Raw genomic sequence first — 411,999 nt, 5'->3', positions numbered from 1 at the left:
GCCGATCTACGCGGGCAACGCGATCCAGACCGTGAAATCGGGCGATGCGACCAAGGTCGTGTCGATCCGGACCTCGAGCTTCGAGGCCGCGGAAACCGGCGGGTCGGCCACGGTCGAAACCATCGGCGCCGCCGCCGATCCGGCCCTGTCGTCCTGGGTGGAAGACAAGGTTGCCGCAAGCGACCGTCCGGAACTGACCTCGGCCGGGATCGTGGTCTCGGGCGGGCGTGGCGTGGGTTCGAAGGACGACTTCGCGCTGATCGAAAGCCTGGCCGACAAGCTGGGCGCGGCCGTGGGCGCGTCCCGCGCGGCGGTCGACAGCGGCTTCGCCCCGAACGACTGGCAGGTCGGCCAGACCGGCAAGGTCGTGGCCCCCGACCTCTACGTCGCCGTCGGCATCTCGGGCGCGATCCAGCACCTCGCGGGCATGAAGGACAGCAAGATCATCGTCGCGATCAACAAGGACGAAGAAGCCCCGATCTTCCAGGTCGCCGACTACGGCCTCGTCGCAGACCTCTTCACCGCCATCCCAGAACTGGTCGAAAAGCTCTGATCGGCTGATCCGACAAGAATACCGAAAGGCCCGCCGATCCGGCGGGCCTTTTCATTTTCAGGGCCGGTTCAGGGTCAGTGCCGTGTCGGCTTGCCCATCAGCCGCCGCAGCGAGGGGGCGATCCGGGCGGCCGCCTCCTCATGCGCGGCGACGCCCAGCATTTCGGTCGCGGCCTCGTTGTTGAGAAGCGGGAAGACCATGCCTTCGGTCCCGCGCGACAGCGCCTCGGCCGAGGGCTGCGCCTCGATCACGTCGCGCACCAGCGGGCGCAGCTGTTCCACCATCGACCGAGTCACGAACAGCGGATCAGCCCGAAGCGGGTTGGGCCGTTCCATCCAGGGATCGTCGGTCAGGGGGGAATCCGACAACCAGAGAAGGACAACATTGTTGCCGATCCCCGCGATCAAGGACTTCATCCGCGCCAGCCAGGCCTGCTCCAACTCGCTCCGCAAGATCTCGAACCGTTCCGGCGCGCGGGTGTAAAGCGCCCCAAGCATGTGGCGGGTAAAGCTGAAATCGGCAAAATCCACATCCGAAAACAGGGCCTTCATCACGGTCGAGGCCGACAGAAACCGGTCATTCCGGCGCGGATGGACCTTGTAGAACCGGTTCGACAGGTTCTGGGCCCCCATGATCTGCACCACGGTCAGTTCCGCATCATGGGCCGCCGCAAGGATCGTCGGGTCATTGTGGAACACGTCGATCCCGGCATTCACCACGCCAAAGTTCACGCATTTCTCGCCCAGCGCGGTTTCCACCAGTGACGGAAAGGGATGTTCGATGAATTTCCCATAGGTCTCGGTCCCGCCGACAAAGGCAATGTAGCGGCCATTCAGATCGCGGCGCGGACCGCGAAAGGTGACCCTGCTCATTCCATAGCGACAGGGCGCATAGGTCAGGCCGGATTCGCGCATAGGCTCTAGTTTCATGGTTCCCACCACTCGTTGCTGTTTCACTCACCAAGGCCGAGATTCGGACAAATCTCTTGCCAAAAGGCTAAGCTGCAAATTCGCCGCAAGTTTTCGCGGTTCCTTCCGCTTGAAGGTGGGTCGGATTGGGGCCTATGGTGCCGGCAATCAAGGAAAGGGCGAAAGAATGGCGATCGAACGTGTGGGGGTTGTCGGAGCCGGCCAGATGGGCAACGGGATTGCCCATGTGCTGGCCGTCGCGGGATATGAGGTTCTGCTGACCGACGTCAGCGAAGAGGCCATGGCCAACGCGATCAAGCTGATCGACCGCAACATCGACCGGCAGGTCGGCCGGGGGCTGATTTCCGAGGCGGACAAGGCCGAGGCTATGAAGCGGATCGGAACCACGCCAAAGCTGGCCGACCTTGGTCAGACCGACCTTGTGATCGAGGCCGCGACCGAACGCGAGATGATCAAGCAGGCCATTTTCGAAGACCTACTGCCGCATCTGAAGCCCGATACGATCCTGACGTCGAATACATCGTCAATTTCGATCACCCGTCTGGCCAGCCGCACGGACAGGCCGGAAAAGTTCCTGGGTTTCCATTTCATGAACCCGGTGCCGGTGATGCAACTGGTGGAGCTGATCCGCGGCATCGCCACCGACGAACCGACCTTCCGGGCCTGCGAGGAAGTGGTGCAGCGTCTGGGCAAGACAGCCGCCACGGCCGAGGATTTCCCGGCCTTCATCGTCAACCGCATCCTGATGCCGATGATCAACGAGGCGGTCTATGCGCTGTACGAGGGCGTCGGCAACGTGATGTCGATCGACACCTCGCTGAAGCTGGGTGCAAACCATCCAATGGGGCCGCTGGAACTGGCGGATTTCATCGGGCTGGATACCTGCCTTGCCATCATGAACGTGCTGCACGAGGGGCTGGCCGATACGAAATACCGCCCCTGTCCGCTGCTGACCAAATATGTCGAGGCCGGGTGGCTGGGCCGCAAGACCCAGCGCGGCTTCTATGACTATCGCGGCGACGTGCCCGTCCCGACCCGCTAGGCTGGTTGGCCAGAGGTGGGTCAAGACCCACCTTACGAACACGGCGTGACCGGGGGTAAGGTGGGTTTCAACCCACCATCCCTCAGGCTTCTTTCAGATCCAGCACCCGCTGACGCAGCCAGGCCATGAAGCCGCGCTGGTCCCCGGCCCGTTCCGCCCATTCCTCGGGCGGGATCGGTTTGCCGATCACCGGCTTTTGCGGCCTGTCAAAGGCATGCACCACTTCGAACAGCAGCAGGCTTTGCCGCAGGGTCGAAGAGATCTTGTTCGCGATCTGATAGGCGCGGCTGTTGGCGCCGGGGAAATAGCAGGGCACCACCGTCGCGCCCGAGGTCCGGATCATCTTGGCGGTGAAAACGTTCCATTCCGCCTCGATCACCGGGCCGAACAGGGTGCCCGACGTCGCGACCACACCCGAAGGGAAGAGGGCGATCAGCCCGCCGTCGGCAAGATGGGCCATGGCCTTCTTGCGCATTTCGATCATCTTGCGCTGTGCGTCTTCCTCGTGCGGGAAGGGCACGGGGATCATGTAGCTGGCGGCGCTTTCGTCGATCCCGGTCAGGATCGACCGCGTCAAAATCCGGTAGTCATTGCGGCGGCGGCCGATCAGATCCGCAAGGATCATCCCGTCCACCAGCCCGTGCGGATGGTTGGCCACGAAAACCACGGGCCCTTCGGCCGGGATATTGTCCAGCTGGTCCTGCGGGGTCAGAAGGTCGATCCCCATCACTTCCATCGTCGCGGGCCAGAAGGCCTGCCCGACCGGGGTCGGCCTCTGCTCAAACTGGCGGATACGGCGCACGATCCGCACCTTTGCCGTCAGCAGCTCGATGGTCCGGATGATGATCCGCTTGAACGGGCTGTCGAAGGTTTCCGAATAGGTCAGGCTTTTGCGGTCATACTTCACCGGCGCCCCCGCCGATGACACGGCAGGCTTGGCCAGCTCGTCTTGGATGGTGTCGCTCACTCGGGCCTGTCCTTTCGGCACTGGGTTCAGAAGACCGGCCCTATCCTAGTCCCCTTCGCCGAACTTGTCAGCCACCAGCGCCTCGATGGCGTCGGCAAGGGCCTCGGCCTCGGGGCCGCTGGTCTCAACCTCAATAGAGGTTCCCTTGGAAGCTGCCAACATGAGAAGCCCCATAATGCTGTCGCCTGCGGCATCTAGCCCATCCTTCGAGACCGTCGCCGAGGCGTCGAACTGTTCGACAACTTCGGCGAGTTTGGCCGAGGCGCGGGCGTGCAGCCCCTTGATGTTGACGATCTTGAGGGTCCGGTGGGTCGACGACATCGGCTATTTCACGCTCAGGTCAGGGGCCACGCTGTGGCTGTTGATGTATTTCCGGCCCGCGGTCAGGGCCGCTTCGACAGCTTCCGGCACGGACTTGGACCGGGACTTTGCCAGTTTGATCAGCAGGGGCAGGTTCATCCCGTAAAGAATGCGCCGGTTTGACGGGCTACAGGCGCGCAGCGACAGGTTGGACGGCGAGCCGCCAAAAAGATCGGTCACGATCACCACCCCGTCGCCGGTATCCACCGCATCGGCCGCATCGCAGATCTCGTCCTGTTTGCGGGCGCGGTCGTCTTCGGCGTCGATGGCAATGGCAACAACACCTTCCTGCCTGCCGACCACATGTTCGACAGCGGCAAGGTATTCCCGTGCCAACCCACCATGTGCGACGATCACGATCCCGATCATTCGCCAGCTTCCCGTGTCGTTCGGACCAGATCGGCCCTGCGTTCCAGCTCCCGATGGCGTTTAGACACCTGCCACCCTTCGGCGGCAAGTATATTTGCCAGTGTCTCGGCCATTGCGACTGACCGGTGTTGCCCTCCGGTACACCCAAAGGCCAGGGTCAGGTGCGATTTGCCTTCGGCGTGATAGGCCGGAAGCAAGAGGCGGGCAAGGGACAGCACCCTGTCGAGGAAATCGGCATAGAGCGGATCGGCCTCGATATGGGCGGCCACCTCTGGCGCGCGGCCGTCCAGCGGACGCAGCCCCGCCTCCCAATGCGGATTGCGCAGGAACCGGCAATCGAGCACGAGGTCCGCGCCGCGCGGCAGGCCCCGTTTGTAGGAAAAGCTTTGGACCGACACCGACAGGGTCCTGCCGCCGTCCGGGCACAGCAGGTCCTCGATCTCGGCCCGTAGGTCGTGCGGGGTCAGGCCCGTGCTGTCGATCAACAGGTCGGCCCGCGCCCGGATCGGTCCCAGCAAGGACAATTCCCGCTGGATGCCGGTCAGCGGATCGCCTTCGGGCGCCATCGGATGGCGGCGCCGGGTTTCGGAATAGCGGCGCAAAAGGACAGTCTCATCGCAATCAAGGTAAAGCACCTGCACCATCAGCCGGTTTTCATGAAGCAGCCGGTCCAGCGACCCGATAAAGGCGTCGACCGTGAAATCCCGATTACGCACGTCGATGCCCAACGCGATGGGCCGGTCCAAGGGCGGCCCGTCAAGAAGCCGGTCCAGCAGCGACAGGGGCAGGTTGTCGATCACCTCGTAGCCCCGGTCCTCAAGCGTGTTGATCGCGGTCGAGCGGCCAGCCCCCGACGGGCCGGTCACAAGAACCAGCCGCTGCCGCCCGTCGCCGGGGTTTCCGGGATCTGTATCTGGGTTGCTGGCCATCGTTACGCTTTCCGTCCTGACCGTAGGTATTGCAGGATTGCGGCTGGGAAATGGCTCATCTCGGATTTGTGCACGACGGGGAGCGGAAGGTCCATCACCATCGTCTCCCGCCGTGGCGGCAGCCGGTCGGTCTCGACCTGCCCCATATCCACGACCAGCGCGACCGGCACCGGCCCGACGGCCCGCGCCCGCAGCAGGCCGACGCCCCGCGCCTCAATCATGCCGCGGATCGGGTCGGGGCAATCGGCCCAAAGGCCCTCTGGCGTCTGGGTGAGATGGGTCTTGTCGTCTGCCACAAGCTCGGCCCCATAGGCCATGAGCGACAGCGCCAGCCCGGATTTCCCCGACCCGCTTGGCCCGGTGATCAGGACGGCCTTTCCGTCAACGGCGACACAGCTGGCGTGAAGGATATGATCCATGCGCCACGCCCCCGGACCGGTCAGATCGGAAGACCGACGACGAAGCGGGCCCCGAGCGGTTCGGAGGTGATATCCGCCTCGGTCGGGCGGATATTTTCGGCCCAGATGACGCCGTTATGCGCTTCGACGATCTGTTTCGAGATCGCCAGCCCGAGACCCGAGTTGTTCCCGAACTGCTGTTCCGGACGTTCGGAATAGAAGCGTTTGAAGATCTTGGTCAGGGCGCCGTCGGGAATGCCCGGCCCGGTGTCTTCGACAACCACAAGCACCCGATTGTCCCGCCGCCGGGCCCAGACCCGGATGGCGTCGCCTTCCTCGCAAAAGGAAATCGCGTTGGTGATCAGGTTCACGAAGACCTGTGCCAGCCGGCCCTCAAGACCAGAGATGCGGATCGGTTCGGTGGGCAGATCGGTGATGTATTCGATGCCCTTGGCGTTCGCCTCCTTTCCAAGGAATTCGTTCAGGTTCCCCAGCATCTTGAGAAGGTTGAATTCTTCCTCCTCTTCGCGGACCAGTTCACTGTCCAGCCGCGAGGCGTTGGAGATGTCGGACACCAGCCGGTCCAGCCGCTGCACGTCATGTTCAATGACCTCAAGCAGCTTTTCCTTGTGCTCTTCCTTCTTGACCATGCGCAGCGACCCCACAGCCGAGCGGAGCGAGGCCAGGGGGTTCTTGATCTCATGCGCGACATCGGCGGCGAATTGTTCGTTGCCTTCGATCCGTTCGTAGAGCGCCGAAACCATCCCACGCAACGCCCCGGACAGCCGTCCGATTTCATCGGGGCGCGCGGTCAGGTCGGGAATGCGGATGCGCGTCGGGCTCATCTTGCGGGCGTTCTTGTCGCGGCCCAGTTCGGCGGCAGTGGCCAGTTCGGCCAGCGGGTTGGCGATGGTCGAGGCGAGCACGAGGCTTAGCCCGATCGACACGATGATGCCGATCACGAACATCTGCAAAACCTGTTCCCGTTCGCGCCGCACAAGCGCGTCAAGTTCGCCGGCCGCGCTGATCATGGACACGACCCCCACGGGTCGGTCGCCCTGCAGGATCGGGGTGGAGACCAGAAAGATCGTCCGGCCGTTTGAATCGATCTCGGAATCCACGCGGGTTCCCTGCGCCAGCGTTTCGGGCAGGGTCCGGTTCAGTTTCAGCAGCGGGTCAATGGGCGTGAGTTCGTCATTCGTGGGCCTGAAAATTCCGGCGATCGCATCCCAGGCCCGGTTCAACAGCCCGGTCAGGAACGTCCCTTCGTCGTCGAAATCGAGCCCGATCACCTGATTGCTGCCGACCCGCGCGGTGCGGCTGGCCACCAGAACGCCACTGGAATCGAAGACATAGACGTCAACGCCGCCGCGCAGGTCGAGACCGTCAAGCGTGTAGACCGGATCAATCCCGTCGCCCGCCATCAGGTTCACCGGCGCGCCCAGCGGCAGTTGTGCCTCGAACACATCGGCGACCAGTTCCGCCTCGCTCACCAGCCCGTCGGCGCGCTGGAAGGCAAGGTTGTCCCGCGACGGATTGAGGTAGAGCACCCCCGCCACAAGAATGATGATCGCAAGAAGGTTGAAGGTGATGATCTTGCGGGCCAGCGGAGACCGGTTGAGCATGATCAGCCCACGCTTGGCGCGGGCCTTTCGCACATCCGAGGTCACGGTGACATCGGGCGACACCCAGTCATCGCCCAGGACAACATCGCTGTCCTGACGCGCCGAGGCCGCCTTGCGAACCGATTTCAGGTCGCGAACGTCAATCTCGTGGTCAGAGGCGACCGTCATCACCTACTCTTCGTTGTAGCGGTACCCGATGCCATACAGCGTTTCGATGGCGCTGAATTCATCATCGACCTGGCGCATCTTCTTGCGCAACCGCTTGATGTGGCTGTCGATGGTGCGGTCATCGACATAGACCTGATCGTCATAGGCCACATCCATCAGCTGATCGCGCGACTTAACGAAACCGGGCCGCTGGGCAAGGGCCTGAAGCAGCAGGAATTCGGTCACGGTCAGGGACACGTCCCGATCTTTCCACTTCACCGCGTGGCGCAGCGGGTCCATCGTCAGGTGCCCGCGCTGCATGATCTTGGTGTCTTCGCTTTCGTCCGTCACCTCGCCCGAGATCGCGTCCTGCCGGCGCAGCAGCGCCCGGATGCGTTCCACGAGAAGGCGCTGGCTGAACGGTTTCTTGACGTAGTCGTCCGCGCCCATCCGCAGGCCCAGAACCTCGTCGATCTCGTCATCCTTGGAGGTCAGGAAGATGACCGGCATCGACGTCTTCTGCCGCAGCCGCTGGAGCAGGTCCATGCCGTCCATGCGGGGCATCTTGATGTCAAGAACAGCCATGTCGGGAAGGCGTTTGTTGAACGCGTCCAACGCCGCCTGACCATCGTTGTAGGTTTCGACTTCGAAGCCTTCGGCCTCAAGTGTCATAGAAACGGAAGTCAGAATATTCCGGTCGTCATCCACCAATGCAATCTTGTGCATGACCGTTACCCCTTTGTGCTCGAGATTATGTTGCCTGCCATTTTTATTGCTGTGTTTTTCCCTTTTTTGCCGTGCCGAATCAATCCCCAAGTGTGATTCGCCCCCGGCCTGAGTCCAAACGGTCACGTATTTCCGTTAGGAATGGCTAAATTGCAGCACTTGCTGCGCAGCTTTCCGCATGTTGTGCGCTAACACCAAAATGGTTGCGCTAACTGCGACAAAGGCTCCTTTTCTCAAAGAAAATCATGGTGCTATGTGGACCTATCCGGGCCGAACGGCGGCCCCAGATCAGGAGCAAGACAATGGACCACGGACGGGTCAACCCAACCATGAAGCTTGAAAACCAAGGCATCACGGGTCTGGGCCATGTCTATTACAACCTGATGGAGCCGGATCTTGTGCAGGCCGCGATCGAGGCGGGCGAAGGCACGCTGGGTCAGGGCGGCACGCTGCTGGTGACGACCGGAAAACACACCGGCCGCAGCCCCAAGGACAAGTTCGTCGTGCGCACCCCCGAGGTGGAAAACACCATCTGGTGGGAAAACAACGCGCCAATGGACCCCGCCAAATTCGACGTGCTGCACGCCGATATGCTGGCGCATATGAAGGGCGGCACCTACCACGTGCAGGACCTGTTCGGCGGCGCCGATCCGGCGCACCGGCTGGATGTCCGCGTGGTGACCGAACTGGCCTGGCACGGGCTGTTCATCCGCCATCTGCTGCGCCGTCCCGCGCGGGACGAACTGGAAGGGTTCACCCCGGACTGGACCATCATCAACTGCCCGACCTTCAAGGCGGACCCGGAAAAGCACGGCTGCCGCAGCGAGACGGTCATCACGCTGAACTTTGAAAAGAAGGTCATCCTGATCGGTGGCACCGAATACGCGGGCGAGAACAAGAAATCGGTCTTCACCCTGCTGAACTACCTGCTGCCGGAAAAAGGCATCATGCCGATGCACTGTTCCGCCAACCACGCACCGGGCAACCCGGTCGATACCGCCGTGTTCTTCGGACTGTCCGGCACCGGCAAGACGACCCTGTCCGCCGACCCGACCCGGGTGCTGATCGGTGACGACGAACACGGCTGGTCCGATCGCGGCACCTTCAACTTTGAAGGCGGCTGCTATGCCAAGACCATCGGTCTGGATGCCGAGGCCGAGCCGGAGATCTACGCCACCACCCAGAAATTCGCCACGGTCATCGAGAACATGGTGTTCGACGAAGAGACCAAGGCGTTGGATTTCAATGACAGCTCGCTGACCGCGAACATGCGTTGCGCCTACCCGCTGAACTACATCAGCAACGCCAGCGATACCGCCCTTGGTGGCCATCCGAAGAACATCATCATGCTGACCTGCGATGCCTTCGGCGTGCTGCCCCCGATTTCGCGGCTGACCCCGGCGCAGGCCATGTATCACTTCCTGTCGGGCTTCACCTCCAAGGTGGCCGGCACCGAACGCGGCGTGACCGAACCGGAACCGACCTTCTCGACCTGCTTTGGCGCACCCTTCATGCCCCGCCGGCCCGAAACCTATGGCAAGTTGCTGCAGGAAAAGATCGCCAGCCACGGCGCGACCTGTTGGCTGGTCAACACCGGCTGGACCGGCGGCGCCTATGGCACGGGCAAGCGGATGCCGATCAAGGCAACCCGGGCGCTCCTGTCCGCCGCGCTGGATGGCACGCTGATCGAATCTACCTTCCGCAAGGACCCGAACTTTGGCTTCGAGGTGCCGGTCACGGTTGATGGCGTGGATGCGGGCCTTCTGGACCCGCGCAGCACATGGGCCGACAAGTCCGCCTATGACGCACAGGCGAAGAAGCTGGTCGATATGTTCGCCGACAACTTCGCCCAATACGTCCCCTTCATCGACGACGACGTGAAGGCCGCCGCGATCGGCTAGGCCGCGCCGAAGACGATAGAACCGCTTGCTGGGGGCGGGCTGCCGTGGCAGCCTGCCCCCATGCATTTCCGGTCTCTCCTGTTCTCCGCCCTTGTCCTGATCTCCGGTGCCGCCACGGCGCAGGACACCCCCCTGCCCGATGTGATCGGCCCGGCGATTTCACGGTTCGAGGCCGGGATCATCTGCGCGCCCGAGGTGGTCGGCTTTCGCGAGGCGCCCGACACCGTGGCGGGCGTGACCAACATCATCGACAGCGAACCTGATTTCGTGTCGACCGGGCGCTATGTGCCTGCGGTCGAGGGCATGGGGTTTGGGGTCAAGACCCATGGCCGCGGCGTGGACCTGATCGGGGTGACGGTCACAACGACCCACCCGCCAATGGGCGCAGAGGGGATCACCCAGCAGACCTATGTCAGGGATATGTCGGGGTTTGGCCCGGCCATCGTGCTTTACCAGTTCGACTACCCCTATGAACTGGTCCTCGGTCGCTGGACATTCACCGCCGAGCACGAGGGCGAGATCCTGTTCCGGGCCAGTTTCACCGTGGTCCCGCCAGAGGCCGTGCCGTCTTTGGCCGGGGTCTGCGGATACGAGGAACTTCTGGGTTAGAACAGCGCCCGCCGCATCAGGTTCAGCCCCGCAATCACCAGAACCACCAGCGTCACCTTGCGAAAGGTCGCCTGATCGATCCGGTCCTGCACCTGCATCCCGATCGCCATGCCACCCAGTGCGGGCAGGACCATCAGGGCCGAAAATTGCCATGTGTCTTCGTTCAGGACGCCGGACTGCACATGAGCCAGCGCCAGCGCCACCGCCCCCAACCCGTAGACGACCCCCTGCACCCGGACATGTTCCGCCTTGGGCGTGTTGATCGCGGTCAGATAGGCAACCGTGGGCGGACCCCAAACCCCGCTCAGCCCGCCGATGAACCCGGCGACCGCACCGACCGCCGCCTCGGTCCGGCGGGTGGCAGACAGGGCGGGACGCCAGCCAAACAGTTGCATCAGGGCAAAGGTCGTGATGGCCACCCCGATCAGCCCGAACAGAATCTTCGTATCAAAGACAGTGACCAGTTGCGCGCTGCCCAGAAGAACCGCGCCGCCAACCCCGAGGAACAAACCAAACTTGCGGATCGCGTCCCAGGCCGCCCGCCAGCCCTGACGTAGGGCCTGCCAGATATTGGTCACCGCCGTCGGCAGGATCAGCGCAGCCAGCGCCAGTTCGGGCGACAGAAAGGTGGTCAGGCCCGAGATCATCACCATCGGCATCGCGAATCCGGTGACGCCCTTCACGAATCCGGCGAAGATGCCCACACAAAGTGCGGCAACGAACAGCGGAAAGGTGAAGGTTCCGGGCAGAAGGGGGGCGAAAATCTCTATCATTCTGTCCCCTTAGCGCGGTTTTCCCCCTGTCGCAGCAAGATTCTCGCGCGACATTAATACTCAAGTCGCCGCCCCGTATTGAAATAAAGTTGCGCTGCGGTTGCGAAGGCGTTATTTCTGCAACAGCAAAATGAGGAGTCGATCATGCCGCGCGACGCACAGGATACCCAGATGACCCAGACACCGACCATCCCGAACCTTCTGGACCTGACCGGGGCCGTTCAGCCCGCCCTGACGACGCTTCTGGACACGGCGATCTCGACCCTGCGCGCTGCGGTCACAGACGAGGCGGGCAAGGTCTCGGGCGCGGCGCTGGAAACCCTGCAGGCCGAGGCGCATGGCCTGTCGTGGATCGCCACCTATGTCGAAAGCCTGCGCCAGATGCATGGCTGGGCGGATCGGTTGCAGGCCGAGGGCAAGCTGGGCGAGATCGAACAGCTGATCCTTCAGGTCGCCTTTGGCGAATACCTGTCCCAGCTGCGCGGCGGCATCCCGATGAGCCAGGGCGAGATCTGCCGCCTGTCCGACCTTGGGCTGGACGCGGGCATCCTTGCCACCGCCGAGGTCGACGTGCTGTGCGCCGCCGGCAACACGCCCGGCGCCCGCGCCCGCCTGGTCGAGATGATGGAACAGCAAAGCGGTGCGACCATGTTCGGCGCCTCCGGCCTTGAGGAAGAGCTGGAGATGATCCGCGACCAGTTCCGCCGCTACGCCGTGGAAAACGTGGAACCCTTCGCCCATGACTGGCACCTGAAGGACGAATTGATCCCGATGCAGGTGATCGAGGAACTGGCCGAAATGGGCGTCTTCGGCCTGACCATCCCCGAGGAATACGGCGGCTTTGGCCTGTCCAAGGCGTCGATGTGCGTGGTGTCCGAGGAATTGTCGCGCGGCTATATCGGGGTCGGGTCGCTGGGCACCCGGTCCGAGATTGCCGCCGAGCTGATCCTTGCGGGCGGCACGGAAGAGCAGAAGCAGAAATGGCTTCCGGCACTGGCGAGCGGGGAAAAGCTGCCGACCGCCGTCTTCACCGAACCGAACACCGGGTCGGATCTTGGATCGTTGCGGACCCGCGCGGTAAAGGACGACAGTGGCGACTACCGGATCACCGGCAACAAGACCTGGATCACCCACGCGGCCCGGACCCATGTGATGACGCTTCTGGCGCGGACCGATCCGGACACATCCGATTATCGCGGGTTGTCCATGTTCCTTGCCGAGAAGACCCCCGGCGACGATGCCACCCCCTTCCCCACCGAGGGCATGACCGGCGGCGAGATCGAGGTTCTGGGTTATCGCGGCATGAAGGAATACGAACTGGGCTTCGACAACTTCCATGTGAAGGGCGAAAACCTTCTGGGCGGAGAAGAGGGCAAAGGGTTCAAGCAGTTGATGCAGACCTTTGAATCGGCCCGCATCCAGACCGCCGCCCGCGCCATTGGCGTCGCCCAATCGGCGCTGGATGTGGCGATGCAATACGCGATCGACCGCAAGCAATTCGGCAAATCCCTGATCAACTTCCCGCGCGTCGCCAACAAGCTGGCGATGATGGCCGTGGAAATCATGATCGCCCGCCAGCTGACCTATTTCAGCGCCCGCGAGAAGGACGCCGACCGCCGCTGTGATCTTGAGGCGGGGATGGCCAAACTGCTGGGCGCGCGCGTCGCATGGGCCGCCGCGGACAACGGGTTGCAGATCCACGGCGGCAATGGGTTCGCGCTGGAATACAAGATCAGCCGCATCCTGTGCGACGCCCGCATCCTGAACATCTTTGAAGGCGCGGCGGAGATTCAGGCGCAGGTGATCGCGCGGCGTCTGCTGGGCTAAGGGTCAGCGCAGAGGCAACACCAGACAGGGCATGTCTTCAAGGTTGGCCAGATGGTTGATGCGGTATGTCTCGCAATCGGCCAGCGCGGCCGCCTGCGCGGCGGCGGGGCTTTCATAGCCCCAGTTCAGCGAATAGGCCCCGTCATGGCTGAACGCCATGGCAATGTAGGGAGGCCGCTTGCCGGGGTTGAAGAACAGGTCGGCCACTTCGGTGGTCAGCACGATCTCGCCCGGGCCGACCCCCTGATAACCGACCGGGTGAAGCTCTGCGAAGATCAGGCAACTGCTGTTCGCGTTCAGGCATTCGGCCATGGCGATGGCCCGCGCCGCCTCGGCCGAGTTGACGCCGACGGAGTAGCCATAGCCGCCCGACTTCGAGATGGCGAAGGCGCCGAAATAGGGGGCCGAGGCAAAGACCTCCTGAAAATCGGCCAAGGTGCTGTCCGGCACATCCAGCTGAGAGCGCGAGATCAGCTCTGTCTCGGGGCCGAAATACAGGACCCGCGATACGGTGCCCCTGAAATCGACGGACTGCATCAGGCGCTGGGTTTCGGTTTCCGGCAGGCTGTCGGTCGTGACGCCAAGCATCCCTGCGACAAGTCCAAGTGCGAGTGTCAGGTTCATCGGCATCCCCTTTTCCGGCGTCTCCCTTTCGGGAAGTCTGCACGGAAATCAGGATTGGGCCAACGGTTTTGTCCCGTCGCGCGGCACGCCAAGGCGCGGGTGGATGCGCCCGGCCAGTGCCGCCGCCCCCGCCATGCCCAGCGCCGCCGCGCCGAATATCCCCGACAGCGGCAGCACCAGCAGCACGCCCCAGGCGATGGCCGGGGTCAGGATGCCCGAGACATCCCGATAGCTGGCATAGACCGCCGCCATTTCCGTCCGCTCGGAGGGTTTCACCGCCATCAGGAAGGGCAGGCTGCCGCAGACGTCCAGCATGACCAGAAGGACCGAGGCTGCCAGCAATGCCCCGAAGGCGACCCATGGCCAGCCTGCTGCCAGCGCACCAACCATGAACAGAACGCCAGCCCCGAAAAAGCTGCCCTGCACCGACCGCCGCACCCCCAGCCGCCGCACCAGCCGCAGGAACGCGCCCGAGATGAATAGCAACCCGTTGGCGAGTGACAGGGCCACAGCCCCCGCCTGATCGCCAAGGCCGTTTTCGATACAGAAGATCGGCAGGTAGACGATGAAGACCCACCAGCCACAGGACCGGATCACCGCGAACAGCCAGCCGGCCACCAGCCGGGGCTGTTTCACGAAGCGGCCAAGATAGGCAACCGGGTTCGGCGCGGGCGCGCGGGCCCGGGTGATCTGCTTGCCGTCCCCAAGGCGCAACGCCCAGAAGGCCGCCAGAAGGGCGATCCCGAACCCGGCGGCGACCAGAAACGGCAGCGGCGCCCAGAGGTTCATTAGCCAGACCCCCAGCATCGGCCCGGCGGACCAGGGCACCGCGCTATAGACCAGCCGGAGGCTTTCGTTCTGCCCCAGATCGACGCGGGCGATATAGTCGAGCACATAGGCACTCAGGCAGATCTGGAAGGTGACGGTGCCAAGGGTGGTTGAGATCAGCGCCGCCGTCATCCCCGCCGTGGTTCCCGTCAGCCCCAGCATGGCCCCCAGCAGGTATAGCCCCACCGCCGCCGTCGTCATCCAGCGGCGCGGGATCAGTCGCGCCAGCGCTGGCACCAGCCCGCCCCAGCCCAGCGACAGGAACCCCGCCAAAAGGTAGATCAGGCTGACCGCCTCGGCATTTCCCCAGGCCCGGTAGATGACCAACGGCCAGACCGACAGAAGCATCCCCCTGATCCCTGCCTCCAGCGCGGCCAAAAGGGCGAAGTGGCGGATCTTCGGAACCGGGGCATGGGTGATATAGACGGGCGCGCGGGGGGAAAGCATTGACCAACCACTTCAAATCTTTCGCCCACCTTCGGCCCGGCGATATCCCGGCGTCTGAGACTTTTGCGACCGGATCGGGTCGCTGCTGGGCTTTGCCCCCAAAGCATGGCAAGCTGCGGTCATGAGACCCGGACCCCTGCCTCTTGTGCTGCTGCCCGTCCTTCTGGCGGCCTGCATCGCCGACGAAAGCCTGACGGCCTACGGCGCGGCGGACACCGTGTGGCAGCTTGAAACGTTGGACGGGGCCCCGCTTGGTGCGCCCGCAACGGTGGAATTCCCCGAACCGGGCCAGATCGCGGGGCAAGCCCCCTGCAACCGGTTCTTCGGTGAACAACGCGCGCCCTACCCCTGGTTCGAGGTTGGGCCCCTAGCCGCGACCCGCATGGCCTGCCCCGATCTGGATAAGGAACAAAACTTCCTTGCAGCACTGGCAGCGATGACCGAGGCAGAGGTCGCCGGCGACATCCTGATCCTGCGCGGGGACGGCGGTCGGGAAATGCTGTTCCGGGCCGACGCGCCCTAGGAGCGGGCGATCAGGTCCAGCAGGCGGCCCCGCGCGGCGGGCATGGGCCTGTCGCCCAGCCCATGCAGAACCCGGTTTTCAAGGAAATACCCGGTCGTACCCAGCGCCCGCACGATTTCGGGTCCGGTTGCGTCGCCTTCGCCCTTCATCACGGGCGGCAGGGGCAACATCCGGTCGGCCCACTCGCCCGCGCCCTGCGCGCTGACCGCCCGGCCCGATTTGGGCGAGACATAGCACAGGTCCTCGTTCACCCCTGTCGCGGCGCAGGCGGACAGGTCCAGCCCAAAACCCAATTCCTCGAGCAGGTCCATTTCCCAGCGCAGATAGGCCAGTGGCCAAAGGTCGGGCTGGCCAAGCAGGTCGAGTATCCGCACCGTCCGGTCAAAGAGGGCCGGATGCGGTTCCCGTTCCGGCAGGGTCAGGGACAAGAGCGCGCAAACTGTCGTCAGACCGGCCAGCGCCAGACGGTCGTTCATCACCTGCGCCGACCGGCTGCGGATCGGCTCGACCGTGAAAGCGCCCAGATGGTCCTCCAGCCGGGCCTTCCACGTCACGTCGATCTGCGATCCCGGCTGCAGGACCGGGGTCATCTTGCGGCTGACCCCGCCCCGCACCACGCCCGCATGTCGGCCATGGGCAGGCGTCAGCACCTCGACAATCACCGAGGTCTCGCCATGCCCGCGGGCGGCGATCAGGACAGCTTCGTCACGCCATTCGATCATTGGGGTATCAGGCCCCGGCGGGGCTGAATTGGCAAGGGGGCTACTCCAACCCCGGTTCGTCCAGCAGGTGCCGTCCGGCGCGGTCTTCCACCTCGATCAGCCAGAGGTCGGGGTCGAAGGTCTTTTGCCGCGCGGCAGAGGCATCGACGTCGGTCTCTTCCCCCTCGAACAGGACGATCCATGTCCGGTCGCCGGTCATCAGGTCGAACGACCGCTGGAACAGGCGCGCCTTGCCGTCCAGCGTGTTCAGCTTGACCAGAACCGCCCCGGCGGTGCCGTCGCCCCGTTTGACCACGAAGGCCGGGATGTCGGCCAGCCGGAGCCGTGTGAGATAGGCCGATACCCAGATATCGGCGGTCAGCCTCACGCGTTGCCGTCCTTGAAATCCAGTCCCATCTCGGAATAGCGCTCGGCCTCTTCCAGCCAGTTCGGGCGCACCTTGACCTGCAGAAACAGGTGGATGCGGCGACCAAGGAATTCCTCCAACTCCTTGCGGGCGGCCAGCGATACGGCCTTGATCGTCTCGCCCTTCTTGCCCAGCACGATCCCCTTGTGTCCGTCGCGGGCGACATAGACCACCTGATCGACCCGGGCCGATCCGTCCTTGCGCTCTTCCCAGTGCTCGGTCTCGACGGTCAACTGATAGGGCAGTTCCTGATGCAGCCGCAGGGTCAGCTTTTCACGGGTCATCTCGGCGGCGATCATCCGCAGCGGCAGGTCCGCAATCTGGTCTTCGGGATACAGCCAGGGGCTTTCCGGCATCTGCCCGGCCAGCCACTCTTTCAGGTCCTCGCAGCCATAGCCTTTTTCGGCCGAGATCATGAAGCTTTTGGCAAAGGGGTAGGCGTCGTTCAGCTTTTGGGTCAGGGCCAGCAGCTCTTCGGCCTTGACCATGTCGATCTTGTTGATGGCAAGCGCGACCTGCGCCCGCTTGCCGACCTTTTCGTTCAGCCCGTCAAGGATGGCCTGCACCCCCTCGGAAATGCCGCGATGCGCTTCGACCAGAAGCACCACCACGTCGGCGTCGGCCACCCCGCCCCATGCGGCGGCGACCATCGCGCGGTCCAGCCGCCGTTTCGGGCGAAACAGGCCGGGGGTGTCGACGAAAACGATCTGGGTGTCGCCATGCAGGGCGACGCCCCGGATGCGCGCGCGCGTGGTCTGGACCTTATGGGTGACGATGGACACCTTGGCCCCCACCATCCAGTTGGTCAGCGTGGATTTCCCGGCATTGGGTTCGCCGATCAGGGCGACGAACCCGGCGCGGGTCTTGGCGTTGGTCATTTCGATACCTTTTCAAGAAGCGCCTTCGCGGCGCTTTGTTCGGCCTGCCGTTTCGATCCGGCGCGGGCCTGTTCCGTGGCGCCAGACTGCAGGCGCACCTCTATGGTGAATACGGGGGAATGGTCGGGCCCTTCGCGGGCGACCTCGATATAGCGGGGGGGCTGTTCGCCACGCGCCTGCGCCCATTCCTGAAGCGCGGTCTTTGCGTCCTGGGCGACCTCTTCGACCCCGTCGATCCTGTCGCGCCACAGGGCCAGCACGACATCGCGGGCCGCGTCATAGCCCGCGTCCAGATAGACGGCGGCGATCACCGCCTCCATTGCGTCGCCCAGAAGGGCGATCTTGCGCCGTCCGCCGCTTTTCGTCTCGGACCGGCCAAGTTTCAGGACCGCGCCAAGGTCGATCTGCTGGGCCACTTCGGCGCAGGCCTCCTTACGCACAAGCGCGTTGAACCGGGGCGCAAGCACCCCTTCTGTCGCCCCCCGGTCGGCAGTGAACAGCGCCTCGGCCATGACCAGCCCCAGCACCCGGTCCCCAAGGAATTCCAGCCGCTGGTTGTTGTCCCGGTTGGGCGAGGTCATCGACGGGTGGGTCAGCGCCCGCACAAGAAATTCGGGCCGGGAAAACCCGTGCCCAAGCCTGTCCGCGAACGCCTGCATCTCCGCCGAAAGTTTCATCTGATCCCTTTCAGGAAGCGGTCTGGCCGCCAGTTCCAGAATTCAAGATACCCCTGCCCGGCGGTGGAAACCAGCACCCGGGCGGCCCGCCCCCGGATCAGGGTTTCTGGCACAAACCCGTAGCCCCCGGCACTCGGCGCTATCCGGCTGTCCGTTGCATTGTCGCGGTTGTCACCGAGGAAGAACACGTGCCCGGCCGGAACGGTGTATTCGCCGGAGTTGTCGACATGGGTCTGGCCGATGTTCAGAACGCCATGCTGCCGCCCATCAGGCAGGGTTTCGATCCACAACCGTTTCTCGCAGATGGCCCCCGGCCCGACCGCGCCGTTATAGCAGCGGGGCAAGACGCGGGCCGGCCCCTGCGGTTCCATCACCTCGGTGAACAGCCCGGCATCGGTCTGGTTCAACGGCGTCCCGTTCAGCACTACCACGCCATCCACCATCTGCACCCGGTCGCCGGGCAGGCCGATCAGCCGCGCGACATAGTCCTGCCCGTTGACCGGATGGGCAAAGACATAGACGGCACCCCTTTCCGGGGGGCGGCGCAGCAGGGACACGATGACATAGTCCCCAACCAGCAGGGTCGGCTTCATCGAACCGGCGGGAATGGTGTAGGGTGCCCAAAGCGCGCGGCTTGCAATCAGGACCGCCACCACGAAGGAGGCCGCAAAGCCCAGCACCCGGAACCCGGTGGGTTCGTGCCGGTTGCGGCGCCCGCCCGGAAGCAGCAGCAGCGCCAGCACGAAGGCGATATTCAGATAGGGCACAAGCGACAGAAGCCAGAGCCAGCCGGTTTGCCCAAGATCGTTCAGCCGCCGCAGCACATGCCCGAAATAGGGGACCGTCAGCACCGCGACCAGAAACCAACCTGATATCTCGGCCGCGCGGCTGTTGTGCCCACCCCAGAGCGCAAGCCCGGCGGCGGTCGCCCAAAGCGCAAGGATGGACAGGAAGGACAGACGCCCGCTGCGTCCCATCCAGTCATATCCGTCAGCGAAAAGCCTGACCGGGTTGAAGGAATATCCGGTGCGGGCCATGCGTGCGGCCCTAGTTGATCGGCTTGAAGTAGCGGTCAGACCGCCAGGTCCAGAAGAACAGCATCGAATTGCCCCCGGACGAGAACATGATCCGGTCAGCGCGGCCGACGATGTCTTCGTAGTTCACGAAGCCGACGCCACCCTGCGCCTGCGGATAGCGGCTGTCGGTGGAATTGTCGCGGTTGTCACCCATGAAGAAATATTGCCCGTCCGGCACGGTGAACACACCGGTGTTGTCGCTGGACTGGTTGCGAATATTCAGAATGGAATGGCTAACCCCATTGGGCAGGGTTTCGATGAACCGTTCTTTGGAACAGTCATCGCCCAACGACAGGTTGCTTTCCATGCAGCGGGGCCCAGACCGTTCCGGCCCCTGCGGTTCAAAGGTTTCGACGAACAACCCGACAGGTTCCAGACCCACGGGTTCATCGTTGATGATCAGCCGCCCGTCAGTCACCTGAATCCGGTCGCCCGGCAGGCCGATCAGCCGCTTGATGAAATCGCGGCCCGTGACCGGGTGGCGGAAGACAACGACATCGCCCCGTTCCGGTTCGCCGCCAAACAGGCGATTGTTCCCGCCCTTGAACACGCCGCAGAAATCCTCGGCGTCCACGTCCATCCCGATTGCCGGAATGCGGATCGACGGGCAGGAGGCGTAGGAATAGCCGTAGGCCATCTTGTTGACGAACAGGAAATCCCCGATCAGCAGCGTGTCTTTCATCGACCCCGACGGGATCCAGAACGGCTGAAACAGGAAGGTTCTGAACACGCCCGCGATCAACAGCGCGTAGACAACCGTTTTCACGGTTTCCTTGATGGTCTCGAACAGTCCGGACCCCTGCACTTCGTCAGACATGATGCATCCTTCGTTGAATTTCGCGCTACATGCGGGGCGGGCGTGCCGGAGTCAAGCTTTGGCCCCGTTCTGGGTGGCAAGGGGTCGCGCCTCGATCACCACAAAGGCCTGCGCCCAAGGGTGATCGTCGGTCAGGGTGACGTGGATGATCGCCTCGTGCCCCGCCGGGGTCATGCTGTCCAGCCGCTCCTTGGCCCAGCCAGTCACATGCATCACCGGCTGGCCGCTGCGCAAGTTGGTCACCGCCATGTCTTTCCACGAAATCCCCATGCGCAGGCCCGTGCCCAGCGCCTTGGAGCAGGCCTCTTTCGCGGCCCAACGCTTGGCGTAGGTTCCGGCCACATCCTTGCGGCGCTCGGCCTTGCGCTGTTCGACCTCGGTAAAGACGCGGTTGCGAAACCGGTCGCCGAACCGGTCCAGCGTCCCGGCGATCCGCTCGATATTCGCAAGGTCAGTGCCGATACCAAGGATCATGTTGTGTCCCTACCCGACGAAAACCTTGACCGATGCCGCGCCAAACAGCCCGGCAAAGGTGAATTCAAACCAGCGGCGCATGCGCTTGTAGCCCCGCGCGATCGCCGGATTGGAGAACAGGATTGCGTAGCCCAGAAACACGATGGCGGACGTTGAAATCATGGCGGCATAGACTTCCCAGATCACAGCCGGGCTTGCCCCGACAGGAACGGCGATAGCAAAGACGGAACCCCAGGCAAGGATCGCTTTTGGATTGGTCAAATGAATAAGCGCACCTTTGAGATAAAGCCGGTTCTTCCGGGCGGTCGCCTCGAGCGACTTGGGACGCACTGCGGAGCGCAGGGATTTGACCGCGAGGAATAAGAGATATCCGGCCCCGAAATAGCGCAGCACCTCGGCCACCCACGAATTTGCCATCATCACGGCACTAAGCCCCAAGGCGGCTGCAATGCCCCAGATCGCCGATCCGGTCAGGACACCCGACGCGATGGCCAATCCGGCGCGACGGCCATGCGCCATGGATGTTCCAGAAATTGCGAGCGTTGCGGGGCCGGGGCTGCCACCGGCGATGGCCCATCCGACACACAAGAGCAAGAGTGCCGAAAGTGTCATGCCCGCGCCTCGTCCATCAGGGCCCGCATCTCGCGGATTGCCGGGTCAAGACCCCGGAAGATCGCCTCGCCAATCAGGAAGTGACCGATGTTCAGTTCCATCACCTCGGGGAAGGCGGCGACGGGTTTGACGGTGTCATAGGTCAGCCCATGGCCCGCGTGCACCTCCAGCCCCAGCGAATGGGCAAACGCCGCCATGTCGCGGAGCGCCTCAAGCTCTGCATCGCGGGCGGTGAAATCGCCCTCGGCATGGGCGTCACAATAGGCGCCAGTGTGCAGTTCGATCACTTCCGCCCCGATCCGGTGCGCGGCTTCGATCTGCTTGCGGTCGGCGGCGATAAAGATCGACACGCGGCATCCGGCCTCGCGCAGGGGGGCGATGAAATGGGCAAGGCGGTTTTCATCGCGCGCGACTTCCAGCCCGCCTTCGGTCGTGCGTTCCTCGCGCTTTTCGGGGACGATGCAGACCGCGTGGGGGCGGTGACGCAGGGCGATCTTTTGCATCTCTTCGGTCGCGGCCATTTCGAAATTCAGCGGAACCGTCAGCGCCGCCATCAGCGCGTCGATATCGGCGTCAGTGATATGGCGGCGATCCTCGCGCAGGTGGGCGGTGATCCCGTCCGCGCCGGCCGCTTCGGCAATCTGGGCGGCGCGCAGCGGGTCGGGATAGGCGCCCCCGCGTGCGTTCCGCACGGTGGCCACGTGGTCGATGTTCACGCCAAGACGCAGTTTTCCGGTCGCCGTCATCGGTCGCCCTCCCTATTTGATCAAGTTTGAGACTAGCCCGATCCGGGGCCGTCGTCAGCGGGATTCTCCGTCCCACGCACCAGTTGGCCCAATTTGGCCCGAAGCGCCTTTTTCCGGCGGTTCTGGTAGGCGCGGATCAGCGGAACCGACAGGTAATAGGCAATCGAGCCCGCGATGATACCGGGGATGATGCCGCCCACCATGAAGGGAAAGAACACCTCGTCATAGAACAGGCGCAGCCCGTGCCAATCGGCCCGGTCGGGCGTGAAGATGGCCATGACGTTGTGCCACAGGTCCGCCCAGGCGCCTGCGAACTTCTCGCCCAAGGATGTCTCGACCGGCCCGTGCGGCCGCCGCCCCAGCAGAAGGTGCCCGGTTTGTAGGGACACAGCCGCAATCGGCACATAGGTCAGCGGGTTGCCAAAGAAGGTTGCAAGAAGCGCGGCAAGGATATTGCCCCGCATGATCTTGGCAATGATGAAGGCAATAATGAAATGCAGCCCGAAAAAGGGCGTGAAGGTGGTAAACACCCCGGCCCAAATCCCGCGCGCGATCTTTTCGGGCGTGTCGGGCAGTCGCCGGACCCGGTGTTTGACATATTCGAAGGCCCGGACCCATCCCCCACGCGGATAGAGAAATTCGGCCACGACCTTCCACAGTGGCCGCCTATCCCTGCGTTTGAAGACCAACGTCGTTCCTTCCTTGCGCCTCAGGCTCCGGTTTCGGGCCGCTGTGCGGCTATGCAGCGCGCCGGATCCCGCAGGCGACGGATGGACGAAACATTGCTTTCCGCCTCAAGCGCCGTCATCACCCTGTGCAGGTGTTCCGCGTCACGCAGGTCTACATCAAGATACAGCCGGTAGTAGTCCGGCTTGCGGTCGATGAAGACAAGGTCCGAGATATTGGCGCTTTGTTCCCCGATCAATGTGCAAATTCGCCCCAGCACCCCGGCATCGTTCGAGATCGTCAGATCGAGCGTCACATTGTTGTGTGCGGAGTGAGTTCCCTCCTGCCAATGCAGGTCCAGCCAGCGTTCCGGCTGGTCCTCGTATTCGGCAAGGGCCTGACAGTCGATGGCATGCACGACCACGCCCTGCCCCCGGAAGGTGATCCCGATGATCCGTTCCCCGGGCACCGGCTGGCAACAGGGGGCGCGGCGGAACGACTGCCCCTGCGCAAGGCCCACGACGGCGCGGGCGGCCTCCACCTCTTCGCCATTGCGTTCGGCAAGGTCCGGGTAAATCGCGCGGACCACCTCGCGCGAGGTCAACTCGGCCGAGCCAAGCCGGGCGAGGAGTTCCTTTTCGTTGTCCAGCGCCAGCGCCTTGGCGGCGGTTCTCAGGGCCTTTTCGGTCGACTTCTTGCCGATGTTTTCGAAGGCCACCCGCGCCAGTTCAGCGCCGAGTTTGACATAGCGTTCCCGGTCCTCTTCGCGCAGGGCGCGGCGGATGGCGGATTTCGCGCGCCCCGTCACGGCGATGTCGATCCATGTGGCCTGCGGGGTCTGCCCTTCGGCGGTGATCACATCGACGGACTGGCCGTTCTTCAGACGGGTCCACAGCGGCACCCGCAGGCCGTCCACCTTGGCGCCCACACAGGCGTGGCCGATTCGCGTGTGGATCGCATAGGCAAAGTCGATAGGCGTCGCCCCGCGCGGCAGCTTGATCACGTCGCCCTTGGGTGTGAAACAGAACACCTGGTCCTGATACATCTCAAGCTTGACGGCCTCGAGAAACTCGTCGTGGTCGTGTTCATCGTCCAGCCGTTCGGTCAGCGACGAAATCCAGTGCACCGGATCGACGGCAAAGCGGTTTTCGACCCGTTCCCCGTTCTTGTAGGACCAATGGGCCGCAACCCCGGTTTCCGCCACCTCGTGCATTTCGCGGGTGCGGATCTGCACCTCGACCCGCTTGCCGTCGCGCCCCGATACCGTGGTGTGGATCGACCGGTAGCCGTTCGATTTGGGCTGGCTGATGTAGTCCTTGAACCGGCCCGGAACCGCGCGCCAGCGCTGGTGAACCGCGCCCAGAACCCGGTAACAATCTGCCTCGGTCGCGGTGATGATGCGGAACCCGTAGATATCGGACAGGCGGGAAAACCCCTGATCCTTCTCCTGCATCTTGCGCCAGATCGAATAGGGGCGCTTGGCCCGGCCCGTCACCTCGGCGACGATCCCGGCGCGGTCCAGTTCGATCCGCATGTCGCTGGTGATCTTTTCGATCACATCGCCTGATTCCTTTTGCAGGGTCAGGAAGCGGCGCATGATCGAGGTTCGCGCCTCGGGGTTGAGGACGGCAAAGGCCAGATCCTCCAGCTCTTCGCGCATCCACTGCATCCCCATGCGGCCAGCGAGGGGGGCGAAGATTTCCATCGTCTCGCGGGCCTTCTGGGCCTGCTTGTCGGGGCGCATCGACTTGATCGTGCGCATGTTGTGCAACCGGTCGGCCAGCTTGACCAGCATCACGCGAATGTCGCGGGACATGGCCATGAACAGTTTGCGGAAGTTTTCCGCCTGCTTGGTCTGGGTCGACGACAGTTGCAGATTGGTCAGCTTGGTGACGCCATCTACCAGTTCGGCCACTTCCGCACCGAATTTGTCTGCGACAGAGGAATAAGAGGCCTTGGTGTCTTCGATGGTGTCATGCAGCAGCGCCGTGACGATGGTTGCATCGTCCATCTGCTGTTCGGCCAGGATTCGGGCCACGGCGACGGGATGGGTAAAATAGGGTTCCCCCGAATGGCGGAACTGCCCATCATGCATCTGTTCACCAAAGGCATAGGCCTCGGTCAACAGACGCGCGTTTGTTCTGGGGTTATAGGCCCGGACAAGGGCGACAAGATCGCCGACGCTTGTGCTTTGCTCCATCGGCGCCACCGCCCTTGGACGGGCCGGACGCAGTTAGCGCTGGCCCTGTGCTTCCATCAGCGCCCGAAGAAGCTTTTCTTCGGACATGTCGTCGTCGACGGGCTTGTCGGCTTCGGCGCCCATCAGAAGCGCCATCGCGTCGTCTTCCGGTTCGTCCACTTCGATCTGGGTCTGGAGCGACTCGATCATCCGCTCGCGCAGGTCGTCGGCAAGCTGGGTTTCATCGGCGATTTCGCGCAGGGCGACGACCGGGTTCTTGTCGTTGTCGCGCGACACGGTCACCGGCGCACCGGACGAGATTTCGCGGGCGCGGTGCGAGGCAAGCATCACCAGTTCGAACCGGTTCGGAACCTTGTCGACGCAATCTTCTACGGTAACGCGGGCCATCAGCGCTCTCCAATCTTCATTCGGCGGGTCCTAGGAAGCCCTCCACATAAGGGCTGCATCTGGAAATGACAAGCAGATAGTGCCTTGCGCCACGGACACTTGGACGGTCACAGCGCGACCACCTCGGCCCGCTGTTCGGCGGGCAGGGCTGCACACATGTCGGCCGCCGTTTTGCCAAGGACCGGATGGGTCCAGTCAGGCGCGACATCGCATAGGGGCACCAGCACAAAGGCCCGGTCCTGAATCCGCGGATGCGGCAGGATCAGCTGATCGGGTGCCGCGACTTTCTGGTCGTCCAGCGGCAGACCCGCCCAATGGTCCCATGTCGCGCGATCCGGCAACACCGCATCCCCCACCGCGAGCAGATCAAGGTCAAGCGTCCGCTCTCCCCATCGCTGGACCCGCTCCCGGCCGAAAGCCGCTTCGATCTCGTGAAGGCGGGTCAGAATGTCGGCGGGCTCAAGATCGGTGCGCACCCGAATGACTGCATTGGCATAGTCAGGGCCCGCGCCGGCGGGGAAGCACGGCGTCCGGTAAATGGCGCTTTGATCGGTGATGTCACCCACCGTTTCAGCGATCCGATCCATCGCCAGCAACAGGCGTTTTTCAGGCGTAATTTCGTTTGACGTTACGTTCCCACCCAGTGCGATGAGCGAAAACTGGCCTTTTGAACAGGCGCTAATACCTTGCAGCAACGAAATGTTTCCTTAGATTGCCCGGTGGTTCCGCCCAACTTTTTTCACGAACCACACTCACGGACAACGGGCGGATACAGTTTCTGAAGGACAATTTTGATGTTTTATCGGGATGAGCGACTCGCTCTATTTATTGACGGGTCGAACCTCTATGCTGCTGCAAAGGCGCTGGGTTTCGACATCGACTACAAACTGCTTCGGCAGGAATTCATGCGCCGGGGCAAGCTGCTTCGCGCATTCTACTACACCGCCCTTCTAGAAAATGACGAGTATTCGCCGATTCGGCCGCTCGTCGACTGGCTCCATTACAACGGCTTCACCATGGTCACCAAACCGGCCAAGGAATACACCGACAGCATGGGTCGCCGGAAGGTGAAGGGGAACATGGATATCGAACTGACCGTCGACGCGATGGAAATTGCGCCGCATGTCGATCATATCGTCCTGTTCTCCGGTGACGGCGATTTCCGCCCTCTGGTCGAGGCGGTGCAACGGCGCGGTGTGCGGGTGTCGGTCGTGTCGACCGTACGCAGCCAACCGCCGATGATTGCCGATGAACTGCGGCGTCAGGCAGACAATTTCATCGAACTGGATGAACTGCGTGATGTGGTTGGGCGCCCCCCGCGGGAGCCGCGCCCGGAAGGTCAGGACGCCTACGCAGAAAGCTAGGATGACCAACGACCAGACAAAGAAGGCCCGGACCGACAGGACCGGGCCTTTTTGATTGGATAACCGATGGCGTCCTAGCGAACCGCCCGGTTGCTGACCGTGAGGTCCCGCAGTGTTTCCGCCCCCGTCAGCAAGGTCCAGATATGGAACATCGCGAGGGAGTCGCTTGGCCGCCCGTACTCTTCGGCGTGCGTTTCGGAAAGCTTGATCACCTTCACACCATCAATCATCGTTGTTGTCTTCATACTCTCACCCTTTTAGCCTGATTGACCCCCAACACGGGGCAGCCTGATCGGGGGCGCTTGCCAAACTGTTAATCCCGTTGGCCCAATCCAGCTGCATTTCAATCAAGCTCGAATGACTTGACCTTTGCGGTGGCGCTGCCACTCTGTCGGGGCTCTTTGGGGGGGCTTGCCCATGTTCGGGACAGCAGCGGTTGGGGCCGTTCACACATCCTGTCGGTTCCTGCGGATTGCGGCGCGATCCTATGCGGTCGGCGTCGTGCTGCCCGGATTGGTCACGCCTCTGGTCGGGGCCATCCTATGACGGTCCCGCCGTTGCTGATCCTTCAGGGGGTGATCTTTGCGCTTTGGGCGGGGATGGCATTCCGGGTTCTGTTTCATCTGCGGCGCCGGGCGGTGGACCGGACCGGAACCGGCTTTCCCGGCCCGATCACCTTTGTGCGGGTCACGCGCGAATGGCTGGCCGATCCGGACGAGCGACGCTGGCACATGGCCCTGGCAGGCCTGACCGCCGCGCTTGTCGGGGTGTCGGCACTGTTCACCCTTACCCGATAGCCTCTGTTGCCTTGACCGCGCAGTCCTGCGATCAATCGGCCATGTTGTTGTCCATCCAAGACCTGACGAAATCCTTTGACAGCGCCGAAGGGCCCGTGCCCGTGCTGCAGGGGGTCTCATTGACGCTCGCGGCAGGTGAAACCGTGGCGCTGACCGGCGAATCGGGAAGTGGCAAGAGCACGATCCTGCACCTTGTCGGCGGTCTGGATGCGCCCAGCGGCGGAACCATCCGGATCGACGGACAGGATATTTCCGGGCTGGGCGATGCCGGGCGCGCGGCGCTGCGCCGGACCACGGTTGGGATCGTCTTTCAGCAGTTCAACCTGATCCCGTCGATGACCGTCGGCGCGAATATCGGCTTTCAGGCCCGGCTGGCCGGTCGGACCGCCCCCGTCGCGGACCTTGCGGCGCGGATGGGCCTGTCGGCGCAACTGGACAAATACCCCGAAGACCTTTCGGGCGGGCAGCAGCAGCGCGTGGCCATCGCCCGCGCCCTTGCCGCCGCCCCGCGCCTGATCCTCGCCGACGAACCGACCGGCAATCTTGACGAAGCGACGGCCGACAGCGTCATGGACCTGATGCTCGAGGCGATTGCGGACAGCGGCGCGGGCCTGTTGATGGTCACCCATTCCGACAGGCTGGCCGCCCGGTTGTCCCGCCGACTGCACCTATCGGGCGGGCGGATCGCATGACCTTCGCGGTTCTGTCCGCGATCCTGTCGCATTGGCGGCGCGCCCCGCTTCAGTTCATCGCGCTTCTGGCCGGTCTTGCGCTGGCCACGGCGCTTTGGTCCGGGGTTCAGGCCATCAACGCGGAAGCGCGGTCCAGCTATGACGCCGCTGCCCAAACCCTTCTTGACGGACAGGTGGACAGGCTGGTCCCTGCCGATGGCGGGGCCGTGACGCAGGCCGACCACCTTGCCCTGCGCATGGCGGGCTGGCGGGTCAGCCCGGTGGCCGAAGGCCGGTTGAATGGGGTGCGTATTCTGGGGTTGGACCCCAATACCGTGCCCGCGGGCGTTGGTCAGATCGACATTGCCGACCGCGCCGATGCCGATGCATTCCGCACCGGCGACGGTCAGATCTTCGGCCGGGCCGAGGCGCTGGACCGGCTGGGGCCCGTGCCCCCCGAACCGGTCCCGGTCGCCGAGATCGCGCCGGGGACCGTCGTTACCCAGATTGGTGTCGCACAGCGGCTGCTTGACCGGCCCGCGGGACATATCGACTTCCTTCTGCTGGACCCGGATCAACCGGACGGCCTGCCACGCCTGGCAGAAATCGCGCCGGGGCTGTCACGCGTGGCGGCCGGTGGCGGGACAGACCTGTCGCGGCTGACCGACAGTTTCCACCTGAACCTGACCGCCTTTGGCGCCCTGTCCTTTGTGGTGGGGCTGTTCATTGTCCATGGCACCGTGGGCCTTGCCATCGAACAACGCCGCCCGATGGTGCGGACCCTGCGGGCGGTGGGTGTTCCCCTGCGTCTTCTGCTGTGGGGGCTTGGGCTGGAGCTTCTGATCTTTGCCCTTGCGGGCGGCGCGCTTGGCCTGATCCTTGGCCATCTGATTGCCGGGGCACTGTTGCCCGATGTGGCGTCAAGCCTGCGGGGGCTTTACGGCGCGGCCATCAGCGGAGAACTGACCCTTCGCCCCGGCTGGATCGCGGCGGGGCTGGCAATGTCCTTGGCCGGGGTGGCGATTGCGGGAACCGGGGCCTTGGTCAAGGTCGCGCGGCTTCCGATCCTTGCGGCGGCCCGGCCCCGCGCCTGGGCCATGGGACACCGCAAGGGGCAGCGGGTCCTGACCGGGGTCGGGATGGCCGCATTGGCGGGGGCAGGCGGTCTGGCGCTTTGGGGCACCTCGCTCGTGGCCGGTTTCGCGCTTGTGGGGGCGGTCCTTCTGGGGGCGGCGGCAATCCTGCCCGCGATCCTGTCTTCGGTGCTGCGCTTTGGCGAAAGCAGCGCCAATGGCCCGGTTGCGGAATGGTTCTGGGCCGACAGCCGCCAGCAGCTGCCGGGCCTGTCCCTGGCCCTGATGGCGCTGCTTCTGGCGATGGCCGCCAATGCCGGCGTATCAACCATGGTCTCCTCGTTCCGGCTGACTTTCATCGGGTTTCTGGATCAGCGGCTCGCGGCAGAGCTGTATGTCGACACCAAGGAGGAACCGGGGCTGGAGGCTTGGCTGACCGACCGGTCCGACGCCGTTCTGCCGGTGCAATCGGTCGAGGTCGAGGTGCGGGGCCTGCCCACCGATCTTTACGGAACCCGGCCCGACCCGCTGTATCCCGACAACTGGCGGCTGCTGGAAGGCGGGGCGGCGGCGTGGCAGACCATGTTCGACGGCCGGGGCGTCCTGATCAATGAACAACTGGCCCGGCGTGGCGGAATCGGTGTGGGAGATATCCTCCCCCTCGCCGGACAGGATCTGCCCGTGGTTGGCGTCTTTGGCGATTACGGCAATCCTATTGGTCAGGCGATGATTGCAGAACCCCTTTGGACCGACGCCTACCCGAACGAGGTGCCGCGCCGCTTTGCGGTTCGAACCGATCCGGCCGCCGTTCCGGGGATGATCGAGGCGATGCAAGCCGAGTTTGGTATCGCGCCCGACAGCGCCATTGATCAGGCAGGGATCAAAGCGGTGTCGCTTCAGGTGTTCGAACGGACCTTTGCCGTCACCGGCGCGCTGAACCTTTTGACCCTTGGCGTCGCGGGCTTTGCAATTCTGATGAGCCTTCTGACGCTGGGCAGCATGCGGTTGCCGCAACTTGCGCCGGTCTGGGCGATGGGGCTGACCCGGTCCCGGCTAGGTGGTCTGGACCTGCTGCGGGCCGTCTTGCTGGCCGGATTGACGACCGTTCTGGCAATCCCGTTGGGGCTGGCACTGGCCTGGGCGCTTCTGGCCATCGTCAACGTCGCGGCCTTTGGCTGGCGGCTGCCGATGTTCCTGTTCCCGGCGGATTATGCCCTTTTGGGGGTCGAGGCGATCCTTGCCGCTGCGCTGGCGGCGGGGTGGCCCGCGATCCGCCTGTCGCGAATTCCGCCGGACCGATTGTTGCGCGTCTTCGCGGCGGAACGCTGATGCCGGGCCTGTGACCACCCGTCACTGGAACAGGGTCGGTGGTTCTGCTTATCTGCCGCCATGATGATGCAGCTTCCCCTTACCCGTGATCTTGTTCTTGTTGGCGGTGGGCACACCCACGCGCTTGTCCTGCGAATGTGGGGGATGAAACCCTTGGCCGGTGTTCGGCTGACGGTGATCAATCCCGCCCCGACCGCCCCCTATTCCGGCATGTTACCCGGCTTTGTCGCGGGGCATTATGGCAAGGACGATCTGGATATCGACCTTGTGCAATTGGCCCGTTTCGCGGGCGCGCGGGTGATCCTGGGCGAGGTGACCGGGATCGACCCGGACAAGAAGACCATCACGGTGCCGGGCCGTCCGCCGATAGCCTATGACGTGGCCTCGGTCGATGTGGGGATCAACACGCGGATGCCAGACCTGCCCGGGTTCGCGGACAACGGCATTCCCGCCAAACCGCTGGACAGCTTTGCCCGCCGCTGGGCCACGTTTCGGGATGCCCCGGACGCAGGGGATGTCGCGGTGATCGGCGGCGGCGTGGCCGGGGCCGAATTGTCCATGGCAATGGCCTTTGCCCTGACCGAGCGCGGCAAAAGCGCGAAGGTCACACTGATCGATAGCGGGGCGGTGTTGAAGGGGTTCAACAAGACCGCGCGTAGCCATCTGTTGCGGGCGCTGGCGGACAACGGCGTCGCGGTCATCGAGAACGCCCATGTGGCGCGTGTGACCGAGGCAGAGGTCATCCTTGCGGACGGCCAACGCATCCCCTCTGCCTTCACGACCGGGGCAGCGGGGGCGCGGCCCCATGACTGGGTCGCCGAAATCGGGCTGGCCCACGAAGACGGCTATCTGACCATCGACGACACCCTGCGGACCAGCGACCCCGCGATCTTCGCGGCGGGCGATTGCGCCCATATGGGGTTTGCCCCCCGCCCGAAGGCCGGGGTCTTCGCGGTGCGGCAGGCCCCGGTCCTGTTCGACAACCTGCGCGCCGCCCTGTCGGGGGGCGAGATGGACCATTACGCGCCGCAGAAGGACTATCTGAAACTGATCTCGCTTGGCGGCAAAAAGGCGCTGGCCGAGAAACTGGGCACGGCGGCGAAGGGTGGGCTCTTGTGGCGCTGGAAGGACCGGATCGATCGGACTTTCATGGCCCAGTTCAAGGACTTGCCGGACATGCCCGGCCCGGATCTGCCGCTGACCATGGCAGAAGGGGTACGCGAGGCACTGGGCGACAAACCAATGTGCGGCGGCTGCGGCGCCAAGGTGGGCCGGGGGGCCCTGCGCGATGTGTTGGCAGAGTTGCCAACCACCCCGCGCGATGATGTCGAAAGCCTGCCGGGCGACGATGCGGCGGTCCTGATAACAGGCGGGCTGCGCCAGATCATGACCACCGACCACCTGCGCGCCTTCACCAATGACCCGGTCCTCATGGCCCGGATCGCGGCGATACACGCCCTTGGCGATTGCTGGGCGATGGGGGCCGATCCGCAGGCCGTCACCGCCTCGATCATCCTGCCACGCATGTCCGCGGACCTGCAGCGCCGGACCATGTCCGAAATCATGGCCGCCGCGCAAGAGGTGGTCGAAGCCGCCGGGGCGGTGATCGTCGGCGGACATTCTTCGCTGGGGGACGAACTGACCATTGGATTTACCGTCACCGGACTATGCCCGGGGTCGCCAATCACCCTTGCGGGCGCAAAGCCCGGGGATGCGCTGATCCTGACCAAGCCGATCGGGTCGGGCACGATCATGGCCGCCGAAATGCAGCGCAAGGCGCGGGGTCAGGACGTGGCGGCGGCCTTTGCCCTGATGGAACGTCCGCAGGCTGTCGCGTCGCGCGTGTTGCGGGACGTGGCCCATGCAATGACCGACGTGACCGGCTTTGGGTTGGCCGGGCATCTGGCGGGCATCTGCGACGCCTCTGGCACCGGGGCCGAAATCGACCTTGGCGAGGTGCCGGCCATGGAAGGGGCAGAGGCGCTGGCAGAGGCCGGAGTCCGGTCGACGCTATTCGCAGACAACCGGGACGGGGCCGGGCCGGTCTTTGGGGCCAAGGGGCCGCGGGGCGACCTGTTGTTCGATCCGCAGACAGCGGGCGGGCTTTTGGCCGCCGTGGACCCAAGCCGGGTTGACGAGACATTGGGCAAGCTATGGCTGGCGGGCTATCCGGCGGCGCGTATCGGGCGGATCACCGACCAGCCGGGCCAGATCACAGTGATCTGACAATTTCGGCGACGTTGCGGGCCGCCGCGTCCTGGCCGGCGTCGTCCAGACTGGGCACGTCTACAGCCCCGATCACCACGGGGTCATGGGCCGCGCGGGACTTCGTATAGGACGGGTCGTAATGATCCACGATCAGGGACCGCGCCAGTTCCGGCATATTCCCGGCCTGCAACAGCGCCTCCCACCGGTCAACAAGGTCGTGCCCCCGGTGATGGCGGATCGGTTGAAACCGCGCCTTGAGCCAGTCCGTGTCCGCCGCCGCGTCGGCGTAGGCCCGGCAGAGATACTCGACCCGCGACGGGACGGGGGATCGGATCTCGATCCGGGGGGCGGCACACATCGCCTCCCAGACCATGGGCGGAATGATCCGGCGGCCGATCTTGCTGCTTTCAGCCTCAAACACCACGGGACGGTCCGGGTCCAGCTGGGCAAGCGCACAGGCAATCGCCCCCTCGAACGCCTTCTGGCTGGGCTGGCCGCCGTCCAGCGCACCGATCAGCGACCCCCGGTGGTTGGCCAATCCCTCAAGATCGACAACCTGAATCCCAAGGTCGGGCAGGCGGTTGAGGATTTCGGTCTTTGCGGTGCCGGTCAGCCCATCAAGCAGGACGACACGATGCGGAACCCTGTCCTCATAGACAGCGCGATAGACCAGCCGGCGATAGGTCTGATAGCCGCCCTTGATCGTATCGGTCCGCCATCCGATCTGCGCCAGTATGGTCGAGAAGCTGCCGGACCGTTGCCCGCCGCGCCAGCAATAAACCAAGGGACGCCAGCCGCCATCCTTGTCCTGCATCTGCGCCTCGATCGCCGTTGCCGCATTGCGGGCGACCAGAACCGCCCCAGCCTTCTTGGCCTCGAACGGGCTGACCTGCTTGTAGATCGTGCCGATGTGGGCGCGTTCCGCGTTCGACAGGGCGGGCATGGAGACGGCGCCGGGCACATGATCCTCGGCGTATTCGGCGGGCGACCGCACATCGATCACCGTGTCGAAACCGTGGTTCAGCAGATCAGAAAGTGTGTCGAATTGCAGGGGCATAGCGGTGATCTACCTGCTTGTCCCGGCAGAGGAAAGAGTATTGCGCGGGGTCCAAATCGGCGCAAAGCTTTGACCATGAAAGAGATTGCCGAATCCCTTGGCCTGCCCGAAGGCGGGTTCGACATCACCGGAAGCGGCGATTTTCCTTCCGCCTTCGCGGTCACCGATCTTGCGACTGCGGCCTACGGGTATCTTGGTGCGGCCCTTGCCGGGCTGATTGGGCAGGATGGCGCCCGTCCGAAAGTGACGGTCGATCGGCGGCTTGCCTCGCTTTGGTATGCGCAATCCATTCACCCCTTTGGTTGGGAGCTGCCGCCGGTCTGGGACGCCCTTGCCGGGGTCTATGAAACCCGCGACGGATGGGTCCGCCTGCACACCAACCTGCCTCACCACAAGGCGGCGGTGCTGCGGGTGCTGGGCTGCGATGCGGATGTGGATGCCGTGCGCCGCGCCATGAAGGCGTGGGGCGGGGATGAAGTGGAAAGCGCCGTCGTTGCCGAAGGCGGGGTCGCCGCCATGATGCGGTCAGAGGCGGAATGGGCGGCGCATCCGCAGGGGGCCGCTGTCGCGGCTGAGCCCCTGATCCATTGGTCAAACCGCCCTGCCCCCGCGAAAACCTGGGACAGGCGGCCCGACCGGCCTCTGGCCGGGCTTAAGGTGCTGGACCTGACCCGCGTCTTGGCCGGTCCCGTCTCGACACGCACGCTTGCCGGTTATGGGGCCGAGGTGCTGCGCATCGATCCGCCGGGCTGGGACGAACCCAACGTGGTGCCAGACATCACGCTGGGCAAACGCTGCGCCCGGCTGGACCTGCGCCATCTTGCCGACCGCGGCCCGTTCGAGGTGCTATTGGCCGAGGCGGATATTCTGATCCACGGCTACCGCCCCGGCGCATTGGCGGGGCTGGGCTATGACGCGGCGACGCGGCACGACATGAACCCCGGCCTGATCGAGGTGTCGCTGGATGCCTACGGCTGGACCGGCCCCTGGGCGGGGCGGCGCGGCTTTGACAGCCTTGTCCAGATGAGCTGCGGAATTGCCGACACGGGGCGCGACTGCGCGTCCTCGTCCAAGCCCTCGCCGCTGCCGGTTCAGGCGCTGGACCATGCGACGGGCTACCTGATGGCGGTGGCGGCCGTGCGTCTTCTGGACCGGGCCGCACAGGGCGAAGGGATCGGCACGGCGCGTCTGTCACTGGCCCGCACGGCAGAGTTGCTCAAGGGCTATCGGCAGGACCGCATTGGTGCGCTGGACAAACGTCCGGATCAGCGGGACCTGTCGCCCGAGATGGAACATACGCCCTGGGGTGCTGCATTCAGGCTGCGCCCCGCCCTGACGATCGACGGAACGCCGATGACATGGGACCGCCCGGCCTCGGCGCTCGGCTCGGTCGCGGCAAATTGGTAGGGATCAGTGCGCCCCGACCGCAACCGGGTCGATCAGGGTGCGCCCGCCGTCCACGGTAATCACCTGACCCGTCACAAAGGCACTGGCGTCTGATGCCAGATATTGCACGGCATCGCAGACCTCTCCCGGCCCGGCGATGCGGGACAAGGGCGTGTGGTCGATGATCTCGGACCGGAACCCCTCGTGCGCTTTCAACGCCCCTTTAAGGCTCGCACTCATCACCGACCCGAAGGCAACTGCGTTCACCCGGATCCGTTTAGGGGCCAGCGCCACGGCCATGGAGCGGGTCATCTGGTCCAGCGCCGCCGTTGAAATGGAATAGCCAAGAAGTTCCGGATGGGCCCGGCGCGAGGCGATGGACGACAGGTTGACGATCGACCCGACACAGCCTTCGTCCTGCCCCTCGGCCTGCTTGATCATCCGCTTGGCCACGGCCTGCGTCAGCCGCAGCGCGGTCAGCATGTTCTGTTCCAGAAGCGCCATGACGGAATCGTCGTCCGGGTTCAGCGGGTCGGAGGTTTCGACCTGCCGGGACGCATTCACAAGGATATCCACCTTTTCGAAGGCATCGACGGTGGCCGACAGCAGGTTCGCGATGGTCAGCTTCTTACGCAGATCCCCCGCGAATATTCTGACCCGCCCGTCCTCTGTCACCTCGCCCGAAAGTTCCTTCTCCAGACGCGCTTCGTCCATGTCGCAGAAGACGACATTCGCGCCCTCTTCGACGAACTGCCGCCCGATGGCCAGACCGACCCCATTGGCCGCGCCTGTGACGATTGCGGTCTTGCCTGCGATGGAAAAGGACATGGGCAGCCTCCTTCTGACCCGGTGGACCCTAGGCGGTTTCAGCGCAAAGGGCGAGTCGCGTGAAACAGCTTGAAACTGCGGTCGCCGCCGATCTCGTCAACCGTGCGAAACCGTTCCCGCAGGGCGGTTTCATAGGGCAGGTGGCGGTTCGCCACCATCCACAGCTGGCCATTGGGGGACAGTGCCGCCGCCGCCGCCGCGATGAACGCCCGGCCCAGTGCCGGGTCGCCCGCGCGACCGGTGTGAAAGGGTGGGTTCATGACAATGCCGCCATAGGGCTCTTTCGGCTTGTGGCGGGTTGCATCGGCCCACAGGAAACCGGCCCGCGGGTCGGTGACGTTCAGGCGCGCGCAGTCCAGCGACAGCGCCTCGGCCTCGATCAGGTCAAGGCTGGTTACCCCGTCGCGCGTCAGGACCGCTTGCGACAGATATCCCCAGCCAGCCCCGAAATCCGCCATCCGGGCGGGCAGCTTGGCGGTCAGCGCCTCGGCCAGAAGGGCGGATCCCTTGTCCACCGCGCCATCGGAAAACACCCCGGCGGTGGTATGAAACCCGTGATCGCCCAGCGCCGGGGGCGGGGCGGCCCAATCGGCGAAAGCATCGGTCCGGTCAAACCAGAACAGGCGGCCATGGCCCTTGGTCACGCTTGGCAGATCGCCCAGCCGCTTGCGGCATTCCTTGAACAGGCTGTCGACCCCGTCGGTCTTTTGCCCATCCACGAGAACGCGCGCGGCGCTGCTCGCCGCCTGCGCGACCTGCGCCCGGGCAAGGGATTTCGACCGGGGCACAACCACGATCGCCAGATCGCATTCGGGCATGTCGCGGGTGACAGTGGCCCCCCGCGCGGCCCAGGCATCCATATCCGGGCGAAACCCGTGCACGACGGTCAGATCGGCGGGGGTCAGCCCCTCGGCATCCCAATCGGCGGCAGGGCGCAGCAGGGCGATCCCCCCTTCGGGCAGGGACAAAAGCCCCTCGTCAAGGGCGGTGGCAAGTCGGGTCTGGGACATCTGTCTTGCGGAACGGCGCGGGGCCTATTCCTTCTCCATCGTGCATTGCAGGGGATGTTGGTGGCGATGCGCGAAATCCATCACCTGCGCCACTTTTGTTTCGGCAATCTCGTGCGAGAAGACGCCCACAACCGCGACGCCCTTCTTATGGACGGTCAGCATCAGTTCCACCGCCTGCGCGTGCGACATGCCAAAGAACCGCTCCAGCACATGCACGACGAATTCCATCGGCGTATAGTCGTCGTTCAGGATCAGAACCTTGTACATCGGCGGGCGCTTTGTCTTCGGGCGCGTTTCCAGCGCAACGCCGACGCCGGTCTGGTCGTCATCGTCCTTGTCCGCCATCATGTAGATCGTTGAAGCCATGGAGCCCTTCGGGTCAGTGGTCATGCCAGTCCGGCTGGACTTATATAGGCCAGTGACGGGACATGGGAACCCCCCTCGGACGACGGGGTTAAGCGGAACCGACCGTCCCCGCGCCCCGTGACGGCGGTTGTCCGGTGTCGAGGGAATTAGGCGAGGACCCGAGGCCTTCAGCCTCGACTTCCAAAAACGACCGGGCGACATGCTAGTCGAGGAGCTCTATCGGGCATCCACCGGGTCCGGTTTCATACAAGAGTATACGCGGGCTAGTATCCACTTGATCAAAATAGATACTAAGCTGGCCCAATTGCTCACCAACCTGCTCGAACACGACAATTCTTGTGTATCCACTGCAAAGCCCTAACTCGGTGCCACGAGCAAGCTGCAATTCGCGACCGGAAAGAAAACTCCCGTCACGGAGCGACTCTTGTTCAATCAACTCGACGAGCTTCGACTCCAAGTCAGAGTTATTCTGCTCTCCGCCTTCTACGGGCGCGCGGCATCCTGAAACAAGAACGATCAGGACGCATGATTTGAGAAATCGACGTCCAGTGCCCATCCTAAACAAACCCATGAACTGCTCCGTTCCCCCGAACCACCATATTCCGGAGCCAAACACCTAGATCGACTGATAGGCACATCCGGCTCCGGTTTCGCCGGCCAACGTCAGGCTCGAAAGGCCAAAGTCCTTAGTAAAAAAGTCGGTCAAGGTCTACCATCTTCCCTCAGATAGCTCCGGTAACTCGATAGCTTCAGCTCACATCCTAGCCCGGCAGCGAGAATAGCCGCTTGTACTGTCTGTCCGCATCTATTTCATGAATTAATCCTGCAATCTCTTTCCCTTTATTGAAATCCTGATCCGCCAGGTAGAAACTAATTTCAACCAACCGATAGTTTTTATATGCTTGAAGGTAGCGCTTGTTCTCTCCGGCAAGATTTTTCGACCTGTCCAACATGCGACCAACGAGCTCATATTGCTTCCGCGCTGCGTCAACCTCTTGGGACGCCAACAGCACATCGGCGAGAAGCATATTATAAACTATGGACTGGCTCTGACTTCGAAGAAGCGAGATTGCTGCCTTCTTCGCTTGCACGTGTCTGCCCTGCCGTGACAGTCGATCAACTCTGAAAAGTCGGTAATTTCGAATAATTCGCTTCATGCATCCTACCCAGCCAGACGGACCAATCTGGTGATCAAGAAATCGCCGACCGCCACTGACCAGCCGTCCGAGCCGCTCGAGTACGTTAGCATTTCTTGTTCTATCTTATCCACTCACCATCGAAATAGGTCAGCGGAAATTGCCAATGGCGGATCCTATCAGCCCTACGTCGCCAAGTGCGGTGTGTGATACGTTCGATGACAACCAGGTCAGCGTCTCTGGAAGGATGGACCATCGGCTGATCAGCATCTTGAAGGTCACCTTCCGTCACCCCCAAGATATAGATGGACCCCTCTACCAACAGACAAAAACCCATTGAAAATAGGCGGTTTTCTCATCGCTGTCTTTCTGCTAGGCTAGTCGCAAATCAAAAGGCGCCGCCAAAGAAGCGGGCCCTGAGGCAGAAAAGAGGCAGCGACGTGGCAAGTCGTTTGGGACAGGCAGCCCGGGCAGGGCTATTCCTTATCGTATGGGTATTCCTTGCGGTCGTTACCCCGTTTTCCGTGGCGGCGGCGCCCTATGCCGCGCTGGTCATGGATGCGCGCACGGGCGAGGTTCTGCATTCCCGAAACGCCGACACCCGCCTGCATCCCGCCTCTCTGACCAAGATGATGACCCTGTACATCGCCTTTCAGGCGGTGGAACGGGGCGAGATCAGTCTTGATACCCTTGTGACCGTGACCGCCGCCGCCGCCGCCGAACCGCCGTCAAAGCTCGGCCTGCGGGCGGGACAGCAGATCCGCCTGCGCTATCTGATCCGCGCGGCCGCGGTGAAATCGGCCAATGACGCGGCCACGGCCATCGGGATTGCCATCGAAGGGTCCGAAGCCGCCTTTGCCCGCCGGATGAACCGCACCGCCGAGGCGATGGGCATGACCCGCACGACGTTCCGCAATGCGAACGGCCTGACGGAAAACGGGCACCTGTCCACGGCCCGCGACATGACGATCCTTGGGCGGCATGTGATCTATGACTACCCGCAGTATTACAACATCTTCTCGCGCCGGTCGGCGGATGCGGGGATGGCCACGGTGAACAACACCAACCGCCGGTTCCTTGACGCCTATGACGGGGCGGACGGGATCAAGACCGGCTATACCAACGCCGCCGGGTTCAACCTTGTCGCCTCGGCCGAACGCCGGAACGTGCGGATTATCGCGACCATGTTCGGCGGGTCGTCCACTGCCGCCCGGAATGCGCGGGTGGCCGAACTTCTGGACATGGGATTTGCCCGCGCCCCGGCGAACGCGCGGTTTCGTGCGCCCACTATGGGGCCGATGGGCAACCCGACTGCCGAAGTCGTGGTCGGGTCGAACGACGGCGAACAGGGGGTTGCGGGCAAGACGATCCGCGTGACCGGGCAGGTGACCGCGTCGTTGCGCCCCGTTGCCCGCCCCGCCCCCGAGCCCGCCGCCCCGCCGCCGGAACTTCTGGTCGCCGATGCGGACGTGATCGCCGAGGCGCTGGCAGAGGTGGTGCAGACCGCCGCCGCGGCCCCGCCCCCAACCGACCTTGCCCCGACCGAGGTGGGTGTGACCCCCCGCGCCCGGCCCGAGGTTGTCATGGCCGCCAGCCAGGTCGCCGCGCCAGAGGTTCCGCCCCAGCCCGAAGTTGTGACCCGCGTGTCGACATCCGGCGGGCGTCACTGGGGGATCAACGTTGGCCGCTACAACTCTCGCTACGAGGCGGAACGGATCTTGCTGCGGGTTGCCTTGAACGAGATGGCGACGCTGGACGGATCGCTGCGCCGCGTGGTTCAGCGGTCGGGCGGGTTCGACGCTAATTTCATGGGGCTGACCCGGGAAACCGCCGATCTGGCCTGTCGCAGGCTGCAGGCGCGCGGGATGACCTGTTTCATGATTGGCACCGACTAAGGTTCAGGCGACGCGGCCCTCGAAGGCCGCGGCCATCAGCGCCTTGGTGTAGTCCGACTGCGGGTTGTCGAAGACCTGCTGGACCGGACCGGCTTCCACCACATCGCCCGCCCGCATGACCATGACCTTGTGGGACAGGGCCCGGACCACCTTGAGGTCGTGGCTGATGAACAGATAGGCCAGCCGGTGCTTGCGCTGCAATTCGCGCAGCAGTTCCACGATCTGCACTTGCACGGTCATGTCCAGCGCGCTGGTCGGTTCATCCAGAACCAGGAGGCGGGGCCGCAGGATCATCGCGCGGGCAATGGCGATCCGCTGGCGCTGCCCGCCGGAAAACTCGTGCGGGTAGCGGTCGCGCAGCTCTGGATCAAGCCCGACCTCGCGCATCACCTCGACCACCAGATCGTCGTGGCTGCGCGTTCTGTCGACCCCGTGGATGCCCAACCCCTCGGCGATGATTTCGGACACGGTCATGCGCGGCGACAGGCTTCCGAACGGGTCCTGGAACACAATCTGCATGTCACGGCGCAGGGGGCGCATCTGTTTCTGGTTCCGCCCCTCCAGCGATTGGCCAAGAAAGGCGATCCGCCCTTCGGACCGGATCAGCCGCATGATGGCCAGCGCCAGCGTCGTCTTGCCCGACCCGCTTTCGCCCACGATCCCCACCGTTTCGCCCGCCCGAACCGACAGGCTGGCCGCGTTCACCGCCTTGATATAGCCCGCCGTGCGTTTCAGCAGGCCCCGGTGGATCGGGAACCAGATCTTCAGGTTTTCCGTTTCGGCCACAACCTCAGCCCCGTCGGGCACCGGGGCGGGTTCGCCCGCGCTTTCGGCGGCCAGCAGCATCTGGGTATAGGGGTGCTGCGGGTTCGCGAAAATCTCGGCCGTTGGTCCCTGTTCGACAATCTGCCCGTCCTTCATCACGCAGACGCGGTCGGCGATCTTGCGGACGATGGTCAGGTCGTGGGTGATGAACAGAAGGCTCATCCCCGCCTTGGCCTTCAGGTCTGCCAGAAGTTCAAGAATCTGCGCCTGAATGGTGACGTCCAGCGCCGTGGTCGGTTCATCGGCGATCAGCAGCTCGGGCTGGTTCGCCAGCGCCATGGCGATCATCACCCGCTGCCGCTGCCCGCCGGACAATTGATGCGGGTAAGATGTCAGTCGCTTTTCCGGTTCACGGATGCCGACCTGATTCAGCAGATCAATGATCCGGTCGCGCACCGCCGGGCCGCGCAGGCCCTGATGCAGTTCGATGCTTTCGCGCAGCTGCTTTTCGATTGTGTGCAGCGGGTTGAGCGAGGTCATCGGTTCCTGAAATATGAAACTGATGTCATTGCCCCGGACCCGGCGCAGGTCGGCATCCGACGCGCCGATCATCTGGGTGCCCGCATAGGTCACCGATCCCGACACTTCGGCGCTGTCGCCCAAAAGCTGCACGGTGGACAGGGCGGTGACGGATTTCCCGGACCCGCTTTCCCCCACCAGCGCCACAGTTTCGCCCTTGCCCACGGTAAAGGACACATCCCGCACAGCATGGGTCACCTGCCCGTCCTGCCGGAAGGTCACGTTCAGGTTGGACACGTTCAGAACCGCGCTCATTTGAAGGTCTTTCGCGGGTCAAAGGCATCGCGGACGCCTTCGAAGATGAACACCAGAAGCGACAGCAGGATCGCGAAGGTGAAGAAGGCCGTGAACCCGAGCCATGGGGCCTGAAGGTTCTGCTTCGCCTGCCGTGTCAGTTCCCCAAGACTGGGTGACGAGGACGGCAGCCCGTAGCCAAGAAAATCAAGACTGGCGAGCGTGCCGATGGCCCCGGTCACAAGGAAGGGCAGCATTGTTACGGTCGCCACCATGGCGTTGGGCAAGACGTGCCGGAACATGATCGTCCAGTTGCCGACCCCCAGCGCCCGCGCCGCCCGCACATATTCGAAATTCCGCGCTCGCAGGAATTCGGCCCGGACCACGCCGGTCAGGGCCGGCCAGCCGAAGATCACGGTCACAAAGACCAGAAGCCAGAAACTTCGCCCAAGGATCGCGAAGAGGATGATGATGACATAGAGGGACGGAACCCCAGTCCAGATTTCGATGAACCGCTGGAACAACAGGTCGGTCCAGCCACCAAAGAACCCCTGCACCGCCCCCGCGATGATCCCTACGATGGACGACAGGGTGACCACGATCAGCGCAAACAGCACCGACAGGCGGAACCCGTAGATAACGCGCGCGACCACGTCCCGTTTCGTATCGTCGGTGCCAAGCCAATTGGTGTCCGACGGCGGAGAGGGTGCGACGCCGGGGATATCGACGATCGTGTCGTAGGAATATCGGATCGGCGGCCACAGCACCCAACCCCGCTCGAACCCTTCGATCTCGACCGTCCCCGCAGCGGCGGCTTTGACCAGCGCCTCGGGGTCGTCGAAACATTCTTCCAGCCCGCCGGTGACGATCAGGCATTCGACCTCTGGATAACGATAGGTTGCCTCGGTCGCGAAATCGCCGCCGAAATCCCGTTCGGAATAGAAGCTGAAGATCGGCATCCGCATCTCGCCCCGGTAGCTGACGAGGATCGGTTTGTCGTTGGCGAGGAACTCGGCAAAGAGGCTGAGGACGAACAGGAACGAAAAGATGAACAGCGACCAATAGGCCCGCCGGTTCTTGCGGAAATTGCGCCAGCGGCGCTGATTAAGCGGGGACAGGCGCATCCGGTCAGCCCTCCCTGCTTTCGAAATCGATCCGGGGATCGATGAAGATATAGGTGATATCGGTAAGTATCCCCACGACCAGACCCATCAGCGAAAAGGCGAACAGTGTCCCGAACACCACCGGATAATCCCGCGCAACCGCCGCCTCGAACCCAAGACGGCCCAGCCCGTCAAGGCTGAACAGGGTTTCGATAATCAGCGACCCGCCGAAGAACACCCCGATGAACAGTGCCGGAAAGCCCGAGATGACGATCAGCATGGCGTTGCGGAACACATGGCCATACAGCACCCGCCGTTCGTTCAGCCCCTTGGCCCGCGCGGTCATGACGTAGTGCTTCTTGATCTCGTCCAGAAAGCTGTTCTTGGTCAGAAGCGTAAGTGTCGCAAAGGCCGAAATGGTCGAGGCCAGCACCGGCAGGGTGATGTGCCAAAGGTAATCCTTCACCTTGCCCCAAGCGCTGAGGTCTTCCCAGTTCGCGCTGGTCAGCCCGCGCAGCGGAAAGGTCTGGCGGCAGGTCGGGTTCCAGTCGTAAAGCCACGGCAGGTATTGCCGGAAGAAGTCCGACACGCCAAAGCCAAAGCGGTAACAATTTCCCCCGGCGAACAGCACGATCAGCAGGATCGCAAACAGGAAGCCGGGGATCGCGTAGCCCACGATGATTGCCGCGCTGGTCCATGTGTCAAAGGACGACCCGTCGCGCACCGCCTTCCTGATCCCAAGAGGGATCGACACAAGGTAGGCAATCAGCGTGGACCACAGGCCCAGCGTGATCGACACCGGCATCTTTTCAAGAACAAGGTCCACGACGCTGATATTGCGGAAGTAGCTTTCGCCGAAATCGAAGCGGATATAGTTCCACATCATCAGCAGGAACCGCTCCAGCGGCGGTTTGTCGAAACCGAATTCCGCCTCCAGTTCCTTGATGAAATCCTCGGGCAGGCCACGGGCCCCGGCATAGCTTGAATCCGTGTCGGTTTCGGCAATTTCGGCCGAGCTGCCGGAGATGGTTTCAAAGGCGTCCCCGGACCCTTCCATGCGGGCGATGATCTGTTCGATCGGGCCGCCCGGCACGAATTGGGTCAGGGTGAAGTTGATGATCATGATCCCCAACAGCGTGGGGATCACAAGCAGCAGTCTGCGCAGGATGTAGGCGCCCAAGGCGAACCCGTCCTTTCGTTCTTACTGGAAGGCGCCTTCGGACCGGAGCCGTTCGGCGGCCTCGGCGTCGTACCACCAGAAGGACATCTCGCCCAGCGCAAATGGCGGCAGGTTTTCCGGGTGCCGGTACATGTCGTAATAGGCGACGGTGTGAACATCCTTGAACCACTGTGGGACCCAGAACCCTTCGCTGCGCAGCACGCGGTCCAGCGCATGGGTCGCGGTTGTCAGGTCATCGAGGGTTTGGGAGTCGATCACAGTCGTCAGCAGGCGATCCACCGCCGGGTTGCGCAGGCGCATCAGGTTGCGGCTGCTGTCGTCTGCGGTTTCGGAGCCATACCACTGGCGCAGGCCCACACCCGGTTCAAAGCCCATGCTGAAGCTGTGACTGACAAGGTCGAAATCCCCGCTCCGGCGACGTTCGATGTATTGCGGAACGTCGACACGGTCCATCGACGCATCAATGCCCAACGCCCGCAGGTTTTCGATATAGGGGTTGATGATCCGGTCGAAAGCCGGGCTGTAGTTCAGGACGACCAGTTTCAGCGGCACGCCATCCCGCGACCGCATCCCATCGTCCCCGGCGACCCAACCTGCTGCATCCAGCAGCTCCGACGCTGCCCGCAGATTGCCCCGGTCCAGCGACCGGGTGCCCGAGGTCGGGGCCATGACAGCCTCTGCCGTCAGGATCTCGGCGGGCAAAAGGCCCTCGTCCACCAACGGCTGCAGCAGGGCAATTTCTGCATCGGACGGGGTGCCCGTCGCCTCAAGATCGCTGTTTTCCCAGAATGAATTCACGCGTTCGTAAAGGCCGTAGAACAGCGCCTCGTTCGACCATTCAAAGTTGAACATCAGGGCGACCGCCGCGCGCACATCGGGGTCTTGCCAGACTTCCCGGTCAAGGTTGAACACCCAGGATTGTGCTGTTCCGATGTTGCCATCGGGCAATTCGACCTTTTGCACCCAGCCATTTTCAAGCGCCTGGAAGTCATAGCCCGTCGCCCATTGCAGCGAGGAGTTTTCATTGCGGAAGGTATATTCACCGACCTTGAAGGCCTCGAAGGCGGCAGAGCCGTCGGCGAAATACTCGACCCTGATCGTGTCGAAATTGTTCTGACCGACGTTCATCGGATGATCCGCGCCCCAGAAATTGGGGTTGCGACCGTAGACGAGTTGCCGCCCGATATCCACGCTGTCCAGCATATAGGCCCCGGTGCCGAGGAACGGCGCATCGGCCGCCTCGTCCAGCCGGACGCCCTGCTCCTCGAACCAGGATTTGGAGAAGACCGACGTGCCCCCGGCAAAGCTGATCACATCGCGGCGCGGCGCCTCTTCGGTAAAGGTGAACTTGATCTTGTAGTCGCCCAGAACCTCGACCTCGGACACGAAACCGGACACGACATTGCGGTATTCCGCGATGCCCTGCTCCATGAACAGGTTAAAGGTGAATTCCACGTCCGCCGCCGTCATCGGGCGGCCATCCGAGAAGGTCACGTCCTGACGCAGGTTGAAGATCACCCAGTCGCGGCTTTCGGGATATTCAATTGTCTCGCACAGGTAGCAGTAGACGCCATAGGGATCGTCCGCGGTGCCGATCATGATCGATTCCTGCGCAATCGTGGCCATGGTTGCGGCCACGCCTTCGCGGGCGAAGTTGTTGAAGCTGTCGAACGTGCCCTGCGCCCAGATGCTGATCTCGCCGCCCTTCGGTGCGTCCGGATTGACATAGTCCAGATGTGCGAAGTCAGCGGGATACTTCAGTTCGCCAAAGTTGGTGTAGCCGTGGCTGACCGTGACCTCCTCGTGCCCAGCGGCAAATGCCTGACCGGCGATCATCGCCAGACCAAGCAGCGCCCCCGCGCCGAACAGCCACGGCCGGGCGTCCACCCGGAGGGCCTTTGCCTGCGCCTTGGTTCTGGGGCGGTGCGGTTCGGGACGTTTCATTGCGCTCTCCTGATGGGGTCTTTGGGCATTGTTGCCTGCCAAGATAAAGCTAACGGGGGCGGTGTCACGCATTCAAGTTGAGAATGCGTGATCAAGCGGTGAATGGACCGTCACGGTGGGTGCGCGCGCAAAGAAAAAGGGCCGCACAGATGGTGCGGCCCCCAAAATTCTTTGCCTGATGCGCTGATCAGCCGCCGATGGTCGACAGATAGGCGATCAGGTTGGCGCGGTCTTCGATCTTCGGCAGACCGCGGAAGCTCATCTTGGTCCCCGGCGCAGCGCCCTTGGGGTCGGCCAGGAAGGTGTTCAGGTTTTCCGGTGTCCAGGTCTCGCCGACCTCAAGAAGGGCGCCGGAATAGGCGAAACCGTCGATCGCGTCGATCGGACGTCCGACGACGCCGTAAAGCGACGGGCCGGTGCCATTCTGGCCTTCTTCGAGAGCATGACAGGAGCGGCAGTTGCGCCACAGGCCTTCGCCCGCAGCCGCATCGGCCGAGGCAAACACTTCGGCAAAGTCCGGGCCTTCTTCGACAGCGGCTTCTTCGCCGCCGTGGTCAGCGCCTTCAACCTCGATCACATAGGCCTGTGCGTGTTCATCACCGTGGGCACCGCCACCGTGATACAGGGTTTCAGCAGCCCAGTTGCCGAAGAGGAAGACCAGAAGCGCGCCGCAAACGCCGGCCACCGCCTTGGTGAGGGTCATTGTGTCGAACATGTCGCGTTCCATCTCGTTCGCAGTTTCGCGGCTATGTATCCGGTTACGGCGGGGTCTTGCAAGCTATAGTACCGCGACTTATTGCCCTTTTTTCAGAACAACGTTTGGATGACCGTCATGACTGGCAAGATCGCATTTCAGGGGGAACTGGGCGCTTATGGCCATCAGGCCTGTATCGAAACGCGCCCGGGGCACGAACCCCTGCCCTGCCCGACCTTCGACGCCGCCATTGAAGCGGTGCGCAAGGGCGATGCCGAACTGGGCATGATCGCGGTGGAAAATTCGACCTATGGCCGGGTTGCCGACGTGCATCACCTGCTTCCGGAAAGCGGGCTGCATATCGTCGACGAAGCCTTTGTCCGGGTTCATATCAACCTGCTGGGTCTGCACGACGCGCGGGTCGAGGATATCGAAACCGCGCTAGGCCATGTGGTGATCCTGCCGCAATGCGCGGGCTTCCTGCGCGAACACGGCATCAGCCCGAAGGCCAGTTCTGACAACGCCCGCGCCGCGCGCGACGTGTCAGAGGGCGGCGACAAGACCAAGGCGGCGCTGGCGTCGGAACTCGCGGCCGAAATCTATGGGCTGAAGATCCTTGCACGCCATATCGAGGACCACGACCGCAACACCACCCGGTTCCTGATCATGGCCCGCGACCCTGACTATACCCGCCGGGGCAAGGCGGGGATGATGACCAGCTTCATCTTCCGGGTCCGCAATATTCCCGCCGCGCTTTACAAGGCGATGGGGGGCTTTGCGACCAACGGCGTCAACATGACCAAGCTGGAAAGCTATATGGTCGGCGGAAATTTCAACGCCACCCAGTTCTATGCCGAGATCGAAGGTCATCCCGACGACCGGAACGTTCAACTGGCCCTGGAAGAGCTGGATTATTTCACTGACCACATCCGGCTGATGGGGGTCTTCCCGGCATCGGCCCGTCGGCACGAAAAACCGCAGCGCTGATCAACTGCGGGCGGAATAGTCCTCTTCCACGTCTTCCGCGAAATCGGCGACCCGTGTCTTGAACTTGCGGTGCAGGTTGGTCTTGGCCAGCTTCAGCGACTGGATCAACAGACGGGCCGCAAGGGTCTTGGGCGTCATTTCGACCGAAAGGGTCAGACGGGTCCGACCCGGCGACAGGGGCACCAGTTCGACCACGGTCTGGCCCTGCAGCCCCCCGGATTCGAATTTGGCCGCGAACCCATTCGGCGGATCGAAATCCGCGATGACCGCCTCGGCTTTCCGGGGTCGACCACGGAATACGAACTCGACCCGCCAGGATGCGCCCTTGCCGACATCCTGCCCGACATCAAGACGATGAACCTCCACCCCGCGCCGCAGGGCGGACCGTTCGAAGCTCGCGAAATCCGTCGCGCGCCCGAACACATAGTCGATCGGCGCCTCGATATCCTCCCGCGTGCTGAGTTTCATCCTGCTCCCCCCATTTCTTGGTTTCTTAACCTTTCGGGTAGCCCTGGCCCACCTGTCAAGTCAACTGATCCGAGAGCCAGTTCCAAAGAAGGAAATGCGCGATGGAGCCTTTTCGCGCGGGCCGGATCTTGGGATGCTGACCAATGAAGGCCTTCGCGATCTCCTCTCGCGTTGCCCATAGCGCGTCTTCAAGCTCTGCCGGATCAAGGATGATCTCCTCGGTCAGGGCTTCGCCCTTGCAGCCGAACATCAGCGATGTGGGGAAGGCCCAGGGCTGACTGGCAAGGTAGTCGACCTGCCCGACCCTGATCCCGGCCTCTTCCAGGACCTCGCGCCTCACCGCGGCCTCGATCGGTTCGCCCGGTTCGACAAAGCCGGCAAGGCAAGAATACATCCCGTCCGGCCAGCCGGGCGACCGCCCGAGAAGGACAGAGTTGCCGCGGGTGATCAACATGATGACGACTGGGTCGGTCCGCGGGAAATGCTGACCGCCGCAGGTTGGGCAGTTTCGCTGCCATCCGGCCATGGCCATGGCACTCGGGGCGCCGCAGCGGGAACAAAACAAATGGGTTTCGTGCCAGCCAAAGATCGCCTTGGCGGTTGCGGCAAGTTCCGCATCCCGCGCGCCAAGGCTTGTCATGATCGACCGAAGCTCGGCAAAGACGGCGTCCTGCGGCGCATCGGGGTGTCGTTGCAGGGATGGATCAAGAAAGCCCGACGGGTCAGGGGTGCTGTCGGTGTCAGGAACCCAGCCGCTGATATCGGCGGCAAAGACCGCCCGGCCATGATCAAGGCCAAGGAAGATCATCGGGCTGGACGCGGCCCGGCAAAGCGCACTATCCAGACCAACCCGCGCCAGCGCCCCGCCGTCCGGCCCAACGACCAGCGGCTTGCCCCGCCAAAGAACGATCGCACGACTGTCCGGGTCGCGCCGAAGCGGGTCCAGACGCGTATCATCGCCGCGCAGATGTGCCGCACGATCAAGCCCGGACCCACCGAATGTGACTGTTTCCGCCTGTTTCATGGCCGACCTCTGGCACGTCACCGGAAAAAAGACAAACCCGAAAACCGAGGACAGGGCTTTCCAAACTCTCCCTATGGTTGTTAGGCTGGATGTTGGGAACGGGTTGGCAAAAAGGACAAGATCGTGGAACAGGTCCGCCATTTGAAAAGAGACCGAAAACAGAGAACCCGGGCGCAGTTACGCATTCTTGCGACGACGGACCTGCACGCGCATCTGATGCCCTACGACTATTTCGTCGACAAACCCGTGTCCCACTTCGGGCTGGCCATGACCGCCAGCCTTGTCCGGCAGATGCGGCGGGAAAGCCGGAATTGCCTATTGTTCGACAATGGCGATTTCCTTCAGGGCACGCCCTTGTCCGACCTTATCATCGAAACCCGGTCCAATGATCCCGATTGCCTTCACCCGTCCATCGCCGCGATGAACAGCCTTGGCTATGATGCGGCCTGCGTGGGAAACCATGAATTCAACTACGGGCTCGATATCCTTGATTGCGTGGCGCAGTCCGCACGGTTTCCCCTGTTGTCCGCCAACGTCTTGCGAAAGGTCGGCGCAACGCCGCTGGAGGACGAAACGCTTTTGCCGCCCTCTGTCATCCTAGACCGGACGATCGCCACGACAGAGGGGCGCTGGCTGCCGTTGCGGGTTGGGGTGATTGGCCTGACCCCGCCCCAGGTCATCGACTGGGATCGGCAGCGGCTTGCCAATACGCTCCAGACCCGGGACATGATCGAAGCGGCCCGGGCGCATGTCCCGGAACTGCGCCGGCGTGGGGCCGACATTGTCGTGGCGCTGTGCCATTCCGGGATCGGCGCGGAATGCCACAAACCCGGGATGGAGAACGCAATTGTTCCGCTGGCCGCCATTCCCGGCATAGACGCGATCATCGGGGGGCATACCCACCTTGTCTTTCCCGGACCCGCGATCCCGGCCTCTGGTCCGGTCGACCCGGTCCGCGGCACGATCCATGGCACGCCGGTGGTCATCGCCGGGTCGCTCGGGTCGCATCTTGGGGTGATCGACCTGACCCTTGAACGAACCGATTGCGTATGGTCCCCCCGAAAGGACACCTCGACGGCGGCATGGCCCATTGCCCGCCGCAAACAGGACAACAGCTTTGAACCGCTGGTTCCGACCGATCCGGACATCATTGCCTCGGTCAACGAGGCCCATGAAGTGACCCTTGCCCACATCCGGCGACCGATTGGCGAAACAGAGGTTCCGCTTCACAGCTATTTCTCGCGGGTCATGCCGGACCAGACCCTCGCCGTCATCGCCGATTCACAGCGCAGCGTGATGCAGGATCTGCTTGCGGGCAGCGCCTTCGAACACCTGCCGCTTGTCATCGCCGTTGCGCCCTTCAGGGCCGGCGGGTTGACCGGCGTGGACAACTATGTCGACATCGCGCCCGGCCCTCTGACCCTGCGCAATGCTGCCGAACTCTATCCCTATCCCAACACAATCTGCGCGGTCGAGGTATCGGGTGCGGCGCTCTTGGAGTGGCTGCTGCAAACCACGGATTGCTTCCGTCAGGTTGCTACGGGACAAGCCGACGCACTGCTTCTGAACGAAGACCTGCCCAGCTATACCTTCGATACCTTCGACGGGATCGACTACCGGATCGACGTCGCGGCGCCAGTCGGCTCTGCCCAGCGGATTCGCGATCCGAAGATCAATGGGCAGCCCCTTGCGCCCAATGCACGGATCATCGTTGCGGCGTCGAGCTACCGGGCCGGGGGTGGCGGCGATTTCGGGATGCTGGGTCAGGCAAACGTCATCCGCGAAACCCGGACCGCGGCCCGCGACATCCTGATCAACCACATTCGCAGGTCCGGCCCGATCAATCCGGCGCCGCGGGACGGGTGGCGGCTGGCCGCAGTGGCAAAAAGCAGCGGGCTTTTCCTGTCCAACCCGCGGGCCAGAAGGTGCACTGCGACCAACAGCACACATGTTATCGACCGCGTTGGCGCTGGGCCGGAAGGGTTCGACTGGTTTCGATTGAAGCTTTGACGTTTTGGGCGGATAACGGGCAAAGCCCCGCCCCAAGATGGACCTGCCGCCGTGTTTCGTTTTCTTGTCGTTCTTGTCCTTGTCCTGATCGCCGCAGCCGCCCTGACCCGTCCCGGACCGGAAACTGTGGAAACCGCCATTGGCGCGATGATTCGGTCAGAAATCGAAGCGGGCAGCCTTGACGATATTCAGGATCCCGTTGCCGCGCTTTTGTTCGCGGCCTGCAAGGCGGATGCCAACGCCTGCGCCGATCTGGCCCGGCTGGGCCTGTCCGTCGGCTATGTCGACCGAAAGCTGTTCGCGCAGGTCAATGTCGCGGGCTACGGCCGCAGCGCCAACTGCCTTGCCGCCTTTACGCAGGTCTTCTGCCCGTCGGGCCTTCGCCGCTAGCCGGGTTGCGCGGGCCTGCGTCCCGCCTTATATGCAGGATCGAGAGGTTGGCGCGGGCGAGCGCCTCGCCAACCCGGTCAGGTCCGGAAGGAAGCAGCCGCAACGAGCCCCGCTTGGGTCGCTGTCCAGCCTCTCACCTAGAAACGCCAATTGGACGGAGGACGATCATGGAGAATGTGACCTGCCTCCGGGCCGCGCCGTCGAAGTGACCCGCGCCGCCCGATGTGACCATCGCTGTGTCCGCACAGCCAAACCTCACACGTTCAAGGGCTTTCCGAATTGACCCGATTTTCCCTTTCCGACCTTGGATGGTCGGCCCATTTCGCCCGTCAGCTCGACGCTGACGAAACCGCAACCCCCGTGCGACTGACCGCGGTCAACCGGCGCGATGTCGAAGGGCTTGGCCCGGACGGGCCGGTGACCCTGGTGACCCCGATGGAAACCGGCGCCTATGCCGTCGGTGACTGGGTCTTGTCTGAAGGCGGCCGCGCCACGGCCCTTTTGGACCGGTCCACGATGATTCAGCGCCGCGCCGCCGGGCACGAGGTCAAAGGCCAGCTGATCGCCGCAAATGTCGATACGCTGGGGATCGTCACCAGTTGCAACGCCGATTTCAACCCGGCGCGACTGGAACGCTACCTTGCCATGGCCGCTGCCGCGGGCTGTCTGCCGCTGATTGTCATGACCAAGGCCGACGAGGCTGAAGACCCTGCCGACTATGTCCGCCGGGCAGAGGCACTGTCGCCCCTTGTGACCGCCTTGGCCATTGACGCCCGCGACCCGGAGGAGGTGAAGCGCCTCGTGCCGTGGTGCAAGGATGGCCAGACGCTGGCCCTTGTCGGATCGTCCGGGGTCGGCAAGACCACGATTCAGAATTGTCTGACCGGGATAGAGGACGCGACACAGGGCATCCGCGAAGACGATGCCAAGGGGCGCCACACCACGACATCGCGCGCGCTGCGCCCGACCTTGTTCGGCGGGTGGCTGATCGACACGCCCGGGATGCGCGAATTGCGCCTGACCGAGGCCGCCGAGGGGATAGATGCGGTCTTCGCCGATATTGCCGATCTGGCGCTGGAGTGCCGGTTCAGCGACTGCAAGCACGAGACCGAACCGGGATGTGCCATCCGCGCGGCAATCGACGCAGGGAGTTTGGACGAAGCGCGTTACGAGCGCTGGCAGAAACTGTCCCGCGAAGACCAGTACAACACCGAAACCGTCGCCGAATCCCGCGCCCGCTATCGCAAGCTGAACAAGCTTTACAAGACCGGCAAGGCGCGGGGCGACGCCAAGCGGCGCTAGGCCGCGAAGTCGCCCCTAGTATAGCCCTGAACATACAAAAGGGCCGTCAGATCGCCGTGGTTGATCCGCACATCGCATTGGGCCTGCACGCTGGGTTTGGCGTGCAGGGCCACGCCCGTGCCCGCGCGTGTCAGCATCCCCAGATCATTGGCCCCATCCCCCACGGCAAGCACATCGGTGTCGGACAGTCCCAGACGGGCGGTGATCTCTTCCAACGCCTGCACCTTCGCCTCGCGGCCAAGGATCGGCATCCCGACCTTGCCCGTCAGCTTGCCGTTTTCGGTCAGCAGCGTGTTGGCGCGGTTTTCGTCGAACCCAAGATCCGCCGCCACCCTTGCGGTGAAGGATATAAACCCACCAGACACCAGCGCCGCATAGGCGCCATTCGCCTTCATCGTCGCCAAGAGCGCGCGCCCGCCCGGCATATGGGTAATCCGGGTTTTCAGAACATGGTCGATGATCGCCTCATCCAACCCCGCCAAAAGACCGACCCGTTCAATCAGCGCCCCTTCGAAGTCCAACTCACCATTCATGGCCCGGGCCGTGATCTCGGCCACGCGCGGGCCGACGCCCGCCTCGGCGGCCAGTTCATCAATGCATTCCTGCTGGATCATGGTGCTGTCCATATCCGCCAGAAGCATCTTCTTGCGCCGCCCTTCGGCGGGCAGGATCACTAGGTCCACCCGCTGATCCTGAAGACTGGCCCAGATCTCCTCGGCATTGCCGGGAACTTGCGGAATTCCGAATTCCGCCGCCTCATCGACGGAAAGCCAACGGGCCTCTCCCCCGCCCCAGGCATTGCGCAGGGAGTCGACCAACGCGGGATCGAGTGTGGGTTTGGCGGGGTTGGTCAACAGGGTGACGATATGCGAATGGGTCATTGTGTTCTTTCTTCAGCCCAAGTCGGTCAGGCGCGCAAGCATCGGGGCCCGCTGTTGTTCTATGCGAGCGACAAAATCGGCGTTTTCGGCCCGGAATTGCTCGGCGAAACTGCGCCCCTTGCTGCCGGACAGTTTCCGGTGCTTTTCGACGATTTCGACGCCGGGGTCCAGATCAACCCCCAGATGCCCGGCCATTGCCGCAAGGACAGCCATCGGCGGGTGGGCGATACTCTGTTCATAGCTCAGCCGCAGCGGTTGCAGCCCTTCCCGACGAAACAGCGCCTCGGTCCGGGTCTCCATCCAGCGCAGAAACCGGATGATCCGCCGGATCGCACGCGGGTCGTAGACAAATCGTGCCTCCGCATCGGCTTCGATCGCCGCGGTCGCCGCAGTCGCGTGCCCCAACCGGGTCTGCCGCATCCGGCTGATCGACACCGCCTGCGCAACGATATCTTCGCGGTACAGCCATATGACGTGGGTGGGTTCCACCGCGTCGAGGAACCTATGCCCTGTGCGGAACCGCGACAGGATCTGGGAATAGGTAATCTGGCACCCGAATGTCCCATCGTGATTCCGGGCCCGGCACAGAAGGTCAATGTAGTCGCCCATACTCTGCGCGCCATAGTGCACCGCGATCTTGGGAAGGAGGGCGGGGTTGAAAATTTCGCCCGGCCGGCCAAGCACCTTTGTCTGATCCGCAAGTTCCGTCAGACGTGACGATCCACTGCGCGGCGTAAAGAACATGGCATAGCGGCGTTCCGGCGCAGGCATGGCAAGGACCTGGGCGCGGTAGTCGGGCTTTTGCGGAATCTCCCGGAACGGGTCCGACAGCGACTCGGTCAGTTTTTTCAACACCCAGTTCACGCCGTGTCCCGCCTTCCCGAATGCGGATGCAAGTTTCCGATCGTAGTCGCCAAGGGTCGCTTTTCGCGCCTCAACCGGCGGTCTAGCGGCATTTTGCCCGTTGTGAAAGACCTCTGCCCCCCGTATCTCCGGCCTTGGGACACCCCTCCCCAACGAGGGGCGAATATCTGAGAGGGTATCAGATAATGGCTTTGACCAAACCGGCTGCGCGCCCGGAAAATCCGCGCTTTTCTTCTGGCCCCTGTGCCAAACCCCCCACATGGAATCTTGCCGCGCTTGGCGACGCACCGCTGGGCCGGTCGCACCGTGCCGCCGTCGGCAAGGCCAAGCTGAAAGAGGCGATCGACCTGACCGCCGAAATCCTTGGGGTTCCCTCCGACTACCGGATCGGCATCGTTCCTGCCTCTGACACAGGCGCCGTCGAAATGGCGATGTGGTCGCTCTTGGGCGAGCGGCCCGTGGAAATGGTCGCTTGGGAAAGTTTTGGGGCTGGCTGGGTCACCGATGTGGTCAAGCAGCTCAAGATCGAGGCAACCGCCCACACCGCCGACTATGGCGATATCGTCGATATGTCGTCGCTCAACTACGACAACGATGTGGTCTTCACCTGGAACGGCACCACCTCGGGCGTGCGTGTGCCGTCGGGCGAAGTCATCCCGTCGGACCGCAAGGGCCTGACCATCTGCGACGCGACCAGCGCCGCCTTTGCGCAGGATCTGCCCTGGGACAAGCTGGATGTGGTGACCTTCTCCTGGCAGAAGGTCATGGGCGGTGAAGCGGCCCACGGTATGCTGATCCTCAGCCCCCGCGCGGTCGAACGGCTGGAAAGCTATACCCCCGCTTGGCCGATGCCCAAGATTTTCCGCATGACCAAGGGCGGCAAGCTGATCGAAGGCATCTTCCGGGGTGAGACCATCAACACCCCGTCGATGCTGGCAGTCGAGGATTACCTGTTCGCGCTGAAATGGGCCAAGTCCATCGGCGGGCTGGACGCCTTGATCCACCGGGCCGATGCGAACGCCCGCGCCGTCTGGAATTTCTGCGCCAGCCGCGACTGGATCGCCAACCTTGCCAATGACAAGGCCACCCGGTCCAACACCAGCGTCTGCCTGAAGTTCACCGACGACCGGATCACCGATGGTGCGGCCTTTGCCAAGGCGGTTGCCAAGCGGCTGGAGGCGGAAAACATCGCGTTGGATATCGGTGCCTACCGCGACGCCCCCGCCGGACTGCGGATCTGGTGCGGTGCCACCGTGGAAACCGCCGATATCGAGGCGATGCTGCCCTGGCTCGAATGGGCCTTTGCCGCCGAGATCGAAGCGCAGTCCGACGCTGCATGACGCGTAAGGTGGGCCTTGGCCCACCCTACCCCCTCACCCGTGAATCGCAAGGTGGGTTTCAACCCACCCCCGCCCAATGAAAGGACCAGACATGGCCCCCCGCGTACTTATTTCCGACAAGCTGTCCGAAGCCGCCGTCCAGATCTTCCGCGATCGCGGCATCGAGGTGGATTTCCAGCCTGAACTTGGCAAGGACAAGGACAAGCTTCTTGAAGTCATCGGCCAATATGACGGCCTTGCCATCCGTTCGGCCACAAAGGTGACCGAAAAGATCATCGCCGCCGCCGACAACCTCAAGGTCATTGGCCGGGCCGGGATCGGGGTCGACAACGTCGACATTCCCGAGGCTTCGAAGAAGGGGATCATCGTGATGAACACCCCCTTCGGCAACATGATCACCACCGCCGAACATGCCATCGCAATGATGTTCGCCGCCGCCCGCCAGATCCCCGAGGCCAGCGCCTCGACTCATGCGGGCAAATGGGAAAAGTCGAAGTTCATGGGGGTCGAACTGACCGGCAAGACCCTTGGCGTGATCGGCGCAGGTAACATCGGGTCGATCGTCTGCAACCGCGCCCTTGGCCTGAAAATGAAGGTCGTCGCCTACGACCCCTTCCTGTCCGAAGAGCGCGCCACCGAAATCGGCGTGGAGAAGGTGGATCTGGAAGAGCTGCTGAAGCGGGCCGACTTCATCACCCTGCATGTGCCGCTGACCGATCAGACCCGCAACATCCTCAGCCGCGAGAACCTTGAAAAGACCAAGAAGGGCGTTCGCGTCATCAACTGCGCCCGTGGCGGTCTGGTAGACGAAGCCGCCCTTGCCGACCTGCTGAAGTCCGGCCATGTCGCCGCCGCCGCCTTCGACGTCTTTGCCGAGGAACCGGCCAAGCAAAACCCGCTGTTCAACCTGCCCAACGTGGTTTGCACCCCGCACCTTGGCGCGGCCACGACCGAAGCGCAGGAAAACGTCGCCCTTCAGGTCGCCGAGCAGATGGCCGACTACCTGCTGACGGGCGCGGTGCAAAACGCGCTGAACATGCCCTCCGTCACCGCCGAAGAGGCCAAGGTCATGGGCCCCTGGATCAAGCTCTCGGGCCATCTGGGCAACTTCATCGGCCAGATGACGGACGAGCCGATCAAGGCGATCAACATCCTGTTTGACGGTGAAGCTTCCGAGATGAACCTCAAGGCCCTGACCGCCGCGACCATCGCCGGGATCATGAAGAAGACGAACCCGGACACGAACATGGTATCGGCCCCGGTCATGGCCAAGGAACGCGGCGTCCAGATTTCCACGACCAAGCAGGACCAGTCCGGCGCCTTCGAAGGCTATGTGAAGGTCACGGTCGTCACGGCCGAGCGGGAACGCTCCATCGCGGGCACCGTATTCAGCGATGGCAAGCCGCGCTTTATCCAGATCAAGGGCATCAACATTGATGCCGAGGTCGGTGCGAACATGCTTTACACCACCAACGAGGACGTGCCGGGCATCATCGGCACGCTTGGCCAGACCATGGGCGAAAATGGCGTCAACATCGCCAACTTTACCCTTGGCCGCGCCGCCCGGAATGGCGAGGCTATCGCGCTTCTTTATGTCGACGATCCGGTGCCGGCCCCGGTCATTGCCAAGCTGGAGGCAACCGGCATGTTCCGACAGATCAAGCCGCTGACCTTCGACGTGGCCTGATCCATCCCAGACCCTTGACCGAGCCGCCCAGACCGGGCGGCTCGTGTCGTTTTCAGGCGACCCGTTTTCGACCCGCTGATGTCGTGACAGTGTCAGACCGCGCTGCCCGCTCGCGCGACCCTCAGGCATTGACCTGCCGGAGGGCGACATGGCCTATCAACCCCGATTCACCGCCCTTCTGGACGAGCTTGCCGCCGTCTACCGCGCCGAAGGGCGTTCGGAAGGCGCCGCTGCCGCCGACGCGCTGACCCAGACTGCCATCGACATGCCCGTCACCCCGTCAGCCTGTGCCTTTGACCTGGGCATCCGGACCTGTCTGGCCGGGTCGGACCATCCGGCCGCGCGGGCCGCGCTTGCCGCCCATGACCTGATCGACTGGAGCGTGAACCCGGTCGAAGATCGGATGACCGTTACAGCCGCCGCCATCATCGCTGTCGCGACGCTGATGGGGCCAGAGGGCCCGATTCCTTGCCCCGATCACCGGCTCGGCCTCGTCTATATGGCGCCGAACAGCTACTACGGCCTGCACAATCACGACGCGGATGAAACCTATGTCATCCTTGCCGGGTCGGCGATTTGGACGGCGGGCGACGACACGCGGCACCGGCCCGCGGGGGACATGATTCACCATCCATCCCTGATGCCGCACGCGTTCCGCACCGGCCCCGAAGGCTTTGTCGCCCTGTGGCGGTGGAGCGGTGACATCAACACCCATTCCTACCGGTTCCTGCCGGACCCGCAGGTCGAGGCGCAGGCCTGATCTGGCTGCAAGGCTGCCTTGATCCGGGCGCCGTTCCCCCGCTCTCCGCCCCGTGCTATTGCGGCCCGGAAAGGCGGGCCCAATGATCTATGCAATCGGCGACATCCACGGACAGAAGACTCAGATGGACCGGGCGCTTGCGCTGATTGGTGCGGATGGCGGCACCGGGGCAGAGGTGGTCTTTGTCGGCGATTACACCGACCGTGGCCCGGACACGCGCGGCGTGATCGACGCCTTGATCGCCGGCGTTGAGGCGGGCCGGAACTGGACCGTGCTGCGGGGCAACCACGACCGGATGTTCACCCGCTTTGTCCGCGACGGGGTCATCGACGACCCGCAGATCGCGTCGGGCAAGGGCTGGCTCCACCCCGCTCTGGGTGGCCGCGATACACTGCGGTCCTACGGGGTGACCCTGCCCGATACCGACGCCGAAATCCGCGACCCCGGCCTTGTCGAGGAGATCGCGAAAGAGGCTCGCGCCAAGGTCCCCGAAACCCACCTCGATTTTCTGGAAAGCCGCCCGCTGTGGCACCGGGCCGAGGCGGCAATCTTTGTCCATGCGGGCATTCGCCCAGGTATCGAGATGGCCGATCAGGAGGAAGACGACCTGATCTGGATTCGCAACGGATGGCTGGAGGATACGCGCGATCATGGCAGCATGGTCGTGCATGGTCACACGGCGCTGGATCACCCGGCCCACCATGGCAACCGGATCAACATCGACGGCGGGGCGGGCTATGGCCGTCCGTTGGTGCCCGTTCATTTCGACGGCAGCGACTGGCACACGGTTCACGAAGCTGGCCGATCCCTTCTGTGGCCCAGCGCGGAATGAGCTGGACCTACGATCACACTCAGCTTGCCATCCCCAAGGGCGGCGAGGACGACGCGCGCGCCTTCTGGGTCGGTATCCTTGGCATGACAGAGCTTCCGAAACCCGAAGCCTTGGCCGGTCGCGGTGGGCTTTGGCTGCGGGCGGGAGAGGTCGAACTGCACCTTGGCGTGGAAGAACCGTTTAGCCCCGCGCGCAAGGCGCATCCCTGTTTCCGGGTGCCTGACCTTGACGACATCGCCAGAAGGCTTGTCGTGGAGGGGCATGAGGTCAGGTGGGATACGGCCCTGACAGATCGCCGGCGGTTCTTCACCGACGATCCCTTCTGCAACAGGATTGAATTTACCTGATCCCTATTCGGGGTGCGTCGCGACGCATTGCTGGATGGTGGCCTGCGCCGTGCGTTCGGCGGCGGCCCGACGCGCTTGCAGATCGGCCAGCTTTGCCCGTTCCTCGGCCACGTTGATGGCCACGGGTTCCTGCCGGTCAACAACGCGGGTCTTCTGGCAGGGGAAGCTGAAGGTCGATCCATCCTCGTTCGTTCCCCGGCACACTTCGGTGACGACCTGAACATCCTGCACCGTCGCCAGCGCATAGCCGCGGCTGATGTTGCCTTGGGTCACGGCGATCTGTTGATCCAGAAGCACCACGTGGCGGCGCGCATCGTTGATACAGGCCTCGCGCGGGGTGGCGCAGGCGGCAAGGATGCCAAGAACAGGCAGGATCAAAAGGGTCTTACGCATGGGAACTCTCCGTGACAGCAACTGCGACCACCGGGCAGTGGAAGCCTGCCCCAATGAATGCTAGAGGGCGTGGTTATACAATATCAAGGACAGCCGACCATGACCGAGACCGCGATGCAGACCGAAAAGGCGACCGCTTCCAATTGGTTCCGACAGCTTCGGGATGACATCGTGGCGGCCTTCGAGGCACTGGAGGACAGCCAGTCCGAAGGCCCGTTCGCGGACCTGCCCGCAGGCCGGTTCGAGGTGACGGAAACCAAACGGGCCAGCGACGACGGGTCCGATGCCGGCGGCGGGCTGATGAGCGTGATGCGCGGCGGCCGGGTGTTCGAAAAGGTCGGGGTCAATGTGTCCACCGTCTATGGCACCCTTGGCAAGGCCGCGCAGCAGGCAATGGCCGCTCGTGGCGTGCCGGGGATCGAAGCCGACCCGCGGTTCTGGGCCTCTGGCATTTCGCTGGTCGCGCATATGCAGAACCCGCATACCCCTGCGGTGCACATGAACACCCGCATGTTCTGGACCCCCGGCGCGTGGTGGTTCGGGGGCGGGTCCGACCTGAACCCCTGCATCGAATACGCCGAGGACACCGCGCATTTCCATGCGGTCCAGAAACAGCACCTCGACCCGCATGGGGCAGACCTTTACCCTCGCCTGAAGGATTGGGCTGACGAATATTTCTATGTCCCGCACCGGGGCCGCGCCCGTGGTGTTGGCGGCATCTTCATGGATGACCACTGCACCGGCGACTGGGAAAAGGACTTTGCGTTGACGCAGGACATTGGCCGCGCCTTCCTGCCCGCCTTCCTGCCGGCCACCGAGCGGCGGCGGAACACCCCCTGGTCCGAGGCCGACAAGGATACCCAACTGGTGCATCGCGGCCTTTATGCCGAATACAACCTTGTCTACGACCGGGGCACGAAATTCGGGTTGGCGACCGGGCATGACGCGAATGCCGTTCTGATGTCCCTGCCGCCGTTGGCCAAATGGATCTAGCGGGGCTGCCGCTTGTCACGGTTGGGGCTTTCGCCCTGACCTCGGCGCTGATCGAACTCACGCCGGGGCCGAACATGGCCTATCTTGCGCTGGTCGCCGCGACCGAGGGGCGCAGGCCGGGAATGTCGGCCGTCGCGGGCGTGGCGCTTGGGCTTGGTCTGGTGGGGATCGCCGCCGCGCTTGGGCTTGCGGCGGTCATTTCGTCCTCCGATGTGCTCTATCAGACTTTGCGCTGGGGCGGCGTGATTTACCTGCTTTGGCTGGCCTGGGATGGCTGGCGCGGGGCGGGCGAAGATATCGAGCACGCACCCCTTGGGTCGACCCTTGCACGGTATTTCCGGCGCGGGCTGATCACCAACCTGCTGAACCCGAAGGCCGCGGTCTTCTACGTTGCCGTTCTGCCCGGGTTTGTCCTGCCCAGCGGGAATGTTACCGGGCAGACCCTGACCCTGTCCGCGATTTATGTCGGGGTGGCGACCGGCATTCACGCGACGATCGTCCTGCTGGCAGGTACGGCAAGGGTACTACTGGACGATCCATATCGAAGCATGGTCGTCCGAAAGACCCTTGCCGTGGCGCTTGCCCTCGTCGCTGTCTGGTTCGCCTGGAAGACGGCCTGACGCGAGGCGGGCTGCCACACTGCCGACTAGTGGCTTTCCAGAAACGCCCGGTAGGTCGCCATGTTTTCGAACCGGGCGTATCCGAAGTTCGTATCGCCGTAGACCGTGCCGTCGTTCAGCAGCGCATAGGCGAACCGGCCTTCACGCCCGACCCGAACCGGGTCCGGGATCGGGATCGGCAAACTACTGAACGCGCCGGGAAGACGACGTGGATCGACCATCGTGATATTCGGCGAGGGAAGGGGCACAGGTAAAACCATGTAAGGGTCACCAAGGCGTGGCGTCTGCGTGCCGATCTGCCCGGACTGACCAAGGGCATTCGGATTGATTGCCAAGGGCGCATCCGGATCGACATAGGGTATCTCGATCGGCGTCGCGCCGACCGAAGGGGGCAGACGAATTGTATCGGCAAGGGCGGCCCCGCCAACCATCGCGAACGTCGCGGCAAGGCAAATCATGCGTGGAACATACATCGTGATCCTCCTTCTATGGATCAGCAGATGATACGTCCGGAAATGCCATCGCGCCTTGACCCGGGCCAACGCGCGTTTGGCCGGTTCGCGGTATAATTGAGGGTTTGCCTGAACAGGAGAACTGGCGCGAACGGCCCTAGGTGGACCGCACCGTGTCGATCATCAACTGCACGTTTTCGGGGTCCGCGTCCGGGGTGATCCCGTGGCCGAGGTTGAAGATGTGTGGCCCGTTCGACAGGGCATCGACGATCCGGCGGGTTTCCCGGACAAGATCATCGCCCCCGGTCACCATATGCGAGGATTTCAGGTTGCCCTGAACGCATCCGCCGGTCTGCACGTTCGCCGCCGCCCAGGCCGCCGTGACCCCGTCATCCAGCGCGATGCAATCCGCACCGATCGCCTGATGCAGCCCGGCATAGCGTTCGCCCGCCCCGCGCGGGAAGGCGATGACCGGGGTATCGGGGTGCCGTTCTTTCATCGCAGCGGTGATCTTGCGCGCGGGTTCAACGGCGAAATCGTGGAAATCCGCGCCCTTCAGGCTCCCGGCCCAGCTGTCGAAAATCTTCACGACCTCGGCCCCTGCGTCGACCTGCGCCGAAAGGTAATCCACGGTCGCATCGGTCAGCAGATCAATGATGCCCTGAAAGGTCGCACGATCCGCATCCTTGAGCGCGTGGGCCGGGCCCTGATCCGGCGTGCCGCGCCCGGCGATCATATAGGTGGCCACGGTCCAGGGCGCCCCGGCAAAGCCGATCAGCGTGGTTTCCCTAGGCAGTTCCCGAGACAGGATGCGCACGGTTTCATAGACGGGCGACAGGGTGTCATGGATCGCCTCTTTGGGCTTCAGCGCGGCCAGTTCGGCACCGGTGGTCACGGTGGACAGACGCGGCCCTTCGCCGGTCACGAACCACAGATCGGTGCCCAACGCCTGCGGCAACAGAAGAATATCGGCAAACAGGATCGCCGCGTCGAACCCGTAGCGGCGGATCGGCTGCAAGGTCACTTCGGCCGCAAGGTCCGGATTGTAGCACAGGGATAGAAAATCCCCCGCCTGTGCGCGGGTGGCCCGGTATTCCGGCAGGTAGCGACCCGCCTGCCGCATCATCCAGATCGGCGGGGTGGGCAGCGTTTCACCCGCTAGGGCGCGAAGGATGGTTTTCTGGGTCATTGGAGCCTCGTGCAACTTGGCATGGGTGGTCCCAAGTGCCGCAGGTGTTGTCAAGCCATTGTAGGGGGCAATGGGCGCGGCTAGAAAGCGCATATGACATTGGAATTGCCCTCTCCCGCCTCGCCCTTCCGGATCGGAACCCGTGGTTCGCCGCTGGCCCTTGCCCAGGCGCATGAAACCCGTGACCGGCTGGCTGCGGCCTTTTCCCTGCCGCCCGAGGCGTTCGAGATCGTCGTGATCAAGGTGCGTGGCGATGACCGGTCGCTGATCGCCAGCGACACGCCGCTGAAGGCCATCGGCAACAAGGGGCTGTTCACCCGAGAGATCGAGGATGCGCTTCTGGACGGGTCGATCGACATCGCCGTGCATTCGATGAAGGACATGCCGGTGGACCAGCCCGACGGGTTGCTGCTGAACTGCTACCTGCCGCGCGAAGACGTGCGCGACGCCTTTGTCTCGCCGACCGTGGCTGGCCTTGCCGATCTGCCCGAAGGCGCAACAGTTGGCACCTCGTCGCTGCGGCGGCGGGCGCAGCTTCTGGCGCGGCGGCCGGACCTGAACGTGGTTGAATTCAGGGGCAACGTTCAAACCCGGTTGAAGAAACTGGACGATGGTGTGGCGACCGCGACCTTCCTTGCCATGGCCGGGCTGAACCGGTTGGGGATGGCGGATGTACCCGCAACCCCGATCAGCGAGGACGACATGCTTCCGGCCGTGGCGCAGGGGGCAATTGGCATCGAACGGCGCAGAACCGATAGCCGCGCCGCCGGGATGCTGGAGGCGATCCACGACACCCCAACCGGCCTGCGCCTGTCTGCCGAACGGGCGTTCCTTGCCCGGCTCGACGGGTCGTGCCAGACCCCCATCGGCGGGCTGGCAACGCTGGACGGCGGAACCCTGCGCCTGCGGGGCGAAATCCTGCGCGTGGACGGATCCCAGGTGCTGTCGGACGACCAAGACTGTGCTGTCGAGGATGCCGTTCCAATAGCCGAGGAAATGGCCCGCAAGCTTCTGGAACGTGCCGGGCCCGACTTCTTCTAGTTCGGGCGGAACCGGTCCAGCCGGATGATCGCCGCCATGGCAAGGATTGAAATCGCCGCCGCGATCCACGGCACGATGCCATATCCATAGACCCATGTTCCGAAGGCGAAAATCGCCGCCCCCGTGCCTTCGGCCACCGCCCGCTGCAGGGCAATCAGGGACGATCCGGCCCCTGCCCGCGTGCCCAGCAAATCCTGCAAGTAACCGACTGCCAGCGCATAGATCATCGCGCCCCCGGCCCCGGCGGGCAGGATCAGCAGCCAGACCAGCGGCGACCCGGCCAACAGCGGCAGGCCCACAAGGTATATCCCATAAAGGATCACGCCGACCGTGATGATATGCAGGCGCCGCCAGCGGGCGCGCAGGATTCCGATCATCATCATCACCGCGAATTCGATGGCGACAAAGGCCCCGAAGAACAGCGCCACATCGCCCGCCCCCTGTCCGTCCGCGCGGGCAAATATCAGGCCCAGCACGATGCCAGAGGCAGAGGCGCCGACATGGATCAGCCCGATCAGGGCGACCCGGACGATGACCGCGGGGTCGGCGATCTCGGCCAGTGATCCCCGCAGGGTCAAGCCCGATTTCCTGTCTTCCCAAGGGGCGTTCGCATCGTCGGGCCAACCCCGATAGATCACCGCCACCATGATCAGGGCCAGCACACTGCCCGCGCCATAGACCGAAAGAAGGGACGCCCCCGACCCGACCAGCCACCCCCAGATCGGCAAGACAAAGATGAAGGGCACAGCGAAGAAGGCCCGGACGTTGGCCACCGCCGCGTCCCTGTCGGCGGCAGGAAGGTTTCCGGCCGCAAGCCGAGCCAGGGCGAACAACTGTCCAAAAAGCGTCACCATCAGCGGCAACAGGAAGCCGTGAACCGCCAGAAACATCGGGGCAGAGGGGGCCAGCCACATCAGGATGTTGCCAAGCGCCAGACCGCCCGCCACCGCCAGCCCCGCCTTGCGCCGCCACGGGCGCTGGTCGGTGACCACGCCGATCCAAAGCGATGCAATCGTGCCCACGACAAGCCCCAGAAAAAGGATCGCCGCGAATTGCCCATCCGCCACGCCCAGTCGCTCGATGGCGATCAGCGACTGATAGGTGCCAATGGGCGCGGCCATCGCCCCGGACAGGACCGTGGCCCAGAACACCATGCGAAGAACCGGGTTGGCGAAATACTGGCGCAGATGATGGGTCATTCCGGCAGGACCTTGCCGGGGTTCAGGATGCCCTTGGGATCAAGCGCCGCCTTGATCGCCCGCATCACGTCAAGCGCGAGAGGATCCTTGCGGCGGCGCATCGACGACAGTTTGGACAGGCCAATCCCGTGTTCAGCCGAAAAAGACCCGCCAAGCGTTTCAACCACGTCTTCGACGGCCTCCATCAGCCGATCCTGAAGACCTTTGTCATCGTCCCCGGGATACATGGAGTAATGAATGTTCCCATCGCCCAGATGGGCAACCGCCAGATCGGCGCAGCCGGGTTTGATCGCCTCGATCCGGGGGCGGACCATGTCGAAGAACACCGCGACCTTGTCGAGCGGAAGGGCGATGTCGGTGTCGACAAAGGGCATCCAGCCATGGGCGATCTCTGCGGCGGCCTCGCGGCGGGCCCACATCTCGCGCCGCTGCGCCTCGTTCTGGGCGATGATGGCATCCAACAGGGTCCCGTCTTCCATCATCTCGGCAAGAACCGTTTCCAGATGGGCCACGACCGGAATCTGCCCGTCGTCACCTGCGGTCGCATCACGGGGGGCCGTCGCGCCGACCTCGATCAGGATGTTGACGTCATGGCGCTGTTCGAACGGGGGTTTTACCCCTTCGATTACCTCAAGATGCCGGTCGATGTAGCCGCGCGGCATGTATTCAAACGCTTCGACCGCGCCGCCGGTTTCGTCCTGCACCCGGTTGAGCAACCCAAGGGCATCGGCAAGCGAGGGCAGCGCGACCATGGCGGTGGCATAGGCGCGGGGCTTGGGCCGCAGCTTCAGCACGGCGGCGGTGATCACACCCAGCGTCCCTTCGGACCCGATCATCAGGTGGCGCAGGTTGAAACCGCTGTTGTCCTTGTGCAGTTCGCTCATCAGGTTCATCACCCGACCGTCGGCCAGAACCACCTCGAGCCCCAGACACAGGTCGCGGGTATTGCCGTAGCGCAGAACATTGGACCCGCCCGCATTGGTGCCCAGAACCCCGCCGATCATCGCCGACCCGCGCGCGCCGAAGGTCAGGGGAAAGATCAACCCCTCGGCCTCTGCCGCGTCATGCAGGGATGAAAGAATGACACCGGCCTCGACGATGGCGATCCGGCCGTCGGGCCGGATTTCGCGGATCTTGTTCATGCGATCAACAGAAAGAACCAGTGCGCCATCGGCCTTCAGCCCGCCGACAAGGCCGGTTCGGCCCGCGGCGGGGACCACCGGGGTCCCCGTGTCATTGGCGATCCTGAGGATGGCGGAAACTTCGGCCGTGGTCGCTGGACGCAACACCGCGATAGGGTCGCTCGGGTAGGCCATGGTCCAATCCGAAAGCCACGGCCCACGGTCATCGCCCGTCAGGACATTGGCCGGTCCGATCACGTTGCCAAGCTGTTCAAGAAGGTCCATCGCCGCCACCCAAACGCAGTTTGGTCAAGTGCTACCCCCAGCAGGCGGCGGGGAAAAGCGGCATCGGTCGTATGGGCGCAGAAAGCGGCCAGGCAGGTGTGGTTTTTCTCTTGACCTCCCCGGCGGTGCGGCTTACTTGCACCGCGTCTGGCGGAGTAGCTCAGTTGGTTAGAGCAGCGGAATCATAATCCGCGTGTCGGGGGTTCAAGTCCCTCCTCCGCTACCATCCTTCCCTACAGGAGATTGGCCCAAGACCCGCGCCGCGTGCTGCGCCGAGGCGGATCATTGCGTCGCGCTGTTCGATGCCCGACTGCCACTGCAGTCCGGACCACAACGGGACTAGGGCCATTCAAGCCGGGACGAGGGTTCCAGCGGCTCAAGCCGGGCGGACAGGCGGTTTCGATAAAGCGCCTTGCGCCGCGCCATGCGGCGGCGGACCTCCTTGCCGATCGCCTCATCGAGAAATTCGGCGACGGTCATACCATCTTCGGCGGCGGTGTCCCGCAGGGCGGCCTCGACATCGGGGGCGAGGAAAGTGGTGATTCGAATTGCTTTCATGGGGAAAGGATCGCCTTGGCAGGCTTTCATCTTGGTTAACGATGGCGGGCAACTGTGTGCAAAGGCACAGACCGTCAGTTGCCTTGCAACGGATAGTTCCGCACGCCAACCCAGAAATTGGGGACACAGTCGAATCCAAGGAGGACAGAATGGTTGTAACCTTGAACCGAACTCCGAATGCTTGTCACATCAGGGTTCAGTACAATCCCCCCGGCGGTGCGCCGCCGCTTATCCTGAATCTCGACATGAGCCTGCAACGCCATTGTTATCGCAACCTAGAGCAAGCGCAGGCAAAGCCGGCAAACAGTGTCCTGCTGAACTCTGTTTCGGATCAGGACATCGACACGGATCTGCGCGGACTGGGTCAGCAAGTCGAAACCCGAATGGCAGGAGGCGGCCAACCCTTTCGTCCGACGCTCGCCGAACAATTGGCTGGTGTCCGTCGTGGTATGGATGCCGGAACCGGGATCACCGGTTCGGTAAATGCCATGGAGGCCGCGATCCCGACGACAGTCTTCGGCGATTATGTCGTGGCCAGTGGTCGAACCTATCGGGTCGACAATACGGCTATCAATTTTCTGGCACCGGCAAATCACTGTTACCCCATCGCTGGCCCGGGGCTTTGGGGCAATATCGACCTAACCACATTTGCCGGAATCGTGTCTTTTCGCCGCCTTGAATTGGCGCTCGCGGGCAAACGCGGAACGCCATGGGAAAACTGGGAGCGATTGTCGCGTGACCCCGGCGGACGCTACAACCCGCTACACGGGCATTTCACTGGGGCCGCAACAAATTTTGGTCGACTGCCTCAACCGACTCGGCAAAAGATCATCCAAGCGGCAGGAAACAGTCGGTTTCACAACGATATCGGGGACGCCCTTGGCAGGATCGAGGCAGAACGACACTGAACAGCGTCAAAGCCCGGCTTCGGCCTCGATCTCCTTGCGGGATTTGCGGGCGCGTTCGGTCGCCGACTTCAGCTGGCCGCAGGCCGCCATGATGTCCTCTCCGCGCGGGGTGCGGATCGGGCTGGCATATCCGGCCTTGTAGATGATGTCGGCAAAGGCTTCGATCCGGTCCCACGGCGACCGCTGGTAGGGCGCGCCGGGCCATTCGTTGAAGGGGATCAGGTTGATCTTGGCCGGGATGCCCTTGATCAGTTTCACCAACCGCCGGGCATCATCGTCGCTGTCGTTGATCCCGTCCAGCATCACATATTCAAAGGTGATCCGTTCGGAATTCGACGCCTTGGGGTATTCGCGCAGGGCGTTCAGCAATTCTTCGATATTCCAGCGCTTGTTGATCGGGACGAGGATGTTGCGCACCTCGTCGGTCGTGGCATGGAAGGATACAGCCAGCTGGCAGCCGATTTCCTGCGCGGTCTTGGCGATTTCCGGCACGACGCCGGACGTGGACAGGGTGATCCGGCGGCGCGACAGGGCGATCCCTTCGCCGTCCATCGCGATCTTCATCGCATCACGGACATTGTCGAAGTTATAAAGCGGCTCGCCCATGCCCATCAGCACGATGTTCGACAGAAGGCGCGGGCCATTGTCGCCCGTGCCGACACCGGGTTCGGGCCATTCGCCAAGGTCATCGCGGGCCAGCATGACCTGCCCGATGATCTCTCCGGCGGTCAGGTTGCGCACCAGTTTCTGGGTGCCGGTGTGGCAGAACGAACAGGTCAGCGTGCAACCGACCTGAGACGAGATGCACAGCGTGCCGCGATCTTCTTCGGGAATATAGACCACCTCGACCTCGTGCCCGCCCGCGATGCGCACCAGATACTTGCGGGTGCCATCCGCGCTGACCTGACGGGTGACCAGTTCGGGCAGGTCGATCACGAAATTCTCGGCCAGCTTGGTGCGGTAGTCCTTGGCAAGGTTGGTCATCGTGGCGAAATCACGCACGCCCCAATGATAGATCCACTGCCAGATCTGGTTGACCCGCATCTTGGCCTGCTTTTCAGGCGTGCCGATCTCGATCAGCGCCTCGCGCAGCTTGTCGCGGGTCAGTCCGACGATGTTGACTGGCCCCTCCGGCAGCTTGCGCGGAATGGTGACAAGGTCCTGCGTGATGGGAGCGCTGGCGGTCATGGGTCGAATGTCCTGAGTCTGGGCAGATGGGCCACATATAGGAAAAGGCGGCGAAAGCCAAAGGATTCCGCCGCCCGAAATGTCATGCCGGCCTTGCGCCCGCCGATCAGCTGTTGCAGCGACGCCCCGCCTCTTCCACGGCGGCGGTAAAGCCGAGAAGCGAGAATTTGTCAGTCGTGACCGTCCCGCGCCCGGACCGCGCAACCAGGGTCGCGTCGGCACCACGCTTCATCGCATCAACGATGCGCTGGTCATCCTCGGGCGAGGCCGGCCAGGCCCATTCGCCTTCGGTGAACAGCTGGTACTGGGTGCCGCCGATATCGACAGAAACGGTCGACCCGCCCGCGAAGGGGTAGCCACCGGTAAAGGCAAGCTGTCCGTTGACGCTTTCGCCCGGGCGGTAGAAGACCATCAACAGGATCTCGCCCCGCCGCACGGCGACGACATTGCCATCCCGCGTGTTGACGGTTTCCTTCGGGGCCGAGACCGCCCAGCATTCGCGGGGGTCGGCCTCTTCAAATACGCTCCAGTCCGTATTGGCGGCGACCCGGTTGTCGGATTCCTGCGCCAACGCGGCCCCACCGCTGACCAACGCAGCGGACACGCAAATCATGCGCGAAATTCGTGAAAACATGCCTACAGCCTCCAAGCTGTCCTTGCCTCTTGCTCCTGCGCCTGCGGTGCATTCTTGTGGCACCATTTCCTGTGGCGAGCAGCCTTTCAACTCGATAGCACTAGCAATAGCAAGAAATTGCCGGTTTGTGAAAGCCCCAAAGGGGCGGGTGCCCCTTGGATTGCGCGGGAAATCGCGTGTTTGTGTAGACGTAGAGTGGATGGAAGGGTTGATGTCTGGTTCCGAAATGCTGGCCGAGGTTTGGCGCGGCGACATCGTTGAATGTGTTCACCGGGGACATGCGGCGATCTGTGATGCGACCGGCGAATTGATTGAAAGCTGGGGAGATCCTGACGCGGTCGCCTACCCCCGTTCGTCGTCAAAGATGATACAGGCACTGCCCCTTGTCGAAAGCGGCGCGGCGGACAGGTTTGGCCTGACGTCGGACCGTCTGGCCCTCAGTTGCGCCTCGCATATCGGGGCCGCTTACCATACGGATCGGGTCCGCGCATGGATCGCGGAACTGGGTCTGACCGACGCCGCCTTCCGGTGCGGCCCGCAAATGCCCTCTGATCCAGAGGCCAGCACTGCCCTGATCAAGACCGACCAGAGCCCCTGCCAGTATCACAACAACTGTTCGGGCAAGCATTCCGGGTTCCTGACCTTGGCCAAGCATCTGGGTGCGGGGCCGGAGTATGTCGACATCGACCACCCGGTCCAGACCGCCGTCCGATCCGCCTTTGAAGACGTCACGGGGACGGAAAGCCCACTTTGGGCCGTGGACGGTTGTTCCGCCCCGAATTTCGCCACTTCGGTCCGCGCAATGGCCGCGGGCATGGCGACATTTGCCGCGGCGGGTGCGGCGGCAGGACACCGCGACGCGGCCATGGTCCGGCTACGCGAGGCGATGATGACCCATCCGGAACTGGTTTCCGGCAACGACAAGGCCTGCACCGACCTGATGCGCGCCTGCAAGGGACAGGCGGCGATCAAGGGCGGGGCCGAAGGCTATTACGTCGCCATTCTGCCGGGGCTGAAACTTGGCGTCGCGCTGAAGGTCGAGGACGGTGCGAAGCGCGGCAGCGAACTGGCGATCACCGCAATCCTTGCGCGGTTGGGCGTGCTGGACCCCAACCATCCGGCGGCCCGCAAATATCTGAACGCGCCGATCCGTAACTGGCGCGGGATCGAAACCGGGATGGTCCGGCCGGGGCCGGGGCTGCGCTAGCGGCCCCAGCCGCCCCCACCGGGCGTTTCCATCACGAAGGCAGCGCCGGCGGGCAGGTCGATCTCGTCGTTTCCGGCCATGTCCTTGCGGCTTCCATCCGGCATTTCGGCCCAGTTCACACCAACCGCCCCCGGCGCCGCGCCCGCGCCGCCGAACGGCGGGACGATGCGGTGCGACGTTAGCGTTGTGACCGTCACCGGCGTCAGGAACCGCATCCGCCGTGATACGCCGTTGCCCCCCGGCCATTTCCCCGCCCCACCGGAACCGGGCCGGATGCCAAAGGCCTCCAGCCGGACCGGGAACCGCTTTTCAAGGATTTCCGGGTCGGTCATCCGCGTGTTGGTCATATGGCTTTGAACCGCGTCACAGCCGGGAAATCCGGGACCGGCCCCCGTGCCCCCGGCGATGGTTTCATAGTTCTGGAACGCATCATTGCCCCAGATGAAATTGTTCATCGTCCCCTGACTGCCCGCGATGACGCCCAGCGCACCATAAAGCGCGTTGCAGGCTGCCTGGCTCACCTCGGTATTGCCCGCGATAACAGCGGCCGGATAGCGCGGGTTCAGCATCGACCCTTCCGGCACAATGATATCCAGCGGCTTCAGACAGCCCTCGTTCAAGGGGATATCGGCCCCAACCAAGGTCCGGAAGACATAGAGGACGACAGCCCGGCACACCGCAAAGGGCGCATTGTAGTTGCCGCTGTGCTGGGCGCTGGTGCCGGTGAAATCTACCACCGCCGCGCGGCGGGCGCGGTCCACCGTCACCCGAACGTCGATCTGCTGCCCAATGTCCATCGGATAGGTGAACTGCCCATCGGACAGCCGGTCGATGACCCGGCGCACGCTTTCTTCGGCGTTGTCCTGAACATGCCCCATATAGGCGCTGACCACATCCGCCCCATAGGCGGCACAGACCTTCAAAAGCTCGCGCTTGCCGGTTTCGTTCGCGGCCACCTGCGCCTTGAGGTCGGCCATGTTCTGATCGGGATTGCGGCAGGGGTAGCGGCCAGAGGACAGCACCGCCCGCGCTTCCTTCTCCAACAACCGCCCGCCCCGCACAAGCTGCACGTTGTCGATCAGCACGCCTTCCTCGTCGATGTGGCTGCTGTCGGGCGGGGCGCTGCCCGGGGTGCGACCGCCGATATCGGCATGGTGCCCGCGCGACCCCATCCAGAAGGCAGGCCGCCCATTGATAAACACCGGCGTGACCACGGTCACATCCGGCAAATGGGTGCCGCCGTTATAGGGGCTGTTGAGCATGAAGGCATCGCCGTCCCGCACATCGGGGTTCAGGCGCATGACCGTTTTGATGCTGTCCGACATTGACCCAAGGTGCACCGGCACATGGGGCGCGTTGGCCACCAGATCGCCGTTCGCATCGAAGATCGCGCAGGAGAAATCGAACCGCTCCTTGATGTTCACCGACCAGGACGTCAGCGCAAGCGTCGCACCCATCTGGTCTGCGACGGACATGAACAGGTTCGACATGACTTCCAGCAGCACCGGGTCCGCCTCGGTCCCCGCCGCTGGGGCGTGGCGGGCCGCGTCTGTCCGGTCAAGGATCAGGTTGCCCGCCCCGTCGATCCGGGCGGACCAGCCGGGTTCGACCATATTGGTCCCGGTCGGTTCCGCGATGATGGCCGGGCCCTTCGCGGTCCATCCCTCGGGCAGGGTCAGCCGGTCGAACAAAGGCACATCGTCTGCGCCATATACCGGCACATGGGCGATGGGCTGCGCCGCGCCCTGCGGCGTACCCATCGGCGGCAGGCCGTCGGCGGTGCCAATTGCCTCGGCGCTGATCATGTCGAACAGGATCGCCCGTTCCGGCGAGGTGAAGCCAAACCGCGCGTCATGCGCCGCCTCGAAGGCCGCCTGCATCTCGGTGACCGAGCCGAAGGGCACCGGCAGCGGTTGGTGCGATCCGTCATAGCGCAGATGGGCCTGCGCCTCGATCCGGACCTCGGTCACGCCCTGCGATGCGACCTCCTGCCTCGCATCCGCCGAGATACGGTTCAGGGCGTCGGACGCGGTATCCAGGTCGGACAGGGGCGCATCGACCTGCACCTCGCGCAGGGCGCGGATTTCGGCAAGGCCCATGCCAAAGGCAGACAAGACGCCCGCGAAGGGATGGATGAACACCCGGCGCATCCCCAAGGCATCGGCCACAAGGCAGGCATGCTGCCCGCCTGCCCCGCCAAAGCATTGCAGGGTATAGCCGGTCACGTCATGACCGCGCTGCACGCTGATCTTCTTGATCGCGTTGGCCATGTTGTCGACGGCGATCCGCAGGAAGCCTTCGGCCATGTCCTCGGGCGTCCGCTCCGGGTCTCCGGTTTCCTCGGCCACCTGACGGGCAAGCGCGGCAAAGCCCGCGCGCACGGCCTCCAGGTCCAGCTTTTCATCGCCGTTCGGCCCGAAGACCGCCGGGAAATGATCGGGGTTCAGCTTGCCCAGCATGACATTGCAGTCGGTCACGGTCAGCGGACCGCCCCGACGATAGCAGGCCGGGCCGGGATCGGCGCCCGCGCTTTCCGGGCCAACCTGAAACCGGCCTTCCGCGAATTTGCAGATCGACCCGCCCCCGGCGGCGACCGTGTGAATATCCATCATCGGCGCGCGCATCCGCACGCCCGCCACCTCGGTCTCGAAGCTGCGCTCGTAGGTGCCGGCGTAGTGGCTGACATCGGTGCTGGTGCCGCCCATGTCGAACCCGATCAGCCGGTCAAAGCCCGCTGCCTCGGCCGTCTTGACCATGCCCACGATCCCGCCCGCCGGGCCGGACAGAATCGCGTCCTTGCCCTGAAACAGCCGCGCGTCGGTCAGCCCGCCGTTCGACTGCATGAACAAGAGCCGTTCACAGACCGTCCCCACATCCAGCGCCCCGGCGACCTGATCGACATAGCGGCGCAGGATCGGCGACAGGTAGGCATCGACAACGGTTGTGTCGCCCCGGCCCACCAGCTTGGCCAGCCGCGACACCGCGTTCGATGTGGTGATCTGCGTATAGCCAACCTCGGCCGCGATCTGGGCGACCCGGTCTTCGTGCGCGGGGTTAAGGTAGGCGTGCAGAAAGGCAATCGCCACAGCGCGCAGGCCCGCATCATATCCGGCCTGCAGGGCAAGACGGGCGGCACCTTCGTCAAGTGGGGTCAGAACCTGACCTTCGGCATCCAGTCGCTCGCGCACCTCGGCGACATCGGAATACAGAAGATCGGGCCGTTTGATATGCAGATCGAAAAGGCGAGGACGGTTCTGGTAGCCGATTTGCAGAAGGTCGCGGAACCCTTCGGTGATCAACAGAAGGACGGGCTCGCCCTTGCGCTCCAGAAGGGCGTTGGTGGCAACGGTCGTCCCCATCTTCACGGCCCGGATCGACCCCGGCGCGGGCGCATCCGTGCCCATCAGGTCGCGGATGCCCTGAACTGCCGCGTCACGATAGCGTTCCGGGTTTTCCGACAACAGCTTGTGGGTTTCCAATGTCCCATCGGGGCGCTTGGCCACGACATCGGTAAAGGTGCCACCCCGGTCGATCCAGAATTCCCATTGCCGCTTGGTCATGCCGCCTCTCCTTTTCTGCCCGGAGGAAGTGACCCCATCGGTGCCGGGAATGCAATGGCGCCCCCGACACGCCACGGCAGAGTTGCGTCACCTGCCATTTCAAAGGATAACCCGGGCTGCAAAGATGGCCCGGATTGAGAATGTCTGACACCCCAAACAAGACCGGCGACACCAAGGGCCGTGGACCGGGTGACTGGCTGCAAGCCAAGGTCGTCCTGTCGCTTTTGTGGTTTTTGCGCCTCTTGCCCTATCCAAAACGCGTGGCCGTCGGCGGATGGTTGTTCCAGCATGTGTTGGCGCCCGTGGCGGGCCACCGAAAGCGCATTCGGGATAATCTTGCCCTTGTCTGGTCTGACCTGCCGCGCGATCGGGTGGAGGGTCTTGTCCGGCAGGTTCCCAACTTCGTCGGCCGGACCGTAACCGAACTCTTTTCACCGCGCGATTTTTCCGAGGTCGCGCGACAGGCACCCGTGACCGGCCCCGGTCTTGCGGTCCTCGAAGAGTGCAAGACGGCTGGACGGCCCGTCATTCTCGTCTCCGGACATTTCGGAAACTACGACGTGGTGCGCGCAGGGCTGGGCGCGCGCGGGTTTGAGATCGGGGCGCTCTATCGCCCCATGGACAACCGGTATTTCAACGATGCCTATCTTGCCTCGATCCTTCAGATCGGGGCACCGCTGTTCCCCCGTGGCCGGGAAGGCATGGCAGACATGGTGCGTTTTCTGAAACGGGGCGGGGCACTGGCCGTCCTGATCGACCAGCACATGCGGCAGGGAGAGCCGCTGACGTTCTTCAACAAGACGGCCATGACGGCGACCTCGACCGCGAAGCTTGCGATCAAATACGATGCGCCGATTGTCCCCTTTTATTCGATCCGCCAGCCCGATGGACTTTCGTTCGAACTTGTTCTGGAGGCGCCGGTCGAAAAAGGGACCGCCGAAGAAATGACCCAAGCCTTGAATGACAGTCTGGAAGCACGCGTCCGCGCAAATCCGGAACAATGGCTGTGGAGTCACCGTCGCTGGAAGGGCGCGAAGTAAATCCCCCGCTAAATGTTGCCCCTTGGGGCGACCTGTGCCCCATCCGCCAATCCCGCCGAGGGATAGAGGATCACGGGATCGCCCTCGGACAGCCCCGAGGTCACCTCGGTTTCAATGCCGTCGCTATGGCCCAATTCAACCGGGGTCAGCCGCGCGATGCCGTCGACAACCCGGAAGAGGGCCCAGCCGTCGCTTTCCCGGAACAGGGCGCTGGATGGAACCTTCAGAACATCATCCGCCTGCCAGATGATGATCCGCGCCTCCAGCCGGTAGCCGTGACCAAGGCTGGGCCGCGCCTCGGGCGGGCTGAGCATGTCGACCACGACCCCGACGCGCTGCTCTTCCACGCCCAGCGCCGAATATTTCGTGACCCCGAACGGGTCGATCCGGGCCACCCTTCCCTCAAGCGCGACGGGGCCGCCCCAATCTTCAAGGAGGACCGGATCACCAACCGTCACCTGCACCGCATCCGAGGAAATCAGGTCCACGACGACCTCCAGATCATTTTCGATATTGCCGATCTCCATCACTGGCGCACCGGCGGGCAGGATGGTTTCGCTTTCCTGCACGATGCGCAGGATTCGCCCGGTGATCGGGGCGTAGAGCGGGATCTCGTCGCCCGATGTCTCGCCAATCGCATTGGCCAGCGACACATCATCGAATCCGATCAGTTGTGCACGGGCGTTATTCAGTTCCGCCTCGCGGATCGAAATGGCGGCGCGGGCGGTATCAAGGCTGGCCCGGGCGGCGCGCGCCGCGCCTCGGGCCCGGTCCAGCGCCGCCTGACTGACGATTTCGCTATCAAATAGGCTTTGGGTGCGCTGCAAATCGGACTCGGCAAGATCATCAGCGGCAATCGCCGCGTTCAGGTCGGCCTGCGCCACGCGCAGCGCCGCCTCTGCCGCCTGCACGACCGCATGGGCCTGTTCACGGGTCCGAACGTCCAGCGCGGCGGGGTTTGTGGGCCGCATCTGGGCCACGACCGTTTCGCCACCTGTCACCTGATCGCCCGGATGCACCTGCACCCGCAGCAAGCGGCCCGCGACCGGGGTCGACACGACATAGGCCTCGCGCACCTGTGTGCGTCCTTCTTCGTCGATGGTGACCTGAAGACCGCCGCGCACCACCTGCCCCATGTCGACCAGGGTCGGCTGCGGCCAGAAGGCGGCGATCAGCGCGCCGCCGACCGCCAGAACGGCAAGAAGGGTCAGAAGGCTGCGGGACAGTTTGCGGCGACGGGCCATGGCACGTTCACTCCCTTGTCTTGAGGGCTTCGATCATATCGGCCCGGTCAATATCGCGTTTCACAAGCCAGCCGGACAGCAGGGCCGCCGCGACAACCACGGCAATGGCAAGGCCCTGCGCCTGCGGCGCAAAGATCACGGGGATCTGGTAAAGTTCGGTCGAAAACCCGGCGGCGATGCCGGACGACAGAGACCGCCCGATCAGGATGCCCAAGGGCAGCGCGGCCAGAACGACCACGGCCAGTTCCCCCAGCAGGACAAAGGCCGTTTCCCCGGTATGAAAACCGATCACCCGCAGGCTGGCCAGATCGCGGGACCGTTCGGCCTGCGCCACGCGGGCGGCATTGTAGACGATCCCGAATGTGATGATGAAGGCCATGAACCCCATGACATAGCGGATCGACCCGGCACCGCTGTCCATAATGGTCTGGAAGGCGGCCAATGCCTCGGTCCGCAGGCTGACACCGGCGACCACCGGCATATCCTTCAGCGCGGCATGAACCGAGGCCTGACGGTCGGGATCGACGGCAAGATAGGCCCCGCTCACCCGCCCCGGTTCGCCCAGCATTCGGTTCAGCGCCGCCAGATCCATATAGGCGGGCGACCCCATCAGGCTGTCCGCGATCCCGGTGACAGGGACGGTCAGCACCGGCTGGCTTCCCTCGCGCACCTCGACTGTCACCGGGTCACCCGGTTCCAACGCAAGGATCGAGGCCAGCGCGGTCGACAGGACCACCCCCCGTTCTGGCAGGACGATGGGCTGTTCGTTGGCGTCCAGCGCCCGGAACAGATGCGCCCCCGGCGCCAGACCGGTGATCGCGCCCTGATGGTCCAGACGCCCGTTGCGGAACACGACCGGCACTTGCCGCACCGGCTCGGCCAGGGTGATCCCATCCATCCGGGCCAGTTCAAGGATCGTCTTGTCGGACGCCGGATAGGCGAATGTCACGGTCGCGTCGGACCGGTCGATCACGTTGAACGTCCGGTCAAGCGCCACATCGAACCCTTCGTAGATCGTCAGCATCCCAAGGCTCAGCCCCATGCCCGCCGCGATGCCAAAGACCGCCCCGGCCATCCGCCCCGGTTGCCGCGTGATCCGGCGCAGGACCATCCGGCTGGGCTGGTCCAGCCATTGCGACAGCCCGGCCCCGAACCGCCCTGTTCGGCTGTAGTCGGGCGGTGTGGGCGGGCGCATCGCCTCGGCCGGGGCAAGTCGGAAAATCCGCCGCAGCACGAACAACCCCCCGATAGACGCGACAAAGACACTGGTCGCGATTCCGGTCAAAAACGAAGCCGGTTCGAGCCGAAACAGGAGAAATGGAAACTTGTAGTAGGTTGTATAGACCGGGATCATCGCCCGCCCCGCCGCGATCCCCAAAAGGCACCCGAGCAACGCCCCGCCCAACGCGATGGTCAGCACAAGCTGCATATAGTGCCAGCCCACCTCGCCATTGCGATAGCCAAAGGCCTTCATCAGGCCGATCTCTTCGCGCTCTGACTGCACAAGGCGACTGATCACGATGTAAAGAAGGAAGGCCGCGACGGCGAGAAAGATTGGCGGCACCCCGGTCGAGGAGACCTCCAGTCCGGCGATTTCCTCGGACACGAATCGGTTAGAGAACTGATCGGCCAACCCATAGGCGCCCGGCCCGCCAAAGGGCGACAGGATCCGGTCGATCGCATCCAGCACCGCCTCTTCCCGCGCGTTGCGGGTCAAGGACACCAGCGCCTCGTTAAAGGCCCCTTCCAGATCATAGGCCGCCGCAAGGGCAGAGCGGTTCATCCAGATCACCCCGAACCGGGCGTCGTCGGGGACGAATTCGCCGGGCGCGGTCGTGTAAAGGAATTCGGGCGACTGGGCGGTGCCGACCACCAGAAGACTTCGGCGGGCGCCGTTCATCGTGGTTCGGATGCGGTCGCCGGGTCGCAGGCCATTGGCGGCGGCGAATCCGTCCAGCAACAGGATTTCCTCGGGGCGGGTCCGGTCGATCATCCTGCCCGCAGTCAGCAGGATATCGTTGAGGCCCGGCACCCCGTGGTCGGGCAGTGACAAGGCCCGCGCCGACACGGGCAAATCGCGCCCAGAAATGTCCACAAGCGCCATGCCGGTGATCCGGGTTTCCACCTGCGCCACACCGTCGATCCGCGCCAGCGTTTCCGCAACCCGCTCGGGTGCCCGGGCCACCGGGGCAAAGACATCGGCCAGCCGGTAGCGGTCGTAATAGGCGTTTCGTGTTTCTGTGAGGGACAGAACTAGCCCGGTCATCATCACCTGCATCGCCACGCCGATGGCGATGACAAGACCGATGGCAATGGCCTGCCCCTTCATGCGCCACAGGTCGCGGCCCAGTTTGGCGTGCAGCGGCGTCACCACTCGATCTCCTCGGGGGCCTTGCGGGTCTTGTTCTTCACGACCTGACGGATCTCGCCGTCTGCGAAATGAATCACCCGGTCGGCCATGGCCGCTGTCGCGGCGGCGTGGGTCACGATCAGGATCGTGGTGCCCAGCCTGTCGTTCACATCCCGCAACACCCGCAGCACGGCCCGGCCGGTCGTGCTGTCCAAAGCGCCAGTTGGTTCATCGCAAAACAGAACCTCCGGTTCCTTGGCGACGGCGCGGGCGATGGCAACCCGCTGCTGTTCGCCACCCGACAGCTGCGCCGGGAAGTGATCCACCCGTTCCGACAGGCCCACAAGGGTCAGCGCGGCCTCAGGTTCCATCGGGTGGCGGGCGATTTCGGTGACGAGCTCCACATTCTCGCGCGCGGTCAGGCTGGGCATCAGGTTGTAGAACTGGAACACAAACCCCACATGATCGCGCCGATAGGCGGTCAGCGCCCGGTCGGTCATCTCCGTCAGGCACTCGGCCCCGAAATGCGCCTCTCCGGACGTGGCCCGGTCCAACCCGCCAAGGATGTTCAGAAGGGTCGATTTTCCGCTGCCAGACGGCCCCAGAAGCACGACGATCTCACCGGCCATGATCTCAAGATCGACCCCGCGCAGGGCATGCACGGCACTGTGCCCCTCGCCATAGGTCTTGGTCAGACCCTTGGCGCGGAAGGCCGGTTCAGGCTGTCGCTTTGGTTCATCCATACCGCTACCCTAGCAGGATCAGGCAGGCGGAACCTGATCCTCGTCAAACTTCGCGCAATTTCGTCAGAATGTCGGCAACCTGCTCGGCCACCGGCAAGGCCGGATCACTGATTATAGGTGCCTCGGTCCCGTCGGGCGGTTCAAGCGTGGCGAACTGACTGTCCAGAAGGGTGGTCGGCATGAAGTGACCGGCACGGTCTGCCATTCGCGCGGCGGTCAGGTCCGGGGTGGCCTCGATATGGACCAAACGAAGCCCTGCAACACCGGCCCGCAGCCGATCACGATAGGCCCGGCGCAGCGCAGAGCAGGCAAGAACCACATCGCCTGCCTGCGCCATCGCATCCGCGCAGCGGTCCAGCCACGGCCAGCGCATCGCATCCGTCAGGGCACGTCCAGCCGCCATATGGGCCACATTCTCAGCCGGGTGCAGGTCGTCGGCGTCGATGAACGTGGCTCCAAGGGCATGGGCCAAGGCCACGCCCAAGGTGGATTTGCCCGATCCCGACACCCCCATGACAACGATCTTCTGCATCGCTCAGCGTCCCGGAATCGCGCCCCGGCGTTCGCCTTTACCGTCCCAGGTTTCGATCGCGGCCAGCGCCTCTTCGGCGGTCTCGACAAAGCGGAACAGGCCAAGGTCTTCCTCTGAAATCGTGCCCGCATCGGCCAGCGCGTCCCAGTTGACGATCTTCTCCCAAAAGGCACGGCCAAACAGCAGGAACGGCACCCGCTCCATCCGGCCGGTCTGAATCAGGGTCAGGCTTTCGAACAATTCGTCCAATGTCCCGAACCCGCCGGGGAAGACGCAGATCGCCTTGGCCCGCATCAGGAAATGCATCTTGCGGATCGCGAAATAGTGGAAGTTGAAGCACAGCTCCGGGGTCACGTACTCGTTCGGTGCCTGTTCATGCGGTAGCACGATATTCAGCCCGATGGACTTTCCCCCGGCCTCTGCCGCGCCGCGGCTTCCAGCCTCCATCACGCCCGGGCCGCCACCGGTGACGATGACGTTTTCAAGGCCCCCGTTCGCCTGTCCCTTCTCGGTGATAAGACGGGCAAAACGCCTAGCTTCCTCGTAATATTCGGACAGATCGGCAAGGGTCTTGGTCCGGGCCTTGTCCTTCTTCGCGGGCTCTGGAATGCGCGCGCCGCCAAACAGGACGATGGTGGAATTGATCCCCGCCTCATTCATCATCAGTTCGGGTTTGAGCAGTTCGAGTTGAAGCCGAACCGGCCGCAGTTCGTCCCTGCACAGGAAATCATCGTCCGCGAAAGCAAGTCGGTAGGCCGGGGATCGGGTCTGTGCCGTATCCGGAATATGGGTCGCGGCTTCGCGGTCCTGATGGCTGTCGCGGAAGGGGTGGCGGCGGTGGTCGGTCATGGCCCGGTCCTCGTATTTGATTGTTGACTATGCCTACAATCTGCCAATGCCCATGACCAGTGCTTCAACCCGCCCTGACTAGGGTGAACCGGCCGTCGCGGGCCAACAGACGGTGGACCCAGTCCCGCTCTGCATTGAAATCATGCGGCACCTGATCGCTCGTGCGGGCGCCGGACAGGGACAGCGACGCAAAGAAATCAAACCCGTAAAGGTCGATCCGCGCGGCCGGAAGGCGGGACAGAAGGTCGATCACCATCAAGCCGGTCGTAGGCCGTTCGCCAGCCTCGGACGAAAGGCGGCGATGTTCTTCCTGCGGGAAGAGGTAGAAACCATCCGCAGCCGCGAACGCATAGGGCAGCCGCCTGCGTTTGGGTGTCATCCAAAGATGTCTGGACGGCTGTCGGGCCTGCAAGGTCGCCGCACTCACCGGGGTGGAAACAGCCAGCCAGTCGGTCCGACCCCCATGGGATCTCTCGGAAGGGATCGGCGCGGAATTGATCCTGACCACGATATCGGCCGTGTCGATCGCCGCTCCGTGGTCTGCCGCTTCTAGCGACCGGGCATTGCCGACCACAGCGACGGTCTTGCCTTCTGTTTCGTTCGCCAGATCGGAACGCGGAACCGAGAAACGTTGCAACGCGTCCTCGTTCCGGAACACCTTTGCAAGAGTGAAAGCCAACCGCGTCATGCCAGCCTCGCGATGCGGTCAAACAGGTCCTGCGCCTTATCCTGCGCATCTTCCTTGTAGCGTCTGAGATTGCCCAGTTCCGTCTCGTCGAAGGGCGGGGGAAGCGGCAAGTCCGCCAAGGCCTCGACCGGGATGACACGATCGGGGTTCAGCCCTGCGTCGGCGACCAGCACCTGAACCTTGGACGTGACAGACCCGACGGCCAGGAAGGGCAGTTCGGCCAATATGGAATAACAAACGCCATGAAACCTCCCGGTCACATGCCCCATCGCACCGGACAAGATTTCGAGATAGGCGGCTTCGTCACGGGCCATCATGAAGTCCGGAACCTTGCCAGAAAAAACACCGTTGTAGACACGCCAAAGTAGGTGCCGGGCGGGCCAGCGGCTCCATAGGGTCGATGTCAGGGTCTTCGATGGGACGAATGTCGCGTGCTGTCTTTGGGCATAGCGCGCCAGATGCGTTCGAACCGAATGCCGAACACTGTCGCCGACCACCAGCCCCTTTCGCCCGCCGGTCGGCGGTTCGACCCGTTCAGACAAGGACAGGTCCGGGACGTGAACCGCCTGTTCGACGCCCGCTGCCAGAAGGTTGGCATGGCTGGCACTATCCCGTGCCGAAACCAAAGCGCAGCGACGAAGGATGTCAGCCCAGTCCGGCGGGTTGTTCTGCCAGATCGTGTTGACGACCGCGACGGGTTTACCCCGGGCGGCGGGATGGTCGACAACATTCAAAAGAAGCTGCCCCTTTTCCGCGCCCCCATGCAGGGTCCCTTCGCCGTTGATGACCACCAGTTCAGCCGCTTCCAATGCGCTGAGGAATCCGGGCGTTCTCGTCCAATCCGTATGAGCCAAGGCTGAGGCCGTAATCTCGACGCCTCTGGCGGCAAGTCCCGCCTTCAGCAGTCGGGACACGCGGCTACATCCGTGATGATAGCGGGCCGAAGTATCATTGAGGAGAACTGCCCGGGTCATCACTGCGCCTTCTTCTGCAAGGCGACCGTCTGGATCATGTCGATGATCCCGTCAATCGGATTGGGCATGGCCGAAATGACCTGCTGGCCCGCCTGACCAGCGCGCCTTGCCTGTTCATCCTTCAGGAGGGCCAAGACACTTTCCGCCAGCTCCGGCGCGTCGTGGACATAGGCGGCTCCACCCGCGTCGGTCAGCAGGTCGAATGCCTCGGCAAAGTGGCGCACGCCCGGACCGGACAACACGGCCTTGCCTTCCCGCGCGGGTTCATAGGGGTTGTGCCCCCCTTCCGGCCCAAAGCCACCGCCCAGAAAGACAATGTCGGACAGTGCAAAGATCGTCCCCATTTCCCCCGTGGTGTCAGCAAGATAGATATCCGTGGACGCGTCGATGGCCTGGCCCCGGCTCCGCTGCGCCACTGTCAGACCGGCGGCCTCTGCCGCCTCGATGATCTGCGCTGCCCGTTTTGGGTGGCGGGGTGCCCAGACAAGCAAAGGACTCTCGCTGCGCTTAAGGTGGCCTGCCGCCTTAAGCACCACCGGTTCATCGGCCGGATGGGTCGAAGCGGCAATCCAGGTCTTGCGCGCGCCGATCATGCCTTGCAGCGCGGCAACCTCGTCATCTCGCAAAGGCAGGGCTCCACCGAAGGCCTTCAGATCGCCCCCCACAAGCATCTTATCCCGCCCAACACCCAACAGGTCAAACTGACCCGCAACCGCCTCGTTTCGACAGTGGATGGCCGAGAGATGCCCAAGAAGATGCCGGTAGACCCGCGGGTGTCGCAGCATACTGCGAGAGGCCCGCGCGTTCAGGACCATCATGGGAACACCGCGTTTCGCCGCGGTCGACAACATGGTCGGCCAAAGATCGTTTTCGACCACCAGCCCCACATCAGGGCGCCAATAATCAAAGAACAGATCCCAGTACCGGGGTGTATCCATGGGCTGAAATTGGTGGATCGCATCGGGCAGTTGTCCAGCAACCCAGTCTGCCCCGGTTTGGGTCATGGTCGTGATTACAACCGTCGCGCCGAAGTCGCGCTCCAGCGCCGGAACCAGCGTCCGCAGCTGGCTCACTTCGCCAAGGCTGGCGCCGTGAATCCAGATGATACGCCCTTCCGGCCGGGACGCTGTCGGCAGTCCAAAGCGTTCCTTCCGGCGCTCCGGCGCGGCGCCCTGCCGGGCATGAACCAGACAACCCAGAGGTTTGAAGGCGCCCGGCAGACCCCCGCCCAGACCGCGCCACAGCCGCAGCAAGACCGGCGCGGGAAACGCACCCGTCGGGTTGTGGGTGATGGCTCTGTCGCTCGGGCGATGCTGCACAGGCTGACCTTTGCATGGACTGGGGCTGATATCTATGGTGCCGGTCCAATCGTCACAACAGGAAACGTCCTTCGCCGCAGACCGAGTTTGACAGGTCGCATTGTGCCAGACGCGCCCTGCCGCTATAGGGCATCGCAACGTCAGTTTGACCGGAAGGAATGGCCCCATGTCCAATGCCCAGCTCGAAGCAGCCATCGAAGCCGCGTGGGAAACCCGCGACCAGATTACCCCGTCCACCAAGGGCGAGACCCGCGAGGCGATCGAAGATACGCTGGACGCCCTCGACAGCGGGTCGCTGCGTGTTGCCGAACGTCAGGACAGCGGCGACTGGCATGTGAACCAGTGGGCGAAGAAGGCCGTGCTTCTGGGGTTCCGCATCAAGGACATGGAATTCCAGTCCGGCGGCCCGCAGGGTGCCGGCTGGTGGGACAAGGTCGATAGCAAGTTCGCCGGTTGGGACGATGAGGATTTCCAGTCTGCCGGGTTCCGCGCCGTGCCGAACTGCATCGTGCGCAAATCCGCCTATATCGCGCCGGGCGTGGTGCTGATGCCATCCTTCGTGAACCTCGGCGCCTATGTCGACAGCGGCACCATGGTCGACACATGGGCCACCGTCGGGTCCTGCGCCCAGATCGGCAAGAACGTGCACCTGTCCGGTGGCGTGGGCATTGGCGGCGTGCTTGAGCCGATGCAGGCCGGCCCGACCATTATCGAAGACAACTGTTTCATCGGGGCCCGGTCGGAGGTTGTCGAAGGCTGCATCGTGCGCGAAGGCTCGGTCCTTGGCATGGGTGTCTTCATTGGCAAGTCGACCAAGATCGTCGACCGCGAAACCGGCGAAGTCATGTATGGCGAAGTACCCCCCTATTCGGTCGTCGTTGCAGGCTCCATGCCGTCGAAGAACGGGATCAACCTGTATTGCGCGGTGATCGTGAAGCGCGTTGACGAAAGAACTCGGTCCAAGACCGGCATCAACGAGCTGCTGCGTGACTGAGACCCCGAAACCGAAGGCCGCGAAGCGCCAGCAGGTCTATACGCTGCTGGTCGACGTGGGCCGCAAGGATGGCGACGGGCTGCCGGACGGCAGCACCGGCGCCGCCCTGATCTGCTATGCCTCCGGCGTGGACGAGGCAGAGGCGGTGCGTGAGACCGTGGCCATCCTCAAGCAGGCCGACCTCGCCCCGCTGGATGTCACCGGTTATGGCACACTGGACGAACGCCTTGCCGAAGGGCACGAGGTGCCTGACGAGGAGCGCGAGTTGATGCAGCGCGCGCTGGAAGAGAACGCGGTGATCGTCGCCCAGATGACGCCGTTCTACGACGGGGACGACGACGAGGCCTAAAGCATGTCGCGCAAAGGTGGGAACCGGTTTTGCGCCCCTCGGACTTGCGTTTTCCATAGCCTACAGCGGGGCTCTAGCGGGCCAGCGTCAGCGCCTCGTAGTCCCGAAGCACGGCAATTCCCAGCGACGGGCCGCGCGGCAGCAGTTCGCGCGGCATATTCCGAAGGATGGAATGCGGCAGCAACCCGGGGTCGCGGGTCAGGCGGGACGGGTCGAAACTTTCTACCATGGCCCCGCTGACCGGGATGATGGCATGCCGGTCCAGAACAAGCTGATAGTAGGTCTGCACCAACCTGTCGGGCGACCGCAGAATGGCCTTTCCATCCGCCAGATGCCGGACCGCCGTGCAAATCTGTTCCTCGCCGAACAGGTATTCGACCTTGGACCCCTTCAACAGAATCCTCTGATCGGACGAGACCAGAAGGTCGTAGTCGAGGCCAAAATAAGGGTGGCGCATCGTCAGCGGCGCGAACTGACCCCGGGCCGGCAGGGACTGTGAACCGATCCAGCGGGCCTGCGCCTCTCCGCCATCGGCCGTCTTGATGACCTGCCCCAGCCGGACCTTTCCAATCGGCACGGGGCCGTCTGCGGTTTCAACCACCGCACCGGGTCCGATGGTTGCACCGGGTCCGACCGGCTCGACCGTGTCGGCAATCGCGACAAACTTGACCTCGGGTTGAAGCGTGGCCGTCGCCGAACTGCCCGCGATTAGGGCGACATCCCGATAGCACAGCGGGATCGGGTTTGGGATTTCGGCAAGCAGGGTCCGGTCTTCGTCGGGCAGGTCAACCGCCAGAACCCCGACCTTCATCGGCGCATTCCAGGCGAACGTCACATGTACGGTCTCGCCCGGCATCCTGTCCCCGATCTGAAGCGACAGATATTCGGACCGTTCAGCCTGCCCTTGCAGAAGGCTTAGCGTCCCATCCGGATCGAGGCAAAGGATCAAGCTGCTCAGCCACGGGTCGCGGGCCACGTAGCGCAGCAGGTTGCGCCGACCCAGATCGGGATCGAACGAAAACTCGAGCCGCAGGGTCCCACAAGGCAGAAAGCAATCGGGATCACGCGGCGCGACGTTCGCCGACAGCGGTTCACCCAACCCGATGGGGTTGAACGTGCCTGCCTGCCTGTCTCTTAGCGCGATCCAGCTCATCTTTGGTCCGGGTCAGGTGCTCGTGTCTGGGGGACTGTCCGGGCAGATCCCTGCACCGGCGAAGATCGTCGCGCCTACCGGTCGAGACACCTGTGCGCTCTTCGCCGCTGTCCCGCCCCCGCCGCCGGGTGTCTGACTTGCCTGAACCATTGTCCCGCCTCGACATTGCCGAAACAGTGCGCACACGCCGCCGGAGTTCTCCAACCGCTATATCTTGTAGCTGATCCTGCTGGTCACAGCCGATTGTGTGTTTGCCCTGCCTCGGGTCCAATTATTGCCCCAGTGATAGCATTTTCGGGCCAACGGAACATCCCCTTTTGACCCTGGCCGCGCCACCTGTGGCTTTCCCGTCCGACCGCCCCTGTCGGCCTTCGTTGCATCCCGCCGGGTCTCGGGCTACGGGAGGAAACAAGGAGATCGCCATGCCCAACCCGATAGACCCCGTCGACCTGACCGCCCGCCTTGTCCGCTGCCCCTCTGTCACCCCGGTCGAGGGCGGGGCACTGGTTCTGCTTGCCGAGCTGCTGGAGGGGGCCGGTTTCGATTGCACCCGCGTCGATCGCGGCGGGGTCAGCAACCTGTTCGCGCGTTGGGGTCGCAAGGGCGCCAACAGATCATTCGGATTCAACGGGCATACAGACGTGGTGCCCATCGGCAATCCGGACGACTGGACCGTCGATCCCTTCGGCGCGGAAATCCGCGATGGATACCTATGGGGCCGGGGCGCGACCGACATGAAATCGGGCGTCGCGGCCTTTGCCGCCGCAGCGGTGGATTTCGTTCGGCAGACCCCGCCGGATGGCGCGATCATCCTTGCCATCACCGGAGACGAAGAAGGCCCGGCGCTGGACGGAACCACCGCGCTTCTGGACTGGATGGCAGAGGCGGGCGAACGGATGACCCACTGCCTTGTCGGCGAACCGACCAGCCCCAATGAAATGGGTGAGGCAATGAAGATCGGCCGCCGCGGGTCAATGACCGCGCGCTTCACCGTGACCGGCGTTCAGGGTCATTCCGCCTATCCGCACCGCGCGCGCAACCCGCTGCCGCCTCTTGCCCGTCTGATGGACCGGCTGGCCAGCCGCGAGCTTGACTCGGGGTCCGACCACTTCGACCCGTCCACCCTTGCCATTGTCACCATCGACACCGGGAACCCCGCCACGAACGTGATCCCCGCCAAGGGCACCGCCGCCGTCAACATCCGCTTCAACGACCTGCACAGCAGCCAAAGCCTGACCGACTGGATGCAGGCAGGCGCCGATGCGATCGCCACGGAATTCGACGTGAAAATCGCGATGGAGGTGAGCGTGTCCGGGGAAAGTTTCCTGACGCCGCCGGGCGACCTGTCCGATCTGATCGGCAAGGCGGTTCAGGCGGAAACCGGGCGTATGCCGGAATTGTCCACCTCTGGCGGCACATCCGATGCCCGCTTTGTCAAGGATCACTGTCCAGTGGTAGAGTTTGGCCTTGTCGGCAAGACCATGCATCAGGTCGATGAACGGGTCAGCGTCGAGCAGATCCACCAGCTGAAGGCGATCTACGGCCGCATCCTTCGCGACTATTTCGCCGACTAGCTGCGGGGTGGGCGGGCCTTGTAGACCGGCAACCGCCAGCCGAAGGCGAGGCTTCCCGCACGCAACAACAGCGTGACCACCGCGCAGGCGATCAGTGCGACAGGCTGGGTCAGGCCGACCGACAGGGCCAACATCGCCGCACCTGCCCCGGCGAAGGCGCAGGTGACGTAAAGCTCTCCCTGCTTCAGAACCAGCGGCACCTCGTTGCAGACCACATCCCGCAAAAGCCCGCCGAAACACCCAGTCGACACCCCCATGATCAGGACGACCGTGGCCGGTTGCCCAAGGTCCAGTGCGACCCCGACCCCGGCAGGCACGGCCACCGCAAGGGCGCAGGCATCCAGCCACGTCAGGACGCGCAAACGGCTTTCCAGCAGATGCGCGAGGAAGAATACCGCAACCGCCGGCACGACGGCGGCCCACAGGATGGATGGGTCCGCCACCCAGAACACGGCATCACGGTTCAGCAGAAGGTCGCGCAGGGTGCCGCCACCGACGGCTGTCAGGCTGGCCACGAACAGGAACCCGATGATGTCCAGTTGCGCCCGGCTTGCCACAAGGGCACCGGTCAGCGCAAAGATGAAGACCGAGGCGATATCGAGAACGGCGATCATCATTTGCCCTGCGGCTTGTAGGGGGCCATGCCCTCGCGGGCCAATTCATCGGCCCGTTCGTTTTCCGGGTGTCCGGCGTGGCCCTTGACCCACTCCCAGGTCACCCTGTGCCGGGCCTGCGCCGCGTCCAGCCGCTGCCACAGCTCGACATTCTTCAACCCGCCCTTCTTGGTCCAGTTGTTCCGCTTCCAACCGTGGATCCACTTGGTGATCCCATCTTTGACATAGGCGCTGTCGGTGATGACGGTGATGGTTGACGGGCGGGCAAGCGTTTCAAGCGCGGTGATGGCAGCCAGAAGCTCCATCCGGTTATTGGTGGTTTCCGCCTCACCGCCGCACAGGGTGCGTTCCTTGACGATCTGCTCCCCGTCCTTGGCCAGCATCAGCACGCCCCAGCCACCGGGACCAGGGTTCCCGGAACAGGCACCATCCGTGTAGGCGTAAAGATCCGGCATGATCAGCCTTTCCTGGACAGGCAGATGACAAAGGGATCGTCGGTTCCGGCCAGCCCTTTGCCGGTGCCCTCGCGGGTGGTGACCACGGTGAACCCGGCGCTGCGCAGCAGGTCGTGCAGTTCATCGACCGCGACATAGGTATAGGCGCGCCCGATCGGGTCGCGCGCCTCGCCCGCGCCCGTTTTCATCCCGATATGGAACAGTCCGGCGGGTTTGAGGGCGTTATGGATGACCGACAGGTGCCGGGGCAGGTCTGCGCGGGGGGCATGCAGCAGGCTGAAGTTGGCCCAGACCCCGTCGTATTCATCCGTTGCATCGACATCGTCGAAGGTGCCAACCCGTGCGCCAATGGCATGGGTCTCATTCGCCAGCGCCACCATTTCCGGGCTGGCATCCAACGGGTCCGGATCAAACCCCGCCGCCCGTATATGGGCCGAGGCTGTCGCGGGGCCGCAGCCAAGGTCCAGAACCCGCCCGCCCTTGGGCAATTGACCCATGAACGCCAGAAGGTCGGCATCCGGCTCGCTTCCCGAAAACAGCCTTGCATAGTCCGTGGCCTGCCGCGCGTAGACGTCGAGTGTTTGCCGATCCACCATCAGAGGACGGTCACACCAAGGGAAAGAACCACAACCGCGGTCAGTCCGATCCGCAGGGACATCCACCACCGCGGCGCCAGCCCCCAAAGGACAAAGAACCAATCAAGGATCAGCAGCCCCAGGAAACCGAAAATCAGGTTTGTCGCGGCGGCGACCGGGCCACCGCCCACCATGAAGAAGGCCCAAAGTGCCGGGATCACCGACAGGGCATAGCCGGTGGCGGCGCGCCCGCCCGTTGTCTTGGTGGCAAAGCCCCACAACACGCCGGACATGAATGCAAGGATCACCTGCCCGTAGGCCAGCCCGACATAGGGGCCGGTGAACCGCCCGCCCAAGGACGAAAGGCTCCATTGCCCCAAGGCCGGGGACAGCTGCGTCAGCGCGCCCCAGACAAAGGGGATCAGCCCGGCAAGGCCAAGGATCAGCGCCGAAAGCGGGATGCGGGTCATGCCGGTTCCCTCAAGACGCGGGGCACCTTGAACTCGACGTTCTCTTTCGCGGTTTCCACGATCTCCACGGTCACGTCGAACCGGTCGCGGAAGGCGTCGATCACCTCGTTGATCAACACCTCGGGTGCCGAAGCCCCTGCGGTGATGCCAACCGACCTGATACCCTCCAGCGCGCGCCAGTCGATGTTGTCTGCCCGCATGACCAGTTGCGCGTACTGGCAACCCGCCCGGGCGGCGACCTCGACCAGTCGCTTGGAGTTGGAGGAATTCGGCGCACCAACGACCAAAAGCGCGTCACACTTCGGCGCGATGGCCTTGACCGCCTCCTGCCGGTTGGTGGTGGCATAGCAGATGTCTTCCTTATGCGGCCCGACGATGGCCGGAAACCGGGCCTGAAGGGCCGCAACGATATCCGCCGTGTCATCGACCGACAGGGTCGTCTGGGTGACATAGGCCAATTGGGCCGGATCGCGCACCTGCACCCGCGCCACATCCTCGACCGTTTCGACCAGAAGCACCTCGCCGTCCGGCAGTTGCCCCATGGTCCCGATGGTTTCGGGATGGCCGGCGTGGCCGATCATGATCATTTGAAGACCGTTTTCCGCATGTCGGGCGGCCTCGATATGCACCTTACTGACCAAGGGACAGGTCGCATCGACGTAGATCATCTCGCGCCGGGCGGCCTCTGCCGGGATCGCCTTGGGCACGCCGTGGGCGGAAAAGATCACCGGGCGGTCGTCGGGACAGTCGTCCAATTCCTCGACAAAGACCGCGCCCTGATCCCGCAGACTGTCGACCACGAACTTGTTGTGGACAATCTCGTGACGGACATAGACCGGCGCGCTCCACTTGCGGAGCGCCATTTCGACGATCTTGATCGCCCGGTCCACACCCGCGCAAAACCCGCGCGGGGCGGCAAGGAAAAGGGTCAATTCGGGTTTCTGTGTCATGTGCGTTAGGTAATCTGACCGGCCCACCACGTCCAGCCCACCTCAGCCCCGATCCACCGGAATCATCGTGCCCTGAAGCATCGCGACATGCCGCCGCCTGTCAGATGGGTCGTCTGCCCAGACATCCGCCGCGACCACCACCAGCCGCTTGCCGGGGCGGATCACCCGCCCCTCGGCGACCAGGCGGCCCGCGCCCGGCGACAGAAGATTGATCTTCATTTCGACCGTCATCACCTCCGCCTCTTCAGGCATCATAGTCAAAGCGGAATACCCTGCAGCACTATCTCCGATGGAGAAAATCAAACCAGCATGTGAAAAGCCCTGTTGCTGTGTCAACGCAGCAGTCACCTCTGCGCTGATCGTCACAGCGCCCTGCGCCAAGGACTCCAGCCGTGCGCCGAGGGTGGTCATCATCGCCTGTGCCCCGAAACTCGCCCGGACCTTGGCGTCGATGACAGGGTCCAGCGGGGCCGTCATAGCCCCGCCCGACGATTCAGCAGGACCGGGAACCAGTCTTCGCGCAAGCGTTGGCCGGGCTGCATGTCATGGCCCGGGAACGGCGGCGACGTGCGGCCCGGACGTTCGACATAGCGGGCATCGTCCCCGACCAGCCGCAGCGAAAACGCACGGCGCCGGTCCGCACGGTCGTTGCCGCGCGCGCCATGCAGGATCTTGTAGTTGAAGGCCACCGCATCGCCCGGCTCCATCTCCCATTCCAGCACGGTCATCCCTTCGGCGTCCGGGTCAGGCACGGGCATATAGGCCTCGGGATCGGGGTAGAAATCCGTATCGGCCAGCCAGCGTTTGGGCAGCACCGGCTTCTCCCACAGATGCGACCCGGCCACGCAGCGCAGCGATGCCTCTTTCACCGGATCAAGCGGTGACCAGAAACTGACGGTCTGTTCCCCATCGACGAAGTAATAGGGGCCGTCCTGATGCCAGGGGGTCGGCTTTGAGGTGCCCGGCTCCTTCACCAGCACATGGTCATGGAACATCTGGACGCTGTCCGACTGCATCAGATCCGCCGCGACCTCGGCCACGGGCGAGGTCCGGATCACCTGTTCAAACTCGGGGATGCGGGTCCAGTTACAATAGTCGTCAAAGAACCGGCCCGGCTCGCCCGGCTTCAGGTTCTCGGCGGCATAGGGGCCAGGGTCCGCCATATTCCGGTCAATCCCGGCCCGAAGGGTCTCTACATGATCCTTCCAAAGGCCGCGGATCAGGACCACGCCGTCGCGCTGATAGGTTTCGATGTCTGAGAGGGACAAAAGGGGGTGCGCCATGGTCGGACCTTTCTGATTGCCCGGCCACTCTTGCCGAAACCAGACACAGGTTCCAGCCCTAGACGCGGTGGTAGGGGGCCCCGGAAAGGATAGAGGCCGCGCGATACAGCTGTTCGGTCAACATCACCCGAACCAGCATGTGCGGCCAGACCATCTTGCCAAAGGACAATGCCGCATCCGCCTTGGCGCGAAAGGCCGGGTCGATCCCGTCGGCGCCGCCGATGACAAAGGCCACGTCCTGCCGCCCGGTGTCCCGCCAGCCTGCGAGCATGTCGGCGAATTGGGGAGAGCTTTGCACCTTGCCGCGCTCGTCCAGAATGCAGATCAACGCGCCGTTCGGGACCGCCTTTTCCAGAAGCGCCGCTTCGGCCGGCATTCCGCCGCCCTTCTTGTCCTCGACCTCGATCACCTGCGCCGGGCCAAGCCCAAGCGCCCGGCCGGTCCGGTCAAATCGTGTCAGGTAATCATCGACAAGGTCGCGTTCCGGACCCGCCCGAAGGCGGCCCACAACGACAAGATGGACCCGCATGGCCTAGCGGGCCTTGGTGGCGTCCGTTGACGGAAGCCACATCTTCTCCAGCTGATAGAATTCGCGCACTTCGGGGCGGAAGACATGGACGATCACATCGCCCGCGTCGATCAGCACCCAATCGCCGACGTCGCCGCCTTCGGTCTTGCACAGAATGCCAAGGCTGGATTTCAGACGCTCGGCCAGCTTGTCAGCGATGGACGACACCTGACGGCTGGACCGCCCGGATGCGATGACCATGTAGTCCGCGATCGTCGATTTCCCGCGCAGCGGGATTTCCACGATGTCTTCGGCCTTGTCGTCGTCAAGAGAGGCAAGCACGGCAGCGAGAGTCGCTTCGCTGGTGGCCTGAGGTGTGGCGGTCATATCGACCCCGCCCGGCTGGACGGCATTCGCCGCCAATGGTTCAAGAGACAGAACATTGTCCTCCTGCGTGGCGCGCCGTCAGCGGGCCCCGGCGCTGGGCCTGTCAAAAAGGTAGCAACGGACAGGTATCAAATCAATGAACAGCCCGAAGACAGGCCATTTCGCGCAAAACGCGCGTGGCTGCAAGCACACAATTGCAAGGGGGGATTGTCAGGCCCGGCCTGTGGAAGTAGCGTTTCGGCATCTGTCACATCAACCGCAGGAGGGTCGTGGCCATGGCAAAGCGTTTTCACGATCGGACCCGCGGTCCTGTCGCTGCCCTGCAAATCCGTTTGCAGGGCTGACCTTCGGGACACATCCTTCCCCCTCTGGTCGGCCTTTCGGGCCCGGTGCGACTCCGCGCCCATCCCCATGTTATGACAGGACCGATATGACTTTGCTGAACACCCGCGCCCTTTCGCTGACCCTTGGGCAATCCCTATTCACCGGACTGGACCTGACCATCGCCAAGGGCGACCGGGTCGGGCTGGTTGCTGCAAACGGCCGAGGCAAGACCACGCTTCTGCGCTGTCTTGCCGGGTCGGTCGACCCGACCGAAGGCGAAATCACCCGCGCTCGCGGCCTGCGGGTCGGATTGGTGGAACAGAATCCGCCGGCAGACCTGCTGTCACGCAGTTTCTACGATGCGGTGCTGAACGCGCTGCCCGAGGATCAGGCCGACTATGAAAGCTGGCGGGTCGATATCGTCCTTGATGACCTTGCCGTTCCCGCCGACCTGCGTGACCGCCCACTATCGGGGCTTTCGGGCGGTTGGCAGCGCGTCGCCCTTCTGGCGCGGGTCTGGGTGACGGAACCCGACCTTCTGTTAATGGACGAACCGACCAACCACCTGGACCTTGGCCGGGTCGGGTTCCTGCAACGCTGGCTGACAACCGTTGCCCGCGACACGCCTTGCCTGATCGCCAGCCACGACCGCGCCTTTCTGGACGAGGTGACAAACCGCACCCTGTTTTTGCGCGCCGAAGGGTCGCGCCAGTTCGCCCTGTCCTTCACCCCGGCCCGTGCGGCCTTGGACGAGGCGGACGCGGCCGACGACCGCCGGTTCGAAAACGAGATGAAGAAGGCGGACCAGTTGCGACGGCAGGCTGCCAAGCTGAAGAACATCGGGATCAACTCCGGCTCGGACCTTTTGGTCACCAAGACCAAGCAGTTGAAAGACCGCGCCGAAAAGATCGAGGCTGCCGCCCGCCCCGCGCATCAGGACCGATCCGCCGGGGCGATCCGCCTGACGAACTCCGACACGCACGCCAAGGCCCTGCTGGCGTTCGAGGAAACGGTGATCACGGCACCCGATGGGACCGTCCTGTTCCAGACGCCGAAAATCTGGATCAACAAGGGGGACCGCGTGGTTCTTCTGGGCCGGAACGGGGCCGGTAAGACCCAGCTGGTGCGCCGGGTCCATGCTGCATTTGGGTCAGAGGACCCGGACATCCGGGCCGCCGCAACCGCGATCCTTGGCTATTCGGACCAGTCCGTCAGCCAGCTGGACAGCTATGCCTCGCCGATGGAGGCCGTGACCCATGCCTTCGACGTGGGCGACCAGCGGGCGCGGGCCCTTCTGGCCGGGGCCGGGATGAATGTGGATTTGCAGAACGCGAAACTGTCGGCCTTGTCAGGCGGACAGAAATCCCGGCTGGCCATGCTGATCCTGCGCCTGACGAACCCGAACTTCTACCTGTTGGACGAACCGACCAACCACCTTGATATCGAAGGGCAAGAGGCGCTGGAGGCCGAGTTGCAGGCCCATGAGGCAAGCTGCCTTCTGGTCAGCCACGACCGAACCTTCGTGCGCAATGTCGGGACGCGGTTCTGGGAAATTCAGCGCAAGCGGCTGGTCGAGGTGGACAGCCCCGAAGCCTTTTTCGCCGAACAACTGGCCGATAGCGCCTAAAGGTCGAAGGTCGCGAAAACCGGGGCGTGGTCGCTGGGTTGCTCCCACCCCCGGGCATCGCGCAGGACGCGGCTGGAATGGGCCGCATTCACGATATCAGGCGTGGCCCAGACATGATCCAGCCGGCGGCCCTTGTCGGCGGCATCCCAATCCTTGGCCCGGTAGGACCACCAGCTATACAGCAGGCCCTCGGGGATATCCTTGCGGGTCACATCGACCCAGCCGCCCGCATCCTGCGCGGCGGCAAGGTGATCAACCTCGATCGGGGTATGGCTGACGATCTTCAGAAGTTTCTTGTGGTCCCAAACATCATCTTCGCGCGGGGCGATGTTCAGATCGCCGACCAGAATCGCCTTTTCTGGGCGATTGGCGTGAAAATGGTCCCGCATCTCGGTCAGGTAGTCGAGCTTTTGGCCGAATTTCTCGTTCATCTCGCGGTCGGGCACATCGCCACCGGCAGGCACATAGAAATTATGGACGGTCACCCCGTTTTCCAACTGTCCGGCGATATGGCGGGCGTGACCAAGTGCGGCGAAATCCTCGCCCCCCGCCTCGACCATCGGGATCTTCGACAGGATCGCGACACCGTTATAGCCCTTCTGCCCGCGCGCAACCATGTGGTGGTAGCCCAGCGCCTGAAACTGGTCGAGCGGGATCTTCTCGACCGGGCTTTTGCATTCTTGCAGACAAAGAACATCCGGCCCCTCTTCCGCCATCAGCTTGGCAACCAGCCTTTCGCGCAGGCGAACCGAATTGATGTTCCAGGTGGCAAGGGTGAAGGGCATCGGGGACTCCTGTTCGTGATCCGGCGCAGACTAGCGGGATGCCAGCCAGTCCGCCACCCGCGGCAGACCCGAAGTCAGGTTTTCTGTCGCATTGCCAAACCCGATCCGAACCGTGCCTTCCATCCCCATGACAGAGCCGGGCGTGAACATGACCCCGGTGTCGCGGATCAACGCCTCGCACAGGTCATAGGACGGCATGTCCAGATCGAAGGACAGAAGGGTTGTCGTTCCGCCGGCCGGTCGCACGAAATCGACCCCCGGCGTGGTCGCCACCCAATCAGAAAGGATCGTCAGGTTGGTCCGGGTAATCGCGCGGCTACGATCGAGAATTATCTCCGCGTGTTCCAGCGCCATCGTGGCGAAATAGTCGTCGATCACGCCGACGCTGATCGTCGTGTAGTCGCGATGTATTTCCACCGCCTGCATCAGATCGCGCGGCCCCACGATCCAGCCCAGCCGCAACCCTGCCAGCGAAAACGCCTTGGACGTGGACCCGGTGCTGATCCCTTTTTCGTAAAGGTCCGCGATGGAGGGTCCGGCGGCGTCGCTGTCCTGTTCCGTTCCGCGATAGACCTCGTCGCAAAGCACCCAGGCCCCATTGGCGCGGGCGATCTCGGCAATCTGGGTCAGCCCCTCTAGCCCGATCACCGCACCGGTGGGGTTGTTTGGGTTTGTCAGGGAAATCAACGTCGCGCCCTGCGCCAGCTCCGCCAACCGGTCCAGATCAGGAAGATATCCATCCTCGGCCCGCAGGGGCAGGCAGCGCACCTCTGCCCCGATGCTTTCGGGAATCGCCGTGTGTTGCTGATAGGTCGGTGTGATCGACACCACCACATCCCCCGCACTGACAAGGGTTTGGTAGATCAGATGGTTCGCCCCGATTGTCCCATGGGTGATCATCACAGTGTCGGGCGTTTGCCGCGCGTAAAGGCTGGCAACGGCCGCCCGCAGCCGGGGAGACCCGGTAATGTCGCCATAAGTCATTTTCAAAGCCGACAATTCGGAGGGCATCACCTGCGTCCGACCGGACATTTGCATCAGCTCTGCAAGGGTCAAGGAGGCGACACAGGTTTCCGCGAGGTTGATCTCGCACCGCGTCTCCCACTTGTTCATCCACTGTTCGACGCCGAAGGGTTCGATCCGCATCCTGCTCTCCTGCTTTTCAAGGTCGGGCCTTTATTCCAGCACGGAGCAGCACCCTGAATGTCAGAAAGTCTAATAGGGCATCTTGCGGAAAAGAAGCCCCCGGCCCCCAAGAAAAAAGCCCCGGCGGGAAAGCCGGGGCAATAAGTCCAACAGGGAGGTGATGAGCGGACCCACCACCGGGGGACTGCATGGTATTACCCCCGGCGCTGTGTCCTGTATTTGACCCAGATCAAGCGACCAGCCGATAGCCACCACTTTCGGTGACCAGCAGGCGCGCGTTGGAGGGATCGGGTTCGATTTTCTGCCGCAGCCGGTAGATATGCGTTTCAAGCGTATGGGTGGTGACCCCCGCGTTATACCCCCAGACCTCGTGCAGCAGCACGTCACGGGCAACCACGCCATCGGACGCGCGGTAAAGGAACTTGAGGATGTTGGTTTCCTTCTCGGTCAAACGCACCTTCTTGTCGTCTTCCGTCACCAGCATCTTCTGGGCGGGCTTGAACGTGTAGGGCCCAAGCTGGAACACCGCATCCTCGGACTGTTCATGGGTCCGCAACTGCGCCCGAATCCGGGCCAGAAGCACCGGGAACTTGAACGGCTTGGTGATGTAGTCATTCGCGCCGGCATCAAGACCAAGGATCGTGTCGCTATCCGTGTCGTGGCCGGTCAGCATGAGGATCGGACATTTGACCCCCTGCTTGCGCATCAGCTTGCACAGCTCCCTGCCATCGGTATCCGGCAGGCCGACATCAAGGATCACAAGATCATAAAGCGCTTCCTTGGCCTTTTTCATGGCCTCGGACCCTGACCCGGCCTCGAACACGTCGAAATCCTCGGTCATGATCAGCTGTTCGCCCAGCGCCTCGCGCAGGTCTTCGTCGTCGTCGACAAGAAGGATCTTTTTCAACTGTGCCATGTTGGCCTCCGTTCACGTCTGTCCTCACGGATTTGTGGCAGCCCTGCCAACCCGGCAAGGATTATGACACCTCATTCACGCGCTCGTGTCGGATTTGCCGGGAAATGTTTCAATCCGAAACCGAAACCGCTATCTGGAACGGGAAACGACAAGGGCCCGGACGATGGGATTTACCCCGGATATCACCGAACGGCTGGCGCGCGCCCGATCCGACCTGCGGATGGGGGTGCCTGTTGTGCTGGATGCCGATGGGGCGGCGGGGGCGCTGGTTCTGTCTGCCGAAACCGTCGACGCGGCCCGCCTTGCGGACCTGCGCGCCCTGTCGGGAACGGCGACCCTTGCCATCACCAACTGGCGCGCCGAAACCCTCAAGGCGCGGGCCTATGACGGAGATATTGCCCGGCTGACCGTTCCGCGCGACGCGACCCTGTCATGGGTCCGGGCCATTGCCGATCCGGCGGATGATTTGCGCGCGCCGATGAAGGGCCCGCTGCAAACCCAGCGTGATGGCGATGCCGACATGCACCGCGCCGCGATCGCCCTGTGCAAGGCGGCGCGCCTTCTTCCGGCCGCGCTGGTGCTTGACCTGCCTAATCCGGTGGCCTTCGCCCTTGAACATGACCTGACGCGCGTCCCCGCCAAATCCGCCCTGAACCCCGGCCTTGCCGCCCATGACCCCATCATCGCAGCCCGCCTGCCGATGGAAGCGGCCGAGGCCGGCCGCCTGCACATCTTCCGCCCGCAGGACGGGGCCGAAGAGCACTACGCGATAGAAATCGGCCAGCCGGACCGGTCAAAGCCGGTTCTCGCCCGGCTTCATTCGGCTTGTTTCACCGGCGATGTGCTGGGCAGCCTGAAATGCGATTGCGGCCCGCAACTGCGCGGCGCGCTGGCGCAGATGGGGGCAGAAGGCGCGGGTGTTCTTCTTTACCTCAATCAGGAGGGGCGGGGAATCGGGCTGGCCAACAAGATGCGGGCCTATTCGCTTCAGGATCAGGGGTTCGACACGGTCGAGGCCAACCACCGATTGGGGTTCGAGGATGACGAACGCGATTTCCGGATCGGGGCCGAAATCCTGCGCCGAATGGGGTTTGGGGCGGTTCGCCTGCTCACCAACAACCCCCGCAAGGTCGCCCGGATGGAAGAAAGCGGAATCACCGTGACCGAACGGGTGCCGCTGAAGGTCGGCGAAAACCGGTTCAACCACCACTATCTTGCCACTAAGGCCAAAAAGTCCGGCCACCTGCTTTAGGTTGCTGACCCCCTTTAATTTTTCAAGAGCCCTCACGATCTATGGCGCACCACAGGAGCTTGAGCGGCCTGTGGCCTGTGCCAGGCTCTTGGAACACACATCTTGGAAAACCTATTCTTTCTGATCGGCGGGCTGGCCCTTCTCCTTGCCGGTGGCGAAACACTCGTGCGCGGTGCGGTTGGCCTTTCTCGGCGCCTCGGGCTGTCCAAGGCTTTGATCGGGGTCACGATCATGGGCTTCGGCACGTCGATGCCCGAACTGGTAACTTCGATCGAGGCGACGCTTTCCGATGCGCCGGGAATTGCTATCGGAAACGTGCTTGGGTCGAATACCGCCAATATCCTCCTGATCCTTGGGCTGGCGGCCATTGTACGCCCCCTTTCAGCGAGCAGGGCCTTGCGTGGCGATCTGGTGGTCATGTTGGCCGCAACGGTCCTTGGCGGTTTGCTTTTGTTGCGCGGCACTCTCGGTTCGCTCGAGGCCATAATTTTGCTGGCCGGGTTTATGGGCTTTGTGATCTCCGCGGTCTGGCGCGGGCGTGCCCAAGACGAAGTTGATGACGAAGCACCGCCGTCTGGTTCAGTAGCGCCACTGGTCTATTCTCTGATGGGACTGGGAATGGTCCTGCTTGGTGCAAAATTGACAGTGTCGGGGGGCATTGGCGTCGCAAACGGGCTGGGCGTACCGCCGTCGATCATCGGGCTTTCGGTCATCGCCGTCGGGACTTCCTTGCCAGAGCTTGCGGCGTCAGTCGCCGCAGCCCGCAAAGGCCACGGAGATCTTGCACTTGGGAATATCCTTGGATCGAACATTTTCAACTTGCTCGCAATCCTCGGCATTTCTGCTGCGGCGCGGCCTTTGCAGGTGCCCGACCGTTTCCTGTCGCTCGACCTATGGATCACAATAGGGTCGGCTTTTCTGCTTCTCATCCTTCCGGCACTGGGCTGGCGCATGCCGCGGATCGCGGGGCTGATCTTTGTCTTTCTCTATGTCGGATATGTTTCCACCATGGGCGGCTGACGTTGCGTGACGGTTGATCCGGACTCGTCAACTCGGGATTATTCCCTCGACATATGGAGAACCGATCATGATCCCGACACTTCGCGTTCTGATCCACATGGGGTCGCTTCAGCGGCTGTTTCCTTTTTGGCTTGCGGGTATCGTGGCGGCGGCGACGTGGTTTAGCCCCTGGCTCCTGCTCGCCGTCTTATATGGGCTCTTACTGCAGTTTTTCGTCGAGTACGCGATGCACCGGTTCCTGCTGCACCGGGAGCCGCCCACGGATCAGGGCGTGTTCAACCAGCTCTACCGAAGCCATATCGCGCATCATGAATTTCCGGGCGACGCCGAGTTCTTCACCGGGGACGACCATTGGTATCCGGTCCGCTTTGGGCTGATCTCCTTTGCCATCCATACCCTTGCCCTCTGGCCATTTGTCGGGATCGGCGCTGCCGCGTTGTTTTCTTTTGTGGCCCTGTTCGTGGGATCCGTCAGCGCGTTTGCCTTCTACGAGTACTGTCACACGCTGGCGCATCTTAATGTGCGCAAGGGCTGGTTCGGGCAACGGGTGACGCGCAAACACCTTGCGCATCACTTTCAGGATCACGAGGCGACCTTTCATGTCAGCCTTGGGATGGAGTGGATCGACCGGTTGTTTGGCACCGCGCACGACCCGGACACCGCCCGCGCCCGCTATGACCGGGACACGATCCTGTCGATGGGCATGGATCCGGAGGATCTGCGTCTTGTCACCGCCCGCAAAGCCTATGGTATCCGCAAGCTGCCGCGGGGCCGGGCGCAGCGGTCGGAACAGCGGACCACTTGAACCCAGGCCTGGTTGCGGGGACAGTGGGCAGACCTGATGCAGCGATGGTCCGCCATGTCCCCCGACGATCTTGTTGTAACCCCCGTTGGCCTGCGGTTTGGCGGGCGGGTCTATCCCTGCACCCGTGGGCGCGGCGGCGTGACGGACCACAAGGCCGAAGGCGACGGGGCAACGCCGCGCGGTTCCCACCGCATCGTCGGCATGCTGTATCGGCCCGACCGGATCGCGCCGCCTGCCCCTTGGGCCGTGCCGATCCGCACTGGCGATCTTTGGTCAGACGATCCCAGAGCCGCCGACTACAACCTTCAGGTCCGGGCACCCTATCCCCATAGCCATGAAACCTTGCGGCGGGCCGACCCGATGTATGACCTTATTCTGATCACCGATTGGAACTGGCCACGGGCCGAACCCGGTCGGGGATCGGCGATATTTGTTCACCAATGGCGCAGGCCCGGGTATCCGACGGCGGGGTGCATTGGGTTGCGGCGCGATCACCTGCACGCAATCGCAGGGCGGATCGCACCCGGCACCCGGCTGATCGTGCTATAGTCAGGAATAGTCGCGTTCGCCAAAGATGGCAGAGCCGACCCGAACATGGGTCGCGCCGAAACTGATCGCCTTTTCAAAGTCGCCCGACATGCCCATGGACAGGCCGGCCAGCCCATTGCGGTCCGCCATCTTCGCCAGAAGCGCGAAATGCATCGACGGTTCCTCGTCCACGGGCGGGATGCACATCAGCCCAACGACGGGCAGATCAAGGGCGCGGCACTCTGCGACAAAACCATCCACCTCGGCGGGCAGCACCCCGGCCTTCTGCGGTTCTTCCCCGGTATTGACCTGAATAAACAGGTCAGGACAGTGGCCCATGTCCTGCGCCAGCCGGGCAAGGGTATTGGCCAGTTTCGGACGGTCCACCGAATGGATCGCCTGCGCCAGCTCCATGGCCTGCCGGGCCTTGTTGGTTTGCAGCGGGCCGATCAGGTGCAGCTCGATTCCCTCGTAGGATTTGCGGAAATCCGGCCATTTTCCCGCCGCCTCCTGTACCTTGTTCTCTCCGAACACGCGGTGGCCTTCGTCCAACACGGCGGCGACTCGTTCATTTGGCTGAACCTTGGAAACAGCGATCAGCGTCACCGATCCCGGGGCGCGGCCGGCCTCCTTGGTGGCAGATTCAATGCGGGCTTTGATCTCTGACAGGGACACGGGCTGGCTCCGTTCTGGGCAAGGTATTTCCAATGGCCACTGCATTATAAGCCGCGAACCGCGGTGTCACGATCCAAATCCGCCCCGCAGGTGTGTGGCGCAGTTGCATCATATTTCGGCAAGAGGGGCGCAGGCAGGGGCAAATTGCTTGAGTGCGCCGGGGGATAAGAGCAAACACACGATCAATGCTGGTTCAACTGGCATTCTCGGGAATGCAAACACGAGGGAAAAACCATGAAAAGCATCCTTCTCGCTTCTGCTTCGGTCATCGGCCTTGCCGGTGCTGCCGCTGCTGAAGTTGAATTCGGTGGCTCCGCCACTCTCGGCTACAACAGCCACGCCTACAGCTCGGGCGCGACCATCACCACGACCAACACCTACACCTACATCACTTCGGGCGGCAGCACTTCGACGGTCACGACCACGACTACCACTTCTAACGGCGCCGGTTTCTACTGGGATGCCGCTCTGGACGTGACCCTGTCGCAGACCCTGGACAACGGCCTGACCGTTTCGGCTTCGTTCGGCGTCGACATTGCCGACAACAACGGCGGACTGGACCTAGAGGCGGGTGACTATGTCATCTCGCTGACCTCGGACAATGCTGGCCTGTACTTCGGCGACACCGACACCGCTGCTGGCGTCAACTGGGCCCCCGGCTCGGCTCTTGACGGCGCTTATGGCGACGCGTTCGGCAGCACCGACTTCTCGTCCTCCAACGACCACGGTGCGGTTCTGCGTGGCGAAGTCACCATGGCTGGCGTTTCCGCCGCTGTGTCCTACCAGGTTGACGCTGACAGCACCGAGCTGAGCAACCTGCAGTTCTCGGCCGCTGCCGAGTTCGGCATGGCGACCGTCACCATGGCCTACCAGGACATGGATCACACCAACATGGTCGACTACACTCAAATTACTGACGAAGAGATCTTTGGCGAAGCTCTCGGCCTGTCCGTTGCTGCCACTCTCGGCGGTGCTGACGTGAACTTCGGCATGCTGCAAGTGAGCGACAACGTCAGTGGCTTCGAAAACACCGCTGTCGGTGTTGGCGTTTCCTACCCGGCCGGACCGGTCACCCTGGGTGCGTACTACACCACGAACTCCAACGCTGCTGTTGCAGACGCTTGGGGTCTCTCGGCTGACTACGACTCGGGCAACGGCATCACTGCTGGCATGACCTACGACTCCGACGACAGCTGGGAAATCACCGCTGGCTACGCTGCCGGTGCGATCACCGTCGACGCCGCGTTTGACTCGGACGATGACTTCTCGCTGGAAGGCTCCTACGATGTTGGCAACGGCCTCGTAGTCTACGCCGGTCTGGTCGACGCTGGCGACAGCATGTACCTCGGCGGCGAAATGGACCTCGGCGGCGGCGCTGCCCTGCTCGTGTCCTACGCTGACGACAGCGGTGCTGAGTCGGCCTTCGACGACGACATCGGTGCTCGTGACTACCAGGTCGGCACCACTGTTGAGCTGACCTTCGAGTTCTAATCGAACTTGAATTTCGAATAGGGAGAGCGGGCTTCGGCCCGCTCTTTCTTTTTGTCGATCTTCTTATCAAAAAAGGGGCCCGCAAGAACGAACTTGCGGGCCCCTTTGTGATCTCGACCAGATCGGATGTTAGTCGTCAAAGCCGTTTGGATAGAAGGGCTGAAGTTCCTTCTTGAGCGCGTCGAGATGCGCTTCGTATTTCTTCCAGCGTTTGACCGACGACTTATAGATCGGCTGCCTTACCTGCCAAACTGACAGGGTCTTGGCCCGGTTCTCGGTCTCTTGGAAATTGAGACAAGCATCATCCCATTCAAGCCCCAGGAAATCGATGACCTTCCGGGCCATTCCTTCCGTATCCGCCACCATATTTTCATACGGAACTTCCATGATTGGGTTTGGCAGTACCTTCTTCCAGTGCGCCATCAACTCAATGTGCTCTCGGTAGTACTGCCCAAGCGACGTCAGATCATCCGTGTAGCTGTGCCATTTCGAAAGCCGCTGCAAATAGCATGCAACGCAATTGTCCATCGGATCCCGCCGGGCATGAATGATGCGAGCCTCCGGGAACATTCGGGCGAACAGGCCGAGAAGCTCAAAATTGTGAAGGTTCTTGTCGACGACACGCAGTGCGCCGGGCCGCCTATTTGCTGTCTGCTCCAGATAGGCCTGCCGCACCAGCCCAAGCTTTTCTTCCGAAACCGTCTTGATCAGTTTGGACATTTCAGCGCCGTTCGCCTGCGGGACGCCCAAAAAGGGGAGTAGAGACCTAAGCGCGCCACTTTCCCCAACCGCAGCGGTTTGTGGGTGACTGGCAATAACCTGTTCAAGAAGCGTGCTTCCCACTCGGGGCATGCCAACAATCAGGACCGGCCGCTCTTCGTCATAGGTGGCACGTCCGAAGTAGTCGGCAATCGCAACATTCGCCTTGAGTTCCGCGACATATGTCTTTTGCTTTGCCCGATCATGTTGGGATGGCAGCAGCTCCTTGGCTTCCTTGAAAAGCAGGAAAGCTTCTTCGTGCTGGCCCGTATCCAGACGGGACTTGGCCAGACACTTGAGAGCTGTTTGAAGGGCAACGTCGCGCCCTTGATCGCGCAGAGCCGGAATAATGGTGTTTTCCAGATTCTCGACGTGAGGGTCGCCTTCCTTGAATTTGACCGACTCACTGTAGATGCCCATCACCTTCAGACTGTTGGGATGGGTCTCAAGAATATTGCGGCAGATGCTCGCCGATTCATCAAGCCTGCCAAGCGATCGAATGCACTTGGCGTGAAGGATGCGCGACGGAAGATGATCCGGGCGTTTCTTGAGCACCCGATCCAGGCATTCGACCGCTTCGTCAAACTCATCAAGCTTCTCAAAGACTGTCGCAGCGACATAGAGAGTGTCGGGATCGTTGCCACCTCTGACCAAGGAGTCCTTGGCGTACTTCTTGGCGGCAACGAGATCGTCCTTTCGGAAACAAAGCTCCGCCGCTTCTCGCAAGACTTCGTAGTCTGACCGATCCAGCTTCAAAGCATGTGCGATCACCTGATCCGCGTGCTTTGCCCGCTTCATATGGCGCATCAAGAGCCGTGCAAGAGCGGCGTAAAGTTTTACATCCTTGGGCCGTTGACGAATTGCTTCCTGATACAGACGTTCAGCTTCTGCATACCGCCGTTCATCAATTAGCGCCTCGCCCTTCTTCAGAATTTTTGCGCGGTTCAACTGCATTGCACGCTCCTTCTTGAGACATCTACACTCTTGAACACTTCCTTCCGAGTGATGCAAGACCGCGCTATAGACTTGCCGTGTGGGACACTGTTGGCTAGACCTTGGGGGACTTATGAAGGGGGCTCTCTTGCAGCTACGTCTTGGATCGGTTCGGGCAGGTGTCGCATTCGCCTTGATTGCCGCACTTGCGGCTTGCGGTGGAAGCGGCAGCGGCAGCATTGGCAGCAATCCCCTTGGCAGTATCGGCAGCCTTGGCATTTCCGGCGGTGGCGCCCGTGCCAATGAAAGCGCGACCCGGCAGGCGGCCCGCGTTCGTGGCACCGAAAGCGTCGCCGTGAACCGCTATCTCTGGGCGGCTTCGCTGGATGTTCTCAGCTTCCTTCCCATCGAAAGCGTCGATCCCTTCACCGGCGTGATTGTCTTTGGCTATGGCACCCCGCCGGGTGGCGGCCGCGCCTATCGCGCGACGGTTCATATCAGCGACCCGGCGCTGGACGCCCGCGCCCTGAACGTGGCGTTGCAAACCCGGTCCGGCCCTGTCGCCTCGGAAACCCAACTGGCGGTCGAGGATGCAATCCTGGCCCGTGCCCGTCAGCTACGGATTGCTGACGGCCGCCTATAGAAACCGCCCGCAAAACCAAGTAAACGAACGCCGGGCCACAGCGCCCGGCGTTTTCCTGTCCCCCATATGGACCCTGACCGACCCATGTCACGCTATTCCCCCGCCGAGATCGAATCCAAATGGCAAAAGGCCTGGGACGAGGCCGGAATCTTCCGCGCCACCCGGACCGCCGACAAGCCGAAATACTACGTGCTCGAGATGTTCCCCTATCCGTCGGGGCGCATCCACATTGGACACGTCCGCAACTACACGATGGGTGACGTGGTCGCGCGCTACAAGAAGGCGCAGGGGTTCAACGTGCTGCACCCGATGGGCTGGGATGCCTTCGGGATGCCGGCGGAAAACGCGGCGATGGCTTCGGGCGGGCATCCGAAGGACTGGACCTACGCCAACATCGACGTGATGAAATCGCAGATGAAGCCGCTGGGCTGGTCGCTGGACTGGTCCCGCGAACTGGCGACCTGTGACGCGGAATACTATGGCCAGCAACAGGCGCTGTTCCTTGATATGCTGGAAAAAGGGTTGGTCTACCGCAAGAACGCCGTGGTCAACTGGGACCCGGTCGACATGACCGTTCTGGCCAACGAACAGGTGATCGACGGCAAGGGTTGGCGGTCCGGGGCCGAGGTTGAACGGCGTGAGCTGACCCAATGGTTCTTCAAGATCTCGGACTTCTCCGAAGACTTGCTGGACGCTATCGACGGGTTAGACGATTGGCCCGCCAAGGTGAAACTGATGCAGGCCAACTGGATCGGCAAGTCCCGCGGGTTGCAGTTCGCCTTTGAACGCACCGATGGTGGCACCCCGATCGAGGTTTATACCACCCGCCCCGATACGCTGATGGGCGCGTCTTTTGTCGGCATTTCGCCCGATCATCCGCTGGCCAAGGATCTGGCCGCAACCAACCCGAACGTGGCCGAGTTCCGCGCCCAATGCGCCAAGGGTGGCACCACCGAAGAGGCGCTGGAAAAGGCCGAGAAGCTGGGCTTTGACACCGGAATCACCGTGCGCCACCCTCTGAACCCGGAGTGGGAGCTGCCTGTCTGGATCGCCAACTTTATCCTCATGGACTATGGCACCGGCGCGATCTTTGCCTGCCCGGCCCATGACCAGCGCGACCTTGATTTCTGCCGGAAATACGATCTTCCGGTCGTCGATACCTTCTTTGCGCTCGACGACCCGAAACCGGTGGTGGCAGAGGCCTTCGTGCCGCCGAAAACCGACAAGGTGAAATGGGTGAACCATTTCGCCGGGCTTGACGTGGCCACCGGCGAGGAAGCGATCAACGCCACCATCGACTTTGCCGAGGCCGCAGGCTGGGGCAAGGGCGTGACCAAGTTCCGCCTGCGGGATTGGGGCCTGTCGCGGCAACGCTATTGGGGCTGCCCGATCCCGGTTGTGCATTGCGACGCCTGCGGGGTCGTGCCCGAGAAGAAGGAAAACCTGCCGGTCGAGCTGCCCTATGACGAAGGCGGCAAGCCGATTGATTTCTCTATTCCCGGCAACCCGCTGGATCGCCACCCGACCTGGCGCGACTGCGCCTGCCCGTCCTGTGGTGCCCCCGCCCGGCGCGAGACGGACACGATGGATACCTTCGTGGATTCGTCCTGGTACTATGCCCGCTTTACCGCGCCGCGCGCCGATACGCCCACGGTGATGGAGGAAGCCGAGTACTGGATGAACGTCGACCAGTATATCGGCGGCATCGAACACGCGATTCTGCACCTTCTGTATTCCCGGTTCTTCGCCCGCGCGATGAACCTGACCGGCCACCTGCCCGAGAAAAGCCGCGAGCCGTTCAATGCCCTGTTCACCCAAGGCATGGTGACCCACGCGATCTATCAGACCCGCGACGCCGATGGCCGCGCTATCTATCACTTCCCCGAAGATGTGGAGCTGCGCGATGGCAAAGGGTTCCTGAAGGACGGAACCGAGGTGGAGATCATTCCCTCTGCCAAGATGTCCAAGTCCAAGAAGAACGTCGTCGACCCGGTCAACATCGTGCAGCAATACGGGGCGGACACCGCCCGCTGGTTCGTGTTGTCCGACAGCCCGCCGGAACGGGACGTGGAGTGGACCGCCTCGGGCGCAGAAGCGGCAAGCAAACACCTTGCCCGCGTGCATCGGATCGTGTCCGACATCTGCGAGATAGAAGACGGCGAAGGGGCCGAAGACCTCGACCTGCGCCGCGCCATGCACAAATGCATCGATGATGTGACCAAAGGCGTCGAAAGCTTTGGTTTCAACGCGGCCATTGCCAAGCTCTATGCCTTCACCAACACCCTGCAAAAGACCAAGGCCGGCGGCACCGTCCGCAAGGAGGCCGCGAAGGTTCTGGCGCAGTTGATGTCGCCGATGACGCCGCACCTATCCGAGGAACTTTGGCAGATGCTGGGCGGCGAAGGTCTGATCTCGGTCGCTGCCTGGCCGGTGGCCGATGCGGCCATGTTGGTCGAAGACACCGTGACCCTGCCGATCCAGATCAACGGCAAACGGAAGGCGGAAATCGTCCTGCCCAAGGACATGGGCAAGGAAGAGGTTGAAAAGGCCGTTCTGGCCGATGATGCTGTGGCCAAGGCGCTGGCAGGGGCCAGCCCGAAGAAAGTCATCGTTGTCCCCGGCCGGATCGTGAACCTTGTCATCTAGACGCCAGACCAGCCCGCTGACCCGCCGCGCAATCCTTTTCGGGGGGTGCGCGGCACTGGCGGGCTGCGGCTTTGCCCCGGTCTATGGCACAGGTGGACAGGCCGCCGCGCTGCGCAATGCGACCGTGGTCGAGACCGAGGACACTGTTGAAGGCTACCGGATCCGCCAGCATCTGGAGGATCGACTTGGTATCGCAGCGGCGGCGCGGTTCCGGCTTTCGATCACCGTTGATGTGACGCGCCGCGCGGTTGCTGTCGCCTCTGACAACAACACCACGCGGCAACGGTTGGAAGGCACGGCCTCTTACCGCCTGATCAACGACGCAGGTCAGGTTGTCACCCATGGCACTGTCAGCACCTTTACTGCCTATTCGACCACTGGCAGCACGGTTGCCACCGCCGCGGCTGAAGAAGACGCGCAGGACCGGCTGATGATCGCCCTAGGCGACCTGATCGTGACCCGCCTGATCGCCGCCGCGCCGCAATGAAACTGTCGCCCAGAGACGCCGCCGCCTATTTCCGGAAACCGGACCCGGCAAAGACCGGGCTGCTGATTTTTGGACAGGATGCGATGCGCGTGGCGCAGCGGCGGCAAGAGGTGATCGCCGCCCTTGTCGGGCCCGAGGGCGAGGCAGAAATGCGGCTTGCCCGTATTCCGGCGTCGGACCTGCGCAAGGATCCGGCCATGTTGCTGGACGCGGTGAAGGCGCAGGGGTTCTTTCCCGGTCCCCGGGTCGCCTTTGTCGAAGATGCGACTGACGGGCTGGCCAAAACAATCGAGGCCGCGCTTCAGGATTGGAAAGACGGCGACGCGCAGGTGATCGTAACTGCCGGCCAACTAACCGCGAAGTCGGCCCTTCGAAAGCTGTTCGAGGCGCACCCGAATACCTACTCGGTCGGCATCTACGACGAACCGCCAAGCCGCGACGAGGTTGAGGCGGCGCTGTCCCATGCCGGGCTGACACAGGTCGGGCGCGAGGCGATGGACGCGATCCTTGCCCTGTCCCGCACTCTGGACCCCGGCGATTTCCGTCAGACCATCGAAAAGCTGGGGCTCTACAAACGGGGCGACACCACCGACCTGACCATCGACGATATTACCGCCTGCGCGCCCCAATCGACCGAGGCCGATCTGGATGATGTCCTGTCCGTCGTGGCCGAGGCCCGGGTGCAGGAGATCGGGCCGGTCCTGAAACGGATCTACGCACAGGGCGTCAACCCTGTGGGTCTTTGCATCGGCGCAACCCGCCATTTCCGTACCCTGCACCTTGTCGCCTCGGATCCGGGCGGGCCCTCTGCCGGGATCGGACGAATGCGCCCGCCAATCTTCGGGCCGCGCCGCGATGCCATCGTGCGGCAGGCAAGCAATTGGGGCAGGGACAACCTGGAAAAGGCGCTGATGCTTCTGACCGATACGGACCTGCAGCTTCGCTCGTCCTCTCGTGCGCCGCAGCACGCATTGGTCGAACGGGCGCTTATTCGTCTTGCGATGATGGCCCGCCGATCCTGACGCCCCGCAGCGCGCGCCGCCCTAGGAAGGTGGCAAGGATGATCTTTGCGTCCAGTGGCAGGCAACGTTCGTTCAACCAGTCTTCATCAACCCGAGCGAGCCGCTCCGGATCGCGCATGTCGATGCCATTGACCTGTGCCCAACCGGTGATTCCCGGCCGGACATTCAGGACACCACGCACCTGCCGCGCCGCGATCAGGTCGGTCTGAACTGGCAGACAGGGCCGTGGCCCGACGAATGCCATATCGCCGCGAATCAGGTTCAAAACCTGCGGCAGTTCATCCAGCTTTGCCCGCCGCAGGATCCGGCCGATGGGTGTTACGGCGTTTTCTGGGACCTCGTGCGTTCCGGCAACCTTGGTCCCTTCGGCCATGGTCCGAAACTTGTAGCACCTGAAAATCCTGCCACTCCGGCCAACCCGGTCCTGCGCCAAGACGCCCGGCCCCGGCGACCCGAGCCTGACGGCCACCCAAATGCCAAGAAGCAGCCACCAGAACCCACCGATAACAACCGCGGAAAAGAGCAGATCAAAGGCCCGATGCGCAAAGGCATATGTCACCGCTTCATCTTGCTGGTCGGTCAGCACGCGGAATCCCGGCTTACCGGTTTCGATTGCATCGCACAGGCGGTCGATCGAGGTGGTCGGACGAAGCGACATCAGAATTGACAGCGCAATTGGCCGCAAGGCGACCGGCAGGCGCTGCGCCCGGCCGAGCCTGCCCGCCGCCTTGCCCGCAGCGTGAACCGCGCCAAGCCGGTAGATGCTCAGGGTCGGGTCGTCGGCCGCCAGCAGCGCCTGTTCCGCTTCGTGTTTGGTTTGATCGTAGGGGGCGCCGCCCTCGGCCCGCGCCGCATTGATCGAAGATGCAAAGATGAACCGCCGCACGCCCGCCGCCTGCGCGGCCAAGCGGGCCTTTGTCGCAGCCTCGACATTGTCCGCGCGGAACTCTGCAAGTGACCCTGATCGGTTGTTGTTGCGCGCCGCAAGGTGGACAACACAGTCCGCCCCGACTAAGGCCGTGGCCAGATCATCAGTCCCGAACCTTGGCAAGGTCGGCCAGGCCCCGGTGATCGCCTCTGCACGGTCGGTTACCAGACGCAGGTCATGCCCCCGCGCCAAGAGGCGCGGCACCAACATTCGTGCCACGAAGCCGGATGCCCCGGTCAGGACGATCAGCACGTTGCCTCCACCCGTCTTTGCCCCCAGAACGCAAAAAGGGCGAGCCATCGCTGGCCCGCCCGAATGTCATGCTGTGCGACGGATCAGGAGCCCGAAGCAGCGCTTGCCGAGGCCAGCGCGATCACGCCGCCAATCAGAGCCAGCGGCAGAAGCAGACCAAAGCTGCCACGGTCATCGTCCTGGACCAGAACGGTCGGCGGGGTTTCGATGACAACGGGGCTCAGGTTACCAGCTTGGGCAGCCACGCCGGACAGCGACAGGGCAACAGCGGCGATTGCGATCTTGGTTTTCATGCTAACGCTCCAACTAAAACGTAAATGTTGTTGCGACCGTAGCGCCGCGATCCATTCGATACAACTCCAGATATTCTAAAACTGTTTGAATTGGCACTCTGTTGCTAGATGCGCACGATGGCGACATAGCCCAATGCGGGTGACGCCAGTTCAAGCGATTGCAGAACCTGACCACCCCGGCCCCGCCAGTAGCGGTTTGAGAATGTAAACGCGTCGTTGGTGCAGGTTTCCTCGAAAACCGTCGATTCGAACTCTTGGCGCAGCGCGGACAGGACCTCATCACCTTTCCGGGCGGTTTCGCAATCAAACACCCATGTCGTGATCTGGTCCTGCCCATCCAGAACCTCGATAACCCGGCGGTGACGGGCCCCATCACGCAGGATGCTGGACAGAGGCGGCACAGCCCCGCCCATCATGTCATTGCCAAAGCCCCGCGTTCCGACAAGCCCACCGCCCCGCAGGACGACAGCCTGCCCCTCGGGATGCATGAAGGTGTCTTTGCCTGCGTTTTCCGCGACAAGGTAGAACCGGCCCGTCGCGCCTGTCGCCACCACCTGCACGACAACCGAAGGCGCATCCGGAACGCCGCCAGACGCGGCAGCGGCTGTTTCAGCCTCGCTGGACAAAAACCGTCCCGCCACCGCAGCCATCGGGGAATCCGATACGAGCGGCCCGCAGCCCAGAAGAAGTAGGCACGCCAGAAAACTGGCTGAGATCTTTCCTAGCGCCAAAACCGCCCCCAGCTATCATCATATTCAAAGAAATGCCCGTCCCGGACCACATCATAAAGGCGGCCGTCGACGTTCAGACGCGCGCCCCCGTCCCGGGTCAGGGAACTCAGGTTGGTTTCGATCTCGCGGCGGCTTGGCTGCCCGAAGGCCCAGTCAAATGGAACCGTTACCCGGATGCCCTTGTCGAACGACCCCTCGCCGAAATCTTCGTAGGACACGTCGGTCAGGGTGACATAGGCCCCGACCCGCCAGCCATTCGCGAATTCCCGATCAAGCGAGAACGTGGCACCCCAATCCCCTGCAAGGTAGCGGCCCAGATCGACCTGCGCATGGAACCCGTTGTCGAATGCGTAATAGGCGGACAGATGCCCTGTCACGACGTCATAATCCTGGAACCCCAGCATCATGTCATAGTCGCGCTGCATGACGTAGTTCAGCTCGGCCCCCAGCGCGAGGTTGCTGTCCACCGGCTTCCACAGAAGCTCGGTCGAGACACCGCCGAACATCCGTTCCAGATACCCGGCCGTAACCCGCGAATAGATATTGGCGCCCGGATGCCCGTACCAGGCAAGGGTCAGGTACTCGATACCCGGGTCGCCCTCAGCGGCGTAATAGGGTGCGTTTCGGCGAACCGGCGGCAGGGTCGAGGGCGAAATGGACCCGATCTCGTCCCGGTTTCCGATCAGACGCTTGCGAATGGCCCCTTCCATCACAAGGTTGGGACGAATTTCATAGCGGGCGGACAACTCGACACCAAGGTCGCCGCGCACCGGCTGATCACCGTCAAAGATCGTCAGCTCCATGTAGGGGGCGATCCCCCATCCGAAACTGGGCCGGGTGTTTTCCGTCGGCACGAGCCCTTCGGAACCAGATGCCGCGGCGATAACGGCCCGGTCATGAATCGCTTGCGCCGCGCCCGGTTCGTTTTCCAACGCCTCGATATCGCTGCGCCGCAGGGTGATGGAGGCAAGCGGAATGCCCGCCTGAACCGGCTCCAGGACGAAGGTTTCGATCGACCAGGGTGTCGCATGGGTCAGAATTCGGGCGATCCGTCCGGCGGCCTGCGCCTCTGCCCGGTAGCGGGTGTTCTCATAACGTATCCGCAACCGGCGATCCGAGAGTTCCAGGCCAAGAACCTGCACCCCTTCCTGTGCCAGAACCGCAGTCAGGGCATCGCGAATGGCCGTGTCGGGCAGGATGGACCGGTCCCAGCTTTGGGCAGCGAGGGCCCCGCCGGGACGGACGGCCACCGGGATTGGCGCGGATTCCAGACCGCTGGGGGCCGCGCCTGTTGTCGGATCAAGAACGATGGTCGCGCCGATGGCGATTTCCGACCCATACAGGTAGGATGCGGACAGCTGATAGCCGGGCCGCGGTGTATAGGTCACGCCGACGTTAACGGGCGAGCGTTGATCGATGGCCCCGACAGAGGTTTCGTCGACATAGGCATCCGACGAATACTCGAGCTTGACGCCCCAATCTTCGTTCACCTGCCATTCCACCCCACCGAAAAACGCGGCATCCCCCCGGAACAGCACATCGGTCGCCAGCGTCCCGCCAACGCCGAAATCATTCGGGGGCCGGACATCAAGGCCGAAAGGATTGCCAAAGCCGTCCCGTGTGCCCAAACGGCCCCAGCCGATCCCGCCGGTGACCCGCAGGTCCTCGCCGATCCCCTTGGTGGCCACGATGTATTCCGAGGTATAAAGCCCGGTCCCGATGAAATCCCGCAGACCAACCGCGATGGCCGGGACCACATCACCCTCTTCGACTAGCTGGTAGCGCAAGTCAAAGCTGCGGTCATAGATCTCGTCCAGCGTTGGCAGCCAGAAATCATCGATATGCGAATAGCGGAAACTGCCGGACAGGCGTGGCGTCACCTGAAAGGTGAATGTCGTGCGTTGCTGCGATGAAAACCCGCCTATGGTTGCGGCAACTTCGGCGTCCGGCGCCATGTCGGCGGTCGGCATTTCGATCAGACCGACCTCTCCGAACAGGGAATAGGTCGGACGCCAATCTTCCGCCTGCGCAACTGAAACGCCCGCCAGAAGCGCCACAATAGAGGTGTTCAACCTGTTCAACGTCCGCCCCCGGCCAGAGTTTCCTTGCCTCACCATTCTTCTACCGAAGCCCGCCGCGACCGGCAAACCTCCTGCGCGCAATTGTTTGAAATGTGCGGATATCCGGTCACTTTATTGCCGGGGTGCGGCAACAAAGCCTTAACTCCGGCCCGGTAACGATGGGGCATGATCATCTGTCACAGCCGCCGTTTCATCTATTTCTCCAATCCGTTCTGCGGGTCGGACCGGGTGCGCGCCCTGCTGGATCCATGGAATGAAGAACCGGTCGTCGCCTTTGAACAGCGCATTCCCGAACGGCCCTTTTATACCCATATGTCCCCGACAGAGGCGGAATGGACCTTCGACGCGCTCGGGCTGAAATTCAACGATTACGACCGCATCACCAACCTTCGCAGCCCTTTCGACCGGCTGCCCGAGGTCTACGAAGCGGTCGAGCGGTCAGACCCGATCTGGCGCATGCGCAAACGCTCCGGCGTCGGCGTGCCGACATTTGAAAACTGGCTGGCCCGAACCCGTCCGAACGGACGTGGGGCCGGTGGGCGGGCACATCAGCGGTGGCGCAGGTTCGGCACCTGGTCCGCCGAAGACTGGTGCGCGGGCCGGATCACGCGGGTTTTGCGCTGTCACCGCATGAACCAGGATCTGGGCGCCCTGTTTGCCGATCTGGGGATCGCGCCGTCCAAGCCCATCCCGCCCGGATGCGATGCCTGCACCGACAAGGGGCAGGAACTGCTGACGCCGCGCGCGGTCGCGATGATCTCGGAAAGATACGCGACCGAAATAAGCGAATACGGTTATCAGGTGCCCGATCTGAATATCGCGGCCTGATCTAGCCTTCGGTCAAGGTCACCCCGGCGGCAGCCATACCTTGGCGAGCTGCTTCAAGCGATCCGTCAAAATCAATCGCCCGGCACAGGTCCAGCCGGACCGTAACATCAAAGCCAAGGCGCGCCGCATCGACCGCCGAATAATTCACGCAGAAATCGGTCGCGAGCCCAACCATCGTCAGTGTGGTGATCCCGCGGGTCCGAAGGTAGCCTTCCAACCCCGTGGGTGTGGCATGATCATTCTCAAAGAAGGCCGAATAGCTGTCGATCTCCGGGTTGAACCCCTTGCGCATGATCAGGTCACCGTCCGTGCGCAAACCGCGATGGAACGCGGCCCCGTCGGTCCCCTGAATGCAGTGGTCGGGCCAAAGAACCTGCGGCCCATAGGGCATCTGGGTCAACTCCATCGGGGCCTTCCCCGGGTGCGACGACGCGAAGGACGAATGGCCCGCCGGGTGCCAGTCCTGCGTCAGGATCACCGTATCGAAATCCACCATCAGGCCATTGATCCCCGGAACGATCTCGTCCCCGCCCGGGACGGCCAAAGCGCCGCCGGGGCAAAAATCGTTCTGCACGTCGATCACGATCAGCGCCTGTGTCATCTTGGCCTCCCCTTTGGTTGCCCTATCGGTAGGGCGCACAGGTCCGCCGGTCAACCGGACGCACCTTGCCGAACGCGAGACGCGGGCGTATGGAACCGGCATGTTTACCGTCGCTGCGCTCTATCATTTCACCCCTTTCGATAATCCCGCTGACCTGCGCGGGCCACTTCTGGCGCTGTGCGAGGCGCAGGGTGTCACCGGGTCCCTTCTGCTGGCACGCGAGGGGATCAACGGAACGATCGCGGGCAGCCGCGCAGGGATCGACGCGGTTCTGTCCCATGTCCGGAACCTGCCGGGATGCGCCGATCTGGATTGGAAGGAAAGCACCGCCACGGACCAGCCCTTTGGCCGGATGAAGGTGCGGCTGAAGAAAGAAATCGTGACGATGGGTCAGCCCGATGTGGACCCGCGTGCCGCCGTCGGCCACTACGTCGCGCCACAGGACTGGAACGCGCTGATCAGCGCCCCCGATGTCGCGGTGATCGACACCCGCAACGACTACGAAGTGGGGATCGGCACCTTCCGTGGGGCCATCGACCCCAAGACCGAAAGCTTCCGCGACTTCCCCGCTTGGTGGGAGGCGAACAAGGACCGGTTCCACAACAAGCGGATCGCCATGTTCTGCACCGGCGGCATCCGCTGCGAGAAATCCACCAACTACCTCATGTCGCAGGGGGTCGAGGATGTGTTCCACCTCAAGGGTGGCATTCTGAAATATCTGGAAGACGTGCCTGAGGAAGACAGCCTGTGGGACGGCGAGTGTTTCGTATTCGACGGGCGCGTGTCGGTCGGGCACGGGCTAAAGGAAGGTCCGCACGAGCTGTGCCATGCCTGCCGCCGACCGCTGCTGCCCGAAGACAAGACCCGGCCTGAGTTCGAAGAGGGCGTGTCCTGTCACCAATGCGCCGAACAGACCAGTGAGGCCGACAAGGTCCGGTTCCGTGAAAGGCAGAAACAGATCGCATTGGCCAAGGCGCGCGGTGAACGCCACCTTGGCCGCCGGTCTGCATGACGAGCGCCCCAAGGATCGTTCTTGCCCTGATGGTCGGCGCCGCCGCTGGCTGGACCGCGAACCGGCTTGGATTGCCGCTGCCCTGGATGCTGGGGCCGATGATCGCCAATACCCTGCTGTCGATCCTCAAGGCCCCGGTCGCTGCACCCGCCGGTCTGCGGCCCTTCGTGATCCCGGTGATCGGTGTCCTGCTCGGCTCGACGATCAGTGCAGAGATCCTTGGCAGGTTGGGGGAATGGGCGCTGACCGTGGCCGTGATGCTGCCCTTCCTCGCGGTTGCGGCGGCGGGATCTTACTTCGTCTATCGCCGGATCGGGGGATATGACCCGGTCACAGCCTACTTCTCGGCCATGCCGGGTGGGTTGAATGAAATGCTGATCATGGGCGCGGCCTCTGGCGGGGTGGAAAAGCGGATCGCCCTGGCCCATGCCAGCCGCATCCTTGTCGTGATCAGCTTTGTCGGGCTGTTCTACGGTCTGGTGCTGGATGTCCGGTCGTCCAGCGGTGCGGCACGAGGCTGGGTCGCTCTGTCGACATTGTCGCCGCAGGATTGGGCGTGGCTTGGCGGCTGCGCGCTGGTCGGTATTCCCGTCGGTCGGTTTCTTCGACTACCCGCACCCGTCATGTTGGGCCCAATGCTCCTCAGCGGGATCGCGCATCTGTTGCATCTGGTCGAGGTCGCGCCGCCGTCGCTTCTGGTCATCGCCGCGCAGATCGTTCTGGGAACAGTGATCGGATGCCGGTTCCTGGGGGCATCCGCCCGGGAAATCGGTCGCGATATCTGGTTGGGGGTCTGGTCGTCCTCGGCGATGTTGCTGGTCGCGGTCGGCTTCGCGTTTCTCACCGCATCCCTGACCGATACCCCAGTGGCACAGGTCTTTCTGGCCTACAGCCCCGGCGGGCTGACCGAGATGTCGCTTCTCGCGCTCGCGATGGGACAGGACGTCGCCTATGTTTCGATCATGCACCTGTTGCGCATTCTGATCGTGATCGTGGCCGCCCCAGCGGTGTTCCGGCGCAGGTAGGCCCCGCGCCGGACGACACTAGAAATCGAGGTGTTCGACGTTGAGCGCGTTCTGCTGGATGAACTCGCGGCGCGGTTCGACAACATCGCCCATCAGCTTGGTGAACAGATCATCCGCCTCGGCCACATCGTCGATCTTGACCTGCAACAGGGTCCGCGCGTCGGGGTCCAGCGTGGTTTCCCACAACTGTTCCGGGTTCATCTCGCCCAGGCCCTTGTAGCGTTGCAGCGACAGGCCCCGTTCCCCTTCCTCGAGGATCGCCTGAAGCAGGTCGAGCGGGCCATAGATCAGCTGGCTGCGGTCCTTGCGGACAAGGGTCGCGGGCAGGTCATAGACCTCTTGCAGGGATTTGGTGAAGCTTCCGGTGCGACGGGCCTCTCCCGATCGCAGCATCGGACCGTCCAGCGTGCGCACCTCTTCCACGCCGCGCAGGATACGGGCCAGCCGGATACCGTGATCCTGAGTGATCCGGCCGCTCCAGCCCCGTTCATATTCCAGCGCGATCAGGTCAAGCCGCCGGGCCACCTTGTCGGCCACGCCCTGAAGGTCGGCATCGACTGCGCCCGGCACGAAGGCCCCGGCAATCGCCGCCTGCTCAAGGATGTGTCGGGGATAGTGGGTCGGGAAGGCATCCAGCATCCGTTTCAGGCTGCGTGCCTCGTCCACGACGCGACGCAGGTCCGCGCCCGCCATTTCGGACCCGGAACCAAGGCGCAACACCGCACCATCGATGCCCTGATCAATCAGGTAATCCTCAAGCGCGATCTGGTCCTTCAGGTAGACCTCGGACTTGCCGCGGCTGACCTTATACAGCGGCGGTTGCGCGATATAGAGGTAGCCCCCTTCGATCAGCTCCGGCATCTGCCGGAAGAAGAACGTCAGCAGAAGGGTGCGAATGTGCGCCCCGTCCACGTCAGCGTCGGTCATGATGACGATCTTGTGGTAGCGCAGCTTTTCGATGTTGAATTCGTCGCGTCCAATCCCGGTGCCCAGCGCCATGACAAGATTGCCGATTTCCTGGCTGGACAGCATCTTGTCGAACCGGGCGCGTTCCACGTTCAGGATCTTGCCGCGCAGGGGCAGGACCGCCTGCGTCCGCCGATCCCGCCCGGTCTGGGCGGACCCACCGGCGCTGTCGCCCTCGACAAGGAAGACTTCGGTCTTGGAGGGGTCTTTTTCCGAACAATCCTTCAGCTTGCCGGCAAGGAAATTCACGTCCATCGCCGTCTTGCGGCGGGTCAGTTCGCGGGCCTTCCGGGCGGCTTCGCGGGCCAGTGCGGCCTCGATGATCTTGCCGACGATCTGCTTGGCCTCGTTCGGGTTCTCCTCGAACCACTCCGACAGCTTCTCGCCCACCAGGTTTTCCACCGCCGGGCGCACCTCGGACGACACAAGCTTGTCCTTGGTCTGGCTGGAGAACTTCGGGTCAGGCACCTTGACCGACAGTACGCAGGTCAGGCCTTCGCGCGCGTCATCGCCGGTAAAGTTGATCTTTTCCTTCTTCGCAATGCCCGTGTCCTGCGCGTATTTCGAAATCGTGCGGGTCAGGGCCGCGCGGAAGCCCGCCATGTGGGTGCCCCCATCGCGCTGCGGGATGTTGTTCGTGAACGGCAGAACCGTTTCGTGGTAGGTATCGTTCCACCACATCGCGACCTCGACCCCGATGTCGTCGCGTTCACCGTTCATGTGGATCGGCTCTGACATGATCGAGGTCTTGGACCGGTCCAGATACTTGACGAATTCCTTGACGCCACCCTCGTAGAACAGTTCCGACTTCAACGCCTCTGCCGGGCGTTCGTCTTCAAGGATGATCCGCACGCCGGAATTCAGGAAGGCCAGTTCACGCAGGCGCTTTTCCAACGTCTCGAACGAGTATTCGAGGTTCGAAAACGTGCCGGTCGAAGCAAGGAACCGCACCTCGGTCCCGGTTTCGCCATTCGCATCACCGACAACGCGCAGATGTTCCGTCGTGTCGCCATGTTCAAACTTGGCGTAATGTTCCTTGCCGTTGCGCCAGACACGCAGTTCCAGCCAGACAGACAGCGCGTTCACCACCGACACGCCCACACCGTGAAGACCGCCCGAAACCTTGTAGGAGTTGCTGTCGAATTTCCCGCCAGCGTGCAACTGGGTCATGATGACCTCTGCCGCCGAGACGCCCTCTTCCTTGTGCATGTCGACAGGGATCCCGCGCCCGTTGTCGCGCACGGAAACGCTGGAATCCGCGTGGATTTTCACATGGACATAGTCGGCATGACCGGCAAGCGCCTCGTCAATTCCGTTGTCCACGACTTCATAGACCATGTGGTGCAGACCCGACCCATCGTCGGTGTCGCCGATATACATGCCCGGACGCTTGCGGACAGCTTCCAACCCCTTGAGAACCTTAATGGAATCGGCGCCGTATTCAGGCTGTTGCTGCTCGTTGTCGGACATGTTGCCTCACCTTGGTATTTGTCGCCAAAATATAGGGAATTGTGTGGGGGATGTCACGGCGAAACCCCCATATTTTGTGTCAGATCAGCGGGATGATCAGACCCACGCCGATCAGCAAAACCCCCGCCGTCATATTCATCCGATACAGCGCGGTCGGCGATTTCAAAAGCCGCCGTCCACGATCCACGAACAGGGCCAGCGACAGGTTTCCGACCAGCGGCACAACGCAGGACACCGCGCAGATCGCGGCGATGTCCCAGCCCGTCAGGCGGGTCAGATCGAAGAAGCCGGGTAGCATCCCCATATAGAACAGGATCGCTTTTGGATTGCCCGCGATCACCGCAAGGCCCGCAGCGAAACCGGCCCATCGTCCCGGACGGGTCAGGCGCCCGTTCTTGCCCAATGGTTCCCCGGCCGAGCGGATCACCAGCCAGCCCATGACGATGAAGGTGACACAGGCGACCCATTTCATCAGCGACAGGAAGTCGCCGTAGATTGACAGGATCCAGCTGACCCCAAGGATGGCGCAGAACGGCCAGATGACATCGCCGACAACAACACCCAGCGCCAGCGGCCAGGCCGCACCAAATCCGCCCGACAGGGCGCGCGCGACAAGGGCCACCCAGACCGGACCGGGCGTTATGAACAGCAGGAATATTCCGAACGCATAAAGCGCCAGATCGGCAGGGGCGATTGTCATTCCGACGCCTTAGAACTTTGTCCCAAGCATGTCGATATGGGCAGTTTCATCCCATGGGACATCCGACAGCGGCAGGACCATCATATCGTCATCTGCCCCTTGCCCGTCCCTGCGTGTCACCGCGCCCGTTCGGGCCCCGTACAGCGTGACATAAGTGTAGGGGTTCGCGACCCGCCGAAACCCGTGCCCTGCGTAGATCAAGCGATTTCCGAACAGGACAAAGAACTGCGCCCCGCTGCCTCTCGCCTCGTCGATCGCGGCGGTCAGGAGGCGTGTCGCAATCCCCTCGCCCCGGCGATCGGGGTCGGTTGCGACCTCTGCCAGCCCCACGATATCGACAAGCGCATCGCCCAACCGAATTGCGCGATAGATCAGGGCCATGTGCCCGATGATCTGCGGATCACGCAGGACAAGCCGCAGGTGATGGCGCTGCTGGTGAAAACTGCGCCCCCCAAAATCGGAGTCACCAAAGGCCCTTGCCAACAGTGCGGCAATCTCCGCATCGTCCGCCGCCGACAGCCGCAGTTCCTCGATCCGGTCGATCGGCGCGCCGGTCATGACAGTTGCTCCACCACGCTACGCCCCGCTTCGTCCCGAACCTCGACTTGCTGCGCCCGGGTTCCAAGCTCTTCGAACAGTTCCGCCCCGGTGCCGGTCATGAAGGCCTGCGCACCAAGCGCGCAAATCTCGTCATAGAGCGACGCGCGCCGGGCCGCATCCAGATGCGCCGCGACCTCGTCCAGAAGCAGGATCGGCGGGGCGCCAAAATCGCGGGCCAGCGCCCGCGCATTGGCAAGGATCAATGATATCAGCAGGGCCTTTTGTTCCCCGGTCGAACAGTCCCGCGCCGGAACCCCCTTGGCCCGAAACGCGGCGTCAAGGTCGGACCGGTGTGGTCCGATCAACGTGCGCCCGGCGGCCAGATCGCGTGGGCGACTGTCGGCCAGCGCCTGCCTCAGGTCATCCGCTGTCTCGGGCATTACCCCGTCATCGGACTGCGCAATACCCAAATCCGCAATCGGAAAGCTGGTTTCCGCGTCCTCTTGCCCCTCCATCAATTGCGCAATCGCCTGCACGCGCCCTGCATGGATCGCCGCACCGGCCTCGGCCATCTGGGTCTCAAGCGCCGTGTACCAATGCGGATCGCGCACCATGTCCTTGAGCAGGCGGTTCCGTTCGCGCATCGCCTTTTCATAGGTCAGAACCGCATCGGCATGGCCGGGGTCAAAGCTCATGGTGGCGCGGTCAAGGAACCGCCGACGGCCCTCCGCGCCCTCGATCCAGAGACGGTCCATCGACGGCACGAGCCACAGCAGCCGCCCAATCCGCCCCAGGGCCACCTGCGGTGCGGCCTTACCGTCGATCCGGACCTGCCGCGACGTGCCCGGTTCGGCCCAGGTTTCGACCTCGTGCAGCTGGTGCAGGGACCGCAGGTGCCCGGTGACCTTCCAGCCCAGCGCCTCTTGCTTGCGGATCAGATCCTCGGACTGGGCGCGGCGCACACCGCGGCCGGGCGACAGCATGGAGACCGCTTCGATCAGGTTTGTCTTGCCCGCCCCATTCGGCCCGTAAATCGCCACCGGCCGCCCGTCCAGATCAAGCGCCGCCCGCTTGTGCGACCGGAAATGCGATAGGGTAAGTCGGACAAGGAAAAGGCCGCTCATGATGGGCGGCCCTTGCCAGATTTCATCGATGTGACCAAACCGACCACAGGTCAGACGCGCATCGGCATCACGACATAGACCGCGCTGGTGTCGTTGCCTTCGCGCATCAGGGTCGGATCGCCCGAAGAGTTGAACAGGAACACCGCATTCTCGCGGTCCACCTGGCTGGCGATTTCCAGCAGATATTTTGCGTTGAACCCGATCTCCAGCCGCTCGTCGCCATAGGCGACAGCCAATTCTTCTTCTGCCGCGCCGCTGTCGGGGGCATTGACCGACAGGATCAGGCGATCTTCGTCAAGGCTGAGCTTCACCGCGCGGGACCGTTCGGACGACACGGTCGCCACGCGGTCAACGGCCTTGGCGAACTCTGCGGCGTCGACCTCCAACCGGCGGGTGTTGCCGGTGGGGATGACGCGCGAATAGTCGGGGAAGGTCCCGTCGATCACCTTGGAGATCAGGGTGATGTCGGGCGTGGCAAAGCGCACCTTGGTTTCCGACACGGACACGGCGATCTGGGCTTCGTCGTCATCCAGCAGCTTGCGCAGCTCGCCCACTGTCTTGCGCGGTACGATCACGCCGGGCATCCCGTCCGCCCCTTCGGGCAGGTCCGCGTCGATCCGGGCCAACCGGTGACCATCGGTCGCAACACAGCGCAGCACCTTGCCCCCGTCGGCCTCTGACACATGCATGTAGACGCCGTTCAGGTAATAGCGGGTTTCCTCGGTCGAGATCGCGAATTTCGACTTGTCGAACAGGCGGCGCAGCATCGGCGCCGGGGCCGAGAAGTTGGTCTGGTAGTCCGAGGACGCCATGACCGGAAAATCTTCCTTGGGCAGGGTAGCAAGCGAGAAGTTGGACCGCCCCGCCTCGATCGTCAGGCGGCCGCTGGCGCCGTCTTCGGCGAGGGTGACAAGGGCGCCATCGGGCAGCTTGCGCACGATCTCGTTCAGGGTCACCGCCGCAACAGTGGTTGCACCGGCCCGTTCCACCTTGGCCGGGGCACGATCAACGACCTCGATATCAAGGTCGGTGGCGCGGAACTGGACACTGTCACCTTCCGCTTCGATCAGGACGTTGGCGAGGATCGGAATCGTGTTCCGGCGTTCCACGACCGATTGGGCCTGTGCGACGGCCTTGAGAAGCACCGCGCGTTCGATACTGAATTTCATTTCCCTCGCTCCGCTGTCGTCGGGGTCACCTGACCGGGACGGAAAACCTATCTGTTTTCCGCCCGGGCTCAAGTGCTTTTGTCTGACTGTCTTTTACTGTCGCGGCAGCGTCAAGCTTCGAGCGCGCGGCGCAGCAGTTCCAGATCGTCCGCGATCTGGCTGTCTTTCATCGAAAGCTCTTCGATCCGTTTGACCCCATGCATGACCGTGGTGTGGTCACGCCCACCGAACCGGCGGCCGATTTCGGGAAGCGACCGGCTGGTCAGTTGCTTGGCCAGGTACATGGCAATCTGGCGCGGGCGCGCGTAGGTCCGCAGCCGCTTTGGCCCGATCATGTCGGACAGACGGATGTTGAAGTGTTCCGACACCTTGCGCTGGATTTCTTCGACGGTGACCTTCCGGTCCGATGCCTTGAGGATGTCGGCAAGGCAGTCCTGCGTTAGTTCCAGCGTGATCTCGCGCCCGACCAGAGAGGCAAAGGCGAACAGGCGGGTCAACGCCCCTTCCAGAACGCGGACGTTGGTCGAAATCCGGTGGGCGAGGAATTCCAGAACCCCATCCGCCATTTCCAGCCCCGGATACTGCGACCGGTACAGCTCTGCCTTGGTCTGCAGAACGCCAAGCCGAAGCTCATAGTCGGTCGGGTGCAGATCGACGACCAGACCACATTGAAGACGCGACCGAATCCGGTCTTCCAAGTCCTTGATCTCGCCCGGCGCACGGTCGGCGGAGATGATGATCTGCTTTTGCCCGTCCACCAGCGCGTTGAAGGTGTGAAAGAATTCTTCCTGCGTCGAATCCTTGCCGGCAATGAACTGCACGTCATCGACCATCAGCACATCGACCGACCGGAATATCTGTTTGAAGTCCATCATCTTGCGTTCGCGCAGCGCGGTGATGAAGCGGTACATGAACTGCTCGGCGGACAGGTAGAGAACGTTCAGGTGCGGCTGGCGCGACTGAAGCTCGTGGGCGATGGCATGCATCAGGTGCGTCTTACCAAGGCCGACGCCACCATAAAGGAACAGCGGGTTGAAGGTGACCGGACCGCCTTCTGCCACACGGCGCGCCGCCGCATGGGCCAGTTCGTTCGGCTTGCCGACCACGAACGTATCAAAGGTGAACCGGGAATCCAGCGGGGAACCGGGCAACCTGTCGGACTCGACCGGCTCTGTCGAGTTGGCGGCGGTGCGGGCGGGCAGCACCCGCGGCGTGGCCCCGTCGACCGAAAACCGCAGCCGTTTGACCTGCGACCCTGCCTGATTCATCTGGTAGACAATCTGATCGCCAAAATGCTGCGAGACATAGTTGCCGATAAAGCTGGTGGGCACGGCGAAGGTGACGATTCCATCGTCGAAGTCGGAAAAGACCAGCGGTTCAATCCAGTTGGAAAAATTGCTGGTCCCAATGGCCCCGCGCAGCGTTTCGCGAACCCGTCCCCACTTCTCGTTCGTCATAATATTCCTGTCCCGTATCGCACTGTCACCGGCCTGTAACGGCAGCCCTTCCCGACGCGCACATCGAACCGACACAAAACAACACTGACGCCACCGAAAATATCGATGGCCAGCACTGCGGACCTGTATCAAATGTCCTTTCGGACTCCGTATCGGCAAACCGACACGGTCATCGGTCAAGGGGATCGGCGCAGCCCGCACACCGCAGGCGCGAAAGGTCGTAGAATGCCGTGACGTACACGACAGGATCATGTCCGCTTTGAAACCTTCCCCCCTGGTCCCCACCAGTGGCTTCATGCGTTGATCCGACCCGCGTTCCCCCAGGAACAATGTGAATCGCACCGGCAAGCTAGCAACTCGGCAAAGCTCCGTTCAACACAACAACGCGCTTGACTCGGAGGATTGCGAAAAAGAATCTCTGGCCCCTTTGTGACCATTGAAGAAATGGTCGACCACTGTTGCAGGAAGAACAAAAAACGCGCCCCGAAGGGCGCGTTTGATCTGGTCATCTTGACGTGTCAGCTTCTGACAAGTCTCAGGCTGGAATCAGCCAAGCGCCTTAACGCGGGCCGCGAGGCGCGACATCTTGCGGGAGGCGGTGTTCTTGTGGACGACACCCTTGGTGACGCCGCGCATCAGTTCCGGCTGGGCAGCGCGCAGGGCAGCGGCGGCGGCGGACTGATCGCCCGAAGCGATCGCTTCTTCGACTTTGCGCAGGTAGGTGCGGATACGCGAACGGCGGGCTTTGTTAACTGCAAAGCGGCGTTCGTTCTGGCGGGCGCGCTTTTTCGCCTGAGGAGAGTTAGCCATGTTTCTTTCCCTTCGTCGGGTCAATTGATGTTCAATAGCGCAAGTGGCCCGACCGGGTTCACTACCGGCTGATTCCGGCCAAGGCGGGCCTCACACGCATGTATGGCGGCGCTCTTACGCAGAAAATGTCGGAAAGGGAAGCCCTTTCCCTTGTTTTCCCGCCTAGCCTTGAATCTGAAGAAGGAAAAGGAACACGCCAATGCAACATCTCTCCAATTCAATGCGTGGCGTTGGCCTGTCCGAACCGGTTGGTGCTCCGGCTCCGTCCACTGATGCAGCGGCGCCCGCGGCGCTTCTGCGCCGATGTCCGGCCCATGCGGAAACGCTGCTTGTGGCCGCGCCTTCAGTTGCCACGGTGCTTGGCGCCGATGCCGCATGGGTCAAGGACGAACGCGGCCGCATGGGGTTGGGCAGTTTCAAGGCCTTGGGTGCGGCCTATGTTATCGCCTGCGACGCGGTTGAAACCGGGGCGACAGACCTGACAACCGCCCTGACCGGTCGCACCTATATCACCGCAAGTGCCGGAAATCATGGGATGTCTGTTGCCGCCGGGGCGCGGGTCTTCGGGGCAAAGGCCATCGTACATATCGCCGAAACGGTCCCCGAAAGCTTTGCGGAACGGCTTCGCGACAAGGGCGCCGAGGTCGTGCGCGCCGGGGTCGATTACGAAGAAAGCATGGCGTTGGCCAAGGCATCCGCCGAGGCAAACGGCCATATCCTTTTATCCGACAGTTCATGGCCGGGTTACATGGATCGCCCTCATCGGCTCATGGAGGGATATCTTCAGATGGCGGCAGAGGCGTTCGACCAGATCCCCACGCCGCCGACCCACATCTTCCTTCAGGCCGGCGTTGGCGGCCTTGCCGGGGCGGTTGCCGCGCTGGCCCGCGCCCGTTTCGGAAAGACCCCTCGGATCGTGGTTGTCGAGCCGGGGGCAGCCCCGGCGCTGTACGAATCGATCAAGGCCGGGACGTTCGTCTCCACCTCGGGCCCTGTGTCCGCGATGGGTCGGCTTGATTGCAAGGAGGCGTCGCTGATCGCATTGACCGGGCTAGCCCGTGATGCGGATGATTTCGTGACCATCACCGAGGAGGAAGCGGCGGCCGCCATGCCGCTCATGGCCGACGCTGGCCTTGCCGGTTCTGAATCCGGGATCGCCGGGGTCGCCGGGGCCATCGTTGCAGCGCGGGCGGTTGGCTTAGACGCCGGATCAAACGTGCTGTTCTTTCTGTCCGAAGGGGTCGCCTGATTATGCGTGGCTTTGGTCCGGAAGAATACAGATCGCGGGTGCTCCGCGCGCAGACGCTGATGGTCGAAAATGGGCTGGCCGCTCTTCTGCTGACCACGGAGCCCGAGGTTCGATATTTCACAGGATTCCTGACACGGTTCTGGGAAAGCCCGACGCGACCCTGGTTTGTTGTGGTCCCTGCCGCGGGCGACCCCATCGCCGTGATTCCCAGTATCGGGGGGCCGGTGATGGCCCGGACCTGGATCACGGACATTCGGACCTGGCGATCGCCGGATCTGACGGACGATGGGATCAGCCTGTTGTCCGAGACGCTGGTGGCCGTCGCAGGCGACGCCCCTGTCGGGACGCCGATGGGACACGAAACGCACCTGCGGATGCCACTCGCCGACTACACCCGGCTGTCAAAGGCCGTTCGCCTTCTGTCGGACGAGGGGATCATGCGGTCGCTTCGGATGGTCAAATCGGATGCAGAGATCGCCAAGATCAGAACCGCCTGCGACATCGCCGGGCGGGCCTTTGCGCGGGTTCACGAATTCGCCCGCCCCGGCGCCCCCCTGTCCGAGGTCTTCCGGCGGTTCCAGATGACCTGTCTGGAGGAAGGTGCGGATTGGGTGCCCTATCTGGCCGGGGGGGCCGGGCCGATGGGCTATGACGATGTGATTTCCCCGGCCCGCGATACGCCACTGGCTGCGGGGGACGTCCTGATGCTCGACACCGGGTTGGTGCACGACGGGTATTCTTGCGACTACGACCGCAATTTCGGCATCGGGGCGACCGACCAACGGGTCCGCGACACCCACGCGCGGCTGATCGAGGCAACACAGGCCGCGTATGAGGCGGCCCGGCCCGGCGCGACCGCCGCCGACCTGTTTCATGCGATGGACAAGATCCTGACCGGTGGCGCGGGCGGGTCCGATGCGGGGCGTTACGGCCACGGGTTGGGGATGCAATTGACCGAATGGCCGTCATTGATCCCCAATGACCATACCGTCCTGCAACCGGGCATGGTCCTGACGCTGGAACCGGGAATGACGATCCCGGGTGGCCAGTATCTGGTTCACGAAGAAAACATCGTGGTGCGCGATGGCGCCGCCGAACGGCTTTCCCGGTTTTCCGGTCCAGCGCTGACGGAGATCTGAGATGCATTTCGACTATGAACTGACCGACAAGCTGGGAACACGAGCCACCATTGGCCTTGTCACGCTGCAATCCGACGAAACCATTGAACACGACATGCGCAGGATGCTGCCACTGGACGGCGTCGCCTTCTACGTCAGCCGGGTGGAAAGCGCGCCGGAAGTGACCGAGGAAACGCTGGCGCGCATGGAAAGCCACCTGACCGGATCGGCCCGCCTGTTCCCCCTGCCCGCCGAATTTGACGCGGTGGGCTACGGCTGCACCTCGGGCACCTCGGTGATCGGGGCCGCACGGGTGGCGGAAATGATCGTCGCGGGGTGCCGGACCGCCGCCGTGACCGAGCCGTTGTCGGCGCTGATCGCCGCCTGCGAACATCTGGGGGTCAAACGGCTTGCCTTTCTGTCCCCCTACGTCGAGGAAGTCAGCGCGACGCTGCGCGCGGCGGTCAACAGGGCCGGGATAGAGACCCCGGTTTTCGGCAGCTTCAACGAAGAAAACGAGGACGCGGTTGCACGCATCGCGCCGCAGTCCATTATTGCCGCCGCAGAGGCATTGGCGGCCAAGGGCGGCTTTGACGCGCTGTTCATGTCCTGCACAAACCTACGAACGCTGGACGTGATCGAGGAGATCGAAGACCGGATCGGCGTGCCGGTTCTGTCCAGCAATCAGGTGCTGGGATGGCACCTGTGCCGGTTGTCGGGGATTTCGATGGCGGGCCGGTTTGGCAGGCTGACGGCCTAGCGGTCGCGGAACTGCGCCTCGCGCTTTTCGAGGAAGGCAGCCATGCCTTCCTTCTGATCCTCGGTCGCGAACAGCGCATAGAACTGCGCCCGTTCGTAGGCCAGCCCCTCGCTCAGCGGCATTTCGTAGGACCGGTTGACCGCATCTTTCGCCGCGGCCAGCGCGACCAGCGACTTTTCGGTGATCTTTTCGGCGGCGGCCAGCGCCTCTTCCTTCAGCTTCTTGACCGGCACGACGCGGCTGACAAGGCCGCTGCGTTCGGCCTCGGCTGCCTCCATGAAGCGCCCGGTCAGATGCATGTCCATCGCCTTGGCCTTGCCCACGTAGCGCGGCAGGCGCTGGGTGCCGCCGATCCCGGCGATGACACCTAGGTTGATCTCGGGCTGGCCGAATTTGGCGTTCTCCGCAGCAATGATGAAATCGCACATCATCGCCAATTCGCATCCCCCGCCCAGCGCATAGCCGGACACGGCGGCGATGATCGGCTTGCGTGTATTGTTGAACCGGTCCGCTTCTGCCGCAAAAAACTTGTTCACATACATCTCGACAAAGGTCTTGTCGGACATCTCGGAAATATCAGCCCCGGCGGCAAAGGCCTTTTCCGAACCGGTGATCACGATACAGCGGACCTTGTCGCTGCGGTCGGCCTCTTCCAGCGCATCACAAAGTTCGGTCAGCAGCTGGGAATTGAGCGCATTCAACGCGTCAGGACGGTTCAGGGTGATGGTCGAAATATAGTCCTGAACTTCGACGATGATGGTCTCATATGCCATTCGCGGGCCTCTGTTGACGTTCTACAGACCCCGATGCCTAGCAAATCCGGCGGGCCGATCAAGCTATCTTTGACATTGCGGGCAGGCGAAAGTTGAGCGTCCGGATTGCACGAATCGGCGGATGGTCCCGGTGCAGTCCGGGGTCATGCAGGGCTGGCCTTCGCGGTCGTAGACTTTGAAAACATGTTGGAAATAGCCCAACTCGCCATCGGCCTGTCGATAATCGCGCAGCGACGATCCCCCTGCCTCGATCGCCTCGGACAGAACCTCGCGGATAAGCGGGACGAGCGTGGCGACGCGGGTCGCCGATATCTGTCCGGCCTTCCGTTTCGGGTTGATTCCCGCGCGAAACAGCACCTCGCAGACATAGATATTGCCAAGGCCCGATACGATTCTCTGGTCCAGAAGAGCGGTCTTGATCGGCGTGTTTCGCCCCTTCAGCCGCCCGATCAGGTATGCCTCGTTGAAGGAATTCCCCAAAGGTTCCGGCCCAAGATCCCGCAAAAGCCAATGACCCTCGGACTGCGTCGTCGGCATCAGATCCATCGCGCCAAAGCGGCGGGCATCGTTGAACGTCACCCGCACGCCGCCGTCCATGTCAAAGACGACGTGGTCGTGCTTCTGCGGCTCTGGATGGTCGATCACGCCCACATCGTGGTGAAAGGCGCCCAGCACTTGCCCGGAAATCAACATCCGGCCGGACATGCCCAAGTGGATCAAAAGGGTCTCGCCACTGTCGAGATCGGCAAGAATATATTTGGACCGGCGGCGCAACGACAGGACCCTACGACCTGTCAAGCGCTCTGACATCCGGTCGGGGAAAGGCCAGCGCAGATCAGGGCGATTCACCATGGCGGAAGTGATCTCCCGACCCTCCATCGCGGGGACCAGTCCGCGACGGACCGTCTCAACCTCGGGCAATTCGGGCATGCTGCACTTCCTTAGGGGCGGGGACCGGTGTATGCCCCTTTTCGGTGCCTATACTTGGGGCATGCGTGAAGGACCGCAAGTGCGATGACCCAGACCGACAAGACAACGACCCATTTCGGTTTTCAGACCGTGCCAGAGGGTGAAAAGGCGGGCCGCGTGCAGGGCGTCTTTACCTCGGTCGCGTCGAAATACGATGTGATGAACGATGTCATGTCGATGGGCATTCACCGGGTCTGGAAAGACGCGATGATGGATTGGCTGGCTCCGCGGCCGGGGCAACGGCTTCTCGACGTTGCGGGCGGCACCGGGGATATCTCGTTCAAGTTTCTCGGGCGGGCCGGGCACGGTCATGCCACCGTCCTCGACCTGACGGAATCGATGCTGGTCGAGGGGCGTAAACGGGCCGAAGCCGCGCAGATGGCCGACAGCCTTGATTGGGTGGTGGGCGATGCAATGGCCCTGCCCTTTCCCGACAACACCTTCGATGTCTACACGATCAGTTTCGGGATCCGGAACGTCACCCGCCCGCAAGAGGCCCTGAACGAAGCGTTTCGCGTCCTCCGCCCTGGCGGTCGCCTGATGGTTCTGGAGTTCAGCCAGATCCCGAACGACCTGATGCAAAAGGCCTACGACCTCTATTCCTTCAATGTCATCCCACGCATGGGGCAGGCCATCGCCAATGACCGCGACAGCTACCAATACCTTGTGGAATCGATCCGCAAGTTCCCCGATCAGGACACCTTTCTGAACATGGTCCGGTCCGCCGGGTTCGAAAACGCAAAGTATCGCAACCTGTCGATGGGGATTGCCTGCCTGCATTCGGGCTGGAAAATCTGACATGCGCGGACCTCACAATATCTGGCGGCTGATCCGAACCGGCGCGACACTTGAGCGGGCCGGGGCGATGAAGATCGTCCTTGATGCGTTCGAGGCGGGCCCCTTGCTGCGCTTCACCGCCCGGACACTTGCCCTGCCCTTCCGCTGGCTCGGGTATCGGGGCGATCCGTCACTGCCGCCCGCGACCCGCGCGTTGACCGCGCTTGGCCCTGCCTACATCAAATTCGGCCAAATCCTGTCGACCCGGCCCGATGTGGTCGGCGACGACATGGCCGCCGAACTGCGTCTCTTGCAGGACAAGCTTCCCTCTTTCCCGACCGCCATTGCCAAGGCCGAGGTCGCAAAGGAGTTGGGCATCGAAATCGACACGGTCTTTTCCGAATTCTCGGAACCGGTCGCCGCTGCCTCGATCGCGCAGGTGCATAAGGCAGTCCTGCGGGACACCGGGGCCGAGGTCGCGGTGAAGGTGCTGCGCCCCGGCATCGAAAAAGCATTCTACAAGGACATCGATGCCTTCTATTTCGCGGCAGGGATGGTCGAGCGGCTTTCCCCCTCGTCGCGCCGCCTGCGCCCGATGGATGTGATCGAACATTTCGACGGTGTCGTTCGCGGAGAGCTGGACCTGCGGCTGGAAAGCTCTGGCGCATCCGAATTCGCCGCGAACACGGAAAAGGACGAAGGCTTTGCCGTGCCCCGCGTGAACTGGGATTTGTCGTCGCGCCGGGTGATGACGCTGGACTGGGTCGAAGGGGCCAATTCCGGGGACAATGCCGCGCTGGACGCCGCCGGCCACGACCGGACCAAGCTGGGCGCGCGGGTGCTGGAGCTGTTCCTGTCCCACGCTCTGCGCGACGGGTTCTTTCATGCCGACATGCATCAGGGAAATCTGAAGGTCGCCGCGAATGGTGACATCGTTGCCTATGATTTCGGGATCATGGGACGGATCGACGAATACACCCGCCGCGTCTATGCCGAGATCCTGTTCGGGTTCATCAAACGTGATTACCACCGTGTGGCCGAAGTGCATTTCGAAGCAGGCTATGTTCCCGCCGATCAGGACGTGGACGAATTTGCCCGGGCCCTGCGTGCCGTGGGTGAACCCATTTTCGGCATGGATGCCAGCCGGATCTCCATGGCCCGCCTGCTGGCCTATCTGTTCGAAGTGACCGAACGCTTCGGGATGCAGACCCGGACAGAGCTGATCCTGCTGCAACGCACCATGGTCGTCGTTGAAGGTGTCGCCCGGTCCATGGACCCGCATATCAACATCTGGCAGGTCGCCCGGCCGATCGTGGAACGCTATATCGCCGAAAGCATCGGGCCGCGCGCAGTGCTGCGAGACCTTGGAAGGACGCTTGTCGTTCTGTCCCGGTTCGGGCCGAAGCTACCGCACCTGGCCGAGGCGGCCCTGGTCCGGCAATTGAACCCTGACCCCACCCAACCTGCGAGAGCGGATTGGTGCGGGCGCATCGGATGGGCCGCCACCGGCGCGGCGCTGGCCCTGTCCATTACGGCCGTTGCCATTCTGGTCGGCGGCTAGAAGAACGCCGGGTCACGCAGGGCCGAGACCGACAGGGCCGATACGGCAACCCCGCCAGCCAGCATCAATATCGTTTCGCCGGCTTCGGCGCGGACTTCCTGCACCGTAGAGTAGACCTCTGCCTGTTCCTGCATGAGGACGTCGCCCCCGGCTATGCTGCGCACCTCGAAGGTATAGAGCCCTTGCGGGAACGGCGTGCCATCCGACGAAACGCCAGCCCATTGGACCGGTTCGGCAGAAACCGGGATGGACAGCGTTTGCACTTCCTGCCCGGCAGAGTTCCGGACGACCAATTCGACCTTGTCTGCAATCGAGGCCGGGTTGGGCGCGACTGTCACCGGCGCCCCGTCGAAATGGGCGGGTGCGACCGCACGGGCTTCTTTCCCAACCCATGCAGCCATCTCGGCCATTCCAGAGCTTCCCAACTGCAGGGCCATCGCCTGCAACAGATCATTGGTCAGCACCTGCTGTTCGACGCTGGAGAAGGTCGCCAGTTGCACCGCGTAATCCGCAGAATCCATCGGGTTCAGCGGGTCCTGATTCTCCATCTGCGCCGTCAGCATCTTCAAGAAGGTTTCAAAGTCGGACGAGATGACCGAGGCCGATCCGGCCTGAGCGGGCGTCTTCGCCGCCTGTGGGGCCGTCGTTTGTGCGATTTCCATGGCCAGTCTCCTATAATCTCAGGTCAAGGCCGCCAGCCCCGGCGATCGGTCGGGATTGGCGCTGCGGCTGCGGTGCGGCCTCGGCCATGGGTTCTTCGCGGATCGAGGTCGGCGCGTCGGATTGATCGGCCTCTCGTTTGTGTTCCCCACCGCTTTCAAACTGGAATTGAAGGTCGGAATAGCCAAGGTCGCGGAATTCCTGCGCCAGCATTTCGACATGTCGACGCATCAGGTCCGCCGTTTCCGGCCGTTCGGCAATGATCAGGACGGACATCCCGTGTTCGCTCCCGGTCAGTCGCAGTTTCACTTTGCCCAATTCCACCGGGTCCAGCGCGATCTCGGTGCTGCCATCGGATTGTGCGGCGACGGCGATCTGGCTGGCCACTTGGCGGGCGACCTCCGCGCCAGCTGCCGCCGGTGGCGATGCAAACACCACCGGGGTTGTGCGGCCGACCGACTGCCCCATCACCTCTGAAAGGCTCGGAAAGGCCTGCAACTCCTCGAACTCGCCGCCGATCAGGGCCTCTTCTGACAACCTGTTGAAGGGCAGGGCAACCGTCGGGTTCACCGCTTTTTCATCGGCGCGCGCCTGTTGGGGCAAAATGACCGAGGGACCGTCCTGGCGCGGATGGTTCGGCTGGCTCTCCGGCAGTGATTCATCAGGCTCGGTGCCAGCCCCAGCCGCATTTTCCGACGCATCAACCGAGGGGTCTGCTTGCATCAGGTTGGGACGCCCCGCGCCATTCTGGGGTGTGGGCTGGGGCAACATGAATCCGTGCCGTTCGGCGGGTTGGGTAGGATCACCGGCCAACTGCACCGTGGCCTGACCGTCCAAGTCGTTTGGCCAGGGGGTATCCGATAGGAGCGCCGGTCCGACCCCGGAATTCCGGCCGTCCGCCTGCGCGTAGGCACCGGCTGACTGACCCAGAACCTGATCGCCGCGTCCCGGTTGGATCAAAGCTGTAACCGGGGCTTTGGAGGTCTCTCTGAATGATTGACCTTCACCCTCTGCTAGCTGCTCGGTCACATCCGTCCGATCCGGCACGGACGCATTATACGGCGCGGCCCCCCTGAACGATGTTCTGTGCGGCCAATCAGATTGCCCCTCAGTCACGACCGAAGGTTCCATGCCGGGACCGGGCGTTTGATGGAGCCACACCCCCGCAGCATCCTTAGGTCGTTCACTGCCCGAATCCGTGTCATCAGATTGTTCCCCGTAGGGCATTGCGCCGTCCGCAGAACCAGAGGTTGGCTTACAATCGACCCTGACCGACACTGTCGGGACGGGCTCTCCACAAGATCGAACTTGCCCCTCCAGTGCCAAAGTCTCGTCGGACGATACATCTGTCCAACACTGCTTTTGGCATTCACGCGGCAGCACCCGATCCGGACGATCTGTCCCAACAAGTGAACCATGCCAGGACTGGGGATCAGACCACCTCGCCCGCGACGCGGCCTCCGGTCCGGCGGTAACTTCTTCCTCTGGACCGGACCCGCCCGATGCAACTTCGTTAGATGCAGCTTGCCCGCCGGCATTGCCCCACCGACCCCTATGATCGGCTTTCTCTGCCTCAAAACTTTGCGCAAAGGGGCTATGCGAGGTCTGCACAGCCGAACGGTTTGCAGCGTCGTGCTGTTTCCAACTCTCCGACCGAGGCGAAAGGGCGGTCACATCATGGGTGTTCATCGGGTTCTCCGATCCTGATCATCGACCTCTATCTAGCTGTCGAAGGGTTACCGGTTCTTTACCGTTCGCTGCCATCGTCATCGAAACTCTCTCGAATTGGAGCGAATGATGACGATTGACTCGATCACCACGGTTGCCAGTCCGGTTCTGGATGGGCGGGATGCAAAACTCCGGCAGGCGGCGCGCGATCTTGAGGCAAGTTTCCTTGCCGAGATGTTGAAATCCGCCGGGGTTGGCGCGGCGCCGGGCGACTTTGGCGGCGGGGCCGGAGAAGAACATTTCAGTTCGTTCCTGCGAGAGGCACAAGCACGGGAGATGGCGCAGGCCGGTGGCGTCGGACTTGCCGAGTCCCTGTTCGAAGCGCTCAAGGCCCGGGCCAATGACTGATCCGGTTGTACATCGTTTGCTGCGCATCCTCGAAGTGGAGCGTGCCGCACTTCTATCCGGTGACTTTGACCGGCTTCGGGGCTTTGACGCCGAAAAGACGGAGTTGATCGATTCGCTCGAAACCGCCCGGCCGGATGCCGAAACGCTTGCCCTTTTGTCCAACCTCGTCCAGCGCAACCTTGCGCTTGCCGATGCTGCCCGCCGCGGCATCCGCGACGTCGCCGAGCGGCTCAAGGCCGTTGGCCGTGTCCAGAAATCCTTTGAAACCTACAGTCGCGACGGGTCGCGCGTGTCGGTTCCCAGCGGTCAGCATGACCTGGAGAAACGGGCCTGACTCGGCCCCGAATCAACGCAATTCAATCAAACTGAAACGATTTTGGCAGCCGCGGTTAGCACTCTGTTAGGCCTCTGACCGCCAGGGTTTCCGGGCACTTCGCACGAAGTGGCGCCAGTCGGAAAACCCGTCTGAAAGCACCCGTCAGAACGACGTCATACCGCCGAATTGGCGGCTCACGAAATCTTGGCGCAAAACGCGCCACATCAAAAAGGACTCTGACACATGTCGAGCATTCTGACGAACAACAGCGCAATGGTGGCGCTGCAAACCCTGAAATCCATCAACGGCAACCTGGCCAAAACCCAGGACATGATCTCCACCGGCAAGGAAATCGCCACGGCGAAGGACAACTCTGCGATCTGGGCCATTTCGAAAGTCATGGAATCCGACGTGAAGGGGTTCTCGGCCGTTTCGGAATCTCTTTCGCTTGGTGAATCGACCGTCGCAATCGCGAATGCCGGCGCCGAACAGATCACGAACCTTCTCAACGAAATGAAAGAGAAGGTCGTCGCCGCGACCGGCGAGAACGTCGATCACGCGAAGATCACCGCGGATGTAGATGAGCTGAAAAATCAGATCACCTCGATCATCTCGGCGTCGCAGTTCAACGGTGCCAACCTGCTCAATACCGCAGGTGGCGACGTGACGGTTCTGTCGTCCCTCGACCGGGATGCGGCGGGTGCCGTCACTGCCCAGAACATCACGGTCGCATCGGTGGATTTCGAAGCCGGACTCGACCTGACCACGATTGACGTTTCTTCCTCGACCGCCGCCGATACTTCGCTCGCGGCGATGGAGACCCTGATCCAGACCGCTATTGACGGCGCTGCCACGCTTGGCGCGTCCGCCAAACGGATCTCGGATCAGAACGAATTCGTGGGCAAGGTCACCGACGCCATGAAATCCGGTATCGGCGCACTTGTCGATGCCGACATGGAAGAAGCGTCGGCCCGGCTGCAGGCTCTGCAGGTGCAGCAGCAGCTTGGGGTGCAGTCTCTGTCGATCGCCAACCAGGCGCCGCAGTCGATCCTGTCGCTGTTCCGTTAAGTCCAGCCGGGGGCGCGGTGAACATCGCGCCCCCAACCCCTTCGCCGCGGTAAAACCGCGTTTCGTTCTCCTCCGTCCCGAAAGGACATCTCGTGAACGTCATTGAACAAGCCCGCCAGGCCTATTCCCCGGCTCAGACACATCTGCGAACCGATCGATCCACCGAAGCCCAGCTGTTTGCGCAGATAAACGCACGGCTTCGATCCGCCGCGTCCGACCTGCCCCGCACCCACAGCGCGCTCGTTGGGGCTCTGCATGACAACCGCCAGTTCTGGACCCTTCTTGCCGTAGATGTTGCCGACAAGGGCAACACACTGCCGCCAGAACTGCGCGCCCAGATCTTCTATCTCGCCGAATTCACCTTCGCCCACACCTCGCGCGTTCTGCAGGGCCAGGCGACGCCGGATGCGCTTATCGAGATCAACCGCGCGATGATCGCCGGCCTCAATGGAGAGGGGACTGCGTCATGAGCGGCCTTGTCCTGAAACTCAACCCCAAGGAACGGGTGCTTGTGAATGGCGCGGTGATCGAAAACGGCGACCGCCGGTCGCGCCTGTCGATCCTGACCCCGAATGCCAACATCCTGCGACTGCGAGACGCAATCCGCCCGGACGAGGTGAACACGCCGGTGCGCCGTGTCTGCTATATCGCGCAGCTGGTTCTGTCCGGCGATGCCGATCCTGTCGAGGCACACCACCAGCTGATGCGCGGAATCGAGCAATTGTCACAGGCGCTGCGGGATGGAGACAGCCGTTCAATCCTCGACGCGGCCTCTGCCGCCGTCATCGACAAGGATTTTTACAGGGCTCTCAAATCTCTTCGCTCGCTTTTGCCAAGAGAAGAGCGCCTGCTGTCCAGCGGTCCGAGGCTGCAATGACCTTTCAACCGATCCTCCCCATCTCTGGCTATGCGGGTTGGCGGTTTTTGCAGCGGACATTGCCCACCCAGCAGGAAAGCTTTGTCAAGTCGCCCGCGATCCAGCGGGCGACGGACTATTTCAAAGAGAACATCGGCAAGATCACCAACGCCGACGCGCTCGTCGCCGACCGGCGCCTGATGGAGGTCGCGCTGGGTGCCTTCGGCCTTGGAGAAGACATCAACGCAAAGGCCTTTGTCGCCCGGGTTCTGAGCGATGGAACGCAGAGCGATGAAGCCCTTGCCAACCGACTTTCCGACAAACGCTATGCGGAATTCTCGGAAGCGTTCGGTTTCGGAAACGGCTTTCCCAAAACCGGCCTCTCTGGGTTTACCGACAGGATCATCGCGAAATACGAAGCGCGGGAATTCGAAGTTGCCGTCGGCGCCCAGGATGAGGACATGCGGCTCGCGCTTGGATTGTCGGAAGGTTTGGCGACGGTTCTGGACCGCCAGACCGGCCCCGATGCGCGCTGGTTCGCCGTCATGGGCAACCCGCCGCTGCGAAAACTGGTCGAGGGCGCGCTTGGTCTGCCAACGGCGATCGCCCAGATCGACATCGAGCAACAACTGGACCAGTTCAAATCCCGGGCCGAGGCGATTTTTGGAACCTCTGATCTGAGCGAGCTTGCGGCGCCTGAGAACCAGGACAAGATGATCCGGCTCTATATGGCCAAGGCACAGCTTGCGTCGGGCGGGTCCACCACCGGTGGAACGATCGCGCTGTCCCTTCTGCAGTCCATGCCGCGACCCTACGGCGCCCAGCCGTAAGCGGCCAAAGCGAAATATCCGGGACGGCACGCAACGGTTAGGACATTCGGGTCGAGGTCTTTTCCCCCAGAATCGCCTGCAGTGCCTTGAAGCTTGAGGTGATGTCCCGAATCTCCCGCATCGCGAGAAACCGTTCCAGCGACGGATGCACCTCTATCGCGCGGTCGACGCGCCGATCAGATCCGGCGGCATAGAGCCCTGACTGAATCATCAGTTCTGCCCGATCATAGGCCCCCAACAGCATTCGCGTTTCCGCAATCGCCGCATTCTCCGACGCCGTCGCCACCGCCGGAAGCGACCGTGACACGGACCGCAGCAGATCCACCGCCGGAAACCGGCCCCGTTCGGCAATCTGGCGATCCAGAACGATGTGACCGTCCAGAACCCCCCGCAACATATCCGCCACCGGTTCTTCCATATCCGAACCAGCCACCAGGACAGAATAGATGGCCGTGATATCCCCGTCTGTCCCGGCGCCGGGTCCGGCCCGTTCGCAAAGGGCCGCAATCGCCGGACCGGTCGAGGCGGGATACCCGCGCAAAGCAACCGGCTCTCCGGCCGCGACGGCCAGCTGCCTTTGCGCCTCTGCGAAGCGGGTAATCGAATCCACAAGGAGCAGCACCTGTTTTCCCTCTCCCCGGAAATGCTCGGCCACGGCGGTCGCGGCCAGTGCACAGCGGAACCGCACCTGCGGCGCACGATCAGAGGTCGCCGCGACAACGACACTGCGCGCCATCCCTTCCGGCCCAAGAACCTCGTCCACGAATTCGCGCACCTCGCGCCCGCGCTCCCCCACCAGTGCGATCACGGCGACGTCGGCCCCGACCCCGCGGGCGAAGTCGGCAAGCAGCGTCGATTTGCCAACACCGGACCCGGCGAAAAGACCAAGCCGCTGGCCCCGGGCAAGAGGAAGAAGCGTATTGAAGACAGCCAGCCCGGTTTCCATCCGCGCACCAAGGCGGCGCCGGTCATAGGATGGCGGCGGCGCAGCGCGGACGTGTCGCGGCTCCACCCCGGGCAACAATGGCCGCCCGTCAAGCGGTTTGCCATCCGGGTCGATCACCCGGCCAATCCAGCTTTGGTCCGGGGCGAAACGGGCACCCCGCTCAAGCCGAAACCTGTCGCCGATGGATACCCCTTCTGGTGCGCCCTCCGTCAAGAGGATGGCATGCCCGTCTTGCAAACGCACAACTTCGGCCGCGTGGTCCCCATCCTTGGCGACGACATAGCCACGGTCGCCCAACCGGACATCGGCGGGCAACCCCGCAACCTGAACCGTCCCGGCAAAGACGCCGACGACCCGGCCAACGGGCCAAGCCGTTGGAACTGCGGACATGGCGGCCCGCGCCCTTTCAAGAATGTCTGTCTTCACCTGCTGATCCTTCCACTTCGGATGCCGACAACACGTTCTTAAGGAATCACGGTTAAGCCTTCATTGAAGCTAATCGCGGGAGAAGCCCCGATGTATTCATCGCTCAACCTGTTCCGGGTCGCCGGATCCATGGCCCAGCATGCCAGCCAAAGGCAGGCCCTGACGGCCCAGAATATCGCCAATGCCGATACGCCCGGCTATCGGGCGCGGAGCATTGCGCCGTTTTCGGAAACCTTTCGGGACGATCCGACCCCAGTCGCCCTGCGCCAGACCCGCGCCGGCCATTTGGCGGGTGGGCAACTGTCCGCGCAGGCCCGTGTCGAATTCGCCGACACCGAAGCCTCGCCAAATGGCAACACCGTTTCGCTAGAGGAAGAGATGGTCAACGCCGTCAATATCCAGCGCGAGCATGGCCGCGCACTGGCGATCTACCAACATGGCATGAAGGTGCTGCGCACCACGTTGGGTCGATAGGGGGCGGGTATGACAGATTTCTCCAACGCCCTTTCCGTCGCCGCCTCGGGCATGCGGGCCCAGTCCGGCCGCATTCGCCACCTGTCCGAAAACATCGCCAACGCGGATACGCCGGGATACCACCGCAAGACCATCAACTTTGCCGAGGAAGTCGCCCGTGGCGAACGGACGGGCCGTGTAGATCTCGGACCGGTGCGGCTCGACCAAAGTCCGCTCGCGCAGGTCTATGACCCGGCCCACCCGCTCGCCGATCCGACCGGACATTACGAAGGATCGAACGTGAACCTTCTGGTGGAGATCGCCGACGCGCGGGAGGCCCAGCGCAGCTACGAAGCCAACCTCAAGATGTTCGATCAGCTGCGGCAAATGTCGTCATCGCTGATGGACCTGATCCGCAAATAAGGAGGCCGCGCTATGGATATTCGCCCAAATCTCGCCGCCAATGCCTATGCCGCGTCGCGGCAGGCGACAGCCCCGCAGCCCGGTGACGGAGAAGGCGCGGGCGCGGCCTTTGCCCGCGCCGCCGGTGATTTCGCCCAAACCCTGCAACAGGGCGAAGAGATGGCGATGCAATCAATGACCAGCGGTCTTGACCCCCATGCCCTTGTTCAGGCTCTGGCACAGACGGAACTGGCCGTCGAAACCGCCGTGACCGTGCGCGACAAGGTGGTCGAGGCCTATCAGGAAATCCTGAGGATGCCGGTATGATGACCGACACGATGTTCTACGACACGTTGCGGCAGGGGCTGTGGGTCGCGGTGCTGACCTCGATCCCGATCCTGACGGCGGCGCTGGCCTCTGGCCTTCTGGTCGGTCTGTTTCAGGCGCTGACCTCGATCCAGGAAATGACCCTGACCTTTGTCCCCAAGCTGATCGCCATCGTTGCGGTCTTCTGGCTGACAATGGGGTTCATGACGGAAACGCTGGTGTCGTTCTTTCAGAACACGCTCGTCCCGATCATCGCGGGGCGCTGAGAAATGGACAACGCATTCTACACCGCGCTGACCCGGCAATCCGGCCTGATGGCCGAAATGCAGGCCGTCGCCAACAATATCGCCAACGCGAACACGACCGGATTCCGGGCCGAAGGTGTCACCTTTGCGGAACACATCAAGGCGCTGGGACCAAACGATCCGTCGCTTTCCATGGCCACGGCCGCCGTCCGGCAGACATCAACCGTCCAAGGCGCCCTTGCCCAGACCGGCGGCACGTTCGACCTTGCCATCGAAGGCGAGGGCTTTTTCCTGATCCAGACCCCGCAGGGCGAACGTCTGACCCGCGCGGGCGCCTTCACCCCGAATGAAAACGGGGATCTTGTTACGATGGACGGCTATCCGGTTCTGGATGCCGGTGGCGCACCGGTCTTTGTTCCGCAAGGGGTCGGCACCATCGGGATCGCGCCGGACGGGACGATTTCGGCGGACGGTCAACCGGTCGGCCAGATCGGCATCGTTATGCCGAGCGACCCACTGTCGATGACCCGGGAGAACGGGGTGCGCTTCGCCGCGCCGGGCGGGTTCGAACCCGCGATCGACGGTCGCGTTCTTCAGGGGTTCCTAGAAGATTCGAATGTCAATCCGATCGAACAGATCACCCGGATGATCGAGGTGCAGCGCGCCTACGAACTGGGACAAAGCTTCATGGACAAGGAAGACGAACGCATTCGCGGCGTCATCCGGACCCTTGGACGATAGGAGGATCAGACCATGCGCGCCCTGAAAATCGCCGCCGCCGGGATGACTGCGCAGCAGATGCGGGTCGAGGTCATCTCGAACAACCTCGCCAATATGAACACCACCGGCTACAACCCCCGGCGCGCCGAATTCGCCGACCTGCATTATCAGCAGATGGCCCGGCCCGGCACGATCAACGCGGCCGATGGCACCGTCCTGCCAACCGGCGTGCAGCTTGGCCTTGGCGTCCGGCCAACCTCTGTTTCGGTGATGTTGTCACAAGGGGCGCTGGCCGCCACGGGGGGCGATCTTGATGTCGCGATCGAAGGCAACGGATACCTCGAGGTAACTCTGCCCAGCGGCAATTCGGCCTATACCCGCGACGGGGGGCTGAAGCGCACCGGCGACGGGCTGATCGTCACCTCGGACGGCTATCCCGTTGTTCCCGACATCACCATCCCGCGCGATGCCCGATCGATCAGCATCAATGGCGAGGGCGAGGTCTATGCCTATTTCACCGACAGGGTCGAACCCGAACTTCTTGGTCAGTTTTCCCTGACCGGCTTCACCAACCCCAAAGGGCTGGAAGCGATCGGGTCAAACCTCTTTCTTGAAACGCCCGCCTCTGGCCCGCCGACCGTTTCGTCGCCGGGACAGGACGGGGTCGGCTATCTGCGGCAGGGTTATCTCGAAGACAGCTCGGTCGACGCCGTGAAAGAGGTGACTGACCTGATCGAGGCGCAGCGCGGATACGAGCTGAACTCCAAGGTGATCAGCGCAGCCGACCAGATGCTTGGCTCAATGGTGCAGATCCGATGATCCGCGCGCTCGTCCTATCCATCCTTTTGATGCCCGGCGCGGCCCTGGCCGAAATCGTGGTCGCGGCGCGGACAATCCCGGCGCAGACGGTGATTGGGCCAGACGACCTTTTGTTGCGGGATCTCGATGTGCCGGGCGGCGTTGCGGACCCCGCCCTTTTGGTCGGGATGGAGGCGCGTGTTGCCCTCTATGCCGGGCGCCCGATCCGGCCCGGAGACGTCGGAATGCCGGCCGTTGTAGAACGCAACCAGATCATCCCGCTGATTTACGACCGGGGCGGGCTCTACATTGCCACCGAAGGGCGGGCACTGGACCGGGCCGGGCCCGGCGACCTGATCCGGGTCATGAACCTTGCCTCCCGCTCAACCGTCAGCGCCCGGATCGGGGCCGACGGGGCCGCCTATGTTGCCTATTGAAGGAAAAACCATGCGCCTTTCGATGCTGTCCCTTTGCGCCGTCCTTGCCGCCTGTAGCCCGCTGTCGCAGGTCGGACGCGCCCCCGAGTTCACCCCGCCGCAGGCCGGCATCGAACGCACCGCCATGATGTCCACCGGCCTGCCGCAAGAAACACCGAACCCGCAGTACCGGCCCGCCGAACCCGCCTCGCTCTGGACCGGGGCACGCGGATCGCTTTGGGACGACCGGCGCGCCATGCAGCAGGGCGATATCCTGACCGTCGTGATCGAGATCAACGATTCCGCGTCGATCTCCAACTCCTCGGACAGATCGCGGTCGGACGGGCAATCCATGTCGGTGCCGTCCTTGTTCGGAATCCCCCAGCGAATTGACGAAGCCTTGCCCGAAGGCGCGTCGATGGACGCGGCCGTCGGGCTGAATTCAAGCAGCACATTTGCGGGCGACGGCTCGGTCAGCCGGAACGAGAAGCTGACCCTGCGGGTCGCGGCGACCATCGTGAATATCATGCCCAACGGCGTCCTGGAAATTCAGGGCACGCAAGAGGTGCGGGTGAATTTTGAACTTCGAGAGCTGACCATCACCGGATTTGTCCGGCCCGAAGACATCAGCCGCCAGAACGAGATCACCTATGACAAGATCGCATCGGCCCGAATTTCCTATGGCGGGCGCGGGCAGATTTCCGATTTCCAGCAGCCCCGCTACGGCCAGCAGATTATGGACACGGTTCTGCCCTTCTAGGGCATGGAGAGCGCAATGAAGAAGATTCTACTGCCCCTCATCCTGCTTCTGGTCGGCGTCGGCGGCGGCGTCGGTGCCGGGCTTTTCCTGTTCCCGCCGACGCACGAAGACCCCGCTCTGGCGGAATGTGCCCCGGCGACCGATGTGCATGGCGACGAGGAACACCCGTTTGCTGAAACCCCTCCGCCGGGTGGCTCCGAAGACCAACCGGCGCGGGAGTATGCCCGGCTGAATAACCAGTTTGTCGTACCTGTCGTGGACGACGGCAAGGTTTCGGCCCTTGTGGTGCTGTCACTTTCGATCGAGGTCGTAGCCGGAGCGCGCGAGCCGGTCTTCCAGACCGAGCCGAAGTTGCGCGACGAATTCCTGCAGGTTCTGTTCGATCACGCGAATCTGGGTGGCTTCGACGGCGCCTTTACCAGTTCGCAGAACATGCGGTCCCTGCGGGAAGCCCTGCGGGAAGCCGCACAATCGACACTCGGCTCGCAGGTCACAGATGTTCTGATTATCGATATTGTCCGGCAGGACGTCTGATCAGTCCCAATTTGCACGGCGGGCCCGGATCTGGGCCCGCGCCTTTTCTTCCTGTTCCAGCAGCGCCTTTGTGGCCTGGTCGCGCCCAAAGGCCCGACGCAGCGCCTCGCGCATGGTGTCCTGAGCGGCAAGCAGCTGCGCCAGCTCTGAGTTCAGGGCAGAGCGACGCTGATCGACCCAGCGTAGCCACCGAACATCCGCTCCGGCAGCGAAGGCCAGATCCGGCGCCTGCCCAACCGCGGCCATACGTCCTGCGCGCTCGCTCTTGAGGTCAGCCAGAAGCCGGCGAATCTCGGCCTCTCTTAACTTTAGCTCGGCGAACTTTGCTTCCTCTGCCCGCAACTGAAGCTCCGTCAGGTGTTGCAAGCCGCGAATTTGCGCGATCCGCACGTTCACTTGCGGGCCGCTTTCTGACGCACCGCCTCGGCAAACCTGATCGCGGCGGCAACGGCGCGATAGTGATCGGGCGGGATTTCCTCACCAAGGTTGACGGTGGCATGAAGTGCCCGCGCAGTCGGCGGGTCGGACCGGATCGGCACCGCATGTTCTGCCGCCACTTCGCGAATGCGGGCGGCGATTTCGTCAACCCCTTTGGCAACGCAAACAGGCGCCTGCGGACTGGACCGGTCCCATCTCAGCGCAACGGCATAATGGGTCGGGTTGACGATCACGACATTGGCGGTCTCCACCTCGACCAGCATCTTGTTCATGGCGATCGACATGCCCTTCTGCCGTCTCATTTGCTTCATATGCGGATCGCCCTCGGCCTCTTTGGCCTCGTCCGTCATTTCCTTTCTGCTCATCCTGTTCTTGCGGATATGCTCCGCCTTTTGCCAGGTGAAATCGAGACCCCCAAGCACGAGTGCGATCAGCAGAACGATGAACATCAGGCCAAGTGCGAGGCCGGCCAATTCCGCCGCAATCTGTCCGGGATCAAGCGTGAGCGTGCCGATGATCCGTTCCATTTGGGCGGCAAGATAGAAACCGAGGACAACGGAATAGAGCATCAACTTGGCAAAGCTCTTGGCGAACTCGAACAATCCGTTGCGCCCGAATTTGTTCTTGAAGGACTGGATTGGAGAAATCTTGCTTAGCTTCGGCTCCAGCTTTGAGGGCGCAAAGACAAGCCCGCGTTGCGCGACGACGGACAATAGCGCCAATGCCGCCGGAATGCCGAACCACGGAAGCATGGCCGCCCCGACCCCCACGAGAAGCGCGCCGGTCAGCGGTGCCCCACTGGCGGCAAAGACATCCGCCGACAACGGCGAGGCCTGGGACAAGAGGTTTGCAAGCAGTGTTCCCAAACTCACGATGGTCACCGGACCAAACGCCATCGCCGCGAGGAGAAATCCGCCATAGCCGGCGGCCGTTGTCAGATCAGCCGACCGTGGCACCTCACCCTTCTTACGGGCATCGTCCAGACGTTTCTGGGTCGGCTCATATTGCTTGTCGCTGTCATCTCCGGGCTGGCTCATCCTCCACCTCCGAACGGGTCCGCCAAGACCGCGTCAAACGCGCCCGACCAAATCGACAGGATGATCGGGGCCGAGATCGTCAGGAGAAGCAGCCCCCCCGCGGTTATGGCGGGGGCCCCAACAAAGGCGACCATCAGTTGTGGCATCGCGCGATTGATGACGCCCAGGGTGACGTTGTAGATCAGCGAGGCGATCACAAACGGCGCCGCGAGCGTGAACCCGAGCGCAAAGCACGACGTTATCCGCGCAAGACCGGCTTCGGCGACGACCTGCGGTGAAATTACCTGACCGATCGGAATCAACTGGTAGGACCCGATCATGAAGGCCGCGACCTTCACGTGCAGCCCCAAGATTGCAGCAAGGGCAAGGCCGCCGATGACAAGCAAATGTCCCATCGCCGGTTGCGGATCGGTGCCAGCACTTCCCCCGAACAGCTGCGAAAGGGACGTGGATTGCGCAGCGATGGTGCCGGCGATCTGCAAGGCGACGATCATGAGCCGGAGGACAATGCCCAGAAACAACCCCGCAACGGTCTCTGCACCGCCGGACCCGATCATCTGAAGAAACCCAATGGGCGCGGGCGCGCTGGATAGAACCGCAGGAGCAACCACCAGCGAGAAGGCGAGGGCCAGCCCCAACTTGACCCGCACCGGAACCGATTGCTCTCCGAATGCAGGCAGCAGCGCCATCATCGCACCGATCCGAATGAAAACGAGAAACCATCCGCTCAGGATGGCCTGACCATAGGGAAGCAGCGCCGCCAGTTCCTCCATCACGCGGCGACCATTCCGACGAGCGCGGGTTTGGCATCCAGCCCGATTTCTTCGAAACTCAGCACCGGGTTGGACAGACCCCGCGCCGCCATGACCGTGCGAATGAACCTGCGACGACGCATAGTGGTAACGAGGGCGGCGTAGGTTCCCTTGTCTGCCGCCGCGTTCAGTTTCTCTGCAATGGCGTTGGACAGTTTGTTGAACTCTTCCGGCGGCAGGGCGACATCGCCAGCGCCCCGGTCGGAATTGATCTGGTAGGTGCTGAAGGTATCTTCCCACTCCGGCGCAAGTTGGACCAGCGGGAGGGTACCGTCATCGCGTCGCAGATCGGCGATTAGTTGAAAGCCAAGTTTCTGCCGGACATGTTCGGCCACCCCTTCGGACGTTTGATACAACGGTCGCGCCTCGGCAATCGCTTCGAGGATCAGGGGTAGATTCCGGATCGACACCCGCTCTTCCAACAACAGTCGGAGAACCGAAAGAAGAAGGTCGATCTGGACCTTTTCCGGGATGAGTTCATCCAGCATCCGACGGTTCGCCTCTGCCCTGTCGCGATCAGACAGGTTGGTCAATTCGTCCAGCAATCGGCGCAGGGCCCGGAGCGAGAGCAACCGTGGGAAGTTCCGTTTGATCACTTCAAGCAGATGGGTCGCAAGCACCTCGGTCGGCTGCACGGTTGTCAGGCCCATAATCTCCGCCGTTTCCGCCTCGGACGGTTTGATCCAGCGGGCGGGCGCCCCGTAGACAGGTTCCTTCACGTCCTCCCCCGGCAAAAGGTCCGGCTCTTGCCCGGAAAGCAGCGCAAGAAGTCGCCCGGGCCGGAGGGTATCCCGCACCTGCTCAACGCCTTGGATACGGACCCTGTACTGACCGGCCACGAGAGCCGGATTGTCCGTGAGGCGGATTTCCGGCAGGAGCAGTCCAAAGGTTGTCGCCACATGCTTTCGCATATTCGCGATCCGCGCATCGAGGCCGGTTCCCGGATCCAGAACCATGTCGACGAGGTCCGGCGCAAATTCGACATGAATATCGTCGAGGTCGAGCACATCCCCGAGGGATGTCGGTTTGGTTTCCTCGTCCTTTTGTTTGATCTGTGCGTCTGCCGTTCTTGCCCGCTCCGCCTGCCGCCGGGCGACGATAAAGGCGCAACCGCCAAGCGTGCCGCCGCCCAGGATGAAAGGAACGAACGGCAGGCCCGGCACAAGGGCGAACAACACCATCAAGAGCGCCACCGTTCCGAGCGCGGCCGGGTGCCGCCCCAACTGACTGACAAGCGCGAGGTCCGTCGCGCCGGTCGCCCCCCCGCGCGCCAGCAGGAGGGCGGATGCAATCGAGATGATCACTGCCGGAATCTGGCTGACAAGCCCATCACCGACGGTCAGGATGGCATAGGTTTCAAAGGCCTGTCCGATGGGCATATCGTGCAAGACGACCCCCATGATCAAACCCATGATCAGATTGAGCGCCGTAATCAACAGACCGGCCACCGCGTCGCCCTTGACGAATTTCGACGCACCGTCGAGCGATCCGAAAAAGGTTGTCTCCGCCTGCTCCAGTTCTCTGCGCCGCTTCGCCTCGGTGTGGTCGATGGCACCGGCGCTCATGTCACTGTCAATCGCGAGTTGCTTGCCCGGCATCCCGTCGAGGGCAAATCGCGCGCCAACCTCTGCCATCCGGGTCGCGCCCTTGTTGATGACGACGAAGTTCACGATCAAGAGCACGCCGAAGATAACAAGGCCCAGCATCACGGAGCCACCCATGATGAAATTGGCGAACCCCTGAATCACGTCGCCCGCTGCCGCGGTTCCGGTATGGCCTTCACCAATGATCAGCTTTGTCGATGACACATTCAACGACAGCCGCAGCATCAGCGAAGCGAGGAGCACCGTCGGGAATGCCGAGAAATCGAGCGGGCGTTCGATGAAGAGCGTAATCGTGAAAATCAGGATCGCTAGGGCAAAGGAAGTTGCCAGACCGATATCGAGGATGATCGGTGGCATCGGCAGGATCATCATCACGATGATCGACATCAGCGCGAGGGCAAGCAGGACGGTCGGTTGGAAGATTGATCGGATCGACATCACCTAGCCCCTCGGATCCAGTGGCACGAGCGAGCCAAGACTCAAGGTTCCCTCGGTCCGCTGAAGAAGCGGATAGGTATTCACACGCAGAGCGGTCAGCGCGGGATTTTGCTGTTCAATGGCCTCTTGCGCAGATGCGAGGACAGGGCCACCGGTCTCCAAGGCTGAGAAATGCGCATCGAAGGTTTCCCGGTAGCGCGCGGCATATTCCGGCGTCCTGGAATGATACGCGCCCGCCGCTTCAGACCAACTGCGCCCTTCAGATTGAAGGCGGTTCAGGAACCGCGCGGCGTATAGGGCATTTAAGTCCGGGTCGAACATGTCTTCAAGCGATGCGAAATGCATCCCGTGCCAACGATAGTTGATCTGAAAACAGCCCACGTCGAAACTCGTTCGACCTTGAGCAAGCCCTGCCTTGGCGAAGTCCAACGCGCCGGATGCATCATCGAACCACCTGCCCGCGCCTTCCATGTTCACGGTCCATGGCCAGATCTCTGTCCGTCCTCCGCGCCGTCGCCCCGTCTCTGTCATGCTGATGGCAATCAAGACTTGCAGGGGAACACCGGTTTCCGCCGACGCCCGGGCCGCCGCCGAATGGCAAAGTTCGGACTGGGCGATTGCGGGGCCGCCAGACAGGCCCGGAAGATTGGACAGAAGGGAGACCGCAACAACCAGAATCCACCGGGCCACCGGCCCGGGCCGATTGTCTGGCCGAATCCTTGACGGGGTTCTCCGCTGCGATGTCATGTCCGGGCGCTTTCTGCTGCTGACCTCGGCAGGCTATCGGCGGATGCTTTACAAATGGTAATCGTCGACGGGCAGACCCCCGATCAGGGATTGGGCTCTGTCGGGAACCGCTGAAGGAGGCGGTCGATTATTTCGCGCGATCCCTCCGAGGCGGTCAACGCGTCGCGGCCGGCAGAAAGGGACGGCAGAACGGCTGTGTCCGCGTCTGGCCGATTAGCCATTGCGCCGGCCGCATCCCGCAGGACCGCTTCGTCGCTGCCTTCCAATTGTGCCCAAGCGCCCGCGCGCCATGCTGTCTCTGTCAGATCTTCGGACTTTGGCAGAGCGGCTCCGGCGGATAGGGCCGCCCCGTAATCCCCCAAAGCCGCCAAGGCATGTGTCCGGAGCCGCGCGGCGGTCTCCCCTGACATGCCGGAAAGCTCCTCTATCGCGTCTTCGGGTCGGCCAAGCGCAATTGCGGATTCGGCGCGCAGATATCTGCGCTCTTCCGCGAATTCCCTGTCTGTACCGGACAAGATCAGGCTACGCGCCCGATCCGGAAACCCGAGGTCCAGAAGCCGCCGCGCAAGCGCATGTTCTGCGTCGGGCAACAGACCGGCGGACAGCCGGGACAGGCTCAGCCGCAGAAAATCCAGATCAGACGCGTCCCTTGCCAGCGCCAATGCGGCTTCGCTCGTCAGGTCGCGCAATTCGGCAGTGGGGATGTCATGGGCCACGGTATCAAGAAGCCCGGCCGCGACGTCGAACTGCCCCAGATCAAGACGCGCGCGCATTTCCGCGACTGCCAGATCCACCGCCAGACGTGTGCCGCGGTTTTCAAATCTGTAGGCCTCTGACAGCAGGAAGACAGACTCCTCCACCGGCGCGCGGTCGGCATGGGACAGCTCGAACAGGCGCAGGATCGCTTCGGGTGGCATTCGGATGTCGGACTGAACCGCCTCATCGAGGGCGGTCCGGGCGCCAGCGTGATCCTGATCGGCAACTGCGATCTCGGCGCGGGCCATTTCCGCTTCGGGTGTGGCCCCTGTCACGGCTGGTTCCGATCGTTCGAGAATTAGCCGGGCCACCTCTGTCTCTCCGGCCGCGACAAGCGCCTCGGACAACCGGTTTCCAATATGACCCTGCAACGCCACGGGCAGATCGCGAAACGCGCGGCGGATGGAATTGGTGTCAATCGGGCTGCCCTTTGTTCGCCCGTCCACCGACAAAAGCGCCCACAATACGCCGGGGCCAGCGCATTCAAGCTGTGAATCAAGGATTGGAAAGGGTGCCTGTTCCCCATCCACAAGGGCGGCGAGTGCAAGAAGCACGCTCCTTTCCTGTGACCCGACACCATCCATCTGGAGCGCGCGTTTTGCCTCGCGCCCGAAGCCGAAGAAGATGTAGGTCCGGGCCAGGGCGAGCGGAGCGCCTTCGGGCACGAGGTCGAACTCTGCCGTCAGCGCGGCACGGCGTTCGGCAATCTGCGTCGGAAAGTCCCGGTCATCCCCCCAATCCCCGACCGCGAAATAGGACTCTGGCAAGCAGGCGCCGGTGTCTTCAAGGGTTCCCGGCGCACCCTGAGCCGCGGGTCTTTCCCGGTCGATACTCGTCTCTGCGGTGATGCCGGGCCAGAGGTGGGCGGCCTGTTCGTCGGGCATTCCGTCGGTCTGATCCGATACGATTGGAGGCGCGGCAACTGTTTCCGCTGGTGCGATATCTTCACGGTGCGGTTCCGGTTGTTCCGGCGCAGTAGATGAATGCGGTTGCCCGTCCGAAGGCGACAACAAACCCTGTGAGACGGCCCGTGCGATCGTCTCGGCGAGAGCCGCCTCTGATTCCTCCGAAGCCACATCCAGCCCCGGCGCGACATCGAATGGATCCGGAACATGCGGTTTGGCCGATGGATCAGCGCGGTGGTCCTCCGGTGGCAAATCCGACTGCGGTTGCGCACTCGGGCTGGGAACCGCCGAGGCTGTCCGCATCTCCGACCCCTGCCCGACGGCAGGGTGGTCGAAGATCAAGGGCAGACGCATCGCCGGCGCCGGTCGGGTCGGAACGGTTTCGTTCGACGCGACTTCGGTTTCCACGAAGGGATCTTCAAACGGGGAATCAGGTGCGGCCGGCCCGTCTCGGACATCCAGGACGAGCCACTGGTCGCGGAATCGGTATGCGATAAGATGGCAGTCGCAACCCAGATCGATCCGAAGGGTCCCATCCTCCGCTGACCGCAGGCCCGCGATCCGGTTGCGGCCGATCCGGGCGAAGACGGAAGCCAGGTCGAATTCGGTGTCCGCATCATCCAGTCGGACGCCATATCCCGTGTCTGTCCTGCCGACAGTCCACGTCACATCCGCGGGCAGGGGCATCGCAAGCCGCGTAAACGCGCCATGTTCGCCACTACGCACAGGAACATCGAGCGCCCAGACAGGGGCGGCCCAAACCAAAAAGGCAATAGAGGGCCAGAGCCGTCTCATGCCGCCTCCTGCTTGAGAGACTTCAACGCCTCTTCAAGGTCATTGAACGAGGGGCGGCAATGCCCGGGTGTGTTCTGGCGCCCGACCTCGATGCAGATATTGGGTGGATGGTTGTGAAGATTGGCCACCAGCACTTCACGAATGAGGTGATAGAAATGCGTGTCCTCTTCCAGCACCGTGGTCAACTTGGCCGCGAAGGGGCCGACCAATCCATAGGCAAGGAACACGCCCAGGAATGTACCGACAAGCGCGCCCCCGATCATCTTGCCAAGGATTTCCGGCGGCTGGTCGATCGACCCCATCGTCTTGATCACCCCCAGAACCGCCGCGACGATTCCAAGCGCCGGAAGACCATCCGCGATGGATTGCAGGGCATGAGTGGAATGCATCGAATGTTTCGCCGCCGATTCCATCCGCTTGTCGAGGACCTCTTCGACCTGGTGCGGGTCGTCGTAATTCATCGAGGCCGACCGGAGCGTATCGCAAATCAGCGCGACCGCCTCGCCATCCCCCTGAATCTTCGAATACTTCCCGAAAATCGCGGACTCGGCAGGGTTTTCGATATGCTCTTCCAGCGCAACCGGGTTGGACCGGGCCACGCGGATCAGCTCGAACAGCAGGCATAGAAGATCCTTGTAATCCTCGTGCTTCCATTTCGGCCCCTTGAAGACCTTTCCGACGTCCTTGAGCGTGTGTTTGATCGCAGAGCCGTCATTGGAAATCACAAAGGCCCCAACAGCCGCACCACCGATCATGATCATCTCGAACGGCAGGGATTTCAGGATGATACCCAGCTTGCCCCCGGCAAGCATGTAGCCGCCGAACACCATCACAAAGATGATGACGATACCGATGATCCCTACCATTCGAACTGCTCCTGAACACAATTGGACCGGGCCGAGCGGCCCGGTCCGACACTGGCACGATTGAGGTTAAGGCTTTCTGATCGTTGCCCGTTTTTTGTTAGTCGCTGGGCACGTTCGCGTTGCGACCCGCAAGGACGACGCTGATCGAATAGGCGGTCCCCGGTTCCAGCCCCGCCATGACCGCCGCGGCGGCGTCCGGCCGCATGCGGCCAAGGAACCCGGCCGCGAAATCCGGACTCATTTCCTCGAACAATGCGGCGGCATCGCGCGGTTTCATGTTCTGATAGACCTGCGTCAGCTGTTCGAGGTCCGTTTCCGCCGCAGTGTCGGCAAGGCTTAGCGTCGCGGCAAGCGCTTCTTCGGCGGCACGGAGTTCCTGAAGGCGCTGCTCGATCTGCGCCTCTGCGACGCGTAATGCCTGAAGCCGGTCTTCGACTCGGTTCTCCCTCTCGGCAACCTGGGCTTCTCTGTCTCGGAACGCCTCAAGAAGCGCCGAGGCGTCCCGCTCAGTCAGGCATTCCGACGGGCCTTCCGCCACCGGTTCCGACCGTTCGGACTGCTGGCTGCCGCCGGCAATCGCCTGACCGGCGCTGTCCCCAATGCGCAAAACACCCGACCCGACCAGCAAGGCCGCGAGGATCAGGAGAACCCCTTTGGGTCGCCGTTTCACCTGGGTCGCGCGGGTCATTGCCGAACCCCGGCAGAGTCGCGCACGAAGAAGGGGCTGATCGGTTCCGGCTGGGGTGCGACGGGTTCGGGCAAGTCGTGAAGCGAGGCAACCAGCAGCTCAAGCCGCCGCGCTGCCGACTCGGCCCGGTTGCTGACCTCGGCCAGTCGCGAGACCGAGACCGTCGCCGATCCCTGTGCCTTCTCCAGCGCATTCGCGAGATCGTCCACCTGCATCGACAAGACCGCAACAGCGCCGCCAACGCCTTTTTCCAGGTCGGTGAACCTCCGCAGCCGACGGGACAGGACGTAGCAATATAGCCCGGCGCCCAGCGCCCCCGCCATGAGAAGAATGTCAGATATCATGTCCATTCTGGACTCCTGTCAGTTCAGTACGAATTCCATGATCAAAAGGTCCCGCACCCGCCCTTCACCCGCGACCACCTGAATCCGGCGCAACATTTGCGCGCGAAGACGGATCAGGGCGCCCGGGTCTTCCAGATCGGCGGTTTCGACCGCCCGCAGGTAGCCATTCAGCACATCGACAATGCGCGGCTTGATCGCCTCAACCTCGGCCACAAAATCGGGCGGCACCTCCAGCTGTGCGGCAAATCTCAGGTGCCTGCTGGAACCCTGCCCCGAGAGCGAGATGATCAGCGGGTCAAGCGGCACAAAAGCAATCGGGGGCAGCGGCGAGACCTCGATATGGTCTTCGGCATGCGCCTCCTCTTCGGCCGGACCGCCGATCAGGCCCATCTGGACCGCTGCAAAGCCGCCGCCGGCCCCCAGAAGGGCAAGAACAAGGCCAACGAGCAGCCCCTTCTTCGATTTCTTCTTCGGCGGCTCTTCCGCCTCTGTTTCCGGTTCCTCGGACATCTGACTGATCCTTTTGAGGTTCGGACGTTCATACCCCGGGATTGGCTAACCGATTGTTAAGGCTGATCGCGCATTGATGGGCAAAGCAGGCAGAAAGCCCGCCGGACAAGGAGAAGCCCCTTGAACAACCTGATGAGCGTCTGGACGTCGCTGGATATGCGCAAGAAGATCATCGCCCTGACGGCCGCCGTGGTCGTTTTTGCGGCGGTCCTTGCCATTGCGAACACCAGCAGCAGCCGCAACATGGCCCTTCTTTATTCAGGTCTGGAGCCGGGCGCATCGGGCGATGTGGTCGCCGCGCTTGAACAACGTGGCGTCCAGTACGAGGTACGCGGCGCGGCGATCTACGTTGATCAGTCCCAGCGCGATGTCTTGCGCATGACGCTGGCGGCCGAGGGGCTTCCGGCAAATGGGGCACAGGGCTACGAACTTCTTGATTCCCTCTCCGGGTTCGGAACCACATCGCAGATGTTCGACGCGGCCTATTGGCGGGCCAAGGAGGGGGAACTGGCGCGGACCATCCTATCCAGCCCCGACATACGCTCGGCCCGCGTCCACATTTCTTCCCCAACGAACCGGCCCTTTGCGCGAGAGCAGATGGCGACAGCAGCCGTGACCGTCGGCACCGTCGGCGGCACGATCAGCCCGGCGCAGGCCAAGGCATTGCGCTACCTCGTTGCCTCGGCGGTCTCGGGCCTGTCGCCAGACAACGTCGCGGTGATCGATTCGGCCGGCGGATTGATCGCCGGCAATGAAGAGACCGCGCAGACCGGCGCGGACGCGCGTGCCACAGAATTGCGCAACAGGGCCCAACGCCTTCTTGAGGCCCGGGTCGGCCTTGGCAACGCGGTGGTCGAGGTGAGCGTCGATACCGTAACGGAAACCGAAACCATTGTGGAACGGTCCATCGACCCGGACAGCCGAGTCGCGATTTCAACCGAGGTTGAGGAGCGCACGAATTCTGCCTCCGACAGCCGCAGCGGGGATGTCACTGTCGCCTCGAACCTTCCGGACGGCGACGCCGCCGGTGGAAATGGCGCGTCGACCAACGAAAACAACGAAAGCCGGACGTTGACCAATTTTGACGTCAGCGAGGTGCAGCGGGAAATCCTGAGAGCCCCCGGTGCCATACGCCGTATCAGTGTTGCTGTCCTGGTCAATGAAGTCGCCGCCGTCGGCGAAGATGGGCAACCGGTCCGGGAACCCCGTTCCGAGGAAGAGCTTGCCGCGCTGCGGGATCTCGTCGCCTCGGCCATCGGCATCGACGAAAGCCGCGGCGATGTCATCACGCTGAAGTCGATGCCCTTTGAACAGATTGAACTGCCCGGCACCGAAGCCGCCGAAGCCGCAGGGTTGCCAATCGACATCATGTCGCTGGTTCAGCTTGCCGTTCTTGCGATCGTGTCTATCGTCCTTGGCCTGTTCGTTGTCCGGCCGATACTGACCTCTGGCCGGGCCGCTTTGCCCGCGCCCGATAGCCCTGAATTGCTGGCCCTGACCGGCGAGGTCGCGACGCCGAACGCCGCCGCACCCATTGCACTCGCCCCGCCCGAAGATCAGCCCGGAGAAGAGCCAGTGTCGCCGGTGGAGCGGCTGCGCTCTCTCATCGAAGAGCGGCAAAGTGAAACGCTCAAGGTCCTGCAAAGCTGGATCGAGGACGGCGAACAGGTGGAACAGTCCTGATGGGGCGCCCCGTGTTCCTGCAACCGTTTGATCTCGAGGGCAACTCCGCCCGCGAACCCGCCGATGCGAAAGTCCATCCGGAGTATGAGGCGGGCTTCGCTGCCGGTCACGCCCATGCCATGGCCGAGGTTGAAGCCGCCCAAGAAAGAATTGACGCCGCATTGGTCCAGGCATTGACCGACATGGAATTCGGGCATTCGGAAGCGCGGAGCTTGATACTCGAACAGCTGGCCCCGCTGATTGCAGCACTGTCGGAAAAGCTTTTGCCTGCCCTTTCCGAAATATCTCTCGCCCAACATCTGGCCGCGGAAATCCTTGACGCCGTGCAAGCGGACCTCGCCGGTCAAATCATTGTCGAGCTTCCCGACCTCGCTCAATCTCAACTGATCACGGGACTGCTGCACGCGGTCGGGCGGGATCTTCCCATTCGCTTCCGCCAGAACGCGGCGCTCGAACCAGGCGAAGCCACAATTCGAAGTGATCGCCGCGAGACCACGTTCGATGTCGAAAGAACCATAAGCTCACTCCAGAACATACTCGAGGCAATCATTTCCGAGACCGCGAAGGAGACCAAGGATGACTGACCCCACACCGCATTCAAGCAGCGACCACCCGCTGCACAGCGTTCCCATCGAAATCACTGTATCCGTCGGACACGCGCGCCCTTCAGTAAGGGACCTCTTGGCGCTTGGGGAAAACGCGGTCCTTCCGCTTGACAAACGAATTGACGATCCGGTCGAGGTGCTGATCGGTGACCGGCTCATTGCGCGTGGCGTTCTAGAAGAACTGGAAGGCGGAGAGCCCGGTCGTCTTGCCGTTCGGCTGACCGAAGTTGCCTCACTCCCCGGCGACCTTGGGTAGCGGTGGGATGTCACGGTTCTGGCTCCTGCTCCCGGCGCTTGTTCTTGCGGCAACCCTGCCAAACGCCGGAATCGCCCAAGAGGTAACGATTACATTTGGCGACGACGGGTCACTGGCGGCCCGGTCGATCCAGCTTTTTGTCCTGATCACGGTTCTAAGCCTCGTTCCCGGGCTCGCAATCATGATCACCTGCTTTCCTTTTCTCGTGACCGTTCTGTCGATCCTTCGGCAGGGGATCGGCCTGCAGCAATCGCCACCCAACATGCTCATCGTAAGCCTGGCCCTGTTCCTGACCTACTTCGTGATGGAGCCTGTCTTTGTCGCGGCCTGGCAGAGCGGCATCGAACCCCTGATCGAGGGGGCGATCAGCATGGAAGACGGTCTTGTCCTCGCGCTGGATCCTTTCCGGATCTTCATGTCCGGCCGGATCGCACCCGACACCTTCGAGACCCTTGCAAGCCTGCGCCCGGGAATTGCGGTTGATCAACCCGTGGTCGAGGCGCCGCTTTCGGTACTGGTGCCATCATTCCTTCTCAGCGAGATCGAGCGCGCGTTCCAGATCGGGTTTCTCGTCTTCCTGCCCTTCCTGATCATCGACCTTGTCGTTGCGGCCGTACTCATGTCGATGGGGATGATGATGGTTCCACCCGCGATCGTGTCCTTGCCATTCAAGCTGGCCTTCTTCGTTGTCGCTGACGGCTGGAGCCTGATCGCCAGCAGCCTTGTGAGAAGCTATTTCTAGCCGTTCTGGATCGCATCCGGTCGGGTACCAATTGCAGCCGCTAAAAGTCCGCGCCGCTCTCCCATCCTCTTTCTACTCCACTGCCCTGCACATCCACCTTCAGGGGTCTTGGGCGTAGACCCAGACGCCCAAACCTGAAGGCCCAGACAACCGACAGCCGCCCCGGTCATGGGGCGGCTGAGGTTTTCGGAAGGGTTGTTCGGCTAGCGAACGATGAATTCGGCGTGCAGAGCGCCCGCCGCCTTGATGCTTTTGAGGATGTCGATCATGTCGCGCGGGGCCACGCCCAGCGCATTCAACCCGGCCACAACCTCGGACAGGCTCGTCCCCTCACTGATCTCGGCAAGGCCGATGCCGGGTTCCTCCTCCAGAGTCGCGTCGGTGCGTGGAACGATCATTGTATCGCCGGGAGAGAACGGGTTCGGCTGGATCACCAACGGTTGTTCCTGAATGCGCAGGGTCAGGTTGCCTTGACTGACGGCAACCCGGCTGATCCGCACGTCATCCCCCATCACGATGGTGCCGGACCGCTGGTCCACGACAACCCTGGCACGTCGTTCGGGCTCGACTAGGATGTTTTCGATCCGGCCCATCGCATGTGCCGGCGACGGCATGCCTGTGGCCGCGATGTCGATATAGACGGTTCCGGGATCGAGCATCAGGGCAACGCCGCGCCCAAAGTCATTGTTGATCGCGGTTTCAATCCGCCCAGCCGTCGTGAAATCCGGTGTCCGCAGGGCCAGCCGAACGGAACTGAGATCCGAGAATTCAAATGCCACTTCACGTTCGACGGTTCCGCCAGAGGGGATAGTCCCCGAGGTCGGAACGCCTTGGACAACGCTCGCGCCGTCACCTTCGGCCGATGCGCCACCCGCGATGATCGTCCCCTGCGCCACGGCGTAGATCTCACCGTCAGCGGCATTCAGGGGGGTCATGATCAACGTGCCGCCCAGAAGGCTCTTGGCGTCGCCGATTGCGGACACCGTTACGTCGATCGGGCTTCCCGCCCGGGAAAACGGGGGCAGGCTGGCCGTGACGATCACAGCTGCGACGTTGCGCGGACGAAACTGTTCCCCAGTGACGTTGACACCAAGCCGTTCGAGGATGTTCGACATGATCTCCTCGGTGAAGGGCGAGTTGCGCAGCCCGTCGCCCGTGCCGTTCAACCCGACGACAAGACCATAGCCCACCAGATCGTTCGACCGGACCCCGTCGAATTCGACAAGATCCTTGAGCCGGATCGGAGACGCGCTGACCGGAGAGGCGAAGGCCAGCGCGGCGGTCAGAAGGGTCAGAATGAACTGTTTCAACGCAGGTACTCCGTTAGGCTTAGCCGCGACAACCGGGCCGTCAGAGTGTAGTGGGTTTCAAGCTGCAACTCGACCTCTTGCAGGGCAGTCGCTGTCTCATATGGGTCAGCGGCAACCATGCCCTGCCGCGCCATTTCCCATGCGGTCCGTTGCGCCGAATGTCCCGCGCGGATCTCTTCCACGAGAGCCTCTTCAGACCCGATGCGGGCCTGCACGGCGACCAGACCATGGCCCGCACCGAGCAATGCATCACCCGCAGAGCGGACAAGTGCGGCCCGCTCTTCATTCGGAAGGACCGGGCCGTCTGGACCGGCCATGGCAGCGAGGGCAGACGCTTTCAGAATCTCGACCAGTTCCGAGCTGTCAGCACGCACATCGATGGAAACATCCTGCCCCTGATCGATGCGGCGGACCATGTTGGGTCCGGTGCTGCCCAGATAACCGAGGGTCGCAAATCCGCCCGCCGGACTGTTGAACCATGCGTCGACAGCGGCCTCCACGCTGGCGGCATCCGTCGCACCGGCAACCGCCACGGACAGATCGGCCAGCATCTCCTCGGGATCGGCCAGGGCCGCCCCATCCGTCGCCGCCCCGGCGAACAAACCCCGGCTTGCAAATCGCGCGTTCAAGGCGTGGGCAACATCGGCAAACCCCTCGCGGCCGCTTTGCGCAGCCGCATCGACAAGATCGGCAGGGCTTGTCGGTGTAATATGCAGCATTGTGTTGGACATCGACTGGCGCCGGTCCTCGACCCGTCCAAGGGTGATTTGCATCAGCGCCAGCATGTCGGCGGTTTCGCTTGCCGACCGCTCAAACCCCTCGGCAACAGAGAGGCCACGGTCAATCGCCGCAAGGCGGCTTCCATCACCACCAAGGTGTTTCGCAATATCGGCAACTTGTCCGGTGCTAAGCTCCTGCGACAGGGTAGCCAACCGAGACTTGAGCATGAAGTTCTGACGTCGGGCCACGAAGTGGCTCGACAGGTCACCGATGGACATTAACACCATCTCAAATCTCCAACAATTGTTGCATCAAGGTGTCCACGGTCTGGATCAGTCGCGCATTCGCAGCGAAGGCCTGTTCGATCAGCAGGAGGTTCTGAAGTTCGGTGTCGCTGTCGACACCCCCGGCGAGTTCCGCCTGCTTGATCGTCTCCTGCCGGGCCTGCGCAAAGGCCAACTGGTCCTCGGCCGTGACGCGGGTAATACCGAGCCCGGCAACTAGGCGGCCCGCATGACCGGCGGCACCATCGGGCGACCCACCGAGATGGGTCGGCCGCATATCGGACAGCGCGTCGATCAGGCGGTTGATCTGGGCGGAATCGCCTGCCAGGCCGGGCGTGGCCGCGCCCAATCCGTCCCTGATCCGGGACAGCTCTCCGCCGGACGCTGGATCAATGGCCGCGTTCACCGCGATCCGACCCGCCAGCCCAGGGGTGTCCAGCGGATCAAAACCAGCCCCGGCATCGGTGAACAGCCCCGCCCCGCCGGGCGCAAGCGTCGGGTCGACGCCGCTATCCTGGAACCGTTCGACAAGGTCGCGAGCGACGGCATCAAGGTTGGTCTGAACCTCGACCAGGGTGCGGTCGCGCATGGCAAAGGCGGCCCCAAGGCTTCCGCCGTCAAACTTGCCGATGCCGTTCACCGGGTCGACCGGATCACCCCGCAGCGTCAGCCCGAATACCCCTCCGCTGGCCATCGACATATCGGCCGTGATGGTATTCACCGGCTGGAACCCGAATTCGGGCGCTGGCCCGTCGATCAGGGTGCCGCCTGTCGGGGTGAACAGCGCGATCTGGCCATTGGGCCGCGCCATTTCGCGGGTCGGCACGATTTCGGCGATCCGGTCTACGACACGCTGCCGTTGATCCATCAGGGCGGATGAATCGTCCCCGGCAATTACAGCGCGCGAGATATCCGCATTCAGTTGCTGGACCTGCGCCAGCGAGGTGTTCAGCGTTTCAACCTGTGCGGCGATGCTGGCGTCGGCCTCTTGCCGCAGGGCCTGAACACCATCGGCGGAATCGTTCAGCGCGCTGGCCACGTCTGTCAACCGGCGGTGCACCTCTCCCAACCGAATGTCCGAGGCCGGATCGGATGACGCCGAAACAAGCGCCTGTTCCAGACCCGCGATCCGGTCGGCAAGGCTGGTGCCCGACCCGCTCGTCCCAATGATTGCCTCCAACCTGCCAAGCATTCGGGTCATGTCGCGGTGTCCAGCGAGTCCCGCATCGGCAAGCCGCCGATCGGCGAGAATGCCTCTGTCGACGATACGCTGGACACCGTCGATCCGGACCCCTGCGCCTGTGCCGCCAAGCTGATGCGCGGATAACTCCAGCGTGCGCCGACCGTATCCTTCGGTCATGACGTTTGCGAGATTCGAAGACACGACCTCGGCCCTGCGAGAGGCTGCGGTCAGCCCCGTCAGCGCGTTGGAAAGGGCGTGAGATATGCTCATGTCGTGTCTCCGTTGTCATAGATTAGCGTTTGATGTTGGTGGTCTCCTGCAACATCTCGTCTACGGTCTGGATGACCTTTGCATTCGAGGAGTAGGCCCGCTGGGTCTGGATCAGGTCGGTCAGTTCGCCTGCAACATCCGTTGCCGATTCCTCGCGCGCGAAACTGACGATGTCACCGGTCGGTCCGTCCCCCGCGTCCCAGAGAAAGAACGTGCCGCTGTCGGGGGTGGCGCGATAGGTCTGGTAGTCCAGCGCCTCCAGCCCGTTCACGTTTGGCACATCGACCAAAGGGATCTGGTAAAGGACCCGATTGATACCGATGTCGAAAGAAGCCCGGACGAAACCGTTCGCGTCAACTTCGACCGAGGTAAGATTGCCGACCGGCGTGCCGTTCTTCGAGATGGTGACCGGCTGGAATGCGTCCGACAGCTGAGTCAGCCCGGTCGAACTTCCAAGCGGGCCAATCCCGACGTCCATCGGACCACCCGCCACGTTGATCGACAACTGACCGGTCACCGCGTCGTAGGTGCCCCCGGAAATTGGCGTGACCGACAGAAGCGTCCCGCCCGCGCCGCGGGTGTCATCGAACTCCAGCGCGAATTCACCGACAACGGCCCCGCCCGAGGCGCTGTCCCGCAAGACCATGGTCCATTGGTTGGAAGAGCCGGCACCGGGGACGGTCGGAATGAACTCGATCGAGAGATTCTCCGATTTGCCAAGGTTGTCGAAGTATTCAACCGACAGTTCCTCGGTTTCGCCCGTCGACGTGGAATCGGTCGAGGTGGCAGGAAGGTTTACCGAAAGTTCGATGAAGGTCGTTGCTTCGCCTGCGAACTGGTTGGAGTTGATCCGGATCGGTTCCAGCCCATCCGAGGTATCGCGGGGAAACGTCGGAATCGTCCCGTCGGGCAAGGCGGGCCAGCCCATGAGGATCAGCCCGCTGGACGTTCTAAGGTAGCCGAGGTCGTCCGTCCGGAACGATCCTGTCGTAGTCAGAAACATGGGGTTCTCACCATTGTCCACGCTGACCGATGCCTCTGACGTCACAGGCAGCATACCCCGCCCGCGCACTGCCAGATCGGTTGCGTTGGCCGTGGAAACAAGCGAACCGCGTTGGTCGATCAGGCGCATGTTCGTGGTCCGAACCCCGCCGGCGGCGTAGGTTCCCGCCCCGTTTTCGATGACCATGGAATGGAAATCGGTCACGGCCCGTTTGTAGCCAAAGGTCGACGAGTTCGCGATATTGTCGGAAATCGCGGCAAGACGCGTGGCGTTGGCGGCGAGACCCGCAACGCTGGCGTTCAGGGAAGAGGAAATCGTCATGGTTGAGCCTTTCTGCGTCAATGGACGATGAATGATCTTCCCATCCCTAGCGCGCAGGAGCTTAACAGCGGCCTAACCTCTAAAATTCGATCCAGTTCCTTGCTACTGATCCGATCGAAGCAAGGTCACTTCGATCCTGTTGTTGCGGACGGACATGGGGTTGGCGCTGGCCAGATCGCGGTCGGCATGGCCCGTCACCCGGGCGATCCGCGATGGTGCCACCCCGGCGCCTTGGATCAACTTCCGGACCACCATGGCCCTGTCAGTGGACAGATCCCAAACCGGGCTATCCAGAACAACAATCGGACGGGCAGCGGTGTGACCCTCGAACGCGACCGGGTTCTCGACCATCGCAAAGACCCGGCCCAGAACGACAGCGACTTCGGTCATGACGGTCGAGGGGACCGCCGTGTCACCCTCAAACAGGCTGACCCCATCGACATCGAAAATCTCGATGACCAAACCTTCGTCCGTCAGTCGCGTAACGATATGGCGCAGGGCCTCCTCGGGCAGCGCACTTTCACCACCCCGGCCAAGTAGAACCGTCTCGACCTCCTCCAGAACCGCAACCATGGCGGCCGCGGCCGCGGCGGACGCCTCGGCTTCGGCGGACTGGTTGGTCACCGCCTCATCCCCGGCCACCAGATGGCTGGCCCCGGTTCCATTCTGGGCGAGCGTCTGTTCGGACAAGATATTGTCGCCGCCGAACATCCCATCGCCGCCCCCGGATATCCGGTTCACGGGCAAGGTCGGGGAAAAATAGTCGGCGATCCCCTTGCGCTGCTGTTCCGTCGTCGCGTTCAGAAGCCACATCAACATGAAGAACGCCATCATTGCGGTCACGAAATCCGCATAGGCCACTTTCCACGCGCCGCCATGGTGACCGCCACCGGCGATGACCTTTTTGCGCTTAATGATTATCGGGGCATTTGCACCTGCTGCGCCCATATCACCACCACCATTCAATTCTCACCCGGGGTCGATGGTTAGAGGAGACGCCTTAACCATGGCCTAACAGGTTCAATTGTCTGGAAATGCGGTCGCGTTAGGATCGCCGCAGGTAGATTTCATCGGGGCCGCAGAATTCAACAAGGTCGTAGCCATTCGCCTTCATCAATTGGGCTATCTCGGGAGTGCCCGTGTTGTTCTCAATCGCCCAAGCGCGGACAGCATGCCTGTCGAATGGAAACACCCGCAACGCGGCCAGCTCGCCCCCTTCGATATCGAGAGAGATGAAATCCGGTTCCGTCAGCGCAGCCTCTTTCAGGATAGAGGAGATCATCCGGGTCTGGACGGTTATCGCGGATTCCGCGTGGCGGGGATCGTTCCGGACGCGGGTCAGCATGGACGGGTCATAGGTCGCTTCCAGCCCGCTCATCTGGGTAAAGCCCTCGGTCACCGCGATGAAGGTCGCCTCGCCGTCCCGGTCAGCGGCCGCATATCCAAGACAGGGACACTTGCGCGCCGCACCGGCCTTGGCCAGCTGATCCGGCATCGGCTCGACCAGAACCCCGGTCCAGCCGCGGTTCTGTTCAAAGAAAAGCGTGTTCGATCCGGTCACGCCGTCATAGCCGCCGATGTCCACAAAGGTGCCGCCGGTCTTTTTTTGAAACAACCCGTCCAGAACCATGTCTTGCCCGGCCTGCGACGCATAAGGAAGGCTGGGGTCCAACATCCGCCGCACGTCATATAGCTGCCGCACGATGGGTCCGCGCCGCCGCGACTTCTCGGTCGCCAATGCCTTGGACAAGAGCGACTGGGCGGTCTTCAACTCTGCCTGCGCAGCGCGGATGTGGTCAGAAACCGACATCAACCGGCCCCATGGTCGACGTAGGATTTTTCCTCGACAATGGCCGAGCCCAAAAGCAGGTTGATCCGCTTCTTCACATCGGCACGCCGGTCGTTGGTGACATAGACGGCGCGGGCGAGCCGGATGAACTCTGGCCCGAAATCTCCCGCCGCCTCGCAGTGGCGAATATCGTCCTCGATCACCCAAAGATCCGCGTTGATCTGGTAAAGCTCCTCCCAAAGGGCCGAAAGCTCGGGCCCTTTCTCCATCGCCTTGTCCGCGACGCGGGTCAGAACCTCCTGTTCGTGGCGGACGTTCTTCAGCTTCGCAGGATCGTCGATCCGTTCCGACTTCAGCCGCAGGATGGTCAGTTTGTCGATCAACTCGCCCGGGGCGATGGGTACAAGAATATCGTTCATCGGATCACTTCGCTTTCCGGGCCGCCACAAGGGCCCGCAGATCGGTTTCAACTTTGGCCATGGCGCTGTCCCAATCAAGCGGCGCGTCCTGACGGTAAAGGCGCATGGAGGGATACCACGGTGTGGTGTCGCCCGCGTGCCGGTAGACCCAGAACGCATCCCAGTGCAGCAGCACCCAGGTCGGCAGGCCCAAAGACCCGGCAATATGCGCCGTCGCCGTATCCGAGGTGATGATCAGGTCCATCTCCTGCATCGTGGCGGCGCAATCGGCAAAATCGCGGTCGGTGCTGGCCGTATCCACGACAAGGGCCGAGGTGCCATCGGCATGAAACGCATCCAGATACGGCCCCTTGTAGAGCGAGAATAGCTGCACACCGGGCACGTCGATGAGCGGATGGAAGTCACGGTGGCTGAATGACCGAAAGGCATTGCCCTTGTAGGTCGCCGATCCGGTCCAGACCACGCCAACGCGAAACCGATCACGGTGCGGAGCCGTTATGGCCTTGGCCCGGTCAATCGAATCCGCCGGAACGTTCAACCGGGTCGGGGCGGGGATATCGGCCTCTGTTTCCAGACCGATCAGCGGCAGGTCCATCATATTGACCCAAAAATCGACCTGTTCGCCTTCCGGCATGGACTTGCCGACCCAATCGGCGCCGTCCAACCCGTCAAACAGGCGCAGCATGGGGCGTTCAGACAGGAAAAGAACCCGCGCACCACGCGCCTTGAGCCAAGGCAGGAAGCGAGTGAACAGGACCGCGTCACCAAACCCCTGTTCGGTCAGGACCAGCACGGTTTTGCCATCCACATCCTCGCCCCGCCACTCGGGCCAGGGAAGGTTGCGGGGGGTCAGTTCTTCACCCCGCCAGCGGGCGCGGTAGGTTTCAAAGGCATTGGCGTAGTCGCCCGCGCCAAGCTGCGCAAAGGCAAGCTGGATGCGCAGTTCTGCGTGATCGGGGTGGTCGGCAACCGCCATGGTCAGCCAGTCGATTGCGGTATGATAGTCACCCTTGCCACGGTAACACCGGCCAATCATTGCCTTTTGATCGGCGTCATCCGGGAATTTGGCAAGAAGCGACCGCCGGATCGCAAGGGAGTCGTCATATCGGCCGAGGTCGCTCAGAATATTGGCATAGTTGTTACGAATGCCCTTGTCAGTCACGCCCGAGGCATTGGCCCGCTCGTGTGCACGAAGCGACAGCTCATGCCGCCCGGCGCGCCGCAGAAGCGCACCAAGATTGGACCAGATACCGGGGTCATCCGGGTAACGGGACAGATAGGCCGCGTAGTCGCGCTGCGCCTCTTCCGTCTTGCCCGACTGGTGAAGGCGAACGGCGCGCAGACGCCAGTCCGCCTGCGAGATCGGATTGGACGGCATGGATCAGTCCTTGGTCGGCCGGCGCTTCACCGGGCGGATCAGGGTTTCCGGGCGGCGCTCTTCCGCGGCTTCGAACAGGCTGAAGGTCTGGTTGACATAGTTCACCGCGCCCGAAATCAGCTCCATGTAATCGGTCAGTTCCGGGGTCACCTCGGTCTCGACAACGACGACGGACCGATCCTGCGGAACCGTTTCGAACGTCAGATAGAACAACGGATCGCCGCGGTTGATCTTCAGCGGCTTGTCGGTCTCGTGCCATTCAAAGGCCCACATGAGCGGGCGCGGCCAGACGTTGATCGGGAACCGCCCACCAAAGATCGTGCCCGGCATCGGGGTCTTTTGGTAATGCATGAAGGGCGCGACCTGGCTCGCATAGACCGGTTCATCGGCGATGAAGACGTAAGGCAGCACAAGCTGGATCGTCGGAATCCCGGCGTAACGCCACTCTTTCTCGGGGGTCATGTGGATCTTTTCGGCCAGTTTGCTGGCGCGGATACCCGACATGTCACCGTTCAGGTTTCGGATATGCGGTTTGCCCTTGTCGTCGCGGGTGAACCCAAGGTGCAGGTCGAAGGGACAGCGGATAACGAAATACCGGCTTTCCAGGTTGATCACCGCCGGACAGCGCGACGCGCTTTTCGCATGTGTCTTGTTCTTCTCCGCCCCGCGAACGCGCTCGGGTGGGAAATAGACGATGCCGCCCTTTTGCTGGTTCAAGAACCAGCCAACGGTCACCGGGCCGGACCCGGCTTCGGTTCCTTGGGTGTTTTCGAAGTGAACGGATAACTGCATATGCTCTTACCTCAACCAAAGGGTCTTCCGCCCTTGTCGCGCGGAAAGGTTAACCGAAATTGTAGTCAAAAGCAGGCCCAATCAGGGCGAGGTTGAGGAAATGTTCACAAATCCGAACTTTGCGAGGAAGACAATCGCGCTTTCGGTCACCAACCCGTCAGCCTTCACCGCCTGCGCAAGGTCCGACACCGGCATCGGTCCCCGGCCTTCCAGACAGGCGCAGAGCCTCTCCAAAAGGGATTCCGCGACGATCTTTCGGCTGTAGGCATTGCGCCCGTTGACCGTATCCAACGCGGCAAGCGTCTCTTTCGAATAGGGACGGGCCAAAGTGACGATGTCTTTTGGTCCGATCATGACGGACGGGTAGTGACGGTAAAGGTCGAACGGGTCCACCTCGAGCGGATTGACCGGCCCGGACCGAAGCGGCGGCGTTGTCGCCACGGCGTCGGCCCGCAGCTGTTCCAGTTCTTCGGCGAGGTCGGTGTATTGCGGAACCACTGTCGCCAGATCGAACCGCGCCTTGGCATGGGTCGCACCGGCAGACCCCATTCGCTCCCGCAAGTCCGGGTCGCGGGCCAGCCGAAGCAGGGCCTCGGTATAGGCAGGCAGGTCAATTTGGGTCTGCTGAGCGACCATCGACAAGTAGCGGACATAGTCATCGGTCCCATCGGCAAAGCGCTCGGCAATCTTGCGGCCCAGACCGGGCCGCACCGTCCGGGTGGGGACAAGAAACCCGGTTTCGCCCTCAATCACCGTGTCCCGAAACCCGTTCCAGTCAGGCATCACGACCGGAAGGCTGGCCGCCATCGCCTCGACCGGGACAAGGCCAAAGGTTTCCTGAATATTGTCGACCGGCAGGGTAAAGACATCCGCCCCCGACCAGATCGCCCGCCGGACCCAAGGGTCGCGCCCGTCGATCATCCGCGTTGTGACGGTCGGGGCGCAGAGTGCGGCCCCGTCGCGATGCATTTTCTCTTCCTCGTCCCGCGAACTCCAACCCACCATCCAAAGGTGCACGGGCTTGCCAAGTGACTTGGCCACGTCCTCCAATGCCAGAAACAGCGGCACGGGGTTCGCTTTTTCAATGACGGTCCAGCGCCCGACCGTCAGGAAGACCACAGCCTCCTCGGGCACATCGAATTTCGCCCGCGCCTCGGCCCTCAGGTCATCGTTGCGCAAGAAATCGGCGGTTTCGATCCCCAAGGGGATGATCGGCAATCGGGGTTGCGGCACCCGCGTCGCGCCGTAGCGGCTGCGCATATATTCCGCTTCCAGTTCCAACTGTCGGGCGACCACCGAATGCACCGCGCGCGACGTGCAAATGATTGCGTCCCACGGCTCGACCGGTTCATTCAGGGTGGAATGGATGCCCTCGATCACACGGCGGGTCGATACGGTGTGCGTGATCCCGACCAGCGAACATTTCTGCGGCCCGAACCGTTGCCGCCGCCATGCCGCCGAAAGGTATCCCGGCCCCGGAAAGAAAATGCAGCCTGCGCGCGTGAAATCGGATGGGCCGCGCAGGGTGTCGACCTTGATCGGTCGGGTTTCGCCAAGCTCCCGCGCACGGACTTCAAACGCTTTCGCCGAGGCGGGCGTCTCGGTCACGGCATTGACGTGGTCCCCCGGCGTATGCCGCAAGAACCCCTTCAGGAAGGATTCCCCCGCCGATCTGCGGCCCACAAGATCCTTGCCCTTGGTCTCCACCGCATCGGGGTGAAAGAAGATCGCCGGTGGTTCCTTGATCGCCATACTTGCCTGCCTGTGTTGTCGACCCGACCTTGGCCGGGTCAACGTAAAGGCGCAAGTCAGACCTTCAGATCGGCGCAACCCTGGCTGTCGGAATCGACCGCAAGGTCCAGAACCTTCTGCAGGGCGGCCCCACGGGCGAAATCGGGATCAACCTGCTTGCCCTCGCGGATGGCCGCGACAAAGCGAGCGTAGTTCAGATCCACCTGCGGGCAGTCCACATCGCGCCAGGTCGCGGTCAGCATGTCGTCGCCAACCGAGGCGCGCAGAAGGCTCACCTCTTTCTCGAACCGGACCTCAAGCCCGCCCTTGGTGCCGAACAGGCGCAGGGTCAGGTCATTGAAATGACCGCTTGCCATACGGGTCGCATGGATCACCCCGACCGCGCCGTTCTCCAGCGACAGATGCATGTTGAAGCTGTCGTTCGCATCAAGGACATAGTCCCCGATCCGCCCGCCTTCGGCCTTGTCAAAGGTCGTCAAACGGCAAGAGACCGACTTGGGCGCGGCACCTGCCGCAAAACTCGCGTAGTCGATGATGTGGACGCCGACATCGCCCAGCACGCCCATGGATCCATGCGCGGTGGACAGACGCCAAAGCCACTGTTCTTCGGTCTTCCAGTCGCCCCATGCAGGCTGGGTCAGCCAGCTTTGCAAATAGGCGGCCTCGAAATGGCGCACCTCGCCAATTTCACCGGCCGCGACCATACGCGCCGCTTCCATCAAGGCCGGGACGTTGCGGTAGGACAGGTTGACCATGTTGACGACGCCGGCCCTTGCCGCGGCCTTTGCCATCTCGATGGCATCGGCATAATTCGCCGCCAGCGGTTTCTCGCAGAGGACATGCTTGCCCGCCGCAAGGAACGGAAGCGTGGTGCGGTGGTGCACGGCATCCGGGGTGACGTTGGACACAGCATCGAACTCGCCCCAGGCCAGCGCCTCGTCGATCGACGCGAACCCGTTCGGGATGCCGAATTTCTCGTTGAACGCGGCAAGCCGATCAGCGTTGGTGTCGATCCCGGCAACGATCTCGACCCCGTCGATCGCCTGATAGGCCTCGGCGTGGGCACGGGCCATTCCGCCCGTGCCTAGAATGATGACGCGAACCGGCTTCATTTGTAGCCTTCCTCGCCATCTTTATGCAGGCGGGGGCCGCGCTCTTCGATCTTCTCGGGGGCCTCGTCCACCGGAACGTTGGGGGCGTCGGTCGGATTCGCGACTCGCGCGGCGGGGTTGTGGGCCCACTTCACCGCGTTGCGCAGCACCTGCTGGACGTTTGCATCGTGATAGGTCGGGTAGGTTTCGTGGCCGGGCCGGAAGTAGAACACATTGCCCGCGCCCCGCTTGTAGGTCACGCCGGAACGGAACACTTCACCGCCCTGGAACCAGCTGACGAACACGGTTTCCATCGGCTCGGGAATGCCGAAGGGTTCGCCGTACATCTCTTCGTTTTCCAGCTCAAAGTGGTCCGGCAGGCCCGCTGCGATGGGGTGATTGCGCGAGGTCAGCCAAAGCCGTTCCCGCTCGCCCGCTTCGCGCCAGGTCAGGTTGCAGGGGGTGCCCATCAATCGCTTGAAAATTTTCGCGAAATGGCCCGAATGCAGGACGATCAGCCCCATCCCCGACCACACATGTTCGGCAACACGTTCAACAACCTCGTCCGAGACGTCGCCGTGGGCGGCATGGCCCCACCAAAGCAAGACATCGGTTTCGGCCAGACGCGAATCGGGCAGGCCATGTTCGGCATCCTGCAAAACCGCCGTAGTGGCGGTGATCTGCGGGTCGCTGTTCAGCGCTGCCGCAATGCACCCATGCATCCCATCGGGGTAAAGATCGGCAACGATTTTATTGGTCTGTTCGTGAACGTTTTCACCCCAGACGACGGTACGGATAGTCATTTTCGGTCTCCATATTGGCTTGTCAAAGCGCTTTGGCTTGAGTCAGCGTTAGCGGAAACAGGTGCACCGGTCCAGTGGCAATTTGGATCAGTTCGACGCGATGCGCGGGCGACCTTGGGCAATCACCCGCAGATGCGCCTCGATAAACATCAACTGCCCTTCGATTTCGACTTCCTTGACGTCCTGTTCAACGGACAGACGCACCTCCTCGACACCAGAGGCAGTCGCACGATTCCGTGCTTCATGGCTCAGCGCCTCGCGCAAGGCAGCAATGGCGCTGGCCTGATCCGGGTATTGTTTCGGACCGTCGGAAAGATGAACCACGAACATGCCCGGCCCCGGAGAGGAAACCGACCCGCTTACCTGCATAGAGACCTGCCCGACGACCGCGCCGATTGCATTCGCCACATCTGCGTGCTCGGGCAACAGCATACGGGTGCCCAACCTCTCGCCAACCGGGCCATAGTAGGACCCGGCCGATGCCCCAAGCCCGATCACCGGAACGCCCAATGACATGGACAGGTTCAGAACCCCCCGGTGCCCGTCCAACCCCGCGCGGGTCAGAGGATGCACCGCGAGCCGGGAAGGATCTTCCCACTCGCCCCCGTCTTCGGCGAATGCCGCCTCTAGAAGGCACTCAGCGGTCTGGGCGCGCAACTGCGCCACGATCCGTTTTGCAACGGTTTCGGCATCCGGCGCGATCCGGTCTCCGTTGCCCATGCGCCGACGGGCAAATAGGGTCAGTGCCTTTTCGGCGGCTTCGCCGTCCCAGTCACTAACCATGCCCAAAACATGGCTGGCGTCCGATGGGGTCACGCCGGAAATCATCACCTGTCCGCGCGACACCATCCGGCCCAGCGCCGGACCTTCCAGCCGGGATTGTACCGCCTCGCCCATCCGCAGGGGACCGTACTGCAGCCGTTGGGCCACGGCGGTTTCGCGGGCGTCCAGCCCCTCGGGCATATCCGCCCACAGGGGCACGACAAACCGCGCCCCGTCATCGGCGGGCAGGTCGCTGGACAAGGCCCGATCCAGCGCCTTGTGAACAAGGTCCGGATAATCCCGGCCCAAGAGGGAGACCGGCATCAACCGGCGCGGACCCAGCCGTAGGCCACCGGAAAGCCCTTCGTTCAGATGTACCTCTGAATCGCCGCCAAGGCCCCATGTGCGCATCGCCACGGCCTCGACCATGGTGCGGAACTGACCGACGCGGGCACCCTGCGGGTCGATCTTGGGGCGACCATCACGCAATAGGCAGACATCGGTCGTGGTCCCGCCGATGTCACTGACCAGCGCATCGGTCTCCCCGGTCAGCCAACTGGCGCCCGCGATGCTGGCCGCCGGGCCCGACAGAATGGTTTCAATGGGTTTTTCCCGCGCCAGATCGGCACTGACCAGGGCACCGTCACCGCGCACCACCATCAGCCGGGCATCGACCCCGATCTTGGCCAGATGCGCCTCGCACGCTTCGATCAGCCGGGCGATCAGGCCGATCAGCCGCGCGTTCAGGACCGCCGTCAAAGCCCGCTTTGGACCACCCAGCGCCGATGAAAGCTCGTGCGAACAGGTGACCGGTCGGCCGGTCATGTCCCGAATGATGTCGCGCGCGGCAACCTCGTGGGCCGGGTTCCGGGTGGCAAAGCTAGATGCGACGGCAAAGCCGGTGATCCCCGCCGGAAGATGGCTCAGGGCACGGCGCAGCGCATCGGCATCGAACGCCTTTGCCTCAGCCCCGGAATGGCTGTGCCCACCGGAAACCAGAATTACGGGATCACCGGCAAGTGCATCCGACAACCCGGCGCGACCCAATTCGGCCTCGTCAAAGCCGATGAAGATCAGTGCGACCCGGCCACCCTGCCCTTCGACCAGCGCGTTAGTGGCAAGCGTTGTCGACAAGGACACCATGGCGACGTCGGCGACAGAGACCCCGGACCTTTCGATCGCGGCATCGATCGCGCGGCCAACCCCCAACGACAGATCCGGTCGGGTCGTCAGCGATTTGGCGCTGGCGACAACCCGGTCGTTCTGGTCGTCCAGAACAACAGCGTCCGTATAGGTTCCGCCCGTGTCGACACCCAGCAAATAGGCCATGTTCCTGATCCAGTTCGTTGCAGCTTGCCTCACTTAGCGGATGATCGACCCCGGGCAACGGCAAAAAACGGCGAAGCGGGACGGAATCGGGATAATCCCATGGAAAAAGGGCGCCCCGTTGGAAACGGAGCGCCCAGTCTCAGGTCAGATTTGACCGGCCTATTGCAGCGCCGCGTCGCTGATGACGTGCGTCCAAGCACCTTCCGGCTCTGCCGTAATGACCGGGTCGGACCCACCGGCCAGCAGCGTCGCAACTGTCCGTTCATAGTCGGCCGGATCAAGCGCCCCGTTGGACCCGGCAGTCAGCTTGGCAACCTCGCCCATCATCCGGATCTGGTGGCCCTCGGTCTGTGCGCCGGTCTCGTCATAGTCGAGAACGATCATCGCGGCCTCTTCGGGGTTTTCCTCGGCCCATTTCCAGCCCCGCATGGAGGCGCGGACAAAACGGGTCATCCGGTCGACAAAGGCCGGATCGTCAAGGTTCTCCTCCAAGACATACAGCCCGTCTTCCAGTGTTGCGACGCCCTGATCCTCATACTTGAAGGTGATCAGTTCCTCGGGCGCAACGCCCGCGTCAATGACCTGCCAATATTCGTTGTAGGTCATGGTCGAGATACAGTCGGCCTGCCGTTGAAGCAGCGGATCGACGTTGAACCCCTGCTTGAGCACTTCGACACCGTTTTCGTCCGCGCCATCGGTTTCGATACCCAATTGCGCCATCCAGCTCATGAAGGGGAATTCGTTCCCGAAGAACCAGACACCCAGCGTCCGGTTGACAAGGCTGTCCGGCCCGTCAATCCCGACATCCCCCCAGCAGGTCAGCATCATGCCGGAGGACTTGAACGGTTGGGCGATATTGACCAGCGGCAGGCCCTTTTCGCGCGCGGCCAAAGCGGCGGGCATCCATTCGACGGTCACATCTGCCCCGCCCCCGGCAATCACCTGCGTCGGCGCGATGTCGGGGCCGCCAGGAAGGATCGTCACATTCAGGTCTTCCTCGTCGTAGAAGCCCTGATCAAGGGCAACGTAGTAGCCCGCGAACTGGGCCTGCGTGACCCATTTCAGTTGCAGCGTCACATCGTCCGCCGCAAATGCGGGGGCGGCAAAGCCCATCGCTGCGGTTGCTGCGATCATCGTCTTCTTCATTGTCTGACCTCCTTGTCAGGTTGGATTTGTTGCCCGGCCTCGAGGGTCGGTTGTTGTTATTTTCTTTGACTGGGGTGCCAGAAGGTCACCCCCTTTTCGATCAGGGCCACAGTGCCATAGAACAGGCTTCCCGCCAGCGCCGCGACAACGATTTCCGCCCAGACCATATCAAGCGCAAGTTGGCCGACTGACGTGGAAATGCGAAAACCCATCCCCCGGGTCGGCGACCCGAAGAATTCGGCCACGATTGCGCCGATCAGGGCCAAGGTTGTCGCAATTTTCAGCCCGTTGAAGATGAACGGCATCGCGGCAGGCAGCCGCAACTTGATCAGGGTTTGCAGGTAACTTGCCCCATAGGTCCGCATCAGATCCCGCTGCATGGTGGTTGTGTCGCGCAAGCCCGATACGGTGTTCACCAACATCGGGAAGAATACCATCACGACCACGACCGCCGCTTTCGACTGCCAATCGAACCCGAACCACATCACAAGGATGGGGGCGGTTCCGACAATCGGCAGCGCGGCCATGAAGTTCCCGACCGGAAGCAGGCCCTGCCGCAGAAAATCGTATCGATCGACGACGATTGCCGTCAGGAAGGCCGCCCCGCAGCCGACGATATAGCCCGCCAGCGCCCCTTTCAGAAAAGTCTGTGCAAAATCTTCCCACAGGATCGGCAGGCTGGTCCCAAACGTGGCAAGAATCGCGCTTGGCGGGGGCAGGATCACCGCCGGCACCGCAAGGCCGCGCACGACCAGTTCCCAGACCGCCAGAACCGTCAGACCAAAGACAACCGGCACGACCAATCCGGTCCAGCGAGCATTAGCCAGCGGCCCGTTCGACAGCCAGCTGTTGAAGGCCCAAGCGGCAATCCAGACGACCACTGCAACAACGACAAGCGTCATGGCTGCACCCCCATCCGGCGCAGGGTCCGGGCCTCGATCCAGCCGATCAGCCAGACCATCGTCGCCGCCAGGCCCGCCGCCACGAAGAGTGCCGCCCAGATCTGTTCAGTCTGGCCATAGTAGGACCCGCCCAGCATCCGCGCGCCCAGCCCGCCCCGCTGCACCGGCAATTCGCCCACGATGGCGCCGACCAGACTGGCCGCGATCCCGATCTTGAGGGACGTGAAAAGATAGGGCACCGACGACGGGAGGCGCAGCTTCCAGAAGGTCTGGGACTTGCTGGCATGATAGGTGTGCAGAAGGTCAAGCTGCATCGCATCGGGACTGCGCAGCCCTTTCACCATCCCCACAACCACGGGAAAGAAGCTGAGGTAGGCGCTGATGATCGCCTTGGGCAAGAGCCCGTTGATCCCGATAGAGTAGAGAACAACGATAATCATTGGCGCCAGCGCGACAATGGGCACCGTCTGGCTGACAATGGCCCAAGGCATTACGCTGCGATCCATGGTGCGACTGTGCACGATGCCCACCGCCAGCAAGACGCCCAGCGCCGACCCGATCAGAAAGCCGACGAAGGTCGCGCCCAGAGTGACACCGCCATGGTAGATCAGCGACCGGTTCGAAAAACTGCCAGAGTTTACAATCCCGCGACGGCCATAGACCTCTTCCTGCCAAGTGCTGGCCCAAAGCTCTGCCGCGATCTGGTGCGGGGATGGAAGTCGCGCCCGCTCGGTCGACCAGCTTGCACCCAGATGTTCGGTGTTGGAGAAGACTAGCCCGATCCGGTTCAGATCCCGCCGGTTCGCAGCCCCCTCCGGTTCGACCACCGCGCCCGCGCGTTCGGCATTCGTCAGAACCTCCTGAACGTTCATGGGAATGCAGGCGACATACCAGACCGCAAGGATCGCCGCGACAACCGTCAGGACAGGCAGGAAGCGGTTCATCGTTTCCACCTCGCTTGGCCTACATAGAGACTGTTTTCAGTCATCCACATGCCCCGCACGCAGCCCTTCCCGTACCCGGTGGGCGATGTCGATAAACTCCTTGCTGTCGCGGATATCCAGCGGCCGGTCCTTTGGCAGGGTACTTTCGATGACATCCGTGATCCGCCCGGGGCGCGGCGACATGACGACAATCTTGGTCGACAGGTAAACCGCCTCGGGGATCGAATGGGTCACGAAGCCGATGGTCTTTTCGGTCCGCGCCCAAAGCTTCAGAAGTTCTTCGTTCAGCTTGTCGCGCACGATTTCGTCCAACGCGCCAAAGGGTTCGTCCATCAGCAGGATATCGGCGTCAAACGCCAGCGCCCGCGCGATCGACGCGCGTTGCTGCATCCCGCCGGACAGTTGCCAAGGAAATTTCTTCTCGAACCCGGCCAGATCGACGAGTTCGAGCGTCTTTTGCACGCGCTCGGCCTGATCCGCCCTGGAAAACCCCATGATCTCGAGCGGCAGGCGGATGTTGCCGCCAATCGTCCGCCACGGATAAAGGCCCGCCGCCTGAAAGACATAGCCGTAGGCGCGTGCCCGGCGCGCCTCGTCCGGGGTCATCCCGTTGACCGCTAGCGAGCCGCCGGTCGGCGTTTCCAGCCCGGCGATACAGCGCAGGAACGTCGTCTTCCCGCAGCCCGACGGCCCGATGAAAGAGACGAAATCGCCTTGTTCGACACTGAGGTTCACATCCCGAAGGGCATGAACCGGGCCGTCGTTCGTCTGAAAGGTCAGATCCAGCCCAGAGGCTTCGATGACTGCCAAGTTACACCCCCGTCGCCGGAATGCCGGACCGCTGGACCGGGCGCGGGCTGGTCAGTTCCTTCCACTGGGACAGGGCCTTGTTCACCGCCGTGTTCGGTTCCCGCTTCACGAACTCGCCATGGCCCTCTTTGGTCCGGATCTCTCCGTCATGAACGGCGACATGGCCCCGCGTCAGGGTAAAGCGCGGCAGCCCCTTCACATGCTGACCCTCGAAGACATTATAGTCGATCGCGGATTGCTGGGTCTTCGCGGTGATGGTCTTTTCCTTCTCGGGATCCCAGACCACAAGGTCGGCATCCGCCCCGACAAGAACCGCCCCCTTGCGCGGATAGCAGTTCAGGATCTTGGCGATATTGGTCGATGTGACGGCAACGAATTCATTCGGCGTCAGGCGGCCCGTGTTCACCCCATGGGTCCACAGCATCGGCATCCGGTCTTCCAGCCCGCCGGTGCCATTCGGGATCTTGGTGAAATCGCCGACGCCAAAGCGTTTCTGATCCGTGGTAAAGGCGCAATGGTCGGTCGCGACGACCGACAGACTGCCCGATTGCAGACCGGCCCACAGGCTGTCCTGATGTTTCTTGTTGCGGAACGGCGGCGACATGACCCGGCGCGCGGCATGGTCCCAATCGGGATTGAAGTATTCGCTTTCATCCAGCGTCAGGTGCTGGATCAACGGTTCCCCCCAAACCCGTTTGCCGTTCTGCTTGGCCCGGCGGATGGCCTCATGCGCCTCTTCACAAGAGGTGTGAACAACATAAAGCGGCACACCCGCCATATCGGCGATCATGATCGCGCGGTTGGTGGCCTCGCCCTCGACCTGGCTGGGGCGGGAATAAGCATGGGCCTCGGGCCCGGTATTGCCCTCGGCCAGCAGCTTGGCGGACAGTTCCGCGACCACATCACCATTCTCGGCGTGAACCATGGCAATGGCCCCAAGTTCGGCCAGCCGTTTGAACGACGAATACATCTCGTCGTCGTTCACCATCAGCGCGCCCTTGTAGGCCATAAAATGCTTGAAGGTGTTGATCCCCTTGTCACGGACCACGGTTTCCATCTCGTTGAAAACCTGTTCGCCCCACCATGTGACGGCCATGTGGAACGAGTAGTCGCAATTGGCGCGGGTCGATTTGTTGTCCCACATCTGGATCGCGTCGAGCAGGCCCTGACCGGGCGACGGCAGCGCGAAATCGACAACCATCGTGGTGCCGCCAGACAGCGCCGCCCGGGTGCCACTTTCGAAATCATCGCTGGAATAGGTGCCCATGAACGGCATTTCCAGATGGGTATGCGGGTCGATCCCACCGGGCATGACATAGCAGCCGGTGGCGTCCAGAACCTCGTCCCCTTTCAGGCCCTGACCGATTTCAACGATCTTGCCGCCGTCGATCGACACATCCGCCTTATAGGTCAGATCAGCGGTAACAACGGTTCCGTTCTTGATGACTGTGGTCATGTGACTCTCCCTGTCATGCGTCTCTAATAAGGCTGAATTGCTGCATTCAGCTTACAATTCCGGCGGTTTCCACAACCGCATGGAACAGCACATCCGCGCCGGCGGCCGCCCACTCCCTGGAAATCTCCTCGGCCTCGTTGTGCGACAGTCCGTCCACACAGGGGCACATCACCATCGCGGTCGGGGCAACATCGTTGATCCAGCAGGCATCATGGCCCGCGCCCGAGACGATATCCATATGGGAATAGCCCAGCCGTTCCGCCGCATCGCGCACGGCCTTTACACAGCCTTCGTCGAAGGCGGGCGGATCGAACTGGCCGACAATCTCGCTTGAGAATTCTACGCCGATCTCCTCGCACAGCTTCGGCGCCCGCTCCATGAACTCCGCGACCATCGCGTTCAGCTTGTCCAGCAGATGGGTGCGCATATCCACGGTAAAGACAACCTTGCCGGGGATGATATTGCGGCTGTTGGGATAGACATCGATATGGCCAATCGCGCCCACCGCGTTCGGCTGGTTCTTCATCGCAATCTCATGAACCAGTTCGGTGACCAATGCCAAACCCCGGCCCGCGTTCTTGCGCATGTGCATGGGGGTGGAACCGGTATGGCTTTCCTTACCGGTCACCGTGCATTCGATCCAGCGGAGCCCCTGCCCGTGGGTCACAACGCCAATATCCTTACCCTCAGCCTCGAGGATCGGGCCCTGTTCGATGTGCAATTCAAAGAAGGCGTGCATCTTGCGGGCGCCGACGGGTTCGTCGCCCTTCCAACCGATCCGCTCCAGCTCCTCGCCGAATTTCTTGCCCTTGGCGTCGGTCCGGTCATAGGCCCAGTCTTGGGCATGCTTCCCGGCAAAAACCCCACTGGCCAGCATCGCAGGCGCAAAGCGGGTGCCTTCCTCGTTCGTCCAGTTGGTAACGACGATCGGGTGTTTCGTCTTGATCCCAAGGTCGTTGAGGCTGCGGATAACTTCCAATCCGCCCAGAACCCCGAGGACGCCATCGTATTTGCCGCCCGTCGGTTGGGTATCCAGATGCGACCCGACATAGACCGGCAGCGCGTCCGGGTCCGTCCCTTCGCGCCGTGCAAACATGTTGCCCATGGTATCGACACCCATGGTGCACCCCGCCTCGTCGCACCATTTCTTGAACAGATGGCGGCCCTCGCCGTCCTCGTCGGTCAGGGTCTGACGGTTGTTTCCGCCTGCGATTCCCGGCCCGATTTTGGCCATTTCCATAAGGCTGTCCCACAGCCGGTCGCCATTGATGCGCAGGTTTTCACCCGGTGCTGCCATTCGTCGTCTCCCTTGTCAGTTGGGCCCCGCCGTCATCGGTCTCTTGATCGGCCCAGATCCTGACCATATGGTCGAGATCATGGCACCACAACCTGACCAACCGGTCAAGAAAATTGTCGAAAGGCGCTGCACATGGCATCCCAGGCCCGCCCGCTGACCAAGAAAGAGATCCGCGAGGAGAACGAGAAGCTCATTTTAGAGGCAGCGGAAAAAGTCTTTGCCGAGGCGGGGTTCGGTGGCGCGACGGTGCAGCTCATCGCGGATATGGCGGGTCTGCCAAAGGCCAATTTGCATTACTACTTCCCGACGAAAGAGGCGCTCTATCGTCAGGTCGTTCAGAATATCTTTCACGACTGGCTGAAGGCTGCGGATATCTTCGACGAAGCGCCCGGCCCGATCGAGGGGCTTGGCGCCTATATCGACGCCAAGCTGGAGATCAGCCGACGACATCCTGCGGGGTCCAAGGTATGGGCGTCCGAGGTGATGCACCGCGCGCCCGTGATTCAGGACTATCTTGAAACCACGCTTGTGGAATGGACCGATGGGCGGATGGCCGTCATCCAGCGATGGATTGATGCCGGGCTGATGGACCCGATCGACCCGCGTCACCTTCTCTACATGCTGTGGGCGACAACCCAGCACTATGCGGATTTTGGTCACCAGATCGAAACCCTGAACAACGGCCGACCACTCAGCGACCGACAATGGCGGGACGTGAAAGAGTCGGTCAAGACGATCATCCTGAAGGGCATCGGCGCCCGGCCCGCGCAATAGGTCAAGTTTGCTCGCACTGCGGGGAAACGGATGCTATGACGGTTTTCAAGAACCGCAAAGCAGGTGCCAATGGCGCAGAGTCAACCGAAACCCAAGTTCACCCGGATCCAGCAACGCAACAGGGGCAAAATCCTCGAAGCGGCGCTGCGGGTCTTTTCCCAGTTCGGGTATCGGGGATCGACGCTGGATCAAATTGCGACCGAGGCGGGCCTGTCGAAACCGAACATCCTGTATTACTTCGACGGCAAGGAAGCGATCCACCGGACCCTTCTTGAAAACCTGCTCGATACCTGGCTCGACCCGCTTCGAACGATGAACCCGGACGGCGACCCGATCAAAGAGATTCTGGGCTATGTCCACCGCAAGCTGGACCTGAGCCGGGACTACCCGCACGAAAGCCGCCTTTTCGCGAACGAGGTTTTGCAAGGCGCGCCACGGATCATCGACGACCTGAAGGGCGATTTGAAACAGCTGGTCGATGAGAAAGCAGCGGTCATCAGGGGATGGAGCGAGGCCGGAAAGATCGCCGAGGTTGACCCCTATCATCTGATCTTTTCGATCTGGGCGATGACGCAGCATTACGCGGACTTTGACGTTCAGGTCCATGCCGTGATCGGCGAAACCGACCCCTATGAAGGGGCTTCCGCCTATATGGACAGGCTGTTTACCCGCCTGCTTTCGCCTGAATAGAGCCTGATCTGACAAAGATCGGCCGGACCCGAAGGCCCGGCCAGTCGGGGAGAAAGCCTCTCTACTCTGCCGCTTTGGCAGAGGGATTGTTGGGATGGGTGGTCCAGTTCGCGTAATCCGCCTCGACCGTCTTGCCGGTGCGTGGGTCGATAGCACCCGGCGCCATCTGTTCCATTGTGATGCACCCCTCGACCGGGCAGACGTTGACGCACAGGTTGCAGGCGACACATTCGTCGTCCATCACCTCGAACACGCGATCGGCCGACATGGAAATCGCCTGATGCGAAGTATCTTCGCAGGCGGCATAGCACCGACCGCACTTGATACAGGCATCCTGATCAATCTTGGCCTTGGTGACATAGTTCAGGTCCAGATACTGCCAGTCGGTGACATTCGGGACCGCGCTGCCGACGAACTGATCGATAGAGGTATAGCCCCTTTCGTCCATCCACTGGGACAGGCCTGAAATCATTTCCTGAACGATCTTGAAGCCATAGGTCATGGCCGCGGTGCAGACCTGCACGTTGCCCGCGCCCAGCGCCATGAATTCCGCGGCGTCGCGCCAAGTTGTGACACCGCCGATACCGCTTATGGGCAGGCCGCGGGTTTCCCCGTCGCGGGCGATCTCGGCCACCATGTTCATCGCGATGGGTTTGACCGCCGGGCCGCAATATCCGCCGTGTGTCCCCTTACCGCCGATGGTCGGTTCGGGCGCCATGTTGTCAAGATCGACCGAGGTGATGGAGTTGATCGTATTGATCAGGCTGACCGCGTCCGCGCCACCGGCTTTGGCCGCGCGGGCGGGAAAGCGGATATCGGTGATGTTCGGCGTCAGCTTCACGATCACGGGCTTGGAGTAGTACATCTTGCACCACTCGGTCACCATCTGGATGTATTGCGGCACCTGCCCAACGGCGGACCCCATCCCGCGTTCGGCCATGCCGTGTGGACAGCCAAAGTTCAATTCGATCCCGTCGGCACCGGTGTCTTCGACGCGCGGCAGGATGTCCTTCCACGACTGTTCATCACAAGGCACCATAATCGAGGCGATCAGCGCACGGTCGGGGTAGTCCTTCTTGACCCGGGTCATTTCGTCCAGGTTCACCTGAAGCGGACGGTCGGTGATCAGTTCGATGTTGTTCAGACCCAGAAGGCGACGGTCAGCGCCCCAGATTGCCCCGTAGCGCGGGCCATTCACGTTGACGACCGGCGGCCCTTCGGCGCCCAGCGTCTTCCAGACGACACCGCCCCAACCGGCATCGAACGCGCGGCGGACGTTGTATTCCTTGTCAGTCGGCGGGGCCGAGGCCAGCCAGAACGGATTGGGCGAAGAAATCCCAAGGAAATTGCTTTTCAGGTCAGCCATGGGTCAGCCCTTTCCCATCAGAGTTGCATGAATGTCTTCCGCCGCATCCCGGCCTTCGGCCACGGCGGTCACCGTCAGATCGTCGCCACCACTGGCGCAGTCGCCGCCCGCCCAAACGCCAGCCTTGCTGGTGCGGCCCGCGCCGGTCACGGCGATCTTTCCGGCATCGATGGTTAGCCCCGCATCGGTGGTCAGGGTCTGGCCGATCGCCTTGAACACCTGATCGGCATTGAGCCGGAACGTCTCTCCGGTTCCTTTGAGGCCGGACCCCGTGTCCTCGGTGTATTCCAGCTCGATCTCGGTGGCGGCGCCGTTTCCATGGACGGCAACCGGCATGGCGTTGAACAGGATTTTCACGCCTTTGGAAGCCGCAAGATCCTGTTCGAACTTGCTCGCCCCCATGCGATCGGGTCCGCGGCGGTAGGCGATTGTCACGTTCTCCGCACCAAGCAGCTTGGACTGCACGGCAGCGTCGACGGCGGTCATCCCGCCGCCGATCACCACCACGTTGCGCCCGACGGGGAGGGTCGTCAGGTCGCTGGATTGGCGCAGGTCAGAAATGAAATCCACGGCATCGGTGACGCCGGCCTTGTCTTCACCGGCGGCCCGCAGCGCGTTCACGCCCCCTAGTCCAACCGCGAGGAACACCGCATCAAACTCTGCCTGAAGCGTATCAAGGTCGAGCCCATTGCCAAGCGCCCTGCCCGTTTCGATGGTGATCCCCCCGATCTGAAGAAGCCAACCAATCTCTCGCGCCGCGAAGTCATCCGTGGACTTGTAGGATGCGATCCCGAATTCGTTCAGGCCCCCGGCCTTGCCCCGCGCTTCAAAAATCGTGACGTCATGCCCATGCATGGCCAGCCGGTGGGCACAGGACAGGCCCGCGGGCCCGGCCCCGACAACCGCCACCGTTTTGCCCGTTACGCCGGCGCGGGCAAAGGGATGCACACCGCTGTTCATCAGCGTATCGGTCGCGAACCGTTGCAGGCGGCCGATCTCCACCGGCTTGCCTTCTGCGGTTTCTCGGACGCAGACCTCTTCGCACAGGGTCTCGGTCGGACATACGCGGGCGCACATCCCGCCCAGAATATTCTGGCTCAGAATGGTTCTGGCCGCCGCTTCGGGTGTTCCGGTCATGATCTGGCGAATGAACAGCGGAATGTCGATCGACGTCGGACAAGCCGTCATACACGGCGCGTCATGGCAGAAATAGCAGCGATCCGCGGCAACGACGGCCTCGTGCCGATCCAATGGCGGGTGCAGATCGTCAAAGTTGTTGGCAAGCTCCGCTGCGGACAAGCGTCCCGCGGCAATGCCCGGTGTTGTCGGACTGGTCATCGGGTTTCCCTGTTGGCTTCTTATTTGACCCCATGATGCCACAGTCCGAAATTTTATCAATTGGTAAATTTTAGCAATTCAAGATGCCCTGAATACAACGCGACCGACCGCCCCAAGGACGGTCGGCCCAGTAACGTGTTTGGTGGTTTCCCGGCCCGGCCAGGGTAACAGGCGGTCAGGCCCCAGCTGCGAGCACCTGAACCATGGCCCAAAGTGCATCGGGAACGTCCACCGGATCGAACGTCCTGCGGCTACTTCCGGGAAGCCGCACGCCCGGGTCATTCGCGATCTCGTCCGCGAGGCGCTGAACCCGCTCCGCAAGGGTCGACGCATGGGCAGACGGGTCGATCAGAATATAGAATTGGCCAAGATCATGCGGCGGCCCGTTTTCGGCCTTCAGCCCCTTCACATCCAGCGAGTTGACAGACCCGGTCAGGCCCGCCGCCAGAAACTCGACCAAAAGGCCCAGCGCCCACCCCTTGTAACTCGCCGAACTGACAAGCGACCCGCCAAGCGCCGCTGCAGGGTCGGTTGTGGGGTTGCCATCCTTGTCAACGGCCCAACCCAATGGGATGTCTTCCCCTGCGGCCTGCGCCATGGTGATCTTGCCCAACGCCACCGCAGAGGTCGAAAAATCCGCATGCATCACTGGCCCGTCTGCGCCGGGAATCGTGAAGGCAATCGGGTTGGTCCCGATCAGGGGCTTTTTGCCGCCCGGCCCGGACACAATGGCCGAGGCATTGGTAAACCCGATGCCGATTAACCCGGATGCCGCGATCTGTTCGGTAAAGAACCCCAGCGATGTGCATGTGTGCGAGTGGCAAATAGCCAAGCTGGCGATCCCGTTCTTGCGGGCAGCGTCAATCGCCAACGGCAAGGCCCGCGAAAAGGCAGGCTGCGCAAAGCCAAGCCGCGCGTCGGCGGTTATCGCCCCCGGACGGGATTCCGTGATGACGGGATCGACCTTGCCGTCGACCCGGCCCGAAACCAGCTGCCGACAGTAGCTTTCCAGATAGTAGAGACCGCAGATCACATTGCCGACCTCTTCGGCGCGGGCGACCGCACGCGCCACTTCCGCGGCCTGCCAGTCAGACGCACCGTGGGCGGTCAGGGCCTTGCGGCTGACCTCTTCAATCTCGGATACGGCGATCTGCATGGCGGTTCCTTTCGCAAATTTCGCTCTGTTAGAGCCTAATCGTTGTCGCTCTCACCGGCGCCCGCATCCGCACGGGATTTTTCTGACGGCGGAACGGTTGTCTTCATGGCGAAGCCATTCAAGGCCTCGATAACCCTACGATCCAAGCGACAAACCGTCTGCGGTAAATGCGCAATATTCGTGTCTGACAAGGCTTGAACACCAATTTCGGCGTGTTGCATCCCAAGCAGTTCCGACACACCGTCCGGCGCGACCTCTCCGGGTCCTACCTTTGCCGTGCCGCCCTCCCAATCCAGGCAAACGGACTGGCCAGTCCGACGCGCCGCGCCAGCCAGGAACGGCAGAAGCAGGATGGGCGCGGCAGTCGACCCAAGCGAAACTCGCGACGGGCCTATAGGTCCAAGGTCAGTCCCGGCAAAGTCAGATATGGCCGCGCCAAGGGCAATCGGGCAGAGCAATCCGGCCTCCAAACGTGACCAGCCGTCAGACATGATAACCAGACGATCACGACAGTCTACGACCCCGGTTTGCAGGTACGTCAAAAGCGCGGCGGGTCCGTCAATCCCTCGTGCGGCCAACCACCCAGCGGCGACCCCGGCCTCCTCGGCAAGCCCCCAGGACATTCCGGCACCGCGCGCAGCCTTGCTGCACAGTGTCTCGACCTCGTTCCGCGACAGGGTCACTTTCCCCTCGCCCGAATCGGTCCAATCCGTTCCGGCGCGGGTCGGGTCGTTTGGTTCGGCAGTCATCGCACCACGCCTTCGCTGAGGTCCAGAGGATAGGGCGCGCCCTGAAACAGGCTGATCCGCACCCATTTGTCGGATCGGGGGTCGAAATGGGTCGCGCCAAAGAACGCCAGTTTGCACCGCATCAGGTCAATCGGCAGCATCCGGTCTGAAATCAGGTTGTCCTGCACCTCTGCATAGGGAAAGCGGTCCGCGATCTGCGCCCGCCGGACCATGAAACGATGTTCGGGGTGGCGCAGAAGGAACGCGGCAACCAGATCACCGTCGGACCAACCATTGAGCGACTGTTCAAGTTCCCAAGCCAAACGGCCGGTGCACAGCGGTTGCTCTAGCGATGCCCCGTCATCCGTTGCCCGATCCCCGAGCCGCGGCTCAAGTTTTTCTTCGGACACATACCAGAACCGCGCCTGCTCCTCGGGCACGGAATAGTCGATCTTCAGCGCCCAGTCATACCGGTCCCTCAGGACGGACCGAAGGCCGCCAATCGTCATGGACCCGTCGATCGTGAAACCTGCGCTTTCATCCGCACTCATGCAGTCGGACAGGCCATCAACCAGATCGCCGTGCGGTTCCAGAACAAGCGCCAGCAGGGCCTCTTGCCCTTCTTCGGACAGGGTTTCCTCACCCCAAATCCAAAGCGCGTTCCAAGGGTATGTGTCCGAGCTTGGAAAATCGTCGAGTTTTGCGGCAATCCTTTCCAGATCACCGCGCAAATCGGCCAATTTAGACACTTGGATCGGGTGTTCGGACCGCCAGTCCGCCGCATTCACGATCGCGGCTTGGGCCGCCTCCTTCAGGGCGGCAACCTGTGCCTCAGTCGCAGTGGTCAGGGACCGAACCCGCGCCAGCGCCTCTTCCCGCGTCATCATCCAGTTGTTGAGCAGGATAGGATGGCGCACAAGAAACGGCGCCATGCCAAGTCCGGTCGAATTCCCAACGCCGAGGCCGCGCTTCAACCCAACATCAAGGCGCACCGCCGCAGCCCCGCCTTTCGCGGCAGCAAGATGTTCGACGATATCGACAGTGAACTGACGGGTGAGCCAGACAGACAGCATTTCCGCCTGAAACGGCGCCGCAAGCTCTTCGCGCCCTGCGATTTCCCGTCGGTCCGCCGCGCCGAACTTGCCGGATCCGTAAACGGCGGTGGTCCGCATCAGATAACCAACCCCGGCCATTTCTTCGGCATCGGGCTGCTGACCCTTCGCCAGCCGATCAACCACATGGGAAAACAGCCGGACAGACCGGTTTGCCCGGCTCAATGACAATTCGCGCCCGCTGATCCGACCGGCCTCTTGATAGGGGACGTTTTGTTCAAGCCGATCAAGGTCCTCGACCGTCGGATCACCATCGAACAGGGCAAAGGTTGCATCCCACGCGGTCGCGATCACACGGTCCGACCGCATGTCGTCCGGCAGATCATGGGAAAACGCCACAAGGCAGTAGGTTCGGTCGGGTCCAACCGCCCGGTAGACCGCGCGCCCGACGCCCTTGTTGTCCACATCCCACACCGGGCGGTCAAAGGTCCACGCCCCCGATTGCATCCGCCGCAAGAGAACGCGCAGGAAGGACAGTCGCATGGGATGAGCCGACCCCATCCGGGCAAGCCGCATAACCACCGAGGGCGGCCGACGGAGCACGACAGTGGCCTGCGCCAGATCCGGATTTCCCATCTTGTCCCTCCCCTATTCTGTCAACAGTCCAGAAACAGACTCTATTCAGGCCCAAAGCCGTCCTTGAAGAAACGTAGCCAATTGCCGCCCATCACGGCAGATACGTCCTGCGCAGACAGACCCGCAGCACGCAGCCCGTCGGCAATCTGGCCAAAGTCGCGGTTGTCGCCGAACCAACCCGGCATCGGCGGAAACCCCGGAGCGTCCGCGCTCCCCTCGCCGTAGTCGATGGACTTGGTCCAACGACCGACCCGCATCCATTCAACGATGCTGTCCGGCTGATCCTGGCAAAGGTCCGTCCCGATCCCGATCCTGTCGATCCCCATCAGATCTGCAGTCCGGGCAATCATGTCGCAAAAATCCTGAAGGGTGCAATTGCTGCCACCTTTCAGATGGTGGGGATACACAGAGAACCCAAGCATCCCGCCCGATTCCGATAGCGCCTTCAGGACAGTATCGGATTTGTTGCGCAGCGCCGGGTGCCAGTTGTGCGGATTGGCGTGGGTGATTGCGATGGGGCGACTGGAGTGTTCGATCGCCTCTAGTGTGGAACGCTCACCGGAATGGCTCATGTCCACGACCATACCGACGCGGTTCATCTCGGCCACAACCGCACGCCCCATGCGGGTCAGGCCGGTATCGTCATCCTCGTAACAGCCAGAGGCCAGAAGCGACTGGTTGTTGTAGGTCAATTGCATGAAGCGCAGGCCAAGGGTGTGCAGCACCTCGACCAACCCGATGTCATCCTCCATGCAGGACGGGTTCTGCGATCCAAAGAAGATCGCCGTGCGCCCGGTCTCTCGCGCCCGCGCCACGTCATCGGCGGTGCGACCCTGAAAGATCAGCTCCGGAAACCGTTCAAACCAGCGGTTCCACTTCTCGATGTTCAGGACGGTTTCGCGGAATGTCTCATGGTAGGTGATCGTGACGTGCACCGCATCGACGCCACCGTCACGCATCTGGCGAAAGATCTTTTCCGACCAGTTTGCATATTGCAGCCCGTCGATCAGCGGCGTCATTCCGGCGACCCCGCCCCGACATAGGCCGTCTTGACCGTGGTGTAGAATTCCGCGGCATAGCGGCCCTGCTCGCGCGGCCCGTAGGACGACGCGCCCCGGCCCCCGAAGGGAACGTGATAATCCGTCCCCGCCGTCGGCAAGTTCACCATCACGCAGCCTGCGCGCATGTTGGCCCGGAAATGGCTCGCCCGTGCCAGCGATTTCGTCATGATCCCGGCGGTCAGGCCAAATTCGCTATCGTTGGCGATGGCAAGCGCCTCGTCATAGCTGCCCGCCTTCATGACACAGGTAATTGGGGCGAACATCTCTTCGCGGTTCATCCGCATGTCGTTACGGGTTCCGGCGAAAACTGTCGGCGCCATGTAGTAGCCTTCGGTCGGTCGGTTCAGCCGGTCACCACCGCACAGCAGCTCTGCGCCCTCCCCTTTGCCCACGTCGACGTAGTCAAGGTTCTGCTTCAACTGCCCTTCGGACACCACGGGGCCGATCTGGGTTCCGGCCTCAAGCGCGTGACCGACTGTCAGGGCCTGTGCAGCCTGAACCAGCTTTTCGACAAAAGCATCATGGATCGCTTCGTGCACAATCAGACGGGACGCCGCCGTGCATTTCTGCCCGGTGCCCCCAAAGGCCGCGCCAGAGGCATGAGCCACGGCAAGGTCGAGGTCCGCGTCGTCCATGATGATCATCGGGTTCTTGGACCCCATCTCCATCTGCACCTTGGTCATGTTCTGGATGGCAGCGGCGGCGATCCCGCGCCCGACCGGAACCGATCCGGTAAAGCTGATCGCATCCACGTCGCGGCTTTCGACCAGCCGCTGCCCCACGTCGCGACCGGGGCCAGATACAAGGTTGAACAGACCGGCAGGAATGTCCTGCTTGGCGATGATTTCGGTCAGGGCAACTGCACTGGCCGGCGTCAGGTTGGCCGGTTTCCAGACGACCGCATTGCCAAAGGCCAAGGCCGGAGCAATCTTCCAGGCAGGCGTCGCAACCGGAAAGTTCCACGGCGACACGATGGCGACCACGCCGACAGGCTCCCGCCGCACGTCAATCTCGATCCCCGGGCGCACACTCTCGGCCAGATCGCCTTGGTTACGCAGGACCTCGGCCGCGAAGTAGGTAAAGAACTGACCGGCGCGGTACACCTCGCCCTTGCCCTCGGCGAGCGGCTTGCCTTCTTCGCGGGACACGATGGTGCCGATTTCCTCTGCGCGGGTCATCAGTTCGGTGCCAATGGCCATCAGGACATCGTGCCGTTTCTGAATGCCAGCGGCCCACCAAAGGGGTTGCGCCTTGCGCGCGGCGTGCAGGGCCTCGTCCAGTTGGGCGGCGTTGGCCTGCCCATAGGTTCCGATCACGTCTGAAAGGTCCGATGGGTTGCGGTTTTCGATCAGTCCCGCCCCGTCTTCCCAACGGCCCGCGATATAGATCCCTTTCGTCTGCGACATGGTCTTCTCCTTCTTGGTCCCGCATAGCTAGACACAAGTGGCTGGTTCAGGCAATCTGGAACAATTGAAGTTTCTTTCAGGAATTTTGAATGTCTATCAAGCTTGAGATGCTTCGGGTCTTTCGCATCGTCGCAGATCAGGGATCATTGGCAGGCGCCGCGGCACGGCTGGGGCGCACGCCCTCTGCAATCTCCATGACCCTGTCCCAGCTTGAGGCGGAGGTGGGTGCCCCCCTTTTCGAAACCGACCGCAAGAACCGGCTGACCAAGGTCGGCGCACTTGTCCTGGAGGAGGCTGTTCGGACGACAGATGTTTTCGAATCCTGCCGTATGACGATTCAACGCCTGACAGCTTCGATCGCAGGCACGGTGCGGATTGCCGCAGTCCCCTCGGCAATCGCGACAATCCTGCCGAATGCCATTGCCCACTTCCAAAAGACCCGGCCAGATGTCCGGCTGGAAATCAGCGATCTGGACAGCGCATCAGTCCGACGGCGTGTCCGGCTGGACGAAGCCGACATCGGCATCCTGACAGCGTCCGAGGAGGCGCAAGACAACGGGCTTGAGATCGAAACCGACCCGCTCGGCATCCTCTACCGCGCGGACGGCCCGATTGACCGTGCAATCAGGTCAGGCAAGGGCCGGATCAGTTGGGCAGTTCTGCGACACGAGCCGCTCATCGCAAACCCCTTGTGTGCTTGGGTCAGCCATCCGACCGTCGAAGAACTACGGGAAGCCTGCAATCTAGAGGCCCGGAACACGACCGCGCTGATCTCTTTCGTCCGAGAGGGGTTGGGTGCGACGATCCTGCCGCAAAGCGTTCGCGCGATCCTGCCAACGGGTCTTCTGCTGAACTGCCCGGATGATCCGGTCGCGCTCCGGACCCTTCGGATGATTTCGAACCCCGACCGGCGGCTTGCCCCGGCGGCTCAGGAATTCTGGTCTGTCATTCGCAGCTCGGCCCGGTCACCCGACAGTTCAATCACCTGACCGTTCGCCGCGGCCGCGTCTTCCCGGTCGTGGGTAACAAGAACCACCGGCAGCCCGCGTTTGTTGGCAAGACCAAAGACCATGGACCTTGTCCTCTCGCGCAGGGTGGAATCGAGCCGCGAGAAGGGTTCATCCAGAACAAGCGCCGAAGGCTCGGCCAGCAACATGCGCATCAGGGACACCCGGGCGCGCTGACCACCTGAGAGGGACGCCGGATCCCGGTCTTCCATTCCTTCAAGGCCAACCTCTGCAAGAGCGGAGCTGACAAGGGCCAATCGCTCAGCCCGGGACCCGCCGGGCCGAAGGCCGAAGGCAAGGTTGGCGCCAACCGACATATGCGGAAACAGAAGGTCGTCCTGAAACAGGATCCCGATGCCCCGCCGGTTTGTCGGGCGGCGAGAGATGTCAGCGCCATTCAATTGGATGAGCCCGGAGCAGGAAAACGGCGCTTGAAGCGTCCCGGTCAGACCGGCAAGCAGGGTCGACTTTCCACTTCCCGACGGCCCCATGATTGTTAGCACCTGACCACAGGGCACATCGGCGGAGATTTCCAATAACAGACTCTGTTCAAGCCAGATTTGGAAATCTCTCAGAACCAATCCGCTATCCATGCAAGACCCCCTTCCTGTGCCTCCAAAGAATACGCGGCACGGCAATTGCCAGCGCAAAGGGCAACAGCGCCGCCGCGGTCTGCCCCAACCCGAAGACCCCGATTGCACGCCGATCCCCGCCCGAGGCAAGGGCCAGCGCCTCGGTTGTCAGGGTCTCGACCCGGCCTCCGCCAATCAGCAGGGTCGGAAGATACTGGCCGACCGACACTGCCATGCCGACCGCCGCTGCCGTCAGAATCGGACCCAGAAGCATTGGCATCCTGATCCGCCAAAGGACGCGGCCCGCACCCGCGCCCAACGCGGCACCGACCGTGGCGAACCTGCTGTCCCATGCACGCCACGGGTCAGACAAGGACAGGAAGACATATGGCAGGACGAAAACGATATGGGCGGCCACGACCGCAACCCGCCCCATGTCAGCTCCAAGCCCGATCATGAAGGTTTGCAGGCCCGGCAGAAATGCGATCTGCGGAACAAGAAGAGGCACATAGAGTATCCAGGTCGCCGCTGGCCCGATCCGAAGCCTTTGTCGGTATTCCGTTTCAAGACACCCAATGGTCAGGAACAGCGCAATCAGTGTCGAAACAAGCGCGATCAAGGCGGTATCAGACGCGGCGACGGCAAGATCGCCGCTGAACCTGCGCCAGGTTTTGAATGAAACCTCGTCAGGCAAGGCATCGGGAAAGGCCCAGTATCCGGCAACGGACCAGATCGCCAGAACACCCAACCCAAGCACAACGATCACCGCAACGCTGCCGCCCAGCCATTGGCCCAGACCACCGACGATCCCCAACCCTTGGCCCCGCCCACCCTGAAAGGCCCAGCGCGACCCAAGGGCCGAGACACCCCTTTCGGCAGCCCACCAAAGCCCGAGCGCACCAACGACCAGCGAAAGCTGCAAGAGCGCCGCCGCAGCAGCAACGGTGCGCATCACAAGGTCGGGGCTCGACATCAGCCGGACGATCTGAACCGCCAGCGTGGGCGGCGTCGTCGGCCCGAGGATTAGCGCGACGTCAACCGCCGTCATCGAATAGGCAAGCACCACAAGAACCGGCAGGCGGATCTGTCGGTAAACGCGTGGAAAGACCGATTTGAGCCACCCTATCGCGCTGTCATATCCCAAAGAGAGCAGAACCATCCGGCTCTGACGTTCATTGACCTGCCCCAAGGCGGCAATTGACATCAGCAAGAGGAACGGGACCTCTTTCACCACCAGCGCCAGCACTATGCTCAGGCCCGCTGGGTCATTCAGGATCAACAGATCCGGCGGCCTGTCCCATCCCGTCAAACCCGGCGATATCAACCGTGCGATCCACCCCGACGGGGCGATAAGGAAGGCAAGCCCGAATGCCACCGCCGCGTGGGGAACCGACAAAAGCGGCGACAGCAGGAAACGGACAAGAGAAAAGAACCGGGTGCCAGCCCCGCCTGCCAGCAGCAGCGCGGTCACGCCGAGGGAAAGGCCGGTCGCAAGAATACCTGTGCTGATCGACAGCCAGATCGAGTGGCCGATCCCGGGCAGGGCCAGAAGCTCCTTGATCGGGTCAAGGGTCGGACCAGACAAGCCGGCCGCCGGAAAATGGCCAAAAGCCGGAAGAACGGCGCCGACCAACCCGGCAACGACCGGACCCAAAAGGGCAAGGATCGTGACCGCCGGAAACAGGGGCACGGACCGCCAGCGTCGCCGCATCACGGCCCCTTCCCGACGGTCCGCCGGATCACGGGGCAACGCCGAAGCGCGATTGCCAATCGGCCGCAACCCGCGTCATCCAGCTTGGGTGCGGTTCGGCAAGCACAGTGCCCAGTTCAGCCGGAGACAAGGTGGCGACCCCAAGATCCAAGGCGTCAAATGCAGCCCGATCGGCGGGGGATAGTGCATCCATGTCAAGTACCGTGCCATAGCCAAGGATTTCGGGATTCTGTGCCCGCACTTGCGCCTCTGGCGAGAGAAGGAAGTTCGCGACCACCATCGCCCCCGCCGACGAGCCCGAGTTGTAGGGGATCGCGACAAAACTTGCGTTGCCGATCGTTCCCTTGTCGAGGACGAAGGTTCGGACGGTCGGTGGCAGCTGATTGTTGGCAATCGCCGCCGTCGCCTCGCCGGGGCTGAAGGAAATCGCCAAATCAACCTCGCCATCCGCGATCAGCTGAAGCTGCGCCGGGCCGGTTGCCGGATAGGCACGACCCTGCCGCCAAAGGGTTGGTGTAAGCTCGTCAAGAAATGCCCAAAGCGGCGCGGTCACGTCGTCATAGTTCGCTTCGTCCACCGGCTGAGCAAGGACGGCCGGATCGTCGATCAGATCGACAAGCGCCTGTTTCAGGAATGTCGTTCCAAGGAAATCCGGCGGCTGGGGATAGGTGAACCGCCCCGGATTCGCGCGCGACCACTCAAGTATCTCGGCCATAGATCCAAGCGGCGCGCCAATGTCAGCCGTATCGTACATGAACACCACCTGCGCCATCGCCCAGGGGCTTTCATAGCCTTCGACAGGCACGGTGAAATCAGTCTGAACAGTCTTGCCATCAGTGTCTACAAAGGCCCAATTCGGCAAATTTTCGGCGAAGGGTCCAAAAAGAAGGCCCGCGTCTTTCATGGCCGCGAAATTCGCACCGTTGATCCAGATCATGTCGATCGCGCCGTCGGTGTCCTGTCCCGCTTGCTGTTCCGACAGCACCCGCGTGACGGCGTCTGCGGTATCGGTCAGCTTCACATGTTCCAGCGTGACGCCGTAATCTTCCAAGACACGGTCGCCGACCCAGCTGATGAAGTCGTTCGTGGTCGTGGACCCGCCCCATGCATTCCAAAATACGGTTTGCCCGCGCGCCTCATTCAGGACCGCATCCCAATTCGCGGGATCAGGGTCTGCATTGGCCAAAGTGGGCAGCAACAGGGCCGCTGCGACGGCAAGTTTCTTCATGGGACTACCTTTCAGTTGGAAAACACCTGTCGCGCGGCCCAAAGGCGCAAGACGGTCGTGACAAGACACAGGCCGGCGAAAAGGATCGCCAGAACCGGAAATTGTGCGGGAAACAAGCAGAAGGCGACGAAGAACAGGATCGTCTCGGTCCCTTCGAGGAGCCCGTTGGAATAATACAGCGACTTCACCCCCTGTGCGGTGGTTTCCATCGACCGTTTTGCCGCAAAAACCGCAAAGCCAAGAAAACTCGCCCCATTGATGTAAAACGCCGCCAACAGCATCGCCCCGGCAATCCCGTTCGTTGCCGGATTGACCAGGATGAACGCCATGGGAATGGCCGCGTAGAAGGCAAAATCGCTGGTGATGTCGAGGTAACCGCCGAAGTCGGTCCCACCGCCCGAGGCCCGCGCCACCGCCCCATCCATCCCGTCGGCGATCCGCCCGAGCGCCAAGGGAAGAAGTGCCAAACCGAACCAGCCGACTGCGATCAGAATTGCCGCGACCAGCCCAAACCCCAGCCCGATCAATGTGACGGCATCGGCATGCAACCCGATCCGAACCAAGGCCGCGCCGGCCCGGTCGAGCGGCGGATCGATCCATTTTCTCAGCGTGGCATCCAGCATCGCACAATCCTTGTGTTGCGGCTTTGTGACCGAGGGACTGCATTTCGGCAATCCGGGGTGACGGGATTGTGAGAGACTGAAGGTTTTCGTGCACCCATGCCATCGGGGCACAGAATGGACACGCCCACCCCAAGAATTTGGTTTTTGCCAAAACGGCCTATCATGCGCTACGCTGAGTCCATTGTTCATTCATTTTTCTAGAGTTTCACCATGAGCGCTGACTTTGGACAGGACACCCGTTTGGCCCGCTTGCACACCGCCCTTGGCGGTGATGAGCTGGTATTGCGCCGATTTGGCGGGGTGGAACGCCTAAACGGGCTTTTCGAATTTCGGGTCGAGGCGCTGTCGGATGACCCCGAGATCGATTTCGACGAACTGCTCGGGACCCACGCCACCGTAGAGATCATCACGATCGGGGGAGACCCCCGGTTCTTTGACGGGATCATTACGACCGCGCGCTGGGCTGGCACCGGGGAACAGGGCGTGAAGTATGAATTCATGCTGCGCCCGTGGTTCTGGATCGCGTCGAAGCGACGCCAACAACGGATTTTTCACGAAAAGACCGCCCCCGAGATCATCGAGGAGGTGTTAGGTGCTTATTCTGGGTCAGGGACTGTTCAGAACAACCTGAAGAACTCTTACGACGCGCTGGAATACACGGTCCAATACGGCGAAAGCGATTTCGACTTTGTTTGCCGGATGATGGAACGGTTCGGCATCAACTATCACTTCGAACACGACCAGATGGACCACAAGATGGTCCTGACCGACAACGTCGATGACCTGCCCGAGATCCCGGGCGGCAGCCGGGAATTCATCCCGAATGACACAAAGGTGCACGGCGAAGGCGAGCATTTCTGGAGCTGGCAGCCGGAACGGAATTTCGTGACCGGGTCGATGCGCCTGACTGACTACAACTTCAAGACGCCCGATGCGATGATGGAGGTCGATCGCACCAGCGAGGCCGCCTACGAGTCGGGCCAACTGGAAGGTTACGATTTCCCCGGCAAGTATCTTGATAGCGGCGGCGGCAAGGGCGTTGTCGCCCTGCGGCTGGATCAGGAACAGGGCGCCGACCAACGCCACCGGGCCATCGGTGACTGTGTTTCCCTGTCAGCAGGATCGCGGGTGGCGATCAAGGCGCAGTACCTGGATGCCATCGATGGCATGACCTTTGTTTGCCTCAAGGCGGAACACTATTACGAAGCAGACGCCTACGGATCGGGCGGCGGGTCTGGGTCTGGCACCTCCTACACCGGCAATTATGTGCTGGTTCAGGATGACAGCCCGGTGGTCCCGCCGCGGCGCACGCCAACCCCGGTCATCGTCGGCCCCCAAACAGCCGTTGTCGTGGGCGACGGAGAGATCGACTGCGACGAATTCGGACGCGTGCTGGTCCTGTTCCATTGGGACCTTGCCAAGGCCAATTCAATGCGGGTCAGGTCGAGCCAAAGCTGGGCCCACAAGGGTTGGGGCGGGATCACCATCCCGCGCATCGGCATGGAGGTGATCGTCGAATTCCTGAACGGCGACCCGGACATGCCGATCATCACAGGCCATGTCTACAACGGCAAGAACATGCCTCCCTATGAACTGCCCGCAAACAAGACCCGGACCAGCTTCAAGACCAAGAGCCATCAGGCTGACGGGTTCAACGAGATTCGGTTCGAAGATGAGGGCGGCAAGGAAGAGATCTTTATCCACGCCCAGAAGGATCGGAACGAAAAGACGCTCAACAACTGGTCTGAACGGACCGACAACAACTTTGTTCAGTCTGTCGGCAACAACAAATCGGTCGAGGTCAAGAACAACCACGCGGAAAGCATAGGCGGCAATATGACCCTATCGGTCGGGCCGTCGGGCATCGGGTCTATCATCTCCTCCGCTCAGGCCGGGATGGCCGAAGGCATCGGGTCCATCGCGGAAGCCTTGGGCATGCCGGGATCGCCGGGGGAAGGAAACCTGATCGTAACCGTGGAAAAGGCCCGCTCTGAAACGATCGGAACCAATTCCTCCACCACGGTGGGGATTAATTCGAGCCTGACAGTGGGCAAGGCGATTTCGGAGACTGCCGGGATCTCGATGGATATTTCGGTCGGCAAGGCGATGTCGACAACGGTCGGCAAGACCTTGAGCCTTGATGTCGGGGAAGAAGCCTCTGAATCCGTTGGCAAGAAGAAGACAATCACGGTCGGTGATGAGTTGGCGATTGTCGTGGGAAAGGCCTCGATCCTTATGAAGAAGGACGGGACGATCCAGATCAAGGGCAAGGACATAACCGTCGACGGCAGCGGCAACGTCGAAATCAAGTCCGCGAAGGACATGAACGTCGACGGTGGAAAGAATACATCGGTCGAGGCCGGGTCCGCGATGACGGTCAAGGCCGGCGGGGCGGTCACGATCAAAGGGTCGAAAATCAATCAAAACTGATCCAAGATTCCGCGGGTGGCGAGCCATTTGTGCCCGCTTTGCACCAACAGGTTGAATCAGACCCCTTTTTGTTAAGGTTTGTGTTGCCTGCACGGTGGCTTTCCGTGCAAGTTTGCCAAGAATTTTATGAATTTTTTGAGGGAAGGGGTGCTCCGATGCACGACTTGCAAGTGAAGCGCATGAAATCCGCGGGGGTCGGAGTGCTTCTTCGGGGAACTTGTCTGGGATCGCTGATCGCCATGGGGCTGGTCGGAACTCAGGCTGCTGTTGCGGCCGATCTTATCTGGGATCCGGGAAATACGGATGCCAGTGCGGATATCAATCCGGGCGATGGCAACTGGGACATTGGGACCACCGCCGTCTGGAACGACGGATCGACAGGTGGGCTGACATTCTCGAGCGGGGACAACGTCACCTTCGAAGAAGAGGCCATGCCCAACCCCGACATTGCCACCGTTACCATCACCGAGGACGTCGATCCCGGGCAGATCACCTTTCTCGCGGATACGACTGCTCCGTTTCACACGGTTGATTTCATCATCGCGGGCGGCGGCGGTGAGATTCTGTCGGCCTCCGGAACTTTTGCGCCTGGCGTGCTTCAGATCGTCATGGGGGATGCTGCCGAAATCAGTGCAGGCCTGAACGGCGATTTCCTGATCACCGGCAGCGAACAGCTGACCCTGAGCGGCGCCAGCCCGAACCTGAACCAGCTTACCGTGAACGCCGATGCGAACGTGTTTGTGTCCACGACTGGTGATCTGGCCGGGTCCATCAGCAGCGACGGAACCTTTGCGAGCGAAGGTAACATCGGAACCCTGGATGTCTGGAATGGCTCCGCCACGCTCGAAGGGACGGCAACCTATGTAAACATCCACACCGGCGCCACGGTCGACATTTCGGCCAACAACTCCGCCGGGCTGGACGTCGGCACGTTTATCCTTGGCAGCACGGTCGACCTGACGCTGAGCGACACGACTGGCACGCTGACCGCCGATACCTTCACCAACAACGGCGACGTGACAATCGAGGACGGCGGCACACTGACCATGGACGGGGGCAACCCGTTCAACAACCTGAACGGAACACTTGACGTTCAGGCCGGTGGTGTCCTTGACGGGGATGTTGAACACAATAGCACCAGCATGACAGTCCACGGGACCGTCACCGGGGATGTTGTGGCCAACTCGAACGGTCTGGTCATCGAAGGTGACGACCCGGGGGAGGACAATGCCGGTGTCATTCAGGGAACCCTGACCGTGGCAAACGGGGCGACTGCCGAAGCGGAAGACGGTGTCGAAATCGGAAGCATTTCCATCGAAACCGGGGGGAATCTTAGTCTCACGGAGTCGGGTACGGTCACGGTGACCGATGCCGGCGTTACGTCCGTGACCATCGCCAATGGCGGGACGTTGGAACATGCTACCAACGGCTCGGGAACACTTGCCCTGGCGCCTGACGCCACAATGGACGTGGCGGGGACGATTTTCGACGATGACACCGGCCCCGGTAACTCTGGCGACATCTTCACCATCGAAGCGGGCACCGTGAACCTGCTTGGGACGGCCGTTCTGGACGGTGACATCCGGTTGGATGCCGACGTGAACAGCAACATCGCAATCACCGCCTCTGGCTATGGCTTTGACCTGGATGGCGACTGGACGAACCTGGCGGGTGGCTCCTTCACCGTTGACCAGGCGCTGGACACCAATGGGAACGCGCTGATCAACAATGCGGATGATGCGTTGATTACGATCAACAGCAACATTGCCCTGACTGGTGACGTCACAAACACGAATGGCACGGTCAACATGCTGTCCAACAGCGAAGTGACCGGTGAAGTCAACAACAGCGACGCGCTCAACATCACCACGGCCACCGTGGGGTCGATCGTGAACACCGCGACCGGCACCGTGGAAGTCACCAGCGGCGGGTGGGTCGATACCACCATCGACAACGCCGGTATCTTCAACCTCAACTCCGGCACGCTGACGGTTGATGGGCTGACGACAAACCAGAACGGCGGGACGCTGACCATTGACTCCGGTGCTTTCTTTGCGGGTGATGTCACCAACGAAGCTGGCGGCACGCTGGATGTGGATGGCCAGATCAATGGAGCGGCTCAACCGTTCACCGTGAACAACTCCGGCACCATGACACTTGCCGGAACAGTCGTCGGCGCCTTGACCAACAGCGACACTGTCGATGGCACCTATGGCCTGACGGTCGACGGCGCCGCCAACATCACCGGGACCCTCACCAACTCGGGCGAGGCGCTGGTTTCCAGCACCCTGCAAGTGACCGGTGGCGTCACCAACGAAAGCGGCGGCGTCCTGACGCTGAACAGCACGCTGACCGGCAACGTGACCAACGAGTCCGGCGGCGAGGTCAACACCGATGGCACAGGCCAGATCACCGGTTCGCTGGAATCCGCTGGCGTGGTCGAGGTCGAGGCCGGTGAACAGCTGACCGTTACGGTCAATCCGCTGACCATCCAGAATGGCGGCGAATTGCTGCTGGGCGGCACGATTGGCAACCCGATCGGCCTTATCAACACGAACGTAGACATCGAAGAAGGCGGGGTGCTGAACACCACCAGCAACTCTGCCTTGATCTATGGAACACTCGCTCTGGATGGAACTGCCACCATCGAGGACACCGAGCGACTGGACGTGACTGGACTGACCACCATCGAAGATGGCGGCATCATGAACCTCGCCGGTTTCTTCAATGGCACGATGACGATCGACTCCGGCGGTGTGCTCAACTTCTCGGGTGGCGGTGCCGGGGCCGCGGTGACGAACGGCGGCACGATCAACGTTGACGGCACCGGCCTTTTGAACGGTGGCCTGAACGGATCTGGCACAATCGACATGCAGGACGGCGCAACCGACGATGTCCTGACCATTTCGAATGGCACGGCGAACCTGAACGGTGCGACGATCAATCTCGACCTGAACCTCAGCGGCACGCCGGGTTCGGACCAGATTGTTTTCACTACGATTTCGCCGACCGGGACCGTTGACCTCAACTTTAGCCTTACAACAGCCGATACCGCGCCGATTGCTGGTGGACTTGTCGTCATTGATGCCAGCGCCGCGGACGCATCCTTGGCTGGTATCACCTTTACCACCGATGATCTGGCCGCGATTCCCAGTGCGAACGTCTACTACCTCGCGCAGAACGACTCGATTGTCGCTGTACGCTCTTCGGGCAACCCGAACATCGGTGGCCTTGCGGGCGCTGTCGTCCTGACCCAATCGCTGATCGGCTCGGTCGTGAACCGGCCATCAAGCCCGTTTGTGGCAGGGCTGGCGCTTCCCGGCGACGACCCTTGCGGTGCCGGGGCTTGGGGCCGCGCGACGGGCGGCATTGCAGAAGTTGGTGGGACAACCACGGTTACCAACGACGACGGGACCCTCACGGTTGACAGCAACCTGACGGCGGAATTTGGCGGCATCCAGCTTGGTGGCGACTTCTCTTGCTTTGGTGGCTACTACAACGGTTGGGACCTAAGCTTTGGCGGCATTCTTGGTGTGAACTTCGGCTCGACCGCACAGCCGCTCTATGCCATCGACTCGCTTGGGAATGCGGACACAACTCTTGTCCTGTCGAACAACAACACCGACTTCCTTCAGACCTACGCGGGCGCTTATGTTTCCGCGTTCAAGGGTCGGTCGCTTCTGGACCTTCAGTATCGCTTCGAACAGACGACCTTTGATCTGACAAACGACCGCGCTGGCGATCCGGAATCCGCTGGTATCCTGAACCAGGAATTCGACAGCAAGGCGCAGACCCTGTCGGGATCGTACAGCTATGTCTTCCCGATCAACCAAGACCTTGGGATCAACGCGGTGCCGACGGCAGGCTTTGCCTATTCGCAAACCACGACGAACACGATTGATCTGAGCGATGATCGCACGCTCGAAATCGAGGACTTCGACAGTCAGATCGGATTTGTCGGCGGCACGATTTCCATGACCCAAATCCGTCCGAGCGGCAATTCGGCGTTCACCTATTTCGGAACCGCGACCTACTACAAGGACTTTGCCGGGGAAATCACGTCTGTCATCTACGATGGCTCCAACACCGAAACGGACGTCATCAGCTCTCCGAATCTCGGGCAATACGGCGAACTTAGCCTTGGCGTTAACTACACTCAGATCCTCGATGGGACGGGAAGCCTTCCCAATGCCCGTCAGTTGAACGCTTCGGTTCGTGTTGATGGGCGGTTCAGCGAGTCGCTGGAAAGCTGGGGTGTGACGGGTCAGCTGCGGCTTCAGTTCTGACGACGGGTTCGGGCGGCGCTTGACGTGCCGCCCCTTACCGGCCCAAGATTGACCAAAGCATATGTGGCGGTCAAAGCGATTTTCGGCCTCCGAACAATAGATTGAAGGCGTTCTATCCCCATGTCCTGGTTCAGCAAAGTTGCCTGGAAGGAAGGGTTGTTCCTGCAACCGCAGCATCTTCAGCAAGCAGATCGCTATGTTGAAAAGCTGGTTCAGGCGCGCACTTCTGTTCTGTCCCCCTATCCGTGGGGGATGATCGAGATGAAAATCGACCGCGACCTGACCCAACAGGGCCGCTTCGGACTGCGGTCGGCGGTCGGGCTTATGCCGGACGGGACGCCCTTTGACGCCCCCAACGCGGATGTCCTGCCGACGCCGGTTTCGGTGCCTGACGACGCGGCCGGGCTGACGATCTGGCTGACCCTCCCGGATGCGGCGCAGAACGGGCAGGACGTAGGCGGGCCGGGCGGATCATCGGCCGGAACCCGATACCGTATCGAAACCGAAACCGTCGCCGACAACGCCTCGGCAACCCGCGTTGAACAAACCATCGAAATCGCCGTCCCGCGTCTGGAACTGGCGCTGCGCAAGTCCCCGCGCGAAGGATATCAGTCGATCCCGCTTGGCCGGATCACCGAGGTGCGCGACGGGGTCGTTTCAATCGATGACACGGTGCCGCCCACAGGCCTGATCCTGACGGTCCATCCCGCCTATGAAGGCTACCTGACCCGGGTCATCGGATGGATGGAAGCCAAGCTTGAAAACCTTGCGCGCTTTGCCTCGGACCCGTCGTCGGGCGGCGGCATGCAGGCCTCGGACTACCTGATGCTGATGGTTCTGAACCGCGAATTGCCGATCCTTCGGCACCTCAACCAATGCGGCAAAGTCCATCCAGAGCGCCTGTATGAGAAATTGATCGGGCTGGCCGGGGAACTGGCGACCTTCGACCAGAACGAACGCCACGTGGCGGACTATGGCCCTTACGACCATGACAACGCGCGCGACGTCTTTACCCCGGTCGTTCAGGACATCCAGCGGCTTCTGTCCCGCGATGTGGGCCGCGCGGTGCGCCTGCCCCTGAAAGAGGTCCGTCCGGGCAGCTTTGCCGCGCTTGTCAACGATCGCAGCCTGTTCAGTCAGGCAACCTTCGTGGTCGAGGTCTCCTCTGGCCTTCCGCTGACCCAGGTCCAGCAGCAGTTCCCGCAGCTGTGCAAGGTCGGCCCATCGACCCGGATGAAAGAGATCATCAACAACAACCTACCGGGGGTGCCCTTGATGCACCTTCCAAACCCGCCCCGCCAGATCAGGGTCGTTGCGAAGAACGTCTATTTCCTTGTCGACAAATCCAGCGACCTTTGGCGCGAGTTTAGCGTGGCACCGGCCATCGGGATGCATTTCGCGGGGAATTGGCCAGACCTGAAGCTGGAGCTTTGGGCAATACCGGAGCAATAGAACGGGATGCATGGCGACGACGACGGCGACAAAACGGTCTTTGGACAAAAACTGCCCATGCCCAAACCGCGCGGGCAAGCCAGCGAACCTGCCCCACCGCCGCAGCAGCCAGCCGCGCCACAACAGCCCCCCCGACAGGGCGGCCAAGGCGACGCAGATCGGACAGTGTTCGGGGCACCCTTGCCGCCGCAACAGCCGCCGCAGGCCGCTCCTCCGCCGCCCCCACCACCGCAGCAGCCTCCTGCCTATCCCCCGCAGCAACCGCAGTATCAGCCGCCACAGCAACCCGGATCGGGCCGCGCTGCACCGGTGAATGAACCGCCGCAAGGCTACGAGGACACCTGGCTTGGCGGGGCGCTCAATCCATTCCCAAATCAGGCGCCGCCGCAGCAGCCGCAATACCAGCCGGCCCCCCCGCCCCCGCCGCAGCCTGCCTATGGCCAGCAGCCGCTATATCAGCCGCAGCACGTGCAATCGGGAACGAACATGTTCCCCGAAGTGCCCCGCGATCCGCAGCCGCAGCAGGCGTCGGTCAAGCCGCGCATCGCATTGTCCGACGCGCTCAAGGGCACTGGTCTTGGCGCCGGCGGGTCCAGCAATCCACTGGTCGCGGCCGCGGCAAACCTTCTGATCCTGCTTGGGCGGCTTCGGACCGGGCTGGTCGAGATGCAGTCCGGCCCGCTGATCGACCACGTCACCCGGGAAATCGACCTATACGAACGCAACGTCCTTCAGGCCGGTGTTTCCCCGCAGGATGCCAGCGACGCCAAATATGCCCTGGCCGCGGCGGCGGATGACATCGTCCAGAACCTTCCGGGGGCCGACCGCGGCACCTGGCTTCAATATTCGATGGTTGCGCGGTTCTTTGGCGAACGGGACTCCGGCGTTGGCTTCTTCCGCAAGATGGATGCGGCGATGCAAGCACCGGGGCAGAAATTCCAGCTGCTCGAACTGATGCTGACCTGTCTTTCGCTCGGGTTCGAAGGGCAATACCGGACCAGTCAGAACGGCGCGGTCGAACTTTCCCGCGTTCGGGCCGCGATCTACGAAACCCTGCGCCGGGTCCAGCCGCGCCCGGATGATGATGTTTCCGTCAACTGGACGCCCGTCCCCCTTGGGCAGAAACGCCGCTATGGCGGAACGCCGGTCTGGGCGGTCGCCGCGATCGCGGGCCTGATGGTCGTCGCCCTTTTCGCAACCTTGTCGACACTGATCGCCCGGCAGGGGGCGCAGGTTCAGTCGGAAATTCTGGCGCTCCACGCCGGTCTTCCCGTGATCACAATCGAACGGACATCGCCGGTGGTCGAGGCCTATGTCGCCCAGTTCGATTCGACCCAGCTGGACCGCATCCGCGACGGGCTTGCCGATCAGATCGAGAACGGCCAGGTCGTCGTCGATCAGACCAACCAATATATCTTTGTCCGGGTTGGCGACGCGCTTCGGTTCCGGTCCGGTCGGGCCGAGCTTGAAAACGACTTTGCCGAACTGGCGGGACACATCGCCACCACACTTGACCCGGAAATCGGGCCGATCCGGGTCGTCGGCTATACCGACAGCATTCCGCCATCGGGCCGGGGCCGGTACAAGACCAACGAAGACCTTTCGCTGGCCCGGGCACAGACGGTCAGCGACATCCTGTCCCCCAACATCAGTGATCCATCCCGCATCCAGACCGAAGGCCTTGGACCCGTGAACCCGATTGCCACCAACGACACGCCCGAAGGCCGCGCGCTCAACCGCAGGGTCGAAATCATGATCGAGCGGGAGGGTGCCCAGTGAAGCTGTTTGGATTTATCCCGCTTCCCAGTCCGAGGAAGATGTTCAAGAAGGGTTGGTTCAAGAAGATCATGATCTTCATCGGCCTGATCGCGATCATCGCCGGGATTTGGATCGGATTCCCGATGACCGGGATCGAGATCATGGCCGAGGTCTGGCTGCGCGCCAGCATCATCGGTGCAATCCTGTTCCTGATTTTCTTGTCGTGGTTCATCAAATGGCGCCGCCGTCGCAAGGCCGCGAAGGCACTTGAAGCAGAGCTGATTCAGGAACCTGTCGGCGATGGAAAGGTTCTGGCCGAGCGCATGACCGAAGCGCTGGCCAAGCTGAAGAAGTCCGGCGGCAAGACCTATCTGTATGACCTCCCGTGGTACATCATCGTTGGCCCGCCGGGCGCAGGGAAGACGACGGCGCTCAAGAACTCGGGCATCGAATTTCCGGGGTCCGAGGGGCTGGGCGACGCAGTCGAAGGATTCGGCGGAACCCGCAACTGCGACTGGTGGTTCGCCGAAGAGGCCGTTCTGATCGACACCGCCGGGCGCTACACCACGCAGGATAGCGACGCCGAGGCCGACAAGGCCAGCTGGGACAGCTTCCTGTCCTTGTTGAAACGCGGCCGCCCGAACCAGCCGATCAACGGCGTGATCCTTGCCTTTTCGGTCGAAGACATGATGACCGGCGATGCCGAAACCGTCGCCCAACACGCCGAAACGGTTCGCAAGCGCCTTGGCGAAATCCACGACGTGCTCAAGATCGATTTCCCGGTCTACGTCCTGTTCACCAAGGCCGACCTGATCGCGGGTTTCCGCGAATATTTCAGTTCGTTCAGCATGTCCCGGCGCAAGGCTGTCTGGGGCGCGACCTTCCAGACAAAGGATCGGGATGCCCAGACTTGGCAACAGGTGGAATCCGAATTCGACAAGCTGGTCAGCCGCCTGTCGGACGAGGTCATCGACCGCATGAGCGAGGAACCGGACGGCGTCAGCCGGATTTCGGTGTTCGGCCTTCCCGGTCAGATGGCCCTGCTGCGCGGCAATATCACTGACTTCATGCGCCGGGTGTTTGAGCCGACCCGCTACAAGACCAACGCGATCCTGCGGGGGTTCTACTTTACCTCCGGCACGCAGGAAGGCACGCCGATCGACCAGGTCCTCGGCGCGATGGCCCGCAATCAGGACGATGGCGCTGGCTTCCAGCCGGCCTTCATGTCCGGGAAAGGGAAAAGCTACTTCCTGCATGACCTTCTGAAGAAGGTGATCTTCGAGGAAAGTGATTGGGTCAGCCATGATGCCGGGGCGGTCCGCCGCACGGCACTTTTGCGCACGATTGCCGTGGTCCTGATTACCATCGCGACACTTGGAGCGATGGCGGCCTTCGGCTGGAGCTTCTGGCAGAATGCCAACCTTGTCCGCACAGCACAGGCACAAGCGCAATCCTACTACGGTGATGCCCAGAACGAGATCCGGCGCGAGGTGATCGACGATACGGATCCTTCGCTGGTCATGCCCTACCTGCAGGACATTCGGCTGATGACGGCGGGCTACGGCGACGAGGTCAAGCCGGGTCTGCTTGAAGGCCTCGGGCTCGGCCAGCACCGGCGAATCAACAACGCCGCCGAACACGCCTATTCCGATGCGCTTGAACGGATGCTGCGCCCGCGCCTGATCCTGCACATGGAAAACGAAATTCCGCAGTTGATCGCGGATGCAAATACCGCAGCGATTTACCGCGCTCTCAAGGTCTATATCCTTCTCGGCGGACAGCAAAGCGGGGCCCCCGACGACGCGGCAATTCAGGCCTATTTCGCCGATGTCTGGCGAGAGCAATTTCCCAGCGCCGGACAATTCGACGAACGCGACCAGCTCGAGGCGCATCTTGCCGCGATGCTGGAACTGGACGACGACCTGACCACCACGATCACCATCGACCCGGAAATCGTCCGCTCCGCGCAAGAGGCCATCGTCAACCTGCCGCTGGCCGAACAGGCCTATGCCTCGATCAAGGATCGTGCCGTGACCTCCGGGATCGGCGATTTCAACCTTGTTGAACGGGTTTCCGGCCAGATCGACAGGGTCTTCGTGTCCGTTGACGGCACCCCGCTTGATCAGATCGGTGTGCCGGGGATGTATACCTTCCAAGGGTACTGGGGGTTCTTCCTGGAAGAACTGACCGCCGCGCGCCAGCGTCTGGAAGACGATCAATGGGTGCTTGGCGACGCGGCAACCCGGGTCGGTTACGAGACCCAGCTTGCCAGCCTCGAACGCGAGCTTCACCGGCTCTACCAGCGGGATTTCGAGGCCGAATGGACGGCAATGCTCGACAATATCACCATTGCGCCCTTGGCAAACGACTCGCCCCGCTATGACGGGCTCGCTGCCTTGGCATCTCCGGTTGGCTCGCCGCTTCTCGACCTTGTCGAAGCGGTGGACGAGGAAACCCGCCTGACCCGCCTTTACGACGCCGTCGAAGGGATGACCCCGGCGGAACTGGCATCTGGCGGGTTGGGTGACAAGCTGGGCGATGCAGCATTCAACCGGATGTATTCGTCATCCGGCACCTTCCAGCGCGTGCTTCTGGGCTGGCTGCAGGATGGCGCGAAATCGCAGAACCGGGCCGGCGGCGCCAGCGAGGATACGCAGCGGCGTCAGGTTGAACGGATCTCGGACAGCTTTGAAGGCTGGCACGTCCTGCTGCGCGGCGACCCCGGCGCGCGCCCGATCGACGCGCTGCTACGGGCCATCGGCGATCTGCGCGAAAACCGGCATCTGGCGGCAACCTCGCCAACGCCCATGGATGACACCATGCTGCAACAGCTGCTGTCGGCCCTGACCGTGAACAACACCTCTCTGCCGGAGCCTGCGGCGCGGCTGATGTCCGAGATCGAAGGCGAATTCCGCACGGTCGCACAGGACGCGACCATGGCGCAGCTGAACCGCGCCCTGAACGAAGACATCACCCAATATTGCCAGCAGTTCATCGAACCGCTGTTCCCCTTCGGAAACGGGCGGCACGTGGCATCGAACGTCTTTGGGGAATTCTTTGGGCCGGGCGGCCGGATGGACCGGTTCTATTCGACGAACCTGCAACCCCATGTCACCCGGACCCCCGACGGCCTGCGCCCTGTCCCCGGCAGCCCAATCGGCGAACGTCTGTCGACCAGCGCTCTGGCACAGTTTGACCGGGCCGAGGCGATCCGCGCCGCCTTCTTCTCGGGCACGCCGGAACCGGTGGTGTCGATGTTCGTGACCCACGTATCGTCCAGCCCCACGGTCGATCTGGCCCACCTCACGGTGAACGGTGGACAGGTTCAGACCCGTCCGGCAGACGCCCCCGCAGGCCTGATCTGGCCGGGCGAAGGCAGCGGTGTCAGTGTCGAGCTGTTCCCGGCCCAGCGTGGCCGCCCGTCGCGGCTTGATTTCAATGCCGGGCGCTGGTCCATCGTCGACTTCCTGCGTCAGGGTCGGGCCCGCCGGGATGGGAATGTCGTTCAGGTCACCCATGAAATCGGCGGCCGGACGATCACCTACCGGATCGAGTTCGACAGCACGACAGTTCCGTTCCTGATGCCCGAGTTGTTCGATTTCTCCTGCCCTGTCTCGCTGGACTAGGGGGGACAGGAAATGACATCGGTTTCGGTCGGGATCATGGGAAAACATCCGGGGTTCGGGGACTTCCTGCGCCACGGAATTTCCGATCCGGTGGCCGAAGGGCTGTCCAAATGGCTTGACGGGTCATTGCACAGGCTGCGCACCGAACTTGGCGACAACTGGCATGACTTTTGGGATCGGTCGATCACGCTTCGGTTCTGGATCGGTCGGTCCTTGTCCGGCGCAACACTTGCCGGGATACTCGTCCCGTCACGCGACAAGGTCGGTCGCCGGTTTCCCTTCATCCTACTGGCCGAAGGTATCGACCAACGCGCCCCTGTCGCAGACCCCGATCAGGGGCTTTACGACGCGTTTGAAGCGCATCATGCATCCATGCAACCCGGCACCACCGGCGCGGCGAGCCTGCTGGACGGGTTTGACCCTGTCGCCTTGGGCATCAAACCTGAATCCGAAGACCAACGCGCCGAAGGGCCCCTGATCTGGGCGCACCACCCCGACGGCGACCTGGACGCATTGTTGCGGGCCGCCGGTCCGGTGGACGCGACCCGCGGCGCCACGACAAGAAGCTACTGGTGGGCGCCCGCCCGGACCGAAGCCGCGCCCGCGATCTGGCTCGGTCAGGCGGGGCTACCGGACGCCGCTGGGCTAGGCTGGCTTCTGTCCGGCGGCGCCTATCACACCCCCATGCCACGCCAAGAGGACCAACCGCATGCATAGCACGGACTTCTTTGCCTTCCGGACAGGTCAGGCCACCGATGTGGGCCGCGTCCGAACGGTCAACGAAGACAGCTTTCTGTCGCGGCCCGAAGCCGGGCTTTGGGTCGTCGCCGACGGAATGGGCGGGCATGCCGCAGGCGATTTCGCCAGCCAAACCATCGTCCGAGAGCTGTTCTCCATCGGGGTTCCCGGTTCAGCCGAGGACATGCAGGCCCGTTTCATGGAACGATTGGGCCGCGCCAACGAACTGATCCTCGACCACGCTGCCGAACTGAATCAGGGAACCATCGGCGCGACGGTGGTTGCGCTTTTGGTAGATGGTCAGGACTATGCCTGCATCTGGTCCGGCGACAGTCGCATTTACCGGTTGCGCGACGGGGTTCTGGAACAGCAAACTCGGGACCACACCGAGGTTCAGGCCCTTCTGGACGCTGGTAGCATCACCCCGGAAGAGGCCGCCGTCTGGCCCCGAAAGAACGTGATCACGCGGGCCATTGGTGTGGCCGACGTGCCGGAATGTGACGTGATGGGGGACCAGCTTCGACTTGGGGATAAATTCGTCCTGTGCTCAGATGGCCTGACGGAACATCTGGACAATGACGACATCGCCCGCATCGTTGCATCGCGCGACCCGCAGGATGCCTGCGACCGGATGATTGAACTGACCCTTGAACGTGGCGCAAAGGACAACGTAACCGTCATCGTGATGCAGTGCCTGCCCCCGGTCGTCGATGCGGATGGGACCGATATTGAAGTGGACGTGACCGAATGACCGCCGGACCGGAAGACGAAGACAAGCCCGTCGCGCCGCAGCATCCCCCGGCCGCGCCCGAGGACGATGACCGAACCCGGATCGGGGGCGTTCCGCTTGCCGGTGGGCCGCAAGCGGTGGAACCGCCAGCCGATACCACAGTCCCCCCGGCAGATCATGGTCGCACCGCTCCGCCCGTCGCCACCCCGGAGGAGGATGACGACAGGACCCAGTTCGCCGCACCTCCAGCGGCCCAGCCGCCGGCGCCACCCGAAGACGATGACCGGACGCAGTTCGCGGGCCAGCCCCCGGCGACATCCGCGCCAAGCCAGCCACCGGCGCTGGAAGATGCCTCTGGCGATGATGAAAGCACCAGATTTGCGGGCGCTGAACCGGCACCCGTCGCCCCGTCTGCCCCACCCGCGGCCCCTCCCGTGCGCCGGGACGGCGGCGGCCCCACGGTCGCGGTCGGCACGCTGATCAACAACAACTACGAGGTCAAGGAAGTCCTCAAAGCCGGGGGGATGGGCGAAGTCTATCGCGGGGAAAACGTTTTCACCGGCGACCCGGTGGCGATCAAGGTCGTGCTTCCTGAATTGGCCGAGGATGAAAAGGTCGGGCTGATGTTCATGCGCGAGGCCCGGACACTCAGTCAATTGTCGGACGAGGCGATCGTTCGCTACTACAACTTTGTCAAAGACCCGGAAATCGACCGCTACTGCCTTGTGATGGAATTCATCAAGGGCGTGCCCCTGTCGGACTACACCGCGCAGAACGGGCCGATTTCGACCGATGCGGCCTGGACCCTGCTGCGGCGTCTGGCCAAGGGGCTGGAAAAGGCGCACGGGCGTGAAGTGATCCACCGCGACCTGTCGCCCGACAACGTCATGCTTCCCGACGGTATCGTGGCCGAGGCATTGCTGATCGACTTTGGCATCGCGAAATCCAACGTGGTCAAGGAAGGGACCATGGCCGGTCAGTTCGCGGGAAAATTCAAGTACGTCTCGCCCGAACAACTTGGTCACTACGGCGGTGACATTGGCCCCCGAACAGACATCTACGGCCTTGCCCTGCTCATGGCCGCTGCGCTTTTGGGCAAACCGCTGGATATGGGCGGGTCGATCGTCGAAGCGGTGCAGGCGCGTCAGGCGATACCTGATCTCTCGGCCCTGCCTGAAGAGTTCCGCCCGATCCTTGCCTATATGCTGGAACCAGATCCGGCGAACCGTCTTCCGTCGATGGCCGACGTCGTGCGGATGGTCGATTACCCCGAAGAAATCCCGCAGCAGTACTTCGGCGACCTTCCGGTTCCACCCGGCCGCGGATCCACGACATCGCGGGGCGGTCGTCTGACAACAGGGATGCGGCAAAGCATTGCGCCCGCGTCCATCACGGTCAGCGGCCTGCAACAGCCGCCGACGACAAACACCGTCAACCCAAGCGTCACCGGCAGCGCCAGCCTGCCGCCCGCCCCCCTTCCGAAAAAAGGTGGCGGCGGCGCGCTTGGTCTTCTTGGCATTGTCTTTCTCGCCATTATCGGCGGCGCGGGGTATTACGCTTGGTCCGAGGGGCTGATTGGCGGCATCGCGCCTTCGACAGAGACCGCGACGGCCACCGAAGAGGCACAGGCATCCGCCGGGCTACCCCCGCTGGAAGAGAATACACGCGAAGGATTTCTGGCCGCGCTGGATACCGGGCCCTGCACCTATGCGGCGCGGGTTTCGGCGGGGCCCAACCTTGGGATGGTGCAAGGGTTCGCAACGGACACATCGGCCTTTGCCGGTCTCCCCACCGCATATGAAGAGAAGTTCGGCGCCCGGCCTGCGATCCTCGAAAGCCAGATCACGCCCGAACAATGTGCCGCCCTGGCTTTGGCCAAGGGGCTTCAGGGACGCGGCCTTGACCAGATTGCAATGGTTCTGGATGGGGCCGAGGTGGAAAGCGGCCAACCGATCAACGGCCAGATCACCGACCGGCTTGGGCGGAACATCTGGCTCGTTCTGATTACGCCAAAGGGTGGGGTCTATAACCTCACCGGGCGTCTTTCCGCAGCGCAGGGGGAACGACGCAGTTTCCGGTTTGGTCTGTCGCTGGCCGAAGGGGCAGAGGCCGCTCCGCAGCTCTTGCTTGCCATCGCCACACCAGACCCCTTGGTCAATGCGGCGGCGGCGCGGGATGGCGCAGATGCATCGGCCCTGTTGCCGCTGATCTTTGACGAGATCGCCAATGGGGATGGGCAGGGGGTCGCGGCACTGTCGCATATCCTGCTAACGCCACCTGCCCCCGAACCCGCCCCGGAAGAAGACGCAACGGAAGAGACCCCCGCCGAGGCCGACCCACAATAGGGTTATCTAACGTCGAAGGTCGAAATCGCGATATAGGCGCCATCCGCCAGATCGCCGGAAAGGCCGGAAAACACGTCCTCGGCCAATTGCCCGTTGCGTTCGCGGATATCGGTCGGGGGCCGCAGCGTGCCCAGGGCGAGAAGGATCTGGCTGGTATCGCGCGGTGGGCCGTTGCGGGTCACCGGCACGTCGAACCGCGCAAGGTTACCCGAGAATGACATAAACCGTTGCAGGTCCTGCACAACCCCGTTGTCGTCCACCAGCAAGAGCGTGATGTAGCGGCCCGATCCCCCCCGCAGAACGCCCGTCAACCGTCCGCCCGATGCGATTTCAAGGTTGTCGATCCGCAGACCCATGCGCGTCGCCGGGTAATCCACATTTTGCCGGATATAGGTCAGTGCAGCGCATTGGCGCGGATCAACCAGCGTCCGGGTCTGGCGAATGTCGGCATCCTCGGCGGTCAGAACACCTTGGGCGAACTCCTCCATCGCCCCATCCCGGGCGGAAATCATTGCAAGCCCGACGCCGTCCGTCCCATCCCGACGCGGCAGGGCGATCAGGCAGGGATCGGAAAGGGCAGAGCGAATCCGCTGAATCAACTCGCCGATTGCCAGGTCCTGTTCAGATGGTGGCGCGGCTGTTCGTGTCGGACGCTGCTGGTCCTCTGCCGGGCGCGGCGGCGGCGCAGTTGAAACCGCTGTCACGGTCTCGGTCGTGGCAGGCGGGGCGGCGGCGATCACCTCAGGCTCTGGTCCCGGTGTCGGTGCGATTGGGGCCGCAACAGGTGCTGTGGCGGAAATGGTTTCCCGTTCGGCGATGATAGGAGACGCCGCAACGGTTTCCGGCAGGATCGGGCTTAGGTCGGGATCGTCCAGCGGGACCGGCTCTGCGATCACCGGCTCGGGGGCGACCGGTTCTGGCGCAAGAACCTCTGGTTCCAACGGCGCAGGCGCTTCTGGTTCTTCGACAGGGGCGGCCGCGATGGTTTCAGGTTCAAGCGCATCTGGCGTCTCGGGAACCAACTCTTCCGGCGCCTCTGCCGTCAACTCTTCGGCGGGCGGTTCCTCAGGAACTTCCGGCTCGGGCTCCTCGGCGGGCGCTGCGGCAACCTCCTCTGGCTCAAGGCTCTCGGGGTTGGTCCCGTCGTCAACCTCCCCGTCGGCCCCTGCAAGGCCCTCTTGTTCCAGAATCCCAGCCAGCGTATCGGCGTCCAGCCGTTCAAGGGTCACGACAAAGGACACATCCTGTGCCTGTTCTTCCTTGGTAAAGGCATCGGCAAAAGCCCCCATGAACCCGGCCACGGCCGCGGCGTGGACAGCGCCCGACGCGACATAGGCCAGGGTCCAGCCACTGAACGATCCGCGCCCATAGGGAAGAAAGCTCATTCCGCCTCTCCCCGGTAGTGGATCGTGACCAGCTTGACCTCGACCGTCGACAATTCCGGCCGCGCGAGCAGGTCAATCAGCTGCGTGGCGGGGGAATCCTTGGGGATCAGCAGGTGAACACGGGATTGATTGGCCAATGCCGGGCCCAGAAGCTCCGGCGCAATCGGTTCGCCGTCCAGTGACAACGACCCATCCGCATTCACGATCAAAAGCGGCGACGGCAGGATTTCGACCGGCAGCTCCTCGGTCTCGGACAGTTCGACGCCAAAGCTGGGCGAATTCAAAAGCTGCCCCGTTGCGAGAAAGAACAGGATCAGAAGAAGCACGATATTGACGATGAAGAAGGAGTTATCGACCTTCAGCCGGTTCGCGTCCGGGGGGAGAACCTTGCGCAGCGCCATGTCAGATCGCCCCTGTCGAGACCTGGACGGACGCCACATTGGCGGCCTGAAGTGCCTCCAGCACGGTCGCAACGTCCTGAACCTGCGCCGTGGTGCGAACGACAAGGATGACATCGGCCGGGGCCGACGGTGTGCCCAGCGCCCCGGCCAGAGCGGACAGGGCATCAAATCCGAAAGACTGGCCGCCGACCAGAACCGAACCGGCCTCGATCGTCCAAAGCGCGACATCGCCCGGCTCTGCGGCCTCCTCTGGCAAGTCCGAGGCGGTCGTTTCCTCGCCCGGGGCGGCCTGTTCGTCCGACACCTGAGTCGCGGTTTGCAGGGTCAGCAGGGAATAGGGGGTCAGACTGGACGACAGCATGAAGAAGATCAGCAGCTGAAACATCGCATCCGCAAGCGGCGTCAGGGCAAAGCGGTAGCTCCGCTTGCGCACCGGCAGATTGAGGCGCGAGTTCCCCGACATGTGCGCGCCCTAGCCCAGACGGGCGTTCGGATCGACCCGCCCGTGGATCGCGGCAGAGATCACCGCTTCGATCAGGTTGCGTTCCCGATCAATCTGACCTTCGAACCATGTTGCGATGAAGAAGGAAAACAGCGCGATGCCCAGCCCGACGGCAGTGGTTGTCAGCGCCGACCAGATGCCACCTGCAAGACCGGCGGGGTCAACCGCCCCTTCGGACAGGGACAGGACGCTGAAGGCGTCGATCATCCCAATGACAGTCCCAAGAAGGCCCAGCATCGGCGCCGCCTGCACCACCATGTCCAGAAGGCGCATACGCTCGGACATCCGGGCCAGTTCGATGATTGCAGACTGGCGACCCAGTTCTTCGGCATAGGCGGCATCGCCGGGCCGGGATTGCAGGCCCGAGAACACCGACTGCAGCACACGCGCCAGAACCGACCGTCGCCCCGCCGCTTCGCGGATCGCATCATCGGGCCGTCCCGACAGCCAGCTTTCAAGGATTTGATCCGCCGCCTTCCGCCGACCGACACCGAGGCGCGCAAACTGAACGGTCTTATAAAGACCGACCGCAACCGCAATGAAGGACAGGCCGGCAAGAGTGACGAAGATGGCCACGGTCGCCGGGTTGAACAGGTCCAGAGGTAAGGATTCGAACAGGGATGACATCGGTCAGGCTCCGATCACGGGGCCAAAAGCCCCAACTTGAGGGCTTGGATCAAATACCGAACTGAATCGCAGTTCGGGAACTGGCAATGAGATTTGACAGGCAAAAGTCCGACTCGGTGCCATCCGCGAGCGTACAGGCCGCCACGTCGTTCACCACGATCCGCGAGATCGACGCACAGCTGCTTTCGGCCAGATCGAACTGGAGAATCTTGGTCTTCCCAGCGACAAGAGACCCGAATTCCAGAACCAGAAGGCGGGTCACCGCACCCTCGGCATTGAAGATGCCCACCTCATAGGCCGTCCGGTCGAAGGCCTGGTCTGACTGGTTGGTCGCGACGTAAGTCAGGCGGCAGCTGCCCGCGGTGGTATCCGCCGCCGCGTTCAGTTGCAGATCAAAGCTGGAATCGTCTTGTGCGATGGCTGCGGTCGTGCTTGCGGCAAGGATGCCAGCAAAAGCCAGCGCCCGCGTCAAACCATGGGAATATTTCGACATTTGGCCCCCCAATGAATTTAGTCTGGCAATAATTACAATGCCATTTGGGGGGGAACGGGACGTTCAAGTCAACTGGTAGTTAGCGAAAAACACCAAGAAGCCAGAGCGACTGCAACGCCTGCTCGCCATTCGGGCCAAGCGGGTACGGTGGCGAGGGATAGGTTGCCGAACCTGACGCTGGTGCATTCTGCGTCACCTGAACGGGCTGGTCATCAACAGCGCCATCCTGCGGGATCACTTCCTCGCCGTGAAGCCCAAGAACCGCAACCGAAGCAGGCACAAGCACCTCGTCAATCGACAGCGGCACCGTCAGCTCACTCTTGTTCTCTGTGACCGATGCGGTAACGCGGCGCAAAGCAACGCCCTCGCGGGTGGTCTGCGCATCCACGGAAATCGGGCTTTGGCCAAGGGGCTCGAACATCGATGCATGCGCAACAGAAAGTCCAAACGAACCCGCGACGGAAAGGCCGATACCGGCGACTGAGAGAAGCAAAATGCGTTTCATGGCCTTAATATAGCAGGACTCAACCAACTTTTTTAGAGGGAGCAGTGTCACAGTTATACGTATCGGCGGATTTATGTGACCGATTTCCCACTTCGCAAGGGCCCAATCTGCGCATAGTCTGACAAAGCCAGAGTGAAAATGACCTATGCCGAAAACCAACTTAGCCTATGTAATATCTTGCATAATTGTGCTTTTCGGCACCTGTGTCAGGGCTGAATTCGCCGTGTGCAACCAGACATTTGACGTGGTCAACGTGGCAATCGGAAAATTTGATGAAAATGTGTTGGAAACCTCGGGTTGGTGGACGATTGGCCCGAACCAATGTGCAAACGTGATCGATGAGGAGCTTTCTGTTCGTTACGTCTATGTTTTTGCACAGGACGTCTTTGGCAAGATTGTTCTTTCTGGCGCGACTCGGATGTGTGTTGCGCCCGACAAGTTCGAAATCCGGGGCGAGGGCGATTGCATCGTGCGCGGCTTCATCGAAGCGCCCTTTCACGAGGTCGACACCCTGCGCACCGAGCGATGGACATTGTTCCTGACACCACCGCCATCAGGATAGGGAGCTGTAGGGGCGCGGACTACTCTAACCTTGTGGCGAATGGCTTCCGGCCCGCCAGACCCTATGACCCCGACGCGCTTTCGGTGCTGTATGACGATCCCCGCCTGATCCGGGCAGGGCAACCCGGAACGCTACGCCATAATCAGCTTTGACAGTGAGCGCGAAAACGTTGGCGCGGCCGGTTGGAACGACACCTCGGGGACCACCCACTCCTTCATAATAGAAATCAACTAACGATTGAGAGTCCGTGGTGGACAAGACAGGCCCCTTTGCCGTGTGATACCCTTGAGACGATTCATCGATTGGACATCTGCGCGTGCGTTTTTTCAGATCAGCTTTTCTAGGTGCCGTCCTTCTGTCCAGTGCCCTGCCCGCACTGGCACAGGATTGGTCGGTTCTGGTGATCGGAAATCCGTCGCGCAGCGCCCCCTCGGCCTTTGCAGACAGTTTTCATGCCTCTGAAGCACTCGGCGCCGCGGGTCTTGGACCGGTATCGCTGCGCCGCGAACTCGGCGCCGATGCCATGGCAGGCGCCATTTCGGACATGGCCGGTACGCCCCGTGTCATGATCTACTTCGCAGGGCCGATCGCCGTGCAAACCGCCGGTCCGATCCTGATGGGGCAAGGTGGCGGCGACGCGCGGTCGGCGGTTGGCGGATTGCTGTCCTCCTACGCGGCGGCGGGAACAACGGACGTTGTTTTGCTGATCGAAGATTGCGCGGGCAGCCCCGGCATGGCGGGACGGATACAGTTTCCTGACCTGCCAGCGGGCCTGTCGCTTTACATGGCGGCCACAGCGGGGCCCGACGGCACCTGCGAAGCGGCGAATGGACGCCTGACAGATCGGCTGACCAACGGTGCCGAGGCGACATTGCAGGAAAGACTGGCGGGCCTTTGGGTCGGGGTGGACGCGCTTGCGCCGGTCCCGATGACAGCCGAGAGCGCCCCTGCCGAAACCACAATCACATCTTCTGACACGGTTTCGATTGCGGCCACCGGGGACGACACCAGCCTTCTCGTCACGGTCGATACAGGGCCGGTCGTCGACACGGACTCTCCAATTGTCAGTATCGTCGGCGACGACGTTGTCTCGCTCTCGCCAGTAATCGAACCTGTTTCGTCGTCCGAGGTCGTCAGCGCGGCACCGACAGCGCGGGATCTGACCGTGGTTGACGACAACACCGTGATCTTCGTCGCCCCGCCCGCCGCGCAGATTGCCGCCCTGCCCGTGGCTGCCGGGCTGCCGACACCCTCGATCATCATCGGCATCATCGAGGGGCAGGAGGCCAGCTTTGAGGTGATCGACGACGCGGCCGCTGGCGACGTGAATTCCAACGAGGTCACCTTCGACAATCTCGAAGCGCGGCGCGCCCTGCGCGATTCCGACCCCGACTTGTTCCAGACGCTCGTCGCAGGTGGCGCCTTTGACCCGCCCGACGTCGAACTGGCACGCGTGCTGCAAACGGAACTGGCCCGGATGGGGTGCTATACCTCGTCCATCGATGGCGTCTGGGGCAATGGAAGCCGCGCGTCGGTCGACCGCTACTTTGCCGAAATTGACGGGCTGGACCCGGTCAATCGCGAACCGACGGTCGACCTGTTCCGGCAGATCATCCTTCAGGACGAAATTGAATGTCCGGCGCCGGTCGCGGCGGCCCCTGCCCCGCGGGCAACCAGTTCCGGCAGTACCCGCACGGCACAGCCCGCCCCGCGCCCGGCACCTGCCCCCGCACCGGCACCGGCGCCCGCGCCTGCCCCCTCGGGTGGCCTCAGCAATTCGAACCTTGGCGGGGTCTTCCGTTGATATGATCCGGAACCGGGGCCCTCAGCGATGAGTTTCGACGTCGATCCAAGCTTCAGGAACTCCGGCAAACGGTCCCGCAAACGCAAGACCCGGCGGAAGGCGCGGCGCGCGCTGTTTGTCGTTGTCGGAATTGTCGGGATTGCTGCGGTCGGATTTCTGGGATGGCTCGGCGTGCAGACGTTTGGCAATCGCACCGCGATCGGCCCGGCGGTCACCGCCAGCGAGGATGGATCGCTGCAGATCGCCGACGACGGGTTCGCGATGGTCCAAACGGCAGGAAGCGCCGAGGCGGGCGTTCTTGCTGCCCGCGCCGTGTTTATTGACATCGCAAAAGACCCGATGATCCTTCGGTTTGAAAGCTCTGGCTTTGAAGAGGGGTCCAAACTCGAAGGGCCAACCGCCCTGCCCGCCGCGCGCGTCGGGTTTCCCCGCCCCGATCGGCTGGCCCTGTTGCGCGACGACCTTGTGTTGCAGGAAACCCGGCTGGTCACGACGATCCCATCGTCACGCGAAGACCTTGCGTATTTTCAGGCCCAGCGCAGTCAGGGCATCGCGGCCCTGTCGGACACCGGCCCGCAAACCAACGCCGCCCCACAGGTCGAGGCAGAGGCCGGCGATGTTGTGTCGATCGACGGGTCGGACGGCAGCTGGGGCGAGTTGATCGGTGGATCGGACGGGGAAACCGAAGAAGACACCGCCACCTATGTCGAGACCCAGATCGAAAACACCACAAGCGTGGCGTTCCTGTTGCGGGAAAGCGAACGGCTTCCCCTCTATGAAGACAATATCGTGGTGAACCAGACTGCCCGCGACCTGTCCGAGATCATCGCCTCTGCCGGGATTGACGAAACCGGCGCAGGGCTGGCCGCCACGGCCGCCGCCCGGCTTATCGGGATCGAAGGGCAAGTGCCTGCCGGGGCGATCGTGGCCATGCGGATCCGGCCCGATGTCCGTGGTTCGCAACTGGTGCAGATGTCCTACTACCTGGGCGAGGAATATGTCGGCACGCTTGCGCAGGTCGGCGCGGGGCGGTTCGATACCGGGGCCGACCCTTGGATCGACACCGATCTGCTGACCCTGTCCGACGACGTGCGGCCCGCTGCGACCCAGCAACGCGATATCCGCCTGTTGGACGCGCTCTATTCCGCCGCGATCCGCAACGGACTTTCAACGACCCTTGTGGGTGAATTGGTGGTGATGATGAGCCAGCGGCACGATCTGGACCGCTTCGCGGCGGTCGGGGACCGGGTCACCATCCTTTATGCGACGGAACCGGGCAGCGAAGGAACCGGCGCAGGCCAGATCCTCTATGCCGGGGTGCGCGGCCCGTCGGGGACCATTGACTGCTATGTTGTGCCCGACCCCGTGACCGAAGGCTACGGGTGTTTCGCGCCGGGTGGCGGCGGGGCCGTTGGGGGAATGGGCGGCGGGCTGATCGTCCCGGTCAGCGGCACCAAGACATCGGATTTCGGGCCGCGGATGCACCCCGTTCTACGCCAGCTGCGCAATCATAACGGCGTCGACTGGGCCGCGCCGACAGGCACGCCGATCCACGCTGCCGATGATGGTGTGATCTCCTCCAAGCGGGTCAGCGACAGCTATGGCAACGTGATCTACATTGATCACCCCGGAAACCGGCAGACGCGATATGCGCACATGGATCGCTTCGCCGACGGGATCAGTCAGGGAAGCCAGGTTCGGGCGGGCGATCTGATCGGCTATGTCGGCACGACCGGACGGTCCACCGGGCCGCACCTGCATTTCGAATTCTGGCTGAACGGGACCCCCGTCGACCCGCTGACGGCCCCCGGAACGGGCGGGCGGCCCGGCGGCGGGTCTTCTTCGGACGCGGTCGAGGCACTGGTCAACCAGATCATCGCAGTCGAAAGTGGGGGCAGAGCGGATGCCGCAAACCCGAACTCCACCGCGGTCGGGCTTGGCCAGTTCATCGAAAGCACATGGATCAGGATGATGAACAATTACCGGCCCGATCTTGCGCAATCCATGTCGCGGGCCGATCTTCTGGCGCTGCGCACCAACCCGGAACTTTCCCGCGAAATGGTCACCAACCTTGCCCGCGAGAACGAGGCCTACCTCCGGTCGCGCGGCCATACGATCACGCCCGGCAGGCTGTACTTGTCGCACTTCCTTGGTCCGGCGGGGGCGAACACGGCGCTAAGCGCCCCGCCCGACGCAATGGTCGTCGATATCATGGGGGAAAGCGTGGTTCGGGCGAATGGCTTCTTGCGGGGGAAAACCATTGCCGACCTTTGGGCATGGGCCGACCGAAAGATGGGGAACGCACCGACCGTCGCGATCGCCCGCGCACGCCCCGTCCCGCCCGAGGTGCGGGCCTATATGGACCTGATCGAACCGATCATCGAAGAGGGCTAAGGCTGGGCGGTTATTTGTAGTTCGCCTTGGCGACCAGAAACAGCTTGTGCATCCAGGCCCAAACGGCGTCGCGACCTTCCAGCTCCTGTTTCATCTTGACCTTGGTCTTGTCGATCTTGTGCAGGGCGTAGAGGCCAAGCACTCCACCCGCCGCAAAGGTCGCGGCCTTGGTCTTGAACCCGGCGCCAACCTCTTCGATGTACCCATCCTCACCAGCCTCTTTCCACGGACATCCGCCCATTGCCCCGTGGGTGCAGTGAAAGGACCGTTCAAGGTAAAACACCTTGCCCGCCGCCTTGCGTCCGCAATTGCCGAAGATTTCGCGGCTTTCGGCACTGTCCGCCCGAACCGCGTGAAAACAGTATTTCACGTTGTCAGGAATTGTATTTACCCGGTCGTCCACGATGGACCGGTCCACCGCGTCAAACAGCATCATCCCATGGACGGGTATCTTCGCCTCTTTCAGCTTGTAGGCCGCTTCGATCACTGCGGCCCCGCCCCGGCTGTATCCGGTCAGGAAGATGCGGGGCGGTTTCGGGAATAGCTTCGGCTTTTCCGCATGAAGCTTGGAGAAGATCGTGTAGGTGCCCTTGGCGAAATCATAGGCGTGCCGGGCTTTGCCCACGGTTTCCAGCCCGTGGGTCGTGGGCCCACGATGGTAATCGTGGACCCGAAACCCGGGCGTGTTGCGGCAGAGTTTCTGAACAAAGCTGTCCTTGAAATCCTTCGCATAGGTATCGTCGCTGGACGGGCCGGTTCCGTCCACGCCGACGATGATGTCACTACTCATCGGCCATCATCCCTTACTCGAAACCGTAGTCGAACGTTCCGTCCTTCACGCTGACTGTTACCTTCTTGATCGGCTCACCGGACACCATGCGTCCAAGCACCTGCCGCGACAGGTCCGGCAGGATGGAATTGGTGATGATGTTGTCGATCATGCGGCCGCCGCTGTCGGGGTCGCGGCATTGATCGACGATATGGTCCGTCACGTCATCGCCATAGACCAGCTCTGCGCCATGTGCGCCCTTCATCCGCTTCTGGACCGACTTCAGCTTCAGCTTCGTAATTCCGGTCAGCACCTCCTTGCCCAGCGGGAAGTAGGGGATCGACACGATCCGGCCCAAAAGGGCGGGCGGGAAAACCTCAAGCTGCGCGGGCTTCATCGCCGCCTCCAGCACCTCCAGATCGGGGATATCTTCACCGTTCTTGGACAGGTCCATGATCACATCCGTCGCGACATTGGATGTCAGAAGGATCAGCGTGTTCCTGAAGTTGATCGGGCGACCGTTGCCGTCCTCCATGATGCCCTTGTCGAAGACCTGGAAGAACAGTTCGTGCACGTCGGGGTGGGCCTTTTCCACTTCGTCCAGCAGGACAACGGAATAGGGCTTGCGCCGGACCGCTTCGGTCAGTCGCCCTCCCTCGCCATAGCCGACATAGCCCGGAGGCGCCCCCTTCAGAAGCGACACTGTATGCGCTTCCTGGAATTCGGACATGTTGATCGTGATGATGTTCTGCTCGCCGCCATAAAGCGACTCTGCCAGTGCCAGCGCGGTTTCGGTCTTACCCACGCCCGACGGGCCACACAGCATGAAGACGCCAATCGGCTTGTCCGGGTTGGACAGCCCCGCGCGACTGGTTTCGATCCGCTTGGCAATGGCGGTCAGGCCGTGGTCCTGCCCGATCACCCGTTCCTTCAGGTGGTCCGCAAGGTTCAGGATGCTTTCCAACTCGTCCTGCATCATCCGACCGGCGGGAATACCCGTCCAATCGGCGATGATGGTCGCAACGGATTGCGCATCAACGTGGGCATAGACCATCCGGTCGTCAGGGCTGCCCTTCTCCAGCTCGGCCATCGTGGCCTGCATGTCGGCGCGGGCTTTGGCCGGGTCCAGCTTCTCGGCAAGTTCTTCCGCGGCCTCGTCGCTTGCGGCATCTTCTTCCTCGGGCCGGGCATCGGGCACCTCGTCCACGTTGCCGCCTTCGGCGACCGCGATGGATTTGCGAAGTTCCAGAACCTTGTCGACCAGAGCCTTCTCAGCCTCGTACTTGGCCTCGAATTCGGCCAGCTGAGCCTCCGCCTCTGCCTTCTCGGCCTCGGCCTCGGGGATGCGGTCTTCGTTCGTTTCGCCCAGATCACGTTCGGCGATCTTGCCCGCGATCTCGGTCTCGATCGCCGCGATCTTCTGGCGCAGGTCTTCGATCCGGGCCGGGGTGGACGACTGGCTGACCGCCACCCGTGCACAGGCCGTATCCAGCAGCGAAACCGCCTTGTCCGGCAATTGCCGCGCTGGAATATAGCGCGACGACAGGGTCACGGCGGCCACGATCGCCTCGTCCGAGATGCGGACGTTGTGGTGTTCTTCCATCGGCGCCAGAATACCGCGCAGCATGTAGCAGCACTTTTCGATATCCGGCTCGTCCACCTGCACCGGCTGGAACCGCCGGGTCAGTGCCGGGTCTTTTTCGAAGTATTTGGCGTATTCCGACCAGGTCGTCGCTGCGATGGTCCGAAGCGTGCCACGCGCAAGCGCAGGCTTCAGCAGGTTGGCCGCATCCCCAGTGCCCTGCGCGCCCCCTGCCCCAATCAGCGTGTGGGCTTCGTCGATGAACAGGATGATCGGTGTGGGCGAGGATTGAACCTCGTCGATCACCGATTTCAGGCGCTGTTCAAACTCGCCCTTCATCGACGCGCCCGCCTGCATCGACTGGATGTCGAGTTCAAAGAGCTTCGTTCCTTTCAGCTTGGGCGGCACTTCTCCCTTGGCGAGCCGTTGGGCGAACCCTTCGACCACGGCTGTTTTACCGACCCCGGCCTCGCCCGTCAGAATCGGGTTGTTCTGGCGACGCCGCAAAAGCACGTCGATGATCTGGCGGATCTCGTCATCGCGTCCCTTGATCGGGTCCATGCTTGCCGCGTTTGCGGTCATGTCCTTGGCAAACCGGCCCAGCGCGGTCGAGGCCCCGGCACGGGCATCCCCATCCGCGGCAGCCCCGCCGCCCGAAGACAGGCCCGACCCATCCATCGGCCGCATGTCATCTTCTTCACTGTCGGCCCAAAGGGTCCGCGCCTCTGCCGACAATTGATCGACCGAGATCTTGTCAAACTCCTTGGAACAGCGCAGCACCGCCCGCTTGAGGTTCTGATCGTTCAGAAGGGCCACGAGGATATGGCCGGTCCTGATCTGTGCCTCGCCAAACAGAAGGGTGGCATAGGTCCAGGCGTGATTCAGCGCATCCGCCAGCGTTTCCGAGATGCCCGGCGTTTCCGTCACGTTCTTGTCGAGCGCGGCCATCGCCTGATCGATGTCCTTCAGCACCCGCCCACGGTCGAGCCCAAGACCGTTCAGTGTTGCGGAAATATCCGCATTCTGGTTGGACACCGCGTTGAACAGGAAATGCGGGATATCCACGTAGCGGTTTCGTTCGGTCCGCGCGTGACGCATCCCCTGAATGAACGCGTCATAACCGGCACGGTTCATCTTTCCGGCATATTTCTCGATGCTGATATCAGTCATGTCCCTGTGTCCCCCTGAATTCGATTGCTGTTAATATCTTGTGCGTCATGCCGCCTGCGCCTCTTCCCCCGCGTCGGCATGGTGTTCGAGGTCCAGACGATAGTTTGTCCCCTGAACCAGCGCGTCGCTTCCCCCCGGCGGCGCGACACAGGCCATCCAGCCCAGTTGGACCGAGGTTCCAAGTTTGGCCGGTTCGACCTGTGACTGCGGCAACCAAACCGCCACGTCCACCTCGAAGGCAACACCCAGATAGCTCAGGACCATCATCTCTAGATGGGCGTGATCCGGTCCGCCCGGCAGGAACCGGCGATAGGCGTCCAGCGTGCGGGTGCGAATATGCAGCCGGATCTTTTCGCCGATCGATTGTATGCGGCTGCCTAGGTGGATGTCCTGCCCCAGCGTCGATCCCTGCATCCCCAGCCGGGCCAACCCGTCCGGCTCGAACTCCATCCAGCCGGGCACCATTTCCTCGACCCGGATATCGGTCTTCAGCAGCTTCTCCAGCATCTGTCGAAGCCGGGTCGGGCTTTTCACCCGTCCGGTGGACAGGCCACTATAGCCAAGTCGCAAGGTATCAGGGAACGGAGATTGATTTCGGTACGCTGGTGTTCCAAGCCCGGCAAAGGTCAGAAGGTATTTCTGGAACCGGTCATCATCGGCGTGATCGAATTGGGTGATGCTGCGGGTATCCGCCCAGGCCCGGTAGAACAGCTGCAGGAAGCGGGTTGCGAAGATATCCGTGAATTCGACAAACGCGCGGTCGCCTGTTTCGGTCCAGCGGAACACCTCTTCGGTCGTGTTCAGGGGCAGCGCCCCAAACGGCCCGAAGAACCCCAGAAAACGTGGGCGCACAACCGGCGGAGATTTGGAGACATCGACGGCGCTCAGGTCACTGTCCGGGAAGGCAAGGAATGGATCCTGGCCCATGCGGGCAATCTCGTCCCGGGTGCGGCGACTGCGGCCGATCCGGGGCTTGCCCTGTGCACGGCGTTCCAGAACCCGCAGCAGCGATAGATAACCAAATGCAGAGACATCGTCGGGGATCTCTTCCCGCGCAGAGGGGGCGGCGGGCGGCGGGCCTTCCGACGGTGAGGCGCCCGGATCAGGCTGCCCGTCGTCCGATTTTCCTTCAAAAGGAGAGGCGGGCGCGACGTCTTCGACAATATCCGGATCTGCGATGGTTTCCGGCTCTTCTTCGGGGGCCGGAACCTCGTCGATCACGGGTTCAGGCGCGCCCTTGTCTGTCGTTTCCTGAAGGCTTTCAAGGTCCCCCCAGGGGTCGTCGTCTTCGTCGTCCGTGTCCGCGCTGGCCTCAATCGGCGGGACGATGGCCCCGTCCTGCTCGTCAACCTCAGGCAAGTCCAGCGCCGGAAGTGGGTCTTCGACAGGGGGCGCGTCCGGCTCTGCCGCGACTTCGGCAGGCGCTTGAGGTTTGGCGGCAGGGACCACCGGCAGCGGCATCATCACCGTCCGGTCGTTGTCATCCTCCGGCGGAGGTGGGGTGTCGTCCTCGTCGATCATAGCAGCGGCCCCGTTCCGGACCGTGGCGGCCATGTCTTGATCACCCCGCGCTGTATCGACGCGACAACACATTGGGTAAAGGAATTCACCGCCGCATATTCGGCAAGAAACCGGTCAAGGATGGCACCCATCAGGATCACGCCTGATCCTTCGAACTCGTCCTCGTCGAAGGTCAGCTTGATCTCCAACCCGCGCGCCGGATGAAACCCGTCCTCGCGCCGGATCGTGCGCACGACGGGCCGGGTATCCACCGTCTTCAGCCCTTCGATCTGGGTCTCGGTGATGCTGTCTGACAGGTTCGCGAACAGCGAAAGCATCTCGCGCATCGGGGCCGCGCCCGCACCGCGCCGGTCGTTCAGGATGCCATGGAAACTGAGCGATAGAAAACTGATGAGCCGCCAGTGACTGTCGCCATCTGCTGCCCGATGCCCGCTGCGGTGGTCCACGTCCAACAGGGATTCACGCGGCGGAGTCGGCCCTGCAACACAGGACAGGGTCACGGTCTGATCCTCGCACAGATAAAATTCATCCTTGGCCTGCGCGATGGGCAGATATTCTGTCAGGTGCCGGTTGGTGCAAAGTGTCTTGATCTGAAGCCGTTGCGCCGGTTCCGCCTCGGGTGGTTCGTAGACCGAAATGAAGGTTTCGGTCCCACGGTAGCGGTAGCGCGAGGCGCCGAACCGGCGCTCCTTGGCCGTCAACCGACGGCCCTTTTGGCGTGATGTATAGTACAACGTCTGTCGCGGGTCGCGACCATCGGGTGGCAGACCGTACAGCGGATAGACCTTTTCCTTGTTCTGATGGCCTGCGTAATGGGCCACCACATCGGTAATCTGATAGACCTCGTAATGGGTGACCGGGCTGCTGTCTGGCGTGACGACGTACTCGGTGTGCTTCTTGTCCAGACGAACCGAGTTCGAACTTTCGGCAAAGAGATTGACCGCCGGCACGCAATACAGACCAAGGTGCTCCGCCTCCAGCCGAGCGGCGAGGTTCGGATTGGACGAGTCGAATTCGAGGATCAGTTGCATCTTTCCGGACTTGATCCGGCGCAGGGCCTGCTTCAGCCCCGTCAAACGCAGGCCAAGGAACTTGCGTGGAAAGACAAATGCGTCCCGCAAGAGCGAGAAGCCTTCGAACAGAACGCCATTGTGCGGCAACAGCGGCCCCTGTTCGTCAAACCCGACCTGTTCGATGGCCTTGGGTGACAGGCGCAAGAAGACCGGGTCGCCGTTCTTGTCTTCATACCGCAGCGAGGCGCGGGTCAGACCTGCATGGACCTGTTCATAAAGCGGCACAGCTTCAGCCAGGGGACCAATGAAATGGATTGGCAGGTCGTCGACATCTACCTCGGACAGCGGCTGATCCGGCGCGGGCTTGCCAGAGGTGCCGATGCGGGACAGTTCAATCTCAAGCCCCGCTTTGGTGCCGGGGGCAACATCCTGTCCCAGCGCGCCGATGGTGCCTGCGCCCTGGTGGTACTTCAGCCGGGTGATGGCCAAGGGCCACATCACCAGATTTCCCGCAAGACGGAACCGGCAAGATACACGCTTGTCCGCGTCGGTGAACCGCGCGTCCATATATTCGCCTTCGGCGAACCGAACCCCGCTCACGATGTCGCTGTCACCGAACGGCGGGTTGGCCTGAACCAGCATCGCGCTGGGTGTGGGGCGCAAAGCATCGGGAAAAATCTGGTCCAGAAGTTCATGGGTGAAGGTCCGGAATTCTTCATCCATCTTCAGCTGGACACGGGCGGCAAGGAAGGCAGACCCCTCCAGCAGGCCCGCGATGGCCGGATCGAGGTTTTCCTCCATCAGCCCGCCCAGCCGGTCGGCAAGGCCCGGATAGTCGGCGGCGAACTCGGTCGACCGTTCTTTCAGGATCGCAAGTTCGCGGTTGTATGCGTCGCGGAATGCCTTCTTCACGACTGCACCCTCAGCGCTGACATGTGCAGCTTGCCAGCCCCAAGATCGACCTCGGCGTCAAAGTCGATCGGAACATCGACAGGATCGCCCATCAACTCGGCCGTGACGCTGATCGACAGCCGATGCCGGTTCCCGCCTGCGCGTTCGGAAACCTTGACCTCAAGACTATCGGGAATGATCCGGGGTTCATGATCCAGAAGGGATTCGCGGATCGATTTGACGACCGAACTGCTGTTGAGGTCTTGCGCGGTCACATCCGACAGGTCGCGAAACCCGTAGTTCAGGACCGAATGCATGACATGCGGGGCATCTTCCAGCGATACTGCGGAATCAAGCCGGATCGTGTTCATCAGCGCGTTCAGATCGGCCTGAAGGTGCCGCTTGAGCGAATCCTCGTCCATGCCTTCGCGGCGTTGCTTGCTGCGTTGCGTGATTTCTGTCTCGCCGTCGTCGGAACGGCCGCGGGCAACCCGCGCGTCATGTTCGTAATGCGCGGAACGGAAGATGTGCATCACCGACACCTTCGACCGTTCGCCGCGCTGCCAGCCACGTTTGTTGCCTTGGTCCGAACTGCCGCTTCTGGCTGCCATCTGGGTGTCGCCGTCCCTATTCAGGAGAAAGTCTGGCCGACACCGCTTTGCCGGTGTTCGAGCCTGGTCGCACCCGGTTCAAAGGGAAAGGGCAAAGGCCGGACAAACCCGCCGTGAAACTTGGATTGTCTGGCAGGGCGCCGCGAATGGACGCCCCGCCAAGGTGTACCGGTCGTCGGATTAGACCGCGACGTTCTTCTGGATATCCCAGCCAGCAGTGCTTTCCGGACCAGCCGATCCATCCATTTCCTGCTTGGTGTAGGTCACTTCGAACTTGGCGAAGTTGATCGAGATGGATTCGGAGATCCGGTCCAGCCCGTCCTGCGACCCCTGCGTCTGGTAGGAGGTGATGATCAGGTCGGTCAGCACCATCTTCCAATAGACAACGGGGGCGTCGCCACCGGCCTTCATCACGATCAGTTCCGCGGTCGGGATATGCTTGCCGTTGCAGACATGCTTGATCAGGTCGTGGGTCGAGGCATCGACGAACTTGGTCACGTTCAGATCCTGAACGGAAACCTTGCCGCCGCCGCCGCCCATGCCTTCGTGGGTGGTGCCGGACTGCGTTGCGCCCCAGCTCCAGGCGTGGATCTGGATCCAGTCCTCATATCCGTCGATGGGCGATTCACCTTTGATCTCGTCACCCAGCTTCAGAACAATATTGTCGGCCATTGTAATACTCCTTTCAAAACCGCCTGAACAACTATGGCGGGAATTTGTGTTGGCTCAAATGGTTATTTGCCTTGCGGTAGTTTGGACACCAGGCTCATCCCGATATCCATGCCTTCCAGCTGGAAGTGCGGCTTGAGGAAGAACTTGCCCATGTAGTAGCCCGGGTTCAGTTCGTCCTCGATCACCTCGACCTTGGCCGCCGCAAGCGGCTTCTTGGCCTTTTCCAGCTCAGTCGCCGACTCCGGGTTGCCGGTAACATACTTGTTGATCCACGCCTGCAACTGCTTCTGCAGCTGTGCCTTGTCCGGCGTTTCACCAATCTTGTCGCGCACCATGACCTTCAGATAGTGGCTGAAGCGGGACACGGCGAACATGTAGGGAATGCGCGACGACATGTTGTCGGACGCGGTTGCGGCATCATCGACATATTTCTTCGGACGATACAGCGATTGCGCGCCGATAAAGGCCGCCTTGTCGGTGTGCTGCCGGTGGATCAGGCCGATCAGGCCCGCCTTGGACAGTTCGCCTTCGCGGCGGTCAGTGATCGACACTTCGGTCGGGCACTTGAGGTCCTTCGAACCGTCGCCGGTATCAAACACGTGGGTCGGCAGGTTCTGAACCTCGCCCCCGGACTTCACGCCACGAATACGAACGGTCCAACCGTGCTCTTTGAAGGCACGGTTGATGTTGACCGCCATCGCGTGGGCGGAGTTCATCCAAGCGTATTTCGCGCCACCGTGGCCGTCGGTCTCTTCAACAAAGTTGAATTCTTCCACGACAGAGTTGGAATTCGGGCCATATGGCTCGCGGGCCAGAACGCGCGGAAGGGTCAGCGCCAGAAAGCGGGCGTTTTCACTGTCGCGCAGGCTGTTCCACTGGGCGTATTCCGGCGTCTCGAAGATCTCGGACAGGTCCGGCGGGGTCGCGATTTCGTTCCAGCTGTCCAGACCGATCAGCTGCGGCGCAGCGGCCGAGATGAACGGGCACAGAGCCGATTCCGCGATCTTTCCGATGGAGTTGAGCAGGTTCACATCGGCGCTGGAATGATCGAACTGGTAGTCGCCGATCAGGCAGCCGAAGGGCTTGCCGCCCAGCGTCCCGAGGTTCTGTTCATAGACCATGTCGTGCAGCGGGGACTTGTCCCACTTGGCGCCCGGATAGCGACGCATCATCGCCTGCATTTCCGATTTCGAAGCGTTCAGAACCTTCACACGCAGCGACGCATCCGTTTCGGAATTGTTCAGCGTATAGGCCAACCCACGCCAAGACGATTCGATCTTCTGGAATTCCTCGTGGTGGAGGATTTCGTTCATCTGCGCGGTCAGCTTTTCGTCAAGCTTGGCCAGCATCGCGTCGATGGTGTCGATCACGTCATCCGCAACGACCGACTGGTCACCCAGCGCCTCGCGGACAAGCGCGACGACCGCGTTGTCGACTTCCTTTGCCGCGACTTCGGTGCGCGGCTTGATCGTCTGTTTCAGGATGTCAGAGAATTCGGAAAGTTCATCGAGAGCTTCGCCCGCGACTGCGCCATCCTGTTGTGCTTCAGTTGCCATATTTCAAATCCCTTCTTGCGAAAACCAACCGAGGCCTAGTCTTCGCCATCCCCATCATCTTCGTCCTTCACCCGGTCGGCCAGCGCGGCCATCAGCTCGGGATCGGCAAGCAGTTTCTTGATATGTTCCTGCGCCTTCGGTTTTGCCGCCATATAGCGCTGCAGGTTGGCGAGGTGCTTGCGGGCCTCCAGCAGCTTGTTGAGCGCCGGAACCTGTTCGGCGATCTTCGCCGGTTCGAAATCGTCCATCGAGTTGAACTGAAGGTTCACCCCGAGCTTGTCCTCGGAATTCGGGTCAAGCTTGTTCTGGGTCATGAAGGTCACGCCCGGCTTGATCGATTCCATGTATTCGTCGAGCGTATCCTTGGTCACGTCGGCAAAGGTACGATCCTCGACCGCCGGTTTTTCGACACCGGGGTTGTTGCCCGACAGGTCGGACAGAACGCCCATCACCATCGGCAGTTCGACCATCTTCTCACTGTCGTAGGGGTCCTGATAGGAAATCTGAACCCGCGGAGGTCTGTTTCGCTTAATGAAGCCGGAACCAGTATCTGAAGCCATTTTTCTCTCCGAAATTTTTCTTTGATTGAACGCCCTGTCAGGGGTGCGAGTCAACGGCTTTGCCGGTCCTGTCCCCTAGGCGGTTTAAACACTTATCCCTCTGGTCGCGGAATCAACTCGTCAACCAGGGCCTGGAAATCCTTGTCGAGATAGCTCCGCGCCCGCTGGAGCAGAATTGGAACCGGGCTGCTTTTCTCTCGACTACGGAAGAAATCTTCGACCCCTCGCATGACTGTGGCCACATCGGCGCTGGATTGTATGTGCGGTGGATCACCAACTTCGGCGTCATCCACCCCGGCTTCGGGAACAGGCAGATTGTCGTCGCTCAGCGACTTCAACCGATGCGCCGGGATCGCGAAGCCGGTTTGCGGACCAAAGGCGACGATGGCCCGGCCACAGATTTCAGGCAGGAGCGTCTCAAGCGCCGCGACCAGCGGCATACCAATCAACTGGCGGGCCTGACGGACCAGCAACAGGGCCGCCGACGATGGCTCTTTCGTCTGGAAATAGGTTTCGCAGGCGACAAGGGCCTGCCGCGCCTCGGCATGGGATTTGACGGCGGTTGGCGGCAGGGCCGGCGCTGCCTGACCCATCGGCGCTATCGCGGGGGCCGCCCCATCTGCGGCAACCTCTGCCGGTGCATCGGCACCGTCGTCGGTGTCTGCGTCCGCCATGTCCGCCTCTGCCCCTCGCAGGTCAGGCCGGGCGGCGGTGATCGCCTCGCGCATTTCGGAAAGGACCGTCAGAGTCTGGCTGAAATTCGGGGAAAAGGGCGCGGATTCGCTCAGCTTGCTGGCGCTGGAAATCCGGTTCAACGCGTCGGTCATGCGCATCAGGGCGGCATGTGCCGCGTCAACCTTCGTCCGGTTGCCGGGCGACCCCAGCGAGTCGCGCAGCAACTGGGCGTTCAGGTCTTCCTCGCCGGTATTGGGCGAATATTTCCCCTCTGCCACCTGCAACTTGCGCAGGGTGACGTCGGTCGTCCCGGTCAAACCCATATAACGAAGGGCCGTCACGATAGAGATCGGCTGCGCCAGTTCCGACAGCGCATCCCTGCGTTCACCGGCGTCCCCCTCAATGGCGGGATGAACCGCATCGCCGAACGCCTTGATCAGATCCGCAATGGTTTCGATGGCATCGGCCATGGGTTCGATGCGCCCCGCAAGGCATTCGAACTGGGCCAACAGGGTCAGAAGGCGGACATCCCGGCTGCGTTGCAGCAAGGCGTTGATCTGTTTCGCTTCGGTCTTGATATCGATGGACTTGGGGTCAAAGATCCGGTCTTCGGTCCGGCGGCCCTTTTCGGTCTCCATGCCGGGCGTGACATAGCGGTCCGGGATGCGGCCTAAAGCGTCGAAATAGTATTCGACAAATTCTTCGTCATCGGACGTGTCAAGGTTGGGGCCGCACGGTTCGTCGTCCGAAACCGGCTCAAGCGCCCAATCAAAACTCATGTCATAGCCCCCCATCGGCCAGCCGGGCGTCTTACGCTCCGAATGCTTTGTGGCCCATGGTTAAGCGGAATGACCTATCGGTCAAGCTATTGATGCAAAAGGTAAGGAATGCCTCACCCCGACGATCAGTCGCCAGCCTTGCCCGCCGCAGCGGCATAGGATTTCGCGAAGGCGGTCAGGAAAGCGTCCAGCAGACCGTTCTCTCCGGCCTCGGCCTTGGCGTCCCAGCGTTCCACGAAAGTTTCCCAGAACTTGCCCTTGCTGGCCCCCCCAAGGATCCCCGACCCGGCGCTGTCTTCAATCTCGTCCGGAGATAGCCCCGACAAGAGCGACGCAAGGGCCGGCTGCAGCGCGGCAAAGACAGCCGACTGGTGTCGGCGCACATCGCGCAGCGCGTTCGAAAACCCGTCCGGGCCCTTCATGAACCCATCCCGATGCTTCAGGAACATGGTTTCCAGAGCCTGCTGCGAATCGGGCAGGAACTTCATCGGGTTGTTGCCGGTCGCGCTGCGCATGGTCCGTTCGCCGCCCTTGGTGAACTGCTTCACGGCAGCCCTGTCCTTGAGCATCGTCATGATTTCGTCCGCAGAACCGCGCACGACCGCACCCAGATCCCGCGCCAGGCTTTCGACATCCACACCCGGATAGTCGGCCGCGTTCAGGCCCGCCCCTTCGCAAAAAGCGCGCAGGATGGCATCGCCGCCAGCAACAGGGGCCGGGGCCGGGCGCGGCGGTTGTTGGAACGGCGAGGGCTGAAACCCATGCGGCGGAACCGACGCGGATTCCGGGTTGGGCATCGGCACGGAGGGCACGAAATCCTGCGCCACGTCATCAAGGTGATGCGGGTTGGATCGCTGCGGCAACGGGTTGACCGGTTCGGCCGGCCCACCAAAATCCCAGGGGTCGTTGTCATCTACAACAGGGGCCGCCGCCGGAGGCTGTTGCATGCCCGGAGGGGTCTGCAACATCGACGGGGAATGCGTTGGTGTCGTCGGCTGCATCACCGGCGCGGCGGTGCGGACATCGGCAACGATCACATAGTGGCCCACCGTAAACCGGTCGCCCGTCCGGATCTGATGTTCGCCCTGAATCCGGTGGCTGCTGCCTTGTACAAAGGTTCCATTCGTCGAGGTATCCGTCAGGAAATAGGAACCGTCCCGAAAGGCCACTGTGAAATGCCGGCTGGAAATATGCCGTCCCGGATCGGGCAGAACCCAGTCCATGCCCTTTCCACGCCCGATGTCGCCGCCCTTGCGATCAAGAACGATACTGGTCGGGCCTCCATGGTCGAGGACGTCGAAATTCTCGATTCGCAGGGTCAGGGTCATTGCGGCATTTCAATAGTTTTGTTGCAGAACCCTGACTTAGTAGGCCCTGAACAATGATTCCGCCAGAGTAAGAAGTTTCGCAAGGTGATGCGGGCGGTTGGCAAGGTTGCACTGCGCCAGCGCTGACAGCACCGCGGAGTTAACTGCACGAGGGGTGCGCTGCGCCGGAACCGGCGTCGGATCGTTCGGCGCGATCTGGGGTCCGGCCCATCCTGCCGCAAGTCCAAGGACCACAGCAGCGGTGCGTTTTTCGGCGAACAAGGCCGTGCGCATGATGTCATAGCGAATATCAGTATCACCGCTGGTTGCCCAGCGCGCGATCTTTTCCAGCAGTTCGCGATCATGGCCGCTGAAATCGGCACGCAGGTTGCGCAGGCATTCGTAGCCCCACCAGACGGACATCTTCGGCCGGGCCGCAAAGGCGGTAAAGGTCACCGCCTCTTCCGGCGTTTGCGACTCGTTGAGGCGATGCAGGAACTCCATCCCGGTTTCGTCCTCGCGCGGACGAAGCTGGGTCATTTCCCGCAGCTGGGGGAAATTGGCATACAACTCGGACGGCGTTGCATAGCGCAGCGCTGTCACGGGTGGCCGTGTCTTTTCGCTTTCGTCGATGGTGGTGTCCCCTTCCATGCCTTACCATCCCCGGCGATTGCCCCACGGTCAACGAAATTTGCACATGGCCGCCAAAATGACGAAGGGCGGACCGGCAAAACCGATCCGCCCCCAAGGACTTGGCCTGATCTGACCCTAGTTCAGATCGAAACGGTCCGCGTTCATGACTTTGGTCCAGGCGGCGACAAAGTCGTTTACGAACTTCCCGGCATTGTCGTCCTGCGCGTAGACTTCGGCATAGGCCCGCAGGATCGAGTTGGAGCCGAACACAAGGTCAACACGCGAGGCGGTGAATTTCACCGCATCGGATTTCCGGTCGCGGATCTCGTAGACCCCGTCCCCAACCGGAACCCAGCGATAGCTCATATCGGTCAGGTTCAGGAAGAAGTCGGTGGTCAACGCACCTTCGCGGTCGGTAAAGACCCCGTGCTTGCTGCCGCCGTGGTTCGTACCCATGGCCCGCATCCCACCGATCAGAACGGTCATTTCCGATGCGGTCAGACCCAACAGCTGCGCCCGGTCAAGCAACAGCTCTTCCGCAGTCACGGCATAATCGGCCTTGAGCCAATTGCGGAACCCGTCCGCCTTGGGCTCCAGAACGTCGAAGGACGCGGCGTCGGTCATCTCGTCCGTCGCGTCGCCCCGGCCCGGCGCAAATGGCACCGACACGTCGAACCCGGCTGCCTTCGCGGCCTGTTCAACACCCACGTTCCCGGCCAGAACGATCACGTCCGCGACAGAGGCACCGGTTTCCGCAGCAATCGGTTCCAGAACCGAAAGGACACGGGCAAGGCGGTCAGGTTCGTTGCCTTCCCAATCCTTCTGCGGGGCAAGCCGGATACGGGCGCCGTTGGCGCCACCGCGCAGGTCGGACTGGCGGAAGGTCCGGGCGCTGTCCCATGCGGTCGACACCATATCGGCGACGGACAGGCCAGCGGCCGCGATCTTTGCTTTCACCGCATCGACATCATAGGACGCATTGCCCGCCGGGACCGGATCCTGCCAGATCAGGTCTTCTGCCGGAACGTCCGGCCCGATGTAGCGGGTCTTTGGCCCCAGATCGCGGTGGGTCAGCTTGAACCAAGCGCGGGCGAAGGTATCGGCGAAATAGGCCGGATCGGCCATGAACTTTTCGCAGATCGCGCGGTAGGCCGGGTCCATCTTCATCGCCATGTCCGCATCGGTCATGACCAACATGGCCTTCTTCGACGGGTCCGACGGGTCGGCGGGCAGATGCTCTTCCTTGATGTCGACCGGCTTCCACTGGTTGGCGCCAGCGGGCGACTTGGTCAGCTCCCACTCATAGCCGAACAGCAGTTCCAGATAGCCCATGTCCCATTTGGTCGGGTTGGTGGTCCAGGCCCCTTCGATGCCCGAGGTCACCGCGTTCGATGCCTTGCCGCCCATGTTCGGGTTGATCCAGCCAAAGCCCTGGTTCTCAATCTCGGCGCCTTCCGGTTCGGCACCCAGCGCCCCAGCGTCGCCGTTGCCATGCGCCTTGCCGACGGTGTGGCCGCCACAGGTCAGGGCGGCGGTTTCTTCGTCGTTCATCGCCATGCGGGCAAAGGTTTCGCGCACTTGCGCGGCGGTCTTCAGCGGATCGGGTTTGCCGTTCACGCCTTCGGGGTTCACATAGATCAGGCCCATGTGGACCGCGGCCAGCGGGTTTTCCAGCGTCGACGGATCGTCAAGGTTGTCGTAGCGGTTCTCGCTCGGGGCAAGCCATTCGCGTTCCGCACCCCAGTAGGTGTCTTTCTCGGGATGCCAGATGTCTTCGCGTCCAAAGGAGAAGCCGAAGGTCTTCAGGCCCATCGATTCATAGGCAATGGTCCCAGCCAGCAGGATCAGGTCGGCCCAGCTGATCTGATTGCCGTATTTCTTTTTCAGCGGCCAAAGCAGGCGGCGGGCCTTGTCGAGGTTCCCGTTGTCCGGCCAGCTGTTCAGCGGCGCAAAGCGGATATTGCCCGCACCACCGCCGCCGCGCCCATCGGCAAGGCGGTAAGACCCCGCCGAATGCCACGCAAGACGGATCATCAGACCGCCGTAGTGGCCCCAATCCGCCGGCCACCAGTCCTGGCTGTCGGTCAGAAGGGCCTTCATGTCCTTCTTGAGCGCCTCGACATCAAGCGATTTGACGGCTTCGCGGTAGTTGAAGTCCGGCCCCATCGGATCGGTCTTGGCGTCGTGCTGATGCAGGATGTCCAGGTTCAGCGTCTTGGGCCACCAATCGGTGACCGAGCTTTCGCCCGTGGTGATCGCGCCATGCATCACCGGGCATTTTCCAGCGTTGTTTCCGTCCATGATTTCCTCCGATCGTGATTCCGGGATTCGGGCCGTGGCAAAGGATGTCAGAAACAGATCGTCCTGACACGGGCCCTTCTCTTCATGCGGCCATGGCTACCAACCCAATTCGATATGATTAAGTTGCATTTTCTGAATGCTTCGATAATTTTTGATTATGGCAAATATCACCCTCAGGCAATTGCGCTATTTCGAAGCGGTGGCGCGGCACGGCCACTTTGGCCATGCGGCCTCGGCTGTCTCGGTCTCGCAACCGGCTCTGTCGGTCCAGATCAGGGAACTGGAAACGGAACTTGGCAGCCCCCTGTTCGAACGCCGGCCAAGACGTGTCTCGCTCACCCCATTGGGCGAGGAGGTTCTGGGCCGGGTCCGCGATATCCTGCGCGCTGTCGACGAATTGGGCGATGTGGCCCGTGCCGCCCAAGAGGGTCTGACCGGTCGGCTCAATATCGGGATCATCCCCACCATCGCGCCCTACATGCTGCCCACGCTGATCGGAAAGCTGAACCAAGCCTACCCATCAATCGACCTGCATGTGCGCGAGACGCTGACGCCGCGACTGGTTCAGGAATTGGAAAGCGGGAGCCTCGACGCCGCCATCCTAGCCCTTCCGGTTGGTGAAACGGCCTTTGAAGAGGTCGCTTTGTTCGAGGAAAGCTTCGTGCTCGTCCGGCCGGAACGGGACCGGGACAACCCGGTTCCGGACGGCGAAACCCTTCGTCGGATGCGCCTTCTGTTGCTGGAGGAAGGCCACTGCTTCCGCGATCAGGCGCTGGCCTTCTGCAATGTGCAATCGGCCCTTCCCCGCGACGGGCTGGACGGCAGTTCCCTTTCTACGCTTGTTCAGATGGTCGGTGCCGGGATCGGTGTGACCCTGATCCCGGAAATGGCCGTTCCGGTTGAGACCCGGTCTGCAGCGGTTTCTGTCGCGCAGTTCGCCGACCCGCGACCCAGCCGGACAGTCGGGATGATCTGGCGAAAGTCCAATCCGATGGCAGAGCAGCTACAGGCCATCGCCGATGTGGTCCGGGCCTCGGCCTTGGATATGCGGGTGACCGCGCACCCCGCCAAGGTGAGTTGAGTTCAACCGGGATAGCCCGTATCACCGACCCGACCGCAGACCGGCCAAAGGACTAGGCATGGCGAACCACCTTTATCAGAACGATCTCCCCGACGGACTGGACCTTGGTCCGGTGGTCGCGATCGATTGCGAAACCATGGGGCTGAACCCGCACCGGGACCGACTGTGCCTGATCCAGATGTCGGGCGGCGACGGCGACTGCCACCTTGTTCAGGTGTCCATCGGGCAGACCGAGGCGCCCAATCTTGTCCGAATGCTGGAAGACCCGAATGTGCTGAAGCTGTTCCATTTTGGACGCTTCGACATCGCCGCACTTTATCACGCTTTTGGGGCCACGACGGCGCCGGTCTACTGCACCAAGATCGCATCCAAACTGGTGCGCACCTTCACCGACCGGCATGGGCTGAAATATCTGCTTCAGGATCTCGTCGGGATCGACATTTCCAAACAGCAGCAGCAAAGCGACTGGGGCGCCGCCACCCTGACCGACGCACAGTTGGAATATGCGGCCTCTGATGTGTTGTACCTGCACCGGCTCAAGGCCGAACTGGACAAACGACTTGCCCGAGAAAACCGGTCCGATCTCGCGCAGGCCTGCTTCGATTTCCTTCCCGCCCGCGCCAAGCTGGATATCGCCGGCTGGCCCGAAATCGACATTTTCGCCCATTAGATGCCCATGCTGGACCACAACAAACTCCTCGAGACGGCCAAGCGGGTGATCGGCGAAGAGGCCCGCGCGCTTGACACCATGGCCGGTTCGCTGGGATCGGGATTTGTCGAGGCACTTGAAACTATCATTGCTGCGCAAGGACGGGTGATCGTCTCGGGCATTGGGAAGTCAGGCCATATCGGGCGCAAGATCGCCGCGACACTTGCCAGCACCGGGACGCCTGCCCAGTTTGTTCATCCGTCCGAGGCCAGCCACGGTGACCTTGGCATGGTGACAAAGGCCGATGTGGTCTTGGCGATCTCCAATTCCGGGGAAGCGCCGGAACTGGCCAACCTGATCGCCTATGCTCGCCGTTTCGCCATCCCTCTGATCGGTCTGTCCAGCCGTCCGGAAAGCACGCTGATGACCCATTCGGACGTGAAACTTCTTATCCCCGCACTTGGCGAAGCCTGCGGGGAAGGTGTCGTGCCGACGATTTCCACCACCTTGACGCTGGCAATGGGAGATGCGCTGGCCGTTGCGCTGATGCAGCACCGGGAATTCACCGCCGACCATTTCCGCGACTTCCACCCCGGTGGCAAACTCGGCGCCCAGCTGTCGCGGGTCAGGGATTTGATGCACTCTGGCGAGGCCCTCCCGCTGGTCGGTCTACATACCCCCATGAGCGACACCCTGCTGACAATCAGCCAAAAGGGGTTCGGTGTCGTTGGCGTATTGGACGACGATGGCTATCTTGCGGGTATCGTAACCGACGGCGACCTGCGCCGTCATATGTCGGGACTGCTGGATCATACCGCCGGAGAAGTGATGACCGCATCTCCGCAGACCATCGGGCCGGACTCTCTGGCACAGGATGCCGTGGCAATCATGAACGATCGCAAGATAACCTGCCTTTTCGTTGTCGATCCGAAAGGATCGCGCCGCGTCGTCGGGATATTGCACATCCACGACTGTCTTCGGGTCGGAGTGGTGTAGAGCCGTGCGGGCAGAGATCAATCGCTACAGTCAGTTTGTCGGCTGGCTGAAGATCATTCTGCCACTGGCCGCGATTGCCTTGTTCTCGACCCTGTTTCTTTTTGCGCAGGGACGCGGCGGAAGTGGATCGATCCCTTTCGCAGAAGTCGAAGAGATCGCCCGGGAAAACCGGCTGTCCAGCCCGGATTTTGCCGGGGTGGCGGATGATGGCACATTGTTCAGCCTGTCGGCGGCGTCCGCCAGGCCCCTGCCCGATCAACCGCACATCGTCTCGATCGAGAACATCGTCCTGCGCGTGGAAACTGCGACATCGGTCGGCGTCGAAGTAACTGCTGGCATCGCCAGTTTCGACAGCCGCGAACGGCTCGCTTTGATCGAGGGGCTTGCCCGTGTCACGTCTACCGATGGGTATATGATGGAAACGCGCGGCCTTCGGGCCGAGATCGACGCTGGCACACTTGAAAGTCTCGGCCCGCTTGAAATCCGGGCCCCCTACGGGGAAATGACGGCTGGCCACCTCTCTGTTCGGCGCAGCGAAGATGGTGAAGGTCTTCAAATGCTTTTCAACCAAGGCGTCCGGCTGGTATACCAGCCCGAGAATTAGGGGGTTTAGGAAATGTCGGTTCATCGGTTGGCGGCTGTGGCGGTTGCACTCTTTATGTCTGCACAAGCCTGGGCACAGGGAACGAATGTTACCTTGGGTGGCCTGAACGCGGACCCGACAGCGCCGGTTGAGGTCACCGCCGACAGTCTGAGCGTCGATCAGGAGAACGGGACGGCTGTCTTTTCCGGCAATGTCGTCATCGGTCAGGGGGATGTGCGCATTTCCGCGGCCGAGGTGCGGGTGGTCTATGGAGAAGACACAGGCGAAATCGCGCGGCTTGTGGCCACCGGCGGCGTGACCTTCGTCACCGCGACCGAGGCCGCCGAGGCCGCCAATGCGGACTACGACATCGCGAACGGGCAACTGACCCTGACCGGCAATGTCCTTTTGACACAGGGCGCCAGCGCGCTGGCTGCCGAACGGATGGTGGTGGACCTGACCAACGGCACCGCCCGGATGGACGGGCGCGTCCGCACGGTGTTCCAACAGCAAAACGGCGGCAACTGACCGATGACAGATGCGCCCGACCTTACCGTGACAGAAGGGGCCGCCGGCCTTCGCGTGGAAAACCTGCGCAAGAGCTATCGCAAGCGGCTGGTGATTCGAAATGTGAGCCTCGAGCTGGCGCGGGGCGAGGTCGTGGCGCTGCTTGGCCCGAACGGGTCGGGAAAAACCACCTGCTTCTATTCGATTGCCGGGCTGGTCACGCCAGAAGGCGGGCGCGTGATTGTGGACGGTCAGGATGTGACCACCCTCCCGATGTATCGGCGCGCCAAACTTGGAATCGGCTATCTTCCTCAGGAAATGTCTATTTTCCGGGGCCTTAGCGTCGAAGATAATATCCTCTCGATTCTCGAGATTTCCGAATCCGATCACACGGCGCGCCGTGAACGGCTTGAGGAATTGCTATCCGAGTTCTCGATCGAACACCTACGCCGTGCCCCCGCGCTGGCCCTTTCGGGCGGCGAACGGCGACGGGCCGAGATTGCCCGCTGCCTTGCCGCAGGTCCGAAATACGTGCTTTTGGATGAGCCTTTCGCCGGGGTTGACCCGATCGCGGTCGGCGAAATTCGCCATCTGGTGTCCGACCTGAAGACTCGCGGAATTGGTGTCCTGATCACCGACCACAACGTGCAGGAAACCCTGCAGATCGTGGACCGTGCCTACATCCTGCACGATGGACAAGTGCTGATGAGCGGGACGACCGAAGAGGTTATCAAGGACGACAACGTGCGCCGCGTCTATCTTGGAAATAGCTTCCGGGTCGGCTGAAATCCTCCTTGTTTTCAGCAGAGACTCATTGACAACCGCTGACCTCCTATCGCCAAATAGGGGGGATGACAGTCCAGGTTTCCCATTGCCTTTCCGGTCGGGCGCTTTTGCCCGGGGAATGCATTAAAACCCAAGGAAACCAGATTGTTATCATTATCCCCCTGCGCCTGACGTAACCCCGAGATTGGGGGTATCCCCGTGTTGGGCGCATCAAGAAAGAAGAGGAGTAGCGATGCGGTACCAGATCAGCGGCAAGCAGATTGACATCGGTGAGGCCCTGCAAACCCACGTGCAAGAGGAACTCGGCATGACGGTGGAGAAGTACTCCGGCCGGCCGACCGAAGCGACCGTGGTCTTCTCCAAATCCGGAAGCGAGCTGAATTGCGAAGCCATTGTTCACCTGTCCACCGGCCTGACCTGTCAGGCAAAGGGCAGTGCCCATGAGATCTATGCCGCTTTCGACTCGGCCCTCGAGAAGATGGACAAGCAACTGCGCCGCTACAAGCGGAGGTTGAAAGATCATCACAAGGAGCGTTCACAACCGGTTGAACTTTCCGGTGGCGCCTCCTATATCCTCGCCGCATCGGAAGACAGCGACGAGGCCGAGCCGGACAGCGTCAATGCCATGATCATCGCCGAGACCGAAACGCGCATCCCGTCGCTGTCGGTCGGCGAGGCAGTGATGCAGATGGAACTGGCCCATAGCCCCGTCCAAGTTTTCCGCAATGAAAAATCCGGTGGGATCAACGTGGTCTATCGCCGGGACGACGGAAACATCGGCTGGATAGATCCGGCGACCTAGGTCGTCGCCTTCTGGCCCAGAAGGCAGGTTCTATGCAACTTTCCGAGATTCTTTCGGCCGAGGGCGTCCGCCTTGTAGGTGCGGCGTCAAGCAAGAAGCGGTTGTTTCACGACCTCGGGGAACTTGCCGAGACCTGCTATGGGCTGGACGCGACCCGCGTGGTCGAAGCCCTTTTGGAGCGCGAAGCCCTTGGCCCGACCGGCGTCGGGCAGGGTATCGCGCTTCCTCATGCGCGCCTTGAGGGGTTGAAGAAGGTCTCTGGCCTGTTCCTGCGTGTGGAAAAGCCGCTCGACTTCGATTCCGTCGACCGGCAGCCGGTTGATCTTGTCTTTGCTCTCTTCGCGCCCGCTTCGGCCGGCGTGGAGCACCTCAAGGCACTTGCCCTCGTCTCCAGAACCATGCGCGATGCGTCGATCTGCGCGAAGCTGCGGGCGAATTCGGACCCGTCGACCCTTCACGCGATCCTGACGGAATCGGAGACCACCCAGGCCGCCTAGGGCGCCCAGGGTCCGAAACCGAACACCATGTAATCTCGTTGGTAGACATCGGCGGCGAGGGATTCGATCTCTTCGTCGTAGATCTCGGACAGCCGCGGGGCGTGCGGATCAGACCGCCCGGTCATATCCGGCGCATCGTCCCGCCCAACGGTCAGGGCAAGATAGGCAAGGTCGATCCTCATCCGGTCTTCCCGAACGATCAGGTCAGGCGAAGCAAAATATCCAAACCCCTGAACGACGCTGCTTTGGCTGGCCCAATGCGGGTCAACGCGAATGCTCGTCTGCGCTCCCAGATTTGCCTTCAGAAACCGCAGGAACCCGGCAAACGCCTTGCGATGTGCGATCCGGTCGTAATCGGGGCCGGGATCGCCGTCAGGCAGGGGAACGGAAAAGACCTGCCGCAGGGACTTGCGGATCTCGGGGTAAGTGCCCGGTCCGGTCGGCAGGATCAGGTCACAGAACGCCGCGTGGGCGCGGGCCAAGGGGTGCCGGACGACGGTAAAGCTTCGATGGCCCCGGTTCTGCCGTTTCCACTGGCGCAACGATTTCTGCGTGAAGCCACGGACCAGTTGATCCTCGTCCTGATCGTCCAGCCGGGACAGCCAGTTCGTGACCGCCGCCTCGGGCCCGGATCGGACCGGCAAATACAATAGGGGCGTCTTCGGTGCCGCGACATAACTTGGAACCACCGGCGCGCGGCGCGGTTCGAAATTCGGGGTGCGCGACAGATCAAACCGATCCATCTTCGCAAGCGCCGATTCCAACTCGTCGAAATTCTTGACCTTGTCGGAATGGGGCGCCGGGTTCTGTTTCTTGAGCTTCTTGTCCAGCGCGTCGATCCGGTTCGGGCAGCCAAGGAACGCGGCAAGCCCGTTCATGACCTCGACATCCTGAAGGTCTTCGTAGGACACATAGAACGCCGTCTGCCCGGTCGTCTGGAGGGCGTTCAACAAGAGAACCTGAAAATCCTGAAGCGCCTGCAAATGGATCTCGAACTCTGCCGGATCGAACCGGACCTTTTCGGTCCGTGCATTCTTGACGTTGGTCAGCTTCCACTGGTCCGTCGCCTGTGCGATCTTCCAGCTGACGTAGCTGTCGACCGGGTTGCGGGTCAGGATAATCTTGGCGCAGCGCGGGTCCGGCAGCGCGGATTCAAGCACCCTTGGGTCGTGGTCGTTGAAGAACCGAAACCCACCCAACCCCTTGCTTTGTGTCTTTACCGCTTCGATCAGGCGCTGGGGGTCGGCCTCTCGCATGGCCTGGGTGACGCCCAGAATCTCGGATCTGTTCGGGTAGCCGATGAAATGCGGGTTGAACGCCTCTCCGTGGCATTCCAGCCCGTCAAAGGCGTTGATGTTCGCCTCAAGGAAATTCGACCCCGTGCGCATCTCCGCGAAGACAATGAAATAATCGAACCGGGACATCTGCCTTATCGCACCAGATAGGGTTTGCCCGGCTTGGCGGACTTGTTGGTTGGTACGGGATCGACAGGGAAATCGCCCATCAGGTAGGGGTGCATCCCTTGGTTCTTGAGGTTCTGAAGGAACTGGCCAAAGCCCTTCAGGTCAACCATGCGGGGGGCCTCTGCCAGCCTGCGGACGTTCTTGTCGGCGATTTCATCCACCACGCTTTGCAGCGCCTCCATCGGGGTCTCGACGAACTCCGCCAGCGTCCAGATCCGGATGCGCGCCTTGGCATAGATCGACCGAAGCGCGCCCAGATGCTCGTCCTCGATCCGCTGCAATTCGGCCGCTTCGGTCCGGAGGTCGGCAAAGTTGCGGTTGGACTGAAACAGCGGGATCGCCCAGGCCCCCGAAATCACCGAGATTTGCGCGTTGGGATCCTTCGCGATGTCCCAGCTGATGTCCTGCTCATCGCCCGGCCCGAACTGGAAACACTGGCGTTCTCCGCGGGTGTTCCAGACAAGGTTGCGCAGGAACATCTGCGGATTGTAGTCCCGCAATTTCGCGCTATCCGACAGGGCGCCCGAGAAGGTCTTTTGCCGGCCGTCGAACTCGACCCGGCTGGTCGCATAAAGATGCCCGTGCACGCGGGCACCTGTCGCCTTTGCCAGCCAAGGTTCGAAATCCTCGAACAGTTCGGTGAAGCCTTCGAAAACCGAATAGGGGGCAGAGGTGAACCGGCTGTCGAAATATTCGGTCGGGAAGCGGCTTTGCATATACAGGCCCTGCCGGCCATGCAGACGCCGTTCCACGGCACGGGCAAAAATGCGGTCAATCTTTCCGGGGTTCGGTTCCGCCCCCTTCATGGCCGTTTCGGACTGGCCCAGGAACGTCTTGTAAAGCAGGTCGGCGCGCGGCCAGATCTTGCGGGCCACAAAGCAATCCGACCGCCGCAGAAGTTGCAGGTGATCGTCATAGAAGATGTGCGGTTTGCCCTGAAAATCGAATTTCGACAGCGTCAGCGACCGGCTTTCGATACTTGGCGAATAAAGCCGCGCGAGCGTCTGGAAATAGCTTTCGTCGGGGATCCAGACCTTCTGGAAATACCTGTCGTAGGTTTCCCGCTCGGGGTCCTGAAGGATGGCCGAAAGGGTCTGACGCGTCAGGCACCACCATTGCGACCCCATATGCGGCACGATCCCCGAGGGAATCCGCCGCTTGAACCGGATGCGCCGCTGGAAGGCGACGTAGCGGTCGAATAGATAACGATGCTTCCGCCATGAGAACGGGAAGCGCAAGGTAAACCGCTCGTGATCCAGACCACCGACCGTCCAGGGCACGTCCGCGGTCGTCGCGCTTTCGATAAAGTCGGTTCGGGGTCGCGCCGCCAGATAGCTGCGCAATTCGTGGATCGGGCGCAGCGGCAGGCAGGACCCAGAGGTCAGATAGACATGCTCGACATCCGGAAACTGCTCCAGCAACAGCTCTGACGCGGATTGCGTGGCCGCGACCAGCCCCCAGGTTCCCCATTCGCATCGATGCCGCTGTGAAAACCGGACATTTTCGAGGTCGGACAGGTTGGACACAAAGGCGTCATACCGTTTCCGGTCGACGTTCTTGTCGACATGGACGACCACGGGGCAGCCGCCCGCCACCCAATGGCGCAACACCTCTTCAGCCCGGTCAAAGGCCGTGTGAACCAGCATGACGATCCCGATTGTCATGCCCAGTTTCCTTTCGACATGAGGCCCAGAATTTCCAGCTGCCGCCAGTTGATGTATTTTTCGGACCACTTGCACCACAAGTCGGGATCGCGGGTCACCCCGTCGGCATAGGCCTTGTATTCCAGACTGTTGGCATAGTGCTGCCGCCGGTTCAGCTCTTCCTCGGCCTTGGCACTGAAGGTGTCGAGAAATTTTGTATGAAGCAGGATGCCCGAGGCTTTTTCCCCGCCCCATTCATCATAGGTCAGGTTCAGCCCACGCGGCAGCAGCATATGGGTTGAACTCACGTAGGCGAACCGCCGGTCCCATTTGACCAGCGGGATTTTGTTCAGCGCGGGCGCGGCGGCAGGTGTCTCGGAAAAGAACGCGCGGGCGCGCGGGCCACCCTGAATCCAAAGGTTCCGATACTCCGGATTGCGGGAAATCGAATAGTTTCCGCTATCGAACCAATTGGCGATTTCCAATGGATTCTGGCCCTTGCCGTAGGGCTGCGCCTCCAACCCGCCTTTGGGATACATATCCAGTAGCATCGCCCCGAACGACCGCAGCGCCGAGGCATCAAGCCAGTCCGTCAGGGCCTGGATCGGGCGGGTATCGCAGAACGGATAGACAAGGAATTCATCCGGATCGACCACAAGACACCAATGGTTGTGGCCATATTTCATTTGCAGCCAGTTCAGCCAATCGACCCCGAACCGCGATTTCTTGTAGCTGGCATCGGTGGTCCAAAGGGACACGTCGGGCTGTTCGGCAAGATACTCCCGCCCGCCATCACTGCTGCCGTTGTCGACCATGAGAAAATGGGAAATTCCCATGTTTCTATAGTATTGCAGAAAGAATGGCAGGCGCACGTCCTCGTTCCGGAAGGTCGAGAAGACAAGGACATCCTCGGGGCGGATCTTTTCCGTCCGGTCGGCCACAACCGACAGTTCCCTGCGCTTGCGCACGGCCCGGACAAGCCACCGCCGCCGTCGAAGGCGCAGACGGTATGATTGCCAAAGACCCACGTTATCCCCTTCCTGCCCGGTTCAATACTGGCATGGCCAGTCCTACACCGTCACCCTTAACATGTTGCTCACAAACCTCCGGGCACTGTCCCGACCCGAAACTCTTATCCTTTGCGCACCCGGTCACGCCTTGTTTCGTTTCGGGAAACAATATGCAAGCGCTCCGGTTCCGTAAACTCCTGTAGTTCAAGGCAGAAGTCATATCCACGCCCCCCGCGACATCAGCCCAAGCGCCTCGCAATGGCGCCATCCGCGAAATCGAGTCGAATGGGGGCACCACAGGTCCGGCTGCGCGACCAGCCCGTCATAGTAATCGTCATACAGGGCGCTGTTGTTGAAATGCTCTTGCCGCTGTTTTTCCTCGGCCGATTTGGCCACGACTTCGGGCAGGAATTTCGTGTGCAAGAGCAGGCCCGAAATACCCTCGCCCCCGGTCTCTGCGTAGGTCCGGTTTAACCGGCGGGGCAGCGCCGCGTGGGTCGAATTCACATAGACATACCGGCGGCTCCATTTGATCAGCGGCACCTTGTTCAAGGTCGGCGACCGCCGCGGATCATCGTCGAAGAACATCCGCGCCCGTGGCCCACCCTGAATCCATAGGTTTTGCAACGGCTCTTGCCGCTGGATCATGTAGTTTCCGGCGTCGAACCATCCCAGCACTTCGGTCGGGTTCTGGCCGGCGGCATAGGCCTGACCGCCCAGTGGCCCGCGCGGATACATGTCCAGCATCATGGCCGGCATCGCCTCGGCCCCTTGGCGGTCAAGCCATTCCGTCAGCGCCGAAAGTGGCCGCGTGTCGTGATGCGGATAGATCAACAGTTCATCCGCATCGAGGGTCAGGCACCAATGACCATGGGCATGGCGGGCCTTCAGCCACGTCAGCCAGTCCAGACCAAACCGCGACAGCCGGTAACTATGGCCCGTCTCCCAAAGCGAGACATCCGGCTGATCGGCCAGCAAAGCGCGGGTTCCGTCGTCGCTGCCGTTATCGACGAACAAGAAATGGGCGACGCCCAACCGCCTGTAGTGCTCAAGGAAATAGGGAAGCCGCGCCACCTCGTTCCGAACCGTCACCGCGGCGAGGATGTCCCCGGGCGCGATCTGGTCGGTCCTGTTCGCAACCACCGACAACTGGCCCCGTTTGCGCAGCGCCCGAAACAACAGACGGCGGCGCTTTATGCGCAGCTTGTAGGCCGTCCAAAGTTCCGTGCGCGTCTCCATCGGGCGATCCGTCCCTCTTTCAGGTGTCAGACTAACCCAGGGCGGTTACTTGTCATAATGCCCGTTCTGATGCCATCGCCAGGCATCGGCGATCATATGCGGCAGCGTCGACCGGTCCGGTGTCCAACCGAGTTCCTCGGTCGCGCGGCGGCTACCCGAGACAAGCCGGGTCGCGTCGCCCGGACGGCGGTTGCCTTCGATGACTGGAACATCGGCATTCGTGACCGCCGAGGACTGTGCAACGACCTCGCGCACCGAAAACCCGGTGCCTGTGCCAAGGTTGAACACCCGGCTTTCCTTGCCGGACTCCAACCATTTCAGGCCCTGAACATGGGCTTCGACCAGATCCATCACGTGAACATAATCGCGAATGCAGGTGCCATCGGGGGTGTCATAGTCCGATCCATAGATCGTCAGCGCATCCCGTTTTCCCGTGATCGCATCCAACATCAGCGGAATAAGATGTGTTTCCGGCTGGTGGAATTCCCCGATCTCGGCTTCGGGGTCGGCCCCGGCCACGTTGAAATAGCGGAAGATGACCGACCGCAACCCGTGGCTGGCGCCAAAGTTTTCCAGCATATCTTCGATCGCGCGCTTGGACGCCCCATAGGCGTTGATTGGCATCTGGACACTGTCTTCGTCCAGCACCACCCCGTCCTGATCGCCATAGGTCGCGCAGGTCGATGAAAAGACGAAGTTCTGGCAACCCGCCGCAGCCGCCGCCTCGATCAGGGTCAGGCTGCCGACCACGTTGTTGCGCCAATAGGCGCCGGGATTGACCATGCTTTCGCCGACCTGGCTGAGCGCGGCAAAATGCATGACAGCCGCGGGGCTATAGGCGGCAAAGACCTCGTCCAGACGGGCGCGGTCCAGCAGGTCGCCTTCTTCGAAGGGACCGAATTTCACGGCGTCGCGCCAGCCGGTAACAAGATTGTCGTAGGTCACAGGCACATAGCCCGCGGCCTTCAGCACCTTGCAGGTATGAGAGCCGATATAGCCCGCACCCCCGGTGACCAGAACTGTCGTCACGGAACTTCCTCCTGCCGGACTGGGGGCTATTGCGCCGCCTGCCGCATGGCAATCAGCTCATGCAGGTATGTTTCGAAATCGGCGCGCAGGTCGTCCCGGGCAAGGCCAAAGGCGACAGTCGCCTGAAGGAAACCGCTTTTCGATCCGCAATCGAACCGCTGACCATCAAACCGATAGCCAAACACGCCGCGACCCTGATCAATTTCAGCGGCAATCGCGTCGGTCAGTTGCAGTTCACCACCCGCGCCCTTGTCGATGCTGCCAAGGTTGCGCAGGACATTCGGGGAAAGAATATAGCGCCCGATGACCGCAAGGTTCGACGGCGCCTCATTCGGAGCGGGTTTTTCGACCATCGCGCCAACAGTTGCGACCGGTCCCTTTTCCGACGTCACATCGAGAATCCCGTAGGACGAACTTTGGGATGGCGGAACTTCCATGGCGGCAACCATGGACCCACCGGTTTCCGCGTAGGCTTCGACCATCTGCTGAAGGCACGGTTTGTCAGCGGCGATCACATCGTCTGGCAGGATCACGGCGAAGGGTTCGTTCCCAATCAGCTTGCGGGCGCACCAAACGGCATGACCCAGGCCAAGCGGCTTGTGCTGACGGATATAGGCAATCGCCCCACTATCCATATACGTCGATCTCAGAGTTTGCAGCAGCTCGGCCTTGCCGGACTTGCGCAGGGTCGATTCAAGCTCGGGCGAGGTATCGAAATAATCCTCCAGCGCCGACTTGCCCCGCGATGTGACGAAAATGAAGTCTTTGATCCCTGCGGCGCGCGCCTCGTCGATCGCGTATTGGATCAACGGGCGATCGACCAGCGTCATGATCTCTTTTGGCACCGACTTTGTTGCCGGAAGAAACCGGGTCCCCAATCCCGCAACCGGAAAAACCGCCTTGGTAACTTTCTTCTTCATTTTCCCCTCATTCCGCACAGGTGCGGTCCACTCGTACGGCCCATTCTATCACTCATGAAGGTGGCCACAAAATGGCAACAATGAATGAAATGTCAGGGGAAACATCCGGCCTGCGCGTCAAACTTCAATAGAACGCGAGTTTTTCAGGTTTCCTGCCTCTAAGTTCAGGAAATCGAATTATTTCAAAAGTGGCATATAGGACTCAGTCCACCCCCATCTCAGCGAGCATTCCTTCGATCCGTGGCACGTCTTCCGGGTTGTTGAGCTCCCAGAATTTCCGCCCCTTGCCGTCCACCTCGACACAAAGGACCTGTCTACCTCTCTCAAGGAACCTGAGCTGCTCCAGACCCTCAAGCGTCTCAAGCGGCCCCATGTCCCAGTTGGGATAGGCGGCAAGCGGCTCGGGGCGATAGGCATAGACCCCGACATGATGGAAAACAGGCGTCTCGGCATCATCCGCATAGGTCTGGCCGGTGTAGGGGATGACCTCTTTCGAGAAGTAGAGGGCATTCATATCCACACCAAAAACCGCCGTGGTGCCACCGACGCGGCCCGCGCGACGGTCGGACAGAAAGCCATTAAGGGCGGCACCATCGGTCTTGAGGACGGGTGTCGCCACCTCGGCGGTCGGGTTGTCCTGAAGACCCCGAACCAGATCCTCCACAAACCAGTGCGGTGTCAGCGGCGCGTCGCCCTGAAGGTTGACGATGATGTCATATCCACCGCCCAACGCGTCGTGGGCTTCGGCACATCGCTCTGTCCCGTTGCGACAGGCGGTTGATGTCATGACGACTTCGGCCCCGAATGCCTCTGACGCGGACCGGATGCGGTCATCATCGGTAGCGACAACGACACGATCCACCCCGTCGACCGCCATTGCCGCCTCCCAGCTGCGCTGGATCAGGCTTCTTGCCTCTCCGTTGGCACCGCGTAGTTCAACCAGGGGCTTTCCCGGATACCGGGTCGAGGCAAAGCGGGCGGGAATAACGATCAACGTAGACATCAGGCTTCCTTCAGATCGACGCCGGGCGCATAGGCAATGAAGAACGGGTTGGCGAACCCGTCCTTGCCATAGCGCAGGGGCTGATGGTTGTCGAAACGGACGACATCCCCGCCCGCCCCGCACAGAACGGCGTGGCCCGCGGCGGTATCCCATTCCATCGTCCGCCCGACGCGCGGGTAAAGATCGGCCTCGCCCGTTGCGACCAGACAGAATTTCAGCGACGACCCCGCGCTGCGGCTGTCCTTGACCTTGTATTTCGCGATGTAATCCTCGGTCGCCTGATCGCGGTGGGATTTGGACGCGACGATCAGCAGGGCATCATTGTCCGGCTTCGACACGCGGATCGGGGACAGTTGGCCCGCGATTTCCTTGTCGAACGGCCCCTGTTCTTCAACCGCGTTCCCACCCGCATCGGTATAGAACAGCCGACCCTTTGCCGGGGCATAGACAACGCCACGCACAGGGGACCCGTCAACGACATAAGCGATATTTACGGTGAAATCACCGCGCCGGTTGATGAACTCCTTCGTGCCGTCCAGCGGATCGACAATCAGAAAAGTGGACACCGACTGACCATGCGATGCCGCCTGCTCTTCGGTCACAAGGGGGACATCGGGAAAGGCCGCCCGTAGCCCGGCAGAGATCAGCGCATCCGCGGCCTCATCGGCAATCGTCACGGGGCTTTCGTCGGATTTGCTTTTCACTTCGAAATCGTCGGACTCGTAGATCTCCATGATCTTGTCACCGGCCTCCAGCGCAAGCCTGCGCATCACCTCTGTCAGTTTGTGAAGATCCATCTCGCCTGCTCCTTGCGCGTCAATGTCAGGATTGTTGTATTGCCGGGGCGCGCCCCTTATGCTGCTGCGGTAAGCGAACGGCAAGAAATTCGTGGGTATGAGGGCAATAAGGCGCCCGTGGCAGGACCGGATCATGTTTGAACGCAACACCCAGAATTCTGCGATTGTTACCGCCTTCAACATGGCAGAGCTGATCTTTCACAGCACGGTTCGCAACGTCCGCAAGACCCATCGCAATGCCATCGTCGGGCTGCTGCTGAATATTCTTCAGACCATCGTTTTCGTCGCGGCCTTCTATTTCATGTTTTCGCTTTTCGGCATGCGGTCTTCGCCGATCCCCGGCGATTACATGATCTACATCATGTCCGGCATCTTCCTGTTCCTGACCCACACCAAGGCAATCGGCGCGGTCTACGGCGCAGAGGGCGCGACCAATTCCATCATGAAGCACGCGCCGCTCAATACCATCATCACGATTTCGGCCGGGGCGCTCAGTTCGCTTTACCTGCAGATATTGTCGCTGATCACGGTGCTGTTCGGCTACCATGTGATCGTGCGCCCGGTCGAAATTGACGATCCTGTTGGCGCAATGGGGATGCTTATCCTGTCGTGGCTGTCCGGGGTCGCGATTGGGCTGATCTTTCTTGCGATTAAACCCTGGATGCCGAATTTCACGAAAGTCGCACAGTCCGTCTATTCGCGGGCCAACATGGTCGCATCGGGCAAGATGTTCGTCGCCAACCTCATGCCCGCGGGCCTGCTGCCCTTCTTCTGGTGGAACCCGCTGTTTCACACGATCGATCAGGCGCGCGGGTTCATCTTTCTGAACTACACGCCGCACGTAACCTCGATCAGCTATCCGATTTACCTGACCCTCGGGATCTTCATGGTCGGCATGATGGCCGAATTCGTCACCCGGAAGACCGCCTCTCTCAGCTGGGACGCCTCTCGCTAAGGGCCGCGCGGGCCGGGGATCGGCGTGGCGGACAGCCAAGTTGTATTTTTGTGACAGTTTGGGCCTTCGACCCCGTTGCAGGGGCCTTGGCCTCTCCCTATATACCGCTTGATCCGCTCACAGGGCTCTGCCCGGTGGGCGCAAACCAGAAAGGCGCGGATGCCTGAGCCGGGTTCGTGCCGCTCAAACCGCTTGTAGAAGGGATTTGAACAATGGGAAAAGTCATCGGGATTGACCTCGGGACCACCAACTCCTGCGTCGCCATCATGGATGGTTCGAAGCCGCGGGTGATCGAAAACTCCGAAGGGGCGCGGACCACGCCCTCTATCGTCGCATTCACCGAACAAGAGCGTCTTGTCGGTCAGCCTGCAAAACGTCAGGCCGTCACCAACCCGGATAACACGATCTTTGGCGTCAAGCGCCTGATCGGCCGCCGGTACGATGACGAACATCTGGCCAAGGACAAGAAGAACCTGCCGTTCGCGCTGATCAACGGCGGCAACGGCGACGCCTGGGTCGAAGCCCGCGGCGAAAAATACAGCCCCTCGCAAATTTCCGCCTTCATTCTGCAAAAGATGAAGGAAACCGCCGAAAGCTACCTTGGCGAAGAAGTGACGCAGGCCGTCATCACCGTTCCCGCCTACTTCAACGACGCCCAGCGTCAGGCAACCAAGGACGCGGGTAAGATCGCCGGGCTTGAAGTTCTGCGGATCATCAACGAACCGACCGCCGCCGCGCTGGCCTATGGCCTCGACAAGGACGAAACCAAAACCATCGCCGTCTATGACCTTGGCGGCGGCACCTTCGACGTGACCATCCTTGAAATCGACGATGGCCTGTTCGAAGTGAAATCCACCAACGGGGATACTTTCCTGGGCGGTGAAGATTTCGACATGCGGATCGTCAACTACCTTGCGGACGAGTTCAAGAAAGAGCACGGCGTCGACCTGACCAGCGACAAGATGGCCCTCCAGCGTCTCAAGGAAGCCGCTGAAAAGGCCAAGATCGAACTGTCGTCTTCCAGCCAGACCGAGATCAACCAGCCGTTCATCTCGATGGGGTCGAACGGTCAGCCGCTGCACATGGTGATGAAGCTGACCCGCGCCAAGCTGGAAAGCCTTGTCAACGACCTGATCAAGGCCTCGATCAAGCCGTGCCAGGCCGCGCTGAAAGACGCGGGCCTGTCCACCAGCGACATCGACGAGGTCGTGCTGGTCGGCGGTATGACCCGGATGCCGAAAGTCATCGAAGAGGTGACCAAGTTCTTCGGCAAGGAACCCCACAAGGGGGTGAACCCGGACGAAGTGGTCGCCATGGGTGCCGCCATTCAGGCCGGTGTGCTTCAGGGTGACGTGAAGGACGTTGTCCTTCTCGACGTGACCCCGCTGTCGCTGGGCATCGAAACGCTGGGTGGCGTGTTCACCCGCCTGATCGACCGCAACACCACCATCCCGACCAAGAAGTCTCAGGTCTTCTCGACCGCCGAGGACAACCAGAACGCCGTGACCATCCGCGTGTTCCAGGGCGAACGGGAAATGGCGGCCGACAACAAGATGCTTGGCCAGTTCAACCTTGAAGACATCCCGCCGGCGCCGCGCGGCATGCCGCAGATCGAAGTGACCTTCGACATCGACGCCAACGGGATCGTGTCCGTCTCTGCCAAGGACAAGGGCACCGGCAAGGAACAGAAGATCACCATCCAGGCCTCGGGCGGTCTGTCCGACGAGGACATCGAAAAGATGGTCAAGGACGCCGAAGCCAACGCCGAATCCGACAAGAAGCGGCGTGAACTGGTCGAGGCCCGCAACCAGGCCGAAAGCCTGATCCATTCGACCGAAAAGTCGATCGAGGATCACGGCGATAAGGTCGACCCCTCGACCGTCGAGGTGATCGAACTGGCCATTGCCGCGCTGAAGGACGAACTGGAAAATGACAACCCGGACAAGATCAAGGCCGGTATCCAGAACGTGACCGAAGCCGCGATGAAGCTGGGCGAGGCGATCTACAAGGCCAGCCAGGACGAGGCCGAGGGCGACGAAGGCCCCAAGGCCGCGGATGCCGGTGACCAAGACGATATCCTCGACGCAGACTTCGAGGATCTTGACGACAGCAAGCGCGGGTAATCCCAGCGCATGTGGTGAAACGGGAAAGACCGGCCTGATCTGACCGGGCCGGTCTTTTCATTCCCGAAGGAACACCTCTCTCATGGCGAAACGCGATTACTACGAAACGCTCGGGGTCTCGAAGGGCGCCACGGCCGAAGAGATCAAGAAGGCCTATCGCACGAAGGCCAAGGAACTGCATCCCGACCGGAACGCAGACAACCCCGATGCAGAGGCCCAGTTCAAGGAAGCGAACGAAGCCTACGAAGTGCTGAAGGACGCGGACAAGAAGGCCGCCTACGACCGCTTTGGCCACGCCGCGTTTGAAAACGGCATGGGCGGCGGCGGCCATCCCGGTGGAGGGTTCCGGGGGCAGGGCGATTTCGCCTCGGCCTTCTCGGATGTGTTCGACGATCTGTTCGGCGACTTCATGGGCGGACGCGGCGCTGGCGGCGCGCGCAGCCGGGCCACGCGTGGCAATGACCTGCGCTATAACCTGCGGATCTCGCTCGAAGATGCCTACAAGGGCATGCAGAAAACCATCAACGTCCCGACCTCGGTCGCCTGCGGGTCGTGTGACGGCACCGGTGCCGAGGGCGGCAGCGAGCCTGTCACCTGTCCCACCTGTTCGGGCATGGGCAAAGTCCGTGCGCAGCAGGGTTTCTTCACCGTCGAACGCACCTGCCCGACCTGTCAGGGCATGGGCCAGACCATCAAGAACCCCTGCAAGACGTGCCACGGCCATGGCCGCGTCGAAAAGGAACGGTCGTTGTCGGTCAACATCCCCGCCGGCGTCGAAACCGGCACCCGCATCCGGCTTGCCGGAGAGGGCGAGGCCGGCCTGCGTGGCGGCCCGTCGGGCGACCTTTATATCTTTATCGAGGTCAGCGCCCACAAGCTGTTCGAACGCGACGGCATGAACCTTTATTGTCAGGTGCCCGTGTCGATGGTCACGGCGGCGCTGGGCGGCGACATCGAAGTCCCGTCGATCGACGGTGGCCGCAGCCGGGTCAAGGTTCCCGAAGGCAGCCAATCCGGCCGTCAAATGCGCCTGCGCGGCAAGGGGATGCCCGCCCTGCGTGGGGCAGGCCAGGGCGACATGTTCATCGAGCTGGTCGTTGAAACCCCGGTCAAACTGACCGCGAAGCAGAAGGAACTTCTGCGGGAATTCGACGACCTGAGCGCAGAAAACAACCCGCAAAGCTCCAGCTTCTTTTCCTCGGTAAAAAGCTTCTGGGATTCGATGAAGGGCTGATGGTCGGCAGGGGGCCGTTAACCCCCTGCTAACCGATTCCGCGGCAGTCTGCGGCCATGAGCCAGACGCGCCGCGATTTTGCCGAAGCACAGCTTCCGTTTTTCGACCCCGACCCCCTGGACCGGGACGAGGTGCAGATCGTGCCTGCGGCGACGGCGGGCGCGCGATTGCCGTCCTATATCAAGGATCACCGCAAGCGGCTTCGCGACCGGTTCATGACCGGCGGGGCGGCGGCGCTGCCGGACTACGAAATGCTGGAACTGGTGCTGTTCCGGGCAATTCCCCGTCAGGACGTGAAACCACTGGCCCGGCGGCTGATGGACCGGTTTGGCGATTTCAATCGTGTCGTCACCGCCGCGCCGGGTCAGTTGGCGCGGGTGGAAGGGGTGGGCGACGCCGTGATCTGCGAACTGAAGATCGTAGAGGCCGCGGCGCAACGCCTTGCCCGGGCCCGGGTCATGCAACGGCACGTGATTTCCAGCTGGGATGCGGTTCTGGATTACTGCCACACGGTCATGGCGCACCGGGACACCGAACAATTCCGCATCCTGTTTCTTGACCGGAAAAACACCCTGATCGCGGACGAGGAACAGGCGCGCGGCACGGTCGACCATGTGCCGGTCTACCCGCGCGAGGTGGTCAAGCGGGCGCTTGAACTGAACGCCAGCGCCCTGATCCTTGTGCACAACCACCCGTCAGGCGACCCGACCCCGTCCGACAGCGATATCCAGATCACCGGTCAGATTGAAATGGCCGCGCAGGCGCTTGGAATAACGCTGCACGACCATCTGATTATCGGCAAATCCCGCGAGTTGAGCTTTCGGGCAGAGGGGCTGATCTAGCGAGAGGCGATTGTCAGGTCGTTCAGCATCGTGCTGAGGACCAGGAAATCCCCGACAGTATCGCAAGGCGGCATCGTCAGGCTCAGATCCAGCGCATTGGTTTCCATGTCCGGCGCGATCTGGATGCTTTGCGCGGCGACATCGCGGGCGCAGTTTCCGGCCGTGATCTCTGCTTCGACAGACAGGATCACCTGCCCGCTTTGCGGCGCGGCCCCTGTCGGGAAGGTATAAATCTCGGCCATCATCGGGTTTTCCAGCGTGTCCTTGCCAAGCCGGACAAGGAACCCGCCACCCATTTCCGCCGCCTCGGGCGACCGGGGGGCACCGTTCCAGACATGGCCCTTGGACCCGTATTCAGCGCCGAATTCCCGCGCATGGATTTGCAGACCACTGTCACCCTGCCACAGCAGGACGGCACGGTCGTATTCGGACACATCCGGGACGGTGACGGTGGCAACGGCCCCATCCCCGCCGGGGAAGGCGGCGATGAACACCGACATTTCGGCCAATGCGGGCACGTCGACATGGGCGAGCCCCTCGCCGTCGGTCACATCGGTAAACATCATCCCCTGATGGTGCACGGTGAACCGGGCGCTGGGATGGCAGGGGGCGTCGATGTCGATGGACACCATCGCCGACGCGCCGGACTGCGCAAACATCGACGGGGTGCAGTCAACTTCAGCCTGTTGTTCGACCGGCGCAACCAGCGGGGCCTGAACATCGGGCGCAATGGCCGGTGCGTCCATCTCCACGGCGGCCAGTTGCAAAGGGGCCTCGACGGTTTCCGGCGCGGACAATTCCGGCTCGGGCATCGCCATGGCAGAGCCCAGAACCGGCTCGATCATGGCCTCGGAGGGCGCAGGTTCCTCGATCGCGGGCTCAACAACTGCGACGGTCTCGACTTGCGGCGCTTCGACCGGGATGGGCGGAGGAAGGTCCGACGCCGACCCGAACCGCGACGCCAGCGCATCGCCGTTCTGCATTACGAAACCGATGCCAAGCGCGACGGCAAACGTGCCGCCCGCCATAGCAATCTTTCGGGCCTGGGACATGACTGTCTCCCTCTCCACCATAGGTTTGAGAAGGAGACTGCCGTTTCAAAGTGTCGCCCGAAGGACGACCACAGGGAAAGATTCCGACCGAATTGCGGCGGCGATCAGGCGAGACGGCCGTGGCAGTGCTTGAATTTATCGCCCGATCCACAGGGGCAGGGGTCGTTTCGGCCGGGGTTTCCCCAAGTTGCCGGGTTGGTTTCGTCGAACCCTGCAAGCGCCGTGCCAGCAGCCGCAGCACCTGCCGCAGGTCCGGCCGCGGCGGCCTTTGCCTGCGCCTGAAGCCGGGCCTGCTGTTCGCGCAGCTGGTCCATCATCGCGCGCTGTTCTTCCTCGGTCATCGGGCGCACCTGCGCAAGCTTCTGGGTCACCTCGGTCCGCAGACCGTCCAGAAGGGATTCGAACAGCTGGAAGCTTTCGGTCTTGTATTCGTTCAGCGGGTCGCGCTGGGCATAGCCCCGGAACCCGACGACCGACCGCAGATGTTCAAGCGTCAGAAGGTGTTCGCGCCATTTCGCGTCGATGGTTTGCAGAAGGATCTGCTTTTCGATGGACCGCATCGTCTCGGCACCGAACACCGCTGCCTTCTCGGCCATGGACTTGTCGACAGCTTCGATCAGACGTTCGCTCAGATCGGACTGGTCCACGCCTTCCTCGGCCGCCCATTCGGCAACCGGCGCATCCACGCCCAGAAACGCCTTGGAATCGTTGGCCAGACCTTCCACATCCCACTGATCCGCGTAGGACCGGGGCGGCATGTGCTGATCGACAAGATCATCGACAACCTGATGGCGCATGTCGGCGACGATCTCTTCCAGATCCTGCGCCTCCATGATTTCGCGGCGCTGCGAGAAAATGACCTTCCGCTGGTCGTTCATCACGTCGTCAAACTTCAGAAGCTGCTTGCGGATGTCAAAGTTGCGGCCTTCGACCTTGGCCTGGGCCCGTTCAAGCGACTTGTTGACCCAAGGGTGAACAATTGCTTCGCCTTCCTTCATCCCAAGCGACGACAGCACCTTGTCGAGCCGCTCGGACCCGAAGATGCGCATCAGATCATCTTCAAGCGACAGGAAGAAGGAGGACCGCCCCGGGTCACCCTGACGACCGGACCGGCCGCGCAGCTGGTTGTCGATCCGGCGGCTTTCGTGGCGTTCAGTGGCGAGAACGAACAGACCGCCAGCGGCTTTCACCGCGTCTTCGTCCGCCTTGTGATCAGCCTCGATCTGGGCGCGGATCGCCGCGTGGTCGCCATCGGGGTTGGCGGCAATGGCTTCCATCACCTTGAATTCGACGTTGCCGCCCAATTTGATGTCGGTCCCACGACCAGCCATGTTTGTGGCGATGGTCACCGCGCCAAGCTTGCCGGCGTCGGCAACGATCTGCGCTTCCTGTTCGTGCTGACGGGCGTTCAGAACGTTATGCTTGATGCCCGCGTTGGTCAGAAGGTTCGACAGAAGTTCGGACTTCTCGATCGAAGTGGTGCCGACAAGGATCGGCTGACCCTTTGCGTGGGCTTCCTGGATCGCCTTGACGATGCCGTCGTATTTTTCCTTGGCCGTGCGATACACCTGATCGTGTTCGTCAATCCGGGCAACGGGGCGGTTCGTCGGAACCTCGACCACGCCCAGTTTGTAGATTTCCATGAATTCCTCGGCCTCGGTCAGCGCCGTGCCGGTCATGCCCGCAAGCTTGGAATAAAGACGGAAGTAGTTTTGGTAGGTAACACTGGCCAACGTCACGTTCTCGGGCTGGATCTGGCAGCCTTCTTTCGCTTCGATCGCCTGATGCAGACCATCGGACAGGCGGCGGCCAACCATCATCCGGCCAGTGAATTCGTCAACCAGCATGACCTGACCGTCTCGCACCATATAGTCCTTGTCGCGCTGGAACAGCTTGTGGGCGCGCAGCGCCTGGTTCACGTGGTGAACAAGCGAGGTGCTTTCAGGGTCGTAAAGGCTCTGCTCTTTCGGCAGCAGACCTTCGAACCGCAGTTTCCGTTCCAAATACTCGTTGCCATCATCGGTGAAGGTGGCCGAGCGCGCCTTTTCATCCAGCGTGAAATGCTCGTCCTTCAGGTCCGGGATCATCTTGTCGATGGTGACGTAAAGATCCGACCGGTCCTGCGACGGGCCGGAAATGATCAGCGGTGTCCGGGCCTCGTCCACAAGGATCGAGTCGACTTCGTCAACGATGGCAAAGTTATGCCCGCGCTGCATCATCTGGCCCAGTTCGGACTTCATGTTGTCGCGCAGATAGTCGAACCCAAGTTCGTTGTTGGTGGCGTAGGTGATGTCGCAGTTATAGGCGGCCTTCTTCTCGACCTCGGGCTGCTGCGAATAGATCACGCCGGTGGTCAGGCCAAGCGCACCGTAGACCTTGCTCATCCATTCCGCGTCACGACGGGCAAGGTAATCGTTCACAGTAACGACATGCACACCCTTGCCGTTCAGCGCATTCAGGTAGGCCGGGAAGGTCGCGACAAGGGTCTTGCCTTCGCCGGTCTTCATTTCGGCGATGTTGCCCTGATGCAGGAAGATGCCGCCCATCAACTGAACGTCAAAGGCCCGCAGGCCAAGCGCACGACGCGCGGCCTCTCGGCAGTTGGCGAAGGCTTCGGGCAGAAGCGCATCAAGGCTTTCGCCGCCCATCGCCCGCTTTGCCAGTTCCTCGGTCTTTGCTTTCAGCCCCTCGTCGGACAGTTTTTCAAAGTCCGGCTCCAGCGCGTTGATCTTGTCTATGATCGGACGGGTTGCCTTGACCTTGCGATCGTTCGGGGTGCCAAAAACCTTCCTGGCAAGCGTTCCGATACCCAGCATGTTCTCTCCATGCCCCGGAGACCGGAGCCTAACTGACGTCTATATGATGAGGAGGTTGCTTGTAGGCCCCGGGACAGCAGCCTAAACAGGGTCCAAGACGGCCCCCTCGGAGCCTGCAAAGGATGTAAGGGCCGGGTTATGGAGTGTCAACGCCGCGCGACCCCGTGAGGCCAAGCAAGGGATCAACAAATGCTGAAATCTGCCACCATTCTTGCCGCCGGACTGTTTGCGGTCACATCGACCGCCGTTTTGGCCGAAGACCCGACCGCGCAGACGGTCGTTGCGACGGTGAACGGAACGGATATCACGCTTGGTGAACTGATCGTTGCCCGCACCCAATTGCCCGCCCAGTATCAACAGCTGCCGGCCGACGTGCTGTGGGAGGGCCTGATCGACCAGATGGTCCAGCAACAGCTTCTGGCGGACCAGATGCAGGAAACTCCGGCGCGGGTTCAGATCGCGATTGATGTCCAGCTTCGGTCGATGCTTGCCGGCGAGATTATCAGCGACATCACCGATTCCGCCGTCACCGAAGAGGCGCTTCAGGCCGCCTACGAGGCACGCTTTGCCAATGCCGAACCGGAATACGAGTTCAACGCCTCGCATATCCTTGTTGAGACCGAGGAAGAGGCCGCCGCCGTCATCGTCCGGCTGAACGAAGGCGCCGATTTTGCAGAGACGGCGCGCGAGATTTCGACCGGCCCGTCTGGTCCGAACGGAGGAGAGCTCGGTTGGTTTGGTCCGGGCATGATGGTGCCGGAATTCGAAGCCGCCGTTGTCGGGCTCGAGGTCGGCGCCATTTCCGAACCGGTCCAGACCCAGTTTGGCTGGCATGTCGTGAAACTGAACGACAGCCGGATCAAGGAAGCCCCCGGCCTGGATCAGGTTCGCGACGAACTCGTCGCCCAGATTCAGCAAGAGGCGATCGATTCCGCCCTTGCCGACTTGCAGGAAAGCGCGGAAATCTCGCTGCCAGAGGAAGGGGCGTTCGACCCCGCGATTCTCGGCAACCTTGATCTTCTGGACGAATAATCACCCATGGCCATCTCTCCGCTTGCCCCCGCCGCCTTTCCGTCGCTGCCCGTCATTGACGGAGTTCGATTTGCCACCGTGGCCGCCGGGGTGCGCTACAAGGGGCGCACGGATGTGATGCTTGCCGAATTGGCTGAAGGGTCCGTTGTGGCGGGCACCTTCACCCGGTCCGCCACGCGATCCGCCCCGGTTCGGGATTGCGAGGCAAAGATCGGGCAGGACGGCACCGGACCGGCCGCGATCCTCGTGAACTCTGGCAATTCCAACGCCTTCACCGGGGGGGCCGGGGAACGGTCAGTGGCCGAAATCACCGCGGCAGTTGCCTCGGTCACCGGCACGGATGCGGGGCGGGTCTTCACCTCTTCCACCGGGGTGATCGGCGAACCCCTGCCGCACGATCGGATCATCGCCAAACTGGAACACCTCAACAGCACGCTGGATGCCGGCGGGATCGAGGCGGCGGCACGGGCGATCATGACCACCGACACCTTTCCCAAGGGTGCCAGTGCCGAGATCACCGTGGACGGCAAGCCGGTGAGAATCGCAGGCATCGCCAAGGGCTCGGGCATGATCGCGCCCGATATGGCGACGATGCTGGTTTATATCTTCACCGACGCCAAGATCAGCCGCGCCGCGCTTCAGGATGTGGTCAGCCGCCTGACCGACGTAACCTTCAACTGCATCACGGTCGACAGCGACACATCGACCTCGGACACGCTTCTGGTCGGTGCGACCGGAGCATCGGGGGCCAATTGCGACGGCAACGCCGATTTCGAAGCGGCGATGAAATCCGTGATGATGGACCTTGCCCATCAGGTCGTCCGCGACGGCGAAGGCGCAACGAAATTCGTCGAGGTCGCCGTGACCGGCGCGCGCAACAACGCCGATGCCCACCGGGTCGCGCTGGCCATCGCCAATTCACCACTGGTCAAAACGGCCATCGCCGGGGAAGACGCGAATTGGGGCCGGGTCGTCATGGCTGTCGGAAAATCCGGAGCAGAGGCCGACCGCGACCGCCTGTCGATCCGCTTTGGCGATATTACCGTCGCCGAAAACGGCTGGGTCTCGCCCTCCTACAGCGAAGAGGCGGCCTCGGCCTATATGAAGGGGCAGGAACTGGTCATCGGCGTGGACCTCGGGCTTGCCGATGGCGCCTCGACCGTCTGGACCTGCGACCTGACCCACGGCTACATCGACATCAACGCGGACTACCGGTCGTGACGAAAAAGGTCGTCCTTGTCTCTGCCGTGGCGCTGATCGACGCCGACGGGCGGATCCTTCTGGCCCAGCGGCCAGAAGGGAAATCCATGGCGGGGCTGTGGGAGTTTCCGGGCGGCAAGGTGGAAGCGGGCGAGACGCCCGAGGCCGCGCTGATCCGGGAATTGCACGAGGAACTGGGGATCGACACATGGTCCTCCTGCCTCGCGCCGCTGACCTTCGCCAGCCACAGCTATGACGATTTCCACCTGCTGATGCCGCTGTTTGCCTGCCGCAGATGGGAAGGAACGCCCGTCGCGCAAGAGGGGCAAACGCTCAAATGGGTGCGGGCCAAAGACCTGCGGGACTACCCCATGCCCCCCGCCGACATCCCCCTGATCCCGATCTTGAGGGATTGGCTTTAGCTAGAGCCAGGTAACCGCTGTGGGCCTCTACTTGCTCGACATGGCTGCGTGATGAGCTTCATACACAGCGTGCATCAGGTCGTCTGTTGTTCTTGCATCGCGCAAATACGTGTAAGCTGATGCTAATCGAGCCGCTGAGAAAGCGAGCCTCGACTCCGCTTCCTCGCCGGCATCCTCCAACTCGAAGTATAGTCGATCAAGGTGATCCACGGTATCTTCAGAAACCTTGGAAGGTTCAGCACCATGGGAGCTAGTTAATAGAGCCAGAACCTTTGCTGGAAGTGAGCAACCAACCTCGGCGATGAAGTTCTTGGCCTCCGCCTCTGCTTTGTCGAAGGGGAGCCTCGAAATTTGCCTCAGACGAGGGTCTTCGAGCAGTTGGTTCCAGCGGGTCATGTCAAAATAGCTACCGGATCATTAACCTGACTAACAGGCTGTTCTGTCCGTCATAGAGACCATTTCGCAAACAAAAAGGGCGGCTCGATTGAGCCGCCCTTTTGCGATTGGTTCGACTGATCAAAGCGACCGTTCGATTTCTTCCCGCTCGAAGATTTCGATTACATCGCCCGGGCGGATGTCGTCGTAGTTTTCGAACGCCATCCCGCATTCCTGGCCCGAGATGACTTCCTTCACCTCGTCCTTGAAGCGCTTCAGCGTCTTCAGCGTGCCTTCGTGGATCACCACGTCGTCGCGCAGCAGGCGGACACCGGCGGACCGGCGGGCGACCCCTTCGGTGACCAGACAGCCCGCAACCTTGCCGACGCCGGACACCTTGAAGACCTCTTTGATCGACGCATAGCCGATGAAGTTTTCGCGGATTTCGGCGGACAGCAGGCCGGACGCGGCCGCTTTCACATCGTCCACAAGGTCATAGATGACCGAGTAGTAGCGGATCTCGACGCCCTTTTGGTTGGCGGCGTTCCGCGCAGGCGCGTTGGCCCGGACGTTAAAGCCGATGACCGGCGCACCCGATGCTTCGGCAAGGCCGATATCGGTTTCGGTGATCGCACCCACACCATAGTGCAGCACGCGCACGCGCACCTCGTCGTTGCCGATCTTTTCCATCGCCTGAACGATCGCCTCGGCCGAACCCTGCACGTCGGCCTTGACCACGATGGGCAGTTCCGAAACGCTCTTGTCGTCCTTGGCCTTCTGCATCAGCTGTTCAAGGGTCGTCGCGGCACCGGCGGCGGCGCGTTTGTCCTTGGCGGCCTGTTTGCGGTAGTCGGCGATCTCGCGGGCCTGCGCCTCGGTATCGACGACGTTCAGAACGTCGCCGGCCTCGGGCGTGCCATTCAGACCCAACACCTCGACCGGAACCGACGGACCGGCCTCCGGCACGCGGTCGCCACGGTCGTTGATCAGCGCGCGGACCTTGCCCCACTGTTCGCCCACGACAAAGATGTCGCCCTGACGCAGCGTGCCGTTCTCGACCAGAACGGTCGCGACCGGGCCACGGCCCACGTCAAGCTGGGCTTCGATCACCGCGCCCTTGGCGGACCGTTCGGGGTTGGCCTTCAGTTCAAGGATCTCCGCCTGAAGCGCGATGGCTTCCAGCAGTTCGTCCAGACCCTTGCCAGTCACGGCCGACACCTCGACGTCCTGCACATCGCCGGACATCTTTTCGACCACGACTTCGTGCATCAGAAGGTCGGTACGGACCTTATCGGGGTTCGCGCTTTCCTTGTCGCACTTGTTGATCGCGATGATCATCGGAACCTTGGCGGCCTTGGCGTGGTTGATCGCCTCGATCGTCTGCGGCATCACCGCATCGTCGGCGGCGACCACAAGGATGACGATATCCGTCACCTGCGCACCCCGTGCCCGCATCGACGTGAACGCCGCGTGGCCGGGGGTATCAAGGAAGGTCAGAACCGCCCCGCCTTCGGTTGTCACCTGATAGGCGCCGATGTGCTGGGTAATCCCGCCCGCTTCGCCAGCGGTGACATTCGCGTTCCGGATCGCATCCAGAAGCGAGGTCTTGCCGTGGTCGACGTGGCCCATGATGGTGATGACCGGCGGCCGGGACTGCAGGTCTTCGGGCTTGTCCTCGACGCTGTCGATCACGTCCTCGACATCGGCGTCGGACACGCGAACCACGCGGTGGCCGAATTCCTCGACAATCAGTTCCGCGGTATCAGCGTCGATGGTCTGGTTCTGGGTGGCCATGATGCCGTTCTGCATCAGCGCCTTGACCACGTCCGCAACCCGTTCCGCCATCCGGTTGGCCAGTTCGCCAACCACGATCGCCTCGGGCACCTGAACGTCGCGCACGACCTTTTCGCGTTCCACCTGCTGGCCCATCGCCTTTTGACGGGCGCGCTCCTGCTTGCGCTTCATCGACGCAAGCGACCGCTGGCGGCCGCCTTCACCAGACAGCGCCTGGTTCAGGGTCAGCTTGCCAGACCGGCGGCCTTCATCTTCACGGCCGGGCTTGACCCGGGCGGTTTTGCCCGCATCGCCGCGATCCCGTTCACGGTCGGGCTTTCGGGCACCGGCCGGCGCACGCGGTCCACCTGCGGCGGCAGCATCCCCAGCGGCAGGAACTTCCTGCGCGGCAGCAGCAGCCTTGCGGGCGGTTTCCTCGGCCTTGAGCTTCTTGCGCTCTTCTTCCTCGGCCTTCTGCCGGGCGCGCTCTTCACGCTCGCGGTCCTCGCGCTCCTTGGCCTCGACCTCGGCGCGGCGGCGCTCGCGTTCTTCCGCGCGGGCCTTTTCCTCGGCTTCGCGCTTGGCGGATTCCTCGGCCTCGCGGGCCTTGGCCATGGCCAGCGCCTTCATCCGGCGTTCAAGTTCCGCGTCCGAAATCCCGGCGGGACGTTTGGACGGGTCGCTTTTCACTGGCGAGGCGGACGCACCGGCAGCCCCGGCGGCACCCGGCTTGGGCACCACCACGCGCTTGCGCTTGGTTTCCACCACGACGTTCTTGGTCCGGCCATGGCTGAAGCTCTGCTTCACGTTGGAAGGCCGCGAGCCACCGAGACCCAGAGTCTTTTTGCCGTCGTTATCGCTCATTTAGCTACTTTTTCCTTTCCGGCAGCCGCTTTGCCGCCGTCTTCTTCGCGCATGCCCTTAAGCTTCAGGGCTTCCTCTACAACACGGTTGCTGAGTCCGCCAGTCGCGAGCGCGCCATGTATCACACTTTGGCGCCCAAATGCCAAACCCAATTCCTCGGCCGTCAAACAGCCGAAATAGCGGGCGCCTTCGGGGGTCCAGAGCTTGGCCTTGCCGCGCTCGGACCCGTTGGAGGCCTGCATGAGAACACGCACCTGCGCGCCGCCTGCCAGCCACCCTTTTACCTTTTCGAAACCGCAGACCGCGAGCCCGGCCTTGCGGGCCATCGCCACCAGATCCACCACCCGTCGTGCAAGCTGCCGCTCGACCTCATCGACCAGCCCGTCGGGCACGGTCACGGGCTGTTTCGCCGACCGGGAAAACTGGCCTTTGCCCGCCTTCCCGATGGTTTCGCGACTTGCCGTGACCCACATGCCCCGACCCGGAAGCTTTTCCAGGATATCGGGCACGACCTGCCCATCGGGGCCGATCACGAAACGGATCAACCCCGTCTTGGGCTGGACCTCACCGGTGACGATACACCGGCGTTCGGTCTCTTCGGACCGGTCCTTGTTGTGGCCACCACGCGCCATTGCGGTTAATACCAATGCCTGAAATCAGGCCTCGGCCCCTTCTTCGGTTTCGCCGTCTTCGGCATCTTCATCCGCCGCGAGATCGGCCGGATCGACCCAGCCCAGCATCACGCGGGCGGTCATGATCAGGTCCTGCGCCTCTTCAAGGCTCAGGTCGAACTTCTCGAGCAGGCCATCGTCCTTGACCCGTTCGCCGTCGATCGTGGTCCAGCCACCGGCCAGTTCCCAGTCGGCGCAGGTTGCGAAATCTTCCAGCGTCTTCACGCCGTCCTCGGCCAGCGCCTCGACCATCTGCGGGGTCAGGCCCTCGAAGTTCACAAGGCTGTCTTCCACGCCCAGTTCGCGGGCATGTTCCAGCGCCTTGCGGTTCTGGGCATCAAGATAATCGCGGGCGCGGGCCTGCAATTCTCCTGCGGTGCCTTCGTCCACGCCATCAATGACCAGAAGCTCGTCCACTTCGACATAGGCCACTTCTTCAAGCGAAGTGAAGCCTTCGGCCACCAGAAGCTGGGCAAAAAATTCGTCCAGATCGAGGGTTTCCATGAACAGCTTGGTGCGTTCCTCGAATTCCTTCTGACGGCGGGCGGATTCCTCCTCCTCGGTCATGATGTCGATGTCGAGGTTGGTCAACTGCGAGGCAAGGCGCACGTTCTGACCGCGCCGGCCAATGGCCAGCGACAGCTGCTCTTCGGGAACGACGACCTCGATCTTGCCGGCCTCTTCATCCAGAACGACCTTCGACACCTCGGCGGGCTGAAGCGCGTTCACCAGGAAGGTCGGCATGTCTTCATTCCACGGAATGATGTCGATCTTTTCGCCCTGAAGCTCGTTCACGACGGCCTGAACGCGGCTGCCGCGCATACCGACGCAGGCGCCGACCGGGTCGATGGAGTTGTCATAGGACACAACGGCAATCTTGGCACGGCTGCCCGGATCGCGGGCCACGGCCTTGATCTCGATGATGCCTTCGTAGATTTCCGGCACTTCCATCTTGAACAGCTCGGCCATGAATTCCGGCGCGGTCCGCGACAGGAACACCTGCGGGCCACGCGGTTCGCGGCGCACGTCCTTGATGTAGCAGCGGATGCGGTCGTTCGGGCGATAGCTTTCGCGGCCGATCTTCTCGTTCCGGCGCAGAACGCCTTCGCCCGGGTTCAGGTCAACGATGACGTTGCCGTATTCCTCGCGCTTGACCAGCGCGTTGATGATGGTTCCGGCGCGATCCTTGAACTCTTCGTACTGCTTGTCACGCTCGGCTTCGCGGACCTTCTGAAGGATCACCTGCTTGGCCGATTGGGCCGCGATCCGGCCCAGTTCGACCGGCGGCACTTCTTCGGTGTAGGTATCGCCGATCTGCGGATCGTCCATGTACTGCTTGGCCTGATCCACGGTGAATTCGGCCTGGTAGTTTTCCAGATCCTCATCGGCAACCACGGTGCGGACACGGGTAAAGGTCGCCTTACCGGTCTTGCGGTCGATGGCCACGCGAATGTCCATCTCGCTGCCGTAGCGGGACTTTGCCGCGCGGGCGAGGGACTCTTCCATCGCCTCGACCACCAGGTTGGGGTCGATCATCTTTTCGCGGGCCACGGCCTCTGCGGTTTGCAGCAGTTCAAGCTGGTTGGCGGATGTGATTGCCATGGGTCTTACTCCTCGTCCCCATCAATGATGGTCTCAACTTCGTCAAACTGGGCCTCGTCGATCTGGCCCGCATCCTTGCGCCCGCGCAGAACGTCGCGGATCAATTCGTCGGTCAGCACAAGCTTGGCATCGGACAGCCAGTCGAATTTCAGCCCGATGGTCAGCTCCTCGCCGCCTTCTTCGATGGTGATCAGAACCTCGTCCTCTTCGGTCCCGGCAAGGATGCCTTTGAAGCGGCGGCGGCCGTCGATCATCTCGGTCGTTTCGATCTTGGCGACATAGCCGTCCCACAGGCCGAAATCCTTCAGCCGGGTCAGGGGCCGGTCGATGCCGGGGCTGGACACTTCCAGCGTATAGGCATCGACGATCGGATCTTCGACATCCAGAACGGCGGAAATCGCCGTTGAAATCTGGGCACAGTCATCCACTTCGATGGTGCCGTCGGGGCGCTGCGCCATCACTTGCAAGGTGGCGCTTTTGCCGGTCATCAGGCGCACGCGCACAAGTTCATACCCCATGTCTTCGATCACGGGGGCGATGATTTCGGCGATGCGTCGGTCAATGGCCGCGCGGGCGATCAGGTCGTTCATGTCATCCAGACGTCTGTTGCAGGCACTGGCCACAAAAAAACGGGCCAGCGGCCCGTCGATGTTTCCCGGTGGAGCCTTGGGTTTGGACGCCAAAGCACCGCTGTTGCAAGCCATATAGACCCGGTCCCCCGAGTCTGCAAGTGGCAATCGCCAGAGGTCAGAGACCCAGCATCTGGTGAAGTTCGGCCAGTGCCGCCGGGGACAGGTCGCGCCCGTCGGTCAGGGCGGCAAGGCTTTGCTGCATGACACCCTGAGCACCCTGCGCATCAGACAGTGCGCCGTTGTAGGCAACCGCCGCCGCCGACACCGCCGCCTCGTAGCCGCCACTGGGGAAGGCCGCCGCAATCTGGGCATCGGTCATCGTGGCCAATTGCTGGTACTGGTTATAGAGCGCCTGTGCATTGTCGAGCGTCGCAGCCGCCTGCAGATAGGACTGCCGATAGACCGCCAGCTTCGCCGGCATCGAGTTCCCTGCCGGGTTGGATGCATTGTTGCGGGCGGCGTTGGCGCCGCGCAGCTCGCGTGCGGTCTGGCCGCGGCCGTTGTTGCTATTGGCGTTTCCGTTGCCGTTTCCGTTGCCGTTCCCATTGCCGTTTCCGGCCTCGGCAATGGACGGCACGGTCAGGTTCGCGGCAACGCCCAAAACGACGCACAGCGTCGCGGCGAGAAGCGGCTTAATCATGGAAGGCACAGACATGGCAGTCTCTGGTCCTGAAAGGGATTTCATCGAATCGTGGTTTCAGGATGGGCGATGAAGATGGTTCAAAGACAGCGTGAATGGGGCGTTACTTGGGCGGTTTGGATCGCAATCTGAATCAATGCCGCGCCAGCTGCTGCATTGTCCGCACAAGCTGATCACTGATGCCCGGTTCCGACAGGGCGTGACCCGCGCGGCCAATCATGTGAAGGCGCGCGTTCGGCCAGCGACGGGCCAGTTCATGGGCCGAAACGGGGGGGCAAATCATGTCATATCGGCCCTGCACGATGACGCCCGGAATATGGCTGATCCGGTCCATGTTCGACAGGATCTGCTGATCGGGCGACAGGAACCCGTCGTTATGGAAATAGTGACATTCCAGACGGGCAAAGGCGCGGGCGTAATCGGCGGGGGTTTCGCCGCCCACCCCGTCGCTCGCGATCGAGGCAAGGGCATTTTCCCATTGGACCCAGGCCCGCGCATAGCGGACCTCCGTCATCCGGTCCTTCCCGAACAGGCGGCGATGATAGGCGGCAATCATGTCGCCGCGCTCCTCTTCCGGGATCATGGTTTCGAACCTGCCCCAAAGATCCGGCCAGAAACGGCCAGCCCCGCCGCCATAGAACCAGTCCAGCTCGGGACGGGTCATCAGGAACACGCCCCGCAGAACCAGCGCCGCGACCCTGTCGGGATGGGCCTGCGCATAGACCAACGCCAGCGTCGCCCCCCAACTGCCGCCAAAGGCAATCCATCGGTCGATCCCCAATGCCTCGCGGATCCGTTCGATATCGGCGACAAGATGCCAGGTGGTGTTTGCCTCGACGACCGCATGCGGCCGCGACCGGCCGCATCCCCGCTGATCGAACAGGATGACGCGATAGACCTCGGGGTCGAAATAGCGGCGCATGGCCGGGCTGCAGCCGCCACCCGGTCCGCCATGCAGCACCACAACGGGGCGCCCCGCCGGATTGCCGCATTGTTCGACATAGACGGTATGACCGTCGCCGACATCCAGCATTCGCTGGTCGAACGGTTCGATATGGGGATAAAGATGCGTCACCCTGCGGCTTTGACCACTGATCCTGTCCATGATTGACCTATATAGCCGTTGAACCCGACACGCCATCACCCGGACCAGAAAATGACCGATACAGCCCAGACCAACACGGTAGACCCCGCCGAGATTTCAAAATTCGAGGCGATGGCCGCCGAATGGTGGGATCTGAACGGAAAATTCAAACCGCTGCACATGATGAATCCGGTCCGGCTCGATTACATCACCCGACAGATCGCGGCAGAGTTCGGGCGCGACCTGTCTGCAACCCGCCCGTTCGAGGGCATTCGCCTTCTGGACATTGGCTGTGGCGGCGGGCTCTTGTGCGAACCGATGGCCCGTCTGGGCGCAACCGTCGTCGGCGCGGACGCGGCGGAACGCAATATCCCGGTGGCCCGCATTCACGCCGAACAGTCGGGACTGGACATCGACTACCGCCATACCACGGCAGAGGCGATGGCCGAGGCGGGCGAGCAGTTCGATGTGGTGTTGAACATGGAAGTGGTCGAACATGTTGCCGACCCGTTGGCGTATTTGACCGCCTGCCGGATGTTGCTGAAGCCCGGCGGCCTGCACCTGTGTTCCACGATCAACCGCAACCCGAAAAGCTATGCCATGGCGATTGTGGGTGCCGAATACGTCATGCGCTGGCTGCCAAAGGGCACACATGACTGGGCCAAGTTCATCACCCCGGACGAATTGTTCGACCTTCTGACGCGGGCCGGCATGACCCCGGTGGACCGCAAGGGTTATGTCTTCAACCCGATCCTGTGGAGCTGGAGCATCTCGGAAAAAGACCTGTCGGTGAACTATGTCACCGCCAGCGTGAAACCCTAGTCTTCCGCCGACAGCTTCAGACGCAATTCGCGCAGGACCGGCAGGGCCGAGCGGACTTTTTCTGCCCCGATCTTGTCCACAACCTCGGCAATGACCGGGGTGATCGCCGCAAGCGCCGCATCCCGGGCCGCCAACCCGGTGGGGCTGATCGACACCAGCTTGCGCCGGGCGTCCTCCCAATCGGGGCGCACATGCACCCAGCCTGCCCATTCCAGCTTGGTCAGCGTATTGGTCATCGCGCCGCGGGTCAGGTGGAAATTCCGGGCCAGCTGTGCGGGGGTCTTCTCTCCGCCCGCATGGGCCAACTGGTTCAGCACCGAGAAATGCGACAGCTCCATCCCCTTGGGAAGAACCTTGGCCACGGCCATCCGGGCAAGCTGATCCACCGTCAGAATTTCACTGAACAGGGATACGGCAAGGTTTTCGTTCTGGGCATTCATTGGCGATCAGGGGCCTTCAAATGGGCGGTCGTTGAACAGCGAGGGAACCCGCCCCCGTGCTTTTGCCACCTCTTCAAGGTCAATATCAACCGTGACGACCCCCGGCTCTGTCCCGCCGTCGGCCAGAACCTCGCCCCAAGGGGCAACGGCAAGGCTATGGCCATGGGTCCGCCGGGTGGGCCCAACTGTCTTTGGATGGGTGCCGGTTTGCGCCGCCGCCAACACGAAACAGCCGGTTTCAATCGCACGTGCCCGCAAAAGCGGCTCCCAATGCGCCGCGCCGGTGACGGGTGAGAATGCGGCCGGTGCGGTCAGGATCGTCGCCCCCGCCTTGGCCAGTGCCCGGTGCAGATGCGGAAACCGCAGGTCATAGCAGACGGTCAGTCCGACCTTGCCAAAATCTGTCTCGGCCACCACGGCCCGATCCCCCGGCCGATATCCGGCGGATTCACGGAACGTTTCTTCCGGCGTCACATCCACGTCGAACATATGGATCTTGTCATAGCGGGCGCGGACGGACCCATCGGGGGCAATCAGGAAGGATCGGTTTCCAAAGCGCCCATCGGCGTCCCCGGTCTTCAACCCGAGCGATCCAATGGACAGCCAGACGCCCAGCGCCGCCGCCTCGGCCCGCAGACCGGCAAGGGTGATATCCGCCTCTTCCGTCTGCAAGACCCCCGCCTGCCAGTCCCGGTCAAGTGACACGCAATTGGTCACTTCCGGCGTCAGGATAAAGGTCGCGCCCTGCGCCGCTGCCTCCCGAACCAGACCGATGGTCCGGGGCAGGTTCGCGGCGGGATCATCCCCCGAACACAGCTGAAGAAGCGCGGCCCTCACGCGGCCAGCAGCGGATCAAGCTTGCCCATCTGGTCAAGCGCATAAAGGTCGTCGCAGCCACCGACATGCTGATCGCCGATAAAGATCTGCGGCACTGTCCGCCCACCATTCGACCGCTGAATCATCGCCGCGCGCAGGTCCATGTCACCCGCGACATTGATCTCTTTGAACTGCACGCCCTTGGACGCCAGCAGCCGCTTGGCCGCATGGCAAAAGCCGCAGGTCGGGGTGGTGTAGATTTCGACAGGTTTCATCGGAGCCTCGCAGAAAGGGTTTCCGACTATCTAGGTATCTTTCACCACGCGCGCTAGCACCAAGACACAAACCTGTGTTGCGCCCGCGGCATGTGCCGCCTCGGTCGCGGCGGCAAGGGTCGCGCCGGATGTCATCACGTCATCGACGATCAGGACGGATCGCCCGGCCAGAACACCCCCCTGTCGCGGGTGGGGACGGATTGCCTCCTGCAAGGTTGCAAACCGTTCATCCCGGCCCTGACCTTCAAGCGAGGCCGTCCGACGCACCCTGACCAATGCATCGGGTGCATAAGCGGCCCCCGGCAGCCGCCCTGCCATTGCCTGTGCCAAGAGGGCGGATTGATTGAACCGGCGTTTGAGCATCCGGGTCCAATGCAGCGGCACGGGAACAATCGCCGGCGCATCGCCAATGGGAAGCGCCGCCGCGACCCGCGCGAGCATCGGCCCCGCCGCACGGGCCATTTCCGCCCGGTCGCCGTGCTTGAGGGACAGGATCATCTTGCGCACCGACCCGGAATAGCGCGCAACCGCCCGGCCCCTGTGCCAGGGTCGGGCAATCCGGTGGCAGTCTTCGCAGACAAGATCCACAGCATCAGAGGGTCCAGGCACCGGCGCCCCGCAACCCATGCAGACCGCCCCATCAAGGAAATCCGCATCAGACCAGCAAGTCCCACACAGGCCGAAATCTGCCTCGGTCGGATGCCCACACAGGACACAGCCGGGCGGATAGATCGTGCGAACCACGCTTTCCAACAGCATGGAATACCCCTAAGTCATGGGGCCATGACGACCCCGCCCCTGTTGACCGACCGCACCGCCCTGTCCCGCAACCGCACCCGCTCGGGCCGCGATCCGGTGACGTTCCTGCACGACGCCCTCATTGATGAGGTCAAGGAAAGGCTGGAACTGGTTAACAAGTCGTTTACCAAGGTGGCGATCGTCACCGGGATGCCCGGCCCCTGGCAGGCCGCGTTCCCGGATGCGCGGATTATTGCGGATGACGACATTCTGGCGCTTGACCCCGGAACGCATGATCTGGTGATCCACGCGCTGGCCCTTCACTGGGCCAATGACCCGGTCGGCCAATTGGTGCAATGCCGCCACGCGCTGGAGCCCGACGGGCTGATGATCGCCGCGCTCTTCGGTGGGCAGACCCTGCATGAATTGCGGGCCGCCTTGGCCGAAGCGGAATCGCGGGCCACGGGTGGGCTGTCGCCGCGGATCGCCCCGATGGGGGAAATCCGCGATCTCGGCGGGTTGCTGCAGCGGGCGGGCTTTGCGCTGCCGGTCGCGGACGCCCTGCCATATGATGTGACCTATGCCTCGGCGCTTCACCTCATGCGGGACCTGCGCGGCATGGGGGAAACCAATGCCTTGGCCGGGCGGCTCCGGTCACCGACACGGCGCGCGGTCATGTTCGGCGCAGTCGAAACCTATGCCCGGCACTTCGGAACCGACGACGGGCGCGTTCCGGCAACCTTCGAAGTGGTCGTGCTGACCGGCTGGGCACCGGACCCGAGCCAGCAAAAACCGTTGCGCCCCGGATCGGCGGCACAGCGGCTTGCCGATGCCTTGGGCGCGACCGAAACACCGCTTTCCGACAGCAAAGATTGACCCATCCATATATCCGGCTATGTCAGGCCGGACCAAGGACAGACGGACGGACCCGATGAAGGACATGGATACACCCAAGATCACCGGCGGCACGGCGGTTTGCCCTGCCCACGCCCCGGCGGACCACCCCAAGGTGAAACCCGCGAAGATCGGGGTACTGATCGCCAACCTTGGAACCCCCGACGCGACCGACTACTGGTCCATGCGCCGCTACCTGAGCGAGTTCCTCTCCGACAAGCGCGTCGTCGACTACTCCGCCTGGCTTTGGCAGCCGCTGCTGCAATTGATCATCCTGTCGCGCCGTCCCTTCAAATCGGGCGAGGCCTATGCCTCGATCTGGAACAAGGAAGCGGACGAAAGCCCGCTCTTGACCATCACAAAGGCCCAGACAGTGGCCCTGCGCGACCGGATGGAGGCGGCCTATGGCGGTGATGTCCTCGTCGATTTCTGTATGCGCTACGGCAATCCGTCGACCGAAAGCAAACTGCGGGAAATGGTCGATGCAGGCTGTGATCGGATCGTGTTCATGCCGCTTTACCCGCATTACGCAGGGGCCACTTGGGCCACCGCGAACGACCAGTTCTTCCGCGCGCTGATGAAAGAGAAATGGCAGCCCTCGGTCCGGGTGGTGCCGCCCTATTTCGAAGATCCGGCCTATATCGACGCGCTCGCCGCCTCGGTGGAAAAGGCCTACGCCGATCTGGATCAGCGGCCCGATCGTCTGGTGGTGTCCTACCACGGGATGCCGCACCGCTACCTGACCAGCGGCGATCCCTATCACTGTCAGTGCCAAAAGACGACGCGGCTTCTGCGCGGACGGCTGGGCTGGGACAAGGACCACTTCGTCACGACCTTCCAGTCGGTCTTTGGCCCGGAAGAATGGCTGAAACCCTACACGGTGGAGGAGGTCGCCCGGCTGGCCAAGGACGACGGCCACAAGCGAATCGCGGTCATCGCGCCCGCCTTTTCCTCCGATTGCGTCGAAACGCTTGAAGAGATTCAGGAAGAGATCAAGGAAAGCTTCGAAGAGGCCGGCGGCCAGACCTTTACCTACATCCCCTGCCTGAACGACGATCAGGCCCACATGGATGCGCTGGCCGAAATCCTGAAACGGAATCTTGCTGGCTGGATCTGATCCACCAAAGCAAAAGGGCAGAGGAAAACCTCTGCCCTTCCAAACTCAAACCGAAGTTTGAATTATTCGGCGGTCGACGACGACGACATAGCGGCGGCGATCAGCGCGATCAGGATCAGCGGAATGATCAGGCCGGCCGAGGAAGAGGAGCCAGCGGCTTCTTCAACGATGACCGGTTCCATTTCCATGACGGGAGCAGCCATGCCACCAGCAAGGGCAGCGGAAGCCGAACCGACAAAGCCAGCAATGGCGAGAGCGATTTTCTTCATGTGTTTTCTCCAGTTTTTGCCCGCCGCCATATGTTGAGGGCGACGGCAGGCACCCAAGACTTACCTCGTATCGTCGGATTAATCAGGAAAATCGGTTGATGCAAAGGGTTATCGGGTGTTTTCCGCCTTGGTTCAGGCAAATGTCGTCAAATTAGCAACACTTGTGTTCCAACCTTGGTCAGGCTGAACAATTCGGCGATATGCTCGTTGTAAAGGCCGATGCAGCCGTTGGATGATCTCCGGCCGATCTTGCGGGTGTCGTGGGTACCGTGGATACGGTAATACTGCCACGACAGGTAGAGCGCATGGGTGCCCAGCGGGTTTTCCGGACCCGGCCCGATGTAGGACGGCCATTCCGGATTGCGTTCCAGCATCGACGGGGTCGGACGCCATTCCGGGCCGACAACCTTGCGGATTACCTCGGTCCGGCCACGCCGTGTCAGATCCTCGGTCAGCGGCACGCTGGTCGGATACAGCTTGTAGATGCTCTGGTCCTCGGACCAGTAATGCAGGGCGCGGGACTGCGTATCCACAAGGCAAGCGCCGTTCCGCAGGTCCGAGAAATAGGGTTGCCAGTCAAGCGACCGGAAGCTCGAGATATTCCGGCGGATCGTCTGCGAAACCTCAGATTCAATCTCGGTCGAGTTCTCGGTCTGGGCAACGGCGCGCGCGCCGACCGTGGCTGCCGCTGCGGCGACAAAGGCCCGGCGGCTCAGCTTGGAAACAGTGTTGTCGGTCATCTTGATCTCTCCGATCACGGGGCGGTCTTGTTTGACTGTTGCATATGGGGTTGGGCGGGGCATCGCAATTCAAACATGTGTCATATCGGCAAAGGCTGGCCGATGCGGGTTTGAAGTGCAACGCGGGTCCGGATATGAGGAATCGACAAGTTCAGGGGTATTCTAGATGAATCGTCGTTTTCTTCTTGCGGGCCTTTCGCTGGCGGCTGTTGCGGCCTGCACCACCAATTCCGCGCGGATCGGGCCCGACGGCCTGCCCTTGCCGCAGATCTACCGGATTTCCGATGGTGATGCCGATGGCGTCATGTTCCGCATGCTGGATGGGGTGAATTCTCTGCGGGCCGCAGCCGGGATTGCGCCCTTGCAGTTCAACGACCGTCTGAACGCTGCCGCGGCGACCCATTCCCGCGATATGGCAATTCAGAACCGGCCCTGGCACTTCGGGTCGGATGGGTCTTCACCGCTCGAACGGGCGCGCCGGGTCGGATACACCGGCCAGATTCTGGGTGAAAACATCTCTGAAACCTACGAGACAGAGCTGGAAACCCTTGCCGCCTGGATGGGTCAGCCCGACACCCGCGCCGTGATCCTTGACCGGAACGCCACGTTGTTGGGGTTCGCCTGGCATCAGGAACCGGGCGGCAAGCTGTGGTGGACGCTGGTGACCGGCCGGATCTAGGCCGATCTACGGAAAGATGTGAATCGGCGTCCCGTCCCGAACCATCGCATAGATGTCTTCCATCTCGCGATTGGTGACGGCGATGCATCCGGCGGTCCAGTCATCACGCCCGGCGATGATCTTCGGCGTTCCGTGGATAAAGATGTCGCCACCCGGTGAAACGCCCATTTCCTGCGCCCGGGCCCGGTCCTGCGCATTCGGATAGGAAATCCCGATCGACAGGTGATAGGCGCTGTTGGGATTGCGCCGGTCGATCCAATAGGCGCCTTCCGGCGTCCGCCCGTCACCTTCCCGCGCCTTGTGGCCCTCGGGGGCGAAACCCATTTCGATCTCGAAGGCGCGCAGGACCTGATCGTGATGCATCAGATACAGCCGCCTGTCCCCTTTCATCACCACAACGCGGGTCACTTCCGGGCCGTCATAGGTCCGGAACTTGGTGGCGCAGCCGGACAGGCCCACCACCACCACAAGGGAAAGGAGTATCGAAAGAAACCGCATTGCCTGCCTATCCCGGGTTTTCCCGGTCATGTTGATTGCCTGGCTTTTACCTGAAATCCGCTGATTGCGATAGCGGGGAAATCATGATCCGCCGCTCACAGGCGCGTGAACGCAGCGACCACCTCGACATGGGAAGACCAGCGGAACTGATCCACCACCCGCACCCAATTCAACCCGTATCCCCCCGACACAAGGGTCTGCGCATCCCGCGCGAAGGTGACCGGGTTGCAGGACACCATTGCGACAACCGGAACGCCCGATCCAATGATTTCGGCCACCTGAGCCTCGGCCCCGGCGCGTGGCGGGTCGATCACCACCGCGTCGAATTTCGCCAGCTCGTCCGACAAGAGCGGGCGGCGAAACAGATCGCGGGTTTCGGTCGTCACCTGCTTCAAACCACTTGATGCCCGCCATCCGGCATCAAGCGCCCGCATCATCGCCGCTTCGCCTTCGACGGCGTGCACCTGCGCACCTTCCGCCAAGGGCAGCGAAAAGGTCCCGCACCCGGCAAAGAGATCCGCAACCTTGCCTGCTTTGCCGACGATTCTGCGCACCGCCGACACCAGCGCCGCCTCGCCCGCGCGGGTTGCCTGAAGGAAGGAACCCGGCGGCGGAACCACCCGCGCCTTGCCGAACTGCTGTTGCGGCGGGGTCATGGTGACGATGGGTTCGTCGCACCAGACAAGTCGCGCAAACCCGACCTCGCGCGCGAAATCCGCAAGGGAAATCCGCAGTTCCGGCGTCAGGTCTTTTGTTGAAAAATCAAGATGCACATCCAATCCGCCAAGGCTTTCGGTGACGGTCAGGGCAACCTCGCCCTTGCGCGATCCAACCAGCGCGGTCAGCCGTTCCAACGCCGGGATGGCCCCCATCAGCGCAGGCGTCAAAAGTTGGCAATCCGGCACCTCGATCAAAAGGTCAGAGGCGCGGGCGTGGAACCCGACCATGGCGCCCTTCTTGGTCCGGCGGCCGGACAGCTTGGCCCGCCTGCGCGACCGGGGCGGCGATGTATCGACGCCTTCAATCTGCGCCTCGATCCCCTGCGCGGACAGCGCCCGGGCGACAATGCCAGCCTTCCAGCCTTCGACGAATTTGTCCGACGCGTGTTGCATGGCGCAACCGCCACAGGCCTTGTAGTGCCGACAGGGGGGCGACACCCGATCCGCCGAGGGGGACAGGATGCGCGGCACACCGTCGGCGCCGACATCGACCGTTTCCCCCGGCAGGACACGCGGCAGGAACTGCCCGTCGTCTGTCCGTCCCAGCCCCGTGTGGGTCAGCCCGATTACCTGTGTCATGCGTCGCTGTCCGTTCCGATAAACCCGCCCGACTGCCGGTTCCAATAGCGGGCATATGTTCTGCCCAGCGCCAGCAAGTCGTCATGGCTTCCTTGTTCGACGATCCGCCCGTTTTCAAGGACGATAATCCGGTCCATGTCGGAAATCGTGGACAGGCGGTGCGCGATGGCCAGCACGGTCTTTCCCTCCATCGCGCGCTGAAGCGCCGATTGGATCGCTGCCTCGACCTCGGAATCCAGCGCCGATGTCGCCTCGTCCAGAACAAGGATCGGCGCGTCTTTCAGCATGGCGCGGGCTAACGCGATGCGCTGCCGTTGACCACCGGACAGCTTCACCCCCCGCTCGCCAACAAAGGCGTCGTAGCCGGTTTGCCCCTTGTTGTCGCGCAGGCCGGTGATGAACTCATGCGCCTCGGCCTTGCGGGCGGCGGCGATCATCTCCTCCTCGGACGCGTCGGGACGACCGTAGAGAATATTCTCGCGGGCGGTCCGGTTGAACATCGCGGTTTCCTGCGTGACCATTCCGATGGCGGCGCGCAGGCTGGATTGGGTCACACCGCGAAGGTCCTGCCCATCGATTAGAACCTGCCCTTCTTCCGCATCGTAGAGACGCAAAAGCAGCGAAACCAGGGTTGATTTCCCTGCGCCAGAAGCGCCAACGATCCCCAGTTTCTCGCCCGGCGCGATCCGAAGGGAAATGTCGCTGATCCCCCCGGTGTCGCGCCCATAGCCAAAGCTGACATTGTCGAAAGTGATCTCTCCCCGCGTCACCGCCAGCGGCGCGGCATTGGGCGCATCGGTCAACGCATAGGGCGGGGTCAGGGTGCGCATCCCGTCCTCGGCCTCGCCCAGATGGCTGTAGATCCCCATCAACGTGAAGCTGACCCAGCCGGTCATCTGGCTCAGCCGGATGGACACCGCGCCGATAGCGGCGATATCGCCCGGCGTGACACTACCCGACAGGCTCCAGACAAGGCCGAAACCGACCATCGTCACCGGCAGGATGCCCGCAAGCGTGATCAGGCCGAACCGGAACAGGGTCGAAACCTCACCGAAATCCAGCGCCCGTTCCCACAGCGCCTCCATCGCGGTATGGGCCGCGTCCTCTTCGTGCCGGTCCCCGGCGAACAGTTTCACCGTCTTGATATTGGTGATCGTGTCCACGACCTGCCCGGTGACCTGTGCCCGCGCCCCGGCCCGCGCCTTGGACCGCAGCCGGATCCGCGGCAGGAAAAGCCGCAGGAACCCCAGATAGACCGCGAACCACAGGCCAAGAACGACAAGCAACCGGGCATCAACAAAGGCCACAAGAACCGCCGCCCCGATCACCGAGGCCAGCGCGAAGAGAATGGCGTTGACTGTCTCGATCACTACCTCGGTCAGGGAGGTGGCGGTCTGCATCTGCTTTTGCGCAAGCCGCCCGGCGAAATCATTGTCGAAGAAGGTGACGGATTGACCAAGCGTCCAGGAATGCAGGCGCGACAGGACCAGCCGAAAGATATTCGGGCCAAGCACGACGGATTGGAACGTCGCCGACAGTCCAAAAACAATGGGCCGAACCAACACCAGCAGAATAAGCGCCGAGATCAGAAGCGACCCATAACCGCCAAGCCCGTCCCCGGCAGAGGCGATATCGACCACCTTCCCAAGAAAGAACATGGCCAGCACTTCGGTCGCCCCGGCGACGCCAGACACCAGCGCGGCAATCAGGATAACCCGCCAGCTGCCCCGAAGACACCAGTTGATAAAGGCGCGCAGGGTGCGGGGCGGCGCACCGATGGCCGGCTGGGGCGAGGGGATCAGCCCCCCGGCCCAGCGCAACCACGTCTTATAGGCCTCACGCATTATTCCGCGGCCTCCGCCTCGTCGCCCAGGAACCCGCCCGACTGGCGCTGCCACAGACCGGCGTAGATTCCGCCGTGATCCAGAAGCGCATCATGGCTGCCCTGTTCGACGATCCGGCCACGATCCATGACAACGATCCGGTCCATCTGGGCGATGGTGGACAGGCGGTGCGCAATCGCGATCACCGTCTTGCCCTGCATCATGCCGTATAGGGTCGATTGAATGGCCGCCTCCACTTCCGAATCCAGGGCCGATGTCGCCTCGTCCAGCACAAGGATCGGCGCGTTCTTCAGCATCACTCGGGCAATCGCGATCCGCTGCCGTTGTCCGCCGGACAGCTTCACGCCCCTTTCGCCAACATAGGCTGAATAGCCGGACCGGCCACCGGGATCTTCCAGCGACAGGATAAAGTCATGCGCCTCGGCCTTGCGGGCGGCCGCGAACATCTCTTCGTCGCTGGCAAGGGGGTTGCCGTAAAGGATGTTGTCCCGGATCGACCGATGGAGAAGCGAGCTGTCCTGCGTCACCACGCCGATCGCCTTGCGCAGGCTGTCCTGCGTGACCTGGGAAATATCCTGCCCGTCAATGCGGATCACCCCGCCTTCAGGGTCGCGGAACCGCAACAAAAGGTTAACCAGCGACGATTTCCCGGCCCCCGACCGGCCAACCAGACCGACCTTTTCGCCCGGCGCGATGTCCAGCGTGATCCCGTCGATCCCGCCAACACCCTTGCCATAGTGGTGCACAAGATTGTCAAAGCGGATCGCGCCATCCGTGACCGTCAGACGCGTGTCGGACTTATCCGTCACCGCATGGTCAACGGACACGGATTGCAGCGCCTCGCGCACCGTGCCTGCGTGTTCGAACAGGCGCACGGTGACCCACAGAATCCAGCCCGACATACCGTTCAGCCGCACGGCCAGCGCGGTCACCGCCGCGACCTCGCCCACGGTGCTTTGCCCATTGGTCCAAAGCCAGACAGCGGCGCCGATCACGCCTACGAACAGGATCGCGTTGATCACGTTCAGGGCGAAGGACAGTTCTGTCATCAGCCGCAGGAACCGGTGAAACCGCAGGCGCAGCCGCTTGAGCGCGTTGAGGACAAAGGCCTCTTCCTGTTCGCCATTGCTGAACAGCTTGACCGTTTCGATATTGGTATAGGCGTCCACGATGCGACCATTGGCCAGCGACCGCGCATCGGACCATTTTTCCGATGCCTTCGACACGCGAACGGCGGTCCAATAGGTATAGCTGGCATAGGCCGTCAGCCAGATCACCAAGGGAACAGCGACACGCCAGTCGATCCCCGACACAAGGATCACGGCGGTGACGGCGTAGGACAGGGCATACCAGACCCCTTCGAACATCATATACATGCTGTCTTCGGTGGATTCCGACAGTTTCATCACCCGGTTCGACAGGCGTCCGGCAAAGTCGTTCTGGAAGAACCCGATCGACTGACCCAGCATGTGTTTATGCGCTCGCCAACGGACCCGCTCCTGCATGTTTCCGGCAAGGGTCAGTTCAAGAAACGCGTGCTGGGCAAGGATCGCAGCGGGCCGCAGGAAGGTCAGCGCGAAAGCGACGATCAGGATTTCCACCCTGTGGGTCGCCCAGAAATCGGCGGCGCCGGTCGCGTTCATCACGTCCACCAGCCGCCCGGCGTACCAGATCATCGCCGCCTCAAACAGCGCGACAATCAGGCCCGTCAGCAACAGCCAAGGGACGATGCGCCGGAACGGGCGCATGGCTTCGCGATAGAAGGCCCACAGCGTTGCGGGCGGTGTGCCGGAATCACGGGCGGCAAAGGGATCGATAAGATTTTCAAAGAAGCGGAACATCGGAGGGGCCTTTCAAGCCACTGGAAATCACTATGGGTGAGGCGGTGTGTCTGCTGACCAGACCGCCCAAACGGGACCAGACTGATCAAATCAGACGTGGATCAATCCCGTTTCGCATAGTGCAATCCTCCGTTGTGCAGTTCGTAGATACCCCGGCAAAAACCGTCTGTCATCCGTTTTTATCGGAAGGTCAGCAATTCGTCCCGCGACAGCGTGAAACCCGACGCGATCCACCGGTCCTCAAGCGCCCGCAGCGCCGCGCCCAGCGCGGGGCCGGTGGTGTCGGGCATCAGGTCCTTGGCGGCAATGGGGAATTCGGCGGCGGCACCGGCCTTTGCCTGTGCCAGTTCGTCCTGCGTCAGGGTCCGGTTTTCCACGACCGCCCGCAGAAGAAGGGCGTCCGTCGCCGTGTCCAGCCCGTGCCGATAGCCCAGTTCTGCGGGTTTTGCGCCGCTCTCCAGTGCGGCGCGCACCCGATCGACCTCGCGAACTTCAGCCTTGGACAGCCGCAGCCGGTCATCCGCATCTTCGCCGCCCAGCGCAACAAGGCGACGGATCAGGCCGGGGCCAAACCCGGCCTCCTCTTCCACATGGACCAGCACCGGCACCTGCGCGGCAGAGGCCCCGGGCAATATCCGCATCAACACCCCGCATCGGGCTATGGAGGCAAGGGCCGGGCCGGGATCGGGCGCCTGAAGCAGCTTGCGAACCTCATGCCCGATCCGTTCGCGTGACAGGGTCTCGACACCTTCGGCCAGTTCGGCACAGGCCGCCAGACCGTCAGGGTCCAACCCCTCGGCCGGATCGCCATACCAGGCGTAGAACCGGAAGAACCGCAGGATGCGCAGATAATCCTCGCGGATGCGGTCGAACGGATCGCCGATGAACCGGATGCGGCGGGCCAGAAGGTCAGGCAACCCACCAAGCGGATCTACCATCCGGCCATCCGGTCCGGCATAAAGCGCGTTGATCGTCAGGTCACGCCGTGCGGCATCTTCTTCGATAGTGTCGGCAAAGGCGACAACGGCCCGCCGCCCGTCGGTCGCCACGTCCCGCCGATAGGTGGTGATTTCATAGGGAAGGTGATCGACCACGACCGTCACGGTTCCGTGGTCAATGCCTGTGGGAACGGCGGTCAGCCCCTTGTCCTGCGCCAGCGCAAGCACCTGTTCCGGCCGCGCGTTGGTAGAAATATCCAGATCGGCCACGGGTTCGTTCAAAATCGCGTTGCGGACGCAGCCGCCGACGAACCACGCGTCATATCCCGCGTCGGTCAGCACCGCACACACCCGGCGCGCGCCGTCCGACCTTAGCCAATCCGCTTCGATCCGGAGGGCCTCGGTCATCGGGCCAACCTGTCCGCCAGACCCCGCAGGATGCGCGCGGTCGCGCCCCAGATATAATAGGGGCCATAGGGCGCGGTGAAGTAATACCGCTTTCGACCCTGCCAACGCCGGCCTTCGACCCGAAAGTTCACCGGGTCAGCCAGATGGGCGAAGGGGACCCGAAAGACCTCTTCGACCTCGCCCGCCTCGGGCCGGAAAGATGGGGCGCCATGGATCAATCCGACAATTGGCGTGACGGTAAAACCGGTCACCGTCTCATGGGTCGGCAGCGCCCCCAGAACTTCGACCATGTCTCGCGACAGGCCAATCTCCTCTTCCGCCTCGCGCAGGGCCGTATCCGCAAGGGTGGCATCGGTCGGGTCCTGCTTTCCGCCGGGAAAGGCAATCTGCCCGGGATGGTGTTTCAACCGGGCAGAGCGCTTGGTCAGAACGATGTCGTTCCTTTCGGCCATCACGGGGACAAGAACCGCCGCGGGGCGCAGCACCCGATTGGGCGGAAGGGCGACGTCGGGATTCAGATCGAAATCCGACGATGCGCCGCCATTCCGGTTCAATGCGGCCAGAAGCCTGTCCCTGATCTCAGTTTCCGTCATCGGGGCCTTTCGTCGCCTCGAACCCAAGGGTCGCCGGGTCGAATTCGTAATGCGCCCCGCAAAACTGGCAATCAGCGGTCACGATCCCATCGTCGGTCGTCATATGGCCGATGTCCTTGGCCGAATAGATCGACAGGCTTTCCCGCACGCGGTCCGACGAACAGGAACAGCCGAACTTGACCGGCTGGGCATCAAAGACCCGCGGCGCCTCTTCATGAAACAGCCGCACAAGCAGATCCGTCGGCTGCACCGAAGGGCCGATCAGCTCTAGGTCGTCGACCGTATCCAAAAGCACGTTGGCGCGGACCCAGTTCTCGGATTCATCGTCGTTCAGCATATCCTCGGCCTGCAACAGCCCGTCTTCGCCACTGCCCCCTTCAGAGGAAACGAAGGGCGAGGCCTTGGGCATATGCTGCAGCATCACGCCGCCCGCGCGCCAATGTTCCGCCTCACCCGGCATCTGCGACCGGCCATAGGACAAGGAAAACCGGGTCGGCAGCTGTTCAGACTGCGCGAAATAGGTTTCCGCGCAGGCAAGGAGCGACCCGCCTGAAATCGGCGTAATCCCCTGATAGGGGGTCATGCCCTTGCCCTGGTCGATCAGGATCGCGAAATAACCCTTGCCGATCTGCGCGAACGGGTCCGCCCCGTGTTCCAGCCGGGTCTTGTCATAGCTGGCATAGGCACGGACACGCGCCGGGGCGCCATTCTCGGTCGGACCATAATAGTCCGTCGCGATCAGCCGGATCGGCCCGTCGCCACGCACCTGCAACGACAGTTTCCACCGAAGCTTGACCGTCTGGCCGATCATCGCGGTCAGCAGGGCCATCTCGGCCACAAGCGCCTCTACCTCGGGCGGATAGTCGTGCTGGGCAAGGATCTGGTCCAATACTCCGTCAAGCCGGGCCACCCGGCCACGGATATCGGACCGGTCCAATTGAAACGGCAGGACGGTATCGTCCCAGGCGATCTGGCTGCCAAGGGTCATCTGGTCTTCCTTGTGGCGCGGTGGTGGATTGTCGCGCCGATATAGGTCCGACAAGTCGCCGGTCCAAGGTCCAATTTCGCAAGAATGTGGCAGATCCTCGCCATGGACAGGTGATAAAAGGCGAAATCCCGCGAATTGCGGCGGTTCCCAAGCATAAACCTAGATTCGCCGCAATTTTTCCTTTTTCTGATGCCAAAGGCTAGAGCAGCCACCTGCCAAATCAATATTGAGGACGCCATGATCACTCGCAAAATGCTTTCCGCCACTCTATGCGCTGCCCTGTCGCTGACCGCGGTCAGCACAGTCACCTTCATCGCCTCTGCCGACACAGCCTTTGCTGCCGGCCGGGGGAACGGAAACGGGAACGGAAACTCCAACCGTGGACGTGACCGGGACCGCACCAACCGCGGCTCTGAACAGCGCGGCAACAGCCAGAACACCGGCCGCCCCGAGAACCCCGGCGCAAATGGTAACGGCGCGATTGCCCGCGAACTGCGCAATCTCAACGCCATGTGCGCCAATGAAAACGCAATGGCCAACGCCAGTGCGAACAGCAACGTTGGCCGTATCAGCACCTTCTATGTCGCCAAAGCCGAAGCAGACACCGCCCGCGACGCCCTGTCGCCGGAACTGTCGGCGCTGAGCGATGAAGAGCTTGCCGGTCAGGTCGCCGTGATCGACGCCACGATCACGCAGAACACTGGCGCGATCACCGATCTACAGGGCCAGCTGGCCGGGCTTGACCCGACCACCCAGCAGTCCGAGATCGACGCGATCAACGGTCAGATCTCGACCCTGCAACAGGCCAACCTGTCGCTTGAAGCCGACAAGACCACGATCGACCAGTATCTGGTTCTTGCGGATGCGAAGAACGTTGCGCTGAACGACGCCACCGGCGGCCGGGAACTTTCGCCCGAGGCGCTCGCCGTGTTCGAGGCTGGCTGCCAGAAGTAAGCCCTACGGCCATACGTTTCCAAAGGGCAGGCGCGGACACCGCGCCTGCCCTTTCCTTTTCAGCCCCGCTTGCCAACATTCTGGCCGGATGTCATGCCAACAACACGACACATCCGACGGAGCCGACCCATGATCCGCAGATACGGTGAACCCGCCATCGCCGGGCAGAAATACCAGATCAGACCCGGCGCCTATGTGATGCTGCCGCGCGGGGGGGACATTCTGTGCACCTTTCAGGCGGGACAGTTCAACGAATTCCAGCTTCCCGGTGGAGGCATCGACCCAGGCGAACACCCAATCCCGGCACTCCACCGCGAAGTGCAGGAAGAAACCGGCTGGCGGATCGCCGAACCGGTGCGCGTCGGCGCCTATCGCCGGTTCTGCTACATGCCGGAATACGACAAATGGGCCGAGAAGCTGTGCCATATCTACATCGCCCGGCCGGTCCTGCGGCTTGGTGATCCGGTTGAACCGGATCACAGCGCCGTTTGGCTTCCCATCGCCGAGGCGGCACAGCTGATCGCCAGTCCCGGCGACCGCGCCTTTGTAGAGACCCTGATCTGAAACGACAGATGCGCGCCCTTTCGGACGCGCACCCTGTCAAATCAAGACGTGGATCAGTCGATCAGCGGGCGGCCTTCGACGATATGACCATAAAGCGTGGTCAGCAGGCTGGCCCCGACCATCAGCGTGACCCAGGTCACCCCAAGGTTCAGGATTGCACCCAATATCGGAACACCGGCCGACACCACCCCAACCACGAGGGAGGCGACAATGTTGATCCCGACAATGATCAGGGACGCCTGAAAGATCGTCCCGGACAAGGCCTTGGTCGCGTTCCAGCCTTCGCCAGCCTTCATCGGCTTGCCGATCGCCGTGCCCGGCAGGACGATGGCAAAGCGGAACCATAGCCACGTCAGAACCGCCCCAATTCCCAGCCCGATAATCGTTCCGACGACCATGGCGCCACCCATTCCGCCGCCACCCATCATGACACCCGCACCAAGAAGCCCGACAATGAAGAAGAGCGGAATCGCAATCACGACGACGATCAGACCAATCAGAATCGACTTGCCGATATAGGGCCAGATCGGGCGACCTCCGATCGCGGGGACAGACGCCGGGTATTCCTCAAGAAGCACGTAGCGGTGCCAGGTGACCGCGATCCAGCCAAAAACGAAGAGGTAAACCACCAGAAGCAGCAAGAGCCCAAGGTAGGCGCTTGCCGGCGGCTCCATCATCATTTGGCCCGGCCCGCCCGCGCCCGACATCATCGACAACGGCATGTCAAACACCAGAACCGCAATCAGTACCGCGGCCACCGCCACGAGGATCGGCACCAGAGATGCCTTGATCGCATCGGACAGGTTCCCGAAAACCATTGAAAATGCATGTTTTACAATTTGCCAACTCATGGCGAAAATCCTCACTATCCCAAATTTTTGCGGATGGTCGCACCGGCCCGCGAACAGGTCAATCCGCTTTGCTTGCAGGCAATCCAAAAAACCCGTATTTCGCCCCGGACTCTGAGACGAAGGAACGCGGAAATGTCTGCCCCCAAGAAAGTCGTGCTTGCCTACTCCGGCGGCCTCGATACCTCGATCATCCTCAAGTGGCTGCAAACGGAATATGGCTGCGAGGTTGTCACCTTTACCGCCGACCTTGGTCAGGGCGAAGAACTGGACCCGGCCCGCAAGAAGGCCGAGCTTCTGGGGATCAAGCCCGAGAACATCTACATCGAAGATGTGCGCGAGGAATTCGTGCGCGACTTCGTCTTCCCGATGTTCCGCGCCAACGCGGTCTATGAGGGGCTCTATCTGCTGGGCACCTCTATCGCCCGCCCGCTGATCTCCAAGCGTCTGGTCGAAATCGCCCATGAAACCGGGGCCGATGCCGTTGCGCACGGGGCCACCGGCAAGGGCAACGATCAGGTTCGGTTTGAACTCTCCGCCTATGCGCTCGACCCGAATATCAAAGTGATCGCTCCCTGGCGCGAATGGGATCTGTCCTCGCGCACGAAACTTCTGGCCTTTGCCGAAGAAAACCAGATTCCGATTGCCAAGGATAAACGGGGCGAGGCCCCGTTCAGCGTGGACGCTAACCTGCTGCATACCTCCTCGGAAGGGAAGGTTCTGGAAGACCCGGCCGACATGGCCCCCGACTATGTTTACCAGCGCACGGTCAGCCCCGAAGAGGCGCCCGACACGCCGGAATTCATCGAAGTGACCTTCGAAAGGGGTGACGCGGTCGCGATCAACGGCGAGGCGATGAGCCCCGCCACGATCCTGACCCAACTGAACGACTATGGCCGCAAACATGGCGTCGGGCGGCTCGACTTCGTCGAGAACCGCTTTGTCGGGATGAAATCGCGCGGGATCTATGAAACGCCCGGCGGCACGATCCTTCTGGAGGCCCACCGCGGCATCGAACAGATCACGCTGGACAGCGGCGCAGGCCACCTCAAGGACAGCCTGATGCCCCGCTATGCCGAGCTGATCTACAACGGTTTCTGGTTCTCTCCGGAACGGGAAATGCTGCAGGCCGCCATCGACAAGAGCCAGGAACACGTGACCGGCACGGTCCGCCTGAAGCTCTACAAAGGGTCGGTGAACTGCGTCGGCCGCTGGTCCGACCACTCGCTCTACTCCGAGGCGCATGTGACCTTCGAAGACGACGCCGGTGCCTACGACCAGAAAGACGCCGCTGGCTTCATCCAGCTGAACGCGCTGCGCCTGAAACTGCTTGCGGCCCGCAACAACCGGCTGAAGTGATGGCATTGGAACGGCGCCCGGTCGATCGAAATTCGCTCCGGGCGCTGTTCCGCCTCAAGGTTCTGGAAAACCAGCAACCCCTTGTTGCGCCAAATGAAATCACCATCGCGCAGCAAGCCTAGGAACCGGCCTCTGCCGTTTGGGGGCTTTGGGATGGGGATACGGCTGTCGGGTTGCTCGCGATGATCGACATGTCCAGATACCCCGAGCCGGAAGAGGCCGACGACCGCGAATCCGCCTATATCTGGCGGCTTTTGATCGGGGCAGACTATCAGGGCAAAGGCTATGGACGCGCGGCGATTGCCGAGGCCGAGGCGGTTGCGCGTGAATGGCGCCTGCCCCGCGTCAGCCTGTCCTTCGTGGATCAGCCGGACGGGCCAGAAGGGTTCTACCAGAAATCCGGGTTTGTCCGCACGGGCAAGCTCATCGACGGTGAGGTTCAGATGCTGAAGATCCTCATGGATGACTAACCCCTTGTTTGACAGGCAGAAAACATGACCATCGACGATATTTTCGCGCTGATGCAGGCCGGTGCGTCGAAGGTCGCCTTCGAGGATCGGCTCAAGTTCGATTGTGGGTCGGACGGGGTCATCCTGCTGTCGCCCGATGGGGTCAGCCGGGACGACGCGGACGCGGATTGCACCATCCGAATGAGCACCGAAAATCTGGGTAAGCTATTGACCGGAAAGCTGAATCCGATGACCGGGCTGGCCCTCGGCAAACTCAAGATCAGCGGCAACCCCGCTGTTGCGATGAAGCTGGCGAGCCTGCTTAAAGGGTGATCTTTTCCACCGCGAGCGTTTCGTAGAACGGCAGGGCCTCTGCGGCGAGGTGCGCGGCCTCTCCGGCCAGGGTGGGCAGCGGGCCTTCTGCCCCTGCGAAACCCGTGGATTTGTGGATCGCGCCATACCAATGGCTGGCCCATATCCCGTCTTCGGCGCGGCCACCGGCGGGCCAGTGAAGCGCGGCGGGGTTCCAATCCAAGCCTATGGTTTCACACAGTTTATTCAGCATTTCTTCGGGGTTTTCGCGGATATCAGAGCTGTCGATCACCGGGCCGGGAAACCGTCGGAACAGTTCCAGGTGCTGACGATAACCGATGTCGTCCAGCGTCGGGTTTTCCCGCTTGGCCGCATAGGACGCGACCACGCGGGCGGGGTGCCGGATCAGGTGCACATTCACGCAATCCGCGGCCCAATCGAGCGGGAATCCGTCGATCATGTGAAGCGGCATGTGCTTCATATACCAGTGTTTTTTTCCATCCGGCACCGGCCCGGCACAGCGGGCAGCGACCTTTGCCGGATCGACCTCGTGCGCGGCGACGATCTGGTCCCGCATGGGATGATCAAGACCCGTCGCCGCCAGATAGGGCGCATAGAATGGTTCGTCCCAGATGGCGAAATCATTGCGCGCGCCGAAGGAATACATCATCGCGGTCGACAGGTTTCGCGGCCCGCTCCACATCGCGATTTTCATGCTCTGCCTCCGAATTTGTCCCGGTTTGTACAATTTCGACAGGTGATCATGCCCGGTTTGTACATCGCCTAGCGTCCCACATCTGCCGCGACGAGCGCCTTGTAGAGGTCGCGGATGCGGCGTGTCATCGGCCCCATTTCGCCCGTGCCGATCTGGCGGCCGTCGATTTCGCCAACCGGTGTTTGCGCCCCGAACGTGCCGGTCAAGAATGCCTCGTCCGCGCCATAGGTATCGACAAGGCTGTAGTTGCGTTCGAACACCGGGATGCCTTCGGCCCGGCACACGTCGATCACCTTTTGGCGGGTAATCCCGTTCATGCAGTAGTCGCCCGTGCTGGTCCAAACCGCGCCCTTGCGCACGATGAAGAAGTTGCAGGCGTTGGTCGTGTTCACGAAGCCATGCACATCCAGCATCAGCGCCTCGTCCGCGCCCGCCTTTTCGGCAGCGATACAGGCAAGGATGCAATTCAGTTTCGAGTGGCTGTTCAACTTGGGGTCCTGCGTCATCGGCAAGCCCCGAATATGCGGCACCGTGGCAAGCCGGATCGGTCGCGGGATCGACGGTTTGGAATGTTCCATGATGATGGTCACGGTCGGGCCCTGACGCGACAGCGAGGGATGCTGGAACGGGCGCGTCTTGACCCCCCGCGTCACCATCAGCCGCGCATGGGCATCGGTGGTCATCTCATTGGCCTTTTGTGTCTCTAACAAGGCGGAAATGACCTGTTCCCGGGTCATCCCGATATCAAGATCAATGGCCTTAGCCGCCTCGAACAACCGGTCCATATGTTCGCCAAGAAAGGCCCAGTGCCCATCATAAAGGCGCAGCCCCTCCCAGACCCCGTCGCCCAGCATGAACCCGCTGTCATAAACGCTGACCATGGCCTGCGCCTTTGGCACGATCCTGCCATTGAGATAGATCAGGATGCTGTCATTGCGGGCGTCTTCGGCCGCCTGGTGCGTGGTTACATGATCGGTCATCGGGCCCTCCGTTTCGGCGCAGGCTAGGGCGGCGCCGGAAATGTTCCAAGGGGTAAAGAGCGCGTGAACTCACGCGGGGGTGAATGGACAGTGTGGGCCGCCTTCGCCAGCGTGGCCGCAAAGGAGAGCCCCATGTTTATCAAGTTTGAAACGTTCAAAATGGCCGCGCTGGCGGTTGCGATCTTTGTCGGCACAACGTTGGTGTCCCAGCCCGCGCAGGCCCGCGATATCCAGCGCATGGTCGTGGCGGGTGGCTGTTTCTGGTGTGTCGAGTCCGATTTCGAATCTGTGCGCGGGGTGCGCGAGGTGGTGTCGGGCTATACCGGCGGAACCCTGGCCAACCCGACCTATGACGATGTGAAGACCCAGCGCACCGGCCATTACGAGGCAGTCGAGATCACCTATGACGCAGATCAGATCAGCTATCGCCAATTGCTGGACCTGTTCCTGCGGTCTGTTGATCCGACCGATGCGGGCGGTCAGTTCTGTGACCGGGGTAGTAGCTATCGCACGGCGATTTTCGTCTCTACACAGGCGCAAGAGGCCGCTGCCCGGGCCGCGATTGCCGATGCACAATCGGCCCTTGGCCAGCGGATCGTGACCCCGATCCTTGCCGCCGCGCCCTTTTACGAGGCGGAAGCCTATCACCAGAACTATTACCGTGGAACATCCGTGGTTCTGACCCGGCGCGGGCCGAAGACGCAAGCGAATGCCTATGCGTTTTATCGCGAGGCCTGCGGCCGGGATCAGCGGGTTCGCCAGCTTTGGGGGAACGCCGCGCCCTTTGCGAGCCACTAAGGCCGGAAGGCGCGGACCTCTTCCAGGGTCGGGATCACGTCAGATGTGCCGTGCCGGGTGACCATCAGCGCCCCGGCACGCGCGGCCAGTGACAGCGCATCGGCCATGTCCTGCCCCAGATCGAGCCCGGCGAGGACGTAGCCGGTAAAGGTGTCCCCCGCCCCCGTGGTATCGACGGGCGTGACCAGAACGGGCGGGATATCGACCGCACCCTGGGCGCCGAACCATGTTGCCCCATCGCCGCCGCGCGTGACGATCACATCCGCAACCGGCAGGTCCGCCGGGGCCAAGCCGGTTGCCGCCTGAAGTTGTCGCGCCTCGACATCGTTGAGGATCAGGAAATCCAAGAGCGGCAGCACATCCTGAACGGCCCTGGCCGAAAACGGGGCGGCGGCATAGGCGATCCGAAGGCCGCGCTCCTTGCCCAGCGCGAGGGTTTCGGCCTGAAGCGTGGTTTCATTCTGGGCGACAAGCCAGTCACCCGGGCGCGCATGGGCAAGCGCGGCCTGCACTCGGTCGAAAGGAACTGCGAAATTGGCGCCGTGGTGCAGCAGGATTGAATTTTCACCCTGCGGATCGACCATGATGATCGCCTGCGCGGTCTCTACCTCGATCACGGCGATATCGTCGGTCCCGACGCCATATCCCTTAAGCCGGTCAATCGCCCAGCGCCCATCTTCCCCAACCGCGCCGATGTGCCGGACCGTGGCCCCGGCCCGCGCGGCGGCGACAGACATATTCGCGCCCTTGCCGCCCAGAAAGAGCCTGCGCCCGGTTGACCCCAGCGTTTCGCCCGGTTCGGGAATATGCGGCACGGAATAGACAAAATCCGCGTTGATAGAGCCGAGATTCCAGACCGTCATCAGCCCACCTTGGACGCGGCGAGCGCGGCCATATTGACGATGTCGTTGACGGTGGAGACGGTCGAACAGATCTGGATCGGTTTTTCCACACCGGCAAGGATCGGGCCGATGACGGTGGCCCCGGCCATTTCCTGCATCAGCTTGACCGAGATCGAGGCGGAGTGCCGCGCGGGCACGACCAGCACGTTCGCCGGACCGGTCAGGCGCGAGAACGGATAATATTCCTGCGCCTTCGGGTTCAGCGCCACGTCGACGGTCATTTCGCCTTCGTATTCGAAATCCACATTGCGGCTGTCCAGAACCTTGGGCGCGCGGTGCATCTTTTCCGCCCGTTCCGACACCGGGTAACCGAAGGTCGAGAAGGACAGGAAGGCGACGCGCGGTTCAAGACCGAAGTCGCGGGCGACAGAGGCGGAGCGGACCGCGATATCGGCCAGATCGTTTTCGTCCGGCCATTCGTGCACAAGCGTGTCCGAGATCAACACGATCCGCCCGTTGTGCAGCACGGCGGACACGCCGACCGCGCCCGATGTGATGTCGGCGTCGAAGACGTGGTTGATCAGTTCCAGAACATGGGCGGATTTCCGGGTTGCCCCAGTCACCATGCCGTCGCCATGCCCGTGCGCCAGCATCAGGGCCGAGAATACGTGCCGGTCGCGTGCGGCAAGCCGGTGAATATCGGTCCGGTCAAAGCCTTTGCGCTGCAGCCGGTCATAAAGGAAGCTTTTGTAGCTATCGAGGTGGGTGGTGTTGGCGGCGTTGACCACTTCGACCTCGGCCACAGCATCGGCGAGACCTTCGGCGGTCAGCTTTTCACGGACGTCGCTGTCACGCCCCACGACCAGCGCCTTGCCCAGTCCGGACCGCTGATATTGCACGGCGGCACGCAAAACGCGGGGATCGTCGCCTTCGGCAAAGATCATCGTGGCCTGCGCGGCGCGGGCGCGGGCATGGATGCCGCGCAGGATATGCGCGGTCGGGTCCATGCGGGATTTCAGCGAAAGCGTATAGCCTTCCATGTCGATGATCGGGCGGCGGGCCACGCCGGTTTCCATCCCCGCCTTTGCCACGGCGGGCGGGATCACATGGATCAGACGCGGATCGAAGGGGGTCGGGATGATGTAATCGCGGCCAAAGGTCAGTTTGCGCCCATAGGCCATGGCGACCTCGTCCGGCACATCCTGCCGGGCCAGTTCGGCAAGCGCCTCTGCACAGGCGATCTTCATCTCGTCATTGATTGCACGGGCGTGGATATCGAGCGCGCCACGGAACAGGTAGGGAAAGCCAAGCACGTTGTTGACCTGGTTCGGATAGTCGGACCGGCCGGTCGCGACGATGGCATCCTCGCGCACCTCATGCGCCTCTTCCGGGGTGATCTCGGGGTCGGGGTTGGCCATGGCGAAAATGACCGGGTTCGGCGCCATCGAGGCGACCATTTCCGGCGTGACCGCCCCCTTTGCCGACACGCCAAGGAAGACATCGGCATCTTTCATCGCCTCTTCCAGGGTGCGGGCGTCGGTCACGGCGGCATGGGCGGATTTCCACTGGTTCATGCCCTCGGTCCGGCCCTGATAGATCACGCCCTTGGTGTCGCACATGATGCAATTGTCGTGGCGCGCGCCCATCGCCTTGACCAGTTCCAGACAGGCGATCCCGGCGGCCCCGGCCCCGTTCAGCACGATCTTGCAGTCTTCGATCTTCTTGCCGGACAGGTGCAGCGCGTTGATAAGCCCCGCCGCGCAGATCACCGCCGTGCCGTGCTGGTCATCGTGAAAGACGGGAATGTCCATCATCTCTTTCAGGCGGCTTTCGATGATAAAACATTCCGGCGCCTTGATGTCTTCGAGGTTGATGCCGCCAAAGGTCGGTCCCATCAGCTTGATCGCGTTGATGATCTCTTCGGGGTCTTCGGTGTCCAGTTCGATGTCGATCGAGTTGACGTCGGCGAAGCGTTTGAACAGGACCGACTTGCCCTCCATCACCGGCTTGGAGCCGAGCGCGCCAAGGTTGCCAAGGCCCAGAACGGCGGTCCCGTTCGAGATGACCGCAACAAGGTTGCCCTTGTTGGTGTAGTCATAGGCGAGTTCCGGGTTTGCCGCGATATCCTCGCAAGGCACGGCGACGCCGGGGGAATAGGCCAGCGACAGGTCGCGCTGGGTGGTCATCGGCACGGTCGCCTTCACCTCCCATTTGCCGGGGGTGGGTTCCATGTGGAACCGAAGCGCCTCTTCGCGCGTGTGCTTTACCTTGGCCATGCCTGTCTTTCCTCCGAAACCGTCCTTTCGGCATAACTGCACGACATTCAGCCCGCAATGGTCAGCTTTTCGGCTTTCGTCGCTAACATCGGCTGGTTAGGTTCTGCCGAAACACGTCCACGGGGGATATCATGGCAGCTGCCGGCGTTACGCCGATGATGGCGCAATATCTGGAGATCAAGGAGAACCATCCCGGGTCGCTCCTGTTCTATCGGATGGGCGACTTCTACGAGATGTTCTTTGACGATGCCGTGGCGGCGGCCGAGGCGCTGGATATCGCGCTGACCAAGCGCGGCCAACATCTGGGCGAGGATATCCCGATGTGCGGCGTGCCGGTCCATGCCGCCGAAAACTACTTGCTGACCCTGATCCGCAAGGGGTTCCGCGTAGCTGTCTGCGAACAGATGGAAGACCCGGCAGAGGCGAAAAAGCGCGGGTCGAAATCGGTGGTGCGGCGCGACGTTGTGCGGCTGGTCACCCCCGGCACGTTGACCGAGGATTCCCTGCTGGACGCGCGGCGCCACAACTTCCTTGCGGCCTTTGCCAAGGTCCGCGATGCGGCGGCGCTGGCCTGGGTGGATATTTCCACGGGCGCGTTTTCGGTCATGGCTTGCACGGAAACCCGGCTGGGTCCGGAACTGGCCCGCCTTTCCCCGAAAGAGGTGGTGCTGCCTGAAGGGTCAGACCCGGTTTTGGCAGGAATAGTGTCTGATTCCGGGGCGTCGCTGACGGAACTTGGCCGCGCGGCATTTGATAGCACGAATGGCGAGGCGCGGTTGTGCGATCTCTACCGCGTCGCCTCGCTGGACGCCTTTGGCAGCTTTGGCCGGGCCGAGGTCGCGGCCATGTCGGCGGTCGTGAACTATCTGGAGATCACCCAGAAAGGGAACCTGCCCCTGCTGCGCCCCCCGGTTCTGGAGGGGCAGCGCGCGGCGATGCAGATCGACGCGGCCACCCGCAAATCGCTGGAACTGACTCACGCGCTGGGGGGCGGCCGGGCCGGGTCGCTTTTGTCCGTGGTGGACCGGACGGTCTCGGCCGCTGGTGCGCGGCTGTTGGAGCGGCGGCTGTCCAGCCCCGCCTGCGATCTTGCCACCATTCAGGCCCGGCAGGACGCCGTCGCGGTGTTTCACGACGCCCCGCGTCTGACCGAAGATCTGCGCGGCCATCTGCGCGGGGTGCATGATGTGGACCGCGCCCTGTCGCGCTTGTCGCTGGACCGGGCGGGGCCGCGCGACATGACCGCGATCCGCAATTCGCTGGAACAGGCAGAGCGGATTGCCGGCGTGCTGGAGGGCGTCGACCTGCCCGCGCTTCTATCCACGGCCCGCAGCGACCTGACCGGCCATGACGAACTGTTGGACTTGCTGGATCAGGCGCTGGTGGCGGAGCCGCCGCTTTTGGTGCGGGATGGCGGGTTCATCGCGCCGGGATACGACGCCGATCTGGACGAGGCGCGGACCCTGCGGGACGAGGGGCGCAGCGTGATCGCGCGGATGCAGGCTGAATATGCGGAGCTGTCCGGGGTCGGGTCGCTGAAGATCAAGCACAACAACGTGCTGGGCTATTTCATCGAAACCACCGCGACCCACGCGGACAAGATGATGAAGCCGCCCCTGTCCGAGACCTTCATTCACCGGCAGACCACAGCCAATCAGGTCCGGTTCACCACTGTCGAGCTGAGCGAGATCGAAACCAAGATCCTGAACGCGGGCGCGCGGGCGCTGGAGATTGAAAAGCGGCTCTATTCAAGCCTGAGAGGCGCGATTTTGGATAGCGCGCCACAGGTTGGCGCCCTGGCTCGCGCCCTTGCGGAGTTCGACCTTGCGACCGCGCTTGCCACCCTTGCCCGAAGCGAGGACTGGACCCGCCCCCGGATCGACGACAGCCGCGCCTTTGAAATTTCGGGCGGGCGGCATCCGGTTGTAGAACAGGCGTTGCGCCGGTCCGGAGAAAGTTTCGTTGCCAATGACTGTGACCTGAGCGGGCCGTCGATCTGGCTGCTGACCGGCCCGAACATGGCAGGGAAATCGACCTTCCTTCGGCAGAACGCCCTGATTGCCATTCTTGCGCAAATGGGAAGCTATGTTCCCGCCAAAGACGCCCATATCGGAATTGTCAGTCAGATTTTCAGCCGGGTCGGCGCGTCCGACGATCTTGCCAGCGGGCGGTCAACCTTCATGGTCGAGATGGTGGAAACCGCCGCGATCCTGAATCAGGCGGATGACCGGGCACTGGTGATCTTGGATGAAATCGGGCGCGGCACGGCAACCTATGACGGGCTGTCGATCGCCTGGGCTACGCTGGAACACCTGCACGACGTGAACCGCTGCCGGGCGCTGTTCGCAACCCATTACCACGAGATGGCCGGGCTGGCCGACAGGCTGGACGGGGCGGCAAACGCCACGGTCACGGTCAAGGAGTGGGAGGGCGAGGTCGTCTTTCTTCACGAGGTGAAGAAGGGAACCGCCGACCGGTCCTATGGGGTGCAGGTTGCGCGACTGGCCGGATTGCCGCCGATGGTGGTGGAACGGGCGCGTGTCGTGTTGGAGGCCCTGGAGAAAGGGGAGCGCGAGGGCGGACAGGCGCGGGAATCGCTTATCGACGATTTGCCGCTGTTTTCGGCCACCCCCGCCCCGAAACCGGCGGCCCCTGCCAAGGAAAGCGTGGTTGAGGAGCGGTTGAAAGAGGTGCTTCCCGATGCGCTGACGCCACGGGAAGCCCTGAACCTGATCTACGAGCTAAAAAGTCTGATCTAGCTTGCCGGCATCGACGACACGCCAACCTGAGCCGGGCGCAGCAGGCGGTCGTGCAGCAGGAAGCCGGTGGTCGAAACGTCGATAATCTCGCCCGCCCGGGTGCCGGGAACCGGCGCTTCGAACATGGCCTGATGCATCTGCGGATCAAACTTGTCGCCCGGCTCAGGGCGGATCGGCTCGATCCCGTGCTTTTTGAAGACGTTGACCAACTCTCGCATGGTCAGTTCGACGCCTTCCAGCAGGGCCTTGTCGCCCTCTTTGCCGTCTTCAGTCGCCATGCGAAGGGCGCGTTCAAGGTTGTCGTAGACCGGCAGCAGATCGCGGGCGAGCTTGGACCCACCATAGTTCTCGGCCTCGCGCCGGTCCCGCTCGGCCCGCTTGCGGGTGTTTTCCGCATCGGCCAGCGCCCGCATGAAACGATCCTTGAAATCGTCCCGTTCGGCGCGCAGCGTTTCCAGCTCTGCGTTTTGCTCTACCTCTGCCGCGTCCATCTCGTCGCCTTCGGCGGCCAGTTCTTCAAGCGTTTTCGGTTCGGCGTTCTGCTCTGCCATCTTGTCTTCCCTTCACGACCGGTCGGAGAGCATCCGCCCGATCAACTGTGCTGTGTAATCCACGATCGGAACGACCCGCCCATAATTGAGTCGCGTCGGACCGATGACGCCAACGGCGCCAATAATCTTTCGGTCGGCGTTCATATAAGGAGAAACGACCAGAGAGGAACCCGAAAGTGAAAAAAGCTTGTTCTCGGAGCCGATAAAAATGCGCACACCTTCGCCGCCCTCGGTCAGTTCGAGGAATTCGGCGATGTCCCGCTTGCGCTCCAGATCGTCAAACAGCGCGCGGATGCGTTCAAGGTCCTCTCCGGATTCGTCGGACGACAGGAGGTTGCCGCGGCCCCGGACAATCAGGCGTTCGGTCGGTTCGCCCTCGTTGGTCCAGACCGCCGCGCCGCTTTCGACAAGATCGCGGGCAAGCGTGTCGATCTCTTGCCGGCGGTTCGCGATTTCGCGCTGAATGACCCGGCCAAGTTCGGACAGCGTGTGCCCCTCGACGATGGAATTCAGGAAATTCGCCGCCTCGCGCATGGAGGACGGGGTTTGCCCCGGCGGAGGGGTGAATATGCGGTTTTCCACATGCCCATCGCCAAAGACCAGAACCACAAGCGCCCGGTCCGGCCCCAGCGACACGAATTCGACGTGGCGGATTGGCGCCTCGTGCTTGGGCGTCAGGACAAGGCTGGCGCCATGGGTCACGCCGGACAGGGCCGATCCGACCCGGTCCAGAAGTGTGCCGACATCGGATTCATTCGTGCCAAGGGTCTCTTCGATCTTGCTGCGGTCGTCGCTGTTGGGCGAGGACACCTCGAGCAGCCCGTCAACGAAAAGCCGCAGCCCGGTTTGGGTGGGCACCCGCCCGGCGGAGATATGCGGGCTGCCCAGTAGGCCAAGGAATTCCAGATCCTGCATGACGTTGCGGATCGTCGCGGCGCTGACCTTTTCCGACATGCTGCGCGTCAGCGTGCGCGACCCGACCGGGGCCCCGGTTTCAAGATATCCTTCGACCACCCGGCGAAACACCTCGAGCGAGCGTTCGTTCATCTCGTCAAACAGCGGGTTCTTCGACATCGTATCAATGTCCCTGACTAAGGCGCGCCAATTAAAACCGTGGGTCCCGGAACGTCAATCGGGGTTGGATTTCGGGTCCGCGCGGCGTATCCCCCCGAATATAGGAACAGGAGACCGAATATGCGCCCGTCTGGCCGGAAAATTGATGAAATGCGCCCCGTGTCGATCGAAATCGACGTGACAAAGCACGCTGAGGGGTCTTGCCTGATCCGTATGGGCGATACCCATGTGCTGTGCACGGCCAGCGTGGATGAAAAAGTACCGCCGTTCATGCGCAATTCGGGCCTTGGCTGGGTCACGGCGGAATACGGGATGCTGCCCCGCGCCACCACCACCCGCAACCGGCGCGAGGCCGCGGCTGGCAAGCAATCCGGCCGGACCCAAGAAATTCAGCGGCTGATCGGCCGGTCGCTACGGGCCGGGGTGGACCGCGTTGCCCTGGGCGAGCGCCAGATTGTTGTCGATTGCGATGTGATCCAGGCCGATGGCGGCACCCGCTGCGCCTCGATCACCGGCGGTTGGGTCGCGCTGCGCCTTGCAGTGAATAAGCTGATGAAGGCGGGTGCGATCACCACCGACCCGCTGGGCGATCCGGTCTCGGCCATTTCCTGCGGTATCTATGCGGGACAGGCGGTGATGGATCTGGACTATCCCGAGGACAGTGAAGCCGGGGTCGACGGCAATTTTGTCATGACCGGTGGCAAGCTGATCGAGGTGCAGATGTCCGCAGAAGGCGCGACCTTCAGCCGCGAGCAGATGGACGCGCTGATGGATCTTGCGATCTCCGGCGGCGAACAATTGGCGGCGGCCCAGCTGGCGGCGGCGAAATGACCCGCCGGTTCGACGCGCCCGAACTGCTGATCGCGACGCATAATCGCGGCAAGCTGGAGGAGATCGCCGATCTTCTTGCGCCCTATGGCGTCAAGGTCTCGTCGAACGCCGATCACGGGCTGCCCGAACCGGAAGAAACCGAAACCACTTTTGTCGGAAATGCCCGGATCAAGGCCCGCGCGGCGATGAAGGCCACCGGCCTGCCCGCGCTGGCCGATGATTCCGGGATCGAAGTAGAGGCGCTGGGCAATGCGCCCGGTGTCTATACCGCCGATTGGGCGGAAACGCCGAACGGCCGTGATTTCACCATGGCGATGACCCGCACCTGGACCGAGCTGGAGGCGGTGAACGCCCCCGAACCCCGCCGCGCCCGGTTCTGTTGCACGCTTGTGCTGGTCTGGCCGGACGGACATGAAGAGGTGTTCGAAGGCGCGATGCCGGGCCGGATCGTCTGGCCGATGCGGGGCGATCAGGGGCACGGCTATGACCCGATCTTTCAACCCGACGGCTATGACCAGACCTTTGGCGAAATGGACCGCTGGGAAAAGAACCGGATCAGTCACCGGGCCGACGCCTTTTCCAAGCTGGTAAAGGGCTGTTTTGCCTGAGGATTGGGAAAACGGGGGCTTTGGCCTCTATATCCACTGGCCGTTTTGCCAGTCGAAATGCCCTTACTGCGACTTCAACAGTCATGTCGCGGCCAGCATCGACCAGAAACGCTGGGCCGCGGCCTATCTGACCGAGATTGACAGGGTCGGCGCGCTGACCCCGGGCCGCGTTCTGCGATCGGTCTTCTTTGGCGGCGGCACGCCCAGTTTGATGGAACCCGAGATCGTCGGCGCGATCCTGGATCGGGTCCGCGCGACATGGCCGACGACCAACAGTATCGAGATCACGCTGGAGGCGAACCCGACCTCGGTCGAGGCGGGGCGCTTTACCGGATATCGCGACGCGGGGGTCAACCGGGTGTCGATGGGCATTCAGGCGTTGAATGATCCGGATCTGCGCGCCCTTGGCCGTCTTCATACGGTCAAAGAGGCCTATCGGGCCTTCGACATCGCCAGAGGTGCCTTTGACCGGGTGAGTTTCGACCTGATCTATGCCCGTCAGGGGCAAACGCTGGACGCGTGGCAGGCGGAGCTGCGCGAGGCGTTGTCAAAAGCCGTCGATCACCTGTCGCTGTATCAACTGACCATCGAGGAAGGCACAGCCTTTGGCGACAGATATGCCGCCGGAAAGCTGCGGAACCTGCCCGATGACGATCTTGCCGCCGATATGTACGAGGCGACGCAGGACATCTGTGGCGAGATGGGATTCCCGGCCTACGAAGTCTCTAATCACGCCAAACCCGGGTCTGAATCGATCCATAACCTGATCTATTGGCGCTATGGGGATTACGCCGGAATTGGCCCCGGGGCGCACGGGCGGCTGACATTCGGCGGGCGGCGCTTTGCCACGACAACCCCGCTTGCCCCCGGCGCCTGGCTGGACCGCGTTGAAAAGACCGGAACCGGCGCCCTGCCCGACGAAGGGCTGGACCGCCCGGATGAAGCGACCGAGTTCCTGCTGATGGGGCTGCGCCTGACCGATGGGGTGTCGCTGGACCGGCTTTCCGCCCTTTCGGGCGATCGGTTTGCGCCGCGCATTGCCGCCCTCACCGACATGGGATTGCTCGAACAACGCCACGGACACCTTCAGACCACCGATGCGGGGCGGCCCGTGCTGAATGCGGTCCTGCGAGAGTTGTTGTCGGACTAGCCCCCGGACAAAAGCCGAAGCAGATCGTCCAATTGTTCCAATGACTTATATCGTAGCGTCAGCTTGCCGCTTTCCTGCCCTTCGGCGTGGTCGATGCTGACATCCATCTTCAGCGTCGCGCCAAGCTCCTTTTCGATCTGGATCGTATCGGGATCTTTGCGGGCTGGTCCGCTGGACCGGTTTTGCGCGGGGCGCTTCGGTGTTGGCGCCTTGACCAACTTTTCGACCTCGCGCACCGACAGGCCTTCGGCGATCACCTTCCGCGCCAGCGCCTCTGCATCGTCCCGCCCGATCAGCGCTCGGGCGTGGCCGGCGCTCATCCGGCCTTCGACGACATGGGTCTGAACGGCCTGCGGCAGCGTCAGAAGGCGCATCAGATTGGTGATATGGCTGCGGCTTTTGCCAAGGGCCGAGGCAAGTTGTTCCTGCGTGTGGCCAAACCGGTCAATCAACTGGCGATAGCCCGCGGCCTCGTCAATCGGGTTCAGGTCGGCGCGCTGGATGTTTTCGACAATGGCGACTTCCAGAACCTCAGAGTCGGTGAATTCCCGAACGATTACAGGGACTTCATGCCGTTTGGCGATCTGTGACGCGCGCCAACGGCGCTCGCCCGCGACGATTTCGAACAGGGCGGGATCTTTCGGGTCCGTCCGCACGATCAACGGCTGGATCACGCCCTTTTCGCGGATCGACGCGGCCAATTCTTCCAGCGCGTCCTGATTGAAGCTGCGTCGGGGCTGGTCCGGGTTTGGCCGGATCCGGTCGACCGGCACCATCTGGTCGGGCTTCGCGGGGGCGGCCGGGTTGGCATCGTTGGTGGCGGTCACATCGGACATCAGCGCGGACAGACCGCGCCCAAGGCCGCGATTCCGGTTCGTTTTCTCGGCCATCGGATGTCCTTTCCTAAGCGGTTTCTCTTTGAATCAACTCGGCCGCAAGGGCGCGATAGGCTTCGCTTCCCTTCGAGGCCGGATCGTATTGCAGGATCGGCATGGCGAAAGACGGCGCCTCGCTCAGCCGGACGTTCCGGGGGATCATGGTTTCGAAAACCAGCCCTTCCAGGTTGTCGCGTGCATCCGCCTCGACCTGCTGGGACAGGTTATTGCGCTTGTCATACATGGTCAGGACGATGCCTTCGATCCGAAGGTTCGGGTTCGCGGTCTGGCGGACCTCGCGCAGGGTCAGCATCAGCTGCGACAGACCTTCCAGCGCGTAGAATTCACTTTGCAGCGGCACCAGTACGGAATGGGCAGCGACCATGGCATTGACTGTCAATATGTTGAGGCTGGGCGGACAGTCTATCAATATGTAGTCAAGCGCGAAGGCGTCCATCGCGGATTGGCGCAACGCGTCATGTAGCAGGAAGCTGCGTTTTTCGTTCGAAATCAGCTCGATATCGGCGGAGCTGAGGTCGGTATTCGCCGGAACGATCAGCAGGTTTTCGAAGCCGGTCTCCTTGACCACGTCAAAAACCGGCGCGTCTCCGGCCATCAGGTCATAGGTGGTGTAATCGCGCTGGTCGCGTTCGATGCCAAGCCCGGTCGATGCGTTCCCCTGCGGATCAAGGTCGATCAACAGGACGCGCTGCCCCGATTCCGCAAGCGCCGCAGCCAGATTCACCGCCGTTGTCGTCTTGCCCACGCCACCTTTTTGATTGGCGATGGCAATGATTTTCGGAGCGCTGACGCGGCTAAGGTCTGGCACGTTTGATATTCCTGACGGTTAGGATTCTTGCCTCGGGGTCGGTGATACTTTGCGTTTCCTGAAGATCAAAGGTCCAATTTTCCCGGGCCTGCGCGATTTCCTCGTCAGCGCGGCGCCCTTTTGGAAAGATTGCAACGCCATCGGGGGCAAGGTGTTGTTCTGCATAGGCAAAAAGACCGTCGAGCGCGGCAAGTGCACGCGCGGTCAGCACATCCGCGGCCTGCGGTGGCGCCTCTTCAATCCGTTCGGTCCGGACAGTGGCCGCAAGATCCAGCTCGCGGATCGCCGTGCGCAGGAAGGTCGCCTTGCGCTGGTCGCTTTCGATTAGGGTCGTGGTCAAATCCGGCCAATGGTCTCGCGCCACGATGGCAATGACGATACCCGGAAACCCGCCACCGGACCCAAGATCCACCCAACTTTGGGGCGCTCCTGGCACAAGCGGAACGAGCTGGAGCGAATCGAGGATATGCCGCCCCCAGATATCCGAAAGATCGGATTTCGAGACCAGATTGATCCGGGGCGACCACTTTGCCACCAACCCCTCAAAGGCCTTGAGCCGGTCATATGTTTCACGTGAAACATCCCCTGCCCCGGTTGCGACCGAGGTCATGCCGAACGTGCCTTTTCGGTCTGCCGAATCTTCGAAAGAACCAGCATCAGGGCCGCGGGCGTCATCCCGTCGATCCGCGCCGCCTGCGCCATATTGGACGGCCGCACCTTGGACAGCTTGGTTGCCAACTCTGTCGAAAGTCCCGAGATGTCTTTGAAATCAAGGGTTTCCGGGATAAGCACGGCCTCGTCCTTGCGCAGCACTTCGATATCGCGGTTCTGCCGGGCGATGTAATGCGCGTAAAGCGCGTCGCGCTTTACCTGTTCCGCAATCTCCGCCGGAATATCAGCCGCTTCGGGCGCGAGGGACGTCAGATGCGCGAACTCGAAATCGTTCAGGGACAGGGCGTCGAGCGCGGAGCGGCTTGGGCCGTCGGGGTTCAGGTTCGCCCCAGCCCCGGCAATCTGCCGGGCCGAAAGGGTGATATCGGAAAGTTGCGCCCTGGCCTGCTTGAGTTGATCGAGCTTGGCCGAGAATGCCTCCCACCGGGGAGTGCCGACGAGACCGGCCTCGCGTCCCTTTTCGGTGAGTCGCTGGTCCGCATTGTCCGCGCGCAGGGACAGGCGGAATTCGGCGCGCGAGGTGAACATGCGGTAGGGTTCCGAGACCCCGCGCGTGACCAGATCATCCACCATGACGCCAATATAGCTGTCGATTCGGCTGAATTCGATCGGATCAAGCGACGTGGCCAGCCGCGCGGCGTTCAGCCCGGCAACAAGGCCCTGCGCCGCGGCCTCTTCGTATCCCGTGGTTCCGTTGATCTGCCCGGCGAGAAACAGGCCCGGCACGTCGCGCAACGACAGGGTGTGGGTCAGCGCGCGCGGATCGACATAATCGTATTCGATGGCATAGCCCGGCTGGGTAATCGCCACCTGTTCCAACCCCTTGATCGAGCGGACATAGGCCTCTTGCACATCGACGGGCAGCGAGGTTGAAATGCCGTTTGGATAGATCGTCGGATCATCAACCCCTTCAGGTTCAAGGAAAATCTGGTGCGATGTCTTGTCGGCAAAGCGCACGATCTTGTCCTCGATCGACGGGCAATAGCGCGGACCGACCCCCTCGATATGGCCACCATACATCGCCGAGCGGGACAGGTTTTCCCGGATGATGTCATGGGTCGTGCCGTTGGTGTGGGTGATGCCGCAGGAAATCTGGCGCGCGGACACCCCCTTGGACAGGAAGGAAAACAGCGCCGGATCGTCGTCACCGGGCTGCATTTCAAGCCCGTCCCAATTGATGGTTCTGCCGTCAAGACGCGGCGGCGTTCCGGTTTTCAGCCGCCCGATTGGCAGGCCGAACCCATAGAGCCGGTCCGCCATGGCGACGGAGGGTTGTTCGCCCATGCGCCCGCCCGGCCTGGAGACGTCACCGATGTGGATGACCCCGCGCAAAAATGTTCCGGTGGTCAGAACGACGGCCCCCGCCGATATGCCCGATCCGTCCGCCAGTTGAATGCCTGCGACACGGTCGCCATCCATTATGAAGTCAGTTGCCTCGCCCTCGACGATCGAGAGGTTGTCTTGCGTCTCGGTCAGACGCAGCATTTCCCGGCGGTAGATCGCCCGGTCGGCCTGAGCGCGCGGGCCTTGGACGGCTGGCCCTTTCTTGCGGTTCAAAAGCCTGAATTGAATCCCGGCAAGGTCGGCGACCAAACCCATCACGCCGTCAAGCGCGTCGATCTCGCGGACGAGGTGACCCTTGCCCAACCCGCCGATGGCGGGGTTGCAGGACATGACCCCGATCCCGTCACGGCGCAGGGTGACAACGGCTGTGCGCGCGCCGGTGCGGGCGGCGGCATGAGCGGCCTCGGTTCCGGCATGTCCGCCGCCAACCACGATTACGTCGAAGTCGCGATGTTTCACGTGAAACACTCCTTACTTCCCGATGCAAAAGCTCGAAAAGATTTCGTCCAAGAGATCTTCTACATCAACCCTGCCGACCAGAGATTCAACCGCCCGGACGGCGCTGCGCAGATCTTCGGCAACCAGATCGGCCATTTCTGACCCGGATCTGATCTGGTTTTCAGCGGACTCGAGGTGCTCTGCGGCGCGGTTCATTGCCATACGATGCCGTTCGCGCATGGCGATTCCGATATTGGCGACCCGCCCCGAGAGGGTTTCCGTGACCTGATCGATCAGGCGTTCGACCCCCTGCCCGGTCTTGGCGGATAGCCCGTCCGCCAGATTCCGTTCGTCGGCCCGGGCCTGAATGGCAATGTCGCCATCGACCAGATCAAGTAGTGGTTGGTCACCGTCCACCAACATATAGATGCGGAGGTCGGCCAGCCGCGCCCGTTCCAGCCCGCGGTCGATGCCGATCTTTTCAACCACGTCGTCCGACGCCCGCAAGCCCGCGGTATCAAGGAACGTCACAGGAAGCCCACGCAGGTCCATCTTGACCTCGATCACATCACGCGTGGTTCCGGCGATTTCAGAGGTGATCGCGGCTTCGCGCCCCGCCAGCCGATTCAGGAGGGTGGATTTGCCGACATTGGGCGCGCCGACAATCGCCACTTCGAAACCGGCGCGAACCCGCTCTGCCGCTGCGACCCCGGCGGACTCGGCCCGCATCTCGGCCTGAACGGCGCCAATCAGGTCCAGCACTTCGGGCGAGACATCGACGGGAACCTCCTCGTCAGCGAAGTCAATGGTCGCTTCGATCAGGGCGGCGGCGCGGATAAGCCGTGTTCGCCAACTTTCGGCCTTGTCACCCAAGGCACCAGAGAGAACGCGCATCGCCTGCCGCCGCTGCGCCTCTGTCTCGGCCTCGATCAGATCGGCGAGCCCTTCAACCTGGGCAAGGTCTAGTCGCCCATTTTCAAGGGCGCGGCGGGTGAACTCCCCCGCCTCGGCCTGACGTAACCCAGGAAGGTCCGACAGAAGGTGCAAGACGCGGCCGGTGATCGCCGGGCTGCCGTGCAAATGCAGCTCGACCACCTCTTCGCCCGTAAAGCTGTGGCCCTTTGGGAAGGTGAGGACCAGCGCCTGATCAACCGGTTCGTCGTCGAAATCCCGAACGGTCCGAAGCCCCCGTTCCGGCAAATCCCGCACCAGACGCCCGACCCCGGACACCGCATCCGGCCCGGACACGCGCAGAACCGCAACGCCTGCTTTCCCCGGCGCAGAGGCCAGGGCAAAGATGGTATCCATGTCCAACCCCCTTTGGCCCGCGGGTCAGGTGTTCATTGAATCGAAGAAGTCCGAGTTGGTCTTGGTCTGTTTCAGCTTGGAAATCAGGAATTCGATCGCATCGGTGGTGCCCATCGGGTTCAGAATGCGGCGCAGGACATAGGTTTTCTGCAGGTCGATCTTGTCGACAAGCAGGTCTTCCTTCCGGGTCCCGGACTTGAGGATGTCCATCGCCGGGAAGACGCGCTTGTCCGCGACCTTGCGGTCCAGAACGATTTCAGAGTTACCGGTGCCCTTGAATTCTTCGAAGATCACCTCGTCCATGCGGCTGCCGGTGTCGATCAGCGCGGTCGCGATGATGGTCAGCGATCCGCCCTCTTCGATGTTCCGGGCGGCACCAAAGAACCGCTTGGGCCGCTGCAGGGCGTTGGCGTCCACACCACCGGTCAAAACCTTACCCGAGGACGGGACGGTGGTGTTGAAGGCCCGGCCAAGGCGCGTGATGGAGTCGAGCAGGATTACCACGTCGCGCTTGTGTTCGACCAGCCGCTTGGCCTTTTCGATGACCATTTCGGACACAGCCACATGGCGCGATGCGGGCTCATCGAAGGTCGAGGAGACGACCTCGCCCCGGACAGACCGCTGCATGTCGGTCACTTCTTCCGGGCGTTCGTCGATCAGCAGCACGATCAGATAGCATTCCGGATGGTTCCGGGCGATCGAATGGGCGATGTTCTGCAACAGAACGGTCTTACCGGTACGCGGCGGCGCCACGATCAGCGATCGCTGGCCTTTGCCGATCGGCGCGACAAGGTCGATAATCCGGGCCGAGCGGTCCTTGATGGTCGGATCGTCTTCGATCTCCATCTTCAGGCGCTCATCGGGATAAAGCGGGGTCAGGTTGTCAAAGGCGACCTTGTGCCGGGCTTTTTCCGGGTCTTCGAAGTTGATCGATTCAACTGTGACCAGCGCGAAATAACGCTCGCTGTCGTTGGGTTCCTTGATCACGCCTTCGACCGTGTCGCCGGTACGCAGGCTGTATTGCTTGATCATCTCGGGGCTGACGTAGATGTCATCCGGGCCCGGAAGATAGTTGGCTTCCGGCGAGCGGAGGAACCCGAACCCGTCCTGAAGCACCTCGAGCACCCCATCGCCGCCGATGATCCAATCCTCGTCCGCGCGTTCCCGCAAGATCGAGAACATCATGTCGCCCTTGCGCATGGTCGAGGCGTTCTCGATCTCCAACTCTTCGGCGAGCGACAAAAGATCCTTGGGGCTTTGGGCCTTCAGATCGGCGAGGTTCAGACGGTGCTGGGACATGGAATACGGCCTTTGACAGCCTCGGGGGCTGATCATGCTGGAAATGGGTATGGAATCCTCCCCACCGGACGGCAGGGCACGTCCCACATAGGCAGGCGCGCAAGCCCTGTCAATCTTGGGTCAGTATTTCACCACGACGGAGAAGACGATCAGGAACATCATCAGTGTCGGCACTTCGTTGATCAGGCGGTAGGTCCGGCCGGTCCGGGTGTTGGTGCCAGCGGCAAATTCCTTGCGCCGCAGGGCCAGCCAGTGATGCGCCCAGGTCATCACGATCACGGCGAAGGCCTTGACCCAGGGCCAAGGCTGAGACCAGTCCACGATCCCCGGTGTGAACACAAGGCAAAGACCAAAGATCCATGTCGCGATCATCGCCGGGTTCATGATCACCCGCAGCAATTTCTGTTCCATGATCTGGAAGGTCTGGTCCAGTTCTGACCCAACCGTCGCCCGTTCGGCGTGATAGACGAACAGACGCGGCAGGTAGAACATTCCCGCCATCCATGAAATGACAGAGATGATGTGCAGGGATTTGATCCAGGGATAACCGGCGATCAGCAGATCAATGATCCAGTCTTTCAATGCGATCATGAGGTCCCCCTGTCTGCCCTTCTTAAAATATAAAAGATAAAGAAAAGAAAGATGATGTTGTTTGGGGTGGGGATAAGCCGTGTTTCCCAAGTTTTCCCCTGAGTTGTCCCACGTTTGTTAACCGTGGTGGAGGGTATTGGGTTTTCCGGGGGATCAGTTTTACTAATATTTTCATAGGTTTAATCACCTATGGAAAACGCAAAGACAAAAGAAGCTATCTTGACTCGCCTCGGACACCGGATTCGTCCACATCCCCCGACTTGTCCTTTCCCACCGTGGAAAACCCATTGGTGACTCTGCCGTTTGAACAGCGAAATTGCACTTGGACCCATGCGGCCCTAGAAGTCACAGAACCATCCCGATGATTGCCCAAAGGCTTACCCGCAGGATTATCCACATGACTGACCGTATCATCCTGGCATCTGGTTCTGAAATCCGGGCCACGCTGCTGCGGAACGCCGGCGTGAACTTCGAGGTGATCCCCGGGCGCGTGGATGAAGAGGCGATCAAGTCCGCGCTTCTGGCGGAAGGAGCCAAGCCGCGCGATATCGCGGATGCGCTGGCCGAGATGAAGGCCCGGAAGATCGCCGGCAAACATCCCGAGGCGCTGGTCATCGGTTGCGATCAGGTGCTGGCCTTCGACGGGACGATCCTGTCAAAGCCGCGGACGCCCGAGGAGGCCCTTTCGCAACTGCAGGCGATGCGCGGCAAGACCCACGAGCTGCTGTCCGCCGCGGTGATCTATGTAGAGGCAGAGCCGCAGTGGCGGTTTGTCGGGAAGGTGCGTCTGACGATGCGGAGCCTGTCCGACGCCTATCTGGCCGATTATGTGGATCGGAACTGGGACAGCATTCGCCACAGTGTCGGCGGATATAAGCTCGAGGAGGAAGGCGCCCGGCTGTTCGCCCGCGTGGACGGGGATTATTTCACCGTTCTGGGTCTGCCGCTCTTGGAACTCTTGTCTTACCTCTCGCTTCGCGGAACATTGCCGTCATGAGTGACCATAAGATCCCCCTTGCCGGTGTTATCGGCGCGCCCATCGCCCATTCGAAATCCCCGCGTCTGCACGGCCATTGGCTGCGGACCTACGGGATCGCGGGGCATTATGTCCCGCTGCACGTGGAACCGGATGACCTTGAGACCGTGCTGCGAACCCTGCCGAAGATGGGGTTTCGGGGGGTGAACATCACCATCCCGCATAAGGTGGCCGCGCTGGAGATCGCCGATCAGATCACCGACCGGGCCACATTGATCGGGGCGGCGAATACGCTGACGTTCCGGGCGGATGGCAAGATTCATGCCGATAATACAGACGGTTACGGATTTCTGGAAAACCTGAAGCAAGGCGCGCCGGGGTGGAAACCCAATGCCGGTCCGGCGCTGGTTCTTGGCGCGGGCGGTGCCGCGCGGGCTGTTATCGTCGCCCTGATGGAAGCGGGCGCGATGGACATCATCCTGACCAACCGCACCCGCCCCAAGGCGGACGAATTGCGCGCGGCCTTTGGAAAGAAGGTGCGCGTCGTCGACTGGGTCAAGGCCGGAAACGCGATGGAACAGGCCGCGACGGTCGTCAATACGACATCCCTTGGCATGGTCGGCGCGCCGGAATTCCGGGTGCCGCTGGACGGGCTGCGCCCCGGAACAGTCGTCACGGATATCGTTTATGCCCCACTGCGGACCAAGCTGTTGGAGGCCGCCGATGCGGCGGGCTGCATCACCGTCGACGGGCTGGGCATGCTGTTGCATCAGGGCGTGCCGGGGTTTGAACGCTGGTTCGGTGTCCGGCCCGAGGTGGATGTGAACACCCGCGCCGCGGTGCTGGGATGAGCTGGCTTCTTGGGCTGACCGGGTCCATTGGCATGGGCAAGTCGACGACGGCCCAGATGTTCCGCGACGAGGGGTTCCCTGTTTGGGACGCCGACGCGGCGGTGCACAGGATCTATGCCAAGGGCGGCGCGGCTGTCGCGCCGGTGGCGGTCGCGCTGCCGGATGCGGTGGTGGATGGCGCGGTGTCCCGCGATGCGCTGAAGGCGATGATCGCGCGGGACGCGGGCATTCTGAAGTTGTTGGAGCAGATCGTGCACCCGCTGGTCGCGGCGGACAGGGCACGATTTCGCGAGACCGAAACGGCGGACATCCTTGTCTTTGACATTCCCCTTCTGTTCGAAACCGGCGCGGACAGCTGGCTGGACAGCGTTCTGGTGGTCACCGCCCCGGCAGAGGTGCAGCGCGCCCGCGTGCTGGACCGTCCCGGGATGACCGAGGCGCAGCTGGAAACCATTCTTGCCCGGCAAATGCCGGATGCGGAAAAACGCGCCCGCGCCGATCATCTGATCGAGACCCTGACCCTCGACAGCACCCGCGCTGCCGTGCGAGACCTGATTGCCGAGATCAGGGGGAAGAGGCCCAGCCATGCGTGAGATCGTTCTGGATACCGAAACCACGGGGTTTGACCCGGAATCCGGTGACCGGATCGTCGAGATCGGGGCGATCGAGCTGGTGGGGCATATGCCCACGGGCCGAACCTATCACCAATACATCAACCCGGAACGGTCCATGCCCCGTGAGGCGTTTGAGGTGCATGGGATTGGCCCCGACCTGCTGGAACCGCCGGAAGAGCCAAAGCCCGGCGCGGTCATCCTGCGCGACAAGCCGGTGTTCAAGGCGGTCGGACAGGCGTTTTTGGACTTCATTGGCGATGCAAAGCTGGTGATCCACAACGCGGCCTTCGACATGAAGTTCCTGAATGCCGAGCTGAAGTGGATCGGCCTGCCCGAGATTGCCTGGGAACGGGCGGTGGATACGCTGGCCATTGCGCGGCGCCGGTTTCCGGGGTCTCCGGCGTCCCTTGATGCGCTCTGCCGCCGGTTCGGCATCGACAATTCATCGCGGACCCTGCACGGCGCGCTTCTGGACAGTGAGATCCTTGCCGATGTCTATCTGGAGCTGATTGGCGGACGGCAGCCGGATTTCGCGCTTCAGGCGACACCACAGCAAGGCGGCCGGTCGGATGCGTCGGCTGGCGGCGGGGCCTGGCGGGCCTACAAGCGCCCCAATCCCCTGCCTTCGCGGATCACGGAAAAAGAAGCCGCCGCCCATGCCGCGTTTGTCGAGGCATTGGGCGACGGCGCACTGTGGAAAAAGGGCGGCTGACGCCGCCCCAAAGTCGATCAGTTGGCCTTGGCCTTCTGTTCTTCGACCCGACGGGCAAGTTCCTGACGATACAGCGCCAGAAAATCGATGGTGTCGAGGTTGACCGGCGGGAAGCCCCCGTCGCGGGTCACGTCGCTGACCACGCGGCGCAGGAAGGGGAAGGTCATGCGCGGGCATTCGATCAGCAGATAGGGGTGAAGCTGTTCTTCCGGCAGGCCGTCGATGTGGAACAGACCGGCATATTCCATCTCGAGCAGGAACAGCGGGCTTTGGTCGGATTTGTTGTTCGAGGTCACGGTCAGCTTGGTGATCACCTCGTATTGGTTTTCACCGCGCTTGCGGGCATCAAGGTTCACCTTCACCGCAAGCTGCGGCTGAACCTCACCCTGCGCGCCCTTCTGGGCGAGGATGTTTTCGAACGACATGTCGCGCACGTACTGCGCGAGGATCTTCGAGGTCACTTTCGGCTGCTCGGCGGTCGGGGCGGCGCCGGCGGTTTCGTTTTCGGCCATGGGTTCCATGCTCCTGCAAAAAATTTCCAGCCGTTCCTATCAGCCAGCGGCAGAAGGCTCAATGCCCGTGCGGCCCGTCATCCGGCCGGGTCCAGCCAGAGGGTTTCCGGGGGCCATCGTCGACCACTTCGAAATCCCCGTCGATGACATCGGCGCGCTGCGGGTGCTGCGGCCGGGGCGTGCCGAATTCGACGACATTCACACGTTGGCGGACCCAGCGAAAGGCGGCGGCCCGAACGGGGGGCACCAGAAGGGCAAAGCCGACCGCATCAGTGAAGAACCCCGGGGTCAGCAGAAGCGCCCCGGCAAACAGGATCATCGCCCCATTGGCCAACGGTTCGGTCGGATCGTTCAGGTCGTTGAAGGATTGTTTCAGTCGCGACATCTCGCGCGCGCCCTGACTGCGCACAAGATTTGACCCGATCACCGCCGTGATCACCACAATCGCCAATGTCGGCCACAGCCCGATTGCCCCACCGACGTTGATGAACAGCGCGATCTCGATCAGCGGGACGAGGATGAAGACAACAAGGAGCCACATGGGATGATTTCCTTTCCAGCCCGTGTGTGGACTTGATTGGGGGGCTGACATACATAAGTCCAATCGCAGATGTAAACGAAGCCCTTCCTGTTCAAGAGGTCCAAATGAACGCACCTATCATACAGCTTTTGGTTCTGGCCGGTATCGCCGTGTTCCTGATCCTGAAGCTGCGGAGCGTCCTTGGGACGCGCGAAGGGTTTGAAAAACCGCCCGTCACCATTGAACGCCGCCGCAATCCGGGGTTCGAGGTGATCGAGGGCGGCCCGGACCGCGATATCGTGGACAATGTCCCAGAAGGCAGCGATGCCGCAAAGGCGCTGGCGGCGATGAAACGGGTCGATGGCGACTTTGTCGTCGGCGATTTCGTGCAGGGCGCGCGCGGTGCCTATGAAATGATCCTGATGGCGTTTGAACATGGCGATCTGGCCAGCGTGCAGCCTTTCATCTCGGCCGAGATCTACGAAGCCTTTGCGGATGTGGTCGAAGACCGGGCCCAGCGCGGCCTGACCATCGAATCCGAATTCATCGGCGTGTCGGACATTGCCATCACCGAGGTGGAGTTTGACGAGGCCAGCCGCGAAGCCGATGTGACTGTCCGTTTCATGGGCGAACTGACCTATCAGGTGCGCGATGCGGCGGGCGATGTGATCGAGGGCAACGCGACCACGCCCAAGCGGCAGAAGGACGTCTGGACCTTCTCGCGCGTGATGGGGTCCGACGATCCGAACTGGATCCTTGTCGCCACCGGGGATTGATCCGGGCGCGGGGGCGGTCGGGCGCAGCGCAAGAGGGCTGGCATGGCCGCTGTCCGCTATCACGTTCTGAAGTTTTCGGACCTGACCGGCTGGGCAGAGGATGATCACGCCGCCGCGCTGGCGGCGTTTGGCCGAACGTCCGATGCCCTGACGGGGCCGGACTGGGCAGAGGCCACGCGGGGAATGCGCTCCGGCGGGACCGCCCGCGCCCATCTTGAAAACGCGCTGTGTCCGGTCCTGATCGACGATGGCAACCCTGCCCATTTCACCGGATATTATGAGCCTGAACTGTTGGGCAGCCCGGTTCGCAGCACGGATTTTCCGCACCCGATTCATGTGCTTCCCAACGATCTGCCCGATGGCCCCTGGCTGACCCGGCAGGAGATCGAAGAGGGCGATGCGCTGGCCGGGCAGGAGTTGCTGTGGCTGGCCGACCCTGTTGACCGGTTCTTTCTTCAGGTACAGGGGTCGGGGCGGATCAGGTTCCCGGATGGGGCGGTTGTCCGGGTCGGATATGCGGGGCGTAATGGCCATCCCTACGCCTCGGTCGGGCAAGAGCTTGTCCGGCGGGGTGTTTTCACCGCGGATCAGGTCTCTGCCCAGGCGATCAAGGACTGGGTCCGGGCAAGGCCGGACGAGGGCCAGGGCCTGCTTTGGCACAATCCATCCTATGTCTTCTTTCGGCTTCTGGAGGGGATCGACCCGGACGATGGCCCCATCGGCGCGCTGGGCAAGCCGGTTACGGGGGGCCGGACGGTTGCCGTGGACCCGGACTATGTGCCATTGGGGGCGCCGGTCTGGATCGAAACACAAGGCAAGGACGCCATGAACCGTCTGATGGTTGCACAGGATGTCGGATCGGCGATCAAGGGCGCGCAGCGGGCCGATATCTTTTTCGGCACCGGGGATGCCGCCGGACAGGCCGCGGGCCGGACCAATGCGGGCGGGCGGATGGTTGTCCTTTTGCCCCGGGCCATGGCCGCCCGGATCGCCGAAGGGCTGGACTGATGCGCAGGCCCCGGCACCTGTCACCCGAGGAGCGTGCGTTGTGGGACATGGTCGCCCGCCGCGCCAAACCGATGCACGACGGGACGCGCGACAGGCCGGAGCCGCTGGAAGGTCTGTCGAAGAAGCCGAAAAAAGCGCCGGCACCAAAGGACTTTCCGGATATCGAGCCTTTCCAGCTTGGCCAGAAGGCAGGCCAAACGTCCCCGGGTCACGATCTTCAGCCCGGAATTGCCCAGCATCTGGCCCGCGCACCCGTTCAGATGGACGCGAAGCAGCATGTCCGGATGAAGCGGGGCAAGCTGTCGCCCGAGGCGCGGATCGACCTGCACGGGATGACCGTGGCCGAGGCGCATCCGGCGCTGGTGTCGTTCATCCTTGGCGCCCATGCCGACGGGTGTCGCCTGGTTCTGGTGATCACCGGAAAAGGCAAGGACCGCGACGACGGCGGGCCGATCCCGACCCGGTTCGGGGTTCTACGTCATCAGGTGCCGCAATGGCTGCACCTGCCACCCCTGCGCAACGCGGTGCTTCAGATTACCCCGGCCCATATCCGGCATGGCGGCAACGGGGCCTATTACGTGTATCTACGTCGCGGGCGATAGCCGCCGCCGCGCGCTGCGCACCGGATGCACCATCGCAATTCCGGCAAGGGCGAAGCAGGCGGCATAGCCCAGAAGCTGCCGCTCGAACCCGATCCCAAGGTCGATCATCCACCCGGACAGCCCCGGCCCGATGGCGGACCCAAAGACCATGACAGCCGCGATTCCCGCCTTGATTGAACCGAGATTTCGGGTTCCGAACAGCTCTGCCCAGCAGGCCGAAAGCAGGGTCGCCTGCCCGCCACCGGCAAGCCCCATCAGGATCACCCCGACCGCCGTCCAGAAGACAGTGGTCGTCAGGGCGTGAAGGGTGAAGGCGGCGATCAGTGGCAAGAGGTAGATCGGCAGAAGCCGCACCGCGCCGAACCTGTCGATCCCGAACCCGTAAAGGACCGTGGAAAAGGTCAGCGTCAGCGTCCCCAGCGGAAAGACCGCGACAAGCGACAGGTGTTCCCAGCCCTTGATCTCGGCAAAATGGACCTGCTGGAACCAGAAGGCCGTGCCGAAGGCGGGAAAGAAGATCAGCGCTGGGACAAGGGCGAAAAACAGCGGCGAGGTCAGCGCCTCTTTCCGGGTCCAGTGCCGGTTGTCCATGCCGGGGGCGCTGTTGGCCTCGATATCGGCGGCGGGGGTGCGTTCGGTCCGCAGGAGGAGAAGCAGGACCGGAATGACGACGACAAGGAAGATCGCGGCGCCGGTCCAGATCAGCCGCCAGTCGAAATAACCCTTCAGCCAGACGATCGTGACCGGCAGTGTCGCCTCGCCCAGCGCGAACCCCATCGAGGCGATGGCCAGCGCCCGGCCCCGGGTCGCGACGAACCAGCGCGCCATGGCAACCATCGACAGATGCGTCGACATCCCCTGCCCGCCGAACCGCAGGGCAAAGATCACCACCGGCAAGAGAAGCGCCGACCAGTTGAGCGCCATGGCGAGGCAGGCCAAGGCGAAGAACAGAAGGACGAAGACGCCCACGACCCGGACCCGGAACCTGTCGGCCAGCCCGCCCGCGAAGACCATCGCGATCGCCGAGGCGGTGGTGCCCAGCGTGTAGATGCCGCCCCACTGGCCGTGGCTGAGGCCGAAAGTATCGCGAATTTCGCCCGCGAAGATCGAGATGAAGAAGGTCTGCCCGAAGGACGACAGGAACGACAAAAGCGCCCCGGCGGCAAGCCAGGGCGCGTTTTCGCGGATGAAGCGGAGTGTATCCATGGCCCTGCCTTTCGGCGCCACATTGCGCCGAAAGCGGAGCCTTGAAAAGGGTCAGAGGACGTAGCGGCTTACATCCGTTGACCGGCTGAGTTCGCCAAGGTGTTCTTCGACGAAATCGGCATCGACCTTGATGGTTTCCCCACCCCGGTCGGGCGCGGTGAAGGACAGATCCTCGAACACCCGCTCCATGACAGTGTAAAGCCGCCGCGCGCCGATGTTTTCAACGCTCTCGTTGACCTCGGCCGCGATATGGGCCAGCGCCTTGATCCCATCCTCGGTGAAGGCGACCAGCACGTCTTCAGTGCCCATGAGCGCGGTGTATTGCCGGGTCAGGGCGTTGTCGGTTTCGGTCAGGATGCGGACGAAATCATCCTCGGTCAGGGCCCGCAGTTCGACCCGGATCGGCAGGCGGCCCTGAAGTTCCGGCAACAGGTCTGACGGCTTGGCGACATGGAAGGCGCCCGACGCGATGAACAGGACATGGTCGGTCTTGACCGGCCCGTATTTGGTGCTGACGGTGGTGCCTTCGACCAGCGGCAACAGATCGCGCTGCACCCCTTCGCGGCTGACATCGGCACCGCGCGCCTCGGCCCGGGCGCAAACCTTGTCGATCTCGTCCAGGAACACGATTCCGTTCTGTTCGACGGCTTCCAGCGCGGCCTTCTTCACCGCATCGTCGTCCAGAAGCTTGTCGGCCTCTTCGCTGATCAGCACGTCATAGCTTTCGGCGACGGTCAGTTTCTTGCGCACGGTCCGCTGGAAAGCTTTGCCGAAAAGCTCGCCCAGATTCATCATGCCCGGCATCCCTGCCCCCGGCTGGCCCGGAATCTCGAAGCCGCCAGACGGGCCGGACTGATCCTGCACCTCAAGCTCGATGATGGTGTTGTCCAGCTCGCCCGACCGAAGTTTCTTGCGAAATGCCTCGCGTGTGCTTTCGCGGGCGGCGTCGCCTGCGATCGCGTCGATGACCCGCTCTTCGGCGGCCTGCTGGGCGTTGGCCTTCACCTCGTCGCGCATGTGTTCGCGGGTATCAAGGATCGCCACATCGACCAGATCGCGGATGATCTGTTCCACGTCGCGGCCGACATAGCCCACTTCGGTGAATTTCGTCGCTTCGACCTTGATGAAGGGGGCGCGGGCGAGTTTCGCCAGACGGCGGCTGATCTCGGTCTTGCCGACACCGGTCGGCCCGATCATCAGGATGTTCTTGGGATAGACCTCGTCGCGCAGGTCGTCGCCCAACTGCTTGCGCCGCCAACGGTTGCGCAGCGCCACGGCCACGGCCCGTTTCGCATCCTTCTGGCCGATAATGAAACGGTCGAGTTCCGAGACGATTTCGCGGGGGGTCAGGTCGGTCATTTCGAAAGGCTTTCCACGGTCAGGTTGCCGTTAGTGTAGACACAAATGTCGGCGGCGATGGCCATGGCCTTGCGCGCGATGGTTTCGGCGTCGTGGTCGCTGTCCATCAGGGCGCGCCCGGCGGCGAGCGCGTAGTTGCCGCCCGATCCGATTGCCGCGATGTCATGTTCCGGTTCCAGAACATCGCCCGCGCCGGTAATCACCAAAAGCTCGGACCCGTCGGTGACGATCAGCATCGCCTCGAGCTTTTGCAGGTATTTGTCGGTGCGCCAGTCCTTGGCCAGTTCAACGCTGGCGCGGGCAAGCTGGCCCGGCGTCGATTCAAGCTTCTTTTCCAGCCGTTCAAGAAGGGTAAAGGCATCGGCAGTGGACCCGGCAAACCCGGCAACCACATCATGCCCACCGGGCGACAAGCGGCGGACCTTGCGGGCGGTTCCCTTGATCACGGTCTGGCCAAGGCTGACCTGCCCGTCACCGGCGATGACCACCTTGCCGCCCTTGCGCACCCCGATGATCGTGGTGCCGTGCCAACCGGGAAACTCTTCTTTCGACATCGCTTTGGCCCTTCGTTTGTTCCCGCCCTATATGGCGGCGGTCGGACAATCCCGCAACCGGCGCAACGAAAAAGGGCGCCACAGGGGCGCCCTTTCGCAAGTGATCTGGCCGCGATCAGATGGAGGAGCTGATCCAGTCGGACAGGGCGGCCTTGGGGGCAGCGCCGGCCTTGTTGGCGACAACCTCGCCATCCTTGAAGACGAAGAGCGCTGGAATGCCGCGCACGCCAAGCTGCGACGGGGACATCGGGTTTTCGTCGACGTTGACCTTCACCACCTTGATCTTGCCGGCCATCTCTTCCGAGATTTCTTCCAGGGCGGGGCCGATCATCCGGCAGGGGCCGCACCATTCGGCCCAGAAATCGACAACCACGGGGATGTCGGACTGACGCACTTCGGCGTCAAAGGTATCGTCGGTGACTGCTACGGTTGCCATCGGGCTTCTCCAGTTGCGTACTTGGGTCGGGGGCGGAAGGTAGGCAGGCGCCGGGACAGGGTCAAGGTGCATCAGCGCGCAGAAGGGCCGCCGTAACGGCACTTTCCTCCAAAGGCATCAATTTTTGTGCAGAAACCCAAAGTATTGCGGGGTCGATCACCTTATCGGGATAAATCTGGTGGAGCGCGGCGACATAAGCCCCCATTTGCCGCATGAGGCCTTCGGGCACCTCTGCGGAGCTGTTCGGAACCACCCTGTTGGATTTGAAGTCGATCACCCGCACCCGGTCCGGCCCGACGATCAGCAGGTCGATCGCCCCCCGGATCTGCCGACCGCCCAGTTCGGGAAGGGTTGCCACCACCTCGACCTCGGACAGGGCATCAGCGCCGAAAAGCGCGGACAGGTCCGGATCTTCCAGAAGGCGGATCACCATACCGATCAGGTCGGCGGCGTCGGGCACCAGCACCGCATCGGGCTCTGCGTCGATGATCGCCTGCCCGACAGCGCCCCGCCGGTCGGGGGCGAGCGCGGGAAGATGTTCCAGAAGCCGGTGGATCAGGGTGCCCCGCAGCTTGGCCGTGTCCTCGTCCAGCCCCTCGGTTTCGGCGGCAAGCACCTTGGCACCCCCCAGATCAGAGGGCGACAGGGGTTTTGCAGGGATCGGGGTGTCGTCCAGCGGGGGGAAGGCTGCATGGGCAATGTCTTGGCCGCCCGACGGTTCGCGGGGCTCGGCCCGGGGCAACCCGTCCCAATCGCCGGTCTGATGCCGCCTGCCCGGGCCTGCCGGGGTGTCGATGTCGATGGTGGCGATCCCGTCGCGTCCGAAAGCCGCGGAGACCATATCGTGCCAGCCGCCGCTGCCTTGCACGGATTTGCCCGCCGCCGCGACGATCAGCCATTTCTCGGCCCGGGTCATGGCAACATAGAGAAGGCGGCGGCGTTCCCGCTCCTCGGCGGCGCGGGTCGCCTCTTTCAGCGGGTCAAGCACAGCGGGGAAGGCATCGGTCTTGGGCCGCCAGACAATACCGCCGGTGCCGGTTGGCAAAAGCTGGCCGCGATCGCGAATCTCGCGGTCGGCGGTGTCGGGCAAGATCACGATGGGAGCCTCCAGCCCCTTGGACCCATGCACGGTCATCACTCGCAGCCGGTCCCCGGCGCTGTCCATCTGCCGTTTGATGTCTTCCTCGTCCCCGTCGATCCAGGCAAGAAAGCCGGTCAGGCTGGGCGTGTTGCCCCGTTCATAGGCCAACGCCTTGGACAAGAGCGCGTCGATCCCGTCCTCGGCCTCATCCCCCAGACGGGCGATCAGGCTCTGCCGCCCCCGGTGTCGGGTCAGCGCCCGGGCGATCAGGTCGTAGGGCCGCAGGAAGTCGGCCTGTCTGCGCAGGTCGGTCAGGATGGCAAAGGTCTGGGCGTGATCCGCGGACCGTTCGCGCAGAACCTGCCACAGGTGCCGCCCCTTTGGCCGCCCCTTGGCCAGCGTGAAAAGCTGTTGTTCGGTCCAGCCAAACAGCGGCGATTTCAACGCGGCGGCCAGCGACAGGCTGTCCTCGGGCAGGGCCAGAAACCGCAGGAGGGCAAGGATATCCTTGACAGCCAGTTCCGCGTTCAGTTTCAGCCGGTCCGCCCCGGCAACCCGCAGCCCCAGCGATTTGCATTCCTTGATGATGTTGGAAAACAGGGCGCTGCGCCGTTGCACCAGAACCATGATGTCGCCTTCGGTGATCGGGCGCAGTTCAAAGGTTCCGGTGTTGCCTATTTCCGAGGGGATCGGCTGTCCGATCATCGACTTGATGGTGCTGGCGACATTTCGGGCCAACACCACGTCGGCGGCGTCGGGCGACTGGCGGTCGACCGGGTCGGTCCATTTCCCCTGTTCCGGCTTTTCCGGTGGGTCGACGATCGGCCAAAGATCGACGCGCCCGGGCATGTCATCCTTGAAGGCGCGGTGAAAGATGTCGCGGTCGACCCCTTCGGCCCAATCCCCTTTGAAGGTCTGGTCCACAAGGCCAAGGATCGCGACGGCCGAGCGGAAGGAGAATTGCAGGGTCTCGGGGCGGAGCTGCTTTCCGGCCCGGTCCAGCTCTTCCTCGAAATGGGCCTGCATCCGGTCCAGCTCGTCCGGGTCCGCGCCCTGGAAGGAATAGATGGATTGCTTCTTGTCGCCGACGACAAAGATGGTCCGGTCGCGCCCGTCGCTGCCGCTGCCGAATTCATCGGCCAGCGCGCGGATGACATCCCATTGCACGGGGCTGGTGTCCTGCGCCTCGTCGACAAGGATATGGTCAATCCCGCCGTCCAGTTTGAACAGAACCCATTGGGCCACGGCCCGTTCGGTCAGCAGCGCGCGGGTCTTGCGGATCAGATCGTCAAAATCGAGCACCCCGCGTGCCAGTTTCCGTGCCTCGTAGGCGGGGATGAAAGCGCGCGCAAAGTCGTAGAGGGCGCGGGTTTGGGTGTAGGCGTTCACAGCGCGGAGGTGCTGCAAGGCCGCTTCAGTCCGGTCCATCCATGCGTGAAGGTCATCGATGACCGGCTCAAACGCTGCAACGGCCTTCGTGTGCTTTGACTGGGGGAAGTTCCGCGACTTGGAAGTCTTGTCGGTGGCGTAGAGGAGCAAGCCGAAAAGCGCGTTGAGCGCAGCCAGATCCAGCGGGCCGGATACGGCATCAAGCAAGGAGGCGGCGAAGTCCTTGTAGGTTTTTGTTGTGCCTGCGGCGATCTCGGCGATCTCCTCGGCAAGCGCCTTTTCACCACCGATGAAGGCGATATTCAGGGCCTCTTCGGATGTTGCGCTTGGGGTCAGGCCGAACCAGCCCGCAATCAACTCATCTGTCACATCCGCGCTGAACGCATCCTGCCAGCGCATGATTTCGGCCAGTAGTTTCGGCAGGGTCTGATCGGTCAGCGCGCCAAGAACGGACAGCAGGACCGGCGCTTCCGACCCCTCGGCCATCTGATCGAGCACCTCCATCCGCAACCGCTCCGCGTCGCGGTCTTCCATCTCGGCAAAGGCGGGGCTGACCCCGGCCTCGAGCGGGAAGCGCCGCAGGATGGACGAACAGAAGGAGTGGATCGTCTGGATCTTCAGCCCGCCCGGCGTTTCGATGGCCTTGGCAAACAGGGTGCGGGCGTGGGCCAGATCTTCGGGGGACATCACGCGGCCGACACCAAGATCCCTCAGGTCTGCGTTCAGCGCGCCATCGTCCTTCATCGCCCATTTGCCGAGGCTTTCGAACAGGCGGTTCTGCATCTCGCTTGCCGCGGCCTTGGTATAGGTCAGGCACAGGATGTTTTGCGGCGACACCCCGTTCAGCAGCAACCGCGCCACACGGTTGGTCAGAACGCGGGTCTTGCCCGATCCGGCATTGGCGGTCAGCCAAGTGGAACGTTCGGGGTCTGCTGCCTCGATCTGGCGGATCGTTGCCTCGTTCCAGCCGGTCATGTCAGATCCTCCGGCGTTACGTCGTCGGCATCGGACCATTCGCCGTAACGGGACAGGTGGTCATAGTCGCTTTTGTCGTCCGATTTCTCCATCGCCATGCGGGCGCTGTATCCCCGGCCTTGTCGCTGCCATTTGGACAGAAGGTCAACCAGCCCGTCCCAGGTGTCATCGGGGGATTCATCGTCAAGCGGCGCCGGGACGACCTTTGGATCGGACCCGAGGCCGATGAAAGCGGCCCCTTTCGTCGGCGCGGCGCCAACCTGCGCAAAGGCCCCGCGCGCGGCCATGGCGGCCTGAAGCAAAAGCTGTTTGTCGAACGTCAGCTGTTGGCTTTTGCTGGGGGGGTTGCCTGTCTTGTAGTCGTAGATGAACAGCCCGCCGTCCGGCGTCCGGTCGATCCGGTCCGCCCGCGCCTTGAGCCGGACATTGACGCCGGGAACGTCGATCTGACCCGTCGCTTCGCGCTGGGCGGGGGTGGCAAGGGCGCGGCGCTGCACCTCGTCCTCCAGGAAACTGTCGACCACATTGTCGAACCGCGCGATCCAAAGCTGGCGGATCGTCGGCCAGGGGCACCCTTCGGCAAAGACGGCGCGGGCGATCTGCATCAGCGCATCACGCGCGCCGAGGTCGGCTGGGTCGGGTCCGTCGAAGATGAACCGTTCCATGACCTCGTGGATCAGGATGCCGCGCAGGGGGGCGTCGGGTTCGGGCACCAGCGGATCGACCGGTTTCAGCCCAAGGATGTCCCGCGCGTAGATCGCATAGGGGTCGCGCACCAGCGTCTTCACCTGCGTGACGGAAATCTCGCGCGGGCGGTCCGCGACAGGCGGGCGTGGGGATGGCCGGTGCGCGGGGTCGGTGCGGGCCTCGGGCTCTTGCAGTTTCGCAGCTTGGGCCAGCCAGATGTCACCGCGGGCCTGCATGGCCTTGAATGCGTCAGGGCCGCCCGTTTCGGTCAGGCCGTTCAGCAGGTTGGTCAGACGGTTGAGCCAGCGGGAGGGGATGGTTTCGGCCTCGTCCGACCGGACCGACCTGCTCAGCCAGACCTCTGGTCCGGCCGCGGCCTGTTGGAAATCATGCGCCGAAAGGCCGATCCGCCGTTCGGGCAGCAACAGCCCGGCGTCGGCTCGCATCCGGCGGTTCAGCCAGGGGTCGGGGCCGGGCGCGGCGGGCCATGTCCCATCGTTCAACCCGGCGAGAATGACGAGGTCCGCGCTTTGCACCCGCGCCTCGAGCGTGCCCCAGAACAGGACCTGCGGATGGCCGGTATCGGGGTTGCGCACCTCTCCTTTGGACAGGATCGCGTTGAACAAGGATTGATAGTCGCGCAGGCTGACCGGCCCGGAGGCATCGGCCACTTCCGCAAGGTTAGAGACGCATTTCAGCGCCTCGCGGCCAGCCGCCTCGGCCCAGAGCGCGCCTGATCCCCCTGCCCCCGGCCCGGCGGCGAACCGTTCGGCGGTGGCGCGGTGCAGCGCCAGTAGTTCGGGCAAGGAAGACGGCAGATCGACCTGTTGGATCCCGTCCAGACACCCGGCCAGCCATGTGGCCCAGCCGGTCTGTTCCCCGCCCTCCGGGTCGGTCTTTTGCGCCCAGCGCCGCAGGGTATCGCCCGTCGGGAAGGGTGGACCGTGACGGCGCAGGTGCAGCTCCAGTTCTCGGGCAAGCCGAAGGTGCGGCCCCCTGTCGGAACTGCCTGTGGCGGCCAGCGGATGTTTCAACAGCACCAGCAGGGTTTCAGCGGTCACCGGCCCGACCAGAAGATCGGCCACATGCCGCAGAAACCGCCCCGGCGGCGACAGGTGCAGCGGCTGGCCCGCGCTGTCGTCGGGGGTGATGTTCCAGCGGTCCAGCGCCGCGGCCACCTGCCGGGTCAGGGTCCGGTCGGGGGTAATCAGGGCCGCGGTCTTGCCGTCCTCAACGGCTGCACGCAGACGCAGGGCGATGGTTTCGGCCTCCATCCGGGGCGACGGGGCCTGAAGCAGGCTAAGCGCCCGGGTTGCCGACCCCATGTCGCCCAGACCCGGGCCATCCTGCCGCCACCCATCGGTGACCGGCGCAGGCCGCAGCGCGAGGGACAAGAGCCTGTTGCGGGCGGGATCGGGCGCGGTGGCATCGGACCACGGCGTGACGTCCTGCGGACGCAGGTCCAGCCCGTCCATCAACCGCTTGAACCGGTATTGCGGGTGATCCTCGAATCCATCCGGTTGTGCCATCCGGTCCCAGATCTGCGCAGGCATGTCGAAATCGAAGCCGGGAAGAATCACGGCGCCCTGTGGCAACCGCGCGACCGCCTCCATCAGCAAGGCGGTTGCGCCACGCGACCCGGTCGAGCCCGCGATGACAACGGGATGGTCTGGTGGGGATTGCGCCCAATCGGCGACCAGCCGTTCCACCACCAGCCGCTGACGCGCCTCTTGATCGGGTGCGGTCGCCTGAGACCCGAAAAACTGCCGGGCGATGCGCAGGAACTTCAGCGACCTGTCCCAATGTTCCGACAGGTCCGAGACATCAAGCGCCTCGAGCGCTTCGGGCGAAACGCACTCGCCATGCATTTCATCAAGCAATCCCGCAAGGCTGTCGGATAGGTCGAACAGCGCAGCCCGGGGCGCGATGTCGGGATCCTGCTCAAGAAGCTTGGCCACAAGCTGGGTCAGTTCCAGACGTCGTCGCAGCGGCGCGACCGCCGGGGGGATGTCCGCCGCGACGGGGCTTTGGGACAGATCGGTGACCAGTCGGATTCGGGGCAAAAGCCGCGCGCGCTCTGGTCCGAAGACCGCTTGCATGCGCCGCGCCATTCGGCGGGTGTTCACGAAAACCTCGACCCGGGCCAGCGCCTCGGGTGGCTGGGTGCGTGTGCGGTCCAGAAGCCCATCAACCACGGCCTTGCCAAAGTCGACGCCGGGGGCCAGCCCAAACACCCTTGGTCTGTCTGTCGGTTCAAACATTCCTCGGGCCCTTCAAGATCTTCTCGGCCAGCGGCAGGCCTTCGGGCCGCCCGACATCGCACCATGTTCCGTCGTGGACGATCCCGAACAGACGCCCACGGGCGATCATCCTGTCCCAAAGCAGGTTGAGGGAAAAGGCCTCCTCGGCGATATCGTGCAGTCCGGCGGGGTCGATGATCTGCGCGCCCGAATAGATGTGGCCCGGTCCGCGCGTCAGCCGCCCGTCATCGGACAGGAAATCGCCGCCTGCGACATGGCCAATCGCGTTTTCGGGCGGCACCAGCAGCAACAGCGCGTCCATCCTTGCGGGGTCCCAATGGTCACGCAGTTGCGCAAAGGGGTTGGCGCCGGTCCAGACAGCATCGGTGTTCATCGTGAAGATCGGGCCGGGTGGCAGCAGCGGAAGCGCGTGCCGCAGCCCGCCGCCGGTTTCCAAAAGCCGCGCCCGTTCATCCGATATGGTGATGTCGCGCCGGGCAAGGTGCTGCTCCAGCTGATCGGCAAGGTAGTGGACATTGGTGACCTTGGTCCGGACGCCGGCCTGATCGGCAAGGTCGATTGCGTGGTCGATCAGCGTGGTATCGCCGACCGGGATCAGCGGCTTGGGGCGGGTGTCGGTCAATGGCCGCATCCGGGTGCCCAGCCCGGCCGCGAAGAACAGGACGGCGTCCGGGGTCATGTCATCTGTCCTTCGAGGTCTAGGTGATCCTGAACCAGATGGCATAGCCGGTCGAGCGACGGGTGGGTCAGATCGCGCCGGACATGGGCAAGAACGCGCGGGACAAAGGCGCGGTAGCGGGGCTTGCCATCCACGTGGATCAGTCGCGCGAAGATGCCGAGTACCCGTAGATTCCGCTGAACCGAAAGAAGCGCGACGTCGCGGGCAAGGGGTTCTTGGTCCCTCCCCGTTCCGACAGCGAACCGGTCCATCACGGCCCGTTCGGCATCCACCCCGACATCGCGCCGCGCGTCCCGCAGCAGCGACACGAGATCGTAAGCCGCGGGCGCGACAAAGGCGTCCTGAAAATCAAGAAGCCCGATCCGGTCCAGCCCCGAACGATCCGGTCGCCAGATCAGGTTTTCAGCGTGGAAATCCCGAAGCGAGAGGGTCTGCGCGGGTCCGGCAAGCGCGGTGAACAGGTGCTGAACCTCGGCCCGGATTTTTGCCCTTGGGGCATTCGGCGCCGCGTGGTCAAAGAACGGATCGAGCATATCCGCCGCCGTTTCCGGGGTCATGCGCGGCAGACCGGATGGGAGGGCGCATCCGTGCAGCCGGACAAGAACATCGGCAATGGCGGTGTAGATCCCGACCTCGTCCTGCGGGTGACGGGACAGATGGTCGGCCACCTGTTCGGGCCCCAGATCTTCGAGAAGCAGGAACCCGGCGTCGTGATCCGCCGCCATGATGCGCGGCGCGGACAGCCCGTGGCCCCGCAGATGATCGGCAATCCGGTGGAAAGCACGGGTGTCTTCGCCGGTGTCTGGCGGGGCATCCATCAGGATCGCGGTTTCTTCGGCATGCCGCAGCCGAAGGTAGCTTCGGCGCGAGGCGTCGCCGGGGATCGGCGCAGCCCCGTCAAGTGTCCAGCCCGCAATCCGGAGGAAGGCCTCGCGGGCCGCGTCACGCCCGGACAAGGATCTTGTCCAGTCGGCCGGCCCAGTCCTGCGGACCGCGAAACGTGACCCGGTGGCCGTTGTCCAGCGCCTCGAACCGCAGGGTCAGCGCGGTTTCAGGCGCGAGGTCGTCCAGGCGATCGGGCCATTCGATCAGGCAGATGGCAGAGGTGAAGGCCTCGTCCAGCCCCAGCTCCAGCGCCTCTTCAGGCGAGGACAGCCGGTACAAATCGCAATGCCAGATGTCGACGTCACCGGCATCATAGGTCTGGACCAGCGTGAAGGTGGGGGAGGGAACATCCTCGTCCCGCCCAAGCCGGGCCCGGATCAGCGCGCGGGAAAAGGCGGATTTTCCGGCCCCGATCTCGCCTTCCAGAAGCAGGGTATCGCCCGCGTGCAGGATGTCCGCGAAACCCCGCGCAAGGGCTTCGGTCTCAGCTTCGGTCGCAAGGGGATAGGGGCCTGTCTGGAACTGCATTGCCCCAGACTACGCCCTCGCCCCGGACCTTCAAGCCCTGTCAGACGCTCTGCTGCAAGAGGGCGTCGGAACCCTGCGCATGATGGATGGTCGGGGCCATGTCGCGGACCCGGCGGAAAGACGCCAGCGTGGCCCCGCCTGGCAAGGGAGAGACCTTGCAGGCATAGTGGCGGCCGTCGTTCATGACCACCAGTTCCTCCCAGCCGCTGCGTTCCCCGATCCGCCCGACAAAGTTGCAGACCTCGCTCCAGACAGGTGTCGGGGCGCAGGATTGTTGCCACTGGCGGGCTTCGTCCAGAATGCCGCTTTCCGTCAGCCCCTCGGTCGGACGGTGCCACAGACGGGCATAGGCACCGTTGGACATGGTCAGCGTCCCCGAGGTGTTGAAGACCGCGACCGCTTCGTCCAGAGAATCCAACACCGCATGGCTAAGTTCGATCTCGGACCGGAAACGGCGGGTCAGGGACACTTCGGCGCTGATGTCTTCGAACAGAAAGGCAATGGCACCATCCGGATGCGGCCGTCCGGTGACCCGGTAGGACCGGCCGTTGGGAAGTTCCCATGTCTCGAAATAGCTGCCGTCCTTGGCGGCGGATTCCAGCGCCGCGATCTCTTCGCGCCAAGTCTTGTAGTTCTTGGGTTCTGGCAGCATCTGCGCCTCGCGCAGCCGGTCCAGAACCGTATTGACCGTGGGCCGCGCGCTAAGGAATTCGACGGAAAGATTGGTCAGGTCGATCAGCGCGGGGTTGAAGGTCATCAGCTTGCGATGCCGGTCGAAGATCGCCAGCCCGATGGACAGGTCGGCAAAGGTCTTGCCAAGAGTCGCGACAAAGCTGCGCTGGGTCGCTTCGGCCCGGACGATGGCAGAGGCGTCGACGGCGAAATGCAGGATCTCTGTCTCGCGCCGGATGCTTGTAACCTCGAACCAGGTCGGATCGGTCTGGTCGGGTCCGTGAACCGGTGTCCGCCGGGTCAGGGGGGCGCCCTCACTCTCCGGCGCCTCAAGATCGTCGAAGATGCGGAGCGGCGGCCAGGCGGCTATCCCGCCGGTTCCAGCCCCGCGCAGGTCATCGGCCATGGACAGATAGGCGCGGTTCGCCCAGACGATGGACCCGTCTTCATGTTCTTTCCAGATGAGCATCGGCGAATCCTCGGCGATGGCCTGAAAGGATTCGATCTGGGCCTCGATGGCCTTGATGGTCACCTGATTGGCCAACCCGCGCCCGCTTGCGGTTCTAGTGTCTTCGTAGACAAGGCGGGCCATTCCGTCCCAGTAGTCCGCGATGATCCTTACATCGGGGCTGTCCGGAGAGATGATGATCTTGTGACCCTCCTTGGCCAGTGTCGACAGGTGCCGCCTGAGGTGCGGAAACTGGGGGCCGAAGGTGGTGATGAACGCCTCCCAATCGGTGCGGGTGTCGGCAGGGCGCCGCAGCAGGGTCTGTGCGGCGGGCGTGGCATCCACAAGGTCCACATCGTCGAACAGGAAAGCGATGTTCGATTCGGCCTGCGTCAGGAATTCCCGCGCGACTGCCCGATCCGAGGTGGAGGGCCGCGAGAAGAACGCCAGAAGCGCGCCGCCCGCGAGAAGCGAAACGACGGCGACAAAGATCAGTTGCATATTTTCGGAAAGAACCATGATCGGGCTCCAATATGAACAATTGGAACCAGAAGGTGCGTTACTTTGGTTAACGGGGGGTTAAGCGGCGGAACAGCCGTCAGATTTCGATCTGCCTGTTGTCACCAAGGGGGCCGTGCCCGTCATCCCTGCCCGGATCGACGCTGTCCCGCGGCCATCTGACGGCAACGATCGCTCCGCCGCCGGCCCGGCCCAGCGCCCGCGCCCCGCCGTTGGAAAACGACAGCTCTGCACCGGAACGTTCAAGCAGGGTCTTGGCGATGAACAGACCCAGTCCCATGCCCTCGTATCCGGGCCGCCGTTCCGCGTCTTCGCCGCTGCGCCGCCGCCGGACGAAAGGATCGCCGATACGTCCGATGACCGAGGTCGGAAAGCCGGGGCCATCATCGCTGATCCGGATGGAAACGGTATCGGCGTCCCAGCTTGTTTCGACCTCGACCGCACTTTCCGCGAAATCGACAGCATTCTGCACAAGGTTCCGAAGCCCGTGGATGATTTCCGGCCGCCGCCAGATGACGGGCTGGCGTTGCGGATGATCGGTTTCGTCGGATACCCGCACGATGATGTCCTTGCCCCGGTTCAAATGCGGTTCTGCCGCCTCGTTGATGACGCCCTCAAGCGGGACGCGCCGCATATGCAGATCGTCCTTGCCGGCCCGCCCCATGGATCGCAGGATATCGCGGCAGCGGTCGGCCTGACTGCGGATCAGGGCCAGATCTTCGGCAAGTTCCGGATTGTCCTGCACCTCGTCCAGAAGCTCAGAGCTGACCAGTTTGATCGTCGCCAGCGGTGTGCCCAGTTCATGTGCGGCGGCCGCCACGACGCCGCCGAGGTCGGTCAGTTTCTGCTCGCGGGCAAGGGCCATTTGCGTGGCCAGCAGGGCATCGCCCATGGAATGCATCTCGCTTGTGACCTGCCGGGCATAGACCCCAAGAAACAGAACCCCGATCAGAAGCGACACCCAGAAGCCGAACAAGAACAGGCCGGGCAGCCGCAGTTCTGTGCCCGCTGTGGTCAGAACCGGATAGTGAAACTGGCTGAGCAGGGAGAGCATCAGGATCGCAACCGAAGCGATCAGGACCATGTAGCGCAAGGGCAGGAAGGTGGCGGCAATCGTCACCGGGACCAGCGCCAGCAGGGCAAAGGGATTGTTCAGCCCGCCCGTCAGCAGCAGGAGCATTCCCAGTTGCAAGAGATCGAACAGAAGCATGAGCGTCGCATCGCGGTCCGACAGCTTCTGGTTTCCGGGGGCAAGGAAGGTTGAAAACAGGTTGGCGAGGATCGAGGCGCCGATGACGATCGAGATGAACCCCACCTCGATCACCAGATCGAAGAAGTGAACCGCGACGACCAGCGCCGCAATCTGCCCAAGAATCGCGATCCAGCGCAGGATCACCAAGGTTCTGAGCCGCACCCAGTTGCTGCGGGTCCGGTCCTGTAGGAATGCCGGGTCGGACATGGCCATGGGCGGGCTTTCGGTCTGCGTCAAGCTGATGCATTGTTATGCGCAGGGCGGGGCGCGATCAATGCGGCGCAAGTTTGAGGAGCAGACAATGGACCGGAAACTCATCGCTATTGGGGGGGCGCTGTCCCTTGCCGTGCTGATCGCGGGGACGGGGATTGCGATCATGGCCGGTCGTCAGGGCGACCAATTCGCGGAGTGCGGCGGCGGTGCGGTCGCGGGCAGCGCGATTGGCGGGCCGTTCGAACTTGTGAACGCAGCGGGGCAGACCGTGACGGATGCCGACATCATCACCGGCCCGACGATCCTGTATTTCGGCTATACCTTCTGCCCGGATGTTTGCCCGCTGGACAACGCGCGCAATGCCCTTGCCGTCGATATTCTGGAAGAGAACGGGATCGACGTGACCCCGGTCTTTATCTCGATCGACCCGGACCGGGACACGCCCGAGGTGGTTGGCGACTATGCCTACAACTTCCATGACCGGATGATTGGTCTGACCGGATCGCCCGAACAGGTTGCCGCCGCATCCCGCGCCTATAAGACCTACTACCAGAAAGAGGCGGACGGTGATCCGGAATACTATCTGGTCAGTCATTCGACCTTTTCCTACTTGGCCCTGCCCGGATATGGGGTCGTCGATTTCTTCAAACGTGAGGACAGCGCCGAGGCCGTCGCCGAGCGGACCGCCTGCTTTGCCGCGGCTGCCGGGGCGAGCTGAATTGACCTCGACCCGACCGGGCGCTACCTGTGGTGGGCGCGAAGACTGAAGGGCCTTGAAATGGACACGGACCAACTGGATCTGGGCGAAGACACGTCTCTTCTGCTTGTGGATGACGACGAGGCGTTTCTGAAGCGTCTTGCGCGGGCCATGGAAAAGCGGGGGTTCAGCGTGGAAACGGCCGGATCTGTTGCGGCAGGCAAGGCAATTTCAACCGCCCGCCCGCCCGCCTATGCGGTCGTCGATCTGCGGCTTGAGGACGGCAACGGGCTCGATGTCGTGGAAACCCTGCGTGAAAAGCGGCCTGATGCCCGGATCGTGGTGCTGACCGGATATGGCGCGATTGCCACCGCTGTTGCCGCGGTAAAGATCGGCGCGACCGATTACCTGTCCAAACCCGCCGACGCGAATGATGTGATTCATGCCTTGCTGGCCAACGGCGATGAGTTGCCGCCGCCGCCGGAAAACCCGATGAGCGCGGACCGCGTGCGGTGGGAACATATCCAGCGGGTCTATGAATTATGCGACCGCAACGTCAGCGAGACTGCCCGGCGGCTGAATATGCACCGCCGGACCTTGCAGCGCATTCTGGCCAAGCGCAGCCCGCGCTAGGGCCGATAGGCCTTGGATATGGTTTCCGTTCCTTCGGCGTGGTCGATAAATCCCATCCTTGAATAATAGGTCAGCCCGGCCCGGTTGTAGCGCCGGATGGTTGCGTCGATAGCGGCGACTCCGACCTGCCTAGCCATTCGGCGGGTTTCGTCGAAAAGTGCCGCGCCGATGCCCTGCCCCTGCGCGTCCTTGCTGACGAAGCTGGCAATCACGGCCCAGTCATCGGGCAACTTGCCCTCGCCCGTCCAATCCGGGTCAGCCCATTCAAGCGCCTGAAACCCAAGCGGCACGCCGTCCGACAGGGCAACGGCGCAGGAAATGGACCTTGGTGGCGCGATGTAGTGGCGGATCATCCGGTCGGGCGTGAAGGGCGTCTTGTGGGCGGTGGTGCCCCCGGCGGCAATCAGCGGGTTGATGATGTCGCACAGCGCCGGGGCGTCATCGGCGACCGCTTGTCGGATCAGGATCGTCATCAAAGCTGCCGCAAGAGCGCGTTGTGCCGCGCGGTGTAATCGGCGCGGACCTCGACCGGGGGGCGCAGGCGAATTTGCAGGGATTGGGCCATATCAGGGTCTATTTTTCCAAAGAACCTGTTCGATTCTTCGACCGAAAACCCGGCAATCTGGGTCGCCTCCAGCCAGGCGCTGATCTTGTCTGCCCGTTTGATCTGTTTCTTGACCTGAACCGGGATCTGGGCGGGCAGGCCGAACCGGATGTGGATTGCGGCGGTCAGGCGAAGGTCCAGCTCTCCATAGCCCGGACCAACGGCAGCCTTCACCGGGCTGATCATGTCGCCGATCACATATTCGGGCGCATCGTGCAGCAGGGCGGCCAGACGCCATTTTGCGGGGGCGGCGGGGTAAAGGCGGGCATAGATCTCTTCGACCAGAAGGGAATGCTCGGCCACCGAATAGGCGTAGTCGCCCTTCGTCTGGCCATTCCAGCGCGCGACGAAGGCCAGCCCATGGGCGATATCCTCGATCTCGATATCCATCGGGGTCGGGTCCAGCAGGTCCAGCCTGCGACCCGACAGCATCCTTTGCCACGCGCGCGGTTGTTTCATTTTTGCCCCCATTCTTCGGGCCGCCAACCTACGCTCCGGGCGCGGACGTTGTCGAGACGGGATGCCAGTGCTATCTGACCCTCCAAACCGAAGTGAAGGAGTTTGGCCAATGGCCGAGGATTACGTCGTCAAGGATATCTCGCTGGCCGAGTTTGGCCGCAAGGAACTGAACATCGCCGAAACGGAAATGCCGGGCCTGATGGCCTGCCGCGAAGAGTTTGGCGACAGCAAGCCGCTGAAAGGCGCGCGCATCGTCGGGTCGTTGCACATGACCATCCAGACGGCGGTTCTGATCGAGACGCTGGTCGCGCTGGGCGCCGATGTGCGCTGGGCGTCCTGCAACATCTTCTCGACGCAGGATCACGCGGCGGCGGCAATCGCCAAGGCGGGCATCCCGGTGTTTGCGGTGAAGGGCCAGACGCTGGAAGAGCATTGGGACTATCTGGACAAGTCGTTCATGTTCCCCGAGGGCGCGAACATGATCCTGGATGATGGGGGCGATGCGACGCTCTACGTTCTTCTGGGCGCACGTATGGAAGCGGGCGAAGACGTGCTTGCCGTGCCGGCATCGGAAGAAGAGGCCGTGATCAAGGCCCAGATCCAGAAGCGGATGAAGGAAAGCCCCGGCTGGTTCGCCAAGACCAAGGCGGCGATCAAGGGCGTGTCCGAGGAAACCACCACCGGCGTTCACCGCCTGTATGACCTGCACAAGAAGGGCCAGCTTCCCTTCCCGGCGATCAACGTGAACGACAGTGTGACCAAGTCGAAGTTCGACAACAAATATGGCTGCAAGGAAAGCCTTGTCGACGGTATCCGCCGCGCCACGGACACGATGATGGCCGGCAAGGTCGCGGTGGTTTGTGGCTATGGCGATGTGGGCAAGGGATCGGCCGCCAGCCTGCGCGGCGCGGGGGCCCGCGTGAAGGTGACCGAGGTGGACCCGATCTGTGCGCTTCAGGCCGCGATGGACGGGTTCGAGGTTGTCCTGCTGGAAGATGTGGTCGACAGCGCCGATATCTTCATCACCACCACGGGCAACAAGGACGTGATCCGGATCGAGCATATGCGCGAGATGAAGGACATGGCCATCGTCGGCAACATCGGTCACTTCGACAACGAAATTCAGGTGGCCAGCCTGCGGAACCACAAATGGACCAACATCAAGGATCAGGTGGATATGATCGAGATGCCCTCGGGCAACCGCATCATCCTTTTGTCCGAAGGTCGCCTGCTAAACCTTGGCAACGCTACGGGCCATCCGTCCTTCGTGATGTCGGCCTCGTTCACCAACCAAGTCTTGGCGCAGATCGAGCTGTGGACCAAGGGCGAGGATTATGCCCCCGGCGTCTACATCCTGCCCAAGCATCTGGATGAAAAGGTGGCCCGCCTTCACCTTGCCCGGATCGGTGTGAAACTGACCGAGCTGCGGAAGGAACAGGCCGATTATATCGGCGTGACCGTCGAGGGGCCGTTCAAGCCCGAGCATTACCGCTACTGATGGGTCAGTCGGACCAGGGAAAACTACGCCGCCCGGCATTGCGCTGGGCGGCGTTTTTGCTTTGCCTGATCGCGTTTGGTCTTGGTGTCCATCAATTGCTGTATCACCCCAGATCGCCCCTGCCGCCGGAATGGAATCCCACTGTACCGCTGCGCGTCGCGCACCCGATCGGGCCGACAACGGAATGGAAGCTGTCGCGAACTGCAGCGGATCGGGAGCAGTGCCTGGCTGCCCTGTCCGAGGCGGCGGAGGTCACGCCGATGCCGGCCCTTGTGGTTTCGGACGATTGTGGAATTGAAAACCGGGTCTTGGTTTCGAGGCTGGGCAATGCCCGGATTGACCCAATCGAAACCACCTGCGCGGTCGCCCTGCGAATGGCGATGTGGGAACGCCACAGCCTGCGGCCCGCGGCCCAACAGGTTTTCGGACAGGACATCGCAGTGATCCGCCAGATTGGCAGCTACAATTGCAGGCGGATGCGGACCAGCGCGGGTGTCGGGCGCCAGATGAGCACGCATTCTAGGGCAGAGGCGATCGACATCACGGGCTTTGATCTTCCTGACGGGCGACGCATCCGGCTGCTGGAGCACTGGAACGGCCAAGCTGATGAGGCCGCGTTTCTGCGTGCGGCCCGCGATGGCGCTTGCGACGTCTTTCGAACAACGCTGTCGCCCGACTTCAACGCCCTTCATGCGGACCACTTTCACCTGCAATCCCGTGGGTGGGGAACCTGCCGCTAGAACGGAAAGCGGGGCGAACGGGCCGAAAATTCCCCCCGGATTGTTCTTTACCGCCGGATGTTTCGCGTCCTAGGGTCAGGCCAGCCGGTCAACCCGGTATTGGTGAACGGGCCTTTGGCCCATGCAAAGAGTGGGGATTGCTTATGGGCAAGAGAGACGACCTGATCGCGAAATACGCGGACGACCTGAAGAACAAATGCGGCATGGCGCCGGACATGGACCTGCTGACCAAGGTGACCATCGGCTGTGGCCCTTCGATCTATGACGCGGACGCCTCGACCGTCGCCGCCTCGCAGCCGAGCGAGCTGGAAACCGTCAAGAAGAATTTCCTGATGAAGAAACTGGGCCTGTCCGACAGCCCGGACCTTATGGCGGCGATCAAATCGGTGCTGGAAACCTACGGCATGTCCGAACGGAACAAGTATCGCGCCGTGGTCTACTACATGCTGGTGAAGCATTTCGGCAAAGAAGCCCTGTATCGCTGAGCTTGCCGTAGATCTGGACCTGCGCCCGTCGGTTCCCGGCGGGCGTTTGCATGTCGAGTTGACTAAAATCCTTCCGGCAATTCATTTGCGGAATCGTTCGGCTCTGGGTTAGCACTGAACCACGGCCAGGATGGCCCGGACCTAGATATTCAGAACGCGTGTGGTGCGTAGGGAGCACGCGGGGTGAGAAGGGGTCCGGTTGTGGTGGTCGGACCCCTTTTTTATTTTTACAGACAATCTGCTTGGGCGAGGAATTCGTTGCCCAAACCACGAACCCCCTGTGCCTGCAGGTCGGCAACGACCGTTGCCGGATCGACGTTCTGGATGGAGGTGCCCGCAGCCATCGCGATGGCGGCCGCAGTTCCGGCAGCCTGTCCCATGCCCATGCATTGGGGCATCCCCCGAACCGACGCGAAGGCGGTTGCATCGGCGGAAATGATCCGACCGGCAAACATCAGGTTCTGGATGTCCCGGGGGACTAGCGACCGGAGCGGAATCCGGTAGTAGGCCCCCTGTTCGACGATGGCATCATGGGTCATCGCGTTCGAGCTGCGCATCACATCGTCAATCGGGTTGTCACAGCAAACGATCCCGTCGTCGAATTTGGTCGAAGCGGCAAGGTCCGCCCCGGTCACCCGGTACATCCCTTCAAGTTTGCGGGTTTCGCGCACGCCGACCGTGGGCCCGAGGTTTGTCAGATAGGCATCTTCAAACCCCGGCACGTCACTGCGCAGGAAGGTCGCCAATTGATGCGCCCGCCGCCGTCCTTCCTGGGTTGCCCGGCTGACCTCGGCGGGACTGGTGCCATCCACGTTGCGGATCACGACTGAGTTGCAGAAGACGGTATCGCGGTGAAATCCCCGCATGAGATAGAGCTGCGCTAGGTCCGGGTGCAGCCGCCCTTCGGCAATCCCCTTGGCGGCATAGCGCCTGAAATAAGGGTCGGGATCTGCAAAGACCCTGTCCCAATCCGCATTCGCCATGAAAAACGACAGGGTCACACCCATCATCGCCCCGGTTTCATCCCCGAGCGAATAGGGCACGCCAGCCTTTGCCGAAATATCGGCGTCGCCCGAGCAGTCGATCACGAAGCGGCAGTCGATTTCCATAGGTCCGTTGCGATCACAGGCTTCGATCCCGGCGATCCGCTTGTCGTCCATGATCGGGGACAGGGCGAAGGTGTTCAGGTGGACCGCAACCCCGGCCTCCTCGAGCATCTCGAACATCGTCAGGGTGGCGATGTCATGGTCGTACTGGATTTCCGGACCAAAGTTTTCGAGTGCGCAAGGCCTCATCTCAGCGGCGGGTGGGGTCATGGCGAACAGCCGCTCGGCCAATTCCTCCATGATGCCCCCGATGATGACCCCGCTCGGATATGCCGCGCCCCAAGGCATACCGGGGCAAAAGGCCATGACGCCGCCGATCTTGCTGGTGCCTTCCAGAAGATGGACGCTCAGGCCTTTGCGGGCGGCAGACAGCGCCGCGCCAAACCCCGCCGTGCCGCCGCCAATGACGACGACATCGGTTTTCAGCTGCCTCATGTGTCGTCCGTTAGAACAGTGTCAGGACAGCGCCGATGATCGCGCAGCCAAAGGTGGAATAGCCGCCGTCGATCAGGGTCAGTTTGAAGGGCCGCATCCCGTAGGCATTGTTGATCATGGTCCAGGGGGCAATGAAGAACAGCCCGATCCCGAGACCCGAGATCAACCCTTTGCCCACCGTCTCGATCCCTGCCATGCCGAAGATGTGGCGCATCATGCCGGCCACGACGATCATGCAAATTGCCGAGAGGATGAAGGGCGTCGGGCTGCCGCCTTTGGGGCGGCCGTTTTCATCGTATTCGATGCCGGCCGCTTCCACCCACGGCTTTGCCAGCGCCATGTACCAGATTGCCCCGAAGACCCAAGATGCCGCCGCGGCGACCAACACATTCACCAGTTCCATTTGTCCCTCCAAATTCCTGTTTTCGGAAGTCTAGGACATGGATCAGGCCGCTGTCTCGCCCATTTCACAGATCATCCGCCATTCTTCATCCGTGACCGGCTGAACCGACAGGCGGGAGTTCTTGACAAGAACCATCTCGGACAGCCGGGGATCAGACTTGATTGCCTGCATCGTCACCGGCTTGGCGAAGGGGCGAAGGGCGCGCACATCGACGCATTCCCAGCGCGGGTCGTCGGTTGTGCTGTCGGGATGGGCCGGGGCAATCACCTCGACAACGCCGACGATCTCCAGCCCGGTCCGGGAGTGATAGAAGAACCCAAGGTCGCCGACGGTCATCGCCCGCATATTGTTGCGGGCCTGATAATTGCGGACACCGTCCCACTGCTCGCCCTTGTCGCCCCGGGCGACAAGGTCAGACCAGCCGAAGACATCTGGTTCGGACTTGAACAGCCACTTGGCCATCAGCCGATCACCTTCTTCCATTCCTGAATCCGGACGTCAGAAAACAGCCCGGCCTTGGCATAGGGATCATTGGCGGCCCAGTCGTGGGCGGCTGCAAGGTCGGCGACCTCCAGCACGATCAGGGACCCGCACATGGTGCCCGCGTCGTTCAGGAACGGCCCCGCCATTTCGACAACGCGGGTCTCTTCGATATAGGCAAGGTGGGCTGCCCGGTTGTCGAGACGGGTCTGAAGCGCCCCGTCCTTATCCGTCGTCATGATTGCAACACGCATTTCTATTCCTCCTTCAATGGCCGGGACAGAAGCCGCCGCAGCGCCTCTTCCACGGTGATGTTTCGTGCCACAAGATCGGCCACGACAAAGCTGATGGGCAATTCCAGACCATCGCGTTTGGCCAATTTAGTGACTGCTATTGCGGTTTTTGCCCCTTCGACGGTCACGGCGGGGTCAAACTCTTCGCCGCGCCCGATCGACAGGCCGAACTGGTAATTGCGCGACAGGTCAGACGTGCAGGTCAGCGCCAGATCGCCAAGCCCAGACAGACCCATCAACGTTTCCGGCCGCGCCCCGTTCGACAGGGCCAGCCGCTGCATTTCGGCAAAGCCGCGGGTCAAAAGCGCGGCGCGGGCGCTTTCCCCAAGCCCCGCGCCGATGCAGGCGCCGCAGGCAATGGCCATCACGTTCTTGAGTGCCCCGCCAAGTTCAGAGCCGGTCACGTCGGTCGTCCGGTAAAGCCGCAGCGTCGCGGTCGAAAGGGCAGACTGGAGGTAGGCGCCTTCGGTTTCGTCCTTGCAGGCCAGCGTCAGCGCCGTGGGCAGGCCGCGCGCGATATCGGCGGCAAAGCTGGGCCCCGTCAGGGTGGCGACGATAGCGTCGGGAACAAGGTCTTCGATGCTCTGGCTTGGTCCGCGCATCGTTTCGATGTCGATCCCCTTGCAGCAGGCGACCAGCCGCTTACCCGCAAACCCTGTTGCGTGATCGGCAAGAAACCCCCGGATCGCCTGCGCCGGCATGGCAAGCAGGATCACGTCGCATTCTGCAAGCTGGTCGAGGCTGTCGGTGGGCCGCACGTCGTCGGGAAGCGGCACGTCGGGCAGGCGCGGGCTTTGCCGTGTGTCGCGCATGGATTGAACGGCCTTCGGATCGCGCGCCCAAAGCATGACCTGCCGCCCGTCCAGCCCGATTGTGATGGCCAGCGCCGTACCAAAGGCCCCCGCGCCCGCGATGCCGATTTTCATGCCTTGGCCCCCTTTTTGCCTGACCCAAGAAGCGCCGGGGCGGATTGGTCCAACGGCCAGCGGGGACGGGCGGATAGTGTCAGATCGTCCACCTGGCCCATGCCATGCAACGCGCCGCCCGCATAGGCGATCATCGCCGCGTTATCGGTGCAAAGGGATAGGGGTGGCGCGGCAAAAATAGTGTCTGTATTGGCGCAAAGCTGCTGTAGTTGCGCCCGGATTGCCCCGTTCGCGGCAACCCCGCCCGCCACCGCAAAGCCCCGGTTGGCGGGCCCGTCCTCCAGATAAAGCGCCAGCGCGCGGCGGGTCTTTTCCGTCAGGATGTCAACAACGGCCTGTTGAAACCCTGCGGCAAGGTCTGCCTGATCCTGTGCGGTGATCCCGCCCTTTTCCGCGACGATTGAATCCCGCGCCCGCAGCATCGCGGTCTTCAGCCCGGAAAAAGACATGTCGCAGCCGGGACGGTCCAGCAGGGGACGGGGCAGAGTGAACCGCCCGGCATCGCCAGACTGCGCGGCCCGCTCCACATTCGGCCCACCGGGTTGCGGCAGGCCGATCAGTCGGGCGGTCTTGTCAAACGCCTCTCCGGGGGCGTCGTCGATGGTGCCGCCGATCCGGCGGAAGCTGTCCGGCCCCTCCACGATCAGGAACTGGCAGTGACCCCCCGACACCAGCAGCATCAGATAGGGAAACGGCAGGTCGTCCGTCAGTCGCGGCGTCAGCGCATGCCCGGCAAGGTGGTTGACCCCGATCAGCGGTTTGTCAGTGGCCGCGGCAAGCCCCTTTGCGCACATCACGCCGGACAGCACCCCGCCGATCAGCCCCGGACCGGCGGTCACGGCGATGGCGTCCACCTCGGCCAGGGTCAGATCGGCCCCGGCAAGCGCCTGTTCGACAGCCAGGTCGATCTTTTCGGCATGGGCGCGCGCCGCGATTTCGGGCACGACCCCGCCAAAGTCGGCGTGCAGATCCGTTTGGCCAAACACCACCGAAGACAGCACCGTCCGACCGCGCACCACAGCGGCGGCGGTGTCGTCGCAGCTTGATTCGATGCCAAGAATGGTCAGCGGGTCGGTCATCGGGGTTCCGGTTGCGTCTGTCGCCTTCGCAGGTAACACTCGGGCGTTGCGCAAACAATGGTTGCGAGGGGCGATGGCGACACTTCTGATCACGCGGCCAGAGGCGGCGGCCCGAAGGTTCCTGTCGGCCGTCGAGGCCGAGATGGGGCCGGGCGTTCGGGCGGTCCTTTCGCCCGTGATGCGGATCGTCCCGGTCCCCGGCCTGTCTGTGCCCGCCTGCGATGCGCTGGTTGTGACCTCGGAACATGGGGTGAGTGCGGCGATGGCCCTTGGGGTCCCCGCCGGAACCCGGTGCTATTGCGTCGGCGACCAAACAGCCCAGACCGCCCGCGCCGCGGGATATGACGCCATTTCGGCAGGCGGTGACGCCGAGACGCTGCTTGCGCTGTTGGCGAAGGAACGGCCCGGGGGCCGCCTGCTGCACCTTAGGGGCGAACACGCGCGGGGGGCCGTCGTTTCACGGCTTCGGTCGATGGGCCTTGAGGCGCAGGAGGTGATCGCCTACCGGCAAGAGCCGTTGCCGTTGACCGGTGCGGCCCAAAAACTGCTTGCGGGGAATGATCCTGTCGTCCTTCCCCTGTTTTCTCCGCGCTCTGCCTCCATATTCGTTGAAGCCGTCGATATTCGTGCACCGCTGCACATCGTGGCGATGAGCCGCGCGGTCGCGGCAGAGGTGGCGGATCTTGGCGCGGATACGGTTATGGTTGCCGACCGGCCGGACGGACCCGCGATGATTGCGGCGACGTGTCGCCGGTTGGACGCGGTGAATTGACTGTGGGTGCCGCTTGAGGCTGCCACGGGGGCGGTCTAGGCTGACGGAGCATCAGGAAAGGGGTTGCAGGTGGCGAAGCGAGGAACAAAGGGGCAGGACGCAGCGCAACCGAAGGGCTCGGACGAGGGTGTGACCATCGAGGCTGAAGCAGCGGAAAGTGCGGTGCCAGAGCCAGAGATCCTGCCGGAACCTGAAGACGAGGTGGCGCAGCACGACGAACCGCAACCTGAAGCGGACGCCGAACCGTCGATCGAAGACACGACACCGGTTGACCCAGAGCCGACAGCAGAGCGGCAAGACGCCCGTCCATCCCTTGTCCTGCCGATGGCGATATCGATTCTTGTCGGCGCCGGGCTTGGCTACGGGCTCGCCTATTTCCAGTTCGGGCCAGTGGAACAGCGGCTAGAGGCGACGATCGCCCAGCAGGCCGCCCGCATCGACAGCCTTGACGCGGGCCTTGCCGCGCTGGCGGAAGCGCAGGCAAACCTTGATATCGACGGGGCGTTGGCGGGTGTCGAAGCGGGTGCGGCGGCGCGGGTGGCCGAGGTCCGGTCAGAGCTGGATGCCCTGCGTGCGCAGGTGACGGAACTGGAACGGCAGCCCAATGCCGATGGCACCCTGTCGCCCACGGCGCTGGCCGCCTACGAGGCTGATATCGCCGCCCTGCGGGACGAGATCGCGGCGCAGGAGCAGCGGATGCAGGCGCTTGTCGCCGATGCAGCGGCCCAGCTGGAAGAAACCCGCGAACAGGCCGAACAGATTGAACAGACCGCCGCAGGCGCTGCCAATGCCGCTGCGGCCCGCGCCGCGTTGGCCCAGATTCGCGCGGCGGTGGAAAGTGGTGCACCCTTCGACAGCGCCCTGCCTGACCTGCGTGCGGCAATAGGCGACATCCCGCCTGCCCTGACGCGCGCTGCCCCCGACGGGGTGCCAACGCTGGACGATCTTCAGGCGGCATTCCCGGACGCGGCGCGTCAGGCACTGTCGGTTGCGCGGGCCGAAGGCGTTGCGGGTGAGGACGAAGGCGGGATTGGATCGTTCCTGCGGGAACAGTTCAACGTCCGCTCTGTCGAACCCCGTGACGGTGAAAGCGCCGATGCGATCCTGTCCCGGGCAGAGGCCGCCTTGCGCGGTGGCCGCCTGACCGATGCCTTGGCCGAGGTGGCCGCGCTGCCCGAGGTTGCCCGTGCGGAGCTTTCGGAATGGACGGGCATGGCGACCGCCCGCGCAGATGTCGTTTCGGCCCTCGAAGCCCTGACCCTTAGCCAGGATTGATGAATTCATGTTGTGGTCCCTGATAAAGATTCTCGCCTTCGTCGTGCTGGTCACGGCCCTGACCTACGGGGCTGTCCAGCTTCTGGAGGCCTCCGGTCAGGCAAAGATTACTGTGGCCGGATACGAGATCACGCTGAACGCGCTCGAGATGGCGACGGCGGGTCTTGGCCTGATCATCCTCGTTTGGGCCGGGCTGAAAGTCCTTGGGATTATGGGGGCCGTGTTCCGGTTCCTGAACGGGGATGAAACCGCCCTATCCCGCTATTTCAGCCGCAACCGGGAACGAAAGGGATTCGAGGCACTGTCCGAAGGGATGATGGCGCTGGCGTCCGGCGAGGGGCACCTTGCGCTGGCCAAGGCGACGAAGGCGGAACGCTATCTTGAGCGGCCGGAGTTGACCAACCTGCTGACGGCGCAGGCCGCTGAACTGGCCGGGGACCGGAAAAAGGCGGAAGAGACCTATAAGAAGCTGCTGCAGGACGACAAGACCCGCTTTGTCGGGGTGCGCGGCATCATGAAACAGAAGCTCGCGGACGGAGATACCGATACCGCGATGAAGCTGGCGCAAAAGGCTTTTGCCCTCAAGCCCAAGCATGAGGAGACACAAGACATCCTGTTGCGGCTTCAGGCGGACAAGGGGGATTGGTCCGGGGCCCGCACGACCCTTGGGGCCAAGCTGCGCCATGGATCGCTGCCCCGGGACGTTCACAAGCGGCGCGATGCGGTCCTTGCCCTGTCCGAGGCAAAGGCGATTCTGGAAGAAGGCGCAACGGTCGAGGCGCAGGAGGCCGCGATTGCCGCCAACCGGCAATCCCCCGATCTGGTCCCGGCGGCAGCGATGGCTGCCCGTGCCCATCTGGAGAAAGGGGACAAGCGCAGTGCCGCGAAAATCCTGACCAAGGCGTGGAAGGCGCAGCCCCACCCCGACCTTGCCGCCGCCTTTGCCGAGGTTGAACCGGACGAGGATATCGCGGCAAGAATCAAGCGGTTCCGCGCCCTGACCAAGCTGCATCCCGAGCATTCGGAAACCCGGATGTTGCTGGCTGAACTGCATATCGCGGCCGAGGATTTCCCCGAGGCACGCCGGGCGCTGGGCGATCTTGTTGAAACAGACCCGAACGCCCGGGTTCTGGCCCTGATGGCGGCCATCGAAAAGGGCAGCGGCGCGTCCGAGGCGGCGGTTCGCGGCTGGCTGACCCGGGCCCTGTCTGCCCCGCGCGGCCCGCAGTGGGTGTGCGACAAATGCCACAGCATCCACGCTGCCTGGACCCCGGTCTGCGGAAACTGCCAGGCCTTCGACACGTTGTCGTGGAAACGGCCACCCGAAGACGCGGCGCCCGTCGCCAGCGCTGCCGAACGCCTGCCGCTTCTGGTCGAACCGGCCGGGCAAACGGCGGAGGACCCGGTCGATACACCCGAGATCGAAGTCATCGACCCGGAACCGGAAGCGGAAAAATAGGCCTTTTCCACTCCCCACAGGGGTGCTAAGAGCCGCGCGTTGGATGTTCCTGACGTCCAGTAAAAGAGGAATGCCGCTGTAGCTCAGCTGGTAGAGCACGTCATTCGTAATGATGGGGTCGGGGGTTCGAGTCCCTTCAGCGGCACCATTCCTCGCCAAATCCCATCAGCATTCAACGCTGCCCGAAGGCAGAAAAGAAAAAAGCGCCTTGCGGCGCCTGTTTTCCGTGTCTGTCGAGGTAGTGGTGAGCCGTGCAGGATTCGAACCTGCGACCCACTGATTAAAAGTCAGTTGCTCTACCAACTGAGCTAACGGCCCACTGGCGCGCTACTTAGAAAGCCCTACCCCTGCGGTCAACCCCGGAAATGCACCAATCTCTGGAAATCTTTCCGGGGCTCCGCTATACGCCCGCCTATGGTGACGGAACAGAAATTCCGCCTTCCCTTCATGAAGATGCATGGGCTTGGCAACGACTTTGTGGTCGTGGACGAACGGGGGCAGCCCCCGCGCGTGACGCCGGCACTTGTCGCGGCCATCGCAGACCGGCATCGGGGGGTGGGCTTTGACCAGTTCGTCGTTATGACCGAGGCGGATACGGCCGATGTTCACCTGACTTTCTACAATTCCGACGGGTCCACTTCGGCGGCGTGCGGCAACGCAACCCGCTGCATCGCGCGCCACCTTTTTGACGAAACCGGCAAGGCGGAGGCGGTCATCCGCACCGCACATGGTCTGTTGCCGGCGCGCGACGTGGGTGACGGCCTGACGTCGGTGAACATGGGCCACGCCCGGACCCGTTGGGACCTGATCCCGCTGGCCGAAGCGATGGACACGCTGGAGCTGCCGATCGAGGGCGGACCCACCGCCACGTCGATGGGCAACCCGCATTGCACCTTTTTCGTCGAGGATGCCGAGGCGGTGGACCTTGCCACCGTTGGCCCGACAATCGAACATCATTCGCTGTTTCCCGAACGGACCAATGTGCAATTCGCCACGCTGACCGGGCCTAATGAACTGCGGATGCGGGTCTGGGAACGGGGGGCCGGGATCACGCTGGCCTCCGGCTCGTCGTCCTGCGCGACAGCGGTTGCTGCGCACCGCCGCGGGCTGGTGGGCGGTGATGTGACGATCCGGCTGGATGGCGGTGATATCCGGATCCGGATTGCGCCGGATGGGGTCTGGATGACCGGCCCGACCGCGCATGTCTTCGACGGGGAATGGATCCTCTAGATGCCCGCGCCAAAGTTCACGACCCTTGGCTGCCGTCTGAACGCCTATGAGACGGAGGCGATGAAGGACCTTGCCGCGCGCGCGGGCCTGTCTGACGCCGTCGTGGTCAACACCTGTGCCGTGACCGCCGAAGCGGTCCGCAAGGCGAAGCAGGAAATCCGCAAGCTGCGCCGTGAGAACCCGGATGCGCCCCTGATCGTTACGGGCTGCGCCGCGCAGGTAGAGCCGGAGACCTTTGCCGCCATGCCCGAGGTGACCCGTGTCATCGGCAATACCGAGAAGATGCAGCCGGAAACATGGGCCGGGATGGTTCCGAACCTGATCGGGGACACGGAAAAGGTCGCGGTGGATGACATCATGTCGGTCACCGAAACCGCCGGCCATCTGATCGACGGATTTGGCACCCGCAGCCGCGCCTATGTGCAGGTCCAGAATGGCTGTGACCATCGCTGCACCTTTTGCATCATCCCCTATGGCCGGGGTAATTCCCGGTCGGTCCCGGCGGGCGTTGTGGTGGACCAGATCAAGCGGCTGGTGGACCGTGGTTACAACGAGGTCGTTCTGACCGGCGTGGACCTGACCAGTTGGGGCGCGGATCTTCCCGCGCAGCCAAAGCTGGGCGATCTGGTCATGCGCATCCTGAAGCTGGTGCCGGACCTTCCGCGTCTTCGGATCAGTTCCATCGATTCGATCGAGGTGGATGAAAACCTGATGCAGGCCATCGCGACCGAGCCGCGCCTGATGCCGCATCTGCACCTGTCGCTTCAGGCGGGTGACGACATGATCCTCAAGCGGATGAAGCGGCGTCACCTGCGCGACGATGCCATCCGGTTCTGCGCAGAGGCAAAGGTGCTGCGCCCGGACATGACCTTTGGCGCCGATATCATCGCGGGTTTCCCGACCGAGACAGAGGCGATGTTCGAAAACTCGCTGCGGCTGGTCGAGGAGTGCGACCTGACCTGGCTGCATGTCTTCCCCTATTCCGCCCGGCCGGGAACGCCAGCGGCGCGGATGCCGCAGGTCAATGGGCGCGCGATCAAGGACCGCGCGGCGCGGTTGCGTGCGGCGGGCGAGACGCGCGTGGCGGCGCATCTGGCGGCGCAGGTCGGCAAGACCCATCACATCCTGATGGAAAACCCCCGTATGGGGCGGACAGAGCAGTTCACCGAAGTGACCTTTGCCAGCGATCAGCCGGAAAGCCAGATTGTCACGGCCCGGATCACGGGCGTGGCGGACCAGCAGCTGGTCGCATGACCACCCCGATCCTTTGGTCGTTTCGCCGGTGCCCCTATGCCATGCGGGCCCGTCTGGCGATTGCCAGCGCGGGCGTCTCCGTGGACCTGCGCGAGATTGTTTTACGCGACAAACCGGTGGCGTTTCTGGCCACCTCGCCCAGCGGGACGGTGCCCTGTCTGGACAGGGGCCAAGAGGTGATCGACGAGAGCCTGGACATCATGCTGTGGGCGCTGCGCTATTCGGACCCGGAGGGGCTGTTGACCATGCCCGAGGCCGGTTTCGACCTGATTGCCGAGGCTGACGGGCCGTTCAAGACGGCGCTTGACCGTTACAAATAAGCCGTGCGGTTCGAGGATGTGGATATTGGCGCCGAGCAGGAAAAAGCGGCTCTGTTCCTGCGCAATCTGGAGGACAGGCTGGTTGGGCAAAGCTGGCTGTTCGGGGCGCGCCCCAGCCTTGCCGACCTCGCTATTCTTCCCTTCGTGCGCCAGTTTGCCCATGTCGACCTGCCGTGGTTCGAGGCACAGGGCTGGACCGCTGTTGCCGGATGGCTGGACCGGTTCAAAACCTCCGAGAGGTTCGCTGCGATCATGCGGAAATACCCGGCATGGAAACCGGGTGACAAACCGGTGGCGTTTCCCGAAGTCTAGGCGATAAGGTTCGGCAACCGCCCAGGAATCCGCGATGCACCCGAACCCGATTTACCACACGAAGACCGAAGTTCAGAACCTTGCCTTTGCGGCCGAGCGGGCCTTCGGTGTGCTGGCCGTCAACGGACCCGATGGACCGCTCGCGGCCCATGTCCCCTTCACCCTCGCCCCCGATGGCAAAAGTCTGACCTTGCATCTGGTCCGGTCCAACCCGATTGCCCGCGGACTGGCCGACCCGCGCGCAGCGGTCATCGCGGTCAGCGGGCCGGATTCCTATGTCTCGCCCGACTGGTACGGTTTGGACGATCAGGTGCCCACATGGAACTATACGGCGGTTCATCTGCGGGGGCGGTTGATCGGGCTGCCGCAGGATGACCTTGGCACCGTCCTCGCAGAGCTTTCCGCCCAGTTCGAGGCGCGGCTTTTGCCAAAGACGCCCTGGACCATGGACAAGATGACGCCCGATGTTCTGTCGCGGATGATGCGGATGATCGTGCCCGCGCGGATGGAGATCGACACCGTCGATGGCACGTGGAAGCTGAACCAGAACAAGTCCGACGCGGCCCGGGTCGGGGCCGCCGCGGGCATCAGGGCGGCGCGGCTTGGGCAGGAAACCGACGCGCTGGCAGATCTGATGATGGCCGCGCTTGATGATGATAGAACCAAAGGATCAGACCAATGAAACTTGTCGTTTCTTCCACCTCTCCTTTCGTGCGCAAGGTGCGCGTCCTATTGCGGGAACTGGGGCAGGATGCAACGGTCGAGGAGGTTGGGGTGAAGACCAGCCCGCTGGCGCAGGCGGATGCGGCGGTTTCGGCCAACCCGATCGGCAAGATCCCGGCGCTTCTTCTCGATGATGGGTCGGCGCTGCATGACAGCCGCGTCATCACCCGGTTCTTCGACGATCATTTCGCGGGGGGCTTCTACCCGGCGGACCGGCTGTGGCAGGTTCTGACGCTGGAATCGATGGCCGATGCGATGATCGAAGCGGCGGTTCTGATGACCTATGAGGTCAAGCTGCGCCCCGAGGCTGCCCGGTTCCCCCCTTGGGTCGAGGCGCAATGGGCGCGGATCGACCGTACCCTCGATCATCTGGAGGCCGAGGCAGGGCAGCTGGACGCGTCTTTGGACATGGGACAGGTCGCGCTGGCCTGCGCGCTGGAATACCTCGATTTCCGGCATGATGCGCGGAACTGGCGCAATGGTCGGCCAAGGCTGGCGGCATGGCTGGTGAAACTGTCGGCGCGCCCATCCATGACGGCGACGGTTCCGGTGGAATAGCGGGCTATTCCGGGATTTCGCAGCGGTCATAGCGGAAGGCATAGCCGTTCCAGACCATGATGATTCCTTGGCGGTCGGCGCTGTGCATCACCATGGCCCGTTCGGTCCATTGGGCGCCTTCGCCCGCGCATTCCATGTCATAAAGCGTGGCATCCATATCGACGACGTTCACGGGATTGGCCATCCGGCACTGGGTTTCGACCCCGTGAAACAACCCGTCGCGAATCTCGATCGACCCGCCGTCGACCCCGATCAGGGCGCAATCCGCATTGGCCACCTGCCGATAGACGCCATCGTAAGGCGTGGCATGGGCAAGGCCCGGGACGAGGGCCGAGACCAGAAGACAGGTGAACTGGCGTCGTATCCGCATTCAGATACGTTGCAGGTCCGCAATCAAGGCGTCAAGGTTTCCGCGCCGCTGGTCCAGCATCGCGCCAATCTCGGACCGTTCCTGGTTGAGCATGTTGACCCCCTCAATGATGATATTGAAGAACGCCGGCCGCCCAAGCCTGTCGGAGACCCAGAAATCGACGCGGAACGGGGCCTGCCCGCGCAGGTTGGCGACGGTTTCAACCTCGATGAAGTTGTTGACCTGCCGGGCCTGAACCACGGTGATCTCGCCCCCGATAAATTCGCGGAACCGCTTGCCGTAGCGGTTCGAGATGTATTTCTGGAAGGCGGCAACAAAAGCCGAGCGCTGCGCCGGGGTCGCCGTGCGGGCATCGCGGCCGAGCGCGGTTCCGGCGATGTATTCCACGTCCGAATAACGGGCGAAAATACCTTCGAAATCCTGGATCATCGCCGCTTCAGACCGCCCAGAGGCGATCACGGCGTTGATATCGGCGACCAGCCTGTCGACCAGCCGCTCTGCCTCGGTCAGGCCCACGGCAAAGACGGGGGCGGGAAGGACCGCGGCCGCAGCTGCGGCGATCATCATGTTACGGCGATTGAGAAGGGTCATTGGGCCATCTCCATGGTGTCGGATGCGGGACAATCGGCAGGGGCTGCCACGAAAGGATCGGCGAAGGGGTCGATCATCGGGTCCAGATCGCCACAATCGTCCTCTGCGTTTGGATCGACGGGCGGTTCCATCCCCAGTTCGTAGCGACGGTTTTCAAGATACAAGAGCCGCGCCTGCGCATAGCTGTCGGCGCTGTCGTAAAGAATGGAATCGACAGTGTCCGAGAACCGGCCCCGGTCGATCACCTGTTCGACGACCTTTGCGCCAAGCGAGTAATCCGCCACCGCCGCGATATCCGGTTGGTCGATCCAGCCAAGGGGATCCAGAAGGACATCCACGACCAGCCCGGCGGTATCTCGTTCGGTCGAGGGGCCAAAGAACGGAAGTTCCTGATAGGCGCCTTCCGGAACGCCCCAGACATGCAAGGTTTCCCCGAAATCGGTGCTTTCCTCGTGTAGGCCGATTCCGCCCGCCGGGTCGAACAGCCCGCCGACCCCGACGGTGGAATTGATCAGGAACCGCATCGTGTTGGTCGCCGCCCCGCCAATATCGCCCTGAAGCAGCCCGTTCACCACCATCCCCGGCAGCGACAGGTTGTCCGAAAAGGACACGACCCTGTCGGTCAGTTCCGGGGGAAGCGCGGCGGTCACGCCGGACACCGGCCGCAGCAGGTTCTGGTCAAGCGACCGGTTGAAATCATGGGTCCCGCGGTTGGCCGTTTCATAGGGGTCATGAATGCTGCGCGCGTCGGGTCCGACGGAACAGGCCGAAACAGCCCCCATGAACATGAAGGCAACGGCAAATCGGAAAATCGGTTTCGCTGTTACGGGCAATGGAATTCTCTCGGACCTGACCTTAGACTGTTTCACATAATCGGTTTCGACGGGATGAACAGGGCAGCGTGACAGCAATCCCTGAACGTGGCCGAATGGAAACAATTTATTGAGACCGGCGTGGCAGGACTAGTCCGACCGGTGGCAGGGGCAGGCGGAAAGACGCGCATGGCGGACAAAGCGAAGACAGCGGGGCTGACCGAATTGCGCCGGGTTCGGGCGCGGTCCCGGCTGTTGTATTGGTCGGTGGCCACGTTCAGCCTTGTGGTGAACGCCCTGATGCTGACCGGCCCGCTGTATATGCTGAACGTCTATGACCGGGTGCTGGGGTCGCGGTCTGTCGAAACCCTGATCGCGCTGACGGTTCTTGTGGTCTTCCTTTACGGGTCGATGGCGATTCTGGACCTTGTCCGGGGGCGGATCATGTCGCGCGTCGGTGCGCGGTTTCAGGCCACAATGGACGAACGGGTGTTCCGGGCGGTGATGCGGGCGGGCAGCCTTGGTCGCGCAAGGGCCGAGGCCGTCACCGGGTTGCGCGACCTTGAATCGGTCCAACGGTTGATGACCTCGCCCGTCCTGATGGCCGTTTTCGATCTTCCCTGGACGCCGCTGTTCTTCTTCGGGATCTTCCTGTTTCACCCCTGGCTTGGAATTCTGGCCCTGTCCGGTGGGGCGGTTCTGATCCTGATCGCGCTGGCCAACCAGCTGGGCAGTCGCGGGCCCCTGTCCAGCGCCAATGCCCGCATCCAGCAGGCAGAGCTGATGGGCCAGCAGATCCGGGCCGAGGGCGAAATGGTGCAGGCGCTGGGGATGCGGGGCGCCAGTTTCGGGCGCTGGGCCGCGGCCCGGTCCGAAGCGCTGGAAAGCACGATCCGCGCGGCGGACACCACGGGGGGCTTTACCTCGATCACCCGCGCGCTGCGCCTGCTTTTGCAGTCGGCCATGTTGGGGCTCGGGGCGCTTTTGGTCCTGCGCAATGAAATGACGCCGGGCGCGATGATCGCGGGGTCGATCCTTCTGGGCCGGGCGCTGGCGCCGATCGAACTGCTGATCGGGCAATGGGCCGTAGTGCAGCGCGGGCGCGAAGGATGGTCCAACCTTGCCCGCCTGCTGGGCGAAATTGGCCCGGAAGAGGTGCGCACCGCGCTGCCCCGGCCGAAGGCGGCCCTGTCGGCCGGGGCCCTGTCCATCGTTCCGCCGGGAGAGCAGCAACCGGTTCTTCGCAACCTGACCTTCCGCATTCAACCGGGGCAGGCGGTTGGCGTGATCGGCACCTCGGGCGCCGGGAAATCCACCCTTGCCCGCGCCCTGACTGGGGTCTGGCCCGCAACCATGGGCAAGATCCGGCTGGATGGCGCGGCGCTGGATCAATACGACCCGGACGTTCTTGGGGCGCTGGTCGGCTATCTTCCGCAGCGGGTGCAGCTGTTTGATGGCACGATCCGCGACAATATCGCCCGCATGTCCCTGACCCCCGATGACGCCGAGGTCGTGCGCGCGGCAAAGAAGGCCGCGGCGCATGACATGATCCTGCGGTTGCCCGATGGCTACGATACCCGCGTTACCGCGACGGGCGGAAGGCTGTCCGGTGGGCAGGTGCAGCGGATCGGTCTGGCCCGGGCAATGTATGGCGACCCGGTCGTTCTGGTCCTTGATGAACCCAATTCCAATCTCGACAACGAAGGATCGACGGCGCTGAACGCGGCGATCCGCGCGGCCAAGGACGAAGGCAAATCCGTGCTGATCATGGCCCACCGGCCTGCCGCGATTCAGGAATGCGACATGCTGCTGGTTCTTGAAAACGGATCGAAACGGGCCTTCGGCCCGAAGGACGAGGTGCTGCGCGATCTGGTCAAGAACGCGGCTGAAATTCAGAAGGCCCGGCAACCCGGAGGTGTGTCATGACCCCGAACCGTTGGTCCGCCAAAGGGCCGGTCTGGGCCGGCCTCCTGATGCTGGTCGTTCTTCTGGGCGGCTTCGGCACTTGGGCGGTCATGGCCCAGATCACAGGCGCAGTCATCGCGTCAGGCCGGATCGAGGTGGACCGCAACCGGCAGGTGGTGCAGCACCCGGATGGCGGTGTTGTGGCGGCGCTATTGGTCGAGGAAGGGTCGAGCGTCGACGCGGGCGATCTTCTGGTGCAACTCGATTCCGAATCGCTCTTGTCCGAAATATCGGTGATCGAGGGGCAGCTGTTCGAGGTTCTTGCCCGGCGCGCCCGCTACGAGGCAGAACGGGACGGGGCAGAGACCCTGACCTTCGACCCGCTTTTGACGGACAGCACATCCGCCATCGCGCAGGAACTGATGGACGGACAGCGCAGGCTGTATGACGCCCGCAGAGAGACCGAGGCGAATGCCATCGAACAACTGACCCGCAGGCGCAACCAGATCGTGGACCAGATCGAGGGTATTCACGCGCAGGAAACCGCCATTGGCACGCAACTGGAGCTGGTCCGGCAAGAGCTTGCAGATCAGCAAAGCCTGCTGGAACGGGGGTTGGCGCAGGCGACCCGCGTGCTGGCGCTTCAGCGCGAAGAGGCGTCCCTGTCCGGCCGCGCGGGCGAATTGGCGGCGACGGCGGCACAGGCGGAGGGGCGGATCACCGAACTGGAGCTTGAGGTTCTCAACATCGGCAGCGACCGGCGCGAGCAGGCCATCTCGAACCTGCGCGACCTGCAATACAACGAATTGGAACTGCGGGAACGGCGTCGGGCGCTTCTGTCCCAGCTTGATCGTCTGGATATCCGGGCGCCCGTTGCGGGCATCGTCTATGACTTGCAGATTTTCGGGGAACAGTCGGTCGTGACCCCGGCGGAACCGGTGCTTTACCTCGTGCCGCAGGATCGCCCGCTTGTCATTGCCGTCCAGATCGAACCGCGCGACATCGACCTTCTGTTCGTTGGGCAGGATGTGGTGCTGCGGTTTTCCGCCTTCGATCAGCGGCAAACGCCGGAACTGACCGGCAAGGTTGTCACGATTTCCGCAGACGCCTTCGAGGATCAGGCGACCCGGCTGTCCTTCTACCGGGCCCAGATCGAGCTGTCGGAGGGCGAACAGGACCGCCTGCCGGAGGGCGCGACCCTGATCCCCGGGATGCCGGTCGAGGCTTTCATCCGAACCGAGGACCGCAGCCCGATCGAATACCTTCTCAAGCCGCTGTCGGACTACTTCGCCAAGGCGTTCCGCGAAAGCTGATCAATTGGTCGCTTGGCGGATTGCGAACTGGATTACAGCCGGATAGCGTTCGCGAAATTACCGAGGCACGGAAAGGACGCGCGGATGTCGGGAACCTATGAAACACAGCTGGCCGAACTTGGGGTGATCCTTCCCGATGCATCCACCCCGGCGGCGAATTACGTGCCCTTCGTTCAGGTCGGAAACATGGTCCACGTCTCGGGCCAGCTTCCGGCGGTCGAGGGCGGGTTCATCACCGGCAAACTGGGCGCGGACCTGTCGACCGAAGAAGGGGCGAACGCCGCACGCGCCTGCGCGATCAGCCTTCTGGCCCAGGTCAAGAAGGCCTGCGGGGGCGATCTGGACCGACTCAAGCGGGTCGTGAAACTGGTGGGTTTCGTGAATTCGACCGCCGATTTCACAGAGCAGCCCAAGGTGATCAACGGCGCCTCGGATTTCATGGTTCAGGCCTTAGGCGACGCGGGCCGTCATGCCCGCTCTGCCGTGTCGGCCGCCGCGCTTCCGTTTGGCGTCGCGGTCGAGATCGAAGGTATTTTCGAGATCGAATAGCCCATGTCCCTGCACCCCTCGTTCCTGACCCGCCCGCTGACCCATCGCGCCTTGCATGATGTCACCGATGGACGGCCGGAAAACAGCCGCGCCGCCATCCGCGCGGCGATGGATGCGGGGTATGGAATCGAGATCGACGTGCAGCTGTCCAGCGACGGGCAGGCGATGGTGTTTCACGACTACAGCCTTGGCCGCCTGACCGGGGAAAGCGGCGCGGTTGCACTGCGCACGGCGGAGGACCTTGGGACGATCCCGTTGAAGGGCGGCGATGGCGAGGGCATTCCAACCCTGCCGGAAATTCTGGCGCTGGTTGCGGGCAAGGTGCCCCTGCTGATCGAAATCAAGGATCAGGACGGGGCGATGGGCCCAGATGTCGGCCCGTTGGAGCGGGCGGTGGCTGATGCGCTGGTCGGGTATGACGGTCCGGTTGCGGTCATGTCCTTCAACCCGCATTCCGTGGCAGACATGGCGCTTCATGCGCCGTCGGTGGCGCGGGGACTGACGACATCGTCCTGGCTGGCAGAGGATTGGCCGACGATCCCCGCCGACCGCCGTGCCGAACTGGCTCCGATCCCCGACTATGACAGGGTCGGGGCCTGCTTTATCAGCCATGAATCGACCGATCTTGAACGGGACCGGGTGGCAGAACTGAAAGCGGCCGGGGCGGTGATCCTGTGCTGGACGATCAAGTCGGCAGAGGAGGAGCGGGCCGCGCGCTGGATCGTCGACAACGTGACCTTCGAACAATACCTTGCCTGATCCTTGGGCCGGGGTTGACCTGACGGGCGATGCCGCCACCTTAGCAGCATGACCGCGACCCTGACCGTTTCCATGCACCCAACCCTGTCCGAAATCGCGGAACGCGACTGGACCGCCTGTGCCAGCCCGGAAGAGGCCGACGGGTCGCGCCCCGTGGACCCGTTCACCACCTACCGGTTCCTGAAGGCGCTGGAAGACAGCGGGTCGGTCGGTCCCGGCACCGGATGGCAGCCCAGCTATCTGACCGTGCACGATGGCGACACCCTGATCGCCGCGGCGCCACTTTATGCCAAGGGCCACAGCCAGGGCGAATATGTGTTCGATCACAGCTGGGCCCATGCCTTTGAACGGGCCGGCGGGCGGTATTACCCGAAACTGCAAATGGCGGTGCCCTTTACCCCGGCTACGGGCCGCCGGTTCCTGACCCGGCCCGGATATGAACAGGCCGGTATGGCGGCGATCCTTGAAGGGGCGGTGAAGATCGGGGCGGACAACGGGCTGTCATCGCTGCATGTCACCTTCTGCACCGAGGCAGAGGCGCTGGCGGGCCGGGAAATGGGCCTTCTGCACCGGACCGGGCAGCAATTTCATTTCGAAAACCCCGGCTATGGCAGTTTCGACGATTTCCTTGCGCAACTGTCCAGCCGCAAGCGCAAGGCGATCCGCAAGGAACGCCGCGAGGCACAGGCGTTCGGTGGGGACATCGTGCAACTGACAGGAGCCGATATCCGGCCTGAACATTGGGACGCCTTCTGGCGGTTCTATCAGGACACCGGCGCGCGCAAATGGGGCAGCCCCTACCTGACCCGATCGTTCTTCGATCTGATCGGCGAGACGATGGCGACTGACATCCTGCTGGTGCTCGCCCTTCGGGAGGGGGACCCTATCGCGGGGGCGCTGAACTTCATCGGGGCGGACACGCTGTTCGGGCGCTATTGGGGCTGTACGGAACATCACCCCTACCTGCATTTCGAACTTTGCTACTATCAGGCCATTGATTTCGCCATCGCCCATGGGCTGCGGGTCGAGGCTGGGGCGCAGGGCGAACACAAACTTGCGCGGGGGTACCTGCCGGTCGCGACCCATTCCCTGCATTGGATCGCCGATCCGGGTTTCCGTCGCGCGGTTGAAACCTATCTGGAAGAAGAGCGCCGGGCGGTCGATCAGGATATCGAGATCCTGACCAGCTATGGCCCGTTCCGGCGCGTAGATGTGGAGGAACAGGAATGACGGAGCTGTTGAAAAGCCCGGATCGGGACCCCGCCCTTGCGGAGCTCGCGGCGGCAGGCTGGACGCATGTCACGGACCGCGACGCAATTTCGAAGACCTATCGGTTCAAGAATTTCGTCGAGGCATTTGGGTTCATGACCCGGGCGGCATTCTGGGCCGAGAAACTGAACCACCATCCGGAATGGAGCAATGTTTACAATCGGGTCTCGGTGGTGTTGACCACCCACGACGTAAATGGGCTGACCGAGCTGGATCTCCGGCTGGCGCGGAAAATGGACGACCTCGCGGGGGTATGATGGACAAGGTACTGAGTTTCGAGATTTACAACGGCAACACCATCGGTGACCTGCTGACCTTCGATGTGATGATGGGCGTGCTGGGCAGCGTGGCCGGGGCGATTGCCATTCTTGTCGCCGGGTTCATCGTGGCTGGGTGGCTGCGCCGCCGGATCGTGGCACTTGGTCAGAGGCACAAGGAACTTGATGCCACGCTGTTCAATTTCCTTGGAAACATATCCCGCTATGCCGTCCTGATCTTTGCCGGGCTGTTTGTCCTGAATACCTTTGGCATCCAGACCACGTCTATCGTGGCCGTGATCGGTGCCGCCGGTCTTGCCATTGGTCTGGCGTTGCAGGGGACGTTGTCCAACGTTGCCGCCGGGGTGATGATCATCCTATTCCGGCCAATCAAGCTGGGCGATTTCGTCGAGGTGAACGGGCAGATGGGCACGGTCAAGGATATCTCGCTCAACTACACCGAACTGGCGACGGCGGCGAATGTGCAGGTGATCGTGCCCAACGCACAGGTCTGGGGAAACACCATCATCAACTATTCGGTCTACGACACACGGCGCGCGGAATGGGTGTTTGGCGTGTCCTACGGTGCGAACCTGAAAACGGCCGAGGATGTGATCCGCGACACCATCATGGCCGACCCCCGGTCCCTGTCCGACCCCGCGCCCTTCATTCAGGTCAACGCTCTGGGTGACTTCTCGGTCGATTTCCTTGTCCGGGTCTGGTGCAAAAGTGGTGACTACTTCGCCTATCAGGCCGACATGAAACGGGCTGTAAAGGAGGCGCTGGACAAGGCCGGGGTCGATATTCCGTTCCCGACCCAGACCCTGATCCAGCAATCCTGATCCGCGTCAGATCGCGTCGAGGAAGGATTCCCCGGTCGAGATGTTGCATTCGCCGGGCGCGTCCTGCTGAAGGTGGGTCACCACCCCGTCCTCGACCAGCATCGCATAGCGCTGCGACCGGTCGAAAAAGCCAATGGCGGGGGCGCTGAATTCCATGCCGATGGCCTTGGTAAAGCTGGAATCGGGATCGCCCAGAAGTGTGACGCCGGCAGCGCCCGCCCCGGTCTGATCCGACCACGCCTTCATCACGAAGGCATCGTTGACCGCGACGCAGATGATTTCATCGACGCCTTTCTTGTCGAACTCTGGCTTGGTGCGCATGAAGCTGGGAAGATGCGCGGCCGAACAGGTCCGGGTGAAGGCGCCCGGCAAGCCAAAAATAATAACCTTGCGGCCCTCAAGCTTCGCGCTCAGGTCCACCGGTTCTGGTCCGTTGTCACCCATAAATGCCAGCGTGGCATCGGGCAGTTTCTGACCGGTCGTAATCGTCATGTTTTTCGTCCCTCCAAGGAATTGCGTGCAACACGGACATGGATATAGGGTCCGGCGGGATACTGACCATTGGGAAAGGAACGGGTATGGCACATTTTGTCGTCGTCGGAGGCGGGCAAGCCGGAGCGACCCTTGTCGCCAAGCTGCGGTCCGAGGGGTTTGATGGGGACATCACCCTGATCGGTGCCGAACCCGTTCCCCCCTATCAGCGCCCGCCCCTGTCCAAGGCCTATCTTCTGGGAGAGATGGAGCTGGAGCGGCTCTACCTGCGTCCGCTGGACTGGTATCTGGACAACAACATCACCCTGCGGCTGAACACCCGTGTGGTCGATATCGACGCTGCGGCGCGCAAACTGACCCTCTCGGACGGGTCCGAGATGAGCTATGACGAACTGGCGCTGACCACCGGGTCGCATCCGCGCACCCTGCCCGCCGCCATCGGCGGCACACTGGACGGCGTCTATACCGTGCGCGATTTGCAGGATGTGGACGCGATGGAGCCTGAATTTGCCGAAGGCCGCCGCGTGTTGATCATCGGTGGCGGCTATATCGGGCTGGAAGCGGCAGCGGTCGCGTCCAAAAAGGGCCTGAAGGTGACGCTGGTGGAAATGGCAGACCGGATTCTGCAACGGGTCGCGGCCAAGGAAACCTCGGACTACGTGCGTGAAATGCACCGCGCCCATGGGGTCGACATCCGCGAAGGTGTGGGGCTTGAGCGGCTGAACGGCGATACGCGCGTCACCTCGGCCGGCCTGACTGACGGCAGCACGCTGGATGTGGATTTCGTGATCGTCGGCGTGGGCATCATGCCCGCCACCGCCCTTGCCGAAGCGGCTGGCGTCAAGGTGGAAAACGGCATCGTCACCGACGAACAGGGTCGCACCACCGATCCGCATATCTGGGCCGCGGGCGACTGCGCGACGCTGACCTTCAAGGGTCAGGTGATCCGGCTGGAAAGTGTCGGCAACGCCATCGACCAGGCCGATATCGTCGCCCAGAACATGCTCGGCAAGGGTGTCGCCTATGTTCCGAAGCCGTGGTTCTGGTCGGATCAATACGACTGCAAACTGCAGATCGCCGGTTTGAACATCGGCTATGACGCGGTCCATGTGAAGGCGGGCGCAGATGGGGCCCAGTCCCATTGGTACTATGCGGGTGATCAACTGATCGCGGTGGACGCGATGAACGATCCCCGCAACTACATGGTCGGCAAACGCCTGATCGAAATGGGCAAAAGCCCGGCGCCCGAGGTCATCTGCGACCCCGACACCGATATGAAGGCCCTGCTGAAAGGGTGAGGATCATCGGCGGAGAGCACCGGGGCATCGCCCTGACCCCGGTTGGCAAGGGGGACGCGGGCGCGCATCTGCGTCCCACGACCGACCGGACCCGCGAAAGCCTGTTCAACGTGCTCTTGGGGGGTCGCTTTGGCGACCCGATCGACGGTGTCCGCGTGCTGGATCTGTTCGCTGGAACCGGCGCGCTGGGGCTTGAGGCGCTGTCGCGCGGGGCCGCCCATGTGACCTTTGTCGACAATGGGCGGGTGTCGCAGCGCCTGATCCGTGACAACATCGCCAAGCTGCGCAGGCAGGCCGATTGCACCCTACTGGCCACCGCCGCCGACAGGCTGCCGCAAGCGCCCGCGCCATGCGGGTTGGTGTTTCTTGACCCGCCCTATGGCAAGGGGATGGGGGAAAAGGCGCTGAACGCGGCGGTCCAGGCAGACTGGATTTCCGGGGACGCGCTGATCGTCTGGGAAGAAAGCAGCCCGCAGCATGCCCCCGACGGGTTCGACCTGATCGAAACCCGCCGCTACGGCGATACCTGGATCACCTTTCTGGCAGTCGTCTAGCGATAGGCAAAGCTGCTTAGGGCCTGACCTGTCAGGCTTTCGGCAAAGGCTTCGGGCCCTGCCAAGGGCACAAGCGTCAGGTTCACGTTGATCACGACGAAATAGCTTTCGGCCTGGTTCGGATGGGGCAACCCGACGATGCGCAGGCCCATCAAGCCGATCGACGGGTCCACATAGGTTCCGACCAGTTCGACCGCATCAATCCCGTTGATCCCGGTTACCCGCGACCCGATAATCTGGGCATCAGTAAAGCCCTGAACCGCAGCGGGGAATGCATGGTTGCGCAGGGCTGCATCCATCGATTGTAGCCGGGCCATTTCGGGATTTTCGGCGTTTGGATCGACCGGGAAACTGCCGCGCACGATCTGCATGTTTTCGACAAACTGGCGCGGCTCTGAAGCGGTGGCATAGGTGAATTTCACAAAGGCCCCACCGCCGGGCTGGCCATCGGCAATCAGGTCAACGTCGTCGCGCTGGGGAAGGTCGATCTCGAAATCGGCGGGCACGGCAATACCGAACCGCTCGGTATAGTCGGCATCGAATGTGAAGTGCTTGGAGACGACCAAGCCTTCGTAGCTGAACAAATTGAACTCGACCGTGGCGTCCTGTGCGGTCGACCCAACAGGGATCATCAGGAACGCGGCGACACACAGGGTTCCGAGCATACGCATGGCGGATCCTTTCAGGTCTGGTACGTCAACCCTAGGGACGAAACCCCTGTCGGGTCAATGTGTGCCGGACCGTCCGGGCCGTCTCATCCGTAGGTCGGGTGAAACTTGCCGCCGGGCGAGAGGGTGAAGATCTCGGCCCCGTTTGCGGTAATTCCGATGGAATGTTCGAACTGCGCCGACAGGGATTTGTCGCGCGTTACGGCGGTCCAGTCGTCGGCCAGAACCTTGGTTTCCGGGCGGCCAAGGTTCACCATGGGTTCGATGGTAAAGAACATGCCTTCTTCCAGAACCGGGCCGGTGCCGGGGCGGCCATAGTGCAGCACGTTCGGGGGCGCGTGGAACACCCGGCCCAGCCCATGCCCGCAGAAGTCGCGGACGACGGACATCCGGTGCCCTTCCACATAGCTTTGGATCGCGTGACCAATGTCGCCAAAGGTATTGCCTGGCTTGGCGGCCTCGATCCCTTTCATCAGGGAATCATGGGTTACCTGGATCAGCCGTTCGGATTTCCGCGACAGCTTGCCCGCCACATACATCCGGCTTGTGTCGCCGAACCAGCCGTCAAGGATGACCGTCACGTCGATGTTGAGGATATCGCCGTCCTTGAGAAGCTTGTCGCCCGGAATCCCGTGGCAGACCACGTGATTGACGGAAATGCAGGACGCGTGCTGATAGCCCTTGTAGCCGATCGTAGCCGAGGTGGTGCCGTGCGCGGTGACCATGTCAGTGATGATCCGGTCGATCTCTGCCGTGCTCTGACCCGGAAAGACATGCTCCGCGATGTCGTCGAGGATTTGCGCCGCAACGCGGCCGGCGGCATGCATCCCGGCAAAGTCGGATGCGTCGTGAATGCGAATGCCTTCCTTGGTCAGTCGGCCATTGTGCTTGGTCAAACCCTTGGTCCTTCTGGTCGTGATCGAGGCCCACATAAGCGATGCGGCCGAGATGATCTAGAGCACGAAGGGCAAGGCGGCATCAAGCCACACGCCATCCGGGGTGATCCGGGTGCCGCAGGCCAGCACCTCGACCCCCGCCGCGCGGGCGGCGTCAAAGGCTGCGCGATAGGCCGGGTCGATATCGCTGGCGAGCGTCACGCGCTGGGCGTCGGTCCGCTGCACAAGGTAGAGCATGACCGCGCGGTGCCCCTGCCCGACCATATCCGCCAATTCGGCCAGATGCTTTGCCCCCCGTTTCGTCACGCTGTCGGGAAACTCGGCCAGGCCGGGCGTTCGCGACAGGGTGACGCTTTTCACCTCGACATAAGTATCGGCACCGTTGGCGGTCAGGAGAAAGTCGATACGGCTGTTCTGGCCATATTTGACCTCGGCCCGGACGGCCTCATAGCCGGTCAGGCCGGGTACACCCCGCGCCTCGAACGCGGCCTTCAGCGCCCGGTTCGGGACAGAGGTGTCGACCCCGGTGAAATGCCCATTGCCATGATCCACCAGCCGCCAGCCGAATTTCAGCTTCTTCTTCGGGTCGTCATTCGGCTCCAGCCAGATCCGCATCCCCGGATCGGCCAGCCCCATCATGCTGCCGGGATTGGCGCAATGGGCGGTCACTTCGGTGCCGTCCTCCAAGGTACAATCCGCCAGAAACCGTTTGTATCGGCAGACCAGTGTCGCGGGCACAAGGGGTGTGGAAAAGCGCATGGGCGCACCCTATACCGATCCCAAGATCAAGGAGAAGCCAGATGACCAACCCAACCGCCGCGATGCTGGTGATCGGTGACGAAATCCTGTCGGGCCGCACCCGCGACGCCAATATGCACCACCTTGCCCAGGAACTTTCCAAGGTCGGGATCGACCTGAAGGAGGTGCGGGTCGTCAGTGACGATGCGGGCGCGATTGTCGCTGCCGTGAACAGCCTGAGGGCCAAGTTTGACCACCTGTTCACCTCGGGTGGGATCGGTCCGACCCATGATGACATCACCGCCGATTGCATCGCCGCGGCCTTTGGGGCGCATATCGGGGTTCGGGATGACGCCCGCGCCCTGTTGCAGGCGCATTATGACCGGTCGGGGCAGGAGCTGAACGAGGCGCGTCTGCGCATGGCCCGGATCCCCGACGGCGCATCGCTGATCGACAATCCGGTCAGCACCGCGCCGGGGTTCACCCTTGGCAATGTCCACGTCATGGCCGGGGTGCCCAGCGTGTTTCAGGCAATGGTGGCGAGCGTCCTGCCCACGCTGACCGGCGGCGCGCCGCTGTTGTCCCAGACCCTGCGGGTGATGCGCGGCGAGGGCGATATCGCGATCCCGCTGCGCGATCTGGCCGATGAATTCGCCGATCTGTCCTTCGGGTCCTACCCATTCCAGAAGGATGGCGTTTACGGGTCCAACATCGTCGTGCGGGGCCATGATGCCGGTCGGGTCGATGCGGCCATGGTGCGGCTTTCGGCCCTGTTCCCCGCATGACGGAACCCGACGTTCAGACGCTTTATGCTGTCACCGAAGCAACCTGGCCGGCGGCGGCCAGGGTTCGTCTGGGTCCCTGGACCATTCGCACCGGCCTTGGTGGCGGCCAACGCGTCAGCGCGACAACCGCCGATGGCGACTGGACCGACGACGACCTGCCCCAGGCCGAAGCGGCGATGCGGCGGCTGGGCCAGCCTTGCCTGTTCATGGTGCGGGCCGGGGAAACCATGCTGGACAAGGTGCTGGAGGACCGCGGCTACCGGATCAAGGATCCGGTTAACCTGATGGTCGCCCCAAGCACAAAGATTGCCGAGCCGCCGCCGCCCCGCGTCACCGCCATCGAAGGCTGGCCGTGGCTGGCCGCGCAGGCCGAGGTCTGGGCCGAAGGCGGGATCGGGCCGGGGCGACTGGCGGTGATGGACCGCGCGCCCTTTCCCAAGACGACGATCCTTGGACGGGTCGACAACAGCCCGGCTGGCGCGGCCTATGCGGGCATCCACGACGGCGTTGCCATGTTTCATGCGGTCGAGGTGTCAAACGCCTATCGGCGGCGCGGATTGGGCGCCAACATGATCCGGGCCATCGCACGTTGGGCGTTGACCGAAGGTGCCGACTGGACCGCGCTGGTGGTGACGCAGGCGAATTCCGGCGCAAACGCGCTCTATGCTTCCATGGGCTTCCGGCTTGTGGGACAGTATCACTACCGCATCCTGCCAGAGTAAGACCATGACCCAGCCAGACGCCCCCACCGCCCTGAACCTGCCGATGGTGGACCCGCTTCCCGAGGCGACGCAGAAATATTTCGACGTTTGTCAGGACAAGCTGGGGATGGTGCCGAATGTGCTGCGGGCCTACGCCTTCGACATCGACAAGCTGAACGCCTTCACGGCGATGTACAACGACCTGATGCTGGGTGCCTCGGGCCTGACCAAGCTGGAGCGCGAGATGATCGCGGTCTGCGTCTCGTCGATCAACAAATGCTACTACTGCCTGACGGCGCATGGCGCAGCCGTGCGGCAGCTGTCGGGCGACCCGAAGCTGGGCGAGATGCTGGTGATGAACTGGCGGGTGGCGGATCTGGACGCGCGGCAAACGGCGATGCTGGAGTTTTCCGAAAAGATCACCACCGCAAGCGCAAAGATCACCGAGACCGACAGGAATGCCCTGCGGGCAGTCGGGTTCAGCGACCGGGACATCTGGGACATCGCCTCGGTTGCGGCCTTCTACAACATGACCAACCGGATCGCGTCGGCCACCGACATGCGCCCGAACGATGGCTACCACGCGCAGGCACGATGATCCGCCTGTGCCTTCTTCTGCTGGCCGCGATCTGGCCCGGGCTGTGTCGGGCGATCACGCTTGACCTGCCCGCGAACGCGATCCTGCAACTGGAAGAGGGACCTGCCAGTACGAGCCTTGATCTGCCGATCGGATCCTGGGTGGAGGGGTATATCCCCACCCGTCGGGCCGAGGGACAGGTTGTCAGGCAGGTCTGGCGGATCGACGGGTCCGGGCTGACGACGCTTCAGATACTCGCCCCATTGCGCGACCAGATCGCCGAGGCGGGTTATGACCTGCTGTACAATTGCCAGACGGAACAATGCGGCGGGTTCGATTTCCGATTCGGGGTCGATATCGCACCCTCCCCTGCGATGCAGGTCGACCTGTCCGATTTCCGCTATCTGGCGGCGCAGCGCACCGGCGCGACTGATCCGGAATTCGTGATGATCGTTGTCAGCCGGACAGCGCGGGCGGGGTTTGTCCAGATCACGCAGGTCTCCTCGGCGCCCGATGTTGCGGTGCGGGTCGAGACCGCACTGACCCGGCCCCCCCCTCTGGCTGCTGCCCAGTTGGGCGATATCGGTCTTCAACTTGAACAGGCCGGGCGTGTGGTCCTGTCAGACCTGAGTTTTGAAACCGGATCGTCGACCCTTGGCCCCGGCCCGTTCGACACGCTGGACGGGCTTGCGACCTATTTGCGCGATCATCCCGACCGGAAGATTGCCCTTGTCGGGCATACAGATGCCTCGGGGTCGCTGGAAACAAACGTGGCCCTGTCCCGCCGCAGGGCGGCATCGGTGCTGGAACGGCTGGTGTCCGACTATGGGGTTGACCGCGCCCAGACAGAGGCAGAAGGAATGGGATATCTTGCGCCGATTGCCAGCAACCTGACCGAGGAAGGCCGCGAAGCAAATCGCCGCGTCGAAGCCATCCTTACATCTACGGATTAGAACATGGACTACAGCAAATCCGGGGCGCCCAAGGGCCCCAAGAACAAGCCACGCCACAAGGAACACAACCAGAAGGGATCGAACAAGAATCCCTTTGGGGGAAAGTCTGACAAATCCGCCCTGCTGGACCGGATGAAGGCCGCCGCGCAGGCGAAAGACGACAAGTCGACCTGACCGAAACGCCGGGCCGGATCACCCGCCCGGCGTCCCACTTTGCCGATCAGAATTTGTAGGCGACGCCGATGTTCAGGGCGTTCGTCGGGATATTGGTCTCGAACGTGCCGCCGGTGTCCAGCTTGGCCGTGTTCATCGAGAAGGTGAATTTGTATTCCGCGAAGACCGACCAGGTGTCGTTGATATCATAGCTGGTCCCGGCCATCAGCGCGATTGCGGGTCCGGTGTACTGATAGCCCCAGGTCTTGGTGCCTTCGTCGATCAGTTCGAAATGCGGCACGGCAATGCCAAGGCCAGCCCCGACGTAGGGGGTGAAATCGTCCCAGCGACCCGGCCAGCGGCGGTAGGCGTTCACCGTCAGGATGTTCAGACCATCGCTGAACTCGAGGTGGTCATAGCCGGTTTCCGCCAGCGTTTCGTCATCGGCATAGACTTTGGCGTGGTTGATGTCGAAACCCCAGCCCCAGGTATCCGTCCGCCACCAGGTGGCACGGACGCCATAGTAGGGTGGCATCGCCAGAGACCGGCCGTCCCAGCCAGCGGTGAATTCCAGATCCGGAAGGACGCTATCGCCCGAGACCGTCACGTTGGTATGCGGCGCACTTTGAGCACCACCGTAGAAGCTCAGTTCCATTTCGGCCGATGCGGCGGCCGGAAGGGTGGCAATTGCGATCGCGGAAAGAAGACGGGACAGGGACATCTGGGTTACCATTCGGTTTGGGTTTTCGCCTCTATACGCCCGCCAAGGCAGGCAAACAAGCGAGGCAGGATGACGCGACCTTTTGGGACCAAAGGGCAATTTGTTCGGCATCAAGGCCCCCTGCGCCCGATTGTCCGCTGGACGTAGGGGATTTTGATAGCTAAACAGCGCCCGAACGGACGGCGGGAAACCGCCGTCTGTCCCTGTTCGCATGGGCCATCTGGCCCGGAAAATTCGGAGATGCACCCCGTGTCACAAGCAGAAGAACACCAGGGCACCCGCCGCGACTTCATCTACTACGCCACCGCTGGGGCCGGCGCAGTGGTGACCGGCGCCGCTGTCTGGCCGCTCGTCAACCAGATGAACCCCTCCGCCGACGTGCAGGCGCTTGCCTCGATCCGCGTCGACGTCAGCGGGGTCACCCCCGGATCGCAGCTGACTGTGCTGTGGCAGGGCAAACCGGTTTTCATCCGGGCCCGCACGCAAGATGAAATCGACGCCGCCCGCGCTGTGGACGTTGCCGACCTGCCCGATCAGGCTGCGGAGAACCGCAACCTCACCGGCGAGGCCGATGCGTCCGATGAAAACCGCGCGTTGTCCGAAGACGGTGTCTGGCTGGTCCAGATGGGCGTCTGCACCCACCTCGGCTGTGTGCCGCTGGGGGAACAGGGCGATTTCGGCGGCTGGTACTGCCCGTGCCACGGGTCGCACTACGACACCGCAGGCCGGATCCGCAAAGGGCCCGCGCCGCGTAACCTCGAAGTCCCCGTCGCCGCCTTCGTCGACGAAACGACGATCAAGCTCGGTTAAGGAGAACGCCTGATGTCCGGTATTCCGCACGATCATTACGAGCCCAAAGGCGCGTTTACAAAGGGTCTGGAACGGCGCCTCCCGGTGCTTGGCCTTCTCTACGACACCCTGATGATCCCCACCCCGAAGAACCTCAACTGGATGTGGATCTGGGGGATCGTTCTGGTTTTCGCGCTGGTGCTGCAAATCGCAACCGGCGTTGTGCTGGTGATGCACTACACCCCGCATGTCGATCTGGCCTTTGCCAGCGTTGAACACATCATGCGCGACGTGAATGGCGGTCATATGATTCGCTATTTCCACATGAACGGCGCCTCGCTGTTCTTCATCGCCGTCTATGCCCATATTTTCCGGGGTCTCTACTACGGGTCGTACAAGGCCCCGCGCGAAGTGACCTGGATTATCGGTATGCTGATCTACCTGCTGATGATGGCGACCGGCTTCCTTGGCTACGTTCTGCCCTGGGGTCAGATGTCGTTCCACGGCACTGCGGTGATCACCGGCCTGTTCGGCGCCATCCCCTTTGTTGGTGACGAAATCCAGGTCTGGCTGCTTGGCACGCCCAACGGCTCTGTTGGCCAGCCGGCTCTGAACCGCTTCTTCTCGCTGCACTACCTGCTGCCCTTTGTGATTGCGGGTCTTGTGATCGTCCACGTCTGGGCCTTCCACACCACCGGCAACAACAACCCGACCGGCGTCGACGTGCGCCGCGGGTCGAAGGAAGAAGCTCAGAAAGACACCCTGCCCTTCTGGCCCTATTTCGTGATCAAGGATCTGTTCGCACTTGCGGTTATCCTCGTGGTCTTCATGGCGATTGTCGGCTTCATGCCGAACTACCTTGGCCACCCGGACAACTACATCCCGGCCAACCCGCTGGCGACGCCGAACCACATCGTCCCCGAATGGTACTTCCTGCCGTTCTACGCGATCCTGCGGTCCTTCACCGCGGACGTCTGGGCGGTTCAGTTCGCTAACTGGATTTCCTTCGGTATCATCGACGCGAAGTTCTTCGGCGTGCTGGCCATGTTCGGCGCAATCATCGTGATCGCGCTGGCACCCTGGCTGGATACCTCCTCGGTGCGCTCGGGCCGCTATCGCCCGATGTTCAAGTGGTGGTTCGCCCTGCTCGTGGTCGACTTTTTCGTCCTGATGTGGGTCGGGGCCATGCCGGCAGAAGGGATCTACCCGATCATCGCTCTGATCGGCGCGACCTACTGGTTCGCCTACTTCCTCCTCATCCTGCCGCTGCTGGGCATTATCGAAAAGCCCCTGCCGCAGCCCGCGACGATCGAGGATGACTTCAACGCCCATTACGGCAAATCGTCCGGCACCCCGGCCGAGTGAGAAAGGAACGAAGAAAGATGCTCCGTAAACTCACCATTTCCGCCGCGGTCGCCCTTGGCCTGAGCGCCACGGGTGCCCTTGCCGCCGGTGAAGCCCATGTCGAAGACTTCGACTTCTCCTTCGAAGGTCCCTTCGGCGCCTATGACCAGATGCAGCTGCAGCGCGGTCTTCAGATCTATACCGAGGTCTGCTCTGCCTGCCACGGCATGGAACGCGTCCGCATCGGCACCCTGCATGACGAAGGCGGCCCGGCGCTTCCGGAAGATCAGGTTCGCGCCTATGCCGAAATGATCGAGGTCTACGATCCCGCGCTCGAGGACTATCGCGCTGCGACCCCGGCGGACAAGTTCCCGCCGTCGTCCCTGCCCGAAGCCCCCGACCTATCGCTGATGGCCAAGGCCCGCGCCGGGTTCCACGGCCCCTATGGCACCGGTCTGAACCAGCTGTTCCGCGGCATGGGTGGCGCCGAATACATCGCGTCGATCTTGACCGGCTATGAAGAAGCGCCCGAATGTGCGCCCGAGGATTTCCCGGGCAGCTACAACGTTGCCTTCGCCAATGGGGGCTATCCTGACAGCTGTAAGGACGAACATGGCCACCACACCGTGCCCGGTTCGTGGATCGCCATGGGTCAGCCGCTTTGGGGTGACGACGTCGAATTCGCCGATGGCCATTCGACCGAGCTGCACCACGAAGCCGAAGACGTCGCCGCCTTCCTGATGTGGGCCGCCGAGCCCAAGATGATGGCCCGCAAGCAGGCCGGTCTGACCGGTGTGATCTTCCTGACCATTCTTGCCGCGCTGCTTTACGCCACGAACAAGCGTCTGTGGGCGCCGCACAAGGCCGCCGCCAAGCGCAAGGAAGACTAGGCCACTGGCCCCGTCCTGAAATTCGAAAGGCCCGCCAGTTTGGCGGGCCTTTTCCGTTACTGCCCCAGATAGGCGCGCAGGCTGTCCGGCGGGTTTTGCAGAATGCCCTGAGTGGGTTCCGGGCTGGTCGCCTCGCCATCCGCGACAACCGACACCCGGTCGGCGATACGGGCCGCGTCCTGCGGATCATGCGTGATCATCAGGACAAGCCGGTCCGACAATACCCGCTTCACGAGATCCAGCATTTCAGCCTTCAGGGCCGGTCCTAGGGCGGCAAAGGGTTCATCTAGCAGAACAACGGGCCGGTCCTGCAACAGCACGCGGGCGAGGGCCGCGCGGCTTTGCTGGCCGCCTGACAATTGCGCAGGCTTCCGGTCGCCAAGCCCAGCCAGATCGACCTGGGCAAGACCCTCCGCTATCCGCGCTTTCTGGTCGGCAGTGGACATGCCGCGCCTCCGCAGGGCAAGCGCGATGTTCTGCGCAATGGTCAGGTGGGGAAACAGGTTGTTGTCCTGGAACAGGGTCGCCGTTGGCCGCTGCCCCGGGGCAAGCCCGGTGATGTCCTGCCCGTTCCAAAGAATTCGGCCCGCCGTAGCGGGCAGGAACCCCCCGATGGCCGATATCAGTGTCGATTTTCCGGCGCCAGACGGCCCGATCAGCGCGATGATACCCGGGGCCTGTTCAGGCCAGTGCGCCCCGATGGCAAAGCTTCCCTGCTCTACTCTCAGCCCCTCAAGCCTCAGCATTGATCCGCCCTCCCTTGTCGAAAAGCCAGAACAGGCCAAGGCTTAGCCCCAGAAGCAGGAAAGCGACACCGGCCGCCTCCTCCATCCGGTAGGCGCCCATCAGGCGGTACATCATCAGCGGCAGCGTTTGACCGGCCTCCGTTGCGAACAGGGTAATCACCCCAAGGTCGCCAATGGAAAACGCCGCGGCAAGACCTGCGGAAAACCCCAACGCCGGGCGAATCCGCGGCAGGATCAGCCACCGCATACGGGCAAAGCCGGTCAGCCCCAGTTCATCGGCCAGCCGGCCGTGGGCGGCCTCTGCCGTCGCGATTGCAGGCCCCAGCGCCCGCAGGGCAAAGGGCAGGCCCACCAGCGCGTTCAGCAGGGCGGTGACGGGCAGGGCGGCGGTGGCCGGGCTGACTACCGGAAACAGAAGCAGAAACAGCCCGGTCCCCAGAACCATGCCCGAAACCGCAAGCGGCGCGGCCCCGGCAAAGGTGGCGGGCCAACCGCCCCGCAGGGCGATGAACAGGCCCAACCCGACCGAAATCGCCGCCGCGCAAAACGCCACCAGCACCGACCGGCCCATCGCTGGCCAGACGGCAGCCGGCAGATCGCCAAGGGCCGGAAGACCCCGCAGCACCACCATTGCAAGCGGCAGTACCAACAGCAGCCCGACAAGGCATAACCAGAAACCATCGGCCACCCGCGTCCGCAGCTGCGCGGTGTCCCACCGGGCCACCACCCTGTCCAGGCCGCCCCCCAGTGCCCCGTTGATCGCAAAGCGCCACGCCGCCAGCGCAGCGGTCAATCCAACCAATAGCTGAACGATGGCAAGAACTGCGGCGCGCCCAAGATCGAAATCGAACCGAACCGCCTGATAAATCGCAACCTCGAGGGTTGTTGCGCCGGGCCCGCCGCCAAGGGTCAATGCGACCGCAAAACTGGTCAGGCAAATCAGGAAGACAACCGCGCCCGCGCCCGGCACGGCCGCCCGAAGCATCGGCCATTCCAAAAGGTGCCAGACAGGCAGGTTCATGGAAGCGGCAAGGCGAAACCGCTCTGCCGGGATCAGCGCCCAGCCTTGCAGCAACAGCCGCACTGCCAGCGGGAGGTTGAAGAACACATGGGCCAGCACCACGCCCCACAGGCCATAGATGGACACGATCGGCAGGCCGAACCAATCCAGCATTGAGTTGACCAGCCCGTTGCGCCCGAAGACGGCCAGCAACCCCGTCACCGCCACGACGACGGGAAGGATGAATGGCGCTCCAAGAAGCGTGATCAGGGCACCGCGACCGACAAACCGCCGCCGCGCCAAGGCCCGTGCCACCGGGATCGCAAGAACGACGCTGAACATGGTCGACAGGGCGGCTTGCAGAATGGTGAACCGCAAGGCTGCCCAATCCGCCGCCCCGAATGTCAGGTTGACGGACCCCGCCCGAAGCACGGCGAGGACCGGTAACAGGACGATAGCAAGGACGAGCACCGCATAGAGGGTGCCCGTCCGCCGCATCGTGATTATTGAGACAGCGCCGCGCGCCATTCTTCTATCGCTTCGGCGCGGAGGGCCTCTGCCTCAGTCGCCTCGAAAAGCAGGCTCTGTTCAGGCTGAATCAGGGTCTCGAACCCTTGGGGAAGCCCTTCGGCGGGGACCTTGGCTGGATACATCCAGTTCGTTGTGGGGATCACCGACTGGAACCCGTCGGACACGATGAACGCGAGGAATTGGTCCGCGAGTTCCGGCTGATCAGTGCCGGCAAGCTTGGCGGCCACTTCGATCTGCATGTAATGGCCCTCGGCAAACGGCCAGGCGACTTTGGAGCCGTCCTCTTCGGCGATCAGGTGGTAAGCGGGCGAGGTCGTGTAGGACAGAACCGCATCCGCCTCGCCCTCAAGGAACATGCCATAGGCTTCGGACCAGCCGGGGGTGACCGTGACGATATTGTCCGCCAGATCAGACCAAAGCGTCGCGGCTTCCTCGCCATAGGCGGCCTTCACCCACATCAAAAGGCCAAGGCCCGGCGTGGATGACCGGGGATCCTGAATCACGATCTTGAGGTCACTATCGGCAAGCGCGCGCAGGGAGGTCGGGGCCTCTGCACCCGCGTTCCCGACAAAGGCAAACCAGCCCCAATCGAAGGGAACGAAGGTTTCGTCGGTCCAGTCGATCGGCAGGTCATAATCCGCCTCGACCGAATGCGGCGCGAAAAGGCCCGAGTCGGTGGCGGCGGCCAGCAGGCTGGTATCCAGGCCGAGAACGATGTCGGCCTCGGTCCGGGTGCCTTCCAACCGCAGACGCGACAGAAGGGCGGCCCCATCGCCGGTCCCGACGAATTGCAGGTCGCAGCCGCAGGTCTCCTCAAAGGCCGCCTCGACCGCGGGGCCGGGGCCCCATTCGCTGCTAAAACTGTCGTAGGTATAGACCGTCAACACGGGGGTATCCGCCATGGCCGCAGAGGCCAAAAGGGACAGTCCCGCGCTTTGGATCAGATGTCTGGTTTTCATCGTGTCATCCTTTCATGCGCCGGACGGATGGGGGCATTGAGGATGATCTCACTACCTTCCCTCCGCCGGTTCTAACCGGTTCAGGTTCAACGGGTCCGCATTCGCGTCTCAGCCATCTGGCACCCCGAGGTAGGGCGGAACCTAGGGCGATGTCGTGGAAATGGCAAGGGAAAGCACTTGAGCCATCCGCGACCCGCCGCTAGACGGATCAGGCAAAGGAGCCCGCCATGAGCCTGAACACCTTCGGACATCTGTTTCGCGTGACAACCTGGGGCGAAAGCCACGGTCCTGCCCTTGGCGCGACCGTCGACGGCTGCCCGCCGGGCGTGCCGCTGACCGAGGCGGATATTCAGCCGTGGTTGGACAAACGCCGACCGGGCCAGAACAAGAACACCACCCAGCGGCAGGAACCGGACCAGGTGGAAATCCTGTCGGGTGTTTTCGAAGGGCAGACCACCGGGACGCCGATCCAGCTGATGATCCGCAACACCGACCAGCGGTCGAAGGATTATGGCGATATCGCCGCGACCTTCCGCCCCGGACATGCCGACATCACCTATCACCAGAAATACGGGCTGCGCGATTATCGCGGTGGCGGGCGGTCTTCGGCCCGGGAAACGGCGGCGCGGGTCGCCGCCGCAGGCGTGGCGCGGCAGGCGCTGTCAAAGCTGGCCCCGCAGGTCGAGATCAAGGGTTACATGGTGCAGATGGGGGAAAAGACCATCGACCGGAACCGGTTCGACTGGAACGCCATCGACCAGAACGATTTCTGGTGCCCTGACGCGGGCGCGGTGCAGGAGTGGGAAGACTACCTGCAATGGCTGCGCAAGGACGATCACAACTCTGTCGGGGCGATGATAGAGGTGGTTGCCCGTGGCGTGCCCGCCGGGCTGGGCGCCCCGATTTATGCCAAGTTAGACACTGATATTGCCGCCGCGATGATGTCGATCAACGCCGTCAAGGGCGTCGAAATTGGTGAAGGTATGGCCGCGGCCCGGCTGACAGGACGCGAGAACGCCGACGAGATCTACATGGGCAACGATGGGCAGCCGGTCTATTCCTCCAACCATGCGGGCGGCATCCTTGGCGGGATCAGCAGCGGGCAAGACATTGTCTGCCGCTTCGCGGTCAAGCCGACGTCCTCCATCCTCTCGCCGCGCAAATCAATCCGTATCGACGGCAGCCCGACCGAGGTGATCACCAAGGGGCGGCACGATCCCTGCGTCGGCATCCGTGCCGTCCCGGTGGGTGAGGCGATGATGGCCTGTGTAATCCTTGACCACCTGCTGCTGGATCGCGGTCAGACCGGCGGCATTCGCGGTCAGATCGGCTAGGCCCCGCTTGCGGCGGCAAGGGCCGCGTCCAACAGCGCCTTGATGTCCGCCTCGGCGGTTCCGGCGACAATCCGGCCCAGCTGCATGTTCCCTTGCAGCACGACAAGCGTGGACCGGCGCGGAATTTCCAGCCGCCGCGACAGTTCCTCGTCCTTGTAGGTATCCCAATCGACCTGAACGAAGGTGATGTTCTCCTCGTAGGCCGGGTTTTCCGATTTCAGACGGTCGATGACCCGGCTTTGCGCCCGGCAGGTGGAACACCACGGCGCATAGAAATCCACGAAGACGGTTTCGCCCGCAGCCAGCCGGTCATCCACGAGGCCCGGCGTGTAAGGAATGGACTCTGCCTTGAGCGAAAGAGGAAGGATTGCAGCGGCGGCGGCGGCAATCATCAGGGTTCTGCGATTCATGGAATGTCTCCTGTTCAGAAGCGGACCGACAGGTCCTGTAGCCAATAGGGTAGGGTATCAAGAAGCCAGATTTCGGCCATGCGGAACCACCCGAGAAGGATGGCAAGGCCGGTGAGGATGAAGACAGCGCCCATCAGCGGGCGGGCAGAGGTGGCGAAAGACCGAAGCCTGTCGCGGCGGGCAAGGATTGCCTTTTGCGCACCATAGCCGAGCAGCACGATGACCGTGGAAATGCCAAGGGCAAAGCTGGCCATGGTCGCGGCGGCCCAGCCAAGGTTCTGCCCGGCGGAGGCAAGGGCAATCGCGCCCCCAAGCGTCGGACCCACACAGGGCACCCAGACCGCGCCCAGCAGGGCGCCCCCCAGGAATTGACCTTTCACCGATCCACGGTCGATCCGGTCAAAACCAGTGTCTGCATTGGCGGAAAGGCCCGAGGTTGCCAGCGCAAATCGGGTCGAAAACCGGGGAACAAGAAGGACAATGCCAAACAGGATCATGGCGACAGCCCCAGCCGCCGCAATCGTCTCTTCATCAATGCCCAGTGCCCGGCCGAAGACGGCGACCATCATGCCGACCACAACGAAAGACGCTGACATACCGGCAGCTAGGGCAAGCGGCCCCCAGCGGCTCGCCTGCAATGCCGTTCCCAGAACAATCGGCAATACCGGCAGAACGCAGGGGTTGATCAGGGTCAGAAGCCCCGCAAGATATCCAAGGATCAGGTCCATGCTGCATCATTGCCGCAGAACCGGCCCGTGTCAGCGTGCAAAGCCCTGACGCGGGATCAAGCTTTCGTGGGATTCGTTGCAGCGGCGCGGGACTGCACCCGTGACAATTGGACCGCCAGAATGCCCGCCGCGATGATCGCAACGCCGATCACATCGATCAGGCCAAGGCTTTCCCCCAGAAGCGCCGCCGCGATGGCGACCCCAAAAAACGGGTTGAGGAAGTGAAAGGTTGCCGCCCGGACCGCGCCGATCCGCCCGACCAGAACGAACCAGACCCATGTCGCCAAAAGGCCCGGAACCAGCGTCGTATAGGCAAAGGCGACGATAAGCTGCCAATTCCATGTGATATCAAAGCTTTCCAGCGTCAGCGCGGGTAGCCAGAGGATCGCGCTGCCGATCAGCATCTGAAGCCCGACAATCATCAGGACGTTGCCGCCCGATGACGCGCCGCGCACGGCCAGCGTCGCGATGGCAAGCGACAGCACGCCAATTCCGCAGAGGGCGACCCCCAAGAGGTCGACCCCGCCCGAGAACCTTGCCCCCATGATAAGTGTCACCCCGACGACCCCGGCCAACAGGCCCGCCATGGCCAGCGGGGCCAGCTTTTCGCGGAACACCAGCCAACCGGCCAGGGCCACAACCAGCGGCATGGTCGAGGCGATGATCGCGGCAAGCGACGCCTCGATCCACTGCATGGCGACGAAATTCAGGCCAAGGTACAGCGCGTTCTGGCACAGCCCGAATAGGAACGTCGCCTTCCACTGCGCCCGGCTGAGACGCGCCGACTGACCCAGCGCATAGGCGAGCGCGACGCCGATCACCCCGGAAATCAGGAAGCGAAGGGCGAGGGCCGTCATCGGCGGGGCGAATTCGACGATGACCCGTGCCGAGGTGAAGGCCGAAGACCACATCAGGGCAAAGGCAAGCCCCATCCCGATTGCGCGCAGGTCCATTGGTGTCTCCGTAAAATCAGAAAGGGCCGCCAGTGAGGCGACCCTTTCGAAAAACCCATCGGGTGTAAACCCGAAAGCCTTAGCCGTTCACGCTGTCCTTCAGCGCCTTGGCGATGGTCATCTTCACGACCTTGTCGGCTTCTTTCTTGATCTGCTCGCCGGTGGCGGGGTTGCGGACCATGCGCTCGGGGCGCTCGCGGCAATAGATCTTGCCGACGCCGGGCAGGGTCACGGCACCACCGCCGGTCACTTCGCGGGAAATGATCGCGGTCAGCGCGTCCAGGGCAGCCCCGGCGGATTTCTTGTCGGTGCCGGTTTCATCGGCGAGAGCGGCAACGAGTTGCGCTTTGGTCATCGGTTTTGCCATCTTCGTGGTCTCCCTTTATCTGCCCGAGTTCTGGGCCTCATGTGGCGTTATTTAACGGTATGTTGTGCATCACCACAACGAATTGTGTGCATTTGCAAGAAGAAATCGCCCATTTTGGTCGATTTCCTACCGTCACAAGAAGGCGGTCTCTTCAAAGCTACGCAATTTCCGGCTGTGGATTCGTTCCAGCGGCATCTCGCGCAGCGTCTCCATTGCATGGATGCCAATCATCAGGTGCCGGGCGACCTGCGTCTTGTAAAAGTCCGAGGCCATGCCGGGCAGTTTCAATTCGCCATGAAGCGGTTTGTCCGAGACACAGAGAAGCGTCCCATAGGGAACCCGGAACCGGAACCCGTTTGCCGCGATCGTGGCGCTTTCCATATCCAGCGCAATGGCCCGCGATTGGGACAGGCGCTGAACCGGGCCGGACTGGTCGCGCAGTTCCCAGTTGCGGTTGTCGATGGTGGCCACCGTCCCCGTCCGCATGATCCGCTTGAGCTCGTATCCCTCCAGCTCGGTCACCTTGGCCACGGCGGTTTCAAGGGCGATCTGGATTTCCGCCAGTGCCGGGATCGGCACCCAAACGGGAAGATCGTCATCCAAAACGTGGTCTTCCCGCAGATAGCCGTGGGCCAGCACGAAATCGCCCAGCCGCTGCGAATTCCGCAGGCCCGCACAGTGCCCGACCATCAGCCAGGCATGGGGCCGCAGCACGGCAATATGGTCGGTCGCGGTTTTTGCGTTGGATGGCCCGACCCCGATATTGACCAAAGTGATCCCGCCGCCGCCTTTCCGTTTCAGGTGATAGGTGGGCATCTGCGGCAGTTTTTCCGGCACCGGCATCGGCGTGTCCGCATCGGTGATCTCGATATTGCCGGGGCCGACAAAGGCGGTATAGCCGCTGCCTTCACTGGCCAGCATATGCCGGGCATAGCTTTCGAATTCCTCGACATAGAACTGGTAGTTGGTGAACAGCACGTGGTTCTGGAAATGCTCGGCCCGCGTCGCGGTATAGTGGGACAGCCGCGCAAGCGAATAGTCGACCCGCTGCGCCGTGAAGGGCGCAAGTGGCCGCGCCCCATCGGCATAGGTGAACCCATAGCCGTTGACGATGTCATCATGGGTCGTGGACAGGTCCGGCACGTCAAAGACATCGCGCAGGGTAAAGTCCGTTGCGCCCTCCTGCGGGACGGTGATGGTTGAATCCCCCGACATCGCGAAATGAACGGGCATGGGTGTTGCCGACGGACCGACCCAGACGGAAACGCCGTGGTTCTTGATCAGAAGGCCGATCTGCTGTTCGAGGTATTGGGCAAACAGATCGGGCCGGGTGATGGTTGCCGCATAGGTTCCCGGCTCGGCCACGTGGCCGAACGACAGGCGGCTGTCGATCGTTGCAAAGCTTGAGGTGGCGATCCGGACCTCAGGATAGACCGCGCGGTAGCGGGCCGCCGGTGCGCCTTCCGCCAGAATGCGCGAAAAGTTCTCCCGCAGAAAGCTGGTTGAAAGATCGTACAGTTCGTGCAGCCGGGCGACGGCGGCAGCCGGATCTGAAAATGCCTCGGACGCAGGATAATCCGGCGAAAGAACCGTGACCGGGTTTTGATCGTTCATCTGTGCACCTCGTCGCGCCTGCAATTGCCCAAAATCATGGCCCAACATACTGCGGGCTGCTTCGGATCATTATCATTCGTTTGTGGGGCCGAGTGTGACACTGAAACCAATCCGGTCGCAAGCGGGATCGCCAAGTGTGAAACATAGGCGATTAGGCCTGAATAGACACTACATTGCTGCATCTTTGCCCGAGCGCAGCTGGCGCGGTGTGACGCCGAACTCTTGTCGAAAGGCCCGGGTCAGCGCGCTGGGGTCTTCATATCCTGTGCGCAGGGCGACCTCTGATATGGCCAGTTCGGTTTCAAGGATGATCTTGCGGGCTTCGATCAGGCGCAGCCGACGATAGACGGTTTGCGGTGGCGCGCCGACCGCTGCCTGCATCCGTTTTTCAAGATCGCGCAGCGGCCGCCCGATCCGGCGCGCCAGATCCGGCAACCGAAGCGGCGCTTCAAGGTTTTCCTGCATCAGGGCAATCGCGCGCGCGACGCTGCGCGATCGGGCTGTCGGCGTGGCCTGCGGCCCGGTCGCCTGTGGTGACATGAACAGCGTCGCCACCTCGAGCCGTAGCGCTGCACCGTGCCGGTCTTCGATCAGTTCGAGGACAAGATCGAAGGCGGCCAACGCACCGCCGCATGTGATCCTGTCTTTGTCGATGACATGACGCGCACGGGTTGCCTCAACCTCTGGGAAGGTCTCGGAGAATGCGCCCAACTCCTCCCAATGGATCGTTGCGCGATAGCCGTCCAGCAACCCCGCCGCCGCCATCAGCCAGCTTCCCGTATCCAGACCCGCGAGGGTCGGAAACCGCCGTGTTGCACTGCGCAGGGCCCGTGCGGTGTGATTGTTCGCGTGATCGCGAAACCGATAGCTGGGCAAAATGAACAGCACATCGCCACCAGCATCCGTCAGGGCGCCATGGACCCTGACCTCCAACCCGCTTGACGACGTCACCGATTGCCCATCCAGCGACAGGAACGACCAAACGTAAAGCTCGCGACCGGACAGGGTATTGGCAGCCCGAAAGGGCTCTACCGTGTTGGCGAGGCAATGCATCGAGAAATCGTCAAAGAGCAGAAGCCCTATGCGCTGCGGCGCGGCGTTTGTATTCATCCAACTTCGCATGAAAAACACTAATCTTGCACGAATACCCGGATCAACCCCCCTAAAGTTCCGGCCAATCAGACAGGGGACCGCCATGCAATATGGGCTGAACGAAGAACAGGAAATGATCGCGGCGACCGTCCGCAGTTTCGTTGAAAAGGAAATCTATCCACACGAAGATCTTGTGGAACGAACCGGCGAAGTCCCCGAGGAGATCGCGCAAGAGATCAAGCGCAAGACAATCGAACTTGGGTTCTATGCCTGCAATTTCCCTGAATCCGTCGGCTGTGCGGGCCTCAATCATCTTGAATTCGCACTGGTTGAACGCGAGCTTGGCCGGGGGTCGATGGCGCTCAACCATTTCTTTGGGCGGCCGCAGAATATCCTGATGGCGTGCGAGGGCGAACAGGTCGAACGCTACCTGATGCCAGCGGTCCGCGGCGAGCGGATGGACGCGCTGGCCATGACGGAACCCGGTGCGGGGTCAGACGTGCGCGGCATGAAATGTGCCGCCCGCCGTGACGGCGGCGATTGGGTCGTGAACGGGACCAAGCATTTCATCTCGGGCGCCGATCATGCCGATTTCATCATCGTCTTCATCGCCACCGGCGAAGACCAGACCCCGAAAGGTCCGAAGAAACGGATCACCGCCTTCCTCGTGGATCGCGGGACGCCCGGGTTCACCATCCGCGACGGGTATAAATCGGTCAGCCATCGCGGCTACAAGAACATGATCCTTGAATTCGACGATTGCCGCCTGCCCGACGCGCAGGTTCTGGGCGAGGTCGATGGCGGGTTCGAGGTGATGAACACCTGGCTTTATGCAACCCGGATCACCGTCGCCACGATGAGCGTTGGCCGCGCCCGCCGCGTCTTCGATTATGCGCTGGATTACGCCGCGACCCGCGAACAGTTCGGCCAGAAGATCGGCAAATTCCAGGGCGTCAGCTTTCAGCTTGCCGATATGATCACCGAGATCGACGCGGCCGATCTGCTGACCCTCGCCGCCGCCGACCGGCTCGACAAAGGGCTGCCCGCGAACCGCGAGATTGCATCGGCCAAGCTTTACGCCTCTGAAATGCTGGGCCGGGTCACGGACGCCGCGATTCAGGTTCATGGCGGCATGGGCCTGATGGATGATTACCCGCTGGAAAGGTTCTGGCGCGATGCGCGTGTCGAACGGATCTGGGATGGAACGTCCGAGATTCAGCGCCACATCATCAGCCGCGAAATGCTGCGTGCGCTGGGGGCATGATGCGGGATCTGTCGCGGCTGCTGCGGCCGGCATCGGTCGCCGTGATCGGGGGCGGTGCTTGGTGCCGCTCCGTTCTCGAACAACTCGACAAGGCGGGCTATGACGGGCTGGTCTGGCCGGTTCATCCCAAGGGTGGTGAAATTGGCAAAAACAGGGTCTATACAAGCCTGAATGACCTTCAGCAGGCCCCCGACGCCGCCTTTGTCGGGATCAACCGGGACGCCACGATCGACGCGGTCGGACAGCTTTCCGCGATGGGGGCAGGGGGCGCTGTCTGCTTTGCCAGCGGCTTTGCCGAGGTCGGGGATGGGTCAGAGCGGAACGCGGCGCTGCTTGCCGCGGCGGGGGACATGCCGATCCTTGGACCGAATTGCTACGGGATGATCAACGCGGTGGACGGTGCGCTCCTCTGGCCGGACCAGCATGGTTGCACCCGCGTCGAAAGCGGTGTCGCCATCCTGACCCAGTCATCGAACATCGCCATCAACCTGACCATGCAGAACCGGGGGTTGCCCATCGCCTATGTGGTGACCTGCGGCAATCAGGCCCAGACGACACAGGCAGAAATCGCCGCCGGGCTTCTGGACGATCCGCGCGTGACAGCAATTGGGCTGCATATCGAAGGGTTCGGCGATCTTCCCGCGTGGCAGGCCCTGGCGCAGAAGGCGCAGGCGCGGAACGTCCCGATTGTCGTGCTCAAGGTCGGCAGATCGGCCGAGGCGCAGGCGGCGACCGTCTCGCATACCGCGTCGCTGGCCGGCGAGGATGCCGGTGCGCAGGCGCTTCTGGATCGGCTTGGCTTTGCGCGGGTCGATGAATTGCCTGTCCTGCTGGAAACGCTGAAGCTGCTGCATGTCGGGGGACCGCTGACGGGGAACCGCATCGCGACGATCAGCTGTTCGGGGGGCGAGGCAAGCCTTGCCGCCGATATGGCCTTGTCCACGTCCTTGGTCTTTCCACCCCTGAACCCGCGGCAAACCTCGGACCTTTTCGATGCGTTGGGGCCCCGAGTCGCCCTTGCCAACCCTCTGGATTATCACACTTATATCTGGCGTGATGTCGAAGCGATGACCCGGGCCTTTTCGGCCATGGTCGATCCGAACCTTGATCTGACCCTTCTGATCGTGGACTTCCCGCGCTCCGACCGATGCGACCCGTCTGACTGGGACCACGTGGTCGAGGCCGCGATCCGGACACGCGCGTCGACCGGCGGACGGGTCGGCATGGTCGCCACCTTGCCGGAACTGATGCCCGAAGACGTGGCGCAAACGCTGATCGCCGGCGGGGTCATCCCCTTCAGCGGGCTGAGAGAGGCGCTTGCCGCTGCGGACGCCGCCCAAGCGCAGATGCCGGACGCCGCGGAACTTCTCTTGCCCGGGGCGGAGCGGCAGGCGCAGACGGTGACCGAGGCGCAGGCAAAAGCCGAGTTGGCCGCGTTTGGTCTGCCCTGCCCAAAGGCCATCCCGACGACACGCGGGGGTATCGCGGATGTTGCCGGGGGACTGTCCTATCCCGTCGTCCTCAAGGCCGTTGGCCTCGCCCACAAATCCGACGCGGGCGGGGTCGTCCTTGGCCTGACCAGCCCCGACGACCTGATCGAGGCGGCGGGCCGAATGCCAACCGAAGATCTGCTGATCGAAGAAATGATCACCGGAACGGTTGCCGAACTTTTGGTGGGCGTCGTTCGCGATCCCGCCCATGGTTTCGTCCTGACGTTGGGGGCTGGTGGTGTCCTGACGGAACTTCTTGAAGACAGCGCGTCGGTGCTCATCCCGGCCAGTCGTGATGCAATTGAACAGACACTATCAAAGCTCAAATACCGCAAGATCCTCGGGGGATACCGGGGCGCTGCCGCCGCCGATGTGCTCAAGATCATCGACGCTGTCATGGCGGTTCAGGCCTATGTCCTTGCCAATGCCGACCGGGTCGAAGAGGTTGAGGTGAACCCGCTCATTTGCACGCAGACCGCGGCGATTGCCGCCGACGCACTTATCCGGAGGGCCTGAATGATACAGCCGATCAAGACGCGCCGGGACGGCGCAATCCTCGAGGTGACGCTGGACCGCCCCAAGGCAAATGCCATCGACCTCAAGACCAGCCGGATCATGGGCGAGGTGTTCCGCGATTTCCGCGATGACCCGGACCTGCGGGTCGCGATCCTGACCGGTGGGGGCGAGAAGTTCTTTTGCCCCGGCTGGGATCTGAAGGCCGCCGCTGATGGCGATGCGGTCGACGGCGACTATGGCGTTGGCGGCTTTGGTGGGTTGCAGGAACTGCGGGACATGAACAAGCCCGTGATCGCCGCCGTCAACGGCATTTGCTGCGGCGGTGGTCTGGAACTGGCGCTCTCTGCCGACATCATCCTTGCCGCCGATCATGCGAGCTTTGCCTTGCCAGAGATCCGGTCCGGCACGGTCGCAGACGCGGCCAGCGTGAAGCTGCCCAAGCGGATACCCTACCACATCGCGATGGAGCTTTTGCTGACCGGGCGCTGGTTCGATGCGGAAGAGGCGCATCGCCGGGGCATCGTGAACCGGATCGTTCCCGCCGCCGATCTGATGGAACAGGCCTGGGACATGGCACGCCTGCTCGCCTCTGGTCCGCCACTGGTTTACGCGGCGATCAAGGAAATCGTGCGCGACGCGGAAGATTCCAAGTTTCAGGACGCAATGAACCGGATCACCAAACGGCAGCTTCGGTCTGTCGACGTGCTCTATTCCTCGGACGATCAGCTTGAGGGGGCAAAGGCCTTTGCTGAAAAGCGGGATCCGGTCTGGAAGGGGCGCTAGCGCTTTCGAAAGGTGACGATCAGGGCCAGGTCCGTGGCGTGTTCCCCGGTCGCGCCTGGCCCGTAGATCGCGACCTCTGGCATGGCCAAATCGTCGATCTTGGCCTTGATAGACTCTAGTTTCGCTGCAAAGCTGCTGCTGTCCCAATGGCGCGCGTTGACTGAAATCACCATGACCCCGCCCGGCGCAAGCACGCGCAGCAATTCGTCAATCGCTTCGGGGCCGACATGGCCAAGGGTAAAGGTGCCCGCGCTGAGCACGCCGCGATAGGCCGCGTCGGCAACGTCCAGCCGGTCCGTCACGTCGCCGGTGAACAGCCGGGAATAGAGCCCTTTTCCGCGCGCGATCTCCAGCATCTCGGCGGAAATATCGGTGCCATCAACCGGCCCGACGCCCAGCTTGGACAGATGCAGGGCCACCGCCCCCGTGCCCGCGCCGATATCCAGAACCGGCCCCTCGCCCCCGACTGCGGCAAACTGCCGGGCCACCTCGAACGGCAGCCGATAGTCCATCGCGTCGACGAAATCGCTGTCGTAGGTCTCTGCCCAATCAGCGTAGAGCCTGCGATTGTCGTCCTTCGATTGCAGCGCATAGGCGCCGTCGAGTCCGGGTTTCTGGGTCATGGAACAATGCTGGCCGATCCAACGCATTCTTGCAACTTCCGATCAGCCGGGCCATGTCAGGCGTATGATTGGAACGCTTCTTTCCTTCGGCCACGGCTACGCCGCCTCGGCGCTTGCCAACCTTCTGGGTCCAGAGGGCTGGCGGGTCATTGGCACGACCAGATCGGACGACAGAATCGGGACCCTGTTGGCGCAGGGGGTGGAGCCGCGCCTTTGGCCGGGCGCAAACATGGATCCGGCGCTGGATGCCGCGACCCATATCCTGATCTCGGCCGCCCCCGGTCCCGAGGGCGACCCGGTTCTGGCAGAACTGCGGGACGAGATTGCGGCCCGCGCCGACAGGTTGCGCTGGGTTGGCTACCTGTCCACCACCGGCGTCTATGGTGACCATCAGGGCGGCTGGGTCGATGAGACCACGCCCTTGTCCCCGACAACGGAACGTGGACGGGCGCGGATGGAGGCGGAAGCCGCCTGGGCCGCCATTCCCGACCTGCCCCTGCACATCTTCCGGCTGGCGGGCATCTATGGTCCGGGCCGCGGACCCTTTGCCAAGGTCCGGCAGGGGACGGCGCGCAGGATCATCAAGCCGGGGCAGGTGTTCAGCCGGACCCATGTGGACGATATCGCGCAGGTTCTGCACGCCTCGATGCAGCGGCCGAACCCCGGCGCGATCTACAACGTCTGCGACGACGATCCCGCCCCGCCGGAAGAGGTGATCGGCTACGCGGCCGAATTGCTGGGTCTGCCGCTGCCACCGGCAGAGGATTTCGACATGGTCGAAATGTCGCCCATGGCCCGCAGCTTCTACGCCGAATCGAAACGGGTCAGGAACGACCGGATCAAGGACGAGCTGGGCGTCACCCTGCGCTACCCGGATTACCGTGCGGGCCTCAGGGCCTTGCTTGCGGAAGAGACCGGCGAATAAGGGCGGCGATCAGGGCGAACCCGGCAACGAAGACCAGCGCCACCACGAAGTTCATCCCGTAGAAACTCGCCCGGCCGGCAAACTCAAGATTGTTCAGGAAGGGGTAGGGCAGGCCGTTCGTCACGGTGCCCGACGGCTCTGTCGCGAAGCGTTGGACCAGAAGTTCCGCCCAGGCGATATAGGCCGTCACGATACCGACCATCCACCCGATACTGCGCAGGGGCCGCCGGAACCCGCGATAGACGAACAGGGCGTTGATCCACAGGAAATGCGGCCCGACTGCGTGCAGGTAAAACTCCAGCCACCAAACACCGAGTTGGCCATTGGCGGTGACAGAGGCCGGGTCCGCGAAGTACAGCCGCCAATAGAGCAGAACAACCATCGCGTTCTGAACCGATGCCGCGCCGATGAACCCGTCCCAACGGGCCGGATCACGGGAAAAGACGGTCAGGCCATGGGCAATCGTCGCAAGGAACAACCCCCAGACCGTAAAGAACCGGAATGGGCCGGCGAACTGGGTATATTCGCTGAAAAACACCATCCGCAGGCAATACCCGACCGCGATGACGAAAGCGGCGATCTGGAAGGCCCGGCCCAACGTCATGCGCGTTTGGTCGAGATGCTGGAGATGCCAAGCACATCCAGAACCCGCTTTTCGATGGACTCCGCGTCCAGCGCGGCAACCTCGTACATTTGCGCCGGGCTGGCCTGATCGATGAAGATATCGGGCAGGACCATGCTGCGGAACTTCAGCCCGTGGTCGAACCGGCCTTCATCCGACAAAAGCTGGGCCACATGGCTGCCAAAGCCGCCAACCGCGCCCTCTTCAATCGTGATCAGCGCCTCGTGCCGGTCGGCAAGATCAAGGATCAGGTCCCGGTCAAGCGGTTTGGCAAAGCGGGCATCGGCGACGGTGGGGGTGATACCGCGCGCAGAGAGGGCCTCGGCGGCCTTCATGGTTTCCTGAAGCCGGGTGCCAAAGGACAAAAGCGCGACGCCCTTGCCCTCCTGAATGATCCGGCCTTTGCCGATCTCCAACGGTTGGGCATCGGTCGGGATCTCCACCCCGACCCCCTCGCCACGCGGGAACCGGAAGGCGATCGGACCGTCATCGTGGCGGGCGGCGGTGACAACCATGCGCACAAGTTCCGCCTCATCCGCGGCCGCCATCACGACAAAGCCTGGCAGGTTGGCAAGGAAGGCAATGTCGAAACTGCCCGCGTGGGTCGCGCCATCGGCCCCGACCAGACCCGCGCGGTCGATCGGAAAGCGGACCGGCAGACGCTGGATCGCCACGTCGTGCACGACCTGATCGTAGCCACGCTGAAGAAAGGTCGAATACAGCGCGCAGAAGGGGCGCAGCCCCCCGGCGGCAAGGCCCGCGCTGAACGTGACGGCGTGCTGTTCGGCAATGCCCACGTCAAAACAGCGGCTGGCATAGCGTTCCATGAATCGGTCAAGGCCGGTGCCATCGGGCATGGCGGCGGTCACGGCGCAAATCTTCGGGTCTTTTGCCGCCTCGGCCACCAGGGTTTCCGCAAAGACGCTGGTATAGCTGGGGGCGTTCGATTTCGCCTTGGCCTGCTTGCCGGTCATGACGTCGAACTTGGCCGTGGCATGGCCCTTGTCGCGGGCAGTCTCTGCCGGGGCATAGCCTTTGCCCTTTTTCGTGACCGCATGGATCAGGACCGGGCCGGTCGCGCGGGCCTTGACCGTGCGCAGGACCGACAAAAGCTGTTCCATATCGTGCCCATCAATTGGGCCGACGTAGGAAAACCCTAATTCTTCAAACAGGGTGCCACCCACGGTCATGTGTTTCAGCATGTCCTTGGCCCGTTTGGCCCCTTCGCGGAACGGTTCCGGAAGCAGGCTGACCGCGCCTTTGGCGGCGGCCTTCAATTCCTGAAACGGTTCGCCCGCATAAAGCCGCGAGAGGTACGACGACAGCGCGCCGACAGGCTCGGCAATCGACATCTCGTTGTCGTTCAGGATGACAAACAGGCGCTTTTTCAGGTGGCCCGCGTTGTTCATCGCCTCGAATGCCATGCCCGCGCTCATCGCGCCGTCACCGATCACCGCAATCGCGTCACCCAGCCCTTCGTCGGTCGTGCCGCCCAGATCACGGGCCACGGCAAACCCAAGCGCCGCGCTGATCGAGGTAGAGCTATGCGCCGCGCCGAAAGGGTCATAGGGGGATTCAGACCGCTTCGTGAACCCCGACAGCCCGTCCTTCTGGCGCAGGGTGCGGATACGGTCGCGCCGCCCGGTCAGGATCTTGTGCGGATAGCATTGGTGGGACACGTCCCAGATGATCTTGTCCTTCGGGGCATCGAACACCGCATGAAGCGCAACGGTCAGTTCCACAACACCCAGACCCGCGCCAAGGTGCCCGCCGGTTTCCGACACGGCACTGATGGTCTCGGCCCGCAATTCGCCTGCCAATTGGGTCAGCTGCCCGTCCGACAGGCCCTTCATGTCGGCGGGCGTCCGGACCGTGTCCAGCAGGGGGGTATGCGGTGTCTGGCTCATCACTTGTCCCGGGCGATCACGAAGCGGGCAAGGTCCCGCAGCAGTCGCGCGTCTTCACCATAGATAGATAGGGCATCGCAAGCCTCTGTCACCAGATTGGCGGCGCGGCGCTTGGCCTCATCCAGACCCAGAAGCGAAACGAAGGTCGCCTTTCCAGCCTCGGCATCCTTGCCGACGGCCTTGCCCACAGTGCCCGCGTCCCCTTCCACATCCAGCACATCGTCCCAGATCTGAAACGCCAGACCAATGGCCTTTCCATAGCGGCCCATCGGGGCAGGGTCGGCCTCTGCCATCCAGGGGCCTGCCATCGCCGCCCATTCGATCAGGGCGCCGGTCTTTTCGGCCTGAAGTGTCTCTATCTCTGCCAAACTCAGCGGTTTTTCCGCCGTTTCCGCCGCAATATCGAGCGCCTGCCCCCCCACCATGCCCCGCACCCCGGCAGCGCGGGCAAGGGTCCGGGCAAGGGTGACTTTGGCGGTTGCGGTGTTCCCGGATTGCAGGACCAGTTCAAAGGCAAGCGATTGCAGGGCATCGCCCGCCAGAACGGCCGTCGCCTCGTCCCACTTGCGATGCACGGTCGGCTGCCCCCGGCGAAGGTCATCGTCATCCATGCAGGGCAGGTCGTCGTGGATCAGGCTATAAGCGTGGATCGCCTCGATCGCGGCGGCGGCCGGCGCGGCCTGTGATTCCCCTTGCCCGTGGATCCGCGCGCCTTCCAGCACCAGAAACCCGCGCAACCCCTTACCCCCTTGAGCCCCATAGCGCATCGCCTCTGCCACCGGCAGGTCGACCCCGGTCAGGGCCTCGGTGATCCGGGCCTCGACAATGCTGCGGGCCGTGGCAAGGGCGTCGTTCAGGGGCATGGGTCAGCCCGCGTCCAGCGGTGTCGTGCCCGTCGGTGCGCCGGTTTCGTCAAAGGTGATCTTGGCGACCTTTTCCTCGGCCTCTTTCAGCTTAGCGTCGCAGCGGGCTTTCAGCTTTGCGCCCCGTTCATACAGCGCGATGGAATCCTCCAGCGCCACATCGCCCCGTTCAAGCTGGCCCACAACTGTTTCAAGCTCGCGGATCGCCTCTTCAAAGCTCATCTCTTCCACGGGTTTCCCGGTCATCGGCCTCTTTCCTTTAGAACATTCACATGGGCGAAGGCGGATGCCCCCAGTGCCTCTAGATCATAGCCGCCTTCCTGTGCAGATACCACGCGGCCGGCGCAGAGTTTTTCGGCAAGATCGCAGATGCGTCCGGTGACCCAGGCAAAGTCCTCGGTTTCCAGATTGATCCCTGCCAGCGGATCGGCCCGATGCGCGTCAAACCCGGCAGACACAAGGATCAGGTCGGGCGCAAAGGCCTCGATCCTCGGGAAGACCAGCGTTTCGTAGATCTGGCGAAACTCCGGCCCCTCGGTTCCTTCACGCAGCGCGATATTCAGCACCGTGTCATGGTCGCCCGTATCGGACGGATCGCCCGTGCCGGGATAAAGCGGCATCTGGTGGGACGAGACGAACAGGATGCGCGGGTCTTCCTGCACAAGGTCTTGGGTGCCGTTGCCGTGGTGCACGTCGAAATCGACGATGGCGACGCGGGACAGCCCGTGATGGTCCAGAGCGTACTTCGCGGCAATGGCGACATTACCAAACAGGCAGAACCCCATCGGGGTTTCCTTTTCCGCGTGATGGCCCGGCGGACGAATGGCGCAATAGGCGTTGGTTACCTCGCCGCCCAGAACCATGTCGACCGCGCGGGTAACAGCGCCCACGCCCCGCCACGCTGCGGCAAGCGATCCGGGGCTCATCCATGTGTCGGGATCAAGCTGGACGATCCCCTGATCGGGGTCGGCGGCGCGCAGGGCGTCGATATGGGCCTTCGGATGGGCGCGCAGCACGTCCGCCTCTGCCCCCATCGGGGCCGAAGCCCGCAACAGGTCCAGCGATTCAAGGGCAGTCAGGATCGCGTCCAGCCGCGCCACCTGTTCCGGGTGGCCGGGCGGCGTAATATGGCTTGCGCAGTCGGGGTGGGTGATCAAAGCGGTTGTCATATCGCCAAGGAACAGAAATCCTGACCAAAGAACAAGAGAGGGAATTGATGCGCATCATCCTGTCGATCCTGGCCGCCCTGCTGACCGGCGCTGCTGTCGCCCAAGAGGCGGCGGAAGACCCGCCGCTTCGCGAACTGTCGCATGACCTGAATGGTGACGGGCGGGCCGAGGTGTTCACCCTGATCGAGCAGGACGCCGGGCCGACCGATCTGCGGGTTTCGGGGACGGGGGGGCTGGATGTGACCGGCCCGGCGCTGGGCACATCGGGCGAGGGCGCGCAGGCACCGATCCTAGCGCTGGATGGGCAGGGGCGGGTTCAGGTCACCTCTTTCCACGATGTCGAGGGTCAGACACGCTGGACCGTCACGCTGACCATCGATTTCCCCGACGGCAGCTACCGGGTGGCGGGTTACCGTTTCGTCTGGTGGGATCAATATGATCCAACGATCTTCGGGTTTTGCGACCTTGACCTGCGAGCCGGGACGGGAACGATCCAGCAGGGGGCAGAGCGGACCCATCGGATCGACACGGAAATCCCGACCCTGCCGATCACCCTCTGGGCAGAGACCGACAAGGTCTTTCCTGTCGACTGTTCTTAAAAACAGGCTCTAATCAGGCGCAAGCATGTATCCCGCGCCCCGCACGGTTTGCAGGTATCGCGGCTGTTTCGGGTCCTGTTCCAGCTTGCGGCGCAGTCGGGTGATCTGAACGTCGACCGCCCGTTCCTGTGTCTGCCCGCCGGACCGGTTCAGCTCTTCCACTAGCTTGGCGCGCGAAATCGGTTCGCCGGGACGGGCCGAGAAAATGCGCATCAACTGGGCCTCGGTCGCGGTCAGGCGCACCAGATCCTCGCCCTGCCACATCTCTCCACGTTCGATGTCATAGCGGATCGGGCCAAGGGTCAGGGCCTTGGGGCGCACGATCGTCGGCTCGGACGCCGGAACCCGCCGCAGGATCGCGTTGATCCGCAGCAGCAACTCTTTCGGTTCAAACGGCTTGGCAAGGTAGTCGTCCGCGCCCGCCTCCAGCCCGGCAATTCGGTCGGCGGTTTCCCCTTTTGCCGTCAAGAGCATGATCGGGGTGCCGATCTGCTGTCGCAGGTCACGGCACAGGCTGATCCCATCCTCACCCGGCATCATCACGTCCAGCACGATCAGGTCAAATTCCAGCCCCGACAGGATGCGGCGGGCATGGGCGGCATCCCGCGCGGCACTGACCAGAAACCCGTTTCGGACAAGGAACTTCTGCAACAACCCGCGGATACGTTCATCGTCATCGACGATCAACAGATGGGCATCATCATTACTCATACTTGCCTGTCCTTCAGCGTCGCGTAGTGGCGCCGCATGTCTTCGTCCATCATCGCCTCAAGCACTTGCCGGAAACCGGCAACCGCGTCTGGCCCTGCCGCCCGATAGGCGGCCCGCATCCGCTCGCGCTGGGCGTCGGACAATTCGCGCTCCAGCAGAGCGCCCTTTTCCGTCAGAAAAAGATGGCGTTCGCGCTTGTCCTTCTTGCCAACCCGGGATTCCACCAGACCGTCCTCGATCAGGCTGCGCAACACACGATTAAGCGACTGTTTTGTAACACCAAGGATCGACAACAGGTTATTGACCGTGGTCCCCGGACTGCGGTTGATGAAATGGATGGCCCGGTGATGGGCCCGGCCATAGGCCATGCCCTCAAGGATCCTGTCAGGATCGGCGGTAAAGCCGCGATAGGCAAAAAACATCGCTTCGATGCCTTTGCGCAGCTGGTCGTCGGTGAGGAAGAGAAGCGCCTGCCCCCCCTGTCCACCCTGGCTGTCCACCATCCCGGTCTCCCTTGTTTTATTGGCTCAGGATAAGTCAGCCTTGTTGACATTCCAAGGCTTGACTGCTAGCCGATTCCGGAAATTTCGCAAGAATATGTCCGAACCGGACCTTCTTGGGCAACAAATGAAATCTTTCGGGAAAGGTCTTCACCATGGCTGGGTCATACGACGATCGGGACGGGAAAATCTGGCTGGACGGCAAACTGGTCGAATGGCGGGATGCCAAAGTGCATATCCTGACCCATGCGCTTCATTATGCGTCCAGCGTTTTCGAAGGTGAACGGGCCTATGGCGGCAAGATTTTCAAGTCGGTCGAACACTCGCAGCGCCTGCTGAAGTCCGGCGAACTGCTGGACATGCCGATCCCCTATACCGTCGAGCAGATTGAAGAGGCGAAATACGCCGCCCTCAAGGCCAACAACCTGTCGGATGCCTATGTCCGGGCGGTCGCGTGGCGCGGCGCGGGCGAAGACATGGGTGTGGCCTCGGCCCGGAACCCGGTGCGGATGGCTGTCGCTGTCTGGGAATGGGGCGCCTACTACGGCGACGCCAAGATGAAGGGCGCAAAGCTCGATATCGCGAAATGGAAGCGGCCAAGCCCGGAAACCATCCCGACCGCGGCCAAGGCGGCAGGTCTTTACATGATCTGCACCATGTCCAAGCACGCGGCCGAGGCGAAAGGCTGTTCCGATGCGATGTTCATGGACTACCGCGGCTATGTGGCCGAGGCGACCGGCGCCAACGTCTTCTTCGTCAAGGATGGCGAAGTGCACACCCCGCTAGCCGATGCTTTCCTGAACGGGATCACCCGGCAAACCATCATCGCGATGCTGCGGGACAAGGGCATCACCGTGCACGAACGCCATATCATGCCGGAAGAGATGGAAGGCTTCGAACAGTGCTGGCTGACTGGCACCGCCGCCGAAGTTACCCCGGTCGGCCAGATCGGCAACTACACCTTTGAAGTCGGCGCGCTGACCCGCGATGTGGCGGAAAGCTACGAAAAGCTGGTGCGCGCCTGACAGTCATCTTTGGGTTGATCACGCCTCAACCCGTCCCGCCCCAGATCCTTGCCGGCAACTGCGCCGGCAAGAGTCCCCCTTGAAGGTGGACAAGGGCGGTTTCCGAATAGCCCGAGAACGGAATCGTCAGCCCATCTTCGAAGATGATTGCGGTTGTCGGCACATAAACTGTCGCCTCTGCCCCGTTGACAGATCCTTCGACCGAGATCGTGCCGTTTAGGGTCAGAGCGGCGACCTCTGCCCTGCGGACAGCATTCAGAACGGGGATCTGCTTGTCCGGTCCCGGGCTGGCGTGAAAGTCGACATTCTCGCCGGTCGGGGCCTTGCCCCCGAAAAAGACCTCGCCGAACAGAACGCTGGCATAGGCGGCCATCTTGCTGTCCGGCGGTGGCGGTGGCGCAGGGCCGATCCCGGCCCCGGCGGCAATCCCGTCTTCGGGAATGTCGGATGGCAGCAGCACGGAAAGGGACTGCCGCAAGGCCGCGAAGGCAGATGAGGCCACGCTTGGCACCGACAGGTCGAATGTCAGGTCGATCTTGCCCGGCGCGCCGGGTGCGATGGTCGCGGTGACGCTTGTGTGGCCGTTGTGAACCACGCCGTTGAACCGCGTCGCCGGGCTGCGGGTCTCGGCACCGGACGCCGATCTGAGGATTTCCAGATTCCTGGAAATCAGACCGGGCGGTAGGATGATTGGGTTCAGTTCAGCCATATTAGACGCTGATATCTGCTGGCGGGGACAGACGCCCCCGCCAGCAAAGCCGGCTTACAGCGTGATCGTGCTGTTGTTGTCCTGCGTGGGCAGGGCGGTTCCGCTGCCGTCCTGCGCACCGGTGTCCGCGGCCGGGTCACCGTTCGATGCGATGTTGAACGTGTTGCCCTGGTCGTCTTCGACCTGCAGGACAAGAACATAGGCCGAGGCGTCCACCTGAACGTTCGGATAGATGCCGCTGACCATCATGTCGACGGCGACGGTCCCTTCGACCTTTTGGGTCTGGGTCACTTCCTTGAACACCTGCTGCAACTGTTCCTTGTGGGTTGACGCATGGGCGCCAAGCCCAAGCCAACCCCAGAAACCGCTGACGCCGCCGCCGATGTCATAGGACGACTTCATCTCGTTGTAGGTCTTCGAGGAGTTGAGCGAGTAGATCTGGAAGGACATGCTTCCGTTCAGTTTCACCCAGGCCCCGGCACCCGAAACACTGGCACCAACGCCGGTGATGGTTCCGCGCTTCTGGGTGACCTTATAGGTCGAAGCGTTGGAACTGGACCCGGCGACAGCGATCTGGGCGTGCGGGGTGATTGCGGTCAATGCATTCATCTTCGTTCTCCTTGTCAAAATCTGTTCTGAACCCGGCGTGGTCGCCGAATGCCCAAAGACTAGCGGCCGTGGCCAAGAAGATTCTGTGCGGATTCACACGCAATCACAGGTTGTTTCTTAACCCGTTGAATTCGGCAGAGACTTTCCTTCCTTCCCCCCCTCCGATTGACCAGAAGAAGGTGCCGACTCAGGTCCCGACGTTGCCCGTCGCCTTGCGTTGCCGCGACCGTTCCAGCCCAAGTTGCCGCTCGCGCCAGATGATCAGAACCCCCGCCGCGATGATCAGAAGCGCCCCAAGAAGCATCACGCTGGTCGGCACCTCGTCAAAGATGAAGTAGCCGACGCCAAGCGCCAGCAGCATCGAGGTGTATTCGAATGGCGCGATCAGAGAGGCGTCCGCATAGCGATAGCTTGAGGTCAACAGGATCTGGCCAAAGCCACCCAGGATCCCCGCAACGATCAGAAGCCCGGCATCCAGCGCTGATGGCACAACCCATCCCCAGGGCAGGGTGATCAGCGACAGGGTCGCTGCGGTGACGGAAAACCAGAACACGATGGTCGCCGTACGTTCGGTCTGGACCAGCTTGCGCACAAAGACCTGCGCAAGGGCGGCAAAGACCGCGCCCCCAAGGACGACGACCGCGCCCAGCGTTTCCGACACGTCGATGGCGGACGTTTTCACCGACAATCGCGGGGACAGGACGATCAAGACGCCGACCAACCCGATGGCCACCGCCGTCAGACGGAACGCCCGGACGTTCTCGCCCAGAAACATCGCGGCGAAGATGACCACCAGCAGGGGCGCGGCATAGCCAATCGCCGTAACCTCTGGCAGGGGCAGCAGCCCAAGCCCCGCAAATCCCAACCCCATGGCCGAGGTGCCGACGATTCCGCGCCAGACATGGCCCATCGGATTGGCCGTGCGCAGGCCGGTGGACAGCTCGTGCCGCCAGATCAGCCAGACAACGATGACGGGGATCGCAAAGAAGGACCGGAAAAAGACCGCCTCGCCCGGCGGGATCCGCGGCGCGGTCGTTTTGATCAGCGACGCCATGCCCACGAAAACGCAGACAGACAGGATTTTCAAAAGGATGCCGCGCAAGGGGTGCATGGGGCCCTCGGGTCAGGAATACCCCATCGCTATACCGGTCCGGCGCTGACGGAAAGAGGGAAGCTCTGCCCTAGGCCGTCTGTCCACGCTCGATCCGAAGGAATTCCTTCACCTGACGCGCGGAGCGTTCGGCCCTTGGCTTCTGCTGAAGTGTGCGGCTCGCCGCGCTTGGGGCGGATTCCCGTTCCATCCGGACATATTCCCGCAGGCGCGGGCCGTCCTGAAGGTCGCGATGCTTGTCGATGATATGGCGTTCCATGGTCCATCCTCCTCCGACTGGACCTGTATCCTAGCACGGCCTCGCGCGATTTTCCTAATCCTGAAGGTCGGACAGGCGGGCAAGCGCCCATTCGGCGGCGTCAACCACTGTCGCATCCGGGTCTGACAGAAGCGGGAAAACAGTCTCTGACAAGGCCGGATCGCCGGAATTGCCAATCGCGTAAAGGACGTTCCGGACAAAGCGGTTGCGCCCGATCCGTTTGATTGGACTGCCCGAGAATTTCTCCCGAAACCCAGCGTCATCCAGTGCGGCAAGCTCCGCCAGCTTGGGTTCCAACAGGTCCTCGCGCCCGGCATAGCGCATCTCACTCGCCGCCGCCGCGAACTTGTTCCACGGACAAACCGCAAGGCAATCATCGCAGCCGTAGATGCGGTTGCCCATCAGGGGCCGCAACTCCTCTGCAACCGGGCCGTGATGTTCAATGGTCAGGTAGGAAATACAGCGCCGCGCGTCGATCTGCCGGGGGGCGGGAAAGGCGCGGGTCGGGCAGATATCCAGACAGGCGGTGCAACTGCCGCAGTGATCCCTTTCAGGGGCGTCCGGCTCGATCTCCAGCGTGGTGAAGATCGCGCCCAGAAAGAACCAACTGCCCAACTCGCGCGACACAAGGTTCGTATGCTTGCCCTGCCAGCCAAGCCCCGCCGCCTCGGCCAATGGTTTTTCCATCACCGGGGCGGTGTCGACGAACACCTTGATCTCATGCCCCGGTGCCTGCTCCAGCAGCCAGCGACCGACCTGTTTCAGCCGTTTCTTGACGATGTCATGGTAATCCCGGTTCTGGGCATAAACGGAAATCGCCGCCCGGTTGGGCCGATCAAGAATCGCCAGCGGGTCATGGTCGGGCGTGTAGGGTTCGGCCAGCATAATCACCGACCGTGCCTCTGGCCACAGCGCCGCGGGATTGCCGCGCCAATGCATCCGCTCGGCCATCCAGCCCATCTGCCCATGCCGGCCCTTGTCGACAAAGTCCTGCAAGCGCCCGGCGATCTGCGGAACGGCATCGGGCCGGCAAACCCCCATGGCGGCAAACCCGGTCTCTCGGGCGTAGTCCTGAAGACGTGCTTTCATGGCGCCAGAAGACAGCAGACCGGCATCCTGTTGCAAGGTACGACCCGGACGAGCCTAGAAATCAAGGTCGGCGTAATGCGCGGGCTGGGGAAAGCCGGGGATCTGATCGGCCAGAATTCCGCGAAACGCGGGGCGCGATTTGATCTTGGCATACCAGTCCTTCACCACCTCGGACCGGTTCCAGTCCACGTCCGAGATATAATCGAGGCAACTCAGATGCGCGGCGGCCGCGAAATCCGCCAGCGTCATGCTGTCCCCTGCCAGCCAGCGGCGCTTTTCCAGCAGCCAATGCATGTAGTCGAGGTGAAACTTGATGGCCTTGGCCCCGGATTTGACATTGGCACTGTCGGGATAGCCGGTGCCCATCACCTTGCGGAACACCCGTTCACCGACTAGCTTGGACGTGACCTCGGCATTGAACTTGTCATCGAACCAGGCGCACAACCGGCGCACCTCATAGCGGCCTTCGGCATCGCGGGGCATCAGCGGCGGGGTTGGGACGGTCTCTTCGAAGAATTCGCAGATCGCCTGGCTTTCCGACATGGTCTGGTTGCCGTGGCGCAGGACCGGCACCTTGCCCGCCGGGTTGCGGCGCATGAATTCCGGCGACTGGTCCCAATACCGCTCTTCGACCAGCTCGACCTCGACCTTCTTCTCGGCAAGGGTCAGGCGCACTTTGCGGGAAAAGGGTGAAAGCGGATAATGGTAAAGGCGGTTCATAAGGGTCAGGTCCAATGCGCGGCTGTGCGACACTGAATGCCGCAAGGGGGTCGGGGGATCAATCCCCGCTCTGCCGGTCAAAGCAATCTGCGCGGCCATCCACTCGTATCGTTTCCGCGCCATCCATGATCGCGGCCGCGCGGCTGCGGACGAAACTGCTCGGGTTCGAGGCGGACCGGCCTTTGGGATCGGGAAGGATCGCCGCAAGACGCGCCGCCTGCGTCGGTGACAGCGCGTCGGCATCGACGCCGAAGTAGTGCCGGGCCGCCGCCTGCACCCCAAAAACGCCCTCGTCGAACTCTGCGACGTTTAGATAGACCTCGATGATCCGCTCCTTGCTCCAGACGGCCTCGACAACTGGCGTCAGCATCGCCTCGAGCGTTTTTCGAAACCAGCTGCGGCCATGCCAAAGATAGACGTTCTTGACCACCTGCTGCGAAATGGTCGACGCGCCGCGGCTTCCGCCGCTTTCCATCGCGGCCCGGATCGCGGCAAGGTCCAGCCCCCAATGCAGGCAGAAATTCGCATCCTCCGCCGCGACGACGGATCGGGCCATGACCGGGGCGATCTCCTCCATGTCGCGCCAATCCCGCTCGACCCCGCCCAGCCGTCTGGATTCGGCGAAAATATAGGGGGTTGTCGGCGGGTTCACGAGGGCGAAGACAACAACGATCAGCGCGACGAATGCGACGCCCAGAAGAACCGACCGCACCGCCCAACGGCGCAGGCGTTGCGGCAGGCTCCGGGCGGGCGGTGTCTCTGTCTTGCGGGGCCGCGATTTCCTGCGGCCGGGTTGCTTGCTGCTCTGTCTTGCCATGGCCCAGCTATAAAGGGACCGCCGGGCCCTGAAAAGCGGCTCTAGGCGACAAGCGCCAGGGCCTCATATCCTTGGATCACCGGCCGCGCGGTTTGCCCCTTGCGACCCCTGTCCTGAATCAGGCCGGGATAGCGGGCCTCGACCTCGGACTGAACGGTCGGATCATACAGGGCAAAGTCCCCGCCTGGATCAAAGCTTTCGGTCAGCGCGCCCTCGGACCAGATCAGGTGGTGGCCGTCCAGAAGCAGGTGGATGTATTCCACCTCGCGCCGACGGTCGACATGGACCTGATCATGAACCCCGACAAGATGCTTGGCGGCGACCAGAACCTCGTCCTGCCCATAGAGAAGCTCGGCCCGCCACCCGTCGATCATCACCCGATGCTGCGGGCTGACCAGCAGATCGCGGTCATTGCCAATGACGCCCTTGCCGATCCGGATCGGCGCGTGGTCGCCCGAACCGTCTGCGCGGCGTCGGCTGATCCACAGGATCGGCTGCGGGCCGTTGTCACGGGTCAGGACAAGATCGCCCTCCTGCAGGGTTTCAATGGGCCGTGGCCCCTGTGGCGTGTCGATCAGCGTGCCGGGGGTGAAACAGGCGGGACCAAGGTCGCCCACATCCAGCTGCGTGCTCGTATTGACCCAGCTCGAACTCAGGAAGATCGCGCCATTCTGAAGGATCGTTCCATCGGTCGGGGTAAAGACCTGAATACCGCCCTGAAGATAGAAGGTGACACCGGTGATGGTCTGGATTGTTCCGTCAGGATTTTCGACGGTGATGGTGTCGCCATTATAAACAGCGCGCACATCGCGCCCGTCGATCGAATCGCGCCCGTCAGACCCGATATCCAGATCGTCGTCCCGATCGACAAGATCATAGGTCGTGAAATTCAGCACGGTTCCGGCCGGCGGCGGGTTGCCCGGATCTATGATGTAGAATTGGTCTGTATAGGTCGTCGGCATCTTCGTCGTCCTGAACTGGTCACTTGGAAACAGTTCGGAAGATGCGGGGTGATTTCGGTTAAATTTTGAAACAAACCCCGGGAACCGTGTCGGCCCCGGGGTCTTTTTGTGGCGGATCTGTCAACAATACGGCGCAGGCGCTGCGGATTGGAAACAGTTACTCCGCTGGGATCGCCGCATCCTCGATCGACAGCGGCTGCGGCAGGTGGACCAGCATTTCCTTCGGGCAAACCTGAAGGAAATTGCCTTTCTCCATGTCCCAATGCTGCAGGATATCCGCGGCCTTGCGGCTTCCGGTCTCGGCAAGGTGCCGCTCGATCAGCCCTTTCAGCTCGGCTTCCCAATGGGCGACCGTGACGGGGCAGGTGACAAGGCTTTCCATGTTGATCAGCGGCGCAGAGGTGCCGTTCGGATCATAGAGGTAGGCCATGCCGCCGGTCATCCCGGCGCCAAAGTTGGCACCGATGGACCCAAGGATCACCGCGACGCCGCCGGTCATATACTCGCAACCGTTCGATCCGCAGCCCTCGACCACGACCTTCGCGCCAGAGTTCCGCACGGCAAACCGTTCCCCCGCGCGCCCGGCGGCGAAGAGATACCCGTCGGTGGCCCCATACAGAACCGTGTTGCCGATGATCGTGTTCTCGGCGGCAACCAGCGGGCTGGCCATCGGCGGCCGCACCACGATGGTCGCGCCCGACAGGCCCTTGCCGACATAGTCGTTGGCGTCGCCCGACACTTCGATCTTCAGACCCGGCGCACCAAAGGCGCCTAGCGACTGGCCGGCAGAACCCTTGAGCTTGACCGTCAGGTGATCGGGCTGCAGCGCGTTGCGCATCCCGAAGTTCTTGACGATATGGCTCGACGTGCGGGTGCCGATGGTCCGCAGCGTGTTCTGCACCGCGTATTCCAGCTGCATCTTTTCACCCTCTTCAAGGAAGCGGGCGGCGTCCTGCACGATCTGCGCATCCAGCGTATCGGGCACAACATTGCGCGGCTTGGACCGGTCATAGACGATGTCGCGGGCGCCATCGACGGTGATCAGAAGCGGGTTCAGGTCCAGATCGTCCAGATGGTCCGACCCACGGCTGACCTGGGTCAGAAGGTCGGCCCGGCCGATCACGTCATCCAGCGACCGCGCGCCGATTTCCGCAAGAATCTCGCGCACCTCGGTGGCGTAGAAGGTGATCAGGTTTACGACCTTGTCCGCGTTCCCGGTGAACTTGGCCCGCAGGCGTTCGTCCTGCGTGCAGACGCCGACGGGGCAGGTGTTCGACTGGCACTGACGCACCATGATGCAGCCCATTGCGATCAGGGCGGCGGTGCCGATCCCGTATTCCTCGGCCCCCATCATCGCGGCCATGACAATGTCGCGCCCGGTCCGCAGGCCGCCATCGGTCCGCAGGGTGATCCGGTCGCGCAGGTTGTTCATCGCCAGAACCTGATGCGCTTCGGTCAGGCCCATTTCCCACGGCAGACCCGCGTATTTGATCGAGGTCGCGGGCGAGGCCCCGGTGCCACCGTTGTGGCCCGAGATCAGGATGATGTCGGCCTTGGCCTTGGCCACACCGGCGGCAATGGTGCCGACCCCGGACGAGGCCACCAGTTTCACCGTCACCTTGCAGCGTGGGTTGATCTGCTTGAGGTCGTAGATCAGCTGCGCAAGGTCTTCGATCGAATAGATGTCGTGGTGCGGCGGCGGCGAGATCAGCGTCACGCCGGGCGTCGAATGCCGCAGCCGGGCAATCAGCTTGGTCACCTTCATGCCGGGCAACTGGCCGCCTTCGCCGGGCTTGGCACCCTGGGCCACCTTGATCTCCAGTTCTTCGCACTGGTTCAGGTATTCGGCGGTCACCCCGAAGCGGCCCGAGGCCACCTGCTTGATCTTGGCCGACGGGTTGTCGCCGTTCGGTTCCGGCACGAAATGCGCCGGGTCTTCGCCACCTTCACCACTGTCGGATTTCGCCCCGATCCGGTTCATCGCAACGTTCAGGGTCTTATGCGCCTCGGGCGACAGGGCGCCCAGCGACATGCCCGGCGTCACGAACCGCTTGCGGATCGAGGTGATGCTTTCCACCTCTTCGATTGGAACCGGCTTGCCCAGCGGCTTGATCGCCAGAAGGTCGCGCAGGTGGATCGGCGGGTTCGCCTGCATCGCGCCCGAATACTGCTTCCACAGCTCGTAAGAGGCGCGGTCGCAGGCCGACTGCAACAGGTGCATGGTCTGCGCTTCCCAAGCGTGCTTTTCGCCGGACCGGCGGGCCTTGTAGAAGCCGCCGATGGGCAGGACGGTGCCGCCCTGCGACCAGCCACGGGCGTGCACCTCTTCCAGCTTGCGCTGGATGCCGTGCAGGCCGATGCCGGAAATCCGGCTGTGCATGCCGGGGAAATATTCGGCACACAGCGCGCGGGACAGGCCCACCGCTTCAAAGTTCAGACCACCGCGATAGGACGATAGGACCGAGATGCCCATCTTCGACATGATCTTCAGAAGGCCCGCGTCGATCGCATCGCGGTAGCGGCGAATCGCGTCGGTCAGGTTACCTTCGATCAGCCCGCGTTCTATCCGGTCCGCAACCGAATCCTGCGCCAGATAGGCGTTCACCGTGGTCGCGCCACAGCCGATCAGAACCGCAAAGTAATGCGGGTCGATGCATTCGGCCGACCGCACGTTGACCGAACAGAAGGTCCGAAGGCCCTTCTTGGTCAGCCCGCTGTGAACGGCACTGGTGGCAAGGATCATCGGCATCGCGATCTTGTCGGCCGACTGATGTTCATCGGTCAGAACAAGGTGCCCAGCGCCCGACCGCACGGCATCTTCCGCCTCGGACCGGACCCGTTCCAGACCGCGCTGCAGCGCGTCCTGATCCTCGCCCGCCGGGAAGGTACAGTCGATGAAGACCACGCTTTCGCCAAACTGCTTCACCATCTGGGTGAACTCGGCATTGGCGATGAACGGGCTTTCCAGAACAAGGATCTCGGTCTGGGAACTGTCTTCGTCCAGCACGTTCTTCAGGTTGCCGAACCGGGTCTTGAGGCTCATCACCCGGCTTTCACGAAGCGAGTCGATGGGCGGGTTGGTCACCTGGCTGAAGTTCTGGCGGAAGAAATGCGACAGCGGGCGGTATTGCTTGGACAGGACCGCGCTGGGCGTGTCGTCGCCCATCGAGGCGAGCGTTTCCTTCCCGTCCTCCGCCATCGGCGACAGGATATGTTCCAGTTCTTCGATGCTGTATCCGGCAGCGGCCTGCCGACGACGCAGGTCATCGCCCGCGAACAGGGCGGTTTCCGGCACGTCGCGCATGACCTCGTTCAGGTCGACGACCTTTTCGATCCAGTCGCCGAAGGGCTGGCTGGCGGCCAGCTTGTCCTTCATTTCGGTGTCGTGGAACAGGCGGCCTTCGGCCATGTCGACGGCGATCATCTGGCCCGGGCCAAGCGCGCCCTTTTCGACAACGGTCTTTTCGTCGACAGCGACCATGCCCGCCTCGGACCCGGCGATCAGCAGGTTGTCCCCGGTCACGACATAGCGCAGCGGACGCAGCCCGTTACGGTCCAGCCCGCCACAGACCCAGCGGCCGTCGGTCATTGCCAGCGCGGCCGGGCCGTCCCACGGCTCCATGACCGAGTTACAGTAGGCGTACATATCGCTCCAGGCCTTGGGCATTTCCACCGCCTGCTTGGACCAGCTTTCGGGCACTAGCATGGTCTTTGCCATCGGCGCGTTGCGCCCGGCACGAACCAGCACCTCGAACACCGAATCCAGCGCGGCAGAGTCGGACACGCCCGCCGGGACAATCGGCTTGATATCTTCGGCCATGTCACCGAACGCGCCCGAGGCCATCCGGATCTCGTGGCTCTTCATCCAGTTCACGTTGCCCTTGAGCGTGTTGATCTCGCCGTTGTGGGCCAGCATGCGGAACGGCTGGGCCAGCGACCACTGCGGGAAGGTGTTGGTGGAATAGCGCTGGTGATAGATGGCAAAAGCACTTTCAAACCGCTCGTCCATCAGGTCGGGATAGAAATCCGCGACCTGCTCGGCCAGCATCATGCCCTTGTAGATGATCGACCGGCAGGAAAGGGACGCGAAATACAGGCTGCCGACCTGCGCGGCGATAGCGGCCTTCTCGATCCGGCGACGGATGATGTACAGCTCGCGCTCGAACTCTTCCTCGCTGATCCCCTTGTCGTTGCGGATCAGGATCTGTTCGATCTCGGGGCGGGTCGCGTTGGCCTTTTCGCCCAGCACCTCGGTGTTCACCGGAACATGGCGCCAGCCATAGATATAGTGGCCCATGCGCAGAACTTCGGTTTCCACGATTGTGCGGCAGCGTTCCTGCGCCCCGAAATCGGTGCGCGGCAGGAACACCTGACCCACTGCGATCAGCTTGGTCGGGTCGGGCTCGTGGCCGGTGCGACGGACCTGATCATAGAAGAAGCGAACCGGGATCTGCACATGGATGCCCGCGCCATCGCCGGTCTTGCCATCGGCATCGACAGCGCCCCGGTGCCAGACCGCCTTAAGCGCGTCGATCCCGTTTTCCACCACCTTGCGCGACGGGGTCCCGTCAATCGACACGACAAGGCCAACCCCGCAAGAGGCGTGCTCGTCATCCTCGCGGAACAGGCTGTTCTCGGCCATCCACTTGCGCTTGGCTTCCTCGGCGGCGGCCCATGCGGCGTCATAGGTGGTCATTGGCGGTCTCCTTCATGAAAGAGCGGGGCAGGCTGGACAACATCGCGCCGCAGCCGTGCTTGGGATTGATCGACATAAAGCCGGGCTCGCCCGGAAAGATAAACTCGACGGGGGTATCGTCCGTGTCGAACGCCCCCTCCGAGGTAACAAGCGTGCTGGTGCCCGACAGGAACATCCGCCAGTCGCGGTGGATGAATTCGTTCCCGGCGCTGCGCCACAGCTCGACGCCTTCGGCACTGAATGCGGCGATCTGGTATTCGGTTTCGTCCAGGGTGACGCCGTCGATGGTCACCTGACGACCGGTCAGCCGGTCCTGTCCGACGAAATGATAGATGCCCGACCGCTCGGTCTCGGTGCGGAAATCATAGGTATCGACACCATCGGCCAGCAGGGCAGAGAAAGAGGCGGGATCGACCTCGCCCTGCAGCAGGCGCTCGCCCTCTCCGGCAAGAACGTGAAAGCTCTCGATCCAACGAGTCTCTTCGTCTATCCGTCCGACATAGGTCATGCCGCGTTCGTCGAAATCGGCGCGGCGCTGGTGGCCCTGCGGGTCGAAGTCACAGATGAAATGGTTGCTGACGCTGCAATCGCGCTTCTGCACCGTCACGAAGCCCTCGCAGCCCTCGGGCAGCTGAAAGGCCTGCGGCCCCGGCTCCTGCGCGGCCACGGGCAGGCCGCTGGTCAGGACCAGCAGCGCGGCTATGGCGGAAATCGCGGGGCGGAGGGGCATCTGAAACTCCTGGCGGCGGCCTATTCGGCGGCGACGGTTGCGGATTGGCCAAGATAGTCGAGCATCGCAGCAGCACAGTCGCGGCCATCGCGGATCGCCCAGACGACAAGGCTGGCGCCGCGCACGATGTCGCCCACCGCAAACACACCCTCAAGGCTGGTCTGACCGGTGCCAAAGGCCGCCTTGACCGTGCCCCAACGGGTGACTTCCAGCCCGTCGGTGTTCCACAGCTTGGGCAGGTCTTCGGGCTCGAAGCCAAGCGCCTTGATGACAAGGTCGGCCTCTTCCACGTAGTCCGCGCCCTCGATCAGCTCGGGCATCTGGCGACCCGTGGCATCCGGCGCGCCAAGGCGCATCTTCTGCACCTGAACGCCGGTGACGGCATCGCCCTCGAAACCCTTCGGGGCCGAAAGCCAGACAAATTCAACGCCCTCCTCCTCGGCGTTCTGCACTTCGCGCTGGGACCCTGGCATGTTGGCCCGGTCCCGGCGGTACAGACATTTGACGCTTTCAGCCCCTTGGCGGATGGCTGTGCGCACACAGTCCATCGCAGTATCCCCGCCGCCGATCACGACGACCTTCTTGCCAGCGGCGTTCAACTCGCCGCTGTCGTATTCCGGCACATCGTCGCCAAAGCTTTTGCGGTTCGATGCGGTCAGATAGTCGATGGCCCGGACGATGCCATCGGCATCGCCACCCGGCGCGGCCAGATCGCGGGTCTTGTAGACCCCGGTGGCGATCAACACGGCATCATGCTTGCCCCGGATCGCGTCGAACGACAGGTCTTCGCCGACGTTGCAGTTCAGGACAAACGCGACCCCGCCCTTGGCCAGCTGGTCGATGCGGTTCATCACCACGTCCTTTTCCAGCTTGAAGCCCGGAATGCCGTAGGTCAGCAGGCCACCGGCGCGGTCATAGCGGTCATAAACAGTGACCTGAACACCGGCGCGGCGCAGCACGTCGGCGGCGGCAAGCCCGCCGGGCCCGGCACCGATGATGCCCACGCTTTCGCTCCGCTCGACCGCGGGGCGGATCGGCTGGACCCAGCCTTCTTCCCAGGCAGTGTCGGTGATGTATTTCTCGACAGAGCCGATGGTCACGGTGCCGTGGCCCGATTGTTCAATCACGCAGTTGCCTTCGCACAGGCGGTCCTGCGGGCAAATGCGGCCACAGATTTCGGGGAAGGTGTTGGTGGCTTGGCTGATCTCATAGGCTTCCTTCAGGCGGCCTTCGGCGGTCAGGCGCAGCCAATCCGGGATGTTGTTGTGCAGCGGGCAATGGGACTGGCAATAAGGCACGCCACACTGGCTGCACCGGCTGGCCTGCTCGGCTGCCTTTTCGGCCGCGAATTCCGCGTAGATCTCGTTAAAGTCGGTGCGGCGCACATCGGCTGACCGCTTGCGCGGCATCTCCCGCGAGACATCGACGAATTTGAGCATCTTCTGAACAGCCATGGGTCCCTCCGCAGACTTTCGGAGCCCCCAATTACGCCGGGTCAGAAAAAATGAAAAGTCAGTTTTGCTGACCTAAATAGGGGAAAACGCAGAAAACCTTTAGCAGGAAGTGAAAAATCACACCAAAAAAGGTCAGCGTAGTTTCCCTATCGGGTCAAAACCCCAATGAAAGCGCGGCCAACGCGGCGCAGCCAACAATGATTCGCCACCACCCAAACAGGGCGTAGCCATGCCGAGACACGTAGCCAAGCAGCCACCGCACCACCAGAACGGCGGTGATGAAGGCGATAACAAAGCCAACCGCGATCTCGCCAAGGGCGCTGGTGTCCAGAACATCCCGGTTCTTCCAAAGGTCATAGGCAAAGGCCCCGGCCATCGTCGGCATCGACAGGAAGAACGAAAATTCCGCCGCCGCCCGCTTGGACGCGCCTAGCGCCAGCGCCCCCACGATGGTCGCGCCGGACCGGCTGACACCGGGGATCATGGCAAGGCATTGAATGACCCCGATCTTGAACGACATGCCAAGGGGCAGGCGCATCGCGTCCTCGTGGCGCGGGTCCGGCGCAAGCCTGTCGATGAAAAGCAGGACAAACCCGCCAAGGATCAGCATGATCGCAATCAGGACCGGCGTTTCGAACAAAACGGTTTTGATGAAATCATGCGCCAGAACACCCACCACAACGGCGGGGGCAAAAGCAATTAGGATGGACAGGATGAACCGGCGCGCCTCCGGGTCAGAGGGGGCGGCCCGCAGCACCCCGATCAGCTTTGCGGCATAGACCGACAGAATCGCAAGAACCGCGCCAAGCTGGATTACCACTTCGAAGGTCTTGCCCGCACTTTCGAAGCCAAGGAAATGCCCAGCCAGCAGGATATGCCCCGTGGACGAGACCGGAATGAACTCGGTCAGCCCCTCAAGCAGTCCAAGAAAGGCGGCAACAAGGGTCGTATCGGACATCTGCCGCCCTCCGCTGGGTCAGGATCAGGCCTTGCGCAGGTTCTTTGCGGATTCCTTGATCGCGTCATACTGGCCCGACGGGCGGAAGCGCCACAGGTAATCCGGCAGGATCGCTTCCATCGCGACAGGCTCGATGCCAAGGTCGGCAAAACCCCGCGCGCCCTCGGACACGACGTTCGGAACCTTCAGTGCTTCGATCTGGTCGGCGCTGATCGGCTGTTTAACGATCCCAAGCGACAGGAACTCTGCCCAGCCGCCCAGCGTCGCGACGACGCGTGCGATCGGGTTCGGAAGATTGACGATCAGGCGGCGGCGACGGATCACCACAAGCATCTGCTCCATCAACTCGCGGAAGCTGTGCACGTCCGGCCCGCCCAATTCATAGATACCCGGTGCGGCGGTGCCCAGCACCCCGGCGACGGCGGCCTGGGCCACGTCGTCCACATGCACAGGCTGGAACATCGTCTCGGCCCCAACGACCGGCAGCACCGGGCTGAACCGGGTCATTCCGGCGAAGCGATTGAAGAAACCGTCTTCGGACCCGAAAATCACCGACGGACGCAGGATGACCGCAGCGGGGAAATGGGCCACGATCCCGGCCTCGCCTTCCGCCTTGGTGCGCAGGTAATCGCTGGTCGATTCTGCATCGGCACCAATGGCCGAGATATGCACCAGCCCGCCAACGCCCGCATCCGCGGCCAGCCGCGCGATCCGGGTCGCCCCTTCGGCCTGCACGGCGTCAAAGTTGTTCTTGCCCGATTTGTCGAAGGTGCCGACGCAGTTCACCACCGCATCCGCGCCGCGCAGGGCGTTCGCCACGCTGGCGTCATCGCGGATGTTGCAGAAGATCGGCTCGACCTGACCAACAACGCCATAGGGCTTCACGTGCAGTGCAAGGTTCGGATCACGAACGGCCACGCGAACCCGCCAACCTTCCTTGGCCATGCGGCGGGCGATGTAGCGGCCGACGAATCCGGATCCGCCGAAAATGGTCACGAGTTTCGACATGAGGCGCCTCTGACTTCCTGAAAACTTGCCCCGGTTTACCCCCCGGTCCCCTGCCAGACAAGGCGAATTGCAGGAGAATGCAAATCGCCGCAGGAATCGCGTTGACACTGTCGCGCGGCGGCCTTAAACGCCCCGTCACGACACCTGCCCAGGTGGCGGAATTGGTAGACGCGCTGGTTTCAGGTACCAGTGACCTAACGGTCGTGGAGGTTCGAGTCCTCTCCTGGGCACCAAAATCTTCGGTCCGAGATCGAAGGGTTTGGTCGGCACATCATCCAGACATGATTGCGGAAACGACGGGACCGATCGGCAAGATCGGCGCTCGCCTTTTTGTCGGCTGTCTTGGGTCGGCCCCGGTCAACGGGGCGGGCCGGGGCAGGAGAATGCGATTCGGCGCCCGTCAAAATGACTTTTGCAACCTCCGGAAGATCGCGCTCCCGGGGCCGTGTCCGAAGCGCACCGGATAAACCGAAGGCATAATTGCCCCGAACCGGCCATGATTGTGTCGGATTTTCATGAAATAGGCGATCCCGCAGAATTGTCCGAAACCGCTGTAAATCAACGGGATTCATCCATATGCCTGAGGTTTATGCGCCAGAAAATGCGATGCTAGACCCCGGGTTTATTTTCCGCAGGCAAATCCTGGTCAATCCTGCAGCCAGTCAACCGGGCCATGTGGCCGGCAAGAGACTGTCACAACTCGAAAGGAAGAAACCATGAGCAACACTGAAGACAAGCGTCTGTCCCGCCGCGCCGCCCTTGCCCGCATCGGCACCATCGCCGCGGCCGCCTATACCATCCCGGCCTTCACCACGATGTCGATGGCCCATGCCTCCAGCGGTGCCAGCGCACCGAGCGCCCCGAGCGAACCGAGTGCCCCCAGCGAGCCGAGCGCACCGAGCGAGCCCAGCGCAGCCAGCACCCCGAGCGCGGCCAGCGGCCCGAGCGGCACTGGCTCCAGCTCCGACATCCTGACCGAAACCGGTTGCTCGGCCGCCGGCGGCACCTGGGATCCGGTCAACAACGTTTGCGTTCTGCCGTAATCGGGCACAACACACTTCGGGGCGGCGGAACATCCGCCGTCCCGTCATTCGCTAAGTAGATGGGGGCAAGGATGGCGCTGCGCGACCGTTCTTTCGTATTCGACGGCCTTGAGTCGCCCCTTCAGCTGAACGATCCTGCGATCGTGGATCTTGCCACCCGCATCCTGCATGGCTGGCCGGTTCAGGATTGCCCCACAGACAACCATCGTGACCCCTTTGCCGAAGTCTCGATCCTCGGCAGTGACAAGTGGCGCGTGCGTGCCCCGCAGGGTGCCACACCCGAACAGGTGCATGATCCAGTCAATGCGATCTGCGACCTGATCGTCGAAATTTCCTGGGAACAACTGCGGTCCCGATCCGATCTATTGTGCCTCCATGCTGCGGCTGTCGAATTCGACGGTCGGCTTGTGCTGATGCCCAACGCCCGCCGGGCGGGCAAGTCCACACTTGCGGTCGCGTTGGCGCAGTTGGGGCATCGGGTCTTTACCGATGATTTCCTCCCGATCCAGCGGGACCCCTCCACCGGCGCGCTCAGCGGTCTGGCGAACGGGATCGCCCCGCGGTTGCGCATCCCCGTTCCGCAGGGCGTTTCGGACAGGTTTCGCGCCTTTGTCGACGGCGACGGCGGACCGCAGAACCGGCAATACAAATACCTGACGGATTGTCCGGTCCCGCCGCATGGAACCACGGCGCCGATTGGCGCAATTGTTCTGCTTGACCGGCAGGACACGCCGCAGGTGTCCCGGCTGGAGTCGCTGTCCGACGCGGATGCGATTTCCTCGCTGATCCTGCAAAACTTTGCCCGACATCTGAACGGCGGGGCCATCC

The 411,999-nt window shown here is 62.6% G+C and carries 405 protein-coding genes, 4 tRNA genes, 1 other RNA gene, 2 pseudogenes and 1 riboswitch (1 of these 413 only partly in view); of the genes and pseudogenes, 162 read left to right on the top strand and 250 right to left on the bottom strand.

Features of this window, described 5'->3' with window-relative positions; genetic code table 11:
• On the top strand, positions 1-553 hold a 553-nt coding region (locus EU803_RS11045; RefSeq protein ID WP_207209191.1), incomplete at its 5' end, for an FAD-binding protein.
• A gap of 74 nt (positions 554-627) precedes the next feature.
• Here the strand turns inward: EU803_RS11045 and EU803_RS11040 are convergent.
• Positions 628-1,482: a DUF6473 family protein gene (locus EU803_RS11040; protein ID WP_242494342.1), complete on the bottom strand. Its 855-nt coding sequence runs from the start codon at positions 1,480-1,482 to the stop codon at positions 628-630.
• Positions 1,483-1,648: 166 nt separating this feature from the next.
• On the opposite strand from EU803_RS11040, the gene EU803_RS11035 reads away from it, so the two are divergent.
• Entirely contained in the window at positions 1,649-2,524 is an 876-nt protein-coding gene (locus EU803_RS11035) for a 3-hydroxybutyryl-CoA dehydrogenase (RefSeq protein ID WP_129682729.1), read from the top strand.
• A gap of 82 nt (positions 2,525-2,606) precedes the next feature.
• Here EU803_RS11035 and EU803_RS11030 read toward each other — a convergent pair whose 3' ends face one another.
• Genes EU803_RS11030 through EU803_RS11000 form a run of 7 tightly spaced genes read right to left on the bottom strand, consistent with a single transcriptional unit; the run spans position 2,607 to position 8,045 of the window.
• Positions 2,607-3,479, bottom strand: a complete 873-nt coding sequence (locus tag EU803_RS11030; protein ID WP_242494347.1) for a lysophospholipid acyltransferase family protein — start codon at positions 3,477-3,479, stop codon at positions 2,607-2,609.
• Between the two features lie 57 nt (positions 3,480-3,536).
• Positions 3,537-3,812: an HPr family phosphocarrier protein gene (locus tag EU803_RS11025; protein ID WP_129682725.1), complete on the bottom strand. Its 276-nt coding sequence runs from the start codon at positions 3,810-3,812 to the stop codon at positions 3,537-3,539.
• A gap of 3 nt (positions 3,813-3,815) precedes the next feature.
• Complete coding sequence (locus EU803_RS11020) at positions 3,816-4,220, bottom strand: PTS fructose transporter subunit IIA (RefSeq protein ID WP_129682723.1); 405 nt, start codon at positions 4,218-4,220, stop codon at positions 3,816-3,818.
• Positions 4,217-5,149 carry an RNase adapter RapZ gene (gene rapZ / locus EU803_RS11015; RefSeq protein WP_129682721.1) on the bottom strand — a complete coding sequence of 311 codons (933 nt, stop codon included), beginning with the start codon at positions 5,147-5,149 and terminating at the stop codon, positions 4,217-4,219. The genes EU803_RS11020 and rapZ overlap by 4 nt, the downstream gene beginning before the upstream one ends.
• Positions 5,150-5,151: 2 nt before the next feature.
• Positions 5,152-5,568, bottom strand: coding sequence for an HPr kinase/phosphatase C-terminal domain-containing protein (locus EU803_RS11010; protein WP_129682719.1), 417 nt, complete (start codon positions 5,566-5,568; stop codon positions 5,152-5,154).
• 20 nt (positions 5,569-5,588) lie between these two features.
• A complete protein-coding gene (locus EU803_RS11005) occupies positions 5,589-7,340 on the bottom strand; it encodes a sensor N-terminal transmembrane domain-containing protein (protein ID WP_129682717.1) in 1,752 nt (583 codons plus the stop codon).
• A gap of 3 nt (positions 7,341-7,343) precedes the next feature.
• A complete protein-coding gene (locus EU803_RS11000; RefSeq protein ID WP_129682715.1) occupies positions 7,344-8,045 on the bottom strand; it encodes a response regulator transcription factor in 702 nt (233 codons plus the stop codon).
• Between the two features lie 302 nt (positions 8,046-8,347).
• On the opposite strand from EU803_RS11000, the gene EU803_RS10995 reads away from it, so the two are divergent.
• Positions 8,348-9,946: a phosphoenolpyruvate carboxykinase gene (locus EU803_RS10995; protein WP_129682713.1), complete on the top strand. Its 1,599-nt coding sequence runs from the start codon at positions 8,348-8,350 to the stop codon at positions 9,944-9,946.
• Positions 9,947-10,006: 60 nt separating this feature from the next.
• Positions 10,007-10,555 carry a DUF3859 domain-containing protein gene (locus tag EU803_RS10990; protein ID WP_129682710.1) on the top strand — a complete coding sequence of 183 codons (549 nt, stop codon included), beginning with the start codon at positions 10,007-10,009 and terminating at the stop codon, positions 10,553-10,555.
• Here the strand turns inward: EU803_RS10990 and EU803_RS10985 are convergent.
• Entirely contained in the window at positions 10,552-11,328 is a 777-nt protein-coding gene (locus tag EU803_RS10985) for a sulfite exporter TauE/SafE family protein (protein ID WP_129682708.1), read from the bottom strand. The genes EU803_RS10990 and EU803_RS10985 overlap by 4 nt on opposite strands.
• A 144-nt stretch (positions 11,329-11,472) precedes the next feature.
• Between EU803_RS10985 and EU803_RS10980 the strand changes: the two genes are divergently transcribed.
• Positions 11,473-13,155 carry an acyl-CoA dehydrogenase family protein gene (locus tag EU803_RS10980; protein ID WP_129682706.1) on the top strand — a complete coding sequence of 561 codons (1,683 nt, stop codon included), beginning with the start codon at positions 11,473-11,475 and terminating at the stop codon, positions 13,153-13,155.
• Positions 13,156-13,158: 3 nt separating this feature from the next.
• Here the strand turns inward: EU803_RS10980 and EU803_RS10975 are convergent, their stop codons facing one another.
• Positions 13,159-13,779, bottom strand: a complete 621-nt coding sequence (locus EU803_RS10975) for a hypothetical protein (RefSeq protein WP_129682704.1) — start codon at positions 13,777-13,779, stop codon at positions 13,159-13,161.
• 48 nt (positions 13,780-13,827) lie between these two features.
• Positions 13,828-15,054, bottom strand: coding sequence for an MFS transporter (locus EU803_RS10970; RefSeq protein ID WP_129682702.1), 1,227 nt, complete (start codon positions 15,052-15,054; stop codon positions 13,828-13,830).
• Positions 15,055-15,175: 121 nt separating this feature from the next.
• Here EU803_RS10970 and EU803_RS10965 point away from each other — a divergent pair, with 121 nt between their 5' ends.
• Positions 15,176-15,577 (top strand): META domain-containing protein, encoded by a 402-nt coding sequence (locus tag EU803_RS10965; protein ID WP_129682700.1) that lies wholly within the window; start codon positions 15,176-15,178, stop codon positions 15,575-15,577.
• On the opposite strand, the gene recO is transcribed toward EU803_RS10965, so the two are convergent.
• The 13 genes from recO to folK all read right to left on the bottom strand — a co-directional run bounded on the left by recO (position 15,574) and on the right by folK (position 25,921).
• Positions 15,574-16,299 carry a DNA repair protein RecO gene (gene recO, locus EU803_RS10960; RefSeq protein WP_207209190.1) on the bottom strand — a complete coding sequence of 242 codons (726 nt, stop codon included), beginning with the start codon at positions 16,297-16,299 and terminating at the stop codon, positions 15,574-15,576. The genes EU803_RS10965 and recO overlap by 4 nt on opposite strands.
• A 40-nt stretch (positions 16,300-16,339) precedes the next feature.
• Complete coding sequence (locus EU803_RS10955; RefSeq protein ID WP_129682698.1) at positions 16,340-16,666, bottom strand: DUF1491 family protein; 327 nt, start codon at positions 16,664-16,666, stop codon at positions 16,340-16,342.
• On the bottom strand, positions 16,663-17,583 hold the full coding sequence (era, locus tag EU803_RS10950) for a GTPase Era (protein ID WP_129682696.1): 921 nt from the start codon (positions 17,581-17,583) through the stop codon (positions 16,663-16,665). Before era ends, EU803_RS10955 begins: the two co-directional genes overlap by 4 nt.
• Complete coding sequence (gene rnc / locus EU803_RS10945) at positions 17,580-18,260, bottom strand: ribonuclease III (protein ID WP_129682694.1); 681 nt, start codon at positions 18,258-18,260, stop codon at positions 17,580-17,582. The genes era and rnc overlap by 4 nt, the downstream gene beginning before the upstream one ends.
• The gene (gene lepB, locus EU803_RS10940; protein ID WP_129682692.1) at positions 18,257-19,297 is read right to left on the bottom strand and encodes a signal peptidase I; all 1,041 of its coding nucleotides are present in this window, start codon (positions 19,295-19,297) and stop codon (positions 18,257-18,259) included. The genes rnc and lepB (EU803_RS10940) overlap by 4 nt, the downstream gene beginning before the upstream one ends.
• A gap of 10 nt (positions 19,298-19,307) precedes the next feature.
• Positions 19,308-20,153 carry a signal peptidase I gene (gene lepB, locus EU803_RS10935; RefSeq protein WP_207209189.1) on the bottom strand — a complete coding sequence of 282 codons (846 nt, stop codon included), beginning with the start codon at positions 20,151-20,153 and terminating at the stop codon, positions 19,308-19,310.
• 51 nt (positions 20,154-20,204) lie between these two features.
• Entirely contained in the window at positions 20,205-20,627 is a 423-nt protein-coding gene (gene acpS, locus EU803_RS10930; protein ID WP_129682690.1) for a holo-ACP synthase, read from the bottom strand.
• Positions 20,628-20,636: 9 nt separating this feature from the next.
• The gene (locus EU803_RS10925; protein ID WP_129682688.1) at positions 20,637-21,239 is read right to left on the bottom strand and encodes a LysE family translocator; all 603 of its coding nucleotides are present in this window, start codon (positions 21,237-21,239) and stop codon (positions 20,637-20,639) included.
• A complete protein-coding gene (locus EU803_RS10920) occupies positions 21,236-21,985 on the bottom strand; it encodes a pyridoxine 5'-phosphate synthase (RefSeq protein ID WP_129682687.1) in 750 nt (249 codons plus the stop codon). The genes EU803_RS10925 and EU803_RS10920 overlap by 4 nt, the downstream gene beginning before the upstream one ends.
• A gap of 32 nt (positions 21,986-22,017) precedes the next feature.
• Positions 22,018-22,674, bottom strand: coding sequence for a DUF2062 domain-containing protein (locus EU803_RS10915; RefSeq protein ID WP_129682685.1), 657 nt, complete (start codon positions 22,672-22,674; stop codon positions 22,018-22,020).
• Positions 22,675-22,694: 20 nt separating this feature from the next.
• The gene (locus EU803_RS10910; RefSeq protein ID WP_129682683.1) at positions 22,695-24,851 is read right to left on the bottom strand and encodes a bifunctional (p)ppGpp synthetase/guanosine-3',5'-bis(diphosphate) 3'-pyrophosphohydrolase; all 2,157 of its coding nucleotides are present in this window, start codon (positions 24,849-24,851) and stop codon (positions 22,695-22,697) included.
• Positions 24,852-24,884: 33 nt separating this feature from the next.
• Positions 24,885-25,238 carry a DNA-directed RNA polymerase subunit omega gene (rpoZ, locus tag EU803_RS10905; RefSeq protein ID WP_129682681.1) on the bottom strand — a complete coding sequence of 118 codons (354 nt, stop codon included), beginning with the start codon at positions 25,236-25,238 and terminating at the stop codon, positions 24,885-24,887.
• A 107-nt stretch (positions 25,239-25,345) separates the two neighbouring features.
• Positions 25,346-25,921, bottom strand: a complete 576-nt coding sequence (folK, locus tag EU803_RS10900) for a 2-amino-4-hydroxy-6-hydroxymethyldihydropteridine diphosphokinase (RefSeq protein ID WP_129682774.1) — start codon at positions 25,919-25,921, stop codon at positions 25,346-25,348.
• A 111-nt stretch (positions 25,922-26,032) separates the two neighbouring features.
• Here folK and EU803_RS10895 point away from each other — a divergent pair, with 111 nt between their 5' ends.
• On the top strand, positions 26,033-26,602 hold the full coding sequence (locus EU803_RS10895; protein WP_129682679.1) for an NYN domain-containing protein: 570 nt from the start codon (positions 26,033-26,035) through the stop codon (positions 26,600-26,602).
• Positions 26,603-26,676: 74 nt separating this feature from the next.
• On the opposite strand, the gene EU803_RS18600 is transcribed toward EU803_RS10895, so the two are convergent.
• A complete protein-coding gene (locus tag EU803_RS18600; RefSeq protein ID WP_165352820.1) occupies positions 26,677-26,847 on the bottom strand; it encodes a hypothetical protein in 171 nt (56 codons plus the stop codon).
• Positions 26,848-27,019: 172 nt separating this feature from the next.
• Between EU803_RS18600 and EU803_RS18880 the strand changes: the two genes are divergently transcribed.
• The 5 genes from EU803_RS18880 to selD all read left to right on the top strand — a co-directional run bounded on the left by EU803_RS18880 (position 27,020) and on the right by selD (position 32,698).
• Positions 27,020-27,148, top strand: a complete 129-nt coding sequence (locus tag EU803_RS18880) for a hypothetical protein (protein ID WP_277985707.1) — start codon at positions 27,020-27,022, stop codon at positions 27,146-27,148.
• Entirely contained in the window at positions 27,145-27,399 is a 255-nt protein-coding gene (locus EU803_RS10890) for a hypothetical protein (protein WP_129682677.1), read from the top strand. Before EU803_RS18880 ends, EU803_RS10890 begins: the two co-directional genes overlap by 4 nt.
• A gap of 41 nt (positions 27,400-27,440) precedes the next feature.
• The gene (locus tag EU803_RS10885) at positions 27,441-28,091 is read left to right on the top strand and encodes an ABC transporter ATP-binding protein (protein ID WP_129682675.1); all 651 of its coding nucleotides are present in this window, start codon (positions 27,441-27,443) and stop codon (positions 28,089-28,091) included.
• Entirely contained in the window at positions 28,088-30,472 is a 2,385-nt protein-coding gene (locus EU803_RS10880; protein ID WP_129682673.1) for an ABC transporter permease, read from the top strand. Before EU803_RS10885 ends, EU803_RS10880 begins: the two co-directional genes overlap by 4 nt.
• A 63-nt stretch (positions 30,473-30,535) precedes the next feature.
• Positions 30,536-32,698: a selenide, water dikinase SelD gene (gene selD / locus EU803_RS10875; protein WP_129682772.1), complete on the top strand. Its 2,163-nt coding sequence runs from the start codon at positions 30,536-30,538 to the stop codon at positions 32,696-32,698.
• On the opposite strand, the gene mnmH is transcribed toward selD, so the two are convergent.
• Positions 32,685-33,737, bottom strand: a complete 1,053-nt coding sequence (mnmH, locus tag EU803_RS10870) for a tRNA 2-selenouridine(34) synthase MnmH (RefSeq protein WP_129682671.1) — start codon at positions 33,735-33,737, stop codon at positions 32,685-32,687. The genes selD and mnmH overlap by 14 nt on opposite strands.
• Positions 33,738-33,812: 75 nt before the next feature.
• On the opposite strand from mnmH, the gene EU803_RS10865 reads away from it, so the two are divergent.
• Complete coding sequence (locus tag EU803_RS10865) at positions 33,813-35,144, top strand: CoA transferase (RefSeq protein ID WP_129682669.1); 1,332 nt, start codon at positions 33,813-33,815, stop codon at positions 35,142-35,144.
• A gap of 3 nt (positions 35,145-35,147) precedes the next feature.
• Here the strand turns inward: EU803_RS10865 and EU803_RS10860 are convergent, their stop codons facing one another.
• The 4 genes from EU803_RS10860 to EU803_RS10845 all read right to left on the bottom strand — a co-directional run bounded on the left by EU803_RS10860 (position 35,148) and on the right by EU803_RS10845 (position 38,418).
• Positions 35,148-35,951 (bottom strand): SDR family oxidoreductase, encoded by an 804-nt coding sequence (locus EU803_RS10860; RefSeq protein WP_129682667.1) that lies wholly within the window; start codon positions 35,949-35,951, stop codon positions 35,148-35,150.
• A gap of 38 nt (positions 35,952-35,989) precedes the next feature.
• On the bottom strand, positions 35,990-36,961 hold the full coding sequence (locus tag EU803_RS10855) for a methyltransferase (protein WP_129682665.1): 972 nt from the start codon (positions 36,959-36,961) through the stop codon (positions 35,990-35,992).
• Positions 36,962-36,985: 24 nt separating this feature from the next.
• On the bottom strand, positions 36,986-37,327 hold the full coding sequence (clpS, locus tag EU803_RS10850; protein WP_129682663.1) for an ATP-dependent Clp protease adapter ClpS: 342 nt from the start codon (positions 37,325-37,327) through the stop codon (positions 36,986-36,988).
• Between the two features lie 761 nt (positions 37,328-38,088).
• On the bottom strand, positions 38,089-38,418 hold the full coding sequence (locus tag EU803_RS10845) for a hypothetical protein (RefSeq protein WP_129682661.1): 330 nt from the start codon (positions 38,416-38,418) through the stop codon (positions 38,089-38,091).
• Between the two features lie 485 nt (positions 38,419-38,903).
• On the opposite strand from EU803_RS10845, the gene EU803_RS10840 reads away from it, so the two are divergent.
• Complete coding sequence (locus tag EU803_RS10840; protein WP_277985706.1) at positions 38,904-40,358, top strand: serine hydrolase; 1,455 nt, start codon at positions 38,904-38,906, stop codon at positions 40,356-40,358.
• 3 nt (positions 40,359-40,361) lie between these two features.
• On the opposite strand, the gene EU803_RS10835 is transcribed toward EU803_RS10840, so the two are convergent.
• The 5 genes from EU803_RS10835 to EU803_RS10815 form a co-directional block, all read right to left on the bottom strand.
• Positions 40,362-41,957: an ABC transporter ATP-binding protein gene (locus EU803_RS10835; protein ID WP_129682657.1), complete on the bottom strand. Its 1,596-nt coding sequence runs from the start codon at positions 41,955-41,957 to the stop codon at positions 40,362-40,364.
• Positions 41,954-43,060, bottom strand: coding sequence for an ABC transporter permease (locus EU803_RS10830; protein WP_129682655.1), 1,107 nt, complete (start codon positions 43,058-43,060; stop codon positions 41,954-41,956). Before EU803_RS10830 ends, EU803_RS10835 begins: the two co-directional genes overlap by 4 nt.
• A gap of 4 nt (positions 43,061-43,064) precedes the next feature.
• Positions 43,065-44,219: a microcin C ABC transporter permease YejB gene (locus EU803_RS10825; RefSeq protein WP_129682653.1), complete on the bottom strand. Its 1,155-nt coding sequence runs from the start codon at positions 44,217-44,219 to the stop codon at positions 43,065-43,067.
• A 21-nt stretch (positions 44,220-44,240) separates the two neighbouring features.
• Positions 44,241-46,163 (bottom strand): extracellular solute-binding protein, encoded by a 1,923-nt coding sequence (locus EU803_RS10820; protein ID WP_129682651.1) that lies wholly within the window; start codon positions 46,161-46,163, stop codon positions 44,241-44,243.
• Positions 46,164-46,350: 187 nt separating this feature from the next.
• The gene (locus EU803_RS10815) at positions 46,351-46,878 is read right to left on the bottom strand and encodes a cytochrome c family protein (RefSeq protein ID WP_129682649.1); all 528 of its coding nucleotides are present in this window, start codon (positions 46,876-46,878) and stop codon (positions 46,351-46,353) included.
• A gap of 117 nt (positions 46,879-46,995) precedes the next feature.
• Between EU803_RS10815 and EU803_RS10810 the strand changes: the two genes are divergently transcribed.
• Positions 46,996-47,844: a prephenate dehydratase gene (locus EU803_RS10810; RefSeq protein ID WP_129682647.1), complete on the top strand. Its 849-nt coding sequence runs from the start codon at positions 46,996-46,998 to the stop codon at positions 47,842-47,844.
• Here EU803_RS10810 and EU803_RS10805 read toward each other — a convergent pair whose 3' ends face one another.
• Together EU803_RS10805 and nudC are read right to left on the bottom strand one after the other, a co-directional pair.
• Positions 47,845-48,312 carry an SRPBCC family protein gene (locus EU803_RS10805; protein WP_129682645.1) on the bottom strand — a complete coding sequence of 156 codons (468 nt, stop codon included), beginning with the start codon at positions 48,310-48,312 and terminating at the stop codon, positions 47,845-47,847.
• A gap of 55 nt (positions 48,313-48,367) precedes the next feature.
• Positions 48,368-49,336, bottom strand: coding sequence for an NAD(+) diphosphatase (gene nudC / locus EU803_RS10800; RefSeq protein ID WP_129682643.1), 969 nt, complete (start codon positions 49,334-49,336; stop codon positions 48,368-48,370).
• Between the two features lie 123 nt (positions 49,337-49,459).
• Here nudC and EU803_RS10795 point away from each other — a divergent pair, with 123 nt between their 5' ends.
• The 4 genes from EU803_RS10795 (at position 49,460) to rsgA (ending at position 53,038) form a co-directional block, all read left to right on the top strand.
• Positions 49,460-51,346: a bifunctional 2',3'-cyclic-nucleotide 2'-phosphodiesterase/3'-nucleotidase gene (locus EU803_RS10795; protein ID WP_165352819.1), complete on the top strand. Its 1,887-nt coding sequence runs from the start codon at positions 49,460-49,462 to the stop codon at positions 51,344-51,346.
• Positions 51,347-51,397: 51 nt separating this feature from the next.
• Positions 51,398-51,736: a hypothetical protein gene (locus EU803_RS10790; protein WP_129682639.1), complete on the top strand. Its 339-nt coding sequence runs from the start codon at positions 51,398-51,400 to the stop codon at positions 51,734-51,736.
• 40 nt (positions 51,737-51,776) lie between these two features.
• Positions 51,777-51,875: signal recognition particle sRNA small type (gene ffs, locus EU803_RS10785), an RNA gene on the top strand.
• Positions 51,876-52,015: 140 nt separating this feature from the next.
• Positions 52,016-53,038, top strand: coding sequence for a ribosome small subunit-dependent GTPase A (rsgA, locus tag EU803_RS10780; protein WP_129682637.1), 1,023 nt, complete (start codon positions 52,016-52,018; stop codon positions 53,036-53,038).
• Here rsgA and serB read toward each other — a convergent pair.
• Both serB and EU803_RS10770 read right to left on the bottom strand, forming a co-directional pair.
• A complete protein-coding gene (serB, locus tag EU803_RS10775; RefSeq protein ID WP_129682635.1) occupies positions 53,035-53,919 on the bottom strand; it encodes a phosphoserine phosphatase SerB in 885 nt (294 codons plus the stop codon). The two genes, rsgA and serB, sit on opposite strands and share 4 nt — an antisense overlap.
• 12 nt (positions 53,920-53,931) lie before the next feature.
• Positions 53,932-54,771: a Stf0 family sulfotransferase gene (locus EU803_RS10770; protein WP_165352818.1), complete on the bottom strand. Its 840-nt coding sequence runs from the start codon at positions 54,769-54,771 to the stop codon at positions 53,932-53,934.
• Positions 54,772-54,968: 197 nt separating this feature from the next.
• Between EU803_RS10770 and EU803_RS10765 the strand changes: the two genes are divergently transcribed.
• From EU803_RS10765 to EU803_RS10745, 5 genes are all read left to right on the top strand, one after another.
• Entirely contained in the window at positions 54,969-56,123 is a 1,155-nt protein-coding gene (locus tag EU803_RS10765) for a phosphoserine transaminase (protein ID WP_129682630.1), read from the top strand.
• 91 nt (positions 56,124-56,214) lie between these two features.
• Positions 56,215-57,810 (top strand): phosphoglycerate dehydrogenase, encoded by a 1,596-nt coding sequence (serA, locus tag EU803_RS10760; RefSeq protein WP_129682628.1) that lies wholly within the window; start codon positions 56,215-56,217, stop codon positions 57,808-57,810.
• A gap of 148 nt (positions 57,811-57,958) precedes the next feature.
• Positions 57,959-58,570: a dimethylsulfonioproprionate lyase family protein gene (locus EU803_RS10755; RefSeq protein ID WP_129682627.1), complete on the top strand. Its 612-nt coding sequence runs from the start codon at positions 57,959-57,961 to the stop codon at positions 58,568-58,570.
• 82 nt (positions 58,571-58,652) lie between these two features.
• A complete protein-coding gene (locus tag EU803_RS10750) occupies positions 58,653-59,402 on the top strand; it encodes a metallophosphoesterase family protein (protein WP_129682625.1) in 750 nt (249 codons plus the stop codon).
• Positions 59,399-59,749, top strand: a complete 351-nt coding sequence (locus EU803_RS10745; RefSeq protein WP_129682623.1) for a glyoxalase — start codon at positions 59,399-59,401, stop codon at positions 59,747-59,749. The genes EU803_RS10750 and EU803_RS10745 overlap by 4 nt, the downstream gene beginning before the upstream one ends.
• 3 nt (positions 59,750-59,752) lie before the next feature.
• On the opposite strand, the gene EU803_RS10740 is transcribed toward EU803_RS10745, so the two are convergent.
• Entirely contained in the window at positions 59,753-60,142 is a 390-nt protein-coding gene (locus EU803_RS10740; RefSeq protein ID WP_129682621.1) for a hypothetical protein, read from the bottom strand.
• Positions 60,143-60,241: 99 nt separating this feature from the next.
• Between EU803_RS10740 and hemF the strand changes: the two genes are divergently transcribed.
• Both hemF and EU803_RS10730 read left to right on the top strand, forming a co-directional pair.
• Positions 60,242-61,135 (top strand): oxygen-dependent coproporphyrinogen oxidase, encoded by an 894-nt coding sequence (gene hemF, locus EU803_RS10735; protein ID WP_129682619.1) that lies wholly within the window; start codon positions 60,242-60,244, stop codon positions 61,133-61,135.
• On the top strand, positions 61,126-61,755 hold the full coding sequence (locus EU803_RS10730) for a LysE family translocator (protein ID WP_129682617.1): 630 nt from the start codon (positions 61,126-61,128) through the stop codon (positions 61,753-61,755). Before hemF ends, EU803_RS10730 begins: the two co-directional genes overlap by 10 nt.
• 26 nt (positions 61,756-61,781) lie before the next feature.
• Here EU803_RS10730 and EU803_RS10725 read toward each other — a convergent pair whose 3' ends face one another.
• A complete protein-coding gene (locus EU803_RS10725) occupies positions 61,782-62,228 on the bottom strand; it encodes a hypothetical protein (RefSeq protein WP_129682615.1) in 447 nt (148 codons plus the stop codon).
• Between the two features lie 136 nt (positions 62,229-62,364).
• Positions 62,365-63,396: a uroporphyrinogen decarboxylase gene (gene hemE, locus EU803_RS10720; protein ID WP_129682613.1), complete on the bottom strand. Its 1,032-nt coding sequence runs from the start codon at positions 63,394-63,396 to the stop codon at positions 62,365-62,367.
• A 93-nt stretch (positions 63,397-63,489) separates the two neighbouring features.
• Here hemE and hemC point away from each other — a divergent pair, with 93 nt between their 5' ends.
• Positions 63,490-64,437, top strand: a complete 948-nt coding sequence (gene hemC, locus EU803_RS10715) for a hydroxymethylbilane synthase (RefSeq protein WP_129682612.1) — start codon at positions 63,490-63,492, stop codon at positions 64,435-64,437.
• On the opposite strand, the gene EU803_RS10710 is transcribed toward hemC, so the two are convergent.
• Together EU803_RS10710 and EU803_RS10705 are read right to left on the bottom strand one after the other, a co-directional pair.
• Positions 64,434-65,636, bottom strand: a complete 1,203-nt coding sequence (locus EU803_RS10710; protein ID WP_129682610.1) for an MFS transporter — start codon at positions 65,634-65,636, stop codon at positions 64,434-64,436. The genes hemC and EU803_RS10710 overlap by 4 nt on opposite strands.
• A complete protein-coding gene (locus EU803_RS10705; protein ID WP_129682608.1) occupies positions 65,633-67,042 on the bottom strand; it encodes an FAD-binding oxidoreductase in 1,410 nt (469 codons plus the stop codon). Before EU803_RS10705 ends, EU803_RS10710 begins: the two co-directional genes overlap by 4 nt.
• A gap of 149 nt (positions 67,043-67,191) precedes the next feature.
• Here EU803_RS10705 and EU803_RS10700 point away from each other — a divergent pair.
• Positions 67,192-67,268, top strand: a tRNA-Met gene (locus tag EU803_RS10700).
• A 113-nt stretch (positions 67,269-67,381) separates the two neighbouring features.
• Here the strand turns inward: EU803_RS10700 and EU803_RS10695 are convergent.
• On the bottom strand, positions 67,382-67,600 hold the full coding sequence (locus EU803_RS10695) for a hypothetical protein (protein ID WP_129682606.1): 219 nt from the start codon (positions 67,598-67,600) through the stop codon (positions 67,382-67,384).
• A 149-nt stretch (positions 67,601-67,749) separates the two neighbouring features.
• Between EU803_RS10695 and EU803_RS10690 the strand changes: the two genes are divergently transcribed.
• Entirely contained in the window at positions 67,750-68,508 is a 759-nt protein-coding gene (locus EU803_RS10690) for a hypothetical protein (RefSeq protein ID WP_129682604.1), read from the top strand.
• A 6-nt stretch (positions 68,509-68,514) separates the two neighbouring features.
• Here EU803_RS10690 and rlmN read toward each other — a convergent pair whose 3' ends face one another.
• Both rlmN and EU803_RS10680 read right to left on the bottom strand, forming a co-directional pair.
• Positions 68,515-69,696 (bottom strand): 23S rRNA (adenine(2503)-C(2))-methyltransferase RlmN, encoded by a 1,182-nt coding sequence (rlmN, locus tag EU803_RS10685; protein WP_129682602.1) that lies wholly within the window; start codon positions 69,694-69,696, stop codon positions 68,515-68,517.
• 106 nt (positions 69,697-69,802) lie between these two features.
• Complete coding sequence (locus EU803_RS10680) at positions 69,803-70,330, bottom strand: invasion associated locus B family protein (RefSeq protein ID WP_207209188.1); 528 nt, start codon at positions 70,328-70,330, stop codon at positions 69,803-69,805.
• Positions 70,331-70,541: 211 nt separating this feature from the next.
• On the opposite strand from EU803_RS10680, the gene EU803_RS10675 reads away from it, so the two are divergent.
• On the top strand, positions 70,542-71,537 hold the full coding sequence (locus tag EU803_RS10675) for an asparaginase (RefSeq protein ID WP_129682600.1): 996 nt from the start codon (positions 70,542-70,544) through the stop codon (positions 71,535-71,537).
• On the opposite strand, the gene EU803_RS10670 is transcribed toward EU803_RS10675, so the two are convergent.
• Positions 71,534-75,097 (bottom strand): hydantoinase B/oxoprolinase family protein, encoded by a 3,564-nt coding sequence (locus EU803_RS10670; protein WP_129682598.1) that lies wholly within the window; start codon positions 75,095-75,097, stop codon positions 71,534-71,536. The two genes, EU803_RS10675 and EU803_RS10670, sit on opposite strands and share 4 nt — an antisense overlap.
• A gap of 140 nt (positions 75,098-75,237) precedes the next feature.
• On the opposite strand from EU803_RS10670, the gene EU803_RS10665 reads away from it, so the two are divergent.
• A complete protein-coding gene (locus EU803_RS10665) occupies positions 75,238-76,137 on the top strand; it encodes a lysophospholipid acyltransferase family protein (RefSeq protein WP_129682596.1) in 900 nt (299 codons plus the stop codon).
• Positions 76,138-76,145: 8 nt separating this feature from the next.
• Here the strand turns inward: EU803_RS10665 and EU803_RS10660 are convergent, their stop codons facing one another.
• The 8 genes from EU803_RS10660 to EU803_RS10625 all read right to left on the bottom strand — a co-directional run bounded on the left by EU803_RS10660 (position 76,146) and on the right by EU803_RS10625 (position 84,836).
• A complete protein-coding gene (locus tag EU803_RS10660) occupies positions 76,146-77,381 on the bottom strand; it encodes an HlyD family efflux transporter periplasmic adaptor subunit (protein ID WP_129682594.1) in 1,236 nt (411 codons plus the stop codon).
• A 7-nt stretch (positions 77,382-77,388) separates the two neighbouring features.
• Positions 77,389-79,752, bottom strand: coding sequence for an ABC transporter permease (locus EU803_RS10655; protein ID WP_242494340.1), 2,364 nt, complete (start codon positions 79,750-79,752; stop codon positions 77,389-77,391).
• Positions 79,749-80,474 carry an ABC transporter ATP-binding protein gene (locus EU803_RS10650; protein WP_129682590.1) on the bottom strand — a complete coding sequence of 242 codons (726 nt, stop codon included), beginning with the start codon at positions 80,472-80,474 and terminating at the stop codon, positions 79,749-79,751. The genes EU803_RS10655 and EU803_RS10650 overlap by 4 nt, the downstream gene beginning before the upstream one ends.
• A gap of 43 nt (positions 80,475-80,517) precedes the next feature.
• On the bottom strand, positions 80,518-81,006 hold the full coding sequence (locus tag EU803_RS10645) for a gluconokinase (protein ID WP_129682589.1): 489 nt from the start codon (positions 81,004-81,006) through the stop codon (positions 80,518-80,520).
• 3 nt (positions 81,007-81,009) lie between these two features.
• Positions 81,010-81,855, bottom strand: a complete 846-nt coding sequence (locus tag EU803_RS10640; protein ID WP_129682587.1) for a TIGR00730 family Rossman fold protein — start codon at positions 81,853-81,855, stop codon at positions 81,010-81,012.
• Between the two features lie 64 nt (positions 81,856-81,919).
• Positions 81,920-82,513 (bottom strand): glycosyltransferase family 29 protein, encoded by a 594-nt coding sequence (locus EU803_RS10635; protein ID WP_347400084.1) that lies wholly within the window; start codon positions 82,511-82,513, stop codon positions 81,920-81,922.
• A gap of 26 nt (positions 82,514-82,539) precedes the next feature.
• A complete protein-coding gene (locus EU803_RS10630; RefSeq protein WP_129682583.1) occupies positions 82,540-83,517 on the bottom strand; it encodes a polysaccharide pyruvyl transferase family protein in 978 nt (325 codons plus the stop codon).
• Positions 83,517-84,836 (bottom strand): glycosyltransferase N-terminal domain-containing protein, encoded by a 1,320-nt coding sequence (locus EU803_RS10625; protein ID WP_165352817.1) that lies wholly within the window; start codon positions 84,834-84,836, stop codon positions 83,517-83,519. The genes EU803_RS10630 and EU803_RS10625 overlap by 1 nt, the downstream gene beginning before the upstream one ends.
• 166 nt (positions 84,837-85,002) lie before the next feature.
• Between EU803_RS10625 and dapD the strand changes: the two genes are divergently transcribed.
• Positions 85,003-85,830, top strand: a complete 828-nt coding sequence (gene dapD / locus EU803_RS10620; protein ID WP_129682580.1) for a 2,3,4,5-tetrahydropyridine-2,6-dicarboxylate N-succinyltransferase — start codon at positions 85,003-85,005, stop codon at positions 85,828-85,830.
• Positions 85,823-86,179, top strand: coding sequence for a hypothetical protein (locus EU803_RS10615; RefSeq protein WP_129682578.1), 357 nt, complete (start codon positions 85,823-85,825; stop codon positions 86,177-86,179). The genes dapD and EU803_RS10615 overlap by 8 nt, the downstream gene beginning before the upstream one ends.
• A 73-nt stretch (positions 86,180-86,252) precedes the next feature.
• Here the strand turns inward: EU803_RS10615 and EU803_RS10610 are convergent, their stop codons facing one another.
• A complete protein-coding gene (locus tag EU803_RS10610) occupies positions 86,253-87,332 on the bottom strand; it encodes a Hint domain-containing protein (protein WP_129682576.1) in 1,080 nt (359 codons plus the stop codon).
• Between the two features lie 422 nt (positions 87,333-87,754).
• Between EU803_RS10610 and dapE the strand changes: the two genes are divergently transcribed.
• The gene (dapE, locus tag EU803_RS10605; protein ID WP_129682574.1) at positions 87,755-88,906 is read left to right on the top strand and encodes a succinyl-diaminopimelate desuccinylase; all 1,152 of its coding nucleotides are present in this window, start codon (positions 87,755-87,757) and stop codon (positions 88,904-88,906) included.
• Here the strand turns inward: dapE and EU803_RS10600 are convergent.
• From EU803_RS10600 to rsfS, 9 genes are read right to left on the bottom strand one after another with little or no spacing between them, the layout of a single operon-like run.
• Positions 88,903-89,520, bottom strand: a complete 618-nt coding sequence (locus EU803_RS10600) for a trimeric intracellular cation channel family protein (RefSeq protein WP_129682572.1) — start codon at positions 89,518-89,520, stop codon at positions 88,903-88,905. The two genes, dapE and EU803_RS10600, sit on opposite strands and share 4 nt — an antisense overlap.
• The gene (gene rnhA, locus EU803_RS10595) at positions 89,520-89,975 is read right to left on the bottom strand and encodes a ribonuclease HI (RefSeq protein ID WP_129682570.1); all 456 of its coding nucleotides are present in this window, start codon (positions 89,973-89,975) and stop codon (positions 89,520-89,522) included. Before rnhA ends, EU803_RS10600 begins: the two co-directional genes overlap by 1 nt.
• 2 nt (positions 89,976-89,977) lie before the next feature.
• A complete protein-coding gene (locus tag EU803_RS10590) occupies positions 89,978-90,571 on the bottom strand; it encodes a class I SAM-dependent methyltransferase (protein ID WP_129682568.1) in 594 nt (197 codons plus the stop codon).
• On the bottom strand, positions 90,571-91,020 hold the full coding sequence (locus EU803_RS10585; protein ID WP_129682567.1) for a DUF3429 domain-containing protein: 450 nt from the start codon (positions 91,018-91,020) through the stop codon (positions 90,571-90,573). Before EU803_RS10585 ends, EU803_RS10590 begins: the two co-directional genes overlap by 1 nt.
• Positions 91,017-91,970, bottom strand: coding sequence for a 4-hydroxy-3-methylbut-2-enyl diphosphate reductase (gene ispH, locus EU803_RS10580; RefSeq protein ID WP_129682565.1), 954 nt, complete (start codon positions 91,968-91,970; stop codon positions 91,017-91,019). Before ispH ends, EU803_RS10585 begins: the two co-directional genes overlap by 4 nt.
• A 42-nt stretch (positions 91,971-92,012) precedes the next feature.
• Positions 92,013-92,447 (bottom strand): PaaI family thioesterase, encoded by a 435-nt coding sequence (locus EU803_RS10575; RefSeq protein ID WP_207209187.1) that lies wholly within the window; start codon positions 92,445-92,447, stop codon positions 92,013-92,015.
• Positions 92,444-93,253: a phytanoyl-CoA dioxygenase family protein gene (locus EU803_RS10570; RefSeq protein ID WP_129682563.1), complete on the bottom strand. Its 810-nt coding sequence runs from the start codon at positions 93,251-93,253 to the stop codon at positions 92,444-92,446. Before EU803_RS10570 ends, EU803_RS10575 begins: the two co-directional genes overlap by 4 nt.
• A gap of 58 nt (positions 93,254-93,311) precedes the next feature.
• Entirely contained in the window at positions 93,312-93,782 is a 471-nt protein-coding gene (gene rlmH / locus EU803_RS10565; RefSeq protein ID WP_129682561.1) for a 23S rRNA (pseudouridine(1915)-N(3))-methyltransferase RlmH, read from the bottom strand.
• Between the two features lie 3 nt (positions 93,783-93,785).
• Positions 93,786-94,148, bottom strand: a complete 363-nt coding sequence (gene rsfS / locus EU803_RS10560) for a ribosome silencing factor (protein WP_129682559.1) — start codon at positions 94,146-94,148, stop codon at positions 93,786-93,788.
• A gap of 430 nt (positions 94,149-94,578) precedes the next feature.
• On the opposite strand from rsfS, the gene EU803_RS10555 reads away from it, so the two are divergent.
• The gene (locus EU803_RS10555; protein ID WP_129682557.1) at positions 94,579-96,099 is read left to right on the top strand and encodes an ABC-F family ATP-binding cassette domain-containing protein; all 1,521 of its coding nucleotides are present in this window, start codon (positions 94,579-94,581) and stop codon (positions 96,097-96,099) included.
• On the opposite strand, the gene EU803_RS10550 is transcribed toward EU803_RS10555, so the two are convergent.
• The 3 genes from EU803_RS10550 to EU803_RS10540 form a co-directional block, all read right to left on the bottom strand.
• Positions 96,096-96,884 (bottom strand): exodeoxyribonuclease III, encoded by a 789-nt coding sequence (locus EU803_RS10550; RefSeq protein WP_129682555.1) that lies wholly within the window; start codon positions 96,882-96,884, stop codon positions 96,096-96,098. The two genes, EU803_RS10555 and EU803_RS10550, sit on opposite strands and share 4 nt — an antisense overlap.
• A gap of 30 nt (positions 96,885-96,914) precedes the next feature.
• Positions 96,915-98,030: an aminotransferase class I/II-fold pyridoxal phosphate-dependent enzyme gene (locus EU803_RS10545; protein WP_129682553.1), complete on the bottom strand. Its 1,116-nt coding sequence runs from the start codon at positions 98,028-98,030 to the stop codon at positions 96,915-96,917.
• A gap of 229 nt (positions 98,031-98,259) precedes the next feature.
• Entirely contained in the window at positions 98,260-98,946 is a 687-nt protein-coding gene (locus tag EU803_RS10540) for a response regulator transcription factor (RefSeq protein ID WP_129682552.1), read from the bottom strand.
• Between the two features lie 163 nt (positions 98,947-99,109).
• Here EU803_RS10540 and ribA point away from each other — a divergent pair, with 163 nt between their 5' ends.
• The 4 genes from ribA to EU803_RS10520 all read left to right on the top strand — a co-directional run bounded on the left by ribA (position 99,110) and on the right by EU803_RS10520 (position 102,572).
• A complete protein-coding gene (ribA, locus tag EU803_RS10535) occupies positions 99,110-100,198 on the top strand; it encodes a GTP cyclohydrolase II (protein WP_129682550.1) in 1,089 nt (362 codons plus the stop codon).
• A gap of 102 nt (positions 100,199-100,300) precedes the next feature.
• On the top strand, positions 100,301-101,218 hold the full coding sequence (locus EU803_RS10530) for a calcium/sodium antiporter (protein ID WP_165352816.1): 918 nt from the start codon (positions 100,301-100,303) through the stop codon (positions 101,216-101,218).
• 67 nt (positions 101,219-101,285) lie between these two features.
• Positions 101,286-102,023: a sterol desaturase family protein gene (locus EU803_RS10525; RefSeq protein WP_129682546.1), complete on the top strand. Its 738-nt coding sequence runs from the start codon at positions 101,286-101,288 to the stop codon at positions 102,021-102,023.
• Between the two features lie 54 nt (positions 102,024-102,077).
• Positions 102,078-102,572 (top strand): L,D-transpeptidase family protein, encoded by a 495-nt coding sequence (locus EU803_RS10520; protein ID WP_129682766.1) that lies wholly within the window; start codon positions 102,078-102,080, stop codon positions 102,570-102,572.
• Here EU803_RS10520 and EU803_RS10515 read toward each other — a convergent pair whose 3' ends face one another.
• A complete protein-coding gene (locus EU803_RS10515; protein ID WP_129682544.1) occupies positions 102,573-103,226 on the bottom strand; it encodes a YggS family pyridoxal phosphate-dependent enzyme in 654 nt (217 codons plus the stop codon).
• A gap of 234 nt (positions 103,227-103,460) precedes the next feature.
• On the opposite strand from EU803_RS10515, the gene EU803_RS10510 reads away from it, so the two are divergent.
• Positions 103,461-104,717 carry a porin gene (locus EU803_RS10510; protein WP_129682534.1) on the top strand — a complete coding sequence of 419 codons (1,257 nt, stop codon included), beginning with the start codon at positions 103,461-103,463 and terminating at the stop codon, positions 104,715-104,717.
• 129 nt (positions 104,718-104,846) lie between these two features.
• Here EU803_RS10510 and EU803_RS10505 read toward each other — a convergent pair whose 3' ends face one another.
• Positions 104,847-106,430: a tetratricopeptide repeat-containing sulfotransferase family protein gene (locus tag EU803_RS10505; RefSeq protein WP_165352815.1), complete on the bottom strand. Its 1,584-nt coding sequence runs from the start codon at positions 106,428-106,430 to the stop codon at positions 104,847-104,849.
• Between the two features lie 127 nt (positions 106,431-106,557).
• Between EU803_RS10505 and EU803_RS10500 the strand changes: the two genes are divergently transcribed.
• The 4 genes from EU803_RS10500 (at position 106,558) to holA (ending at position 111,207) form a co-directional block, all read left to right on the top strand.
• A complete protein-coding gene (locus EU803_RS10500) occupies positions 106,558-107,052 on the top strand; it encodes a DUF3576 domain-containing protein (RefSeq protein WP_242494338.1) in 495 nt (164 codons plus the stop codon).
• 84 nt (positions 107,053-107,136) lie between these two features.
• Positions 107,137-109,698, top strand: a complete 2,562-nt coding sequence (leuS, locus tag EU803_RS10495; RefSeq protein ID WP_129682528.1) for a leucine--tRNA ligase — start codon at positions 107,137-107,139, stop codon at positions 109,696-109,698.
• Positions 109,688-110,185 carry an LPS assembly lipoprotein LptE gene (gene lptE / locus EU803_RS10490; RefSeq protein WP_242494337.1) on the top strand — a complete coding sequence of 166 codons (498 nt, stop codon included), beginning with the start codon at positions 109,688-109,690 and terminating at the stop codon, positions 110,183-110,185. Before leuS ends, lptE begins: the two co-directional genes overlap by 11 nt.
• On the top strand, positions 110,182-111,207 hold the full coding sequence (gene holA, locus EU803_RS10485; protein ID WP_129682526.1) for a DNA polymerase III subunit delta: 1,026 nt from the start codon (positions 110,182-110,184) through the stop codon (positions 111,205-111,207). Before lptE ends, holA begins: the two co-directional genes overlap by 4 nt.
• On the opposite strand, the gene EU803_RS10480 is transcribed toward holA, so the two are convergent.
• The 4 genes from EU803_RS10480 to EU803_RS10465 all read right to left on the bottom strand — a co-directional run bounded on the left by EU803_RS10480 (position 111,173) and on the right by EU803_RS10465 (position 115,528).
• Positions 111,173-112,435, bottom strand: coding sequence for a hybrid nucleoside-diphosphate sugar epimerase/sugar transferase (locus tag EU803_RS10480; protein ID WP_129682524.1), 1,263 nt, complete (start codon positions 112,433-112,435; stop codon positions 111,173-111,175). The two genes, holA and EU803_RS10480, sit on opposite strands and share 35 nt — an antisense overlap.
• 35 nt (positions 112,436-112,470) lie before the next feature.
• A complete protein-coding gene (locus tag EU803_RS10475; RefSeq protein ID WP_129682522.1) occupies positions 112,471-112,680 on the bottom strand; it encodes a hypothetical protein in 210 nt (69 codons plus the stop codon).
• 104 nt (positions 112,681-112,784) lie between these two features.
• Positions 112,785-113,330, bottom strand: coding sequence for a YjbF family lipoprotein (locus EU803_RS10470; RefSeq protein ID WP_129682520.1), 546 nt, complete (start codon positions 113,328-113,330; stop codon positions 112,785-112,787).
• Positions 113,331-113,401: 71 nt separating this feature from the next.
• Positions 113,402-115,528, bottom strand: a complete 2,127-nt coding sequence (locus EU803_RS10465; protein ID WP_129682518.1) for a YjbH domain-containing protein — start codon at positions 115,526-115,528, stop codon at positions 113,402-113,404.
• 129 nt (positions 115,529-115,657) lie between these two features.
• Between EU803_RS10465 and EU803_RS10460 the strand changes: the two genes are divergently transcribed.
• The gene (locus EU803_RS10460; RefSeq protein WP_129682515.1) at positions 115,658-116,320 is read left to right on the top strand and encodes a hypothetical protein; all 663 of its coding nucleotides are present in this window, start codon (positions 115,658-115,660) and stop codon (positions 116,318-116,320) included.
• Between the two features lies 1 nt (position 116,321).
• On the opposite strand, the gene pncA is transcribed toward EU803_RS10460, so the two are convergent.
• Positions 116,322-116,921 (bottom strand): bifunctional nicotinamidase/pyrazinamidase, encoded by a 600-nt coding sequence (gene pncA / locus EU803_RS10455; RefSeq protein WP_129682513.1) that lies wholly within the window; start codon positions 116,919-116,921, stop codon positions 116,322-116,324.
• A 100-nt stretch (positions 116,922-117,021) separates the two neighbouring features.
• Here pncA and EU803_RS10450 point away from each other — a divergent pair, with 100 nt between their 5' ends.
• Together EU803_RS10450 and EU803_RS10445 are read left to right on the top strand one after the other, a co-directional pair.
• On the top strand, positions 117,022-117,933 hold the full coding sequence (locus EU803_RS10450; RefSeq protein WP_129682511.1) for a rhodanese-related sulfurtransferase: 912 nt from the start codon (positions 117,022-117,024) through the stop codon (positions 117,931-117,933).
• Complete coding sequence (locus EU803_RS10445) at positions 117,930-118,958, top strand: AbrB family transcriptional regulator (RefSeq protein ID WP_129682509.1); 1,029 nt, start codon at positions 117,930-117,932, stop codon at positions 118,956-118,958. The genes EU803_RS10450 and EU803_RS10445 overlap by 4 nt, the downstream gene beginning before the upstream one ends.
• Before the next feature lie 18 nt (positions 118,959-118,976).
• On the opposite strand, the gene gyrB is transcribed toward EU803_RS10445, so the two are convergent.
• From gyrB to rpsT, 7 genes are all read right to left on the bottom strand, one after another.
• Positions 118,977-121,394: a DNA topoisomerase (ATP-hydrolyzing) subunit B gene (gyrB, locus tag EU803_RS10440; RefSeq protein ID WP_129682507.1), complete on the bottom strand. Its 2,418-nt coding sequence runs from the start codon at positions 121,392-121,394 to the stop codon at positions 118,977-118,979.
• A 79-nt stretch (positions 121,395-121,473) separates the two neighbouring features.
• Positions 121,474-122,094, bottom strand: coding sequence for a LysE family translocator (locus EU803_RS10435; RefSeq protein ID WP_129682505.1), 621 nt, complete (start codon positions 122,092-122,094; stop codon positions 121,474-121,476).
• 9 nt (positions 122,095-122,103) lie between these two features.
• On the bottom strand, positions 122,104-122,652 hold the full coding sequence (locus tag EU803_RS10430) for a GNAT family N-acetyltransferase (RefSeq protein WP_129682503.1): 549 nt from the start codon (positions 122,650-122,652) through the stop codon (positions 122,104-122,106).
• Positions 122,649-123,758, bottom strand: a complete 1,110-nt coding sequence (gene recF / locus EU803_RS10425) for a DNA replication/repair protein RecF (RefSeq protein WP_129682501.1) — start codon at positions 123,756-123,758, stop codon at positions 122,649-122,651. The genes EU803_RS10430 and recF overlap by 4 nt, the downstream gene beginning before the upstream one ends.
• A gap of 50 nt (positions 123,759-123,808) precedes the next feature.
• Positions 123,809-124,927 carry a DNA polymerase III subunit beta gene (dnaN, locus tag EU803_RS10420; protein WP_129682499.1) on the bottom strand — a complete coding sequence of 373 codons (1,119 nt, stop codon included), beginning with the start codon at positions 124,925-124,927 and terminating at the stop codon, positions 123,809-123,811.
• Positions 124,928-125,037: 110 nt separating this feature from the next.
• Complete coding sequence (gene dnaA / locus EU803_RS10415) at positions 125,038-126,384, bottom strand: chromosomal replication initiator protein DnaA (RefSeq protein ID WP_129682497.1); 1,347 nt, start codon at positions 126,382-126,384, stop codon at positions 125,038-125,040.
• Between the two features lie 546 nt (positions 126,385-126,930).
• Positions 126,931-127,194, bottom strand: a complete 264-nt coding sequence (rpsT, locus tag EU803_RS10410) for a 30S ribosomal protein S20 (RefSeq protein ID WP_129682495.1) — start codon at positions 127,192-127,194, stop codon at positions 126,931-126,933.
• Positions 127,195-127,393: 199 nt separating this feature from the next.
• Here rpsT and EU803_RS10405 point away from each other — a divergent pair, with 199 nt between their 5' ends.
• The 3 genes from EU803_RS10405 to EU803_RS10395 are packed head-to-tail and all read left to right on the top strand — an operon-like array spanning position 127,394 to position 130,321.
• Positions 127,394-128,443, top strand: a complete 1,050-nt coding sequence (locus tag EU803_RS10405) for a pyridoxal-phosphate dependent enzyme (protein ID WP_129682493.1) — start codon at positions 127,394-127,396, stop codon at positions 128,441-128,443.
• Positions 128,444-128,445: 2 nt separating this feature from the next.
• Positions 128,446-129,582 carry a Xaa-Pro peptidase family protein gene (locus EU803_RS10400; protein ID WP_207209186.1) on the top strand — a complete coding sequence of 379 codons (1,137 nt, stop codon included), beginning with the start codon at positions 128,446-128,448 and terminating at the stop codon, positions 129,580-129,582.
• A gap of 1 nt (position 129,583) precedes the next feature.
• Complete coding sequence (locus EU803_RS10395) at positions 129,584-130,321, top strand: aspartate/glutamate racemase family protein (RefSeq protein WP_129682489.1); 738 nt, start codon at positions 129,584-129,586, stop codon at positions 130,319-130,321.
• Here the strand turns inward: EU803_RS10395 and EU803_RS10390 are convergent.
• Both EU803_RS10390 and mutM read right to left on the bottom strand, forming a co-directional pair.
• On the bottom strand, positions 130,318-131,094 hold the full coding sequence (locus EU803_RS10390; RefSeq protein ID WP_129682487.1) for an enoyl-CoA hydratase: 777 nt from the start codon (positions 131,092-131,094) through the stop codon (positions 130,318-130,320). The genes EU803_RS10395 and EU803_RS10390 overlap by 4 nt on opposite strands.
• Positions 131,095-131,157: 63 nt before the next feature.
• Complete coding sequence (gene mutM, locus EU803_RS10385) at positions 131,158-132,024, bottom strand: bifunctional DNA-formamidopyrimidine glycosylase/DNA-(apurinic or apyrimidinic site) lyase (protein ID WP_129682485.1); 867 nt, start codon at positions 132,022-132,024, stop codon at positions 131,158-131,160.
• 84 nt (positions 132,025-132,108) lie between these two features.
• Between mutM and ubiE the strand changes: the two genes are divergently transcribed.
• Positions 132,109-132,861 (top strand): bifunctional demethylmenaquinone methyltransferase/2-methoxy-6-polyprenyl-1,4-benzoquinol methylase UbiE, encoded by a 753-nt coding sequence (ubiE, locus tag EU803_RS10380; RefSeq protein ID WP_129682483.1) that lies wholly within the window; start codon positions 132,109-132,111, stop codon positions 132,859-132,861.
• Position 132,862: 1 nt separating this feature from the next.
• Positions 132,863-134,401: a 2-polyprenylphenol 6-hydroxylase gene (gene ubiB, locus EU803_RS10375; protein ID WP_129682482.1), complete on the top strand. Its 1,539-nt coding sequence runs from the start codon at positions 132,863-132,865 to the stop codon at positions 134,399-134,401.
• Here ubiB and EU803_RS10370 read toward each other — a convergent pair.
• Together EU803_RS10370 and EU803_RS18595 are read right to left on the bottom strand one after the other, a co-directional pair.
• On the bottom strand, positions 134,398-135,063 hold the full coding sequence (locus tag EU803_RS10370; protein ID WP_129682480.1) for a flagellar hook capping FlgD N-terminal domain-containing protein: 666 nt from the start codon (positions 135,061-135,063) through the stop codon (positions 134,398-134,400). The genes ubiB and EU803_RS10370 overlap by 4 nt on opposite strands.
• A gap of 10 nt (positions 135,064-135,073) precedes the next feature.
• The gene (locus tag EU803_RS18595) at positions 135,074-136,021 is read right to left on the bottom strand and encodes a flagellar hook-length control protein FliK (protein ID WP_165352814.1); all 948 of its coding nucleotides are present in this window, start codon (positions 136,019-136,021) and stop codon (positions 135,074-135,076) included.
• An 837-nt stretch (positions 136,022-136,858) separates the two neighbouring features.
• Here EU803_RS18595 and EU803_RS10360 point away from each other — a divergent pair.
• From EU803_RS10360 to EU803_RS10335, 6 genes are all read left to right on the top strand, one after another.
• The gene (locus tag EU803_RS10360; protein WP_129682476.1) at positions 136,859-137,137 is read left to right on the top strand and encodes a rod-binding protein; all 279 of its coding nucleotides are present in this window, start codon (positions 136,859-136,861) and stop codon (positions 137,135-137,137) included.
• Positions 137,130-137,471, top strand: a complete 342-nt coding sequence (locus tag EU803_RS10355; protein ID WP_129682474.1) for a flagellar biosynthesis protein FlgN — start codon at positions 137,130-137,132, stop codon at positions 137,469-137,471. The genes EU803_RS10360 and EU803_RS10355 overlap by 8 nt, the downstream gene beginning before the upstream one ends.
• 225 nt (positions 137,472-137,696) lie before the next feature.
• Complete coding sequence (locus EU803_RS10350) at positions 137,697-138,521, top strand: flagellin (RefSeq protein WP_129682472.1); 825 nt, start codon at positions 137,697-137,699, stop codon at positions 138,519-138,521.
• A gap of 92 nt (positions 138,522-138,613) precedes the next feature.
• Positions 138,614-138,991, top strand: a complete 378-nt coding sequence (gene flaF / locus EU803_RS10345; RefSeq protein ID WP_129682470.1) for a flagellar biosynthesis regulator FlaF — start codon at positions 138,614-138,616, stop codon at positions 138,989-138,991.
• A complete protein-coding gene (flbT, locus tag EU803_RS10340; protein ID WP_129682468.1) occupies positions 138,988-139,398 on the top strand; it encodes a flagellar biosynthesis repressor FlbT in 411 nt (136 codons plus the stop codon). Before flaF ends, flbT begins: the two co-directional genes overlap by 4 nt.
• The gene (locus EU803_RS10335; protein ID WP_129682466.1) at positions 139,395-140,207 is read left to right on the top strand and encodes a DUF1217 domain-containing protein; all 813 of its coding nucleotides are present in this window, start codon (positions 139,395-139,397) and stop codon (positions 140,205-140,207) included. The genes flbT and EU803_RS10335 overlap by 4 nt, the downstream gene beginning before the upstream one ends.
• A gap of 37 nt (positions 140,208-140,244) precedes the next feature.
• On the opposite strand, the gene EU803_RS10330 is transcribed toward EU803_RS10335, so the two are convergent.
• Positions 140,245-141,579, bottom strand: a complete 1,335-nt coding sequence (locus EU803_RS10330) for a FliI/YscN family ATPase (protein WP_129682464.1) — start codon at positions 141,577-141,579, stop codon at positions 140,245-140,247.
• Positions 141,580-141,669: 90 nt separating this feature from the next.
• On the opposite strand from EU803_RS10330, the gene EU803_RS10325 reads away from it, so the two are divergent.
• From EU803_RS10325 to EU803_RS10285, 9 genes are read left to right on the top strand one after another with little or no spacing between them, the layout of a single operon-like run.
• Positions 141,670-142,053 (top strand): FlgB family protein, encoded by a 384-nt coding sequence (locus EU803_RS10325; RefSeq protein WP_129682462.1) that lies wholly within the window; start codon positions 141,670-141,672, stop codon positions 142,051-142,053.
• Between the two features lie 9 nt (positions 142,054-142,062).
• Positions 142,063-142,455: a flagellar basal body rod protein FlgC gene (gene flgC, locus EU803_RS10320; protein ID WP_129682460.1), complete on the top strand. Its 393-nt coding sequence runs from the start codon at positions 142,063-142,065 to the stop codon at positions 142,453-142,455.
• A gap of 12 nt (positions 142,456-142,467) precedes the next feature.
• On the top strand, positions 142,468-142,761 hold the full coding sequence (fliE, locus tag EU803_RS10315) for a flagellar hook-basal body complex protein FliE (RefSeq protein ID WP_129682458.1): 294 nt from the start codon (positions 142,468-142,470) through the stop codon (positions 142,759-142,761).
• Positions 142,758-143,027 carry a flagellar biosynthetic protein FliQ gene (locus EU803_RS10310; protein ID WP_129682456.1) on the top strand — a complete coding sequence of 90 codons (270 nt, stop codon included), beginning with the start codon at positions 142,758-142,760 and terminating at the stop codon, positions 143,025-143,027. Before fliE ends, EU803_RS10310 begins: the two co-directional genes overlap by 4 nt.
• A 3-nt stretch (positions 143,028-143,030) precedes the next feature.
• Entirely contained in the window at positions 143,031-143,747 is a 717-nt protein-coding gene (locus EU803_RS10305; protein WP_129682455.1) for a flagellar hook-basal body complex protein, read from the top strand.
• A 12-nt stretch (positions 143,748-143,759) separates the two neighbouring features.
• A complete protein-coding gene (gene flgG, locus EU803_RS10300) occupies positions 143,760-144,545 on the top strand; it encodes a flagellar basal-body rod protein FlgG (protein WP_129682453.1) in 786 nt (261 codons plus the stop codon).
• Positions 144,542-144,961 carry a flagellar basal body P-ring formation chaperone FlgA gene (flgA, locus tag EU803_RS10295; RefSeq protein WP_165352813.1) on the top strand — a complete coding sequence of 140 codons (420 nt, stop codon included), beginning with the start codon at positions 144,542-144,544 and terminating at the stop codon, positions 144,959-144,961. Before flgG ends, flgA begins: the two co-directional genes overlap by 4 nt.
• Positions 144,962-144,971: 10 nt before the next feature.
• Complete coding sequence (gene flgH / locus EU803_RS10290; protein WP_129682451.1) at positions 144,972-145,700, top strand: flagellar basal body L-ring protein FlgH; 729 nt, start codon at positions 144,972-144,974, stop codon at positions 145,698-145,700.
• 15 nt (positions 145,701-145,715) lie between these two features.
• Entirely contained in the window at positions 145,716-146,234 is a 519-nt protein-coding gene (locus EU803_RS10285; protein WP_129682449.1) for a flagellar basal body-associated FliL family protein, read from the top strand.
• Here EU803_RS10285 and EU803_RS10280 read toward each other — a convergent pair whose 3' ends face one another.
• The 10 genes from EU803_RS10280 to EU803_RS10235 form a co-directional block, all read right to left on the bottom strand.
• Positions 146,235-146,630 carry a hypothetical protein gene (locus EU803_RS10280; RefSeq protein ID WP_129682447.1) on the bottom strand — a complete coding sequence of 132 codons (396 nt, stop codon included), beginning with the start codon at positions 146,628-146,630 and terminating at the stop codon, positions 146,235-146,237. It lies immediately after the preceding gene.
• Positions 146,627-147,709 (bottom strand): flagellar type III secretion system protein FlhB, encoded by a 1,083-nt coding sequence (locus EU803_RS10275; protein ID WP_129682445.1) that lies wholly within the window; start codon positions 147,707-147,709, stop codon positions 146,627-146,629. Before EU803_RS10275 ends, EU803_RS10280 begins: the two co-directional genes overlap by 4 nt.
• On the bottom strand, positions 147,706-148,482 hold the full coding sequence (locus EU803_RS10270) for a flagellar biosynthetic protein FliR (protein WP_129682443.1): 777 nt from the start codon (positions 148,480-148,482) through the stop codon (positions 147,706-147,708). Before EU803_RS10270 ends, EU803_RS10275 begins: the two co-directional genes overlap by 4 nt.
• A complete protein-coding gene (flhA, locus tag EU803_RS10265; protein ID WP_129682441.1) occupies positions 148,482-150,563 on the bottom strand; it encodes a flagellar biosynthesis protein FlhA in 2,082 nt (693 codons plus the stop codon). Before flhA ends, EU803_RS10270 begins: the two co-directional genes overlap by 1 nt.
• Positions 150,564-150,566: 3 nt before the next feature.
• Entirely contained in the window at positions 150,567-151,034 is a 468-nt protein-coding gene (locus EU803_RS18805) for a transglycosylase SLT domain-containing protein (RefSeq protein WP_242494336.1), read from the bottom strand.
• 359 nt (positions 151,035-151,393) lie between these two features.
• Positions 151,394-153,766 (bottom strand): hypothetical protein, encoded by a 2,373-nt coding sequence (locus tag EU803_RS10255; RefSeq protein ID WP_129682437.1) that lies wholly within the window; start codon positions 153,764-153,766, stop codon positions 151,394-151,396.
• Positions 153,763-154,632, bottom strand: a complete 870-nt coding sequence (motA, locus tag EU803_RS10250) for a flagellar motor stator protein MotA (RefSeq protein WP_129682435.1) — start codon at positions 154,630-154,632, stop codon at positions 153,763-153,765. The genes EU803_RS10255 and motA overlap by 4 nt, the downstream gene beginning before the upstream one ends.
• Positions 154,633-154,729: 97 nt before the next feature.
• Positions 154,730-155,320, bottom strand: coding sequence for a hypothetical protein (locus EU803_RS10245; RefSeq protein ID WP_129682433.1), 591 nt, complete (start codon positions 155,318-155,320; stop codon positions 154,730-154,732).
• Positions 155,317-155,670 (bottom strand): hypothetical protein, encoded by a 354-nt coding sequence (locus tag EU803_RS10240; protein ID WP_129682431.1) that lies wholly within the window; start codon positions 155,668-155,670, stop codon positions 155,317-155,319. Before EU803_RS10240 ends, EU803_RS10245 begins: the two co-directional genes overlap by 4 nt.
• A 12-nt stretch (positions 155,671-155,682) precedes the next feature.
• Entirely contained in the window at positions 155,683-156,174 is a 492-nt protein-coding gene (locus EU803_RS10235; protein ID WP_129682429.1) for a flagellar basal body-associated FliL family protein, read from the bottom strand.
• Positions 156,175-156,306: 132 nt separating this feature from the next.
• Here EU803_RS10235 and fliF point away from each other — a divergent pair, with 132 nt between their 5' ends.
• The 4 genes from fliF to fliP are packed head-to-tail and all read left to right on the top strand — an operon-like array spanning position 156,307 to position 159,460.
• Positions 156,307-157,857 (top strand): flagellar basal-body MS-ring/collar protein FliF, encoded by a 1,551-nt coding sequence (gene fliF, locus EU803_RS10230; protein WP_129682427.1) that lies wholly within the window; start codon positions 156,307-156,309, stop codon positions 157,855-157,857.
• Positions 157,858-157,868: 11 nt separating this feature from the next.
• Positions 157,869-158,441, top strand: coding sequence for a hypothetical protein (locus EU803_RS10225; RefSeq protein ID WP_129682425.1), 573 nt, complete (start codon positions 157,869-157,871; stop codon positions 158,439-158,441).
• Positions 158,434-158,718 (top strand): FliM/FliN family flagellar motor C-terminal domain-containing protein, encoded by a 285-nt coding sequence (locus EU803_RS10220; protein ID WP_129682423.1) that lies wholly within the window; start codon positions 158,434-158,436, stop codon positions 158,716-158,718. The genes EU803_RS10225 and EU803_RS10220 overlap by 8 nt, the downstream gene beginning before the upstream one ends.
• Before the next feature lie 7 nt (positions 158,719-158,725).
• Positions 158,726-159,460: a flagellar type III secretion system pore protein FliP gene (fliP, locus tag EU803_RS10215; RefSeq protein WP_129682421.1), complete on the top strand. Its 735-nt coding sequence runs from the start codon at positions 158,726-158,728 to the stop codon at positions 159,458-159,460.
• 203 nt (positions 159,461-159,663) lie between these two features.
• Here fliP and EU803_RS10210 read toward each other — a convergent pair whose 3' ends face one another.
• The 19 genes from EU803_RS10210 to EU803_RS10120 all read right to left on the bottom strand — a co-directional run bounded on the left by EU803_RS10210 (position 159,664) and on the right by EU803_RS10120 (position 181,221).
• On the bottom strand, positions 159,664-160,758 hold the full coding sequence (locus EU803_RS10210; RefSeq protein WP_129682760.1) for a flagellar basal body P-ring protein FlgI: 1,095 nt from the start codon (positions 160,756-160,758) through the stop codon (positions 159,664-159,666).
• Positions 160,759-160,766: 8 nt separating this feature from the next.
• Positions 160,767-161,768, bottom strand: a complete 1,002-nt coding sequence (locus EU803_RS10205) for a flagellin (RefSeq protein ID WP_165352812.1) — start codon at positions 161,766-161,768, stop codon at positions 160,767-160,769.
• A 10-nt stretch (positions 161,769-161,778) separates the two neighbouring features.
• Positions 161,779-163,227, bottom strand: coding sequence for a flagellar hook-associated protein FlgK (gene flgK, locus EU803_RS10200; protein ID WP_129682417.1), 1,449 nt, complete (start codon positions 163,225-163,227; stop codon positions 161,779-161,781).
• Between the two features lie 22 nt (positions 163,228-163,249).
• Positions 163,250-164,551: a flagellar hook-basal body complex protein gene (locus tag EU803_RS10195; RefSeq protein WP_129682415.1), complete on the bottom strand. Its 1,302-nt coding sequence runs from the start codon at positions 164,549-164,551 to the stop codon at positions 163,250-163,252.
• A gap of 102 nt (positions 164,552-164,653) precedes the next feature.
• Positions 164,654-165,499, bottom strand: a complete 846-nt coding sequence (locus tag EU803_RS10190; protein WP_129682413.1) for a flagellar motor protein MotB — start codon at positions 165,497-165,499, stop codon at positions 164,654-164,656.
• Between the two features lie 97 nt (positions 165,500-165,596).
• A complete protein-coding gene (locus EU803_RS10185; RefSeq protein WP_129682411.1) occupies positions 165,597-166,361 on the bottom strand; it encodes an FkbM family methyltransferase in 765 nt (254 codons plus the stop codon).
• Positions 166,361-166,759, bottom strand: a complete 399-nt coding sequence (locus EU803_RS10180; RefSeq protein WP_129682409.1) for a DUF6165 family protein — start codon at positions 166,757-166,759, stop codon at positions 166,361-166,363. The genes EU803_RS10185 and EU803_RS10180 overlap by 1 nt, the downstream gene beginning before the upstream one ends.
• 4 nt (positions 166,760-166,763) lie before the next feature.
• On the bottom strand, positions 166,764-168,137 hold the full coding sequence (locus EU803_RS10175) for a tetratricopeptide repeat protein (RefSeq protein ID WP_129682407.1): 1,374 nt from the start codon (positions 168,135-168,137) through the stop codon (positions 166,764-166,766).
• A gap of 3 nt (positions 168,138-168,140) precedes the next feature.
• Positions 168,141-168,929 (bottom strand): hypothetical protein, encoded by a 789-nt coding sequence (locus EU803_RS10170; protein WP_129682405.1) that lies wholly within the window; start codon positions 168,927-168,929, stop codon positions 168,141-168,143.
• A gap of 81 nt (positions 168,930-169,010) precedes the next feature.
• Complete coding sequence (locus EU803_RS10165; RefSeq protein ID WP_129682403.1) at positions 169,011-170,681, bottom strand: glycosyltransferase family 4 protein; 1,671 nt, start codon at positions 170,679-170,681, stop codon at positions 169,011-169,013.
• Positions 170,682-170,737: 56 nt separating this feature from the next.
• Positions 170,738-171,793 carry a Gfo/Idh/MocA family oxidoreductase gene (locus tag EU803_RS10160; protein WP_129682401.1) on the bottom strand — a complete coding sequence of 352 codons (1,056 nt, stop codon included), beginning with the start codon at positions 171,791-171,793 and terminating at the stop codon, positions 170,738-170,740.
• On the bottom strand, positions 171,790-172,575 hold the full coding sequence (locus EU803_RS10155; RefSeq protein WP_129682399.1) for a ThuA domain-containing protein: 786 nt from the start codon (positions 172,573-172,575) through the stop codon (positions 171,790-171,792). Before EU803_RS10155 ends, EU803_RS10160 begins: the two co-directional genes overlap by 4 nt.
• A gap of 87 nt (positions 172,576-172,662) precedes the next feature.
• Positions 172,663-174,666 (bottom strand): hydantoinase/oxoprolinase family protein, encoded by a 2,004-nt coding sequence (locus EU803_RS10150; protein ID WP_129682397.1) that lies wholly within the window; start codon positions 174,664-174,666, stop codon positions 172,663-172,665.
• A gap of 159 nt (positions 174,667-174,825) precedes the next feature.
• Positions 174,826-175,812, bottom strand: a complete 987-nt coding sequence (locus EU803_RS10145; protein ID WP_129682395.1) for an ABC transporter substrate-binding protein — start codon at positions 175,810-175,812, stop codon at positions 174,826-174,828.
• A gap of 56 nt (positions 175,813-175,868) precedes the next feature.
• Positions 175,869-176,714, bottom strand: a complete 846-nt coding sequence (locus tag EU803_RS10140) for an ABC transporter permease (protein WP_129682394.1) — start codon at positions 176,712-176,714, stop codon at positions 175,869-175,871.
• The gene (locus EU803_RS10135; protein WP_129682392.1) at positions 176,711-177,658 is read right to left on the bottom strand and encodes an ABC transporter permease; all 948 of its coding nucleotides are present in this window, start codon (positions 177,656-177,658) and stop codon (positions 176,711-176,713) included. The genes EU803_RS10140 and EU803_RS10135 overlap by 4 nt, the downstream gene beginning before the upstream one ends.
• 36 nt (positions 177,659-177,694) lie before the next feature.
• The gene (locus EU803_RS10130; protein ID WP_129682390.1) at positions 177,695-178,468 is read right to left on the bottom strand and encodes an ABC transporter ATP-binding protein; all 774 of its coding nucleotides are present in this window, start codon (positions 178,466-178,468) and stop codon (positions 177,695-177,697) included.
• A 1-nt stretch (position 178,469) separates the two neighbouring features.
• Positions 178,470-179,924 (bottom strand): dihydropyrimidinase, encoded by a 1,455-nt coding sequence (hydA, locus tag EU803_RS10125; RefSeq protein WP_129682388.1) that lies wholly within the window; start codon positions 179,922-179,924, stop codon positions 178,470-178,472.
• A gap of 46 nt (positions 179,925-179,970) precedes the next feature.
• Positions 179,971-181,221: a Zn-dependent hydrolase gene (locus tag EU803_RS10120; RefSeq protein ID WP_129682386.1), complete on the bottom strand. Its 1,251-nt coding sequence runs from the start codon at positions 181,219-181,221 to the stop codon at positions 179,971-179,973.
• Between the two features lie 132 nt (positions 181,222-181,353).
• Here EU803_RS10120 and EU803_RS10115 point away from each other — a divergent pair, with 132 nt between their 5' ends.
• Positions 181,354-181,995, top strand: a complete 642-nt coding sequence (locus EU803_RS10115) for a TetR/AcrR family transcriptional regulator (protein ID WP_129682384.1) — start codon at positions 181,354-181,356, stop codon at positions 181,993-181,995.
• A gap of 69 nt (positions 181,996-182,064) precedes the next feature.
• Positions 182,065-182,685, top strand: coding sequence for a TetR family transcriptional regulator C-terminal domain-containing protein (locus EU803_RS10110; RefSeq protein ID WP_129682382.1), 621 nt, complete (start codon positions 182,065-182,067; stop codon positions 182,683-182,685).
• 61 nt (positions 182,686-182,746) lie between these two features.
• On the opposite strand, the gene preA is transcribed toward EU803_RS10110, so the two are convergent.
• The 7 genes from preA to EU803_RS10075 all read right to left on the bottom strand — a co-directional run bounded on the left by preA (position 182,747) and on the right by EU803_RS10075 (position 191,428).
• A complete protein-coding gene (gene preA / locus EU803_RS10105) occupies positions 182,747-184,051 on the bottom strand; it encodes an NAD-dependent dihydropyrimidine dehydrogenase subunit PreA (RefSeq protein ID WP_129682380.1) in 1,305 nt (434 codons plus the stop codon).
• 3 nt (positions 184,052-184,054) lie between these two features.
• Positions 184,055-185,389 carry an NAD(P)-dependent oxidoreductase gene (locus EU803_RS10100; protein WP_129682377.1) on the bottom strand — a complete coding sequence of 445 codons (1,335 nt, stop codon included), beginning with the start codon at positions 185,387-185,389 and terminating at the stop codon, positions 184,055-184,057.
• A 175-nt stretch (positions 185,390-185,564) separates the two neighbouring features.
• On the bottom strand, positions 185,565-186,545 hold the full coding sequence (locus tag EU803_RS10095) for an Ldh family oxidoreductase (RefSeq protein WP_129682375.1): 981 nt from the start codon (positions 186,543-186,545) through the stop codon (positions 185,565-185,567).
• A gap of 35 nt (positions 186,546-186,580) precedes the next feature.
• A complete protein-coding gene (locus EU803_RS10090; protein ID WP_165352811.1) occupies positions 186,581-187,294 on the bottom strand; it encodes a DUF3726 domain-containing protein in 714 nt (237 codons plus the stop codon).
• Complete coding sequence (locus EU803_RS10085) at positions 187,291-188,961, bottom strand: hypothetical protein (RefSeq protein WP_129682371.1); 1,671 nt, start codon at positions 188,959-188,961, stop codon at positions 187,291-187,293. Before EU803_RS10085 ends, EU803_RS10090 begins: the two co-directional genes overlap by 4 nt.
• 41 nt (positions 188,962-189,002) lie before the next feature.
• The gene (locus tag EU803_RS10080; RefSeq protein WP_129682369.1) at positions 189,003-189,980 is read right to left on the bottom strand and encodes a membrane dipeptidase; all 978 of its coding nucleotides are present in this window, start codon (positions 189,978-189,980) and stop codon (positions 189,003-189,005) included.
• Positions 189,977-191,428 (bottom strand): aldehyde dehydrogenase family protein, encoded by a 1,452-nt coding sequence (locus EU803_RS10075; RefSeq protein ID WP_129682367.1) that lies wholly within the window; start codon positions 191,426-191,428, stop codon positions 189,977-189,979. The genes EU803_RS10080 and EU803_RS10075 overlap by 4 nt, the downstream gene beginning before the upstream one ends.
• A gap of 89 nt (positions 191,429-191,517) precedes the next feature.
• On the opposite strand from EU803_RS10075, the gene EU803_RS10070 reads away from it, so the two are divergent.
• Positions 191,518-192,417, top strand: a complete 900-nt coding sequence (locus EU803_RS10070; protein ID WP_129682365.1) for a LysR family transcriptional regulator — start codon at positions 191,518-191,520, stop codon at positions 192,415-192,417.
• On the opposite strand, the gene EU803_RS10065 is transcribed toward EU803_RS10070, so the two are convergent.
• The 4 genes from EU803_RS10065 to EU803_RS10050 are packed head-to-tail and all read right to left on the bottom strand — an operon-like array spanning position 192,357 to position 196,569.
• The gene (locus tag EU803_RS10065) at positions 192,357-193,028 is read right to left on the bottom strand and encodes an ATP-binding cassette domain-containing protein (protein ID WP_129682363.1); all 672 of its coding nucleotides are present in this window, start codon (positions 193,026-193,028) and stop codon (positions 192,357-192,359) included. The genes EU803_RS10070 and EU803_RS10065 overlap by 61 nt on opposite strands.
• The gene (locus tag EU803_RS10060) at positions 193,021-194,718 is read right to left on the bottom strand and encodes an ABC transporter permease subunit (protein WP_129682361.1); all 1,698 of its coding nucleotides are present in this window, start codon (positions 194,716-194,718) and stop codon (positions 193,021-193,023) included. Before EU803_RS10060 ends, EU803_RS10065 begins: the two co-directional genes overlap by 8 nt.
• 28 nt (positions 194,719-194,746) lie before the next feature.
• Positions 194,747-195,946 (bottom strand): ABC transporter substrate-binding protein, encoded by a 1,200-nt coding sequence (locus EU803_RS10055; protein ID WP_129682359.1) that lies wholly within the window; start codon positions 195,944-195,946, stop codon positions 194,747-194,749.
• A gap of 11 nt (positions 195,947-195,957) precedes the next feature.
• A complete protein-coding gene (locus EU803_RS10050; RefSeq protein ID WP_129682357.1) occupies positions 195,958-196,569 on the bottom strand; it encodes a CDP-alcohol phosphatidyltransferase family protein in 612 nt (203 codons plus the stop codon).
• 210 nt (positions 196,570-196,779) lie between these two features.
• Between EU803_RS10050 and tssI the strand changes: the two genes are divergently transcribed.
• From tssI to EU803_RS10010, 8 genes are all read left to right on the top strand, one after another.
• Positions 196,780-198,999 carry a type VI secretion system tip protein TssI/VgrG gene (tssI, locus tag EU803_RS10045; protein WP_129682355.1) on the top strand — a complete coding sequence of 740 codons (2,220 nt, stop codon included), beginning with the start codon at positions 196,780-196,782 and terminating at the stop codon, positions 198,997-198,999.
• Between the two features lie 155 nt (positions 199,000-199,154).
• Entirely contained in the window at positions 199,155-203,285 is a 4,131-nt protein-coding gene (locus EU803_RS10040) for a hypothetical protein (protein WP_129682352.1), read from the top strand.
• A gap of 120 nt (positions 203,286-203,405) precedes the next feature.
• Positions 203,406-204,737, top strand: a complete 1,332-nt coding sequence (tssK, locus tag EU803_RS10035) for a type VI secretion system baseplate subunit TssK (protein WP_129682350.1) — start codon at positions 203,406-203,408, stop codon at positions 204,735-204,737.
• A gap of 486 nt (positions 204,738-205,223) precedes the next feature.
• A complete protein-coding gene (gene icmH / locus EU803_RS10030) occupies positions 205,224-206,516 on the top strand; it encodes a type IVB secretion system protein IcmH/DotU (protein ID WP_277985705.1) in 1,293 nt (430 codons plus the stop codon).
• Between the two features lie 38 nt (positions 206,517-206,554).
• A complete protein-coding gene (gene tssM / locus EU803_RS10025) occupies positions 206,555-210,121 on the top strand; it encodes a type VI secretion system membrane subunit TssM (RefSeq protein WP_129682346.1) in 3,567 nt (1,188 codons plus the stop codon).
• Positions 210,122-210,133: 12 nt separating this feature from the next.
• A complete protein-coding gene (tagF, locus tag EU803_RS10020) occupies positions 210,134-210,838 on the top strand; it encodes a type VI secretion system-associated protein TagF (protein WP_129682344.1) in 705 nt (234 codons plus the stop codon).
• A complete protein-coding gene (locus EU803_RS10015; protein WP_129682342.1) occupies positions 210,831-211,610 on the top strand; it encodes a protein phosphatase 2C domain-containing protein in 780 nt (259 codons plus the stop codon). The genes tagF and EU803_RS10015 overlap by 8 nt, the downstream gene beginning before the upstream one ends.
• Positions 211,607-213,934, top strand: a complete 2,328-nt coding sequence (locus tag EU803_RS10010) for a serine/threonine-protein kinase (RefSeq protein WP_129682340.1) — start codon at positions 211,607-211,609, stop codon at positions 213,932-213,934. The genes EU803_RS10015 and EU803_RS10010 overlap by 4 nt, the downstream gene beginning before the upstream one ends.
• A gap of 2 nt (positions 213,935-213,936) precedes the next feature.
• Here the strand turns inward: EU803_RS10010 and EU803_RS10005 are convergent, their stop codons facing one another.
• From EU803_RS10005 to EU803_RS09980, 6 genes are all read right to left on the bottom strand, one after another.
• Positions 213,937-215,319 (bottom strand): serine/threonine protein kinase, encoded by a 1,383-nt coding sequence (locus EU803_RS10005; protein WP_129682338.1) that lies wholly within the window; start codon positions 215,317-215,319, stop codon positions 213,937-213,939.
• Positions 215,316-215,720: a biopolymer transporter ExbD gene (locus tag EU803_RS10000; protein WP_129682336.1), complete on the bottom strand. Its 405-nt coding sequence runs from the start codon at positions 215,718-215,720 to the stop codon at positions 215,316-215,318. Before EU803_RS10000 ends, EU803_RS10005 begins: the two co-directional genes overlap by 4 nt.
• A gap of 1 nt (position 215,721) precedes the next feature.
• Positions 215,722-216,183, bottom strand: a complete 462-nt coding sequence (locus EU803_RS09995) for a biopolymer transporter ExbD (protein ID WP_129682334.1) — start codon at positions 216,181-216,183, stop codon at positions 215,722-215,724.
• A 9-nt stretch (positions 216,184-216,192) separates the two neighbouring features.
• Positions 216,193-216,849 carry a MotA/TolQ/ExbB proton channel family protein gene (locus tag EU803_RS09990; protein ID WP_207209185.1) on the bottom strand — a complete coding sequence of 219 codons (657 nt, stop codon included), beginning with the start codon at positions 216,847-216,849 and terminating at the stop codon, positions 216,193-216,195.
• Between the two features lie 49 nt (positions 216,850-216,898).
• Positions 216,899-217,342 (bottom strand): hypothetical protein, encoded by a 444-nt coding sequence (locus tag EU803_RS09985; protein ID WP_242494335.1) that lies wholly within the window; start codon positions 217,340-217,342, stop codon positions 216,899-216,901.
• A 79-nt stretch (positions 217,343-217,421) separates the two neighbouring features.
• A complete protein-coding gene (locus tag EU803_RS09980) occupies positions 217,422-217,847 on the bottom strand; it encodes a hypothetical protein (RefSeq protein ID WP_129682332.1) in 426 nt (141 codons plus the stop codon).
• Between the two features lie 187 nt (positions 217,848-218,034).
• Between EU803_RS09980 and EU803_RS09975 the strand changes: the two genes are divergently transcribed.
• The 3 genes from EU803_RS09975 (at position 218,035) to EU803_RS09965 (ending at position 222,607) form a co-directional block, all read left to right on the top strand.
• Positions 218,035-218,409 carry a DUF1036 domain-containing protein gene (locus EU803_RS09975; RefSeq protein WP_242494334.1) on the top strand — a complete coding sequence of 125 codons (375 nt, stop codon included), beginning with the start codon at positions 218,035-218,037 and terminating at the stop codon, positions 218,407-218,409.
• A gap of 316 nt (positions 218,410-218,725) precedes the next feature.
• Positions 218,726-220,213, top strand: coding sequence for a hypothetical protein (locus EU803_RS18875; protein ID WP_129682328.1), 1,488 nt, complete (start codon positions 218,726-218,728; stop codon positions 220,211-220,213).
• 27 nt (positions 220,214-220,240) lie between these two features.
• Entirely contained in the window at positions 220,241-222,607 is a 2,367-nt protein-coding gene (locus tag EU803_RS09965; protein ID WP_129682326.1) for a M23 family metallopeptidase, read from the top strand.
• 10 nt (positions 222,608-222,617) lie between these two features.
• Here the strand turns inward: EU803_RS09965 and EU803_RS09960 are convergent, their stop codons facing one another.
• The 12 genes from EU803_RS09960 to katG all read right to left on the bottom strand — a co-directional run bounded on the left by EU803_RS09960 (position 222,618) and on the right by katG (position 238,647).
• Complete coding sequence (locus EU803_RS09960) at positions 222,618-223,397, bottom strand: hypothetical protein (protein WP_129682324.1); 780 nt, start codon at positions 223,395-223,397, stop codon at positions 222,618-222,620.
• 13 nt (positions 223,398-223,410) lie between these two features.
• Positions 223,411-226,128: a type VI secretion system ATPase TssH gene (gene tssH, locus EU803_RS09955; RefSeq protein ID WP_129682322.1), complete on the bottom strand. Its 2,718-nt coding sequence runs from the start codon at positions 226,126-226,128 to the stop codon at positions 223,411-223,413.
• A 45-nt stretch (positions 226,129-226,173) separates the two neighbouring features.
• On the bottom strand, positions 226,174-227,682 hold the full coding sequence (gene tssG / locus EU803_RS09950) for a type VI secretion system baseplate subunit TssG (RefSeq protein WP_165352810.1): 1,509 nt from the start codon (positions 227,680-227,682) through the stop codon (positions 226,174-226,176).
• Complete coding sequence (gene tssF / locus EU803_RS09945) at positions 227,646-229,574, bottom strand: type VI secretion system baseplate subunit TssF (protein WP_129682318.1); 1,929 nt, start codon at positions 229,572-229,574, stop codon at positions 227,646-227,648. The genes tssG and tssF overlap by 37 nt, the downstream gene beginning before the upstream one ends.
• Entirely contained in the window at positions 229,571-230,164 is a 594-nt protein-coding gene (gene tssE, locus EU803_RS09940) for a type VI secretion system baseplate subunit TssE (protein ID WP_129682316.1), read from the bottom strand. Before tssE ends, tssF begins: the two co-directional genes overlap by 4 nt.
• Positions 230,165-230,344: 180 nt before the next feature.
• Positions 230,345-230,836 carry a type VI secretion system tube protein Hcp gene (locus EU803_RS09935; protein WP_129682314.1) on the bottom strand — a complete coding sequence of 164 codons (492 nt, stop codon included), beginning with the start codon at positions 230,834-230,836 and terminating at the stop codon, positions 230,345-230,347.
• A gap of 62 nt (positions 230,837-230,898) precedes the next feature.
• Positions 230,899-232,392, bottom strand: coding sequence for a type VI secretion system contractile sheath large subunit (tssC, locus tag EU803_RS09930; RefSeq protein WP_129682312.1), 1,494 nt, complete (start codon positions 232,390-232,392; stop codon positions 230,899-230,901).
• Between the two features lie 35 nt (positions 232,393-232,427).
• Positions 232,428-232,952 carry a type VI secretion system contractile sheath small subunit gene (gene tssB / locus EU803_RS09925; protein ID WP_129682310.1) on the bottom strand — a complete coding sequence of 175 codons (525 nt, stop codon included), beginning with the start codon at positions 232,950-232,952 and terminating at the stop codon, positions 232,428-232,430.
• A gap of 92 nt (positions 232,953-233,044) precedes the next feature.
• Positions 233,045-234,406, bottom strand: coding sequence for a type VI secretion system ImpA family N-terminal domain-containing protein (locus EU803_RS09920; RefSeq protein ID WP_165352809.1), 1,362 nt, complete (start codon positions 234,404-234,406; stop codon positions 233,045-233,047).
• Positions 234,407-234,531: 125 nt separating this feature from the next.
• Positions 234,532-235,734: a type VI secretion system-associated FHA domain protein TagH gene (tagH, locus tag EU803_RS09915; protein ID WP_129682306.1), complete on the bottom strand. Its 1,203-nt coding sequence runs from the start codon at positions 235,732-235,734 to the stop codon at positions 234,532-234,534.
• A gap of 36 nt (positions 235,735-235,770) precedes the next feature.
• Positions 235,771-236,316 (bottom strand): hypothetical protein, encoded by a 546-nt coding sequence (locus tag EU803_RS09910; protein ID WP_242494333.1) that lies wholly within the window; start codon positions 236,314-236,316, stop codon positions 235,771-235,773.
• Between the two features lie 165 nt (positions 236,317-236,481).
• Complete coding sequence (gene katG, locus EU803_RS09905; RefSeq protein WP_129682302.1) at positions 236,482-238,647, bottom strand: catalase/peroxidase HPI; 2,166 nt, start codon at positions 238,645-238,647, stop codon at positions 236,482-236,484.
• Positions 238,648-238,804: 157 nt separating this feature from the next.
• Between katG and EU803_RS09900 the strand changes: the two genes are divergently transcribed.
• The 8 genes from EU803_RS09900 (at position 238,805) to EU803_RS09865 (ending at position 244,548) form a co-directional block, all read left to right on the top strand.
• Positions 238,805-239,728: a LysR substrate-binding domain-containing protein gene (locus tag EU803_RS09900; protein ID WP_129682300.1), complete on the top strand. Its 924-nt coding sequence runs from the start codon at positions 238,805-238,807 to the stop codon at positions 239,726-239,728.
• Between the two features lie 58 nt (positions 239,729-239,786).
• Positions 239,787-240,398 carry a ribonuclease D gene (locus EU803_RS09895; RefSeq protein WP_129682298.1) on the top strand — a complete coding sequence of 204 codons (612 nt, stop codon included), beginning with the start codon at positions 239,787-239,789 and terminating at the stop codon, positions 240,396-240,398.
• Positions 240,399-240,404: 6 nt separating this feature from the next.
• Positions 240,405-241,373 carry a KpsF/GutQ family sugar-phosphate isomerase gene (locus EU803_RS09890; RefSeq protein ID WP_129682296.1) on the top strand — a complete coding sequence of 323 codons (969 nt, stop codon included), beginning with the start codon at positions 240,405-240,407 and terminating at the stop codon, positions 241,371-241,373.
• A gap of 4 nt (positions 241,374-241,377) precedes the next feature.
• Positions 241,378-241,977: a hypothetical protein gene (locus tag EU803_RS09885; RefSeq protein WP_129682294.1), complete on the top strand. Its 600-nt coding sequence runs from the start codon at positions 241,378-241,380 to the stop codon at positions 241,975-241,977.
• 54 nt (positions 241,978-242,031) lie between these two features.
• A complete protein-coding gene (gene lptA, locus EU803_RS09880) occupies positions 242,032-242,484 on the top strand; it encodes a lipopolysaccharide transport periplasmic protein LptA (RefSeq protein ID WP_242494332.1) in 453 nt (150 codons plus the stop codon).
• A 3-nt stretch (positions 242,485-242,487) separates the two neighbouring features.
• Positions 242,488-243,249, top strand: a complete 762-nt coding sequence (gene lptB / locus EU803_RS09875; protein WP_129682290.1) for an LPS export ABC transporter ATP-binding protein — start codon at positions 242,488-242,490, stop codon at positions 243,247-243,249.
• A gap of 232 nt (positions 243,250-243,481) precedes the next feature.
• Positions 243,482-244,051, top strand: coding sequence for a ribosome-associated translation inhibitor RaiA (raiA, locus tag EU803_RS09870; protein WP_129682288.1), 570 nt, complete (start codon positions 243,482-243,484; stop codon positions 244,049-244,051).
• Positions 244,052-244,083: 32 nt separating this feature from the next.
• Complete coding sequence (locus tag EU803_RS09865; RefSeq protein ID WP_129682286.1) at positions 244,084-244,548, top strand: PTS sugar transporter subunit IIA; 465 nt, start codon at positions 244,084-244,086, stop codon at positions 244,546-244,548.
• Here the strand turns inward: EU803_RS09865 and EU803_RS09860 are convergent.
• The 8 genes from EU803_RS09860 to cysQ form a co-directional block, all read right to left on the bottom strand.
• Positions 244,545-245,972, bottom strand: a complete 1,428-nt coding sequence (locus EU803_RS09860; protein ID WP_129682284.1) for a sulfotransferase family 2 domain-containing protein — start codon at positions 245,970-245,972, stop codon at positions 244,545-244,547. The genes EU803_RS09865 and EU803_RS09860 overlap by 4 nt on opposite strands.
• A 5-nt stretch (positions 245,973-245,977) precedes the next feature.
• Positions 245,978-247,675: a beta-1,6-N-acetylglucosaminyltransferase gene (locus EU803_RS09855; protein ID WP_129682282.1), complete on the bottom strand. Its 1,698-nt coding sequence runs from the start codon at positions 247,673-247,675 to the stop codon at positions 245,978-245,980.
• Positions 247,672-248,682 (bottom strand): glycosyltransferase family 2 protein, encoded by a 1,011-nt coding sequence (locus EU803_RS09850; RefSeq protein ID WP_129682280.1) that lies wholly within the window; start codon positions 248,680-248,682, stop codon positions 247,672-247,674. The genes EU803_RS09855 and EU803_RS09850 overlap by 4 nt, the downstream gene beginning before the upstream one ends.
• Before the next feature lie 198 nt (positions 248,683-248,880).
• Positions 248,881-249,903 carry a glycosyltransferase family 2 protein gene (locus tag EU803_RS09845; RefSeq protein ID WP_129682278.1) on the bottom strand — a complete coding sequence of 341 codons (1,023 nt, stop codon included), beginning with the start codon at positions 249,901-249,903 and terminating at the stop codon, positions 248,881-248,883.
• Between the two features lie 45 nt (positions 249,904-249,948).
• Positions 249,949-250,932, bottom strand: a complete 984-nt coding sequence (gene galE, locus EU803_RS09840; RefSeq protein WP_129682276.1) for a UDP-glucose 4-epimerase GalE — start codon at positions 250,930-250,932, stop codon at positions 249,949-249,951.
• Between the two features lie 26 nt (positions 250,933-250,958).
• On the bottom strand, positions 250,959-251,852 hold the full coding sequence (galU, locus tag EU803_RS09835; RefSeq protein ID WP_129682274.1) for a UTP--glucose-1-phosphate uridylyltransferase GalU: 894 nt from the start codon (positions 251,850-251,852) through the stop codon (positions 250,959-250,961).
• 202 nt (positions 251,853-252,054) lie between these two features.
• On the bottom strand, positions 252,055-252,855 hold the full coding sequence (locus EU803_RS09830; protein ID WP_129682272.1) for a manno-octulosonate cytidylyltransferase: 801 nt from the start codon (positions 252,853-252,855) through the stop codon (positions 252,055-252,057).
• Positions 252,855-253,652: a 3'(2'),5'-bisphosphate nucleotidase CysQ gene (gene cysQ, locus EU803_RS09825; RefSeq protein WP_129682270.1), complete on the bottom strand. Its 798-nt coding sequence runs from the start codon at positions 253,650-253,652 to the stop codon at positions 252,855-252,857. Before cysQ ends, EU803_RS09830 begins: the two co-directional genes overlap by 1 nt.
• A gap of 133 nt (positions 253,653-253,785) precedes the next feature.
• On the opposite strand from cysQ, the gene EU803_RS09820 reads away from it, so the two are divergent.
• From EU803_RS09820 to radC, 4 genes are all read left to right on the top strand, one after another.
• A complete protein-coding gene (locus tag EU803_RS09820; protein ID WP_129682268.1) occupies positions 253,786-254,607 on the top strand; it encodes an ABC transporter permease in 822 nt (273 codons plus the stop codon).
• 212 nt (positions 254,608-254,819) lie between these two features.
• Positions 254,820-256,730, top strand: a complete 1,911-nt coding sequence (dnaK, locus tag EU803_RS09815; protein WP_129682266.1) for a molecular chaperone DnaK — start codon at positions 254,820-254,822, stop codon at positions 256,728-256,730.
• 82 nt (positions 256,731-256,812) lie between these two features.
• Positions 256,813-257,964: a molecular chaperone DnaJ gene (dnaJ, locus tag EU803_RS09810; protein WP_129682264.1), complete on the top strand. Its 1,152-nt coding sequence runs from the start codon at positions 256,813-256,815 to the stop codon at positions 257,962-257,964.
• A 56-nt stretch (positions 257,965-258,020) separates the two neighbouring features.
• Positions 258,021-258,806 (top strand): DNA repair protein RadC, encoded by a 786-nt coding sequence (radC, locus tag EU803_RS09805; protein WP_129682262.1) that lies wholly within the window; start codon positions 258,021-258,023, stop codon positions 258,804-258,806.
• On the opposite strand, the gene EU803_RS09800 is transcribed toward radC, so the two are convergent.
• On the bottom strand, positions 258,803-259,858 hold the full coding sequence (locus tag EU803_RS09800) for a hypothetical protein (RefSeq protein ID WP_129682260.1): 1,056 nt from the start codon (positions 259,856-259,858) through the stop codon (positions 258,803-258,805). The genes radC and EU803_RS09800 overlap by 4 nt on opposite strands.
• Positions 259,859-259,962: 104 nt before the next feature.
• The gene (gene secA / locus EU803_RS09795; protein WP_129682258.1) at positions 259,963-262,674 is read right to left on the bottom strand and encodes a preprotein translocase subunit SecA; all 2,712 of its coding nucleotides are present in this window, start codon (positions 262,672-262,674) and stop codon (positions 259,963-259,965) included.
• Between the two features lie 189 nt (positions 262,675-262,863).
• Here secA and EU803_RS09790 point away from each other — a divergent pair, with 189 nt between their 5' ends.
• Genes EU803_RS09790 through mutT form a run of 3 tightly spaced genes read left to right on the top strand, consistent with a single transcriptional unit; the run spans position 262,864 to position 265,328 of the window.
• Positions 262,864-263,706, top strand: coding sequence for a peptidylprolyl isomerase (locus EU803_RS09790; RefSeq protein WP_129682256.1), 843 nt, complete (start codon positions 262,864-262,866; stop codon positions 263,704-263,706).
• Between the two features lie 6 nt (positions 263,707-263,712).
• Complete coding sequence (gene argJ / locus EU803_RS09785) at positions 263,713-264,927, top strand: bifunctional glutamate N-acetyltransferase/amino-acid acetyltransferase ArgJ (RefSeq protein ID WP_129682254.1); 1,215 nt, start codon at positions 263,713-263,715, stop codon at positions 264,925-264,927.
• Positions 264,924-265,328 (top strand): 8-oxo-dGTP diphosphatase MutT, encoded by a 405-nt coding sequence (gene mutT / locus EU803_RS09780; RefSeq protein ID WP_129682252.1) that lies wholly within the window; start codon positions 264,924-264,926, stop codon positions 265,326-265,328. Before argJ ends, mutT begins: the two co-directional genes overlap by 4 nt.
• Positions 265,329-265,355: 27 nt before the next feature.
• Here mutT and EU803_RS09775 read toward each other — a convergent pair whose 3' ends face one another.
• The 7 genes from EU803_RS09775 to pip all read right to left on the bottom strand — a co-directional run bounded on the left by EU803_RS09775 (position 265,356) and on the right by pip (position 272,990).
• Positions 265,356-265,724: a hypothetical protein gene (locus EU803_RS09775; protein ID WP_129682250.1), complete on the bottom strand. Its 369-nt coding sequence runs from the start codon at positions 265,722-265,724 to the stop codon at positions 265,356-265,358.
• A 120-nt stretch (positions 265,725-265,844) separates the two neighbouring features.
• Entirely contained in the window at positions 265,845-268,340 is a 2,496-nt protein-coding gene (gene infB / locus EU803_RS09770) for a translation initiation factor IF-2 (protein WP_129682248.1), read from the bottom strand.
• Positions 268,337-268,972 (bottom strand): RNA-binding protein, encoded by a 636-nt coding sequence (locus EU803_RS09765; RefSeq protein WP_129682755.1) that lies wholly within the window; start codon positions 268,970-268,972, stop codon positions 268,337-268,339. Before EU803_RS09765 ends, infB begins: the two co-directional genes overlap by 4 nt.
• Before the next feature lie 24 nt (positions 268,973-268,996).
• Complete coding sequence (gene nusA / locus EU803_RS09760; protein WP_129682246.1) at positions 268,997-270,613, bottom strand: transcription termination factor NusA; 1,617 nt, start codon at positions 270,611-270,613, stop codon at positions 268,997-268,999.
• Positions 270,614-270,618: 5 nt separating this feature from the next.
• Positions 270,619-271,203: a ribosome maturation factor RimP gene (rimP, locus tag EU803_RS09755; RefSeq protein ID WP_129682244.1), complete on the bottom strand. Its 585-nt coding sequence runs from the start codon at positions 271,201-271,203 to the stop codon at positions 270,619-270,621.
• A 157-nt stretch (positions 271,204-271,360) separates the two neighbouring features.
• Positions 271,361-271,885, bottom strand: coding sequence for a hypothetical protein (locus EU803_RS09750; RefSeq protein ID WP_129682242.1), 525 nt, complete (start codon positions 271,883-271,885; stop codon positions 271,361-271,363).
• A 133-nt stretch (positions 271,886-272,018) separates the two neighbouring features.
• Positions 272,019-272,990: a prolyl aminopeptidase gene (gene pip, locus EU803_RS09745; RefSeq protein WP_129682240.1), complete on the bottom strand. Its 972-nt coding sequence runs from the start codon at positions 272,988-272,990 to the stop codon at positions 272,019-272,021.
• A gap of 51 nt (positions 272,991-273,041) precedes the next feature.
• On the opposite strand from pip, the gene ubiG reads away from it, so the two are divergent.
• Positions 273,042-273,791 carry a bifunctional 2-polyprenyl-6-hydroxyphenol methylase/3-demethylubiquinol 3-O-methyltransferase UbiG gene (ubiG, locus tag EU803_RS09740; RefSeq protein ID WP_129682239.1) on the top strand — a complete coding sequence of 250 codons (750 nt, stop codon included), beginning with the start codon at positions 273,042-273,044 and terminating at the stop codon, positions 273,789-273,791.
• On the opposite strand, the gene EU803_RS09735 is transcribed toward ubiG, so the two are convergent.
• The 4 genes from EU803_RS09735 to EU803_RS09720 are packed head-to-tail and all read right to left on the bottom strand — an operon-like array spanning position 273,788 to position 276,081.
• Entirely contained in the window at positions 273,788-274,231 is a 444-nt protein-coding gene (locus EU803_RS09735) for a MarR family transcriptional regulator (protein ID WP_129682237.1), read from the bottom strand. The genes ubiG and EU803_RS09735 overlap by 4 nt on opposite strands.
• A gap of 6 nt (positions 274,232-274,237) precedes the next feature.
• Positions 274,238-275,068, bottom strand: a complete 831-nt coding sequence (locus EU803_RS09730; protein ID WP_129682235.1) for a carbon-nitrogen hydrolase family protein — start codon at positions 275,066-275,068, stop codon at positions 274,238-274,240.
• Entirely contained in the window at positions 275,065-275,322 is a 258-nt protein-coding gene (gene grxC / locus EU803_RS09725) for a glutaredoxin 3 (RefSeq protein ID WP_129682233.1), read from the bottom strand. Before grxC ends, EU803_RS09730 begins: the two co-directional genes overlap by 4 nt.
• A 30-nt stretch (positions 275,323-275,352) precedes the next feature.
• The gene (locus tag EU803_RS09720; RefSeq protein ID WP_129682231.1) at positions 275,353-276,081 is read right to left on the bottom strand and encodes a double zinc ribbon domain-containing protein; all 729 of its coding nucleotides are present in this window, start codon (positions 276,079-276,081) and stop codon (positions 275,353-275,355) included.
• 24 nt (positions 276,082-276,105) lie between these two features.
• Between EU803_RS09720 and EU803_RS09715 the strand changes: the two genes are divergently transcribed.
• Positions 276,106-276,936: an SAM-dependent methyltransferase gene (locus EU803_RS09715; protein WP_129682229.1), complete on the top strand. Its 831-nt coding sequence runs from the start codon at positions 276,106-276,108 to the stop codon at positions 276,934-276,936.
• Between the two features lie 64 nt (positions 276,937-277,000).
• Positions 277,001-278,071, top strand: a complete 1,071-nt coding sequence (hemH, locus tag EU803_RS09710) for a ferrochelatase (protein WP_129682753.1) — start codon at positions 277,001-277,003, stop codon at positions 278,069-278,071.
• A 62-nt stretch (positions 278,072-278,133) separates the two neighbouring features.
• Here the strand turns inward: hemH and EU803_RS09705 are convergent, their stop codons facing one another.
• Both EU803_RS09705 and EU803_RS09700 read right to left on the bottom strand, forming a co-directional pair.
• On the bottom strand, positions 278,134-278,340 hold the full coding sequence (locus EU803_RS09705) for a ferrochelatase (RefSeq protein WP_129682228.1): 207 nt from the start codon (positions 278,338-278,340) through the stop codon (positions 278,134-278,136).
• 146 nt (positions 278,341-278,486) lie between these two features.
• Complete coding sequence (locus EU803_RS09700) at positions 278,487-279,080, bottom strand: L,D-transpeptidase (protein ID WP_129682226.1); 594 nt, start codon at positions 279,078-279,080, stop codon at positions 278,487-278,489.
• A 166-nt stretch (positions 279,081-279,246) separates the two neighbouring features.
• Between EU803_RS09700 and EU803_RS09695 the strand changes: the two genes are divergently transcribed.
• Positions 279,247-279,759 (top strand): CAP domain-containing protein, encoded by a 513-nt coding sequence (locus EU803_RS09695; RefSeq protein ID WP_129682224.1) that lies wholly within the window; start codon positions 279,247-279,249, stop codon positions 279,757-279,759.
• A 6-nt stretch (positions 279,760-279,765) separates the two neighbouring features.
• On the opposite strand, the gene EU803_RS09690 is transcribed toward EU803_RS09695, so the two are convergent.
• The 7 genes from EU803_RS09690 to EU803_RS09660 all read right to left on the bottom strand — a co-directional run bounded on the left by EU803_RS09690 (position 279,766) and on the right by EU803_RS09660 (position 288,167).
• Positions 279,766-280,257 (bottom strand): L,D-transpeptidase family protein, encoded by a 492-nt coding sequence (locus EU803_RS09690; protein WP_129682222.1) that lies wholly within the window; start codon positions 280,255-280,257, stop codon positions 279,766-279,768.
• A gap of 95 nt (positions 280,258-280,352) precedes the next feature.
• Positions 280,353-281,555 carry a class I SAM-dependent RNA methyltransferase gene (locus tag EU803_RS09685; RefSeq protein ID WP_129682220.1) on the bottom strand — a complete coding sequence of 401 codons (1,203 nt, stop codon included), beginning with the start codon at positions 281,553-281,555 and terminating at the stop codon, positions 280,353-280,355.
• Complete coding sequence (locus EU803_RS09680; RefSeq protein WP_129682219.1) at positions 281,552-283,399, bottom strand: ABC transporter ATP-binding protein; 1,848 nt, start codon at positions 283,397-283,399, stop codon at positions 281,552-281,554. Before EU803_RS09680 ends, EU803_RS09685 begins: the two co-directional genes overlap by 4 nt.
• Complete coding sequence (locus EU803_RS09675) at positions 283,399-285,240, bottom strand: ABC transporter ATP-binding protein (protein ID WP_129682217.1); 1,842 nt, start codon at positions 285,238-285,240, stop codon at positions 283,399-283,401. Before EU803_RS09675 ends, EU803_RS09680 begins: the two co-directional genes overlap by 1 nt.
• A 179-nt stretch (positions 285,241-285,419) precedes the next feature.
• Entirely contained in the window at positions 285,420-286,586 is a 1,167-nt protein-coding gene (locus tag EU803_RS09670; protein WP_129682215.1) for a CCA tRNA nucleotidyltransferase, read from the bottom strand.
• Entirely contained in the window at positions 286,583-287,179 is a 597-nt protein-coding gene (locus EU803_RS09665; RefSeq protein WP_129682213.1) for a CoA pyrophosphatase, read from the bottom strand. Before EU803_RS09665 ends, EU803_RS09670 begins: the two co-directional genes overlap by 4 nt.
• Positions 287,166-288,167, bottom strand: a complete 1,002-nt coding sequence (locus tag EU803_RS09660) for an Hsp33 family molecular chaperone HslO (RefSeq protein ID WP_129682211.1) — start codon at positions 288,165-288,167, stop codon at positions 287,166-287,168. Before EU803_RS09660 ends, EU803_RS09665 begins: the two co-directional genes overlap by 14 nt.
• 237 nt (positions 288,168-288,404) lie before the next feature.
• Between EU803_RS09660 and EU803_RS09655 the strand changes: the two genes are divergently transcribed.
• Positions 288,405-289,121, top strand: coding sequence for a hypothetical protein (locus tag EU803_RS09655; RefSeq protein WP_129682209.1), 717 nt, complete (start codon positions 288,405-288,407; stop codon positions 289,119-289,121).
• A gap of 129 nt (positions 289,122-289,250) precedes the next feature.
• The gene (locus EU803_RS09650) at positions 289,251-289,685 is read left to right on the top strand and encodes an NUDIX hydrolase (RefSeq protein WP_129682207.1); all 435 of its coding nucleotides are present in this window, start codon (positions 289,251-289,253) and stop codon (positions 289,683-289,685) included.
• Positions 289,686-289,738: 53 nt separating this feature from the next.
• Here the strand turns inward: EU803_RS09650 and EU803_RS09645 are convergent, their stop codons facing one another.
• Positions 289,739-290,503, bottom strand: coding sequence for a hypothetical protein (locus EU803_RS09645; protein WP_129682205.1), 765 nt, complete (start codon positions 290,501-290,503; stop codon positions 289,739-289,741).
• Between the two features lie 165 nt (positions 290,504-290,668).
• On the opposite strand from EU803_RS09645, the gene EU803_RS09640 reads away from it, so the two are divergent.
• The 3 genes and pseudogenes from EU803_RS09640 to EU803_RS09630 all read left to right on the top strand — a co-directional run bounded on the left by EU803_RS09640 (position 290,669) and on the right by EU803_RS09630 (position 292,674).
• Positions 290,669-291,892, top strand: a complete 1,224-nt coding sequence (locus tag EU803_RS09640) for an argininosuccinate synthase (RefSeq protein ID WP_129682203.1) — start codon at positions 290,669-290,671, stop codon at positions 291,890-291,892.
• 140 nt (positions 291,893-292,032) lie between these two features.
• A pseudogene (locus tag EU803_RS09635) lies at positions 292,033-292,362 on the top strand (GNAT family N-acetyltransferase); the annotation flags it as partial.
• 24 nt (positions 292,363-292,386) lie between these two features.
• Positions 292,387-292,674, top strand: a complete 288-nt coding sequence (locus tag EU803_RS09630) for an SCP2 sterol-binding domain-containing protein (protein WP_129682199.1) — start codon at positions 292,387-292,389, stop codon at positions 292,672-292,674.
• Here EU803_RS09630 and EU803_RS09625 read toward each other — a convergent pair.
• Both EU803_RS09625 and EU803_RS09620 read right to left on the bottom strand, forming a co-directional pair.
• Positions 292,664-293,368 carry an HAD family hydrolase gene (locus EU803_RS09625; protein ID WP_129682197.1) on the bottom strand — a complete coding sequence of 235 codons (705 nt, stop codon included), beginning with the start codon at positions 293,366-293,368 and terminating at the stop codon, positions 292,664-292,666. The two genes, EU803_RS09630 and EU803_RS09625, sit on opposite strands and share 11 nt — an antisense overlap.
• Positions 293,369-293,436: 68 nt before the next feature.
• Entirely contained in the window at positions 293,437-294,348 is a 912-nt protein-coding gene (locus EU803_RS09620; RefSeq protein ID WP_129682195.1) for a D-amino acid aminotransferase, read from the bottom strand.
• A 132-nt stretch (positions 294,349-294,480) separates the two neighbouring features.
• On the opposite strand from EU803_RS09620, the gene msrA reads away from it, so the two are divergent.
• Positions 294,481-295,146, top strand: coding sequence for a peptide-methionine (S)-S-oxide reductase MsrA (gene msrA, locus EU803_RS09615; protein ID WP_129682193.1), 666 nt, complete (start codon positions 294,481-294,483; stop codon positions 295,144-295,146).
• On the opposite strand, the gene EU803_RS09610 is transcribed toward msrA, so the two are convergent.
• Together EU803_RS09610 and EU803_RS09605 are read right to left on the bottom strand one after the other, a co-directional pair.
• Positions 295,143-296,009 carry a ribokinase gene (locus EU803_RS09610; RefSeq protein WP_129682191.1) on the bottom strand — a complete coding sequence of 289 codons (867 nt, stop codon included), beginning with the start codon at positions 296,007-296,009 and terminating at the stop codon, positions 295,143-295,145. The two genes, msrA and EU803_RS09610, sit on opposite strands and share 4 nt — an antisense overlap.
• Positions 296,009-298,264: an NADP-dependent malic enzyme gene (locus EU803_RS09605; RefSeq protein WP_129682189.1), complete on the bottom strand. Its 2,256-nt coding sequence runs from the start codon at positions 298,262-298,264 to the stop codon at positions 296,009-296,011. Before EU803_RS09605 ends, EU803_RS09610 begins: the two co-directional genes overlap by 1 nt.
• Before the next feature lie 131 nt (positions 298,265-298,395).
• Between EU803_RS09605 and mutS the strand changes: the two genes are divergently transcribed.
• Positions 298,396-301,023, top strand: a complete 2,628-nt coding sequence (mutS, locus tag EU803_RS09600; protein WP_242494330.1) for a DNA mismatch repair protein MutS — start codon at positions 298,396-298,398, stop codon at positions 301,021-301,023.
• Here mutS and EU803_RS09595 read toward each other — a convergent pair.
• Both EU803_RS09595 and hrcA read right to left on the bottom strand, forming a co-directional pair.
• Positions 301,020-301,574: a nucleotide exchange factor GrpE gene (locus EU803_RS09595; RefSeq protein WP_129682187.1), complete on the bottom strand. Its 555-nt coding sequence runs from the start codon at positions 301,572-301,574 to the stop codon at positions 301,020-301,022. The two genes, mutS and EU803_RS09595, sit on opposite strands and share 4 nt — an antisense overlap.
• 12 nt (positions 301,575-301,586) lie before the next feature.
• On the bottom strand, positions 301,587-302,648 hold the full coding sequence (hrcA, locus tag EU803_RS09590; protein ID WP_129682185.1) for a heat-inducible transcriptional repressor HrcA: 1,062 nt from the start codon (positions 302,646-302,648) through the stop codon (positions 301,587-301,589).
• Positions 302,649-302,768: 120 nt separating this feature from the next.
• Between hrcA and rph the strand changes: the two genes are divergently transcribed.
• The 3 genes from rph to hemW are packed head-to-tail and all read left to right on the top strand — an operon-like array spanning position 302,769 to position 305,237.
• A complete protein-coding gene (gene rph / locus EU803_RS09585; RefSeq protein WP_129682183.1) occupies positions 302,769-303,479 on the top strand; it encodes a ribonuclease PH in 711 nt (236 codons plus the stop codon).
• A complete protein-coding gene (gene rdgB, locus EU803_RS09580) occupies positions 303,476-304,087 on the top strand; it encodes an RdgB/HAM1 family non-canonical purine NTP pyrophosphatase (RefSeq protein ID WP_129682181.1) in 612 nt (203 codons plus the stop codon). The genes rph and rdgB overlap by 4 nt, the downstream gene beginning before the upstream one ends.
• Positions 304,080-305,237, top strand: a complete 1,158-nt coding sequence (gene hemW / locus EU803_RS09575) for a radical SAM family heme chaperone HemW (RefSeq protein WP_129682179.1) — start codon at positions 304,080-304,082, stop codon at positions 305,235-305,237. Before rdgB ends, hemW begins: the two co-directional genes overlap by 8 nt.
• Here the strand turns inward: hemW and EU803_RS09570 are convergent.
• From EU803_RS09570 to hemJ, 7 genes are all read right to left on the bottom strand, one after another.
• Positions 305,234-306,127: a ParB/RepB/Spo0J family partition protein gene (locus EU803_RS09570; RefSeq protein WP_129682177.1), complete on the bottom strand. Its 894-nt coding sequence runs from the start codon at positions 306,125-306,127 to the stop codon at positions 305,234-305,236. The two genes, hemW and EU803_RS09570, sit on opposite strands and share 4 nt — an antisense overlap.
• Positions 306,128-306,140: 13 nt before the next feature.
• Positions 306,141-306,941 carry an AAA family ATPase gene (locus EU803_RS09565; RefSeq protein ID WP_129682175.1) on the bottom strand — a complete coding sequence of 267 codons (801 nt, stop codon included), beginning with the start codon at positions 306,939-306,941 and terminating at the stop codon, positions 306,141-306,143.
• Positions 306,928-307,551 carry a 16S rRNA (guanine(527)-N(7))-methyltransferase RsmG gene (gene rsmG / locus EU803_RS09560; RefSeq protein ID WP_129682173.1) on the bottom strand — a complete coding sequence of 208 codons (624 nt, stop codon included), beginning with the start codon at positions 307,549-307,551 and terminating at the stop codon, positions 306,928-306,930. The genes EU803_RS09565 and rsmG overlap by 14 nt, the downstream gene beginning before the upstream one ends.
• On the bottom strand, positions 307,548-309,416 hold the full coding sequence (gene mnmG, locus EU803_RS09555) for a tRNA uridine-5-carboxymethylaminomethyl(34) synthesis enzyme MnmG (protein ID WP_129682171.1): 1,869 nt from the start codon (positions 309,414-309,416) through the stop codon (positions 307,548-307,550). The genes rsmG and mnmG overlap by 4 nt, the downstream gene beginning before the upstream one ends.
• Positions 309,417-309,428: 12 nt before the next feature.
• Positions 309,429-310,703, bottom strand: coding sequence for a tRNA uridine-5-carboxymethylaminomethyl(34) synthesis GTPase MnmE (gene mnmE, locus EU803_RS09550; RefSeq protein ID WP_129682169.1), 1,275 nt, complete (start codon positions 310,701-310,703; stop codon positions 309,429-309,431).
• Between the two features lie 24 nt (positions 310,704-310,727).
• Positions 310,728-312,002, bottom strand: a complete 1,275-nt coding sequence (gene rho / locus EU803_RS09545) for a transcription termination factor Rho (protein ID WP_129682167.1) — start codon at positions 312,000-312,002, stop codon at positions 310,728-310,730.
• Between the two features lie 120 nt (positions 312,003-312,122).
• Positions 312,123-312,593 (bottom strand): protoporphyrinogen oxidase HemJ, encoded by a 471-nt coding sequence (gene hemJ / locus EU803_RS09540; protein WP_242494329.1) that lies wholly within the window; start codon positions 312,591-312,593, stop codon positions 312,123-312,125.
• Between the two features lie 397 nt (positions 312,594-312,990).
• On the opposite strand from hemJ, the gene EU803_RS09535 reads away from it, so the two are divergent.
• The 4 genes from EU803_RS09535 to dnaQ are packed head-to-tail and all read left to right on the top strand — an operon-like array spanning position 312,991 to position 315,746.
• Complete coding sequence (locus EU803_RS09535) at positions 312,991-313,590, top strand: nucleoside triphosphate pyrophosphatase (protein ID WP_129682165.1); 600 nt, start codon at positions 312,991-312,993, stop codon at positions 313,588-313,590.
• Entirely contained in the window at positions 313,587-314,420 is an 834-nt protein-coding gene (locus tag EU803_RS09530; RefSeq protein WP_129682163.1) for a shikimate dehydrogenase, read from the top strand. The genes EU803_RS09535 and EU803_RS09530 overlap by 4 nt, the downstream gene beginning before the upstream one ends.
• On the top strand, positions 314,417-315,013 hold the full coding sequence (coaE, locus tag EU803_RS09525) for a dephospho-CoA kinase (protein ID WP_129682161.1): 597 nt from the start codon (positions 314,417-314,419) through the stop codon (positions 315,011-315,013). The genes EU803_RS09530 and coaE overlap by 4 nt, the downstream gene beginning before the upstream one ends.
• Positions 315,006-315,746: a DNA polymerase III subunit epsilon gene (dnaQ, locus tag EU803_RS09520; protein WP_129682159.1), complete on the top strand. Its 741-nt coding sequence runs from the start codon at positions 315,006-315,008 to the stop codon at positions 315,744-315,746. Before coaE ends, dnaQ begins: the two co-directional genes overlap by 8 nt.
• A 17-nt stretch (positions 315,747-315,763) precedes the next feature.
• Here dnaQ and secB read toward each other — a convergent pair whose 3' ends face one another.
• Together secB and EU803_RS09510 are read right to left on the bottom strand one after the other, a co-directional pair.
• Positions 315,764-316,258, bottom strand: coding sequence for a protein-export chaperone SecB (gene secB, locus EU803_RS09515; RefSeq protein WP_129682157.1), 495 nt, complete (start codon positions 316,256-316,258; stop codon positions 315,764-315,766).
• Positions 316,259-316,316: 58 nt separating this feature from the next.
• Positions 316,317-316,799 carry an FxsA family protein gene (locus EU803_RS09510; RefSeq protein ID WP_129682155.1) on the bottom strand — a complete coding sequence of 161 codons (483 nt, stop codon included), beginning with the start codon at positions 316,797-316,799 and terminating at the stop codon, positions 316,317-316,319.
• Positions 316,800-316,903: 104 nt separating this feature from the next.
• Between EU803_RS09510 and EU803_RS09505 the strand changes: the two genes are divergently transcribed.
• The 3 genes from EU803_RS09505 to EU803_RS09495 are packed head-to-tail and all read left to right on the top strand — an operon-like array spanning position 316,904 to position 319,164.
• Entirely contained in the window at positions 316,904-317,554 is a 651-nt protein-coding gene (locus EU803_RS09505) for a Tim44/TimA family putative adaptor protein (RefSeq protein ID WP_129682153.1), read from the top strand.
• Between the two features lie 42 nt (positions 317,555-317,596).
• A complete protein-coding gene (locus EU803_RS09500; RefSeq protein WP_129682151.1) occupies positions 317,597-318,562 on the top strand; it encodes an MltA domain-containing protein in 966 nt (321 codons plus the stop codon).
• Positions 318,562-319,164: a Smr/MutS family protein gene (locus EU803_RS09495; protein WP_129682149.1), complete on the top strand. Its 603-nt coding sequence runs from the start codon at positions 318,562-318,564 to the stop codon at positions 319,162-319,164. The genes EU803_RS09500 and EU803_RS09495 overlap by 1 nt, the downstream gene beginning before the upstream one ends.
• Here EU803_RS09495 and EU803_RS09490 read toward each other — a convergent pair.
• The 11 genes from EU803_RS09490 to EU803_RS09440 all read right to left on the bottom strand — a co-directional run bounded on the left by EU803_RS09490 (position 319,147) and on the right by EU803_RS09440 (position 334,308).
• Complete coding sequence (locus tag EU803_RS09490) at positions 319,147-320,370, bottom strand: MFS transporter (RefSeq protein ID WP_129682147.1); 1,224 nt, start codon at positions 320,368-320,370, stop codon at positions 319,147-319,149. The two genes, EU803_RS09495 and EU803_RS09490, sit on opposite strands and share 18 nt — an antisense overlap.
• A gap of 51 nt (positions 320,371-320,421) precedes the next feature.
• Complete coding sequence (gene hslU, locus EU803_RS09485; protein WP_129682146.1) at positions 320,422-321,729, bottom strand: ATP-dependent protease ATPase subunit HslU; 1,308 nt, start codon at positions 321,727-321,729, stop codon at positions 320,422-320,424.
• Complete coding sequence (gene hslV / locus EU803_RS09480) at positions 321,726-322,283, bottom strand: ATP-dependent protease subunit HslV (protein WP_129682144.1); 558 nt, start codon at positions 322,281-322,283, stop codon at positions 321,726-321,728. Before hslV ends, hslU begins: the two co-directional genes overlap by 4 nt.
• A 115-nt stretch (positions 322,284-322,398) precedes the next feature.
• Positions 322,399-322,719, bottom strand: coding sequence for a thioredoxin (gene trxA / locus EU803_RS09475; RefSeq protein ID WP_129682142.1), 321 nt, complete (start codon positions 322,717-322,719; stop codon positions 322,399-322,401).
• A 61-nt stretch (positions 322,720-322,780) separates the two neighbouring features.
• Complete coding sequence (addA, locus tag EU803_RS09470; RefSeq protein ID WP_129682140.1) at positions 322,781-326,164, bottom strand: double-strand break repair helicase AddA; 3,384 nt, start codon at positions 326,162-326,164, stop codon at positions 322,781-322,783.
• On the bottom strand, positions 326,161-329,112 hold the full coding sequence (addB, locus tag EU803_RS09465; RefSeq protein ID WP_129682138.1) for a double-strand break repair protein AddB: 2,952 nt from the start codon (positions 329,110-329,112) through the stop codon (positions 326,161-326,163). The genes addA and addB overlap by 4 nt, the downstream gene beginning before the upstream one ends.
• Positions 329,105-329,791, bottom strand: a complete 687-nt coding sequence (locus EU803_RS09460) for a nucleotidyltransferase family protein (RefSeq protein WP_129682136.1) — start codon at positions 329,789-329,791, stop codon at positions 329,105-329,107. Before EU803_RS09460 ends, addB begins: the two co-directional genes overlap by 8 nt.
• Positions 329,788-330,747: a phosphotransferase gene (locus EU803_RS09455; protein WP_129682134.1), complete on the bottom strand. Its 960-nt coding sequence runs from the start codon at positions 330,745-330,747 to the stop codon at positions 329,788-329,790. The genes EU803_RS09460 and EU803_RS09455 overlap by 4 nt, the downstream gene beginning before the upstream one ends.
• Positions 330,734-331,204 carry a tRNA (adenosine(37)-N6)-threonylcarbamoyltransferase complex ATPase subunit type 1 TsaE gene (tsaE, locus tag EU803_RS09450; protein WP_129682132.1) on the bottom strand — a complete coding sequence of 157 codons (471 nt, stop codon included), beginning with the start codon at positions 331,202-331,204 and terminating at the stop codon, positions 330,734-330,736. The genes EU803_RS09455 and tsaE overlap by 14 nt, the downstream gene beginning before the upstream one ends.
• A gap of 40 nt (positions 331,205-331,244) precedes the next feature.
• Positions 331,245-332,843, bottom strand: coding sequence for a PAS-domain containing protein (locus tag EU803_RS09445; protein WP_129682130.1), 1,599 nt, complete (start codon positions 332,841-332,843; stop codon positions 331,245-331,247).
• A 79-nt stretch (positions 332,844-332,922) separates the two neighbouring features.
• Complete coding sequence (locus EU803_RS09440) at positions 332,923-334,308, bottom strand: sensor histidine kinase RegB (RefSeq protein ID WP_129682748.1); 1,386 nt, start codon at positions 334,306-334,308, stop codon at positions 332,923-332,925.
• A gap of 88 nt (positions 334,309-334,396) precedes the next feature.
• Between EU803_RS09440 and EU803_RS09435 the strand changes: the two genes are divergently transcribed.
• Both EU803_RS09435 and EU803_RS09430 read left to right on the top strand, forming a co-directional pair.
• Positions 334,397-335,026 (top strand): SCO family protein, encoded by a 630-nt coding sequence (locus EU803_RS09435; protein ID WP_129682128.1) that lies wholly within the window; start codon positions 334,397-334,399, stop codon positions 335,024-335,026.
• Between the two features lie 60 nt (positions 335,027-335,086).
• The gene (locus EU803_RS09430; RefSeq protein ID WP_129682126.1) at positions 335,087-335,638 is read left to right on the top strand and encodes an ActR/PrrA/RegA family redox response regulator transcription factor; all 552 of its coding nucleotides are present in this window, start codon (positions 335,087-335,089) and stop codon (positions 335,636-335,638) included.
• Here EU803_RS09430 and EU803_RS09425 read toward each other — a convergent pair.
• Both EU803_RS09425 and EU803_RS09420 read right to left on the bottom strand, forming a co-directional pair.
• Positions 335,635-336,111, bottom strand: a complete 477-nt coding sequence (locus tag EU803_RS09425) for a GNAT family N-acetyltransferase (protein WP_129682124.1) — start codon at positions 336,109-336,111, stop codon at positions 335,635-335,637. The two genes, EU803_RS09430 and EU803_RS09425, sit on opposite strands and share 4 nt — an antisense overlap.
• Positions 336,111-336,701, bottom strand: coding sequence for an HD family hydrolase (locus tag EU803_RS09420; protein WP_129682121.1), 591 nt, complete (start codon positions 336,699-336,701; stop codon positions 336,111-336,113). Before EU803_RS09420 ends, EU803_RS09425 begins: the two co-directional genes overlap by 1 nt.
• Before the next feature lie 109 nt (positions 336,702-336,810).
• Here EU803_RS09420 and ahcY point away from each other — a divergent pair, with 109 nt between their 5' ends.
• The 3 genes from ahcY (at position 336,811) to EU803_RS09405 (ending at position 339,424) form a co-directional block, all read left to right on the top strand.
• Positions 336,811-338,199, top strand: a complete 1,389-nt coding sequence (gene ahcY / locus EU803_RS09415; RefSeq protein ID WP_129682119.1) for an adenosylhomocysteinase — start codon at positions 336,811-336,813, stop codon at positions 338,197-338,199.
• 95 nt (positions 338,200-338,294) lie between these two features.
• Positions 338,295-338,939 carry an extensin family protein gene (locus tag EU803_RS09410; protein ID WP_242494328.1) on the top strand — a complete coding sequence of 215 codons (645 nt, stop codon included), beginning with the start codon at positions 338,295-338,297 and terminating at the stop codon, positions 338,937-338,939.
• Positions 338,940-339,082: 143 nt separating this feature from the next.
• On the top strand, positions 339,083-339,424 hold the full coding sequence (locus tag EU803_RS09405) for a DUF2853 family protein (RefSeq protein ID WP_129682115.1): 342 nt from the start codon (positions 339,083-339,085) through the stop codon (positions 339,422-339,424).
• 227 nt (positions 339,425-339,651) lie between these two features.
• Here the strand turns inward: EU803_RS09405 and EU803_RS09400 are convergent, their stop codons facing one another.
• Genes EU803_RS09400 through tsaD form a run of 6 tightly spaced genes read right to left on the bottom strand, consistent with a single transcriptional unit; the run spans position 339,652 to position 344,146 of the window.
• Positions 339,652-340,965, bottom strand: coding sequence for an FAD-dependent oxidoreductase (locus EU803_RS09400; protein ID WP_129682113.1), 1,314 nt, complete (start codon positions 340,963-340,965; stop codon positions 339,652-339,654).
• Positions 340,966-340,975: 10 nt separating this feature from the next.
• The gene (locus EU803_RS09395; protein ID WP_129682111.1) at positions 340,976-341,368 is read right to left on the bottom strand and encodes a DUF1761 domain-containing protein; all 393 of its coding nucleotides are present in this window, start codon (positions 341,366-341,368) and stop codon (positions 340,976-340,978) included.
• A 42-nt stretch (positions 341,369-341,410) separates the two neighbouring features.
• Entirely contained in the window at positions 341,411-341,830 is a 420-nt protein-coding gene (locus EU803_RS09390; protein ID WP_129682746.1) for an EVE domain-containing protein, read from the bottom strand.
• Positions 341,830-342,102: a YciI family protein gene (locus EU803_RS09385; RefSeq protein ID WP_129682109.1), complete on the bottom strand. Its 273-nt coding sequence runs from the start codon at positions 342,100-342,102 to the stop codon at positions 341,830-341,832. The genes EU803_RS09390 and EU803_RS09385 overlap by 1 nt, the downstream gene beginning before the upstream one ends.
• A gap of 2 nt (positions 342,103-342,104) precedes the next feature.
• Positions 342,105-343,067 carry an NAD(P)H-dependent glycerol-3-phosphate dehydrogenase gene (locus EU803_RS09380; RefSeq protein ID WP_129682107.1) on the bottom strand — a complete coding sequence of 321 codons (963 nt, stop codon included), beginning with the start codon at positions 343,065-343,067 and terminating at the stop codon, positions 342,105-342,107.
• Positions 343,064-344,146, bottom strand: a complete 1,083-nt coding sequence (gene tsaD / locus EU803_RS09375; protein ID WP_129682105.1) for a tRNA (adenosine(37)-N6)-threonylcarbamoyltransferase complex transferase subunit TsaD — start codon at positions 344,144-344,146, stop codon at positions 343,064-343,066. Before tsaD ends, EU803_RS09380 begins: the two co-directional genes overlap by 4 nt.
• 73 nt (positions 344,147-344,219) lie before the next feature.
• On the opposite strand from tsaD, the gene EU803_RS09370 reads away from it, so the two are divergent.
• The 4 genes from EU803_RS09370 to EU803_RS09355 all read left to right on the top strand — a co-directional run bounded on the left by EU803_RS09370 (position 344,220) and on the right by EU803_RS09355 (position 347,800).
• Positions 344,220-344,918 (top strand): uroporphyrinogen-III synthase, encoded by a 699-nt coding sequence (locus EU803_RS09370; protein WP_165352808.1) that lies wholly within the window; start codon positions 344,220-344,222, stop codon positions 344,916-344,918.
• A gap of 69 nt (positions 344,919-344,987) precedes the next feature.
• The gene (locus EU803_RS09365; RefSeq protein ID WP_129682101.1) at positions 344,988-346,193 is read left to right on the top strand and encodes a hypothetical protein; all 1,206 of its coding nucleotides are present in this window, start codon (positions 344,988-344,990) and stop codon (positions 346,191-346,193) included.
• Between the two features lie 7 nt (positions 346,194-346,200).
• Complete coding sequence (locus EU803_RS09360) at positions 346,201-347,652, top strand: tetratricopeptide repeat protein (protein WP_129682099.1); 1,452 nt, start codon at positions 346,201-346,203, stop codon at positions 347,650-347,652.
• Positions 347,653-347,724: 72 nt separating this feature from the next.
• Positions 347,725-347,800 (top strand) — tRNA-Thr (locus EU803_RS09355).
• A gap of 94 nt (positions 347,801-347,894) precedes the next feature.
• Here EU803_RS09355 and EU803_RS09350 read toward each other — a convergent pair.
• Positions 347,895-347,970: transfer RNA gene (locus tag EU803_RS09350), tRNA-Lys, on the bottom strand.
• A 96-nt stretch (positions 347,971-348,066) separates the two neighbouring features.
• Between EU803_RS09350 and dapF the strand changes: the two genes are divergently transcribed.
• From dapF to EU803_RS09325, 5 genes and pseudogenes are all read left to right on the top strand, one after another.
• Positions 348,067-348,882, top strand: a complete 816-nt coding sequence (gene dapF, locus EU803_RS09345) for a diaminopimelate epimerase (RefSeq protein ID WP_129682097.1) — start codon at positions 348,067-348,069, stop codon at positions 348,880-348,882.
• Complete coding sequence (mtaB, locus tag EU803_RS09340) at positions 348,883-350,136, top strand: tRNA (N(6)-L-threonylcarbamoyladenosine(37)-C(2))-methylthiotransferase MtaB (RefSeq protein WP_129682095.1); 1,254 nt, start codon at positions 348,883-348,885, stop codon at positions 350,134-350,136.
• Positions 350,133-350,768, top strand: a pseudogene (locus EU803_RS09335) (glutathione S-transferase). Before mtaB ends, EU803_RS09335 begins: the two are co-directional and overlap by 4 nt.
• Before the next feature lie 34 nt (positions 350,769-350,802).
• Positions 350,803-351,450: an FMN-binding negative transcriptional regulator gene (locus EU803_RS09330; protein ID WP_129682093.1), complete on the top strand. Its 648-nt coding sequence runs from the start codon at positions 350,803-350,805 to the stop codon at positions 351,448-351,450.
• The gene (locus EU803_RS09325; protein ID WP_129682091.1) at positions 351,447-352,049 is read left to right on the top strand and encodes a glutathione S-transferase family protein; all 603 of its coding nucleotides are present in this window, start codon (positions 351,447-351,449) and stop codon (positions 352,047-352,049) included. Before EU803_RS09330 ends, EU803_RS09325 begins: the two co-directional genes overlap by 4 nt.
• Positions 352,050-352,053: 4 nt before the next feature.
• Here the strand turns inward: EU803_RS09325 and EU803_RS09320 are convergent, their stop codons facing one another.
• From EU803_RS09320 to EU803_RS09310, 3 genes are read right to left on the bottom strand one after another with little or no spacing between them, the layout of a single operon-like run.
• Entirely contained in the window at positions 352,054-352,419 is a 366-nt protein-coding gene (locus EU803_RS09320) for a hypothetical protein (protein ID WP_129682089.1), read from the bottom strand.
• The gene (locus EU803_RS09315; RefSeq protein ID WP_129682087.1) at positions 352,420-353,010 is read right to left on the bottom strand and encodes an ABC transporter substrate-binding protein; all 591 of its coding nucleotides are present in this window, start codon (positions 353,008-353,010) and stop codon (positions 352,420-352,422) included. It abuts the gene before it with no gap.
• Positions 353,007-353,843 (bottom strand): VacJ family lipoprotein, encoded by an 837-nt coding sequence (locus EU803_RS09310; protein WP_242494327.1) that lies wholly within the window; start codon positions 353,841-353,843, stop codon positions 353,007-353,009. Before EU803_RS09310 ends, EU803_RS09315 begins: the two co-directional genes overlap by 4 nt.
• A gap of 168 nt (positions 353,844-354,011) precedes the next feature.
• Here EU803_RS09310 and EU803_RS09305 point away from each other — a divergent pair, with 168 nt between their 5' ends.
• The 7 genes from EU803_RS09305 (at position 354,012) to EU803_RS09275 (ending at position 360,716) form a co-directional block, all read left to right on the top strand.
• The gene (locus EU803_RS09305) at positions 354,012-355,748 is read left to right on the top strand and encodes a type I secretion system permease/ATPase (protein ID WP_129682086.1); all 1,737 of its coding nucleotides are present in this window, start codon (positions 354,012-354,014) and stop codon (positions 355,746-355,748) included.
• Positions 355,745-357,040, top strand: coding sequence for an HlyD family type I secretion periplasmic adaptor subunit (locus tag EU803_RS09300; protein ID WP_129682084.1), 1,296 nt, complete (start codon positions 355,745-355,747; stop codon positions 357,038-357,040). The genes EU803_RS09305 and EU803_RS09300 overlap by 4 nt, the downstream gene beginning before the upstream one ends.
• An 84-nt stretch (positions 357,041-357,124) precedes the next feature.
• Positions 357,125-357,589, top strand: coding sequence for a RidA family protein (locus tag EU803_RS09295; protein ID WP_129682082.1), 465 nt, complete (start codon positions 357,125-357,127; stop codon positions 357,587-357,589).
• Between the two features lie 3 nt (positions 357,590-357,592).
• Positions 357,593-358,348, top strand: a complete 756-nt coding sequence (locus tag EU803_RS09290; RefSeq protein ID WP_129682080.1) for a glycerophosphodiester phosphodiesterase family protein — start codon at positions 357,593-357,595, stop codon at positions 358,346-358,348.
• A gap of 48 nt (positions 358,349-358,396) precedes the next feature.
• Positions 358,397-359,578: a GNAT family N-acetyltransferase gene (locus EU803_RS09285; protein ID WP_129682077.1), complete on the top strand. Its 1,182-nt coding sequence runs from the start codon at positions 358,397-358,399 to the stop codon at positions 359,576-359,578.
• On the top strand, positions 359,575-359,874 hold the full coding sequence (locus EU803_RS09280) for a 4a-hydroxytetrahydrobiopterin dehydratase (protein ID WP_129682075.1): 300 nt from the start codon (positions 359,575-359,577) through the stop codon (positions 359,872-359,874). The genes EU803_RS09285 and EU803_RS09280 overlap by 4 nt, the downstream gene beginning before the upstream one ends.
• Positions 359,874-360,716 carry a mechanosensitive ion channel domain-containing protein gene (locus EU803_RS09275; RefSeq protein ID WP_129682072.1) on the top strand — a complete coding sequence of 281 codons (843 nt, stop codon included), beginning with the start codon at positions 359,874-359,876 and terminating at the stop codon, positions 360,714-360,716. The genes EU803_RS09280 and EU803_RS09275 overlap by 1 nt, the downstream gene beginning before the upstream one ends.
• Before the next feature lie 6 nt (positions 360,717-360,722).
• Here the strand turns inward: EU803_RS09275 and EU803_RS09270 are convergent, their stop codons facing one another.
• The gene (locus EU803_RS09270) at positions 360,723-361,208 is read right to left on the bottom strand and encodes a peroxiredoxin (RefSeq protein ID WP_129682070.1); all 486 of its coding nucleotides are present in this window, start codon (positions 361,206-361,208) and stop codon (positions 360,723-360,725) included.
• A gap of 86 nt (positions 361,209-361,294) precedes the next feature.
• On the opposite strand from EU803_RS09270, the gene EU803_RS09265 reads away from it, so the two are divergent.
• Both EU803_RS09265 and rsmD read left to right on the top strand, forming a co-directional pair.
• Entirely contained in the window at positions 361,295-362,506 is a 1,212-nt protein-coding gene (locus EU803_RS09265) for an FAD-dependent oxidoreductase (RefSeq protein WP_129682068.1), read from the top strand.
• The gene (rsmD, locus tag EU803_RS09260) at positions 362,503-363,060 is read left to right on the top strand and encodes a 16S rRNA (guanine(966)-N(2))-methyltransferase RsmD (protein ID WP_129682066.1); all 558 of its coding nucleotides are present in this window, start codon (positions 362,503-362,505) and stop codon (positions 363,058-363,060) included. The genes EU803_RS09265 and rsmD overlap by 4 nt, the downstream gene beginning before the upstream one ends.
• On the opposite strand, the gene EU803_RS09255 is transcribed toward rsmD, so the two are convergent.
• The 3 genes from EU803_RS09255 to sfsA form a co-directional block, all read right to left on the bottom strand.
• Positions 363,057-363,731 (bottom strand): hypothetical protein, encoded by a 675-nt coding sequence (locus EU803_RS09255; RefSeq protein ID WP_129682065.1) that lies wholly within the window; start codon positions 363,729-363,731, stop codon positions 363,057-363,059. The genes rsmD and EU803_RS09255 overlap by 4 nt on opposite strands.
• Positions 363,732-363,814: 83 nt before the next feature.
• Positions 363,815-364,624 (bottom strand): type I methionyl aminopeptidase, encoded by an 810-nt coding sequence (map, locus tag EU803_RS09250; protein WP_129682063.1) that lies wholly within the window; start codon positions 364,622-364,624, stop codon positions 363,815-363,817.
• Between the two features lie 57 nt (positions 364,625-364,681).
• Positions 364,682-365,383, bottom strand: coding sequence for a DNA/RNA nuclease SfsA (gene sfsA, locus EU803_RS09245; RefSeq protein WP_129682061.1), 702 nt, complete (start codon positions 365,381-365,383; stop codon positions 364,682-364,684).
• A 41-nt stretch (positions 365,384-365,424) separates the two neighbouring features.
• Here sfsA and EU803_RS09240 point away from each other — a divergent pair, with 41 nt between their 5' ends.
• From EU803_RS09240 to EU803_RS18585, 5 genes are read left to right on the top strand one after another with little or no spacing between them, the layout of a single operon-like run.
• Positions 365,425-366,147 carry a molybdopterin-binding protein gene (locus EU803_RS09240; protein ID WP_129682059.1) on the top strand — a complete coding sequence of 241 codons (723 nt, stop codon included), beginning with the start codon at positions 365,425-365,427 and terminating at the stop codon, positions 366,145-366,147.
• On the top strand, positions 366,144-366,869 hold the full coding sequence (locus EU803_RS09235) for a GNAT family N-acetyltransferase (RefSeq protein ID WP_129682057.1): 726 nt from the start codon (positions 366,144-366,146) through the stop codon (positions 366,867-366,869). Before EU803_RS09240 ends, EU803_RS09235 begins: the two co-directional genes overlap by 4 nt.
• Positions 366,870-366,873: 4 nt before the next feature.
• Positions 366,874-367,446, top strand: coding sequence for a peroxidase-related enzyme (locus EU803_RS09230; protein ID WP_129682055.1), 573 nt, complete (start codon positions 366,874-366,876; stop codon positions 367,444-367,446).
• Complete coding sequence (locus EU803_RS09225) at positions 367,443-368,378, top strand: OmpA family protein (RefSeq protein ID WP_129682053.1); 936 nt, start codon at positions 367,443-367,445, stop codon at positions 368,376-368,378. Before EU803_RS09230 ends, EU803_RS09225 begins: the two co-directional genes overlap by 4 nt.
• 3 nt (positions 368,379-368,381) lie before the next feature.
• Entirely contained in the window at positions 368,382-368,552 is a 171-nt protein-coding gene (locus EU803_RS18585; protein WP_165352807.1) for a hypothetical protein, read from the top strand.
• Positions 368,553-368,598: 46 nt separating this feature from the next.
• On the opposite strand, the gene EU803_RS09220 is transcribed toward EU803_RS18585, so the two are convergent.
• Entirely contained in the window at positions 368,599-369,252 is a 654-nt protein-coding gene (locus EU803_RS09220; protein WP_129682051.1) for an outer membrane beta-barrel protein, read from the bottom strand.
• 249 nt (positions 369,253-369,501) lie between these two features.
• Between EU803_RS09220 and petA the strand changes: the two genes are divergently transcribed.
• Genes petA through EU803_RS09205 form a run of 3 tightly spaced genes read left to right on the top strand, consistent with a single transcriptional unit; the run spans position 369,502 to position 372,275 of the window.
• Positions 369,502-370,062: a ubiquinol-cytochrome c reductase iron-sulfur subunit gene (petA, locus tag EU803_RS09215; RefSeq protein ID WP_129682049.1), complete on the top strand. Its 561-nt coding sequence runs from the start codon at positions 369,502-369,504 to the stop codon at positions 370,060-370,062.
• A 12-nt stretch (positions 370,063-370,074) separates the two neighbouring features.
• The gene (locus EU803_RS09210; RefSeq protein ID WP_129682047.1) at positions 370,075-371,406 is read left to right on the top strand and encodes a cytochrome b N-terminal domain-containing protein; all 1,332 of its coding nucleotides are present in this window, start codon (positions 370,075-370,077) and stop codon (positions 371,404-371,406) included.
• Between the two features lie 17 nt (positions 371,407-371,423).
• Entirely contained in the window at positions 371,424-372,275 is an 852-nt protein-coding gene (locus tag EU803_RS09205; RefSeq protein ID WP_129682046.1) for a cytochrome c1, read from the top strand.
• A 56-nt stretch (positions 372,276-372,331) separates the two neighbouring features.
• Here the strand turns inward: EU803_RS09205 and EU803_RS09200 are convergent, their stop codons facing one another.
• From EU803_RS09200 to thiB, 3 genes are read right to left on the bottom strand one after another with little or no spacing between them, the layout of a single operon-like run.
• Positions 372,332-373,021 (bottom strand): ATP-binding cassette domain-containing protein, encoded by a 690-nt coding sequence (locus EU803_RS09200; protein WP_129682044.1) that lies wholly within the window; start codon positions 373,019-373,021, stop codon positions 372,332-372,334.
• On the bottom strand, positions 373,008-374,519 hold the full coding sequence (locus EU803_RS09195) for a thiamine/thiamine pyrophosphate ABC transporter permease ThiP (RefSeq protein ID WP_242494326.1): 1,512 nt from the start codon (positions 374,517-374,519) through the stop codon (positions 373,008-373,010). Before EU803_RS09195 ends, EU803_RS09200 begins: the two co-directional genes overlap by 14 nt.
• 5 nt (positions 374,520-374,524) lie before the next feature.
• Positions 374,525-375,511, bottom strand: coding sequence for a thiamine ABC transporter substrate binding subunit (gene thiB / locus EU803_RS09190; RefSeq protein WP_129682041.1), 987 nt, complete (start codon positions 375,509-375,511; stop codon positions 374,525-374,527).
• A 40-nt stretch (positions 375,512-375,551) separates the two neighbouring features.
• A riboswitch (TPP riboswitch) is annotated at positions 375,552-375,648 on the bottom strand.
• 90 nt (positions 375,649-375,738) lie between these two features.
• Between thiB and aroC the strand changes: the two genes are divergently transcribed.
• Complete coding sequence (aroC, locus tag EU803_RS09185) at positions 375,739-376,845, top strand: chorismate synthase (RefSeq protein ID WP_129682039.1); 1,107 nt, start codon at positions 375,739-375,741, stop codon at positions 376,843-376,845.
• Here aroC and EU803_RS09180 read toward each other — a convergent pair.
• From EU803_RS09180 to EU803_RS09155, 6 genes are all read right to left on the bottom strand, one after another.
• The gene (locus EU803_RS09180) at positions 376,842-377,255 is read right to left on the bottom strand and encodes a thioredoxin family protein (RefSeq protein WP_129682037.1); all 414 of its coding nucleotides are present in this window, start codon (positions 377,253-377,255) and stop codon (positions 376,842-376,844) included. The two genes, aroC and EU803_RS09180, sit on opposite strands and share 4 nt — an antisense overlap.
• A 14-nt stretch (positions 377,256-377,269) precedes the next feature.
• On the bottom strand, positions 377,270-377,983 hold the full coding sequence (locus EU803_RS09175; protein ID WP_129682035.1) for a cytochrome c biogenesis CcdA family protein: 714 nt from the start codon (positions 377,981-377,983) through the stop codon (positions 377,270-377,272).
• Between the two features lie 56 nt (positions 377,984-378,039).
• On the bottom strand, positions 378,040-378,936 hold the full coding sequence (locus tag EU803_RS09170; RefSeq protein WP_129682033.1) for a DMT family transporter: 897 nt from the start codon (positions 378,934-378,936) through the stop codon (positions 378,040-378,042).
• Positions 378,937-379,015: 79 nt separating this feature from the next.
• On the bottom strand, positions 379,016-379,303 hold the full coding sequence (locus EU803_RS09165) for an HU family DNA-binding protein (RefSeq protein WP_129682031.1): 288 nt from the start codon (positions 379,301-379,303) through the stop codon (positions 379,016-379,018).
• Between the two features lie 132 nt (positions 379,304-379,435).
• Positions 379,436-380,917: an AMP nucleosidase gene (locus EU803_RS09160; RefSeq protein WP_129682029.1), complete on the bottom strand. Its 1,482-nt coding sequence runs from the start codon at positions 380,915-380,917 to the stop codon at positions 379,436-379,438.
• A gap of 168 nt (positions 380,918-381,085) precedes the next feature.
• Entirely contained in the window at positions 381,086-382,027 is a 942-nt protein-coding gene (locus EU803_RS09155) for a GlxA family transcriptional regulator (RefSeq protein WP_242494325.1), read from the bottom strand.
• An 85-nt stretch (positions 382,028-382,112) separates the two neighbouring features.
• Between EU803_RS09155 and EU803_RS09150 the strand changes: the two genes are divergently transcribed.
• Genes EU803_RS09150 through EU803_RS09140 form a run of 3 tightly spaced genes read left to right on the top strand, consistent with a single transcriptional unit; the run spans position 382,113 to position 386,062 of the window.
• Positions 382,113-383,273: an acyl-CoA dehydrogenase family protein gene (locus tag EU803_RS09150; protein ID WP_129682025.1), complete on the top strand. Its 1,161-nt coding sequence runs from the start codon at positions 382,113-382,115 to the stop codon at positions 383,271-383,273.
• Complete coding sequence (locus tag EU803_RS09145; RefSeq protein ID WP_129682023.1) at positions 383,270-385,279, top strand: acetate--CoA ligase family protein; 2,010 nt, start codon at positions 383,270-383,272, stop codon at positions 385,277-385,279. The genes EU803_RS09150 and EU803_RS09145 overlap by 4 nt, the downstream gene beginning before the upstream one ends.
• Complete coding sequence (locus EU803_RS09140; protein WP_129682021.1) at positions 385,280-386,062, top strand: carnitinyl-CoA dehydratase; 783 nt, start codon at positions 385,280-385,282, stop codon at positions 386,060-386,062.
• Here the strand turns inward: EU803_RS09140 and EU803_RS09135 are convergent.
• Positions 386,059-386,685 carry a class I SAM-dependent methyltransferase gene (locus EU803_RS09135; RefSeq protein ID WP_129682019.1) on the bottom strand — a complete coding sequence of 209 codons (627 nt, stop codon included), beginning with the start codon at positions 386,683-386,685 and terminating at the stop codon, positions 386,059-386,061. The two genes, EU803_RS09140 and EU803_RS09135, sit on opposite strands and share 4 nt — an antisense overlap.
• Before the next feature lie 64 nt (positions 386,686-386,749).
• Here EU803_RS09135 and EU803_RS09130 point away from each other — a divergent pair, with 64 nt between their 5' ends.
• Complete coding sequence (locus EU803_RS09130; protein ID WP_129682017.1) at positions 386,750-387,610, top strand: SDR family oxidoreductase; 861 nt, start codon at positions 386,750-386,752, stop codon at positions 387,608-387,610.
• On the opposite strand, the gene EU803_RS09125 is transcribed toward EU803_RS09130, so the two are convergent.
• Genes EU803_RS09125 through EU803_RS09105 form a run of 5 tightly spaced genes read right to left on the bottom strand, consistent with a single transcriptional unit; the run spans position 387,576 to position 392,171 of the window.
• On the bottom strand, positions 387,576-388,214 hold the full coding sequence (locus tag EU803_RS09125) for a hypothetical protein (RefSeq protein WP_129682015.1): 639 nt from the start codon (positions 388,212-388,214) through the stop codon (positions 387,576-387,578). The genes EU803_RS09130 and EU803_RS09125 overlap by 35 nt on opposite strands.
• Positions 388,211-390,139: a 1-deoxy-D-xylulose-5-phosphate synthase gene (gene dxs, locus EU803_RS09120; protein WP_129682014.1), complete on the bottom strand. Its 1,929-nt coding sequence runs from the start codon at positions 390,137-390,139 to the stop codon at positions 388,211-388,213. The genes EU803_RS09125 and dxs overlap by 4 nt, the downstream gene beginning before the upstream one ends.
• Positions 390,139-391,002, bottom strand: a complete 864-nt coding sequence (locus tag EU803_RS09115) for a polyprenyl synthetase family protein (RefSeq protein WP_129682012.1) — start codon at positions 391,000-391,002, stop codon at positions 390,139-390,141. The genes dxs and EU803_RS09115 overlap by 1 nt, the downstream gene beginning before the upstream one ends.
• 3 nt (positions 391,003-391,005) lie before the next feature.
• Positions 391,006-391,248: an exodeoxyribonuclease VII small subunit gene (locus EU803_RS09110; RefSeq protein ID WP_129682010.1), complete on the bottom strand. Its 243-nt coding sequence runs from the start codon at positions 391,246-391,248 to the stop codon at positions 391,006-391,008.
• Positions 391,245-392,171 (bottom strand): histone deacetylase family protein, encoded by a 927-nt coding sequence (locus EU803_RS09105; RefSeq protein ID WP_129682008.1) that lies wholly within the window; start codon positions 392,169-392,171, stop codon positions 391,245-391,247. Before EU803_RS09105 ends, EU803_RS09110 begins: the two co-directional genes overlap by 4 nt.
• Before the next feature lie 47 nt (positions 392,172-392,218).
• On the opposite strand from EU803_RS09105, the gene EU803_RS09100 reads away from it, so the two are divergent.
• Positions 392,219-392,770: a hypothetical protein gene (locus EU803_RS09100; RefSeq protein WP_129682006.1), complete on the top strand. Its 552-nt coding sequence runs from the start codon at positions 392,219-392,221 to the stop codon at positions 392,768-392,770.
• 9 nt (positions 392,771-392,779) lie between these two features.
• Here EU803_RS09100 and EU803_RS09095 read toward each other — a convergent pair whose 3' ends face one another.
• Together EU803_RS09095 and EU803_RS09090 are read right to left on the bottom strand one after the other, a co-directional pair.
• On the bottom strand, positions 392,780-393,481 hold the full coding sequence (locus EU803_RS09095) for a response regulator (RefSeq protein ID WP_129682004.1): 702 nt from the start codon (positions 393,479-393,481) through the stop codon (positions 392,780-392,782).
• A complete protein-coding gene (locus EU803_RS09090; protein WP_129682002.1) occupies positions 393,478-393,984 on the bottom strand; it encodes a MarR family transcriptional regulator in 507 nt (168 codons plus the stop codon). The genes EU803_RS09095 and EU803_RS09090 overlap by 4 nt, the downstream gene beginning before the upstream one ends.
• A gap of 152 nt (positions 393,985-394,136) precedes the next feature.
• Between EU803_RS09090 and EU803_RS09085 the strand changes: the two genes are divergently transcribed.
• Entirely contained in the window at positions 394,137-395,006 is an 870-nt protein-coding gene (locus EU803_RS09085) for a branched-chain amino acid aminotransferase (RefSeq protein ID WP_129682001.1), read from the top strand.
• A gap of 25 nt (positions 395,007-395,031) precedes the next feature.
• Here EU803_RS09085 and EU803_RS09080 read toward each other — a convergent pair whose 3' ends face one another.
• The 13 genes from EU803_RS09080 to EU803_RS09020 all read right to left on the bottom strand — a co-directional run bounded on the left by EU803_RS09080 (position 395,032) and on the right by EU803_RS09020 (position 410,128).
• The gene (locus EU803_RS09080) at positions 395,032-395,715 is read right to left on the bottom strand and encodes a hypothetical protein (protein WP_129681999.1); all 684 of its coding nucleotides are present in this window, start codon (positions 395,713-395,715) and stop codon (positions 395,032-395,034) included.
• A gap of 54 nt (positions 395,716-395,769) precedes the next feature.
• Positions 395,770-396,324 carry a hypothetical protein gene (locus tag EU803_RS09075; RefSeq protein ID WP_129681997.1) on the bottom strand — a complete coding sequence of 185 codons (555 nt, stop codon included), beginning with the start codon at positions 396,322-396,324 and terminating at the stop codon, positions 395,770-395,772.
• A 187-nt stretch (positions 396,325-396,511) separates the two neighbouring features.
• Positions 396,512-397,435 (bottom strand): DMT family transporter, encoded by a 924-nt coding sequence (locus EU803_RS09070; RefSeq protein ID WP_129681995.1) that lies wholly within the window; start codon positions 397,433-397,435, stop codon positions 396,512-396,514.
• A 70-nt stretch (positions 397,436-397,505) separates the two neighbouring features.
• Positions 397,506-397,694 carry a hypothetical protein gene (locus EU803_RS09065; protein WP_129681993.1) on the bottom strand — a complete coding sequence of 63 codons (189 nt, stop codon included), beginning with the start codon at positions 397,692-397,694 and terminating at the stop codon, positions 397,506-397,508.
• 54 nt (positions 397,695-397,748) lie between these two features.
• Complete coding sequence (gene queG, locus EU803_RS09060; RefSeq protein ID WP_129681991.1) at positions 397,749-398,783, bottom strand: tRNA epoxyqueuosine(34) reductase QueG; 1,035 nt, start codon at positions 398,781-398,783, stop codon at positions 397,749-397,751.
• Between the two features lie 54 nt (positions 398,784-398,837).
• The gene (locus EU803_RS09055; protein ID WP_129682742.1) at positions 398,838-399,503 is read right to left on the bottom strand and encodes a glutathione S-transferase family protein; all 666 of its coding nucleotides are present in this window, start codon (positions 399,501-399,503) and stop codon (positions 398,838-398,840) included.
• A gap of 58 nt (positions 399,504-399,561) precedes the next feature.
• On the bottom strand, positions 399,562-400,320 hold the full coding sequence (mtgA, locus tag EU803_RS09050; protein ID WP_129681989.1) for a monofunctional biosynthetic peptidoglycan transglycosylase: 759 nt from the start codon (positions 400,318-400,320) through the stop codon (positions 399,562-399,564).
• 41 nt (positions 400,321-400,361) lie between these two features.
• Positions 400,362-401,282 carry a Hint domain-containing protein gene (locus tag EU803_RS09045; RefSeq protein WP_129681987.1) on the bottom strand — a complete coding sequence of 307 codons (921 nt, stop codon included), beginning with the start codon at positions 401,280-401,282 and terminating at the stop codon, positions 400,362-400,364.
• A gap of 157 nt (positions 401,283-401,439) precedes the next feature.
• The gene (gene gltB, locus EU803_RS09040; RefSeq protein WP_129681985.1) at positions 401,440-405,978 is read right to left on the bottom strand and encodes a glutamate synthase large subunit; all 4,539 of its coding nucleotides are present in this window, start codon (positions 405,976-405,978) and stop codon (positions 401,440-401,442) included.
• Positions 405,965-406,708, bottom strand: coding sequence for a hypothetical protein (locus tag EU803_RS09035; protein ID WP_129681983.1), 744 nt, complete (start codon positions 406,706-406,708; stop codon positions 405,965-405,967). Before EU803_RS09035 ends, gltB begins: the two co-directional genes overlap by 14 nt.
• A gap of 20 nt (positions 406,709-406,728) precedes the next feature.
• A complete protein-coding gene (locus EU803_RS09030; protein ID WP_129681981.1) occupies positions 406,729-408,162 on the bottom strand; it encodes an NAD(P)-dependent oxidoreductase in 1,434 nt (477 codons plus the stop codon).
• A gap of 154 nt (positions 408,163-408,316) precedes the next feature.
• Positions 408,317-409,120, bottom strand: coding sequence for an undecaprenyl-diphosphate phosphatase (locus tag EU803_RS09025; protein ID WP_129681979.1), 804 nt, complete (start codon positions 409,118-409,120; stop codon positions 408,317-408,319).
• A 24-nt stretch (positions 409,121-409,144) separates the two neighbouring features.
• Positions 409,145-410,128: a complex I NDUFA9 subunit family protein gene (locus EU803_RS09020; RefSeq protein WP_129681977.1), complete on the bottom strand. Its 984-nt coding sequence runs from the start codon at positions 410,126-410,128 to the stop codon at positions 409,145-409,147.
• Between the two features lie 146 nt (positions 410,129-410,274).
• Here EU803_RS09020 and EU803_RS09015 point away from each other — a divergent pair.
• From EU803_RS09015 to EU803_RS09005, 3 genes are all read left to right on the top strand, one after another.
• Positions 410,275-410,361, top strand: a tRNA-Leu gene (locus EU803_RS09015).
• 483 nt (positions 410,362-410,844) lie between these two features.
• On the top strand, positions 410,845-411,171 hold the full coding sequence (locus EU803_RS09010) for a hypothetical protein (RefSeq protein ID WP_129681975.1): 327 nt from the start codon (positions 410,845-410,847) through the stop codon (positions 411,169-411,171).
• A gap of 71 nt (positions 411,172-411,242) precedes the next feature.
• On the top strand, positions 411,243-411,999 hold the 5' portion of the coding sequence (locus EU803_RS09005) for a PqqD family peptide modification chaperone (protein ID WP_165352805.1). It continues 473 nt past the right edge of the window; the window shows 757 of its 1,230 coding nt (coding positions 1-757); the start codon lies at positions 411,243-411,245; the stop codon falls past the right edge of the window.

It is taken from the genome of Loktanella sp. IMCC34160 (genome assembly GCF_004145845.1).
Lineage (GTDB): Bacteria > Pseudomonadota > Alphaproteobacteria > Rhodobacterales > Rhodobacteraceae > SELP01.
This window is presented reverse-complemented; position numbering and strand designations above follow the sequence as displayed.

Bases quoted from the DNA above. Each gene is read 5' to 3' on its own strand.
- EU803_RS11040 (WP_242494342.1), bottom strand. From the start codon at position 1,482: ATGAAACTAGAGCCTATGCGCGAATCCGGCCTGACCTATGCGCCCTGT.
- EU803_RS11035 (WP_129682729.1), top strand. From the start codon at position 1,649: ATGGCGATCGAACGTGTGGGGGTTGTCGGAGCCGGCCAGATGGGCAAC.
- EU803_RS11025 (WP_129682725.1), bottom strand. From the start codon at position 3,812: ATGTCGTCGACCCACCGGACCCTCAAGATCGTCAACATCAAGGGGCTG.
- EU803_RS11020 (WP_129682723.1), bottom strand. From the start codon at position 4,220: ATGATCGGGATCGTGATCGTCGCACATGGTGGGTTGGCACGGGAATAC.
- rapZ (WP_129682721.1), bottom strand. From the start codon at position 5,149: ATGGCCAGCAACCCAGATACAGATCCCGGAAACCCCGGCGACGGGCGG.
- EU803_RS11010 (WP_129682719.1), bottom strand. From the start codon at position 5,568: ATGGATCATATCCTTCACGCCAGCTGTGTCGCCGTTGACGGAAAGGCC.
- EU803_RS11005 (WP_129682717.1), bottom strand. From the start codon at position 7,340: ATGACGGTCGCCTCTGACCACGAGATTGACGTTCGCGACCTGAAATCG.
- EU803_RS11000 (WP_129682715.1), bottom strand. From the start codon at position 8,045: ATGCACAAGATTGCATTGGTGGATGACGACCGGAATATTCTGACTTCC.
- EU803_RS10995 (WP_129682713.1), top strand. From the start codon at position 8,348: ATGGACCACGGACGGGTCAACCCAACCATGAAGCTTGAAAACCAAGGC.
- EU803_RS10990 (WP_129682710.1), top strand. From the start codon at position 10,007: ATGCATTTCCGGTCTCTCCTGTTCTCCGCCCTTGTCCTGATCTCCGGT.
- EU803_RS10985 (WP_129682708.1), bottom strand. From the start codon at position 11,328: ATGATAGAGATTTTCGCCCCCCTTCTGCCCGGAACCTTCACCTTTCCG.
- EU803_RS10980 (WP_129682706.1), top strand. From the start codon at position 11,473: ATGCCGCGCGACGCACAGGATACCCAGATGACCCAGACACCGACCATC.
- EU803_RS10975 (WP_129682704.1), bottom strand. From the start codon at position 13,779: ATGAACCTGACACTCGCACTTGGACTTGTCGCAGGGATGCTTGGCGTC.
- EU803_RS10970 (WP_129682702.1), bottom strand. From the start codon at position 15,054: ATGCTTTCCCCCCGCGCGCCCGTCTATATCACCCATGCCCCGGTTCCG.
- EU803_RS10965 (WP_129682700.1), top strand. From the start codon at position 15,176: ATGAGACCCGGACCCCTGCCTCTTGTGCTGCTGCCCGTCCTTCTGGCG.
- recO (WP_207209190.1), bottom strand. From the start codon at position 16,299: ATGATCGAATGGCGTGACGAAGCTGTCCTGATCGCCGCCCGCGGGCAT.
- era (WP_129682696.1), bottom strand. From the start codon at position 17,583: ATGACCAACGCCAAGACCCGCGCCGGGTTCGTCGCCCTGATCGGCGAA.
- rnc (WP_129682694.1), bottom strand. From the start codon at position 18,260: ATGAAACTTTCGGCGGAGATGCAGGCGTTCGCGGACAGGCTTGGGCAC.
- lepB (WP_129682692.1), bottom strand. From the start codon at position 19,297: ATGGCCCGCACCGGATATTCCTTCAACCCGGTCAGGCTTTTCGCTGAC.
- lepB (WP_207209189.1), bottom strand. From the start codon at position 20,153: ATGTCTGACGAAGTGCAGGGGTCCGGACTGTTCGAGACCATCAAGGAA.
- acpS (WP_129682690.1), bottom strand. From the start codon at position 20,627: ATGATCCTTGGTATCGGCACTGACCTTGCGAATATCGAGCGGATCGCC.
- EU803_RS10925 (WP_129682688.1), bottom strand. From the start codon at position 21,239: ATGACACTTTCGGCACTCTTGCTCTTGTGTGTCGGATGGGCCATCGCC.
- EU803_RS10920 (WP_129682687.1), bottom strand. From the start codon at position 21,985: ATGACGGCGACCGGAAAACTGCGTCTTGGCGTGAACATCGACCACGTG.
- EU803_RS10910 (WP_129682683.1), bottom strand. From the start codon at position 24,851: ATGGAGCAAAGCACAAGCGTCGGCGATCTTGTCGCCCTTGTCCGGGCC.
- rpoZ (WP_129682681.1), bottom strand. From the start codon at position 25,238: ATGGCCCGCGTTACCGTAGAAGATTGCGTCGACAAGGTTCCGAACCGG.
- EU803_RS10895 (WP_129682679.1), top strand. From the start codon at position 26,033: ATGTTTTATCGGGATGAGCGACTCGCTCTATTTATTGACGGGTCGAAC.
- EU803_RS18600 (WP_165352820.1), bottom strand. From the start codon at position 26,847: ATGAAGACAACAACGATGATTGATGGTGTGAAGGTGATCAAGCTTTCC.
- EU803_RS18880 (WP_277985707.1), top strand. From the start codon at position 27,020: ATGTTCGGGACAGCAGCGGTTGGGGCCGTTCACACATCCTGTCGGTTC.
- EU803_RS10890 (WP_129682677.1), top strand. From the start codon at position 27,145: ATGACGGTCCCGCCGTTGCTGATCCTTCAGGGGGTGATCTTTGCGCTT.
- EU803_RS10885 (WP_129682675.1), top strand. From the start codon at position 27,441: ATGTTGTTGTCCATCCAAGACCTGACGAAATCCTTTGACAGCGCCGAA.
- EU803_RS10880 (WP_129682673.1), top strand. From the start codon at position 28,088: ATGACCTTCGCGGTTCTGTCCGCGATCCTGTCGCATTGGCGGCGCGCC.
- selD (WP_129682772.1), top strand. From the start codon at position 30,536: ATGATGCAGCTTCCCCTTACCCGTGATCTTGTTCTTGTTGGCGGTGGG.
- mnmH (WP_129682671.1), bottom strand. From the start codon at position 33,737: ATGCCCCTGCAATTCGACACACTTTCTGATCTGCTGAACCACGGTTTC.
- EU803_RS10865 (WP_129682669.1), top strand. From the start codon at position 33,813: ATGAAAGAGATTGCCGAATCCCTTGGCCTGCCCGAAGGCGGGTTCGAC.
- EU803_RS10860 (WP_129682667.1), bottom strand. From the start codon at position 35,951: ATGTCCTTTTCCATCGCAGGCAAGACCGCAATCGTCACAGGCGCGGCC.
- EU803_RS10855 (WP_129682665.1), bottom strand. From the start codon at position 36,961: ATGTCCCAGACCCGACTTGCCACCGCCCTTGACGAGGGGCTTTTGTCC.
- clpS (WP_129682663.1), bottom strand. From the start codon at position 37,327: ATGGCTTCAACGATCTACATGATGGCGGACAAGGACGATGACGACCAG.
- EU803_RS10835 (WP_129682657.1), bottom strand. From the start codon at position 41,957: ATGAGCGCGGTTCTGAACGTGTCCAACCTGAACGTGACCTTCCGGCAG.
- EU803_RS10830 (WP_129682655.1), bottom strand. From the start codon at position 43,060: ATGCGCCTGTCCCCGCTTAATCAGCGCCGCTGGCGCAATTTCCGCAAG.
- EU803_RS10820 (WP_129682651.1), bottom strand. From the start codon at position 46,163: ATGAAACGTCCCGAACCGCACCGCCCCAGAACCAAGGCGCAGGCAAAG.
- EU803_RS10815 (WP_129682649.1), bottom strand. From the start codon at position 46,878: ATGTTCGACACAATGACCCTCACCAAGGCGGTGGCCGGCGTTTGCGGC.
- EU803_RS10810 (WP_129682647.1), top strand. From the start codon at position 46,996: ATGACTGGCAAGATCGCATTTCAGGGGGAACTGGGCGCTTATGGCCAT.
- EU803_RS10805 (WP_129682645.1), bottom strand. From the start codon at position 48,312: ATGAAACTCAGCACGCGGGAGGATATCGAGGCGCCGATCGACTATGTG.
- nudC (WP_129682643.1), bottom strand. From the start codon at position 49,336: ATGAAACAGGCGGAAACAGTCACATTCGGTGGGTCCGGGCTTGATCGT.
- serB (WP_129682635.1), bottom strand. From the start codon at position 53,919: ATGACCCATTCGCATATCGTCACCCTGTTGACCAACCCCGCCAAACCC.
- EU803_RS10765 (WP_129682630.1), top strand. From the start codon at position 54,969: ATGGCTTTGACCAAACCGGCTGCGCGCCCGGAAAATCCGCGCTTTTCT.
- serA (WP_129682628.1), top strand. From the start codon at position 56,215: ATGGCCCCCCGCGTACTTATTTCCGACAAGCTGTCCGAAGCCGCCGTC.
- EU803_RS10755 (WP_129682627.1), top strand. From the start codon at position 57,959: ATGGCCTATCAACCCCGATTCACCGCCCTTCTGGACGAGCTTGCCGCC.
- EU803_RS10750 (WP_129682625.1), top strand. From the start codon at position 58,653: ATGATCTATGCAATCGGCGACATCCACGGACAGAAGACTCAGATGGAC.
- EU803_RS10745 (WP_129682623.1), top strand. From the start codon at position 59,399: ATGAGCTGGACCTACGATCACACTCAGCTTGCCATCCCCAAGGGCGGC.
- EU803_RS10740 (WP_129682621.1), bottom strand. From the start codon at position 60,142: ATGCGTAAGACCCTTTTGATCCTGCCTGTTCTTGGCATCCTTGCCGCC.
- hemF (WP_129682619.1), top strand. From the start codon at position 60,242: ATGACCGAGACCGCGATGCAGACCGAAAAGGCGACCGCTTCCAATTGG.
- EU803_RS10730 (WP_129682617.1), top strand. From the start codon at position 61,126: ATGGATCTAGCGGGGCTGCCGCTTGTCACGGTTGGGGCTTTCGCCCTG.
- EU803_RS10725 (WP_129682615.1), bottom strand. From the start codon at position 62,228: ATGTATGTTCCACGCATGATTTGCCTTGCCGCGACGTTCGCGATGGTT.
- hemE (WP_129682613.1), bottom strand. From the start codon at position 63,396: ATGACCCAGAAAACCATCCTTCGCGCCCTAGCGGGTGAAACGCTGCCC.
- hemC (WP_129682612.1), top strand. From the start codon at position 63,490: ATGACATTGGAATTGCCCTCTCCCGCCTCGCCCTTCCGGATCGGAACC.
- EU803_RS10710 (WP_129682610.1), bottom strand. From the start codon at position 65,636: ATGACCCATCATCTGCGCCAGTATTTCGCCAACCCGGTTCTTCGCATG.
- EU803_RS10705 (WP_129682608.1), bottom strand. From the start codon at position 67,042: ATGGACCTTCTTGAACAGCTTGGCAACGTGATCGGACCGGCCAATGTC.
- EU803_RS10695 (WP_129682606.1), bottom strand. From the start codon at position 67,600: ATGAAAGCAATTCGAATCACCACTTTCCTCGCCCCCGATGTCGAGGCC.
- EU803_RS10690 (WP_129682604.1), top strand. From the start codon at position 67,750: ATGGTTGTAACCTTGAACCGAACTCCGAATGCTTGTCACATCAGGGTT.
- rlmN (WP_129682602.1), bottom strand. From the start codon at position 69,696: ATGACCGCCAGCGCTCCCATCACGCAGGACCTTGTCACCATTCCGCGC.
- EU803_RS10680 (WP_207209188.1), bottom strand. From the start codon at position 70,330: ATGTTTTCACGAATTTCGCGCATGATTTGCGTGTCCGCTGCGTTGGTC.
- EU803_RS10675 (WP_129682600.1), top strand. From the start codon at position 70,542: ATGTCTGGTTCCGAAATGCTGGCCGAGGTTTGGCGCGGCGACATCGTT.
- EU803_RS10670 (WP_129682598.1), bottom strand. From the start codon at position 75,097: ATGACCAAGCGGCAATGGGAATTCTGGATCGACCGGGGTGGCACCTTT.
- EU803_RS10665 (WP_129682596.1), top strand. From the start codon at position 75,238: ATGTCTGACACCCCAAACAAGACCGGCGACACCAAGGGCCGTGGACCG.
- EU803_RS10660 (WP_129682594.1), bottom strand. From the start codon at position 77,381: ATGGCCCGTCGCCGCAAACTGTCCCGCAGCCTTCTGACCCTTCTTGCC.
- EU803_RS10650 (WP_129682590.1), bottom strand. From the start codon at position 80,474: ATGGATGAACCAAAGCGACAGCCTGAACCGGCCTTCCGCGCCAAGGGT.
- EU803_RS10645 (WP_129682589.1), bottom strand. From the start codon at position 81,006: ATGCAGAAGATCGTTGTCATGGGGGTGTCGGGATCGGGCAAATCCACC.
- EU803_RS10640 (WP_129682587.1), bottom strand. From the start codon at position 81,855: ATGACCGACCACCGCCGCCACCCCTTCCGCGACAGCCATCAGGACCGC.
- EU803_RS10630 (WP_129682583.1), bottom strand. From the start codon at position 83,517: ATGACCCGGGCAGTTCTCCTCAATGATACTTCGGCCCGCTATCATCAC.
- dapD (WP_129682580.1), top strand. From the start codon at position 85,003: ATGTCCAATGCCCAGCTCGAAGCAGCCATCGAAGCCGCGTGGGAAACC.
- EU803_RS10610 (WP_129682576.1), bottom strand. From the start codon at position 87,332: ATGAGCTGGATCGCGCTAAGAGACAGGCAGGCAGGCACGTTCAACCCC.
- dapE (WP_129682574.1), top strand. From the start codon at position 87,755: ATGCCCAACCCGATAGACCCCGTCGACCTGACCGCCCGCCTTGTCCGC.
- EU803_RS10600 (WP_129682572.1), bottom strand. From the start codon at position 89,520: ATGATCGCCGTTCTCGATATCGCCTCGGTCTTCATCTTTGCGCTGACC.
- rnhA (WP_129682570.1), bottom strand. From the start codon at position 89,975: ATGCCGGATCTTTACGCCTACACGGATGGTGCCTGTTCCGGGAACCCT.
- EU803_RS10590 (WP_129682568.1), bottom strand. From the start codon at position 90,571: ATGGTGGATCGGCAAACACTCGACGTCTACGCGCGGCAGGCCACGGAC.
- EU803_RS10585 (WP_129682567.1), bottom strand. From the start codon at position 91,020: ATGACCCGCATCCCGCTTTCGGCGCTGATCCTTGGCCTTGCCGGGCTG.
- ispH (WP_129682565.1), bottom strand. From the start codon at position 91,970: ATGACACAGAAACCCGAATTGACCCTTTTCCTTGCCGCCCCGCGCGGG.
- EU803_RS10575 (WP_207209187.1), bottom strand. From the start codon at position 92,447: ATGACGGCCCCGCTGGACCCTGTCATCGACGCCAAGGTCCGGGCGAGT.
- EU803_RS10570 (WP_129682563.1), bottom strand. From the start codon at position 93,253: ATGGCGCACCCCCTTTTGTCCCTCTCAGACATCGAAACCTATCAGCGC.
- rlmH (WP_129682561.1), bottom strand. From the start codon at position 93,782: ATGCGGGTCCATCTTGTCGTTGTGGGCCGCCTTCGGGCGGGTCCGGAA.
- rsfS (WP_129682559.1), bottom strand. From the start codon at position 94,148: ATGACCGCCACACCTCAGGCCACCAGCGAAGCGACTCTCGCTGCCGTG.
- EU803_RS10555 (WP_129682557.1), top strand. From the start codon at position 94,579: ATGACTTTGCTGAACACCCGCGCCCTTTCGCTGACCCTTGGGCAATCC.
- EU803_RS10550 (WP_129682555.1), bottom strand. From the start codon at position 96,884: ATGCCCTTCACCCTTGCCACCTGGAACATCAATTCGGTTCGCCTGCGC.
- EU803_RS10545 (WP_129682553.1), bottom strand. From the start codon at position 98,030: ATGCGGATCGAACCCTTCGGCGTCGAACAGTGGATGAACAAGTGGGAG.
- EU803_RS10540 (WP_129682552.1), bottom strand. From the start codon at position 98,946: ATGGCACAGTTGAAAAAGATCCTTCTTGTCGACGACGACGAAGACCTG.
- ribA (WP_129682550.1), top strand. From the start codon at position 99,110: ATGGGATTTACCCCGGATATCACCGAACGGCTGGCGCGCGCCCGATCC.
- EU803_RS10525 (WP_129682546.1), top strand. From the start codon at position 101,286: ATGATCCCGACACTTCGCGTTCTGATCCACATGGGGTCGCTTCAGCGG.
- EU803_RS10520 (WP_129682766.1), top strand. From the start codon at position 102,078: ATGTCCCCCGACGATCTTGTTGTAACCCCCGTTGGCCTGCGGTTTGGC.
- EU803_RS10510 (WP_129682534.1), top strand. From the start codon at position 103,461: ATGAAAAGCATCCTTCTCGCTTCTGCTTCGGTCATCGGCCTTGCCGGT.
- EU803_RS10505 (WP_165352815.1), bottom strand. From the start codon at position 106,430: ATGCAGTTGAACCGCGCAAAAATTCTGAAGAAGGGCGAGGCGCTAATT.
- leuS (WP_129682528.1), top strand. From the start codon at position 107,137: ATGTCACGCTATTCCCCCGCCGAGATCGAATCCAAATGGCAAAAGGCC.
- holA (WP_129682526.1), top strand. From the start codon at position 110,182: ATGAAACTGTCGCCCAGAGACGCCGCCGCCTATTTCCGGAAACCGGAC.
- EU803_RS10480 (WP_129682524.1), bottom strand. From the start codon at position 112,435: ATGGCTCGCCCTTTTTGCGTTCTGGGGGCAAAGACGGGTGGAGGCAAC.
- EU803_RS10475 (WP_129682522.1), bottom strand. From the start codon at position 112,680: ATGAAAACCAAGATCGCAATCGCCGCTGTTGCCCTGTCGCTGTCCGGC.
- EU803_RS10470 (WP_129682520.1), bottom strand. From the start codon at position 113,330: ATGGCTGCGGTGGCGGGACGGTTTTTGTCCAGCGAGGCTGAAACAGCC.
- EU803_RS10465 (WP_129682518.1), bottom strand. From the start codon at position 115,528: ATGGTGAGGCAAGGAAACTCTGGCCGGGGGCGGACGTTGAACAGGTTG.
- EU803_RS10460 (WP_129682515.1), top strand. From the start codon at position 115,658: ATGATCATCTGTCACAGCCGCCGTTTCATCTATTTCTCCAATCCGTTC.
- pncA (WP_129682513.1), bottom strand. From the start codon at position 116,921: ATGACACAGGCGCTGATCGTGATCGACGTGCAGAACGATTTTTGCCCC.
- EU803_RS10450 (WP_129682511.1), top strand. From the start codon at position 117,022: ATGTTTACCGTCGCTGCGCTCTATCATTTCACCCCTTTCGATAATCCC.
- EU803_RS10445 (WP_129682509.1), top strand. From the start codon at position 117,930: ATGACGAGCGCCCCAAGGATCGTTCTTGCCCTGATGGTCGGCGCCGCC.
- gyrB (WP_129682507.1), bottom strand. From the start codon at position 121,394: ATGTCCGACAACGAGCAGCAACAGCCTGAATACGGCGCCGATTCCATT.
- EU803_RS10435 (WP_129682505.1), bottom strand. From the start codon at position 122,094: ATGACAATCGCCCCTGCCGATCTGGCGCTTTATGCGTTCGGAATATTC.
- EU803_RS10430 (WP_129682503.1), bottom strand. From the start codon at position 122,652: ATGACCGGCGCGCCGATCGACCGGATCGAGGAACTGCGGCTGTCGGCG.
- recF (WP_129682501.1), bottom strand. From the start codon at position 123,758: ATGAGCGGCCTTTTCCTTGTCCGACTTACCCTATCGCATTTCCGGTCG.
- dnaN (WP_129682499.1), bottom strand. From the start codon at position 124,927: ATGAAATTCAGTATCGAACGCGCGGTGCTTCTCAAGGCCGTCGCACAG.
- dnaA (WP_129682497.1), bottom strand. From the start codon at position 126,384: ATGACGAACGAGAAGTGGGGACGGGTTCGCGAAACGCTGCGCGGGGCC.
- rpsT (WP_129682495.1), bottom strand. From the start codon at position 127,194: ATGGCTAACTCTCCTCAGGCGAAAAAGCGCGCCCGCCAGAACGAACGC.
- EU803_RS10405 (WP_129682493.1), top strand. From the start codon at position 127,394: ATGCAACATCTCTCCAATTCAATGCGTGGCGTTGGCCTGTCCGAACCG.
- EU803_RS10400 (WP_207209186.1), top strand. From the start codon at position 128,446: ATGCGTGGCTTTGGTCCGGAAGAATACAGATCGCGGGTGCTCCGCGCG.
- EU803_RS10395 (WP_129682489.1), top strand. From the start codon at position 129,584: ATGCATTTCGACTATGAACTGACCGACAAGCTGGGAACACGAGCCACC.
- EU803_RS10390 (WP_129682487.1), bottom strand. From the start codon at position 131,094: ATGGCATATGAGACCATCATCGTCGAAGTTCAGGACTATATTTCGACC.
- mutM (WP_129682485.1), bottom strand. From the start codon at position 132,024: ATGCCCGAATTGCCCGAGGTTGAGACGGTCCGTCGCGGACTGGTCCCC.
- ubiE (WP_129682483.1), top strand. From the start codon at position 132,109: ATGACCCAGACCGACAAGACAACGACCCATTTCGGTTTTCAGACCGTG.
- ubiB (WP_129682482.1), top strand. From the start codon at position 132,863: ATGCGCGGACCTCACAATATCTGGCGGCTGATCCGAACCGGCGCGACA.
- EU803_RS10370 (WP_129682480.1), bottom strand. From the start codon at position 135,063: ATGGAAATCGCACAAACGACGGCCCCACAGGCGGCGAAGACGCCCGCT.
- EU803_RS10360 (WP_129682476.1), top strand. From the start codon at position 136,859: ATGACGATTGACTCGATCACCACGGTTGCCAGTCCGGTTCTGGATGGG.
- EU803_RS10355 (WP_129682474.1), top strand. From the start codon at position 137,130: ATGACTGATCCGGTTGTACATCGTTTGCTGCGCATCCTCGAAGTGGAG.
- EU803_RS10350 (WP_129682472.1), top strand. From the start codon at position 137,697: ATGTCGAGCATTCTGACGAACAACAGCGCAATGGTGGCGCTGCAAACC.
- flbT (WP_129682468.1), top strand. From the start codon at position 138,988: ATGAGCGGCCTTGTCCTGAAACTCAACCCCAAGGAACGGGTGCTTGTG.
- EU803_RS10335 (WP_129682466.1), top strand. From the start codon at position 139,395: ATGACCTTTCAACCGATCCTCCCCATCTCTGGCTATGCGGGTTGGCGG.
- EU803_RS10325 (WP_129682462.1), top strand. From the start codon at position 141,670: ATGTATTCATCGCTCAACCTGTTCCGGGTCGCCGGATCCATGGCCCAG.
- flgC (WP_129682460.1), top strand. From the start codon at position 142,063: ATGACAGATTTCTCCAACGCCCTTTCCGTCGCCGCCTCGGGCATGCGG.
- fliE (WP_129682458.1), top strand. From the start codon at position 142,468: ATGGATATTCGCCCAAATCTCGCCGCCAATGCCTATGCCGCGTCGCGG.
- EU803_RS10310 (WP_129682456.1), top strand. From the start codon at position 142,758: ATGATGACCGACACGATGTTCTACGACACGTTGCGGCAGGGGCTGTGG.
- EU803_RS10305 (WP_129682455.1), top strand. From the start codon at position 143,031: ATGGACAACGCATTCTACACCGCGCTGACCCGGCAATCCGGCCTGATG.
- flgG (WP_129682453.1), top strand. From the start codon at position 143,760: ATGCGCGCCCTGAAAATCGCCGCCGCCGGGATGACTGCGCAGCAGATG.
- flgA (WP_165352813.1), top strand. From the start codon at position 144,542: ATGATCCGCGCGCTCGTCCTATCCATCCTTTTGATGCCCGGCGCGGCC.
- flgH (WP_129682451.1), top strand. From the start codon at position 144,972: ATGCGCCTTTCGATGCTGTCCCTTTGCGCCGTCCTTGCCGCCTGTAGC.
- EU803_RS10285 (WP_129682449.1), top strand. From the start codon at position 145,716: ATGAAGAAGATTCTACTGCCCCTCATCCTGCTTCTGGTCGGCGTCGGC.
- EU803_RS10275 (WP_129682445.1), bottom strand. From the start codon at position 147,709: ATGAGCCAGCCCGGAGATGACAGCGACAAGCAATATGAGCCGACCCAG.
- EU803_RS10270 (WP_129682443.1), bottom strand. From the start codon at position 148,482: ATGGAGGAACTGGCGGCGCTGCTTCCCTATGGTCAGGCCATCCTGAGC.
- flhA (WP_129682441.1), bottom strand. From the start codon at position 150,563: ATGTCGATCCGATCAATCTTCCAACCGACCGTCCTGCTTGCCCTCGCG.
- EU803_RS18805 (WP_242494336.1), bottom strand. From the start codon at position 151,034: ATGGAAGGCGCGGGCAGGTGGTTCGATGATGCATCCGGCGCGTTGGAC.
- EU803_RS10255 (WP_129682437.1), bottom strand. From the start codon at position 153,766: ATGAGACGGCTCTGGCCCTCTATTGCCTTTTTGGTTTGGGCCGCCCCT.
- motA (WP_129682435.1), bottom strand. From the start codon at position 154,632: ATGGTAGGGATCATCGGTATCGTCATCATCTTTGTGATGGTGTTCGGC.
- EU803_RS10245 (WP_129682433.1), bottom strand. From the start codon at position 155,320: ATGACCCGCGCGACCCAGGTGAAACGGCGACCCAAAGGGGTTCTCCTG.
- EU803_RS10240 (WP_129682431.1), bottom strand. From the start codon at position 155,670: ATGGACATGATATCTGACATTCTTCTCATGGCGGGGGCGCTGGGCGCC.
- EU803_RS10235 (WP_129682429.1), bottom strand. From the start codon at position 156,174: ATGTCCGAGGAACCGGAAACAGAGGCGGAAGAGCCGCCGAAGAAGAAA.
- fliF (WP_129682427.1), top strand. From the start codon at position 156,307: ATGAGCGTCTGGACGTCGCTGGATATGCGCAAGAAGATCATCGCCCTG.
- EU803_RS10220 (WP_129682423.1), top strand. From the start codon at position 158,434: ATGACTGACCCCACACCGCATTCAAGCAGCGACCACCCGCTGCACAGC.
- fliP (WP_129682421.1), top strand. From the start codon at position 158,726: ATGTCACGGTTCTGGCTCCTGCTCCCGGCGCTTGTTCTTGCGGCAACC.
- EU803_RS10205 (WP_165352812.1), bottom strand. From the start codon at position 161,768: ATGTCCATCGGTGACCTGTCGAGCCACTTCGTGGCCCGACGTCAGAAC.
- flgK (WP_129682417.1), bottom strand. From the start codon at position 163,227: ATGAGCATATCTCACGCCCTTTCCAACGCGCTGACGGGGCTGACCGCA.
- EU803_RS10195 (WP_129682415.1), bottom strand. From the start codon at position 164,551: ATGACGATTTCCTCTTCCCTGAACGCCAGCGTTGCGGGTCTCGCCGCC.
- EU803_RS10190 (WP_129682413.1), bottom strand. From the start codon at position 165,499: ATGGGCGCAGCAGGTGCAAATGCCCCGATAATCATTAAGCGCAAAAAG.
- EU803_RS10185 (WP_129682411.1), bottom strand. From the start codon at position 166,361: ATGTCGGTTTCTGACCACATCCGCGCTGCGCAGGCAGAGTTGAAGACC.
- EU803_RS10180 (WP_129682409.1), bottom strand. From the start codon at position 166,759: ATGAACGATATTCTTGTACCCATCGCCCCGGGCGAGTTGATCGACAAA.
- EU803_RS10175 (WP_129682407.1), bottom strand. From the start codon at position 168,137: ATGCCGTCCAATCCGATCTCGCAGGCGGACTGGCGTCTGCGCGCCGTT.
- EU803_RS10170 (WP_129682405.1), bottom strand. From the start codon at position 168,929: ATGCAGTTATCCGTTCACTTCGAAAACACCCAAGGAACCGAAGCCGGG.
- EU803_RS10165 (WP_129682403.1), bottom strand. From the start codon at position 170,681: ATGGCGATCAAGGAACCACCGGCGATCTTCTTTCACCCCGATGCGGTG.
- EU803_RS10160 (WP_129682401.1), bottom strand. From the start codon at position 171,793: ATGAAGCCGGTTCGCGTCATCATTCTAGGCACGGGCGGAATGGCCCGT.
- EU803_RS10155 (WP_129682399.1), bottom strand. From the start codon at position 172,575: ATGACTATCCGTACCGTCGTCTGGGGTGAAAACGTTCACGAACAGACC.
- EU803_RS10150 (WP_129682397.1), bottom strand. From the start codon at position 174,666: ATGGCCTATTTGCTGGGTGTCGACACGGGCGGAACCTATACGGACGCT.
- EU803_RS10145 (WP_129682395.1), bottom strand. From the start codon at position 175,812: ATGAAGAAGACGATGATCGCAGCAACCGCAGCGATGGGCTTTGCCGCC.
- EU803_RS10140 (WP_129682394.1), bottom strand. From the start codon at position 176,714: ATGACGCTTGTCGTTGTTGCAGTGGTCGTCTGGATTGCCGCTTGGGCC.
- EU803_RS10135 (WP_129682392.1), bottom strand. From the start codon at position 177,658: ATGAACCGCTTCCTGCCTGTCCTGACGGTTGTCGCGGCGATCCTTGCG.
- hydA (WP_129682388.1), bottom strand. From the start codon at position 179,924: ATGACCACAGTCATCAAGAACGGAACCGTTGTTACCGCTGATCTGACC.
- EU803_RS10120 (WP_129682386.1), bottom strand. From the start codon at position 181,221: ATGGCAGCACCGGGTGAAAACCTGCGCATCAATGGCGACCGGCTGTGG.
- EU803_RS10115 (WP_129682384.1), top strand. From the start codon at position 181,354: ATGGCATCCCAGGCCCGCCCGCTGACCAAGAAAGAGATCCGCGAGGAG.
- EU803_RS10110 (WP_129682382.1), top strand. From the start codon at position 182,065: ATGGCGCAGAGTCAACCGAAACCCAAGTTCACCCGGATCCAGCAACGC.
- preA (WP_129682380.1), bottom strand. From the start codon at position 184,051: ATGGCTGACCTGAAAAGCAATTTCCTTGGGATTTCTTCGCCCAATCCG.
- EU803_RS10100 (WP_129682377.1), bottom strand. From the start codon at position 185,389: ATGACCAGTCCGACAACACCGGGCATTGCCGCGGGACGCTTGTCCGCA.
- EU803_RS10095 (WP_129682375.1), bottom strand. From the start codon at position 186,545: ATGCAGATCGCCGTATCCGAGATTGAAGAGGTCAGCCGCAAGGCCCTG.
- EU803_RS10090 (WP_165352811.1), bottom strand. From the start codon at position 187,294: ATGACTGCCGAACCAAACGACCCGACCCGCGCCGGAACGGATTGGACC.
- EU803_RS10085 (WP_129682371.1), bottom strand. From the start codon at position 188,961: ATGGGAAATCCGGATCTGGCGCAGGCCACTGTCGTGCTCCGTCGGCCG.
- EU803_RS10080 (WP_129682369.1), bottom strand. From the start codon at position 189,980: ATGACGCCGCTGATCGACGGGCTGCAATATGCAAACTGGTCGGAAAAG.
- EU803_RS10075 (WP_129682367.1), bottom strand. From the start codon at position 191,428: ATGTCGCAGACGAAAGGGATCTATATCGCGGGCCGTTGGGAAGACGGG.
- EU803_RS10070 (WP_129682365.1), top strand. From the start codon at position 191,518: ATGTCTATCAAGCTTGAGATGCTTCGGGTCTTTCGCATCGTCGCAGAT.
- EU803_RS10065 (WP_129682363.1), bottom strand. From the start codon at position 193,028: ATGGATAGCGGATTGGTTCTGAGAGATTTCCAAATCTGGCTTGAACAG.
- EU803_RS10060 (WP_129682361.1), bottom strand. From the start codon at position 194,718: ATGCGGCGACGCTGGCGGTCCGTGCCCCTGTTTCCGGCGGTCACGATC.
- EU803_RS10055 (WP_129682359.1), bottom strand. From the start codon at position 195,946: ATGAAGAAACTTGCCGTCGCAGCGGCCCTGTTGCTGCCCACTTTGGCC.
- EU803_RS10050 (WP_129682357.1), bottom strand. From the start codon at position 196,569: ATGCTGGATGCCACGCTGAGAAAATGGATCGATCCGCCGCTCGACCGG.
- tssI (WP_129682355.1), top strand. From the start codon at position 196,780: ATGAGCGCTGACTTTGGACAGGACACCCGTTTGGCCCGCTTGCACACC.
- EU803_RS10040 (WP_129682352.1), top strand. From the start codon at position 199,155: ATGCACGACTTGCAAGTGAAGCGCATGAAATCCGCGGGGGTCGGAGTG.
- tssK (WP_129682350.1), top strand. From the start codon at position 203,406: ATGTCCTGGTTCAGCAAAGTTGCCTGGAAGGAAGGGTTGTTCCTGCAA.
- icmH (WP_277985705.1), top strand. From the start codon at position 205,224: ATGTTCCCCGAAGTGCCCCGCGATCCGCAGCCGCAGCAGGCGTCGGTC.
- tssM (WP_129682346.1), top strand. From the start codon at position 206,555: ATGTTCAAGAAGGGTTGGTTCAAGAAGATCATGATCTTCATCGGCCTG.
- tagF (WP_129682344.1), top strand. From the start codon at position 210,134: ATGACATCGGTTTCGGTCGGGATCATGGGAAAACATCCGGGGTTCGGG.
- EU803_RS10015 (WP_129682342.1), top strand. From the start codon at position 210,831: ATGCATAGCACGGACTTCTTTGCCTTCCGGACAGGTCAGGCCACCGAT.
- EU803_RS10010 (WP_129682340.1), top strand. From the start codon at position 211,607: ATGACCGCCGGACCGGAAGACGAAGACAAGCCCGTCGCGCCGCAGCAT.
- EU803_RS10005 (WP_129682338.1), bottom strand. From the start codon at position 215,319: ATGAGCTTTCTTCCCTATGGGCGCGGATCGTTCAGTGGCTGGACCCTG.
- EU803_RS10000 (WP_129682336.1), bottom strand. From the start codon at position 215,720: ATGGCGCTGCGCAAGGTTCTCCCCCCGGACGCGAACCGGCTGAAGGTC.
- EU803_RS09995 (WP_129682334.1), bottom strand. From the start codon at position 216,183: ATGTCGGGGAACTCGCGCCTCAATCTGCCGGTGCGCAAGCGGAGCTAC.
- EU803_RS09990 (WP_207209185.1), bottom strand. From the start codon at position 216,849: ATGTCATCCCTGTTCGAATCCTTACCTCTGGACCTGTTCAACCCGGCG.
- EU803_RS09985 (WP_242494335.1), bottom strand. From the start codon at position 217,342: ATGTCGAAATATTCCCATGGTTTGACGCGGGCGCTGGCTTTTGCTGGC.
- EU803_RS09980 (WP_129682332.1), bottom strand. From the start codon at position 217,847: ATGAAACGCATTTTGCTTCTCTCAGTCGCCGGTATCGGCCTTTCCGTC.
- EU803_RS09965 (WP_129682326.1), top strand. From the start codon at position 220,241: ATGAGTTTCGACGTCGATCCAAGCTTCAGGAACTCCGGCAAACGGTCC.
- EU803_RS09960 (WP_129682324.1), bottom strand. From the start codon at position 223,397: ATGAGTAGTGACATCATCGTCGGCGTGGACGGAACCGGCCCGTCCAGC.
- tssH (WP_129682322.1), bottom strand. From the start codon at position 226,128: ATGACTGATATCAGCATCGAGAAATATGCCGGAAAGATGAACCGTGCC.
- tssG (WP_165352810.1), bottom strand. From the start codon at position 227,682: ATGGCCGCCACGGTCCGGAACGGGGCCGCTGCTATGATCGACGAGGAC.
- tssE (WP_129682316.1), bottom strand. From the start codon at position 230,164: ATGGCAGCCAGAAGCGGCAGTTCGGACCAAGGCAACAAACGTGGCTGG.
- EU803_RS09935 (WP_129682314.1), bottom strand. From the start codon at position 230,836: ATGGCCGACAATATTGTTCTGAAGCTGGGTGACGAGATCAAAGGTGAA.
- tssC (WP_129682312.1), bottom strand. From the start codon at position 232,392: ATGGCAACTGAAGCACAACAGGATGGCGCAGTCGCGGGCGAAGCTCTC.
- tssB (WP_129682310.1), bottom strand. From the start codon at position 232,952: ATGGCTTCAGATACTGGTTCCGGCTTCATTAAGCGAAACAGACCTCCG.
- EU803_RS09920 (WP_165352809.1), bottom strand. From the start codon at position 234,406: ATGAGTTTTGATTGGGCGCTTGAGCCGGTTTCGGACGACGAACCGTGC.
- tagH (WP_129682306.1), bottom strand. From the start codon at position 235,734: ATGACCCTGACCCTGCGAATCGAGAATTTCGACGTCCTCGACCATGGA.
- katG (WP_129682302.1), bottom strand. From the start codon at position 238,647: ATGGACGGAAACAACGCTGGAAAATGCCCGGTGATGCATGGCGCGATC.
- EU803_RS09900 (WP_129682300.1), top strand. From the start codon at position 238,805: ATGGCAAATATCACCCTCAGGCAATTGCGCTATTTCGAAGCGGTGGCG.
- EU803_RS09895 (WP_129682298.1), top strand. From the start codon at position 239,787: ATGGCGAACCACCTTTATCAGAACGATCTCCCCGACGGACTGGACCTT.
- EU803_RS09890 (WP_129682296.1), top strand. From the start codon at position 240,405: ATGCTGGACCACAACAAACTCCTCGAGACGGCCAAGCGGGTGATCGGC.
- lptA (WP_242494332.1), top strand. From the start codon at position 242,032: ATGTCTGCACAAGCCTGGGCACAGGGAACGAATGTTACCTTGGGTGGC.
- lptB (WP_129682290.1), top strand. From the start codon at position 242,488: ATGACAGATGCGCCCGACCTTACCGTGACAGAAGGGGCCGCCGGCCTT.
- raiA (WP_129682288.1), top strand. From the start codon at position 243,482: ATGCGGTACCAGATCAGCGGCAAGCAGATTGACATCGGTGAGGCCCTG.
- EU803_RS09865 (WP_129682286.1), top strand. From the start codon at position 244,084: ATGCAACTTTCCGAGATTCTTTCGGCCGAGGGCGTCCGCCTTGTAGGT.
- EU803_RS09860 (WP_129682284.1), bottom strand. From the start codon at position 245,972: ATGTCCCGGTTCGATTATTTCATTGTCTTCGCGGAGATGCGCACGGGG.
- EU803_RS09855 (WP_129682282.1), bottom strand. From the start codon at position 247,675: ATGACAATCGGGATCGTCATGCTGGTTCACACGGCCTTTGACCGGGCT.
- EU803_RS09845 (WP_129682278.1), bottom strand. From the start codon at position 249,903: ATGGAGACGCGCACGGAACTTTGGACGGCCTACAAGCTGCGCATAAAG.
- galU (WP_129682274.1), bottom strand. From the start codon at position 251,852: ATGAAGAAGAAAGTTACCAAGGCGGTTTTTCCGGTTGCGGGATTGGGG.
- EU803_RS09830 (WP_129682272.1), bottom strand. From the start codon at position 252,855: ATGTCTACGTTGATCGTTATTCCCGCCCGCTTTGCCTCGACCCGGTAT.
- cysQ (WP_129682270.1), bottom strand. From the start codon at position 253,652: ATGGATCTTCACAAACTGACAGAGGTGATGCGCAGGCTTGCGCTGGAG.
- EU803_RS09820 (WP_129682268.1), top strand. From the start codon at position 253,786: ATGTTTGAACGCAACACCCAGAATTCTGCGATTGTTACCGCCTTCAAC.
- dnaK (WP_129682266.1), top strand. From the start codon at position 254,820: ATGGGAAAAGTCATCGGGATTGACCTCGGGACCACCAACTCCTGCGTC.
- dnaJ (WP_129682264.1), top strand. From the start codon at position 256,813: ATGGCGAAACGCGATTACTACGAAACGCTCGGGGTCTCGAAGGGCGCC.
- radC (WP_129682262.1), top strand. From the start codon at position 258,021: ATGAGCCAGACGCGCCGCGATTTTGCCGAAGCACAGCTTCCGTTTTTC.
- EU803_RS09800 (WP_129682260.1), bottom strand. From the start codon at position 259,858: ATGTCCCAGGCCCGAAAGATTGCTATGGCGGGCGGCACGTTTGCCGTC.
- secA (WP_129682258.1), bottom strand. From the start codon at position 262,674: ATGCTGGGTATCGGAACGCTTGCCAGGAAGGTTTTTGGCACCCCGAAC.
- EU803_RS09790 (WP_129682256.1), top strand. From the start codon at position 262,864: ATGCTGAAATCTGCCACCATTCTTGCCGCCGGACTGTTTGCGGTCACA.
- argJ (WP_129682254.1), top strand. From the start codon at position 263,713: ATGGCCATCTCTCCGCTTGCCCCCGCCGCCTTTCCGTCGCTGCCCGTC.
- EU803_RS09775 (WP_129682250.1), bottom strand. From the start codon at position 265,724: ATGACCCGCTGGAACCAACTGCTCGAAGACCCTCGTCTGAGGCAAATT.
- infB (WP_129682248.1), bottom strand. From the start codon at position 268,340: ATGAGCGATAACGACGGCAAAAAGACTCTGGGTCTCGGTGGCTCGCGG.
- EU803_RS09765 (WP_129682755.1), bottom strand. From the start codon at position 268,972: ATGGCGCGTGGTGGCCACAACAAGGACCGGTCCGAAGAGACCGAACGC.
- nusA (WP_129682246.1), bottom strand. From the start codon at position 270,613: ATGGCAATCACATCCGCCAACCAGCTTGAACTGCTGCAAACCGCAGAG.
- rimP (WP_129682244.1), bottom strand. From the start codon at position 271,203: ATGAACGACCTGATCGCCCGCGCGGCCATTGACCGACGCATCGCCGAA.
- EU803_RS09750 (WP_129682242.1), bottom strand. From the start codon at position 271,885: ATGATTAAGCCGCTTCTCGCCGCGACGCTGTGCGTCGTTTTGGGCGTT.
- pip (WP_129682240.1), bottom strand. From the start codon at position 272,990: ATGGACAGGATCAGTGGTCAAAGCCGCAGGGTGACGCATCTTTATCCC.
- ubiG (WP_129682239.1), top strand. From the start codon at position 273,042: ATGACCGATACAGCCCAGACCAACACGGTAGACCCCGCCGAGATTTCA.
- EU803_RS09735 (WP_129682237.1), bottom strand. From the start codon at position 274,231: ATGAATGCCCAGAACGAAAACCTTGCCGTATCCCTGTTCAGTGAAATT.
- grxC (WP_129682233.1), bottom strand. From the start codon at position 275,322: ATGAAACCTGTCGAAATCTACACCACCCCGACCTGCGGCTTTTGCCAT.
- EU803_RS09720 (WP_129682231.1), bottom strand. From the start codon at position 276,081: ATGCTGTTGGAAAGCGTGGTTCGCACGATCTATCCGCCCGGCTGTGTC.
- EU803_RS09715 (WP_129682229.1), top strand. From the start codon at position 276,106: ATGACGACCCCGCCCCTGTTGACCGACCGCACCGCCCTGTCCCGCAAC.
- hemH (WP_129682753.1), top strand. From the start codon at position 277,001: ATGGATACACCCAAGATCACCGGCGGCACGGCGGTTTGCCCTGCCCAC.
- EU803_RS09705 (WP_129682228.1), bottom strand. From the start codon at position 278,340: ATGAAGAAAATCGCTCTCGCCATTGCTGGCTTTGTCGGTTCGGCTTCC.
- EU803_RS09700 (WP_129682226.1), bottom strand. From the start codon at position 279,080: ATGACCGACAACACTGTTTCCAAGCTGAGCCGCCGGGCCTTTGTCGCC.
- EU803_RS09695 (WP_129682224.1), top strand. From the start codon at position 279,247: ATGAATCGTCGTTTTCTTCTTGCGGGCCTTTCGCTGGCGGCTGTTGCG.
- EU803_RS09690 (WP_129682222.1), bottom strand. From the start codon at position 280,257: ATGCGGTTTCTTTCGATACTCCTTTCCCTTGTGGTGGTGGTGGGCCTG.
- EU803_RS09685 (WP_129682220.1), bottom strand. From the start codon at position 281,555: ATGACACAGGTAATCGGGCTGACCCACACGGGGCTGGGACGGACAGAC.
- EU803_RS09680 (WP_129682219.1), bottom strand. From the start codon at position 283,399: ATGCGTGAGGCCTATAAGACGTGGTTGCGCTGGGCCGGGGGGCTGATC.
- EU803_RS09675 (WP_129682217.1), bottom strand. From the start codon at position 285,240: ATGTTCCGCTTCTTTGAAAATCTTATCGATCCCTTTGCCGCCCGTGAT.
- EU803_RS09670 (WP_129682215.1), bottom strand. From the start codon at position 286,586: ATGACCGAGGCCCTCCGGATCGAAGCGGATTGGCTAAGGTCGGACGGC.
- EU803_RS09665 (WP_129682213.1), bottom strand. From the start codon at position 287,179: ATGACGGAAACTGAGATCAGGGACAGGCTTCTGGCCGCATTGAACCGG.
- EU803_RS09660 (WP_129682211.1), bottom strand. From the start codon at position 288,167: ATGACCCTTGGCAGCCAGATCGCCTGGGACGATACCGTCCTGCCGTTT.
- EU803_RS09655 (WP_129682209.1), top strand. From the start codon at position 288,405: ATGATCACTCGCAAAATGCTTTCCGCCACTCTATGCGCTGCCCTGTCG.
- EU803_RS09650 (WP_129682207.1), top strand. From the start codon at position 289,251: ATGATCCGCAGATACGGTGAACCCGCCATCGCCGGGCAGAAATACCAG.
- EU803_RS09645 (WP_129682205.1), bottom strand. From the start codon at position 290,503: ATGGTTTTCGGGAACCTGTCCGATGCGATCAAGGCATCTCTGGTGCCG.
- EU803_RS09640 (WP_129682203.1), top strand. From the start codon at position 290,669: ATGTCTGCCCCCAAGAAAGTCGTGCTTGCCTACTCCGGCGGCCTCGAT.
- EU803_RS09630 (WP_129682199.1), top strand. From the start codon at position 292,387: ATGACCATCGACGATATTTTCGCGCTGATGCAGGCCGGTGCGTCGAAG.
- EU803_RS09625 (WP_129682197.1), bottom strand. From the start codon at position 293,368: ATGAAAATCGCGATGTGGAGCGGGCCGCGAAACCTGTCGACCGCGATG.
- EU803_RS09620 (WP_129682195.1), bottom strand. From the start codon at position 294,348: ATGACCGATCATGTAACCACGCACCAGGCGGCCGAAGACGCCCGCAAT.
- msrA (WP_129682193.1), top strand. From the start codon at position 294,481: ATGTTTATCAAGTTTGAAACGTTCAAAATGGCCGCGCTGGCGGTTGCG.
- EU803_RS09610 (WP_129682191.1), bottom strand. From the start codon at position 296,009: ATGACGGTCTGGAATCTCGGCTCTATCAACGCGGATTTTGTCTATTCC.
- EU803_RS09605 (WP_129682189.1), bottom strand. From the start codon at position 298,264: ATGGCCAAGGTAAAGCACACGCGCGAAGAGGCGCTTCGGTTCCACATG.
- mutS (WP_242494330.1), top strand. From the start codon at position 298,396: ATGGCAGCTGCCGGCGTTACGCCGATGATGGCGCAATATCTGGAGATC.
- EU803_RS09595 (WP_129682187.1), bottom strand. From the start codon at position 301,574: ATGGCAGAGCAGAACGCCGAACCGAAAACGCTTGAAGAACTGGCCGCC.
- hrcA (WP_129682185.1), bottom strand. From the start codon at position 302,648: ATGTCGAAGAACCCGCTGTTTGACGAGATGAACGAACGCTCGCTCGAG.
- rph (WP_129682183.1), top strand. From the start codon at position 302,769: ATGCGCCCGTCTGGCCGGAAAATTGATGAAATGCGCCCCGTGTCGATC.
- rdgB (WP_129682181.1), top strand. From the start codon at position 303,476: ATGACCCGCCGGTTCGACGCGCCCGAACTGCTGATCGCGACGCATAAT.
- EU803_RS09570 (WP_129682177.1), bottom strand. From the start codon at position 306,127: ATGGCCGAGAAAACGAACCGGAATCGCGGCCTTGGGCGCGGTCTGTCC.
- rsmG (WP_129682173.1), bottom strand. From the start codon at position 307,551: ATGACCTCGGTCGCAACCGGGGCAGGGGATGTTTCACGTGAAACATAT.
- mnmE (WP_129682169.1), bottom strand. From the start codon at position 310,703: ATGGATACCATCTTTGCCCTGGCCTCTGCGCCGGGGAAAGCAGGCGTT.
- rho (WP_129682167.1), bottom strand. From the start codon at position 312,002: ATGTCCCAGCACCGTCTGAACCTCGCCGATCTGAAGGCCCAAAGCCCC.
- hemJ (WP_242494329.1), bottom strand. From the start codon at position 312,593: ATGATCGCATTGAAAGACTGGATCATTGATCTGCTGATCGCCGGTTAT.
- EU803_RS09535 (WP_129682165.1), top strand. From the start codon at position 312,991: ATGACTGACCGTATCATCCTGGCATCTGGTTCTGAAATCCGGGCCACG.
- EU803_RS09530 (WP_129682163.1), top strand. From the start codon at position 313,587: ATGAGTGACCATAAGATCCCCCTTGCCGGTGTTATCGGCGCGCCCATC.
- coaE (WP_129682161.1), top strand. From the start codon at position 314,417: ATGAGCTGGCTTCTTGGGCTGACCGGGTCCATTGGCATGGGCAAGTCG.
- dnaQ (WP_129682159.1), top strand. From the start codon at position 315,006: ATGCGTGAGATCGTTCTGGATACCGAAACCACGGGGTTTGACCCGGAA.
- secB (WP_129682157.1), bottom strand. From the start codon at position 316,258: ATGGCCGAAAACGAAACCGCCGGCGCCGCCCCGACCGCCGAGCAGCCG.
- EU803_RS09510 (WP_129682155.1), bottom strand. From the start codon at position 316,799: ATGTGGCTCCTTGTTGTCTTCATCCTCGTCCCGCTGATCGAGATCGCG.
- EU803_RS09505 (WP_129682153.1), top strand. From the start codon at position 316,904: ATGAACGCACCTATCATACAGCTTTTGGTTCTGGCCGGTATCGCCGTG.
- EU803_RS09500 (WP_129682151.1), top strand. From the start codon at position 317,597: ATGGCCGCTGTCCGCTATCACGTTCTGAAGTTTTCGGACCTGACCGGC.
- EU803_RS09495 (WP_129682149.1), top strand. From the start codon at position 318,562: ATGCGCAGGCCCCGGCACCTGTCACCCGAGGAGCGTGCGTTGTGGGAC.
- EU803_RS09490 (WP_129682147.1), bottom strand. From the start codon at position 320,370: ATGGATACACTCCGCTTCATCCGCGAAAACGCGCCCTGGCTTGCCGCC.
- hslU (WP_129682146.1), bottom strand. From the start codon at position 321,729: ATGACCGACCTGACCCCCCGCGAAATCGTCTCGGAACTCGACCGTTTC.
- hslV (WP_129682144.1), bottom strand. From the start codon at position 322,283: ATGTCGAAAGAAGAGTTTCCCGGTTGGCACGGCACCACGATCATCGGG.
- trxA (WP_129682142.1), bottom strand. From the start codon at position 322,719: ATGGCAACCGTAGCAGTCACCGACGATACCTTTGACGCCGAAGTGCGT.
- addA (WP_129682140.1), bottom strand. From the start codon at position 326,164: ATGACCGGCTGGAACGAGGCAACGATCCGCCAGATCGAGGCAGCAGAC.
- addB (WP_129682138.1), bottom strand. From the start codon at position 329,112: ATGTTTGAACCGACAGACAGACCAAGGGTGTTTGGGCTGGCCCCCGGC.
- EU803_RS09460 (WP_129682136.1), bottom strand. From the start codon at position 329,791: ATGACCCCGGACGCCGTCCTGTTCTTCGCGGCCGGGCTGGGCACCCGG.
- tsaE (WP_129682132.1), bottom strand. From the start codon at position 331,204: ATGCAGTTCCAGACAGGCCCCTATCCCCTTGCGACCGAAGCTGAGACC.
- EU803_RS09445 (WP_129682130.1), bottom strand. From the start codon at position 332,843: ATGGTTCTTTCCGAAAATATGCAACTGATCTTTGTCGCCGTCGTTTCG.
- EU803_RS09440 (WP_129682748.1), bottom strand. From the start codon at position 334,308: ATGGCCATGTCCGACCCGGCATTCCTACAGGACCGGACCCGCAGCAAC.
- EU803_RS09435 (WP_129682128.1), top strand. From the start codon at position 334,397: ATGGACCGGAAACTCATCGCTATTGGGGGGGCGCTGTCCCTTGCCGTG.
- EU803_RS09430 (WP_129682126.1), top strand. From the start codon at position 335,087: ATGGACACGGACCAACTGGATCTGGGCGAAGACACGTCTCTTCTGCTT.
- EU803_RS09425 (WP_129682124.1), bottom strand. From the start codon at position 336,111: ATGACGATCCTGATCCGACAAGCGGTCGCCGATGACGCCCCGGCGCTG.
- EU803_RS09420 (WP_129682121.1), bottom strand. From the start codon at position 336,701: ATGAAACAACCGCGCGCGTGGCAAAGGATGCTGTCGGGTCGCAGGCTG.
- ahcY (WP_129682119.1), top strand. From the start codon at position 336,811: ATGGCCGAGGATTACGTCGTCAAGGATATCTCGCTGGCCGAGTTTGGC.
- EU803_RS09405 (WP_129682115.1), top strand. From the start codon at position 339,083: ATGGGCAAGAGAGACGACCTGATCGCGAAATACGCGGACGACCTGAAG.
- EU803_RS09400 (WP_129682113.1), bottom strand. From the start codon at position 340,965: ATGAGGCAGCTGAAAACCGATGTCGTCGTCATTGGCGGCGGCACGGCG.
- EU803_RS09395 (WP_129682111.1), bottom strand. From the start codon at position 341,368: ATGGAACTGGTGAATGTGTTGGTCGCCGCGGCGGCATCTTGGGTCTTC.
- EU803_RS09390 (WP_129682746.1), bottom strand. From the start codon at position 341,830: ATGGCCAAGTGGCTGTTCAAGTCCGAACCAGATGTCTTCGGCTGGTCT.
- EU803_RS09385 (WP_129682109.1), bottom strand. From the start codon at position 342,102: ATGCGTGTTGCAATCATGACGACGGATAAGGACGGGGCGCTTCAGACC.
- EU803_RS09380 (WP_129682107.1), bottom strand. From the start codon at position 343,067: ATGAAAATCGGCATCGCGGGCGCGGGGGCCTTTGGTACGGCGCTGGCC.
- tsaD (WP_129682105.1), bottom strand. From the start codon at position 344,146: ATGACCGACCCGCTGACCATTCTTGGCATCGAATCAAGCTGCGACGAC.
- EU803_RS09370 (WP_165352808.1), top strand. From the start codon at position 344,220: ATGGCGACACTTCTGATCACGCGGCCAGAGGCGGCGGCCCGAAGGTTC.
- EU803_RS09360 (WP_129682099.1), top strand. From the start codon at position 346,201: ATGTTGTGGTCCCTGATAAAGATTCTCGCCTTCGTCGTGCTGGTCACG.
- dapF (WP_129682097.1), top strand. From the start codon at position 348,067: ATGGTGACGGAACAGAAATTCCGCCTTCCCTTCATGAAGATGCATGGG.
- mtaB (WP_129682095.1), top strand. From the start codon at position 348,883: ATGCCCGCGCCAAAGTTCACGACCCTTGGCTGCCGTCTGAACGCCTAT.
- EU803_RS09330 (WP_129682093.1), top strand. From the start codon at position 350,803: ATGCACCCGAACCCGATTTACCACACGAAGACCGAAGTTCAGAACCTT.
- EU803_RS09325 (WP_129682091.1), top strand. From the start codon at position 351,447: ATGAAACTTGTCGTTTCTTCCACCTCTCCTTTCGTGCGCAAGGTGCGC.
- EU803_RS09320 (WP_129682089.1), bottom strand. From the start codon at position 352,419: ATGCGGATACGACGCCAGTTCACCTGTCTTCTGGTCTCGGCCCTCGTC.
- EU803_RS09315 (WP_129682087.1), bottom strand. From the start codon at position 353,010: ATGACCCTTCTCAATCGCCGTAACATGATGATCGCCGCAGCTGCGGCC.
- EU803_RS09305 (WP_129682086.1), top strand. From the start codon at position 354,012: ATGGCGGACAAAGCGAAGACAGCGGGGCTGACCGAATTGCGCCGGGTT.
- EU803_RS09300 (WP_129682084.1), top strand. From the start codon at position 355,745: ATGACCCCGAACCGTTGGTCCGCCAAAGGGCCGGTCTGGGCCGGCCTC.
- EU803_RS09295 (WP_129682082.1), top strand. From the start codon at position 357,125: ATGTCGGGAACCTATGAAACACAGCTGGCCGAACTTGGGGTGATCCTT.
- EU803_RS09290 (WP_129682080.1), top strand. From the start codon at position 357,593: ATGTCCCTGCACCCCTCGTTCCTGACCCGCCCGCTGACCCATCGCGCC.
- EU803_RS09285 (WP_129682077.1), top strand. From the start codon at position 358,397: ATGACCGCGACCCTGACCGTTTCCATGCACCCAACCCTGTCCGAAATC.
- EU803_RS09280 (WP_129682075.1), top strand. From the start codon at position 359,575: ATGACGGAGCTGTTGAAAAGCCCGGATCGGGACCCCGCCCTTGCGGAG.
- EU803_RS09275 (WP_129682072.1), top strand. From the start codon at position 359,874: ATGGACAAGGTACTGAGTTTCGAGATTTACAACGGCAACACCATCGGT.
- EU803_RS09270 (WP_129682070.1), bottom strand. From the start codon at position 361,208: ATGACGATTACGACCGGTCAGAAACTGCCCGATGCCACGCTGGCATTT.
- EU803_RS09265 (WP_129682068.1), top strand. From the start codon at position 361,295: ATGGCACATTTTGTCGTCGTCGGAGGCGGGCAAGCCGGAGCGACCCTT.
- EU803_RS09255 (WP_129682065.1), bottom strand. From the start codon at position 363,731: ATGCGTATGCTCGGAACCCTGTGTGTCGCCGCGTTCCTGATGATCCCT.
- sfsA (WP_129682061.1), bottom strand. From the start codon at position 365,383: ATGCGCTTTTCCACACCCCTTGTGCCCGCGACACTGGTCTGCCGATAC.
- EU803_RS09240 (WP_129682059.1), top strand. From the start codon at position 365,425: ATGACCAACCCAACCGCCGCGATGCTGGTGATCGGTGACGAAATCCTG.
- EU803_RS09235 (WP_129682057.1), top strand. From the start codon at position 366,144: ATGACGGAACCCGACGTTCAGACGCTTTATGCTGTCACCGAAGCAACC.
- EU803_RS09230 (WP_129682055.1), top strand. From the start codon at position 366,874: ATGACCCAGCCAGACGCCCCCACCGCCCTGAACCTGCCGATGGTGGAC.
- EU803_RS09225 (WP_129682053.1), top strand. From the start codon at position 367,443: ATGATCCGCCTGTGCCTTCTTCTGCTGGCCGCGATCTGGCCCGGGCTG.
- EU803_RS18585 (WP_165352807.1), top strand. From the start codon at position 368,382: ATGGACTACAGCAAATCCGGGGCGCCCAAGGGCCCCAAGAACAAGCCA.
- EU803_RS09220 (WP_129682051.1), bottom strand. From the start codon at position 369,252: ATGTCCCTGTCCCGTCTTCTTTCCGCGATCGCAATTGCCACCCTTCCG.
- EU803_RS09210 (WP_129682047.1), top strand. From the start codon at position 370,075: ATGTCCGGTATTCCGCACGATCATTACGAGCCCAAAGGCGCGTTTACA.
- EU803_RS09205 (WP_129682046.1), top strand. From the start codon at position 371,424: ATGCTCCGTAAACTCACCATTTCCGCCGCGGTCGCCCTTGGCCTGAGC.
- EU803_RS09200 (WP_129682044.1), bottom strand. From the start codon at position 373,021: ATGCTGAGGCTTGAGGGGCTGAGAGTAGAGCAGGGAAGCTTTGCCATC.
- EU803_RS09195 (WP_242494326.1), bottom strand. From the start codon at position 374,519: ATGCGGCGGACGGGCACCCTCTATGCGGTGCTCGTCCTTGCTATCGTC.
- thiB (WP_129682041.1), bottom strand. From the start codon at position 375,511: ATGAAAACCAGACATCTGATCCAAAGCGCGGGACTGTCCCTTTTGGCC.
- aroC (WP_129682039.1), top strand. From the start codon at position 375,739: ATGAGCCTGAACACCTTCGGACATCTGTTTCGCGTGACAACCTGGGGC.
- EU803_RS09180 (WP_129682037.1), bottom strand. From the start codon at position 377,255: ATGAATCGCAGAACCCTGATGATTGCCGCCGCCGCCGCTGCAATCCTT.
- EU803_RS09175 (WP_129682035.1), bottom strand. From the start codon at position 377,983: ATGGACCTGATCCTTGGATATCTTGCGGGGCTTCTGACCCTGATCAAC.
- EU803_RS09170 (WP_129682033.1), bottom strand. From the start codon at position 378,936: ATGGACCTGCGCGCAATCGGGATGGGGCTTGCCTTTGCCCTGATGTGG.
- EU803_RS09165 (WP_129682031.1), bottom strand. From the start codon at position 379,303: ATGGCAAAACCGATGACCAAAGCGCAACTCGTTGCCGCTCTCGCCGAT.
- EU803_RS09160 (WP_129682029.1), bottom strand. From the start codon at position 380,917: ATGAACGATCAAAACCCGGTCACGGTTCTTTCGCCGGATTATCCTGCG.
- EU803_RS09155 (WP_242494325.1), bottom strand. From the start codon at position 382,027: ATGAATACAAACGCCGCGCCGCAGCGCATAGGGCTTCTGCTCTTTGAC.
- EU803_RS09150 (WP_129682025.1), top strand. From the start codon at position 382,113: ATGCAATATGGGCTGAACGAAGAACAGGAAATGATCGCGGCGACCGTC.
- EU803_RS09145 (WP_129682023.1), top strand. From the start codon at position 383,270: ATGATGCGGGATCTGTCGCGGCTGCTGCGGCCGGCATCGGTCGCCGTG.
- EU803_RS09140 (WP_129682021.1), top strand. From the start codon at position 385,280: ATGATACAGCCGATCAAGACGCGCCGGGACGGCGCAATCCTCGAGGTG.
- EU803_RS09135 (WP_129682019.1), bottom strand. From the start codon at position 386,685: ATGACCCAGAAACCCGGACTCGACGGCGCCTATGCGCTGCAATCGAAG.
- EU803_RS09130 (WP_129682017.1), top strand. From the start codon at position 386,750: ATGATTGGAACGCTTCTTTCCTTCGGCCACGGCTACGCCGCCTCGGCG.
- EU803_RS09125 (WP_129682015.1), bottom strand. From the start codon at position 388,214: ATGACGTTGGGCCGGGCCTTCCAGATCGCCGCTTTCGTCATCGCGGTC.
- dxs (WP_129682014.1), bottom strand. From the start codon at position 390,139: ATGAGCCAGACACCGCATACCCCCCTGCTGGACACGGTCCGGACGCCC.
- EU803_RS09115 (WP_129682012.1), bottom strand. From the start codon at position 391,002: ATGCCCCTGAACGACGCCCTTGCCACGGCCCGCAGCATTGTCGAGGCC.
- EU803_RS09110 (WP_129682010.1), bottom strand. From the start codon at position 391,248: ATGACCGGGAAACCCGTGGAAGAGATGAGCTTTGAAGAGGCGATCCGC.
- EU803_RS09105 (WP_129682008.1), bottom strand. From the start codon at position 392,171: ATGACAACCGCTTTGATCACCCACCCCGACTGCGCAAGCCATATTACG.
- EU803_RS09100 (WP_129682006.1), top strand. From the start codon at position 392,219: ATGCGCATCATCCTGTCGATCCTGGCCGCCCTGCTGACCGGCGCTGCT.
- EU803_RS09095 (WP_129682004.1), bottom strand. From the start codon at position 393,481: ATGAGTAATGATGATGCCCATCTGTTGATCGTCGATGACGATGAACGT.
- EU803_RS09090 (WP_129682002.1), bottom strand. From the start codon at position 393,984: ATGGTGGACAGCCAGGGTGGACAGGGGGGGCAGGCGCTTCTCTTCCTC.
- EU803_RS09085 (WP_129682001.1), top strand. From the start codon at position 394,137: ATGGCTGGGTCATACGACGATCGGGACGGGAAAATCTGGCTGGACGGC.
- EU803_RS09080 (WP_129681999.1), bottom strand. From the start codon at position 395,715: ATGGCTGAACTGAACCCAATCATCCTACCGCCCGGTCTGATTTCCAGG.
- EU803_RS09075 (WP_129681997.1), bottom strand. From the start codon at position 396,324: ATGAATGCATTGACCGCAATCACCCCGCACGCCCAGATCGCTGTCGCC.
- EU803_RS09070 (WP_129681995.1), bottom strand. From the start codon at position 397,435: ATGCACCCCTTGCGCGGCATCCTTTTGAAAATCCTGTCTGTCTGCGTT.
- EU803_RS09065 (WP_129681993.1), bottom strand. From the start codon at position 397,694: ATGGAACGCCATATCATCGACAAGCATCGCGACCTTCAGGACGGCCCG.
- queG (WP_129681991.1), bottom strand. From the start codon at position 398,783: ATGAAAGCACGTCTTCAGGACTACGCCCGAGAGACCGGGTTTGCCGCC.
- EU803_RS09055 (WP_129682742.1), bottom strand. From the start codon at position 399,503: ATGAACCGCCTTTACCATTATCCGCTTTCACCCTTTTCCCGCAAAGTG.
- mtgA (WP_129681989.1), bottom strand. From the start codon at position 400,320: ATGGCAAGACAGAGCAGCAAGCAACCCGGCCGCAGGAAATCGCGGCCC.
- EU803_RS09045 (WP_129681987.1), bottom strand. From the start codon at position 401,282: ATGCCGACGACCTATACAGACCAATTCTACATCATAGATCCGGGCAAC.
- gltB (WP_129681985.1), bottom strand. From the start codon at position 405,978: ATGACCACCTATGACGCCGCATGGGCCGCCGCCGAGGAAGCCAAGCGC.
- EU803_RS09035 (WP_129681983.1), bottom strand. From the start codon at position 406,708: ATGCCCCTCCGCCCCGCGATTTCCGCCATAGCCGCGCTGCTGGTCCTG.
- EU803_RS09030 (WP_129681981.1), bottom strand. From the start codon at position 408,162: ATGGCTGTTCAGAAGATGCTCAAATTCGTCGATGTCTCGCGGGAGATG.
- EU803_RS09025 (WP_129681979.1), bottom strand. From the start codon at position 409,120: ATGTCCGATACGACCCTTGTTGCCGCCTTTCTTGGACTGCTTGAGGGG.
- EU803_RS09020 (WP_129681977.1), bottom strand. From the start codon at position 410,128: ATGTCGAAACTCGTGACCATTTTCGGCGGATCCGGATTCGTCGGCCGC.
- EU803_RS09010 (WP_129681975.1), top strand. From the start codon at position 410,845: ATGAGCAACACTGAAGACAAGCGTCTGTCCCGCCGCGCCGCCCTTGCC.